Annotated in this window: 398 protein-coding genes, 2 rRNA genes, 2 other RNA genes and 1 pseudogene (2 of these 403 only partly in view); 145 read left to right on the top strand and 258 right to left on the bottom strand. The window is 44.5% G+C overall.

Annotated elements, in window-relative coordinates; all coding sequences use genetic code 11:
* Positions 1 to 482: the 5' portion of a fasciclin domain-containing protein gene (locus tag K5L93_RS14925; protein WP_220720545.1), read on the bottom strand. The gene continues 16 nt to the left of window position 1, outside the view; 482 of the gene's 498 nt are visible here — the first part of the coding sequence; its start codon is at positions 480 to 482; its stop codon lies beyond the left edge, outside the window.
* A gap of 302 nt (positions 483 to 784) precedes the next feature.
* Here K5L93_RS14925 and K5L93_RS14920 point away from each other — a divergent pair, with 302 nt between their 5' ends.
* Complete coding sequence (locus K5L93_RS14920) at positions 785 to 2,527, top strand: choice-of-anchor I family protein (RefSeq protein WP_220720544.1); 1,743 nt, start codon at positions 785 to 787, stop codon at positions 2,525 to 2,527.
* Positions 2,528 to 2,612: 85 nt separating this feature from the next.
* Here K5L93_RS14920 and K5L93_RS14915 read toward each other — a convergent pair whose 3' ends face one another.
* The gene (locus K5L93_RS14915; RefSeq protein ID WP_220720543.1) at positions 2,613 to 4,328 is read right to left on the bottom strand and encodes an NAD-dependent malic enzyme; all 1,716 of its coding nucleotides are present in this window, start codon (positions 4,326 to 4,328) and stop codon (positions 2,613 to 2,615) included.
* Positions 4,329 to 4,533: 205 nt separating this feature from the next.
* Between K5L93_RS14915 and K5L93_RS14910 the strand changes: the two genes are divergently transcribed.
* A complete protein-coding gene (locus K5L93_RS14910; protein WP_220720542.1) occupies positions 4,534 to 5,757 on the top strand; it encodes a threonine/serine exporter family protein in 1,224 nt (407 codons plus the stop codon).
* Positions 5,758 to 5,906: 149 nt separating this feature from the next.
* On the opposite strand, the gene K5L93_RS14905 is transcribed toward K5L93_RS14910, so the two are convergent.
* Entirely contained in the window at positions 5,907 to 6,167 is a 261-nt protein-coding gene (locus K5L93_RS14905; RefSeq protein ID WP_016400309.1) for an EF-hand domain-containing protein, read from the bottom strand.
* A gap of 359 nt (positions 6,168 to 6,526) precedes the next feature.
* Here K5L93_RS14905 and ggt point away from each other — a divergent pair, with 359 nt between their 5' ends.
* The gene (gene ggt, locus K5L93_RS14900) at positions 6,527 to 8,266 is read left to right on the top strand and encodes a gamma-glutamyltransferase (RefSeq protein WP_220720541.1); all 1,740 of its coding nucleotides are present in this window, start codon (positions 6,527 to 6,529) and stop codon (positions 8,264 to 8,266) included.
* Between the two features lie 225 nt (positions 8,267 to 8,491).
* Here the strand turns inward: ggt and nqrM are convergent, their stop codons facing one another.
* From nqrM to K5L93_RS14845, 11 genes are all read right to left on the bottom strand, one after another.
* Positions 8,492 to 8,728, bottom strand: a complete 237-nt coding sequence (gene nqrM / locus K5L93_RS14895) for a (Na+)-NQR maturation NqrM (protein ID WP_016400311.1) — start codon at positions 8,726 to 8,728, stop codon at positions 8,492 to 8,494.
* 17 nt (positions 8,729 to 8,745) lie between these two features.
* Positions 8,746 to 9,771: an FAD:protein FMN transferase gene (locus K5L93_RS14890; RefSeq protein ID WP_220720540.1), complete on the bottom strand. Its 1,026-nt coding sequence runs from the start codon at positions 9,769 to 9,771 to the stop codon at positions 8,746 to 8,748.
* Positions 9,772 to 9,774: 3 nt separating this feature from the next.
* Positions 9,775 to 10,998, bottom strand: a complete 1,224-nt coding sequence (gene nqrF, locus K5L93_RS14885; RefSeq protein WP_220720539.1) for an NADH:ubiquinone reductase (Na(+)-transporting) subunit F — start codon at positions 10,996 to 10,998, stop codon at positions 9,775 to 9,777.
* A gap of 31 nt (positions 10,999 to 11,029) precedes the next feature.
* The gene (gene nqrE / locus K5L93_RS14880) at positions 11,030 to 11,638 is read right to left on the bottom strand and encodes an NADH:ubiquinone reductase (Na(+)-transporting) subunit E (protein ID WP_016400314.1); all 609 of its coding nucleotides are present in this window, start codon (positions 11,636 to 11,638) and stop codon (positions 11,030 to 11,032) included.
* 4 nt (positions 11,639 to 11,642) lie between these two features.
* Positions 11,643 to 12,275 carry an NADH:ubiquinone reductase (Na(+)-transporting) subunit D gene (locus K5L93_RS14875; protein ID WP_016400315.1) on the bottom strand — a complete coding sequence of 211 codons (633 nt, stop codon included), beginning with the start codon at positions 12,273 to 12,275 and terminating at the stop codon, positions 11,643 to 11,645.
* Entirely contained in the window at positions 12,268 to 13,053 is a 786-nt protein-coding gene (locus K5L93_RS14870) for a Na(+)-translocating NADH-quinone reductase subunit C (protein WP_016400316.1), read from the bottom strand. Before K5L93_RS14870 ends, K5L93_RS14875 begins: the two co-directional genes overlap by 8 nt.
* A complete protein-coding gene (locus K5L93_RS14865; protein ID WP_220720538.1) occupies positions 13,043 to 14,260 on the bottom strand; it encodes an NADH:ubiquinone reductase (Na(+)-transporting) subunit B in 1,218 nt (405 codons plus the stop codon). The genes K5L93_RS14870 and K5L93_RS14865 overlap by 11 nt, the downstream gene beginning before the upstream one ends.
* Before the next feature lie 2 nt (positions 14,261 to 14,262).
* On the bottom strand, positions 14,263 to 15,603 hold the full coding sequence (locus K5L93_RS14860; RefSeq protein ID WP_220720537.1) for a Na(+)-translocating NADH-quinone reductase subunit A: 1,341 nt from the start codon (positions 15,601 to 15,603) through the stop codon (positions 14,263 to 14,265).
* Positions 15,604 to 15,899: 296 nt separating this feature from the next.
* The gene (locus tag K5L93_RS14855) at positions 15,900 to 16,970 is read right to left on the bottom strand and encodes a TRAP transporter substrate-binding protein (protein ID WP_220720536.1); all 1,071 of its coding nucleotides are present in this window, start codon (positions 16,968 to 16,970) and stop codon (positions 15,900 to 15,902) included.
* A 31-nt stretch (positions 16,971 to 17,001) separates the two neighbouring features.
* Complete coding sequence (locus K5L93_RS14850; protein WP_220720535.1) at positions 17,002 to 17,307, bottom strand: BolA family protein; 306 nt, start codon at positions 17,305 to 17,307, stop codon at positions 17,002 to 17,004.
* 18 nt (positions 17,308 to 17,325) lie between these two features.
* The gene (locus K5L93_RS14845) at positions 17,326 to 17,913 is read right to left on the bottom strand and encodes an alpha-ketoglutarate-dependent dioxygenase AlkB family protein (protein ID WP_220720534.1); all 588 of its coding nucleotides are present in this window, start codon (positions 17,911 to 17,913) and stop codon (positions 17,326 to 17,328) included.
* A gap of 98 nt (positions 17,914 to 18,011) precedes the next feature.
* Here K5L93_RS14845 and K5L93_RS14840 point away from each other — a divergent pair, with 98 nt between their 5' ends.
* The 4 genes from K5L93_RS14840 to K5L93_RS14825 are packed head-to-tail and all read left to right on the top strand — an operon-like array spanning position 18,012 to position 21,719.
* Complete coding sequence (locus K5L93_RS14840; protein ID WP_220720533.1) at positions 18,012 to 19,154, top strand: methyltransferase; 1,143 nt, start codon at positions 18,012 to 18,014, stop codon at positions 19,152 to 19,154.
* A gap of 22 nt (positions 19,155 to 19,176) precedes the next feature.
* A complete protein-coding gene (locus K5L93_RS14835; protein WP_220720532.1) occupies positions 19,177 to 19,758 on the top strand; it encodes a YajG family lipoprotein in 582 nt (193 codons plus the stop codon).
* On the top strand, positions 19,755 to 20,333 hold the full coding sequence (locus K5L93_RS14830) for a peptidylprolyl isomerase (protein WP_016400324.1): 579 nt from the start codon (positions 19,755 to 19,757) through the stop codon (positions 20,331 to 20,333). Before K5L93_RS14835 ends, K5L93_RS14830 begins: the two co-directional genes overlap by 4 nt.
* Positions 20,334 to 20,360: 27 nt before the next feature.
* Positions 20,361 to 21,719 carry an AmpG family muropeptide MFS transporter gene (locus K5L93_RS14825; RefSeq protein WP_220720531.1) on the top strand — a complete coding sequence of 453 codons (1,359 nt, stop codon included), beginning with the start codon at positions 20,361 to 20,363 and terminating at the stop codon, positions 21,717 to 21,719.
* Between the two features lie 269 nt (positions 21,720 to 21,988).
* On the opposite strand, the gene K5L93_RS14820 is transcribed toward K5L93_RS14825, so the two are convergent.
* Complete coding sequence (locus tag K5L93_RS14820; RefSeq protein ID WP_016400328.1) at positions 21,989 to 22,471, bottom strand: YajQ family cyclic di-GMP-binding protein; 483 nt, start codon at positions 22,469 to 22,471, stop codon at positions 21,989 to 21,991.
* A gap of 121 nt (positions 22,472 to 22,592) precedes the next feature.
* Here K5L93_RS14820 and K5L93_RS14815 point away from each other — a divergent pair, with 121 nt between their 5' ends.
* Both K5L93_RS14815 and K5L93_RS14810 read left to right on the top strand, forming a co-directional pair.
* Positions 22,593 to 23,516, top strand: a complete 924-nt coding sequence (locus tag K5L93_RS14815; protein WP_220720530.1) for a ketopantoate reductase family protein — start codon at positions 22,593 to 22,595, stop codon at positions 23,514 to 23,516.
* Entirely contained in the window at positions 23,509 to 24,069 is a 561-nt protein-coding gene (locus K5L93_RS14810) for a DJ-1 family glyoxalase III (protein WP_220720529.1), read from the top strand. Before K5L93_RS14815 ends, K5L93_RS14810 begins: the two co-directional genes overlap by 8 nt.
* A 62-nt stretch (positions 24,070 to 24,131) precedes the next feature.
* Here K5L93_RS14810 and K5L93_RS14805 read toward each other — a convergent pair whose 3' ends face one another.
* The 4 genes from K5L93_RS14805 to prfB form a co-directional block, all read right to left on the bottom strand.
* A complete protein-coding gene (locus tag K5L93_RS14805) occupies positions 24,132 to 25,121 on the bottom strand; it encodes a substrate-binding domain-containing protein (protein WP_220720528.1) in 990 nt (329 codons plus the stop codon).
* Between the two features lie 105 nt (positions 25,122 to 25,226).
* Positions 25,227 to 25,673 carry a DUF1499 domain-containing protein gene (locus K5L93_RS14800; protein WP_246615121.1) on the bottom strand — a complete coding sequence of 149 codons (447 nt, stop codon included), beginning with the start codon at positions 25,671 to 25,673 and terminating at the stop codon, positions 25,227 to 25,229.
* 160 nt (positions 25,674 to 25,833) lie between these two features.
* Positions 25,834 to 27,357, bottom strand: coding sequence for a lysine--tRNA ligase (gene lysS / locus K5L93_RS14795; protein WP_016400339.1), 1,524 nt, complete (start codon positions 27,355 to 27,357; stop codon positions 25,834 to 25,836).
* A 16-nt stretch (positions 27,358 to 27,373) separates the two neighbouring features.
* Positions 27,374 to 28,472, bottom strand: a protein-coding gene (gene prfB, locus K5L93_RS14790; protein ID WP_220720526.1) for a peptide chain release factor 2 whose coding sequence is annotated in 2 segments (ribosomal slippage) — positions 27,374 to 28,396 and positions 28,398 to 28,472 — 1,098 coding nt in all. Because the reading frame shifts where the segments join, the coding sequence is not laid out codon by codon here.
* 349 nt (positions 28,473 to 28,821) lie between these two features.
* On the opposite strand from prfB, the gene K5L93_RS14785 reads away from it, so the two are divergent.
* On the top strand, positions 28,822 to 29,250 hold the full coding sequence (locus tag K5L93_RS14785; RefSeq protein WP_220720525.1) for a hypothetical protein: 429 nt from the start codon (positions 28,822 to 28,824) through the stop codon (positions 29,248 to 29,250).
* Positions 29,251 to 29,313: 63 nt separating this feature from the next.
* Here K5L93_RS14785 and tyrA read toward each other — a convergent pair whose 3' ends face one another.
* Both tyrA and K5L93_RS14775 read right to left on the bottom strand, forming a co-directional pair.
* Positions 29,314 to 30,438, bottom strand: a complete 1,125-nt coding sequence (gene tyrA, locus K5L93_RS14780; protein WP_220720524.1) for a bifunctional chorismate mutase/prephenate dehydrogenase — start codon at positions 30,436 to 30,438, stop codon at positions 29,314 to 29,316.
* A 13-nt stretch (positions 30,439 to 30,451) separates the two neighbouring features.
* Entirely contained in the window at positions 30,452 to 31,525 is a 1,074-nt protein-coding gene (locus K5L93_RS14775) for a 3-deoxy-7-phosphoheptulonate synthase (RefSeq protein ID WP_220721530.1), read from the bottom strand.
* 250 nt (positions 31,526 to 31,775) lie between these two features.
* Here K5L93_RS14775 and K5L93_RS14770 point away from each other — a divergent pair, with 250 nt between their 5' ends.
* Together K5L93_RS14770 and btsR are read left to right on the top strand one after the other, a co-directional pair.
* Positions 31,776 to 33,476, top strand: coding sequence for a LytS/YhcK type 5TM receptor domain-containing protein (locus K5L93_RS14770; protein WP_281422557.1), 1,701 nt, complete (start codon positions 31,776 to 31,778; stop codon positions 33,474 to 33,476).
* Positions 33,473 to 34,216, top strand: a complete 744-nt coding sequence (gene btsR / locus K5L93_RS14765) for a two-component system response regulator BtsR (RefSeq protein ID WP_220720522.1) — start codon at positions 33,473 to 33,475, stop codon at positions 34,214 to 34,216. The genes K5L93_RS14770 and btsR overlap by 4 nt, the downstream gene beginning before the upstream one ends.
* Positions 34,217 to 34,258: 42 nt before the next feature.
* Here btsR and K5L93_RS14760 read toward each other — a convergent pair whose 3' ends face one another.
* From K5L93_RS14760 to K5L93_RS14750, 3 genes are all read right to left on the bottom strand, one after another.
* Positions 34,259 to 34,552 carry a transposase gene (locus K5L93_RS14760; protein ID WP_220720521.1) on the bottom strand — a complete coding sequence of 98 codons (294 nt, stop codon included), beginning with the start codon at positions 34,550 to 34,552 and terminating at the stop codon, positions 34,259 to 34,261.
* A gap of 610 nt (positions 34,553 to 35,162) precedes the next feature.
* Positions 35,163 to 35,531 (bottom strand): hypothetical protein, encoded by a 369-nt coding sequence (locus K5L93_RS14755; RefSeq protein WP_220720520.1) that lies wholly within the window; start codon positions 35,529 to 35,531, stop codon positions 35,163 to 35,165.
* Positions 35,524 to 37,347 (bottom strand): LysM peptidoglycan-binding domain-containing protein, encoded by a 1,824-nt coding sequence (locus tag K5L93_RS14750; protein WP_220720519.1) that lies wholly within the window; start codon positions 37,345 to 37,347, stop codon positions 35,524 to 35,526. Before K5L93_RS14750 ends, K5L93_RS14755 begins: the two co-directional genes overlap by 8 nt.
* Positions 37,348 to 37,815: 468 nt before the next feature.
* Between K5L93_RS14750 and K5L93_RS14745 the strand changes: the two genes are divergently transcribed.
* A complete protein-coding gene (locus K5L93_RS14745) occupies positions 37,816 to 39,309 on the top strand; it encodes a carbon starvation CstA family protein (RefSeq protein WP_220720518.1) in 1,494 nt (497 codons plus the stop codon).
* A 336-nt stretch (positions 39,310 to 39,645) separates the two neighbouring features.
* Here the strand turns inward: K5L93_RS14745 and K5L93_RS14740 are convergent, their stop codons facing one another.
* The 3 genes from K5L93_RS14740 to K5L93_RS14730 form a co-directional block, all read right to left on the bottom strand.
* Positions 39,646 to 40,332: a TIGR01621 family pseudouridine synthase gene (locus K5L93_RS14740; RefSeq protein WP_220720517.1), complete on the bottom strand. Its 687-nt coding sequence runs from the start codon at positions 40,330 to 40,332 to the stop codon at positions 39,646 to 39,648.
* 65 nt (positions 40,333 to 40,397) lie between these two features.
* Positions 40,398 to 44,246, bottom strand: a complete 3,849-nt coding sequence (locus K5L93_RS14735) for a DUF748 domain-containing protein (RefSeq protein ID WP_220720516.1) — start codon at positions 44,244 to 44,246, stop codon at positions 40,398 to 40,400.
* Between the two features lie 28 nt (positions 44,247 to 44,274).
* The gene (locus K5L93_RS14730) at positions 44,275 to 44,901 is read right to left on the bottom strand and encodes a LysE family transporter (protein WP_220720515.1); all 627 of its coding nucleotides are present in this window, start codon (positions 44,899 to 44,901) and stop codon (positions 44,275 to 44,277) included.
* Positions 44,902 to 45,151: 250 nt separating this feature from the next.
* Between K5L93_RS14730 and K5L93_RS14725 the strand changes: the two genes are divergently transcribed.
* The gene (locus tag K5L93_RS14725) at positions 45,152 to 46,396 is read left to right on the top strand and encodes a diguanylate cyclase (RefSeq protein ID WP_220720514.1); all 1,245 of its coding nucleotides are present in this window, start codon (positions 45,152 to 45,154) and stop codon (positions 46,394 to 46,396) included.
* 81 nt (positions 46,397 to 46,477) lie between these two features.
* Here the strand turns inward: K5L93_RS14725 and K5L93_RS14720 are convergent, their stop codons facing one another.
* Positions 46,478 to 49,399 (bottom strand): HD domain-containing phosphohydrolase, encoded by a 2,922-nt coding sequence (locus K5L93_RS14720; RefSeq protein WP_220720513.1) that lies wholly within the window; start codon positions 49,397 to 49,399, stop codon positions 46,478 to 46,480.
* A gap of 280 nt (positions 49,400 to 49,679) precedes the next feature.
* Here K5L93_RS14720 and K5L93_RS14715 point away from each other — a divergent pair, with 280 nt between their 5' ends.
* The gene (locus K5L93_RS14715) at positions 49,680 to 51,023 is read left to right on the top strand and encodes a DEAD/DEAH box helicase (protein ID WP_220721529.1); all 1,344 of its coding nucleotides are present in this window, start codon (positions 49,680 to 49,682) and stop codon (positions 51,021 to 51,023) included.
* A 125-nt stretch (positions 51,024 to 51,148) separates the two neighbouring features.
* A complete protein-coding gene (locus K5L93_RS14710; protein WP_220720512.1) occupies positions 51,149 to 52,942 on the top strand; it encodes an ABC transporter ATP-binding protein in 1,794 nt (597 codons plus the stop codon).
* A gap of 444 nt (positions 52,943 to 53,386) precedes the next feature.
* Here the strand turns inward: K5L93_RS14710 and K5L93_RS14705 are convergent, their stop codons facing one another.
* The 3 genes from K5L93_RS14705 to K5L93_RS14695 form a co-directional block, all read right to left on the bottom strand.
* The gene (locus K5L93_RS14705; RefSeq protein WP_220720511.1) at positions 53,387 to 53,869 is read right to left on the bottom strand and encodes a TIGR02444 family protein; all 483 of its coding nucleotides are present in this window, start codon (positions 53,867 to 53,869) and stop codon (positions 53,387 to 53,389) included.
* Positions 53,870 to 54,085: 216 nt separating this feature from the next.
* Positions 54,086 to 54,298 (bottom strand): cold-shock protein, encoded by a 213-nt coding sequence (locus K5L93_RS14700; RefSeq protein ID WP_016400359.1) that lies wholly within the window; start codon positions 54,296 to 54,298, stop codon positions 54,086 to 54,088.
* A gap of 275 nt (positions 54,299 to 54,573) precedes the next feature.
* Entirely contained in the window at positions 54,574 to 54,831 is a 258-nt protein-coding gene (locus tag K5L93_RS14695; protein WP_220720510.1) for a DUF3820 family protein, read from the bottom strand.
* An 87-nt stretch (positions 54,832 to 54,918) separates the two neighbouring features.
* Between K5L93_RS14695 and ppnP the strand changes: the two genes are divergently transcribed.
* Together ppnP and K5L93_RS14685 are read left to right on the top strand one after the other, a co-directional pair.
* Positions 54,919 to 55,200: a pyrimidine/purine nucleoside phosphorylase gene (gene ppnP / locus K5L93_RS14690; RefSeq protein ID WP_220720509.1), complete on the top strand. Its 282-nt coding sequence runs from the start codon at positions 54,919 to 54,921 to the stop codon at positions 55,198 to 55,200.
* Positions 55,201 to 55,206: 6 nt separating this feature from the next.
* Positions 55,207 to 55,485 (top strand): hypothetical protein, encoded by a 279-nt coding sequence (locus K5L93_RS14685; protein WP_016400363.1) that lies wholly within the window; start codon positions 55,207 to 55,209, stop codon positions 55,483 to 55,485.
* A 7-nt stretch (positions 55,486 to 55,492) separates the two neighbouring features.
* On the opposite strand, the gene K5L93_RS14680 is transcribed toward K5L93_RS14685, so the two are convergent.
* The 8 genes and pseudogenes from K5L93_RS14680 to K5L93_RS14645 all read right to left on the bottom strand — a co-directional run bounded on the left by K5L93_RS14680 (position 55,493) and on the right by K5L93_RS14645 (position 61,906).
* Positions 55,493 to 55,882: a MerR family DNA-binding protein gene (locus K5L93_RS14680; RefSeq protein ID WP_220720508.1), complete on the bottom strand. Its 390-nt coding sequence runs from the start codon at positions 55,880 to 55,882 to the stop codon at positions 55,493 to 55,495.
* A complete protein-coding gene (locus tag K5L93_RS14675; RefSeq protein ID WP_220720507.1) occupies positions 55,882 to 58,275 on the bottom strand; it encodes a heavy metal translocating P-type ATPase in 2,394 nt (797 codons plus the stop codon). Before K5L93_RS14675 ends, K5L93_RS14680 begins: the two co-directional genes overlap by 1 nt.
* Positions 58,276 to 58,335: 60 nt before the next feature.
* Positions 58,336 to 59,781 carry a deoxyribodipyrimidine photo-lyase gene (gene phrB, locus K5L93_RS14670; protein WP_220720506.1) on the bottom strand — a complete coding sequence of 482 codons (1,446 nt, stop codon included), beginning with the start codon at positions 59,779 to 59,781 and terminating at the stop codon, positions 58,336 to 58,338.
* Positions 59,782 to 59,951: 170 nt separating this feature from the next.
* Positions 59,952 to 60,335: pseudogene (gloA2, locus tag K5L93_RS14665) on the bottom strand (SMU1112c/YaeR family gloxylase I-like metalloprotein).
* A gap of 2 nt (positions 60,336 to 60,337) precedes the next feature.
* Positions 60,338 to 60,685 carry a hypothetical protein gene (locus K5L93_RS14660; protein ID WP_220720505.1) on the bottom strand — a complete coding sequence of 116 codons (348 nt, stop codon included), beginning with the start codon at positions 60,683 to 60,685 and terminating at the stop codon, positions 60,338 to 60,340.
* 15 nt (positions 60,686 to 60,700) lie between these two features.
* Entirely contained in the window at positions 60,701 to 61,063 is a 363-nt protein-coding gene (locus tag K5L93_RS14655) for a hypothetical protein (RefSeq protein WP_220720504.1), read from the bottom strand.
* A gap of 122 nt (positions 61,064 to 61,185) precedes the next feature.
* Positions 61,186 to 61,413: a putative hemolysin gene (locus K5L93_RS14650; protein ID WP_220720503.1), complete on the bottom strand. Its 228-nt coding sequence runs from the start codon at positions 61,411 to 61,413 to the stop codon at positions 61,186 to 61,188.
* 196 nt (positions 61,414 to 61,609) lie between these two features.
* Positions 61,610 to 61,906 (bottom strand): Dabb family protein, encoded by a 297-nt coding sequence (locus K5L93_RS14645; protein ID WP_220720502.1) that lies wholly within the window; start codon positions 61,904 to 61,906, stop codon positions 61,610 to 61,612.
* A gap of 303 nt (positions 61,907 to 62,209) precedes the next feature.
* Here K5L93_RS14645 and K5L93_RS14640 point away from each other — a divergent pair, with 303 nt between their 5' ends.
* Positions 62,210 to 63,466 carry an OmpP1/FadL family transporter gene (locus tag K5L93_RS14640; RefSeq protein ID WP_220720501.1) on the top strand — a complete coding sequence of 419 codons (1,257 nt, stop codon included), beginning with the start codon at positions 62,210 to 62,212 and terminating at the stop codon, positions 63,464 to 63,466.
* Between the two features lie 143 nt (positions 63,467 to 63,609).
* The gene (locus K5L93_RS14635; protein ID WP_220720500.1) at positions 63,610 to 64,317 is read left to right on the top strand and encodes an SDR family NAD(P)-dependent oxidoreductase; all 708 of its coding nucleotides are present in this window, start codon (positions 63,610 to 63,612) and stop codon (positions 64,315 to 64,317) included.
* Positions 64,318 to 64,341: 24 nt separating this feature from the next.
* Here K5L93_RS14635 and K5L93_RS14630 read toward each other — a convergent pair whose 3' ends face one another.
* Complete coding sequence (locus tag K5L93_RS14630; protein WP_220720499.1) at positions 64,342 to 64,914, bottom strand: TetR/AcrR family transcriptional regulator; 573 nt, start codon at positions 64,912 to 64,914, stop codon at positions 64,342 to 64,344.
* A 158-nt stretch (positions 64,915 to 65,072) separates the two neighbouring features.
* On the opposite strand from K5L93_RS14630, the gene K5L93_RS14625 reads away from it, so the two are divergent.
* Positions 65,073 to 65,723 carry a peroxiredoxin-like family protein gene (locus K5L93_RS14625; protein WP_220720498.1) on the top strand — a complete coding sequence of 217 codons (651 nt, stop codon included), beginning with the start codon at positions 65,073 to 65,075 and terminating at the stop codon, positions 65,721 to 65,723.
* A 30-nt stretch (positions 65,724 to 65,753) separates the two neighbouring features.
* Here K5L93_RS14625 and K5L93_RS14620 read toward each other — a convergent pair whose 3' ends face one another.
* Complete coding sequence (locus tag K5L93_RS14620) at positions 65,754 to 66,572, bottom strand: AraC family transcriptional regulator (protein WP_220720497.1); 819 nt, start codon at positions 66,570 to 66,572, stop codon at positions 65,754 to 65,756.
* Between the two features lie 18 nt (positions 66,573 to 66,590).
* A complete protein-coding gene (locus K5L93_RS14615) occupies positions 66,591 to 67,187 on the bottom strand; it encodes a LysE family translocator (RefSeq protein ID WP_220720496.1) in 597 nt (198 codons plus the stop codon).
* A gap of 206 nt (positions 67,188 to 67,393) precedes the next feature.
* Here K5L93_RS14615 and K5L93_RS14610 point away from each other — a divergent pair, with 206 nt between their 5' ends.
* From K5L93_RS14610 to K5L93_RS14600, 3 genes are all read left to right on the top strand, one after another.
* Positions 67,394 to 67,648 carry a TIGR02647 family protein gene (locus tag K5L93_RS14610; protein WP_220720495.1) on the top strand — a complete coding sequence of 85 codons (255 nt, stop codon included), beginning with the start codon at positions 67,394 to 67,396 and terminating at the stop codon, positions 67,646 to 67,648.
* Positions 67,649 to 67,886: 238 nt separating this feature from the next.
* Entirely contained in the window at positions 67,887 to 68,693 is an 807-nt protein-coding gene (locus tag K5L93_RS14605; RefSeq protein ID WP_220720494.1) for a hypothetical protein, read from the top strand.
* Positions 68,694 to 68,704: 11 nt separating this feature from the next.
* Positions 68,705 to 69,250, top strand: coding sequence for a hypothetical protein (locus tag K5L93_RS14600; RefSeq protein WP_220720493.1), 546 nt, complete (start codon positions 68,705 to 68,707; stop codon positions 69,248 to 69,250).
* Between the two features lie 128 nt (positions 69,251 to 69,378).
* Here the strand turns inward: K5L93_RS14600 and K5L93_RS14595 are convergent, their stop codons facing one another.
* A complete protein-coding gene (locus K5L93_RS14595; protein WP_246615059.1) occupies positions 69,379 to 69,969 on the bottom strand; it encodes a MarC family protein in 591 nt (196 codons plus the stop codon).
* A 376-nt stretch (positions 69,970 to 70,345) separates the two neighbouring features.
* Between K5L93_RS14595 and K5L93_RS14590 the strand changes: the two genes are divergently transcribed.
* Together K5L93_RS14590 and K5L93_RS14585 are read left to right on the top strand one after the other, a co-directional pair.
* Positions 70,346 to 70,939 carry a LemA family protein gene (locus K5L93_RS14590; RefSeq protein ID WP_220720492.1) on the top strand — a complete coding sequence of 198 codons (594 nt, stop codon included), beginning with the start codon at positions 70,346 to 70,348 and terminating at the stop codon, positions 70,937 to 70,939.
* 15 nt (positions 70,940 to 70,954) lie between these two features.
* A complete protein-coding gene (locus tag K5L93_RS14585; protein ID WP_220720491.1) occupies positions 70,955 to 72,922 on the top strand; it encodes a M48 family metallopeptidase in 1,968 nt (655 codons plus the stop codon).
* A 40-nt stretch (positions 72,923 to 72,962) separates the two neighbouring features.
* Here the strand turns inward: K5L93_RS14585 and add are convergent, their stop codons facing one another.
* From add to K5L93_RS14540, 9 genes are all read right to left on the bottom strand, one after another.
* A complete protein-coding gene (add, locus tag K5L93_RS14580; protein WP_220720490.1) occupies positions 72,963 to 73,961 on the bottom strand; it encodes an adenosine deaminase in 999 nt (332 codons plus the stop codon).
* A gap of 428 nt (positions 73,962 to 74,389) precedes the next feature.
* On the bottom strand, positions 74,390 to 74,953 hold the full coding sequence (locus K5L93_RS14575) for a DUF4136 domain-containing protein (RefSeq protein ID WP_220720489.1): 564 nt from the start codon (positions 74,951 to 74,953) through the stop codon (positions 74,390 to 74,392).
* A gap of 99 nt (positions 74,954 to 75,052) precedes the next feature.
* Positions 75,053 to 75,670, bottom strand: coding sequence for a hypothetical protein (locus K5L93_RS14570; protein ID WP_220720488.1), 618 nt, complete (start codon positions 75,668 to 75,670; stop codon positions 75,053 to 75,055).
* Positions 75,671 to 75,912: 242 nt separating this feature from the next.
* Complete coding sequence (locus K5L93_RS14565) at positions 75,913 to 77,802, bottom strand: transglutaminase TgpA family protein (protein ID WP_246615120.1); 1,890 nt, start codon at positions 77,800 to 77,802, stop codon at positions 75,913 to 75,915.
* A complete protein-coding gene (locus K5L93_RS14560) occupies positions 77,795 to 78,772 on the bottom strand; it encodes a DUF58 domain-containing protein (protein ID WP_220720486.1) in 978 nt (325 codons plus the stop codon). Before K5L93_RS14560 ends, K5L93_RS14565 begins: the two co-directional genes overlap by 8 nt.
* 2 nt (positions 78,773 to 78,774) lie before the next feature.
* Positions 78,775 to 79,686 carry an AAA family ATPase gene (locus K5L93_RS14555; protein ID WP_220720485.1) on the bottom strand — a complete coding sequence of 304 codons (912 nt, stop codon included), beginning with the start codon at positions 79,684 to 79,686 and terminating at the stop codon, positions 78,775 to 78,777.
* Between the two features lie 249 nt (positions 79,687 to 79,935).
* Positions 79,936 to 80,193 carry a CBU_0592 family membrane protein gene (locus K5L93_RS14550; protein WP_220720484.1) on the bottom strand — a complete coding sequence of 86 codons (258 nt, stop codon included), beginning with the start codon at positions 80,191 to 80,193 and terminating at the stop codon, positions 79,936 to 79,938.
* A gap of 196 nt (positions 80,194 to 80,389) precedes the next feature.
* Positions 80,390 to 81,283: a nucleotidyltransferase domain-containing protein gene (locus K5L93_RS14545; RefSeq protein ID WP_246615058.1), complete on the bottom strand. Its 894-nt coding sequence runs from the start codon at positions 81,281 to 81,283 to the stop codon at positions 80,390 to 80,392.
* 96 nt (positions 81,284 to 81,379) lie between these two features.
* Positions 81,380 to 81,640, bottom strand: a complete 261-nt coding sequence (locus K5L93_RS14540) for a DUF2960 domain-containing protein (protein WP_373869978.1) — start codon at positions 81,638 to 81,640, stop codon at positions 81,380 to 81,382.
* Positions 81,641 to 82,029: 389 nt separating this feature from the next.
* On the opposite strand from K5L93_RS14540, the gene K5L93_RS14535 reads away from it, so the two are divergent.
* Positions 82,030 to 83,157, top strand: a complete 1,128-nt coding sequence (locus K5L93_RS14535; protein ID WP_220720483.1) for an efflux RND transporter periplasmic adaptor subunit — start codon at positions 82,030 to 82,032, stop codon at positions 83,155 to 83,157.
* A gap of 14 nt (positions 83,158 to 83,171) precedes the next feature.
* Positions 83,172 to 86,324 carry an efflux RND transporter permease subunit gene (locus tag K5L93_RS14530; protein WP_220720482.1) on the top strand — a complete coding sequence of 1,051 codons (3,153 nt, stop codon included), beginning with the start codon at positions 83,172 to 83,174 and terminating at the stop codon, positions 86,322 to 86,324.
* A 67-nt stretch (positions 86,325 to 86,391) separates the two neighbouring features.
* Here K5L93_RS14530 and K5L93_RS14525 read toward each other — a convergent pair whose 3' ends face one another.
* On the bottom strand, positions 86,392 to 87,105 hold the full coding sequence (locus K5L93_RS14525) for a substrate-binding periplasmic protein (protein ID WP_220720481.1): 714 nt from the start codon (positions 87,103 to 87,105) through the stop codon (positions 86,392 to 86,394).
* Positions 87,106 to 87,930: 825 nt separating this feature from the next.
* Between K5L93_RS14525 and K5L93_RS14520 the strand changes: the two genes are divergently transcribed.
* On the top strand, positions 87,931 to 88,071 hold the full coding sequence (locus K5L93_RS14520; protein WP_220720480.1) for a hypothetical protein: 141 nt from the start codon (positions 87,931 to 87,933) through the stop codon (positions 88,069 to 88,071).
* A gap of 335 nt (positions 88,072 to 88,406) precedes the next feature.
* A complete protein-coding gene (locus K5L93_RS14515) occupies positions 88,407 to 90,068 on the top strand; it encodes an AMP-binding protein (RefSeq protein WP_220720479.1) in 1,662 nt (553 codons plus the stop codon).
* Between the two features lie 76 nt (positions 90,069 to 90,144).
* Here the strand turns inward: K5L93_RS14515 and K5L93_RS14510 are convergent, their stop codons facing one another.
* Complete coding sequence (locus K5L93_RS14510) at positions 90,145 to 91,407, bottom strand: carbohydrate porin (RefSeq protein ID WP_220720478.1); 1,263 nt, start codon at positions 91,405 to 91,407, stop codon at positions 90,145 to 90,147.
* A 554-nt stretch (positions 91,408 to 91,961) separates the two neighbouring features.
* Between K5L93_RS14510 and K5L93_RS14505 the strand changes: the two genes are divergently transcribed.
* The 3 genes from K5L93_RS14505 to K5L93_RS14495 all read left to right on the top strand — a co-directional run bounded on the left by K5L93_RS14505 (position 91,962) and on the right by K5L93_RS14495 (position 97,071).
* Entirely contained in the window at positions 91,962 to 93,059 is a 1,098-nt protein-coding gene (locus K5L93_RS14505) for an endo-1,4-beta-xylanase (protein ID WP_220720477.1), read from the top strand.
* Positions 93,060 to 93,259: 200 nt separating this feature from the next.
* Positions 93,260 to 94,519: an NADP-dependent isocitrate dehydrogenase gene (icd, locus tag K5L93_RS14500; protein WP_220720476.1), complete on the top strand. Its 1,260-nt coding sequence runs from the start codon at positions 93,260 to 93,262 to the stop codon at positions 94,517 to 94,519.
* 182 nt (positions 94,520 to 94,701) lie between these two features.
* Positions 94,702 to 97,071: a methyl-accepting chemotaxis protein gene (locus tag K5L93_RS14495; RefSeq protein WP_220720475.1), complete on the top strand. Its 2,370-nt coding sequence runs from the start codon at positions 94,702 to 94,704 to the stop codon at positions 97,069 to 97,071.
* Between the two features lie 770 nt (positions 97,072 to 97,841).
* On the opposite strand, the gene K5L93_RS14490 is transcribed toward K5L93_RS14495, so the two are convergent.
* The 3 genes from K5L93_RS14490 to K5L93_RS14480 all read right to left on the bottom strand — a co-directional run bounded on the left by K5L93_RS14490 (position 97,842) and on the right by K5L93_RS14480 (position 100,330).
* Positions 97,842 to 98,351 carry a P-loop NTPase family protein gene (locus K5L93_RS14490; RefSeq protein WP_220720474.1) on the bottom strand — a complete coding sequence of 170 codons (510 nt, stop codon included), beginning with the start codon at positions 98,349 to 98,351 and terminating at the stop codon, positions 97,842 to 97,844.
* Positions 98,352 to 98,618: 267 nt separating this feature from the next.
* On the bottom strand, positions 98,619 to 99,182 hold the full coding sequence (locus K5L93_RS14485) for a hypothetical protein (RefSeq protein ID WP_220720473.1): 564 nt from the start codon (positions 99,180 to 99,182) through the stop codon (positions 98,619 to 98,621).
* 200 nt (positions 99,183 to 99,382) lie between these two features.
* Positions 99,383 to 100,330 carry a LysR family transcriptional regulator gene (locus K5L93_RS14480; protein WP_220720472.1) on the bottom strand — a complete coding sequence of 316 codons (948 nt, stop codon included), beginning with the start codon at positions 100,328 to 100,330 and terminating at the stop codon, positions 99,383 to 99,385.
* Positions 100,331 to 100,921: 591 nt separating this feature from the next.
* Here K5L93_RS14480 and K5L93_RS14475 point away from each other — a divergent pair.
* On the top strand, positions 100,922 to 102,709 hold the full coding sequence (locus tag K5L93_RS14475; RefSeq protein ID WP_220720471.1) for a putative bifunctional diguanylate cyclase/phosphodiesterase: 1,788 nt from the start codon (positions 100,922 to 100,924) through the stop codon (positions 102,707 to 102,709).
* Here the strand turns inward: K5L93_RS14475 and K5L93_RS14470 are convergent.
* The 3 genes from K5L93_RS14470 to K5L93_RS14460 form a co-directional block, all read right to left on the bottom strand.
* Positions 102,706 to 105,012 carry an FdhF/YdeP family oxidoreductase gene (locus K5L93_RS14470; RefSeq protein ID WP_220720470.1) on the bottom strand — a complete coding sequence of 769 codons (2,307 nt, stop codon included), beginning with the start codon at positions 105,010 to 105,012 and terminating at the stop codon, positions 102,706 to 102,708. The two genes, K5L93_RS14475 and K5L93_RS14470, sit on opposite strands and share 4 nt — an antisense overlap.
* Positions 105,002 to 105,946 carry a formate dehydrogenase accessory sulfurtransferase FdhD gene (locus K5L93_RS14465; RefSeq protein ID WP_220720469.1) on the bottom strand — a complete coding sequence of 315 codons (945 nt, stop codon included), beginning with the start codon at positions 105,944 to 105,946 and terminating at the stop codon, positions 105,002 to 105,004. The genes K5L93_RS14470 and K5L93_RS14465 overlap by 11 nt, the downstream gene beginning before the upstream one ends.
* A gap of 278 nt (positions 105,947 to 106,224) precedes the next feature.
* The gene (locus K5L93_RS14460; protein ID WP_220720468.1) at positions 106,225 to 106,590 is read right to left on the bottom strand and encodes a 5-carboxymethyl-2-hydroxymuconate Delta-isomerase; all 366 of its coding nucleotides are present in this window, start codon (positions 106,588 to 106,590) and stop codon (positions 106,225 to 106,227) included.
* A gap of 191 nt (positions 106,591 to 106,781) precedes the next feature.
* Between K5L93_RS14460 and K5L93_RS14455 the strand changes: the two genes are divergently transcribed.
* Entirely contained in the window at positions 106,782 to 107,735 is a 954-nt protein-coding gene (locus tag K5L93_RS14455; protein WP_220720467.1) for a response regulator, read from the top strand.
* 113 nt (positions 107,736 to 107,848) lie between these two features.
* On the opposite strand, the gene K5L93_RS14450 is transcribed toward K5L93_RS14455, so the two are convergent.
* Positions 107,849 to 108,505, bottom strand: coding sequence for a carbohydrate binding domain-containing protein (locus tag K5L93_RS14450; protein WP_220720466.1), 657 nt, complete (start codon positions 108,503 to 108,505; stop codon positions 107,849 to 107,851).
* Positions 108,506 to 108,775: 270 nt separating this feature from the next.
* Between K5L93_RS14450 and K5L93_RS14445 the strand changes: the two genes are divergently transcribed.
* Positions 108,776 to 110,071, top strand: coding sequence for an ABC1 kinase family protein (locus K5L93_RS14445; protein WP_308805599.1), 1,296 nt, complete (start codon positions 108,776 to 108,778; stop codon positions 110,069 to 110,071).
* A gap of 400 nt (positions 110,072 to 110,471) precedes the next feature.
* On the opposite strand, the gene K5L93_RS14440 is transcribed toward K5L93_RS14445, so the two are convergent.
* Positions 110,472 to 111,377, bottom strand: coding sequence for an endonuclease/exonuclease/phosphatase family protein (locus tag K5L93_RS14440; protein WP_220720465.1), 906 nt, complete (start codon positions 111,375 to 111,377; stop codon positions 110,472 to 110,474).
* A 239-nt stretch (positions 111,378 to 111,616) separates the two neighbouring features.
* Complete coding sequence (locus K5L93_RS14435) at positions 111,617 to 112,054, bottom strand: DUF4399 domain-containing protein (protein ID WP_220720464.1); 438 nt, start codon at positions 112,052 to 112,054, stop codon at positions 111,617 to 111,619.
* A 240-nt stretch (positions 112,055 to 112,294) separates the two neighbouring features.
* Between K5L93_RS14435 and K5L93_RS14430 the strand changes: the two genes are divergently transcribed.
* Positions 112,295 to 112,570 carry a DUF3634 family protein gene (locus K5L93_RS14430; RefSeq protein ID WP_152780180.1) on the top strand — a complete coding sequence of 92 codons (276 nt, stop codon included), beginning with the start codon at positions 112,295 to 112,297 and terminating at the stop codon, positions 112,568 to 112,570.
* A gap of 42 nt (positions 112,571 to 112,612) precedes the next feature.
* Here K5L93_RS14430 and K5L93_RS14425 read toward each other — a convergent pair whose 3' ends face one another.
* The gene (locus K5L93_RS14425; RefSeq protein WP_220720463.1) at positions 112,613 to 113,113 is read right to left on the bottom strand and encodes a carbohydrate binding domain-containing protein; all 501 of its coding nucleotides are present in this window, start codon (positions 113,111 to 113,113) and stop codon (positions 112,613 to 112,615) included.
* Between the two features lie 393 nt (positions 113,114 to 113,506).
* Between K5L93_RS14425 and K5L93_RS14420 the strand changes: the two genes are divergently transcribed.
* Positions 113,507 to 114,730, top strand: a complete 1,224-nt coding sequence (locus K5L93_RS14420) for a DEAD/DEAH box helicase (protein ID WP_220720462.1) — start codon at positions 113,507 to 113,509, stop codon at positions 114,728 to 114,730.
* A 70-nt stretch (positions 114,731 to 114,800) separates the two neighbouring features.
* Positions 114,801 to 115,151, top strand: coding sequence for a DUF2750 domain-containing protein (locus tag K5L93_RS14415; RefSeq protein WP_220720461.1), 351 nt, complete (start codon positions 114,801 to 114,803; stop codon positions 115,149 to 115,151).
* A gap of 93 nt (positions 115,152 to 115,244) precedes the next feature.
* On the opposite strand, the gene K5L93_RS14410 is transcribed toward K5L93_RS14415, so the two are convergent.
* On the bottom strand, positions 115,245 to 115,418 hold the full coding sequence (locus K5L93_RS14410) for a PA3496 family putative envelope integrity protein (protein ID WP_220720460.1): 174 nt from the start codon (positions 115,416 to 115,418) through the stop codon (positions 115,245 to 115,247).
* A 326-nt stretch (positions 115,419 to 115,744) separates the two neighbouring features.
* Between K5L93_RS14410 and K5L93_RS14405 the strand changes: the two genes are divergently transcribed.
* A complete protein-coding gene (locus tag K5L93_RS14405) occupies positions 115,745 to 116,923 on the top strand; it encodes an MFS transporter (RefSeq protein WP_220720459.1) in 1,179 nt (392 codons plus the stop codon).
* Between the two features lie 2 nt (positions 116,924 to 116,925).
* On the opposite strand, the gene K5L93_RS14400 is transcribed toward K5L93_RS14405, so the two are convergent.
* The 5 genes from K5L93_RS14400 to K5L93_RS14380 all read right to left on the bottom strand — a co-directional run bounded on the left by K5L93_RS14400 (position 116,926) and on the right by K5L93_RS14380 (position 123,703).
* Positions 116,926 to 117,615: an SDR family NAD(P)-dependent oxidoreductase gene (locus tag K5L93_RS14400; RefSeq protein ID WP_220720458.1), complete on the bottom strand. Its 690-nt coding sequence runs from the start codon at positions 117,613 to 117,615 to the stop codon at positions 116,926 to 116,928.
* Between the two features lie 218 nt (positions 117,616 to 117,833).
* Positions 117,834 to 118,883, bottom strand: a complete 1,050-nt coding sequence (locus K5L93_RS14395) for a 3-oxoacyl-ACP synthase III family protein (protein WP_220720457.1) — start codon at positions 118,881 to 118,883, stop codon at positions 117,834 to 117,836.
* Positions 118,874 to 119,584: a hypothetical protein gene (locus tag K5L93_RS14390; protein ID WP_220720456.1), complete on the bottom strand. Its 711-nt coding sequence runs from the start codon at positions 119,582 to 119,584 to the stop codon at positions 118,874 to 118,876. The genes K5L93_RS14395 and K5L93_RS14390 overlap by 10 nt, the downstream gene beginning before the upstream one ends.
* The gene (locus tag K5L93_RS14385) at positions 119,581 to 121,650 is read right to left on the bottom strand and encodes an efflux RND transporter permease subunit (RefSeq protein ID WP_220720455.1); all 2,070 of its coding nucleotides are present in this window, start codon (positions 121,648 to 121,650) and stop codon (positions 119,581 to 119,583) included. The genes K5L93_RS14390 and K5L93_RS14385 overlap by 4 nt, the downstream gene beginning before the upstream one ends.
* Positions 121,651 to 121,783: 133 nt before the next feature.
* Positions 121,784 to 123,703, bottom strand: coding sequence for an alkaline phosphatase D family protein (locus tag K5L93_RS14380; protein WP_220720454.1), 1,920 nt, complete (start codon positions 123,701 to 123,703; stop codon positions 121,784 to 121,786).
* A 124-nt stretch (positions 123,704 to 123,827) separates the two neighbouring features.
* Between K5L93_RS14380 and K5L93_RS14375 the strand changes: the two genes are divergently transcribed.
* Positions 123,828 to 124,118, top strand: coding sequence for a DUF1330 domain-containing protein (locus K5L93_RS14375; protein ID WP_220720453.1), 291 nt, complete (start codon positions 123,828 to 123,830; stop codon positions 124,116 to 124,118).
* Here K5L93_RS14375 and K5L93_RS14370 read toward each other — a convergent pair.
* Positions 124,115 to 125,647, bottom strand: coding sequence for a methyl-accepting chemotaxis protein (locus K5L93_RS14370; protein WP_220720452.1), 1,533 nt, complete (start codon positions 125,645 to 125,647; stop codon positions 124,115 to 124,117). The two genes, K5L93_RS14375 and K5L93_RS14370, sit on opposite strands and share 4 nt — an antisense overlap.
* 510 nt (positions 125,648 to 126,157) lie before the next feature.
* Between K5L93_RS14370 and K5L93_RS14365 the strand changes: the two genes are divergently transcribed.
* The 3 genes from K5L93_RS14365 to K5L93_RS14355 all read left to right on the top strand — a co-directional run bounded on the left by K5L93_RS14365 (position 126,158) and on the right by K5L93_RS14355 (position 130,827).
* The gene (locus tag K5L93_RS14365; RefSeq protein WP_220720451.1) at positions 126,158 to 129,484 is read left to right on the top strand and encodes an alpha-amylase family glycosyl hydrolase; all 3,327 of its coding nucleotides are present in this window, start codon (positions 126,158 to 126,160) and stop codon (positions 129,482 to 129,484) included.
* A gap of 262 nt (positions 129,485 to 129,746) precedes the next feature.
* Positions 129,747 to 130,406: an NAD(P)H-dependent oxidoreductase gene (locus tag K5L93_RS14360; RefSeq protein ID WP_220720450.1), complete on the top strand. Its 660-nt coding sequence runs from the start codon at positions 129,747 to 129,749 to the stop codon at positions 130,404 to 130,406.
* Positions 130,407 to 130,548: 142 nt separating this feature from the next.
* The gene (locus K5L93_RS14355) at positions 130,549 to 130,827 is read left to right on the top strand and encodes a peptidylprolyl isomerase (protein ID WP_016400450.1); all 279 of its coding nucleotides are present in this window, start codon (positions 130,549 to 130,551) and stop codon (positions 130,825 to 130,827) included.
* Positions 130,828 to 130,867: 40 nt separating this feature from the next.
* Here K5L93_RS14355 and K5L93_RS14350 read toward each other — a convergent pair whose 3' ends face one another.
* Complete coding sequence (locus tag K5L93_RS14350; protein WP_016400451.1) at positions 130,868 to 131,086, bottom strand: TIGR02450 family Trp-rich protein; 219 nt, start codon at positions 131,084 to 131,086, stop codon at positions 130,868 to 130,870.
* Positions 131,087 to 131,255: 169 nt separating this feature from the next.
* Between K5L93_RS14350 and K5L93_RS14345 the strand changes: the two genes are divergently transcribed.
* Both K5L93_RS14345 and K5L93_RS14340 read left to right on the top strand, forming a co-directional pair.
* Positions 131,256 to 131,429 carry a restriction endonuclease subunit S domain-containing protein gene (locus K5L93_RS14345; protein WP_016400452.1) on the top strand — a complete coding sequence of 58 codons (174 nt, stop codon included), beginning with the start codon at positions 131,256 to 131,258 and terminating at the stop codon, positions 131,427 to 131,429.
* Positions 131,430 to 131,528: 99 nt separating this feature from the next.
* Complete coding sequence (locus tag K5L93_RS14340; RefSeq protein ID WP_220720449.1) at positions 131,529 to 132,488, top strand: ankyrin repeat domain-containing protein; 960 nt, start codon at positions 131,529 to 131,531, stop codon at positions 132,486 to 132,488.
* Positions 132,489 to 132,600: 112 nt separating this feature from the next.
* On the opposite strand, the gene K5L93_RS14335 is transcribed toward K5L93_RS14340, so the two are convergent.
* Together K5L93_RS14335 and K5L93_RS14330 are read right to left on the bottom strand one after the other, a co-directional pair.
* Entirely contained in the window at positions 132,601 to 133,653 is a 1,053-nt protein-coding gene (locus tag K5L93_RS14335) for a ParB/Srx family N-terminal domain-containing protein (RefSeq protein WP_220720448.1), read from the bottom strand.
* A 68-nt stretch (positions 133,654 to 133,721) separates the two neighbouring features.
* On the bottom strand, positions 133,722 to 135,725 hold the full coding sequence (locus tag K5L93_RS14330; protein ID WP_220720447.1) for a metallophosphoesterase family protein: 2,004 nt from the start codon (positions 135,723 to 135,725) through the stop codon (positions 133,722 to 133,724).
* 196 nt (positions 135,726 to 135,921) lie between these two features.
* Between K5L93_RS14330 and K5L93_RS14325 the strand changes: the two genes are divergently transcribed.
* From K5L93_RS14325 to K5L93_RS14310, 4 genes are all read left to right on the top strand, one after another.
* Positions 135,922 to 136,329: a hypothetical protein gene (locus K5L93_RS14325; RefSeq protein WP_220720446.1), complete on the top strand. Its 408-nt coding sequence runs from the start codon at positions 135,922 to 135,924 to the stop codon at positions 136,327 to 136,329.
* Positions 136,330 to 136,555: 226 nt separating this feature from the next.
* A complete protein-coding gene (locus K5L93_RS14320) occupies positions 136,556 to 137,215 on the top strand; it encodes a hypothetical protein (RefSeq protein WP_220720445.1) in 660 nt (219 codons plus the stop codon).
* A 15-nt stretch (positions 137,216 to 137,230) separates the two neighbouring features.
* Positions 137,231 to 139,549 carry a bifunctional diguanylate cyclase/phosphodiesterase gene (locus K5L93_RS14315; protein ID WP_220720444.1) on the top strand — a complete coding sequence of 773 codons (2,319 nt, stop codon included), beginning with the start codon at positions 137,231 to 137,233 and terminating at the stop codon, positions 139,547 to 139,549.
* A 25-nt stretch (positions 139,550 to 139,574) separates the two neighbouring features.
* On the top strand, positions 139,575 to 140,786 hold the full coding sequence (locus K5L93_RS14310; RefSeq protein WP_220720443.1) for a hypothetical protein: 1,212 nt from the start codon (positions 139,575 to 139,577) through the stop codon (positions 140,784 to 140,786).
* 30 nt (positions 140,787 to 140,816) lie between these two features.
* Here K5L93_RS14310 and K5L93_RS14305 read toward each other — a convergent pair whose 3' ends face one another.
* The gene (locus K5L93_RS14305) at positions 140,817 to 141,800 is read right to left on the bottom strand and encodes a TDT family transporter (RefSeq protein WP_220720442.1); all 984 of its coding nucleotides are present in this window, start codon (positions 141,798 to 141,800) and stop codon (positions 140,817 to 140,819) included.
* Positions 141,801 to 142,042: 242 nt separating this feature from the next.
* Here K5L93_RS14305 and K5L93_RS14300 point away from each other — a divergent pair, with 242 nt between their 5' ends.
* The 4 genes from K5L93_RS14300 (at position 142,043) to K5L93_RS14285 (ending at position 146,796) form a co-directional block, all read left to right on the top strand.
* Complete coding sequence (locus tag K5L93_RS14300) at positions 142,043 to 143,041, top strand: zinc-binding alcohol dehydrogenase family protein (RefSeq protein ID WP_220720441.1); 999 nt, start codon at positions 142,043 to 142,045, stop codon at positions 143,039 to 143,041.
* Between the two features lie 166 nt (positions 143,042 to 143,207).
* A complete protein-coding gene (locus K5L93_RS14295) occupies positions 143,208 to 144,527 on the top strand; it encodes a ferredoxin reductase family protein (protein ID WP_220720440.1) in 1,320 nt (439 codons plus the stop codon).
* 211 nt (positions 144,528 to 144,738) lie between these two features.
* Positions 144,739 to 145,521: a substrate-binding periplasmic protein gene (locus tag K5L93_RS14290; RefSeq protein WP_220720439.1), complete on the top strand. Its 783-nt coding sequence runs from the start codon at positions 144,739 to 144,741 to the stop codon at positions 145,519 to 145,521.
* A 1,020-nt stretch (positions 145,522 to 146,541) separates the two neighbouring features.
* Positions 146,542 to 146,796: a PKD domain-containing protein gene (locus tag K5L93_RS14285; RefSeq protein WP_246615057.1), complete on the top strand. Its 255-nt coding sequence runs from the start codon at positions 146,542 to 146,544 to the stop codon at positions 146,794 to 146,796.
* Between the two features lie 140 nt (positions 146,797 to 146,936).
* Here the strand turns inward: K5L93_RS14285 and K5L93_RS14280 are convergent, their stop codons facing one another.
* Complete coding sequence (locus K5L93_RS14280; RefSeq protein ID WP_220720438.1) at positions 146,937 to 147,539, bottom strand: sugar O-acetyltransferase; 603 nt, start codon at positions 147,537 to 147,539, stop codon at positions 146,937 to 146,939.
* Between the two features lie 494 nt (positions 147,540 to 148,033).
* Between K5L93_RS14280 and K5L93_RS14275 the strand changes: the two genes are divergently transcribed.
* Positions 148,034 to 149,167, top strand: coding sequence for an acyltransferase family protein (locus K5L93_RS14275; RefSeq protein WP_220720437.1), 1,134 nt, complete (start codon positions 148,034 to 148,036; stop codon positions 149,165 to 149,167).
* Between the two features lie 30 nt (positions 149,168 to 149,197).
* On the opposite strand, the gene K5L93_RS14270 is transcribed toward K5L93_RS14275, so the two are convergent.
* The 3 genes from K5L93_RS14270 to K5L93_RS14260 form a co-directional block, all read right to left on the bottom strand.
* Positions 149,198 to 149,716, bottom strand: a complete 519-nt coding sequence (locus K5L93_RS14270) for a carbohydrate-binding protein (RefSeq protein ID WP_220720436.1) — start codon at positions 149,714 to 149,716, stop codon at positions 149,198 to 149,200.
* A 441-nt stretch (positions 149,717 to 150,157) separates the two neighbouring features.
* The gene (locus K5L93_RS14265) at positions 150,158 to 150,772 is read right to left on the bottom strand and encodes a CAP domain-containing protein (protein ID WP_246615056.1); all 615 of its coding nucleotides are present in this window, start codon (positions 150,770 to 150,772) and stop codon (positions 150,158 to 150,160) included.
* Between the two features lie 265 nt (positions 150,773 to 151,037).
* Entirely contained in the window at positions 151,038 to 151,499 is a 462-nt protein-coding gene (locus K5L93_RS14260; protein WP_220720435.1) for an NUDIX hydrolase, read from the bottom strand.
* Between the two features lie 113 nt (positions 151,500 to 151,612).
* Here K5L93_RS14260 and K5L93_RS14255 point away from each other — a divergent pair, with 113 nt between their 5' ends.
* The 3 genes from K5L93_RS14255 (at position 151,613) to yghU (ending at position 156,070) form a co-directional block, all read left to right on the top strand.
* Positions 151,613 to 152,914, top strand: coding sequence for a DASH family cryptochrome (locus K5L93_RS14255; protein ID WP_220720434.1), 1,302 nt, complete (start codon positions 151,613 to 151,615; stop codon positions 152,912 to 152,914).
* A 92-nt stretch (positions 152,915 to 153,006) separates the two neighbouring features.
* Positions 153,007 to 154,851 carry an NAD nucleotidase gene (gene nadN, locus K5L93_RS14250; protein WP_220720433.1) on the top strand — a complete coding sequence of 615 codons (1,845 nt, stop codon included), beginning with the start codon at positions 153,007 to 153,009 and terminating at the stop codon, positions 154,849 to 154,851.
* Positions 154,852 to 155,212: 361 nt separating this feature from the next.
* Entirely contained in the window at positions 155,213 to 156,070 is an 858-nt protein-coding gene (gene yghU / locus K5L93_RS14245) for a glutathione-dependent disulfide-bond oxidoreductase (RefSeq protein WP_220720432.1), read from the top strand.
* Positions 156,071 to 156,148: 78 nt separating this feature from the next.
* Here the strand turns inward: yghU and K5L93_RS14240 are convergent, their stop codons facing one another.
* The 3 genes from K5L93_RS14240 to ygiD all read right to left on the bottom strand — a co-directional run bounded on the left by K5L93_RS14240 (position 156,149) and on the right by ygiD (position 159,567).
* Positions 156,149 to 157,513, bottom strand: coding sequence for a glycoside hydrolase family 30 protein (locus K5L93_RS14240; RefSeq protein ID WP_220720431.1), 1,365 nt, complete (start codon positions 157,511 to 157,513; stop codon positions 156,149 to 156,151).
* Between the two features lie 243 nt (positions 157,514 to 157,756).
* Positions 157,757 to 158,725 (bottom strand): glutathione S-transferase family protein, encoded by a 969-nt coding sequence (locus K5L93_RS14235; RefSeq protein ID WP_220720430.1) that lies wholly within the window; start codon positions 158,723 to 158,725, stop codon positions 157,757 to 157,759.
* A 20-nt stretch (positions 158,726 to 158,745) separates the two neighbouring features.
* A complete protein-coding gene (gene ygiD / locus K5L93_RS14230) occupies positions 158,746 to 159,567 on the bottom strand; it encodes a 4,5-DOPA-extradiol-dioxygenase (RefSeq protein ID WP_220720429.1) in 822 nt (273 codons plus the stop codon).
* 148 nt (positions 159,568 to 159,715) lie between these two features.
* Here ygiD and K5L93_RS14225 point away from each other — a divergent pair, with 148 nt between their 5' ends.
* Complete coding sequence (locus K5L93_RS14225) at positions 159,716 to 160,627, top strand: LysR family transcriptional regulator (RefSeq protein ID WP_220720428.1); 912 nt, start codon at positions 159,716 to 159,718, stop codon at positions 160,625 to 160,627.
* Between the two features lie 24 nt (positions 160,628 to 160,651).
* Here the strand turns inward: K5L93_RS14225 and arsB are convergent, their stop codons facing one another.
* The 3 genes from arsB to K5L93_RS14210 all read right to left on the bottom strand — a co-directional run bounded on the left by arsB (position 160,652) and on the right by K5L93_RS14210 (position 163,415).
* The gene (arsB, locus tag K5L93_RS14220; protein WP_220720427.1) at positions 160,652 to 161,668 is read right to left on the bottom strand and encodes an ACR3 family arsenite efflux transporter; all 1,017 of its coding nucleotides are present in this window, start codon (positions 161,666 to 161,668) and stop codon (positions 160,652 to 160,654) included.
* A 53-nt stretch (positions 161,669 to 161,721) separates the two neighbouring features.
* Complete coding sequence (locus K5L93_RS14215; RefSeq protein WP_220720426.1) at positions 161,722 to 162,048, bottom strand: metalloregulator ArsR/SmtB family transcription factor; 327 nt, start codon at positions 162,046 to 162,048, stop codon at positions 161,722 to 161,724.
* 80 nt (positions 162,049 to 162,128) lie between these two features.
* A complete protein-coding gene (locus K5L93_RS14210; RefSeq protein ID WP_220720425.1) occupies positions 162,129 to 163,415 on the bottom strand; it encodes a DEAD/DEAH box helicase in 1,287 nt (428 codons plus the stop codon).
* Positions 163,416 to 163,697: 282 nt separating this feature from the next.
* On the opposite strand from K5L93_RS14210, the gene dgt reads away from it, so the two are divergent.
* On the top strand, positions 163,698 to 165,209 hold the full coding sequence (gene dgt, locus K5L93_RS14205; RefSeq protein ID WP_220720424.1) for a dGTPase: 1,512 nt from the start codon (positions 163,698 to 163,700) through the stop codon (positions 165,207 to 165,209).
* 249 nt (positions 165,210 to 165,458) lie between these two features.
* Here the strand turns inward: dgt and K5L93_RS14200 are convergent, their stop codons facing one another.
* Positions 165,459 to 167,606, bottom strand: a complete 2,148-nt coding sequence (locus K5L93_RS14200; RefSeq protein ID WP_220720423.1) for an NACHT domain-containing protein — start codon at positions 167,604 to 167,606, stop codon at positions 165,459 to 165,461.
* Positions 167,607 to 167,626: 20 nt separating this feature from the next.
* On the opposite strand from K5L93_RS14200, the gene K5L93_RS14195 reads away from it, so the two are divergent.
* Positions 167,627 to 168,658: an IS630 family transposase gene (locus K5L93_RS14195; protein WP_220718255.1), complete on the top strand. Its 1,032-nt coding sequence runs from the start codon at positions 167,627 to 167,629 to the stop codon at positions 168,656 to 168,658.
* Here K5L93_RS14195 and K5L93_RS14190 read toward each other — a convergent pair.
* The 9 genes from K5L93_RS14190 to K5L93_RS14150 all read right to left on the bottom strand — a co-directional run bounded on the left by K5L93_RS14190 (position 168,628) and on the right by K5L93_RS14150 (position 179,573).
* On the bottom strand, positions 168,628 to 169,038 hold the full coding sequence (locus K5L93_RS14190; protein ID WP_220720422.1) for a PDDEXK family nuclease: 411 nt from the start codon (positions 169,036 to 169,038) through the stop codon (positions 168,628 to 168,630). The genes K5L93_RS14195 and K5L93_RS14190 overlap by 31 nt on opposite strands.
* Before the next feature lie 241 nt (positions 169,039 to 169,279).
* Positions 169,280 to 172,165: an aminomethyl-transferring glycine dehydrogenase gene (gcvP, locus tag K5L93_RS14185; protein WP_220720421.1), complete on the bottom strand. Its 2,886-nt coding sequence runs from the start codon at positions 172,163 to 172,165 to the stop codon at positions 169,280 to 169,282.
* A gap of 111 nt (positions 172,166 to 172,276) precedes the next feature.
* Positions 172,277 to 172,669, bottom strand: coding sequence for a glycine cleavage system protein GcvH (gene gcvH / locus K5L93_RS14180; protein WP_220720420.1), 393 nt, complete (start codon positions 172,667 to 172,669; stop codon positions 172,277 to 172,279).
* A 78-nt stretch (positions 172,670 to 172,747) separates the two neighbouring features.
* Entirely contained in the window at positions 172,748 to 173,839 is a 1,092-nt protein-coding gene (gcvT, locus tag K5L93_RS14175) for a glycine cleavage system aminomethyltransferase GcvT (protein WP_016403168.1), read from the bottom strand.
* A 706-nt stretch (positions 173,840 to 174,545) separates the two neighbouring features.
* Positions 174,546 to 175,754: an FAD-dependent monooxygenase gene (locus tag K5L93_RS14170; protein WP_220720419.1), complete on the bottom strand. Its 1,209-nt coding sequence runs from the start codon at positions 175,752 to 175,754 to the stop codon at positions 174,546 to 174,548.
* Between the two features lie 19 nt (positions 175,755 to 175,773).
* Positions 175,774 to 176,988 carry a 2-octaprenyl-6-methoxyphenyl hydroxylase gene (gene ubiH, locus K5L93_RS14165; protein WP_220720418.1) on the bottom strand — a complete coding sequence of 405 codons (1,215 nt, stop codon included), beginning with the start codon at positions 176,986 to 176,988 and terminating at the stop codon, positions 175,774 to 175,776.
* A 1-nt stretch (position 176,989) separates the two neighbouring features.
* A complete protein-coding gene (gene pepP / locus K5L93_RS14160) occupies positions 176,990 to 178,285 on the bottom strand; it encodes a Xaa-Pro aminopeptidase (protein ID WP_220720417.1) in 1,296 nt (431 codons plus the stop codon).
* Positions 178,286 to 178,309: 24 nt separating this feature from the next.
* Positions 178,310 to 178,876 carry a UPF0149 family protein gene (locus tag K5L93_RS14155; RefSeq protein WP_220720416.1) on the bottom strand — a complete coding sequence of 189 codons (567 nt, stop codon included), beginning with the start codon at positions 178,874 to 178,876 and terminating at the stop codon, positions 178,310 to 178,312.
* Positions 178,877 to 178,967: 91 nt separating this feature from the next.
* Positions 178,968 to 179,573, bottom strand: a complete 606-nt coding sequence (locus K5L93_RS14150) for a hypothetical protein (protein WP_220720415.1) — start codon at positions 179,571 to 179,573, stop codon at positions 178,968 to 178,970.
* A 268-nt stretch (positions 179,574 to 179,841) separates the two neighbouring features.
* Here K5L93_RS14150 and zapA point away from each other — a divergent pair, with 268 nt between their 5' ends.
* Entirely contained in the window at positions 179,842 to 180,156 is a 315-nt protein-coding gene (zapA, locus tag K5L93_RS14145) for a cell division protein ZapA (RefSeq protein WP_152780319.1), read from the top strand.
* Positions 180,157 to 180,202: 46 nt separating this feature from the next.
* A non-coding RNA gene (gene ssrS, locus K5L93_RS14140) (6S RNA) lies at positions 180,203 to 180,383 on the top strand.
* A gap of 479 nt (positions 180,384 to 180,862) precedes the next feature.
* On the opposite strand, the gene dmeF is transcribed toward ssrS, so the two are convergent.
* The 6 genes from dmeF to K5L93_RS14110 all read right to left on the bottom strand — a co-directional run bounded on the left by dmeF (position 180,863) and on the right by K5L93_RS14110 (position 189,532).
* Positions 180,863 to 181,780 (bottom strand): CDF family Co(II)/Ni(II) efflux transporter DmeF, encoded by a 918-nt coding sequence (gene dmeF / locus K5L93_RS14135; protein WP_220720414.1) that lies wholly within the window; start codon positions 181,778 to 181,780, stop codon positions 180,863 to 180,865.
* Positions 181,781 to 181,942: 162 nt separating this feature from the next.
* On the bottom strand, positions 181,943 to 182,587 hold the full coding sequence (locus tag K5L93_RS14130) for a cytochrome b/b6 domain-containing protein (protein WP_220720413.1): 645 nt from the start codon (positions 182,585 to 182,587) through the stop codon (positions 181,943 to 181,945).
* Positions 182,588 to 182,660: 73 nt separating this feature from the next.
* Positions 182,661 to 183,200, bottom strand: a complete 540-nt coding sequence (locus K5L93_RS14125) for a copper resistance protein CopA (protein ID WP_220720412.1) — start codon at positions 183,198 to 183,200, stop codon at positions 182,661 to 182,663.
* An 18-nt stretch (positions 183,201 to 183,218) separates the two neighbouring features.
* Positions 183,219 to 186,341: an efflux RND transporter permease subunit gene (locus K5L93_RS14120; protein WP_220720411.1), complete on the bottom strand. Its 3,123-nt coding sequence runs from the start codon at positions 186,339 to 186,341 to the stop codon at positions 183,219 to 183,221.
* Positions 186,341 to 188,254, bottom strand: a complete 1,914-nt coding sequence (locus K5L93_RS20200) for an efflux RND transporter periplasmic adaptor subunit (protein WP_220720410.1) — start codon at positions 188,252 to 188,254, stop codon at positions 186,341 to 186,343. Before K5L93_RS20200 ends, K5L93_RS14120 begins: the two co-directional genes overlap by 1 nt.
* Before the next feature lie 12 nt (positions 188,255 to 188,266).
* The gene (locus K5L93_RS14110) at positions 188,267 to 189,532 is read right to left on the bottom strand and encodes a TolC family protein (protein WP_220720409.1); all 1,266 of its coding nucleotides are present in this window, start codon (positions 189,530 to 189,532) and stop codon (positions 188,267 to 188,269) included.
* Positions 189,533 to 190,289: 757 nt separating this feature from the next.
* On the opposite strand from K5L93_RS14110, the gene K5L93_RS14105 reads away from it, so the two are divergent.
* The 3 genes from K5L93_RS14105 to K5L93_RS14095 are packed head-to-tail and all read left to right on the top strand — an operon-like array spanning position 190,290 to position 193,227.
* The gene (locus K5L93_RS14105) at positions 190,290 to 191,471 is read left to right on the top strand and encodes a hypothetical protein (protein ID WP_220720408.1); all 1,182 of its coding nucleotides are present in this window, start codon (positions 190,290 to 190,292) and stop codon (positions 191,469 to 191,471) included.
* A gap of 32 nt (positions 191,472 to 191,503) precedes the next feature.
* On the top strand, positions 191,504 to 192,490 hold the full coding sequence (locus K5L93_RS14100) for a sensor histidine kinase (RefSeq protein ID WP_220720407.1): 987 nt from the start codon (positions 191,504 to 191,506) through the stop codon (positions 192,488 to 192,490).
* Positions 192,478 to 193,227 carry a LytR/AlgR family response regulator transcription factor gene (locus tag K5L93_RS14095; protein ID WP_220720406.1) on the top strand — a complete coding sequence of 250 codons (750 nt, stop codon included), beginning with the start codon at positions 192,478 to 192,480 and terminating at the stop codon, positions 193,225 to 193,227. Before K5L93_RS14100 ends, K5L93_RS14095 begins: the two co-directional genes overlap by 13 nt.
* Positions 193,228 to 193,249: 22 nt before the next feature.
* Here the strand turns inward: K5L93_RS14095 and K5L93_RS14090 are convergent, their stop codons facing one another.
* Positions 193,250 to 193,465, bottom strand: coding sequence for an NIPSNAP family protein (locus tag K5L93_RS14090; RefSeq protein ID WP_246615055.1), 216 nt, complete (start codon positions 193,463 to 193,465; stop codon positions 193,250 to 193,252).
* A gap of 217 nt (positions 193,466 to 193,682) precedes the next feature.
* On the opposite strand from K5L93_RS14090, the gene K5L93_RS14085 reads away from it, so the two are divergent.
* Together K5L93_RS14085 and K5L93_RS14080 are read left to right on the top strand one after the other, a co-directional pair.
* Positions 193,683 to 194,486 (top strand): PEP-CTERM sorting domain-containing protein, encoded by an 804-nt coding sequence (locus K5L93_RS14085; RefSeq protein ID WP_220720405.1) that lies wholly within the window; start codon positions 193,683 to 193,685, stop codon positions 194,484 to 194,486.
* 258 nt (positions 194,487 to 194,744) lie between these two features.
* Entirely contained in the window at positions 194,745 to 195,806 is a 1,062-nt protein-coding gene (locus tag K5L93_RS14080) for a polysaccharide lyase family 7 protein (RefSeq protein WP_220720404.1), read from the top strand.
* 123 nt (positions 195,807 to 195,929) lie between these two features.
* On the opposite strand, the gene K5L93_RS14075 is transcribed toward K5L93_RS14080, so the two are convergent.
* Complete coding sequence (locus tag K5L93_RS14075; protein WP_220720403.1) at positions 195,930 to 196,586, bottom strand: cupin domain-containing protein; 657 nt, start codon at positions 196,584 to 196,586, stop codon at positions 195,930 to 195,932.
* 161 nt (positions 196,587 to 196,747) lie between these two features.
* Here K5L93_RS14075 and K5L93_RS14070 point away from each other — a divergent pair, with 161 nt between their 5' ends.
* Positions 196,748 to 197,212 carry an OsmC family protein gene (locus K5L93_RS14070; RefSeq protein WP_220720402.1) on the top strand — a complete coding sequence of 155 codons (465 nt, stop codon included), beginning with the start codon at positions 196,748 to 196,750 and terminating at the stop codon, positions 197,210 to 197,212.
* 312 nt (positions 197,213 to 197,524) lie between these two features.
* On the opposite strand, the gene K5L93_RS14065 is transcribed toward K5L93_RS14070, so the two are convergent.
* The 3 genes from K5L93_RS14065 to K5L93_RS14055 form a co-directional block, all read right to left on the bottom strand.
* A complete protein-coding gene (locus tag K5L93_RS14065) occupies positions 197,525 to 197,857 on the bottom strand; it encodes a hypothetical protein (RefSeq protein WP_220720401.1) in 333 nt (110 codons plus the stop codon).
* Entirely contained in the window at positions 197,857 to 198,528 is a 672-nt protein-coding gene (locus K5L93_RS14060) for a hypothetical protein (RefSeq protein WP_220720400.1), read from the bottom strand. The genes K5L93_RS14065 and K5L93_RS14060 overlap by 1 nt, the downstream gene beginning before the upstream one ends.
* A gap of 163 nt (positions 198,529 to 198,691) precedes the next feature.
* The gene (locus K5L93_RS14055; RefSeq protein WP_220720399.1) at positions 198,692 to 199,084 is read right to left on the bottom strand and encodes a hypothetical protein; all 393 of its coding nucleotides are present in this window, start codon (positions 199,082 to 199,084) and stop codon (positions 198,692 to 198,694) included.
* Between the two features lie 435 nt (positions 199,085 to 199,519).
* Between K5L93_RS14055 and K5L93_RS14050 the strand changes: the two genes are divergently transcribed.
* The 8 genes from K5L93_RS14050 (at position 199,520) to serA (ending at position 206,720) form a co-directional block, all read left to right on the top strand.
* A complete protein-coding gene (locus tag K5L93_RS14050) occupies positions 199,520 to 200,149 on the top strand; it encodes a hypothetical protein (RefSeq protein WP_220720398.1) in 630 nt (209 codons plus the stop codon).
* A gap of 9 nt (positions 200,150 to 200,158) precedes the next feature.
* A complete protein-coding gene (locus tag K5L93_RS14045) occupies positions 200,159 to 200,845 on the top strand; it encodes an ABC transporter ATP-binding protein (protein WP_220720397.1) in 687 nt (228 codons plus the stop codon).
* Complete coding sequence (locus tag K5L93_RS14040) at positions 200,833 to 202,047, top strand: ABC transporter permease (RefSeq protein ID WP_220720396.1); 1,215 nt, start codon at positions 200,833 to 200,835, stop codon at positions 202,045 to 202,047. The genes K5L93_RS14045 and K5L93_RS14040 overlap by 13 nt, the downstream gene beginning before the upstream one ends.
* On the top strand, positions 202,040 to 202,783 hold the full coding sequence (locus K5L93_RS14035) for an outer membrane lipoprotein-sorting protein (protein WP_220720395.1): 744 nt from the start codon (positions 202,040 to 202,042) through the stop codon (positions 202,781 to 202,783). Before K5L93_RS14040 ends, K5L93_RS14035 begins: the two co-directional genes overlap by 8 nt.
* Before the next feature lie 200 nt (positions 202,784 to 202,983).
* A complete protein-coding gene (locus tag K5L93_RS14030) occupies positions 202,984 to 203,703 on the top strand; it encodes a YebC/PmpR family DNA-binding transcriptional regulator (RefSeq protein ID WP_220720394.1) in 720 nt (239 codons plus the stop codon).
* Positions 203,704 to 203,860: 157 nt separating this feature from the next.
* A complete protein-coding gene (locus tag K5L93_RS14025) occupies positions 203,861 to 204,445 on the top strand; it encodes a 5-formyltetrahydrofolate cyclo-ligase (RefSeq protein ID WP_220720393.1) in 585 nt (194 codons plus the stop codon).
* 136 nt (positions 204,446 to 204,581) lie between these two features.
* Positions 204,582 to 205,235 carry a ribose-5-phosphate isomerase RpiA gene (rpiA, locus tag K5L93_RS14020; RefSeq protein ID WP_220720392.1) on the top strand — a complete coding sequence of 218 codons (654 nt, stop codon included), beginning with the start codon at positions 204,582 to 204,584 and terminating at the stop codon, positions 205,233 to 205,235.
* Between the two features lie 255 nt (positions 205,236 to 205,490).
* Positions 205,491 to 206,720, top strand: a complete 1,230-nt coding sequence (gene serA, locus K5L93_RS14015) for a phosphoglycerate dehydrogenase (protein ID WP_220720391.1) — start codon at positions 205,491 to 205,493, stop codon at positions 206,718 to 206,720.
* 106 nt (positions 206,721 to 206,826) lie between these two features.
* On the opposite strand, the gene K5L93_RS14010 is transcribed toward serA, so the two are convergent.
* Together K5L93_RS14010 and K5L93_RS14005 are read right to left on the bottom strand one after the other, a co-directional pair.
* A complete protein-coding gene (locus tag K5L93_RS14010) occupies positions 206,827 to 208,368 on the bottom strand; it encodes a hypothetical protein (RefSeq protein WP_220720390.1) in 1,542 nt (513 codons plus the stop codon).
* Positions 208,369 to 208,828: 460 nt separating this feature from the next.
* A complete protein-coding gene (locus K5L93_RS14005) occupies positions 208,829 to 209,119 on the bottom strand; it encodes a putative quinol monooxygenase (protein WP_220720389.1) in 291 nt (96 codons plus the stop codon).
* A 134-nt stretch (positions 209,120 to 209,253) separates the two neighbouring features.
* Here K5L93_RS14005 and K5L93_RS14000 point away from each other — a divergent pair, with 134 nt between their 5' ends.
* The 3 genes from K5L93_RS14000 (at position 209,254) to K5L93_RS13990 (ending at position 211,556) form a co-directional block, all read left to right on the top strand.
* Positions 209,254 to 210,189 carry a LysR family transcriptional regulator gene (locus K5L93_RS14000; RefSeq protein ID WP_220720388.1) on the top strand — a complete coding sequence of 312 codons (936 nt, stop codon included), beginning with the start codon at positions 209,254 to 209,256 and terminating at the stop codon, positions 210,187 to 210,189.
* A gap of 96 nt (positions 210,190 to 210,285) precedes the next feature.
* Positions 210,286 to 210,564, top strand: a complete 279-nt coding sequence (locus K5L93_RS13995) for a SemiSWEET transporter (RefSeq protein ID WP_220720387.1) — start codon at positions 210,286 to 210,288, stop codon at positions 210,562 to 210,564.
* A 125-nt stretch (positions 210,565 to 210,689) separates the two neighbouring features.
* Positions 210,690 to 211,556 carry a transporter substrate-binding domain-containing protein gene (locus tag K5L93_RS13990; protein ID WP_220720386.1) on the top strand — a complete coding sequence of 289 codons (867 nt, stop codon included), beginning with the start codon at positions 210,690 to 210,692 and terminating at the stop codon, positions 211,554 to 211,556.
* Positions 211,557 to 211,599: 43 nt separating this feature from the next.
* Here K5L93_RS13990 and K5L93_RS13985 read toward each other — a convergent pair whose 3' ends face one another.
* The 11 genes from K5L93_RS13985 to K5L93_RS13935 all read right to left on the bottom strand — a co-directional run bounded on the left by K5L93_RS13985 (position 211,600) and on the right by K5L93_RS13935 (position 231,779).
* Entirely contained in the window at positions 211,600 to 212,700 is a 1,101-nt protein-coding gene (locus tag K5L93_RS13985) for an ISAs1 family transposase (RefSeq protein WP_220721412.1), read from the bottom strand.
* A 332-nt stretch (positions 212,701 to 213,032) separates the two neighbouring features.
* A complete protein-coding gene (locus K5L93_RS13980; protein WP_220720385.1) occupies positions 213,033 to 216,242 on the bottom strand; it encodes an FG-GAP-like repeat-containing protein in 3,210 nt (1,069 codons plus the stop codon).
* 716 nt (positions 216,243 to 216,958) lie between these two features.
* Entirely contained in the window at positions 216,959 to 219,232 is a 2,274-nt protein-coding gene (locus K5L93_RS13975) for a beta-galactosidase (protein WP_220720384.1), read from the bottom strand.
* Positions 219,233 to 219,724: 492 nt separating this feature from the next.
* Positions 219,725 to 220,186: a NanQ anomerase/TabA/YiaL family protein gene (locus K5L93_RS13970; protein WP_220720383.1), complete on the bottom strand. Its 462-nt coding sequence runs from the start codon at positions 220,184 to 220,186 to the stop codon at positions 219,725 to 219,727.
* Between the two features lie 30 nt (positions 220,187 to 220,216).
* A complete protein-coding gene (locus K5L93_RS13965; protein WP_220720382.1) occupies positions 220,217 to 221,695 on the bottom strand; it encodes a methyl-accepting chemotaxis protein in 1,479 nt (492 codons plus the stop codon).
* Between the two features lie 18 nt (positions 221,696 to 221,713).
* Complete coding sequence (locus K5L93_RS13960) at positions 221,714 to 222,565, bottom strand: transporter substrate-binding domain-containing protein (RefSeq protein WP_220720381.1); 852 nt, start codon at positions 222,563 to 222,565, stop codon at positions 221,714 to 221,716.
* Between the two features lie 34 nt (positions 222,566 to 222,599).
* On the bottom strand, positions 222,600 to 223,001 hold the full coding sequence (locus K5L93_RS13955) for a hypothetical protein (protein WP_220720380.1): 402 nt from the start codon (positions 222,999 to 223,001) through the stop codon (positions 222,600 to 222,602).
* Between the two features lie 64 nt (positions 223,002 to 223,065).
* A complete protein-coding gene (locus K5L93_RS13950) occupies positions 223,066 to 226,047 on the bottom strand; it encodes a beta-agarase (RefSeq protein ID WP_220720379.1) in 2,982 nt (993 codons plus the stop codon).
* Between the two features lie 74 nt (positions 226,048 to 226,121).
* The gene (locus tag K5L93_RS13945) at positions 226,122 to 228,977 is read right to left on the bottom strand and encodes a beta-galactosidase (protein ID WP_220720378.1); all 2,856 of its coding nucleotides are present in this window, start codon (positions 228,975 to 228,977) and stop codon (positions 226,122 to 226,124) included.
* A gap of 80 nt (positions 228,978 to 229,057) precedes the next feature.
* Positions 229,058 to 230,467, bottom strand: coding sequence for a carbohydrate porin (locus K5L93_RS13940; protein WP_220720377.1), 1,410 nt, complete (start codon positions 230,465 to 230,467; stop codon positions 229,058 to 229,060).
* 43 nt (positions 230,468 to 230,510) lie between these two features.
* Positions 230,511 to 231,779, bottom strand: coding sequence for an oligosaccharide MFS transporter (locus K5L93_RS13935; protein ID WP_220720376.1), 1,269 nt, complete (start codon positions 231,777 to 231,779; stop codon positions 230,511 to 230,513).
* A gap of 439 nt (positions 231,780 to 232,218) precedes the next feature.
* On the opposite strand from K5L93_RS13935, the gene K5L93_RS13930 reads away from it, so the two are divergent.
* Together K5L93_RS13930 and K5L93_RS13925 are read left to right on the top strand one after the other, a co-directional pair.
* The gene (locus tag K5L93_RS13930) at positions 232,219 to 233,301 is read left to right on the top strand and encodes a glycoside hydrolase family 117 protein (protein ID WP_220720375.1); all 1,083 of its coding nucleotides are present in this window, start codon (positions 232,219 to 232,221) and stop codon (positions 233,299 to 233,301) included.
* An 88-nt stretch (positions 233,302 to 233,389) separates the two neighbouring features.
* Positions 233,390 to 235,861, top strand: a complete 2,472-nt coding sequence (locus tag K5L93_RS13925) for a glycoside hydrolase family 2 TIM barrel-domain containing protein (RefSeq protein WP_220720374.1) — start codon at positions 233,390 to 233,392, stop codon at positions 235,859 to 235,861.
* Positions 235,862 to 235,913: 52 nt separating this feature from the next.
* Here K5L93_RS13925 and K5L93_RS13920 read toward each other — a convergent pair whose 3' ends face one another.
* From K5L93_RS13920 to K5L93_RS13900, 5 genes are all read right to left on the bottom strand, one after another.
* Complete coding sequence (locus tag K5L93_RS13920; RefSeq protein ID WP_220720373.1) at positions 235,914 to 236,891, bottom strand: LacI family DNA-binding transcriptional regulator; 978 nt, start codon at positions 236,889 to 236,891, stop codon at positions 235,914 to 235,916.
* 95 nt (positions 236,892 to 236,986) lie between these two features.
* The gene (locus tag K5L93_RS13915; RefSeq protein ID WP_220720372.1) at positions 236,987 to 239,920 is read right to left on the bottom strand and encodes a beta-galactosidase; all 2,934 of its coding nucleotides are present in this window, start codon (positions 239,918 to 239,920) and stop codon (positions 236,987 to 236,989) included.
* A gap of 311 nt (positions 239,921 to 240,231) precedes the next feature.
* Positions 240,232 to 241,239 carry an Ldh family oxidoreductase gene (locus K5L93_RS13910; RefSeq protein WP_220720371.1) on the bottom strand — a complete coding sequence of 336 codons (1,008 nt, stop codon included), beginning with the start codon at positions 241,237 to 241,239 and terminating at the stop codon, positions 240,232 to 240,234.
* Between the two features lie 14 nt (positions 241,240 to 241,253).
* Positions 241,254 to 242,270: a zinc-binding alcohol dehydrogenase family protein gene (locus K5L93_RS13905; RefSeq protein WP_220720370.1), complete on the bottom strand. Its 1,017-nt coding sequence runs from the start codon at positions 242,268 to 242,270 to the stop codon at positions 241,254 to 241,256.
* A gap of 9 nt (positions 242,271 to 242,279) precedes the next feature.
* Positions 242,280 to 243,752 (bottom strand): mannitol dehydrogenase family protein, encoded by a 1,473-nt coding sequence (locus K5L93_RS13900; protein WP_220720369.1) that lies wholly within the window; start codon positions 243,750 to 243,752, stop codon positions 242,280 to 242,282.
* Between the two features lie 340 nt (positions 243,753 to 244,092).
* Between K5L93_RS13900 and K5L93_RS13895 the strand changes: the two genes are divergently transcribed.
* From K5L93_RS13895 to K5L93_RS13880, 4 genes are all read left to right on the top strand, one after another.
* The gene (locus tag K5L93_RS13895) at positions 244,093 to 245,022 is read left to right on the top strand and encodes a sugar kinase (RefSeq protein WP_220720368.1); all 930 of its coding nucleotides are present in this window, start codon (positions 244,093 to 244,095) and stop codon (positions 245,020 to 245,022) included.
* 28 nt (positions 245,023 to 245,050) lie between these two features.
* A complete protein-coding gene (locus K5L93_RS13890) occupies positions 245,051 to 245,680 on the top strand; it encodes a bifunctional 4-hydroxy-2-oxoglutarate aldolase/2-dehydro-3-deoxy-phosphogluconate aldolase (protein WP_220720367.1) in 630 nt (209 codons plus the stop codon).
* Between the two features lie 10 nt (positions 245,681 to 245,690).
* Positions 245,691 to 246,782 carry a mandelate racemase/muconate lactonizing enzyme family protein gene (locus tag K5L93_RS13885; RefSeq protein ID WP_220720366.1) on the top strand — a complete coding sequence of 364 codons (1,092 nt, stop codon included), beginning with the start codon at positions 245,691 to 245,693 and terminating at the stop codon, positions 246,780 to 246,782.
* Positions 246,783 to 246,994: 212 nt separating this feature from the next.
* Positions 246,995 to 248,638, top strand: a complete 1,644-nt coding sequence (locus K5L93_RS13880; protein ID WP_308805604.1) for a sugar porter family MFS transporter — start codon at positions 246,995 to 246,997, stop codon at positions 248,636 to 248,638.
* A gap of 71 nt (positions 248,639 to 248,709) precedes the next feature.
* Here the strand turns inward: K5L93_RS13880 and K5L93_RS13875 are convergent, their stop codons facing one another.
* Positions 248,710 to 249,489, bottom strand: coding sequence for an FCD domain-containing protein (locus K5L93_RS13875; RefSeq protein ID WP_220720364.1), 780 nt, complete (start codon positions 249,487 to 249,489; stop codon positions 248,710 to 248,712).
* 343 nt (positions 249,490 to 249,832) lie between these two features.
* Here K5L93_RS13875 and aldA point away from each other — a divergent pair, with 343 nt between their 5' ends.
* The gene (gene aldA / locus K5L93_RS13870) at positions 249,833 to 251,281 is read left to right on the top strand and encodes an aldehyde dehydrogenase (RefSeq protein WP_220720363.1); all 1,449 of its coding nucleotides are present in this window, start codon (positions 249,833 to 249,835) and stop codon (positions 251,279 to 251,281) included.
* Positions 251,282 to 251,519: 238 nt separating this feature from the next.
* On the top strand, positions 251,520 to 252,881 hold the full coding sequence (locus tag K5L93_RS13865) for an RICIN domain-containing protein (RefSeq protein ID WP_220720362.1): 1,362 nt from the start codon (positions 251,520 to 251,522) through the stop codon (positions 252,879 to 252,881).
* Positions 252,882 to 252,972: 91 nt separating this feature from the next.
* Here the strand turns inward: K5L93_RS13865 and K5L93_RS13860 are convergent, their stop codons facing one another.
* On the bottom strand, positions 252,973 to 253,962 hold the full coding sequence (locus K5L93_RS13860) for a LacI family DNA-binding transcriptional regulator (RefSeq protein ID WP_220720361.1): 990 nt from the start codon (positions 253,960 to 253,962) through the stop codon (positions 252,973 to 252,975).
* A 356-nt stretch (positions 253,963 to 254,318) separates the two neighbouring features.
* On the opposite strand from K5L93_RS13860, the gene K5L93_RS13855 reads away from it, so the two are divergent.
* Genes K5L93_RS13855 through K5L93_RS13835 form a run of 5 tightly spaced genes read left to right on the top strand, consistent with a single transcriptional unit; the run spans position 254,319 to position 260,084 of the window.
* Positions 254,319 to 255,371, top strand: a complete 1,053-nt coding sequence (locus K5L93_RS13855) for a sugar phosphate isomerase/epimerase family protein (protein ID WP_220720360.1) — start codon at positions 254,319 to 254,321, stop codon at positions 255,369 to 255,371.
* Between the two features lie 9 nt (positions 255,372 to 255,380).
* Positions 255,381 to 256,550 (top strand): Gfo/Idh/MocA family protein, encoded by a 1,170-nt coding sequence (locus K5L93_RS13850; RefSeq protein ID WP_220720359.1) that lies wholly within the window; start codon positions 255,381 to 255,383, stop codon positions 256,548 to 256,550.
* On the top strand, positions 256,537 to 258,072 hold the full coding sequence (locus K5L93_RS13845) for a sugar ABC transporter ATP-binding protein (protein WP_220720358.1): 1,536 nt from the start codon (positions 256,537 to 256,539) through the stop codon (positions 258,070 to 258,072). Before K5L93_RS13850 ends, K5L93_RS13845 begins: the two co-directional genes overlap by 14 nt.
* On the top strand, positions 258,069 to 259,073 hold the full coding sequence (locus K5L93_RS13840) for an ABC transporter permease (RefSeq protein ID WP_246615054.1): 1,005 nt from the start codon (positions 258,069 to 258,071) through the stop codon (positions 259,071 to 259,073). Before K5L93_RS13845 ends, K5L93_RS13840 begins: the two co-directional genes overlap by 4 nt.
* 36 nt (positions 259,074 to 259,109) lie before the next feature.
* Positions 259,110 to 260,084, top strand: a complete 975-nt coding sequence (locus K5L93_RS13835; protein ID WP_220720357.1) for a substrate-binding domain-containing protein — start codon at positions 259,110 to 259,112, stop codon at positions 260,082 to 260,084.
* Between the two features lie 108 nt (positions 260,085 to 260,192).
* On the opposite strand, the gene K5L93_RS13830 is transcribed toward K5L93_RS13835, so the two are convergent.
* From K5L93_RS13830 to tkt, 12 genes are all read right to left on the bottom strand, one after another.
* Positions 260,193 to 260,882, bottom strand: coding sequence for an SIMPL domain-containing protein (locus tag K5L93_RS13830; protein ID WP_220720356.1), 690 nt, complete (start codon positions 260,880 to 260,882; stop codon positions 260,193 to 260,195).
* 25 nt (positions 260,883 to 260,907) lie between these two features.
* Entirely contained in the window at positions 260,908 to 262,839 is a 1,932-nt protein-coding gene (locus K5L93_RS13825) for a bifunctional diguanylate cyclase/phosphodiesterase (RefSeq protein WP_220720355.1), read from the bottom strand.
* 9 nt (positions 262,840 to 262,848) lie between these two features.
* Positions 262,849 to 263,520, bottom strand: a complete 672-nt coding sequence (locus tag K5L93_RS13820) for a transglutaminase-like cysteine peptidase (RefSeq protein WP_220720354.1) — start codon at positions 263,518 to 263,520, stop codon at positions 262,849 to 262,851.
* 6 nt (positions 263,521 to 263,526) lie between these two features.
* Positions 263,527 to 264,129: an OmpA family protein gene (locus K5L93_RS13815; protein WP_220720353.1), complete on the bottom strand. Its 603-nt coding sequence runs from the start codon at positions 264,127 to 264,129 to the stop codon at positions 263,527 to 263,529.
* On the bottom strand, positions 264,129 to 265,424 hold the full coding sequence (locus K5L93_RS13810) for a TolC family outer membrane protein (RefSeq protein WP_220720352.1): 1,296 nt from the start codon (positions 265,422 to 265,424) through the stop codon (positions 264,129 to 264,131). The genes K5L93_RS13815 and K5L93_RS13810 overlap by 1 nt, the downstream gene beginning before the upstream one ends.
* A gap of 48 nt (positions 265,425 to 265,472) precedes the next feature.
* Positions 265,473 to 266,867, bottom strand: a complete 1,395-nt coding sequence (locus tag K5L93_RS13805) for an HlyD family type I secretion periplasmic adaptor subunit (RefSeq protein ID WP_220720351.1) — start codon at positions 266,865 to 266,867, stop codon at positions 265,473 to 265,475.
* A complete protein-coding gene (locus K5L93_RS13800) occupies positions 266,860 to 269,019 on the bottom strand; it encodes a type I secretion system permease/ATPase (RefSeq protein ID WP_220720350.1) in 2,160 nt (719 codons plus the stop codon). The genes K5L93_RS13805 and K5L93_RS13800 overlap by 8 nt, the downstream gene beginning before the upstream one ends.
* Before the next feature lie 82 nt (positions 269,020 to 269,101).
* A complete protein-coding gene (locus K5L93_RS13795) occupies positions 269,102 to 277,219 on the bottom strand; it encodes a retention module-containing protein (protein WP_220720349.1) in 8,118 nt (2,705 codons plus the stop codon).
* A 432-nt stretch (positions 277,220 to 277,651) separates the two neighbouring features.
* Positions 277,652 to 278,728: a class II fructose-bisphosphate aldolase gene (fbaA, locus tag K5L93_RS13790; RefSeq protein WP_220720348.1), complete on the bottom strand. Its 1,077-nt coding sequence runs from the start codon at positions 278,726 to 278,728 to the stop codon at positions 277,652 to 277,654.
* A gap of 97 nt (positions 278,729 to 278,825) precedes the next feature.
* Positions 278,826 to 279,989 (bottom strand): phosphoglycerate kinase, encoded by a 1,164-nt coding sequence (locus tag K5L93_RS13785; RefSeq protein WP_220720347.1) that lies wholly within the window; start codon positions 279,987 to 279,989, stop codon positions 278,826 to 278,828.
* 59 nt (positions 279,990 to 280,048) lie between these two features.
* Positions 280,049 to 281,074 carry an erythrose-4-phosphate dehydrogenase gene (gene epd, locus K5L93_RS13780; protein WP_220720346.1) on the bottom strand — a complete coding sequence of 342 codons (1,026 nt, stop codon included), beginning with the start codon at positions 281,072 to 281,074 and terminating at the stop codon, positions 280,049 to 280,051.
* A gap of 84 nt (positions 281,075 to 281,158) precedes the next feature.
* Positions 281,159 to 283,153, bottom strand: a complete 1,995-nt coding sequence (gene tkt, locus K5L93_RS13775) for a transketolase (RefSeq protein WP_220720345.1) — start codon at positions 283,151 to 283,153, stop codon at positions 281,159 to 281,161.
* Between the two features lie 206 nt (positions 283,154 to 283,359).
* On the opposite strand from tkt, the gene K5L93_RS13770 reads away from it, so the two are divergent.
* From K5L93_RS13770 to K5L93_RS13755, 4 genes are all read left to right on the top strand, one after another.
* Positions 283,360 to 284,631, top strand: coding sequence for a chloride channel protein (locus K5L93_RS13770; protein WP_220720344.1), 1,272 nt, complete (start codon positions 283,360 to 283,362; stop codon positions 284,629 to 284,631).
* A gap of 352 nt (positions 284,632 to 284,983) precedes the next feature.
* On the top strand, positions 284,984 to 285,529 hold the full coding sequence (locus K5L93_RS13765) for a YbbN family protein (protein WP_220720343.1): 546 nt from the start codon (positions 284,984 to 284,986) through the stop codon (positions 285,527 to 285,529).
* A gap of 360 nt (positions 285,530 to 285,889) precedes the next feature.
* On the top strand, positions 285,890 to 287,041 hold the full coding sequence (metK, locus tag K5L93_RS13760; RefSeq protein ID WP_220720342.1) for a methionine adenosyltransferase: 1,152 nt from the start codon (positions 285,890 to 285,892) through the stop codon (positions 287,039 to 287,041).
* 91 nt (positions 287,042 to 287,132) lie between these two features.
* Positions 287,133 to 287,630, top strand: a complete 498-nt coding sequence (locus K5L93_RS13755) for a SprT family zinc-dependent metalloprotease (RefSeq protein ID WP_220720341.1) — start codon at positions 287,133 to 287,135, stop codon at positions 287,628 to 287,630.
* Here the strand turns inward: K5L93_RS13755 and K5L93_RS13750 are convergent.
* Positions 287,586 to 288,014, bottom strand: coding sequence for a hypothetical protein (locus K5L93_RS13750; RefSeq protein ID WP_220720340.1), 429 nt, complete (start codon positions 288,012 to 288,014; stop codon positions 287,586 to 287,588). The genes K5L93_RS13755 and K5L93_RS13750 overlap by 45 nt on opposite strands.
* A 164-nt stretch (positions 288,015 to 288,178) precedes the next feature.
* Between K5L93_RS13750 and rsmE the strand changes: the two genes are divergently transcribed.
* Genes rsmE through ruvX form a run of 4 tightly spaced genes read left to right on the top strand, consistent with a single transcriptional unit; the run spans position 288,179 to position 290,886 of the window.
* Positions 288,179 to 288,910 carry a 16S rRNA (uracil(1498)-N(3))-methyltransferase gene (gene rsmE / locus K5L93_RS13745; RefSeq protein WP_220720339.1) on the top strand — a complete coding sequence of 244 codons (732 nt, stop codon included), beginning with the start codon at positions 288,179 to 288,181 and terminating at the stop codon, positions 288,908 to 288,910.
* Positions 288,911 to 289,867, top strand: coding sequence for a glutathione synthase (gene gshB, locus K5L93_RS13740; RefSeq protein ID WP_016400860.1), 957 nt, complete (start codon positions 288,911 to 288,913; stop codon positions 289,865 to 289,867). It abuts the gene before it with no gap.
* A 27-nt stretch (positions 289,868 to 289,894) separates the two neighbouring features.
* A complete protein-coding gene (locus K5L93_RS13735; protein WP_220720338.1) occupies positions 289,895 to 290,458 on the top strand; it encodes a YqgE/AlgH family protein in 564 nt (187 codons plus the stop codon).
* Complete coding sequence (ruvX, locus tag K5L93_RS13730; protein ID WP_220720337.1) at positions 290,458 to 290,886, top strand: Holliday junction resolvase RuvX; 429 nt, start codon at positions 290,458 to 290,460, stop codon at positions 290,884 to 290,886. Before K5L93_RS13735 ends, ruvX begins: the two co-directional genes overlap by 1 nt.
* A gap of 335 nt (positions 290,887 to 291,221) precedes the next feature.
* On the opposite strand, the gene K5L93_RS13725 is transcribed toward ruvX, so the two are convergent.
* On the bottom strand, positions 291,222 to 292,631 hold the full coding sequence (locus K5L93_RS13725) for an alanine/glycine:cation symporter family protein (RefSeq protein WP_220720336.1): 1,410 nt from the start codon (positions 292,629 to 292,631) through the stop codon (positions 291,222 to 291,224).
* A gap of 307 nt (positions 292,632 to 292,938) precedes the next feature.
* Here K5L93_RS13725 and K5L93_RS13720 point away from each other — a divergent pair, with 307 nt between their 5' ends.
* Positions 292,939 to 293,106, top strand: coding sequence for a DUF3545 family protein (locus K5L93_RS13720; RefSeq protein ID WP_163134835.1), 168 nt, complete (start codon positions 292,939 to 292,941; stop codon positions 293,104 to 293,106).
* A 50-nt stretch (positions 293,107 to 293,156) separates the two neighbouring features.
* Here K5L93_RS13720 and K5L93_RS13715 read toward each other — a convergent pair whose 3' ends face one another.
* Positions 293,157 to 293,714, bottom strand: coding sequence for a hemerythrin domain-containing protein (locus K5L93_RS13715; protein ID WP_220720335.1), 558 nt, complete (start codon positions 293,712 to 293,714; stop codon positions 293,157 to 293,159).
* Positions 293,715 to 294,129: 415 nt separating this feature from the next.
* Between K5L93_RS13715 and grcA the strand changes: the two genes are divergently transcribed.
* Complete coding sequence (gene grcA, locus K5L93_RS13710) at positions 294,130 to 294,522, top strand: autonomous glycyl radical cofactor GrcA (protein ID WP_425514907.1); 393 nt, start codon at positions 294,130 to 294,132, stop codon at positions 294,520 to 294,522.
* Positions 294,523 to 294,589: 67 nt separating this feature from the next.
* Here grcA and tesB read toward each other — a convergent pair whose 3' ends face one another.
* The 5 genes from tesB to thrA form a co-directional block, all read right to left on the bottom strand.
* Positions 294,590 to 295,450 (bottom strand): acyl-CoA thioesterase II, encoded by an 861-nt coding sequence (gene tesB, locus K5L93_RS13705; RefSeq protein WP_220720334.1) that lies wholly within the window; start codon positions 295,448 to 295,450, stop codon positions 294,590 to 294,592.
* Between the two features lie 190 nt (positions 295,451 to 295,640).
* On the bottom strand, positions 295,641 to 296,282 hold the full coding sequence (locus K5L93_RS13700) for a hypothetical protein (RefSeq protein ID WP_220720333.1): 642 nt from the start codon (positions 296,280 to 296,282) through the stop codon (positions 295,641 to 295,643).
* A gap of 73 nt (positions 296,283 to 296,355) precedes the next feature.
* The gene (gene thrC / locus K5L93_RS13695) at positions 296,356 to 297,633 is read right to left on the bottom strand and encodes a threonine synthase (protein WP_220720332.1); all 1,278 of its coding nucleotides are present in this window, start codon (positions 297,631 to 297,633) and stop codon (positions 296,356 to 296,358) included.
* Positions 297,630 to 298,595, bottom strand: a complete 966-nt coding sequence (gene thrB / locus K5L93_RS13690) for a homoserine kinase (RefSeq protein ID WP_220720331.1) — start codon at positions 298,593 to 298,595, stop codon at positions 297,630 to 297,632. The genes thrC and thrB overlap by 4 nt, the downstream gene beginning before the upstream one ends.
* 1 nt (position 298,596) lies before the next feature.
* Entirely contained in the window at positions 298,597 to 301,068 is a 2,472-nt protein-coding gene (gene thrA / locus K5L93_RS13685; RefSeq protein WP_220720330.1) for a bifunctional aspartate kinase/homoserine dehydrogenase I, read from the bottom strand.
* A 542-nt stretch (positions 301,069 to 301,610) separates the two neighbouring features.
* Between thrA and aceK the strand changes: the two genes are divergently transcribed.
* A complete protein-coding gene (gene aceK / locus K5L93_RS13680) occupies positions 301,611 to 303,317 on the top strand; it encodes a bifunctional isocitrate dehydrogenase kinase/phosphatase (RefSeq protein WP_220720329.1) in 1,707 nt (568 codons plus the stop codon).
* A gap of 134 nt (positions 303,318 to 303,451) precedes the next feature.
* Positions 303,452 to 304,003 carry a DUF481 domain-containing protein gene (locus K5L93_RS13675; protein WP_220720328.1) on the top strand — a complete coding sequence of 184 codons (552 nt, stop codon included), beginning with the start codon at positions 303,452 to 303,454 and terminating at the stop codon, positions 304,001 to 304,003.
* On the opposite strand, the gene K5L93_RS13670 is transcribed toward K5L93_RS13675, so the two are convergent.
* Positions 304,000 to 304,497 carry a putative 4-hydroxy-4-methyl-2-oxoglutarate aldolase gene (locus K5L93_RS13670; RefSeq protein WP_220720327.1) on the bottom strand — a complete coding sequence of 166 codons (498 nt, stop codon included), beginning with the start codon at positions 304,495 to 304,497 and terminating at the stop codon, positions 304,000 to 304,002. The genes K5L93_RS13675 and K5L93_RS13670 overlap by 4 nt on opposite strands.
* 765 nt (positions 304,498 to 305,262) lie before the next feature.
* Between K5L93_RS13670 and arcA the strand changes: the two genes are divergently transcribed.
* Positions 305,263 to 305,973: a two-component system response regulator ArcA gene (gene arcA / locus K5L93_RS13665; protein WP_220720326.1), complete on the top strand. Its 711-nt coding sequence runs from the start codon at positions 305,263 to 305,265 to the stop codon at positions 305,971 to 305,973.
* A gap of 250 nt (positions 305,974 to 306,223) precedes the next feature.
* Positions 306,224 to 307,636, top strand: coding sequence for a pyruvate kinase PykF (gene pykF / locus K5L93_RS13660; RefSeq protein ID WP_220720325.1), 1,413 nt, complete (start codon positions 306,224 to 306,226; stop codon positions 307,634 to 307,636).
* Between the two features lie 58 nt (positions 307,637 to 307,694).
* Here pykF and K5L93_RS13655 read toward each other — a convergent pair whose 3' ends face one another.
* Both K5L93_RS13655 and K5L93_RS13650 read right to left on the bottom strand, forming a co-directional pair.
* On the bottom strand, positions 307,695 to 308,288 hold the full coding sequence (locus K5L93_RS13655) for a gamma-glutamylcyclotransferase family protein (protein WP_220720324.1): 594 nt from the start codon (positions 308,286 to 308,288) through the stop codon (positions 307,695 to 307,697).
* Positions 308,289 to 308,327: 39 nt separating this feature from the next.
* The gene (locus K5L93_RS13650; RefSeq protein WP_220720323.1) at positions 308,328 to 308,894 is read right to left on the bottom strand and encodes an SOS response-associated peptidase family protein; all 567 of its coding nucleotides are present in this window, start codon (positions 308,892 to 308,894) and stop codon (positions 308,328 to 308,330) included.
* Positions 308,895 to 309,007: 113 nt separating this feature from the next.
* On the opposite strand from K5L93_RS13650, the gene K5L93_RS13645 reads away from it, so the two are divergent.
* Positions 309,008 to 309,463 (top strand): methylglyoxal synthase, encoded by a 456-nt coding sequence (locus K5L93_RS13645; protein WP_220720322.1) that lies wholly within the window; start codon positions 309,008 to 309,010, stop codon positions 309,461 to 309,463.
* A gap of 1 nt (position 309,464) precedes the next feature.
* Here the strand turns inward: K5L93_RS13645 and K5L93_RS13640 are convergent, their stop codons facing one another.
* Together K5L93_RS13640 and dusA are read right to left on the bottom strand one after the other, a co-directional pair.
* A complete protein-coding gene (locus K5L93_RS13640) occupies positions 309,465 to 310,103 on the bottom strand; it encodes a super-infection exclusion protein B (RefSeq protein WP_220720321.1) in 639 nt (212 codons plus the stop codon).
* A gap of 110 nt (positions 310,104 to 310,213) precedes the next feature.
* Positions 310,214 to 311,206 (bottom strand): tRNA dihydrouridine(20/20a) synthase DusA, encoded by a 993-nt coding sequence (dusA, locus tag K5L93_RS13635; RefSeq protein ID WP_220720320.1) that lies wholly within the window; start codon positions 311,204 to 311,206, stop codon positions 310,214 to 310,216.
* Positions 311,207 to 312,306: 1,100 nt separating this feature from the next.
* Between dusA and K5L93_RS13630 the strand changes: the two genes are divergently transcribed.
* On the top strand, positions 312,307 to 313,128 hold the full coding sequence (locus K5L93_RS13630; protein ID WP_220720319.1) for a glycosyltransferase family 2 protein: 822 nt from the start codon (positions 312,307 to 312,309) through the stop codon (positions 313,126 to 313,128).
* Positions 313,129 to 313,344: 216 nt separating this feature from the next.
* Entirely contained in the window at positions 313,345 to 313,812 is a 468-nt protein-coding gene (locus K5L93_RS13625; RefSeq protein WP_220720318.1) for a chemotaxis protein CheX, read from the top strand.
* Positions 313,813 to 313,869: 57 nt separating this feature from the next.
* Here K5L93_RS13625 and K5L93_RS13620 read toward each other — a convergent pair whose 3' ends face one another.
* The 16 genes from K5L93_RS13620 to K5L93_RS13545 form a co-directional block, all read right to left on the bottom strand.
* The gene (locus K5L93_RS13620) at positions 313,870 to 314,475 is read right to left on the bottom strand and encodes a peroxiredoxin C (RefSeq protein WP_220720317.1); all 606 of its coding nucleotides are present in this window, start codon (positions 314,473 to 314,475) and stop codon (positions 313,870 to 313,872) included.
* A 431-nt stretch (positions 314,476 to 314,906) separates the two neighbouring features.
* The gene (gene alr / locus K5L93_RS13615; protein ID WP_220720316.1) at positions 314,907 to 315,986 is read right to left on the bottom strand and encodes an alanine racemase; all 1,080 of its coding nucleotides are present in this window, start codon (positions 315,984 to 315,986) and stop codon (positions 314,907 to 314,909) included.
* Between the two features lie 6 nt (positions 315,987 to 315,992).
* Positions 315,993 to 317,411: a replicative DNA helicase gene (gene dnaB, locus K5L93_RS13610; RefSeq protein WP_220720315.1), complete on the bottom strand. Its 1,419-nt coding sequence runs from the start codon at positions 317,409 to 317,411 to the stop codon at positions 315,993 to 315,995.
* A gap of 132 nt (positions 317,412 to 317,543) precedes the next feature.
* Positions 317,544 to 317,837 carry a c-type cytochrome gene (locus tag K5L93_RS13605; RefSeq protein WP_220720314.1) on the bottom strand — a complete coding sequence of 98 codons (294 nt, stop codon included), beginning with the start codon at positions 317,835 to 317,837 and terminating at the stop codon, positions 317,544 to 317,546.
* 137 nt (positions 317,838 to 317,974) lie between these two features.
* Positions 317,975 to 318,592, bottom strand: coding sequence for an ATP-binding cassette domain-containing protein (locus tag K5L93_RS13600; protein ID WP_220720313.1), 618 nt, complete (start codon positions 318,590 to 318,592; stop codon positions 317,975 to 317,977).
* The gene (locus tag K5L93_RS13595) at positions 318,592 to 320,280 is read right to left on the bottom strand and encodes an ABC transporter permease (RefSeq protein WP_220720312.1); all 1,689 of its coding nucleotides are present in this window, start codon (positions 320,278 to 320,280) and stop codon (positions 318,592 to 318,594) included. The genes K5L93_RS13600 and K5L93_RS13595 overlap by 1 nt, the downstream gene beginning before the upstream one ends.
* Complete coding sequence (locus K5L93_RS13590) at positions 320,277 to 321,458, bottom strand: ABC transporter substrate-binding protein (protein ID WP_220720311.1); 1,182 nt, start codon at positions 321,456 to 321,458, stop codon at positions 320,277 to 320,279. Before K5L93_RS13590 ends, K5L93_RS13595 begins: the two co-directional genes overlap by 4 nt.
* A 157-nt stretch (positions 321,459 to 321,615) precedes the next feature.
* Entirely contained in the window at positions 321,616 to 322,068 is a 453-nt protein-coding gene (gene rplI / locus K5L93_RS13585) for a 50S ribosomal protein L9 (protein ID WP_220720310.1), read from the bottom strand.
* 50 nt (positions 322,069 to 322,118) lie between these two features.
* Positions 322,119 to 322,346, bottom strand: coding sequence for a 30S ribosomal protein S18 (gene rpsR, locus K5L93_RS13580; protein ID WP_016400825.1), 228 nt, complete (start codon positions 322,344 to 322,346; stop codon positions 322,119 to 322,121).
* A 4-nt stretch (positions 322,347 to 322,350) separates the two neighbouring features.
* The gene (gene priB / locus K5L93_RS13575) at positions 322,351 to 322,665 is read right to left on the bottom strand and encodes a primosomal replication protein N (RefSeq protein ID WP_040306936.1); all 315 of its coding nucleotides are present in this window, start codon (positions 322,663 to 322,665) and stop codon (positions 322,351 to 322,353) included.
* Positions 322,666 to 322,671: 6 nt separating this feature from the next.
* Positions 322,672 to 323,106, bottom strand: coding sequence for a 30S ribosomal protein S6 (gene rpsF / locus K5L93_RS13570; protein ID WP_016400823.1), 435 nt, complete (start codon positions 323,104 to 323,106; stop codon positions 322,672 to 322,674).
* Between the two features lie 196 nt (positions 323,107 to 323,302).
* Positions 323,303 to 324,037: a 23S rRNA (guanosine(2251)-2'-O)-methyltransferase RlmB gene (gene rlmB, locus K5L93_RS13565; RefSeq protein WP_220720309.1), complete on the bottom strand. Its 735-nt coding sequence runs from the start codon at positions 324,035 to 324,037 to the stop codon at positions 323,303 to 323,305.
* Positions 324,038 to 324,039: 2 nt separating this feature from the next.
* Positions 324,040 to 326,556, bottom strand: a complete 2,517-nt coding sequence (gene rnr / locus K5L93_RS13560; protein ID WP_220720308.1) for a ribonuclease R — start codon at positions 326,554 to 326,556, stop codon at positions 324,040 to 324,042.
* A 77-nt stretch (positions 326,557 to 326,633) separates the two neighbouring features.
* Complete coding sequence (locus tag K5L93_RS13555; RefSeq protein WP_016400820.1) at positions 326,634 to 327,353, bottom strand: tetratricopeptide repeat protein; 720 nt, start codon at positions 327,351 to 327,353, stop codon at positions 326,634 to 326,636.
* A 250-nt stretch (positions 327,354 to 327,603) separates the two neighbouring features.
* Complete coding sequence (mdh, locus tag K5L93_RS13550) at positions 327,604 to 328,533, bottom strand: malate dehydrogenase (RefSeq protein WP_220720307.1); 930 nt, start codon at positions 328,531 to 328,533, stop codon at positions 327,604 to 327,606.
* 180 nt (positions 328,534 to 328,713) lie between these two features.
* On the bottom strand, positions 328,714 to 329,421 hold the full coding sequence (locus K5L93_RS13545) for a transporter substrate-binding domain-containing protein (RefSeq protein ID WP_220720306.1): 708 nt from the start codon (positions 329,419 to 329,421) through the stop codon (positions 328,714 to 328,716).
* 189 nt (positions 329,422 to 329,610) lie between these two features.
* Between K5L93_RS13545 and argR the strand changes: the two genes are divergently transcribed.
* Positions 329,611 to 330,078: a transcriptional regulator ArgR gene (argR, locus tag K5L93_RS13540; RefSeq protein ID WP_016400817.1), complete on the top strand. Its 468-nt coding sequence runs from the start codon at positions 329,611 to 329,613 to the stop codon at positions 330,076 to 330,078.
* A gap of 19 nt (positions 330,079 to 330,097) precedes the next feature.
* On the opposite strand, the gene K5L93_RS13535 is transcribed toward argR, so the two are convergent.
* The 15 genes from K5L93_RS13535 to ampD form a co-directional block, all read right to left on the bottom strand.
* Positions 330,098 to 331,156, bottom strand: a complete 1,059-nt coding sequence (locus K5L93_RS13535) for an ABC transporter ATP-binding protein (RefSeq protein ID WP_220720305.1) — start codon at positions 331,154 to 331,156, stop codon at positions 330,098 to 330,100.
* A gap of 7 nt (positions 331,157 to 331,163) precedes the next feature.
* A complete protein-coding gene (locus K5L93_RS13530; protein ID WP_220720304.1) occupies positions 331,164 to 332,846 on the bottom strand; it encodes an ABC transporter permease in 1,683 nt (560 codons plus the stop codon).
* Between the two features lie 102 nt (positions 332,847 to 332,948).
* Positions 332,949 to 333,983: a Fe(3+) ABC transporter substrate-binding protein gene (locus tag K5L93_RS13525; RefSeq protein WP_220720303.1), complete on the bottom strand. Its 1,035-nt coding sequence runs from the start codon at positions 333,981 to 333,983 to the stop codon at positions 332,949 to 332,951.
* 134 nt (positions 333,984 to 334,117) lie between these two features.
* Positions 334,118 to 335,389, bottom strand: coding sequence for an ammonium transporter AmtB (gene amtB, locus K5L93_RS13520; RefSeq protein ID WP_016400813.1), 1,272 nt, complete (start codon positions 335,387 to 335,389; stop codon positions 334,118 to 334,120).
* 45 nt (positions 335,390 to 335,434) lie between these two features.
* Positions 335,435 to 335,773: a P-II family nitrogen regulator gene (locus K5L93_RS13515; RefSeq protein ID WP_016400812.1), complete on the bottom strand. Its 339-nt coding sequence runs from the start codon at positions 335,771 to 335,773 to the stop codon at positions 335,435 to 335,437.
* 352 nt (positions 335,774 to 336,125) lie between these two features.
* Positions 336,126 to 336,473, bottom strand: coding sequence for a YacL family protein (locus tag K5L93_RS13510; RefSeq protein WP_220720302.1), 348 nt, complete (start codon positions 336,471 to 336,473; stop codon positions 336,126 to 336,128).
* Positions 336,474 to 336,482: 9 nt separating this feature from the next.
* On the bottom strand, positions 336,483 to 337,301 hold the full coding sequence (locus K5L93_RS13505) for a winged helix-turn-helix domain-containing protein (protein WP_220720301.1): 819 nt from the start codon (positions 337,299 to 337,301) through the stop codon (positions 336,483 to 336,485).
* Between the two features lie 239 nt (positions 337,302 to 337,540).
* Positions 337,541 to 340,138 (bottom strand): bifunctional aconitate hydratase 2/2-methylisocitrate dehydratase, encoded by a 2,598-nt coding sequence (gene acnB, locus K5L93_RS13500; protein ID WP_220720300.1) that lies wholly within the window; start codon positions 340,136 to 340,138, stop codon positions 337,541 to 337,543.
* A gap of 233 nt (positions 340,139 to 340,371) precedes the next feature.
* Complete coding sequence (locus tag K5L93_RS13495) at positions 340,372 to 342,588, bottom strand: patatin-like phospholipase family protein (RefSeq protein WP_220720299.1); 2,217 nt, start codon at positions 342,586 to 342,588, stop codon at positions 340,372 to 340,374.
* A gap of 81 nt (positions 342,589 to 342,669) precedes the next feature.
* Positions 342,670 to 344,103 carry a dihydrolipoyl dehydrogenase gene (gene lpdA, locus K5L93_RS13490; RefSeq protein ID WP_220720298.1) on the bottom strand — a complete coding sequence of 478 codons (1,434 nt, stop codon included), beginning with the start codon at positions 344,101 to 344,103 and terminating at the stop codon, positions 342,670 to 342,672.
* 131 nt (positions 344,104 to 344,234) lie between these two features.
* Positions 344,235 to 346,085, bottom strand: a complete 1,851-nt coding sequence (gene aceF, locus K5L93_RS13485) for a pyruvate dehydrogenase complex dihydrolipoyllysine-residue acetyltransferase (protein WP_220720297.1) — start codon at positions 346,083 to 346,085, stop codon at positions 344,235 to 344,237.
* A gap of 12 nt (positions 346,086 to 346,097) precedes the next feature.
* Complete coding sequence (gene aceE, locus K5L93_RS13480) at positions 346,098 to 348,755, bottom strand: pyruvate dehydrogenase (acetyl-transferring), homodimeric type (protein ID WP_220720296.1); 2,658 nt, start codon at positions 348,753 to 348,755, stop codon at positions 346,098 to 346,100.
* Between the two features lie 59 nt (positions 348,756 to 348,814).
* A complete protein-coding gene (gene pdhR, locus K5L93_RS13475) occupies positions 348,815 to 349,579 on the bottom strand; it encodes a pyruvate dehydrogenase complex transcriptional repressor PdhR (protein ID WP_220720295.1) in 765 nt (254 codons plus the stop codon).
* Positions 349,580 to 349,835: 256 nt separating this feature from the next.
* Positions 349,836 to 350,690, bottom strand: coding sequence for a beta-lactamase regulator AmpE (ampE, locus tag K5L93_RS13470; RefSeq protein WP_220720294.1), 855 nt, complete (start codon positions 350,688 to 350,690; stop codon positions 349,836 to 349,838).
* Positions 350,691 to 350,764: 74 nt separating this feature from the next.
* On the bottom strand, positions 350,765 to 351,301 hold the full coding sequence (gene ampD, locus K5L93_RS13465) for a 1,6-anhydro-N-acetylmuramyl-L-alanine amidase AmpD (protein WP_220720293.1): 537 nt from the start codon (positions 351,299 to 351,301) through the stop codon (positions 350,765 to 350,767).
* Between the two features lie 182 nt (positions 351,302 to 351,483).
* On the opposite strand from ampD, the gene nadC reads away from it, so the two are divergent.
* From nadC to yacG, 8 genes are all read left to right on the top strand, one after another.
* Positions 351,484 to 352,323 (top strand): carboxylating nicotinate-nucleotide diphosphorylase, encoded by an 840-nt coding sequence (gene nadC, locus K5L93_RS13460; protein WP_220720292.1) that lies wholly within the window; start codon positions 351,484 to 351,486, stop codon positions 352,321 to 352,323.
* A gap of 254 nt (positions 352,324 to 352,577) precedes the next feature.
* A complete protein-coding gene (locus K5L93_RS13455; RefSeq protein ID WP_281422552.1) occupies positions 352,578 to 353,108 on the top strand; it encodes a pilin in 531 nt (176 codons plus the stop codon).
* 15 nt (positions 353,109 to 353,123) lie between these two features.
* Positions 353,124 to 354,830 carry a type IV-A pilus assembly ATPase PilB gene (gene pilB, locus K5L93_RS13450; RefSeq protein ID WP_220720291.1) on the top strand — a complete coding sequence of 569 codons (1,707 nt, stop codon included), beginning with the start codon at positions 353,124 to 353,126 and terminating at the stop codon, positions 354,828 to 354,830.
* Between the two features lie 87 nt (positions 354,831 to 354,917).
* Entirely contained in the window at positions 354,918 to 356,168 is a 1,251-nt protein-coding gene (locus K5L93_RS13445) for a type II secretion system F family protein (RefSeq protein ID WP_220720290.1), read from the top strand.
* 2 nt (positions 356,169 to 356,170) lie between these two features.
* Positions 356,171 to 357,052, top strand: coding sequence for a prepilin peptidase (locus K5L93_RS13440; protein ID WP_220720289.1), 882 nt, complete (start codon positions 356,171 to 356,173; stop codon positions 357,050 to 357,052).
* On the top strand, positions 357,049 to 357,651 hold the full coding sequence (gene coaE / locus K5L93_RS13435; protein WP_220720288.1) for a dephospho-CoA kinase: 603 nt from the start codon (positions 357,049 to 357,051) through the stop codon (positions 357,649 to 357,651). Before K5L93_RS13440 ends, coaE begins: the two co-directional genes overlap by 4 nt.
* A 59-nt stretch (positions 357,652 to 357,710) precedes the next feature.
* The gene (gene zapD, locus K5L93_RS13430) at positions 357,711 to 358,451 is read left to right on the top strand and encodes a cell division protein ZapD (protein WP_220720287.1); all 741 of its coding nucleotides are present in this window, start codon (positions 357,711 to 357,713) and stop codon (positions 358,449 to 358,451) included.
* A complete protein-coding gene (yacG, locus tag K5L93_RS13425) occupies positions 358,451 to 358,651 on the top strand; it encodes a DNA gyrase inhibitor YacG (protein WP_220720286.1) in 201 nt (66 codons plus the stop codon). Before zapD ends, yacG begins: the two co-directional genes overlap by 1 nt.
* Before the next feature lie 2 nt (positions 358,652 to 358,653).
* Here yacG and mutT read toward each other — a convergent pair whose 3' ends face one another.
* From mutT to K5L93_RS13410, 3 genes are all read right to left on the bottom strand, one after another.
* A complete protein-coding gene (mutT, locus tag K5L93_RS13420) occupies positions 358,654 to 359,058 on the bottom strand; it encodes an 8-oxo-dGTP diphosphatase MutT (RefSeq protein ID WP_220720285.1) in 405 nt (134 codons plus the stop codon).
* 66 nt (positions 359,059 to 359,124) lie between these two features.
* A complete protein-coding gene (gene secA / locus K5L93_RS13415) occupies positions 359,125 to 361,842 on the bottom strand; it encodes a preprotein translocase subunit SecA (RefSeq protein WP_220720284.1) in 2,718 nt (905 codons plus the stop codon).
* Between the two features lie 35 nt (positions 361,843 to 361,877).
* Entirely contained in the window at positions 361,878 to 362,801 is a 924-nt protein-coding gene (locus K5L93_RS13410) for a M23 family metallopeptidase (RefSeq protein WP_220720283.1), read from the bottom strand.
* Between K5L93_RS13410 and K5L93_RS13405 the strand changes: the two genes are divergently transcribed.
* On the top strand, positions 362,789 to 363,274 hold the full coding sequence (locus K5L93_RS13405; protein WP_220720282.1) for a DUF721 domain-containing protein: 486 nt from the start codon (positions 362,789 to 362,791) through the stop codon (positions 363,272 to 363,274). The two genes, K5L93_RS13410 and K5L93_RS13405, sit on opposite strands and share 13 nt — an antisense overlap.
* A 22-nt stretch (positions 363,275 to 363,296) precedes the next feature.
* Here K5L93_RS13405 and lpxC read toward each other — a convergent pair whose 3' ends face one another.
* The 18 genes from lpxC to K5L93_RS13315 all read right to left on the bottom strand — a co-directional run bounded on the left by lpxC (position 363,297) and on the right by K5L93_RS13315 (position 383,207).
* The gene (lpxC, locus tag K5L93_RS13400) at positions 363,297 to 364,214 is read right to left on the bottom strand and encodes a UDP-3-O-acyl-N-acetylglucosamine deacetylase (RefSeq protein WP_220720281.1); all 918 of its coding nucleotides are present in this window, start codon (positions 364,212 to 364,214) and stop codon (positions 363,297 to 363,299) included.
* Positions 364,215 to 364,322: 108 nt separating this feature from the next.
* A complete protein-coding gene (gene ftsZ, locus K5L93_RS13395) occupies positions 364,323 to 365,474 on the bottom strand; it encodes a cell division protein FtsZ (protein ID WP_220720280.1) in 1,152 nt (383 codons plus the stop codon).
* Positions 365,475 to 365,512: 38 nt separating this feature from the next.
* Entirely contained in the window at positions 365,513 to 366,769 is a 1,257-nt protein-coding gene (ftsA, locus tag K5L93_RS13390) for a cell division protein FtsA (RefSeq protein ID WP_220720279.1), read from the bottom strand.
* Positions 366,750 to 367,505 carry a cell division protein FtsQ/DivIB gene (locus K5L93_RS13385; RefSeq protein ID WP_220720278.1) on the bottom strand — a complete coding sequence of 252 codons (756 nt, stop codon included), beginning with the start codon at positions 367,503 to 367,505 and terminating at the stop codon, positions 366,750 to 366,752. The genes ftsA and K5L93_RS13385 overlap by 20 nt, the downstream gene beginning before the upstream one ends.
* 3 nt (positions 367,506 to 367,508) lie before the next feature.
* A complete protein-coding gene (locus K5L93_RS13380; RefSeq protein ID WP_220720277.1) occupies positions 367,509 to 368,432 on the bottom strand; it encodes a D-alanine--D-alanine ligase in 924 nt (307 codons plus the stop codon).
* Positions 368,432 to 369,886 carry a UDP-N-acetylmuramate--L-alanine ligase gene (murC, locus tag K5L93_RS13375; protein ID WP_220720276.1) on the bottom strand — a complete coding sequence of 485 codons (1,455 nt, stop codon included), beginning with the start codon at positions 369,884 to 369,886 and terminating at the stop codon, positions 368,432 to 368,434. Before murC ends, K5L93_RS13380 begins: the two co-directional genes overlap by 1 nt.
* 4 nt (positions 369,887 to 369,890) lie before the next feature.
* Positions 369,891 to 370,973, bottom strand: a complete 1,083-nt coding sequence (gene murG / locus K5L93_RS13370; protein WP_220720275.1) for an undecaprenyldiphospho-muramoylpentapeptide beta-N-acetylglucosaminyltransferase — start codon at positions 370,971 to 370,973, stop codon at positions 369,891 to 369,893.
* Positions 370,966 to 372,171: a cell division protein FtsW gene (ftsW, locus tag K5L93_RS13365; RefSeq protein ID WP_220720274.1), complete on the bottom strand. Its 1,206-nt coding sequence runs from the start codon at positions 372,169 to 372,171 to the stop codon at positions 370,966 to 370,968. Before ftsW ends, murG begins: the two co-directional genes overlap by 8 nt.
* A complete protein-coding gene (gene murD / locus K5L93_RS13360; protein WP_246615053.1) occupies positions 372,168 to 373,472 on the bottom strand; it encodes a UDP-N-acetylmuramoyl-L-alanine--D-glutamate ligase in 1,305 nt (434 codons plus the stop codon). Before murD ends, ftsW begins: the two co-directional genes overlap by 4 nt.
* A 34-nt stretch (positions 373,473 to 373,506) precedes the next feature.
* Positions 373,507 to 374,589, bottom strand: coding sequence for a phospho-N-acetylmuramoyl-pentapeptide-transferase (gene mraY / locus K5L93_RS13355; RefSeq protein WP_016400780.1), 1,083 nt, complete (start codon positions 374,587 to 374,589; stop codon positions 373,507 to 373,509).
* Positions 374,583 to 375,959 (bottom strand): UDP-N-acetylmuramoyl-tripeptide--D-alanyl-D-alanine ligase, encoded by a 1,377-nt coding sequence (locus K5L93_RS13350; RefSeq protein WP_220720273.1) that lies wholly within the window; start codon positions 375,957 to 375,959, stop codon positions 374,583 to 374,585. Before K5L93_RS13350 ends, mraY begins: the two co-directional genes overlap by 7 nt.
* On the bottom strand, positions 375,956 to 377,431 hold the full coding sequence (gene murE, locus K5L93_RS13345; protein ID WP_220720272.1) for a UDP-N-acetylmuramoyl-L-alanyl-D-glutamate--2,6-diaminopimelate ligase: 1,476 nt from the start codon (positions 377,429 to 377,431) through the stop codon (positions 375,956 to 375,958). Before murE ends, K5L93_RS13350 begins: the two co-directional genes overlap by 4 nt.
* Positions 377,418 to 379,148, bottom strand: coding sequence for a penicillin-binding transpeptidase domain-containing protein (locus K5L93_RS13340; protein WP_220720271.1), 1,731 nt, complete (start codon positions 379,146 to 379,148; stop codon positions 377,418 to 377,420). Before K5L93_RS13340 ends, murE begins: the two co-directional genes overlap by 14 nt.
* Positions 379,148 to 379,465 (bottom strand): cell division protein FtsL, encoded by a 318-nt coding sequence (ftsL, locus tag K5L93_RS13335; RefSeq protein WP_220720270.1) that lies wholly within the window; start codon positions 379,463 to 379,465, stop codon positions 379,148 to 379,150. The genes K5L93_RS13340 and ftsL overlap by 1 nt, the downstream gene beginning before the upstream one ends.
* Positions 379,465 to 380,400: a 16S rRNA (cytosine(1402)-N(4))-methyltransferase RsmH gene (rsmH, locus tag K5L93_RS13330; protein ID WP_220720269.1), complete on the bottom strand. Its 936-nt coding sequence runs from the start codon at positions 380,398 to 380,400 to the stop codon at positions 379,465 to 379,467. The genes ftsL and rsmH overlap by 1 nt, the downstream gene beginning before the upstream one ends.
* 1 nt (position 380,401) lies before the next feature.
* Complete coding sequence (gene mraZ / locus K5L93_RS13325) at positions 380,402 to 380,857, bottom strand: division/cell wall cluster transcriptional repressor MraZ (RefSeq protein ID WP_220720268.1); 456 nt, start codon at positions 380,855 to 380,857, stop codon at positions 380,402 to 380,404.
* A gap of 527 nt (positions 380,858 to 381,384) precedes the next feature.
* Positions 381,385 to 382,473, bottom strand: coding sequence for a hypothetical protein (locus K5L93_RS13320; RefSeq protein WP_220720267.1), 1,089 nt, complete (start codon positions 382,471 to 382,473; stop codon positions 381,385 to 381,387).
* A 137-nt stretch (positions 382,474 to 382,610) separates the two neighbouring features.
* Positions 382,611 to 383,207 (bottom strand): recombinase family protein, encoded by a 597-nt coding sequence (locus tag K5L93_RS13315; protein WP_246615052.1) that lies wholly within the window; start codon positions 383,205 to 383,207, stop codon positions 382,611 to 382,613.
* 187 nt (positions 383,208 to 383,394) lie between these two features.
* Between K5L93_RS13315 and K5L93_RS13310 the strand changes: the two genes are divergently transcribed.
* The 3 genes from K5L93_RS13310 to K5L93_RS13300 all read left to right on the top strand — a co-directional run bounded on the left by K5L93_RS13310 (position 383,395) and on the right by K5L93_RS13300 (position 386,652).
* Positions 383,395 to 384,480 (top strand): DUF262 domain-containing protein, encoded by a 1,086-nt coding sequence (locus K5L93_RS13310; protein ID WP_220720266.1) that lies wholly within the window; start codon positions 383,395 to 383,397, stop codon positions 384,478 to 384,480.
* Positions 384,481 to 384,485: 5 nt separating this feature from the next.
* On the top strand, positions 384,486 to 385,274 hold the full coding sequence (locus tag K5L93_RS13305) for a HEPN domain-containing protein (protein ID WP_220720265.1): 789 nt from the start codon (positions 384,486 to 384,488) through the stop codon (positions 385,272 to 385,274).
* A 166-nt stretch (positions 385,275 to 385,440) separates the two neighbouring features.
* A complete protein-coding gene (locus tag K5L93_RS13300) occupies positions 385,441 to 386,652 on the top strand; it encodes an IS256 family transposase (protein WP_220718244.1) in 1,212 nt (403 codons plus the stop codon).
* A gap of 147 nt (positions 386,653 to 386,799) precedes the next feature.
* Here K5L93_RS13300 and K5L93_RS13295 read toward each other — a convergent pair whose 3' ends face one another.
* The 3 genes from K5L93_RS13295 to rsmI all read right to left on the bottom strand — a co-directional run bounded on the left by K5L93_RS13295 (position 386,800) and on the right by rsmI (position 389,643).
* Positions 386,800 to 388,338, bottom strand: coding sequence for a tyrosine-type recombinase/integrase (locus tag K5L93_RS13295; RefSeq protein ID WP_220720264.1), 1,539 nt, complete (start codon positions 388,336 to 388,338; stop codon positions 386,800 to 386,802).
* Between the two features lie 42 nt (positions 388,339 to 388,380).
* Positions 388,381 to 388,762, bottom strand: an RNA gene (gene rnpB / locus K5L93_RS13290) — RNase P RNA component class A.
* 41 nt (positions 388,763 to 388,803) lie between these two features.
* Complete coding sequence (gene rsmI / locus K5L93_RS13285) at positions 388,804 to 389,643, bottom strand: 16S rRNA (cytidine(1402)-2'-O)-methyltransferase (RefSeq protein ID WP_220720263.1); 840 nt, start codon at positions 389,641 to 389,643, stop codon at positions 388,804 to 388,806.
* A 139-nt stretch (positions 389,644 to 389,782) separates the two neighbouring features.
* Between rsmI and K5L93_RS13280 the strand changes: the two genes are divergently transcribed.
* Genes K5L93_RS13280 through dolP form a run of 4 tightly spaced genes read left to right on the top strand, consistent with a single transcriptional unit; the run spans position 389,783 to position 393,150 of the window.
* The gene (locus K5L93_RS13280; RefSeq protein WP_220720262.1) at positions 389,783 to 391,642 is read left to right on the top strand and encodes a penicillin-binding protein activator; all 1,860 of its coding nucleotides are present in this window, start codon (positions 389,783 to 389,785) and stop codon (positions 391,640 to 391,642) included.
* Entirely contained in the window at positions 391,635 to 391,982 is a 348-nt protein-coding gene (locus tag K5L93_RS13275) for a YraN family protein (RefSeq protein WP_246615051.1), read from the top strand. The genes K5L93_RS13280 and K5L93_RS13275 overlap by 8 nt, the downstream gene beginning before the upstream one ends.
* Before the next feature lies 1 nt (position 391,983).
* Positions 391,984 to 392,574 (top strand): D-sedoheptulose-7-phosphate isomerase, encoded by a 591-nt coding sequence (locus K5L93_RS13270; RefSeq protein WP_016400769.1) that lies wholly within the window; start codon positions 391,984 to 391,986, stop codon positions 392,572 to 392,574.
* Positions 392,575 to 392,577: 3 nt separating this feature from the next.
* Positions 392,578 to 393,150, top strand: a complete 573-nt coding sequence (gene dolP / locus K5L93_RS13265) for a division/outer membrane stress-associated lipid-binding lipoprotein (protein ID WP_220720260.1) — start codon at positions 392,578 to 392,580, stop codon at positions 393,148 to 393,150.
* Between the two features lie 44 nt (positions 393,151 to 393,194).
* Here the strand turns inward: dolP and K5L93_RS13260 are convergent, their stop codons facing one another.
* The 8 genes from K5L93_RS13260 to zapE form a co-directional block, all read right to left on the bottom strand.
* On the bottom strand, positions 393,195 to 393,599 hold the full coding sequence (locus K5L93_RS13260; RefSeq protein ID WP_220721521.1) for a ClpXP protease specificity-enhancing factor: 405 nt from the start codon (positions 393,597 to 393,599) through the stop codon (positions 393,195 to 393,197).
* 11 nt (positions 393,600 to 393,610) lie between these two features.
* On the bottom strand, positions 393,611 to 394,246 hold the full coding sequence (gene sspA, locus K5L93_RS13255) for a stringent starvation protein SspA (protein ID WP_220720259.1): 636 nt from the start codon (positions 394,244 to 394,246) through the stop codon (positions 393,611 to 393,613).
* Between the two features lie 86 nt (positions 394,247 to 394,332).
* Complete coding sequence (locus K5L93_RS13250) at positions 394,333 to 395,067, bottom strand: cytochrome c1 (RefSeq protein ID WP_220721520.1); 735 nt, start codon at positions 395,065 to 395,067, stop codon at positions 394,333 to 394,335.
* Positions 395,067 to 396,278, bottom strand: coding sequence for a cytochrome b (locus K5L93_RS13245; RefSeq protein WP_220720258.1), 1,212 nt, complete (start codon positions 396,276 to 396,278; stop codon positions 395,067 to 395,069). The genes K5L93_RS13250 and K5L93_RS13245 overlap by 1 nt, the downstream gene beginning before the upstream one ends.
* Before the next feature lies 1 nt (position 396,279).
* Positions 396,280 to 396,870, bottom strand: coding sequence for a ubiquinol-cytochrome c reductase iron-sulfur subunit (gene petA / locus K5L93_RS13240; protein ID WP_220720257.1), 591 nt, complete (start codon positions 396,868 to 396,870; stop codon positions 396,280 to 396,282).
* Between the two features lie 242 nt (positions 396,871 to 397,112).
* Complete coding sequence (gene rpsI / locus K5L93_RS13235) at positions 397,113 to 397,505, bottom strand: 30S ribosomal protein S9 (protein ID WP_040306930.1); 393 nt, start codon at positions 397,503 to 397,505, stop codon at positions 397,113 to 397,115.
* A 17-nt stretch (positions 397,506 to 397,522) separates the two neighbouring features.
* Positions 397,523 to 397,951, bottom strand: coding sequence for a 50S ribosomal protein L13 (gene rplM / locus K5L93_RS13230; protein WP_016400761.1), 429 nt, complete (start codon positions 397,949 to 397,951; stop codon positions 397,523 to 397,525).
* A 192-nt stretch (positions 397,952 to 398,143) separates the two neighbouring features.
* Positions 398,144 to 399,259 (bottom strand): cell division protein ZapE, encoded by a 1,116-nt coding sequence (gene zapE / locus K5L93_RS13225; RefSeq protein WP_220720256.1) that lies wholly within the window; start codon positions 399,257 to 399,259, stop codon positions 398,144 to 398,146.
* Between the two features lie 108 nt (positions 399,260 to 399,367).
* Here zapE and K5L93_RS13220 point away from each other — a divergent pair, with 108 nt between their 5' ends.
* The 3 genes from K5L93_RS13220 to degS all read left to right on the top strand — a co-directional run bounded on the left by K5L93_RS13220 (position 399,368) and on the right by degS (position 402,411).
* A complete protein-coding gene (locus K5L93_RS13220; protein ID WP_220720255.1) occupies positions 399,368 to 399,772 on the top strand; it encodes a Z-ring associated ZapG family protein in 405 nt (134 codons plus the stop codon).
* 79 nt (positions 399,773 to 399,851) lie between these two features.
* The gene (locus tag K5L93_RS13215) at positions 399,852 to 401,219 is read left to right on the top strand and encodes a Do family serine endopeptidase (RefSeq protein ID WP_220720254.1); all 1,368 of its coding nucleotides are present in this window, start codon (positions 399,852 to 399,854) and stop codon (positions 401,217 to 401,219) included.
* 97 nt (positions 401,220 to 401,316) lie between these two features.
* Positions 401,317 to 402,411 (top strand): outer membrane-stress sensor serine endopeptidase DegS, encoded by a 1,095-nt coding sequence (degS, locus tag K5L93_RS13210; protein ID WP_220720253.1) that lies wholly within the window; start codon positions 401,317 to 401,319, stop codon positions 402,409 to 402,411.
* Here the strand turns inward: degS and murA are convergent.
* The 7 genes from murA to K5L93_RS13175 are packed head-to-tail and all read right to left on the bottom strand — an operon-like array spanning position 402,395 to position 406,926.
* On the bottom strand, positions 402,395 to 403,660 hold the full coding sequence (gene murA, locus K5L93_RS13205; protein ID WP_220720252.1) for a UDP-N-acetylglucosamine 1-carboxyvinyltransferase: 1,266 nt from the start codon (positions 403,658 to 403,660) through the stop codon (positions 402,395 to 402,397). The two genes, degS and murA, sit on opposite strands and share 17 nt — an antisense overlap.
* Before the next feature lie 15 nt (positions 403,661 to 403,675).
* Positions 403,676 to 403,930, bottom strand: coding sequence for a BolA family protein (locus tag K5L93_RS13200; RefSeq protein ID WP_016400755.1), 255 nt, complete (start codon positions 403,928 to 403,930; stop codon positions 403,676 to 403,678).
* 22 nt (positions 403,931 to 403,952) lie between these two features.
* Positions 403,953 to 404,231: an STAS domain-containing protein gene (locus K5L93_RS13195; RefSeq protein ID WP_220720251.1), complete on the bottom strand. Its 279-nt coding sequence runs from the start codon at positions 404,229 to 404,231 to the stop codon at positions 403,953 to 403,955.
* The gene (locus tag K5L93_RS13190) at positions 404,228 to 404,869 is read right to left on the bottom strand and encodes an MlaC/ttg2D family ABC transporter substrate-binding protein (protein WP_220720250.1); all 642 of its coding nucleotides are present in this window, start codon (positions 404,867 to 404,869) and stop codon (positions 404,228 to 404,230) included. The genes K5L93_RS13195 and K5L93_RS13190 overlap by 4 nt, the downstream gene beginning before the upstream one ends.
* 1 nt (position 404,870) lies before the next feature.
* On the bottom strand, positions 404,871 to 405,338 hold the full coding sequence (gene mlaD / locus K5L93_RS13185) for an outer membrane lipid asymmetry maintenance protein MlaD (protein ID WP_220720249.1): 468 nt from the start codon (positions 405,336 to 405,338) through the stop codon (positions 404,871 to 404,873).
* A 14-nt stretch (positions 405,339 to 405,352) separates the two neighbouring features.
* Positions 405,353 to 406,129, bottom strand: coding sequence for a lipid asymmetry maintenance ABC transporter permease subunit MlaE (mlaE, locus tag K5L93_RS13180; protein ID WP_220720248.1), 777 nt, complete (start codon positions 406,127 to 406,129; stop codon positions 405,353 to 405,355).
* Positions 406,126 to 406,926, bottom strand: a complete 801-nt coding sequence (locus K5L93_RS13175) for an ATP-binding cassette domain-containing protein (RefSeq protein WP_246615050.1) — start codon at positions 406,924 to 406,926, stop codon at positions 406,126 to 406,128. The genes mlaE and K5L93_RS13175 overlap by 4 nt, the downstream gene beginning before the upstream one ends.
* A gap of 147 nt (positions 406,927 to 407,073) precedes the next feature.
* On the opposite strand from K5L93_RS13175, the gene K5L93_RS13170 reads away from it, so the two are divergent.
* The 12 genes from K5L93_RS13170 to mgtE all read left to right on the top strand — a co-directional run bounded on the left by K5L93_RS13170 (position 407,074) and on the right by mgtE (position 416,272).
* Complete coding sequence (locus K5L93_RS13170) at positions 407,074 to 408,042, top strand: calcium/sodium antiporter (RefSeq protein ID WP_220720247.1); 969 nt, start codon at positions 407,074 to 407,076, stop codon at positions 408,040 to 408,042.
* 39 nt (positions 408,043 to 408,081) lie between these two features.
* Positions 408,082 to 409,047, top strand: coding sequence for a KpsF/GutQ family sugar-phosphate isomerase (locus K5L93_RS13165; RefSeq protein ID WP_220720246.1), 966 nt, complete (start codon positions 408,082 to 408,084; stop codon positions 409,045 to 409,047).
* Positions 409,047 to 409,598, top strand: coding sequence for a 3-deoxy-manno-octulosonate-8-phosphatase KdsC (gene kdsC, locus K5L93_RS13160; protein ID WP_220720245.1), 552 nt, complete (start codon positions 409,047 to 409,049; stop codon positions 409,596 to 409,598). The genes K5L93_RS13165 and kdsC overlap by 1 nt, the downstream gene beginning before the upstream one ends.
* A complete protein-coding gene (gene lptC / locus K5L93_RS13155; protein ID WP_220720244.1) occupies positions 409,595 to 410,152 on the top strand; it encodes an LPS export ABC transporter periplasmic protein LptC in 558 nt (185 codons plus the stop codon). The genes kdsC and lptC overlap by 4 nt, the downstream gene beginning before the upstream one ends.
* Positions 410,153 to 410,177: 25 nt before the next feature.
* The gene (lptA, locus tag K5L93_RS13150; RefSeq protein WP_220720243.1) at positions 410,178 to 410,657 is read left to right on the top strand and encodes a lipopolysaccharide transport periplasmic protein LptA; all 480 of its coding nucleotides are present in this window, start codon (positions 410,178 to 410,180) and stop codon (positions 410,655 to 410,657) included.
* Complete coding sequence (lptB, locus tag K5L93_RS13145; RefSeq protein WP_016400744.1) at positions 410,657 to 411,382, top strand: LPS export ABC transporter ATP-binding protein; 726 nt, start codon at positions 410,657 to 410,659, stop codon at positions 411,380 to 411,382. The genes lptA and lptB overlap by 1 nt, the downstream gene beginning before the upstream one ends.
* A 51-nt stretch (positions 411,383 to 411,433) precedes the next feature.
* Positions 411,434 to 412,936, top strand: coding sequence for an RNA polymerase factor sigma-54 (locus tag K5L93_RS13140; RefSeq protein WP_220720242.1), 1,503 nt, complete (start codon positions 411,434 to 411,436; stop codon positions 412,934 to 412,936).
* Positions 412,937 to 412,961: 25 nt separating this feature from the next.
* Positions 412,962 to 413,249: a ribosome hibernation promoting factor gene (gene hpf / locus K5L93_RS13135; RefSeq protein WP_220720241.1), complete on the top strand. Its 288-nt coding sequence runs from the start codon at positions 412,962 to 412,964 to the stop codon at positions 413,247 to 413,249.
* 8 nt (positions 413,250 to 413,257) lie between these two features.
* Positions 413,258 to 413,701, top strand: coding sequence for a PTS IIA-like nitrogen regulatory protein PtsN (gene ptsN, locus K5L93_RS13130; RefSeq protein ID WP_220720240.1), 444 nt, complete (start codon positions 413,258 to 413,260; stop codon positions 413,699 to 413,701).
* Positions 413,702 to 413,727: 26 nt separating this feature from the next.
* Positions 413,728 to 414,585, top strand: a complete 858-nt coding sequence (gene rapZ / locus K5L93_RS13125; protein WP_220720239.1) for an RNase adapter RapZ — start codon at positions 413,728 to 413,730, stop codon at positions 414,583 to 414,585.
* On the top strand, positions 414,572 to 414,841 hold the full coding sequence (locus tag K5L93_RS13120; protein ID WP_220720238.1) for an HPr family phosphocarrier protein: 270 nt from the start codon (positions 414,572 to 414,574) through the stop codon (positions 414,839 to 414,841). The genes rapZ and K5L93_RS13120 overlap by 14 nt, the downstream gene beginning before the upstream one ends.
* A 69-nt stretch (positions 414,842 to 414,910) precedes the next feature.
* On the top strand, positions 414,911 to 416,272 hold the full coding sequence (mgtE, locus tag K5L93_RS13115) for a magnesium transporter (RefSeq protein ID WP_220720237.1): 1,362 nt from the start codon (positions 414,911 to 414,913) through the stop codon (positions 416,270 to 416,272).
* Positions 416,273 to 416,341: 69 nt separating this feature from the next.
* Here the strand turns inward: mgtE and pmbA are convergent, their stop codons facing one another.
* Complete coding sequence (gene pmbA, locus K5L93_RS13110) at positions 416,342 to 417,679, bottom strand: metalloprotease PmbA (RefSeq protein ID WP_220720236.1); 1,338 nt, start codon at positions 417,677 to 417,679, stop codon at positions 416,342 to 416,344.
* 104 nt (positions 417,680 to 417,783) lie between these two features.
* Between pmbA and yjgA the strand changes: the two genes are divergently transcribed.
* Positions 417,784 to 418,287: a ribosome biogenesis factor YjgA gene (yjgA, locus tag K5L93_RS13105; protein ID WP_220720235.1), complete on the top strand. Its 504-nt coding sequence runs from the start codon at positions 417,784 to 417,786 to the stop codon at positions 418,285 to 418,287.
* A gap of 551 nt (positions 418,288 to 418,838) precedes the next feature.
* On the opposite strand, the gene tldD is transcribed toward yjgA, so the two are convergent.
* The 32 genes from tldD to K5L93_RS12945 all read right to left on the bottom strand — a co-directional run bounded on the left by tldD (position 418,839) and on the right by K5L93_RS12945 (position 454,130).
* Entirely contained in the window at positions 418,839 to 420,284 is a 1,446-nt protein-coding gene (gene tldD / locus K5L93_RS13100; RefSeq protein WP_220720234.1) for a metalloprotease TldD, read from the bottom strand.
* 5 nt (positions 420,285 to 420,289) lie between these two features.
* Complete coding sequence (locus K5L93_RS13095; RefSeq protein ID WP_246615049.1) at positions 420,290 to 421,114, bottom strand: carbon-nitrogen hydrolase family protein; 825 nt, start codon at positions 421,112 to 421,114, stop codon at positions 420,290 to 420,292.
* A complete protein-coding gene (locus K5L93_RS13090; protein WP_220720233.1) occupies positions 421,114 to 424,962 on the bottom strand; it encodes a YhdP family protein in 3,849 nt (1,282 codons plus the stop codon). The genes K5L93_RS13095 and K5L93_RS13090 overlap by 1 nt, the downstream gene beginning before the upstream one ends.
* A 4-nt stretch (positions 424,963 to 424,966) precedes the next feature.
* On the bottom strand, positions 424,967 to 426,436 hold the full coding sequence (gene rng / locus K5L93_RS13085; RefSeq protein ID WP_220720232.1) for a ribonuclease G: 1,470 nt from the start codon (positions 426,434 to 426,436) through the stop codon (positions 424,967 to 424,969).
* Between the two features lie 6 nt (positions 426,437 to 426,442).
* Positions 426,443 to 427,021, bottom strand: coding sequence for a Maf family protein (locus K5L93_RS13080; protein ID WP_220720231.1), 579 nt, complete (start codon positions 427,019 to 427,021; stop codon positions 426,443 to 426,445).
* Positions 427,018 to 427,503: a rod shape-determining protein MreD gene (gene mreD / locus K5L93_RS13075; protein ID WP_220720230.1), complete on the bottom strand. Its 486-nt coding sequence runs from the start codon at positions 427,501 to 427,503 to the stop codon at positions 427,018 to 427,020. Before mreD ends, K5L93_RS13080 begins: the two co-directional genes overlap by 4 nt.
* 24 nt (positions 427,504 to 427,527) lie before the next feature.
* A complete protein-coding gene (mreC, locus tag K5L93_RS13070; RefSeq protein ID WP_220720229.1) occupies positions 427,528 to 428,343 on the bottom strand; it encodes a rod shape-determining protein MreC in 816 nt (271 codons plus the stop codon).
* A gap of 82 nt (positions 428,344 to 428,425) precedes the next feature.
* Complete coding sequence (locus K5L93_RS13065) at positions 428,426 to 429,469, bottom strand: rod shape-determining protein (protein ID WP_016400728.1); 1,044 nt, start codon at positions 429,467 to 429,469, stop codon at positions 428,426 to 428,428.
* A 178-nt stretch (positions 429,470 to 429,647) separates the two neighbouring features.
* Entirely contained in the window at positions 429,648 to 433,532 is a 3,885-nt protein-coding gene (locus tag K5L93_RS13060; RefSeq protein WP_220720228.1) for a DUF6701 domain-containing protein, read from the bottom strand.
* Complete coding sequence (locus K5L93_RS13055) at positions 433,529 to 433,993, bottom strand: hypothetical protein (RefSeq protein WP_220720227.1); 465 nt, start codon at positions 433,991 to 433,993, stop codon at positions 433,529 to 433,531. The genes K5L93_RS13060 and K5L93_RS13055 overlap by 4 nt, the downstream gene beginning before the upstream one ends.
* Complete coding sequence (locus K5L93_RS13050) at positions 433,965 to 434,777, bottom strand: PilW family protein (protein WP_220720226.1); 813 nt, start codon at positions 434,775 to 434,777, stop codon at positions 433,965 to 433,967. The genes K5L93_RS13055 and K5L93_RS13050 overlap by 29 nt, the downstream gene beginning before the upstream one ends.
* Positions 434,777 to 435,304, bottom strand: coding sequence for a type IV pilus modification PilV family protein (locus K5L93_RS13045; RefSeq protein WP_220720225.1), 528 nt, complete (start codon positions 435,302 to 435,304; stop codon positions 434,777 to 434,779). The genes K5L93_RS13050 and K5L93_RS13045 overlap by 1 nt, the downstream gene beginning before the upstream one ends.
* On the bottom strand, positions 435,291 to 435,767 hold the full coding sequence (locus K5L93_RS13040; protein ID WP_220720224.1) for a type II secretion system protein: 477 nt from the start codon (positions 435,765 to 435,767) through the stop codon (positions 435,291 to 435,293). Before K5L93_RS13040 ends, K5L93_RS13045 begins: the two co-directional genes overlap by 14 nt.
* Before the next feature lie 44 nt (positions 435,768 to 435,811).
* A complete protein-coding gene (locus tag K5L93_RS20195; protein WP_220720223.1) occupies positions 435,812 to 436,279 on the bottom strand; it encodes a prepilin-type N-terminal cleavage/methylation domain-containing protein in 468 nt (155 codons plus the stop codon).
* Positions 436,280 to 436,315: 36 nt separating this feature from the next.
* Complete coding sequence (locus K5L93_RS13030; protein WP_220720222.1) at positions 436,316 to 436,933, bottom strand: pilus assembly FimT family protein; 618 nt, start codon at positions 436,931 to 436,933, stop codon at positions 436,316 to 436,318.
* Positions 436,934 to 436,991: 58 nt separating this feature from the next.
* Positions 436,992 to 437,483, bottom strand: coding sequence for a hypothetical protein (locus tag K5L93_RS13025; RefSeq protein ID WP_220720221.1), 492 nt, complete (start codon positions 437,481 to 437,483; stop codon positions 436,992 to 436,994).
* Positions 437,484 to 438,713, bottom strand: coding sequence for a type II secretion system F family protein (locus K5L93_RS13020; protein WP_220720220.1), 1,230 nt, complete (start codon positions 438,711 to 438,713; stop codon positions 437,484 to 437,486).
* Positions 438,714 to 438,715: 2 nt separating this feature from the next.
* Complete coding sequence (locus K5L93_RS13015; RefSeq protein ID WP_220720219.1) at positions 438,716 to 440,461, bottom strand: GspE/PulE family protein; 1,746 nt, start codon at positions 440,459 to 440,461, stop codon at positions 438,716 to 438,718.
* 3 nt (positions 440,462 to 440,464) lie between these two features.
* Positions 440,465 to 441,682: a tetratricopeptide repeat protein gene (locus tag K5L93_RS13010; protein WP_220720218.1), complete on the bottom strand. Its 1,218-nt coding sequence runs from the start codon at positions 441,680 to 441,682 to the stop codon at positions 440,465 to 440,467.
* The gene (locus K5L93_RS13005; protein ID WP_220720217.1) at positions 441,679 to 442,584 is read right to left on the bottom strand and encodes an ExeA family protein; all 906 of its coding nucleotides are present in this window, start codon (positions 442,582 to 442,584) and stop codon (positions 441,679 to 441,681) included. The genes K5L93_RS13010 and K5L93_RS13005 overlap by 4 nt, the downstream gene beginning before the upstream one ends.
* 10 nt (positions 442,585 to 442,594) lie before the next feature.
* Positions 442,595 to 444,307: a pilus (MSHA type) biogenesis protein MshL gene (gene mshL, locus K5L93_RS13000; RefSeq protein ID WP_246615048.1), complete on the bottom strand. Its 1,713-nt coding sequence runs from the start codon at positions 444,305 to 444,307 to the stop codon at positions 442,595 to 442,597.
* A 3-nt stretch (positions 444,308 to 444,310) separates the two neighbouring features.
* A complete protein-coding gene (locus tag K5L93_RS12995; RefSeq protein ID WP_220720216.1) occupies positions 444,311 to 444,649 on the bottom strand; it encodes a hypothetical protein in 339 nt (112 codons plus the stop codon).
* Positions 444,642 to 445,295, bottom strand: a complete 654-nt coding sequence (locus K5L93_RS12990) for a type II secretion system protein M (protein WP_220720215.1) — start codon at positions 445,293 to 445,295, stop codon at positions 444,642 to 444,644. The genes K5L93_RS12995 and K5L93_RS12990 overlap by 8 nt, the downstream gene beginning before the upstream one ends.
* Positions 445,288 to 445,899 carry a PilN domain-containing protein gene (locus tag K5L93_RS12985; protein ID WP_220720214.1) on the bottom strand — a complete coding sequence of 204 codons (612 nt, stop codon included), beginning with the start codon at positions 445,897 to 445,899 and terminating at the stop codon, positions 445,288 to 445,290. The genes K5L93_RS12990 and K5L93_RS12985 overlap by 8 nt, the downstream gene beginning before the upstream one ends.
* The gene (locus tag K5L93_RS12980; RefSeq protein ID WP_220720213.1) at positions 445,896 to 446,777 is read right to left on the bottom strand and encodes a hypothetical protein; all 882 of its coding nucleotides are present in this window, start codon (positions 446,775 to 446,777) and stop codon (positions 445,896 to 445,898) included. Before K5L93_RS12980 ends, K5L93_RS12985 begins: the two co-directional genes overlap by 4 nt.
* A 191-nt stretch (positions 446,778 to 446,968) precedes the next feature.
* Complete coding sequence (locus tag K5L93_RS12975) at positions 446,969 to 448,861, bottom strand: EAL domain-containing protein (protein WP_220720212.1); 1,893 nt, start codon at positions 448,859 to 448,861, stop codon at positions 446,969 to 446,971.
* 147 nt (positions 448,862 to 449,008) lie between these two features.
* Positions 449,009 to 449,503, bottom strand: a complete 495-nt coding sequence (ilvN, locus tag K5L93_RS12970; RefSeq protein WP_220720211.1) for an acetolactate synthase small subunit — start codon at positions 449,501 to 449,503, stop codon at positions 449,009 to 449,011.
* The gene (locus tag K5L93_RS12965) at positions 449,503 to 451,221 is read right to left on the bottom strand and encodes an acetolactate synthase 3 large subunit (RefSeq protein WP_220720210.1); all 1,719 of its coding nucleotides are present in this window, start codon (positions 451,219 to 451,221) and stop codon (positions 449,503 to 449,505) included. Before K5L93_RS12965 ends, ilvN begins: the two co-directional genes overlap by 1 nt.
* Before the next feature lie 284 nt (positions 451,222 to 451,505).
* Entirely contained in the window at positions 451,506 to 451,661 is a 156-nt protein-coding gene (locus tag K5L93_RS12960) for a hypothetical protein (RefSeq protein ID WP_220720209.1), read from the bottom strand.
* Between the two features lie 16 nt (positions 451,662 to 451,677).
* Positions 451,678 to 452,784, bottom strand: coding sequence for an MJ1255/VC2487 family glycosyltransferase (locus K5L93_RS12955; protein ID WP_220720208.1), 1,107 nt, complete (start codon positions 452,782 to 452,784; stop codon positions 451,678 to 451,680).
* A gap of 12 nt (positions 452,785 to 452,796) precedes the next feature.
* Positions 452,797 to 453,285 carry a phosphatase PAP2 family protein gene (locus tag K5L93_RS20190; protein WP_220720207.1) on the bottom strand — a complete coding sequence of 163 codons (489 nt, stop codon included), beginning with the start codon at positions 453,283 to 453,285 and terminating at the stop codon, positions 452,797 to 452,799.
* A gap of 188 nt (positions 453,286 to 453,473) precedes the next feature.
* On the bottom strand, positions 453,474 to 454,130 hold the full coding sequence (locus K5L93_RS12945; protein WP_220720206.1) for an NAD(P)H-binding protein: 657 nt from the start codon (positions 454,128 to 454,130) through the stop codon (positions 453,474 to 453,476).
* A gap of 177 nt (positions 454,131 to 454,307) precedes the next feature.
* Between K5L93_RS12945 and leuA the strand changes: the two genes are divergently transcribed.
* Both leuA and K5L93_RS12935 read left to right on the top strand, forming a co-directional pair.
* Positions 454,308 to 455,882, top strand: coding sequence for a 2-isopropylmalate synthase (gene leuA, locus K5L93_RS12940; RefSeq protein ID WP_220720205.1), 1,575 nt, complete (start codon positions 454,308 to 454,310; stop codon positions 455,880 to 455,882).
* 22 nt (positions 455,883 to 455,904) lie between these two features.
* On the top strand, positions 455,905 to 456,867 hold the full coding sequence (locus K5L93_RS12935) for a hypothetical protein (protein ID WP_220720204.1): 963 nt from the start codon (positions 455,905 to 455,907) through the stop codon (positions 456,865 to 456,867).
* On the opposite strand, the gene K5L93_RS12930 is transcribed toward K5L93_RS12935, so the two are convergent.
* From K5L93_RS12930 to K5L93_RS12915, 4 genes are all read right to left on the bottom strand, one after another.
* Entirely contained in the window at positions 456,851 to 457,129 is a 279-nt protein-coding gene (locus K5L93_RS12930) for a PilZ domain-containing protein (RefSeq protein ID WP_220720203.1), read from the bottom strand. The two genes, K5L93_RS12935 and K5L93_RS12930, sit on opposite strands and share 17 nt — an antisense overlap.
* Before the next feature lie 10 nt (positions 457,130 to 457,139).
* Positions 457,140 to 458,525 (bottom strand): PhoH family protein, encoded by a 1,386-nt coding sequence (locus K5L93_RS12925; RefSeq protein WP_220720202.1) that lies wholly within the window; start codon positions 458,523 to 458,525, stop codon positions 457,140 to 457,142.
* A gap of 393 nt (positions 458,526 to 458,918) precedes the next feature.
* Positions 458,919 to 459,034, bottom strand: a 5S ribosomal RNA gene (gene rrf, locus K5L93_RS12920).
* Positions 459,035 to 459,145: 111 nt separating this feature from the next.
* Positions 459,146 to 461,373 (bottom strand): 23S ribosomal RNA (locus K5L93_RS12915) (it continues 660 nt past the right edge of the window).

Below are 461,373 nucleotides of genomic sequence, written 5' to 3'. Positions count from 1 at the left end.
ACGGTGTCTACAACATGAATCACACCGTTGCTAGCTTTAATGTCTGCAGCCACTACCTTTGCGTTATTGATCATTACCGTTTCACCGCTAGTGCTAATGGCTAACATTCCTCCTTGAACGGTTGTAGCGCTCTCAATGTTAACTACATCGGCTGCCATGACTTTTCCAGCTACAACATGGTAAGTAAGCACGGCGATTAACTTATCTTTGTTCTCAGGCATGAGTAACATTTCCACGGTTCCTTCAGGCAATTTTGCGAAGGCTTCATCGGTGGGAGCAAACACCGTAAAAGGCCCATCTCCCTTTAAGGTATCAACCAATCCAGCGGCTTTCACAGCGGTAACTAAAGTAGTAAAAGAGCCATTCTCGACGGCCACATCAACAACGTCCTTTTTCATGCCGTGATGGTCAGCGTGAGCCAGCATTGAGAATGTCATTGTTGTGATAATCAAAGTAAATACACTTGCAATTCGTTTAATCATTGTCTCTTTCCTTCAAGCTTAAGTTGCGTAGGTTTCGAGAATGGTTACGGCTGGCAAATTTGCTTAGATCAAACGAAAAGCACAATCGTTCCACTTTTATCAAACTAAAGCGTTAAATAGATCAGATGGAATAGTTATTATATTCAATTACTTACACAGCAGGAAATCGCTAAAATCTTCAGGCTTAAGTTCACGCTTTACCTTATTGGAATATTTCATTGATTGTCATATTTTCGTCATCGTAAAGTCACATTGAGTACACAAAATGCCCTTCGAATTGTAACTATTTATAGGGATATAACATGATGCTCAAGAAGAGCTTGGTTTCATTGGCAGTAATTTCTAGCCTAACATTAACAGCGTGTAGTAGTGACGATGGTCAAAATGGTTTAAACGGTGAGCCTGGCGCAGATGCTGTTAGCAGCATCATGCTTAATCCGGTTGGTCGTGCAGTATTAAACCCAGACGGTGCTGCTGAGATCCTGCAATACCACGCTGCTACTCAAACTATTTATGCCATTAATAGCTCTGACGCAACGGTTGAGATGATTGATGCCTCTGGCCTTAGCTCTGAGCAACTAAGTGCTCCAACCAGCGATACTAACCTAAGCGCAACCCCACTTACTTTGCCAACCGAAGCCAATGGCGTAGCTCTGGGCGGAGCCAACAGTATTGCCGTGCATAATGATTTAATGGCAGTCGCCATAGAAGCCGACGCGCAAGCCAACAACGGTTTCATTGTTTTCTACAATGGTTTAAACGCCGGCACTCCTGTGTTCCTCAGTGCTGTTGAAGTAGGAAACTTGCCAGATATGGTAACTTTCACGCCTGATGGCAGCAAAGTAATTGTGGCTAACGAAGGTGAGCCAAGCGGCGATTACAGTAACGATCCTGAAGGCTCAATTGCAGTCATTAGCGTAACTGATGGAACACCAGCAACTAGCGCCACTATCATCGACTTTACTGGCTTTAACGGCATGCAAAGTGAGCTTGAAGCTAAAGGGCTACACTTCCCTAACCCAAGTGGTCGTACTTTAAACGGCCAAGTAATTGCCACCACTGTTGCACAAGACTTAGAGCCTGAATACATTACCGCCAGCAACGACATGGCCTATGTAACGCTTCAAGAAAACAACGGCTTAGCACTTGTAGATTTAAGCGATAACAGCGTGCAAATTATCGGCTTGGGATATAAAGACTGGTCAGGGTTAAACTTTGACGGGAACGAAGATGGCACAGTGAGCTTTGGCCAATACGACGGCTTATACGGCGCGTACATGCCAGACACCATTGCCTCTTTCTCGTGGAATGGTGCGCCGTTCCTCATCACTGCCAACGAAGGTGATGCACGAGAGTATTTCTTTGATGTAGCCGACGAAGCTGCCTGTGTTGCTGCGGGTGGTCAAGACTACGATGAAGACGATGGTTGCTTAGCCTTTACTGAAGAAGTAAAACTTAAAAACCTTACCGCCCAAGCAGGCTCTAAGCTAGAAGCACTGCAAGCCGGCGGCGAGATTGATGACCTACGCGTAACTAATGTACTGGGCGATGCCGACGGCAATGGCGAGTATGAAACTGCTGTAGCCTACGGCGCTCGCTCATTCACCGTATGGGATCAAAATGGTTTAGTAGTATTCGATTCTGGTGATGAAATTGGTCGCATCACTGCAGCACTTCACGGCAATGCCTTTAACAACGGTGATGATGAGAACGAAGGCGACTCTCGCTCAGAAAACAAAGGCGCTGAACCCGAAGCGCTAACAGTTGGCACTGTTGGCGACAAAACCTACGCCTTTATTGGCCTAGAGCGCATGGGCGGCATTATGGTTTACGATGTAACTAACCCTTACAACAGCAAGTTCGAAACCTACGTAATTAACCGTGACCTAACAGAAGGTTTAAGCGTTGATGACAGTATTGGTGACTTAGCCCCAGAAAGCTTGGTATTTGTTGCCGCCGATAACAGCCCAACCAGCCAACCATTATTGTTGGTAGGTAACGAAGTAAGTGGGTCGTTAACAGTATGGGAAATTACTGCTAACTAAGGCTAAACCCTACATCCACTCTTCACACAAAAAAGGAGCCGATTGGCTCCTTTTTATGCTTAACAGCTAATTAATTGTTAAGGCCTTATACTCTGCGGTATGGCAGGTAAATAGGCTCCCACATATGTTCGGCAATTTCTTGGTCGATGTCTTTACCACTCAAACAGCCTTGCGGATCTGTTTCTTGAATTTGCTTTAAAATCGCTTTAGCGACAAAGCCAGAAACTTCTTTTAGCTCACGCATTCTTGGGAATACACAGCCGCTGTCTAAGTCTTCTTGAGAAACATACTCAGCCAAAGCAAACGACGCTGTGGTAAACATTTCCATGGTGATTTTGCTTACGCCTGAAACGATGGTTGCAAGGCCAACTGCGGGGAAGATAAACACATTGTTACCCTGACCAATACGGTAGTTTTTACCGTTGTAATCTACGTCGTCAAAGGGGCTGCCGGTGGCCACAATGGCTTGGCCATTGGTCCACTTGTATACATCTTCTGGCAGAGCTTCACAGTTATCTGTTGGGTTAGATAGCGGGAATACCATCGGGCGGTCGGTATATTCCAGCATCTTTTTCACATGGCTTTCTTTAAATGCGCCGCCTACGCCACTACAGCCTAATAATACGGTAACCGGCGTATTATCGATAAGCTCGCCCAAACTCGCCTTGCCTGCTTCGGCTAGCGTCCAGTTTTGGGCTAGTTCAAATGGCTTAGCGTAACGTTTTTTGTATTCATCGAGATCTTCACGGTTGTCAAAAACCACTCCGCGAGAGTCTAGAATGAAAATACGATCACGCGCCTCTTGGTGGTTAATGCCCTCTTTAAGCAAACCAGCAAAAATTTGGTCGGCAACACCTACGCCGCCAGCGCCAGCACCGTACACAGCATAAACTTGCTCACCAAGGGTTTCGTTTTTAATTTTAGTAGCGCCAATCACGCCAGCCAAAACTACAGAACCGGTACCTTGAATATCATCGTTAAATGATGGCAATTCGTCTTCATACTTAGATAAGTTATCGAAGGCATTAGACTTACTAAAGTCTTCCCATTGCAACACCGCTTCGGGGAAGTGCAGCTTAGTTTGCGCCACAAATTTCTCGATGAAGTCTTGATACTCTTGACCACGCATCCGTTTTTGCGGAAGACCTAAATACATGGGATCGTTGAGTAAGTCTTGATTATCGGTACCTACATCAAGCGCAATCGGCAAACAACGTGCAGGGTGAATACCGGCGCCTAAGGTATACAGTGACAACTTACCAATAGGAATACCCATGCCACCAATGCCTAAATCGCCTAGGCCGAGAATACCTTGGCTGTCGGTAACCACTATAATCTTAATATCTTTACCGGCGAAGTGGCGCGCCATCTCGCCCATTTGGTCGACATTCTCTGCGGTAATGTATAACCCGCGGTCTTTTTGATAGCGGTGGCTAAATTCCTGACAGGCCTTACCCACTGTTGGGGTATAAATGATCGGCGCCATTTCTTCAATGTGGCGTGATACCAATGCATAAAACAAGGTTTCGTTTCTGTCTTGCAGTGCGCGTAGATATTGGTATTGCTCTATGTCACTACAGGCACTTAAAAAGCCTTGGTAAACACGCTTTAATTGATCTTCAAAGGTTTGCGGCTTGGGAGGCAACAAGCCCGCCAAATTAAAGGCTTCGCGCTCTTCAAAACTAAAAGCTGAGCTTTTATTTAAAGTACGATCGTTAAGTAATGCGTTACCAGATATTGAAACAGGGCGAAACTCGTTACCGTTTTCGTCTTTCCAACGTAAATATTTACCAGCGGCCATGGTGTCCTCCGAGACAGCACGTGAGAATAATTAGCTAACTGTAAATGATAAATGATCAGGCCGATTCTGTACGCTATTTCATTAAAAAATAGGAAAATTTCTCTGGTTAAAACGCCAGCAGGCGTTTTTTATCTCAAGACAACTACACCAAATGCCAATCAGTGGGATACAATTAAGCATCCGCTTTTTAGAATTAGCCCCCGCATTGAAACAATCAAGCTTTGAAGTAAAACGTAATTTCATTATCAGACTAGGCAAGGCCCTACATAAATATGGTACGCCTGCGTTTCGCTTAGAGTCACACCTAAGTAATGTCGCTGAAACCTTAGGCCTAAATGGCTATTTTTTAGTGACTCCTACTTCTCTCACCTTTGTATTGTGGGCACCAGACGATACTCAAGAATATAACTATGTGATGCGAGTAAAGCCCGGTGAAATTGATTTAGGTTTATTGGCGCGCACCAATCAACTGGTAAAAAAAGTTACCGAAGAAGAAATCAGTTTAACTGAAGCAATAGAGCGGCTTAACCAAATGGCCAATCAACCAGCTTTACACTCTCCTTGGGTAATTTGCTTGGCCTTTGCCATTACTGGCGGCGCATTTGCCATGTTAATGTCGGCCAATTGGAGCACCATTATTTGGTCGAGCTTGCTTAGTTGTATTTCATTTTATTTGGCGTATCGCGCCGAGCACTCTAAAGGGGTGCTTGAAGCGTTAGAGCCGGTAGCTGCACTACTCTGCTCCTTTGTGGCGGTGGCTATTTCTCAGTTTGTGCCTGATTTAAACATACCCATTGTGGTGCTGTCGGCGATCATTATTTTCATTCCAGGTTTATCGCTCACCCTTGGTTTAAGTGAGTTAGCAGCACGCGAGCTTATATCGGGCACGGCAAGGGTAATGGACGGCATTATGGTGTTGTTTAAACTCTATTTTGGCGCGGTGTTAGGCATGGCCTTTGGTGCTCTAATTTGGGGGCAGGTTGATCTTCAATCTAGCTTTGTTAGCACCTGGTGGATTAAGTGGCTAGGTGTGGTGTTGTTATCCTTAGGCCTTAGCGTGGTATTTAAAGTACGCGCTAAAGATTTACCGTGGGGCATTCTTTCGGGAGTGATTGCCTACGCAGCCGCTTTTGCTGGCAGTGCCTATCTAGGCGAAGCATTAGGCCCTTTTGTAGGGGCATTTATTGTGGGTGTATATGCAAACCTATTTGCCAAATTAACCAAGTCACCTGCATCGGTGGTATTGCTACAAGGCATAGTATTGTTGGTACCGGGTAGTAAGGCTTATATCAGCTTAAATTCATTAGTATTAGGTGAGTCAATGGTGAGCATTCCCAATATTGGTTCGCAAACATTTTTGATTTTCATGTCGATTGTGGCGGGGATTTTATTTGCTAACGTAGCGGTACCGCAACGTAGCTCGCTATAAAGGAAAAAAGGCGCTTAAGCTAGCACAGACTTAAGCGCTGGAAAATTATCGAGGATTAAAACTGCTACAAACTAGACCAAATCGCAGAAAAATTGGCCCCCGACAGCGTCCTAAAATTGGATCGGTTCACGAAAACATAAAGGAACTAACTATTCAGCTACTTCGCTGTTTTCAGGGTCTTCAGGTTGAACGGAAATTTCAAGGTTTATGAATTCTGCTTGGCTTAATACACCATCCTGGTCTGTATCAAGCTCACTCCATACTTCAGTAAGGATCGGTAGTTCGGCAGCTTCTTCCATGCTTACCACCAAATCTTGGTTGGTATCTAGGTCTTTGAACACTTCACTATTTGCCGAGGCTAGGCTAGCTACAAATAGCGCTAACACTGGAAAGCTATACTTCAAGTTCATAAGAAACTCCTTGTTTAACATCTACTTCACTAAATGGCCGCTAACTAGGTTTAGCGGTTGACGAACTACATATAGCAAAGGTCGAACCAACTTTTAAAAAACCTTTAAAATCAAGCTCATAACCACAAATCACGGTCGCAATTTAAATGCCAGCGTCGCCGAAAAGCGACACCTAAATAGCGATAAAAGCCAAAACCGACGAGTTATGCGGCTTCAAGCTGTCTCTTATCTACGTCACTGCCGTGCTCAATTCTCATACAAATAGAAAAATCTGCATAAATTCAGTCACATAAACAAGCGATGGCGATTAATATATGGACTGCTACACTGGCTAAATACGCATTAAAAAAGGATTTAGCATGTTTACTCGCAGCCTCATTGCATCAACACTAATAATTAGCGGCTTTTGCTATTCAAATAGCCAAAGCACCGATGCTTATGCCCCAGAGTTAGCCAGCGGAGTGCAGGCTAAGACCGAGGTCACTGCCAAAAAATTCATGGTGTCGGCTGCTAACCCCTTAGCGGTTGAAGCCGGTTATGAGGTACTAAAAGCAGGCGGCAACGCCGTAGATGCAATGATTGCCGTGCAAAGCGTACTAGGCTTGGTTGAGCCGCAATCCTCAGGGATTGGTGGCGGCGCTTTTGTGGTGTATTTCGATGCGGCCAAGCAACAACTCACCACCTTTGACGCCCGAGAAACCGCTCCTTCACAAGTTGATGCTGGCTTGTTTCTGGACCAACAAGGTAAACCGCTAAAGTTTTATGACGCAGTGGTGGGTGGACGTTCAGTAGGCACACCTGGAGTTATCGCGCTGTTTGAAGAAATGCATCAGCGCTACGGTAGCAGCAATTGGCAAGATTTGTTTAAACCGGCAATCGGCCTAGCCAAAGAAGGCTTTAGAGTGAGCCCGCGATTGGCGAAGCTAATTGCTGGCGACGCTGAACGCCTCGGCCGCTACCCAGAGGCTCGTAACTACTTTTTTGATGACTCAACCGAGCCTTTACGCGAAGGGCACTTACTACAAAACCCTGATTACGCTAACACCTTACGGTTGGTTGCAGAGCAAGGTGCTTCAGGTTTTTATCAAGGTGATACCGCCAAAGCAATTGTTGCGGCTGTTGGTCAATTCAATGACAACCCCGGCTTGCTTAGTGAAGAAGATTTAGCCAATTACCAAGTAAAACAGCGCCCTGCCCTTTGCACAGCTTACTTTCAATACTCAATATGTGGCATGGGACCACCTAGCTCAGGCGCTAGTACCGTTGGACAGATCCTCGGCATTGCTGCGCATTACCCCTTGGCAGATTGGGGACCTAATAATCCACAAAGCTGGCGTATTCTCGGCGATGCGTCTCGCCTAGCCTTTGCAGACCGAGGCGCCTACCTTGCCGACAGTGATTTTGTCGACGTGCCACTTAGCAACTTACTAAGCCCTGAGTACCTTGCCAAGCGCGCTAAGCTGTTAAGTGGTGATAAAGCCTTAGCCTCGGTAAACCCTGGCGAGTTGCCTTTAAACGCCAATCGCAGCATGGACCAAAGCCTAGAGCTTCCTTCTACCACTCACATCAGTATTGTGGATGCCCAAGGCAACGTACTGTCGATGACCAGTAGCATTGAGAATGCCTTTGGTTCGAGAGTATTTGTAAAAGGATTCTTACTAAACAATCAGCTGACTGACTTCTCATTTGTCGCTGAGAAAAACGGCAAGAAAGTGGCGAATGGAGTCGCAGCCAATAAACGCCCTCGCTCTTCTATGGCGCCAACCATTGTTATGGAAAACAAACAGCCAATTATTGCCATTGGCTCACCGGGTGGCAGTAGCATTATCGGCTATGTAGCACAGAGTTTAGTTAACCACTTGAGCTGGGGAATGAGCCTACAACAGGCTGTTGAACAGCCTCATTTAAACAATCGTTTTGGCACCTTTGAGTTAGAAGCCAATACAGCCGCCGTAGATCAGCAATCGGCCTTAGAAGCCTTAGGCTACAAAACCAAAATCAAAGACATGACTTCGGGTTTGCAAGGCATTAGGATCTACCCCGATAGGTTAGTAGGTGTGGCCGATCCTAGGCGTGAAGGTATTGCCAAAGGAGACTAGCACTAATACCAATCGTACTAAGTAACTGTTCATTCTATCTGGTTAAAATACTCGATAATAGCGTTAGGATTTTTGATTGTAGAATAACTACTTATCGCAAAATCCTGTCTTATTCTCGAGTATTTTTCCTGCGTTATTTCTGATCACTTACTTAGTGTGATTGGTATAAAACAAAAAAACAGCGCAAAGGCGCTGTTCTTTTTTTTAATGATAAAGCCCTTAGCCTTAGATAATGCGATGCTCATCTAACATGGCTTGGCGAGCCTTTTTCTTCTGCTCAACCAAGGCCATTTTGGCTTTGCGTTTATCGCAAGGCTCGGGACAGTCACACACTTTTTCGATGCCTAAAGAAGCAATTCCGCCACAGCTTCCGCTAATGGTTTTCTTTTGGAAAATATAGCCCACAGCCATGGCGGCAATAACCACCATGAAGAAAATGAATGTCACCAAAAAATAAGCCATTACGACTCCTTATTCTGTTATTGGACTACAAAAGGCACAAATTTGGCGCTGATATGCTCAACAAATTCGTTCTCTTGTTTCTCGATAATATACACCGCTAGCTGTTTAGCTTCAGCAAATTCCATCGCTTGCTCCACCCCCATTACCGTAAATGCGGTGGCGTAAGCGTCAGCCATCATGCTGGTTTCATCGATAACGGTTACCGACACAATATGGTTGGCAATCGGCTTACCGGTATTTGGGTTGATGGTGTGTGAATATCTGACCCCATCTTGCTCAAAATAATTTCGGTAATCACCCGATGTTGCTAAACCATTATCACCCGGTGCAATCACTTTTTGTACAGCCCGCTGTTCAGCCAAGGGTTTCTCTACAGCAATGCGCCAACCAAGGGCTTTGTCGTTGTGTCCTTTTAGGCGTAACTCACCACCAATATCGACCATATAGTTCAGGTAACCTTCAGCTTCCAGCAAATCGGCAACACGATCTACTCCGTGGCCTTTTGCAATAGCAGATAAATCCACATAAAGCTCAGGTAGATCTTTTGACAACTTACCAGCATTCAAACTTAAGTGCTGGTAGCCAATTTTAGCACGAGTCTCGTCGAGTAACTGGTCACTAGGTCGCTTCTCGGGACGCCCCTCTGGACCAAAACCCCATAAATTAACCAATGGGCCTACAGTTACGTCAAAGGCACCATTAGAGTCTTCAGAGAGCTGTAAAGAGGCTTCAATCACCAAAGCTAGATTATCTGAAATGCTAATCGCCTGATTACTAGAATGCTGGTTAAAACGTGACAATTCAGAATCGGCTATGTAGGTAGACATCTCTTGATTGACTTGTTGTAACACTTGGTCAATTTTAGCTTGCAGCTTGTCGCCATCTGGCAGTTTGGCCTTGGGCTCAACTAACTTTATTTGGTAATAGGTTCCCATAGTGCGCCCTTCAATTTGTAAGGTATACAAATTGCTTTGCTCACTACAGCCACTAATAAAAAAGGCTAGCCCAAGCAGGGCTAGCCAATAATGCTTCACTAAACTCACGGTTTAGCCACCAAAGTCATCAAGTAGAATATTTTCGTCTTCCACACCTAAATCTTTAAGCATGTTAATAACAGCAGCATTCATTACCGGTGGACCACACATGTAGTACTCACAATCTTCTGGGGCATCATGGTCACGTAAGTAGTTTTCAAACAGTACGTTGTGAATGAAGCCTGTTTTACCTTCCCAATCGTCTCCAGGTTGTGGGTCAGATAGAGCAACATGCCATTCAAAGTTTTCGTTTTCACGAGCCAACATGTCGAAGTCCTCTTCATAGAAGATCTCGCGACGTGAACGTGCTCCATACCAGAAGCTAATTTTACGCTTTGAGTTTAAGCGCTTAAGCTGGTCGAAAATGTGTGAACGCATTGGCGCCATACCCGCACCACCACCAATAAATACCATTTCAGCATCAGTATCCTTGGCGAAAAACTCACCAAACGGACCAGAAATGGTTACTTTATCACCCGGCTTAAGGTTAAAAATATACGAAGACATCTTACCGCAAGGTAGGCTCATGTTGTTTGGCGGCGGCGTAGCAATACGCACGTTCAGCATGATGATGCCTTCTTCTTCAGGGTAGTTCGCCATTGAGTAAGCACGAATGGTTTCTTCGTCTACTTTTGACTCTAAGTTGAAGAAGCCAAAATGCTCCCAGTCGCCACGATATTGCTCTTCTACATCAAAGTCAGAGTACTTAACGTGGTGAGCTGGTGCTTCAATTTGAATGTAACCGCCCGCGCGGAATGGCACTGATTCACCGTCTGGAATTTGCAGTTTAAGCTCTTTAATGAAGGTTGCTTTGTTATCGTTTGAGATAACTTCACAATCCCATTTTTTCACCCCAAAAATTTCTTCTGGTAACGAAATTTTCATGTCTTGCTTAACATTAACCTGACAGGCTAAACGTAAACCGGTAGCAGCATCACGCTTGCTGATATGATCTAATTCAGTAGGAAGAATATCACCGCCACCCTCATGAATGTGAACATGACACTGACCACATGAGCCACCGCCACCACAAGCAGAAGATACAAAGATACCTGAATTGCCTAATACACCCAGCAACTTACTACCCGCTTGAGTAGTAATCGCCTTGGCAGGATCGTCATTAATTAAAATTTGAATGTCACCAGAACTTACCAGCTTAGACTTAGCAAACAAAATGATTGTTACTAAAGCCAAGACGAGCAAGGTAAACATGGTTACGCCGAGAATGATTTCCATCGACTAATTTTCCTTGTAGTTATTGGCCGTCTTAAAGCTGAACGCCTGAGAACGACATAAACGCCATTGCCATTAAACCTACAGTGATAAAGGTAATACCTAAACCACGTAAACCATCTGGCACGTCTGAATACTTCATCTTTTCACGAATACCGGCTAGCGCCACAATGGCTAACATCCAACCGATACCACTACCTATTCCGTATACCAAAGATTCGCCTAGGTTGTACTCACGTTGCACCATGAACGATACACCACCAAAGATGGCACAGTTAACGGTAATCAAGGGTAAAAAGATACCTAGAGCTTGGTACAAGGCCGGGAAGTACTTATCTAATACCATTTCTAGTATTTGTACTAAGGCAGCAATAACACCAATAAAGGTAATGAAGCCCAAAAAGCTTAAATCAGCATTTGGCAAGCCAGCCCAGCTTAGCGCGCCAGGAGCCAATAAGTTGAAGTAGATAAGCTGGTTTACTGGTACTGAGATACCCAATACCACAATAACCGCTACACCCAAGCCAAATGCAGTTTTAACTTTCTTAGAAACCGCTAGGAAGGTACACATACCTAGCAAGAAAGCTAAAGCCATATTTTCAATGAAAATAGAGCGAACTAACAAACTAATATAATGTTCCACTCGATTACTCCTTCGGCTCTACTTGCTCTGGGTATGCAGTACGCAAGGCCCAAATCAACAAACCAATAATGAAGAATGCCGAAGCAGGCAATAATAATAAGCCGTTTGGTTGGTACCAACCGCCATTGTTAATCAATGGCATAATTTCGATACCAAATAGCGAGCCCGAACCAAATAGTTCACGAACAGCGCCTACTGACATCAAAATAGCACCATAGCCTAAGCCATTACCGATACCATCAAGGAATGATTTAAACGGTGGCTCCTTCATTGCGAAGGCTTCTGCACGGCCCATTACGATACAGTTGGTAATAATCAAACCAACAAATACCGAAAGCTGTTTAGAAATGTCATACACCACCGCCTTAAGCACTTGGTCTACCACAATTACTAATGAAGCAATAATCGCCATTTGAACAATGATTCGCACACTGCTAGGAATGTGATTACGAATCATAGAGATGAACAAGTTAGAGAATGCAGTAACAACAATTACGGCTAGGGTCATTACAAACGCAGTTTCTAACTTACTGGTTACCGCTAATGCAGAACAAACACCAAGCACCTGCAGTGCGATGGGGTTATTTGCAAAAACAGGCCCAAATAGAACCTTTTTGGTTTCCTTAGCATCAGCCATTGTTTAGGCCTCCCTGTTGCAACTTGGCAAGGAACTTACCAAAGCCTTTATCACTTAACCAAAATTTGAAGGTGGCATCGACACCGTTACTGGTAAGCGTTGCACCAGATAATCCGTCCACTTCGTAAAGCGAGTCGGCTGGAGCACTACCTTTAATCACAGAAATCGCAGTATCGCCGTTTTCATCAAACAGTTTTTTGCCGATGAACTTGTCTTGCCACAATGGATTGGCTACTTCACCACCTAAACCAGGAGTTTCCCCTTGGTCATAATAAACAATCGCATCAACGGTATTGCCGTCTGGCTGAATAGCCAAGAAAGCGTACATAGTTGACCAAAGACCGCGACCATGTACTGGCAAAATAACCCGTTCAATTTCGCCTTGCTCGTCTTTAACAAGATACACACTAGCAAGGTTAGAACGACGTACGATACCGGCAATATCTTCTTCGCTAGATAAACGAATACTGGTTGCTGGATCTTTAGCTGATTTGCGCTGTTCAAAGGTAGCAGGGTCAATTTGATCTTGAGAAACAAACTCACCGGTTTCGATATCAATCACGCGCGGCTCAATCACCTGCGAGTAAACATCAGCTACCTTGCGGCCATCTAGGGCTACACCAGATACTGCCAAGATATTTTTTTGCTTATCTTCAACCGCATTCTGCTGCTGCATCCCTCGTAGACCAACTGCTGCAAGAGATACAACAATTGAACACACTAAACTTACGCCAACAACAACCTTAATGGTTTTGGCTAAGGAATCATTACTGGCCATCGCGAGCAAGCCTCCGTTTGATATTGGCTTGAACTACAAAGTAGTCAAAAATTGGAGCAAACAAATTAGCGAATAGAATTGCCAACATCATGCCTTCTGGGAATGCCGGGTTAACTACGCGAATTAACACCACCATCACACCAATTAAACCGCCATACCACCATTTACCTTTGTTGGTAAATGAAGCTGATACAGGGTCGGTTGCCATAAAGAACATACCAAGAGCAAAACCACCCAATACTAAATGCCAATGTGGAGGTAGCTGGAACATCATGTTGCTGTCAGAGCCAACCATGTTCAATAGCAAGCTGCTAATCACCATACCAACCAATACACCAGCAACAATGCGCCAAGATGCAATACGCGTGAAGATCAGGAATAGACCACCTAGCGCTAACAAGAAGGTTGAGGTTTCGCCACTTGAACCTTGAATAAAGCCAAAGAATGCGTCGCTCCAAGAGATACCTTGGTCAACCAAACCTTGCATGCCTTCTGCTGCAACAACGCTTAGTGCTGTTGCGCCAGAGTAACCGTCTACTGCGGTCCATACCGCATCACCAGAAATGGCAGTTGGGTAAGCAAAGAATAGGAAAGCACGACCAGCTAAAGCAGGATTTAAGAAGTTTTTACCGGTACCGCCAAATACTTCTTTCGCCACTACAACACCAAAGGTGATACCTAAAGCAACTTGCCACAGCGGCATGGTTGCAGGCAGCGTAAGTGCAAATAAGATAGAGGTAACAAAGAAACCTTCGTTAACTTCATGACCACGCACAGAAGCAAACAATACTTCCCAAAAGCCACCAACAACAAAAGCGGTTAGATAGATAGGCAAAAAGAAAATTGCCCCATATATCATCGACGCAATCCAGCCAGCTTCGGCCCCCGTTGGAACCCCTAGCATGCTAATTAGCGCGCCATGCCAATCGTCTGGTACGGTACCAGCACCAGCAATAATGGCTTCGTTAGCTTGGATACCCGCGTTGTACATGCCAAAGAACATAGCTGGCATTAAGGCGACCCAAACAAAAATCATGATACGTTTTAAGTCAATCGCATCACGTACGTGAGTGTTTTTCTTAGTTACCAAGCCTGGCGAGTATAAAAACGTCGCTACAGCTTCGTATAAAGCGAACCACTTTTCATGCTTACCGCCAGGTAAGAATTGCGGTTCAATCTTTTCAATATAATCTTTCATACTGCTCATGCTTAACCTTCCTTCTCAATCTTGGTCAAACAATCACGTAGCACGCTACCGTACTCGTATTTGCCAGGACACACAAAGGTACACAGTGCTAAATCTTCTTCATCTAGCTCTAAACAACCTAATTGTTGAGCACTGTCGGTATCATTAGCCAACAAATCTCGAAGCAATAACGTAGGTAAAATATCTAGCGGCATAATGCGCTCGTACTGGCCAATTGGCACCATTGCACGCGAACTACCACCGGTAGTTGTGGTGAATGAGAACAATTTGCTCTTATTAAGGCCAGAGATAAATATTCTCGCTAAAGAGAACTTACTGGTACCAGGTACAGCCCAGCCCATAAACTCTTTCTCATAACCTTCTTCCAGCGCAACAACCTGTTGATGATAACGACCGATATAAGCGTGAGGACCAGTAGCATGATTACCCATAAGTACTGAGCCAGAGATAACGCGGTGCTCGCCGTCAACCAACTCTCCATCGGTCAACTCATCAACGTTAGCGCCTAACTCGGTACGCACTAAACGAGGTTCTTTAACCACTGGACCTGCCAAAGACACAACCCGTTGGTTGTAAACTTTGCCGCTAGCGAATAAGTGACCAAATGCAATCACTTCTTGATAAGAAAGCGTCCAAACTGTGCGCTGAGCACTAGCCGGCTTTAAGGTATGAATATGCGTTCCAGCTAAACCAGCAGGATGCGGGCCAGCAAATACGTGTTCTTCAACACGGGCTGCATCCGATTTAGGTAAGCTATCATTTGCTTTACAAACAAAAACTTCCCCAGCAGTTAAACGAGACAAAACACGTAAGCCTGTTAAATAGGCACTTTCGTTTTGGTCTATTACTACTTTGGGATCGGCAGCGAGGGGGTTAGTGTCGATGGCAGTAACAAAAATGGCAGAAGGTTCTGAGTCTACTGCTGGCACTTTGCTGTATGGACGAGTTCTTAAGCCAACCCATTGGCCTGACTTAACTAACTTGTCTACAATCGTAGCGCGATCTGCGCTGTCGATTTCTGCATCGCTTAGGGCACCAAAATCGATACTATCGCCGTCTTGTTTTTGAATAACAACAGACTGCAATACACGTTGGGCACCACGGTTAATTTCTTGAACAACGCCAGCACAAGGTGCGGTAAATACAACGCCGGGGTTCTTCTTATCTTCGAACAGCGTCTGACCTTGGCTTACCACGTCACCCACTCGAACCTTCATTGTAGGGCGCATGCCTACATAATCTTCTCCGAGTACAGCAACTTTGGTAACAATAGACGCGTCTACTATTTGCTGTTTGGGACCGCCTTTTATAGGCAGATCCAGTCCTTTATTTATTGTAATCATACTCTCTTACACATGTGTTGGGTCGGAAGACGAGCGATGATTTCTGTGTAACTTTTGTACTCAAAATTGGGTAGTTCAGCTAACAAGTCTTAGACAATTAACTAACAAGACACAGAAATCGCGTGTATTCTAGCACCAATTAACCCTATTTCTCCAAAGAAAAAGGCCAAAAACCTAAGCTATTCGACTTAAGTGTTAGAGGATTGTTAACAGTTTTGTAAAACAAGTCATACATCCACCAAACAAAGCTCAAATTGCTGGCATATCACCCTAAATATAATACGGTAACTTTTAGCTTATTCTAAGGTTGTTGGATCCAGCTTAACCTGGTTGTACTTTAGTACGCCAAATTGAAACCGCTGATAACTATTGAGAACCTTTTCAAAGAACCGATCCTGCTGGGCTAACTCTTGAATCACTTCAACACTATACCTCTTAAGCGAAGCAAGCACGTCATCAGGGTATGCCAATACCTCTACACCATGCTCGTTGGCCAGCACATTGAGCGCTTCTATATTGTAGACCACATACTCGTTAAGGGTTTCTTGATTAACGACTTTGGTGGCATTTTCAACAATTCTTTGTAAATCAGCAGGCAAGGTGGCAAAAGCATCTTGGTTTATCACAAATTCTAAGGTAGTACTCGGCTCATGCCAGCCGGGATAATAATAATAAGGAGCCACCTTATGAAAGCCAAACGCGAGGTCGTTGTATGGTCCCACCCACTCAACAGCGTCTAACTCACCAGATTGCAAAGCAGTATAAAGCTGTCCAGCGGGTATATTTGTCGGCTGGCCACCTGCTAGTTCAAGCACTCGCCCACCTAGGCCGGGCAAACGCATTTTTAGATCTTTAAAGTCTGCAATAGTGGATATTTTTTTGTTATACCATCCACCCATTTGTGCGTCGGTATTACCACCAGGAAACGGAATTAAGTTATGAGGCGCATATAATTCACGCCATAGCTCTAGCCCTCCTCCAAGGTAAAGCCAAGCATTCAGCTCTTTTGCTTGCATGCCAAAAGGCACCGAACTAAAAAATGCCGCCGCAGGAAGCTGCTCTTGCCAATAGTAGGCTGCGCTATGGCCCATTTCAGCCTTCCCTTCCGACACCACGCTAAATACCTCTAAGGCGGGATAAAGTTCACCAGCACCATATACATTTATTTGCATACGGCCATTGCTCATAGCCGCCACTTCTTCAGCAAAGCGGTCCGGCGTTGAACCTAAACCAGGTAGGTGCTTTGGCCAAGAGGTCACCAAAGTCCATGTGTGCTCTACTGGCTGAGATTCGCCTTGGTTCGACGTGCGATCAAAACAAGCACTTAATAGCAGCGTTAATAACGCCACCTTTATATATACCCACATTAAACAATCCTTATTTGATGCAGAGTGTTAACTATTGTCCACCACGACACTGAGGTGAACTAGGTATTTGTTGTTGCTCAGCCCATTGCGCGGGCGTAAATGTATGCATTGCTAAAGCGTGAATTTCATTTTTAAGCTCTTCGGCAAGCAACTGATTTACCGCTCTGTGGCGTTGCAATAAACGTTTACCTTCAAAGGCCTCACTCACAATTGTCACTTTAAAATGGCTCTCTGAGCCGGCAGGCACATTATGCATATTACTTTCATTTACCACTTCTAAATGCGTTGGAGCAAAATGTTGCTGCAATTTATTGGTGATTAGTGTTTCGACCCGCATAACTGTTCCCTGTATTGATTATTCATCTGGCATTGTATAACGAAAAGTAAAATTGATCCTCGGCTGTTTTATCCGCAAAGCCTTAGGCAAACTGTGTTGCCATTGGTCTTGGCATAGTTTATTCATTACCAATAAATCGCCATGTTCCAATAAATACTCATGTTTTTGCTCTTTGGATTTATTACGAAATAAAAAACGACGAGCTTGACCTAAACTCAAGGAAGCAATCACCGGATGCTTACCCAATTGCTTCTCGTTATCGCTATGCCAGCCCATGTAATCATGGCCATCTCGGTAATAGTTAAGTAATACGCTGTTAAACTGCTGCCCGCACTTTTGCTGCACGGCAAGCTTTAATGGTAATAAAAAGCTAGGCCAAGACAAAGGCGTACGCCACTCGCCCGAATAACGATAAGCAGTATTCGCATCGCCTATCCACAAGGAAAGACGAGGCTCCAAGCAAGTTTTGCCAAATATTTTGATGGTATGTTGCTGCCAGGGTAAGCAGGTAAGTGATTGTCGATAAAATGCCTCAGCAGACTCGGCTTTTAGCCATTGCCGATGATGAACAATGTTTTCTACTTGAGTATCTTCTGCTAGCACCACGTACGACAGCCTATTTCCATATGGGTGTTACTTTAGTTTAGCCCTCAACTTAGATACACTGCTGCCACTAATCAAGGCCTGCAGCATACAAATCCAATATGAGTCATGAATTGCAAATTAACTCGCTCAATTTGAGCTTATCGCGCTACCCCAAACAGGCGACTAACGATTTACAAGCATGGAATGCTGCTGATGAACTAATGCTCAACTTTGCCTTTGAGCAAACCACCACAGCCAAACGCATACTCATTATGAACGATGAATTTGGCGCGCTAGCCTGTGCTGTGTTGGCCGCCCCTGAGTTTGCCGATAGCCAAATACATTGGTTAAGCGACTCCTTTATTGCACAACAAGCCTTAGCTGAGAACGTAAAAGCAAATAACTTAACCATGGACGGGCGGCTCACTCTGCTTAGCAGCACCGATAGCCTTCCAGCCAGTGATATGGTGTTAATGCGTCAGCCCAAAAGCTTAAATTATTTGGAATACCAACTAATTGCACTGCAAGCAATATTGTCGGCTGATAGCCTTTTTGCCTGTGGAGTAATGCTAAAGAACTTACCTAAGTCAGTTTTCTCTTTATTTGAAAAACACCTAGGCGAGGTAAGCACTTCGCTGGCAAAGAAAAAAGCCCGCTTATTGTTTGGCCACTATCAGGGTATTAGTTCAATTAGCCCTTATCCCAAACAATGGAAAGTTGCAGAGCACCAATTCAAGCTAAACGACCACGCTAATGTATTTTGCTTCGGCAAGTTAGATATTGGCAGTCGCTTTATGTTAGACAATTTTCCGCAGGGCGATTTTGAAGCAGTGGTTGATTTGGGTTGTGGCAATGGCCTACTGGGTTTACAAGCACTCAAACATTATGCAAAAGCTAAAGTCTCTTTTTGTGACGAATCGGCTATGGCCTTAGCCTCGGCAAAAAATAATGTAAGCTTAAACTTTCCAGAGCGATTAGCCGATTGTGAGTTTAACCACGATAACGCTTTGCAGCATCAAGCCGACAACAGTGCCGATCTCGTATTATGTAATCCGCCTTTTCATCAACAAAACACCATTTCTACGCATATTGCCCAACAAATGTTTCGCGATGCTAAACGCTGCTTACGCAGTGGCGGCCAACTGATAGTGGTAGCTAACCGACACTTGGGCTATCACCCACTATTAAAATCTTACTTTGGCGGTTATAAGTTACTGGCGAGCAATAACAAATTTGTTATTCTGAGCAGCACTAAGCGTTAATCCACTCATTAAGGTGAACAACTTGAAAACTCAGTTTTTATTACCCGCTTTGCTAATTAGCGGCGTATTAGGGCTTAGCGCCTGCAGCAGCCAACCGCAGCAAGTCGCATTAACCCCAAGCATTGAGGTTAATGATTCGGTTCAACACTCAATCATTGCTGCAATAAAATCTCAAGATTTACGCAGCAACCGGTTTTTAATTAGCATTCACCAAGAAGGTGAAGAACAAGCCCAGCTGATTTCAAGCGGCAACAATTTGCGTCAAAACATCGAGCAACAGCTCTCGAGTGCTTGGCAACAGCAAGGCATTGGTTTTGTGCCAGACTCACCAAACCTAATTACCATCGATATTCTAGAACTGGCCAACAAAGTAGAAGAAAGCAGCGTTAAACATGCCGCCAGTTCTGTTATGCGTTTAAAGGTGACTATCGACACCCCTCACAAAACCTTAAGCAAACAATTTCGTTCCACCCACACTAATGAAGGTGCGTTTTCTGTCAACGTAAACAAGCAAAGCGAAGCCATGAGCCAACAGCTTTCTGAACTACTGACACAAATCGCTAACGACCCGCAACTTATTGAAGTATTGGAGTATCAATTATGAACTTGGGCATTTTCCGTAACACCTTGGTGGCTTGTGTTTTCGCTACATTAAGTCTTGGCGCTAGTGCACAAACCTTAAAATTCATCACTAACCAAGGTGAATTTGAAATGGAACTGAATGCCGAAGCTGCGCCAAAAACTGTCGCTAACTTCCTTCGCTATGTAGAAGACGGCAGCTTTAAAGGTACGTTATTTCATCGCACCATTTCTAACTTTATGGTGCAAGGTGGCGGCTACTCAATTAACTACGAAAAAGTAGATACCTATCGCCCAGTAGAAAACGAGTCGAAAAACGGCTTGAGCAACAAGCGTGGCACCGTTGCTATGGCACGCACTAACGACCCACACAGTGCTACTCGTCAGTTTTTCATCAACGTTATCGATAATGCCTATTTAGACGGCAGCGCAAATAAATACGGCTACACGGTATTTGCAGAGATCACTTCAGGCATGGACGTAGTGGATAGAATTGTAAGCAAGCCAACTAAAACAGGTCCTATCCCTGGCATGCGCAATGTGCCTATGGAAAAAGTGATTATTGAAGATGTAGTCATTGTTGACGAAAGCCAACCGTAAACTCGCCACAACTTAACCGAGCTATAAATGAACTCATCGCTAAATTGGTCTCAGACCCTACGTTCTTATTTAGATAAACGATTGCTTTGGGTATTTATGCTCGGTTGTGCCAGCGGTTTTCCGTGGGTACTAATTGGCTCAAATATGTCGGGCTGGCTTACCGACGCCGGTTTGTCACGCTCAGCCATTGGCTTTTTTGGCTCGGTATTTACCGTGTATGCCATCAATTTTTTATGGGCTCCCTTAGTTGATAGAGTAAAACTTCCTGTTTTACATGCTTGGCTCGGCCAACGTAGAAGTTGGATATTTTTGTGCCAAGGTATCGTGTTGCTGTGTACCTTTGGCATTGCCCAGTTTGACCCCGCCAACAGCTTGGTCTTTACCTCGCTGCTGGCCTTGTGCATCGCCACTGCCTCTTCCACCCAAGATATTGCCATTGATGCTTACCGTATCGATACCTTTGCAAATAGCGATTCACACCGTTTACCACAAGCCTCGGCCATGGCGGTAATCGGTTGGTGGACGGGTTATTCTCTACCGGGGTATTTGGCATTTATTAACGCCGACAGCATTGGTTGGAATGGTGTCTATTTAGGCATGTGTTTCATTGTTGCGCTACTGATGCTCTTTACCGTGTTAGTGAAAGAACCTATTAGCAACCGTGAAGCATTGCAACAACAAGCCGAAGCGCGCCATGCTCAATATCTTGGCACTAAATCACCTTTGGTAGCTTGGTTAACAGTAACGGTTGCCGAACCCTTTTTAGATTTTTTCCGCCGCAACGGGGTGCGCGTAGCCATAACCTTGTTGCTGTTTGTGTTTCTATTCAAAATTGGCGAAGCCTTCTTAGGCCGCATGTCAATTACTTTCTACCGCGAAGTAGGCTTTAGTAACGAGCAAATTGGCCATTACTCTAAACTTATTGGTTGGGGTGCAACGGTAATATTTACCATTGTTGGCAGTGCCTTTAATGTGCGCTTTGGCATTATTAAGGGGCTTATATTAGGTGGTATTGCTATGGCTAGCAGTAACTTAATGTTTGCTTGGATTGCTGCTACTGGCCCAGATGAACAACTATTTTTAGCTACTATTATCGTCGATAACTTTACCAGCGCCTTTGCCACCGTAGCCTTTGTTTCGTTTTTAACAGTGCTTACTGGCCAAGCGTTCTCGGCAACCCAATACGCCTTGCTCGCCAGTTTGGGCAACTTAGGCCGAACCACGCTCGCCTCTTTCAGCGGCAGCTTGGCAGACTATTTAGAATCTTGGCCGCTGTTTTTCATTTTAACCGCGGTGATGGTTGTGCCAAGTTTAATCATGTTACTCAGCTTGAAAGGCTATTTTACCAAGATATTGGCGCACAACGAATCGAACAAACAAGCCTAGCCACTTTCGGATGCAACTAGGCGCTAAGTTGCGCGCAGATCACTTCTATGTCGCTAGCAAACGGTTAATTGCGGCTCAACATCACTACTAGGTAAACACATACATTGTTTATTACTTATTATTTCACCGACATAGTAATGAGGCTTAACAACTATAAACTTGGCCCTTTATAGGAGCTTTTTTACTAAAAAGTTTTTGAGATTAGCGCCAAACACAAAAAACCGCCAGATGGCGGTTTATCTAGTCCAACAAACCTTGGCTATTCAGCCTTAGTCGCGAAAGTTATTAAACTGGAACGGTTGGTCGTATTCACCACTGCGTACCAATGCCATTGCCGCTTGCAGGTCATCACGCTTTTTGCCGGTAACACGTACTTGTTCACCTTGAATAGAGGCCTGAACTTTTAGCTTGGCATCTTTGATCTGCTTAACCACTTTTTTAGCGGTGGCTTGATCAATCCCATTTTTAAAGTTAACCACTTGAGAGTGTGTTTTGCCGCTACGGGTTACCGAAGCTAAATCAATCGACTTAGCATCAACCGAGCGCTTTACTAAAGTGCCACGCAAAATATGTAGCATTTGCTGTAACTGAAACTCAGCCTCAGCAGTCATCTTAATTGACTCATCTTTGTATTCGAAGCTGGCTTCTACACCACGAAAATCAAAACGTGTTTCCAGTTCTCGTATCGCGTTATCACAAGCATGGCGAACTTCGTTAGCATCTATCTCAGAAACAATGTCAAATGAAGGCATGTTTTCTCTCCCCTAAAATCTGGCCTTATGCGAAAATTGCTGCATTATATCCCGTTACCACTAAAAGAGTATCGCTTGCGGTAACGCTAGCGCCAATTTTGTTAGATTAGTGAGTCTATTTATGACTGTTTCTGCAAAACCCTATTACGACTTTGCCATCATTGGCGCGGGTGCCGTAGGTGGCTTACTGGCCAGCTTGTTGAGCCATCAACAACAAAAAGTGTGTTTTGTTGACTCCCGCTTAAAGCATAATCAAGACCTAACACTGCAACTCGATAGCCTTGAATATGGCGTCATTACAAACAACTTAAAGGTATTTTGCAGCTTGCCTAGTTGCCGTTGGTTACTGCTATGTGTAAAAGCCCATCAAGTAAAACTAGCGTTATCTGCGTTGGAACTACCCGACAATTGCAAACTAATGCTAGTGGTTAACGGGATGGGCGCAGACCATGAGATCATAGATAAACTCGCTCCCCAGCAGTTGTATTTAGCCAGTAATACTCATGGCGCGCTTATTCAAGAAAAGACGAATACCCAACTACAACTAAAACACACGGGCTTGGGTCAGCTGGTTGTTGGGCCTTACCTAAAAAACGCCACAAAGCCGCAAGATTTGATGGCTCTTGAGCAAGCATTGCCAAGCGCAAGTTGGCAAGACAATATTTACCCCGCTCTGTGGCGAAAACTAGCAATCAATTGCTGTATTAACCCTCTCACTGCATTGCAGCAATGCCGAAACGGCGAATTGCTAGATACACGGTTTAACAAAGATATTGCCGCACTTTGTCAAGAAGTTAGCCAAGTAGCCGCTGTAGAACAGCTTGATTTAAGTGCCGATGACCTACACAAAACGGTGTTGCAGGTAGCGAAAGCAACGGCCAATAACTTTTCCTCTATGCAGCAAGACATACACCACAAACGCCTTAGTGAAATAGACTACATTAATGGTTATATAGTTAAGCAGGCTGCGAAACATCAATTGGCTTGTCCACACAATCAATACATGCTGCAACAGATCCAGCGATTGGAGAAACACAATGACTAAAGTGATGGTAGCTATAGCCTCTGGCAGTGAAGAAATTGAAGCCGTAAGCATTATCGATGTATTACGCCGAGCCGAGATTATCGTAGACGTAGTGAGTATAGAAGCCAACAAGCGCTTAGATATTGTTGCCTCTCGCGGCGTAAAGCTGACGGCCGATATACACATTAGTGAAATAGACGCTGCAGACTACGACATGTTGGTATTACCCGGTGGTGTTCTCGGTAGTGAGGCTTTCCGAGATTGTGAATCACTCATTGCCATGCTTAAGCAACGTAAAGCAAAGCAATGGTTAGCCGCAATTTGTGCAGCTCCTGCAGTAGTACTAGCAGAGCATAATTTACTGGGTGATGCCGCGGTAACTTGCCACCCTGGCTTTCAACAGCAGCTACCGCAAAACCAATTAAGTGCAGACCGAGTCGTGGTTGACCAAGAACATAAGCTCATTACTAGCCAAGGCCCCGGCACTGCCATTGAATTCAGCCTAGCCTTAGTTGCTCAGCTAAAAGATCAACAAAGCGCCGACCAAATTGCTGCTCCTATGGTGCTTGCTTAAGCAAGTTAAGCACCTACGAGAAGTTTACCACCTGACACAGGGACCGTTTCAACACTTGTACGCTACTGGCACATAGGTATTTGACCAAATACACAGCGTTCCAGCTTGGTGTGTATTAATGGTTCTACCGTCTTACCTTGGTGAATGCTATACAGCGTATAAATCGATTGGTAGCCCATATCGTAAGGCGACTGACCAACATTACCATGAGCTAAGCCTTGTGCTAACAAACGTTTTTGTACTTCGAGGGTGTCGCCAAAAATAAGCAATAAACGCTTTGACGCTAAACTATCTCTATGCGGTGACACAAGGTCTGAGTATTTAAACTCCAAGGTTTGCGGCCACGCACCAACAGTAATAATTACATCAAGCAACTTAGGCTCGTATTGATGTAACCGTAGCATTCTATCAAGATTATTTAGCGAGCGATTAGCGTCGTCATCGGAATAGATTGGGCAGCGACTAAGCTCCTCCCATAAATCACTTTTACCGCTGTTATTGTTAAACCCTAAGCCGGCATACACCCCGCTAATACGCTCTATCAAATTGGCCGCGCCCTTATGCCCGGTAATAATGCAGAACGAGCCTCCTTGCGGCTTTAAGGCTTGGGTTAAACGCCCCAACTGAAAGCCAAACTGAAAGTTATCGGTTCCAATGTAGCTATGTCGTAATTTGGGATCGGCAGCCAAGGCTTTTTCAGAAAAATCAGAATCAAATGTCACTACGGGAATTTGACTTTGCTTGGCCAATTGCATGCTGCGGTGAGTAAGCACCCGAGAGTTAATCACCGACACCGAAATGCCGTCTAAGCCTTGCTCAATTTGCTGAGAAATTATTTGATCTTGGTAACGGGCATCGGCTTCTTCAGGGCCAAGGTAGACACACTCTACATCTAACTCAGCGGCAGCTTGTAAACAGCCCTTTTCTACATCATCAAAAAAAGGATTAGTAACGGTTTTGGGAACCACCAAAAAACGGGGTTTTGAGGAAATTTCGTTTGCAAGAGATTGACAGCTTACAAGAATCAACAGACTAAACAGACATGCTTTCACGGCATCACCAACTACCAATGAGAATACCCTTAAGCTAAGCCAATAAACTCCATTAGGTAAAGCCAAGCTGCGCTAACTGCAACTTGGCTCACGCTTTTACGGTAATTATTTGGCTTCTAGGTATAACTTAGCAAACTCTTGATATCGCTGATTATTTATACCCATATCGGAGTAGCCAACCCGCGATTGTGAACGAAAATGGACTAACTGCTCGGCTTGGTCGAAGTGTAACTCTACATCATCGCGATAACCTACCGTTGGACTATAAAAAACCGCGTGTACATATTGCTCGTCTCGGCTAATGACTTGATTATTTGGCATATGAGCAAAAGCACGTAAGGCGGCTAGTTGGGTGCTTTTCAAATCGGCTTTAAATGGCAAGGCAGCTACTTTTTTATCGCCTTCGGCATAACTAGACACCCCATTTGGAGAACTGGCTAATGGCGCCAAGCGACCCGATTGCAAACCTAGGTCACTTGGAGTGCTAAGGTTTTTGTAGACCATAAATCCAACTACAACCAGTACAATCACTACTATTCCTGACAACAGCATTTTCACTACCTTTCTCCCTTAATTACGCTAATTGCTTTTAACTAAACCAAGCTTACTCTCAATGAGCTTAGTCTTCGTTATCGCTACTATAACGAAAAAGCACAAAAAAAAAGCCACACACTATAAAAAGTGTATGGCCTTTAATAGCTTATTTGTGAACTTAAGCTTGAGGACGCATCGCTGGGAATAAAATCACGTCGCGAATGGTGTGCGTGTTGGTGAAGAGCATCGCTAGGCGGTCAATACCAATACCTTGGCCAGCCGTTGGTGGTAAGCCGTGCTCTAGAGCGGTGATATAGTCAGCGTCGTAGAACATCGCTTCATCATCGCCAGCATCTTTAGCCTCAACCTGCGCCTTAAAGCGTGCATCTTGGTCTTCAGCATCATTAAGCTCAGAGAAGCCATTAGCCACTTCTCGACCACCGATGAAGAACTCAAAACGGTCTGTGATGAAGGCGTTGTCGTCGTTACGACGCGCTAGCGGGCTAATTTCTGCAGGGTATTCAGTAATAAAGGTTGGCTGAATTAGCTTAGGCTCAGCAGTCTCACCGAAGATTTCTTCAAGTAGCTGGCCACAAGTCCAGAACTTCTCTACTTCAACACCAACTGATTTAGCAATGCTCACCATGTGCTCGCGGTCTTGCACTTTGTCGTAATCTAAAGCTTGAATATCGGCATGCTCTGGGTTGTACTGCTTAATCGCTTGCAACATGCTCAAGCGCGGGTAGCTGCCAGCAAATTCGACTGTCTCGTCGCCGTAAGGCATAGAAGAAGAACCTAGAACCTCAACCGCAACAGTGCGTAGCATTTCTTCGGTTAGATCCATGAGATCGTTGTAGTCGGCGTAGGCCATGTAGAATTCCATCATGGTAAATTCTGGGTTATGGCGGGGCGACAGACCTTCGTTACGGAAGTTACGGTTAATTTCGAATACGCGCTCAAAGCCACCTACCACTAAACGCTTCAAGTAAAGCTCTGGTGCAATACGCAGGAACATCTGCTGATCTAGCGCGTTGTGATGAGTGATAAATGGACGGGCAGTAGCGCCGCCTGGGATCACTTGCATCATTGGCGTTTCCACTTCCATAAAGTTCTTAGACTCCATAAAGCGGCGAATGCCGGCTACCAGCTTGGAGCGCACCATAAAGGCTTGGCGTGAATCGTCGTTCACGATCAAATCAACATAACGCTGACGGTAACGCTGTTCTTGGTCGGTTAAACCGTGGAATTTCTCTGGCAATGGACGCAAGGCTTTAGTTAGCAAAGCATACTCGTCCATGTTCACGTAAAGGTCACCTTTACCTGATTTGTGCAGCGCACCTTTAACACCAATGATGTCGCCAATGTCTAAGCCACCAATTTCTTTTAGCTCTTTTTGCACCGGCTTAGGCGCGTAAGCTTGAATGCGACCCGATACATCTTGAATCACCAAAAATGGTCCACGCTTAGCCATAATACGACCAGCAATAGCGGCTACGTTACCGGCTGCTTCTAAATCTTCTTTAGATTGTTCGCCAAACTGCTGCTGTAAATCGTCAGCGAGGTGCTCACGTTTAAAGTCATTTGGGTGGCCGTTAGCCGAGCAAGTTTCGCGAATTTTGTCTAACTTAGCGCGACGCTCTGCGATCAGTTTATTTTCTTCTTGTGCTGCTTGTTCCAGACTTTGTTCTGTTTGTTCCGACATGTGAAAACCTTGCTCGTTACAGCCCTGACTTAAGGCTAGCTTCTATAAATTTATCTAAATCACCATCTAACACGGCTTGAGTATTACGGTTCTCAATACCGGTTCGAAGATCTTTAATTCTCGAATCGTCTAATACATAAGATCGAATTTGACTGCCCCAGCCAATATCCGATTTATTGTCTTCCGCCGCTTTTTTCTCGGCATTCTGTTTTTGCAACTCTAACTCAAACAACTTAGCTTTAAGCTGCTTCATTGCTTCGTCTTTGTTCTTGTGCTGTGAACGCCCGCTTTGACACTGCACTACAGTATTGGTAGGCAAGTGGGTAATTCGCACCGCCGATTCGGTTTTGTTTACGTGCTGACCACCCGCGCCTGAAGCTCGGTATACGTCAATGCGCAAATCACCTGGATCAATGTCTACTTCAATGCTGTCATCAATTTCTGGGTAGATAAACGCCGATGCAAACGAGGTATGACGACGCCCACTAGAATCAAAAGGAGACTTACGTACCAAACGGTGCACCCCTGTTTCTGTTCTTAGCCAACCGTAAGCATATTCACCGCTTACTTTAATGGTTGCGCCTTTAATGCCTGCTACATCACCATCAGAGACTTCAACTAACTCAGCTTTAAACTGGTGGGCTTCACACCAACGTAAATACATGCGTAGCATCATATTGGCCCAGTCTTGAGCCTCGGTGCCACCAGATCCCGATTGAATATCGATGTAGCAATCGCTCTCATCCATTTCGCCGGCAAACATCCGGCGAAATTCAAGCTTCTCTAACTGTTTAACTAAGTCTTCGGCTTCGGCTTGAGCTTCTTCGAAGGTTTCTTCATCTTCTGCTTCTACCGCCAGTTCAACCAAACCTGCCACATCTTCGATGCCTTGAGTAAGATTGTCGATGGTTTTTACCACCAACTCTAGCGCTGAGCGTTCTTTGCCTAAGGCTTGCGCGCGCGCTGGGTCATTCCAAATTTCTGGTTGTTCTAATTCGCGACTGACTTCTTCTAACTGCTCTGCTTTTGCATCGTAGTCAAAGGTACCCCCGGAGCACTTCTGTGCGCTCTTTAATATCTGCTAGTGAGTTGTTCAGCGAATTAATTTCAAACATCTTGCAATGACCTACGTCGAAGTACCAAAAACGCGCAATTTTAACCAATATAGCGGGGAATAAACATAGTTAGGCGCAATGAATAGGCGAAATAAACCAGTTTTTTTGTTATCTCGGTGAATCGCAGCTTTAGCTAACCGGCAAATTGCCAGAGTTTCCATAAACTAAGGAGCTTTATAGCTATAGCCAAAGCAGCTTTTCATTACCAGCTTCTGCTTTTTCTCAATTTTGTTGGAATTATAAATTAGTCGAATTCGTTAACTGAAACTTGCTGAACTGGGGATCTAGCATTAACTTAAACTAACAAGCCAATACAATTTCGTCGGTTTAGTGTTTGTGGGAGACGGCATTGCGAGAAGCACATGGTTCTATTGAGTTTGCACTTAATGGACAAATAATGGAGATTGAAGGTACTGGCCCTTGGAATCTTGAACAAATGGAAGATAGTGGCAGCGCTGCGGCTCCTATACTAGACCAATTATTAGATTCGCCATGGGCAGTTTTAGCCACATTTCATGGAGAAACCTTTTATACCGAAGATGCAGCAAACCAATTAATTGAGTGGTTAAAAGTTGAAAAACAACGTGGTCGAGTTGCCACCGCCTTAATCCTTACCCACGCCAGCGTACCAGAGCTCGCTAAATGGCATTTAAGCCAAATATATATTCAAGCAGGGGAAACGGTACAAATATTTACTGATAAGGGTAAGGCGCTAAGCTGGTTAAAACAAAAAATTGCCGAATATGAACAACAAACCGCTTTCGAAGATTATCTATAAAAAAGCTAATAAAGTGCATAAAAAAGCCAGCCCTAAGGGCTGGCTAATCACTAACTACAAAACCTAAGAGCGTCGGCTGTCGTTAGCTTGCTGTAATAGGCTGCGGCTTTCTTTTAAGAACTCTTGCGAGTAATCACCAAACCAGTCACTCACCCGCTCAAAAGACGCAATAAAACCTTCGCGATCTTTATTCTCTACCAGCTCAACCAATTGACCAAAGTGTTGGTGGTAACGCTTAATCATCGCAGTACTCTGCTCTGATGCCATAATAATATCGGCGTACAAATCAGGAGACTGGGCAAATAAACGTCCAACCATGGCCAGCTCCAAGCGATAAATCGGAGAGCTTAAGTCTAGTAACAGTTTTAAGTCTGCATCTTCCTGCGCTAAATGCATGCCATAAGCAAAAGACGTAAAGTGACGTAAAGACTGAATCAAAGTCATCGCTTTATCGTGGCTTTCTGCTTCTACGGCATGTAAACGTGCGCCCCATATTCCCATTTGCTGCAATAGCCACTGGTACTTCTCACCACCACGACCATCGGCGTAAACAATAACCTGCTTAGCAAGGCTCGGTACATCTGGGCCAAACATGGGATGCAAACCCACTACAGGGCCTTTGTGCACAGCCAACATCTTGTTGAGCGGCGCAGACTTAATACTAGTGATGTCGGCCAAGATACAGTTTTCAGGCAAATTACCTAACTGGGCAATCACCGCCTCTGTAAGGTTGATAGGCACAGAAACCAACACTAACCCGGCGGTAGCAAATAGTTCGGGGGCTTTATGCCAATCTTCTTTGCCAATGACATCAACTTGGTAGCCAGACAAGGTAAACATTTGTACAAACAAACGGCCTAGTTGCCCACGACCACCAATTACAACAATATTGCCAAGCTCAGGATTTATCGTTTTAAAACCACTGTCTTTTTCACTAGTATACGACTCACGCATCACTCGACGCAATACGTCTTCGATTAACGCTGGCGGTACACCTTTACTTTCAGCCTCGGCGCGACGCTTAGCCAACATGGCTGCTTCACGATCCGGTGCATAAATAGGCAAACCGTGCTGGGTTTTAACTTCACCTACTTTATGTACTAGCTGAATACGTTGCTGTAGCAAATCTAGAAGCTGTTGATCCACTTCATCGATTTGGTCACGTAAAAGATTTAGAGCTTGAACCATGTTGTTTCCGTTATTATTTTTCTAGGCGTTTAGCTAGGCTGTCACCAAGTTCGTTGAACATTTTGTCGATCAACGTTGCAGTTGCATCCCAATCAATACACGCATCGGTTACCGATACACCGTATTTAAGTGCTGACTTGGGTGCTTCACTTGGCTGGTTACCCGCTTCCAAGTTACTTTCTAACATTAAGCCAATAATTGATTTATTGCCTTCTTCAATTTGATTAATCACGTTAGCCGCAACCAAAGGCTGAAGTTCGTGGTTCTTGCTAGAGTTAGCGTGGCTGCAGTCCACTACAAGGGTAGGTGCTAAACCGGCTTTTTCCATTGCTTGCTCAGCCAGTGCCACGTTTACTGAATCGTAGTTAGGCTGCTTACCACCACGTAAAATAACGTGGCCATCTGGGTTACCTTGAGTTTGCAACAAAGACACTTGACCTTGCTGGTTAATACCCATGAAACGGTGTGAGTGAGCAGCCGATTGCATTGCATTAATTGCTGTACCTAAGTTGCCATCGGTACCATTTTTAAAGCCAACAGGCATAGACAAACCACTGGCCATTTCACGGTGAGTTTGTGACTCAGTAGTACGTGCACCAATAGCAGCCCAAGAGAACAATTCTGATAGGTACTGCGGGCTAATTGGATCTAGCGCTTCGGTGGCCACTGGTAAACCTAACTCAGCAGTCCAAGTTAGCAGTTCACGGGCGTTGTGAAGACCCGTTTCCACATCAAAAGAGTTATCCATGTGAGGATCGTTGATGAAACCTTTCCAACCTACGGTAGTACGAGGTTTTTCAAAATACACCCGCATAACGATAAATAGGCGATCGCTATATTGATCATGAAGTTTCTTCAGGCGCGAAGCATATTCTTTCGCCTGTTCTAAATCGTGAATAGAACAAGGGCCAGTAATAACCAATAAACGTGAGTCACGTTTGTGGCAAATATCAGCGATAGTTTTACGAGACTGCAATACAAATTGTAATGCTGCGTCAGAAGCTGGAAGCTTCTCGCGTAACTGTTCTGGTGTGATAAGGACTTGTTCTGACGAGATATGAATATCGTTAATTGGATCTTTTTGCATTTGCTCTTTTACTCCGGTGGCGGATTTAGCCACACATTTCCTTTCCCATTTTGGGATTAATTATTATAGAAACCCATCACAATACCAGTGCTTACACCATTTGCAAGCAGTCAAGCGTTACCAGCTTGTTAAGAGCTTTACCAGCGATTTTGGTAAGTCCTATTAGTTGCTGCAAACAGTATGCTAATATGCTGCTATCTACTGTGAATGCCAGATATCCTTTCGCCAACTAGCGAGGCTTTAATAGCTGATGATATTGAGTGATTTTTCCCTGCTATTGTCTTTAGCCCAACAAATGAGCGTTTTTCTGGTCATTGCCTACCTGCTGAGTAAAACGCCAGCCTTTCTTCCGCTTACTAATCTGTCGCCACGTTTACCTAATACGCTCACCATTTATTGCTTGTTTTCGGGCTTCTGTATTCTTGGCTCCTATTTTGGTTTAGCGATTGACGATGCCATTGCCAATACTCGCGCGGTTGGCGCCGTGCTTGGTGGATTATTTGGCGGCCCAGTACTGGGTTTGCTGGTAGGTTTTACCGGAGGCATGCATCGCTACTTTATGGGTGGCTTTACCGACGTAGCCTGCGCGGTTTCGACCACCCTTGAAGGTTTAGTTGGCGGCTTATTTCATTTGTGGATCCGCAGGCGCAGCTTGCACAACGAACATTTGTTTTCACCTACGATTGCCTTTGTTGCAACCTTAATCGCCGAAACCCTACAAATGTTACTAATTTTGCTGATTGCTAAACCCTTTGAGCAGGCACTAGCCTTAGTCGAAGTTATCGCCCTTCCTATGGTTTTAGCCAACTCTGTTGGCGCCGCCTTATTCATGATGATGATTCGCGACCGCCGCCGCCTTTACGATAAATTTAGTAGTCATTCTTCAGCCAAAGCACTTAACCTTGCGCAACGCATGGTGGGTATCTTTCACCAAGGCTTCAAACAACAAGACGCGGTGCGTATCGCCAATATCATTCACGAAGAAACTGGCGTTTCTGCGGTCGCCATTACCGATACCCAACAGGTTTTAGCTTTTAAAGGCTTAGGAAGTGATCACCACCACGCGGGTCGCCCTATTGCATCCAAACAAACTCACCAAGCAATTAACGAAAACCGAGTAGTATTTGCCGACGGTGTTGAAGAACCTTATCAATGCAGCTCCAGCGATAAGTGCCCACTAGGCTCATCATTGGTGGTGCCGATTCGCGGCAGCGAGAACGATGTAATTGGCACTGTGAAACTCTACGAGTCGAAACGCCGCTTGTTTTTACACATTAACCGCGCCTTAGGCGAAGGTATTGCTAAAGTAATTGCCGAACAATTACGTGATAGCCATGTTCAGCAACAGCAACAACTACTCACCGAAGCTGAGCTAAAACTGGCTCGCGCCCAAATTAACCCACACTTTTTGTTTAATGCCTTAAATACCATTAGCGCGGTGGTAAAACGCGACGCCAGCTCTGCACGTCAGCTTATTGCTGATTTAGCCTTGTTCTTACGGATTAACTTAAAACGCAATCAACAAACCAGTTTGGTGAGTGCCGAGCTCGAACATGTAAATGCTTATCTGCATATTGAGCAAGTGCGCTTTGCCGATCGATTAGTGATAAAACAAGACATCGACCAAGCATTTATGCAACTTGAATTACCTACTTTTACCCTGCAACCTTTAGTGGAAAACGCCATTAAACACGGCACAGCCCATTTACTTGAAACCGGCAAAATCACCATTTATAGCCGGCTAAACAATGGAGTTAAACAATTGGTAGTTGAAGACAACGCCGGCCTTTATCAAAAGCCTGAGCAAGCCACCAGCGAAGGATTAGGCATGCATATTGTGGATACCCGCTTACGTAATGCCTTTGGTGCATCTTTCGCGTTACAAGTTGAATGCCAGCTAAACCAATATACTAGGGTGATTATTTCACTGCCCAAGGAGCCTAACCAATGAGAGCAATCATTGTCGACGATGAACCCTTAGCCAGAGAAGAACTGCAGGAGATGCTGCAAAGCTACCCTGAAATTGAAGTCGTCGCGCAATTTGGCAACGCCATAGAGTGTTTAAAGCACCTCAAGCAACTGCAAGCCGAGGTATTGTTTTTAGATATAGAAATGCCACAAATTAGCGGTTTAGAACTGGCTAACATGATTGACAGCGACAATGCGCCAGCAATTGTATTTGTGACCGCTTACGATCAATTCGCGCTAGATGCCTTCGAACAAAATGCCGTAGATTACTTACTCAAGCCGATTGACTCGGAACGTTTGTGTAAGTCGATTAAACGCTTAAAAGAGCGCTTGCCTTCCACCAAACAAACCGAAGCCGATGCGCCCGCTAATCACTCCTACCAAAACATGCTCAAAGAGCAACAACTTAGATTAATACCCTGTTATTACCAGCAACGAGTAAAACTGATCCGCTTAGAAGATATCGAGCATGCTTCAAGCGATATAAGCGGTGTGCATGTTGCCACCGAAAATGGCACCTACCATACCCAGCTAACGCTAAAAGTACTTGAAGACAAATCCCCTTTGTTACGTTGCCATCGCCAACACTTGGTTAACGTAGAAGCCATTTCCGAAATCTCTTTAGAAGATAATGGCGGAGCGGTATTGTTCACTAAAAGCGGCGCACAGCTGCCGGTAAGTCGGCGCTACTTCAAAGCAATCAAAGAGCATTTTGGCTTATAACATTGTTAAATTAATCAACACCACTTAAGCTGTAACTAAAGCCTAGAAGTGCTGTTTTAGATTTTCAAAAGACTTGGGTGTCCTATTTTTTTGCTGCTGGTTAACTCGCAATACTAAATGATAGTGGTTACTCATCACCGCATAAGCCGCTACATCAATAGAAAACACCTCGGCGAGTTGAGTGAATTTATCAACTATCCATTGTTTGCGGTGGTTAAAGTTAGCACCACTTGCTCGGTCTTCGCCACACAAAAATGCTCTACGCACACAGCGGCAAATGCAGTGGTAGTAGGGCGTACTGTCTAAACAAATTTGCTGTTCGCGAGCTCGGGTCATAACAGCACCTCTAGGGCTTGGAATGTACTTAAAGCCTAGAAGTGCTGTTTGAGATTGGCAAAAAGACTTGGGTGTCCTTTATTTTTGGGATTGTCAAAAAGACTTGGGTGTCCTTTATTTTTTTTCAATACAGAGAAAAAAGAGTAGCAGAACTGTTTAATTCACTGATTAGGCGGAAAAAGAGATATAAACGTCACCCTAGAGTTTGCAAACCTTGATGGAAAAACGGTTATCCGTCCCGGCAAGAGCCTGAGAATAAGACGAGGCATTTTTATACCGTGTGGGTGTATAGGCGGCCGGGTTCGGATCTCATCATGGCGCAGGGCGCATTAATGAATCGCCCTACTTAAAGACGCCGGATATATGTCAGCGAACCGATCTTCAATCAAGAGTTGCAAAACACGGGGCGTCCATATATGTCTTATATAATTGCGGGAAACACAGTGCTAATAAGGCGTATCATCCAAACTCACTTGCGATTTTCTAGGCTGAGGCATAACAAAAGCTCCACGCTAAGGCTTTACTTGAGCGTAGAGCAGTGGTGAATATTTCGCTATAATTATGGGTGTCTTATATAATTAATTAGTTCTTGAATTCAAGCTTTTGTTTTTTAAGGATAAAACAAAAGATTTATAACCCAAATTAAATATGAGAAACCACAAATAGTTACAACTAGTGTAGCTAGATAACCCTTTTTGTCATATTTTTTTTCGGAGTAATACCCCTGAAAGGCTCCAACAAAAATGTCTCTTCCCGACATTTTTAGATATACGTTGACAGATAAAAAAGTAAGTATGAATGCAATTAATGTTAACGCTATATAGTTTGGCAGCTTTCCATACTTATCATCTGCTAGATTACCTAAAAAAAAATGCAGAAAAGATATCCCAAAGTTTATCAATAGTAATGTCCAAGGCCCTTTTTCTCCGCGAGAGAATAGGTCAAGAAAGACGGTATTGTCTTCATTCTGATTACTCATTGCCTAGTTTTTCCTTTCTGGGTTGACCAGGAGAATACCCTATATCTTCATCTTTATACCAAGCGTCAAAATAATACTCAACCACTTTCCCATATGATGAAGATAGCATACTATTGGTTACTTTCCCGAACGGTAGGTTCCTAAATGATGTATTCAAAAACAATGAAGTAAGCTCTGAAACGCTAGAGCCATATTCACCAGAAAACCCATCTAATGCTAGTGAGAGGTACCCTGACGCTCTAACGGCAGCTAATTCTGGATTAATCAGAGCAACGGTCTCGAGTGCTCTAATGGGCATCGAATAAAAGTGAGCGTCGTTACTCTCTCTTGGTGACATTCCTTTACCAGTAAACGCATTTGTATTGAACCCCTCTGGCTTATAATCATCTTTTCTCGTTGCTTGTACTTTACCAGCGAAGTCTACAACGTGACCAATTACAGGGGCGCTCACATACCAAGGTTCATTTAATGTACCAACAATACCGTCGGGGATTATCTGTTGATAGTAGCCATCACCACCACCAGGAATGTGAACTGGTGGTTTTTCGCTCCAGCGAGTATTGTAACGCTGTATATGCTCAGGCGCACCATCGCTCCAACGCACATTATATCGCTGTATATGCTCAGGAGCGGTGTCGCTCCAGCGAGTATTGTAACGCTGTATATGCCCAGGCGCACTTGTATCCCAACGAGCATCATAATGTCTATCCCCGCCTCCTGGTATATGAGAAGGTGGTTTGCTTGACCACGTGGCTTTAGGTCCGGTCGCTCGCGCCACACTATTACCAATCATGTTACCAAAGGCATCAGTAGCTATGGCCGACCATTCGCGCTTACCACCTATGCCCATCCACTGCCTTGCTACATTATCGGCTGCGCCGCCAGCAAAAGAGGATATGAAGTCGGTAGCCATTTCGTTACCTTGGATCTGCCCGCCATATTGCCCAGCAATAGAGCCTGCTACACCTGCAGCCATGCCTTTCCAGCTAAAGCTGCCGTCGTCGAGTATTTTGTTGGTTAAGTAGTTACCGGCGGTTTGCGCTGCCGCTTTAGTGGCGATGTTGCCAATAGTACCAACTTTATCTACCTTATCTGCAAGTGTTCCTGCGATGGCTCCTACCCCCGCAGCCAATGCGCCCCTAGCGCCAGCCTTAAGAACGGCCCCCATGTCGAAGCCGTCCTGAATCCCTAGGGCAATGCCAACCACTTGGCCGGCTGCATTACCGGCGGCAGCGCCTAAGCCTGCAGCGGCTATTTTCAGTGCCGGGCCAGCTCCCGTGCCAGCAGTGTAAACAGCTACAACAACCGCTACTACTATACTGACAACGGCCACAATCATTTGCGCACAGCCGGTATCACTAGGCGGTGGTGCTACTGCTTCGGCATCGGTTTTGCCTATTACATCACTAGGGTTATAGGGCTTAAAGGTGTCGCTGGTATTGTGTACGTTGCTATTCACCGTAGGAATAGTCAGGCTCATGCCTTGTTTTAAGCTAGCGGTTGGCTCAATGGCATTGGCGTCGGCAATCATGTACCACAGTGAGCCATCGCCCCATAGTTTTTGGGCAATGCCTTTTAGCGTGTCGCCATTATTAACTGTGTAAGTACCGGGTGCCGCCTGTTGCATTTTAGAGGCTTCAACATAGTTGCTCTCAAAGTTACTGTCAGACAGTGAGCCTGTGTCGCCGAGTACGTTGCCATTGGCGTAGTAGTAGTCTTGCATTTTGGTGCCGTCACGGCGGAATAGTACTTGCCCGTCACGGTTGTTAATCAGCATGCGGTCGTGACCTTTGGAGCGGGTATTGGAGCCGCGCACATACAACAGCTAACCAAAGCGGTCGTAGTAATTTGTGACATTATTAGGTGTCCACTGGTCACGCGAGGTGGTCATAGTGGAGCTGGCTTGCTGGTAGCCCTCGCCATAGTGGTAGGTTTTCTTGTGGGTTTCTGTGTAGCTCAGCGCATCTGAATCGGTAGTGAGTAGTTTATTGTCTTGACGATAAACCTTGACGCTATAGCCAGTGTTGTTGCCTGCAGTGTCATATCCATTGCTGTAATCAACATAAGAGGCACGCCGTAAACCTGTTTTGCTGTAGGATATTGTTGTGTAAGTACCGACGACCGCACCATAGCTGTTATATTTATTGCGGGTTAAATCAACACCACTTAAGTGCTATTTCGACCACTTACCAAGAAATAGCACCACTCACCAAAGCGACTACTGAATAGCAACTTGCGAATTAATACACTGGCCTTGATTACAACTAAGTACTGAGAGGATGACATGCTTTGGTTTCTATTTTGCGTCGCAGCGTTGCTCGGCGGCTACTTCATTTACGGCGCCTTTGTAGAGAAGGTTTTTGGCATTAAAGAACAGCGACAAACTCCCGCTTACGCGAAGCAAGATGGCGTTGATTTTGTGCCAATGTCGAAGAAAAAAGTTTATTTAATCCAGCTGCTTAATATTGCGGGTGTGGGCCCTATTTTTGGTCCTATCATGGGCGCTTTATACGGCCCAGCAGCGATGTTATGGATTGTGGTTGGCTGTATTTTTGCTGGCGCAACTCACGACTACTTCTCAGGCATGTTGTCAGTTCGCAATGGCGGAGCCTCGGTACCGGCATTATCTGGGCGTTACCTAGGTAAAAGCGCTCGCCACTTCATGAATATTTTTGCCATTGTGCTGTTGTTACTGGTAGGCGTAGTATTTGTATCCGCTCCAGCTGGCATGTTAACTAACCTTATCAACGACCAAGCTGGTATCAGCCTTGGTTTAGGTACTATGGTTAGTATCATTTTTGTTTACTACATCATTGCCACCATCGTGCCCATCGACAAGATTATTGGCCGTTTCTACCCACTATTTGGTGCATTACTTATCTTTATGTCGGTAGGCCTAATTACCGCAGTAGCCTTCTCGAGTGAGCACCAAGTTATGGGCAACTTTGAAGTAAGCCAAATGTTCACCAACATGAACCCTAATGACTTACCGCTATGGCCAGCCTTATTCATTACCATTGCTTGTGGCGCAATTTCGGGCTTTCATGCCACACAATCACCGTTAATGGCTCGTTGTGTAGAAAATGAAAAAAATGGCCGCTTTGTATTTTACGGTGCAATGATTGGCGAAGGTGTCATTGCCTTAATCTGGTGTGCTATTGCACTGTCTTTCTTCAATTCAATGGAAGGTTTACAAGCAGCAGTTGCCAGCGGTGGGCCAGGTAAAGTTGTTTACGACGCATCGTTTGGTTTACTGGGTGTATTTGGCGGTATCTTAGCCTTCTTAGGTGTGGTGATTTTACCTATTACTTCTGGCGATACAGCGTTTCGTTCAAGCCGCCTAATTTTGGCAGAGTACTTTAACCTGTCTCAAAAACCCGTTAAAAACCGCTTAATGATTGCACTACCAATCTTCATTATTGGTGGAATTCTTACTCAAGTAGATTTTGGAGTAATTTGGCGCTACTTCGGCTTTGCTAACCAAACAACCGCTGTAATGATGTTATGGACGGCAACCGCTTACCTATTGCGTAATGACAAATTCCACTGGATAACCACTGTTCCAGCCATGTTTATGACAACGGTAGTGGTGACCTTCATTCTAAACTCAAGCACCTTGGGCTTTGGGCTACCAATGACTATTTCGACGGTGGCAGGGGTAGTGACAACCTTAGTGATTACCGGTTTGCTAATAGCCAAACTAAAAGGCATTGGTGAAGACGACTTGGATGAAGAGTTAGACGAAATAACGAAACTAAATTCGGCCAAAGAAGCCTAATAACATCCTTTGGGTCTGTTGATCTTTGGTGTTGAAATTTTGTTCGAGATAAGCGGGCTTTAATCGCGGCGAGCACTTAGAAGCCTAGTGGGCTAAGCAAGAAGTGCTTAACAAAGAGTAACGTTCGCTTATCCAAACCCTTCGGGCAGCATTTCTTAGCCATTTATTCAGCGTTAGCGAGTGATGATTAAGCCCACTTAACTGCACACTCACTGCCTTGCCTAAATGGCTAATAAATTGCTGCAAAAACCATCACCAAAGATCAACAGCCCCTAACATTTGAGCCGCATTAGCGGCTCTTTTTTTGCTTAAAATCGACAATTCTAAGCAATGCCATCAACTACCTTTAAGTTGCGGAAAAGCCACTTCCCAAGGCTTAGCTAAACTGTCAATTTTTTCAGCTATTTCAAACCGCTCAAAATCCCCATCAAGATTATCTAAAGCTGCATAGTGAAGAGACTGTTCACCCCAATTAAACTGCAGGCCAAAAGCATGCAAATAACCGCGCTCTGCTGCTTCACCACCATAACGCGTATCACCCAGTATTGGCGCGCCTAAACTTTTAAGGGCAACCCGCAATTGATGGGTACGCCCAGTATGAGGCTTTAACAAAAACAAACGACGTTTGGGTAACAGCGCAAAGCTAAAAAACTGGGTAATCGCCGGGTTATCGTTAGTATGCCCAAGCTTCCAACTGCCGTTGCGCGCTTTAAGCATATCGCCTTTAATCAAGCCCTGTTTCTTTTTAGGTTTGTTAGAGGCTAAAGCTAAGTAGAACTTATTGACTAAGCCTTGGCTAAACAGCTCTTGAAAACGCGCAGCCGCCGCTTTATTTTTAGCTAGCAGTAACAAGCCAGAGGTTAGCTTATCTAGGCGATGCACTGGCCATAACTCTATGGCAAATTGTTGGCGCGCCAACTCAACCAGCCCCAACTCGCCAGACTCGGTATGAAAGTTAATACCGCTGGGTTTATTAACCACTATAAAATCGCTGTGTTCGGCCACGAGTAGGAGCTTTTGCATACTGCTTTTCCTTACAAAATCAGTGACATTATCGCCCGAGCAGGGTTTAAAACAAGCTTTGGCGATTAATCAGCAATAATGCTTAAGGTTACCAGCATCTTGCCACTTTGCTTGTCGAGCGCTTGGCGCTGTACAAAAGCGCGGTCAATGGCTAATTCGTTTTGTTCGGTTAGAGCATCTTTCACCGCAATCGCTCGTTGCTCTGCAAAGCTTTCTAAATCGCCATCATTAAGGGTTTGTTGGTCAACTAAACGCTGATACCACAAGCTGTGTAACTCTTGATTTAAACGCTCGGGGCTAAGCTGCTCTTGCTCTTGTAAGCTCTGGGCTAGCTGCTGACGGTCTTCATTACGGCTTGCTTCATCTAGGTTAATTTGTGCCAAGTTAACAAGAGCAGTTCGTAAACTGCGATTCTCGAGTACTGCACTTAAACTGATATCTTGCGGCGCTATATCCAAATTAGCCTGTTGATTAAGCTGCTCAGCGAGAGCTTGTCTTTTGAGGGCTGGAATATCTTGAGCTGGATCGATAGAGCCAACTAAAGCAATTTTTAGCTGCGGGCGTTTTTTTAAGCCTTCGGCCAATTGGCCAAGTTGAGTAAGCTGTTGCTGCTCAATCTCGCTACTGCCTGCAACAAAACTCACTTCATTTAAGGTTTCGTCACTACCAATTAGCGAGCCAATCAAGGCAAAGGGCGAGGTAACGATTTTTTTCAGCGCACCACCTAAAGCCTTGAACACTAATCCACCAACATTAAAGTCTGGATCATTTACATCGCCACTAACTTCTAAACCTAGGTCTATCACGCCTTGGTCATCTTCTAGTAACGCAATCGCAAGCTCTACCGGTAGCGAGGTAGCCTTCTCGCTATTGGTGCGTTTACCCAATTGCAGTTGCTCTATGTAAACTTGATTGCTCCCCTGTAGCTGGCTTTGCTTAAGTTTATAAGCCAAGGCTAAAGACATTTGTCCACGCTCAATCACATAGCCTGCATAGGTGCCCGAATAGGCATTTAAGCGAGTAAGTTCTAGGTGTTTAAAATCAAGTGCCGCATCAAAGGCGGGGTCTGCAGCAAGAGGGGCAATTTCACCAGCAAAACTTACCGGAGCATAACCGTCCACTTCACCGCTTAGGCTCACTTCGGCAGGCTGGCTAGCGTCTTGAGTTAAGCTACCAATTTTTCCCTCTACCTTTTCAATCTTGGCGGCAAAGTTGGGTTCTAACGAGTAATCCGCAAAGTCGACCAAGCCTTGGCTAAACTGCGTTTGCGCAATGCTAATTTGCCAGCTCGCTGAATCATTTGCAGCTATTGGCTCACGGGCTTGTTCGTCAAGTTCTTCGCTTCGCTGCTCAACGGTGATCTCACCCTCTTCGGATGACTTTACAATCCCCGCCAAATTAGTGGAAAAGTCTTCTGATACCTCAATTAAAAAGTAGAGTTGAATAAAGTTAAGCTCACCCAAAGCAAGGCGGCGTTGGCGCGTATCTAGATCCAATAGGCTAAGATTGAACTCAGACCATTTGAGTAAATCGGACTGCGCCCTCGCGTCTTTTAAATGCAGTTCATCAATGCTGAGCGGACCTTTTAAAGCCAATCCAAATTGACCTTGCCAATCTAGTTGCACTTGCATGTCGGTATTAAACTTGGCCGACTCAAGTTTTAACTCAGTATATTGCGCTAAGTAGGCTTGATAAAAAGCCAAACCAAATTGAGTAGCTTTAAGCGTTAAATCAGCTTGTTTATTGGCAAGTGCAATTTCCCCATCAATTATAATTTCCCCACCCTGCTCGGCTTGTAGCTTGGCGGCTATCGTCATCGAAGAGCTCATATCGGAACTTATATTTGAAAGCTCAATTAAAGGGGCGTTTAGTTGGTGTTTAAGCTCTTGTCCTGAATACATCTCGCTCAAACTAAAACGTGAATCAGCCGCGCTTATCTGGGCAATGTTAACCAACCACCCCACTTGCTCTTCACGTGCAGTAGCGTCAGTTTCTTCTGCTGCCACTGCATTTTGTGCAAGTTCTGGCTTAATTTGCGCATTTAAAGAAACGTCACTGGCTTCATCGAGATTAGTTAACTCAGGCTCTAAGGTTTGATCGCCTTGCGGCTCAGACTCGATGTCGGTTGAGCTGTTTTCGCTATTCTTACTTGCTGCAAAACCTAGGTATTCAATAATGTCCAAGTTGCCTTGCTCATCGAGGCTGGCAATAAACTCTAGGGCTTCACTGCCAAGGCTGGCAATATCAACGGTTTGCTTAGTTAGATTGACATCAATACCGTCGGCAACAACGTCATTGGCCGCCAGCCAATGCAAGTTCTCTGTTTGTTGTGGCACCGCGAGGTTAATTTGCGATAAGGCCAAACGCCCGTTAGAGCTAGTAAGAGCAAAGCTGTCTGCCAGCTGCATATCTAACTCGCTACTTAAGGCCAGTTGGCCACTGTTTATATCTAAGCGAACAAAGGGGGAGTACCATTTTTCAAGTTGCCTTAGCGCCAGTTGGCTAAGGCTTACTTGACCAGTTAAACGCTGCTCTGGGCCACTAAAGGCTAACTTTGCATTGAGTGGACTCTGCTGGTACAAACTAGCATCAAGCGTTAATTCGGTGGTTTGCTGCATATCACTAGAGAACCCGCTAAGGCTAAGCGCTTGTAACAATAATTGATGCTGTTTAGCACTGCCTAACCACGCTTCACCTAGCCTTAGTTCAAAGTCATTCACCTTAATGCTGTTGTTACTAAGCACCCAAGATGACTCACTGGTAGTAGGCTCTTCCTGCTCATCCACCTGTGGAGAATCACTTTGCTCGCTAGCGTCAGCAGTTTGGGTTTCAGCCACCAGCTTTTCAAAATGAAACCACGAGAGCCAATCTAGTTGAGAATGCTGATCAAAGTTGGCGGTGAGTAAACCTTGATTGAGACCTATATCCCCTAAGCTCAGGTGTTGCTGGTTCAAATTAAAAGTAATGTTATTAAGCGAAAGCTGTTCGAACTTAGCGCGAATTTCCTCAAAAGCGCTCAGTTCAAATTGTTCAATGCTCAGCTGCCCTTGTTCGGTAATAAACTGAAACTGTTGTTGGTAATCAATTAAATAATCAGTGCTTAGCGATACAGCTCCTTGGTTAATGCGCAAATCGGTATAAGGCCGTAAAAAGGCGAAAATGCGGTTAAGTTGAAACTCTTCTAAGGATAACTGCCCCGATATCTGCGAAGCAGGGAGATCGACTTCGCCACTCCAAGCCAAACGGCCTCGCTCGCCCACTTGCGCTTCAATGCTATACACATTGGCTGCATCACCAGTTTTTTGGGTATAAAAATCGTTAAGCAATAAATCAAAGTCAGAAATAGAGAAATCTACAGCTTGTTCTGGCAGGTAGTCGCTTAGCTTTAACTGAGCGTTGCGCAACATAAACTGTTTAACCCGCAAACGGGGAACGCTAGCTTGTTCGCTGTTTTCAGGCTCAGCTTCTTGTGGTTCACCAGTATTAGGAAACAAACTGTCTACATTTAGCGCACCATTTTTAAGTCGGCTAAGGTGGAAGAATAAACCGTCTAACTCCAAGGCTTCAAAATTCCAACTCCAATAGAATAAAGAACTTAAAGTGAAATCTACATAGAGGCGCTCGAAGCTCGCCAAAGGCTGAGTTTGCTGCTCATCAAGCTCATCAATAGCAAAATGGCGCAGCGTTAATGAAAGCTTAAGCGGATGAAAATCTGCTTGTTGCAGAGTCACTGAGTGACCAGTGAGAACGGTTAATTGTTTTTCTACTTGCTGCTTGATCACCCAAGGTAACAAGCTTAGTGACAGCACAACATAAAGCATAAAGACGATTACAAAATACACCCCAGCTTTTTGCCAAACAGTGGCCAGCTGCCAGCGCGTGTGTATTTGCCCTATCCATTTGGCTGCCTTCATACAACTCCCGAATATTTGCCAATGCTTATTAGTTTCGACTACTAAAAAGCAAACGAATTCCCAAACTAACTAAAACAAAGCCCATACTACGATCAAACCAGTGTCCAACTTGTAAGAACCTACGACGGACACGGGCCGTGCTAAACAGCCAAGAGATCATAGAAAACCACAGGGCTGTAGCAAAAACCATATATAGACCATAGCCCAACTGCACCATCATTGGTGTATTAGGACTAATAATTACGGTAAATAATGACAGAAAAAACAAGGTGGCTTTTGGGTTTAAACCATTGGTCATAAAACCACTTAAAAAGGCACTTTTATCGCTAAGCCTAAGACCCGTATCGGCTTCTATATCAGCGGCATCCCGACGCTTTGCTCGTAAACCTTGAATACCAATAAAAATTAAATACGCAGCGCCTAACCACTTAATCAGATTAAACAACCAGATCGACTGAGAAATGATTAAACCAATTCCTAATACGGAATAAATAACATGAACCATGATCCCACAACCAACACCGATTGAGGTAAAAATAGCCGCTCTACGCCCCAAAGATATGCTATTTTTGAGCACTACCGCTAGATCAGGTCCGGGCGACGCCACGGCTAGCAGGTGCACCACTACCACTGTAAAAAATTCGGCTAAATACACGTTATCTCCTTTTAGTCACTAAGCAGTGACAAGACTCACTTCTTAGTGATTAAACAAAACCAGCAGCCATAAATCCATCTACAATTGTATTTAGCACGGATAAAACAACAAACCGCAGTAAATTCTTGTTATGGGTTATTAGAAATAACTGTGCCTCTTCAAACAGTTATTTTGTTATATTGGTTTTTTATCGTTCAGTTTTATTTGACACAAAGCACAATAAACAAGTGAGTTTTTGGGAAAGTAAGTTATGCAAAAAATTCTAATCGTAGAAGATAGCCCAACAGTACTAAAAATTCTCCGTCATTTGTCTTCACGCTTGAATCAACTTGAGCCAGTTTTTGCCTCAAGCTTGGAACAAGCAAAGCAGGTATATAGTGCAGAACCAAATAGCTTTTTTGCCGCACTGGCAGATTTTAATTTACCCGATGCACCAAATGGAGAACTCATTGATTACCTCTTGGAAAACAACATTCCAACAGTAGTGCTTTCCGGTTCTTTTGATGAGCAAACTCAATCACTGTTAATCATTAAAGGCGTGGTTGACTATGTGCTTAAAGAAGGTCGCTACTCCTACGAGTTAGCCTTCGATACTCTTAATCAGCTTTATGTTAATCAAAATACTAAAATATTGGTCGCAGAAGACTCGGAAGTTGCTAGGAAACACATTTGTGGCTTGTTAAAACGCCACTTGTTTCATGTAATAGAGGCAAATGATGGCGTAGAAGCTTTTCACTGCTTACAAAATGATCCTGATATTAAACTGCTGATCAGTGATTACCAAATGCCCAACATGGATGGCTTTAAACTGGTTCAAAAAGTGCGCCACGAGATGGGCCAACGGCGGATTAGCATTTTGGGGTTGTCGTCAGCCGATAATGCCACGGTATCCAGTAAATTCATTAAGAACGGTGCTAACGATTACTTACACAAACCCTTTTCTATTGAAGAGTTTCAATGTCGAGTCAATCATAGCCTGCACACTTTAGCCTTGGTAGAAAAGCTGGAAAAAGCCGCTTATCAAGACTATTTAACCGCGATTCCTAATCGCCGTTTTTTCATTAAACATGGGCGTAAATTGCATCTAAAAGCAGCCGAGAAAAACTCTCAACTAGCAGTTGCAGTACTCGATATTGATCACTTCAAAAAATTCAACGACCAATACGGTCATGAAGCAGGAGACGCTGTATTAATTCATTTCTCTAGTTTAATGAAGGCGGGCCTATCTAACTTCTTATTTGCCCGCACTGGCGGCGAAGAGTTTAGTGTGGCAATGGCGGGGCTTAGCAATGAACAAGCCTACCAACTGCTAGATGCATTTCGTGAGCAAGTTGCAACAACTGAGTTTATTTATAACGATACTCCTTTATCAATTAGCGTTAGCATTGGCGTGACTAACCACCTACAAGAGCATTTAGACGCGCAGTTAAACCGCGCTGATGAGCTACTCTACAATGCCAAAAATGCTGGGCGCAACATTGTAGTTGGAGATTAGCCTTAGCCAACGCTAATACGAAAGGTTCAGCCTAAGAGCTTAAGTCCCCTTTCATTAAGTTACCTCAAAGATCAGCAAAGCCTATGCTTGATCAGGTAAATAATCGTTTATATCTACCTCGTCTATTTGCTCCGGCTTCAGAAAAACCTTGGCGTACTCCAAATAAACTCCTGAATGTAGAAACAACCTAAATATATCTGCGTCGATATGCTTATCGTCACACATAAAACGCATGATCTTTAGCGACTGACTCAGGCTTTTACCTTTTTTATAAGGCCTATCCACCGCTGTTAACGCTTCAAAAATATCCGCTACCGCCATCATTCTAGCGGTGGTTGGCATTTGCTCTTTGCTAAGTTGTCTTGGGTAACCAGTACCATCCATCTTCTCATGATGCCCACCAGCAATTTCCGGTACTCTTCTCAAATGATGTGGAAACGGCAATTTTTCCAACATAATAATTGTCTGCACAATATGGTCGTTGATCTTGTAACGTTCTTCTTCACTTAAGGTTCCGCGCGCAATACTTAAGTTATAAAGTTCACCTCGATTGTATTTGTACTCGGGTACCTTAAGTTTGAAGCCCCAAGGGTTATCAGCATCAATCTTCTCATCTTCACGACGATAAATAATATGCTCTGGTTTATCATCCAATAGTTTTTCAGTAGCCGGTAAATTAATCCTTTGCGAAGCCCTACGATCAAGCTCCATGTGTGATAAACCAAGGCTATCATCGATGGTACGTTGCCAAGTACGTTGGGCAATTTGATGCAAACGCTCAATATCTTCTGCCCCCATAAACTCACCACCGATATTAGATTTTGCCACAAAGGCAAACTCTTCATCCAAGGTGGCTAACTGCTGTTCTAATTGCGCTTGCAAAGTTTCTTGCTCATGCTCTGGCAGCCCACCAGCTACCTGCTGCCAATAGCTCAACTGGGCATCTCGTTTCAGCACTTCAAAGCGCATACGAACTTCGTGAATTCGATCGTAGATCGTTTCCAGTTTAGTGGCTTTATCAACCACGTATTCTGGTGTGGTGACTTTACCGCAATCATGTAACCAACTAGCGATGTACAATTCTTCCCATTGCGCTTCACTCATAGAGAAATCAGCAAATACACCCTGCTGCTGTTCTACCGCCGCATTGGCTAACATTTTGGTAAGCTCCGGAACGCGTTGGCAATGGCCACCGGTATAGGGCGATTTGGCATCAATCGCTCCAGCGGTAAGCTTGATGAAGGATTCCAATAAGTTCTTTTGAGATTCAATTAAGTGACGATTTTCAATGGCGATAGTCACCACGCTACTTAAGGCATCAATAAACGACAAAACACGTGGCGACACATTAGCTTGACGATGGCTGAATGTTGCAATCATACCCACTAGTTTGTTTTCTCGATTAATCAACGGAGATACGACTAAATTGAGCAGCTTGCCTTGGTAATCTAAGCTCGTAAACTTAGTGGTTGAGCTAGTGGTGGCATCGAGCAAATATTTAACCAAGGGCTGAGTTAAGGTATCAGCATAGGTAAAAGTTTGTGGCAGTGTCACCCCCTCGGGAGCCTTACTATGCAACTCGAACAACTGTTCGTTTTTCAACCATATCGCCCCTTGTTCCATATCCAATATGGTTTGCATTTCTTGCACACTTTTATCGAGTAAACGGCCAAAGTTATCTTCTTCCCCTAACATGGTGGACACATCTGAAAACTGCTTAATGGTTTTTTTCAGTTGCTCAGTAATTCGGCTTAATTGATGTACCTCTAAAACTACCGAATTAACTTGCTTAGTGGCATCAAAGTTAAACGCCATAATAGCTTCATTTTGATTCATCAACTCGCGTAAAGGCTTGGCCACTAAACGCGACACATACCAAGCAATGGGAATAGATGCGATTACAATAAAAATACTAAAAATAACCGATTGGTCACGAGCCGCTCGTGCATCCATCAATATTTCATCTTCTGGTGAAGCCAGCCCCAAAAACAACTTATCGATTTTTACATTTTCACGGTTTGTATTAACCTCCAAGTTAAGCTCAATAATTTGACCAATCCAGTCCTCAACCTCTCCATTAATAATGAAACTGCCACCATCAGCACGATTAGAATGACCTGAAAACTGAGAAAGAACACCTAGTTCTTGTTTATCTAAACGAGGTAAAACAACTTCTTCTTCAGTAATTTGCAAGTTGTCACCAATCCATGAGGCTTGCTGATGTGCCAATACCGAATAGTCGCTATTAAACATCACCAATAACGAAGACTCGCTAAGCTTATTCTTGTTTAAGCTCTTAGAAACACTGGCTAAGGTAAGATCTGCTCCCACCACCATATTGCGTTGTTTATTAGCATGGGCAAAGGTCACTCCCACTTCTTTGGTGGTATAAAACACATAGGGTTCAGTGGCAACAATTCCCAGGCTACTGGTTGCTAATTTGTACCAAGGGCGCTCACGCGGATCTAGCTGATAAACACGATCAACTTGGTCTCGAATTGGCACCAATTCATTATCGTAAAATACCTGACTAGACTGGCCATTAATAATTTTTGTGACTAATACTACCGAGCCAATTGGCGCGCTAACTCGTTGACGTTTTTCCAGACTATCTAAAGGGCGAACTAAGTAAAAGTCACCATTGGCGTAGCCCATATAGACAGCTGATAAACCACGCTGTTGACTTAAGCTTGAATACAACATGGGTAACCAACTACCTTGGCTGTTATTTAGCTGAGCCATAGTAAGATTCATAGCCGCTAGGCTTTGTACAAAGTTTTGCGCGGGAAACATTACCCCTTCAAGTTCAGAGACCGTAGCACGGCCAACTTGCTCTAAAGCTCTAGCCTGATTCTCTGCAACAATATCACTAGTATGAAAATAGTTAAGTGTGCCTATCACCACCCCACTAGTAATAAGCATTAGAATCATTACACTCACTAAATGAATGTGAAACGAAAATCGCCGCTTCGTACTTGCCGCCCTTTCGGTAATACCAGCCATTATCAATCCTTTGCTAAAGCCACTCTTTGCAGCCTTAAACTATGGCAAGGCAACCTCGCTTAAGCAAGCAAAAGTGTCTGTTTTTAAAGCTGTTATGCAAAAAGCCAATAACTAAGAATGAGTTAATCAATAAAGTAGGCACGCTTACCATAACTTCAGCTTTGCCACAGAAAAACCAGAATTGTTCCTTGTATAAACCAATTAAGCTCGAATCCTTAATGTGAGCCAGTGCATTTACGGTTATAATCTCAATCACATACCTATTGAAGAGAGTAACAACTTGCAGTTTTCTGAACTGGGCTTAGATCCCCGCCTAAATAAAACCATTGAGCACCTTGGCTTTAGTGAAACCACCGAGATCCAAGCTCGAGCAATTCCCGCAGCAATGGTGGGCAAAGATCTACTAGCGTCATCTAAAACAGGTTCAGGTAAAACGCTAGCGTACTTGCTGCCAGCCATGCAGCGTATGCTAAAAACGCGAGCCCTCTCCAAACGCGATGCACGCACGCTAATTTTAACCCCCACCCGCGAGCTGGCTAAGCAAGTATTTGCTCAGCTGCGTTTGCTAATTGCCAATACCCAAACACGTGCCTGCCTTATCACCGGTGGAGAAAACTTTAACGATCAAAGTAAGTTGCTACGTAAAGACCCGCAAATCGTAGTAGCAACGCCTGGTCGCTTAGCCGACCACTTAAGTAAGCGCCACTTATTTTTAGATGGGCTGGAGCTACTAATCCTCGACGAAGCCGACCGGATGTTAGATTTAGGTTTTGCTGAACAGCTTAACTTTGTGAATAAAGCAGCTAATCACCGTAAGCGTCAAACCTTGATGTTCTCGGCAACCTTAGATGATGCGGCCATCAACTCGTTTGCACTAGAATTACTTAATGAGCCTGAACGCATTGCGGTGGGCTTTAGTTTTACCCAGCATCAAGATATTAATCAGCAGTTTTTGTTAAGTGATCACCTCGACCATAAACAAGCACAACTTGCCGAGATACTCAAACAAGACTCTGTAAATCAAGCCATTGTGTTTACCGCAACACGAGCCGATACCCAGCGCCTTGCCGACGCTTTCACCGAGCAAGGTATCAGCTGTTCGGCCTTAAATGCCGATTTAAGCCAAGGTGCGCGCAACAAGATCATGGATGAGTTTAGCCGCGGTCACCAAAAGGTATTGTTTACGACCGACCTTGCCTCACGCGGCCTTGATATTGTGCAAGTCTCTCATGTGATTAACTTCGATATGCCTAAACATGTAGAGGAATATGTGCATCGCATTGGCCGAACTGGCCGAGCAGGCAATCTTGGGCAAGCCTATTCCTTGGTTGGACCAAAAGACTGGTATAGCTTCAAAACCCTAGAAGCACTATTGGAGCAAAAAATAGAATTTATAAGCCTAGAGGGTCTAGCCGCTAAATTTAAAGGTTTACGCCCTAAATATACCAAGCCGAGCTTTAGTAAAAATACCCAAAACACCAAGACCCAGAAAAAAGCGAAGACCAGCAAACCTAAGGTGAAAACCAACAAAACCTTTGCTGCCGGCACCGAAATGGGCGATGCCCCTATTATTCGCCAGAAAAAGGCACAAAAAGCCAGCGATATTGATACTAGCGAAGAATAAGGCTTAGCGTCTTACTGCAACTCGCCAAATTAGCTGCAAGCCAGAATGCTTGCAGCCTCTAGCTTTTTTATCTCAGTCTCCGTAGACTTGCCCAATTACAGATGAAAAAGATTCTTATTTAGATTATGCATTCAAACATCTCCTCGGCTACCTTTACTTGGGCCACCATTCGCCAACAAATTTTCCACTATAAAAAGCCCTTGGTTTACGCTCACCTCATTGCCATGTTGGCTACCTTAGTGAGTGTACCCATCCCACTTATGATGCCTTTGTTGGTTGACGAGGTATTGTTAGAAAAACCAGGCAAAGCCATATCTGTACTTCAACAAGTACTTCCTGAAGGCTGGCATACCGCCACTGCTTATATTCTTACGATTTTATTGGTGGTGGTTTGTTTACGTTTATCATCACTAGTGATTGGTGTATTGCAGGCTAGGCAATTCACCTTCATTGGAAAGCAAATTAGCTTTTTGATCCGCCAACGCTTGGTTGAGCACTTACCAAAAGTTGAACTGCGTGAATATGAAACGCAAGGTTCTGGCGGCATAAGCGCCCGTTGTATCACCGATGTAGAAACCCTAGATAAATTTATTAGCGAAAGCCTATCCAAGTTTCTAGTAGCCTTACTCACCATAGTTGGTACGGCAGTTATTTTGCTGTGGATTGACTGGCAACTAGGCTTAATTATTTTGCTGCTCAACCCTGCTGTTATCTATTTCTCGCGCTCTTTTGGTAGCCATGTAAAAGAGCTAAAGAAAAAAGAGAATGCCGCTTTTGAAGCCTTTCAACTTGCCTTAATTGAAACCTTAGACAGCATTCAGCAACTACGCGCAACACAACGAGAAGGCCATTACTTTTCACGAGTAATTAGCGCCGCTGGCGAGCTAAAAGACCATGCAATTGCCTCTCATTGGAAAACTGACGCAGTAAACCGCCTTAGCTTCACTATCTTCCTTGTTGGCTTCGAGGTGTTTCGCGCTATAGCCATGTTAATGGTAGTTTTCTCTGATTTAACCGTAGGGCAAATCTTCGCAGTATTTGGCTACTTGTGGTTTATGATGGGACCAGTGCAAGAAATATTGAGCATTCAATACAGCTACTTTAGCGCTAACGCAGCATTAGCGCGCTTGAATCAACTATTTGAGCTAAAACAAGAACCTAACTACCCTTGCGAAGTAAACCCCTTTGCCAAACAGCAAAACTTTGATATTGAATTCAAGAACGTCAACTTTAGTTACTCAGCAGAATCCCCAGTGCTAAAAGACATTAGCCTAACCTTGCCAGCGGGTAAAAAAGTCGCGGTGGTGTCGGTAAGTGGCGGCGGTAAATCTACCTTGGTGAACCTACTGTTAGGGCTTTACCAAAAAGACAGCGGCCAAATCCTGTTAGATAAAGCCCCGATTGAAAAAATCGGTTATTCCACCATCCGCAGTAATATCTCCACTGTATTACAACAGCCGATACTGTTTAATACAACGGTCAGAGAAAACCTCAACATGGGTCGCCAACACAGTGATGATGAGCTGTGGCAAGCCTTAGCTATTGCCGAGCTACAAACAACCGTTGAAAAGCTGCCCGACACCCTAGACACAATAGTGGGCAGAAGTGGCGTAAGATTATCGGGAGGGCAAAAACAGCGTCTAGCGATTGCCCGAATGATCTTGGCTAAACCGCAAGTAGTGGTATTAGATGAAGCCACCTCGGCTTTAGATACAGATACCGAAGCGAAGCTGCATCGTAACCTGCAAGGCTTTTTAGACCAGCGAACCACCCTAATTATTGCCCATCGATTAAGTGCAATTAAACAAGCCGATCTGATTTATGTATTAGATGATGGTGCCATTAGCCAAGTAGGTGAGCATCAGCAGCTGATTGAACAAACGGGCTTATACAAAACCTTATACCAGCATCAGAGCTAACTATTAGGCTAAAGCTTCAATCTAGTTATGCTAGCTTGCCGTCCATAATAGCTAAGTTCAGTGTAACTAAATTTATAGCGGCTAAGTACTGGGCTAAAGCTTCAATCTAGTTATGCTGCTTGCCGTCCAAAATAGCTAAGTTCAGTGTAATTAAATTTATAGCGGCTAAGTACTGGGCTAAAGCTTCAATCTAGTTATGCTGCTTGCCGTCCAAAATAGCTAAGTTCAGTGTAATTAAATTTATAGCGGCTAAGTACTAGGCTAAAGCTTCAATCTAGTTATGCTAGCTTGCCGTCCATAATAGCTAAGTTAAGTGTAGCTAAATTTATAGCGGCTAAGTACTGGGCTAAAGCTTCAATCTAGTTATGCTAGCTTGCCGTCCATAATAGCTAAGTTCAGTGTAACTAAATTTATAGCGGCTAAGTACTGGGCTAAAGCTTCAATCTAGTTATGCAGCTTGCCGTCCATAATAGCTAAGTTCATTGTTGCTAAGTACTGGGCGGAAGCCTCAGCCTGATCAAGATAATCAGTCAGGGCTACGTCAGCAGATTGCCGCCCTGGATGGCGCTGCTGGCTTAACACCAACAATTGTTGCTGACGACGCTCTAACTTTAGTTCATGTTTCAGTAACAGTTGATATTGAGTGTCACTAAGGTGGGGTTTCATTTTTTTGCGATGTTGGCGAAATTCACTAATTTTTTGTTCGCTAGTGCTTATCTGGATGAGTAATAGCTCTAAATTAACGGTCCAACGTTGCTGTTGGCAATAACTCAACCATAAAAGTAAGTTAACGTTACGTTGATGTTGCTCTTGTAACCATAAACATAACTTTTTCACCTCAGGCCTAGAATACACCTGCTCCGAATAGTGCCAAAAATTATCGGAAATAACTTGTAAATCCGGCACCAAACAAGATTTTGAAATCACGGTCTACCTCACCCTCGTGTAATGAATAAGGCCAGATTGACGTGCCTTACACAGACCTGAACAGCTAAAAAATCTTAAAATTTATCGCGAACTTAGAGTAACAAAGCAGCTAACTAACTGACAATACAATAAGTATTCAACCTTAGTCGTACCTGTAAATAAAAAAAAACGCTATCTCAGCGATAGCGTTTTAACTGAAACAGACAACTACATAAATTATAAAGCAGTTACGTTTTCAGCTTGCGGGCCCTTTTGGCCTTGAACAACGTCAAACGTTACCGCTTGACCTTCAGTTAAGGTACGGCGACCGTTGCCGTTAATAGCGCGAAAGTGAACAAAAACGTCCGGACCTTTCTCTTGTGCAATAAAACCAAAACCTTTTTCATCGTTGAACCATTTAACGGTTCCTGATAATCCCTGACCTGACATTATCGTCCTCTCATATTTCATGTGCAATTTAACGTATTTGCTAGGCAAGCCAGCGACAAAAATTTAACCACACCTAAAAAATTTAGAACCAGGAAAAACTTTGGACTATCAACAAGCATTGCTACAGCGTTTTACATTCTCTACTAAATACTCAATAAGATCAGCCCTAAACCGTCAATAAACTGTTAAATTTTGATGAAAGTTCTGAACAAAAGCATTTAGAAATAATACGCTAGCAAAGAGATGAACGAAAAACAACCAGTTGACAAGGAAAGTTAATAATGTTTTGTATCGATAAGTGGCCAGATGATCTTTTCTAAGCCAGCTATTTGAATTTCAAGGGCTAATGCCATTAATTGGCCTAATTCACCATTAGGAAAACCATCGTTATTGGCAAACCAGAGTAAATATTCTTCTGGTAGGCGAATAATTTCTCGGCCTGCATATTTTCCAAAAGGCATTTTATGGCGTGCTACCTTCAGCAATAAGGTTTTATCAAACGGCTCATTGGCCGAAAAAAACTGCTCATTCATTGCGCAAATAACTCATTAACCGATCCCAAAAGCATAACATTATGCTAGCCTGCGGTTTTGCACAATCGATTCAAACAAGGAAATGTGATGTTAAAGAGCAACGAGTACTTTGACGGCCAAGTAAAATCAATCGGGTTTTCAGGCAAGGATAAACCATCATCGGTAGGTGTTATGGCAGTAGGTGAATACGAATTTGGTACGGCTGAGCCCGAGTTAATGGTTGTTGTTGCTGGCGAATTGGTTGTTAAGCTGCCTGGTGAAACTGAATGGGTGAGCTTTAAAGACGGCCAACAATTCAACGTACCTGGTAATGCTAAGTTTCAGCTAAAAGTGCCAACCGAAACGGCTTACCTTTGTGTTTACGGCTAGTTAACAATGCTTAAAAAAGATCCAGAAACCTTACTCAAAAAGCGCCCAGCGCTGATCCATTCTGAAGATGTGAAAGTTGCCTCCCACGTGCAACGCGAAGAAGGTGACTGGATCTTACATACTTTAATGATTGCGGGTTACGACGTACCCTTTGTTTACAAACGTAAGCAACGCTATCAAGACTTAAAAGGGGCGCGAGTTAATCTTAGTTACTATCCCAGCCATCAACTACGCGCCGGCTTTGAGTTTGAGATAATGAAGGTCGTTAGGCTACGCCGTAGCTAAACAGTAACTATCTTGCCGCTAATCCATCGATTATTGGACAATCTGGACGAGCATCACCACGACAGCAGTTCACCATGCTGGTTAAGCTTTGTTGTAGTTGCTGCAGCTGCTCGATCCGTTGCTCAATCTCGGTGAGGTGCTCGGTGGCAATAGCCTTTACTTCGCTGGCGCAGCGCTGTTTATCTGCATACAAAGACAACAGCTGCTGGCTTTGTAATAAGCTAAAACCGAGCTCTCGGCAATTGCCTAAAAAGCGTAAATGAGTGACTTGCTCTTGGCGATAATACCGGTAACCATTGTCGGCTTTTATGGCTTTAACCAAACCAACATCGTGGTAGTAGCGAACCGTTTTTACCGACAGACCGCTTAGCTTGGCCACTTCTCCAATTTTAAACATTACTGCTGCTCCTGCTTAAGTGCTTTAATTGGACTCTGCCAATAATTAAGTCGCACTGCATTACTTACCACACACACCGAACTTAAGGCCATGGCCGCCCCAGCAAAAGCTGGGTTAAGCAAGCCCATCGCTGCGATAGGAATACCAATGACGTTGTAGATAAAAGCCCAAAACAAATTTTGCTGAAGGGTTCGCCAAGTTTGCTTGGCAAGCGCAACGGCTTGAGCAATCAATAAAGGATCATCTCGCATCAACACAACATCGGCGCTATTAAGGGCAATATCACTGCCTCCGCCCATGGCAATACCTACCTCAGCTTGCGCTAAGGCTGGCGCGTCGTTAACCCCATCACCCACCATCATAACGGTGGAATGTTGCGCTTGCAGTTTGCCTATCTGTGCTAGCTTTTGCGCTGGCAGTAACTCTGCTTGCCAGTGTTTAATATTGACTTGTTTAGCAAAGGCTTTAGTCACCGGCTTAGCGTCACCACTTAATAAATGTGTCTTTAGATTTAGGTTTTGCAGCGCACTCACCGCTTGTTTTGCGTTAGGGCGAATTACGTCTTTAAACGCCAATAGACCAAGCAGTTCTTTGGTTGTTGCGACATATACAACGGTAAACCCCTGTTGCAGCCATTGTTCAGCTTGCGTTTGTAGTTCTGCTGAGAAAGGCTGAGTAAGCTTGCCGGCTAGCTGCTGAGTCACAAAGCGCTGGTTTCCTAAAAATACTCGCTGCTCAGAGCCGCTATCACCGCTTAACTGAGCTTCTATGCCTAATCCTGGATAACTATTAAAGTAGTGTAAAGGCTGTAAAGGCGTGTCTTCGGCCGCTTTAAGCAAAGCACTGGCTAAGGGATGCTGGCTGCCCTGCTGGGCGCTCGCGGCTAGGTTTATTAACTCTTGCTGGTTTAGTTTGCTGCTGCTAAAGCTTTTCACCAAGCTCGGTTTACCCTGAGTTAAGGTACCGGTTTTATCAAATACTACATCGCTTACTTTATGACTAAGCTCTAAGGCTTGAATATTACGATACAAAATCCCAAGCTTTGCGCCTCTGCCGGTGCCGGCAACCAAAGCCGTTGGCGTAGCCAATCCCAAGGCACACGGGCAAGCAATCACCAACACCGATACGGCAGCGATAAGGCCCTGATTAACATCGCCGTAAATTGTCCAAACTAGCAGGCTCGCCAAAGCAATTAGCAACACCACTGGCACAAAATAGTGGCTAATTTTATCAACTAAACCTTGAATTGGCGCTTTACCCGATTGTGCTTCGCTCACCAATTGGATGATTTTGCTTAGTGTGCTGTTGCGATTCTCGGCGCTTACAGTAACTTGCAGCAAACCCGAACCATTTAAACTACCCGCAAGCACCGGGTCACCCACTTCCTTTTGTAAGGGTAGGCTTTCTCCAGTAATCACCGCTTCCGATACTTCACTGCTACCCCAACTTACTTGGCCGTCGGCTGCTAATTGCTCGCCCGGTTTAACCAAAATCACATCGCCCACCAACAGCTCGCTAACATCAACTTCTTCACCAATGCCTTTAGCATCCAGCTTTAAAGCACGTTGCGGGCTTAGTTTCACTAAATCGGCAATGCTTTTAGCCGCTTGTTGTTTGGCGCGTGTTTCTAAATATTTGCCCAGCAAAATTAAGCTGATAATGACTGCTGCAGCCTCAAAATATAAATGCCCGGTCTGGCCATTCATCCACAGGTAAATACTGTAAAAGTACGCGGTACTGGTGCCCATAACTACCAAGGTATCCATGGTGCTACTGCCTTGCTTCAAGGCCTGCCAAGCGCCTTTATAAAAGGCCAAACCTGCGTAAAATTGCACTGGCGTTGCCAGTAGAAACTGCCACAAGGCGGGAAGCGATAAACTGCTAAATATCATTGGCATTACTAATGGAATCGACAAGGCTATGCTGAATAACAAACGCCAAGGTATGACTTGTTTGGCACTAGGCTGTGAGCTTGCGGTGCTTTGTTTAATGGTAAAGCCATTGCTAGCCAGCGTTTTTTTTACTTGAGCTAAAGTTTGTGTATCTGGCAGGAGCTCTAAGCTGAGCTGATTTAAAGCTAAGTTAACACTTACTTTATCGATGCCTTGTTGCTTGGCTAAAGCGGATTCTAACTTACTCACACAGCTTGCGCAGTTTAGCCCTTCAATTTGCCAACAATGACGAACAAAAGGAATGTCAAAACCTTGCTCACTTAGCCGTTTACGAAGTTGCGGTAATGCAACAGTACTGGAGGTATCAAGTCGAACTTGATTTAAGGCCAAATTAACCGATGCATCGCTTACATCGGGATGTTCCGAAATAATTTTTTCAACCTTTCGAACACAGCCAGCACAGCGTAAACCTTGCAAGGGGAAGACTAGCGAGTCAGTCATTTTCTACTCCAACAGCATTAGCACTTGGAGTATAGTGTCAACCCTCCCGTAAGAGGAAGGTCAAGCCTTGTTTTTTGCTTGTTCGAATAAATACAAAGCTTGTTTACGTTGCACTGCATGATCTACCACTGGTAAGGGATAGTTCAAAGACACCCCATGTTTATTGGCCCAAGTATGCGGCGTATGCACATGCTTGCCCGGAATGTTAGCTAACTCTGGCAGCCAAGCGCGAACAAACTCTCCATCCGGATCAAATCGCTGAGCCTGGGTTGTCGGATTAAAGATACGGAAATAAGGCTGAGCATCTGTGCCAGTAGACGCTGCCCATTGCCAGCCACCATTGTTAGACGCAAAATCGCCATCGATTAAATGCTGCATAAACCAACGCTCACCGTAACGCCAGTTAAGTAATAAATCTTTAGCTAAAAAGCTAGCAACCACCATCCGCAAGCGATTGTGCATCCAGCCAGTTTGTTTAAGTTGCAACATGGCGGCATCTACAATTGGGTAACCGGTTTTGCCTTGCTGCCAAGCCTTAAGTAAGTGCTCATCATCTTGCCAAGCGACCGATTCGGTCCATGTTAAGTAGGCGCTGCCTTTACACAAATGAGGGTTAACCGCCATTAAATGGCGATAAAACTCCCGCCAAATAATCTCACTTAACCAAGTAAACGCCCCGCCCTGCTGGCTGGCAATTGCCTCGGCATGGTCGAGATAGATTCTGGCTAAACATTGCCGCGCAGACAGCATGCCCAAGGCTAAATAGGCCGATAGTTTACTGGTTGCGTTTAACGCAGGCATGTCACGCAAATCGTGATAATCAATGGCCTTGCTGGCGCTAAAATCGCGCAGCTGTTGAATAATTTGTTGGTCTTGGCAGCTCCAAGCGCTGCTATCTACCCGTGGGTAATTGCAGTTAATCGATTGTGGGTGATTGAGTAAGTTTAACAACGGTTCATTAAGTAACGATTTATCAATCGCTTTAGGGCTGCCTAAAGGGCTATAAGATTGCTCGCTTAAACTGGCTAACCATGCCTTACGGAAGGGGGTAAATACTTTAAAGTTCTCACCGCTTTTTGTAAGCACCTGCCCAGGCCGAACAATACAGTCACCATGGTAACGATTAAAACCAATAGCTTGCTGGCTTAAGGCTTGCTCAACAGCTTGATCACGGCGCTGTTCGTTTAATTCGTATTGATAATGGCAATAAACTTCTGTGATTTGGTATTGCCGACATAGCGATAATAAACATTCTGGCACCTGCTGGTAGCCGTCTAACTCAAGCACCAACAAAGGAATGTTAAGCGCAGCTAAATCTTCGCGTAATTGAATTAAACGACGCAAGATAAGATCGGCTTGAATCGGAGCTAAATCATGCTGCTGCCATTGTTTGCTGCATAATATATACACCGCTAACACAGCTTTCCCGCTAGCCACAGCATCGCTTAGCGCTTGGTTATCTTTGCTGCGTAAATCGTTTCTAAACCACAGTAATTGCGTGCTCATTGGCTACCTATAGTCATCTCGTCAACTTGCTTATAACGTAGCTAAAAGCTAAAGGGATCAATTAATTATGCTACTGAGCCAATTATTGCAGCAACTCTTCAAGTTGCTCTAGTATGCATAAAAACTTCTCGCTAAAGCCCATAGTTTGCTGAAAAGCGATCAAAGCAAAATTACTCTTGATACAGCTCTAAAGGCAAGCCGTCTGGGTCACTAAAAAAGGTGAATTTTTTGTCGGTATAAGGGTCGACTCTGACCGGCTCCACCTCTATACCTTTTGACTTTAGCAAAGCAGCCGTTTGCTCTACATCTTCCACCGCAAACGCTAAGTGACGCAAACCTTGCGCCTCTGGGTAACTCGGCCTTGCAGGTGCGTTAGCAAAAGAAAACAACTCTATTTGCTCGCCGCTGGGCAAGGCTAAATCCAATTTATAAGAATCTCGCTATTCTCGGTAGTGTTCGGCAACTACTTCAAGGCCCAATAACTCACAATAAAAGTGTTTTGAACGGGTATAGTTGGCGCAGATTATCGCCACATGATGAAAAGCCTTAAACATGCTTATTCCTCGGTAATGGGTGGCTCAGCCTGTTGCCAAAAGAAGGCACTAAACCCCGACAAACTCATCGTAAGCATTAAGCCCGCCATTAACCAATTACTAGGCGATAAATGAAAACTGCCGCCTACGGTAGCCGCTAACATTAACAAGGCTAAACCTAACAGCGCTAATGCGCCGCAAATTCTTGCCAGTAATATAGCTATATAATCTAAGCCTTTAAAATACAAAGATAAGGTGACAAAACAAGCGAGAGCCAAAAACAACAACGGCCACCCACTCAAACCAAAAATAACCAAACTGCTTAAACTGGTTACCGCAGTACAAATAGAAAAAATTAAACGCGCAAGCAAAACCACGATCCTTTATTACGAAGAGGGAGCATTACAACTGTCCGGCACAGCCTGTTGCCAATCGAGTATTTTATCCAAACGTAACACTGCGGGGTACTCTTGCGCATATCCATCTGTCGCGGCTGGAAGCAGCTTAGCTTCTGCTTGAACGTAAATGGCTTGGTAAGGTTCTGTAGTATTGAGTTGGTAGAATTCGATGAGATCGGCTACTAGGTCTTGATCAGCTTGCCACCATAATGCCGAGCGGCCGCAAGGTATAAACTCTCTCACCTCGTGACCAAAAATAAAACGCCCGCTATATACCTTGGGCTTTTCTCCACAAGCGGTAAGGCTTAACACACTGCCAATAAGCAGTGCTGTTGCACTTAGCTTTATCATTTCCAACCTACATAAAACGGGCTTATTCAGCCACTCATCGATTGTTGTAAGATATCTTGTAACTCAGTAAAAATCGAAGTAAAAGCCTGATTAAACAACTAAAGTGCTACACCAAACCATTGTCACTCCAAACTGGCGCGATAAAAGTCCCATTGCTCAACAACCCGCCCGTCGGGAAAGAGGCAATAGCCTACCTCTCCTTCAGCGGTTTTCTTAATCTGTGGGTCTCCACCTTGTTCTACACAATATACAGATGCGGGATTAGCCATACTTACAGAGGCAGAGTCTTCCTGCTCTGAACCACAGCCTACTAAGCAAGCCACTAACAGACCAACAACTACAATTTTCATTTGCAAACTAACCCTCATCCAACAACGCATTTACTTGCACAAATTTAGCAACACCAAAGGTGCTGTTTAATACGCCAAGCATAATTGATTAAAAACACATCAACAAGTTAATCTAAGCTGGTTAGACCTAAAACAATCACCACTAAAGATTAGTCGCCAAGCTTTACTCACAAATAACAGCGGCCGTTAAAATGCTTTATAAAGTGAAGTCAAAAACAATAATGTCTTCGAGCAAGGGAACAAAATGGTGTTTTAGACGCTCATGTTCTGGATGGGGTAGATAGTGTTGCCGCGCTGCTTCATCAGCAAAGGTCATTATCACACTGTATTGATAGTTTTTGTTTAAGGCTTCAGGGCTATCGTTTCGCCCCCATTCAACCTCTAGCACTCCTTCTATTTTATCTGGAATATCTAAAAAATTTTGCCGAGCTTGCTGAATGTTTTCATCACTCACTTCAGCCTTAAACTTAATCAAAAGAATATGTCTTATCATGGCTTGCTCTCGCGAATAAAGCTCTCATTTTTAAACATTAGATATACTCCTACCTACCTCAAGTAATCTAACAGCGATTTAGGTTTCGCCATCAATTCACAAAATTATGCACTATAAACCAAACGCTTAGCTTACCACTCCCAGGTCAGACCACTACTTTTAACAATTTCCACATTAGAATATTCGCTCTGGTCGGAGTTGTAGAGGACTGATCACTTGCCTAAGATGCGCAAAATATTACAAAAATAAAACAATTCAGTTACGCACCGCGAACTGATGCACTTATCTTAGAGACCAGAAGTTATGAATAAACGTAAATTAAGTCTAGTTGCTATTAGCGCCTCCTTACTCACCGGCCAAAGCTTAGCGGCAGGTTTCCAATTAAATAGCCAATCAGCTACCGGCATTGGGCGTGCGTTTTCTGGCGACGCGGTAATTGCCGATAATGCATCAGTACTATCTCGTAACCCTGCAGCCATGGCGATGTTCGACCGCAAAGCACTATCATTAGGCTTAACCTACGCCGACGTAGATGTCACCATTAAAGATGTAAGCGCTTTAGGCGGCACCATTCAATACGGTAGCGAACCAGACGCAGCGGACAACAAAGTTATTCCTAACATCTACTACATTCACCCCATTAACGATTCCTTTGCTGTTGGCGTTGGTGCATTTTCTAATTTTGGTACGGGTACCGATATTAGCTCTATGAATAACTCAGGCGCGTCCGTAACCCCTGTAGATCTAATGGGTAACACCGAGGTTGTCACCTCTAACTTAAACGCTAGTGTGTCTTACCGGATTAACCAACAATTTAGCATTGGCGCCGGTGTAGATCTTATCTACGGTGAAGGCAAATTGAAACGCAGTGGTCAAATAACTCCAAATCCACAAAGCCAGGCTACTCTCGTTGATGTGGACGCAGACGGCTGGGCCTTGGGGGGTATTGTAGGTGCTACCTACGAAATCAACGATAAAAACCGTTTAGGTATGAGCTACCGCATTAGCCCAACCTTTAAAGCTGATGGCAAAGTAGAGTACCAAACACAAAATTATGATGAAATTCATATTCCTCTGCCAAACATTTTCCAAATCGCCGGTTACCACGAGTTAAGCCCTAGCTGGGCGATTCACTACACGGCGCAACATACCAGTTGGGGCGACTTTGAGCATATTACTGTTACCGGTTCAAACCCAGACGCCACGGTAAAAAGTTACCAATGGAAGAACTCTTGGTTATTTAGTGTAGGTGGTACTTACACTATCAATCAAAATTGGACCGCGCGTGCCGGTTACATGCATGACAAAGGTGTAGTGGATGAGATTAGCTCGCTATCTATTCCTGATTCAGATCGTAACTGGTATACCGCTGGTGCAAGTTACCACTTAAACAAAAACTCAAGCATCGACTTTGGTATTGCCTTAGTTCGTGGTAAAGATGTGGAAGTATTAGAGAATAGCGAAGTATTAGAAGGTGCCGATTTACCGATAAGCACAGTAGTTGGTCACACTCGCTCAGACGCCATCTACTACTCTATGCAATACAGCCACTTGTTCTAAACTTGGCTAACAGTGGCAAGTGTGAGCTTGCCACTAAATTTCTCACCGTTTTTACTCCACTAGCCCTCACTTAATTACTGCTTTAATAAACTAGTTAACGCTTCGCCACGTAAACAACTAAAACCAACCACAAAGTTCTACCCATGAAAGTATTGGTAACTGGCGGCAGCGGCGGCATAGGCCTCGCTTTAGTTAAACAACTGCTCGAACAAGAAACAATTACAAGTGTCACTGCCACTTGGTATTCGAACATGCCTGCCTTGCAGCATCCTAAGCTTAATTGGCAGCAACTAGACCTTAGTGATGAAACAGAGATAGCGGCGCTAATGGCCAATATTCACCAACTAGATTGGCTAATAAATTGCGCCGGAGTATTACACTCGCCTCAGTTAAAGCCTGAAAAAAGCTTAAGCCAATGCCAAGCGGCTAGCTTTATGTTGAGCATGCAGCTAAATGCGCTGCCCAGCTTACTACTGGCAAAACATGCCGCTAAGGCGCTAAAACATAGTCAATCCGGCGTATTTTTAAGTATCTCGGCCAAGCTGGCATCCATTAGCGACAATCGCATTGGTGGTTGGCATAGTTATCGCTGTGCTAAAGCCGCGCTCAATATGGCCTTAAAAAACATCGCTATAGAATGGCAACGCACCCATCCTAAAGTATGTGTTGCAGCTTGGCACCCAGGTACTACCGACACAGCCTTATCGAAGCCATTTCAAGCCAATGTTGCCAAACACAAGCTGTTAACCAGCGAACGCAGTGCAACATTGCTGCTGAAGAGAATATATCAACTAAGTCCAGAGCAAAGCGGCAAGTTTTGGTCTTGGGATGACCAAGTGCTAAGTTGGTAATTCCTAACTTTTTAGCAGCTAATTTTAGTGATTCAAACCATGCCACGGCAACCAAGCAAGCCCGGTACGCAAAGCTTGGCGCATGGCTAGCTCACTACCTTGGTGGTAGCTATAAACTCGAATACCAAAGATGTGAAGCATGATACAACACGCTTTGGCTTTAGCGTCTTGTTCACCATACTTTGCTTGTAAATAGCCAGCATAAAGCTGCTCTATTTGCTGAAGTTGCTCACTCACAAAACTTTGTAAGTTTGGCTCATCACTAAGCTCAAGCTGACTTTTCACTAAAAAGCAGCTGCAGTAGTCCTTCGCAGCAGACTGGGACACCATGCCATCCAGTATTTCGCAGATGCCCAATTCAACAGATTTTGCGGCGTCTAAACTTTTGGTAATTCCCGCTTTAGAGACAGCAGCGTAATGGCTTAAAGACTCTTTAAATAGTGCCTCTTTGTTACCAAAAGCTAAGTAAACACTACCCGGCTTTAAACCAGTATGTTTGAACACCTGTTGCATAGAAGTGGCGTTATAACCCACTCGCCAAAACAAGTTAGCCGACTGCTCCAATACCTGGTCACGCTGAAACTGCATCTTAGCCATTTATCTATCCACTCTACTTAGGTAACTCGGTGTAAGTATACCTTGAGGTAAACAATTAAACATCTTTTTGAACGTTTATTCAAAATTAACTTGAATGTTCATTCAAACACTGCTTGAATGAACATTCAAAAACAAGCTAACACTTTTAAGGATTGACCATGAGTTTACAAACAGAGATCGCCGATTACATTGCTTCTTTTGTAGCGAAAGCACCACTAGAGGTGCAGCAGCTAATGAAACAAGCCACCAAAAACTTAGCCGAGAGTGGCATTGCAGCCAAGGCACCTCAACAAGGGCAACAACTACCAGCGTTTACCTTACCTAATCAAAATGGTGACTCGGTTAGTTTGGCTGAATTACTCAAGCAAGGACCAGCCATTGTTACTTTTTACCGTGGCGGCTGGTGTCCCTACTGCAACCTAGAGCTACGCGCCTACCAGCAAATTTTGCCGCAAATTAAAGCCTTAGGAGCAAGCCTAGTAGCGATAACCCCTGAGCTACCAGATGCGTCGTTAAGCACCGCCGAGAAAAATGAGTTGGAGTTTCAGGTGTTAAGTGACCAAAATGCAGAATACGCCAAAAGCTTAGGTATTGTTTTTGCCCTACCCGAAGAGCTACGCCCTATTTACTCATCATTTGGTATTGAAGTAGAACAACATAACGGCGCAGGACAATTTAACTTACCGCTAGCGGTAACTTATGTCATTGCCCAAGATGGTTCAATTGCGAGTGCCTTTGTCGACCCAGACTACACCAAGCGCCAAGAGCCGAGTGATTTATTACCGGTGTTGGAGTCGTTAAAGAACTAACTCTGCAGTGCTCCCACAAGGGTAAGCATGCTACACAAAAAAGCCTTGGTACTGCTTAGGTGTAAGTGCCAAGCGCTTTTTGAAATTTCGTTGAAAGTGACTTTGATCAGCAAAGCCTAAATCTAAGGCGGTGTCGGCAATACTGCTTCCTTCGCGCAATAGCGCTTTAGCGCGATTAATTCGCTGATTAAGTTGAAAGGCATGCGGAGACAATCCGTAAACTTGCTTAAAACTACGCACTAAATGAAAACGACTAAGCCCGGCCACTTCCGCAAGATCACCCAAGCTTAGCTGACTATCTAGCTGATCAGAAATACACTCTTTCACCCTTTTTAATTGTGGCTTAGCTAAACAACCTAAGTCTGCTCGCAATGGGTGTTTTGCCGCAAGCTGTTGTTCCAAAAAAGCAATCAACAGGCTTTCTTGCTCTAGTGAGTTTCGCTCTAGCTTAATGCTATTAAACAAGCTCTCTAATAAACGGTAGTTTTGTTTATGACTTAAGCAATGCTTCTCGAATGCAAAATAGTCACTGGCAGAACGCGCAAACATCTCTTGTTGCAGTTGCGCTACCCAAGCCGTTTCCACAAACAACATTCGATAAGACCAAGCACCTTGTTTTGGATTACAAGAATGCACATCTCCGGGGTTAATGGTTACGCTATGTCCCTGGCTAATATGATGCTGGTGTTGCATGTTTTTATAAATGGCTTCGCCAGTATCAATAATGCCAAAGGAAAACTCATCATGAGAATGGCTATGGTAACAAGCCTCAGAATGCTCAGCTTGGCGCAGCTCAACAAAAGGCAGCTGGGCACTTCGCTTTAATAAATGCTTTGCAATAGTTGTCATAAAGCCTCACTCATAGAGCTACACAAAAAGCGACAATACCGAAAAAGCCAATAGCAGCGCCATTAGCGCATTAAATACGCGCATGCGCATTGGAGATTGCAAATAACGAGCAATAAGCGAACCTATCGCGGCCCATGTTCCTACTCCCGCCAAACAAACAATAAGAGAGATGCTGCAAAAAACCAACAAATATAACCATGCTGGCTGCTGTGCCGATACAAATAAACTTACTCCAGACATTGCAACCAACCAAGCCTTTGGGTTTAAACCTTGTGCCAGCGCACCTTGTAATAAACTAGGGGGTTTAACCAGAGCCTGCTCCGCCTGAGTAGCCACTGGTGAACAAGCAATTTTCACCGCGATATACAATAAAAATGCGCCCCCTAAGTATTTTAAAGCTTCCGTTAAACTGGGAAGCCAATACAACAGCGCATTTAGCGCTAAGCCCGTTGTAAGCACCACTAAGCTATAACTAACACTTGCCCCAACTACATGTGGCAAGGCTTGCCGAAAACCAAAATTAGCGCCAGCACCTGTAGCAATAATATTAACTGGCCCCGGAGATACAGCACCAATAAATGCAAATACCAACATCGATAAAAATATACTCACCATAATCTCCGTATTTCTAACAAAACCAAACTATATGCATTCATCGATAAACTTTATTGAACAAAATTGCGCTAGGTCATTGAGAGATTTCTACGGCATCACGTAAGCAAATAAAACAGTGCGTAAGGTATCAGTTCTTATCCTGACCGCTTGCGCAATAAGAGTGGGCTTTCTAATGTGGAGATAACAAAAACATAAAGGATGGCACGATGAAATTTACTCCCAATACTATCGACGAACTCAACTTACTGCTGCAATTTGATATGAGCAGTTTGCAAACTGGGATTAAGGTTCACCATGATGCAGCACCCGAAGTAATTGCTGCAGCGCAAAGCCTGTTTGATAAAGGTTTAAGCACCCTACCCGACGGCGGTTACCTCACCGACTTAGGCATTGAAGTGGCCGAGCACGCACAACGTTTATTAGCTGTACTTTCTACCAAACCAGAACACGCCATCGTATAAACTCAAGAACAGAATCAGAAAAACCAAGGCATGCCTTGGTTTTTTTGCAAGTTAGTCCTGCTCAAGGGCATTCCTCCCTTAGATAAAACTTATTGTTTACTTTGTCATTATTGCTATTTACTATCTAGCCCTGCAGCTAAAGGAGATAATTGCAGTGGCTCAAAATCAATTTCAATGTTTGTCCCAACGAAACAAAGCCAAACGAGATGCTTGCTTAAGCAAACTTAAAGCTTCAGAAATGAAAGAAGTGGACCTTTATGTACTGCATGGACCGCAGTTTTTATCACTATGGTTAGCCAAACAGCAAAGCCAAGGACTTGAGCAAACAGCGATTAGTCAGAAATTGGAAGATTTAGGCCTATCGGAGCTCGCTCAAAAGTTAGTTTTAAATACCGCTAGCCTCACCAACCAATTTGCTGGCCAAGCCATAGACGTAAAAGCTATGGGAGCGCTAGCAATAGACATGCAGCGTGGCGGGAGTATTTTAGGTAAATACGAAATAACTCAAAATGGCGCTAAAAGTTACATTAGTTTTAAAGGTAATCACAAGCTAAGAACCGTCATTAAAGGGACTAGATACCTATCCACAAATGCTCAAATGCTTAAACTCGGTATTGGTCAACAAGGGCTCAAAGCATCTGCCCGTGGTGGAGTATTAATCACAGTTGTATTTTCAGTATCACACCATACTCTGGAGTTAGTACTTAAAAAAGACTACTTGATGACCAATTGGGTGGTAGATGTTGCAACTGATATAACTATAGCTTCGGTCGCAGCGGTTTTTGGTTACATAGTAGGAACTATTGCTGTATCAACATTTGGTATCGTCGTCCTTCCTGTGGCTGCGGGAGTTATTGCTGCATTCATTATTCAAGGTTTATTAACTGAGACTGCGAACGCTTACGATCTAAAAGCTAAGCTGCTCAAAGCGCTCAATGAATCTGCAGAAAAGTCCTTGGATAAAGATATAGATAAAATGAATCAAAAAATTAACCAAATGAAAGCAATAACCAATATGAACAATTCGCCTTACAATTTTTTCTAGGTCATTCCAACATGAAAACCGAACAAACAACCAAGAAATCGCTCCTAGGCTTCTTAATCTTCAGCAGTCTTTTTTTTATTGCTTGTTGGTTACTTTTCATGACTGATATGGTTAATGCAACTCAAAATCAATTAGCTAATAAACTTCCTGTTATTTATTTAGATACTAAATATGCTGGTTACATTGGTGGAGCAATAACAACTCTAACAGGTGCGCTCTTCATGCTTTGGCAGCTTAGGAATACAATAAAAGGTGCTCCTCCACTCAGTTTAAAAAATAACTCAACCAAGGTTTTTGCATTGGCGATAATAATCGGATTTCTTTTCATCTTTCCAGGCCAATCAATAGAAAAATCCCGTATCGAAAAAATTGCTGAGCAACATGGCTATCAAGCGTGCCCTCCTTTCACATTACTCATGAGTTCAGTTAGCATTGACGCTTGGGTGAATGATTTTAGCCTTTGTAGCGATCCTGAGGTTGATAAGTTAGCTAGATATGGCTATCGAAACGAACCTGCTAAAATAGCCAAACTGCTTGCTGACAGAGAGTCGAGATAAAATTAGTAGTACATTATATTCGCTGAGAAGCGAGTATGTTGTACTACTGTTATGCTTTCCTTATTAGGGTAATAACAGCTAGTCTCAAAGCACCTATACAGCTAAAACTTTGCTCGCAAGCTTCGGTTTTAACTCACTAATTGAAACAACATATAAGCATCATGCACGCCTTGTATCAGCATTTGCATACCAATTACCGAAAGTATTAGCCCCATTAAACGGGTCGTAATATTTATGCCACTTTTGCCCACCTTATCGATCAGTTTTGGGCCATATAAAAAGCAGATGAACGTAATCATACATAGCACTGCGAAAGCTATCATGGTGACCATGATGTTAAGAAAACCTCCCGAAGCAGAGTAATTCATCGCTGTGGCAATGGTTCCGGGCCCGGATAAAATGGGCACAGCCAATGGAGATATGGCGATATCTTTATCTTCATCTTCACTTTCACTGCTGGGATTATTTGAATGCATTTGGGAGCTAGAACCTTGCAACATGTGGTAACCCACCAGAAAAACTAATATACCGCCAGCTAAACGTAATGCAGGCAGAGTTATACCAAATAGTTCAAATATACCTTTCCCTAGCAAGCAAAAAGCAGCCACTATGCAAAAGGCCGTCGCTAGTGAGCGTAACGCTGTTAGCTTGCGTTCTAGTGCATTTTGGCTACCAGTTAAAGCAACAAAAACAGCAGTATTTGCAATAGGATTCATCATTGCGAAAAAACCCATAAATACAGTTACAGATAATGTGGCGAGATCATGCATGAGCATTTAACCTGTTTTTCATCCTTGAGAAAATCTAGCATCGCAGATTTGTTTGCTAAACTAAAATAGTTTTTGTAAAAAAACTAAGCGCTTAGCTAGCTATAGCTCCTGCTTTCGAAACACGGATGCCCTACAACAATCAAACACTTAGACTTTGCTCTCTCAATCAATTCAACAATATTTTACGTAGGCAACATTTACTTACACCTTGGCAAAAATTAACTTAATCATTTAAGCGTAAACTGCTAGTTAAGCCATAGCATTGTTATGCTAAATCCGTATCATGCAGATATTAAGTGTTTAATAAATAAAGGAACTTAGGCAAATGGATGTATCACTAATCGTAATTTTGGTAATTATTGCGGCACTAATTTTTTATGTTGTTGGTATCTACAACCGTTTAGTTAGCTTGCGTAATCGCTACCAAAACGCCTTTGCTCAAATAGAAGTTCAACTAAAACGTCGTTACGACCTTATCCCTAATTTAGTTGAAACAGCCAAAGCTTATATGGCACATGAGAAAGACACCTTAGAGGCCGTGATTAGCGCCCGTAACGATGCTTCGGCATTATTGCGTGCTGCAGCAAGTGATCCTACTGGTGCAACGCTTAGCAAATTGGCCAGCGCCGAAGGGGCGTTGCAAGGTGCAATGAGCAAAATGAACATTGTGATGGAGAACTACCCCGAGCTAAAAGCCAGCGATAACATGATGCAAGTGAGTGAAGAGCTTACTACTACAGAAAACCGTGTCGCTTTTTCACGCCAAGCCTTTAATGATTCAGTAACCGAATACAACGAATACCGTCAATCTTTCCCACCGGTATTTTTTGCTGCCCAATTTGGCCATAAAAAAGACGCCAGCTTACTCGAGTTTGCCGACAGTGCTGAGATACAAAACGCCCCTAAAGTGTCTTTTTAAGCACCGGGGAGCACCATGAACTTTTTTGCCGAACAAGATCATGCTCGTCGTAACAGTAAGTGGTTGATCTTATTATTTGTTATCGCAGTGATCATTCTAATTGGCCTAAGTAATATTTTGATCGCCGCGTGTTTGTGGATGTTTGACTCTACCAGTGAGTTAAACTTGCCAGACAATCGCAGCTTCTTCTCTGCTGATATTCTGGTATTTGTTAGCTTGGTAATGACTAGCGTTATTATCTGTGCGATTGCTTTTAAGTGGTTTCAGTTAAAAGATGGCGGCCGAAGAATAGCTGAATCTTTAGGCGGTCAGCGTATTCCTCCAAATAGCCAACACCCAGAGCAGCAACAAATACTCAATGTTGTTGAAGAAATGGCACTAGCCTCTGGCATGCCGGTGCCTTCGGTATATTTGCTTAAAGATGAAATTGGCATTAATGCTTTTGCAGCAGGGCACACCCCTGCCGACGCAGTAATCGGGATTACTCAAGGTGCACTTGAACAGCTTAATAGAGAGCAGTTGCAAGGTGTAGTCGCCCACGAGTTTAGTCATATCCTAAATGGTGATATGCGCCTAAACGTGCGCTTAATTGCCTTGCTTAGCGGGATAGTTTTTATCGCTAACCTTGGTGAATTTATTCTGCATACTCAGCGTTATAGCCACCGTTCATCGAGCCGTTCTAACAACAATGACGCTCGGGTGGCGGCTGCAGGATTTGGCTTACTGGCTCTAGGCTGGATAGGTTTGTTCTTTGCAAATATGATCAAAGCGGCCATCAGTCGACAGCGCGAGTATTTGGCAGATGCATCGGCTGTGCAGTTTACGCGTAACCCTAATGGCATCGCCGATGCGCTAAAAATTATCGGCGGATATGATGCAGGTTCGGGTTTGCGTACCCCACTTAGCCAAGAAACCAGCCATATGTTTATTGGTGATGCTCGCCGCTTAGGCAGTTTTTTTGCCACTCACCCGGCCATTAAATCGCGGATAAAACGGATTCTTCCTCGCTGGGATGGCACGCTGATAAAACGTGATATTAAAAAAGTAGCCAAACCTATTTACAGTAAAACCAGCCAACAGCAAACCAAACAACAACGCCAGGAGCAACTCAAAAAAACCGTGTTTGTAGCTGCCGCTGCAGAAGCAGCCATAGACGCTCTAGATAACAAATCTGAAAAAGCTGAGTTTACCCTGTCAGAGAATACCGTAACAGTAAGTGGCGAATTAGCCCACTTACCCGATGGATTGCTCAGTTTGGCTCATGACCCTTGTGGCGTTATTAGTGTGGTTTATGCCTTGCTGCTTAGCAACGACGAAACACAACGCGCTAAACAGCTAGACGATATTAAAGACAACCTGAGTAAATCTTCAAGAATCGAAGAAACCCTTCAAGCATGGAATTGGATAAATTCGGTGGACAAAAGCTACCGCTTACCCTTGCTCGAACTATCTTTTCCTGCGCTTAAGTGTATGTCGGCTAAGCAATATCAGCGTTTTATGGATAACCTGCGCAGCCTAATTAAGGCAGACCAACAAGTTGATATGTATGAATGGTGTTTGTACCACTTAGTAAAACACTACTTATCCCATCAATTTGAAAAAGTCACACATAGCAAACCGATCTATAGCAGTATTCCTGCATTAGCTGAGCCGTTTTCAGTCGTATTATCGAGCCTCGCTTACTTTGGCCATGATAATGATACCGAGACTCAGCGCGCCTTTGGGATAGGCGCCAACAGCATTGGTTTATATACCATTACCTTGTTGCCTCTGGAGCAATGTCAGGTTGAGCATTTTGGCCCAGCAGTGAAAAAGCTCGCTAACGCCTATCCGCAAATTAAGCAGCGTATTTTGCGCGCCTTGGTGGCATGTGTTTGTTTAGATAAACAACTTACCGTACTAGAAAACGAAATGATCCGCTGCATAGCAGCAGTAATGGATTGCCCAGGCCCACAGATAAGCTTGGGTGTGCGGCGCCCATAAACAAAGCCCGTGCTAATGCATGGGCTTTTGCTTTGTTCCTTTAGCGTTTTGAGGCTTTTTCCCGCAAGGCCTGACGCGCACTTTCACTAATAAAGGCCATTTTTAAACCGTTGCTTTGCAGTTTGGCGATCTGTTCATCTCCAAAGCCCAACTGCTCGCGTGCAATGCGGTATTCGTCGGGTAAATCAATCGCCGATACGCCTGGATCGTCGGTATTTAAGCTAGCTCGAATACCGTGTTCTAAAAAGCGTTTTAGTGGATGCTGGCTTAAGTCTGGCGTGGTATTGGTTTGGAAATTAGATGATAAGCAAGACTCCACACCAATCTTATGTTTTGCTACATAGTCCATTAGTTTTGGATCGTCGGCAATCTTAACCCCATGACCAATGCGGGTTGCACCTAGTTCGCGAATAGCTTGCCACACACTCTCGGGACCAGCGGCTTCACCAGCATGCACCGTAATAGCAAAACCGGCATCTCGAGCACGTGAAAACTGCTCCACAAATAAATTACCCGGATGACCTAACTCGTCACCCGCCAAATCTACCGCTACAATCTGATCGCGAAACGCCATACAAGCAGCTAACTCATCGCTACAACTTTGCTGACCAAAAGTGCGGCTCATGATGCCAATTAAGTTTACTTGCACATCATGCTTTTGCATGCCACGGCGCACACCTTCGATAACCGCTTCAACCACCCCTTCTGGGTTCAGATTATGGCTCATCGCCATATAGCCTGGGCTAAAACGTAATTCGGCATAGTCGATCTGCGCTTTTACTAAATCTTCAACGTTTTCTTCAGCCACCCGCGCACAAGCATCGTAATCACCTAATACATTGACTCCCCAATCTAACTTAGACAGGAAGGCCACCAAGTTAGGCTCTTGCTTGGTAATTTGCACATGGGGGATTAATTCTTGTAGCGAGTTAGCAGGCAAACTTACGTTAAACTTCCGACCCAATTCCAAAATGGTTTCTGCGCGAATGGTGCCATCTAAGTGGCGGTGTAAATCGGTAATTGGGTATTGTTTTAACATTAAGATCCCTACATCGTTTTAATATTTTATTTGTGACCTCAGTGTAGTCAGCACAAAGTAGCAAGCCAAATTAGATTAGCCTAAATAAGGGCTTATTTTTCAATAAGTTTAAGGCTTAACTTAATCCTAGCCGAATGTGTTGAAATTTCATTTAATAGAGTGTTTTTTCTTAGCTGCTTTTTACGCTTAACCTGGAGTTAACTCCAAGAGTTACACTCAGCCGAAGATGACTTTTTAGTTAAGCCCAATAAGAAGGTTTTAAAGAGTCAGCATTACATTGGCAGGTGTAGGTAACACTAGACATCTCCCGTATAGGTTTAGGCGGCGGTGGCCGCTAGGCGAGCGATTAATAGTAACCAGTAGACCCTTACTCATTATCGCTCTCCTTAGGCTAACAAACTAAAATGCTAAAGCTCAATGATGAAGTTTTAGCGCCTAGGAATGTATTGTAACAATCCCTCAATGGCTGATTCTATACGCTGTTTTCGTTCACTAAGCGGGACTTTAATAGGTGCCATACCTTGGCCTAATACCCGCCAAAATGGACTCGTATCTTCGGTTTGAAATAAGGCAACCATAATTGAGCCTTTTTGGTAGAGCTTAGGATCTAACGAGTTACTGGACATACCCGCCATCATACCCGCTCGCTCCAATATCTGTTGGTCACTCATCTGAGACTCTAGCGCTGCAGCCACACCAATTAAAAAATCAGGTTGTTGCTCTAATGAAACTTGCGTATAGCCTTTCTCAGTCATGACTTTGGTTATACTTTTTCGTAATTCGGTTAACAGTAATGCCTCATCTTCGGCTTTATCAAGGTAAGTTTTACCCACACTAGGGTGCCAAGCATACCGGCCACTCGAGCTTTCTAAAGACTCGGTATCTCCGGTTACAACAGTGACAAAACGGGTTTTAGGGGCTTCAGCTTGCTCTGCAGAAACACAAGCAAACAACAATGGTAAAAATAAAAAAAGCAGCATTTTCAAACGCATATTTCAGTTACCTAAATACGAATCAAAAAACTCACCCTAACATAAAAATAACAGCATGTTGCGCTATTCTTTTATCCACCTTGACCTTGATAAGCATAACTATGCCAATTGATACTGATACAAAAACACATTGCTAGTTGATGCTTTAAAACCCATCTTCACTAAATACTGTTGATGGCTAGGCACCGAGGTATAGCTAATTAGCAGAGTTACGCCTAAGGCCCTAAATAAGCCTGAGCGATGGTAAAGATAATCGCCGGTTTTAAAATCTCGATAAGCAGGAAAAACATAGTCGAGCTTTATCTCAAACTCTTCGTTCTGCTGTTTACCAACCAAAATACCAGCAGGCTCGCTGTTACGCATAAGCATGTAGCAGCCTTGCTCAAGCAAACTATTTGTTGAAAACTGCGGAAAATACTTTTCAATATCTTGCTGATAGTGCTTAATCCAAAAATGAAGTAGCGAGCTGCTCGCGCCTACTTTTACTAAATGGAATTGGTGCTTGCTACGGTAAATTCCCAGTAGGTAGTAGATATTGGCAAACACAATGAACAAATTAAGCAAGGCTACCGGCATAGCCCCAATAATAAAACCGTAGATAGAAAAGAGAGCAGCACCAACCATATTTAACCAGCGCAACTTTACAATTGAATTCATGGTTAACGAAATGGCCACCACTACCGACGCCAAATAACCAAACCACTCGAACCAATCCATATTCATCTCCTTTTGCCTACTTTTTAGTGTCGCTCACTCTACGAGCAGCGATGCTAATAATCTGGTTAGCTCACACAAATTGACAAATAAATTAGGTGTTTTTTTGGAAATTCACTTTATTTGTTGAAGAGCATTCATTGACGAATACTGATAAGTAGACAACAAGCGGAGAATCGTAATAATCGAAAAACTTAAAACGAGTCACCATAACTAGCCGCTCGTTTATAGTTTAAATTAGCGCCTTAAGGCTGATAACGCTTTAGATTATAATTATTTATGGCTTGCTCAAGTGCCGATGCTCGTTGCGGAGCTTGCTGCTCTACACGCTTTAAGAAGTGATTAAAACTTTCCCCTCTAGCACGCACCACACCGCGCCTCGCCAATAACCAACACTGCCATTTAAGCGAGACAACTTGTTTATTGGGCAGACGCCACTGCCAAGGTTTAGCCATAAGCAAAACAGTGGCAAGTAAACCCAGCAACATCATCCCAGCGGTTAACATTAATAAAGAGCTGCCCGGCAGCCAAGCCAGCAATTGAGAGAACAAACTTAACTGACGTTTATGGTCAAAGTTAAGTACCCATTTAGCCCACCAATAATCGGCTTGGGCAAGCCATAAGCGCAGTTGGTTAAAGCCTTGGGTGTACCAAATTTTTTGCCCCCAACCGCTAATGCTTTGCCACTGCTGAGCGGTAGCTTGGCTTTGCTGTAGATTGTTTTCTACCCGGTCAGGGGCGATCCAAGCAGTGGGATCAAGCCGCACCCAGCCTTGGCCATCCCAATACTCCATCCAAGCATGAGCATCGTAGTTACGCACCGCCAGTAAGCTGTCTTGTTGCTCCCACTCTCCACCTAAAAAGCCCGTTACCATACGAGCAGGGATCCCCTGTAAACGCGCCAGTATCACCACGCTTTGCGCATAATGAACACAAAAACCGCTTTGCTGATCTAATAAAAAACGCTCGACGCCTAACAGCCCTGGGTAAGCCGGCGGACTGAGGGTATAACTAAACTGCTGACTTAAGAACCACTGCTGCACCCGTGTCATCACTTGCTTTGGGTAATCAGGTGCTCGAGGGCTTAAGCCAGAACCCAAATACTCACTAAGCTCGCTAACTTTGGGTGTGATGTTTAGCGGTAAACGGGTGAGAAAGTGCAAATAAGCCGGTGGAACCGCGCTGCTGGTAGGCGGCTCTAATTGACTAAAATTGAGAATTTGTCGTGGAAAGCTCTCACCTTCGCGCTGCCAGCTACCATCGGCCACGTAGTTAGCGCCACCACCACGAACTTGGCTAGGATTTAAGGTGGCTAACCACGCTTGGCTGGCGGGTTCTAACAACAGTTGATACTGGTTAATCGCACTTGAGCTATCGGGAGCTTGTTTTTGTTGGGCTATCTGGCTGCGGGTCCATTGCTCACCATCAAATTCGTCTAAAACCATGGCTCGCCAATACAGCTCATCAGGTTCTGGCGCGCGACTAAACTCCGCCCGAAACACTAACTTATCTGAGCGAATCAATTGGCTGATATCGCCAGGGCGAACCACATCAGACAAACCGGTTTGCGCGCTGCTCGGAGTAGGCATTTTCCACAAAGGCGCTAAACGTGGTGCAACAATAAATAGCGCGATAGCTAAGGGAGCAATTGCCAATAACCATAAACCCAACCGCTTAGCCCAGTTAAAGCTTATTTTCACATCTAAGCTAAGCAACAGTAGCAAGTGTAAAAACGCCACTATTGCAGCCAATAATGCAGCTAAAGGCTGGCTTGAAAAAACCAATGAAAATGCCACCAAAAATAAACCTGTAAGGCTAAACATCTCCACATCACGCCGCTTATGCAGCTCAATATACTTTAAGCTGTAACCAAGCATTACCAGGCTCACTAGCTTATCAAACAGCTCAAAGGAGCGCGCTAACCACAGCACCAGCGCAATAAATAGCACTAAGCTTAGTTTTACCCAACGCGGCTTAGGTAATGTAGCTAAGCCTTGCATCACCCGCAAACGCCACCAACCTGCTGCTAAGCCTACGAGCACTAACAGCCAAGGCACTTGTTGCAGCAATAACAAGGCAGTTGCCGAATAACACAACAACGACATGCGAATATGCGAACTGTTGAGACTATTCATCACTGCTCGGCGCCTCCGCAAGTAATCTTAAACCCGCTTTTAGTTGCTGTTGACCACTGCCGCTGGCCAGTTGCTTTGCACCAACTTGTAAGCTAAAACTCTGTTGTTGCTGCGCCAACTGACGCAACCAAAAAGCCAGTACCGAAAGAGTTTGTTCATAATTCAAACCGCTGTGCCTGCGATCACTAAGGTGTAAATCAATACTAGGGTTGCCAGTAAATGCCTTAGTCTGTAAGCCACGACCCGCAGCAAACTGCTTCCAAGCCAATAAGCTTTTTCGCTCGCCGCTACGATAAGCCTTAAGGCCCGAAAACTCACTTTGCAACTGGCTATCACTAGCCGCACGCTCAACATCATGAGCTTCTACCCACTCTTGAGAAGGGCAAGCAAAACCGGCCAGCGGTGCAGGATAAGCGAGTAATTCACAATTAAAATCAGCCACAGTCCAACATCTAAATAAACCCAGAGGAAAGATACTAGAGAGACTTATCCGAGGCAGTAGTTGACGCCCACGTTGCTTTACTTCCAAATCTAACGCCAACTGACCATCGAGTTGTTGATAAGCTTGCTTACAGGGCCAGTTCTTTATTTCTGCGGCTAAAGCATGAGGCTGTTTGTTGTTAACTATGTTAAGTAATAAACGCAGCGGCTTGTCACATTGCCCTTCTGGCCGCTGCAATAAACTCACGATATTTCCCGACATGTTTTGATGGCATAACACCAAGCACACTAACCAAAGCGCCAACAACCATAGGCCCAAGGCAATAATTAAGTTATTTTGATAATTACTGCCCATCATCAACATCACCACTAAGGCGATTAAAAAGCCCCAACCAAAGCGAGTGGGCAGAATAAACAGATTTTTGCGAGTTAAACGTAAACTACTACTGCTAGGCACGCGTTTCGCTAGCCAAGCAGCGCTCCGAACACCTTTCCATTGTTTAAACGCCTCTAGCAGTGTGAACTTCATATCTAGGTTAAATCGCTGTAAGGGTCTACTTCAGCCAAAATTTGTTTGGCATAGGCTTCACCACTATCTCCTCGCCCTAAACGGTGAGCACTCACCGCACTAAACACCGCTTGTACATCCTCTGGAGAAACGTGCTGATTATGATGAACAAATGCCCACGCCTTGGCGCAAGCAAGTAGGGTTAAGCTGCAACGTGGCGACAAAGGACTAGCCCCTTCCAGTACCCGACTACAGTGCACCAAACGCAATAAATAATCTAACAAGGCATCGCTGCAATGCAGCGCATTCACTTGCTGTTGCAACTCCAACAGTTGCTCTACCGAAAGTGCTGCTAAAGATTGCGAGGCCTGACTACCTCGTTTAAGCATTGCCATCTCAGACTGTAAATCAGGAAAACCAATACTTAAACGCATAGCGAAGCGGTCAAGCTGAGACTCGGGTAAGTCGAAGGTACCAAGCTGCTCGCGCGGGTTTTGAGTGGCAATAACAAAGAACGGAGCCTCAAGAGGATAACTTGCTCCGTCGGTACTCACTTGCTGCTCTTCCATCGCTTCCAATAGCGCACTTTGAGTGCGAGGGCTTGCACGGTTCAATTCATCTGCCAATACTAAATGATGAAAAATAGGCCCAGGATGAAACTTAAACTGCTGAGTCGGCGGTTCAAATACCGACACGCCGATAATATCAGCTGGCAATAAATCGCTAGTAAATTGAATACGCTGAAAACTTAAACCAAAACCAGCAGCAAGCCATTTAGCTAAACTGGTTTTCCCAGCACCCGGCAAATCTTCAATCAACAAATGGCCAGAGGCTAGCAAACAACTCAAAGCCAAACGCACCGCTTGGGGCTTGCCCAGCAATTGTCGCTCAAGGTAGTCACAAATAGGTGCAAGTTGAGGATGTATCTGATTCATATAAGTAAACAGCTAGGTTTGAATGCTTTAAGCATACAAAGCTTTTAGCCATTTGGGCAGCCAAAGTGGTCAAACTTGTCGCGATTAACCAAAACTTGTTGCGAGGGTCTTAACCAAAACGCTTGGCTTAAAGGGTAACAGAATAATGTAAGAAAGGAGAAATTAGGCCTTAGCCATTTGTTAAGAACTATCACCATCGAATAAAGGCGATAGCTCTTAAAATTATCGCGAAGTCATTTTAAATTATGCTTAAGCGACAGCAGGTTCTCGTTTGAAGTACTTAACAATACCTACCACTGATGCACCAATCCAGAATAGCTCAATAACAAAGCTAGCTAGATTAAAATTAATGCACAAACTAATTAGCAGTAAAATAGCACCGCTTAAGTTCATTAGGTTATAGGCAAGTTGCTTGGGATTTAAACGCTCTAACTGTAAAAGAAAAAACGAACCTACCACTAAGGCAGTACCAAGTAGTCCAACGATATCGGCAAATATACTTTGCATAAAATTCTCATTAACAAGCAAAAATGTTCGTCCAAATTGCTGGCCCAATCCTTGGGGTGGACGCTCTCAACTGTTTAACAGCACTCCATGAGACAGCTTGTTAGTGGCATATAAAAATGCGGGTGTAATTTATCAAATAAAAACCGCCTGTGCATGAATATTTTTAAGCGAATCATTAAAAACAACATAATGCAGGTTAACCATCTGAATAGCTGGATCTTTTAGTCAAACTCTGCGATTTTTCAGTATTACTCAGGTCCGTTTTACTGCGGCTTTTCGGCCACGCTAGCGATGTTTGAGTAGTTACCACTTGCTGCAAGTTTTCACTTAGCAAACTCACTGTATCTAATAAGCTGTCTGCTGCTTGCCCCACTTCAGCCAGCAAACGTTCAACATTTTCAGCTAGCTGGTCTGGACAAATATTGCAGTGCAGTTCAGCATACTCAAGCATACGCTTCTCTCCAGGGTGCGGCAGCCCATTAATAGCAAACAGAATGTCGAAATAGCTGGCTAAAAACTCTGCACAGCGGTGATTTAAGCTAACCCGGTCTTGGCGTTTTAAAGCCTTAGCTAATTGAAAGTAGTAAGCGGGCATTTGCTGCATAAGTAAAGGCGCATTTTTATTTACGATTGCTTGTTGCAGAGCCCTGGGATAAGCCACATCAAAACGTTGCTGTAAGCGCTTGGCTTCACCGTTAGCATCATAAAGGATTTTTGAGTCGAGCAAGTTTGCCCAAAAGCAGGTACTGTAACCCACCTTGGCTTGATGGCGCTCCACTAAGTTATGCAGCTCATTTTCCAAGAAGGAAAAGTCTCGATAGATGAGTTCAATCTCTATTCCGTCGAGCAATACACCATCGTCTTCGGTTTCCCAAAACTGATTATTTAACTCAAGATACTGGCAATGCTTTGCCACTAGCTTTTGACGTGTTTTAGCCGCCAAGGGGGCGTTTAAATAAACATACACATCGTAGTCAGAATAGCTATCAGCAAGGCCGCTCGCGCGTGAGCCCGCGAGTAAAATGGCATCAACTTGTGCAAGCGCTGAGAGCTCATCAACTAACGCTAAGAAGTGGATAGATTCAGACATATTTAACATTCCCTGTTGTTTATCAAGCTAGCTTAATAAAAAACCTTGTTAAATATAGGGGCACTTTATAGAAAAGCGCTTTCAAGCACTAAATCACTATTTGGCTTCTTTCTCTTCGTCTTTTAAAAAGCGAATATCGCTAAAGCCCAAACGCTGGAACTCTTTTGCTCGGTATTCTTTCAAGGTAGCCTTGTCTCTAGTAGACATAGCCAACTGTTTCTCCATAGCTAAAAATGAAGAAATATCAACACCTTCAGCTGCCGCTACTGCTTCATGTACATCATGATATTTATCAAAAGAAAAATTTATGACCTTGGTTTGACGTTTATATTTGTATGTCACTTGGCGTGCCATCATGCCCTCTACGCGCTCTAAAATTTGGCTAGATAATAGCGTAAAGCCACACCCCATGCAGAGCTTTATCCTATTCACCTACAAGTATTCGATAAAATACTTATAGCTAAGCCGCTGTCATGGGTTGATTTACAAAACAACTGATCAACAAAAAATCAATAACAGTAAGAAATACCGAAGCTAACCCTCGGTATTTCTGAGGCTACCTTTGGTGTATATAGGTGTATATTTAGCCCCTATTTATTTTTAGTAAACACTAAAAATAAAGGCGTCAGAAAGGCGTTTCGCAAGGATCGCGTTCTAGTTAGCATCCGCCAACTATATCAATGCAGGGAGCTCTTAGCTCTTTCGGCAACTTGTTCCGCACCATTGTATAGTTTGAGGATTGTTTCATGTTTTCCACCCATCTTCGTATGCTTGCGACTGCCGCAGCATTAGTTTTGCTCAGTGCGTGCAACTCATCTAACGAGTCTGCTGCTCAGGCCCCTGCCAGTCTAGTGAATACTGAATTGGCACAAAAACTTCAATACGCGCCTTCACAACAATTTGTTGGCCGTATCGAGGCCTATCAAGATGTTGATATTCGTGCGCAGGTAAGCGGCTATTTAGTAAAGCGTCACTTTGAAGATGGCCAGATGGTAAAACGCGGACAGCTACTCTATGAGATTGACCCAACCCGCTATCAAGCTGCTGTTGCACAAGCCAAAGCCTCACTAGCAAAAGCTAAAGCAGCTCTAACCAATGCGGAAATAAACTGGCAGCGTGGCAAACGTTTATTGCCAGAAAAAAATATAAGTCGCTCAGAGTTCGATCGCTTAACCGCAGAAAAGCTATCTAGCGAAGCGCAATTAGAGGCAGCTGAAGCTTTGCTTAGCGCCAGTCTTGTAGATTTAAAACACACCCGTATTGTGGCGCCTTTTAATGGGCGAATTGGCCAAAGTGAAGTAAGTACCGGTGACTTAATCACTATGACTAGTGGCGCGCTAACCAACCTAGTGAGTTTAAACCCAATTCGCGCGAGCTTTCGGGTATCAGAGCGTGAACGTTTGGCTATGGGGCTTGATCATGTGGACGCTCACTCGAGTGCACAAACCGAGGCCACTATTGTTGATTTAGTAATTAGCGACAACCGTAAGTATCCCAATCCAGGTCGTTTAGATTTCATCGACAACCGAATCGATTTACAAACTGGTACTATTAACATCAGCGCCCAATTTGACAATCCGCAACAGCAACTGTTGCCTGGTCAGTATGTTGAAATTGGACTTACCAGCACCGAATTGGTTGAGGCAACGGTAATCCCTCGTAGAGCGGTACAAAGTGACCTAGAAGGTGAATATGTAATGCTTGTAGGTGCCGACAATAAAGCTGAACGCCGCAATGTAACCATCGGCCCAGTACTAGAGCAAGGCGTGGTTATCCATCAAGGTTTACAAGGTGACGAGCAGGTCATCACTGCAGGCTTACAACGTGTACGCCATGGTCACCCAGTACAAGTTGTTGAAAAGCAGCAAGGATAAGGTAATTAGTCACTATGCTTAGTCGCTTTTTTATTCAAAGGCCAAAGTTTGCTTTGGTTATTTCAATTTTATTGTCATTGGCTGGGGCGATTGCCCTAATGGTACTGCCGGTGGCTGAATACCCACAAATAAGCCCGCCCTCGGTAAGTGTTTCGGCTTATTACACGGGTGCAAGCGCCGAGACCGTAGAAGAAGCCGTTGCCGAAGTGATTGAAAGCTCGGTGAACGGCGTGGAAGACATGTTATACATGAATTCCAAAAGCGCTAACGATGGCTCGTATTCATTGACCGTGACTTTTGATATCGGCACCGATCCCGATATGGCACAAATTAATGTGCAAAACCGGGTTACTCAAATTGAATCTAAGTTGCCGCCAGAAGTGCGCCAAGTGGGTGTAACTGTACGTAAACGTTCACCAGACTTATTAATGGTGCTTAACTTTTACTCTCCAGACGGGCACTACGACGATACCTTCTTAAATAACTACGTCACACTAAACATTGAAGACCAATTAGCGCGAGTGAAAGGCATTAGTGATGTACGGGTAATCAGCTCGGCTGAATACTCGATGCGGGTTTGGTTAGATCCACTCAAGCTTGCCAACCTTAACTTAACCACCAGTGATATTCGCGCCAGTCTAGCCGAGCAAAACGTACAAGTTGCGGTAGGTTCTATTGGTGCACCGCCCTACCAAGCCAACAACGATGTACAGTTTAGTTTGCTAACCAAGGGCCGTTTAGACACGGTAGAAGACTTTGAAAATATTCTTCTTGTAGCTAATGCCGATGGCTCAAAAATATATTTGAAAGACGTAGCCCGGGTAGAGTTAGGCAAACGTGGTTATGCCGCCTTTGGCGAGTTTAGGGACCAGCCTTCGGTATCAGTGATTTTATCCTTGCAAACTGGCGCTAACGCTTTAGAAAGTGGCGAAGCAGTAATGGCTTTAATGGACCAGCTTAAAGCCAATATGCCAGAAAAAATGGATTACGAAATTGCCTACGACACCACCTTATTTGTGGAAGAGTCAGTCAAAGGTGTAATTAAAACCCTTATTGAAGCGATTTTGCTGGTAATTTTGGTAACTTACCTGTTCTTGGGTAGCTGGCGCTCTACGTTGATTCCAGTGGTCGCTATTCCGGTATCACTGATTGGCACCTTTGCCATTATGTTGGCAACCGGCTTTACCATTAACACCATTACCTTATTTGGTTTAATTTTGGCCATTGGTATTGTAGTGGATGACGCGATTCTGGTGATTGAAAACGTCGACAGTAAACTATCAGCGCATCCAGAACTCACTCCACGTCAAGCCACCTTAAAAGCCATGCGTGAAGTAACCGGACCGATTATATCTTCAACCTTGGTACTGCTGGCAGTGTTCTTACCGGTTGCCATGCTTCCGGGGATTACCGGGGTAATGTATCGTCAATTTGCTATTACCATTTGTATCTCGGTGGTCATATCGTCAATCAACGCCTTGACTTTGTCACCTGCTATATGTTCGCTGGTTTTAAAACGTGGTAAACAAAAACAAGCACGTTGGTTTGCTCTATTTAACCGGGGTTTAGTGGCAGTGACGACCCGCTACGGACAAGCCGCTGGAATGCTGGTTAGGCGCAGCGCAGCCTTAGTAGTATTTTTCTGCTTGGCTATTGCAGCTGTAGCGTGGATGAACCACAACACCTCTAAAGCCTTCGTTCCGCAAGAAGATAAAGGCGTGTTGCTAGTTAACGTACAGCTGCCAGACTCTGCTTCATTAAGCCGCACAGCAGAAGTATCTCAACGTCTAAATGACATTATTCTTGAAGAGCCCGGCGTAGAGGCTGTAAGTTTAGCGAACGGCTATGGCTTATTAGCTGGAGCGATTCAGTCAAATGCAGCCACCATGTTTGTAAAGTTAAAACACTGGGACGAACGCAACGCTCTAGAGGGCGATCATAGCTCTTTTGCGATTAGTCAGCGTATTAATCAACAGGCTTACGGGCGAATTCAAGATGCAATGATTTTTGCGTTTGGCCCCCCCGCAGTCCCTGGCATGGGCACCGCTTCAGGTTTTGAGTTTGTGCTTCAAGATGGCTTAGGTCGCTCGCGCAGTGATCTTGCCCAAGTGATGCAAGATATCACTATTAAAGCCAATGCAGCACCAGAAATTGGCAGCGCTTTTAGTACATTTCGAGCCGATGTACCGCACTATTACGTAGATATTGATCGTAGCAAAGCCAAACAATTAGGCGTGCCATTGGGAGATTTGTTCACAACCTTGCAAGCCAACCTAGGCTCGTTATATGTGAACGACTTTACCCTATATGGTAAAAACTTCCGAGTCACTATGCAGGCTGAAGATGAATACCGTAGTCGCCTAGATAATCTTGGTCAATTTCATGTTCGTAGCATGAGCGGCGACATGGTGCCATTAAGCACTTTAGTCAGTATTGAACAGCAATTTGCACCCGATGTAGCATGGCGCTATAACTTATACCGCAGCGCGGTACTACAAGGACAACCAGCTCCGGGCTACTCCTCGGGCGATGCCATTGCAGCAATGGAGCGAATAGCCGCTGAAGAGCTGCCAAACGGCTATCAATATGAATGGACCGGTATGGCCTACCAGGAAATTGAGGCCGGTAACCTAGCCGTTTTTGCTTTTGCCCTCGCGTTGCTATTTATCTATTTGTTTATGGTGGCGCAATACGAAAGCTGGACGATACCTTTAGCGATTATCTTAGTAGTACCAGTAGCCACTTTAGGCTCATTTGTAGCGCTAGCAATTGCCGGATTGCCAATGAACCTGTACGCACAAATTGGCCTAGTACTGCTGATTGCACTAGCCGCCAAAAATGCCATTTTGATTGTTGAGTTTGCTCGTATGCAACGTGAAGACAACAATATGCCCATCAACCAAGCTGCGGTAACTGGTGGCACCCTGCGTTTCAGGGCCGTGAACATGACTTCTTGGTCGTTTATCTTTGGCATGATCCCGCTGGTGTTAGCCAATGGCGCCGGTCATATTAGCCAAAACTCATTAGGTATATCCTTGGTTGGAGGTTTGCTTTGTGTGTTATTGGTGGGTACCTTCTTAATTCCTGGATTTTACGCCATGATTCAGCGCCGTAGAGAAATTCACCATGGTGGTTCAACTAAGTTAGAGGAAATAGAAGAGCCATAGTCAAACTCTAATTTTAGCATTAATAAGCAAGCCTCAGGGCTTGCTTATTTATTGGCAATAAAAAGACCTAAAAGTCGTCTCGATTAAGCCTAATGGCACGATTAATGTCATCCAAATACTCTAAGCAGGGAGAAGATTTAGACATCACCATATAAATCGGTTGTTTAATTATACTGGGCTGTAAATCCACCAATGAGTCGGCATATTCTGAAGTGGCAATTTTTTGCCTGCCACCATGGGTGGCATATAGCAAATAGTCAGCTCTTTTTAAGGCAATCAGCCTAATAGCTCTATCTAGGTCATCCATTGTAGATATGGTAAGGTTTTGCTTGGCATAGCTATCAAACTGGTCACCAAAGCTACTGCCTAACAGCTGTATGCCACGCTTGCCCACTAGGCTTTCTACATCGCTAAAAGCTGCTCTTTCCTCTATGTGAATAAACGCAGAGCTATACTCAACGCCTACCGCTTCGCTATAAACAAACTTGTTACCTCGCTGTTGATTATAAAAAGCAGCAATAATTACATCTAGATCGCCGGTTTCTAGCTGCAAAAACTGCCGCTTCCAGGGCACCATAGCTTGATAATTTGGTTTTATACCAACATCGGAAAATACTTTATTTGCTAACTCTACCGCCAAACCTTGCAATGGAGCTTGCGAGCTCTCTCTGTATGACACACCAAACCAATTGTGCTCACCATTAACTCTAATGGTTTCACACGAAGCCTGCGCAGAGACAATAACTAAGTAATTAAGAAAAAGTATTAATATACGTAACACCGCTGCTTCCTTTCTTGTCCCCTAAGCTAACACTAGTAAAAACAAGGCTATTATCAAGCTTATAGGCGGTAAAAGCTGACAAATATAAGCTACCACCAAATAGGATATAGTAATAAACATTGACTTCCTATAATGCCCTATAAGGGCGCCATGTCTGCATCCACTGAGCAACTTGAAGCATTTGTTTATACCAAGGAATGCGGAGGCTTTGCTGATGAGGCGCGTAAACTAGGAAAACACCGCCCCCCTTAGCCACTTGGTTAATGACCTAGAGCAAGAGCTACGCCAGCTTAGACAAATCGGCTTCAACTTTGTCAATCAGTTGGGTTTAGCGAGTTCTCAAACTATTAGCCACCGTTTAACTCGCGCCAGCAATAGTCAACCAATTATCAAATGAGTAAAAACAGATTTAGCTTAGGCTATTTTGCGTCGCTATTTATGCGAGCCGTTGTTTGCACAACAACAGCTTAGCGAGTTTTGGGGGAGAGGGATGAGCAAAAAACATTGGCACTGAGACATTGCTTGGCGAAAAGAGCAACAACCAAACCTAGCAATCCAAGTCCTCACTCACTACCTCTGTAAACTCGACGACAACTAAGTTATAGAATTTTATCTCACAAACCCCACTTAAACCTGATTAAAAAGCCAAAATATTCATAATTAAACACCGTTTAGATGAAATGAGTCACATACAAACTTAGAGATATAATTTACATCCCAAAGAGAGTTTTTAGTGTCGCTTTATCAATTTAAACTGCAAGCACGCGTTAGCAGCATAGCTAAAGCCGACAAGCAGAGGACATTCTCATAGGCAATACTTTAGATATGATTAGAATAGGTATCACTTTGGCAGCGTCATGCAATAACTTAAACAAATTTGCCACAGACGATTTAAAACGAAAAGTAGCAGAAGTGCAGGTTGTTGCTAACAACATCATCACTCAAACACAGCAAGAAAATGACTAAGTACTAATGCAGCGCCTAAATATCACTCCCATTGTTCGTTTAGGCTTTGCTAGTGAGAAAACTCACTCTCCATCATTCAAAGACTTCAAAGACTTCGCTAGCTTCAAATAATTCCATCACTTATTGCCACTTCATCCACAAAACTGGTTACTTGAAGAAATTGGCTAATGATTTAGCTCAACGAATCGCAAAAATGCACTAGGGTTTATGACACCAATCAGCTAACCTTGCGGCAAAAAATAGATATGCCCCGAAACAGTATTTTATCTGCTTGGTAAAACAAACTTGTTAACCAAACAGTATTAAACATGCCAAATAGTGGGTGAGGATAGAATATGAATTCATCAGACCAACCTTGGTTAAAAAGCTACCCCGATGATGTACCAGCTGAAATAAATACAGAGCAATTTGAAAACTTACTGGAATTGTTTGAACACAGCTGTAAAAAATTTCCTAAACAAACAGCTTTTGTCAACATGGGTCAAAGTCTCACTTATCAAGAGCTAGACCAAAAATCGCTCGCCTTTGCCGCTTATCTGCAGCAAGAGTTAGCCATGAAACCCGGCGAGCGTATCGCCTTAATGATGCCAAATGTGTTGCAATACCCTATTGCGCTATATGGTGCACTGCGTGCCGGTTTAGTGGTGGTAAATGTCAACCCGCTTTACACGCCGCGTGAGCTAAAACATCAACTTTGTGACTCAGAAGCTACTGCAATTGTGGCTGTTACAAACTTTGGGAATAGCCTTCAGCAAGTCATCAAAGACACCAAAGTTAAACACATTATTCTTACTCGTATTGGCGACCAACTGGCTGTGCATAAACGCACTCTAGTGAATTTTGTGGTCAAATACGTAAAAAAAATGGTGCCGAAGTACAACTTGCCAGGTGCCATTTCAATGCGTCGCGCTTTAACCCAAGGCAAAACAATGGCCTACCAAAAGCCGCAGCTAAATAGTGATGATATTGCTTACTTGCAATATACCGGCGGCACAACGGGTGTAGCAAAAGGGGCTATGTTAACTCACCGCAATGTGTTAGCTAATGTTATTCAAGTTTACTATCACTTTGGGCCGCGCACCTTGTTTGATAAAGAGCATGCGGTAACACCGCTGCCGCTTTATCACATTTTTGCCAATACCGTGAGCATGATGTTCATCATTTACATTGGCGGCAATAACTTGTTGATAACCAACCCACGAGATCTTAATAGCTTTGTAAACGACCTGCGAAAGTATCCGTTTACCATGATATTTGGTCTAAATACGCTGTTTAATGGTTTACTCAATCACTCAGGATTTAGGCAGTTAGATTTCTCTAAAGCGCGTTTTACCATTGCCGGCGGCATGGCTACCCAAAAGCACATCGCCGAACAATGGCAAGAGCTTACCCAAATGCCAATTATTGAAGGGTATGGACTTACCGAGTGTTCGCCAGTTGTGGCTGCAGGTACCCATCAACAACAAGCCTTTATCCCCTCGATCGGGGTACCGATGCCTAGTACTCAAATTAGAGTTGTTGACGAAGCAGGCAACGAACTAGATGCTGGTGGTGTAGGCGAGCTGCAAATAAAAGGCCCACAAGTAATGCGTGGCTATTGGAAGCAACCAGAAGAAACTAGCAATGTAATGACTGAGGACGGCTGGATCAAATCTGGTGATATTGGCAGGATGGATGAACAGGGCTATTTCTTTATTGAAGACCGAAAAAAAGACATGATATTAGTCTCTGGCTTCAATGTGTTCCCAAGTGAAATTGAAGAAGTTGCCACCTTGCACCCTGCGATTATTGAGGCGGCCGCAGTAGGTGTGCCAGACGACGTAACCGGCGAACGTATTCGCTTGTTCGTAGTGTGTAATGCGCGGATTAGCCGAGATGAAATAAAAAAACACTGCCGAAAACACCTCACTGGCTACAAAATGCCTAAAGACATTGTATATCGTGAAGAGTTGCCTAAAACCAATGTAGGTAAAATTTTACGTCGCGAGTTACGCTAACAAAAAGGGCGCAGCCAAGCTGCGCCAAAACTCAAATACACAGTAAGTAAAATTATTAGATGGCTAATCTAGTGGCCTACCACCAAGACTCAAACATTGCGCCTAAAGCTAAAGTATCTTGCTTAGCTTCTATCGATTCATTACTACGAACCTGATTATCTGCTCGGCCAGTTGTAGCGTAGAAACGCAGCATTGGGCGGGCATTAGCAAATGCATTAATCGTTACGTTTTGCGATAGTGTTACCTTCCACGCAGTGTTCTTACCACCTTGGTCGTAATCAACCACCGAGTAACCCGCTTCTAGCCAAGTAGAGTGAGTTTCGTTCCAATTGTACATAGGACGAACAATAGCACTATAGTTGGTACGGTCATCCTCAGCTGAGTTGGCATCGTAATTATGGTAGGCTCCTAAATACTCTAAAGCGACTTGCTCGTTAAAGTTAACCGCGCCTTCTAAACTCAAATACAATGTAGTTAAATCATCTGTTTTATCAAATACACTGGCATCAGCATTGTCTGCATGCCGAGCAATAAACTGGTTGCGACCTTTGGACCATTTTTGGTCTAAAACAGCGGCTAAGTGGTAAGCATTGATCTTATCTTCGTTTTTAATAACGCCGTTATCATCATACTGGTCACTTTCAAAACCATAGTTGAATAGGAAACTTAAAGATACTGAATCTGCTAACTGCAGAGCATGTAACTTAGAGGTTAAGGCATAGTTACCATTATCTCCTGGCCCGTCAACCTGACCAACTACCGAAAAGTCTAACTTGGCCATATCGCCTAACTCAAGATTGTAAATACCACCACCTTGGCCATCATGGGTCATCCAAAAGTAATCGTTTAAACCCTGTTGTGGTCGCTGGTGGAAGTCTCGTCCCGCCCAAATATACGCATTAGGTTGGGATTCAAAAATGTTGGTTCCACCTGCATAGAATTTTTTAAGTGCTATATCTCCATATTCATCTGGTGCTTTCCACCAATTTTCTAGCATTAACACAACATCCCAAATGGCACCACTATCACTTTGGAAGGCCTTAGCAAATTGGAATTCGCCACCATTGGTTTCGTTACCTAAACGACCTGCAGCCCGACCCGCTAACTCACCTTCTGCTTGAACATACTTTTGAAAATCATCTGAGTAATGCAAACCGTATCGGGCATAACCTGAAAATATAATGCCCTCTTCAACCACAAACTCAGGATCCAAAACGATCGGCTGAAGATCTTTAACCTGTTGAAATTGCTCAGAATTAATCTCATCTTCTGCAGCACTAGCGAAGGGAGAACAAGTAAGTGCGATTGCCACCGCAGATGTAAGCGCTTTCACATTCATTTAAAAACTCCTGAAATAATAATTATTTTATATTTTTATTCTGCCAAAATAGTTACAACGGCAGGCGGATAGAATATAACTCCAAATAATCGACATTATTGAGAGCAATGTCACGCATGAAAACCTTACCAAAGATTGAGATCACAAAAATAACAGCAATAACTGTAAAAAAATAAATCAATAAAAATTACCCAAACTGAAGACTAAAATCACAAATAAAAGTGATTTTATGAAATAAAAACCCATGATGAGCAAAATAGAAGCATAGGCTAAAGTATTCAGCGGAAACAAATTAGGCGAAACAACGTTCCTGCATACTAAATCAGCACATTGTAGCCCACCTTGCAAAAAACAGATAAGACACTGAATTAAAAGGAAATAATAACAACCAGCCTTATCAAGGCTAGATCACAAAAACTATTTTCTATAAGACAATTAATGTTTTTAACAATCGCGTGAAAGCGCTTTAATCTGATTTAATAACCCCCATTTGAAGCAAGTGACTGCTTTAACTCTGCGTTGTTATTAACGTAAATAAACATGAAGGAATATTTATGCGTATTTTGCCATCAGCCCTACTTTCAACCGCTGTATCTATTACGTTAATAGGCTGCGGAGGTGGCGGCTCAGAACCAGAAGTCCCTATTAATATCCCACAGATAGAAAGCCTAAAAGCACTAAGCTCTACTTATATGGGAGCAGCAGTTCCTGCGGGATACGAAGGCCAATTTAACAACGGTATTGAAACACGCCCAGAATTGCAGGATGTTGTTATTCAACATTTTGATCAGATCACTGCTGAAAACATCATGAAATCGGCATACATACAGCCTCGCCAAGGCGATTTCACTTTTCAAGATGCTGATAAGCTTGTGGATTGGGCACTCGACAACAATATTACAGTACATGCTCATGCTTTAGTGTGGCACTCACAAATGCCTAGCTGGATGGAGAACTATCAAGGTGACTGGCTCACTATGATGGATAGCCACGTAAGCACCGTGGCCGATCACTTTAAAGGCCGTGTAGTAAGTTGGGATGTGGTAAACGAAGCGTTTGATGACAGCAGCTCTGGCGGCTTTGCACCTTATCGAAACAGCCCTTGGTACCAAAACTTAGGTAAAAATTTCATCCCCGAAGCATTTAAGATGGCTCACGCTGCAGATTCGGGTGTTGAGCTTTATTATAACGATTACAACATCGAAGACGACGGAGCTAAGCTAGCCTCGGTACTAAGAATGGCCGATGAGTTACTTGCCGATGACATTCCCATTGATGGAGTTGGCTTTCAAATGCACGTTAACTACGATTGGCCAAGTGCTCAAGCCATCGGCACTTCTTTTGCCAAAGTAGTGGCGAAAGGCTTAAAGGTAAAAATTACCGAGCTTGATATAAAAATGAATCCAAACGGTGACCGAAATACTTTTACTGCCGCTATGGCCGAAGAGCAAAAATTACGTTACCAAGAAATCATCAAAGCCTATTACGACAACGTACCTGCTAATTTACGCGGCGGCATTACGGTTTGGGGTGTAAGTGACGCTGACAGCTGGATCCCTCACTTTACCGGCCACAATGATTGGCCACTGTTGTTTAACAGCAGCCTTGAGCAGAAACCTGCCATTGAAGGTGTAGCCAACGAACTAAAATAGAGAGTAAGGCTAAGGGTTGTTTATCTTTCGCGGTTAAATTTTTTTTGTAAAAGATAAACAGCCCCTAGCTAGCAAACGAGCAGCTAGCCGTTTCTTTTAGCTTAAATCCACACTAGGTCACTTCTTACTACACACAGCGTTGCCCCTCTTTAACTAGCCAAGTAAAGTAAAACTAAGCACTCGTTACTTTTAGGCTCTACATGCCATATCAACATATTCGTGTACCCGCTGGCGGAGAGAAAATAAGCCTTAACCAGCAGCAAGAATTACAGGTTCCCGACAAACCCATTATCACCTACATAGAAGGTGATGGCGTGGGAGTAGACATTACTCCAGTGATGTTAAAAGTGGTTGATGCCGCCGTTGCCAAAGCCTATGGCCAACAACGAAAAATTATGTGGATGGAAGTCTTTAATGGAGAAAAGGCCGCCAACATGTACGATGGCGACTGGTTTCCACAAGAAACACTAGGTGCAATCCGTGAGCATAAAGTAGCCATTAAAGGGCCACTTACTACACCGATTGGTGGCGGCTTTCGCTCGCTCAATATATCCCTGCGTCAAGAGATGGATCTGTTTGTAAATATTCGTCCGATTCGTTGGTTTCAAGGGGTGCCCTCACCACTTAAAAATCCTGAGCTAACCGACATGGTGGTATTTAGAGAGAACTCTGAAGACATATACAGCGGCATCGAATGGAAAGCCGGCAGCCCTGGAGCAGAGCGAGTAATCGACTTCCTTCAACAAGAGATGGGCGTAACAAAAATGCGCTTTAGTGAAGAGTGTGGCATAGGGATAAAACATATCTCGGAGCAAGGCTCAAAACGGTTGATCCGCCATGCGATTCAATACGCATTAGACCACCAACGCGACTCCGTTACTCTAGTGCACAAGGGTAACATCATGAAATTTACCGAAGGCGCCTTTAAAAATTGGGGTTACCAATTAGCCCAAGAAGAATTTGGTGCTCAAACCCACAGCAACGGCTATTGGTTGGAGATCCCGCGAGACGACGGCCAAGCCCCGCTAGTGGTCAAAGACATTATTGCCGATAGTATGTTCCAGCAGGTGACCTTGCACCCAGAGCTTTACGATGTCATTGCTACCATGAATCAAAATGGAGATTTACTGGCCGACGCATTAGCTGCCCATGTAGGAGGAATTGGCATTGCACCTGGCGCTAATATGAGTAGCGAAGTAGCCTTTTTTGAACCCACACATGGCACCGTTCCCCGCTTAGCTGGACAAGATAAAGTAAACCCCTGCTCTATTATTTTATGCGCGCAAATGATGCTAAAACACATCGGTTGGATAGAAGCAGCCGACCTGATTAGCCAAGGCGTAGACGGTGCCATTGGCGCACGCACCGTCACTTACGACTTTGCTCGGATGATCGACAATGCTACCGAAGTAAGCTGCTCTGCCTTTGGCGATGAAGTGATCAAACACATGAGCAGCTAAACACTCTGCTGTCATCAACCAAGCAGAGCCTCTCAACACGCGAAGCTTTGCTTAAAGCAAAATTTAAGAGAATAGTCTACTGTTTGACTTGCATCACAATTAGCCGTGTTTCACGCTTGCTGGTTTAAAAAAAACAGCACTAAACTTTATGATAAACCTAATAATTTTATAAGACTGTTGATATGAAGTTACAATCCAAGCTGTTACTTAGTACCTCTGCACTTACAGTAATCTTTGTCATTACTAGCTGCATAATTCTTGGTGGAATTACTATCGCAGAATCGAAAAAGTTATTATTGGCTAACGCTGAAAATCAACTCATTTCCAACCGTAATCAGGTGGCTAAACAGGTAGAAGGTTATTTTGAAACGATACGAGGGCAAATAGAAACCTCAGCAAGTAACTTAATGTATCAAGAGGCAATGACGCAGTTTAAGAAGGCCTTTTTCGAGCGCCCTCTAAATAACACATCAAATCAAACTTTAGAGCAGTACTATAATCAAGAGTTTGCGACCGAATACCGCAAGCACAACCCAGGAGAGTCTTCTCCGGCAAGTCAGGCATTTAAGCAACTTTCGCAACGTAGTAAAGAGTTTCAGCAAATATTTATTGCCAATAACCCGGCTCCACTAGGCAGTAAAGACCAACTCATTATCATTAACGAAACCAATGCCTACGCACAAGCTCATGCCAAGTATCATTCAGCTATTCATCATTTCCAACAAGAGTTTGGTTACTATGATGTATTTTTAGTCGAGCCCGATAATGGCTACATTGTTTATTCAGTGTTTAAAGAACTCGATTTTGCAACATCCTTGTTAGACGGCCCATACCAAAACACCAACATTGCTCAAGTGTTCAAGCGAGTATTACAAACCAAGCAAACCGCTTTAACCGATTTTTCTGCCTATCCCCCTTCTTATGATGCCCAAGCAGCCTTTATCGCAAGCCCTATTATGGCAAACAATAGTTTACTCGGCGTATTGATTTTCCAAATGCCTATCGACCGGCTAAATAACATTATGACCCATGACCATAGATGGAAAACATCAGGTTTAGGTGATAGTGGAGAAACCTACCTAATTGGTGCAGACGGTTTAATGCGCTCTGATGCGCGCTTCTTAATTGAAGATCTCTCCGCCTACTTAACTGCAATGAAAACATTGGGCATGCCCGAACAACTCATCAAGAAGATTAAAGCTGAAAAAACCTCTATGGGCCTACAAAAAATAGATACCCAAGGCAGTCGAGCGGTGCTTGGCGGAAAAACCGGTACCGCAGTGTTTGATGATTATCGCGGAGTAAGTGTTGTGTCAGCTTACCAACCTTTATCTATTGAGGGCGTAAGCTGGAGCGTACTAAGTGAAATGGATGAAAGTGAAGCCTTGCTTTTAGCCGCAAAAATACAAGAAAAAACCATTAGTAGTTTAATTAGCTTAGCCATTGCCGCCTTAGTCATTGCCAGTTTAGTAGGTTGGTTACTGGCGAAAACAATCACTGCGCCAGTCAGGAAAATGCTCACTACAGTCAGCCAACTCTCATCGGGGCAAGGAGATCTTAGAATTCGACTTGCAGAAAAAGGTGACGATGAAATATCAACACTAGCCAAAGGAGTTAATCAGTTTATCGGTTATTTAGATCAAACTTATTCTAAATTAATGGGTTCAATTATTAGGATGGCCCCGATGTCTGAAGACGTTAAAGACATTAACGATTCACTCTCGGGTTATGCCAAAAACACCCAAGAACAATCGGAAAACCTCCGCGAACAACTTACTTTAGCCTTAAAAAGTAGCCACACCGTCACCCAAGAACTTAACAATATAAAATCAGCAGCCGAACACGCCACCGGAGAAATCACCATTGGTCGTGATACAGTAGTTTCTACAGCAAACAAAATGGCGACACTAAAGCAAAACATTGTTAGTACCTCGTCTGCGGTAACCAAACTAGAAACAGATACCGATGAAATTGTCAGAATTGTTGATGTAATCAAAGGTATTGCTGAGCAAACCAACCTATTAGCCTTAAACGCCTCCATTGAAGCCGCTCGAGCAGGAGAGATGGGAAGAGGATTTGCCGTGGTTGCCGACGAGGTGAGAGGGCTAGCATCACGAACTAAAGAGTCAGTAGACGATGTCACGACCATCGTAAATAAAATTACCCTCAGTACCACTCAGGTAACGAACATCATGGAGCAAGGGCTAGCCTCAACGGAAGAATGCTCGCTAAAAGTTAATCAAACACAAAGCAGCTGGGGCGACATTGAAACCGCCATAGCCACAATCGAAAAATATGTACTAAGCATCGACTCCGCGATTCAGCGGCAACTTCAATCCCTAACAGGTGTATCTGACAATTTTCAACAAATGGACGCAAGCTTCGATAGCACCTTAGAGTCTATTCACTTATGTGATCATGTTAGTGCCGATATCAGTAAACTGGGTGAACGGCTATTAGAACTAACCAACAGTTTTCAAGTCACCGATAATGATTTTTCTAGTCAACGGCGTGAAAAAGTACGAGCAGCTAACCCAGAAGAAAACAGCTGAGCTTAATCCAGCAACGATGAGTACCTATCAGGTAGCGTCGCTGATGTATCGTTTATCTATCATTAGGGCAAAGCTAACATACTTAACGACCAAACAAATCACTAATGTCAGTCTTTGGTAGCACGATTTAAAGGCTCTGAATACCGAACAAAATAAACTGCTTATAAGCACTTGTAGTAGCATTTCAAACAGTAACCACGACACTAAACTCAGAAATACGTGGTCCCTTTGGGTATTGTTCACAGATTCAAACCATAATTCTGAGTTAGGCTTAAAGCCCCCTAATTAACTCTTCGACCTAAAGTGGGCTACTCTATCTCCTTTAGCCTCCGAGATAGTTCGACAATAATTGCCGTTAATTTCAACTGGTAACTTTAATAATTACCTCAGTAGATACTTTGGTCTATTAAGTACATATCCAGATAACAGAGGATTAAATTGATCCCTCTTCTAACGGTACAGGCTTTTTTAAGCAGCGATGGTCAGCCCCAGCTAAAAAAGCTGATATCTCATTAGATATGATGACTAAACTCCCTTCGCAATACTGGTGAACAATAAGAACACACTGGATAACGCCAGACAGCTAATTTGGCAGGTAATTATTACACTCAAACGCTGGAATAGCATATTGCTTGGATGACAGCTACCTAGCCAATGCACCAACACCGTTGCTTAGAACTTTGCTCGAATGTTCGACAATGCTACCGAAGTAAGCTGCTCTGCCTTTGGCGATGAAGTGATCAAACACATGAGCAGCTAAACGGGTATTTTTAGACTTGTTCAACAAAGCGGTTTAATTCCTCGATTGAACGAATCACATAAAGCTTTTTGCCCTTAGCTATGGTTTGTAGCTTCTGCATAAAATCATCATTCCAAAACCTAGGGCAGAGCTTCAAGGTTTTATAGCTCTGCAGCGTTCCCTTAATCACCGAGCTACCACTAGGCCAACCAGCTGGTTTAACCAATAAGCCTTTTAGTAGCCGTTTAGTCACCAGCCAGTAACTCACTGAATAAGGCAAATTGATGTAAATAAGCGTATCGGCAACCTCAAGACGCTCATAAAAAGAAGAAATTGGTCCAAAGCCGTCTATTATCCAGCTGTCTGAATGTAATATCGCACGATGCTTTTGATCATAAACTTGGCGCTCTATTTGGCTGCCATCAGGCTTGAATAAGATGGAGTCCAAAGCGTGCAACTCGAGATGCGTTGCTTGGGCCAAGCCCTTGCTTAAGGTTGACTTGCCGCTGCCTGGTTTTCCAAATATCGCTACTTTTTTCATATTACCTCCCCAAAATACCCCAGAGGCAGAAATAGAAAACCCGCCTCAAGGGCGGGTTTCTAAATTTTAAGCACATTAGCAAACCCACCATTCCTAAGGAATGATGATAATTCGTGCTGAAAAATGGCTAAATAATATACTCATAAGCCAATGTTTATCGATATCTGGATTAATGTCAACCAAGGGTGTTGCCACTTAGCTAGCAAGAATAGCCATAACAAGTAAAAGCCAAGCTAAAGCTAGGCTTTTACAAACTCTAAGCAAGGCTTAACCATGGCTCACCATAGCTTCGGTATCGTGGTATTCAGCACGTTTACGTGCTTGAGCAATACAGGCTACATTGTCTACTGGGCGAATCACATCTATATGTTGCGAACCGAAGCCCATTAAACAATGCGCGCGAGCAAACACCGCTTCCATTAACTCTGCTTCAGCTTGATTGGTGGTGCTAAGCGATAGCATCATATCTTGCTTGTTAGCAATTACCGTTGTGGTTAACACATCCAATAAACAGCTTGGGATGGCGCAGCTGTATTCATCTAAAATGGCTTTGCTGCTGCCATGGCTGATATTGATTGTGCTAGGCTTCTCAGCGCTGGCTTGGCACTGCTTTAAGTGGATTTCACAGGCCATCTCTTGGCAGCTCTGGTTTAGTTTACGGTAAGTTCCACCAAATTCTTCTACCAAGACAGACAGCGCTTCAAAAAACTGAGCCGCATCGGCAGTATTGTTGCCTAGCAATTTTTGCTCAATAAATGTCGCAAGGGGAGCGTCAATAAATAGGTTGTCTTTGTGTTGGTAACCTTGACCGCTTTGTTGTGTTGTATTCATGGTCAAATTCCTTCTGGTGGTGTTTTGTTATTGTTTTATTGGCTAAGTAAGCCGTTTAGCTAAGCCTCAACTTCAAGATAGCGCGCCACCAAAATAAAATGAAATTGTAGTTTTCAATACAAACTATAGATTTAATGAATAGTAGTAGGCTAAAACCCTTATTTTGCTATTTCCAGAAGTGTGAATTCATCAGCCGTACACTAGCGATCCAACACCGTAGTTGAAAACTCAGTAAGTGAACGGCGCAACCATTGGTGGGCTTTAGAGTGTTGTAACAAGGGGCTCCAAATCATTTTGGTCTCGATAGGTACAATTTGAAAAGGCACTCTAACAATGCGCAAATCGGGGCTGTCTTTATACAGCATGGCTTGTCGGCGCGGCAATGTAGCCACCAGCTGAGGCTGAGCCACCAATAAACCTGCCAGCGCATAATGGCGTGTATACACCCGAATATTACGAACTTGTTCTAACTGCGCCAAGGCCTCATCTACCCACCCCAACTTTTGGCTGGCGGCTTGATTGCCAATACTGGTTTCTGCGCCCCAGCCTGCTCGATTTAACCAAACATGCTCGGCCGCTAAATAACTGGGTAAATCTAAGTGGTCTACATAAGGATGGTCTTTATGTACCAAGCAGCAAAAGTTATCGCGCCAAATGCTTGATTGGTGAAAGGTTTTTGGCAAGCTGGTAAAGCGATTAATGGCTAAATCTATCTGGCCTTTTTCCATGTCACCTAAACGAATATCACCAGGCGCATAAATATCAAAGTTAATTTTGGGCGCACTACTAAGCACACTTTGAATAAAAGGCGCCAACAAGGTTGCTTCTATGTAGTCGTTACACATTATTCGAAAAGTCACGCTGCTTTGCTCGGGCGAAAAATCCTTATCTGGCTGAGTGATCTTCTCGGCCATGCTTAATAAGCTTACAATTTCTGGCTTTAACTTGGTGGCTTTTTCGGTGGGCGTCATGCCCTCTGCGGTGCGCACCAGTAGAGGATCATCAAACAGCTCTCTAAGGCGTTTAAGGGCATTGCTCATGGTAGGTTGAGTAAGCGCTAACTTGCTGGCTGCTCGCGAAACATTGCGCTCTTCTAGCAACACATTTAAGTAAACGAGTAGGTTTAAATCGACCTTTCTAATATTCACAAAAACTATACTCTACACAAAAGTGATTTATTAACCCAATGTATCCAGCTCACTGCTCGCAGTAAAGCCTCTAGTATAAAAAGCATGTAACACCAAGAAACCACGTTTTTCACAACATTAAATTTGACAATATTTTTGGCTTTTTCAGACCAATAAACAACTCGCTTCAGTTAAGCTAACGCACTTTTTAAGGACCGTGAACAAACACACAACAGATAAAACTTAAGCTAGCTCTATGTTTTGCATACTTTATCTACCTGCTAATTAGTAGATTCTAGGGATCCTTAGCTATGCTTTACTGCAAGCAGCTAACTCATTTGATTCAACGGTGGCCAAAAGAAAATACGTAAACCATTTAGGCACGCTCTAAGCCAATACATTGGTCAATTGAGCTAGCAGACAACTAGGTTTAGCAAGGTAATCCTTATCGACAATAAACAATTAAAACAGTGTAACGAAAGAGATAGAGCCAACCTGTTGTATGGCAATGCGTTTTCTGGCATTTTAATCTCGATAATCGCATCCAGTTTTTTAGTTTTTGCCTTCAACATTGACGGAACTCAACAATTTAAATACGCCTGGTGGATAGTAATGACAAGTTTGTTACTTATTCGATTGCTGGATTGGCGAGTATGGAAACACCGCGAACAACATAAGACTTTTAACGGAAGAAAAGCCATTCGGCGTTTCATATTAGGCGCAAACATTACCGCTGTAATGTGGTCAGTTTATATTCTCAAAGTGATTTCTAATCCACTTAGTGGTGATATCGATTTAAGCACTCACATTATAATTATTTCTGCCATGGCCGGCGGCTCTGCCACGGTGTTAGCAGGGCATAAGTATACAGCGATGGCTTATGCATTTATCTTACTGGCTCCACCCTCTGTAGGTTTACTGTTCTCTGACATTTACGAGCGACAAATGTTGGGGATACTCGGCATATTATTTGGCATTGTAATGCTGGTTATCGCGAAGAAAACTGCCGAGTTTACTGCCCAAGCGGTACAACTAAAAAACCAAAATGCAGTGCTGGTTCATCACATGGAAGAAAAGGTAGAGAGGCGTACCCGTACCATTTATGAACTGTCGAACTTAGACCCTCTCACCGGTTTATTTAATCGCACTGCCTTTTTGCAGCACTTAAAGCTTCGCCTACTCGAGGCCAAACAACATCACCAGTCATTAGCGGTATTGTTTATCGACTTAGATGGCTTTAAAAAGATTAACGATGCTATTGGGCACGATACTGGCGATCAAGTATTAAATAATACCGCGCAGCGCCTAAAACACCTTTGTCATAATCATCAACTGCTATGCCGCTGGGGTGGTGATGAGTTTTTACTGGCTATAGAAGATTGCGATGAATCCCTCGCGATAAGCCGCTCAGAAGAGATTATTCAAACCCTATCTGCAGCATATACCTTTGCCAATAATCGTTTGTCAGTTGGTGCAACGGTGGGCATCGCGCTTTATCCACAACATTCAAAAAATGAACACAGCCTAATTCGTCTTGCCGATACCGCAATGTACGCCCAGAAAAAGCGAGCGCCCTCTACGGTTGGCGTGTTCTCAGACCAGTTAGAAAAACAAATTCACCGTGAATTACTGTTAAAAGATGGTTTAAGCCAAGCAGTAGATAAAGATCAGCTGCATTTGGTCTATCAACCGATCATTGACGCTAATAATTGCCAAATAGTCTCCTTTGAGGCTCTGCTGCGCTGGCGCTTGAATGATGAGATGATCCCGCCCGATGAATTTATTAGTATTGCCGAACAATATGGCTTGATTAGAAACATTGGCCAATGGGTATTGGAGCAGGCGTGTCAAACCGCCAGCAGATGGGCGCAGCGCCACCCCATCGCCATTTGTGTGAATGTCTCGGTGGCTCAATTAGAAGATGATGATTTTGTAGACATTGTAGAAGCCGCTCTACAAAGCAGTCAGTTGGCACCGGAGTTGCTGCATATCGAAATGACCGAATCGGTATTTACCAGCGACATTGGTTTATTGGCCGAGCAAATTAAAGCGCTGCAAGACAAAGGAGTAAAAGTATCGATTGACGATTTTGGTACTGGTTATTCTTCGCTATCCATCATGCAAGATTTAGCGGTAAATATTGTTAAAATTGACCGCTCTTTTGTGGAGCGTATTGATACCAATGGCTATGCCATTATTACTGCGGTAATGCACATGGCCAAGGCCCTAAACTACTCGGTAGTGGCTGAGGGCATAGAAACCCAAAGCCAAATGAATACTCTGCGCAGCCTTGGGGTGGACTACCTGCAAGGCTATTACTTTGCTAAACCCTTGCCTATTGACCAAGTTGAACAACTGATTAGCGCTGAGCAAGCCCCTAAGTTATTGGCCGAATCTTAAGCCTGCGCTATATCTATTGGCGTTTGCTTAGAGGCACTCAACACTATGGCGACCGACTTAGAGGTTGGCGTATCACTAAAATCCCCTTTACTCGCTAATGGCACCAAAGGGTTTGCCTCGGGGAAATAAGCCGCCGCATTGCCCTGAGGAATGTCATAGGCAATCAACTTAAAACCACTCACCTTGCGCTCTACTGCATCGGGCCAGAGCGTTTCTATATCCACCAATGCGCCTTCTGTAAAACCTAAAGCTTGAATGTCTTTCGGATTAATCAGTAGTACTTTACGTTCGTTATGAATGCCACGATAACGGTCTTCAAAACCATAAATGGTGGTGTTGTATTGGTCATGCGACCGCAAGGTTTGCAACACTAATACTCGGTCTTCACTTAATGCGCGCACTTCGGCGGGTAAAACATCATCAGGCAGAGGATGACTAATAAACTGGGCTTTGGCGGTCGCAGTATTCCACTCTCTACGCCGCGCACTATTTCCTAGGTAAAAACCACCAGGCTGCTGTATTCGTTGATTAAAGTGCTCAAAACCTGGAATGGTCTGCTCGATATAGTCACGAATATTGTCATAGTCTTGCACGCAAGCTAACCAGTCGATAGGTGACGCCCCTAATACAGCGTTAGCAATGCCAGCAATAATCGCCGGCTCAGAGCGCATATCATCGGCACTTTCATCCACCAAACCGGCAGAGGCATGCACCATAGAGAATGAGTCTTCAACAGTTACTTTTTGTGGCCCCGCAGCTTGCATATCGACATCGGTGCGACCAAGGCAAGGCAAAATAAGTGAGTATTTCCCCGGTGTTACGTGGGTACGATTAAGCTTGGTGGCAATGCTCACGGTAAGCTCACAGTTTGCTAACGCTTGCTCACTTAGGCCGGTATCTGGCGCTGCAGCCACCAAATTGCCACCTAAGCCAATAAATACTTTGCTCTGGCCGGTTAACATTGCTTCAATGGCCTGCACGACGTTGTGACCGGATTTGCTTGGTGGGGTAAAGCCAAACACATCTTCAATACGTTTCAGAAATGCTGCGTTGGGTTTTTCGTTAATGCCCATGGTCCGGTCACCTTGCACATTTGAATGGCCACGCACCGGACAAACACCTGCCCCCTCTTTACCTATTTGGCCAAACAATAACTGCAAGTTAGTGATTTCGTTTATCGTTGCCACCGAGTGTTTATGCTGAGTAATTCCCATGGCCCAAGCGATAATGACTCGCTCCGACTGCTGATAAATATCGGCAACACTTTCTAGCTGCGCTTGGCTAAGCCCCGATTGCTGTTCAATATGCTGCCAAGAGCTTTGTTCAACCTCAATTAAGTATGCTTCAATTCCCTGCGAGTGCTGTTCAATAAACGCTTGGTTAAACACGCTATCACCATGGCGTAAAGCTTGTTGATGACGTTCCAACAGTATTTTTACTATGCCACGAACCGCCGCCATATCGCCGCCAAGTTTTGGCGTGAAATAGTGACTCGTTGTTGGGCTGGCAGCTCCACCCAGCATTTCTACCGGCTTTTGAGGATTGGCAAAGCGCTCTAAGCCGCGCTCTTTAAGATTATTAAAGGCCACCACTTTTGCACCACGTTGCGTGGCGTGAGCCAAGGTTTCAAGCATTCTAGGATGGTTAGTGCCGGGGTTTTGCCCAAACAAAAAGATCGCATCGGCCAGCTCAAAATCTTCTATGGTAACCGTGCCCTTACCTATGCCAATACTGGCAGTAAGCGCATGACCACTGGCTTCGTGGCACATATTGGAACAATCAGGAAAATTGTTGGTGCCATAACGGCGTACAAACAACTGATATAAAAATGCCGCTTCGTTACTGGCTCGCCCAGAGGTATAAAATTCAGCTTGGTCGGGGCTGACTAACTGATGTAGGTGCTCTGCTATCAACTTAAAGGCATCATCCCATGAGATGGCTTGATAATGGTCACTGCCCGGCGCAAAAACCACTGGCTCGGCTAAGCGCCCTTGGTACTCCAAAAAGTAGTCACTTTGCTTGGCTAACCACTGCACCGAGTGCTGGGCGAAAAAGCTAGCGTCAACCCGCTTGGAAGACGCTTCCCAGTTAACTGCTTTTGCACCATTTTCACAGAAGCGAAAAGTGGCTTTGTGTGCCTTTTCACCCCACGCACAACCGGGGCAGTCAAAGCCATGGTCTTGATTGGTATTGAGCAAATTCTTGAGATTTTTAGCTACATTTTCGCTTTTTACGAGATGCTTCGCGGTGCTAGCTAAGGCAGCCCAACCTCCGGCAGCACCTTGATAAGGTTTATGACTCATGCTGGGACCCACCCTCTTTACTTATTCGCCATGGAGCGTGATAAACATTAAATTGGCTGTCTTTAGTGAAGCCAATTAAGGTGATATTAAATTGTTTTGCTACCGATAATGCCAAGCTAGAAGGAGCTCCAACCGCCACCACTACCGGTATATTGGCAATCAGCGCTTTTTGCATTAACTCAAAACTCACTCGACCACTTAATACCAAAACGCTGCAAGCCGCCTGTTGAGACTCCAACAGCAATTGGCCTAACGCTTTATCTAATGCATTGTGCCTACCGATATCTTCGGCAACACTAAGGAACTTGCCATCAGCCCAAACACCTACACCATGCACCGCACCACTTTGCTTAAACAAGGGCTGATGTTCTTGTAGCAAGCTAGGCAACTGATAAATAAGTGATGCGGCTAGCCACTCTTCTTGCATGTCTAATTCTGGCTGCTGATTTAAAGCCAAGGCCTTAACAGAGCTAGCACCACACAAACCACAACTTGAATAGCTGGCAAAATTACGCTCTAGTGCCGCCCAGTCAAATTGGCGTTGTCGATTGAGTTGTATCTCTAGGTGATTGTAATCTTCAACTTGCGCAGCCGTAGCCCCTTGAGCAAAGCGAATATCGTCTATGTCGTTTAGTGACTCTATAATATTTTGGCTTTGCAAAAAGCCTAGAACCAAGGCCACGTCGTTCCCAGGTGTGCGCATGGTAAGACTAAGTGGCCGCTGCTGATATTGATTGGTGCGTTGGCAAAACCATTGCAAAGAAAGCTGCAAGGGCTCTTCTATCGCTAAACAATCATGCTTAATTTGTGTGGAACACACAGCTTGAGCAGAAAAGCGCTGAATGCCTGTATGCAAGCTAGCCTTAGCTTTAGCGCTAAGTTCTTGCAGGACTGCCAATCCAAGATTCGAATGTTGTTGCTTAGGCTTTAGCATTTCGCTCCTACTTAAAGGGGTAATACCAATCGTACTAAGTAACTGTTCATTCTATCTGGCTAAAATACTTGATAACTGCATTAGAATTTTTGACTGTAGAATAACCACTTATCGAAAAATTCTGCCTTATTCTCAAGTATTTTTTCTGCGTTGTTTCTGCTCACTTACTTAGTGTTATTGGTATAACAACTCTCGGCAGTTATTGCCGAATATTCAGCCTAATCAAAAGCCTGGCGCAAGGCCAGAACTTTGCTTACAGATGTTCCAAACTGTGCGGCTTATACTGCCTCACTCAAGGCGGTTAAACTTGCACGATTAGCATAGGCTTGAACGGCAATATCACGTACTTCCACTGAGATCATGTCAACACTGGGCAATAATTCACACACAGCGCGAGCAATATCATTGGCCAAGGCTTTCTTTTGTAGCTCACTGCGGCCACTTAGAATTTGCACTTCGGTATGTACATAAGGGGCTCGCTTACCACCTACTCGATAATGGTTGGCTAACACTAAGCGCGCTTTTACATCGCCAGGTGAAAACAGGCCACTAGCATCGGCCGCGTCGTGTACCGCTTCCACCAAAACATCAAAATTGACTATGCGGGCTAAATCAGCTGGGCATTCTATTACGCAGTGTGGCATGGGGATTCCTTAATCTGTGTTGTATTCCATTAACTCAATCCTCGCCATTATTGGTCAGGGATCGCACATTTGATCAGACTGCTTGAATCGCTATAGCTTCTTGCCTAGAGTGGTTTCTCGCTATCAAAGATATGACAAATACTCTAGGAAGAGTAAGCCAATTCAGCTTAAGTCTATTAAAAAGGAAAATTATGACAGTAGAAACCATTCATAAAATTATTCTCCATCCTTTCATCCAAGAATCTTTACAGAGCCTTAAGCTAATGACCGGCCTTGATGGCCGCGCCGATGAACCATTTATCGATAATGTTGAAGACTTCCGCTTTAAAGGTTATGCCGTTTGTTCTGACATGCAAGGCCAGCTAGATGGCGTGGTGCTCATGCACCATTATCAAGAAACCGCCGTAGCAATTGGTCAAGCAGTGCAACAATCCTTAGTAGGAGAAGCAAGTAGTAGCGAAAGCTTAGATGACGACCTAGTTGCAGCCCTTGAAGAATGGGGCAATACCATTGTGGGTCGTGCTACCCATATTCTACAAAAACACAACTTGGGCTTTGAGTTTGCCAGCCCCCATGTTGCTCTTGATTTAGCTGACATGAGCCGTTACTTAGAAGGCGTACAACAAATTGTTACTGTGCCAGTGCATGTAGAAGGTGTTGGCCGCTATTACTTCAACTTGTTAGTACGCGAGCTAAATCAACAAAACGACTACCAAGAAGCGGTTTTCAATTCTGACGCTTGTATTGTTGCTCCACCTACCACTGGTGAAACCTTAGCTAAAGACGCGCTAATTATGACAGTGGATGACAGCCCATTGATCCGCAAAGCCATGAAACGCATTCTTGCTGGCATTGGTTATAACAACGTTATTGAAGCAGATGACGGCGACAGTGCAGTAGCCGCATTAACAGAGCATAAACCCGAATTTGTATTTATGGATGTGGTAATGAATCGCTTAAATGGCGACAAAGCACTGGGCCAAATGCGCCAGCTGGATAAACAAACACCCATCGTAATGCTCTCTTCGGTCACCGACAGCAATGTGGTTGACGCCTGCCAAGAGCAAGGCATCCAAGGATTTATTTTCAAACCGTTAAATGCCGCAACCGGTGGTGAGTTACTGCAAGCCTACCTAAAGCGTTAATGCTTTAACCACTTCGCTAATCAATAAAAGGGGAGACATTAGTCTCCCCTTTCATTGTTGTTACCACCAATCGTCGATGCACAAGCTGCTGATTAAATACAGCGAAGCTCGGTTTAAGATTGCTTAGGTTTTCTGGTGACAATAAGCAGCGCCAAGGCAAAAATGAACAGCACAATTGTCACTGGCTCTGATACTGAAAAAGCCGCTGCGCTAAAACCACTAAGCGGAATAACTTCTACATATACATTGTCGATAAGGTTACCCAAGGAACCATTTACCATAGAGTCGAAACGGATCCGTGATAAGGAATCGCTTGCAACAAAGTCACCAGAAAAGTTTCGCCAAGAGCTAGCGTTATGATCATCAATAACTTGCTCAAATACCTCGCTGCCACTGCTATCTTGAATGCTCACAGTAAAGGCCTCTGGCTTGTTAGTGCGTGCACGATAGTCCAAACCAAAACGATATTTCGCTCCAGGTTCGGTAATAAAGTCTTGGTAAATATGGTACTTGCCGGGTTGGCAAGCCTTTTTGCCTTTGCCAGAACAGTGTGCGTTTAGCTCAATAAACTGTTGCCCATGCGCCGCTTGAATATTGAACAAGTTATCCCAAATTTCGATATTGTGTCCCTGCCAACCAACTACATCCTCGCTGGCAAAAAAACTCCAGCCGCCATAACGAACATCATTTTGCTCAAAACTACCGTTGCTAATAATTCCAGCTTGGCTTACCAAGGGTAAGCAGCATATACACATCAATAGGATTCTCATAAAGCCTCTCTTGCAATTTGCAAATAACACCATTTAATTGGGATACAGCAAGCAGCGAGCCAAGTTATAAAAATCAACATAAGACATTGAATAGTAATAATTTAATTAACCATGAGTGCATTGGTAAATTGAAAAGCCAGCTAAATAACAACGTGGAATCAATACGGTAGATATAGATCCATAAACACCTTTTCGACGTAAACTTAAGCAGTAACCTAACATTAGAGATAAAGCATTATCAGCCACTCAGATAACAATAAAGCCTCTAAAGTGCCCAGTTCGCGCATTGCCCGCTTAGGAAAACTAGGGTCTTTAGCCTCGCGTGTAGCAGGAGGCATGCTGGCAGAAGGCGCAGCCCGATTAGCAGCAGGCAAACGCCCAAAACTAAACGAAATACTACTTACCCCCAACAATGTAAAACGGGTGGCCGACCAGCTGGCAAAACTTCGTGGTGCAGCCATGAAGGTTGGCCAACTTATGTCGATGGATGCTGGAGAGATGCTTCCTAAAGAAGTGAGTGAGCTGTTAGCGCGTTTGCGCGCAGATGCGGACCCAATGCCAATTGGTCAGCTTAGCCAAGTGTTGCTCAATGAATGGGGAGAAAACTGGCAGCAACAATTTAAACAGTTTTCTTTGCAGCCAATAGCTGCGGCTTCTATTGGACAAGTACACAGCGCTTACTTATCCGAACAACAAAGAGTCGCGATTAAAATTCAATATCCTGGCGTTAAAGGCAGCATCGACAGTGACGTTGACAACGTTGTAAGCCTGCTCAATATCAGCGGGATTTTGCCCAAGCAGTTTGATTATCAGCAAATTCTTCAAGACGCCAAACTACAGCTTCACCAAGAAGCAGATTACCTTCAAGAAGCCGAGTATCTGCGCCAATATCAAGCTAAACTGGCTAAGCATTCGGAATTTGAATTACCTGAGCTATTTGGCCATTTAAGTACCAGTAACATTCTCACCATGAGTCATCATGAAGGAGAAGCCATCGATCAGCTGCAACATCAGCCTCAAGCATTACGTGACCAAGTCATGCATAACTTGTTCAAACTATTGATGATGGAGCTGTTTCAGTTTGGCCTAATGCAAACCGATCCCAACTTTGCCAACTACCTGTATTCAACACAATCAAATAAAATTGTTTTGTTAGATTTTGGCGCAACTCGGCAAATACCCCCACACATTAGCCAGGGTTATCGCAAGCTTTTAAGTAGCGCATTGGCGCAGCCATTTACTCTAGATTTAAGCGCCTTAGAGCAACTCGGTTTTGTTAACTCAAACAGTACCGAGCGCCAAATAGCCACCCTAAACAGCATGTTGCAAATGGTGATACAACCGCTTAAGTACGCTGGCGACTACAACTTTGCAAACTCACCACTGGCTAAAGAACTACGCGAAGCAGGCATGGCACTTAGTTATGAACATGACTACTGGCACACCCCGCCTATCGACGTGCTGTTAATCCACCGAAAAATTGGTGGCATGTATTTACTGGCAAGCCGACTAAACGCCAAAGTAAACTTACAACAGCTGTTTGAGCCTTATCGGCTGGACAATTAAGCCTTAGCGCTCAGTTCAATCATTACAGCCTAATGGACATAAGCTTGGTGAAACTCATTCCCACTGGCACCGACACCTTCCTGCCCTTATCTACGTGCTGTTAATCCACCGAAAAATTGCTGGCATGTATTTACTGGCAAGCCGACTAAACGCCAAAGTAAACTTACAACAGATATTTGAGCCTTATCGGCTAGCGCACTAAGCCTTAGCGCTCAGTTCAATCATTACAGCCTAATGGACATAAGCTTGGTGAAACTCATTCCCACTGGCAGCTATCCCCTCCAGCCACTATCGACGTGCTGTTAATACACCGAAAAATTGCTGGCATGTATTTACTGGCAAGCAGGCTAAACGCCAAAGTAAACTTACAGCAGCTGTATAAGCCTTATAGATTAGAGCATTAATCCCTTGCGCTCAGTTCAACCATAACCGCTGCATGATCACTTGCTTGGCTATCTAAGGCATAGTCTGCGTGAGTGAGGTGGCGGTCAAAACAGTGATAAGCCACTACTTCTGCCAACTGCTGTTGATAATCAGGAGAAAACTCTCCAGATAGCAAAATGTAATCTAATACACTGCCTTGTCCGCCCCAATAATGCGTGGCGGAACGTGGCTGGTCACTTTGGCTTAAGGTGAAACTGTCATGCATTCGCCAGTGCTGTTCTATTTCATCATGCTGCACTAAAGGCAAGTCGAATACATGGCTAAGCGCACCTTGAGATAGGTCATCATTAAAGTCTCCCAGCATCATTACTGCCTCGAGCTTATGCTTACGACAACTTAAAATATCCTGCATCAATAGACTTACTTCTTGGGCTCGCAAGGTATCAGACTGCCAGCGGCCCATGTATTCATCAATATCACTAGGCTTACCCACTAGATCTTCATCTAAGATAGGCCGCTTAGATTTGAGATGAACCACATAAGCTTTAATCCAGCCTATTTCTGGCAACTTAACTTTTGCAATTAACGGAGCACGACTAAAAGTGTTCAAGTGGTTAGGATTATAAAGGCTGCCACTACGCAGCGGATATTTGCTAGCCAGCGCTAAACCCGGTTTGCGGTAAACATAGCTAGACTCGTCGAGGCTACTGGGTGTAGATAAAAAGTGCGGGTAGCCAAGGCTTTTACATTGCTCAGCCAACGCGTCTGCGCTAAAAACTTCCTGAAAAGCCATCACATCGGCATCAGCTAAGACAATTATTCTACTTAACCAAGCTTGTTTTTGCTGCCATTGTTGCGAGTCCAAAATATTGTCGAACTCATATGCCGCATAGGGAGGAGCTAAGTAATTAAGTAGATTCAAACTGAGAATTTTAATGCCTACTCCTTAGGGTCTGTTGATCTTTGGTGTTGAAATTTTGTTCGAGATAAGCGGGCTTTAATCGCGGCGAGCACTTAGAAGCCTAGTGGGTTAAGCAAGAAGTGCTAACAAAGAGTAAAGTCCGCTTATCTGAACCCTTCGGGCAGCATTTTTGGCTGCAAAAATCAGCTCGAAAGATAAGCCCCCCAGCACTGTGCTTGATTAACTAATCAGTGACAAGCTTATTTCACGGTAATGGTTATTTTCTCAGATAGAATTGGCGGAGAATGAGGGATGTGGGTCATATCACCTAACAACAATTGTAAGGTATGCTCACCAGGTGCTAACTCAATAGTGGTTTCGGTTTGTCCGCCACCAAAATGTATATGTTGAGCATCGGCTGGCACGGGCATATCCAGCGCAGGAAGCTCAGCCACATCAATCAGTAAATGATGATGCCCGGTATTAGCTTTATCAATTCCTGCTGGCGCTACACCCATCCCCTTTAGGCCAAAACTCACAGTCACTGGATTGCTCACCATCGCGCCGTTGGCAGGAGAAATGATATATACGCTAGCGCCCTCAGGGGCTTTAGTTTGCGCCCAAGTCAACTGAGCAAACAGTACTGCTGTAAGTAAAGCTAAATAAACAAATGACTTACCACGTGTTAAATCACCCATATTCATAACCCTAAGTTTTTAACAAGAGCTTTAAAGGTAGTAACGAAGCCTTTACTAAGCAATTTAGCTAAGCTGCAAACTCGAGTTAGCCAGAGCAAAACATTAGATTAAAGTGCTAAGCAAACTTGAGGTTTTGTGAAAGTAGCTAGCGCGTTCAGTTAAGCTAAATAGCAAATGACCACGTATTATTTTATGATTAAAAATCTAACTAGATGGGTAAGTTAGCAGTAGTAGGTGAAGATGTTAAAAGCGATCAGTGCACAATTTGTAATTAAAGTAGATGGTATTCGAGTAGAGGTAAGCAAAGGGCAAGTACCAGAGTATTTTATTCGAGAGATTAAGCTGGTACAGCGCAGTGCCCAAGCAATTAAAGGCAAAATCTACGGGATGCGCCGAGGTCGTCAAATAAACCTAGAGTGCTCGAAAGACATTCCCGAGCACATCTTACAGCGCTTACGTAATGTTTGGCGCCCTAATCCAACACCGAGTAACGATGGCAGTTTAAAGCGCCGCTAAGCGACGTGCGAGATAACAAAAAAGGTAGTCAACACAAAGCTACTAATCACGCTTAGGCTTTACTCTAATGCGATCGAAGCGACCTTGCCCACCTTTTCGATAAGCACCAAATATGGTGACCTTATCGCTAATACCGCTGTTGAAATCGACTTCAATTACTTCCCAATCACCATGGTAATCATCGTCCGCATAGGTTTGGATGGAGAACTCTTGAAACTTGTTAATGCGCTTTTGTTCTTCGGTGGCTTCGGTTGTTACCGTCACCCCTATTTGTCCAGAGCCTTTCAAAAATACTGCCAAGGTATAATCGGTATTGGGTCGCACAGTTACTTCTTGCTCAAAACGGCCACTTTCATCGGTTATTTTGGCAGACGATTCATCATCGCGCCCTTGGCCTGACATCGCGGTTGAACCGGACTTCTTCCAGCCATACCAGCCCTGCTCAAAATCAGGATTAAGCACCAAAACCTTGGCCACAGCGGCTTGGCTAACTACCAGTGAGCATACACACCCACAGAGTATCGATAGTACTCGTTTTAACATGTTCAATTTCCTTATTTTTGTTTACCGTACTGTCTCTTTTCGATAGCAAACTGCAGCCTATTGTTGGCACTCCCAAGCTGCAAATAAGTAATCTTATAACACAAATAAATCAGGCTAGTTTTACTCCAATCTTTGTTGGATTAATCCCTGCATTGGCCTTCCCATACCAACATTTGTAATACCAAACTACTTATTGATGATTTTCTCGGGAATTATTGTCTAAAAACAGAGACAAGCGGTGATTTTGTGAGCCAGCTCATACACTTATTTATCTCAAGGAGGGGAGTGCTTCACTTAGCGAAGCGACCCCGCTCTAATCAAAACAAAAGCCAGTAGCTTTGCGAGCGATTAGGTATACTTAACCCAGCCTCAATTAGCGTGTTTTAAGAACCAATGACATTTAGCCAACTGCCTCTCAACCCTAAGCTACTTAAAAACCTTAGTGCTTTGGGCTACCAACAAGCTAGCGAGATTCAACAGCAAGCCATTCCTCTGGCGTTGGCTGGTCATGATTTAATGGCTTGTGCCCAAACCGGCACCGGCAAAACCGCGGCGTTTTGCTTGCCTATATTGCAAGCTCTTAGCCAGCAAGCGCGTACTCACCATACCCAAGCCTTAATCATCACGCCTACTCGTGAGCTGGCTCAGCAAGTGCACCAAAACCTAGAAAGCTACGCCAAAGGCTGCGAGCTTAATTGCGCCTTGGTGTATGGCGGCGTAAGCATTGAAAAGCAGCAATTAGCTCTTAAGCAAGCCTGCAACATAGTGGTAGCGACTCCAGGCCGAATGTTAGATCACCTAAAGCGCGGCTCCTGTGACTTAAAACACTTACAACATTTGGTATTAGACGAAGCCGATCGCATGCTCGACCTTGGCTTTAAAGATGAATTAAGAGCCCTATTCAAGTATTTACCGCAGCAGCGTCAAACCATGCTGTTCTCCGCTACGTTAGATGCGGGCATTTACCGCTTTGCTAAACCTTGGTTAAACCAAGCCAAACAACTAGATATTGCCAAAGCTCATAGCAAGGCAGCAAAAATAGAAGAACGCGTTTACAACGTCGACCAAGATAAAAAAGCCGCATTGCTTTGTCAGCTAGCTAAAAAAGCCAGTTGGCAACAAGCCTTGGTATTTTGCCGCACCAAACAAGACGTGGATAAACTGGTAAAACAGCTGATTCAAAAACATATAAGCGCTGCAGCATTACATGGAGACTTAAGCCAAGCCGCCCGCGAACAAAATTTAGTTAAATTTAAGGCTTCCGAAATACGCCTCTTAGTCGCAACTGATGTAGCGGCTCGGGGGATAGATATTAAAAATATGCCCTGTGTTATCAACCTAGAGCTACCTTACAAAAACGAAGACTATACCCACCGCATTGGCCGTACTGGTCGCGCAGGGCAAAGCGGCATTGCCATCACATTGTTGAGTGTTGACGACGAACACTTACTGCACGACTTAGAAGCCCAACTCGACCGCCGATTACCTCAGCAATGGTATCCTGGCTTTGAGCCCGATTTAAACCAGCCAACACCCTCTAACAAACGTAATTCGCGCTCGGTTCAAAAACGCAAAGCCCGACAACGCGCCTTAAGCAATAACAAGCGCCACAAATAATTCATCGATAAACATTGCCTAATTGCCAACAATGGGCAAGGATCCAGTATTACTTAAATCGGAGCAAAACATGTCTACTTCAGAAACAAATCTATCAGCCTTTAGCCAAGCAGTAATTGCTGCAGGAGAGCTTTGGGTGCTTAGCGCCGATGATGAATTTGTAGTGGTCGATTCCATCGAATTTGAAGCCACCGACGTAATGCCGCTATTTTCTAAGCAAGCAAATGCGCAAGCCTTATGTATTGAAGATTGGGCGAGCTATCAGCCAGTAGCCGTTAAACTTGAAGCGTTTTTTGAAGAATGGTTACCAAGTCTTGATGAAGACAAAGTATTGGTGGCCATAGACTTAGATGAGAACTTAGTAGGTGAAGAAATCGAAGCCTTTACTTTAGCCAAACAACTGGCCGAAGATGACGCATAAACCATAACAGAAACGCCACTAAATTAGTGGCGTTATCTTCTTATAGCTAGGCTCTAAACCGGGCTAGCTTAGCTGTTTCGCTAATATTCATATTTAAGAGAATGAACTAAAATCCGTTAAATACGAAGCCAACTGTTTTTGCTCATGATACTCGTCTATTCTACGTCGAGTACGCGAACTATTTTTGGCTTTTTTAGAGTGTTTAATCTGAGCGGTTTTATCTTCTTCTTCCCACTCATCAATATCATCAAATCTTGAAAATCTCATCGCTGTTAACCTAATTTAACTAAAAATATTACAGGCTATATTCCGCGACAAAAAGTTAGCTAAGCTGAGCTTTTTTCGCTATTTAAATGTGCAAGAAAACCCCACTTCCGTCAATCTATTTCACAACTAACAAAAACTTCCCGAAAACAACAAATAACCTTTAATAAACAAAAAGTTAAATTGAAAACCTATCTTTAGGAACTTAGCAAAACTTTCTTATCGTTACCACAAAAATTCTTTGTTTCAGTGTAAGCAAAGTTACTGACATTATCGCGCGGCTTTGGATAAAGCACTGTCTATTAGTCGTATTTATTTGTAGGTACTCCATGTTAAACAATTCTGCGCAACAGCCAAACTCAGGGATCCTTAGCCCATTGTTAGGTTTAGGCTTATTTGCGGTTGCTTCAGGCTACTTAATGAGCCTATTGCCACTAGCCTTAAGCGAGCTAGCGCTGCCACTGTCGCTAAGTGCGTGGTTAGCTAGTGCCTATTACGCCGGCTTGTTATTTGGTGCGCTACAGATGCAACGCTTAATTGCAGTTATTGGCCATCGGACGGCCTTCATTAGCTGTTTATTGCTGCTGCTAAGCACTGTATTGTTAATGTGGATGCTCCCGTATGCCGGTGCATGGCTTGCCTTGCGCCTAATAGCTGGCGCGGCAACGGCAGGGATTTTTGTAGTAGTTGAGTCTTGGTTATTATTGGTTAACGATGACAAACAACGCGCCTCTCGCTTGGGTATTTACATGCTAACCCTATATGCTGGCAGTGCTGCAGGCCAATTATTGATTAAGCCGCTTGGCATAAGCGGTTCGTTACCATTTTTAAGTATTGCAGCCCTCTTAGCCTTAGCCGTGTTAGCACCAATATTTAATCGTCAAGGCTGTCCCCAGCAAACCGAGCATAGCCGTGTATCGTTTCAAGACCTTGCCGGATTAAGTAAACCCGCCGTACTGGGTTGTATGGTTTCAGGACTGGTGCTTGGGCCTATTTATGGACTACTACCCAGCTACTTAAATTCGCAAACCCACTGGAGTGAACAGGTAGGCCTGTTAATGGCAAGCTTGATATTAGGCGGTATGTTGGTGCAGCCATTAAGCAGCTATTTGTCGGCGCGCTTTAACAAAACCCTGTTACAAGCCTTAGCGGCCGCTACCGGAGTACTCGCGGCCCTAGCACTTGCAATGGCCGATTCTTGGTTGATTTTATCATCGAGCCTGTTTGTATTGGGTGGCGCCGCATTCTCAATATATCCAATCGCTATTTCACAGGCTTGCGTCAACGAAGCTGTCGACAAAATTGTGGCAATTACTGAGCTAATGTTGATTAGTTACAGCGTTGGTTCAATAGCAGGTCCGCTAGTAGCAGGTGCACTGCAAGGCTCTGTGTTAAGCTTACCTCTCTACTTTGCCTTGGTGCTAAGTAGTACCTGTATTTATATGCTAATAACAGCCAGCAAAGAAAAAACCGGCCGAGGCCGCCTACCACCTACACTTGGGGTTTGAACTTAACGGTAATCCTGAGCGCAGTAGAGCTGGCCACTACCGGCCTCATCATCAAGTAATACCGGGACTAACGCGCCCGGTAATACTGAATCTGGATGATTAGGCGCTTGCTCTCCGCCTAAGTCGGTCTGCAACCAGCCAGGATCCATTAAGTTCATTAATACACCGCTGCCAGCTAAGCTAGGCAACATGTCGCGCACATAACGATCCAAGGCTGCTTTAGAACAGCTATAAGCCATAAGCTGAGGTTGGTCGGCAATGCCAGAGGTAACATTAACGATACGCCCCTCACCTTGTTGCTTCATTTGCGGTAAAAAGGCATCACATAAACGTGCTGGTGCAATGCAATTTACTTGAAAGCTTAAGGCGTAATCTGAGGCAGGAACCACGGCATCATCTCGCCAAGGGGTCATAATTGCGGCATTGTTATATAACACCGTCAAAGATTGATGAGTTAATTGATTAACTTGAGTCACCAAATTGGCTAAAGCTTGGTTATCAGACAGCTCGGCCTCAACTGCAACCGCAAAGCCTTGCAGGCGGGTAATCTCATCTACCACTTTTTGCGATGCGCTCAAGCTTCGACTGTGCACAATTACTTTGGCACCTTTAGCGGCTAATGCTTTGGCAATGCGTAAACCCACGCCTCGACTTGCCCCAGTCACTAAGGCCCATTTACCTGCTACTTGCATACTTTGTCCACCCTCAAACACTTTGAAATCAATTCACTTTCACAATGCTTAATCTTACCCTTAGTGAAGGGCAACCTAGCTTTCAGCCTAAGTTAAATTGGCAAAAATTGAAGTACTTCAAAAGAGAGTGAAACAGAATGAAACAGTGAGATAGTTACTCGCAGAATAAGACAACAAGTACCGCGTTAACTCACAGAAAAAATCAGCCAAATAAAACCCTAATGCTGATAAACAAAACCACCATAAAGGTATTTTGTCGCTTCTGCGCCTAACACCAATACTTGGTCTCCGGGCTCTAAGGGGCAATTCTCAAGTAAGCGAGCAAAGCTTAACCAAATAGCCGCCGAACCAAGATTACCGAATGATTTTGCATCATTAATGATTTGTTCTTTTGGATAGTTAAGCGCTTTGCTCAGTAGTTTATCGATATGGCCATTGGCTTGATGCGGCAAAATGTACCTAAAGTCACTGAGTTGATAACCCCGCGACAGCACTGCTTCTAAGCCTAATTCGAACAACTGTGAGCCAGTTTCCTTCACCTGAGTAATATTATGATGAAAGCGCGCCATATTGCCCTCACCCACGCTATCGGCGCCAGCATCTAAGTAAAAGCCAGGAGCTTTGTTATGACCAATCTGCCCTAAATAAATGTCTTTGATTAGTCGCTCCTGCTGGCTAGCCGGGCCAACAATAACCCCACCACAACCGTCCCCCATTTGCACAAAATTCACTAACTGTTGCTGATCGACAAATTGCTTATCTAAATCGAAATACACCGAGCCCGTTTCACTGCCCACAATAGCCACTGGCGCTTGGTCTGCGGCACATAACGCGCTGGCTAGCTGCAAGCCATTGGCAAAACCGGTACAGGCTTGGCGAAGCTCTGCATAAGCGCCGTGATACGCCAACTCATCGGCCAACCATGCTGCATTGGGCGGAACTTGGGTGTGCGGCGTACAGGTATGGCTTAACAAATACCCTAGTTGCTCAACCTGCAAATCCGACTGCAGCAAGCACTGCTGTAACACCTGCTTTGCCATATCCACGCCAGTTGGTGAAGCTTGACTGCGTGGCTGGGCAAAACTGCGGCTTAAAAAGCGCCGCTCCACCCCTAAACGTTTGGCAATAATTTGGGCTTTACGTGCCATGCGCCAACCACATTGCTCCGCCATGTAGCCTAACAACTGTTCATTAGCAACCGGCTGATGTGGCACAAACCAATTAGCCGCCAATAGGTTTAATGAATGGCTTGCAAATTTTACTGCCATTTTAGCTCCAATCTTTTTTCTAACTTATCCAAATCAACGCCTATAATTTCAAACTGATCGGCTTGCTGTTTGAGCAGCTGCATTAATGCACCAAGCACCCACAAACGCTCCTCTGCCATGTCACTCACACTTGCCCCAAGATGCTGAGCAAAGTGCTTGCTCACATACACATGCTTGGCTTCGTCTTTTTTAATTAAGCCGCACAGCAAAGAAAAAGGATGATGACGACCAATACTGCCGCGCTCAATCAACTGCATCAGCTGGGTTACACAGGCATCTAAACTGGCAATTCGCACAAACTGTTGCTGTAAACTCAAGCTACGGCCTAAGCCAGCATAAAAGCGCTGAGCGGTACGGCGAACCTTATGCTGTTCAGCAAGCTCTGGCAGTTGAGAAAAAACCGTTTGTAGCGCTTCATCATGCCACGCTTCATCTGCCTCTACTTCATTTAAGGCTAATACTGAATCGGCGCATTGTTGCTGACTTAATTGCAACGCTTGCTGCTGAAACACCAATTGGGCCGATTGTTCGCCACACAACAATAACGGCATCAACAACGCCAGCGCCTCGGTATGTGCTGAAGAAAAATCTAAAGGATGGCCTGCATATTGTTTGCTCCAACTAGCAATAGGGTGCTGCAAGTTTAAGCTCGGTGTCGCTAGCTTGGCGGCAAAACAATTGCCCATAGTATGTCGTTTCATGGCTGCCCCCCTAACTCTGCTGACAAGCGGCTTTTAGCAAGAGGTAAACACAAAGGCAGTATAAATAAGTCCACCAACAAGGCTAATAACAGGGTAAGCGCTGAGAGCAAGCCCATTTGCTGAATAGGCAAAAAATCAGATAGATAAGCTAGGGCGAAACCAACCGTTAGCGCTCCAGAAGTGAGCAACAAAGCGGGAGTAATGCTAGCCATACCTTGCTGCAGCTTGGCACCACCACGCACCGGATCAACCTTAAGCAATATGTGCAAACTATCATCAACAATAATGCCGAGCATCATGCCCATCACCACCGCGCTGCCTAAGCTTAAGTGTTGACCAAATAGTTGCCATAGAGCAAATACCCATACTAACGGAATGGCGTTAGCCAGCAGTGCTAGCACCATTAGGTACCCACTGCGTTTTAACACTAGCACCACCAAGGCCACTAACAAAAACGCCAAGCTAAAAGACAGCAACATCGCTTGGCCATTAGCTTGATTAAACTTAGCAAAAATGAGGTTGCTGCTATAAGCCGGTGATAATTGGATTTGCTCAGCCGCCGCCCACTGTGCAACACCTTGCTCAAATTCAATAAGCTGGCGATTGCTTAAAGGCTGTAACCATACCGTGAGCAACTCTGCCTGTTTAGCTAGATCAAGCTCACTTTGCTGCACCGTAGACATACTCATAATTGCTGTTGGGTCTTGCGCAAACCAATCTAACCAATCGTGTTTGCTGTTTACTTGGCGAACTTCAGCTTGCTGATTTAGGTAGCTTAACAATCGGCTTAATGGCTCTGAGCGAACCAAAGGATCATCGCTCTCTTCGCTGAGCTGATAGCGCACACTATGTAAACCTAAAAACTGTTGCTGCAGCTTATCTCTGCTCAAAGAGAAAGCATTATCGGCTTTAAAGTAGTTTAAAGGATCATCGTCAAAGCGCAGCTGACTTACCGCCCACCCCGCCACTAAGCTCACAACAAGTGCGGCCAGCAAAATAACGCGTCGATACTTAAGCAAAAGAGAAAAGTTAATTAATTTAGCGGGTTGTTTTGTGTTTATATTTTTTGAATATGTAATGCCTTTTAGCCACCAAGGCAGCAGGGAGCAACAGGCCAAGCCGTTAATGAGCACTGAAAATGCCACCATTAAGCCAAAGTCAGCAATCGGGGGGGAAGGGCTTAGATTCAATAATAAGAAACCTGCTGCAGTGGTTAATGCTCCCCAAAGCAAAGGTGAGAACTTGTGCTCCAAAGCGCCCAATATAGCCTGATAGCTATCGTTGCCCTCTACTAACTGTTCTCGCCATGCAAAATATAAATGGCTGCAATAGGCCATGATGAGACTAATTATCACCAAGGGAATAAAAGCACTAATCGCCGCCAATTTTAAACCCAACCAACCACTTAGCCCCAACGTAAGCAGCAAGCTAAATAAGGCGCAGCTGGCCATGGCAGCTAACCACCGCAGATTGCGAATAACCAAAGTAAATAACAAGGCAAAGCTGATGATCAGCGCAGGGGCAAACCAGCTCAAATCATGTTTTAACACCTTAAGATATTGCTGACTTAGCGCTAGCTCTCCTGCGTATTGATAAGAGACTCCTTCAGCTGCAAACTCTTGCAGCACATTATCAAGCAGCGAGAAAAACTCTGGCACAAGCTTCGCCTGTTCCGCAATATTTGGCGCTACATTTAGGCTAAGCAATACACTTAAACCATCTTCGCTAACTAGCTGTTTTGCTAGTGTGGGAGGTAAGGCCGATTGCAAGGCTAGTTCGGTTGTTGGACTAACAGCTTCAACTCCCTTAAGTAGCAGTAACTGCTGACTAATACTCTGAAGTAAAGCGAGTTGATTTGGGCTGGTCCAGCTTTGAGAGCCGAAGAGCAAAACCTGAAGATTAGCAACAGCACCAAACTGCTGTTCAAATTTACTTAAAGCAATAAGCTCTGGATCATTCTTGGAAAAATAGGCATGAATACTGGGTTGCAAGCTAAGTTTGGGTAAGCCCATTAAGGCAACTATTAGCAGCAACAGCCAGCCAAATTTTACCCAAGCGTGTTGCATGCTTAGGATAAACCTTGTGGCCTTGGTTTGCTGCATAGTCCGCCTTTTATTAACTAAAAATAACTACCTGTTTAACTAGACCAAGCAACACGCAATTTATTTTCAATAAAAATGAATCAGTTACAAAAAAGGTTTATTCCCAGCGCGCGTCTTGCTCAGACATTTCAAATGCCACCGCCTCTCCCTTGGCGGTTAATTGCAGCACCGCCTTGGGAGAGCCATCACTATTTAGCTTAAGCAAACCAATGCCAGAAGCATTAAGTAAGCGCTCACCACGTGCAGCATTTTCTGGTCGATGAGGCACAATCCGCATTCGTCTACGACGAGTAAACCAGTTAAGTGGTGAACGAGGTGAATATAGCCAGCGATTAATCCGATCAAGGGTATTAAGCAAGCCTTCGGGAAATTGGTTTTTTATGCCGCTGCTAGTAATTTGCCAAATATCGGGCCCCCCTTCTCTGCCACGCAGTTGAATTTGATAAGCAAAAGAGTAATGCACATCACCAGACAAAATCACAAAGTGCTGTGGCGTTTTCGGGTGACGAAATAAGTTTAATAACGCGTTTGCCGAACCAGGGTGCGCCATCCAGTTTTCTGCATCCACCAGCAGCGGTTTTCCTGCCAAGGTGAATAGGCGCTGAATCACTTCAATAAGCTTTACCCCAAACATCGGTGCAGGTGACACTAATATAACGCTATCTAAGCCAATCAATTGCTGCTGTAAATCGGTAAGCGCTTCCCAATCCATCAAACCCGACGGTGAATTAAGGTTACGCTCCGAGCGCCAGCGATGGGTTCTGGTATCCAACACCAATAACTTAGGTTCGGTCTCCCAATGGTAATGCCACTGTGGGTAGCCAAGTAGCGTATCGATTAAATCTAAATGCTGCTGACCACCAGGAGCCAACAAGCTTGCTTGCAGTTCGCCCATCAGCTTCTCTGAAAAGTTGTCTGGTGCATTGCCCCAACCTTGGCATAGAAAATAGGCCACTAAAGCGTTGCCAATAATGCGTTTAGAAAAGGGATGACCGTAGGCACTTTGCTCCCAAGCTGCGGTTAAATTCCAATCGTCGGTGACATCATGGTCATCAAACATCATCGCGCAAGGCAAATGTGCCATTAGGCGCTGTACTTTAGCTAAACCCGCAACAAAACCTTCAAGGGTTTCGCGCTGCTTAACAAACTCGTCCAGTTGCTCCAAACTTAATGAGTCGGGCAGGTTCATTTCTATGCCTGTCCACGCACTGGGTGACCACACTAACAAGTACATGGCGAGCATTTCGGCTAAAGAAATCAAATGATTGTTAGCATGATCAGAGGTGAAAATAGGTTTCTTTACCGCACTAAACAAAGCTTTATTGGCTGCCAGTTCCACTCCCTCTTTAGGCAATAACTCTTGGCGCGATAAATAGTGCCCTTGAGCATGAAGTTGTTCGCTAGCGGCTAGTTTACTGTCTTGAAAAGGCTCATTCGCCAAACCTAAACGGGCAATTAACTGGTGAATAGCGACTAGCATGGGAGTAGCAACGTCGTCGGCGTAGACTTGATCGCCACTTAGCATCAGCAAACTTGGCCAGTTATCTAACTTTTGTTCGGCCAACCAAGCATCAGCTCTTACCAAACCATCACCACTAGCAAAGTGCGGTTTACGGCATGAGCCATGTAGCATTTGCTTTACCTTATTAGGTACCACAAAACCCGGTAAACTGCGCGGTGGATACACCAGTTCTGGCGCCCAATCTCGCCATGTTAAAGGCTCAGATTCACCCGCTTTAATAAGGCCTAAATCGTAGCTAACCCAAGTATCGACAGGCAAAGCCGACTTAAGTTCTAGATCAATTAAGTAATAATAAAGACGCTCACCAGCACAAATGCATTGGCTAGTTTGCATGATGAGCTGATGATCAAACAACTGCGGCGACTTGCCCTCTGCTTGCAAGCTAAGTTGTAGCTCTATAGCTTGCGAGGTGGCAATCCACATGCTCAGCTTAGTAGTGCTGATTTGTCTTAAGATTGGGCCGGCTAATACCAGTGCTAAATTTTCTTCACTCATATCAAAAGTATACAAGCGCTTAGAGAAAAGACCATTAGGCTTTATTTAGATATTTTATTGGTTTCCAAGTGAGCATATTAAGGCTAGTTTTAAAAGCAATAAGGAAAACAAGTTTTGAGGCATTATGGCAGCGTATTTGTTGGGACAAGTTAACATTAAAAATCCGACTCTTTGGCAACAATATGTTAAGGCTGTGGGCGAGTCTTTAACACCCTATCAAGCCAAGGTATTGCTACGCGGTCAATGGAATAAGCAACTGGCGGGTTCTAGCCAATTTGAGCAAAGTGTGGTGATCAAATTTGACAGTGTTGAACAACTAGAGAGCTGGTATTATTCGCGGTCTTATCAATCGCTTGTACCTCTGCGCGATAGGGCTGCAGAGGTACATATTAGCAGTTACAGTAACGACGTTTAGGCAAACATATCTGACAGCGAAGCGATATCATTAGACTTTTGGGCCAGCTCACTGCTGCTGGATTGTAGTTCACTGGCATGCTGTTTGGTTTCTTGGCTTAGCTGGCTAATTTTAGCCACATTTTCCGAAATATTGGCACTCACTACAGACTGCTGTTCGGCTGCCACTGAAATGGTGGTAGAGACATCGTATATCTCATTCATCATATTCGATATATCAGCCACCAACTCGGAGCTACGACTTGCGGTAAGCAAACACTGCTCTGCCTGGCCGCTGCTCTGAGTCATTCTTTCCTCCCAAGATGCCAAGCTTTTTTGCATCTTCTCCACCGATTGCTCGATCAAACCAGTAGCTTGATGAGTGCGATTAGAGAGCGCTCTTACTTCATCGGCAACCACCGAAAAACCTCGGCCCTTTTCCCCCGCTCGCGCAGCTTCAATGGCAGCATTTAAAGCTAGCAGATTAGTTTGATAAGCAATGCCTTGGATTTCTTCCATCACCTTAGCAATACCATCTGCGTCATCGGTAAGCTCTTTAGCCAAGCTAGCTGCTTGTTGCACGTCCTCAGACAAGGTTTCTACCTGCTGCCGCGTTTCACTCATATTGAATTGAGTTTGCTCACAGTGTTTTTGAGTTTCACCCACTTTATCGGTAGCGGTTACCGTGGAATTGCTGATCTCTGACGCGGTCATCGACATTTGATGAATGGCCGCAGATAACTGCTCCAATTCTACCGTTTCAATGTCGACAGCCTTGCTGGTAGTGATAGAAATGGTAGCGAGCTCTTTGGAAAGGATCTGTAAGCGCTTGGTTGAATCTGCTGTGCGACCAAGTATGGTTTTAATTCTCGCTTCCAATAAACCAATATGAAAACGAGCGACATCAAAAAGCTCGGTGCCTTCGTAGATGTAACGGCTAGGGCTATCAAACGATTGCTTAAGCTTATTGAGCTTCCATGGCGTTGTGACTAACTCATTAAAATTAAGAAAAAATAAACTAGCGACAAACAGCAACTCTAGCAAGGCATAACGACTGTCTATATTCATCGACACCCACAGTAAGCCCATCAGCAAAATAATGGCAGACGCCCATACTCTTGCTAACCTGCCACTCCATAAGGGTTCAATATGTTTACCATTATTTAGCTTATGGTAAATCATCTCTGCTCGCTGTTTGTGTTCTGATTTTGGCGATACTCTCACCGACTGGTAACCAATATGCTGGCCTTCCTCATAGAGAGGTGTTACGTAAGCATCTACCCAATAATAGCGACCATCTTTACAGCGGTTCTTTACCATGCCTCGCCACGCTTCACCCGCTTTAAGCTTCTTCCATAAATCGGCAAAAGCGGCCTTGGGCATATCAGGGTGGCGCACAATATTATGGTGTTGCCCCAACAACTCTTCATGCGAGTATCCCGCCACCTCACAAAAGGCCTCGTTTGCGTAAGTGATATCTCCTTGCAAATCGGTGGTTGAGACCAGTTGCAGCGATTTATCAAAAGTAACTTCTTGATTGAGCGTTGCCATAAAGCTATTACCAAAACCAACTATAGATAATATAAATAATAGTCGTATTACTCAGTTATACAGCTAAAAAACAGCATTAACTCACTTTTAATTAACGATTTAGCCTCCTAATCTTTTGCAATTCAAATGCTTAAGCTCCGCCAAGAATTTGTCTTCAATCTTGTCGCTGACTAGGGATAGCTCTGTGTCTTAGCCTCCGACTTTCAGCCAATTGTCAAAAATGTCGCTTACACCCCACCTAGCAGTGACTTATCTGGTTTAAGCAAAGTTTTCCAATAATCAACGGAATATAAATAATTGATTGATATGACAAATAAAATGAAATCCTTTTCAATCACAAAAACAATATATTTATTTGATGAACACCTCAGTTTGCTCACTTTTAAGGCTATTTTTTATTCGAGCGGCGTTATGGTCGCGCAATAAATGACCAGGAAGAGTCATTTAACATTGGCTAACAGCTTGATATGCCTACGGCTATCACAATATAAACTCGAATAAGGAAATGACATGAACAAGGTAGTACTCCTTGGTTTGTTAACGGCCTCCCTTTCTGCTCAAGCAGAATGGGAGTTCCGTGGCACGCCAAATGGCTGGCAAACCACCGCCATGGATCAGGTATCTAGTACAGAATTTCAAACCTGCCAAACCTTTGGCAATAACGACCCACGTTTTAAAATTGACCGTTGGGGAAATTGGCAAGAAGCCTACCCTAACCAAGACTACCGCGTATCGGCCGGTAGCTACCAAATCAGCTTTTACAGTGACAGCAAAAATATCGACGTAGTATCGGTAGCAAACTGTGATAGTAACCAAGTGCCAACTGCTGTTATCTCACCAGCAAATGCGCAAACTGTAGATGCTGGCACTAGCATCACCTTCTCGGCCAGTGGCTCTAGCGACAGCGATGGAAGCATTGCTAGCTACTCCTGGAGCACTGGTGAAACCACAGAATCCATCAGTGTTACCTTCACCCAAAGTGAAACCGTTACCTTACAAGTTACCGACAACCTCGGTGCAGTAAGCAATACCGCCAGCGTAGATATTACCGTTGCGGGCGAAGAGACTGCAGTATGGTGTTTCCGTGGTACGCCAAATGGCTGGGGCCAAACCCCAATGCCGCTTAACTCAGCAACTGGCTTATATGAGCTAACACAAGCCTTTGCCGGAGAAGAAAGCCCAGCACGCTTTAAGGTTGCTGCATGTTCTGATAACGGTAGCTGGGGTGAGAACTACCCTAACCAAGATTTCCAAGTGGATGACAATACTAACTACAACATCAGTTTTGATGCTTCAAGCAAAGCCATTACTGCTGACGTAGTGATTATTGAAACTAAACCTGAGCTCACAGTAAGCCCAGGCAGCAGCAACTTTAGCACCGACACGCTAGCAGTAACCTTAAGCTACAAAGGCGAAAACGTTACAGATAGTAGTTATTCGCTCAGTACTACTGGTGGCACCCAAGGTGTAAGCTTTAACAATGGCGACATCATCAATATTGGTGGCGAGCTGGCTGTGGGTGAATCCGTTGAGTTACAAGTATTTGTAGCCAATGCTCAAGGTTCGGTGATTCAAACTTATACCTACAACAAGATTGCAGCGCCCGAAACTGGCTTTACCGTTTATCTAAACGCGCCAGCAGAATGGACACCATCAATTCACCACTGGGATGCTCTTCCGGCTGGCTCAGAGCCTGATACAGCGTGGCCTGGTGATGCAATGACAGCTCTAGGTGAAAACTGGCATGAGTTTAAGTTTGAGAACAGTGACTCAAGCAAACTTATCTTTAGCAACCAAGGCAATAGCCAAACGGATGATCTATTCCGCGATAAAGATGGCTGTTACACCATTAGCACTCAGAGTTGGACAGATACCTGTGACTTACCAAGCAATGATGCCAAAGTAAGCATTGATCCCGCGGTAAGCACCTTCTGGACTAACGAAGTAAGCATTACCTTAGGTGCTACTGGTGATGATGTTACCGGTGGTTTGTACACTACCGACGGTAGCGACCCAGTAAACGGTATTGCGTATAACAATGGCGAAACCATTTCGGTTGGTAGCAACCTAGCCGTTGGTGAGTCTATGCAGCTATGTTTGTATGCAGAAAACGCAAACAGCAACGCTAACCAATGTTTCACCATTAGCAAAGTTGAGCAGCCAACCGCGTCTGATTTCACATGGGACAACGCCAACGTTTACTTTGTTATTACCGACCGTTTTAACGATGGTAACTCAAGCAATAACAACTCTTATGGTCGCCCAAGTGTTGATGCCACAGGCAAAAACATTGGTACTTTCCATGGTGGTGATATTGCTGGCTTAACCGCTAAATTGGATGAAGGCTACTTCACCGATCTTGGTATTAACGCCATTTGGTTAACTGCACCTTATGAACAAGCTCATGGCTTTGTAGGCGGCGGCAGCGACGGTGACTTTGCTCACTACGCTTACCACGGTTACTACGTGCAAGATTACACCAACCTTGATGCCAACATGGGCACACCTGCAGAGTTTAAAGCCTTTGTAGATAAAGCACATAGTCAAGGCATTCGTGTTGTTATGGATGTGGTAATGAACCACGCAGGTTACAACACCCTAAAAGACATGGATGAGTTTAACTACGGCTCTGATACTGCCGGTCCAAATTGGACACCAAGCAATGGTCAAAACTGGTTTGGCTACCATGATTTCATCAACTACGATGGCGATGAGAACCTATGGTTGAACTGGTGGGGTAAAGATTGGATACGTGTTGGTTTACCTGGCTACGATGGTTGTGGCGGTGACGACTTAACTAAGTGTTTAGCCTTCTTGCCAGACTTTAAAACCGAGTCAACTCAACAAGTGGGTATTCCTCCGTTCTTAGCCAACAAATCTACCTTTGGTCAAGGCTACCTAAGTAACTACCAAGCCCAAGGTACTAAGCGTGTTCGCGATTGGATTACTGAGTGGTTAGTGCAATATGTACGTGACTACGGTATTGATGGTTTCCGAGTTGATACCGCCAAACACGTAACCTACGACAACTGGGCCTACTTGAAAGACCAAGCGACCGTTGCGCTTGAAGAATGGCGTCAAAACAACCCCGATGCGCCGGGTGCTAATTGGAGCGAACCATTCTGGGCCACCGCAGAAGTTTGGGGTCATGGGGTCAACCAATCAGACATTCATACCACGGCGAAGTTTGATTCAGTGATTAACTTCAACTTCAAAACCACCGTGGGTGGCATGATTGATAGCGCTGACACCATGCTCAGTCAGTTCGCCAACTATGCAAATCAAATCAACAGCTCTAGCGATTGGAACGCACTGAGCTACATCTCCAGCCACGATACCGGCGCGGTGTTCTACAACGGCGACGATAACCGTCAAAAACGTGCGGGTACAGCATTGTTGCTACTACCAGGTGGTGTGCAAGTGTTCTACGGTGATGAACTTGGCCGGGTAAATGGCGATGGTGGTTCAGATGCCGACCAAGGCAGCCGTTCAAGCATTGACTGGAGCAAAGCGGGTAACAGCGTTCACCAACACTGGCAAAAAGTGGGGCAATTCCGTCGTGACAACCCAGCAGTAGGCGCCGGCCAACACATTGCTGTTAGCCAGTCTAACGGCAAAGCTTTTGCACGTACTTGGACGAACCCAGTATCGGGTGAAAGCAACAATGTTGTTGTAGTGGTAGATGGCTCAGGTACAGTATCTGTAAATGTTGCTGGCTACTTCGACAACGGCAGCAGCGTGCGCAACGCTTACACTGGCTCTATTGCCACCGTAAGCAATGGCACTGTTAGCTTTGATGCGGGCAGCGAAGGGCTGATCTTAATCGAAGCAATGTAATCCAATAGCCTTTTATATCCTTTGCCGCTCAAGCAATTGAGCGGCCTTTTTGTTTCTACGGCTAAATAAAATATGTTCATCAATCAAAACGGGTCTCTTAAAAACCCCCATTACGCTTCCATAAAAAACCTTAACCGCTTTACCAACTCAACACCATTATGGACAAAAATCACCATAATAATTGGAGAGTTCGCCTCTGTTTCTTAAAAACAGATCCTCGTAAGATGCGCCTATCTAAACAAGCTTAGCGAGGACTTACCCGATGTCTCACCCAATTATTAACGATCTAAATAGCCGCTACACCGCTAAAAAATATGATGCATCAAAGCGTATTTCAGCCGAAGACATGACGGTGATAAAAGAAGCTATTCGTTTATCGGCTTCTTCAATTAACTCGCAGCCTTGGAAATTTATTGTTATTGAAAGCGACGCTGCTAAGCAGCGCTTCCACGATAGTTTTGCCAACATGCATCAGTTTAATCAAGCACATGCAAAAGAAGCGTCTCATATCATTTTGTTTGCTCACAATCCCAACTTCACCAAAGATGATTACCGTAAAGTGGTAGACGTAGAAGTAAGCTCTGGCCACTTACCCGCCGACATGTACGACGCAATGCTTAATGGGGGATTCAGCTTTGCCGAAGCTAATACTGACGAAACCGGCTTTAACGGTAACTGGACCAAGGCGCAAACCTATATTGCATTAGGCAACACCTTGCACGTATTAGCGCGTTTAGGCATAGCCTCTACCCCAATGGAAGGCGTGGATTCGGCGCTAATTGGCGAGATATTCGAGCAAGAGCTTGATGGTCATGTTTGCCACTTTGCCTTAGCACTTGGCTACCACCTCGACGGCGAAGACTACAACTACGGCTTACCAAAGGCACGCCTGCCAGAACAAGATGTAATTACCGTTTTATAAAGTTTGGCTGGGGAAGCACAAAGCGTGCTTCCCCAATTTGACAGACACTAAGCTTTACCACTACATTTGCCCTTTCAAGCTAAGCAGTATTTACCGTACTTGCTGTTTAGCCATCAACAGCGACAATTACAGAGGACATCTCATGCCAAGAGCAAGCGCACGCCACATTCTGGTAGATACCGAGCAACAATGTTTAGATCTAAAAGCCCAAATTGAAGGCGGAGCCGCATTTACCGATATCGCCAAGCAGCATTCTAACTGCCCATCTGGCGCAAATGGCGGCGAGTTAGGTGAGTTTAATAAAGGCGATATGGTGCCAGAGTTTGATACAGTGGTATTTAATGAAGCGCTAAATACTGTGCATGGCCCTGTGAAAACGCAGTTTGGTTATCACTTGCTAGAAGTCACTAGCCGTAGCTAATGCATGTTAGTTAGGCGCTGTAAGTTAGTGCCTAACTTTATTACTTCCAACCTTGCTGCCAATGGCTGCGATCTTTTAACTCTCGCCAATCAATCTCAAAATCTTGCTGGTTGTAAACCGCTTGAATCACGCAGCGCTGCACCGCTTGTAAGTCATCAATCTCTAGCTCTGTCACAATAAAGTGTTTTTGCTTGTTCACTACCGCTTGTTTAGTCCATTTACTATTCAGTAAGCGTTTGGGATTTATTTGATTTTTCATACTCAGGCCCACCCTTCCTTACATATCAGGCACTCATCCAATATTAATGCTTACTAGGCAGGTGATGATTTAGATCATCAAGGGGTGACTTTTCAGTTTTCAAGCACTGCAACTAAAGGCCCATTTGCTGATATACTTAGTCCAACTAAGTTTTATCGTGAGAGCCACCATGTTAGATAATTTAAACATTCCAGAAGGCATCGAAAAAGAGCCTGAACTTCCAGTTCCATCAATGGAAGAGCAAAAGCTTATTGTAGCGGAGCTAAAGCGCCTAGAAGAAGCCGGTGAATTGACTCCGGAAATTCTCGAAGAATTTATGACAGGTAAGCGCAAGCCGGAGTAATCGAAAGAAAGGCTCTACGGCACAGCTAGAGCCTTACATTTAAACCTAGCATTATTACATTACCATTGTGTACAAACTTTCATAATTCATGGATGAGCTATGAGATCTCTTAAACAGTATTACTTGTTCTTATTATTGCCACTAATTATATCTTGCCAACACACAACTCCACATAACACTCAATGCTGCGAAATCGATTCATCGCTGATTTTTCAAAACTCAAACAAAGCAAATAATCACAAGGCAATTAAAGCTGTTAAAGAGCTTGATCACTCCGCATTTGCTTCCCTTATTGCTTCAAATTCTTTGCAAGAAGCAAAATATGTTTCATTAGCAAGCGCTATTTCACCCAATAAACATGCTGCCTATGTAAATCAGAAATTAGATCGAAAACAAGCCGAGTTTATTAAGCTGTTTGGTCAATACTTGGCGGTCAACGGCCAATTGACTACAGGGCAAACCGCTTTACATTTGGCCGCTACCTACCGGCATACCGAAACGTTAAAGGCTATTTTCGAGTTACATCCAAATCAGACGATTGTTGATTTCAGTGCAAACACAGCGATAACTAATGCCATACTCACTGGTGACGAAGTTGTGTTTTACACTTTTTTCGATCACTTAACAGACACTAAACTAACAGAACTTATTTCCGATGATGTTATCACTCAACTGGCAGGTCTAGAAGGTCGCGGAGACTACGGTCCCTCAGAGATTAGTTACGAACTGTTAAAGCAAGGAGTAAAGGTAGATGCAACAAATACCAAAGGACAAACGGCTTTATGTTTAGCAATTTCAACCAACAAACCTATGACTATAAGGGTGCTGCTCGAGGCTGGAGCGAATCTAGAACATCAAGATAACAATGGCTGGACTCCTCTTATGTATGCCGTTCGATTTGGACGTTTAGCCATAGTGAGGAGCTTGTTAAATCATCCGCAAAATATAAACCTAGAAAACAAAGACGGAAAAAAAGCGATAGATATGACTTTTGAATCTACAAGCTTTGGTGGTGCTGAACTTCAAGGTATGATTCGTGAACTTTTATTAAACGCTTAAAACAAACGGGTAAATTCACCCTAGAAATTCTAGAAGAATTTATTAAAGGCAAACGTAAGCCTGAGTAAAATTGAAAAAAGCAAACCCTTGGGTTTGCTTTTTTATTGCACGTTTAATTGCATTCCAAGCTTATACTCGGTTGCTTATAACTTAAGGCAAAACCTAACTTACCTAAGCGGCCTTTTTTCGAGCCGCAAACCAGCTGCTGTAGCGTTTTATCACTGTTATTGTCCCAAGCCGCCTTTTGCCCTAGCTGTTTAGCGCTTCTGCCGCTGCTGGCAATAGCTTGCTCGGGAGCATACGCTAGCATTTGCTTAGCAACTTCTTCTATTTTGCTTAAATAGTATGCCTGCTCAACTAAGCGTTGTTCATCTAAAGAGATGCTTTTAGCTAGCTCATAACCCCAATGAAACTCTAAAAAGTTAATCGCTTCGGCCTGCTTTTTCACCCAGCTAATATCACGCGCGAAATAAACTAATGCTCTAAAAGCTTGGTTGGATAAAGAATCCTGCCCGAGTGTAGTCGGCATGTTTAAATAAGAAATGGCTTCGCCACTGGCGGTAAATTGCCAGCTATTGTTAGTTTGTGCCAAGCGCTGCCAAAACAGCGACATAGCTTGCTCGATGGAATCACTCTCGCTCGTTGACCAATTATCTTGAATTTTAATCAGCACCGGCATTTTCGCCCCACCATTCTCCATATCGATAAAAGTAGAGAAGGTATGGTGGCCGTCGGTTAAATATAAGTGACCATCGGGCCCTATAATGGCGGTTTTCATCTCTGCAGTTTCACTACCAATTGCCAAGGGGCAGTTAAAGCTTCCCGGCTTTAATGGAGAAGACTGCTCGTTCCACTTAACCTTTTTTTCACCAGCACCGTAAGACTCACAAATTTCTTCATACATCTTTTTGGGCTCGGCTTGGTAGCGGCCAAGTTTATAATTTACTTGGTCATAACCAATCAAAGCTTGGGTTGGGCGTAAATCTCCAACCTTTGCCCAACGAAGTTCACCTTTAGCAAAGGTTAAAGGGCTGGCATTAAGGTCACTGTTTATTGCACTTAAGTAATCAATGTTCTCTGCTTGAGCATTAAACCCTATTAAGCCAGCGGAAATACACAGCCCCATAGCCACTGTCTTGACCGTTTTTAAAGCTTTAAAAATCACTATACTTCCTCATTAAAACTGTTGAATTAAGCCACGGGGCCACGCCATTGGCGCCCCGTAGCTAATGCTTATTTATTAATTAAGGCTAGCTCTACATCTTGCTGGGCGATCATCCACCAGCGTCCACCATATTGGCTGTCGTAGCCAACTAGGGGTTGGTCACTACAGCTGGTAATACGTGCCGGAGGGTTAGTTAAGTAGTCTTCATCCCATGGCAAATCGAGCACACACTCAGATGCCGCTACTGCTTGCCATTCACCGTCGGCTTTCCAAGCAAGGTTTAAGTTCTCTGCCTGTGCCAAGTTCTCGGTTGTGAACTCAATGCCATATGGATCAGCAATGATCTGTTCTACATCCCAAGCTTGAGTTGCATAACTTGGTAAATCGACCACTGGTTGCTTAACCGTTCCATCGGGTTGCGAGCCAGGCTGGCCGGCGATGGTGCGAATATCTACTTCACCGCCGTAGGCATTTTGATAAACCCCACCATGCACTTGGGTACCACTCACTAGCAACACGTCAGAAACCGTAGCGGCCTCTTTCGGCATCCAACTCAAAGTGAGGTGTTTTTTCATGTCGATGGTGGTGGCAGGTAGCACTACATGGCCAGTTTCTGCGCCAGACTCATCAGGTTGAATCGAATCGTAGTTAGGCACTACTCGGTTATTACCATTTAAATTTACATCCCAAGAAGAATGCTTGGTAAATAAGAACTGGTAGCTTAAACGCATCATGTCGTTCATGGTTTCGGCGCGGTTAAAGCCTGCCGTATACCCCATGGTTCGCTCGGTGGTATCTACCCGATTAAAGGTATTGTTTGTGCCGCCTAACAGCTTGGCCGTACTTTGGTCATCAGCCACACAGGAGGCGGTTTTGTATTCAACAATATGGTTTAGAATTGGGCGTTGATCATCGGGTATCGAGTTTGGATAGATCAATGACTCACAACGGTTAGAACTGCGGCTAAAGCTGTCCATTAAGGTCCAATTTGGCTCAAGCAATTCTTTAGGGCCATCACTGTTGGCCTTAATGGTATGAGGAGCCGAGTAAGCGCGGTAATCGACTCTTGAACCGTCAAAATGTAACATGGCGGCGTTGGCATCGTAATGCTCCGAGCCATTGCTCATGCTATCCATTTTGTGTTGAATCACATCTTGAATCAGCTCGCGTTCGCCATAACGGTATTCATAACCCTTGTAAGAAGCATTGCCACTGACAATTTGGGTATAAGATGGCATACGGTAATTACCACCACTAGGGGTAGATGCCAACGGTTCGGCATTGCGCCCACCAGGATCATTAGAACCTAATACCCGTGCATGCACTTGCGAGCGCTGATACATGTGCTCGTGTCCTTGCACCCAAATGACATCTTTTTCGGCAAATAACTCTCGGATCTCTTTATGAATATCAAACAGGCGATTATCATCTTTAGTGCCCTGTACAATTTGCTCACGGGTTTGCCCATACTTAGCGCCAATCAAGCCATCGTGGCTGGCAATTACCACATGTTCAAACTTACCTTCATGTTCTGCAACTACATCTTTAATCCAGCCAAAGGCAATCGGTAGGTTGTAATAAGCAAGGCCAATCACCAATACATTTTCACGAATAATGTAATAGTTAAGCCACTCGGCACTAGGCATGTGAACTGCGTCTTCAGGAATGTAGTGACGCATGTTTTCAATCCATTCTACCGTGTAAGCCCAGCTGGTTTCGTGATTGCCCATTACTGGCAAAAACTCCATGCCAGCTTCACGGTACTTCTCAGCAACCTCCCGCCACTCTGCCCATTCTTTTGTTGAACCGTGATTGGTTAAATCACCTACCGGAATAACCAAATCAACGCCATGTGCTTGGTGCTTAGCCAACACTGCTTCCATGGGGTGTTGCGCTACTTCCCAACCATTGCCTTGAGTATCAGGTAACAGACCAATAGACAGCGGTGCCGGTACAATTGGGCTTGAAGTATCTTGGTCATTATTGCTATCACTGTTACAAGCACTAAGTAGTGCGCTCACTGCCGCAGCGCACAAAGTAGCGCGAAAGACTGATTTAGTTGAATTTGGCATTAGGTAATGTCTCCATTTCGCCAGTTATCTAGTTGATTTGGCGGAGGATACTGAATTCAAAATATGACACTAAGATTTCATTTTTATTAATTAAAGCAATTACTAAAATTAAGTGCTAACCGTAATATTTATTTAATAATTGACCTCTATAACGCTGCCTTATTCTTATTAAAACCTCTTGTTCAAGGCTAATTACATGACCTTTCGCCAATTACTTTTAGTCGCTTTTAGCGCGGGCCTAGCACTTACCGTTCAAGCCAAAGAGCTACCACCACAGGCTGCAGAAATGATGTTTGAACTAAACGAAGCCGCCGCTTGTATGGCCGCTGCCAAACACTTAAAAAACCACTCTCGAGTGGCGGTACATCAACAAGACTACCAAGCTTTAGTGGCCGAATATCAAGTACCTAGCGAGTTAGCCAACTCTGTAAGGCAGTTAAACCATCGCCAATACTTAAACTTTAGTGAGCGTTACGACCAACGTTATCCAGACCTAGATAAGCATAAAGCCCTAACCTCTGCTTATACCCACCGCTGCTACTTTATGAATGAACATGAAACTCGCCGAGCCGCAGCCCTGCATGCATTAAGCAACAACGATTAAGCTCACAACCTGCCTAAGGTACTCATTTGCTTCGGGCTTTTGCTAACTATGCTGCATTTAGCGCAATTTCTGCTGCTCAATCAACTGCCAAGTGCTTACACTTAAATAGCTCAGTTATGCCCAAGCAAATAAGCTGTAATATTTGGCTAAGTGCTAAGGTCTAAGTACTAGAACCAAACCACCAACAGATTTCATCAGCCACCAGTAATGTGGCGAAAGGATGCCGATGAGAAACATAGTCACCTGCTTAGCGTTAATACTTCTCAGCTTTTCGAGCCTTGCCAATTCAAGCTTTAGCTATCAGCTAAGCCTCAGCCAGCCCGATGGCAGCCCCGCCGCCAATGTGGTGGTTTATCTTGAGCCACAGGGCCATCAACTCAGTGAGATAAACCAACAAACCGTTGTGATAGGCCAGCGAGATAAAGCCTTTGTGCCTTACATCAGCGTTGCGCAACGTGGTAGCCAAGTCGATTTTAATAACGATGACAACATTACCCACCACATCTACTCTGCTGCTGGTGATAACAAGTTTTCATTTCAAATCAAGTCGGGGGAGACCCACAGCAAACATGACTTCGACCACAGCGGCGTGGTACCTATGGGGTGTAACATTCATGACTGGATGGGCGCATATTTATTGCTAGTTGATACGCCCTTGTTTAACAAAACTAACGCCCAAGGAATGGTTGAATTTACTGCTGTACCAGCGGGAAACTACCAACTGGTGGTTTGGCATCCAGAGCTTAAAACAGCTAACCAACAACTTAGCCAACAGATAAACATTAACGACAATGGTAAGCTAGCACTTAGCTTGCCCAACGCTTTAGAAGATGCAGAACTAGAACAGCAAAATCCGGATGATTTTGATTTTCTCTCAGAGTACTAATTGGCAGGAGCGCCGATGAAAAGCATAAAGACCAAAATACTACTGTTGATAGTATCGCTATTGTTACTGCTTCAAGCGATCTCATTTTGGTCTACCTACGACTCCTTAAGGCTGAAAGAAAAAATTGCCATCGACTCGCAGTTAAGCAAAGCCAACGCTCTGTTTCAAAGTGAGTTTAATCGCCGAGGGTTTTACCTAAGCAGCTTTGCCGAAACTGTCACCAACGATTACGGATTAAAAAGTGTATTTGGTGAAGACAAACGCAGCGTTGCGATTGCTTTGCATAATCACGGTAAACGCATTAATGCAGACTTAGCCATGGTGGTCACGCCGTCGGGCATGATTGAACTGCAATTAGTAAACAGCCAGCAAGCTAATCAAAAAAGCAAAGTGGTAAGGGGTGAACAGCAAGGTCAAGCTTTTGCCTTTATGCCAGCCTTACAGCAAGGCCAACTTCCCCCCTACTACGCTATTGGCAAGCGGCTTTACCAACTGCATCTTTCGGCGATAAAAAGTGGCCCAGCAATTATTGGTTGGGCCGGATTTGGTTATGAAATTGGTAAGCCCTTAGCAGAAAGCTTTTTAAACCAAACCGGCTTACAAACCGACTTTATCTTACAGCAACAACAAACGTGGTCTTTGCTAGGTTCTAGTAATACCGATGCAAACCTTGCTAGCGCCAAAGCCTTACTGAGCCAAAGCAATAGTGATGTGCTAGCCCTACACCAACAATTTAGCGTAGCGGGTGACGGTGCATTTTATGTGGTGCTGCATAGCTCTAGAGACAATCTAGTGGCAGTTATTCAACAAAGTTGGGTGCAAATTTTACTGCTCACCGCACTCACTCTGTTCTGCTCTATGGTAGCGGCTTATCTGATTGCCGATGACATTACTAAGCCAATTAAACTACTAGTGAAACAAGCTAAACGGCTGGCCACTGGTGATTATCAAACGCCGGTATCGATAAACGACAGAACCGAGCTTGGCCAACTAGCCAGCGAGTTTAATAGCATGCAAGAGCAAGTACTCAGTCGTGAACAAGCGATTAATCATCGCTTGCACCACGACCCGCTTACCGAGCTACCTAACCGTAACTGGCTAGCCAATAAACTTACTCAACTTACAGCTGACAGCAAACTGCCCTTTGCGATGTTCCACTTAAACATTTGTCGTCTAAAACAAGTAAACGATACCTTAGGCCACCAAGCTGGCGACCGGCTAATTAAAGAAGCCGGCAAACGCCTAAGCGCACTAAATAGCGAACACCACCTGTGCCACATTGGTGCCGATGAATTTATTGTATTGCTGCCAAATGTAACCCGAGACAACGTACAACAACATTTGCAGCTTATTAGTATGCAAATGCACGAAGGCTGTAATTTTCAAGATATGCATCTACAGCTGCAAACGCATGTAGGTGTAGCCTTATTTCCAGAGCATGGTCAAAATCCGCAAGAGTTACTGCAAAAAGCAGATGCGGCCTTAAATCACTGTCGAGAAGCGCGCAGCCATTGTTACATCTACGACCCAAGTGCCGATACCAATACCGTTGAACGCTTAAGCCTAATTAACGATCTTAAAAAGGCCATTCAAAATAACCAGCTCACCCTGCACTACCAGCCAAAGTTTAGCTTTGCCGCTAACAGAATCACCCATGTAGAAGCTTTAGTACGTTGGCAACACCCAGAGTTAGGCATGGTTCCACCCGATGCCTTTATCGAAATTGCCGAACATACTGGGCAAATTAACCCGCTCACTCGCTGGGTATTTTTAGAAGCCTTATCGCAAAGCCTGGCCTGGAAAGTTAAAGGTGTCGACGTCAACATCGCGATCAATATCTCTGGCGAAAACCTAAAAGACGATAGCTTTTATAGCTTCATTTGCCAGAATATCGAAAACAAGCAACTAGCAGCAGAATCCTTCACCTTAGAAGTCACAGAGAGCGCGTTAGTTGACGACCCTGAAACGGCGATAGCCTTGTTGGCTCGCTTTAAAAAACGTGGCTTTAAATTGTCTATTGATGACTACGGCACCGGTTACTCGTCCCTTGCTCAGTTAAAACGCCTACCGGTGCATGAGCTCAAAATTGATAAATCTTTTGTACAAAAGCTCGCCATTGATGCCGACGATGCCATTATTGTGAAGTCGACCATTGAGCTGGCGCACAACATGGGCTTAAGTGTAGTAGCAGAGGGTATTGAAGATATCGAGAGCTTGCGTTGGCTGGAAAAAGCCAAGTGTAATTTAGCTCAAGGCTACTTTATTAGTCGCCCAAAACCCGCTAAAGAATTGTATGAATTACTCGCTCAGGAGAGCATCGAGTTTGCCGAATAAGGGAATTATTTTCAGCATCTGTTTGATGCTAACAGCTACGCTAAACCCCACCAAGGCTGCGGAATATAGCGCCAGAGGGATCCTCGATTTACGCGCTAGCCATGTAGATAGCAGTGACAGCTATGTAAAAGGTGGCTACGGCAAATTTGGCTACTCTGATGGAAGCCAACTTTCTGTTGCTCAAGCAGGCTTAGATTTAAGCGCCCACTGGGATAACGGCTTCTCTGGCAAATTGGTTTTAAATGGCTGGCTCGATCAAGAAGATAGTGCGCTAGGTTTTACTGAGGCTTTTTTTAGTTATAAAGGTCTCCCCTCAGAGAGTGGCCTTCGCTGGTCGGGCCGAGCGGGCATTATGTATCCGAGTATTTCCTTAGAAAACACCGCCACCGCCTGGGCAACGCCATACACCTTAAACGCCTCCACTCTTAATACTTGGGTTGGAGAAGAAATTCGCACCACCGGCATCGAGGCCAAACTAGAGCGCTTAGGTAAATTTTCTAACTCCCAACACAACTTGTCAGTAAGCGGCATGCTGTTTGTGGCCAACGACCCAGCTGGAGCCTTATTAGCTTGGCACGGCTGGACAAGTAGCTCGAGACAAACTTTATGGGGGGAAACTCGCCCATTCCCCGAACCATTGCAACCCGCATTAGCCGATCAAACCCGCCGTTCGAACCCATTTAAAGAAATAGATCATCGCCCCGGCTTTTATACTAACTTGGACTGGAGCATCAGACGCCATACCCTGTTTAGAGTGGGATACTACGATAACCTGGCTAAACCTTACTTAATTGATGGTGGAGACTACGCGTGGCGAACCCGCTTTGCTCACTTAGGTGGAAAATGGCGGATAAACAAGCAGTGGCAGCTATTGTGGCAATACATGAACGGCTCCACCTTGATGCAATCGCTCGATCGCCAAGATGCTGTAAAGATGGACTTTGCCAACGGTTTTGCCATGCTCACCCGCAACTTTAAAAAGAAGCACCGAGTGAGCCTGCGGGCAGAAGCCTTTGAAAACATCGACCGCGACAACACCCCCTTAGATGACAATAACGAGCGCGGCAAAGGCCTTACCTTCGCCTACCAATATAGGTTAAACAAAAACTGGTTTATAGGTGGCGAATACCAATGGCTAAACAGCCAACGGCCACAGCGCGCCTTGCACGGGCTAGAAGCAGACACCAACGAACAACTGATCCAGCTAGCTGCCCGCTACTTCTTTAGCGCAATTTAACCTAGAGCAAGAGTTTAGATTTGCTTAACGCTAAAGCTGCTGATGGCGCCGCGTAAATACAAAGAAGTAGATAAACCTGAAGCTAACGTAAGCGACAACTAGGCTTGCCATTAATAGCTCAAAACGCGCCAACCATAACACTTCTTCAACCAAGCTAGCGTTTACTCCCCATCTACTCAATAAGTCTGCGGTTTTAAACATGCAGCTAGCGCCAATTACCATAGGAAAGGTAAATGCCGCATAGCCTGGAGAGAAAGGTAAGCGCAATAATTTGAAAAAAGACAGGTAAACGGTAAAGGTCATCAATAGCGAAATGCCAAACAAGCTCAACACTATCAAGGCTGATGGAGAAGGCTCAATAGTCAAATAACCGGCCATCGATAAACTGGCAGGCGCGGCAAGAATGGCAATAGTGGGCTGCGCGCCTTGCTCAATGTTGTCTTTGAAAATAAACCGATAAAACATCATCGGTAACATAATCGCAAAACATGCCATACCAAACCATAAACAAGCGACCGCCAGCCAATATAAAACGCCATGCACCGGACCAAGGTAAGCAAGTGCGGCCACAATAATCCCCACAGGCGGCACAAACCAGCTTGGCCCCATGTCAGTCCAATTAAATTGACGGCTGCGGTGGTAACAAAAGGCCGCTAAAAAAGCCAAATGGATAACAATGGCCAATAGCCAAAGAACACTACCAGCAAAAGGGTGCAAATAACGCGCAACGGCATTGCTTACTAGCATTAATGCCATAGCAAAAGTAGGAGCAACGCTGCCCACAACAGGGTGTGATAAATCTTGAATAAGCGTTTTAGGGTGCAACACAAACCTTAGCAGCAGCAAGCCCAACAGCATACTTGCAAGCAGCGCGGAAAGCCCTTGAACGAAGCCCTCGGTGCTATAACTAGACTCAATGACAAAGCCTAGGCTCGCTATCCCTAATGCAAGCCCTGCCACTGGCGTGGGAAAACGGCTTAAGCGCGCTGCACATAAGCGCCAATTGTGTTCCATAAATAACTCTTTGTAAAATCTACATAAACAAGCTGGGCTTAGCTCAAATAACCGACAGTTTAGTACGCTATTAGAAAGCATAACTTGATGTAAGCTAGCCAAAACCCAAATTAAGTGCTGGTTATCTTCTCTCACTGATTATCAAAAATAAATTGAAAGTGATTTAATCGCAGCTGTGTTTTTCCTACAACCAAACTCTACTACACTGAGTTATCTGGATTTTCGCCCTAATGGAGCCACCAATGAAAGCTGTAGCCTACCAACAAGCACTAGCAATTAGTGAGAACTTATCACTACAAGATATTGAACTGCCAAAGCCTAGTGCCAGTGCTAAAGACTTATTAATAAAAGTTGAAGCCATCTCGGTAAACCCTGTTGATACTAAAATTCGCGCCAATGTCTCCGCCGAGCAAGGCCAATGGAAAGTAATCGGCTGGGATGCGGTAGGCACCGTGGAGCAAATTGGCGACCAAGCCCAGCTTTTCAAAGTAGGTGACAAAGTCTGGTATGCCGGTGATTTAACTCGCGCTGGCAGCAATGCCGAATACCAACTGGTAGATGAACGCATAGTTAGCTTAGCACCCACTAGCATTCCAGCAGCACATGCGGCCGCCTTGCCTCTTACGGCGCTAACCGCTTGGGAAATGCTATTCGACCGCTTGCAAGTGAGTAAAACTGAGCCAAAGTCTATTTTGATTATTGGCGCTGCTGGCGGCGTAGGCTCGATAATGGTTCAGTTGGTTAAACAGCTCACCAAGCTTAAAGTTATTGCCACTGCCTCTCGACCAGAAACCCAGACTTGGTTAAAAGAATTGGGGGCCGACCAAATCATTAATCACCGCAATCCTTTAAGTGAAGAGTTAGCCGAGCAAAACAACATCGACTACGTAGTGAGTTTAAACAATACCGACCAACACATGGCCGAGATTGTCAAAGTGATTAAGCCACAAGGAAAATTTGGTTTAATTGATGACCCAGCTGAGTTAGATGTAAAACTGCTTAAACGTAAGAGTATTTCGCTGCATTGGGAGTTTATGTATACCCGCTCAATGTTCCAAACCGAAGACATGATTAAACAGCATGAGTTACTCAGCGAAGTGGCTACCCTCATTGATCAAGGGAAGATAAAAAGTACCTTAGGTGAACACTTTGGCCAGATAAATGCCGACAACCTCAAACAAGCTCACGCCTTTATTGAGTCGCAAAAGGCTAAAGGAAAAATTGTGTTGGAAGGGTTTTAGCCTATTAAACACCCAAGCTAGATGAACACCCTAGGTTATTCATCTAGCTTGTTTTGCATTTTTCACGTCTATGCAAACAGCGACTTTACACTTCTTTACCCTAGCTTTACCTAACTAAAGACTGGCCTTTTTATACTTGTTAGCAAAGGATGAGTAAGGCCGAATCATGCGTAAAACAACTGCAACTATAATACTGCTCTTAGCCGCCATTACTGGATTATGGCTACAAGCAGAACCCAATCTGTTTTCTTCAGATAACTTTTTTCAATGGCGTTCGGCGCTCATTCAGTACAGCGGCATGTTAGCAGTGGGCTTAATGAGTATTACCATGCTTTTGGCCTTACGCTTGCCCTTTATTGAGTTGCTGACCAAGGGCTTAGACAAATCCTACCGTTTGCACAAACACCTCGGCATCGCCTCGGTATTAGTAGCAGTGGTGCATTGGCTACTGGCGATTATTCCTAAGCAACTTGTAAGAGCGGGGATACTAGACAAACCCGTTAGAGGCGCTGGTCCCAATAATTCCGATTCACTATATGCGCTAGTGCGTCCTTTACGCGGACTGGCTGAACAAGTAGGCGAAGTAGCCTTTTACAGCTTTGTAGTGCTAGCAGTTGTCGCCTTAGTGGGGGTGATTAGGTACAAAGAGTTTCGTTATTCGCACAAACTCATGTCGCTAGCGTTTTTAGCATTAGCATTTCATTCCGCCATATTGATTAAACACAGCTATTGGCCGTACCCCATAACGTATGCCTGTCTAGCGTTAATTTGGGTGGGCAGTGTTGCTGCGGTATATAGTTTGTTTGGCCGTATTGGTAAAACTAAGCAGCACACCGCCACAGTGGCTAACTTTAGATTTCTACCCCAAGATAAAGTTGTCGATTTACGCCTAAGCGTGCCCAACTGGCATGGTCACAATAGTGGGCAATTTGCGTTTATTGGGTTTCCGGGCGAAGAGCCACACCCCTTTACCATTGCATCAACTAATACCAACACTGGTCAAGTTCGCTTCTTGATAAAAGAGCTAGGCGATTTTACCGCCAGCCTAAAAAGCCGCCTTAACATCGGCCAAGATCTAAAAGTAGAAGGCCCCTATGGTCACTTCGACTTTAATGACTCGGCAGCGCAATTGTGGATTGCTGGAGGCATCGGTATAGCGGCTTTCACCGCCATTTTACAACAACGTCAAACCATGAATAATCCGCCTAAGGCGATACTGTATTACTGCAGTGACACCTTGGAACCCAAGTTAATTGAAGAGCTACAGCAACTCTCTCAGAGCAGTGAGGTAGAGTTAAGAATTATCGACAACAGCCGCCAAGCTTTATTAAGCGCTGAGCAATTGGTAAACGAAGTTGCAGACTTAATGCAACGTAAGATTTGGTTTTGTGGACCGGTTGCATTCTCTAGTAACTTACAACAACAACTGGCTCACTACGGCTACCCACTTAAGCATTTTCACAGCGAACTGTTTGAACTACGCTAAGGCAATAGCTTACATCCCACCAAGCATAGTTCGCTGGTGCATCACAGCGTTCTGGGCCTTACATGCAAAACAGCTGGAGCCCCCTCAAAATAGTCACTAGCTACACTCAACCCTACCTTGGCCATAGGAGACTGGCAGCATCAGATCATTTAGGCTGCTCCCGCCAACAGTTTGAACTACACTTAGCCCATTCAAGCACTCAGTTCACTCTATGTTAAAACCCTTGGTATTTGCGCTAATTGTTATTCACTTTACCCTTAGTCAGGCGGTAGCTTCGAGCTCGCCGATTAGATTTCTTACGGTAAATGAACCTCCCGCTAGCTACCTAGATGAAGATGACCAAATTCAAGGCTATGTGGTTGATATCGTTTATTCTCTAGCGAAACGTTTAAACATTGAAGCCAAGCTAGAAATAGTACCTGAAGCACGAGCATTAAAAACCGCTTACCATAACCACAATACCATGCTGTTTTCCTTTAGCCGTAACGCTGAGCGCGATCAAAAGCTCAATTGGATTGGACCGGTTCTCATTAAAACATGGGGCTTGTATGGCTTAAAAAGCAACCCACAAACCTATGAAAAGTTAGCCGACTACCCAACGATTGGCGTGACTAAGGGAGATATTCGCCACGAGTGGCTTACCCAGCAAGGTTTGAGCAACTTATCAGTGAACAGTAGCCATAAGCTCAATATCCAATTGTTAGTAAGAAAACGAATTAGCGCTATTGCTTATGAGAGTACCGGTTTACAGATTGTTGCCAATGAACTAGACATAGACCCAAGTAGCTTTACCTTACTTAGAGAGCTCAAACAGCAAGCTGTGTATATCGCGATGTCTAAGCAGTTTAACAATGCAGAGCAATGGCAACAGGCTTTTAAAGACATGCAAGCAGAAGGGGAGCTGCAGCAAATAGCCACAAAGTGGCGCCAAAAAATCAAACAAGAACACAATATAAACGCCCAACTCAACAACGGTATTCTAATGCTTAAGTAATAATGAATACCCAATACGGTATAAGCTGTAGCCTTTTATACCTGCTTAAATATCATTCAAAATTTATTTGCTAAATGTGATTTATCCCAGCACTCAAACAAGTACCAGCAGCAAACATTGCACTCTTACGCCTCCTCTATTGATTCTTTTAATAACAAAATGTAATTAGTGGCAACATGATCAATTACCAACGAAGCTCACTAAGGTTTTGCTTCAACAGATTTCTGGAATCGCGCAATAAGCTCAACTACGTTCCTTAATTAACTCAACAATCATTACGGAAGTGAGTAATCGTAGTTATTTGAGTTTTTCCAAGGTTAAAACAATACCAAACAGCCTTGGTAACGGTAGGTTGCGCGCTGGCTTCAAGCTGGTGTTCATTTCACTCACAACAAAAGGGAATAACATGACTAACAGGCTAGTACTTTCATTATGTTTACTAGGGTCTGTTGATCTTTGCTGATGGTTTTTGCAGCAATTTATTAGCCATTTAGGCAAGGCAGTGAGTGTGCAGTTAAGTGGGCTTAATCATCACTCGCTAACGCTGAATAAATGGCTAAGAAATACTGCCCGAAGGGTTCGGATAAGCGAACTTTACTCTTTGTTAAGCACTTCTTGCTTAGCCCACTAGGCTTCTAAGTGCTCGCCGCGATTAAAGCCCGCTTATCTCGAACAAAATTTCAACACCAAAGATCAACAGACCCTAGGGTCTGTTGATCTTTGCTGATGGTTTTTACAGCAATTTATTAGCCATTTAGGCAAGGCAGTGAGTGTGCAGTTAAGTGGGCTTAATCATCACTCGCTAACGCTGAATAAATGGCTAAGAAATGCTGCCCGAAGGGTTCGGATAAGCGAACTTTACTCTTTGTTAAGCACTTCTTGCTTAGCCCACTAGGCTTCTAAGTGCTCGCCGCGATTAAAGCCCGCTTATCTCGAACAAAATTTCAACACCAAAGATCAACAGACCCTAGGCACCAGCCAAGCATTGGCGCATGGTTTAATCGTAGATCCAGCAACACCATGGGATGTAGCCACAAGCAGGCCAGGGCAAGCAGCCAAGGTTTAACTGCCAGCTTCGACGCTAGCAGCTCTAGCGATGCGGAAAACAATACTCTTAGTTATCAATGGGACTTTAGTGATGGTTATACAGACACTGGCGTTACTGCTGACCACGACTATGGAGCGGCCGGTAGCTACGCGGTGGTACTCACTGTCTCAGACGGTTTGTTAGCAACCAACAGTAACCATAAGGGCCTGCAGATTAATTTGGCCTAGTAACTTGACTTAGCAACTGCAGAAACCCTGCAAACCATGGCATTTTGGCTAATTTAGACCTTGCTCAACTTGCTGCCTGCATCCAAGTCTTAAATATTCAAGCTTTAAACAACCAAGCTCGGGGCACCAGTAAGAGAAGGTTATTGTTCATCCTCAAAAGCTAAGTTTTTGTAATAAAACTGCTTATCGCGCTCACTAATCTCACGCAATACTTTACAGGGGTTACCTACTGCCACCACGTTAGCAGGTATATCTTTAGTCACCACACTGCCCGCCCCAATAACACTATTTTCACCTATGCTAATGCCTGGCAATACTACCGAGTTTGCACCTATCCATACATTACGCCCAATAGTAATGGGCACATTAAACTGCGCTGCTTGCTGGCGTGGCTTAGGGTGTATTGGGTGGCCTGCGGTTGCTAAGGTAACATTGGGCCCAATCATGGTGTAATCGCCAATGTAGATATGCGTATCGTCTACTAAGGTGAGGTTAAAGTTAGCGTAAACCTTATTACCTAAGTGAGTATGCTTTCCCCAGTTGGCCTGCAATGGCGGCTCTATCATGCAATCTTCGCCCACTTCAGCAAAAATCTGTTTAAGTAACTTAGCACGTCGTTCTATTTCGGAAGGCCGACTATGGTTGTAATCGTAAATCACTTCTTGGCATTGGGTTTGCTCTGCAAAAGTCGCGTCATCAAAATAGTAAATTTGCTGAGTGTGCTTTTTGTCTATCTTTGCCATCACTAACTACCTCTTAACGCCCAATCTGTAACACTAAGTGAACTTACATTTGCTAGAAAGCGCACTCAAGATTTCGTTGAACAGGCTCAACTAAACAAGCCTAAACCTCACTTGATAAACTAGAAAACTGTAACAAAAGGAGTTGTTTTTAACTCAACCTGAGTTCAAATATCAAGTGTTTTAGCGGTGCGCTTAGTTAGCCGGTTAAAACATCAAACACATCCCCAAAAATCGCAAGAACACGTTTTTAGGAGTAAGCCCTATCTTATTAGAACGGCCCATTCGCATTCACTCTAAGCAGTAACAGTAGCACTAACAATATCAACTAATAATACTCAAACAATCAGCAAACACCTTGAACCTGTTAACAAAAGCATTAAATTGGTTCACCAAATACAATAAGAAAGCGTTCAATCACAAAATTAAGTGACTAAAAACCTTACTATTCCAACTATCTAGCGCCAATAAAGCAGCTAATCGATAAGGAAAAGTGTTTGACTCTCTCTTGTAACCTCAACCAACAGCAATCGCTTTTTTTCAGTTACGCCAAAGCATTAGGCATTATAGCCGTGGTTATGGGGCACTATTCTTGGACGCCCATCACTAGCTTTCATGTTTACCTATTTCACATGCCATTGTTCTTTTTTATTGGTGGGCTATTGGCTACGCCGATCAGCTCATCACTAAAAAGCTGGTGTGCTAAGTGGCTTAGGCAGTATTTGGGATACCTGCTGCTTTGGTACATCATTATTGCCGCGCTTACTAGCCTGATAAAACACTATGTAGACACCCAAATTGTGCTTAGTTTAGGGCAAGGTTGGTGGTTGCTTCACCTCCCCTTACGTTACAACTTCCATAATAATTCGCTGTTCATGGTGGCATGGTTCATCTTAAGTTATGGCTTGGCCAGCCTGATATTTCGTGTAAGCATTAGCTTGTTGGGGGCTTACTTACAGTCACACGTGGTTAAGTCTCTGTTGGTGGTGAGCTTGGTTGGTTTAGGTTTTGTAGCTGCAAACTATGGTGGGCCAATCTACAATGCAGACCGCTCTCAGTGGTATCTCAACGTAGCCACACAGACCAGTGTAGGCTTAAGCTTTATGGCGCTAGGTTTTGCCTTTCGCCCCTACCTTAAATTACTCGGTAATTTGGCCTTGTTTTGCGCCGCAGCAAGCATACTTATTACCTTTGTGGCCAACGGCAGTTTTAGCGAATTAGGCATGTCTTGGAGTGAATACCCCAATGGCTACCTAATTCATTTATGCTCGGCGTTAATAGGCATTTATTGTCTACTGGCTGTTGCCTACATGCTAAGTTTACTCCGAAAAAGCACTTGGCTCTGCACTGTTGGGCTGCACTCTAAAGACATTATGACCATGCACTTACTGTGTTTTGTGTTGATAGACTTAATTATGGTAAGGCTAGGTTTGATGGACAGCACCGAGATATCAGCACTTAACCATTATAGTTCGGAAAATACTTGGTTGCTCTACATGTTAGCAGGCTTAGGGCTACCCATGTTGTTTGCGACTTTACTTAAGCAATGTTCAAACAAACTTATAAAACCACTATGGCAAACCATAGCTGCTACACCAGGTAGCATCAGCAAACTAAAACAGGGCCAATAAATGGCCCTAACAACTATGGCTTAAACGGGTTTACTCGGCCAGTTCACCCATTTTGTTAAGTTCAAAATACTGTAAGTTCCACTGCCAATCATCACTACCAGCACCTAATACTCGCACCTCTTGGCTGCCTGCTTTTAGTGGTATTTGAGCATCACTTTTTACAATACTGTAGTTATCCCAACCTTTTGCGTTAACAGTTGTTGCGCCGTAGGATACCCACTTACCATCTTGTTTAACTTGAAACTCAACCGCAGATCCCTGCGCGGTTGCGGTAGCAATATTAAAACTCAAGTCATAAACACCATTTTCCGCAACATTGATGTTGTAACCAACTAGGTCACCTTTATTTACGTAGTTAATCGCCTTTTTGCCCTTGATCGTATAGGTACTAACAGGCTTAGCCTGCCCGTCGGCATAGTCACCTTTAGCATAGGCAAAACTATCGGCAGCTACCCGAATGGTTTCTGCAAGCGCAGTACCCGTCATCAAACTTGCGCCAGCAAATACTAATACAGGTAATACAGCTGCTTTTTTAAGTGGATATTTCATGGTCATTCCTTGTATTTATGGTTATTAGCCAGTCTCATTGGCTATAAATAAAAGCCCGAGTATCTGCCACTGCACACCACGACTACACCAAGGCTATTGATATTTACATCATGATATTAGCAACCAAACTCTCACTTTGGTTGATCTTTGATCACAATTTAACCACCAATACTCAAAATTGGTTTACCTAAAATCGAAAAACTTGGAAAGGTATGATTAAAAATTGTTTACTCTCAGAGTTTAACGCTCAATAAATGCGCAGCCACTGATGTTTACCAAAACAACAAAAGGGCGATATGTTCAGCTTTAAAAGCCTTATTTATTCTTGGCAATTTTAGATAGTGCTTTAGCATGTTCAGAGACAAACTAGATTAGCGGCATGATTTCTAACGGTGGTTAACTTCAAGCTATTTGTTAGGAGCAATCAAGCCGCTAACTTAACTAACGCTGCGCACCAAAAACTTGAGTCCAATAAATGCCATAACTGCTGCTGGCATTTTCGGCCTTTGCGGCGCCTAACTCGGTGTAGTTCGCATTCATAATATTGGCACAATGGCCACTGCTTTGAAGCCAACCATTCATTGCAGCCTCCACCGAGCGCTGCCCAGCGGCGATGTTTTCTCCCACATAAGACCAACTGTAGCCCTGAGCACTAGCTCGAGTAGCAGAGCTTGAGCCATCTAAGCCGGTGTGAGAAAAGAAGTCATAGTTAGCCATGTTATTAGAGTGTTCTTCAGCAGCCAATTGCAAAGACAGGTTCGAGCTTAAAGGCGCAACTGCCGGGAAAAACGTACTGCCACAATTACGGCCTTCACCGCGTGCTTGATTAACTAAGCGCAACATACTGGCTTGTAATGAATTATCTACCGGTTCACTAGGATCTGGATCAACCGGCTCATTGGGCTGCTCTGGTGCTGTTGGTTCTGTTGGCTCAACTGGGTTGACCGGAGTCACCTCTTCATCCGACTGAGGTTCTGGCGAATCGCTTGAGCCTCCACAGCCACTAAGTGCAAGTAACAACAACCAAGACAAAGGTAATACTTTAGAGAAATACATCTACAAACCTATAAGATGAGGAAGCGAACATCGCCCAAAAACAGAACAACTCAATTCGCTAAAGCTTAATTAAAACCATGCTTTAGGCTCACTTGAACGGAAAACCTCTAAATTTGTAGTATCTTCATAACAAGTTACAAGTGCACTAAACGCATGCCAAATAGATAGTACAAATTCATAAATAACATACACTTAGACTAACATTTGCAGAGATGGTTAATCAAAGAATCATCATTAACCATACTTGCCGCACCTGGTTCATTCGCTAACTAAGTGAGCTTATATCTACCTCAAACAAAGGGTGGGGTTTGTTTAAAACAAAGCTCTGCCAAACCTGTTGATACACTTCTCGCTGATTTGGAAATGGCACTAAGTCACAGGCTTCTTGCAAGCTACACCAGCGAAATTCACTATGCTCATGGTTCAACACTACCGCCTGCTCAGCCGGGCAAAACACCACAAATACCGGAATAATTTGCATCACGTTTACATTAGCTTCAAAAAACTGCTCAAGAATTTGGCCGTTATATAGCTGTTTCACCTCAATGTGGGTTTCTTCGTTAAACTCTCGAATTATCGCCTGCCAGGCTTTTTCGTCCCCTTCAATATGCCCCGCTACATGGCACCAATAATTGCCCTTAGTTCGCTTCATTAGCAACATTTTGGTTTCACCGTCGAATTGCGACAAAGCCACGCCAGCCACTATCGAAGTATTCAAAGGGATCATGGTAATTTCCTATGGTAAAAGAAAAACTAAGCAGCCAAACACTCGCCAGATTAAACTGAATAACAAGCAGATACGTAAACCCATTTATTAACCACAAATTTTGGAAAGCAAAAATGCGACTAGGGCTGTTTATTTTCGATAACGATTGTAGAGTGCAAGACAACCCTGCACTTAAACAACTCGCGCGGCAAGTTGACCAGCTCATTTGCGTTTACATAAACCAAGCCACTAGCCCCTTTGTTCAGCACTTCAGCCAAACCAAAATCAGCTTGTCCAAACAGGCCTACTTAAACCAGACCTTAAGTGAACTCAATCTTAGCTTAAATCAACTTGGCCAACAGCTGTTTGTCGAACATGGTTGTTTCGAGCAGCAAGTCGCCCTTTACCTTCAACACTATCGCATCACCGATATTGGCAGAAGTGTGCACCCAGGCAGTGACGAAGCCAAGCAATGGCTTGCCCTGCAACTTGCCTATCCGCAGATCCGCTTTCACTCCGCCAGCAGTAACAGCTTATTTGAGAAACAGCAATTACCTTTTGATTTAAGCAACCTACCAACAAGCTTCACGCCCTTTCGTAAGCAAGTAGAAGAGCTTACGATAGCAGAGCCCTTAGCCATCTTACAGCAGCTACCTAAAGTGCCAAGTAACTTAAGCCCTGCACCGCTAAATAAACTGCAAGAACATCATTCAAGCGATTTTCAAGCAGGTGAGCAAGCGGCTTGTCATCATCTTGAGCATTACTTTTCAACCACTGCTGCAAGCCACTACAAACAAACCCGTAACGCCCTAAGCGGCGAGCTGTTCTCAACTGGCTTTTCGCCGTTTCTCGCCCATGGCGCTGTTAGCCCTAGGCAAGTTTTACAGGCTTTAGGTAATTACGAGGCAAAGCACGGCGCTAATGAATCCAGCTATTGGATTTACTTTGAACTGCTTTGGCGCGAGTACTTTTATTGGTATGCCCGCGCGCATGGCAGCAAGCTGTTTAGTTTTTCTGGGGTTAACGGTAAAACCTTACATACCAGTTTTTACGCCCAGCGCTTTAAGCAATGGTGCGAGGGCAATACGGCCTACCCTTTGGTAAATGCGCTAATGCATCAGCTAAACAGCAGTGGATGGATGTCGAACCGAGGCCGACAAATTGTCGCTAGCTGCCTAGTAAACGAACTGCAAGTAGACTGGCGCTACGGCGCGGCCTACTTTGAACAACGTTTGATTGATTACGATGTAGCTAGTAACTGGGGGAATTGGCAATACATTGCAGGAGTAGGCGCAGACCCACGTGGTGGTCGCCACTTCGACATCGATAAACAAAGCAAAATGTTTGACCCAAATAAGCAATTTATTAAACGTTGGCAGGGTGAGCTAGGGAGCTTATCAAGCGACCATACCAACATGGTTGACTGGCCAGTTTAGCCACCGACATAAAACTAACAAAAATAGTTCATCTATGGTTCATCTAAACTCTCTAGTGTTTAGAGTTTTCTATCTAAACGGAGTTAGTAAAGATGAATTTTCGCAAGGAATGGTTAGCCCTTCTTCCCCTTAGTGTTGCTTTAGTTGCCTGTAATGACAACGACAGTACTCCAAGCCCTCAGCCACTTAGCATTAACGTACTGCATATCAACGATCACCACTCTCATTTACAAGCTGATAGCGGTATAGACTTAAACCTAGCGGGCGAAGCAACGCGAGTTTCGGTAGGCGGTTTTCCAAAAGTTGTGGCGAAAATCAATGAACTAGCCGCAAGTAAAGACAATGTATTAAAGCTGCACGCGGGTGACGCAATTACCGGCGATCTTTACTACACCCTATTTAAAGGCGAAGCCGATGCAGCCTTAATGAACGAAGTGTGTTTTGACGCTTTCGCTTTAGGTAATCACGAATTTGATGGCGGCGATGCTGGCTTAAAAACCTTCTTAGAGTTTTTATATAGCCCAACTTGCCAAACCCAAGTATTGGCAGCCAACGTAGAGCCTGAAGTTGGCGTATCGCCGCTTGCTCCAACTACCCGTTGGGATTACTTCCAGCCATACATGATTAAGTCATTTGGCGATGCCAAGGTGGGTATTATCGGCATCGACATTGCCACTAAAACTAAAAACTCTTCAAGCCCTGACGCCACCACTCAGTTTCATGATGAAACCAGCACGGCGCAAATGTACATCGACGAGCTAAAAGAAAAAGGCGTTAACAACATCATTTTGTTAACTCACTATCAGTACAAAAACGACCTAGAGCTAGCCGCAAAACTGACTGACGTAGATGTGATCATTGGTGGCGACTCACACACCCTATTAGGTGACTTTGAAGAACTAGGCCTAAACAGCGCAGGTGACTACCCAACCATGGTAAGCAACTTAGACGGCGACCCAGTATGTGTTGCCCAAGCTTGGCAATACTCAGCGGTAGTGGGTGATTTAGCTGTAACCTTCGACGGCAACGGCAAACTAGAAAGCTGTGCAGGTACCCCTCACCTATTGCTAGCAGATAGCTTTAAGCGCAAAGACACTAACGGTGACCGCGTTGAGCTTACCGGTGCAACTCGCACTGCAGTTACCGACGCAGTAGCCGCCAATCCTAACTTATCGATTGTTACAGCCGACGCTAATGCTGCAGATTTACTAGCTGTTTATGCCGAAGAAGTGGACTTACTAAAACAATCAGTAGTAGGCGAAGTGGCACAAAACCTATGTTTTGAGCGCATCCCAGGCCAAGGCCGTAGCACCTTGTGTGATGTATCGGCCACCAGCGCTAATGGTTCAGATATATCAAACCTGGTAGCTCAAGCCTTTTTGGAGCAAGCCGTACGTGGCGACGTAGCCATTCAAAATGCCGGCGGCGTGCGTAACGACGTACCACAAGGCGATTACACCATTGGCGATGCTTACACCTTACTGCCTTTCGCGAATACCTTGGTGTATTTGGAAATGACTGGCGCAGAAATCAAAACGGTACTTAACGAAGCAGTAGATTACTCGCTAGATCCAGAAGGCTCTACTGGCGCTTACCCTTACGCTGCTGGTTTACGTTACAAGGTGGATATGTCGCAAGCTGCTGGCTCTCGTTTATACGACGTAGAAGTAAAAGCGAAAGGCACCACCGATTGGATAGCCTTAGCCGATAGTGACAGCTTCACAGTGGTAACCAATAACTACATTGCTGGCGGCCGCGATGGATACTTTAGCTTTGCCGACATCTCTGCTGATGAGAGTAAATTTGAAGATAGCTTTTTAGACTACGCGCAATCATTTGTTGATTACGTAGAACGTAATGGAACCATCGACAAGCTGCCGCTAGAAAGCTACAGCACCCAAATGTTCTACGACACCGATAGCAACCTGCAAAACTAAGCTAAGCGCCTTCTAGTTAAATATAAGCCCGCTACTTAGCGGGCTTTTTGTTGTTTTCTACTCAATGTTTATTGGGCGCCTCATTGAACGTCGAGATATTAATCACCAATACGAACTCTCTAGAAAAACCTGGCTAACAGTTCATTTAGCTGTTCGCTTTAGGACATAAACAATAAAACGCGAGTCCCTCGGAATATATTTCAATCTTCACAGCCCCTTAAGGTAAAGTGTTAAAACAATATCCGCTTCCAATAGAATTTTTTTATCAGTTAACGGTTCTTATAGTTACCCTAGATCTTTTAACGCCAATACTTGCCAGCATATTTATGCTGTTAGCAGAAAAATCAGTTAAGGAGCAGTAATGACTTCAGAATTTATACCACCGAAAGTTTGGACTATGGACAGCGAAAGTGGTGGTCAGTGGGCAAGCATTAATCGGCCCGATTCAGGCGCACGGCATGAGAAAACCCTAGCTGTGGGCGCCAACCCTTTACAGCTGCATTCGTTAGCTACACCCAATGGGCAAAAAGTGACGATAATGCTGGAAGAGTTGCTGGCACTAGGCATTAAAGAGGCAGAGTACGACGCCTACTTAATAAACATTGGAGAAGGCGACCAATTCTCTTCTGGCTTTGTGGATATTAATCCAAATTCCAAAATTCCGGCTTTAAGCGACCATTCCGGGGACACACCTATTCGAGTATTTGAGTCGGGGGCTATTTTACTGTATTTAGCTGAAAAATTTGGCCACCTGCTGCCTAAAGACCTGGCCACACGTACCGAAACCATGAACTGGCTATTTTGGCTACAAGGTTCTGCTCCTTATTTAGGTGGCGGCTTTGGTCATTTTTATGCCTATGCGCCAGAAAAATACGAATACCCCATTAATCGCTTCACTATGGAAGCTAAACGTCAGCTAGATGTATTAGATAAACGCCTCGCCAATAATCAGTACTTGGGCGGCAGCGAATATAGCATCGCTGATATTGCTACTTGGCCTTGGTATGGCAACGTTGTGCTTAACACCGTTTATGAAGCGGCAGAGTTTTTAGACGCCGCAAGCTACACCAATGTAATGCGCTGGGCTAAAGAGATAGAACAACGCCCTGCTGTGCAACGTGGCCGTATTGTTAACCGGGTATGGGGCGAAGAATGGGAGCAACTGGCAGAGCGCCACAGCGCGGCAGATATTGATGCGGTATTAAGTAAAAAGCCTTAAGCTCAATCGCCCACTAAAAAAGCACCCTAGGGTGCTTTTTTACACGATAAGATTTACGTTCAATAAGCCAACAGGTGGCTATGCTTTTAACACAAAAGTACTGATCGAGTTATTCGCTAAAGACAGCTCTGCGCCTAAACCATCAACCACCAAAGTAAGCTTGGCTACATGTCCTTCATTTTGAACCACCACTACTCGCTCACCGTTGCTATTTTCAAAACTTACTGCATGCAAATTGTCGCCGATTACTTGGGTTTTAATGCGCCTAGCGCCAATCTCAACATAGCGAGATAAATGGCCAATGTAGTAATATGAATTATTATAAATCAGTGACTTAGTCTGGCGATTATACATAATGGGCGCTTCGCAGAAATTCTCTACATGATTTGGACCACCTTGCTCATTTAACAACAAATTCCAATCAATCCAGCCCTCTGAATAGTTGTTAAAATCACCAATAATGTTTCTGCCATAACGCTCACCATTACCCCAAGCACCTAAGTAGCCACTTTTATCATTCTTATCTACCGAGGTATCGGTTAGCTCCACACAACCTTCGGTAAAGATAATATGAGTATCTGGATAAAGGTGATGCACCATAGAGAGATTTTCGAAATCTTCACTCACATACCAATGATTGCCCACGCCCCACACATACTTAGCTGCCTCTGGATCACTTAATACAATGGCTGTTCGCTGCACCATCACATCACGATTATGGTCCCAAATAACAATGGCTTTATCTTGATAGCCTGCGGCATGCATTGTTGGGCCAAGGTAATCTTTGATAAAGTCGCGCTCTTCCTCTGCGGTATAAAAACACGAGTCCCAGATTTGGTCGGCTTCTGGCTCATTTTGAATACTAATGCCCCAAATAGGCACGCCACGTAGCTCCATCTGTTCGATAAATTTGGTGTAATAATTCGCCCAAGATTGCTGATATTCGGCCAACAGTTTTCCGCCGTAATTCATTTCACCGTTAGATTTCATAAATGCCGGCGGGCTCCAAGGCGATGCCAACAAAGTAATGGGCTGCCCAGCCTGTTCAGCAGCCCGCTTGATCATGGGAATAACCCATTGCTCCTCGTGAGAAAGATCAAAGCTTTTAAGCTCACTATCCCCTTCTTCAATATAGGTGTAATTGCCTAAAGCAAAATCACAGGAATGAATAGCAACCCGCCCTAATACGTAACCTAAGCCCTGTTCTTTATCAAAATAAGCCTTAATAAATTCTTCTTGTAAGGCCTCTGGCATCTCGTAAAAGGTGCTGGCTGCCGCTTCGGTAAATGCGCCACCAAAGCCGATATGGCTTTGAAATCTCTCTTTCGAGTTAACCGCAATCATCGATTGCTGCACTTTGTAATGAGACTTAAACTCCACTGGTGCCTTTTCTGCCCAACGCTCACCGGTGCGCTCCAGTGTTCTATAGTGTGTTGCTTTCATTAGCCCAACCTTATTTACCTAAACTGCCCACAGACTATAATGAAAGCGCTTTCTTTTTCAATCCTCCTGAATCACAAAATAAATAAACAGATAAAAAACAAAAAACGCCAAAATCCCTTTAAATAAAAGACCTAAAGTAGATATATTCAAGAGGACATATCGATGTATCGTCCTTTTGACAGCCCAAACAAAAGGAAGCGCTTACAAAACTGTTGTAAACACTACTTTGTTTAAGTGATAACACTAGGCTAGCGCCGCCATTAAAGCATCTATATGCGCAGGTCCTATTGGGCGCACTCCAGAAGGGTTTAAAGCCCTAATCGAATAATATCCGCGAGTAATATGGTCAATATTCACCGTCTCAGCCACACCAGGTATGGCTAATATTCGTTGCATGTACGCTGATAACTTGGGGTAATCGGCAACTTGTTTGCGATTAGTTTTAAAGAGGCCGTAATAGGCGACATCGAAACGTATTAACGTTACAAAGGTGCGAATATCGGTTTCGGTAAGCGTATCCCCAACTAAGTATTGCTGCTTTGCTAGCCTTTGTTCCAGCTCCTCTAATACTTCAAATACCCCCTTTACCGCTTCTTCGTAAGCCGTTTGCGACTGAGTAAAACCAGCTTTATAAACGCCGTTATTAAACTGGTGATAAATTCGCGTATTTAGGGCATCAATCTCTTCACTATGTTGCTCTGGATAAAGGCGAATTTTAGAGGGTGCTAATTCCTCAAAGGCGCTATCGAACATGCGCAGAATGTCAGCACTTTCGTTATTCACTATCACATTTTGCTGCATGTCCCAGAGCACTGGCACGGTGGCTCTTCCGGTAAAGTTAGGATCAGCCTGAGTATAAATTTGGTGTAGGTAATTAGCAGAGAACAACGGGTCTTGATCTGCACCTTGGTAGCCGCCAAAACGCCAACCTTGCGGGGTTAAACTAGGGTTAAGCACCGTAACAGGGATTAGCGCATCTAAGCCTTTTAACTTACGTGCAATCAGCGTGCGCGATGCCCAAGGGCAAATTAAGGCCACGTATAATCTGTAACGCCCAGCTTCGGCTTTAAAGCCACCCTCACCAGTTGGACCAGGGCTACCATCAGCGGTGATCCAATGGCGAAACCCAGAAGTTTGCCTAACAAAACGCCCCTGTTCATCCGCTTTTTGCAAAGGCTGCCAGTCTTCCGTCCATACTCCATTTACTAACATAAGTAACTCCTCATTCAATCTTAAACCTGATGAAAAACAAACGAGCGCATGGATAACGCACCAAGGTCAAAACCTTCGCTTACCACGCTTAAATGATCTTGTTTACTTGACGCACCAGCCACAGTAATCGCTGGGATATAGTGCTCTAAACTTGGGTTAGCCATGCGCATTAAGCCGCCCATGGCTGCTGGGTTGACTAAGTCAGAAAACTCTCGTTGTGCTAAGCGTTTAGCAAAAAAGGCATCAAACTCTTCTGCCCATTCATAAGGTTGGGAGCTGGGCTTTAGCGCCGCTAAATTATGTACAATATTGCCCGAGCCGATAATCATCACCCCTTGGCGACGCAGCACTGACAAGCTACGACCTAAAGCGAAGTGCCAGCTCAAGTTTTGTGAAACGTCGATAGAGAGCTGAAATACTGGAACATCTGCTGCTGGATACATCCATTTCAATACCGACCAAGCACCATGATCAAGCCCCCAGCTACTATCGGTTTGCAGCTGATGATCACTTAACAGCTCAGTGAGCTGCTGCGCCAACAAGGGGTTACCAATGGCAGGATAGCGCTCGGCAAATAAAGCATCAGGAAAGCCGTAAAAATCGTGAATGGTTTTAGGCTTGGCGGAGCTATCTACCAGATTTATTCCCTTGGTCATCCAGTGAGCGGAAATCATCAATATTGCCTGCGGCCTAGTTAAGGTTTGCCCAAGCTGCGACCAACTTTGGGTGAAGCGATTCTCCTCTAGGGCATTCATCGGATTGCCATGGCCAATAAACACCACCGGCATGGGTGGCGTCGTCGCTTTAGCACCAAGTATATTTAAGCTTTGCAGAGTAGCCATCTCGCTTCTTTCTCCCTTCGGCCCAGTGCCATTTGGCTTGAGCGAAGCATTAAACAGTAATGCAGCAATTATCAGCCTAAGAGATTCACCTCACAATGGAGAAGATATAGAATGACTATCCTTCATATGTTCTTAATAGGTAATTGGCATGGACTTGATTGACGGCTTAAAGGCATTTGTTGCTACGGCGCAAACCGGTTCATTTACCGAAGCGGCAAAACGCTTAGGCGTATCCAACCGACTCACCTCAAAATACGTAGCGGAATTAGAAACCAAGCTTGGCGCTCGCCTGTTACAACGCACTACCAGAAAAGTGGGGCTTACACCTTCGGGTCAGCAGCTACTTAATCGCGTGCCTGCCTTATTAGATGAATTGGATGATTTACTCACAGGCATTGGTGAAGAAGCGAAAGGCCTAAGCGGTATATTACGAATAGCTGCACCGGTTACTCTTGGTGAAATCTACATAAAAGGTTTATTGAGTCGCTTCGCGGCCACCCACCCTGAGCTAAGCATTGACCTACGCTTAAGTGACGAACATGTAGATCTAGCAAGTGATGGTTTCGACTTAGCGTTTCGAGTAGGCATGCCTGATGTAGTCACATTAAAAGCCCGCAAGCTGTTTGAATTTACCAGCCACTTGGTGGCCTCACCCGGCTACTTAAATCTTAAAGGCGCTCCCCTTACTCCTGATGACCTAGATGCCCATACTTGTATCATTGACACCAATAGGCGCAATGCTAAACGTTGGGTATTCCAGCAAAACGGCCAAGAATACACCTTTCATCCTTCACGAAACCTAATGGTGAATAGTGCCAATATTGCCCGAGACTGGGCAGTGGATGGTTGCGGAGTAGCACTATGCCCAAATTTTGTTTTACATAAAGAGCTAAGTGAAGGAAAGCTGGTGCGGCTGCTCGAAAACTACCAACTGCCAATGCATCCGCTGTTTGCGGTTTACCTAAACGGTAATGTGCTGCCTCGTAAGGTAAGAGCATTGATAGATTTTGCGGTGGAAGATGTTCAGAACAACCAAATTGTCACTCTCCCCACTGCTTAGAGCAGGGAGATAAGTCGACCTAGCTTAACTAAACCAATGGCGGGTGCGGTTAGCAAACCATACCAAAGAGAGCATTACCGGCACTTCAACCAATACACCAACTACGGTGGCTAGCGCAGCACCAGAGTGCAAACCAAACAACGATATGGCTACCGCTACTGCTAACTCAAAAAAGTTAGAGGTGCCAATCATGCAAGCTGGGGCAGCAATGTTATGTGGCAAACGCATGCGCTTGGCTAACCAATAAGCCAGCGCAAAAATGCCATAGGTTTGAATAAGCAAAGGAATAGCGATAAGAACAATGGCTTCAGGCTTGGCTAATATTGTTTCCGATTGAAAGCCAAACAACAACACTACAGTGGCCAGCAAACCAATAATCGACCAAGGCTTCATAGTGGCCAAAAACTGATTTAACCGTGAGTGGTCATTGCTTTTATCTAGCTTTTTACGGGTAATCGCCCCTGCTATTAGTGGTACTACAACGTACAATACCACCGACAATAGCAAGGTATTCCAAGGTACCTTAATATCACTCACCCCAAGCAAAAAGCCGGCTATTGGCGCAAAGGCAAAGATCATAATTACGTCGTTAATCGATACCTGCACTAAGGTATAGTTAGCGTCGCCTTTGGTAAGCTGGCTCCACACAAATACCATCGCAGTACACGGTGCTACGCCAAGCAAGATCATGCCAGCGATATATTCAGTCGCGGTGCTTGGGTCTACCCAATCGGCAAATATACCTTTAAAAAACAACCAGCCTAGCAACGCCATGCTAAAGGGTTTAATCAGCCAATTAATCACAATGGTAAGCAGCAAACCTTTTGGTTTTTTACCCACATCTTTAATCGATGAAAAATCAATTTGCACCATCATCGGATAAATCATTAGCCAAATAAGTAAGGCAATCACCAAGTTAACATGTGCAAACTCAAGGCCAGCCACTAGCGCAAATACCTCAGGCACTAGGCTACCGGCAGCAATGCCAACAACAATGGCTAAACCTACCCATACTGTTAAATATCGATCAAATAATCCCATTTTATTACCTTCTTCCCCAGCTACCTGTGTAGGTGGGTTCTGTGATTAATCCACTAACAAAGCCGTTGTTTATTCGCTTCAAAGCGCGCTAACTCTGCTTGGTAGTAGTCTTTGTTATTGGCTTGAGTCTCTCGCAACACCCGCTCGGCCCAGCTTGGTAACTCAGGGTGTAATTGGTAATACACCCACTTGCCGCGCCGCTGATCGAGCAATACTTGGCATTTGCGTAACTGCGCTAAATGGCGAGAAGTCTTTGGTTGGTCGAGCTGCAAGGCTTGCATCAAATCACAGACACAGGCCTCACCAGCCTCGGCAATAATCATTAAGGCTTTTAGGCGAACATCATCAGCGAGGCATTTATAAAATAATTGAGGATTCATCGCTCATATTCATTTATTTATATATGTGAAATTTTGCATGTGAAGGTAACCTTGTCAACGTCGCATTAACGATAACTTGTCTACCTTGTCCGCTTGTTACTTTTAGCACTCCTGCTAGAGCTTTTCCCACTGCGACTTCCTCGCCCTTTCGATTTACCTTTGTAATCCGCAACGGGATCTGGCTCAAAATTGCCATACACATCGTCGTCATCGCTAGGCGGTTCTGGCTGTTTTTGAGTAGGAGCAAAACGCGGAATAACATCCAATGTAAACTGGCGGCCAATCAGTCGTTCTATTGCCTTTAGCTGTTTAGATTCGTCTTCACTAAACAATGAAATCGCCAAACCAGAGGCTCCAGCACGCCCGGTGCGACCAATACGATGCACGTAGTCCTCTGCAACATAAGGTAAATCAACATTAATCACACATGGCAGTTGGCTAACATCAATGCCTCGCGAAGCGATATCGGTAGCCACCAGCACTTTTATGCTGCCACCTTTAAAGCCCTCTAAGGCATTGGTTCGCGCATGTTGGGTGCGGTTTGCATGAATAGATGCAGCCGTAATCCCCACATTCGCCAACTGAGAGACCAAAGCATCGGCACCGCGTTTAGTGCGACTAAACACCAGCACTTGCGGCCATTTATGCTTTTTAAGCAGGTGAATTAACAAGGCGTTTTTACGTGCTTTATCTACCGGATGAATACGCTGTTTAACCGTATCAACGGTGCTATTTACTGCGGTTACTTCAATAAGCTTGGGGTCATTAAGCATGCCCCTGGCTAGTGCCTTAATCGGTTGAGAAAAGGTGGCAGAGAACAGTAAAGTTTGGCGCAGTTTAGGCAGTAAGCTTTGAATACTCCGAATATCGTCGATAAAGCCTAAATCCAACATCCGGTCTGCTTCATCAAGCACTAAAATCTCAAGCTGCTCAAACTTAACAGCCTGTTGTTTATAAAGATCAAGCAATCTACCCGGCGTCGCCACCAGCACGTCTACTCCGTCTTGCAACTGAGCGATTTGCGGCTCAATCCTCACCCCACCAAATACCGCAGCAGTGCTAATGTTCATCTTGCTGCTGTAGTTTTTAACACTTTCGGCAACTTGTGCAGCCAGCTCTCGAGTTGGGGCAATCACTAATGCCCGCACCGCTAAAGCCTGTGGCTTGTTCCCACCCGCTAACAGCTGCACCATTGGCAAGGTAAAAGCGGCCGTTTTACCGGTGCCAGTTTGTGCTGCCGCCATAACATCACGCTGGCTTAACACAGCCGGAATCGCTTCAAGCTGTATTGATGACGGCGTGGTATAACCCTGCTCTGCAACAGCTTTTAGCAAAGCATCACACAAACCTAACGCACTAAACGACATAAACAAGCCTTATAAAACAAGGTGCTTTAATAAAAGCACTGTAATACTGGGAGTAAATACTCACCAGCTAAGCGGCTTAGTGTAACCGCCAAGGCCGTAAATACCACGCTAAAACCGTCGCCTATATCGCAAGTAAATATAAAAACATCACTCCCACTGTTATCAACGCCAGCCACTTCTCAATAATGATCCAAACTACTATTTTCAAAAACCTCACTAATTGATTTTCTATTGATAATACAGCAGTATAAATACTCTAATTGATAGAGAGCGGCTTAGAGTATGACAGTAAATTTCGCTAGCAAAATTCTCGGTACTCGGCCCTACCCAGCTAAGCCAGATCTTAATGCCGACTTAAAGAAGTTTGAAAGCGACCGAGGCCGCATTATTAACAGCGCAGCGGTTCGGCGTTTGCAGCAAAAGACCCAAGTATTCCCTTTAGAGCGCAACGCCGCAGTGCGCAGTCGCCTTACCCACTCTTTAGAAGTACAGCAAGTGGGTCGCTATATTTCTCAGCTCATTTGCGAAGCCTTAGTAGATGAACAAAACAGCTATCAACTTAAAGGGCTAGAACGGCAATTAGAAAGCATTGTTGAAATGTCCTGTTTAATGCACGACATTGGCAACCCGCCCTTTGGCCACTTTGGTGAAGAAGCCTTAATTGATTGGCTAAATGAAAACCTCAATAGCCTTTACCAAAGCTCTCAAGCAACAGAGTTAGATGAAGACCAGAACAAAAAACCGAAACAAACTCTGCCAGAAGCGATTCACCGAGATCTAGTCAGCTTCGAGGGCAACGCCCAAGGCATTCGGCTTATTCACTCCTTATTAAAGCTCAACCTCACCTACTCGCAAGCCTCTGGCATACTCAAATACACCCGCTGCGGAACTGAAGCTAAGCCAGATAAAAGTGCACCGTTTAATTACTTAAAAAAGAAGGTAGGTTACTACCTTAGCGAGCAAAACTACATTCAAGATATTCGCAATAGCTTAGACATAGACCAATTCTGCCGCTCGCCGTTTTCTTACATTATGGAAGCGGCCGATGATGTGTCTTACGGCATTGCCGACTTAGAAGACGCCATAGAAAAAGGCGTGCTGAGCATTAAAGAACTAAAGCACGCCCTATTAGCCACCTTTGCCAAACTAAGCAGTGAACATGGCTGCAGCAAACCAAAAGAAATGGACACCATTCTCGACTTTGCTCACCAAAGTAAAAAACCACAGCTGAGTGATGAAGAAAGAGACTCGATGTTTTTTGTTTACCTACGCGTAGCAGTAAACCAACGCTTGCCCGAACATGCCAAAAATCAGTTTGTGGCAAACTTAGAGGCGGTTTACCAAGGCAACTTAAACCGCGCGCTAATTGAAGATGGCAGCGTAAACCACCTCATAGTTGAAACCTTTAAAAGCGTCGCGCTAGAGCGTTGCTTTTGCCACCCAGAAGTAGAAGCCCGCGAACTACAAGGCTACCAAATTATCTCAGGCTTAATGGCCTGTTACCAACCGCTACTTGCGCTAAGCCAAGACCAGTTTGAATACTTAGTAGATAACACAAAACCCAAAGAAAAAAGCTCTGCTTATATACAGCGCCTATTCAAAAAGCTGCCGGCTAAACATTTAGCAGCCTATCAAAAAGCCATGACGGAAGAGCCCATAAGCGATGAGTTTGGCAACGAACAATGTCGCGAGTTTTACTACCGCACAAGGCTGATTATCGACTACATCAGCGGCATGACAGACCAATACGCCTACGACGAATTTAGAGCGTTTAATGTGATAAGTGATTTTTAAGTAAGCGCCCCCTGATCTGAGAGATGTTACTGCTTCGGGAGTGAATGCTAAAATGGCAGGAAGTGAGTTTGAAATGAAAGGGGGGATTGAATCATCCTTTAAATAAAATACAAAATGAATGATAACGTAACTTAAAGAACAGGTAACCCAATAAGACCAAGGTACTAAAGGGCTGATATTTAAAGTTACTCTGCCCCCTCTATTTTTAGCTTCATTCCAGAAATGAGCAGCTAAAGTTTATAGGATAATCTAATAGAGTAAACCATCTAACTCCTGCTTAAATGCAATTTCTATACGTTGATTTAGTTTTTTTTCTTCAGCGGGAGGACGATGAGAAGTTATATTCAACAACAATTTATGTGTTTTTCTTGTCATTTCGTTATTTGTCGCATAGTCAACTAACCATTCAATTTCATATGCGTGTTGAGCATACAGAAGGAAAACGTCGTGCCACCAAGACGAAACAAGCATTTTGTCTAGTCTTATTTTTCTAAGATTAACTAGTTGTTCAGATGCTAGATACTCTTGAAACCTTAAATGACCAAAACCGTATTTTCCATTTGGGTTTACCAACAGAATTTCACATGGTGTTATAAGCTCAGCATATACTTCATTGGCTATTCTTTCATCGTGTAAATTTTTGGTGAGAAAAACAATAATATCTTCTTTGCAAAGCTCTCTACACTTTCGATCATGCATATGATAGGCAAGCTCTCTACTGCACTTCAAAATGACTTCCGGTGAAGAAGTCATTCGATTAACACCTTTGAACTTGTCGAAAAGACCGCTGAGCAACTCAAACCTCTTTTTATATAGTGAAGCTTCCGTATTAGGTAAAGGTACGGCCGAGTCTTGAAGAGAAGCCATAATTGTTGCAGACAGAGGGTTTGTAATCACCCTGTCTAGTTTTGGGCGACTATCTAGATGACAAAGAATTTCTTTAACTAACTCAGGTCTCTCGGAGAACCACTTTTCAAAGAACTCTTCTTTCTGCCCCCGGTCAAATGGTAATAAAGAGATGCTCACGAACCCTAACGTGTGTAGATCAGAAACAGTAAACCTTGAGGATGTAATGATTTGGCAGTTGCTATATAAAACTGAAAACTCATTCAAAGATGAAACGATCCAATCATGCTGTACAACTGCTTCATCAATACTGTCAAGAACCAAACATACTTTTTTATTCTTTAAATGCTCTTTTAAAGTAAAAAATGAAAAGTTGTTAACACTCAATTCCGCTAAGTAATACCAAATCCCTTTGGTCAAGCATCGTTCGTCCGATTTTAAAGCATAGAAAGCTAAGTCGTTGAGAGTTAAGTAAATTACGAGGTTTTTTTTGGAACTCTCCAATAGCGACTTTGTATATACTTGGAGGTTAGTCGTTTTTCCTGAACCCGCATCCCCTAATACAATAACATTTAAGCTGGACTGGAAAACTTCGGTAATTGACACTTTACTGCTAGTTCTTGGTATAACTTCTGAAGATTGCTTGAAATCTAAGTTCATAGATTCAATGATTTTATAGAAACATTCTATTTTTTGAGATATTAACAAGTAATCCTTAATATCTGTTATTGTTGTATTTTCATAATGAACTAGCTTGTCAATTGACTCATTAAGTAACTGGCATAGGATGCTACTGTTATAATTAATGGTTACACTAGTTTCAATAAGAGAATCTTGACCTCTGAGTTTCTCAACTTCATCTCGTTTTTTTCCTCTACCTTCCATCATAGATTTAATTTCAAAGACTTCACTTGAAAAGTCAGAAAATTCATCAGGGCCCAAATTTACATGTCTATATTCAGATTTTATAAAATCATCAAAATCTGAGCTGGCTACGTTGGGGTAAACTTTAGCGAACGAACTTTTAGATATTTTTTCTCTTACTTTATTAGCAATATTTATAATTTCATCCGACAAAATGCTAATTTGTTTTTTTAGACGTTCTTTTTTAGTAAGTGAAGCTCTAAATAATGATAAAGAATCTTTTTCATATAGTTCAACACCTGTTAACAATGTAAAGGATTTTTCCATAGCCGTTGCTTTATCAACCGTTTCAGAGCTAATGGTTGTTTTTGTAGTTGTGTAATCATACTTAACTAGTTCTTTATTATTGCGTTCGCGATCATTGCCCAGCTCTAATTTAGTCTCACAATAGATATCACAAAGTTCCTTTGTATCTCCAAGGTGAAGAGCATCCATTAAAGCTTTATTTGATAAAGCTGGCTTTATCTTTTCTCCGATATAAGCACTATCCCCAGATATCTCGCGAATCAATTCCGGCTTGTGTTTGTCGATTAACGACAAAAGGCGTTTCCCATCAATGATGGTTACTCCCTTTCTTAGTACATCTCTATACCCGTGATCATTGAAGGTGATTGATTTTTTCGTCAATGAGGATCATGCTACACACCATGAAAATTATACTGACTCCTCAACAGAAACAGCAACTCGAGCAGATGCATGATTCCACTCGCGATGGTCGAGTGCGAGACCGTATCAAAGCGGTATTACTTGCTTCTGAAGGTTGGAGTCAGGTGATGATTTCTCAAGCCCTTCGCATCCACGAGTCGACAGTCGCTCGACATCTCAGCGACTATGTTCTTTCTGAAAAACTTAAGCCCGAAAATGGCGGAAGCCAAAGTAAACTTTCTGCTACTCAAACCATGCACCTAATCGAGCATTTGACCGAGAAAACCTATTCTCACACTCATCAAGTTGTCGCCTACGTTAAAGAGACATTTGGACTTGATTATACGGTTTCTGGTATGAACAAGTGGCTTCATCACAATGGTTTTAGCTACAAGCAACCGAAAGGCGTTCCACACAAGTTTGATGAGACAAAACAACGGGCGTTCATCGAAGCTTATGAAGCTCTAAAGACAAGCTGTGGCGAGGATGAATCGATATTGTTTATCGATGCCGTTCACCCGACGCTATCGACCAAAATCACCCATGGCTGGATACGTACAGGCCAAGAAAAAGTGATTGAAACAACGGGCAACCGTAGTCGGTTAAACCTTATTGGCGCACTGAATTTATCCGATATTGGAGCGACGGTTGTTAGCGATTACGAAAGCATTAACAGTGAAAATATTGTTCGTTTTTTCTGTAAGCTCAGAGAGAGTTACCCGTTAGGCCATAAGCTTCATATCATTTTAGATGGTGCGGGATATCACCGTAGTAACTTAGTCAAAGATGCCGCGTTTGTCCTTAATATTGAATTGCATTACCTCCCACCTTACAGTCCAAACCTCAACCCAATAGAGCGGTTATGGAAGGTAATGAACGAGAAGTCGAGAAACAACGTTTATTTCAAAAATAAACGAGACTTTAAGGCGGCGATAGACCAATTTTTTTCTGTGACTCTTCAGGAGATCGCAGGCTCCTTGGCATCTCGAGTGAACGATAATTTTCAGGTACTCAAGCCTGCATCTTCAAGTTGATTGGGTATATAGGCTCCTGAGTGGGTGTCGAATGATTTCTCTGGGACTTCGAACGGGGTTACGAAAATCAACTGAGAAAGCATTACTTCTTTACCGCTGTCTGGACAAATAGCTGGCTCGAAAGTCATTTGACTCAACTGGGTTAATAATTGCTGAAAACTTTTTGAATGAGAGTTTGGTGTGGCATGTATTTTTTTTACTTGCACACCGATAAATTTGTCTTGCTCAAGGGGATCTTTTTGATAAATTATTATGTCTCGCCCTTTTTCACATCCCCCGCCGGTAAACACCACCCGACAACCATAAATTTGACGAAATAATGGGACAAGTACGTTTTTAGAGAGGTCATTCTCCATCAAACTGGCTAGGGCTTCTAACATAATTTAGCTCTTGTATAGCAACGTTGATTCTAGTTCGAACAAGATGAAGCAAGTCTTATTATTATGCAATAGCGTAATATGGTGTTAACGTAAATTATTGTCCTATATCTTGTATTCGTTAACCTCAGTTAAAACAAAAAGGGTCAGAGTAACTTTAATGTCTGAGGCTACTCCCTAGCCAAAAAAAGCGAAGCACCACTGCTTCGCTCTATATCATAACACACTGAAAAGGTTTTGATTTTTACTCTTGATAGGCTTCCATAGGAAGGCACGCGCAGAATAAATTTCTATCCCCAAACACATCATCAATGCGGTTTACTGTAGGCCAGAATTTGTTTTGCTTAACTGCGTCACATGGGAACACGGCTAGCTCGCGGCTGTAGTTGTGGGTCCATTGAGCGTCGGTTAAATCATCTAAAGTGTGCGGGGCAAACACTAGCGGGTTGTCTTGTAGGGTCCACTCGCCCGTTTCTACTTTGGCTATCTCAGCGCGTATCGATAACATCGCATCAATAAAGCGGTCGATTTCGGCCAGCGATTCCGACTCGGTAGGCTCTACCATTAAGGTGCCCGCTACCGGGAAGCTCATGGTTGGCGCGTGAAAGCCGTAGTCATTTAAGCGCTTGGCTACGTCCATTTCGGTAATGCCGGTGGCCTCTTTAAGTGGGCGCATATCAATAATACATTCGTGGGCGACTCGGCCATTTTGTCCGCTATATAAAATCGGGAAGGCTTGGCTTAAACGGCTGGCTAGGTAGTTGGCGTTGAGAATGGCTATTTCTGATGATTGGCGCAGCCCTTGGTTACCCAACATGGCTACGTACATCCAACTAATAGGCAAGATAGACGCGCTGCCATAAGGGGCTGCCGATACTGCGGCATTGGCGTGGCTAGCTTTACCATTGCTTACTACGCTGTGGCCAGCCACAAACGGTGCCAAGTGGGCTTTAACGCCAATTGGCCCCATACCTGGGCCACCGCCACCGTGTGGAATAGCAAAGGTTTTGTGTAGGTTTAAGTGACTTACGTCTGAGCCAATAAAGCCCGGTGAAGTAATGCCTACTTGCGCGTTCATGTTGGCGCCGTCCATGTACACTTGGCCGCCGTTGTCATGAACAATGTCGCAAATCTCTTTAATGGTTTCTTCGTATACGCCGTGGGTACTTGGGTAGGTAATCATTACACAGGATAACTGCTCGGCTAGCTCTTCGGCTTTGCTGCGCAGATCAATCATGTCTACGTTGCCCTCTTTATCACAGGCCACTACCACTACTTTTAAGTTAGCCATTTGTGCAGAAGCTGGGTTAGTACCGTGCGCCGAGCTAGGAATTAAACAAATGTTGCGGTGATGGTCGCCGCGGCTTGCGTGGTATTTTTGAATAGCTAACAGGCCTGCGTATTCACCTTGCGCGCCCGAGTTTGGCTGCATACAAATTGAATCGTAACCGGTGATGTTTACCAACCAATCTTCTAGCTGGCTAATCATGGCGTGGTAACCCTGCGCTTGGTCACTTGGGCAGAAGGGGTGCATGCTTGAAAACTCTGGCCAAGTTACTGGGATCATCTCCGCGGTGGCGTTTAGCTTCATGGTGCATGAGCCTAGCGAGATCATCGAGTGGTTTAGCGCTAAGTCTTTACCTTCTAATTTGCGAATGTAACGCAGTACATCGGTTTCGCTGCGGTAGCGGTTAAATACTTCATGCTCCAAAATTGGCGTATCGCGTAGTAGCGTTTCTGGAATGCAGGTTTCGCCTTTCACAATATCATCTAAACGCGCGGCGTCTAAGCCGTGATCTTCGCCTAGTAATACGGTGAATAAGTCATTTACGTCGCTTGCAGTGGTGGTTTCATCTAGGCTTAGCGCTACGCTGCCGTCTAAATCCATACGCAGGTTAATGCCTAATGCTTCGCTGCGTGCTTTGATCGCGTCTTTATCGCTTACTTTAATGCTTAGGGTATCAAAGTATTGCGCATGCTCTGGGCTTAGGCCTTTGGCCTCTAGGCCGTGAGCAAGAATAGCGGTTAAGCGGTGAATACGCTGGGCAATGGTGCGCAGGCCATCAGGGCCGTGGAATACCGCATAAAACGAGGCCATGTTGGCTAGCAATACTTGGGCAGTACAAATGTTTGAGTTAGCTTTTTCGCGGCGAATATGTTGCTCGCGGGTTTGCAGTGCCATGCGCAAAGCAGGCTTGCCGCGCCTGTCTTTAGATACACCAATAATACGACCCGGTAGCGAGCGTTTGTAAGCGTCACGGGTTGCAAAAAATGCCGCGTGTGGGCCGCCGTAACCCATAGGTACACCAAAGCGTTGGGCACAGCCTAGTACAACATCGGCACCCATCGCGCCCGGCGATTTAAGCATCACCAAGGCCATAATATCGGCCGCTACAGCCACAATGCCTTTGTTGCTATGTACTTGTTCGATGAGCTCGCTTAAATCGCGCACTCGGCCGGTAGTGCCGGGATATTGCAACAGCGCACCAAACACATTGTGCTCAACCACACTTTCGGCTGGACCTACTTCTACGTCGAAACCGAAGAAATCGGCGCGCTCTTTTACTACGTCGATGGTTTGTGGGTGCACGTCGTCGGCAATAAAGTACAGGTTACATTTTTTATTTTTAGACACACGCTTAGCAAGTGCCATGGCCTCGGCTGCGGCGGTAGCTTCATCCAATAACGAAGCACTAGCTAGCTCTAAGCCAGTTAAATCTAGGGTTAACTGTTGGAAGTTAAGCAGTGCTTCTAAGCGGCCTTGGGCAATCTCTGGCTGGTAAGGCGTGTAGGCGGTGTACCAACCTGGGTTTTCAAATACATTACGTAAAATAACGTGCGGTACATGGGTATTGTGGTAGCCCATACCAATGTAGCTACGGTAAACCTTGTTCTGTTTAGCTAGCTTACGTAATGCAGCAAGCGCTTGTTGCTCGGTGAGACTATCGCCAATACTTAGGTCTTGGTTTAAACGAATTTGTTCAGGCACCGTTTGCTCAATAAGTTGCTCTACAGAGCTTAAGCCAAGCTGTTTAAGCATGGTGTTAACTTCGGCTTGATCGGGGCCAATATGGCGGCGAATAAAGTCTTGGTTTTGCTCTAGTTCGGTTAACGGCAAAGACGGGTTCATTAAACTATTCCTGTATTACTGAAACAAAATGCGTTGCGTTTAGTCGGGTTTATTATTGTGTTACGGATAAAAAAAGCGCCCCGACTAGCGGAGCGCATTTTTGATCAAAGCTTATTCATCTTCTTCGATAGTGGCGGCGTAATCTTCGGCCGAGAGTAAGTTCTCTAGCTCGCTTTCATCGCTAACTTTAACTTTAAACATCCAACCGTCGCCGTAAGCATCGCTGTTTACTTGCTCGGGTGAATCTTCTAGCTCTTCGTTAATTTCTACTACTTCGCCGCTTAGTGGCGCGTAGATGTCTGAAGCGGCTTTCACCGACTCAGCCACTGCGCAGTCATCGCCTGCGTCAATCTCGTCGCCTACGTCTGGTAAGTCAATAAATACCATGTCGCCTAGTAGCTCTTGCGCGTGCTCACTAATGCCAACGGTGTATACGCCATCGCCTTCTGAACGTACCCACTCGTGAGTACTGGCATAACGCAGTTCGGCAGGGATATTAGCCATAATTCCTTTCCTCTATAAGTTCTTACTTAAGGTTTTAATTTAAAGTTAAATCTACAAACAAAATTCGATTATTGGGGCTTACACTTTGGCGCCATTACGCACAAATACAGGTTTTACTACTTTCACTTTAACCTGTTTTTTGCGCATTTCCACTAAGGCTTCTTCTACGTCGCAATTGGCGATACGAGCCAGCGCAATACTTTGACCCAAAGTAGGAGAAAAAGTGCCGCTGGTGACAACGCCCGGTAAGGCTTCGCCATACTCATTCACTACCGTAACCGCTTGGCCTGCACGCATTACGCCTTTGGTTTCCATGACTAAACCAACCAGCTTGTCGGTGCCTTCGGCTTTTTGAGCTTCTAAGGCTTGGCGGCCAATAAAGTCGCGCTCTTGCGGCTCCCATGCAATGGTCCAGCCCATGTTGGCCGCTAGCGGTGATACGCTCTCGTCCATGTCTTGACCATATAAATTCATACCTGCTTCTAAACGCAGGGTATCGCGCGCGCCTAAACCACAAGGCTGCACACCTTGCGCTTCTAGCGCTTTCCAAAGCGCTACCGCTTTATCTTGCGGTACCACAATCTCGTAGCCTTGCTCACCGGTATAACCAGTGGTAGCAATAAATAAGTCGCCAGCTTGTACACCAAAGAACGGCTTCATACCTTCGATAGCGAGGTTTTGGTCATTGTCTAATACCGCAGAAGTCAGCTTTTTAGCCTGTGGGCCTTGTACCGCAATCATCGCTAGCTCTGGGCGCTCGGTAATGCTTACTGCAAAATCGCTGGCTTGTTGGTTGATCCACGCGAGATCTTTTTCGCGGGTAGCCGAGTTAACCACTAAGCGGTAATCGGTTTCGCTAAAGTAATAGGTAATAAGGTCGTCAATCACGCCGCCTTCATGGTTTAACATGCCGCCGTAAAGCGCCTTACCTTTAACGGTAAGCTTGGCTACGTCGTTAGCTAATAGTTTGCGAAGAAAGGCTTGGGCTTGTTCGCCCTGCACATCAACAATGGTCATGTGGGATACATCAAACATGCCAGCGGCTTGACGAACAGCGTGGTGCTCTTCGATTTGTGAGCCGTAGTTAATCGGCATTTCCCAACCGTGAAAATCCACTAACTTTGCGCCTGCGTCGAGGTGCGCTTGATGAAGTACCGTTTGCTGTGTCATGTGCTGATCCCTTTATTATGAGGACGCGAAGGATAAACTCCCCCTGCCAATGCTGAACAATTATAGCGAGATGTGCGCAACAAGAAAGCACCAATCACAAGCTGAGCTAATCTATAAGCTGCACAGTTTGCTTACATCCCTTCAACAGCGTAGTGACAAGCTTTAGCTAGAAACGCCAAAAAACAGCAAAAAACACCAAATAAGCAAGCCATTCCTTAGTTATTCACTAATTATTGCTAGCCTGTGCAAACATAACCACAATTTAAAAGGCCGACTTAAAATAACCACCCATTAGTTAAACTAATCCACAAGAAAAAACTTAATAAAAATAAATCACCTGTTTGAGCGCTTCAATTAGCTAAATTTAGCTAATGGCAACTGCTTAATATTTAAACAAAGAGCGTATTAACAGCTTAGCTTATGCGCTGATGCTTTCGCAGGGTTTTCCAAACTGAACAGAAGGAGTAGTCATAAAACAACAATGACTGGAACTTCACTGGCAGCGGTGATGGTGATGGTTATGCTTACCTAGTGGTTAAGCGTACACATCAATGAAATGACTCGAAAACCAGTGGGGAGTGCGTATTGGCGGTAGCCTGAGGAAAACGGCGAAGCCAAACAAAGTGGACGTTGCAGGTTAAAGGTTGAAGTAAACGTTAGCCAAACCTTAGAAGCTGACAAAGCCTCTAAGTGTCAGCGCTAAAACTTAAGCTTTTAAACTAGCTCGCTTCGGTAAATCACCTTCTAAACCCAAGGCGCGGCGCATCGCTTGTTGCTTGAGCGGTTCGGCCTTATCCACCAAACTCATGCCTACTCCACGCAGTAACTTAAGTGCTGGGTTGGCGTTGCCAAATAAGCGTTTAAAAAACTCCATTGAAGCGATCATTTGGCTGGCTTCGCTTTTACGCCAGCGCTCAAAGTGGCGTAGGTTGGCGTAGTCGTTAATGCTTTTACCGGCCTCTTGCATCGCCGTTAGCTCTTGCGCTAGCGCGGCAGCATCCATTAATCCTAGATTTACACCCTGCCCAGCTAAGGGATGAATGGTGTGGGCGGCATCGCCAATAAGGGCGAAACCTTTACCGGCAAAATCGCGTGCATAACGCATTCGCAGTGGGAAGCCAGCGCACTCACCTACTCGCTCACACAGACCTAAGCGATTATCAAAGGCCATAGTAAGTTGCTTATTAAACTCGGCCTCACTCATGGCTTGCAGCTCTGCGGCTCTGTCGGGTGAAACCGACCAAACAATCGAACAAGTATTAGCATCACTTAAGGGTAAAAAGGCTAAGGGACCTTCTGGGGTAAATATTTGGCGGGCACAATCTTGGTGTGGCTCCGCAGTTTTAATGGTGGCCACAATGGCAGTGTGCTGGTAATCCCAATAGGTGAGAGGAATATCTAGTTGCTGGCGCAACCAAGAGTTTGCGCCATCTGCCGCCACCAGCAGTTTAGAGCTTAAGCCTTGGCCATTGGCAAAACTTAACCATGATTCACTATCGCCCCGGTGTAATTTGTCTACCGCCTGCTCAATAATAGTAACATTGCTTTGCTGGCTAACTTGTTGCCATAAAGCGTGGCGAATAATGTCGTTTTCTACAATGTGACCAATGTTTGGCACCATCATCTTTTCTGCTTGAAAACGAATTTTAGCAAAGCTGTCGTGCTCCCAAACTTGCATGTCGTTATAAGGCGCAACTCGCTGCTCTACTATGCTTTGCCAAACTCCTAGCGATTGTAACAACTGTTGAGAAGACAAACTAAGTGCACTCACTCGTAAGCTATATTCACTCAGTTCTGGCGGCTGTGAGGGTTTAGGTTCAACAATGGCAATACGCAATGGGCTGTCGGCCAGTGCGCTGGCTAAGGCCAAACCTACCATTCCACCACCAATAATTGTTAAATCAACCGCTTGCATTTGCCTGTCCTAGTCCTGATTAAGAGAGATATAAACCTAAGCTTTGTTTCGCTAGCAGCGATTTAAAGCGCGGTGAAAGTTGCATAGCCATAAGGCCAAGGTTACGTGGAACTACCGAAGTTTTGTCGTTGCTGGCAAACAAACTAGCCAGCGTAGATGTCATAGAGATAGTGCGGGCATTATCTTGCTCACGCGCTTTTTGATATGCATCTAATAGGCTGTGCGCGCCAAGATCGCCGCCGCTGTTCCACTGCTGTTGAATTAGTTCCGCTAGGGCTGCCACATCGCGCAGCCCCAAATTAAAGCCCTGCCCGGCAATAGGATGCAGCGCATGGGCGGCATTGCCTAGCACCAATAAACGGTGGCTAAATAAGCGTGAGTAGTGGCGCAGCACCAGTGGGTAAGCAACACGTTTGCCTACTCCAATAAAGCGCCCAGCACGGTAACCAAAAGCGCGCTGTAGCTCCGCTAAAAACTCATTCTCACTGGCCGCTTGCAGGCGCTGAGCATCCTCGCCAGTAAGTGACCAAACTACCGACCAACGATTGTCGGTCATAGGTAATAGCGCTAATGGTCCATCTTCGGTGAAGCGTTCAAAAGCCCGACCTGCGAGATCTTGCTCTGCCTGTACGTTAGCAATTAAGGCAAACTTGCCAAAATCATGTTGCTGTTGGTTGCCTATTTGCTTACCCACCAAAGACTCGGCGCCATCTGCGCCCACTAATAAACTAGCACTAATGGTTTGCTGCTTATCTAGCTCTACAAGTACTTGCTCAGACTGCTGCTCAATCTTGTTTACCTTGTTGGGACAAAACAACTGCACCTGCTGGCGTTGGCTAAGTAAAGTGTGAAACTCTCGACCAGCGTGTTCTAGCTCTATCACTTGCCCTAGAGCATCAAGCTGATACTCCTGAGCATCTAAGGTGGTATAGCCGCAATGGCCGCGATCTGAAACATGGATATGCTCTATGGCGCAGGTATGTGGCGCTAAGTATTGCCACAAACCTTGCTGTTTAAGCCACTGCTGTGAGCCAGCCGATAAAGCAATAGCGCGACCATCAAAGCCGGGATGCTGGCCAAAATGTAGCTCGGCGGCCTCGATAACCGCAATGCGTAATGGCTGCTCAGTGCGACTATTACTTAAGGCCAAGGCGAGGCTTGCGCCTGCCATGCCCGCACCCACTATGGCAATATCAAAGTGCTGATGCTGGTCTTGGATTTGGGCCTTGCTCATACTAGCTAGTCGCCATTAGAGCTTCAATTTCGGCGATAGATTTAGGCACATTGCTGGTAAGAATTTCACGACCTTCGCTGGTTATCACCACATCGTCTTCAATACGAATACCTATGCCTTGATAAGCCGCTGGCACCTCGGCATCTGCAGGAATATACAGGCCAGGTTCAATGGTGATGGCCATGCCCTCTACCAATGGTCGAGTGCGCTTAACATCGTAATAGTCACCCACATCGTGGACGTCTAGGCCAATCCAATGTCCTAAGCCGTGCATGTAATACTCTTTGTAAGCTTCTTCTTCAATGAGTGTGGCAACGTCACCTTGCATAATGCCTAAATCAACCAAGCCACTTACCATAATGTTAAGCACTACTTGGTTAACCTCATAAATCGACACACCCGGTTTTAACATATCCAAAGCGGCTAACTGGGCGTCTAAAACCACCTTGTAAAGCTTGGCTTGCTCGGGGCTAAACTTACCGTTTACTGGGAAGGTTCGGGTAATGTCTCCGGCATACATTTGGTATTCGGCGCCGGCATCAATCAGCACTAAATCACCATCTTGCATCACGCTTTCGTTCTCGGTGTAATGCAGAATACAAGCGTTGTCGCCAGCACCAACAATAGTGCCGTAAGCAGGAGCGCGTGAGCCAGCCATTAAAAACTCGTGATGAATTTCGGCTTCTAACTGGTATTCCCACATGCCTACCTTACAACTGCGCATAGCACGCACATGACCAGCGGCAGAAATCTCACCGGCTTTACGCATAAGCGCCACTTCGTCGGCAGATTTTATCAAGCGCATCTCATCAACAATGGGTCGCCAGTCTTCGATTTGCTTAGGCGCTTTAAAGCCTTGACGCAAACCATTGCGTAAACATTCGATGGCAGCAAAAATTTGTTGGTCGTAAGCGGGGTAACGCCCTTGTGCTAAATACACCTTTTCTAAACCATCTAGCTCAAGATGTAAGTGCTCACCTAGCTCTTCTATGGCGTGGGCTTTATCGATGCCTAAATGGCTAACGGCTTGCTCTTGGCCTAAACGGCGGCCTTGCCAAATTTCGGCGAGCTTATCTTTACGGCGATTAAACAATACAGTACGGGTTTCGCCAGCGTGCTTTATCAGCAATAACAATGCGCTAGGCTCGTTAAACCCACAGAAGTAGTAAAAGTCGCTGTCTTGGCGAAAGGGAAACTCAGTATCGCGGCTGCGCGTTTGTTCTTCGGCAGCACAGAAAATCGCAACACTGTTGTCTGACATGGCAGAAAATAACTGCTGACGACGTTGTAAAAACACAGCAACTCCTTGGCTTATTAGTGCTTAATGCAATGTAGGTTGTTGTAGGTCGCTATCACTGGCAGTAAGGTGAGCAAAGATAGTAATGGCGCCAATACGCACGTATTCCACCACTTGGAATAAGGCTTGTTCGTTTTCTTCTTCGTCATCATCTAAATCAGAAGACAATTGGCTAATTTCGGTGAAATCTTTAACCAATTCCTGCACGTCTTCGGCCAACTTATTGAGATCGCTTTGTACCACACCAAAACCCACCAAAAAGCTTTGTACCCATTGAGCTAAGGCTTCGGTACGCTCTTCTACTACTAGGTCATCACTGGGCAACATTAATTGAAAGCCCAATAAGCTATCGCTCATGCCGCTGTGGGTGGCTTCCATTACAATTTTTAGCTGCTTTTTAATTTCAACAGGTAAACCTTGGCCATCGTTAATAAGTGCATTTATCTGGCTCAACCAGTCGCCATCACTAGGCAAACCCGCTGCTAAAAGGCCACTTAACAGGCCATGAACTTCAGCAGGGCTTACCAATATTTTTGAACCAATGAGGAGTTCACCCAGATCTTCATAATCTGGATATGCAATTTTAGTCACATTAAATACCTAGCTACTTTTAATTGGCTAATCCTAACACTGCTTAAAGTTAGCGGCCATTTTTATACTTATATTTAGGGGCAATTTCGGGCTATTTTTGTTGGGCTTCTTTCAGCTGCTGGCGGCGCAGGCGCACTCGCTCAATATATTGATCGCGAAACAGTTTAATTAAGGTGCTTTCTTGTTGGCGAATGAATCGCGCCGACATGTGAGTAGCCTTAGTAAACTGCAGGCACAGTTGTGGGTAGGGATCGCGCTTATTTTCAATCTTACGGATAATTCTCGCCTCAAACTGATGTTCGTAACCTTCAGTACTGTAAAGCAGGCTTAAATCTTCAAACTCATCCTTAAGGTCCTTAGGCAAGTAATCAACAATTTTGCTTAGGTCTTTATGAAAAATGATCCGCCCCACCAATATTTTACTAGAAATAGGCAAAGGCTCCGCCGAAGAGCGCCATTGAATACGGCAACCACCTTCAGATACATCTAACACAGGAAAGACATGATCGCCCAAGTACATCATCGGCATGAACTGCGCCGCGTAGGCGTCTTTCACTTCTGATTTTTTGCGGCCTTGGGGGTCAACGTTGGCAATTTTAGTGTTAACCATTTTGATGAGGAGCTGAATCAAACGCACTGGGTAGACGATGCGGTAAAATCTGCGACGTTCATCGGCAAAACTGCCTGCTTGCGCCATGAAGCTTTGTATCCTGTTACCTAAAAAACTTTTGAAACTAGCGTTAAGGTTAACGCTCAAATAATTATAGTTGGCTATGGTGGACAAATCGTTAGGGATATTCAAGCAATCAAATAAGCTTTTATGAGACCGATAACGCAGATTTGTTTAGCTTTACAGCAAACTGCTCGTTATTGCCGCAGCTTGCACAAAGCCGCGGCAACAATGGTTGCAAGTTAGCGCGCTGCGCTATATATTCGGTCGTAATACAGTTTAGCTAAGGCGAATCATGACGCAGGGCGTAGACATAATATTGTTAGGCAAGAACTACCGAGTAGCTTGCCCGGTCGGTGAAGAAGATAAACTTCGCCAAGCCGCCGACGAATTATCTCAACGTTTAGAAGCGCTCAAAGAAAAGAGCAGCGTTAATAGTACCGAGCACTTAGCCATAATGGTTGGTTTGCACCTCTCTTACGAGCTGCATAACGAACAAGCAAAAAATCAGAATTATGCTGATAATATGAATCAGCGAATAGTAGAGCTGCAAAACACCATTGAGCGTGCCTTGCTAGAGCAGAGCCAACCAGTGGGTAATGTTGAATAGAGTACTCGCAAGGTATTCGAAGTTTTACTACAGTGTATAAGAGTTTAGTTTCCTGGGGTGTTCGCCAGTTGGTGATGTCCCTGAGCCGATAATTGTATCTTAAGGGTGATTTTTCCCTGCTATTGAGCATGCTCAGCCCGACTGAGAAGCCTACGGTAGGGTCTTGTTTCCCGCCTTGAACCTCATGGTTCAAGGGCTAAAATCAACAGCGGCACTCTGGGTACTTCTTTCTTCTTCAAATTGTTTCTCCCTCTCCGTAAGAACCTCATAGCTCAAGGGCTAAAATCAACTGCGGCACTCTGTTACTTCTTTCTTCTTCAAATTGTGTCTCCCTCTCCGTAAGAACCTCATAGCTCAAGGGCTAAAATCAACAGCGGCACTCTGTTACTTCTTTCTTCTTCAAATTGTTTCTCCCTCTCCGTAAGAACCTCATAGCTCAAGGGCTAAAATCAACAGCGGCACTCTGTTACTTCTTTCTTCTTCAAATTGTTTCTCCCTCTCCGTAAGAACCTCATAGCTCAAGGGCTAAAATCAACAGCGGCACTCTGTTACTTCTTTCTTCTTCAAATTGTTTCTCCCTCTCCGTAAGAACCTCATAGCTCAAGGGCTAAAATCAACAGCGGCACTCTGTTACTTCTTTCTTCTTCAAATTGTTTCTCCCTCTCCGTAAGAAGCTCATTGTTGAAAAACTGAAAAACTTAGACTCCTACTTATGAACTTCGATACTTACATGTTTCAGCTTAGGAATATGTTGTAACAACTGTTTATAAGTTACCAACGGACGAGGTGCTTCGCTGCGTATTGAGATTACAGCGCTAAGTGACTTCTCTCCGAGGTGCCAAACATGCAAATCTGTGATTTCTATCTCTTCGTCTTTCAAAGCTTCACGCACACGGTTCTCGGTGGTTTGACACTGTTGGTCGAGTAAGTGACTACTTGTTAATGAGATTAAGCCCCAGGCCCATTTACTTATAACTAGAGCTCCCACAATACCCATTACTGGGTCTAACCAATTAAGCCCAGCGTATTTGCCAGCGAGCAGAGCAAATATAGCGAGTAATGATGTTAGTGCGTCGGCCAGCACGTGCATATATGCTGCGCGTAGATTGTGATCTTGGTGAGAGTGGCTGTGCTCTTCGTCATGGTGATGATGGTGATCATCTTTGAGAATCCAAGCACTTACTAAGTTAACTAACAAGCCAATAACAGCAACTAAAATCGCTTGATTAAAGGCAATCGCTTGTGGTTCGAAGAAGCGAGTAATCGACTCAATTATCATGAGAAGAGAAACTACCGCTAAAGCAATTGCACTGGCAAAACCTCCAAGCGAACTGACTTTTCCGGTACCAAAGCTGAACTTGGGGTTGTTTGCGTGCTTGCGAGCATATCGATAAACAAAGATAGTTATCACGAATGCAGCAACGTGAGTCCCCATGTGCCAACCATCGGCAAGCAAAGCCATGGAGCCAAACCAAGTTCCAGCAACAATTTCAACTACCATGGTAATGGCAGTAAGCGCTAATACAATTAATGTACGCTGTTCACCTTGATTGGTGTGGTGAGAAAAATCGTGTTGGTGAGCTTGGCTGCTAATATCAAAAGCGGCTTGATGTTGGTGATCCATAAACTTATTTACCATCCCTGTAAGTAAGAGTTCTAATAAAAAATAGTAACTGTTCTCACTCTTATTCTCGCAAACCCAATTTATCTATATGATAAGTTAGATCAAAAAAGCCGCTGATTTGAGTCACGCTCAAGGCCTTTTCATTCAGTAGTTGTTTACGATTTAGAAAACTAAGGTCAATGCTATCAGCAAACTAGCTGCCAATATCGGCCAAAGCCCAGGCTTGATGTTAGGTTTGCTTGCAATATCTTTATTCTTATAACCACTGAACATAGCTCTCAAGTAACCACGCTTCCTTAAGCAAAAGTAGCCAATCGCCAGTATATGAATTGCGATAAGCGCAAATAAGTAATCAACGTTATTTGAATGGAGGGCTTTAAACCATTCGTAGTATTGTTCGTCCACATAGGCATATAAGGGTCCATCAGAGAGAATGTCATCAGAATTAAACAAGCCTGATAGAAGTTGTATTAACAGCAGTACCCATAAAGCCAGCACCATATAAGAACCAAGGTAAGAGTGCCCAGTATGTATGCTTTCTGTGCCGCCCAATTCTTGTTTAAGTTCATCGAGTGCACCTTTAGGGTGAAGCTGTAGTGACTTAAACAGCGCGGTTTCACTACCAAAGTAGCCCCAGATGAATCGAACCAGAAGCAAAGCCAAGAGTGCCAAACCTAGCTGCATGTGCAAATCCACTTCATCGTACTTCATACTTAACCACAAACCGACTAGCAGAGCTAATTGCAGCCAGTGATAAAAACGAATGAACCTGTCCCACACCAAAATTTTTTGTTTAACATTCATCATCACCCTCTCACTCTTTAGCTTAGGCGCTTTAGCAGTCTCGCTAGGCCGCCAATTTATGACGGCCAATAAATAGCTATTTATCGCAACTCATACGAAATTCTTTATGACTTCGTTTGCTGTGCTTCTTCACTTCGATTAGGGTGTTTTTGACGAGTTTCTTGTCATCAACTTGTTGTAGTTGGCCAAATAACACCAGCAGTTCATCTATACCTTTCATATAGCTCACATGTGCCATATGGGTATTGTGGTCCATACCTTCCATATCTGGCATGTTACTGTGATCCATACTTGAATGGCTCATACTCGAGTGGTCTACGTTAGCCATCTCTGCCATATGATCTTCATGCTCAGCCATGTGATGTTCGCTATCTTGCAGCTTCAGTGGGATCAGTTGCTTGGCTTCTTTAGCACTACTAATCAGTTGTGCTGCATGTTGCTGCATAGCGGTCTGGTCATCATCTTTGAATGCATCAACGTAGGCTTTAAGCTCAGATTTCATATCCTTCATAACCGAGCCAAGCTCAGTGTCTTTACAGTGTTCACTGTGGGCATTGGCGGTAACGCTCACTAGCGTAAGAATGGATGCGGTAACTATTGAAGCTAACTTTTTCATTGTGTTTCTCCTTAATTGTTATTCGTTAATTAGTTTGCGCAGAGATATGCGTTTCCATAAGTAATAAACTGAGGGCAGCACTAGCAGGGTTAATACCACCGCTGAGGCCATACCGCCGATCATCGGTGCAGCAATTCTTTGCATGACTTCGGAGCCGGTGCCTTCACCATACATAATCGGAATTAGGCCTATGATCACCGTGGCAACGGTCATCATCACCGGCCGTACGCGCAAACCAGCACCTTCAACAATGGCTGTGCGTAATTGTTGCTTGCTAACAATGCTGTGTTTGGACAAGGTCTCTTCAAGTGATTGATTAAGGTACATCAGCATGATGACGCCAATTTCTACAGCAACCCCCGCTAGAGCGATGAAACCCACGCCAACGGCAATGGAGAAGTTGTAACCCAATAGATACATGAGCCAAACGCCGCCAATCATCGCTAAGGGCAAGGTGCCTAGGATTAGGAGCACTTCACCCACTCGCCTAAAGGCCATGTACAACAGCAACATAATGATGGCAAGCGTTGCCGGTACCACCACTTTCAAGGTGGCTTCTGCGCGTTCCATGTATTCATATTGCCCTGACCAACTGACTGAATAGCCCGCTGGCAGAGTTAGATGCTCTTGCACGTACTGCTTAGCATCTTGTACGTAGCTGCCTAAGTCACGGCCTTCAATATCAACGAAGATCCAACCATTAGGGCGTGCGTTTTCGGTCTTAATCATCGGCGGCCCGTCTTCAACGTAAACCGCTGCCACATCTCCAAGGGTTAATCGCAGTCCACTTGGCGTGACCACAGGCAATAGTTTTAGTTGTTCTACGCTGTCGCGGTAACGCTGGGGATAGCGTAAGTTAATCGGGTAGCGCTCTAAGCCTTCCACTGTCTCAGACACATTCATCCCGCCAATGGCTGTAGAAACAACGGCTTGCACATCGGCGATGTTAAGGCCATAGCGAGCAGTTGCAATTCGGTCGATATCTACTTTCACATAGCGTCCACCGGTAACACGCTCGGCGTATGCGGAGGCGGTGCCAGGAACTTGGCCAAGGATGTCTTCAATGTCTTTACCAATGGTCTCAATTACACTGAGGTCTTCGCCTGATATTTTGATGCCAATAGGCGTTTTGATCCCAGTTGCAAGCATGTCGATACGAGTTTTTATCGGCATTACCCAAGCATTGGTTAATCCAGGGAAGTTCACCAAGTTATCAAGCTCTTGGCGCAGTTTGTCGGTAGACATTCCTTCTCGCCATTGCTCTCGGGGCTTAAGCGTGATGAAGGTTTCGATCATGGTGAGAGGTGCCGGATCAGTCGCTGTTTCTGCACGACCAACTTTGCCCCAAACCCTTTCTACTTCTGGCACTGTCTTGATCAGCTTATTGGTCTGTTGTAAGACTTCTCGCGCCTTGCCAATACTAATCCCAGGATAAGTGGTTGGCATGTACATCAAATCCCCCTCGTCCAAAGGCGGGATAAACTCACTACCAATCTTGTTGACCGGATAAAAACCTACACCGACTAAGGCGACAGCGATAAGCAGTACTAGCACAGGCGCTTTCAAGCTGAGCTTGAGTAGTGGCTTGTAGCTGGCAATCAGAAGCCGATTCAATGGGTTCTTATGCTCGGCAATCACCTTGCCGCGAATAAAGTAACCCATAAGTACCGGCACTAGCGTGATTGCCAAGCCAGCTGCTGCCGCCATGGCGTAGGTCTTGGTGTAAGCCAAGGGCGAGAACATCTTGCCTTCTTGGCCGTGCAAGGCAAAGACCGGCACGAAGCTGAAGGTAATGATCAACAACGAGAAGAACAAGGCAGGCCCCACCTCTGAAGCCGCTTTGCCAATCACTTCCCACCGGTTGGCGTCGGTAAGCTCGGTTTTCTCCATGTGCTTGTGCACGTTTTCAATCATTACGATGGCTCCATCAACCATCGCGCCAATGGCGATGGCGATGCCTCCCAACGACATGATGTTGGCATTGATGCCCTGCCAACTCATCACGATGAAGGCGATAATGATCCCCACAGGCAAACTTACCAATACCACCAGTGAGCTGCGGATATGGAACAGGAACGCCGCACACACTAAGACCACCACCACAAACTCTTCAATCAATTTGTCTTTGAGGTTTTCTACAGCACGTTCAATCAAGCCAGAGCGGTCATAAGTGGTGACAATTTCTACGCCAGCGGGCAGTGAAGCGCTCAAACTGTCTAGCTTGTCTTTAACAGCTGCAATGACCTGTTGGGCATTTTCCCCGTAGCGCATCACCACTACGCCACCGACCACTTCGCCCTCGCCATCAAGCTCTGAGAGCCCTCGGCGCATTTGTGGCCCTACTTGAATATCGGCAACATCACCCAGTAACAAGGGAGTACCTTGTGGGTTGAGTTTTAATGGTAATTGTTGCAAGTCTTCGATCGAGCTTATGTAGCCGCTACTGCGCACCATGTACTCGGCTTCACCCATTTCAATTACGCTGGCACCGGTCTCTTGATTCCCTTGAGAAATAGCACTCTGTAGCTGCGGCAGGCTCAGCTGGTAGGCTCGCAGGAGATCGGGATCGATGCTTATCTGGTACTGCTTCACCATGCCGCCGACGGTTGCCACTTCACTAACTCCAGCAACCGTTTGCAGCTCGTATTTCAAGAACCAATCTTGAATACTGCGTAACTGACTAAGGTCATGCTGGCCGGTGCGGTCAACTAAGGCATAACTAAACACCCAGCCAACACCCGTAGCATCAGGCCCTAGCGCGGGCTTTGCTGCTGCCGGCAGATTAGGTGCGACTTGCGATAAGTACTCTAATACCCGCGAACGTGCCCAGTAAATATCGGTACCATCTTCAAAAATGATGTAGACATAGGAGTCACCAAAAAAGGAGTAGCCTCGAACAGTCTGTGCTCCAGGTACCGATAACATAGCGGTGGTCAGTGGATAGGTAACCTGATCTTCAACCACCTGTGGAGCTTGGCCCGGATAGGAGGTCTTAATGATGACCTGCACATCTGACAAGTCTGGGATGGCGTCGACGGGCGTGTTTTTGATGGCGAAACCGCCGTAGACCAAAATAGCGAGCGTCGAGACCAAGACTAAAAAACGATTGTGTATCGACCAGCGAATAATACTAGGGATCATTACTGCTCTCCCTCTTCATCATCAAAATCCAGCCAATCCAAATCCTCATCCACTAGGGTGCTAGTATCCATATCCGCATTTTGCTGTGGACGATGCCCCATCTGTGAATGGTCCATGGTGCTGTGATCCATGCTGCCATGGTTCATTTGAGAATGGTTCATTTGAGAGTGGTCCATCTGTGAATGGTCCATCGTGCTGTGATCCATACTGCCATGGTTCATTTGAGACTGGTTCATTTGAGAATGGTCCATCTGTGAATGGTCCATCGTGCTGTGATCCATGCTGCCATGGTTCATTTGAGACTGGTTCATTTGAGAATGGTCCATCTGTGAATGGTCCATCGTGCTGTGATCCATGCTGCCATGGTTCATTTGAGAGTGGTCCATCTGCGAATGATCCATTGTGCTGTGATCCATAGTGCCGTGGTCATACCCCATCGCTGGTTGCTTCAATGCATCAGGATTCAAGTCACCTGGGACAAGCTTGGAAATAGGAAACTGATTATCTTGTTTGTTAATGGTAAATTTGAGCTCTCTTCCCGGCACGATCTGCTCGGTAATTTCAGCCTGCTCCAATGGAAAGTCCATCACCATACCTGGCCACTCCCACTCTGGCACGGGTTCATGGGCAATGGTGAGGGCTCCGTCTTTTACCGCCATTACCACACCACTCGCCACTACCGACTTGGTAAGCCTATCTGGAGGGCCAATGCGATTGAAATCAGCACTTAAGCTAGATTCAGAATCCAGCATAAATTGGGCACTGGTTACGATGGTGTCACCACTCATCAAGCCATCAAGTATTTCCACTTGCCCCTGACTTTCGCGACCCACTTCAACTCGCACGCTTTGGTACTTTCCTGCGCCTCGCTTCATTACTACGCGATCAAAACGGCCGCCTCTAATCACCGCTTCACTAGGAATGGTTAATACTTGGCTCGCTTGTGCCGAGGAGACTCTGACTCGAGCATACATATTGGGTTTGAGCCGCTCGTCATCATTGGCAAACTCCATGCGAACACGCAAGGTGCGAGTTTGCGGGTCAAGATTGGGATAGATGTAGTCAATTTCACCTTGCCAAGTTTGTCCGGGGTAGCTATCCACACGCATCTCTACCTGGTCCCCCTCTGCCACTAGGCCTGCTTGCGACTCGAATAATTCACCGATCAACCAAATGCTATCCAAGGCTCCTGCATCAACTAACGTAGTAGCGGGGGTGATATAAGCTCCCTCTCGCACACCAAGCTTAGCGATGTAAGCAGAGCTAGGGGCATATAGTTCAACTAACTGTTCGCTACGACGTTGCTTAGTCACGCGCTTAACTTGCTGAGCTGACATGCCCAGTACATTGAGTCGAGTTTTAGCGGAGTCAATCAAACGCTTGTTACCCATGTTCAGGGCATTAAGTAAGTCGTCTTGGGCCTTAACCAGCTCCGGTGAGTAAATCGACATAAGGTACTGGCCTGCGTCAACACGCTCGCCCTCTGCTTTTACCGCGAGTTTTTCAACCCAACCTGAAACCCTGCTATTAAGTTGCCACTGGGTATTCTCGTTCAGGTTAAGTGTGCCCACTGTTTCAATGGCCGTGGCGAAATTGTTCAGCTCAACCTTGGCAGTTCTCACACCTAAGTTATTCTCAACACTCGGGTCGATGGTGACTAAGCCGGGTTGGCTAGCAGATTGACTCTCCTCAAAAACGGGGATGAGATCCATGCCCATAGGAGACTTACCGGGTTTATCACGGCGATAGTTAGGATCCATTGGCGCTACCCAGTACAGCGGCTCAGCTTCCCCCGATGCGCTATAACCAGTGTGACTATCGGTGCTATGCTGATGCTGCATCAAGTCATTTGCGAAGTAACCTCCGCCCAAGCCAAGGGCTAGAAATAGACTGCTTAATACAAATTTATTCATTCGGTTCTACTCCTACAGGGCCTGAAAATAACGAACTTGAGCAAGGGATTGGTACTGCTGGGTTTGTAACTGTTCAAACTCCAACTGCAAGGCTGTTTCATCCATGAAAGCCTTGACCACCAGATCAAAGCTCACTGTATTAGATTGATAACCTTGGATCGCGGCTTGGGTATTAGCTTGGGCTTGCGGCAACAAAGTTTGCTGATAGCGAGCTAAGCGCAGATTAAGGTTTTGTACCTGTGCAATCTGACCATGGAGCCTACCATTCATGTTTTTTAGTAGTAGGTCGCGTTCTGCTTGCTTCACCCCCTTGCCACGTGTAGCTGAAATAACCGCCTGGTCTTGACGTTTATCGGTGAACAACGGGACGTCCATAGACAAAAAACCAGAAAGCAAATCGGGACGAGCACTACCATCCATATCACGAGTGTTTCGATGACCATATCCAACTTCGACTCTAAAGGCCGGCTTGTAAGCCTCATTGGCGATTTCGATTTGTTTTTCAGCCTCATCAATGGCGGCTTGTTTCACCAACACCAGAGGGTGCTGCGACAGCAGTGTGTAGTGTTCGGTATTAGCTTGCTCTGCATAATTAGCGGTGGCATCCCATTGCGGAAGTGCGCTATCAAATGGTTGGTAAGCCTGAGCGCCAAGCCACGTTGCTAACTGTCCTCGATAGGCTTGCTCTTGCTGGGAATAAGCCGCGATCTGCTCATCAAACTTGCTTAGTTGTAGCTCTGCTTGGAACAGGTCTTGGCTTTGTTTATAGCCCAATTCGAACTGGCCACGCACGTGCTCAACATTGCGAGCAAACAAGCGCTTGTTCTCGGCTAAAAGATGTTGTGCCGTGTTAGCGAAACGCACACTTAACCACATTTGTCGGATTTGCTGGCTAAGTTCCAAGCGGCGCTCAGCAGCTTGGTGGCCAGTTTGCCGCTCCAATATTTGGTAACGCTGGCCGCTTAGCTCACGGGTATTGCCACGGCTAAACTCTTGGGTAAGCCCAACACTCAGCTGAGTCATAGGGTCTTGGTCAAATTTGAAGCTATCAGTGGGTAGGTTCGCGAGACCGAGCCTGACCATCGGGTCCTTTAACTGACCACTCTGCACACCCATGGCAGCTATTTGTTGTTGTCGCTGAGCATATAAATTCTCAGAGGGATCGCTGCTAAGCGCTAGCTCTACCGCACGCTCAATATTTAAAGGGGCGGCTATCAGCGAGGCACTTGTCGATAGCGCAACGACAAGCACAACCTCTTTGCAAGAGGGAATAAACATGTTTCTTCCTTACTGTTGATTTAAAAAAAGTTAGCTAAATCAAACAGAAAGGGGTGGTCGAAACGGTAGGTCCTGTAAAGACGGATGAAGATTAAAAGTATAGAAACTGGCGGCTAAACTTTGTGGTTGTAGTATGAAATGTAAGCCGGAAGATATGAATGCAGGCGTTGCAGCACACAATGACAACTGACAATCTAACTTACATAAGTCATTCAGCTTAGATTTATTCTCATCGCCTAGATTATTGCCATCATTATGGCAATCCATAGTCATGTGCATTATTTCTTGATCGGCACTATGTTTTTGCGCATGCGAAGAATGCTCCGAAGCGCTAGAAACGCCGGATACCATTTGTAAGCAAAACACAAAGATCAAAAATAAAGCTTTCATATCATTGTGATGGTAAGTCATAGACAAAGATTACTGCAAGTATTTTTAGTAACAGCGAGAAATTAGTTTAAAAACAACTCTTAATAATCTACTTCGGAGGACATGCGTTCTAACGAGTCAAACTTGATAAGGGCAACCAGATTAATTGCTGATGGAGTCTCACACTAGATTCTACTAGAAATAACCAAGCCCCCAGACAGTTCACATTCCAACTACCCCCCAAAAAAACCTCTTTAATTCCGCCAACCACTTATCGCTAGTTAAAACACTTTATCAACTTAACTAACCGTTTATCGCATTCAAACCAGTTCCCTTAACCTCTCTCGTAAGCTAATGCTCAAAGGACACGATTTTACTAGGAAAAGTTTTGGCTCAATTTCGTTTTATTTGGCTGCTATTGTTTACCAGTACTTTTAGTCAAGCCGCTTGGCAACAGCAATGGCATTTGGAACTAGATAGCGGTTTTGCTAGTGCTTCAAATAGCCCGGTGTTCAACAGTGAAGACCAATGGTTTGGCGATGCAGCTCTGCGCTGGTTTCCTCAATATGGCAATGTACAAGGGCAGCTAGTTGCTTTAAGCCAAGCCAAACAAAAACAAGACAACCAGCATGACTTAATTGTGGCCGAGCTATTCTGGAAAACCGAGCTAGCCGAGCGAGACTTGCTGGTAGGTAAACAACGCATCGACTTAGGCGTAAGTTATGGTTTTCGCCCTTTGGATATGTTCCTGCCTTTTCGGCGTAATCCGGTAGCTATTCAAGTAGAAGAAGGCGTGGGCGTATTAAGCCTTAGCCAGTTTAGTGGCAATGGCGAATATGCTTTATTTTATACCGACTCTTACCTAGCAACAGAGTCCGAAGGCCTACAGCAACGCGGCCTAGGTTTACGTTGGTACCAACTTAATAACGATAGCGAATGGCAGGCAATAAGCTATTACGACAATAAACGGGCGCTTAACCTAGGTGGAACATGGGTCACTACCTTTGGTGATGCTTGGGAAGTACATGCCGAGAGCCGTTACCAGCAGCATTATCAGCGCAGTGTTAGCCAACTAAACAGCAGCAACATTGGTCAAGTATCACCGATAATCGATCAACAATTTAATCATGGTTTTCAAGCCTTAATAGGCATGACTTGGGCAAATTTAAATGGTGATAACCTGATCCTAGAATATTGGTTTGATAAGCGCGTGCTAAACCAAACACAATGGCAACAAGTCGCCGATATTAGTTATTACTTGCAGCAACAAAGTGGCGACATTAGCCACTTACGTTTTTCCCAAGGTGAAGTATTTAATGGTCAAAACTTGCTGCAACACAATGTAATGCTGCATTGGCATCGTGACATAGAAGATTGGCAACCGGCGTTTGATTTAATGCTAGCGCCAGAAGACGGTGGCGTGATCGCTACAGCAAGGCTAGATTACCAATTTAGTCAAGGATGGACGCTTGGCGCAAGGCTGCGCTATCTTGGTGGAGCGAGTGATGCGGTATATAGCTTATTACCAGAAAATAAAATTGGCTTAATAAAACTCGAGGGACTCTTTTGAACAATAAATGCCTTTTATCAGTGTGGCGCTCGTTGGCAATTTGCGCGCTGTTTTCCTTCCCCATTGCCTACCTCACCAATGCAATTTGGGGCGGCCCCTATTGGATGCATTTCGTTATTGCCTTAGGTTTTGGCACGGTAGGCACTTGCACCACCATGTTGATTAATACCCTGTTTCCAAAAATGAGTAGCTTTTGGGCATTTGTGCTGAGCGCTCCACTCACCTTAAGCATTGGTAGCGCCCATACTTGGTATTGGATAAGCCCTTATTACGACGATTTTGATTGGCCCTTAATGCTTAAAGTAGTGATTATTGGCCTATTTTTCTGTGCCGTTATTTACTACTACTTTTTTAGCCGCGAGCAAAACCTAAGTATGGCTTCGGCGCTGCAACAAGCCGAGTTAGAAAAGCTAAAAGCGGAGCAAGCACTTACCTACAGCCAACTAAAATTACTGCAAAGCCAAATTGAGCCGCACTTTTTGTTTAATACCCTAGCTAATTTAAAAGCACTCATCGCAGTAGAGCCCAAGCAAGCAGAAATTCTGTTAGATAAATTCACCGAGCTATTAAGAGTCACCCTTAAAAAAAGCCGCCAAGAGAGTATTCGCCTAGAAGATGAGGTAGCAGGTATTAGTGCTTATTTAGCGATTCAACAAATTCGCTTAGGTGAGCGCCTGCAGTATTCAGTTACGCTTACTTCGCAAGAGCTTAACCAGCGCCAATTGCCACCCATGTTATTGCAGCCTTTAGTTGAAAATGCGGTTTTTCATGGCATTGAACCCAAGGCCGAAGGCGGCCAGGTAAATGTGCGCATTAATGTGGACGAGCAGCGCTGGCAAATAACTATCGAAGATAACGGCATTGGCTTTAAACAAGCAGCCAAACAAGGCCATGGTTTGGCCTTAAGCAACATCCAAAAACGGCTAGCGAGCTTATTTCCCAATCAAGCTAGTTTACATATTCAAGCTTTAGAAACCGGCGGAACCTTGGCCAAATTGGAGTTTCCATGCGAGCAATAATTGTTGATGACGAACCCTTACTGCGTTTTCATTTAGACAAAATGCTGGGGGAATGTTGGCCAGAGTTAGAGATTGTAGATAAAGCGGGCGATGGCCCAAGCGCCTTAGCCGCTGCTGAGCAACTGGCCGCCGACGTAGTATTTCTAGATATTCGTATGCCCGGTATGACCGGTATTGAAGTGGCGCAAAAGCTCAACCAACTAGCTAAACCACCACATATTGTATTCACCACGGCCTTTGATGAATATGCGATTCAAGCCTTTGAACAGCAAGCCGTTGATTATTTGCTTAAACCCATTGATGAGCAACGTTTATTGCAAACCTGCCAACGTATTCAGCAGCGCCAAACAAGTGCTGAAGCTAGTCCCAGCTACGACCTTCAAGCACTGGTGAAAGCACTCGACGAAAAGCCCGAATACTTACAATGGATAAGAGCCAGTAAAGGAGAGGCGGTAGAGCTTATTGCCATCGATAACATTTTGGCCTTTGTGGCGGAAGACAAGTACACCACGGTACGCAGCCAGCAAGGTGACTACGTTATTCGAACGCCGCTAAAAGAGTTGCTAGGCCAAATTGAACCGGGATTATTTTGGCAGATCCATCGCTCAACCTTAGTTCGAGTTAACGCCATTAAACGGGTAAACAAAAACATGCTTGGCAAGCTCACCGTAGCACTAGCAGACAATAGCGAATATCCGGTAAGCCGCAGCGCCAACCATTTGTTTAAAGCGATGTAAGCCTTAACGATTAACCTTGTTTCTAGGCATAAAGAACCTCTTGGCGGCTTTGCTCATCTTTAAACTGCCTCAACCAAACAAACCACTTATCGCCATTGTCGTCACAATATAGATAGCTATTAATTACCTCCACGCCTTTACTTCGTTGGTAGGGTAATATTTCCTTTTCCATCAAATTAAGCCACTGAGCGGTTTTTCCAGACTTAATTTGGTACTCGCGTAATTCAATCACATTCATTTTAGATCCTTTACCCCTCGGTCAATTCGCTTAAACAAATCGCTGTCGACTTTTTTTACATTATATAAGTCTTTGATGTATCAATTAAAAATCAATATCCATATTTTTTATAAGGTTATATTGATAGGTCTGTTTTTTGCTTAACAACAAATAAGTCAGCAATTATTGTAAAACGGAAAAGCTGATTACTATCATCAACTTATAATGGAAATATAAAATGAAGATACTCCCTTCTTGCTGCTGGGCCTTGGTGCTCGCGGCTAGCATAAACGTAGCCCATGCGGTGCCCTTCTACTTAAACTTAGGTGGTACTAGCACAGCCAAGGCAGACTACTTAACCACTAACATTCATGCTACTTCGACACTGCAGAATGGCAACTGCACCGGGGGCTTCTGTAGCCCAGATGTTAACTCAAGCTTTACTGAGTCTGGCAACGGCAATGCTTCAGGTTTATACCGAAGTCCTAATACCCCACTGTATAACGCTGGCTTAAATAATAGCTGGGCGATGACCTTTGACTACAACGATTTAAGCGGCGGGTTTACCGATACGGGTGGCGTTAGCTTCGACCAGGGTGGCAACATTAATATTAACTTCACTAGTGTTTTAGGCTACGACCAAAACAGTGGAGAGATTATTTATGGTGACAGCATTAAAGTGGCGCAGCTAGTTGTTAACTCTGGCAACGCAGTAATGGGTGATGTATCGCTAAGCGGGTCTTTCGACTACAGCTGGTACGATGCAGGCATTGACGATGCGCTAGCTGAAGACTTTTTCTCTACCGATTACGGCAGCTTATTTGAGCTATGGGAAAACGGAGACAACCTAGTGTGGCAGCTTAACTTTAACATCACCAACAATATCAATACTCCTTACCTTGGTGATGAAGATGAAGCCTTTCGCGATACCATTCTTAACGGTCAATTTGCCATTGTCTCGGTTTCGGAGCCTGGAACCTTGGCTTTATTTGGCATCGGCCTTATCGCCCTAGGTTTACGACGCCAACACAAAAAAATCTAATCCTTTAGATCTTATTATGGGCAGGTGTAGGTTTTTTACGCACCTGTTTTTTTTAACACAACCTCACAGCCTATCAGCTTTGTTAAGCCAAGCTCCTTAATGGGTGTTAACACTACGTTTGCTTGACCAGATTAACAAATGGCAAATAATCGCTGCTTTTGTAATCTAAATCACATATTGTAATACAATAATAGAATAAACTATTTTGGTAACTCAGTCATAAGGCTGTCTGTTTGATTCATTAAAAATGGAAAATTCATGAAGACATTAGCGATTAGCTGCGCTGTGGCAGCATTGGTGGTAAGTGGGGCAAGTAGCGCTACTTCAAGCCAAGTAAAACCAGCGCCTAGCGAGTACCAAAAACAACTAATGGCCAAGCTTGATCCTACTAAAGCGCCCAGTGAAAACTTCGATATGAAAAAGTGGAAGATTAACCTTCCAATTCCAGACCTTACTGAAGCCCGTAAAGGTAAAGAGATGGAGATTACTGCTGCTCAGCTTAATTACGTCAACTATCCTTACGTGCACCCAGAGTGGTTTTATACCGACTCTGAAACTGGCGCTATGGTATTTGCAGCCCCTAACACTGGCCCAACAACGCCCAACAGCAAAAATACTCGCAGTGAATTACGCGCCATGTTAGACGTAAATGAGGCATACCAGTACAAAGCGCCAGCCACCAACTTTGCCATTGAATCGCATAATAACGCCGCAGCATTTGGCGCAGTAGGCGGGCGCTTAACCGCTGCGCTTACAGTAGATGCAGTAAGTAAAAGTGGTAACGACACCAAAATGGGCGCACACGCAGTTGTGATAGGTCAAATTCATGGTTCTAACAACGAACCTCTAAAAATCTATTACCGAAAAATGCCTAACCATACCCATGGCAGCATTTTTGGGAACTACGAAATTAACCCTAAAGACAAAAAAGACCGCTTTGATATTTCTCACGACGTATTTGGTAAACATGATTTAACCAAAGCCGATGCCAACCCAGATGATGGCATTTTATTGGGCGAACTAGTTAGCTACGACGTAAACTTCATTGGCAATGTTATGCACCTCACCTTTACCAGCAACATCGGTGAAACCGATGAGAAAGAAGTGAAGTTTGCGGTTGATTTAAGCAAGCCTTATCCCGGTGAGGAAGCCTTAGACACCAGCTACGCTCAAGACTGGATGTACTTTAAAGCAGGTGCTTACAATCAGTGTAACCAAGGTACCAAAAACCCTATCTGGGGCACAGCCTGTACCAACAAGGGCATAGAAGCTGGTGATTACACCCAAGTTAGCTTTTACAAATTAGTACTCGAACAGTAGACCGTTTTGTAGGGGCGGTGCCCGCCCGACTCTCCTCATTGGGCACCGCTCTTACTTCTTTATCGCTAACACCAATACTTAAACAAACACTAAGCGGTATTCCGCCCAGATAACCAACGCCAGCTAACTCTTTACCGGTAAATGACCGGTTTTCACTAAAATAACGGTTTCTTGTTCAACAAAAGGATGATGCTGACTCATGTGAGGGCTGCGCAGCCAAGTGAGTTTAGGGTAGCTACCGTGTTCGTCTTTAAACTCTCCCGACAGCACTAAAATCTCTTCACCACCAAAATGACGATGAGGCTGAAATACCTCACCGGCAGGCCACTTAACCAAGGCAACATGTTCATGTTCAAACTCATGCAAAGGCATGACTTCCAAGCCACCAATGCCTGGCAACCAAGGCGTTTGCTTAGTGTTAACTGTTACCTGAGTAAGATCGCGCGCATCAAACTGATTAAGTTTTACAAATATCACGCAGCCTTGTTTGCTAAAAGGGCTATGTTTGCTGCCTGGCGGATTACGAATATACGTGCCCGCTGGATAATCACCACGCTCATCAGAAAACCCCCCCTCTAATACCAAAATTTCTTCACCTTGTGGGTGTGGATGCTCAGGGAAAAAAGACTCTGGCTGATACTGCACAATGCTGGTTACATGGCCAGACTCTTTTGCTTCTCGCTCTAGTGGTTTACGCAATACCCCAGCCGAGGGGCTAGCCAGCCAATCCATTTGTTCGGTGTTAATCGCCAAGGCTTGGTCAAAATTCATGTTGAGCATAATGGTTCCTAAAAAACGCTGTTAACCATTAGAGTTGCTTGCTTGGCAATAAATTTCAAGCTAATGCCCTTAAGCTTGAATTTTTCATTGCCAAGTACTAACGACTGCAACATGCTAAACCTGTATTGTTTTAACTTTGCTTACTCACCGCAGGAACGCTTATGTCTGAATACTTCGCCATTGTAGAATGGCAACGCCAAGCCGATGAAACTTATACCAACAACCAATACAGCCGAGGCCACCACTGGCACTTTGATGGTGGCCAAACTGTTGCAGCCTCGTCGTCACCCCATGTGGTGCCGCTGCCATACTCGGTAGAAGCAAACGTTGACCCAGAAGAAGCCTTTGTCGCCTCACTGTCTAGCTGTCACATGCTGTTTTTCTTATCTATAGCTGCTAAAAACCGTTTGGTAGTGGATAGCTATGAAGACAAAGCGGTAGGAGTAATGGCCCTAAATGAACAAGGAAAAATGGCCATGACAGAGGTAAAGCTCAACCCTAAAGTGGTTTTTTCAGGGCAAGAGGTGAGCCTAGCTAAGCTTGAGAAAATGCATCATCAAGCCCATCAGCAATGTTTTATTGCTAACTCGGTGACCACAAAAGTAACAACCAATATTGTGGTTTAGTGCCGCAGACCAACAACAAAGCCTGAATAGGCATTAGCCGAACGAGCTAGCCGAAAGGCGAACAGTACAAGGAGAATGGCAGGGCTTAACATGAGGATGAAAATACACACAATAACAACTTAGCGCTACGCCATACGGGTAAGGGCTTAACGCCATTCACCCCGTCTTAGCCAAACTCGTCTTGTAAAAAGTAAACAGGACCTTGGCCCCGCCAACATCAACACCGTTATTTACTATAGAAAGGAGCATCGGGCTTGTTCAACACCCGAATAAGGTGTCGGCTGCGCGACACCTATTCTTATTTGTTATACGTTATTTCGATGAACCTGCTTTTTCTCCGGTTAAAAAAGCCAAAGTGCCTGTTAGACCTGCTGTAATAATTGGAGCGATAATAACCCATATGTCTTTTGCGTGCTCTGGAGTTCTTATAAAAACCACTCCCCCAAAAACAGCCAAAATTGCACAAGTAATGCCAACTAACCATAGGACTCCAACTTTTACTTTTATGTCCCCAGCAGCTCGAATCTGAGCTGGTGTCTTTGGTTTAGCGGCATCAGTAACTAATTTTTGCCATGCTTGCGCATCACTAGGTTGACCCGAAGAGCTAGAAGGTGGTTGATACTGACTAGTTGATGATGAACTCATTATTTCACCAACCCTTTCACCTTTTCGGGAGCAAAATTTGGTAACTGTTTACTAACTAACTCAATAAGGTTCTCGATATCAAGTTTTCGATTGTCAGGAATATTATTAATATCTAGTTCAATGAAAACACCTTTGTTGGGTATATTGTTAATTTCAGCTACAGCAGTATTGATTGAGGTTATATTGTTAAGATTCAACCCATGTGAGCTGTTACGCTTGTTAAAGCGTAAGTTAATTTCTTCAGCTGAATTAAGGTCAACTTTTAAGTACTTTCTAGTGATTGACGCACTATTAGCGTTATCTGGTACGAAAAAGTTACCGATTAAACCAAATCTGATACTGCCAGCTTTAGAGTTTACTGAGCGTACAAACAAACGAAGTTTTGCAAGAAAATCATTTGTTAGCTGTACCCAAGACGACTCATTACTGCCGTTACCATTTATTATGAAATCGACTCTCGATGGAGCAATATTACAGTTGTAACGATTATTCTCAGACCGAAGTTGAACCCTTGGAATATCAAGAGGTGCATCTTCAGGCATTGGGATGATTTGTGGCATTGCATCAAACAAGTTCCCCATATCTGAGTTGATACTGTGCATCAAGTTATCTGGTCTCATTTGGTAAGACTCAAAAAACAGCGCCAACTGAAGCTTAATTACTTGTTCCATTTTTTTCCTTATTTTTCTTACATCTGAACTTATAAAACGTATAACGCCGCAATCAGCGGCAGACTAGTTGTTGATTGTTTTGTGCGTTAATGGCGAAGCCATGCACAAAACGAGCGACGGCTAGGCTGTCCAAGCCACGAAGTGGCTGTGCTGCATTGCCTTGTTATACGTTTGCACCGCTGCCGACAAAAAAGAACGATGCTGCTGTTGCCAACATGCCAACCGCTAGAAAAAGAAAACCCGCGATTAACAAAATTATGCCTAGCTTACTTTCAATATCCAGAAGATGATTTGTTACTCCCTCAACCATTGGTTCGGTTTGTTGTTCGTTGTTTAATATTTTTCGAACTTGCATTAGCGACTGCTCATGGGCTACAAGCCCATAAACCACCCACTTTAGAATTTCTTTAACGCGCCAAGCTAGAAGAATTGAGCCGATCGCTGTACTCAGCGCCCCAATTATTTTTAGCCAAGTAGCAATATCATCTGGGAATATCACTCGATCTCCTTTTACGTATAACATTTTATTAATAGGAAAATTTCCTTGTTTAAACACGGAATTTTTCCTCTTATCATACATTTGATAAAACCAAGGTTATCACCTTTCCTAAGCTACATCAGCCACCTAGCTCGAAAAATAACAAAAACATCAGCATGAAAGTATGCAATCACTTGTAGAAAGTAGGAATCGCAGATTTCTGTATATAATTACAGCATTCATCCCCCCAAAAGGCCATTTAAAACAAAATCGGTCTAACGCTATTGTTCACCAACATGAGCTAAGCAACGATAGGTGAAGAGTGATTGCGGGCCACCAGCAAACACTAAGACTAGTTATGGAGTAAACACGTTAAGCCTCGCTCTGCGCTCTGCTCATTCATCAGCTCAACATTCCATTAATCTTCGCCAGCTACCTTTTATCGCATCATGCAGCCGTAAGGGAATATCAATCGTAATCTTGCTCATGTACTCACACTCACAAGGATTGATCATGAAAAAGCTTACTTTAGCCAGCCTACTACTTGTTTGCTCTTATTCCGCAAGCGCTAGCATTAACGAGCAACAACTTGCCACTTACTTTCAAGCAGCTCAAGGCGACTACTCGCAGCTAGATTCACTGTATAAAGAGTTACAACTCGCCCATCAGCAGCAACCTTCAGACCCTTGGACTTTGTTTTATCTAGGTGGCACCGAGACCTTAAAAGGTGACGATGCTTGGATGCCTTGGAGCAAAATGCGTTACACCGAAGATGGCTTAGCACGCATGGATAAAGCCTTAAATATGATTGGAGAAGAGCAATGGCAGCAGCAATATCGCTACCTGCCTCAAGCGATATATATGCAGGCAACGGCCGCAGTAACCTTTACCAGCGTGCCAGACTTTTTTAATTACCAAGACCAAGGCATGCAGCTCTTTAAACAAGTACTTAATGACCAGCGCTTTTTGCAATCTCCAGCCCAAGCCACCTCGTGGGTATACCGCTTTGCTGTAGAGGCGGCCTTAAACAACCAGCAACCGGCACTGGCTCAACAATGGTTTAAGCAACTACAGCAAAGCGGTGTAAATGATGATTACAGCCAGCTCACCGCGCAGCTAATGGCTAAGCAAAATAAGAGCTAAGGATAGAATATGTTGCAATTTAAAGGCTTAAGTAAGTTTTACCAAACCGGCCAAGTAAGCCAGCAGGCGCTTAACAATGTTAATGAACATATTCGTGCTGGCGAAATGATTGCTCTTTGCGGCCCATCAGGCTCAGGCAAAAGCACCTTACTTAATATTTGTGGCTTGTTAGATCTTAACTACCAAGGCGAGCTGTATTTTGATGGGGTAAAACTGGATAAAGACCCGCAGCATTGCATGCAGCTACGGCGACAACAGCTGGGCTTTGTATTCCAACGCTTTAACTTGGTGCCAGTAATGAGCGCCTACGAAAACGTAGAGTACCCGCTAATGCTAAATAAAGTGCCTAGCCAACAACGCAGGCAGCGCATTATGCAAATTTTAGATGCAGTAGGCATGGCCGACTTTGCACAAGCTAAACCCGACCGTTTGTCGGGCGGCCAACAACAACGCATTGCTGTGGCACGAGCTTTGATTCACCAACCTCGCTTGGTCATTGCCGACGAACCAACAGCTAGCCTCGACAGCCACACCGCCCACCAAGTTGTAGAGCTGATGAAGGCCATTGGCAAAAGCCACAACACCACTTTTGTGATCGCCACTCACGATAACCGGATGAGTGAACATTGCGACCGACAAATAGAACTACTAGACGGACAGGTATTACCCAAGGAGGTTAGCGCATGCGTCGCCTAAAACATGCATTACTTAATGTGCAACGAAATCGCCGCCGCAGCATTATGTCGGTGCTTATTATCGCCATTGCGGTAATGGCCTTGGTCACCTCTGGCGGATTTGGTTTGTTTACCTATCAATCGCTAGCCGAGGCCGCCGCACGCGACACTGGCCACTTAACCTTGTCTAGCCCAGAGTATTTTAACCAGCAAGAAGATACTCCCCTGCAATACGGCTTAGCTAACTGGCAACAACAACGCCAAGACTTAATGGCCTTAAACGGGATAAAAGCGGTGCAACCGCGCATCGAATTTAGCGGCCTAATTAGCAACGGCGATAAATCGGCAATTTTTGTAGGCCAAGGCGTATTGCCCAGCGAGTTTACCCAGAAAGGGCCCTTTTTAGACCTAAAGGCTGGTCAACTACTCACCGAGCAAAGTGACCAAGACTTGCCACAAATTTTGCTAGGCGACGAACTAGCACGCAACATGAAAGTACAACCCGGTGATTGGCTAACGCTGCTTAGCACCACCACAGAGGGCGCGCTAAATGCCTTCGACTTTACCGTGCAAGGCATTGTTTCTACGGGTGTTCCAGAGATGGACAAACGCCTAGTGTATATCTCCTTAAGTGATAGCCAAGCCCTGCTCGCCACCGATAAGGTGAGCTTAATGTCGGTATTTGCCTTTGCCAATCAAGATATTAGCCAGCTCAAACAACAAGTTGAACAACAGCAACCAAGTTTGTTGGTCACGCCATGGTGGGAACAGGCCTTCTTCTACGAAGCGGTAAAAGGCTTGTACAACCGCATCTTTGGAGTGATGGGCTTTATTATGGCGCTAGTGGTGTTTGTGTCGTTGTTTAATACCTTGAGCATGTCGGTTACTGAGCGAACCCGAGAAATAGGCACCCTATCCGCCTTGGGCACTGCCAATTCGGAACAGCTAATTGGCTTTGTATTAGAAGCTGTAGTTCTGGCCTTAATTGGCAGCCTAATAGGCGTGCTACTTAGTGGCTCGGTATCATTAACGCTGCTATTTGCCGATATTCAAATGCCTCCTCCACCGGGGCGCAGCGTAGGCTACCCACTACATATTACTTTCTCATTCATGTTGGCTGCCATCGTCTCTTTAGGCGTGGTGTGTATATGCGCATTGGCGTCTGCCATTGCTGCTAACAAAGGCATAAAGAAGCCTATTACCGAGGCACTTATTTATGTTTAGTCTATTTAAACTGTGGTTATTAGGTAGCTTATTTAGCATTGGTTTAGTGCAAGCGAATGAAGAAGTTAGTCTGCGCTTGCTTGAAGCCGACAGCTACCGCTTGCAGAGCGCATCGGCCAAAGTAGTGACCGAGGTGAGTCAATTTGATAAACAGCAGCTAAAAAAGAAACACCGTTACAACGTGTATATTCGCCCAGAACGTGAATCGCTAGTGGTATTTAAAGCGCAATCGGAGCTGGGGCAAAAAATGCTGATGCTCGGCGACAATTACTGGCTGCTTATGCCAAATAGCCGCAGGCCAATTCGCATTACTCCCATGCAAAAACTGTTGGGTGAAGCCTCGGTAGGCGACATCTCGACCCTCACTTGGAGTGAAGATTACCAAGGCGAATTAGGTGAAATTAGTGTGCTAGATGGCGTAACGGCTCTGCATTTACAACTGCAGGCTAAAACCAGTGGTGCCAGCTATCAAAAAATAGACTTGTGGGTAGATCACCGCAGCAATTTTCCACTAAAAGCCGACCTCTACTTAAAGTCTGGCAAACTGGCAAAACAAGCTTACTTTGAGCAAGGCCAGCGAGATGGGCGAACCGTAGTAAAAACCATGACACTGGTTGATAGCATCCAAACCAACAAAAGCACGGTGATTGATTACGAGTCGGTGCAAGCGCATAGCCTTGCCGACAAATACTATAACCCTGCCTATTTAAGTAAGCAGTCTTTAGAGCAACTTTAAATATGCTACAAACAGCTATTTAGTCGCAAAAGGCTATCAAGCACCTAGATAATCGTGAGGATTTAACAGTTAAATACCTCACGATTTAACTAAATTAAGCGCATTATTGATCGAGAACCCGCGCCAGCCCTTGTTCCTTGTATTTCAGCTGGTAAAATCCTTTCCCAGAATTTTTAAGCATCGAAGAAAAGAGCATCCCTATGGGCAGAAGTTTTGAAGTACGTAAGGCCTCAATGGCCAAAACCGCTGGTGCAAAAACCAAGGTTTATTCTAAATACAGTAAAGAAATCTACGTTATCGCTAAAAATGGCGGTGCCGATCTAGAAGCTAACCTACAGTTACGCAGTGTTGTAGACCGCGCCAAAAAAGACCAAGTTCCTAGTCACGTAATCGATAAAGCTATCGACAAAGCCAAAGGCGGCGCAGGCGAAGACTACGTTCCAGCGCGCTACGAAGGTTACGGTCCTGGCGGCTGTATGGTAATTGTTGACTGCTTAACCGATAACAACAGCCGTACCTTTACCGACGTTCGCCAAGCCTTTGTAAAAACCAAATCTAAAATTGGTAACCAAGGCAGCGTGGCGCATATGTTCGACCACCAAGCTATTTTTGCCTTTAAAGGTGACGACGAAGACGCCATTCTAGAAATCCTACTAATGGACGACGTGGAAGTTACCGATGTAGAAAGTGAAGACTGTATGATTACCGTATTTGCTCCACATACTGAATACTTCAAGGTTAAAACCTCATTAACTCAAGCCTTGCCTGAGTTAGAGTTTGAACTAGAAGAAATTAGCTTTATTCCGCAAAACTACACCACCATTAGCGGTGATGACGTGGCAATGTTCGAGAAATTTCTAGCCATGCTTGATGACTGTGACGACGTGCAAAACGTGTATCACAACGTAGAGCAAGAATAACTCTACTGGTTTTTACCAAGCCTGTTCATCAGGCTTGGTGACCTTTACTCCCTCTTCTCGGTATCGACTCCAATTTTGGCTTAATGTGTAACAGCGCCTTGCTTGATTGCCAATATAGATACACACTTAAAGTCTAATTTGTCAGTTAAGTTTGTTTATGACTCAGCTAGATCCTCGCCAGCAATTACGCAAACAGATACGCCTACAACGTAGCGCCTTAAGCCCTTTGCAACAACTAGAGGCTAGCCAAGCCATTCTTGAATACTTGCAAGACGATCCCGAGCTTATTCCGATGCAACGGGTAGCGCTCTATTTAGCTTTTGACGGGGAGCTTGATTTAAGCTTGCTAATTAATTGTTTATGGCAACAAGGTAAACAGGTTTATGTGCCCTTAGTTGACCCCACCCAAAATGGCGAGATGTGCTTTCATCGTTATCAAGCCAGCAGCCCCTTACAAGCCAATAAATTTGGCATTGGCGAACCCATTTTTGACGCCAAACAGGTAATTGACACTCAGCAACTAGATTTAATCCTAGCCCCCTTGGTAGCCTTTGACTCGCAAGGTAACCGCCTAGGCATGGGCGGCGGCTATTACGACCGCTTGCTGGCACAAATTAGTGGAGATAAACCTTTAGTTATTGGCCTCGCTCACGATTGCCAGCAAATAAACGAAGTGCCAGTTCAGGCATGGGATCAACCACTTAAACGGATTATTACTCCTAGCAGATATTGGTGTTGGTAATAACTAAAACAGTAATAATAAAAGCGCCGAAAAAAGCGCCAAAGGAGCATGGCGTTAACGCCATCGCTTGGTTATAATCCGCGCCAAACAAGCGGGCTACTTTTGCCCTTCCCCTCACTTTGCTCGGAGCACTGTAATGACACAAGATGAAATGAAAAAAGCCGCTGGCTGGGCCGCATTGGAATATGTTCAAGAAGACACCATTGTTGGCGTAGGCACAGGCTCTACCGTGAACCATTTCATTGACGCCTTAGCGACCATGAAAGACAGCATTAAAGGGGCGGTTTCAAGCTCTGAAGCGTCTACCGAAAAGCTACTTGCTTATGGCATTGAAGTGTTTGATTTAAACAGTGTGAGTGAGTTGTCGGTTTACGTAGACGGCGCCGACGAAATTAACCAACAAAACCACATGATCAAGGGCGGTGGTGCAGCCCTAACTCGTGAAAAGATTATTGCCGCGGTTGCCGACCAGTTCATCTGTATCGTAGACAATACCAAAGAAGTGCCAGTACTAGGCAACTTTCCTCTTCCGGTTGAAGTGATTCCAATGGCCCGTAGCTATGTAGCGCGCGAGCTGGTTAAGCTTGGCGGCGACCCAGTTTACCGTGAAGGTGTAGTCACCGATAACGGCAACGTGATCTTAGATGTTCACAATATGAAGATTGTAGATCCAGTGACAATGGAACGCGACATTAACGCCATTGTAGGTGTAGTCACTAATGGCCTGTTTGCAGCTCGCGGCGCAAATGAAGTGATCATTGGCACCCCAGAAGGCGCTAAAAAACGCTAATCAAGCAAGACCTTAAAAAAAAAGAGTGCATTGCGCGCTCTTTTTTTTATGAAATATTCCAACACCCCATCAATAATCTCGATCAAGCACTAAACAAAACCCCAATTACAACATTAAAAACTTCAAAAAAAACACTATGGAGAATAATAATCACATCATGAATAAAATTTGATGTAATAAAATTACATTCCCTAAGCCCTGCTTTTTTGCTAAATTTAGCCGCTCGAGCGGTAACATGGGTATTAGGAAGCAAACATGGCAAAGTATTCGTTAGGCAAGGAAAAAATCAAAGTATTGTTGTTAGAGGGTTTACACCCTAGCTCACTGCAATCTTTCCAATCTGCGGGTTATGAAAATGTAGAAATGATCAAAACCTCGCTAGCAGAAGAAGAACTGATTGAAAAAATCAAAGACGTTCACTTCATTGGTATTCGCTCCCGTACAGACCTAAACGAACGTGTGCTAGCAGCAGCGAATAAGCTTGTTGCCATTGGTTGTTTCTGTATTGGTACTAACCAAGTTGACCTTAAAGCTGCCCAGCAAAAAGGTATTCCAGTATTCAACGCACCGTTCTCTAATACTCGTAGCGTAGCTGAACTAGTATTAGGTGAAATTATTTTACTACTGCGTGGCATTCCAGAGAAAAACGCCAAAGCACATCGCGGCGAATGGATAAAATCGGCCGACAACTCTTATGAAGCACGTGGTAAAAAGCTAGGCATTATCGGTTACGGCCATATTGGTACTCAGCTGGGTATTTTGGCTGAAACCCTAGGCATGCAAGTTTACTACTACGATATAGAAAACAAGCTATCTTTGGGTAACGCTACCCAAATCGCCGACCTTGACCAGCTACTAGCAATGAGTGACGTAGTAAGCCTACACGTACCAGAAACCGCACAAACCAAGTACATGTTTGGTGAAGCGCAGTTTGCCGCTATGAAGCAAGGCTCTATTTTAATTAACGCCTCTCGCGGTACGGTAGTTGATATCGATTCTTTGGTGTCGGTACTAGAAAGCAAAAAGCTTGCGGGTGCGGCAATTGATGTTTTCCCAACTGAGCCAAAATCAAACAAAGAAGAGTTTGTGTCTAAGTTACGTGGTTATGACAACGTCATTCTTAGCCCACACGTAGGCGGTTCAACCCAAGAAGCACAAGAAAATATCGGTATTGAAGTAGCCTCGAAACTGGCTAAATACTCTGACAACGGTTCAACCTTGTCGGCAGTTAACTTCCCAGAAGTAGCACTACCAGAGCACACTGGCACTAGCCGTTTGTTGCACATCCACCATAACCAACCGGGTGTGTTAACCAAAATTAACTCTGCCTTTGCCGAAGACTCAATCAACATTGCAGCGCAGTACCTGCAAACCAATGACAGCATAGGTTATGTAGTGATTGATGTAGAAACAGCGCAAGCCGAACAAGCGATTACTAAGCTTAAAGAAATTGACGGCACTATTCGCGCCCGTATTCTTCACTAAGCTTTGTTGCCTGTATAGCAAAAGCCAGTCATTCGACTGGCTTTTTTTATATTAAATAAAGAACTAATTTGAACTGCGCAACCTTAAGTTGAAGCAGGTCCCATAGTTAGTAAACATAAGAGCAGCCTCCCGAACTCTCTAGGTCAATCTTATAGTCGGCTGAATAACTAAAATTAATACACCCGCTCTCTTCAGCATCAGGAACCCAGTGAATAGAGCCCAGAATACTGACTTCATTGCCATTCAAAGATCCAGCAGCCAAAGCTGGGGCTGAGATATTATCACACCTCAACTCATTACCATTTAGTATACAGCCATAGTCGCTATCTACCACCCACAGACCAGACTGTAAATCTACCTCTGCAGAAATAGAAAAGTCGCCAATAATTTCAGCAAAACGTTGCTCAAACGAAGCGATCATTTCAATCTGCATATCTACTTCTTGACCAACATAAACAGTATCAGGAAGATTAAGTAATCCAAGGCGAATCGCTGCTGCAGGACGATCGTTTTCATCATTTGGAGCGGTGAAAAGTTGAAACTCTAAACCATTTGAATATCCATCTTCATCTAAATCATCAGAGCTATCGTCAAGTAAATGATTTAATCCGTATAGGTGTTCGTACCCATCCCACATACCATCCGAGTCGGTGTCATCTAATTCCAATACCTCTGTGATATTGGCCATCCATGAAGGCATAGACACATCAATCGAAAGTAGATTACTCTCTTTATCCAACAAGGTTACCCGTGTGTCATATTTATTAATATCTAATACAGAGCTGGTGCTACTTTCAAAGCTTAATCTAGAAGAGTCGCTATCAAAACTGAGGCTACCTTCTGCATATACATCTGCCCTGCCACCAATTTCATGACCAGAATAAACAAACCTTGCAATTAACAAATTTTGACTAGATACATCAACAAAACCATGCTCTGCAAGATAAACGCGACCAGAAACAGATGCATTGTCAAATGACAAACTGGTGTCAGGAAGATTAGCACATGTTCTATTAAGGGTTAGCTCATCTGTATATACATTTAAATCTTGAATGCTAGACGTAACGACTAAATTTTGAACAACCTTAGTATCACAAGTACCAAGCCCTTCATTCTTTAAATTACCGTTTAGCTCTGTATAGTTGTTATCACTAGTTTTGATGCGGAAACTACTAAAACTAGTATTAGTATCAATTGGTGAAAAATCATTAGGATTAACTCTAGACACATCAACTTTATAAGCTCCATCGTAAATATTCCCCTCTCCCTCAAGGTCACACGAATCAAACTTAAACTCTAATACCCCTGTTAATTTATTTTCATCGATATTTCCTTTCACGCTTGCAGAGCCACTTGAGCAAAATAGTGTTTCGTCAATACTTGCCCTTGCTGAAAGCTGAGTTCTAACAGCTTGGTTCTGACTCGGTAAAGATATCGTATCATCCTGAATTAAAACATTAACAGAACTAGCAAAGAGCCCTAAATTATCTATGGTTATAGCTGCTGATGTATCCACTCCTTGATATAAGCTCGACACATCGGTGGAACCACCGCCTCCATCATTGGCTCCACCACCGCCACCACCTCCGCCACAAGCGGATAATACAAAGCAAAGGCTTAAAGCTAATTGTGAGTAGTACAGTTTCATTTTATCTAATCCCTTAGTGTTAAATTAAATATTACCAGAACACTAAAATAAATGAATCAACAAAACCAGATAAAAAATTAATAAATGAGTTTTACATTAGATTTTCTTGTTAACAAAAATAGATACTCCATATCATATAAGGAGCTTTTAGAATCTGGCTGCGCACCCATCAATAAATACTTCCAAAAAAAACATCCTAATATCCAGTAAAAAACCTGATTAAGTAAAACCAGTTAATAATAAACACCTAGATTGTATAAAAAACACTCAAACATAAGCCAGATTAATTTGTAAGCTACAATCAGAAATGTTATCCGTTATAAATACACCGAGGTCTATATTTGATAGGGAATATTAGAGCTTTATTCTACTGGCTATATATAGCTTTACCATTGGCATCAGAATAAAGCGATATCCACTAAATGATTAATGGATGTCGCTGTACTTTAAACACTCAGGCCTAAGCAATTTGCGTCATTTCATTCAAGGTGAACTCTGCTACGGCGCCTTCGGTTGCCGCCATGTACTCTGCTAAGTGAGTATTGCCCATGTGGGTTTGCCACAGTTCACGTGACTCCCAGTTTTCGTAAAACACAAAGTGCGCTGGGTTTTCGTTGTCTTGATGTAAATCGTAGTTAATACAGCCTTCTTCGGCACGGGTGATATCTATCAGCTTAAGCAGTTCTGCTTTTACTAACTCAATTTTGTCTGCCTTCGCTTTAATGTTTGCAACGATAGTTAACTTGGCCATTTGGCTGTCCTCTAAATAAGTAAATTGCTGGTTCGCTTTAACGGGTTAAATAGTAGCCTTTTGCATACAGTTCAATAAACAGGGTAATATTTGAATCATTATCAAAAATAAATAGACAATAAAAAGGTGCTGTTATGCTACTGGAAGATTTACAGGTAATTTTAAAGGTAGCAGAATGCCGCAGTATTACAGCTGCCGCAGCCAAGCTAGATATGCGTTCTGCCACGGCTAGTGCCGCACTAAAGCGTGTAGAAAGCCAACTAGGTGCGGAGCTATTTATTCGAACAACCAGACACCTGCGTTTATCTGCCGCGGGTGAGCGTTATGTTCCTCAATGCGAACAAGCGCTGCACATGCTTGAGCAAGCCAAGCAAAACATGAAACACGATTTGGCTGTGATTGACGGTGAGCTACGAATCGCTCTTTCCTCGGATCTGGGCAGAAATGTAATCAGCCCCTGGCTAGATGAGTTTATGTCGCACTACCCTGCGCTAAACCTGCGCAGCAGCATTAGTGACAGCAACATCGACTTTTATCGTGATTCAGTAGATATGGCTTTGCGCTATGGTTCACCCAACGATGCCAGTGTTTACGGCTTCAAAATATGTAACGCTCCACGGCTATTGTGCGCCAGCCCAGAGTACTTGCTAAAACATGGGACACCCAAGCACCCTAAAGAGCTAAGCAAACACAACGGTTTACTCTATCAACTGCACGACATTGTTCATGATGTTTGGCGCTTTAATGATGAGCAACAAAGCTACAAGATTAAAATGACGAGCAATCGAGCAGCAAATGATGGCGATTTAGTGAGGCGCTGGTGTGTGGCCGGCCATGGGCTGGCGGTTAAATCTAGCTTAGATATGGCTTCAGATATTTTAGCCGGTAACTTAGTGAGTGTAATGCACGATTATCAACCTACTCCTACCGAGTTATGGCTTATTTGCCCCAGCCGCCAATCAATTACTCCAGCGATGCGTTTGTTACGCGATAACCTACGGAGGAATAGCCAGCAACTACTCAACAAGCTTGTGGATCAAAACATCCTAGAAGCTAGCGTGCTTAACTAAGTGATGAGTGCAGGCTTTAATCGCTTTCATTATTTACAAGGTTGACCAAAACGGTATAATCCACCCAAATTGGTTTACCAATAAAATGGAGTTTAGATGACAGCCCTTACGATTCTTGGATTAATAGCAGCTAGCTGCACCACTTTGTCGTTTGTTCCGCAGGTAATACACATTATTAAGACCAAGAATGTTGCCGGAATTTCATTAACCATGTATTCCATATTAACCACGGGCGTAGGCCTGTGGATGATTTACGGCTTCTTAATTCAAGATTTATCGGTGTTTTTAGCCAATATTATTACCTTTATCCTCGCCTCGTGGGTATTGATCCTCACCATTATTCAGCGGATTAAATCATCTAAAAACAAGGCTTAATCACCTGTTCAACTATTGCCCCTAATAACGATTGTGAAACAGTCTACACTTTAACTTGTCATCTTACGCTACAGTAAGTAACGGCTAACTAAATAAAGACTGCAACAACCAGACGAGGAGCAATAGTGAGACCGTGGATATTCAGCATTTTATGTCTGTCTAGCTTTTCTTCTTTCGCCGATATCGATGTGTCGATTATTGGTGACCAAGGCACCTTCTCAAATTACCAGCAATTGCTTGAGTTTAAAGGTGGTGACCCTCGCCAAATTAGTGACTACCAATCGCCCTACTCAGATCGCGCAACCGTAAGCTTGCTGCTGTTAACTCAAGCCCTTAGTTATAGCGATTTGCAGTATTCGCTCACCTTTGTGACCTCGCCTAATACCGGTCGCAGCCTGCGAGAGTTGAAACAAGGCAATGTGGCAGTTTATCAAGCCGATATTTGGGAAAGTGACTTTGATGATAGTACCTACAAGTCGGTGGCTATTATCCCTAAAAATACCTTTGAAAAAGGCTTTTATGTTAACGACAATTCCCCTTTGCTCAGCCAAGCTTTAACTCATGAGCAGCTTAGAGAATTACCCATTAGCGTAGGGAGTACTTGGTACCAAGACATAGCCCAGTTACAGCGTAGTGGCTTTAACAACATAGATAAACTCAACCGTAATCAGTCATTATTTGGCATGTTAAGTAAAGGCAGAATTAACGTTGCCTTTTTAGAGTTCCCCAATACCCCAGATCTAGCCATTCATGATAGTTATGGCAGCTTTTACCCGATCCCAAATGTGAAAATAGAATTTCAAGAAAGTCGTCATTTTATGGTATCGAAGAAACACCCACACGGCGCTGAAATAGCCCAAGCCATTGATCAAGGCTTAGCTAAAATTATTCGCTTAGGTTTGGTTGATAAAGCCATTCAACAATCAGGGGTTAAACAACAACGGGTTAGCCACTGGCATGCTTTAGGCGAGCCCTTATTAGAGGCCCAATAAGCCACCAATATCATACCCAGGGCGGGAGCATACTTTGATGGATTTATAACCCAAAGAAGACTCTTGCCCTATAATCATCGTTCCAACCCGCTTTCTTCAGCTTCACTTTTTGGCTCGGCGCACCACATTCGCATTGCTTGAGCATATTCATCACAAAACGTCTAGATAACGCAATGTTTTCAACGGCACCATCTAAAGTAATACGAGAGCTATCTTCTTTAAAAACAACATCTAAAACATAATGTTGGCTGTTCTCAATCCGCCAATGCTGGCGAATATAATGGCCCAGTAGTTTGTGGTTTGGCGACAAAGAACTAATGTAGTAAGAGGTATCTACAGTACCTTTACCATTGATCACACGATGGCGTTCCACTGCTATGATGCTTCTTATCGTCGGCCATTTCTTCGCCAATTCGTCGGGCAATTTGGCCTTTATCTGAAATACGTATCGCTCTTCGCTGCGACCATGTTTTTTCTCTTTGACCTCGGTGACTATTTTCTCTTTACCTGCATCAAAAATCGCTTGGAACTGCTCCACAACAGCCGCTCTAAGCTTGGGCTGATTATTCTTAACCTGGACAACAACATGCGCTTGTTTTTCTTTGATTTTTTCTAGTGTTTCACGCTGGCAATGCAGTGCATCAACCGTGACAACACTACCCTTTACATTAATGACATCAAGCATTTGACGAACAATGCTTATTTCACCATTTTTAGTCTCAGTCGGCTTTTGGCTTAGAACGAGGCCACGCTCGGTGTCGTAAGCCGTGACCAACTGCAATGCTGTTTTCCTGTCGTTACGATAGGAGCCCCGTAGAACCTTTCCGTCAAAAGCGATAATGGGTTTGTTCTGAGTAGTTCGTTGTTCGTTAATCCAAAGAGCCAAAGCTTCAAGCAAAGATTCCGCAACAACGGAACGCAAGATGCGAGCTATCGTGTGTCTTCGAGGGATGCCATGCTCGAATGGTCGATATTTTCTTAACCAGTCGAGTTTTTCTTCTCCAAAAAATTCAATGTCTTGCCAACCTTCGCATCCCGATGCGATAGCGCTGATCACAAGGAACATAACATCAATAAGGTTGTGTTTCTGGTTGATGTCCGATCGAGTATCTTCTACAACAGATAAGTGTTCAATAAGGTTCAAAATGACTGTGCTGCTGAGGGTTTGGCACAATTAGATCATATTAGTTAACAAAGTGCGATCCCGCCCTGATATCATACCTACGCAAGCATCGCATAGTTAAAACAACGGCAATGCACCTGTAATAACCTTTAACCAAGCCTTACCTCATTCAGCTATAGAAACCGCCCTGTTGCTCCATCACAGCCTATCATACTAAGGCCTTAGCTAGCGGGGTTTACAGCAAATCTGAAGATGCGGTAAGCGAACAGCAAGTGATAAAAGAAAAAGCACCAGAAGCCTATCTTGCGCTTCTGGTGCTATAGCTACACAGGATTATTTAACAAACGAATTCATTAAGGTGCGGCTACAATCGTTATGTCTCCTGGTGCAAAACCAACCTTAACTTCCACGTGCTTACCACTAGTGGTATTAAACTCGATAAATAAGAAGTGGAAATCACCACTCGGTAAATCTGCACTTGCGGTGGCATCATTAAGAGGAATCGACACCGAACTCGTACCAGAAACTTGGCCAGCCGCAGTGGTATCTATTTCCGTATGATCTTGAGTAATGCCTACCCAACCCGCTTGTATTTCGCGTAAACGAAAGATAATACCGTTACTGTCTACAGTGTCTCCCGAGCCCGCATGATAGTTAACTTGCACGTCCATCGAACCACCGGTCGAATAGTCAGTGCTAGTGTATTTATTAACATCATCAAAACTCATTGCCGAAGCATAAAAAGTTTCAATATTTAAGCTAACTAGGTCAGAAACATCATTGGCCACCTCTGAGCCATTAGCAATCGCCGTAATATCTACTGAGCCTTCTGCAATACCAGTCACCGCGCCAGAACCATCTACAGTAGCGATTGCAGTATTGCTGCTTTGCCAAGTAATACTTTGGTCATCAGGCTGTTCAAGAGGATCTGAAGAGGCTAGCGTAGCGCTTAAGCTAGTTGTTTGTCCCACGTAAAATGCTTGGTCATCGCCGGCAATGGTAATGTCGGTGGCATAAATGGGGTCAAAATCACCAACACTAATGGCCATTGTTGTGGTCACATCGTCTGCGATTAACGAGCTAACAGTAATGGTTGCGTCACCATCGGCAACCGCAGTTACCAGGCCGTCTTCACTCACTGTTGCAACACTTGGATCCGATGAGCGATAGCTCACGCTAGCTTGTGCGTTTAACGGAACAAAGTTTGGCATTAAGCTATAGGTTTCTGCCACGGCAAGCTTTTTCTCTTGTCGTTCCAAGGCAATCGCTGTTGGAGCAGGGTTAGCAGCATCTTTAGTTAAGTATTTTGCATTAGCATTTACATCACTAAAGTATACCGTTTCGCCGTTACGCCAGTGCACTGCAACTTGCTTGATCTCGGTTTCATTGGCTAAACCAAAGTGCAGCATGTTAATCGAGCCTTGCGAGAAGACTTCGCCTGCTGATCCCACACGCTTACGATAAGTTTTACCACTTTCGGTTGTTACCACAACCTGTGCCGATAAGGGGTCAACCTTATCTAGCGGGCTGTAACCAACATCAACCAATACGTAATTACCTAAGTCTTGGGTATCATTTTTGTACATGTACCAACGGCCTTCTTCATTGCTGCCGTTAAGTAAATCTACGCGACCGTTTTGGTCAAAATCAAAGCCTTGGCCCATATCCCCATGACCATGGTCTGTCATGCTATGCGCACCATGTAAAGTAGTAGGTATAAACTGTCCTTTACCAGTGTTTACCAATAATAGGTCTGTCACACGCTCTTTTAAAAAGCCAAAGCGGTGAATAAAGATGTCATTGAATCCATTATTATTGAAGTCACCATGAGTAACCCCCCAGTGGTTACCACCTTTAGGCAAATTCCACTCACTCGAAGCATCAACAAACTTATCGCCTTGGTTAATCAACAAAATATCTTGTTCGTTGCGGTTATTAGGCTGCCAATCTAGAGCGATGTCATTTAATCCATCTAATGTGAAACTCACATTCCAATAAACATTTTGATCACGAACCCACTCGGCCTTCCAGTTACCATCACCTAAGTAACCAATGTAAATGCCGTTAGCTTCACGTGTGCTTGGCCAACCATTAGCCGCCTCTGTGGTTATTTCCAAGGTACTTGGCGCCCCACTCATTTCTGGTGGAAGCTGGTCAGGCTGGAAGCCTGTGGCATGTACATCTTTGCGCTCTTTGGTTTCACCAAGGTAGATTGGGTAGCCACCATCATACTGGCGATAAACCAAATCTAAGCCAGATAAGGTAACGCTCTCGTCAGCAGTGAAGCTAATCTCTGTTGTGCCAGTTTCACCATTATCACGGATATCGAGCTTTTTAGTTGATGGGTTAAAGTCATAAGATTTGTCAGACAGCTGATACTCTGGCTTGCCTCGAGCAATATACAAATCAAATAAACCATTACCGTTTACATCAACGTCAGCTACTGCTTGCACTTGCCAAGCATTAGCTGCGCCTTCTGGTAGCCATTGAGCTGTAACATCGGTAAAGCCTAGGTTGCCATTACCCTGCCAAAGCGTTAATGGCGAGAATAGCAATATGTCGTCAATACCGTCATTATTAAAATCGAGAACCAAGGCGCGCTCGGCTTCGGCACTCTCGATACCAGGAATGCGTACTTCTTCGAAAGTACCGTCACCCTTATTGCGGTAAAAGAGTTGTTGCGGACCATCGTAGTTTGGCGTTTTAGCATTGATTAAAGCTAAATCTAAATGACCATCTAAATCCATATCTAACCAACGAGGTGCGCGACCACGCGCAGGTGTTGTTATGCCAGTATCGGTGGCTTGGGTGAAGGTTCCGCCTTCATTTTTGAGCAGTACATAAGACGATGGGCTAGTACCATTAGCTCCGCCTAGCGCCACCATAATATCTAATTCACCATTGCCAGTGTAATCACCAAGGGCCGAACCGTGAAAGTCTTGAACATTAGGAAACAGATCGCTTAAGGTCACGGTACCATCGCCATTGTTCATCGCTAGCTGGGTAGAAATATAGTTGTGGTTATTAAGCACAAAGTCGTAGTGACCATCGTTGTTAATATCACCCACCGACGGACCACCATACTTGTAGGTATCTTCGGTCACTAAACCTATTTCTTCGGAAGCGTCGCGAAACTTAGGCATGCTTAAGTCGCTAATATCTTGAAAGGTCATGTTGTTAATCAAGATATCGCCATTTCGTCCAACAAGGCGCAACTGCTTGTCACCTAAAGAGCCAAAATCAACAATTGCGTTTAGCTGATTAATACCTTGACTAGGAATATCAATGTTATCCAATAACAATTGATCATCGGCATACAAACTTAAGTTGGCATAGGGAACGCTTATAGAAAATTCAAAGTTTACTTGCTTGAGGCTAGAGCCGCTAACACTGTAAGGCATTTCTACAGGCTGCGTATTGGTTACTGTAATAGGCGTAAACCCACCACCGCTTCCTCCATTTCCATCATCACTACTGCTATTACACCCGGTAATGGCGATAACCAATGCACTGATCAAGCTGCGCGTAAACACTCTTTGTTTAGAACTATTGCGAGATATCATCAAAAATCCTTTTGTTGATTGGCTTAAATGTCTTTGAACTAAAAAGTACAACAATACATCGCCCAATCTAAACAATTGATTAACCAATGAGCAATTGGTTAACCTTTCAAACAGGATCTATATCATATTTAATTGTTAATTATGCGATAGCCGTCAAAGTCTTTTATAGCAAACAGTTAGAGGGATATTAGACAACATCAGCTTAAACCTCCCCCAAAAAGTAAGTAACTTAAATAACAGACATAAAGAAAAATTGCCGAAAAAAGCAGAGAAGCTAGGAGATACCCATCAAAAGTTAATAACCAATATAACAATTGGACTACCAATAAAAGGTGCCTTGGGCCAAAGTGTTTACATTTTGTGGGCCTATCAGCAAAGGCAAGCAGCGCTTGCCTTTTTTGCTTTCTAAGAATGGCAAAAATGGAACGAATACCTAACTGGTCGAGCCCTAATAGGTTGCTGTATTAAACTACTTTATTGCAGCAAATAGGTTTTTGCTTAACTGCACATTGCACAGAGCAATGCCGCAACAGAAGATAACAACTGAATCCTTATACAATCCCTCAGAAAAATTTCCCAAAAGAAAGGGCGCTGCATGCTGGAATTAACCAGTAAAACAGCACCCTTATGCTTTAACTAAAAAGACCTAGACCCACGTTTTGTAAACGCCTTGGACCGAAGCCCGCTTTTTACTTATAGGTACCTATCAAAGCATGCTACTTTTTCGTCTTACTAAAACGGCGCTGATACATGCCACCATTTACCCGCTTCGCAGCATCAACCATTGGCTGATAGGGTACATCGGTGATACCCACAAAACCCACATTGTAGTTTTCACCGTCAAACGAACGCCCAGTAATCGGCGAGTCAATGTATTGGAACCAATGCGCCCCAACAAAGTATGGATTATCAATTACCGAGTTTAAGTAATCTTCGAACATCTCGCCGCGCTCGGTTTGGTCGTTAGCGGTCACCAAACCAGCGTGGAAGAAACCTTCTTTAACACCAATGTGAAACTCACCAATAATGCTTGGCATGTCTACTTCTGCCAAAAACTTCCAAGGTTCGGGGTGTAGCCCTTCTTTGTAGTAGTTGTAACTTACAACATCCACATGTTTTGCTGCGGCTCTTACCACCTCTGGATTACAGCCCCAATCAGCAAATCGAGCCCCCAAGTACAAATGATTAGGTAATTGAGCTTTAAGCGACTCGTTTACTACTTTGAAGTATTCGCTGGCGTATAGCTCTAATAACATGGAGTAGTCACTTAGCTGTGCTTCGTTATGAGCTAAATCACTAACGCCACCAGCGACAGCTTGCCAAGATTCAATCTTAGTCCCCCAAGCTTGGTTAAGCTGTTCTACAGTGCCGTACTTGTCTTTTAAGGCTCGAGTGAATACTGCCTTGGTGGGGCTCTCTTCATCACTGCGACCTAGAGTATGGATCGCAATACCATAATGGCCATTAATGGTGCCCATGCGGCCCCAGCTTTTCTCATTATCAATGAAAATACCCACACACCATGGTGACCCCTGCATTTCGGCTTTCACCTGGCTTACCGTGGCTTCGGCGCGTTCTCTAAATACAGGATCGAATGGATCGGGTAGCGGTGCCCAGAAATCATCGCCACTAGTCACTGTTTTAAAGTCACCAATAATCCAACCATTGGCAAAATATGGAATTTTTTCGTTACTGTAAAACTCAGGCGCAGTCCAATTTCCTAAGCAAGAAAACCCCCAGTTGATCATGCGGTCCATAGTGACTTCGCGCCACTTGCCCATGTAATCGGCACCATCTTGGCCGTACTTTCGTTGTAAGTTTGCTGAATAGAAACTAAAGATTTCGCCGCGGTCAACTGGGCCTTCAAACAACTCGCGCATGTAGCTGTAATGCTCTGCTAAAGGTTCGTCATAGCTGGGTAACCACTGAAAAAAGTCTCGCCGAGTTTGGTTGGCAACAAAGGCGGAATCAAAGGCCTCTTGGCTAATCTCGAGCTTCTCTTTGGAGTCTTCAGGGGTAACATCGTCATCGCTGCGCGCAGCCACTTTAGAGTGATCGTAATCAACACCAGTAATGGTAAAGGAATTTGCTAAGCGGATTATGTCTAGGCCGGTAGCAAAATATGGGTAACCATCGGGGTCAACAAATGACCATTTTCCATCAATCTTTTCGGTGCGGAAAAACCCGGTCGCTTCTAACTGCGGCCCACCGGTATAACCACTAAAGCGCGAGCGCTGGGGCATGGCACCTTGTTCTAAGGCTTTAAGCTCTTTGGCCGTAACAGCCAATAATTCTTCTTCTGAATGCACTTTTTCGGCGGTTTCTACGAAAGCATTTTGGCCAAACTTATCTAAACAGCCTTTAAGAAAATCGGGATTACACTCTGGAGTAAGAATCACTCTAAAGTTATCCAACACCAGCTGATGATCAATCAAAGTACCGTGAATGCTTAGTTCAATTTTGGCAACGGCACTTAAATCGATGTTCATCTCCCCCCACATCCACGTTGCATAGTGAAATGGGGTATCCCAGGCAGCAGGGTTAGAGCGAAAACCCGACTCATAGTTAAGCCCACCCTTTAAAAACTCACCTTTAAGCTCGTTTAAATAGGTTTTACAAGAACCGCCCGCCACATTAATACTACGACTATGCATTTGCCCTTGTTTGTCGAAGATATTAATAAAAATCTGTGTTGATCGACGCCCTAAGTTAGTGACGTCAAATGCAAAACTAAAATTAGGAAGCGCACTCCAATCAAAAGGCTGCTCGGGCTCGATAAAAATTGAGGTATAAAAGTTCTCTTTACTGTGCGTAGTAACTTTTAAAGCTTGCGAACCTACGGTAATTCCGTTGCCTTCACTCACCAATTCTGCATCTACGTTGCTAAAACTAAAAGCCTTAGGAATTTGCTCAGCAAAATCATAAATCAAAATTGATTGCTCATGCTCAGATATAGTTTTAGCTGAGTCAGCCCTTAAGCGCGTGTCCATTATGTATCCTCAAATGATTAGCGTCTTGATAGCAACGGCAGAGTTTAGGCAATATAGCCAAGCTATAGAGAAAACTTAAGTACTAAGCCCTTTAGCTGCCAAGCGACGCTATAAAACAGAAAAATATCTAAGGGTAATAATGACTTTCGCCAAACAAATGTCAACCAATCTAAATTATTGGAAAACCAATTTTTCTAAAGTTGTGAACCATGCCTCGTGTTGGTCACGCTAAAGTGTAAACCAAGTGCTAAGCCTTAAAACTTTAATCCTAAGCCAATAGAGATATCACGCTGAGTAGCGAGTAGCGAGTAGCACAACAGTCAATATTGCTGGGATTGTCAATGGCCAAGCAAACAGCAGCGCCCGCTAACTAAGAGCAGCCTTAGGGCATGCTAGATCATCTTTGTGAAGAAATATTGGTAGTAGTGGGATGGGGATAGATAAGCAATAAAAAAGAATCCACTTAGCCAAGGCTAAGTGGATTTAGTGCATTTACAAGGCACTAACAGGGATCTTAACCACCGCTTTGCGTACTTGACGAGATTCGGCTACCGCACAAAGTGGGCGGTGAACTTCGTTGGGGTAAAACACCGCAAAGTCACCTTTACCAAGCTTAACCATTTGCTCATTGCTAGCTTGCTCAAAAAACGCTACATCATTTTCAAGCTCGGTTAAAGCGAGTGCTTGTTCAGCCAGCTCGTGGGTATAACCAATTTGCTCTTCGCCATCTAACACAATTTGAATGTCTAAATGCTGCTTGTGAATCTCCGCTTTGCGTTTAGCAAACTCTTCAGTTTCTGGCGACATAAGTAATACAAATACACCTTCTCCTGAAAGCTCATATCTACCATCTTCTTTGTCAGCAGCTAGAGCCATTGCTTCATCAATCCATGTGATAAAAGACGGATTAACATAGTTTACTAAAGAGAGCTTATTCACGTTTCCAAATAACATCGATTACTTCCTACTAGTTAAGTTTATTTGTCATACTTTAAAACGTTTGATATTTACTACAAGCTCATTGTTGTGTTCTTCGAGTGAGATCACTTGTCCGTTCACATTTTTTGCATTATTCGCAATCGAACTAGCCAGAGAATTTAAGGTGGTAACATTTTCAGCGATGGTTTGAGTAACGCTGTTTTGTTGTTTAGCTGCCACCGCTACATGAGTGTTCATTTGGTTAATGTTCTCAATGTGCTCGCAAATATCTTGTAAGGCTTGTGAAATAGACCCCGCAGCTTCATCCACTTCTTTGCTAGATTGCAAACTGGCCCCCATAGAGCTAGCCGCATTGGAAGCATTATCTTGTAGGGCTGCAACAATAGATTCTATTTCTTGAGTGGATTCTTGAGTTTTCTTTGCCAAGGCCCTTACTTCATCGGCTACCACTGCAAACCCTCGACCTTGCTCTCCCGCTCGGGCAGCTTCAATCGCCGCATTAAGGGCGAGCAAATTGGTTTGTTCGGCAATGTTACGAATAACTTCGACTACCGAGCCAATCGCAGAGCTTGACTCAATCAAGGTATCAATGCGAGAAGACGTATCGGTTATGCTCTGTGATAAACGGTTAATCAACTCACTGTTTTCGCGCACTAACTCTACGCCACGTAAGGTTTGTTCACGTGCAGTGTTTGACTTCTCGGCAGTTTGCTCTGCGTTTACAAACACCTCTTCTGCGGAGGCACTCATTTCTTGTAGTGAAGTAGCAGCTTGCTCCATCTGATCTTGCTGTGATAGGGAGTCTCGCTGTGATTCACTTGAAGATGTACTTAAAGAATGAGATACCGAGCTCACCTGCTCACTCACTGAACGAATGCTATTAAGCAGGTGCGATAGGTTATCCATAAGCAAATTAAAGTTGCTACTTAGTACACCTATCTCGTTATCATTATTTACTGGAATACGTCGAGTAAGGTCGCCATCGCCAGTGGCTATTTGATGCAAAGAGTTAGCGACGTCGTTGATTGGAATAACCACCAGCTTGCGCACGTAGAAAAACACGGCTGCAACCACAACGGCTAATACCAATATAATGTTGAGCATTACATTGGTTATTTCGCTGTTAAGCGTGGCAATTACACTGCTTTTATCAAATTGCAGCTTTAGGGTGCCAATAAAGTCTTCACCACGTTGCAGTTCAACGAAATTAAAATCTTGTTTTTGATTGGCAATGCTGGCCTGTGAAATAGCTTTTCCACGCTGGTCTACCACCTCAACAGCATTAAGGATCGGGGATTTAACCAGCGCATCTACAATGGCCTGCGCTTGCTCAAAATCATAAACAAACACGGCTTCTATTAAAGATGCTTTAGCCATCTCGGTAATGGCTTGTTGCTCTACTAAATAAGCATCAGCCAATTTGCTCTTGGTATTAACGTAGCTAACGCCACCGCCCAATAACAGGCCTAGCAAACCAAATAGCAGTAATATAATAATTAGGGATTTACTCAAACTTGCTTTCACGTTTAGTCTCGCTTATGTCTATCTTTCTTTAATATCCAACCACAGCTCATCGCGATGCAACGGCGCGTCTGCTGGCAGTAGAGGATTATCTATTTTTATTATTCGACGCTCGTTAAGGCGTGCTATTTCAAAGGTTTTTGAGATAAGGGGAGATTGATAAAACAACTGGTTGTAGCTGCCATCGGCAATAGCAGTTTCTAAGCCATCGTTAATCGCATCATATAGTTCACGATTTTTGGGGTTAACGTAGAGATACATTGCCATTGGGTATACCAACAAAATATTATCTTCTACCGCTAAGTTCACTTCTTTCTGTGTTTCGACTACTTCCCAGGCTTCATGTACGGCTAAAGGTAAATAGTCAAAGCGACCACCATCCACCATGTAGAATAAGCTTTGCGCTTTAACCGGTTTTACTACTTCAAGGCCGGCATTTTCGAGAATTTCGGTATCACCCCAAAAGCGGCCTAAGCCTGCTTTTAAGCGCTTTAAAGTGGCTAAACTAGATACACCTTCAAAGGCTGCTTGATTGCTTTTTTCAATGACAAAAACGCGGTGGCCTAACAATCCTTTAAAAATAGGGATCTTGATGGCTTTAAGCTGTTGCTGCATCGAGTTTGACGCACCAGCCCAAATCACACTCACCTGGTCTTGTTTTACTTCTTCAACTAATCGAGCCTCGCTGTAATAGGTATCGATAGGTTGAATTTTTTGCGAGTAGTTACTTTTTTCAAATGCTAACTTAATCAAATCTATAACTAAGCGGTCACGTTCGCCCAAAACCATGGGCGTTGTTACTTGTGCTAGAACGCTATTAGATAAGCTTAAACCGCAAAACAAAAAGAAGCTGGCAATGGTTATTTTTTTCATACTTTTTCTCTTACCAAAACGCTATCAATTGCGGTTAAAAACCTTGGTGGAATACCACGCTATTCTTTAAGTTGATAATCTGCTTGAGTACCACATCTTCTGGGGCATCACGCTTGTATTCTTCACTATTTTGATTTTCCATCACCAGGGTGAACACTTTGTATTGATGCTTTTGGGCTGCATCTAAATAAAAATCTAGATCGCTAGATTTAGAGAAGGAGTTTGTCACCGCGAGAGTATCAACACCTTGCGCCATTAACTCAGCAACACGACTTCGGCAATACTCATCGGCATGTGGTTTAAGCTCTTGATTCCATTTGTTTTGACCATATTTGGCGTAGTAATCCCAACAAGACACCACATTGTTAGTGATGGTTTTTGCAAACTCGGTTTTTCCGCTGCCAAATGGACCACGGACAATATATAGATACTTCATATTTCTTCCTGAAAATAAAAAGGCCACCTCGTAATACCACTTAATTTACGAGGCGGCACAGTGCTTAAACTTTACGACGTCTTAGTAAAAATACGCCTGCCAAACCTAGTAGCGATAACCAACCAGCACTACCGCCACCGCCAGTTACGCCACCCGTTGGTGGTGTTGGCGGATCAATTGGAGGATCTACTGGCTCACCAGGTTCTGGTGCTTCTGGACCAGAGTGACTTACGCCAATGTTAGTACCGGTATATAACACACCAGCGCGAGATGCTGCGTCAGTAGCATTGCTTAAGCCTGAACAATCAGTGCCGTACATACCACAGTTAAACTCACGGGCAGCATCAGTCATTAAGGTATAGGGAGTATCAGTAGTGCTTACAAAGCCAACATTGTAGTTTTCACCGTCCCATGCGCGACCCGTTAATGGCGAGTCGATGTATTGGAACCAATGAGCACCAACAAAGTTTTTGTGGGCATTTACTGATTCGAAGAAGCGAACCATTTTATCGGCACGATCTTGTTGCGAAGTGGCATTAACGATACCTTCAGCAAACGAACCACTATCTAAGCTACCAAAGTGGAATTCACCCACAATGACCGGCTTATCAATGGCTTCGATCTGACTTAAGGCATCAGCATCCCAATCGGCAGCTGCAATGCTGTCTTTGTAGATGTTGTAGCTCATCACATCAACAACGAAAGATGCAGCGCTTACTACATCTGGGGTGCGCCCCCAATCAGCAAAACGAGAACCTAAGTAAAGATGGTTTGGTAGCTCTGCTTTCAACGCTGTTTTCACAGTATTGAAGTATTGGAAAGCAAACTGCCATGACAAGTACTGCAAATCTGCAGCCATGGCAGAGCTATAAACTAACTCTTGCGCTGGACGCATTGCATCCCAAGAGGCGTAATTAGTTCCCCAAGCCGCGTTTAAGTCAGCAATGCCATTCGGGTAGCGATCGTTTGATAAGAAATAAATAAAGCTATTCTTAGCAGGGCTATTCGCAGCATCGGTTGCATCGGTGTTGAACACAGCAAGAGTTTGTGAATAACGAGAGCTTTCTTCCGCGGTTACGTTGCCCCAGCTCATTTCGTTATCAACAAAAATACCTAACAAGTATTCTTCATTGCCCGCTACTTGCGCTTTGATCTCTGCCGCCATGGTAGCGGCATTAGTTGCGAAGTTAGCATCCCACGGGTCAGGAAGTGGTCCCCAGTAGCCGCTGCCAATTTGTTTAACGGGAAGGCGATTAGCACCAGAGGTTGACCACCCATTTGCCACGTAAGGAACGCTACCGTTTGCATACAAGGCTGGATCGGTCCAGTTGCCTAAGGTGTTAAAGCCCCAGTCTTTCATACGCTTAACAGTAATGTCTCGCCATACGTCTTCGCTAGCGTGGCGGGTAATTAAGTTGTTAGCGTAAAAACTTACAGCTTGGCCTTGAGAAACAGGTCCACTATGCACAGGGCCATAGTTTTCATTTACATATTCACTTGGAATGTCTGTAAACATTGACTGACGAAGCGCAGACTCAGCCTCGCTAGACACCCCAGTCATGGTGTAAGTATCTTGCAAGCGAATATTGTCAACACCGGTTGAGAAGAACGCATTGCCAGCTGGGTCTACCAATTGCCAGTTACCATCAGCGTCTTTACAGGCGTTAAACGAGGCAGGCGTAGCTAGTACACAATCTGTAGCCGGTGATGAATCTGGGTTACCACCATACATATTGCGATTGGTTAACTCACCCAAAGCGGCCATTTCTGGAGCACTTAACTTAGCTAACTCTTCTTTACTGGCAACTTTACCCGCATAAGTAACTAGGTTGTTCTGCCCCATAGCATCAGCCATGGCAGCGTAGGCTGACTCGTGGTTAAGGTCCTTAATCACCCGCATGTTATCAAACACTAGGGTTTGACTAGTCTCACCGTTGGCCAAGTCACCAATAAAGTAACGGATAGCGGTAATTTGCGATTTGTCTAAGGCTACAAAATCACCCCAGCCGTTTTGAGCGCTCATTGGCTCTGCTGGAATATCGCGTAAACCTAATGCTGATACACGCTCGTTTTGGCTAAGCAATGAAGGGTTATCGTTTAAGCTGGTATAAATGGTTTTCGATTCGCCAGCTTTAACCAATACGCCTCGAGTTGCGGTTTCACCTTGGCTGTTCACATCTTCGATACGTGAATACAACCAGATATTGCTATCACTGGTGTTTGATACGTCAATGGCAACAGCAGTGTGTTCACCCAGCTCTGCCCAATTCCAAGTGCCAGCAAATACCAAGGCATTCCACCCCGCAGTGAACTCGGCTGCCATTGCTGCAGCGCCCTTTGTCACAATCTCGGTGGTAGTAGAAACGTTGACGCCACCATCAGGTCGTAAGTAGTCTGGTATCGTTTCAAAGTCTTCAATTTGCGCTAAAGTTGCAACAGGCGCAGTATGAGTGTTTACCGCACCATCGCTAGGAGGCGGTGTTACTGTTTCGCCGTCAACCATAATGTTGTCAAAGTACAACACTTGAGGATCGCTTCCAGATAGCATGAACTGCACGCCTAGCACTTTGTTTTTATCAAAGTTTTCACCGTGCTCTTGGTATTCATTGCCACCATTTAAATTAAAGCTAAATGTTTGCGTTGAATTTGCTGGTGCTGTGAAATAGTCCAAAGAGGTTTGGCTTGCATCATTCCAGTCATTCACGATATCGCTGTCAATCAGCTTAACGGCAAAACCTACGTCAGTATCGTTGGGGTTAACCACGTCTACTGTCATTACGTCTTCGCCCCCCCAGTTCCAAGATCCCCAGTTCCATACGATAACGGGTTTGAAAGCGGCATCAAACAAAGCCTTAACAGATTGATTGCCATCGGTAGCTTGTTCAGTAGTAATTTCAGAAGTGGCATCTCCAGACACTTCTAAAAATTCAGCATTGTTTTCAGAGCTGCTGTAGTCGGCTTCTTCAAACGAAGTCACCAAACTAGCCGCGCTCAAGGGCAATGCTAAACTCGCAGCAATTGCTGCGGATAATAATTTAATCTTCATATTTCCTGCCCATTCCTTGTACCTAGCAGATTGCACTCCCCAACCAGCTGGGGAGTGCTAAATCGTTGTGGCGATTATTTTTGATAACGAAGCTTGTAAACGTCCTGGTTGAATTTCTTAGCAGCTTCAACCAATGGAACGTATGGTGTATCAGTAATTGAAACGAAACCTACGTTGTAGTTTTCACCATCCCAAGCACGACCGGTTGTTGGAGAGTCAATGTACTGGAACCAGTGAGCGCCTACAAAGTAAGGGTTGTCAGCAATACTGTTCATGTAGTTGGTGTATTTCTTAGCACGATCTTGCTGGCTAGCTGCCGACACGATCCCGCCGTGGAATAAGCCTGAGTCAGTAGCACCAAAGTGGAACTCACCAATAATGCTTGGCTTATCTAGCTCAGCTAACTTGCTCCAATCACCTTTTGAGTTAAGGTCTTCGGCGTACAAGTTGTAGCTCATCACGTCTACGTAAGGTGCAGCACCTTTGGCAATCTCTGGCGTAACACCCCAGTCTGCAAAGCGTGCGCCTAGATATAGGTGATTAGGCAGTACTTTTTTAAGCTCCGCACGAACCGTTGAGAAGTATTTAGCAGAAAGCATTTCTAGCATTTCGGCATAATCTTTTTTCATGTTCTTGCTTAAGCGAGAGCGGTGGTCAAATGATTTTTCAAACTCTGCCCACGACGCAACTTTTACGCCCCAGCTAGTGTTTAGATCTTCAATCGCCCAGTACTTCTCTTTTAAGTGAGCGGTAAAGGCTGCTTTAGCCGGGCTCTTCTTCATGTCGTAACTAAGTGCGTTTACCACTAAACCAAAATGGTTAGCATCGTTTTTGGTATTACCCCAGCTAATTTCGTTGTCGACAAACACACCCATCATCCATGGATCATTTTTGTCTACTTCAGTCATAAGCTTTTTGGTCATCGCTTTAACGCTGTTTACAAACTCTGGGTCAAACGGATCGTGAATAGGCCCCCAGTAGTCGTTACCAGTGCTAATGCGTGCGTGGTCACCAAAAACCCAACCGTTAGCTACGTAAGCAACTTTTTTGTTGTCGTAGAACATTGGGTCGGCCCAGTTGCCTAGCGTAGTGAAGCCCCAATCAACCATGCGATCTATGGTAATGTCTTTCCAAACTTTTTCAGCTTCAGAGAAAGTACCACCATATTTGCGTTGCAAGTTAGCACCGTAGAAACTAAACACTTCACCCTTTTTAAGTGCACCTGAATGCACCCAATCGGCGTAGTCGTAGTTTTCTGCTAATGAATCGTCATCTTCAGGTAACCAAGTAAACATTGAGCGACGAACTTCTGACGCTACTTCTTTGCCGCTACGTTTGTCTTTGTCAGAAAAGTCGTGGCCAGTAATCGTTACTGTGTCGTCCATCCGAATGTTGTCGACACCAGTTGCGAAGAACAAGTTGCCTTGAGGGTCAACCAACGACCACTTACCATCTACTTTTTCAGTACGGAAGAAACCTGTAGCTTTCAACTTAGGACCATCGGCCCAACCGCCGTAAATGCTTCGACCTGGCATTTGGCTGGTTGATTTAAGCGACATTTTTGCCAGCTTACCCATCGTCTGCAGCTCTTCATCTTCGGTAATTTTTTTCGGCCAATCAGCGCCTGTATACTGACCGTATTGGTCAATCAACCCTTCATAGCGGGTAGCATCTGCATCAATATTCGGAATAAGTCGAACGCTCTTAATATTGAATTCTGCATCCTTAGTTGGGTTTTGCAGGTACAACTGGAAAGAGACAATATTAGAAGTATCTAAGCTTTTCTCACCCCAGCCATAACTAATCGCTTGCGCATTGTAGGACTTTTTAGGTGGCTCAGCCCGCATACCAGAAACGATTTGGCTACCGGTTTGACCTAAAGGCAAGTAGAAGGTACCGTCGTCACCAGGTGCTAGCGTTACGTAGCTAGACATACTGTCAACTACGCCGTTTGCAGTACCGCCCCAGTTTTCATTTTCAGCGTCATCAACGCGAACAAATAACTGTAAAGGTTCATCAGTTTTGCTTTCTAAATCAAACGCTAAACTAAAATCACCGTACTCGCTCCAGTCCCAAGGTTGTGGCGCTTTAAAAGTGATATTAGGGTAGGCGTTAGTCGCCGCTAATTTAACAGCTAGCAAACCGCCCATGTCGGTTTTTAACTCGGTTACCGTTGCCGCTGCACTGCGGTCAAAAGCAACAAAGGTAGGTTGGCCTTCATCAAAGCTAGTAATTGAAGCAACCGTTGGAATTGGACCGCTTACCTTAACTTCTTGACCAGAGGCTTCAATAAAGTCGCCAGTAGCATCCACTAAGTTAAAGTTATCAATAATGACTGTTTGTGCATCCATTGGGCCTTGCACAAAGATTTGGAATTCTACAATGTTACGTAAGTTGATTTTCTCGCCACCCCAGTAGCCATCTAACTTACGTTTGGTGCCGTTAAATAACATCTCAACTGGCACAGTTTCACCTGCGGGTACATTAACCGCGTAGTTTAATTGGTTGTCACCAGAGCCCATTACGCCCACGTTGTCAGCCAATTTTAAAATGATGTTTGCTGGGCTATCAGTTGGATTGGTAATGTCTAGGCTTAAGCTGCCTTTCGCATTCCAGTTCCAAAAGCCAGAATCTGGATGCACCTTAACATTTGGCCAGTACTTAAATTTATTAGCCTCAGAGACAGAATCAAAGCTAACTTTTAGCGCACTACTACCGTTAGTAACACCTTGGTCACTAACCACTTCGGCTTTAGCATGATCTTTTTTAACTTTTTTGAAAAAAGCAGCCGATTCAAAATCAGGAATCGTTCCGCCTACATCTTCAACAGCGCCTTCGGCGTCGCTCGAGCTAGGAGTTGAACCACATCCGTACACACCCAACAAAGTGAGCGATAACAGCGCAGCAATTTTATTTTTTGTAAATTTCATAACTTCTACCATTACGAGTGGGAGGCCCGTAAGCCAAGGCTTACGGGCACTAGTGCTAAGTGGGTATAACTATTGGTGGCCTACCACCACGTTTCGAATTGGGCGCCAACTGTAGTAGCAGAGTTTTTACCTTTCTCTGTTACGTAAGGGTTATGACGCCATTCCCAACTTGGGTTATCTACACCTTGACCATGACGGTTGTTATACACCGTTGTGTCGGTATCTGATTTACCATAAGTTACGAAGAAACGTAGTACTGGACGATCCCAGAAGGTGCCACCGATATGTACGTTTTGCGACAAAGTCACTTTGTAAGATGAGTTAGTACCGCTCTCGCCGTAACCTTCACGAGCATTAAGCTTGATTTGGTCGTAGCTCAATTCTAGATCAGTTGAGAAACGGTCATCCCAGATGTAAGTAGGACGAATGGTAACGTTGCCCCAATCAGACTTATCGATAGATACTAAATTACGTTTTAGAGCCTCATCATCAAACTTCTGACCTTCATATACTAAGGCGTACTGAATGCGGAATGAGTCGCCAAGCTCTTGCATACCTTGGAAGAAAGCACCAATTTGACTTGACGGCGTATCTAACCAATCTTGAGTCATCGACTTGCCAATATCACTGCTGTAACGTACAACTAATTCGTTAAAATCAGCCCATTCACCTTGCTTGATTTGGAAACCAGCTTGATAGCTATTTGGCTTCATATCTTTAGCAGTCATGCTGCCGTTTTCGCTCAAGGACGTATCTGAACCTGCGTAGAAGCCGTAGTTGAAGAATAAGCCCGCTGCAATATTGTCGGTAATTTTCATACCATGTAAACGGGTGTTAACAGAGTGGTATCCACCGCGGTAGCCAGAACGACCACTGCTATCACAAGCATAAGTTGGATCAGTAATTGAACAGAAGTCACTTCCGTAGCTATCGCCGTTTTCCTGCTTTGTTACACCTAAGTTAAACTTAGCAAAACCAAAGTCCCAGTCATCAATACCGGCACCGATACCATCGTTTTGTAGCATGTGGTAATCGAGAATTTCTGCTTTATAACGTTGGTAATAACGTTTACCTACCCAAATTACTGCACCAGGGTTAGATTTAAATACACCTTGGCCTGCTACCCACCATTCATCTAGATTGAATTTTTTCATATCTGAAGCAATGTTGGTTTTGATCACCCAGTTCATGTCGTTTAACACAATGCCATAGTCAACGTGGAATTCGGCGAAGTTACCTTCGTTACCTAAACGCCCGGTTTGTGCATGTGGGTTACCTGCAGTTTCGATAATGTTAAAGCCATTGTTGGCTAAATCAGAGCGCAAGCCCATTACTTTATCTGTTGAAGTACCCGTACCACCGCGGCCGTAGCCCCAGAAACGAGCGCCTTCAACCACTTGGGCTCCTAAGTAATCTAAAGCCGCTTCTTGTGCATTAGCCATGCTGCAAGATAGCGCTAAAGCGGATAGTGCAAAAATACGTGTTTTCATACGTTTACCTAACATCCTTATTTAAAAATAGTGTTTCGATTATTTAAGCTGCTACAGTTTCTTGTTTATCTGTTGTAGTCAGCGTCTTCTTGGAACTTAGTGTGAACATCGCCAATACCGTGGCAACAGCAGCGAACACACCAAAATAGATATAGCTATGTGGGAATCCATGTTGGTCGTACATCACCCCCATAACTGGCGCAGCAATGGCCGTCATCAGGTTATTAACCACTTGGAATCCAAACATGTAAGTGAAGGAATTAACTTTCTTATCAAACTGCTCGGCGGTGTAAGCAAATACCGACACAATCAACAGCGGATTAACGATGCCGAATAGCAATTTAGCGACAACGGCTAAGTAGAGATTTTTCTCCCCCAAGCCAGCAAAACCAATCATCAATAAGAATGAGGTAATACCAACAGCAGTAAGAATTAAGCTGCCTTTAGCACCAATTTTACGAATAATGAAAGGCACACCAGCACTTACAAAGAACAGGAAGATAGCAGTAAGCCCGTCCATATTAGAGCTAAAGGAAATACCTTCCTCTTGGGTAGGGAAGAAGCTAATAAAGTAACGAGTAAACTGGCTCATCGATGTCCAAAACACTACCGAGATAGTGCCCGCATAAGTCATGAAGGCCCACATTTTAGGATTCTTCAATAAACGAATAACGTCTTCTTTTTGGATCTTTTCTTGCGAGATAACATCGTTATCTACGTCTTCTAAATGGCTAACTTTAAGCAACCAAGCACAGGTCAACATTAACAAGGCTGCAATACTACAAGCGTAGAAAATAAAGTCTGGATTGATGTTGTAAAGGTAACCAGCCAATACTGCCGATACCCCCCAAGCCGCGATACCAAAGCCGTTAACCAGTCCGAAATCGTTATCATGGCAACGCGCAAAACGGTCGCTGTAAGAAGCGATAACACCACTACCCGCTTGGAACAACATACCCAAGTACACAGAACCTGCCACAATACCCAATACAAATGTTGAATCGTTACCCAGTAGTGGGCCGTATACATAAATGTAGAAAGGACCAATTAACAAACTTAAGAAAGAGATAAAGTATATGAGGTGTTTTTTAAGACCAAGCTTATCGAGGATATAGCCAAAAGCAGGCTTAAACAAAACTGCAATACCGGTTTGCAAGCCAAACAATACGCCAATCTGAGAGCCATCAATGCCAACTTTGTCATTCAGCCATACAGCAAATAAAGAACCTGAGCTTAACGACCAGAAGAAGTTGTAAAAAAAGTACATAAGGCAAACTTTGCCCATGGCGACTCGGTTAGAATCGGTTTTCATGATTACTCCATTAATTTTGCGATAGCTACTCAATGCCTAGCGCACTGGTAAACCAATATCTAAATAACTAGGTTCATCGTACATAATGATCAACCAATTTAAAGTGACGCCGCTAACATTTCGACATAAATACAGTCATTGGTTGGCAAAATGCGAAGTGAAACCGCTAATTGGTTGATAAGTTAATAGGCGTTAACATTTACCAAGCCTTTGTTCATGCGGGTTGGCGCGTACAAAGCTTGTCATACAAAACCATTATTGAATTAAACAAGAGGATTATGAAAGCTAATAATTAAGTTACAAAAGTGTGTCATTGGTCACTTTTCTTTCATCTCAATAGCTGCTTGAGAGCAAGTTAATGTACCATTAACCAAAATTGGTTTACCTTTGTAGCCAGAAGTTATTAAACAATTTAGATTTTCAACAAATAGAGGTAGATATGTCAGGGACAGGTAGCAAGCTAAGCTTGGCGAGTAAACGCGCTATTGAGCGTGGTTACGATAATAAAGGGCCTGAGTGGATGGTTGAGTTTGAAGAGCAAAGCTTAAAAGGTGACTTTGCTTTTGAAGAAGGTGTTATTCGTCGCGATCCCACTGCAGTAATTGAAGTGGATGGGACTTACCACTGCTGGTATACCAAAGGCGAAGGGGAAACCCTCGGCTTTACCGGTAATCCAAAAGACAAGGTGTTCCCGTGGGATCTTACTGAAGTTTGGCACGCCAGCTCTGAAGATGGCATTACTTGGAATGAACACGGTTGTGCCATTGCTCCAGGTGAAGCAGGAGCCTACGACGACCGCGCAGTATTCACTCCAGAAGTGTTAGCCCACGAAGGTAAGTACTACTTGGTTTACCAGACTGTTCAAGCACCTTATACCAACCGTCAATTTGAAGAAATTGCCATTGCTTGGGCCGATAGCCCATTTGGCCCATGGACCAAGTCACCCGCGCCAATTTTAAGCCCAGCTAAAGATGGCGAATGGCGCACCGAAGAAGACAACCGCTTCTTAGTCAACTCAAAAGGCAGCTTCGACAGCCATAAAGTGCACGATCCTTGCCTAATGTTCTTCAAGGGTGAGTTCTACCTTTACTACAAAGGTGAAACCATGGGTGAAGAAATGAACATGGGTGGTCGCGAGATTAAACACGGTGTAGCAATAGCAAAAGACATTCTTGGTCCCTACGTAAAATCAGAATACAACCCTATCTCAAACAGTGGCCACGAAGTGGCTGTTTGGCACAAAGATGGTGGCATAGCGTCGCTTATCACCACCGACGGCCCAGAAAAAAATACCGTACAATGGGCAGCTGATGGTATTAACTTTGAGATCATGTCGTACATTAAAGGCGCACCGGAAGCGCTTGGCATATTCCGCCCAAATCAAAATACTGGCATAGAATCACCCGGCCTTGAATGGGGCTTATGCCACAAGTATGACGCCTCTTGGAACTGGAACTACATTTGCCGTTACCGGGTGAAGAAACAAATTCTTGATGCTTCAACCTATCAAAATTCAAATTAAATACACTGTTAGCCCACCACCAGGTGGGCTAACTATTAACTCTTAGCGCGATAGCTATCACTCTCTATTTTCTGTACGCCGAGATTTCATGTCTATTTCCAGCAAAACGCCTAGACCATCACGCCAAACCATCGATTTTAATGCTAATTGGCAGTTCCAATTACAAACCGCCCATCACTCAACCACTGAAAATGACTGGCGCAGCGTTACCCTGCCCCACGACTGGAGCATTGAGCAGCCATTTTCATCTCAACTCGAAGGCGCAACGGCCTACTTGCCGGGTGGAATTGGTTGGTACCAAAAAAGCTTTGATATGAAAGAGCTAAAAAAAGGCCAACGGGTATTTATCTTATTTGATGGGATTTATAACAACGCTAGCCTATGGTTAAACCAACAATTGCTGGGTAAACAACACTATGGTTACTCACCATTTTACTTCGAGATCAGCCAGTATTTAAAAGCGACCGATAATCAGCTGAAAATAAAAGTAGACCGCAGCCGGATAGCCGACAGCCGCTGGTATCCCGGAGCAGGCATTTATCGAGAAGTAAAACTGATAATGGTAAACGCTGTGCACATTCCCATTTGGAGTAGCGTTGTTGATAGCATAGAAATAAACCAAGGCTTCGCTCAAATATTACACAAATTTAAGGTGGTGACTGAGCAGCTAAATCAACATATTCAAATAGATAGCCATATCGTTGAGTTAGCTACCGGGCGCCCAGTCGCCAGTTATCAACATCAAGCAACACTAAGCAATACAGAACAAGCCTTTGCCTTTAGCTGTGACATATTGCAACCCAAACTGTGGTCTCCCGACTCCCCAACACTTTACCAAATGACCACCAAGCTAACTGCTGGCTCTAAAGAGTTAGATTGCATCACTACAACCTTTGGCCTTAGAGATTTTCATTTTAACAGCCAGCAGGGCTTCTTCTTGAATGGGCAAGCCACCAAAATTAAAGGTGTTTGTTTACATCACGATGGTGGCTTAGTGGGCGCAGCTGTGCCAGAGGCCGTATGGGAACGTCGACTCACTAGGCTAAAAGAAGCTGGCGTAAATGCGATTAGAATGGCACATAATCCCTCATCTGAAGTGCTGCTATCACTGTGCGACCGTTTAGGCTTTTTAGTTCAAGACGAGTTTTTTGATGAATGGGACTTCCCCAAAGACAAACGCCTGAACATGAATGAGCAGCATAATGATGCAGCCTCGCGAGGTTATGCGGAGCATTTTCAAACTCACGCTAAACAAGACCTCAAAAATGCCTTAAGAGCTCACATCAACCACCCATGCATTTTCATGTGGAGCATCGGCAACGAAATAGAATGGACCTACCCAAGAAATGTAGAAGCAACCGGCTTTTTCGATGCTAACTGGAATGGCAATTACTTCTGGAACCTGCCGCCAAACTCCCCCCAGCAAATCAGAAAAAAGCTCAAGACCCTACCCCATCATGACTATGACATAGGCAAAACAGCTCATCAATTAGCGCAATGGGTGCGCGAAGAAGATGTATCAAGACCCGTTACCGCCAACTGTATATTGCCCTCGGTAAGCTATTTAAATGGTTATGCAAAATCCTTAGATGTAATTGGCTTTAGTTACCGGCAAGTGCTTTATGACTATGGCCACCAGCATCACCCCGAGCTTCCTATTATAAGTAACGAAGCACTACCCCAGTGGCACGAGTGGAAGGCGGTAAGTGAGCGCTCACATGTCGCGGGTTTATTCCTATGGACCGGTATTGATTACTTGGGTGAGGTACATCAACAGTGGCCAACTAAGGCACTAGCCGCTGGCTTACTCGATACTGCTGGCTTTAAAAAGGCACCCTACTACCTATTTCAATCACTGTGGACCAACACGCCCATGGTGCAAATTCATAATCAGGTATTTGATGAAGAACGCTTTGTATATAAAACCGATAGTTTGAGCCTTGAAGAGCGCGACCCACAAGCTTGGAAAAGAAAACTGTGGATTTGGCCAGAGCAACAACAACATTGGAATTTTAGCAGCAACCAATTAATCGCCATTGAAGTCATCAGCAATTGCCAAGAGGTAGAGCTGCAACTCAACGGGCGAACAATTGGCAGCAAACAACTTGCTGACCAAGCTGATAGAATGTTTCGCTGGGCCTTGCCGTTTCAACCTGGGGAGCTGGTCGCTCTAGCTAAAACCGATGGTAAAGTGTTGGCAACCCACCGCCTTAGCACCACTCAAGCCGCCAGTGACTTAGTGGTAACTGTTGAAGGCGCTCCTTTAAAGAAGGGTCAAGCGGGATACCAGCATCTGGTAGTACAATTGGCAGATAACGAAGGAAAACCGGTTAGTCATCAAAACACCCAACTAAGTTTTGAGCTAACCGGTCCAGCCGAGTTAGTGGGGCTAGATAATGGCCACCCAGCCAGCGTGCAAGCCTTTAACGCAAGCCACATAGACACCCATCAAGGTCGGGCCCTAGCGTTAATAAAATACACTGGAGAAGAAGAAAATATTCTAGTGAGAATTACCACGCCTGAGGGCTTCTTTAAAGTACAACGCTTTATACTTGAGTAAGCCTAGGCGATAAAGAACAGCAAGCTAGCCTAACTAGCTTGCTGTTCTAGCATTAAGCGGTTGCTCCTAAATCACTTAAATAACCCAACTCTTGATCTGAGTAACGCTCTTGAAGCTGCGCCATAAACACTTTGGGAATAGCCTGCTGTTGACTACTTAAGAAGCTTAAGGCTTGCTGCGCCATTGCCTGCACGGGGTAATAGAGAGTGCTATAGCTGGCTTTGCTGTCTGCTGCATTATTGGACGAGCCAATAAATTCAAAAGGCTTAGTACAGCTCAGCTGCTCTTTTAGCTGTTGCCATACCGGCCAGCTCAAACGCGCTGACAAACAAATAAAAGCTGAAGCTGGCGACGACAAAGCATCACTACTCAAGCAGTCGTTGGGATCATGGGATAAGCGACTAAGAGTAATGTTAGCTTGCTTAAATGGGCTATCGATATGGCTTAAGCCTTGTTCAATAGCGAAGTACTGCTGCGCTTCACACATTACCGTAATATGCTTATGACCGTGCTCCACCAACAGTTTTACTGCCAGCCAAAGGCTGGTAACAATGTCTAAATGCAAACACTGTTTGGCATGGCTGGATAAATAACGTTTAGCAACCAATAAACCGGGGTGTAAACGCATAAATTCGCTCAGTCTAGCGTCTGCCATATACACACTTTCAAAATATAAGGACTGCACTCCAAGGCTTAAGTAGTTTTCTAACATCTCAATTTCTTGTGCTTCTGAATGCGCACCAGAAACCAAGTGTAGCGGCATTGAGTTACTAGATGCCTCTGCCGACAAAGCTTTTAGCAAAGTGGCGGTAAGCGGATCTTGTATTGACTGCACAATCATCGCAGGACCAATTTTAGGGTTATTAGTGAGATTTTGCGCGTGATAATTTGGGATAAAGTTCAGTGCTTTTATCGCCTGATTTACTTTTTCCACTTTGGCTTCACTAACAAAGGTGGTTTGATTAATTATTCGCGATACTGTGGCAACAGACACGCCAGCTTTTTTTGCTACGTCTATGATAGTGGGCATATGTTTCCTTACTACGCGTTTAGTGTAATGATTTTTATAGTGATTTAGATAAAACAAAAGACGAGCTAGGCTCGTCTTTTGGCTACAAACAGAGCCTACTTCACCAGCTCTGGGTAACGCTGCGGATACAGCTTACGGTTAACTTCTGCAGCTCCTGCTACCAGTTTTTCATAGGGCGAGTCAGCTACAGTGACAAAACCATTGTTGTAGTTTTCCCCGTCCCAAGCTCGACCAGTAGTTGGCGAATCTAAGTACTGGAACCAATGCGCACCAACAAAGTAAGGATTAGCAATAACGCTATCCATATAGTGGGCATACTTCTCGGCACGCCCTTGTTGGGTATCTGCAGCCACTAGACCTGGATGGAACATACCACTGTCGGTAGCACCAAAGTGGAACTCACCAATAATGCTTGGCATATCCAACTCGGCAAGGTGGCTCCAATCGCCCTTCGACATATCATTGCCGTAGAGGTTGTAGCTCATTACATCTACATATTGTGCAGCACTATTTGCAGCTTCTGGCGTGATCCCCCACTCAGTAAAACGCGCCCCTAGGTAAAGGTGGTTAGGTAATACCTGCTTCATCTGTTGCTGTACAATCGCAAAGTAACGATCAGAGTGGTCAGCCAAGAACATGCTGTAATCAGCCTTAAGTGCGTCGTTCAACTCACCTTGATGCACATAGCCTTTAGCCAGTTCATCCCATGATTTAAGCTCGCTTCCCCAGGCTTGATTAAGTGCGTTTAAGTCTTTTGCATATTTCGCTTCTAACAAGCCAACAAACGCAGCTTTAGCAAAGCTATTTTTAGCATCAGCACGCAAAGCAGCAATCGCTAAGGCATAGTGGTTAGCATCAAACTCGGTGTTACCCCAGCTCATTTCGTTATCCACAAAGGTGCCAATACACCATGGGTCTTGCTTTACCTCTGCGGCAACTTGCTTAGCCATGGTTTTCACAGACTCAACAAACTCTGGGTCGTAAGGATCGTGCATTGGTCCCCAGTAATCGTTACCGGTATTAATCCGTTGGTGATCACCCACGATCCAGCCATTGGCAACATAAGCAACTTTTTGATTACCGTAGAAACTTGGATCAGCCCAGTTGCCTAACGAGGTAAATCCCCAATCCAACATACGAGCTAGGGTTACGTCGCGCCAAACCGCAATCGCCTCATCGCGAGAATCTGGCGCATATTTACGCTGCAAGTTAGCACTGTAAAAGCTATAAACTTCGCCATGCTCAAGCGGGCCGGTGTGAATCATGGTGGAATATTGGTAGTTTTGCGCCAAGGCATCTTGGTAGCTAGGCAGCCAAGTAAACATGCTATTACGTAACTGCGAAGCCACTGAACGTGCATCTTGGTTGTCTACGTAACTGTCTTGAGAAATCTGGCTAGGACGCAAGCTAAGATCTTCCGACAACACCAAATCGGTGAAGCTAACTCCAGTGGTGGTGTAGGTATCGTCCATGCGAATGTTGTCTAAACCCGTGGCAAAATACAGATAACCGCTTGGATCAACTAAAGACCATTTCCCATCTACTTTCTCAGTTCTAAAGTAACCTGTCGCTTCTAGTTTAGGTCCGTTTTTCCAACCGCCATAGAGCGTACGGTCGTCCATGGGTTTGGCCGAATCAATCAACTTAACATCGGCTTTTGCATGAGCTTGCAGCTCTTCAGCTGAGTGAATTTTTTCTGCCCAGTCTTCATTGGTAAATTGACCAAATTCATCCAGCAAGCCTTCATAGCGGCTAGTATCAGCGCTCAAGTTAGGCACTAAACGAATGTTGTCGATGACTAAACTCAGATCAGTCTGCAGATCTTGCATATAGAGTTGGAAGCTAACAATATTGCTTAGGTCTAGCTTCTGCTCACCCCAGCCAAAGTTGATTGCTTGCGCTTGATAAGACTTCTTCGGTGGCTCGCCTCGCATTCCAGAATCAAGCGTTTTAGCTAGCTCTTCTAAAGTGAAGTAGTAAGTACCCGCTTCGCCTGCTGGTAGCTGAACATAACCAGTTCGACTATGAATAACACCATTTGCACTACCGCCTTGCTTCTCGTTTACGTCATCATCTACACGAATAAATAACTGTGCGCCAACATCACTAATGTTTTCAACATCAAAGGCTAAGGTAAAGTCACCGTGTTCAGACCAATTCCAAGGTTTGTCGGCGCTAAAAGTTACACTGGGGTAGGACGCGTTTGCGGAGTAATCAATTTTCAGGCCTTTCCCCTCATCACGCTCTACTGAGGTGATGGTTGTGCCATGGGTTTGGCTAACAATGCCTTTTGAGCCGTCATCAAAATCAGACAGAGCTAAAATAGTTGGAATGGGGGCAGCAATAACTTCCGCTTCACGCGCTTCTGATTTTACAAAATCACCAGTTCTTTCAATAAAGTTAATATCACGAATTATCACTTCTTGTGCAGCGATAGGCCCCACTGAATAGAATTGGATTTCGGCAATGCTTTTTAGGTTTAACTTAGCACCACCACGGTAGCCATCGATATTCATTTGGGTACCGTTAAACAAAAAGTCTACGGTGGTGGTTTTGCCCGCAGGCAAAATAATTGGTAGATCAACTTGGTTGTCGGCCGATCCCATAATGCCAATGTTATCGCTCACTTTCATTTCGATGCGAACGTCTTCACTGCCTGGGTTTTCTAGAGCAACTTTTAAGCCGCCTTTGGTATTCCAATCCCAAGGGCCAGCCTTAGAGTGGATTTTTACGTTTGGCCATTTAGATTGCGCCTCGGCTTCAGAGATCGCATCAAAATTCATCTTTAAGCCATCTTTTCTTTGCTCAGCAGTTTTTTTAACAACCGAAAACTGACTATGACTATTGGTAATTTTTTCTAGTACTGCGGGTTCGGTAAAATTAAGCGGCGTTGCCGCACTTGTCATGTCACCCGAAGTAGCTGCATTTTCACTAGACTGCTTAGTGTCATCTGCAATAACGTTTGATGTAGATATCCCAGCTAATACTACTGATACTAGGATTGCTAAGTTGCTCTTTTTAAACAACACAATATTTCCTCCCTTAAAAGGATAACCAAAACCAATATTTGGACAACCACTAAGCAATATTGGATAACCAGATTACAAAATTAGCATACCAATTAAAGTTCTAATGTGAGCTAAAGCGACATTTGGAAAACTCAAAGCCAACAAAAAACCATAAAAAACAATAAGTAATACCAATAAGAAAGGCGCCGTAACTAAAGACTAGTCACAGATAAAATTGCGGAGAAACCTAGGCGCCCGCGGAACCATTGCAGGAGAGCACCTAGGCTAGTAGCAACACAGAGCGACACCATGTTGCTACCTTTTTAAAAAACTTAGCTCACTAGATAGTCGTAAACACCTTGCGCAACAGGAATACCATTAAGATCGCACTCTGCACGATAAGCCACTTGAAGGTCATTTGGAGCAAGTACCTTATCTACTCCAGGTACCGGTGGAACTTCATGCAGTTCCTTGACCATTGTTGCCATCATTACTGCAAACATAGGGTTACCGAGCTTCTTAGGATCAATCACTATGACTAAGCTCGCCAATTTACGCATTTTTTCGTAGTCACCATACATTTTCACAATATGGTTACCAAAATTAGCGCCCATCAAAATACCCGTTAGCGCATCAATTGCTAGTGCAATGCCAGAACCTTTATGTCCACCAAATGGCAGCAAGTTAGCTACTTTGTGCGGGTCGGTGGTTTCGTTACCGTCTGCATCAATGGCTAAGCCCTTGCCAATCGATTGGCCAGTTTCTTTGGCATGCAGTAACTTGCCGTATGCGGTTGCACTGGTGGCCATGTCAATGATCATTGGCGTTGAGCCTTCAACCGGAAAACCAAAGGCGATAGGGTTAGTTCCTAAAAACTTAGCCGCACCGCCATGAGGTGCTACGCAGGTATCGGTTTGAGTCATACCAATGGCAATCATACCCGCACTTGTGGCTTGCTCCATAAAGTATGAAAGCGCCCCACAATGCGAGGTATTCTTGACACTTACAAAACCTAAGCCGGTATCAGAAGCTAGGTTTATGCCGTGTTTAGTGGCAGCAATAAGCGCCGAATGGCCCATGCCATCATCAGAGTCTAATACCGCTACCGAAGGCGATACTTGTTCTATTGAAAATGTAGCCTTGGGGTTCAAACCACCTTTGGCTAAACGCTCACAATAGTGTTCTACGCGCATTACCCCGTGTGAATGAACACCAGTGGCATCTGCGTGTACTAATACTTCGGTGACTTCCTTGGCCGTCGTTTCGTCTAGGCCTGCTGCAATTAGTTTGTTAAGCGCAAGTCCTTTTAACTCGGCTTCCTTTACGTGTACTGTTGTCATATTTACCTGCGCGACTAAAAGTTGATTACGCCCTTGATAAGCGTTGCGTTGTTCACTACATCTTGTTGGTAAGAAAGACCAACGGTGTCAAAATCATAATCACGATTTTTCATGATATTTTCGTCGATTTCGCCTTTGCTCATTAACTCAATCACGCGCTCAAAATCTTCACGAGTAGCGTTACGACTGCTTAATAATGTGGTTTCTTTCTTGTGGAATGTTGGGTCGTCTAGCACCAAGTCACCGATGTATAAACCGATGAATACAATCTTGCCGCCATGGCGGATTAGCTCAACACTGCGGCTCATAGAGCCTTTGTTTCCTGTGGCGTCTAATAAGGTACATGCTAGGTTGCCGCCAAAGGCTGCTTTTAGGTCATCAACATAACTTTCCGCAAGAGGATTTAAAGTTTTAATACCCAAAGCTTTTTCTACATGTGCGCGACGCTCATCACTTACGTCGGCTACGACTACTTCAGCGCCATTAGCTTTAGCAATGGCAGCTGCCGCTAAGCCAATTGGTCCTGCGCCTACTTGCAATACCCGTTGACCAGCTTTAATTTCGGCGCGACGCACAGCGTGGGCACTAATAGCGAAACATTCGATCAATGCTCCTTGGCTATCGCTAACTGTATCTGGCAATTTAACCAGGTTGCTTTCAAGTACGCTTAGGTACTCTGTAAAGCCGCCATCTTGGTGAACGCCGTATAAAGAAACATTCTCACAGCAGTTGGTTTTACCTTCTGCACAAGCAGAACATTCGCCACAAGGAATACACGGAATAACCGAAAAACGCTCGCCCACTTTAGCGGTGCTACAAGCACTACCGGTGGCTTCAACTACACCACTAATTTCGTGGCCAAGTACCCGCGGGTAACTAAAAAATGGCTGACGGCCAGCAAAGGCATGAATGTCAGTGCCACAAATACCTACCGCTTTAACTTTCAGTAGTACTTCGTTTTCAGCAAAAGATGGCTTCTCTCGCTCTACATACTCAATTGAGAATGGTTCGTTACAAACTAATGTTTTCATTGATATTTCCTAATTCGCTGCAATGGAGTCTACAACTGACTCAATGCCGTATTCTTCGATAGAAGCAAATGCCGATACCACCTGTTGGCTAAACTTGGCGTTATCTTTAGCAAGCGTTCCAAATATTTTGTTAATGGCTAACAAGGCTTTCGCTTGGTCTAGCGCTTCGCCGTTGCTTTCTACAATCTGTTTAAATTCGTCGGCTAATGGGTCAACAATTTGCTCACCCGCTTTTACAGCGCGAATAACCGAATGCATCCAACCAGCAATAAGAATTGGTAAACAAGTTACTTTTAAGCCGGCATTTTGTAGGTGCAATAAAGGGTCAACCGCACGTTGCGGAAGCTTTTGAGAGCCGTCCATCGCGATCTGCGCAGTTTTGTGTTTTACGTTGGCGTTACTAAAACGCGCTATCAATAGATCAGCGTATTCTGCTAAATCAACGTTAAGGCTTGGGCTTAATGACTTAGCTTGCTCTTGAGTCATCAGTTTTAGCGTTGCTGCTTTAAACGCAGGATCTTGCATGCATTGGTATATGTACTCGTAACCCGCTAGCGCGCCGTTATATGCTAAGAAAGAGTGACTACCATTTAACATACGCAGTTTCATTTCTTCGTAAGGCAATACATCAGCAACAAACATTGCACCGGCTAAATCCCAATCTGGGCGACCAGCTACAAAGTTGTCTTCTACTACCCATTGACGAAAATCTTCACATACCACGCCACAAGGGTCGGCGTAACCTACTTCAGCTTCAATCGCAGCAAAGGCTTCGGCTGTCATAGCCGGACAAATTCGGTCAACCATAGTGCTAGGGAAGCTAACATTTTGCTCAATCCAGCTGGCCAGCTCGTTATCTAACTTACGAGCGTAAGACAACAAGGCATTTTTGGTTAGGTGGCCATTTTCAGGAATGTTGTCACAAGACAATACGCTAATTGGCGCTAAACCATTGTCGCGACGAACTCGCAGTGCTTCGGTAATCAAGCCTAAAGCTGATTGCGGTTGCTGCGGATTTGCTAAATCGTGTTTAATTAATGCGTTTGCTTCATCAAGCTCACCCGATTGTGGGTCAACGCAGTAACCTTTTTCGGTAATAGTGAGCGAAACAATCGCTACTTGTGGCTCGGCTATTTTAGCAATAGCCGCTGCAATACCACTTACGGGCGTATGAATAGCCTCGGTAACGGTACGAACTAAGCGAGAAGTCGTAGTGTCTTTAGACTTTTCTACAACACTAAACAAACAGTCTTGAGCAACTAAATTGGCAACTAGGTCTTCGCTACCAAACATGTTGATTTCGCAAATGCCCCATAACTCGCCAGATGCTTGGTTAGTTAAGTCGTTGTATACGGCTTGGTGGCCGCGATGAAAAGCGCCAAAACCGATATGAACAATCTTGGTGCTTAACTGTTCCCTGTCGTATGTTGTTACTTCATTAAACCGATCTTTACACTGGCTTATTTGATTACTTGCTGCCATTCACTCATCCAATTGTTCAACCAATACGGCATTTATACCGACAAAACGGTTAGATAGCCGTGACTACAATCACAAAATGGTAAACCAATATCGAGCAAATGGCTAACAAAAATACAGTAATTTGTAGCCAAATATTGTTTTCGATCAATGGCGCACCTTGACAACAAAAACAAAAGAACATTAAAAACAAACACTTAAAAACAAAAACCTTTAGTACAGCTTGATCCACACAAGCAACTGAGTAAAAAACCATTTTGGTTGACCAAAATAAATTCATCCCATACCATCAACATCATTAAGGGATTAACCCTTCTTATTAACCAATCAAATAGGACAGGTCATGTTTAGCGAGATATTAAGTTTTGGCGAACCCATGTATGAATTCAGCCAAATAAAACAGTCTAAAGCCATGGAGCCAGATTTCTTGAGTGGCTTTGGTGGTGATGTTTCTAACTTCGCCATTGCAGCAGCACGTCAAGGAGCCAACGTGGGCATGATCACCCACTTAGGCGATGACGAGTTTGGGGAACAGTTTAGAGCGCTGTGGAAACGCGAATCTGTAGCTAGTGATTTAGTGATAAGTAATACCAGTGCGCACACGGGTGTTTACTTTATTACCCATAATGAAGAAGGGCATCACTTTTCATTCCTAAGAAAAGGCTCTGCAGCCAGCCTTATTACCAAGCAAGATCTTCCTGTTGAAGCCATAGCAAATGCCAAGCTGCTACATACTACTGCCATTACTCAAGCCATTAGTGACAGCAGCTGCGATGCAGTTTTTGCCGCCATTGAGCTAGCGCGTAAAACCGATACCTTGGTGTCTTACGACACCAACCTTCGTTTAAAGCTTTGGTCGCTTAATCGGGCTAAAGCCATCATCAATGAAACCATCAGTCAGGTAGATATTTGCTTCCCAAGTATTGATGAAGCACAACTACTTACCGGCCTTAAACATGCCGATGAAATTATCGATCATTACTTGCAGTTAGGCGCAAAAATTGTGGTGCTAAAACAAGGTTCAGAAGGCGCTACAGTGGCTAACCAACACGAGCGATTCAGCATTAAACCACACAAAGTAACAGCTGTAGACGCAACCGCTGCGGGTGACTCATTTGCCGGATCGTTCTGTACCCATTATGTACGCGGAGCAGAACTACAAGAATGCCTAAAATATGCAAATGCTACCGCTTCTATCACCATCACTGGCTATGGCGCAGTAGCGCCGCTACCTACTCTTGCTCAAGTAGAGCAACGTATCGGCCTTCGTTAATTTTACTTTTAATATTACGGACAAAAACATGGAAAATTTAAACTCTCTACTTAAGCAATTTAAAGTCATTCCAGTAATTGCTATCGATAAAGCTAGCGACATCTTGCCACTGGGCGAACAGTTGACTAAAAATGGCTTGCCCGTTGCCGAAATCACCTTCCGCTCAGACGCCGCAGCAGAGGCAATTCGCCTACTTCGCGAAGCACAGCCAGATATGCTAATTGGAGCAGGAACAATTTTAAACGAAGAACAAGTAATAGCCGCGAAAGAGGCCGGAGCTAGCTTTATTGTTTCTCCAGGTTTAAACCCAAATACCGTTAAAGCCTGTCAGAAGCACAACATTGCCATTATTCCTGGCGTTAATAACCCCTCAACGGTAGAGCAAGCATTAGAGCTAGGTTTAGATACCGTGAAGTTCTTCCCAGCAGAAGCTTCTGGCGGCATTGCCATGCTTAAGTCTTTACTTGGTCCATATACCAACATTCAAGTTATGCCTACTGGCGGCATCAATCAAAACAACATTGAAAAATACTTGGCATTACCCGGCGTTTTAGCCTGTGGTGGCACTTGGATGGTAGATAAATCACTTATTAATAAGGGCGAATGGGATACCATCGGTCAATTAGTGAAAGACATTGTGGCGCAACTTGCCGAGTAAGAGAACAAACATGAATACAGCAATTAAATCAGTTACAGCGCGTTTGTTTAAAATTCCTTTAGCGGAAATTTTATCTGACGCCAAACACGGTGATCATGACCACTTTGAGTTAGTGACCACCACCATTACTTTAGCAGACGGCAGTGAAGGTACCGGTTATACCTATACAGGCGGTAAAGGCGGCTATGCCATTAAAGCAATGGTTGAGCACGACTTGGCACCGGCTCTTATCGGCAAAGATGCCTGCCAAATCGATGAAATTTACGACTTTATGGAATGGCATATTCACTATGTAGGTCGTGGTGGTATCGCTTCTTTTGCCATATCTTCGGTAGATATTGCCCTTTGGGATCTAAAAGGTAAGCGGTTAAATCAACCTTTATGGAAAATGGCTGGTGCTAATAACTCTAGCTGTAAAGCCTATTGCGGCGGTATCGATTTACAGTTTACCACCGAAAAGCTACTGGCCAATATTCAAGGTTACTTAGATAAGGGCTACAACGCGGTTAAAATCAAAATTGGCCGTGCCGATGCCAATGAAGATATTGCTCGCATCAAAGCAGTGCGTGAGCTAATTGGTAACGACGTTACCTTTATGATCGATGCCAACTACTCATTAACTGTTGAGCAAGCCATTGCCTTGTCTAAAGCCGTAGAGCAATACGATATAACCTGGTTTGAAGAGCCAACCATTCCTGATGACTACCTAGGTTACGGTAAGATTGCTGATGCCACTTCAATTCCTTTGGCAATGGGTGAAAACCTACACACCATTCACGAATTTGAATACGCCTTTGAGCGCGCCAAGCTTTCTTTTGTGCAACCCGATGCTTCAAACTGTGGCGGTATTACAGGCTGGCTTAAAGCTGCCCGTTTAGCCGACCAACATGGCATTCCGGCATGTTCTCACGGCATGCAAGAGTTGCATGTGAGCTTAGTGTCTTCTCAGCCAAACTCTGGCTGGTTAGAAGTACATAGCTTCCCAATTGATGAATACACCAAGCGCCCATTGGTGGTTAAAGATCATCGTGCTGTAGCACCAGATACCCCAGGCGTGGGTGTCGAGTTTGACTGGGATAAGATTAAACCTTTCGAGGTGTAAATCGCCCCTTCTTTAAACACCGCCCTAGCGCGGTGTTTTTTTATGCTCACTTTATAGCTCCTTGCTAATATTGCTTTCCTCAACACACGCCAACTAACAACAAAAAAATCAATAAAACACCACAATTGATAACCAATACACACAAAAGATCAACCAATGTCGATCTCGATCGACAAATTGGCCAACCAAACATGCTTAAATAGCTTCCGAAAATAACCTTCATAAGAGGAACAAAGATGGACATAAAAACATGGAATGCTTACAAGTATGCGTTAATTGTGGCTATTGGCGGCTTTGTATTTGGCTTAGATGCAGCCATTATCTCCGGCACAGTGCGCTTTATCGCGTCAGAGTTTTCGCTCACTGATTTACAAATTGGCACTGTAGTAGGCGCGCCAAGTTTGGGGGCTATTTTAGCCTTGCTAGTCGCGGGTAAAACCGCCGACGCCTTGGGCCGTAAAAAAACCCTCATAATCATTGCTGGTCTTTACGTCGTTTCAGCTTTGCTGTCAGCTTTAGCAACCAGCTTTATGATGTTAACCATCGCGCGCTTTATTGGCGGATTAGCCTTTAGCTCGCTTTCTTTAGCCTCGATGTACATTGGTGAAATAGCCCCGGCTAAACAACGTGGCAAACTCGTCTCGGCGAATCAATTTAACATTGTGATTGGCTTATTAGCCGCTTACTTCATTAACTACTATTTAGTGCTGCATGTAAGCGAGAACTCCTTATTGTTTGCGCCTGATACCGTATGGCGAACCATGTTAGCTTCAGAGCTTATACCAGCGGTGCTTTGGGTTATCTTGCTTTGCCGTGTGCCGGAATCCCCTCGCTGGTTAATGATGAAAAATAAAGAAGAGCAAGCTAAAGAAGTACTGCTAAAACTGTTACCGGAGCAACGCGCCGAAGAGGTACAGGTTGAGATTGAGCAAAACTTAAAAGAACATCAGGACACCAGTAGCATTACCGAACAACTTAAGCTGTTGTTTTCGTCGCCAATGAAAACCATTTTTGCTATTGGTTTTATCATGGCGGTTGTACAAGGCATTACCGGTATGAACGCGATTCTGTTTTATGCTCCAACGGTGTTCGAACAAATTGGTTTTGGCTTAAATGCCTCGTTCCAGCAAGCTATCTACATTGGCATAACGAGTGTGGTATTCACGGTATTAGCGGTTTTCTTTATTGATAAAGTAGGCCGAAAACCACTGCTTATCTTTGGATTATTGGCGGTAGTACTAAGCCACGCAACTTGTTGGTACGGCTTTAGCAACGCCAGCTACAGCATTAATCAACAAACCATTGATAAACTAGAAGACGTTATCGATACCACTCCACTTAAAGCGCAGCTAAATAGCCAATATGCTGATGATGTAAGCTTTAAGGAAATGCTAGCAAGTAACTATGATGCTGATACGCTTCGACTAAGCGAAGGGCACATTATTGAAGCCGCCATTTCGGTCAACCCAATTGTTATCTTAGTGGGCATTTTGGCCTTTATTGCAGCCTTCCATATTTCTATTGGGCCAATTATGTGGGTACTGTTTTCGGAGATTTTCCCTAACTCGATACGAAGTGTTGCGATCCCATTATTTGCATTAGTCACCAGTGTTGCCAGTTACTTAATCCAGCAGTTTTTCCCTTGGCAGCTAGCCAACCTAGGTGCAGCAAATACCTTCTTAATGTACTCGGTATTTGGCTTAATAGGCCTGTTGCTGCTGTGGCCACTGTTGCCAGAGACTAAGAATAAAACCATTGAGGAGATTGAAGATACGTTGGTAAACAAGCGCAACCAGCCAACCACCAGCGCAGAAGTTTCAGATAACCCACTAGGCAGTAACGCGCCCAGTGCCTAACGCTTAGCTGTAAAACCAAATAAAAAAGCCGCTAAATTTTCATTTAGCGGCTTTTTCTTATAACAGCTGTACTAATGGCTTTCGGTAAAGTTACTATCAAATTCCATTGCAAAGAAGTAATCGTCTAAATCAGTATCACTATTATCAGAGCTAGCAATTTTGAGCAACTCTTGCTTACTGTTCTCGATATGTTGCCACACTGCTTGCTTAGCATCTTCCGGAGAGCGTTTTTGCAAAGCTAACAAAATTCGCTTGTGGTCATTAATCCACATCGACTGCAAACGTTCTTCGTGTAAAAACTGGTGGTTAAGCTCATTCCACAACGGGTTGGTGGTACGTACTGTGCTCCACATGTCAACCGCTTGGTTAATCAGCACTCGGTTTTGAGTCGACTCAGCAATTAAACTATGAAATTGCTGGTCCAGCGCTTCAAACTTCTCGCTGTCGCCATTTATCTCATTTTCTTGCAGTTGCAGTACCTTTTTAAGTTCACGTAGCTCGTTAAACTTAATTTGAGTGGCGGCAAATCCAGCAATGCTGCTTTCGATAATTTGACGCGCCTGGAGCAATTCAAAAGGCCCTACATCGCTTTTTGGCAATATAGTACGTTTGTTAACTTTTTCAGGAGAATCAATAAAGTAAATACCAGCACCTTGGCGAACCACTACCAAGCCTTTCAATTCCAGCATAATTACAGCTTCTCGGATAGTTGCGCGGCTGGTTTCAAATCGTTCGCTTAGCTCTCGCTCTGATGGTAGTCGCTCACCCGCTTTAAACACGCCTGAAAACAACAATTCCTCGATTTGCACGCCAATATCATAATAGCGCCGCTTGGTGTCCATCTTAGCCATAATGTCATTTAACCTTTGGGGAAATATAAAAACTGTCTAACTTTTGGTAAATCAATTCAAGTAAGTTCTAGACCGAAGCTCGAATAGTACCGCTTTTTGGCATTTATCGGTAGTAAACCACAACCACCAATGTCTCATTTTGATCTAAATTGTAGGACTAATAAAAAATATTGCTTTAATCAAAGGAAATGTAGAAGTTATTTATTAATCCAATACATTTTCACAAGATTAGCAGATTAACTTGTGAACCTTATCACTTTAAAGGTTAACCTTTATGGCGTAGAATGCACAAATTGGTTTACCAAATTAGTTTTATTTCCACTGGAAATCTAAAGGAAGTTAGATGAGCACAGTTACTCACAAAATGTTTATCGATGGTGAATGGTTAGAATCAGCTACCGGCAACACTATTGAAGTTGTCAATCCAAGTAACGAACAGTTGGTTGGCTATGCTCCGCAAGCGAGTCGTGAAGAAGCAGCTAATGCTTTACGCTCATCAGAAGCGGCTCAAAAAGACTGGGCTAAATTACCCGCACAAAAACGAGCAGAATTTGTAGCAGCACTCGCCGATGAATTAGAGGCAGACGCTGAGCGTTACGCCGAAATGATTACCCAAGAACAAGGCAAACTGCTAAGTGATGCACGTGGCGAAGTAGCCGGTTCTGTTGGCTTTTTGCGTTACGCTGCTGAATCAGCTCGCCGCATCGAGGGCGAGATAGTAACCAGCGAAAATCAAGACGAACAGATTTGGATCCAACGTGTACCTTTTGGCGTGACCGTAGGCCTGCTAGCTTGGAACTACCCGCTAGCACTAGCGGCACGCAAACTAGGTAATGCCTTAGTCACCGGCAATACCATGGTAGTAATGCCACCAGCAGATACTCCGCTCACGGTATTAGAGTTCTCAAAACTTATCGCTAAAGTAGGTTTCCCTAAAGGCGTAGTAAATATTGTTTCAGGCTTAGGTGGTGAGGTAGGCGACGAGCTAGTGCGCAACCCTATTACTAAGCTTGTGACTCTAACCGGCAGCTCGGAAGTAGGCTCTATTTTATACCGCTCTGCTTCAGAGAACATCACAGCACTAAACCTAGAGCTTGGCGGCAAAGCGCCGTTTATTGTACTAGACGACGCCAACATCGACGAAGTTGTTGAAATCGCGGTTAACTCTGGCTTTGGCAACTGTGGCCAAATTTGTACGTCTAACGAGCGCATGTATATCCACAAAGCGATTTACGCAGAGTTTATGGATAAGTTCATCGCTAAAGTGAAGCAACTTAAGATAGGCGACCCAATGTTAGCTAGCACTGACGTTGGCCCTAAAGTAAATGCTCGCGAAGTGGAAAAACTGGTTGAGATGATCAGCAAAGCCAAGGCCGAAGGTGCAACCATCGCTTGTGGTGGCGGAAAACCAAGTGGCGAAGAGTTTGCCAATGGTTACTGGTTTGAACCTACCGTGGTTACCGATGTGAACAACCAAATGGACATCATGAAACAAGAAGTGTTTGGCCCAGTTGTAGCAGCAATGCCAATTGATAGCCTAGAGCAAGCATTACAGTATGCCAACGACATCGACTTAGGTTTGTCTGGCTACGTATATACCAACGACATGCGCAAAATCATGCAAGTTGTTAACGAATTAGAGGTCGGCGAAATCTATGTTAATCGCCCGAATGGTGAGCTATTAAATGGCTTCCATACAGGCTTTAAACGCAGTGGTATCGGCGGCGAAGATGGGAAATACGGCTTGGAGGGATACTTGCAGAAGAAAACCATTTACCTGAACTACCAGTAATCTTTTTTATTCCTTTTGACAATTGTTAGCACTTTGCCTTGGTAGCCATACCAAGGCCTTTTTTTATCTGCCCTTCCGAGAGCTTGCTCACCAACACTACCCTTCTACAAAATAAAAACAATAACTTGTTCACAAACCTCACAACAGGTTAACAATGAATAAAAATTGATCGACCAGATCGCATAAATAGGTTAATAACTATGCGATATTTGTTATCACACTAAACAGGGAGGTAACAATGAAAGGATTCACTAAGCAGCCACTACTATTAGCCTGCGGTTTAGGTTTATCACTCAGTACTTATGCCGCCGATTGGGATAATATCCCAATTCCAGCAGAGCTAGATCCAGGGCAAAGCTGGGAGTTACAAGAAAGCTATTCAGACTCTTTTAACTATTCGGGTAAACCAAGCTCTTTTACCAGCAAATGGAAAGACGCCTACTTTCATAACTGGACAGGCCCTGGCCTCACCTACTGGTCAAGCGATGAATCGTGGGTTGGTGATGGTAACTTAATTATTAGTGCATCTCGCCGCCAAGGTACTAATCAAGTTAATGCTGGGGTTGTCACCTCTAAAACCAAAGTGAAATACCCCATTTTCTTAGAAGCCAACATTAAGGTAAGCAACTTAGAGCTCTCTTCTAACTTTTGGTTACTAAGTGAAAACGACCAACGCGAGATTGATGTTCTGGAAGTGTATGGCGGTGCGCGCCAAGACTGGTTTGCCAAAAACATGTCAACCAACTTCCACGTATTCTTCCGTAACAACGATAACTCAATTAGCAGTGACTTTAACGACCAAACACACAATACCCCAACTTGGGGCAATTACTGGCGTGAAGGTTTCCACCGTTTTGGCGTTTACTGGAAAAGCCCCACCGAAGTGACTTTCTACATTGATGGCCAAAAAACCACTAAAGGCGCGTGGAGCCAAGTGGTAATGAAAGATAAAGATTATACCGGTGCCATACTAGATAAAAGCCGTTACAACATGGATCAAGAAATGTTCATTATTCTTGATACCGAGGACCATTCTTGGCGCTCTGAAGCAGGCCATATTGCCACCGATGCAGACCTAGCAGATGGCGATAAAAACAAAATGTACGTAGATTGGATTAGGGTTTACAAACCTACTGGTGGCAGCACTACTCCGCCAACAGGTGGCATTACTCCCCCCAGTGGTTATACCAACCTCCAAGTGGCTCACTCTAACTTATGCCTAGATGTGAAAAGCGGCGCATTATGGAACGGTAGCACCTATCAACAGTGGTCATGCAACACCGGTAACAATAACCAGCGTTTCCAATTTACCGCTTTAGGCAATAACGAATACAGCATTAGCGCAAAAGTAAGCCAACTATGTATGGAGCTAGCGTCTGGCAGCTCTGCAGACGGCGCTAAAGTTCAACAATGGGTTTGTAACCACGCCAATACAAATCAAGTATGGAGCCTTGTAGATAAAGGCAGTAATACCTTTGAAATCCGCAATAAACAAAGCGGCAAGTGTTTAGAAATAGCCAACAATTCGGGCGCGAATGGCGCAGATCTTAGACAATGGTCATGTGATGGAGGTACCAACCAACGTTTTAAATTCCAGTAGTATTTTTAGCAATTCCTTCCTTTTGGCCAGTGGTGATTATACCACTGGCTTTTTTTTACACCCAAAAGCAACGCTTAGACAAAATACATTGTTACTTAGCTGGCGAGCAGCAACTAGAGCGAACCAATAGCTGAGTTGGCACAATGGTGTCTTGGCTGGCTTTACTGCCCTGCAGTATCTTCATTAGCGTGTTGGCTGCTGTCTTACCAATATCTTCTTGCGGCTGACGAATGGTGGTGAGTTCTGGGTTGGTATATTCGGCAAATAACAGGTCATCAAAGCCCACTATTGATAACTGTTGCGGCACCTTAATACCCAGTTGAGTGGCCGCTTTCATTGCCCCTAACGCCATCATGTCGTTAAAGCAAAATAACGCAGTCATTGAGTAGTGCTGATGTAGACGCATGAACGCGCTATACCCCGACTGAAAACTAAAATCACCGTCTTCAAACGCGGCTTCATCAACCGCAATATTCAGCTGCTGCAGACTGTCTTGATAACCAGCTTTACGATCCACACAAATTGGGTTTTCCATAGGGCCGGTAATACAGCCAATTTGGCTATGCCCAATATCTAATAAATAATCTACAGCTCGCTTAGCCGAGCCACGATTATCGATACGCACCGTGGGAATAGGAAAACCAGGAAAGTACTCACAGGCCATTACCATTGGAATTTCGGTACCTTGGCGGATCTCCATAGGCAGCTCAGCGGTAAGCGAAATAATGCCGTCGGCTTGCTTGCTGCGTACCAAGTCCATGTACACTTTTGCTTGTTCAACCGTGTGAATTGAGTCCCCCAGCAACACTTTGTAGCCGTTTTGCAAGGCTACCTGCTGGATCCCGCGCACAATGCTGGCGAAAAACATATTGGCAATATCAGGCACAATAATCACGATGGTTTTCGATTCGCTGCGCCTTAAATTTCGGGCAATCACATTGGGAGAGAACCCCGACTCGGCTACCGCTAACTCGACCTTCAAACGGGTTTTCTCGGATACTTTTTCTGGGCTCATCATCGCCCGAGATACCGTTGCGGTAGATACGCCTGCCAATTTGGCCACATCTTTTATGGTAGGCATTTACTGTCCTTAGATTGGTATTAAGCAAGGCTAACCTTAGTGAAAGTTTAGCCCAAATGTAACGGATTACATCAATTATCATAAAGTACTTTATTTTAAATCACTTAAGAACTCAATCAGCAATTTGTACAAAAAATAAACTTTTAAACTGATCACATTTTCGCAACATACGCTAGATAAACACTATTTTATTGTATAAGTTTTATTCAACTACTAAATAAATGCCATGCAGTGCGGCTTTATACGCCTCCAGCTTTGAACTGCGCATGGTTTTTTTATGAGATAAAATGTAATCGATTACATTTTATCTCAACAAAATACGACATTTGCTTTGAACTTCGATAAAAGGATTGCCGATGAAAACCCTACAAGGACCCGCGCTGTTCCTCGCCCAGTTTGCTAGTGACGAAGCGCCCTTTAACTCACTAAGTTCAATTGCCGCTTGGGCAGCCAGTGTGGGTTACAAAGGAGTGCAAATGCCCAGCTGGGATAAACGTTTGTTTGATTTGGAGCGCGCTGCAGAAGACCTAAGCTATTGCCAAGAGGTATTAAGCCTGCTTGCCGACAATGGCCTCACTCTCACCGAGCTGTCAACGCACCTACAAGGCCAACTTGTTGCAGTGCACCCAGCCTACGATGAAATGTTTGACGGCTTTGCCCCTGAGTCCGTAAGGGCTAACCCAAGCGCCCGCCAAGAATGGGCGGTAAACCAGATGATGTTGGCGGCAAAGGCTTCTAAAAACCTAGGTTTAAGTGCTCATGCTACTTTCTCTGGCGCGCTGCTGTGGCCATATATGTATCCATGGCCACAACGTCCTCAAGGCTTAGTTGAAACTGGCTTTGAGGAATTGGCTAAGCGTTGGTTACCGATCCTAGATGCCTTTGACGCAGCTGGCGTAGATGTATGTTACGAAATTCACCCAGGAGAAGATTTACATGACGGCGTTAGCTTCGAAATGTTCTTGGATGCAGTTAACCAGCATCCGCGTTGCAATATCTTGTATGACCCTAGCCATTTTGTGCTGCAGCAGCTGGATTATTTAGATTTTATCGACCGCTATCACCCTCGCATCAAAATGTTCCATGTAAAAGACGCGGAATTTAACCCCACTGGTCAACAAGGCGTATATGGCGGCTACCAAAGTTGGACCGAACGTGCGGGTCGATTCCGCTCTTTAGGCGATGGCCAAGTAGATTTTGTGGGGATTTTTTCCAAACTCGCCCAATACAACTTTAGCGGCTGGGCGGTGGTTGAGTGGGAATGTTGCCTTAAACACCCTGAAGCTGGCGCGCTGGAAGGCGCAGCCTTTGTAGAGCAACACATCATTGAAGTCACCGACAAAGCCTTTGATGATTTTGCCGACAGCGCCATCGACCAAGCAGCAAATCTGCGAATTCTGGGTTTATAGGAGTAACTCATGGATAAAATTAAACTAGGAATGGTAGGCGGTGGCAGTGGTGCGTTTATTGGTGCCATTCACCGAATTGCTGCACGCTTAGATAACCAATATGAATTAGTTGCTGGTGCATTAAGTGCCGATCCAGCCAGAGCGCAACAATCAGCCAAGGATTTAGGCATTGCTGCCGACCGTTGCTACCTAAGCTATCAAGATATGGCTGAGGCGGAAGCCGCTCGCCCTGATGGTATTGAAGCCGTAAGTATCGTAACACCTAATCATTTGCACTTCCCTATAGCTAAAGCATTTTTGGCCGCAGGTATTCATGTGATTTGTGACAAACCCATGACCTGCTCTCTTCACGAGGCAATGGAACTCAAAGAGCTGGCGAATAATAGCGGCAAGCTATTTGTGCTCACTCACAACTACAGTGCTTACCCCATGGTGCGCCAAGCCCAACAAATGGTTGGGGAAGGTTTGCTTGGCAAGCTGCGCTTGGTTCAAGTGGAGTATGCGCAAGATTGGCTCACGACCGCTGCGGAGAATACCGGCAACAAACAAGCCGAATGGCGCACCGATCCAAAGCGCTCGGGACCTGCTGGTTGCTTGGGCGATATTGGCACTCATGCCTTTAATCTAGCGGCCTTTATAAGTGGCTTACAGCTAGAACAAGTAAGCGCAGAGCTGTCTACTTTTGTAAATGGCCGAGTACTAGACGACAACGTACATGCCATGTTGCGCTTCGAGCAAGGTGTACGCGGCATGCTATGGAGCTCGCAGGTGGCCCCTGGTAATGAAAATGGTCTGCGGATTAGGGTTTATGGCAGTGATGGAGGGCTTGAATGGTCGCAAGAGCAGCCCAACCAACTATTGTACAGCCCATTCTCCCAGCCTAGCCGAATTATTAGCCGTGCAGGTTATGGATACAACGCCGAGCCTGAACACTTGGTGAGAACCCCTGCCGGCCACCCAGAGGGCTACTTAGAAGGCTTTGCCAATATTTACACCGAAACCGCCAAGGCTATTCGTATAGCACGCAGTGGCTCATCGGCCACCGACATTCTGGCGAATAGTTTATTGCCGGGAGTGAGACAAGGTGTAGAAGGCTTACAGTTCATCAATGCCATGATCCACTCCTCGCAAAATAACGGTAAATGGACCGCTTTGGAGAACGTTCATGAGCTTGCCTAAACCTATTCTGAGCTTGGAGAAAATCACTAAAAGCTTTTCTGGGGTACAAGTTTTACACGGCATTAGCGTTGAGGTGCAACCAGGCGAAGTAATGGGCATTCTTGGTGAAAATGGCGCGGGTAAATCTACCTTGCTAAAAATTATCTCTGGCATTTATCAGCGCAGTAGCGGCCAAGTGCTAGTTAATGGCAAAGCCGTTGAGATAAACAGCCCAGCAGACGCCAAAGCCTTGGGCATTGCGATGATTCCACAGGAATTTAACTTAATCGCCAGCCTCAGTGTATTTGAAAATATCTTCTTAGGCCAAGAGCTTAAAGGCAGTTTACTGCTGAATAAAAAAGCCATGCGCCAACGCACCTATCAGCTATTGAGCATGCTGGAAACCACCTTGTCACCCGATGCGCTGATTGAATCACTCAGCGTAGCCGAAAAACAAATGGTGGAGATAGCAAAAGCATTAGTAAATGATGCACGCATTTTGATTATGGATGAGCCCACCACGGTATTGACCAGCCAAGAAGTTACCGTGCTGTTCAAACTTATCGATAAACTTAAAGCGCAGGGCGTCACTATTTTGTTTATCTCGCACAAGCTTAAGGAGGTTAAACAATTGTGCGACCGCTTAATTATACTGCGCGATGGCGAATTAATCTCAGTAGACCAAGTTAGCCAGATTGATGAACAAGATATGGCGCGAAAAATGGTTGGGCGCGAGCTTAACCAAGTGTTTCCGGCTCGTTCACAAGTGCAAAACAAGGTAGCGCTGAAGGTGGAAAACCTCAGTGTGAAGAACCTAATTAGCAATGTTAGTTTTGAGGTGCGCCAAGGTGAAGTACTGGGCTTTGCCGGCTTAATTGGCAGTGGCCGCACCGAAACAGCAGAAGCGATAATGGGACTACGCCGACGTCAATGCGGTAATATTTTTGTTCATCAACAAGCCGTCACCATTCACAATATTAAAGACGCGGTAAAACATGGCTTGGCCTACCTAAGCGAAGATCGCCAAGGCTGTGGGTTAACCATGAGCTTTAATTTGCCCGAGAACATTAGCCTTATTTCACTGGGCAACTATTGCAAAGGCTTAATTAACCACGGCAAGGCTCGCCAACAAGCTCAGCAATATGTACGTAAATTCGACATTAAAGCAGCCTCTTTAGATACCGAGTTGCTTTACCTCAGCGGAGGCAATCAACAAAAAGTGTATTTATCGAAATGGATGGATACCCAGCCGCAAATACTGATTCTCGACGAACCCACTCGGGGCGTTGATGTAAATACCAAGAAAGAAATCTACCACTTTATCCAGAGCATGACCGAGCAAGGTTTAGCGGTTGTGGTGATCTCATCAGACATGGAAGAACTCATTGGCCTCGCCCACCGAGTATTGGTGATGCGCGAAGGCCAAATTCAAGGAGAGCTGCGTGAACAAGAAATCAACGAACAACAAATCATGTTTTTGGCCGCAGGTCTGCAAAGCCAGGCAACGCCGCTATCTACGCCGATGCAGGAGAGCCCCCAATGAGTGAGGTTGCTAAAATGAATCAAAAATCTGGGCTAAGCCCTAATTCCAGTTGGTTAAATAAGCTGCCTAAATTTACTCTGTCTAACTGGGCTCCTTTAGTCGCATTACTCATTTTGGTGGTGCTGTCGGCCATGGCCAGTGACCACTTCCTTATCCCAAGAAATCTTACCAATGTGCTTAGACAAGTCTCCTATACCGGCATTATTGCCCTAGGAATGACCTTTGTGATTATTGCCGGCGGAATAGATTTATCGGTGGGTTCAATGGTCGCCTTAGTGGGTGTACTGGTGATTATGCTGCTCAACTATTTAGGTGACGGCTGGATGGCAGTGACCGTTTCTATTGTTGCGGCGACGGCCATGGGTGCAGCTTTTGGCGCGGTAAATGGTTTACTCACCACTAAAGGCAAAATAACCGCCTTTGTCGCCACCCTAGCCACTATGTCTATTTTCCGCTCGCTTACCCTTTACATCAGTGATGCCGGAGAAATGGTCTCACAAAACAATCACTACCCTGATATTGGTGGCGGTTACTGGATGGGTATTCCCATTCCGGTTTGGCTATTCATTGGTTTGGCCTTTTTGGGTCATGTGGTTTTGCGCCACACCGCTTTTGGCCGCCATGTATGTGCGGTGGGCTCAAACCCCAAAGTAGCGACCTACTCGGCGATTAACGTGCAGCGGGTTTATTTTCTTACTTTTGTGATTGTTGGTTTCACTGTGGGTTTGTCTGCGGTGATGCTGTCCTCACGATTAAATTCGGTGAGCCCTGGTGATGCGGGCTTGTTTTACGAACTCGACGCCATTGCAGCGGTAGTAATAGGCGGCACTTCGCTGTCTGGCGGCAAAGGCACCTTATGGGGCACCGTTATCGGCGCCATCATATTAGGCATTATTAATAACATGCTGAATTTAATAGGGGTATCCCCCTACTTACAAGGAACGGTAAAAGGCTTAGTAATTTTAATTGCAGTGCTAATGCAATTTAAACGTGACCGCTAAACCAACACCGTAGATTAATACAAAGGAGAGTAACTCATGCGTTTATTGCAACACATAGCAAAACTACTACTTACCGCTACTTTTATTGCCTCACTGGGATTAAACGCCGCAGTAGCTAAAACCTTAAAAGTGGGTGTATCCGTTCCCTCAGCAGACCACGGTTGGACCGCAGGCTTGTTGTGGTGGGCAGAAAAAGCCGCCGACGACTTTAAGAAAAGTGAAGACGATATAGAGTTTTACGTAGTGGCTGCCAGCTCTGGTTCAAAACAAGTTGGCGATGTAGAAGATTTGATGATCAAAGGCATCGATGCCTTAGTGATACTGCCGCATAACCCTGCCACCTTACAAAAAGTGATTGAGGAAGCCTACGGCAGTGGCATCTACACCGTGGTGGTAGATCGCGAGCTAGAAACGCCAGCACAAAATGTGTTTATCGCGGGCGATAACGCAGGTTTAGGTAGTGTAAGCGGCGAATGGCTAGCTAAAGAAATGGAAGGCAAAGGCAAAGTGGTAGTTATTGAGGGGATGTCTATTCCGATTAACAAACAACGAGTAGACGCCTTTAACGAGGTGATTGCTCAACACAAAGGCATAACTATTCTTGATAGCCAACCCGCCGATTGGTCTACCCAAAAAGCCTTAGCGGTTATGGAAAACTACTTACAAAAACACCCAGAAATTGATGCGGTTTGGTGCCAAGATGATGACATGTTAAAAGGCGTGATGCAGGCGATCAAAGAATCAGGTCGCACCGACATTAAAACCGTATTAGGCGGAGCGGGCTCGCAAGACATCATCAAAATGGTGGTAGATGGTAACCCGGTAGTTCGCGCTACCGTCACCTATCCACCTAGCATGGTTGCTTCTGGTATTGCTTTGGCGATTACCGGTGCTCGCCATGAAATGCTGGGTAAAATGTACCATAGTGCGCCGTCTAGAGTTATTTTGGCGGCCGAGCTCATCGACATCAATAATGCTAGCGACTTTGTGGTAGCCGACGCGGCTTATTAAGTTTCCCTAAAAGCAAAAGCCCAAGTCTGCTTGTTACTAATAAGCGCTTGGGCTTTGTTGTTTTATCGCTTGGTTGATTTTACTTAGCGCTATAGCATAAGCCAAAAGCTAGTCTTCGGTTAGCAATTCAAAGCTCACATCAACACTATCGTTATAAATAAGTTGAGCAGCCTGATAAGAGCCAGCGTTCGCATCGGTTGCAGCTAGAGTGGCGCGCTCTATCTTCATCATGGGAAGCACTGACTGATTACGATAGTTAATCTCAACCACTGGGCCTAATAAGCCGTTATAGCCTTCGGCCAACTGCTTGGCCTTAATATAAGAATCGTTCACAGCCATAGCGCGTACTTGTTGCTTGTACTGTTCTTCTTGTGAGCTTTTGTATTGTAGCTGGCGTACTTCATTCACCCCGCTCAACATAGCTGCATCTAGTACTTGAGTCAGCCCATCTAGATTGGCCAGCTCAACGATGATACTGCGCTGCGCGCGGTAACCCACAAATACTCGTTCTCTATCTTGATATTTGTATTCAGCTTGAATTTGCAGTTGGCTGGCTTCAAAGCGGTCTGAGTCGGTTAATAAATTGGCAAGGTTTGATTGAGTAACTTTAACTATTTTATCGACCTGCTGTTTCGCATCACTGGCCGTTTTTGCCAAGCTACTAGCATGTAAATCTAATTGCACTTGGTCGGCAATTACCACTAACTTAGCCTCACCGCTAGTATGCAGCAAAGCGGCAAATACCGGAGAAATGCTAACACTGCAGGCAACCAAACCCACTAACAATAATTTGTTCATTACTTACCTCTGCTCATTAGTGCACTTAATCATTCAAGGTAAAACGCTGAGGAGGCGCAACATAACCTTGATAGGCATCTACAGGCAAGGCCGACAGCAGTTCAACTTGCTGTTGATTTTCGACACGCTGTGCCACTGTGATAATTTGTAAATTACGTGCGGCTCTGCATATCGCACTTAAGAAGTGGCTATCGCCATCTTCGGCCAAGGCCTGTGCTGTATAACCATAGTCAATTTTAACGTAATTAGGTTTAACCCTACTTAAGTAATTTAAGGAGTTTAGATTACGACCGTATTGATCAATACCAATTTGGAAACCCAGCTCTCTTAAACTGTCTAAACTGGCTTCTAACTGTTGGTTTTCTTGCAAAAAGGCTGTTTCTGGAATTTCAAAGGCCATTCGCGATGCCACCGTTTGATACTGCTGCGCCAGTTCGACTAACCACGCTAAAAAGCTCGCTTCGCTAATGGCCGATAAAGTTAAGTTAATCGCCAAGCTTAAATTATTGTCCTGCTGCAAAGCTCGCGCGGCTTGCTCAACCACCATTTGGTCAAACTGAGCGCCCAATCTAAATTGCTCTACCGCCGGCATAAACTGACCCGCAGCGTAATGCTGAGCATCCACTTCAATGGTAGTAAACAACTCGTGGTGTAATACTTTGTCGCTATGAATAAAGTTAACCACTTGCGCCTTGTAAGCCAAGCTTTGGCGACTAATGGTATTTTCTAGTAGCTGCTTCCATTTGCTACGAGGAATATGCGTATGCTCAACATCGGCCAAACTAAAGAAACCTTCGCGCAGCTCGCGAGCGTTATGTAGAGCGGTATCGGCTGCAGTTAATAGCTCGCCTATGTTTTCATCTTTTTGGCGTAATACTAAGCCCATCACCAATGGTCGAGGCATGTACTGCTTCCACGTAGCTAAGCGGGACAATAAATCTTTATTAATTTGCTCTGCGAGATCCAACAATTGCTGCTGATCGAAGCCCTCGGCTAATACTGCAAATTCTAAATTGCTTATGCGTGCAAATACCAGTTGCTGCTGTTGCTGGGTATAAGCGGTAAACAACTCCCCCACCGACTGAATAAACTCATCCCGGGCACTAAAACCATCACGCACGTGAATAGCTTCAATAATATCGATAGACAAGAGCGCAACCCCACCCACCCCAGACTCTGCTAACCAAGATTTGCTTTGATTGATGAAATAAGCGCGATTACCTAAGCCTGATACCGAGTCTTGAAAAGCTTGCTGGCGCAAAACGCTAGCTTCTTGTACTTGGCTTTCAAACTGCTGGGCAATGTTATCTGACATGTGGTTAATCGCACCCACTACACTGCGCAACTCTTGAGTATGTGGCAAAGGAATGGTTTGGCCAAAATTACGCTGTTCAATTAACTTAGCTTGTTGTTGAATTTGCTCCAGTGGTTTTAACAAATAACGCAGCGCCCGCATTAACAGCAACACCGTTGCTAAATACCCCACGACAAACAGCTTTGCTAAATCAACCATGGCGTTCCACAGTTGCAAATAGGCAAAGCCAGGATGGCCAACTACTTTTAGTTCTCCTAGCTGCATCCAACCACTGGTTAATACCTGTTCTTGAGCGCTGGGCTGAAATAATTCAAGTGAAGTAAACCACTCTGGCACGCCATCAATAGAACGAGTATTTCGGCGGTCGATCAAGCTGTCGTCGGCAAACAACTTAAGACTAATTTGCTGATAGTAGCCACTGTCGAACATGGCGTTAATTACCGACTCGGCACCAATTACATCTTCATCTTCTAGATAAGGGCTTAGAGATAAGCCTAAAGAAGTGCTTGTATTGTTTACATCTGATAGTTGCTGCTCAGACAGGTAACTACGGGTATTGCCAATTTCGATACTAAATACCACAGCCAGCAGGCCGCCGTAGATAAGCAGTACCACAATTAACAACTGGCGATATAAGGTCATAGTGTTCCCCTAAGCATCGAAATTCTTTATTGGTTTTTTGAGTTTATTAAGCCGCCAGCGTTGCTGGAGATCAGTCCAAAGTTTAAGACGACTAGATTTGCCAGCTAACTGGCCACGGCCTTTTTCTTTCATCAACCACAAGTGCTGACCATTAAAACTATAAATGGGTACTAGATCGCCGCGCTGCGTCGCCGGCAATATATTTGGATTGATGTTATCGAGAATAATCGGTATTGATGAAGGCGTTTCATAATACGCCACCACCATATGAAATTGGTTGTAAGTAAGAGACTTTACATAAACCAAGCGCATCTTTTCATCACTCACGCCCAGTTCTATTAACGAGAAGTATTTGGCAATGCTAAAGTCGTCACAATCTCCAGCTGCTGCGCCCAAGAATTCGACGGGAGTGGCCCAGTAGTCTTCTTGGCCCCATACATCAATATCATCAACAAATTGCATTTGATTGAAGAAATCATTAATGGAGCGAAGCTGGTCTGCTTCGCTTATGTTGTGACCATCGTTGATGGTTTGGCGCCAAGCTCGAACTCTAAGTTCGGCTTTTTCACCATAGAAATTACGAACGGTGCTGGCGAGCTCTTCTAGCTGGTAAGCGGTGGCAAACAGCAATACTGGCCAAGCCAGCAATGCTATCCACCAACGCGCTAAAAGTCCTCGCATAGCCTATTACTGCTTTAGGTGTGGCGTATAAATCGACCAACGAGGAACGACTTTGCGGTATTGCTCTTGTACAAAAATTCGCGCTCGGCGATTGGCAGCTTCTGCTTGTTCTGAATCACCCTCAGCCAATAGCTCTTCTTCTCCAATAGCTTCTAGTTCAATGCGCTCTGCGCTCACAGAATAATCATCAATTAACTGCTGGCGCACACTTGCTGCGCGATGTTCAGACAATTTAAGGTTGTAAGACTTACTGCCACTCGCGCTGGCGTAACCTTCAACACTGATTTTCACTTCTGGATACTTCTGCATAAAGTCGGCAACTTGCTGAAGCTGTGGTGCATATTCCTCGGTTAATTTGCTTGAGTCATGGCCAAAAAACACCATTAGTTCATAACCATCATCTACGTTTTGAAACTCTGAACAACCATCATTATCGACCGCCGCACCCACTTCGGTATCCGGGCAAAGATCCCGCTCATTAATAACACCATCACTGTCTTGGTCTTGGCGGTCGTAATTAGCAGGCTCAGCCTGGTAAGTATCAGCAGTTTGACTACACGCAATTAAGGCCAAAACAGCCACTGCGATAATTAAACTCTTTTTTATCATTAAAAAGTCCAGCTCTCAGGTCGATTAACACGTAAGGCCTCAAGCAATAAGCCTGTGGCATTGAGTAAACGGTATTTCGCGCGAAGCTCATCAATATCGGCGCTAATGAATTCATTTTGCGCTTCAAATAGTTCATTTTCGGTATTCAGCACATCTAACAGGCTACGCTTACCTAAGTTAAACTGCTTCTTGTAAGCTTCGACTGTCTGATAACTCGCTTCAACATGCTGTTGTAAAAAGGATTTTTGACGAACCAATACATCCCAAGCATTCCAAGCTAAGCGGGTACCCTCACTAACTTGGCGATGTGCGTCTTCGCCCACGGCTTTAGCACGATTAACGTCGTAAGCACTGCGTCGTATTTCCGCTGCATCACTGCCACCATTAAATAAGTTGTAACGTAAGCGGAGCATCGCGGCTAGCTCATAATCTTTAGTATCATCTAAACCATTTTGATTACGATCCCAATTACCATCTAATTCTAAGGCAATCTCAGGATAATTATTGGCTTTGGCGACGGTATTTTGCGCATTGGCGGCTGCAACATCAAATTGAGCAGCCTTTAGCGTTGGGTGCACATCTAAGGCTACCATTAGGGCAGAATCTAAATCTGAGGGTAACATTGACACATCAGCCCCTGGTTGCACTAAATCTTTTGGCAATTCGTTTACTACACGTAAAAACTGAGTTTGTGCATCCATTAAGTTATTTTTAGCCGATAAAGAATTAGTGGTTGCTCGGGCAACACGACCGTTTACTTGAGTCAAATCGGCACTGGAGCCAACGCCAGAATCGGTGCGTTTTTTAATATCTTTTTGAATAGCTAGGTGGGTTTGTAAGTTACTTTCGGCTAGCTCCGATAACTGTTGCTGCTTAATCACTTCTAGATAAACATCCACTACCCGCAAGGCAATATTTTCAGCATCGTTATATAACAGCCATTGATCGGCCAAGGTTTCGTTTTCAGTACGAGTAACCTCTCCAGATGTAGCAAAACCACTGAATAGTAGCTGGCGAATGCTCACGCCAATTTCAGTAGGATTTGCACTATTCACACCCAAAGTTTCCGTTTCACGTTGTCCCCAACCAGCACCTGCCGTAAGGTCAATCGTTGGATAATAACCACCTTTAGCACTTTGGTATTGTTCGCTACTGGCCTTAAATTGATTAAAGGATGATTGCAATTGAGGATGCTCGGTAAGCACTTTAGCTACCGCTTGCTCCAATGACTGAGCTGAAGCCAAGTTACAAGACATCAATAGACCAGACGCTAGGGTTAAGGTCAGCTTATTCATTAACACTCCTTGTCGCAGGCTAACCAAAGGGTTAGCAAACAGACTTTCTTATCGTTCGCGTAGCGCTGATTGTTGCGCTTTGATTATTGGTTTAAGCAAATAATCTAAAATACTTTTCTTGCCAGTGATGATATCTACACTAGATAGCATTCCGGGAATAATCGGCAATGGTGCATCATCATTACCTAAATAGTTTTTATCAGTTCTCACTCTCACCAAATAATAACTATTCCCTTCCTCATCCAAAATGGTGTCAGCACTAATATGCTCTAGTCGGCCGTCCAAGCCACCATAAATGGAAAAATCGTAAGCACTGAATTTAACAACAGTTTTAAGCCCTGGACGAAGAAATGCAATATCTTTTGGTTGGATTTTGGCCTCAACTAATAGATTGTCTTCAATTGGTACTATTTCCATAATACTCATGCCTGGTTGAACGACCCCGCCTACAGTATTAATGTAAATTTTCTTAACGGTACCTTTTACTGGAGAGACAACTGAGGTTCGATCCACTCTATCACGCAAGCTAACTTGCCCCTCGCTTAAAGGTTGTAGCTCTGCCTCAATTTGGTTAAGTTCACGACGTGCTTCACTAAGAAAATTGAGAGCGATATCTCGGCGCTTGTAAATCGTTTCACTAATTGCGCTATTGATTTTTGGTTCAAGTAGCTTGCTGCTTTGCAGCTCACCATTCAAATCGTTGGCTTGGCGACGCAATTTTAAAATCTCAACTTGAGAAACAATCCCTTCTTCTGCTAAAGGCTTGGTGATACGCAGCTCTTCTAAGACCAGATTATAACTAGTGTTCACATGAGTGATTTTTGATTTAAGCTCGAGTAACTCTTGCTGCTTTTGCTCAATTTGACCTGCGGTAATTGATAGCTGATTTTGCAATGCATTGAGGCGTGCCGACTTTTGTAGTTGCTGTCCTGTCACTTCTGAAGGGTACTTCTGTTTAAATTCGTCATCAAACTCGATATCAGCTTCAACAATTTCGACCTGTTCTCTCCACTGTTTAGTCGGTAATTCGGAATTGAGCTTAATACTGGAAATTTCACTTTTCAGTCGAGCGACATCACCTTCTAGGTTTATTACTCGTTGCTGTTGCTCTCTAAAGTCAGAACGAAAGCGGGTATCATCAATCAATAGCAAGGGCTGGGCAGGCTCAACTTGCTCACCCTCTTTCACCAAAATCTGCTTTAAAATACCACCTTCTAGGTTCTGAATGGTTTGAATTTGTTGCGAGGGGATCACCTTGCCGCTGCCTACGGTTACTTCATCCACCTTGGCCCAGTGAGCCCAATACAGTGCGCAAGCTAGCAAAACAAAAATAAGCCACAACAAACGCTTAGAGCGACGTGGCGTTTTCATCAAAATAGCAGCATTAATATCGTCAACAAACTTTAGCTCAGCTTCCGAGAGGTCCTGCTTGCGCTTACTCATTTGGCGCCCTCACTTTACCACTACGCAATAACTCTAGCACTTCTGCTTTGCTGCCATCGGCAACCACTTGGCCTCGTTCTAGTACAATAATCCGATCCACTAAATCCAGCATCGACATTTTGTGGGTAATTAAAATAAAAGTTTTATCTTCGGCCACTTTCTTCAAACGTTCTTTGACGAAATTTTCCGAATAGGCATCCATGCTGCTGGTTGGTTCATCCAATACCAATACTGGCGGATTAAACAACAGTGCTCGTGCTAAGGCGACAGCTTGGCGCTGCCCACCCGACAGATATTGACCCCGTTCACCGACTTGTCTGTCTAAGCCTTCTGGGTCCACATCGGTAAATTGAGTAACACCAGCCAATTCAGCAGCTCGGAAGATTAACTCATCTTCAATATGCGGCACACCTAAGGTGATGTTTTCACGAATAGAGCCAAAAAACAGATTGATGTCTTGCGGTAAACAGCCCATTTTCTGTCGAATATCAGCAGGGCTAATTTGGTTAAGATCCACACCATCGAGGCGAATAGCACCATGCTGAGGTGTATAGAACCCCAGCAAGACTTTCTCTAAACTAGTTTTTCCAGCGCCAATTTTGCCAATAATCGCAACTTTTTCTTTGGCTTTTAGAGAGAAGCTTACATTCTTAAGTACTTGCTGATCGCTACCAGGATAGGTAAAGCTCACATCCGTAAAACTGATTGCTCCGTCGAAATGAGAACGATGCATATAACGCTCTAAATTCTCATCGGGCAATTGCATAATATCTTCGAGATTTTCTAATGCAGATTGTGCTTGGTTATAACGTGTTGCGAGTAGAGAAACTTGAGAGAATGGCACTAAGGCGCGACCAGTAAGCATAACAGCAGCAACCAAGCCGCCCATCGATAACTCACCTTGAGAGATTTGGAATACCCCAACAACCACTATCAATACCGTGGTACTTTGTGAGACAAAGGCGTTAACGTTACCTACCGATGTGGCTAGCTTGCGAATAGCCATGTTCCAAGTGGCGATGTTACCTACTAGCTCTTCCCACTTGTGTTGAAACTGACTCTCGGCCCCAGCTAATTTCAAGGATTCAATGCCATTTAGGCTTTCGATCAGATGGGCATTTTTTTGGCTGGCAAAGCGACTACCCAATTCAACTTCTTGATGCATTTTGCGTTTAATATAAAAAGAATAAAGTAGCATTAACAAAGCCGCACCTGCGGGCACCAGAGCTAATGGCCCAGCCACCATGGCGATGACCAATAAGAACAACAAGGAAAAGGGTACATCAACCAAGGCCGCGATGGTTGAGGAGGTGACAAACTCCCTAATAGAATCAAACTCTTGCACATTCTTAGCAAAAGCCCCCACCGAAGGCGGCCGCACTTCTGCTTTGATGTTGAGTAGTTTTTCGAAGATCCGCGCAGAGAGCAAAATATCAGACTTTTTCGCCGCTAAGTCTAGGGTATATGCGCGCATCTGTTTCAGGGCAAAATCAAACACCAGCACCAAGGCCATTCCTGCGGTAAGTACCCATAAGGTATCAATCGCCGAGTTAGGTACCACACGGTCATAGACGTTCATAACAAACAGTGGAGAGGCTATCGCAAACAAATTAAGAAACAAGGAAGCGACTAAGGCATCGCGATAAATGGGCGCTGAGCGACGCAGCGTATTCCAAAACCAATGACCTTGCTTATTGCTTAATGACTCTGGAGAACGAGCATCAAAGCGATAACGCTTACGAACATAGCAGCAAAAGCCGGTGTAATCTGGCTCTAGTTTATCTAAAGGAATATGTTCATGACTATCGGGAAGTTCCGGCCAAGCCACTTCTATGTCTTCTTCAGTTCGTGAAAGCAGCACACAAGAACGACCATCTTTTAACAGCAAAATGCAAGGTAAGAGCAATTCAGGTATTTTGTTAATTGGCTTTTTAACAATAGAGGCGTCCATACCGGCACGCAAAGCGGCACGAGGCAATAAGGCAGGTGTTAGCAAGCCTTCCTCTAGAGGCAGGCCAGCAGAGAGAGCGCGCGCAGAGAAAGGTTTACCGTAATACTTAGATAAAAATACTAAACTACTCAGTAAAGGGTCTGTTCTTTCTGCGGTTAAATCTAAATCACGATATTGCTGCTGTGGGTTAGCGTCCTGCACCGAGCGTCCTTTCCATAAACAAAAACATCAAGAGTAAGCCTTAGCTTACTCTTGAATCTACAATTTCCCAAACCTTAAGCGGCTAGTTATCTACATTAAGCTGTTGATCTTCAATTAATTGGCTCAAAATTTCACTATCGCTCATGCCTGAGAAGTCTACATCTTTAAGGGTAATAGTTTGATGAACACTTTCACCATTGCTGGCGCCGTCTTTATCGATTGAGATAATCGTCTCAACATTACCGCCATTATTGACGGTTTCAAAAGACAAATAAGATTCTAAGCTTGCCTCTGTTTCACCTTGCAGCAAATCACTTAAATCAAGCACGTCAGGCGAATTATCTGGATCACTATCATCCTTTAGCGTGAAGTCGGTAATTGTGTCATTGCTGCTACCTTGATCATCACCATCTAACCAAGCAAACATGTCACTGTCGTCGCCACCGGTAAGAATATCATTACCTTGGCCACCTATCAGCAAGTCTTCTCCAACACCACCATCAAGCTGGTCGTCACCCGCATAACCAACTAAGGCGTCATCTCCGGCATCACCATCGATAGCATTAGCCGCCTCATTGCCTACAAGTACTTCATCACCCTCGCCACCATCAATTGAGCTACCTTGAACACCAATAAGCTCTGCAGTGGTAGTATCTAAGGCACCACCATCACCTATGATGCTGTATTCAAATTCCTCTTGGGTATCGGTAAGCGCTGATTTTTGATAAACAGCACTGCTGGCATCAATGGTTAGGTGCATCTGGTAAAAACCGCTATCGGTGTCATCATCGGCAACGATTTGTATGTAATATTCACCTTCTTCGGTTGCAGTAAAGCTACCTCTAGGTCCCTGCCAATCTTCTTGGAATTTGGTAGTACCGTTATCAGTGACTAAAAGATTCCCCTCTGCATCATAAATGAAAGCATCTACTTTGACTCTTTCTTGACCAGAAATAGTGGCCATATTTGCCCACAGCACTTCACCTTTGGCTAAAGTAACTTTAATCCAATCTTCATCGGCATTAGTCACTGGAGCGTTATCATTTACCAACTCACTTTGGTAGGTGAATGAATAGCCTCCCGATACAATTTGAGGAATATTCCCGTCATTTAAGCTAAATAGAGAACGGTCACTTAAGTCCACTGCATCGTGGCCATTAAAATCAACAAAGCTTACATCTTCAGCAGTTGCGATAATCGATAACTCTTCGGTTTCAAAGTTGCTATCGTGAATACCTAAGCCGACTCCATCATCAGAATCAAACAAAATTTCATCACTACCACTTACCGAGCCACCAACGGCAGTGCCTACTCCATCAAAACTGATATCGTCCCCAGTATCGTTCCAAAGTAGTGCCAGACTTGGCACGCTTATGGTGCTGCTACCATCTTGGTTAGTAATGATCACATCTCGGTTAGCATCAACCACTGCTTCAAATACAGTGTTTATTTCAATGTTAATAGAGCTGCTATCACCATCATAATCAGTAACACTTACTTCAAATTTCTCTTGTTTGCCCCATCCATCACCGCCCACATCAAGCTCATAAGAATACGCACCAGTAACAAAGTTAAGCAGCAGTACTCCGCCTAATGCAGTAGTAACACTTAAGTTTTTCTCTTGTTCGGGAACGACGTTAGGATCATAGGTATATGTTACGTTGTCTACTTTGATAGAGCTTACGTAACCATCATCAGCACCCACCATAAATCCATCCGTAGAAGCGGTATGAAGTAAACCGAGCGATGCATCAACTTCAGCCTCTAGGTAACTCTCTACTATTGTTACCGATAAATCATTTGGATCATCAACAATAAAAGCAAACTCATCAGTAGCAGATTCTGAAGCAATATCTCTAAGAATTTCTAGATCAGCTTGACCAATACCAATCCCGTAGCTGGTATCAATATTATCGCGTATAAACTCATCCCAAGCCGTTAAACCATTTAAGCCATTGTATTCAACAGTTTCATCAATCCCATAGCCAAAGTTTGGCTCACCATCAGAAATAAAATACAACAGTGTATTATCGGCATCAGGTTGCTGTGCACTGGTACTAGTTGCAATAACTTCGTTAAGCGCTGCATCGTAATGCGTACCGCCACCAGAACTTAAATTTTGTAAGTAAGTTAGAGCATCTTCAACATCATCACCGATCCAGCCACTACTTATGACCGAATCAGAAAAGCCAATAATTTGCACGTTTACATTACCAACCGCATCAGCTTGCTCAATTAAATTAGACAAGGCATCAACGGCTATCTCAAGGTAGTTTAAACCATCGCCGTGCTCACCATTGGTCATACTTGCAGAGGTATCCAACACCAGTACAAGGTTAGTAGTTACTAGTAAGGGGCTTGACTCCAAACTATGCGATACATCATTACCTACCGGTGCGTCATCCACGATGTTTACATCTAGAGTTGCTTGAGTCACAAAGCCTGATGCAGGATTGGCAATGACGTAGTTGAAGCTTTCACTGACAACATCTCCAGCCAAACTGGCGCTTTCGAGCTGATACTCATAATCGCCTTTGCTAAAGCCATTATAATCTTGGGTATAAACACTTAACTGACCTTGATTAGTATCGATTAAAATCACACCATTCGCGTCAGCAGTATGGGGAACTCCTTGATAAACAACAGAGCTCAATTCCAAACCATCAACTAAGCCATCATCATTTGCTAATAAATTACCTGTGGCTAAGCTGCTTGCAGAACTAGGATCAGAACCCGTAGCTAAACCCGATTCAGCAACTTGAGCACCATCATCTACTAAACTGACCACGTTGCCAGTTACATTAGCGCTGCTTTCTGCGCCATGCTCATCTTGTAATACGTATGAAAACTCGACTAAGCCACTACTATTTGCACTCGCCGTATAGCTAATAACTCCAGCAGCACTAACATTAACCACCCCATTTGGTACTGAGATACTTTGAGCGACACCAGGAGTCAGATCTGTACCGTGAATTGATTTAACGCTGATTGCATCGCCTTCCAAGTCGCTATCATTAGCAACAAGGTCAAGCAAAACTGTCTCTGATGATGCAATGTTAGCGAAGTCATCATCTTGTGCGTCTGGGGCATCGTTCACAGGGATGATGTCTAAGTCGGCAGTCCCGGTGCTGATGGTGGCCTCACCATCGCTGATCTCGTAACTAAAGCTGACGCTACCGTCATCGTCTTTAGCAGGGGTGTAGGTCCAAGTGCCATCGTTATTGTTGGTGAGCGTGCCGTTACCAATTAGGCTGAGCTTGCTCACCGATAGATCCGCTAGCTCATTATCGATATCTCCAGCGTTGCCTAGAAGCTCGGCTTCGGTGATCACTCGGCCACCCACTGCATCTTCCGCCACAGGCTCTAAAACCACATTGCTAGTGGTAGGCGCATCGTTCACGGGGGTAATGTCTAGGTCGGCAGTCCCGCTGCTGATGGTGGCCTCACCATCGCTGATCTCGTAACTAAAGCTGACGCTACCGTCATCGTCTTTAGCAGGGGTGTAGGTCCAAGTGCCATCGTTATTGTTGGTGAGCGTGCCGTTACCAATTAGGCTGAGCTTGCTCACCGATAGATCCGCTAGCTCATTATCGATATCTCCAGCGTTGCCTAGAAGCTCGGCTTCGGTGATCACTCGGCCACCCACTGCATCTTCCGCCACAGGCTCTAAAACCACATTGCTAGTGGTAGGCGCATCGTTCACGGGGGTAATGTCTAGGTCGGCAGTCCCGCTGCTGATGGTGGCCTCACCATCGCTGATCTCGTAACTAAAGCTGACGCTACCGTCATCGTCTTTAGCAGGGGTGTAGGTCCAAGTGCCATCGTTATTGTTGGTGAGCGTGCCGTTACCAATTAGGCTTAGGTTGCTCACCGATAAATCCGCTAGCTCATTATCGATATCTCCAGCGTTGGCTAGAAGCTCGGCTTCGGTGATCACTCGGCCACCCACTGCATCTTCCGCCACAGGCTCTAAAACCACATTGCTAGTGGTAGGCGCATCGTTCACGGGGGTGATGTCTAGGTCGGCAGTCCCGCTGCTGATGGTGGCCTCACCATCGCTGATCTCGTAACTAAAGCTGACGCTGCCGTCATCGTTCTCAGCTGGCGTATAGGTCCAAGTGCCATCGTTATTGTTGGTGAGCGTGCCATTACCAATTAGGCTTAGGTTGCTCACCGATAAATCCGCTAGCTCATTATCGATATCTCCAGCGTTGGCTAGAAGCTCGGCTTCGGTGATCACTCGACCACCTACTGCATCTTCTGCCACAGGCTCTAAAACCACATTGCTAGTGGTAGGTGCATCGTTCACGGGGGTAATGTCTAAGTCGGCAGTACCTGTGCTGATGGTCGCTTCACCATCGCTAATGTCGTAGCTAAAGCTCACACTGCCGTCATCGTTCTCAGCTGGCGTATAGGTCCAAGTGCCATCGTTATTGTTGGTGAGCGTGCCGTTACCAATTAGGCTTAGGTTGCTCACCGATAAATCCGCTAGGTCATTATCGATATCTCCAGCGTTGGCTAGAAGCTCGGCTTCGGTGATCACTCGACCACCTACTGCATCTTCTGCCACAGGCTCTAAAACCACATTGCTAGTGGTAGGTGCATCGTTCACGGGGGTAATGTCTAAGTCGGCAGTACCTGTGCTGATGGTCGCTTCACCATCGCTAATGTCGTAGCTAAAGCTCACACTGCCGTCATCGTTCTCAGCTGGCGTATAGGTCCAAGTGCCATCGTTATTGTTGGTGAGCGTGCCGTTACCAATTAGGCTTAGGTTGCTCACCGATAAATCCGCTAGGTCATTATCGATATCTCCAGCGTTGGCTAGAAGCTCGGCTTCGGTGATCACTCGACCACCTACTGCATCTTCTGCCACAGGCTCTAAAACCACATTGCTAGTGGTAGGTGCATCGTTCACGGGGGTAATGTCTAAGTCGGCAGTACCTGTGCTGATGGTCGCTTCACCATCGCTAATGTCGTAGCTAAAGCTCACACTGCCGTCATCGTTCTCAGCTGGCGTATAGGTCCAAGTGCCATCGTTATTGTTGGTGAGCGTGCCGTTACCAATTAGGCTTAGGTTGCTCACCGATAAATCCGCTAGGTCATTATCGATATCTCCAGCGTTGGCTAGAAGCTCGGCTTCGGTGATCACTCGACCACCTACTGCATCTTCTGCCACAGGCTCTAAAACCACATTGCTAGTGGTAGGTGCATCGTTCACGGGGGTAATGTCTAAGTCGGCAGTACCTGTGCTGATGGTCGCTTCACCATCGCTAATGTCGTAGCTAAAGCTCACACTGCCGTCATCGTTCTCAGCTGGCGTATAGGTCCAAGTGCCATCGTTATTGTTGGTGAGCGTGCCGTTACCATTAAGGCTGAGCTTGCTCACCGATAAATCCGCTAGCTCATTATCGATATCTCCAGCGTTGCCTAGAAGCTCGGCTTCGGTGATCACTCGACCACCCACTGCATCTTCTGTCACAGGCTCTAAAACCACATTACTGGTGGTAGGTGCGTCGTTCACGGGGGTAATGTCTAGGTCGGCAGTGCCTGTGCTGATAGTGGCCTCACCATCGCTGATCTCGTAACTAAAACTGACGCTGCCGTCATCGTTCTCAGCTGGCGTATAGGTCCAAGTGCCATCGTTGTTGTTGGTGAGCGTGCCATTACCATTAAGGCTGAGCTTGCTCACCGATAAATCCGCTAGCTCATTATCAATATCACCGGCATTAGCCAAAAGCTCGGCTTCGGTGATCACTCGACCACCCACTGCATCTTCTGCCACTGGGTCTAAAACCACATTACTGGTGGTAGGCTCATCGTTCACGGGGGTAATGTCTAGGTCGGCAGTCCCGCTGCTGATGGTGGCCTCACCATCGCTGATCTCGTAACTAAAGCTGACGCTACCGTCATCGTCTTTAGCAGGGGTGTAGGTCCAAGTGCCATCGTTATTGTTGGTGAGCGTGCCGTTACCAATTAGGCTGAGCTTGCTCACCGATAGATCCGCTAGCTCATTATCGATATCTCCAGCGTTGCCTAGAAGCTCGGCTTCGGTGATCACTCGGCCACCCACTGCATCTTCCGCCACAGGCTCTAAAACCACATTGCTAGTGGTAGGCGCATCGTTCACGGGGGTAATGTCTAGGTCGGCAGTCCCGCTGCTGATGGTGGCCTCACCATCGCTGATCTCGTAACTAAAGCTGACGCTACCGTCATCGTCTTTAGCAGGGGTGTAGGTCCAAGTGCCATCGTTATTGTTGGTGAGCGTGCCGTTACCAATTAGGCTTAGGTTGCTCACCGATAAATCCGCTAGCTCATTATCGATATCTCCAGCGTTGGCTAGAAGCTCGGCTTCGGTGATCACTCGGCCACCCACTGCATCTTCCGCCACAGGCTCTAAAACCACATTGCTAGTGGTAGGCGCATCGTTCACGGGGGTGATGTCTAGGTCGGCAGTCCCGCTGCTGATGGTGGCCTCACCATCGCTGATCTCGTAACTAAAGCTGACGCTGCCGTCATCGTTCTCAGCTGGCGTATAGGTCCAAGTGCCATCGTTATTGTTGGTGAGCGTGCCATTACCAATTAGGCTTAGGTTGCTCACCGATAAATCCGCTAGCTCATTATCGATATCTCCAGCGTTGGCTAGAAGCTCGGCTTCGGTGATCACTCGGCCACCCACTGCATCTTCTGCCACAGGCTCTAAAACCACATTGCTAGTGGTAGGCGCATCGTTCACCCGAATAACATCTGCCGTATCGTTGGCAGAAGCAGTTTTGCCATTGGCGGTCACTTCGACACTCACTTCAAGCTCAGATAGATTGAGTGTATCGTTGTTAACCGCAGCCACTCCGGCGTCGCTCAGTTTGACTTGGTTGCCATCAAGCACCAAATAGCCATCGCCATTGTTGAGCAAGGCGTAGGTCTGGGCGTCACCTTCTGGGTCATTTGAGCTGAAGTTAGCCACCACCGTATCGGTCGATACCGACTCTTCGGTCAGCGCTTCTGCGCTCACGCTTATGCTTGGGCCTTCGTCCACTCGGGTGATACTGGCAGTATCGCTGTCGCTGGCGGTTTTGCCATTGGCGGTCACTTCGACACTCACTTCAAGCTCAGATAGATTGAGTGTATCGTTGTTAACCGCAGCCACTCCGGCATCGCTCAGTTTGACTTGATTGCCATCAAGCACCAAATAGCCATCGTCATTGTTCAGTAAGGCGTAAGTCTGTACATCACCTTCTGGGTCACTTGAGCTGAAGTTAGCCACCACCGTATCGGTCGATACCGACTCTTCGGTCAGCGCTTCTGCGCTCACGCTTATGCTTGGGCCTTGGTCAACCGGAGGAGTGACTCCATCGTCAGTGCGAGCAATGCTTAGGTCGGCACTATCGGTTGCTGTCAAACCATTTGCTTCAGCTTGTATCGTAATATTTAAAGAGGTTAGGTTTAGCTGATCATCATTTACTGCTGTAACTCCCGCCTCTGTAAGCTTAATCTCGTTTCCATCAATGATTAAAAAGCCCTGAGGATCGTTAATTAAACTATGGGTGATTACATCACCATCGGGGTCGCTAGAGCTAAATGTAGCCACAACAGTATTGGTGTCAACGGCACCTTCGGTTATAGCTTGTGCAGTTAAACTGATAGTTGGCGCTTGGTCAGGACTAGGCGCTGGAGACGAAGGTTCATTTGATACGCCACTCGCGACTGAAGGCTCTACAGCATCGTTATCTGTGATCGCAAATTCAGAGCTAGGGGCTGGAGTTTGAGTATCAAAACCAGCTTGAGCAATAGTCTCTTCACCTATACGGTCAATCGTAACAAATCCACCATTACCGCCAGCAATACCTTCACTAGCAGGAGTACCACCAGCAGCGGTTGCTTCAAATAACTCGGTAGGGTCGGCTCCTTCCAAAATAGCTTGTTGTAATGCCTCTACGTCAAGATCATTGACCGCATTCAACTGCGAAAGTGTTTGGCTTGGATCAAATTCTGGTAATTGAGTGGCGCTGTTGTCCCCCATCACGTATTGGTCATCACTATAATAAAAACCAAGTTGCGCACCTTGTGAGGTAATAATCAGTTCGCCGGGAGCGATATTATCTCCTGGCTGTAGGGATCTAATATTGCCTTGGGCATCTACGGCAAAGGCTTGCCCTTGAATAGATACAATCGTTGCACTTGAAGTTGCAATGCTCTGTTCCATTTGATTATTCCTTTCAATCTTTTCTAGTACGCTTGCTGTCCGCAGCCCGCGACTCACGCCAATTCGTTAGGCTTAGAGTATAAATTTTAGCCAATAGCGTTAAATTTAACGAATGAATTTTTCTAATCTAGCGCTAACAAGCACGATAAGCACTTGAATCACATCATCATTTTCCAATTAAGATGAAAATAAACATAGCAAATTCATTACCTTATGAAGCTAAAGTAAAACAATCATGAACTAAAAGCGAGAAAAATGAAATGCTCGGAGTTGTTGAAAAATAGAGAAATGAGATTTAGAAAAAATGTATAGAAAGGTTTACAAAAAAGAAAAACGTTAGATTATTAATTAGTTTAAAAGCATTTACTCAACGAACAAAAACAATTAAGGCCCACCGAAGTGAGCCTTAACTAATACAGTCTTGATGACTAATTACAGTACGTCTACTGCATTTAGGTCAGCAAAAGCTTTTTCTAGGCGAGTAACCATACTTGATTGACCAGCACGTAACCAAACACGTGGATCGTAGTATTTCTTGTTAGGCTGATCAGCACCTTTAGGGTTACCGATCTGACCTTGTAAGTATTCACGGTTAGCCGCTTCATATTCACGGATACCATTCCAAGTAGCCCACTGAGTATCGGTATCGATGTTCATTTTAATAACACCGTAACCAATTGACTCTTGAATTTCAGCTTCTGAAGAACCTGAACCACCATGGAATACAAAGTTAAGTGCGTTTGGTGCAATACCAAATTTCTCAGCACAGTACGCTTGTGAATCGCGAAGAATGGTAGGAGTTAATACAACGTTACCCGCTTGGTATACGCCGTGTACGTTACCAAAAGAAGCAGCGATAGTGAAACGTGGGCTAACTGCCATTAGTTTCTCGTAAGCGTAAGCTACGTCTTCTGGAGAAGTATAAAGCTCAGACGCGTCCATATCAGAGTTGTCTACGCCGTCTTCTTCACCACCAGTACAACCAAGTTCAATCTCGATTGTCATGTTCATTTTAGCCATGCGCTCTAAGTACTTAGCACAAGTTTCGATGTTCTCTTCTAGCGTTTCTTCTGAAAGATCTAGCATGTGAGAAGAGAAAAGAGGCTTACCAGTTTGAGCGAAGAACTCTTCACCTGCGTCTAATAGACCGTCGATCCAAGGAAGCAATTTTTTAGCTGCGTGGTCAGTGTGCAGAATAACTGGAACACCGTAAGTTTCAGCAACAGCGTGTACGTATTTTGCACCAGCAACAGCACCAAGGATTTGAGCACCTTGACCTTCAAGCTTAACGCCTTTACCAGCAAAGAAAGCTGCACCGCCATTAGAGAACTGAACTACAACTGGAGACTTAACTTTAGCAGCAGCTTCTAGAACAGCGTTGATTGAGTCAGTGTTAACAACGTTAACAGCTGGCAAAGCGAATTTGTTTTCTTTAGCAATTTCGAAAACTTTCTGTACGTCATCACCAGAGATTACACCTGGCTTAACTGCGTCAAAGATCTTAGACATAGCAATGGTTCCATTTAGTCTTATTGATTAAAAATTCTTACTTTCTGCAAAGAGTATTCTAATACAGAAAACGGGAGCAAAGCTCCCGAATAAGTGATTAGCCTTTCGCACGCTCTTCTAGCATAGCTACCGCAGGCAATACTTTACCTTCTACAAACTCTAAGAAAGCACCGCCGCCAGTAGAGATGTAAGAAACTTGGTCTTTAATGCCAAACTTATCGATGGCCGCTAGTGTATCACCACCACCGGCTACAGAGAAGCCTGCAGATTCAGCGATTGCCTTAGAAATACCCGCAGTACCTGCTTCGAAGTTTTTAAATTCGAATACGCCAACAGGGCCATTCCAAAGGATTGTTTTAGCATTACCAATAATTTCAGCTAAAGCTGCTGTAGAGTCTGGGCCTAAATCGAAGATCATGTCGTCGTCTTGTACTTCAGATACCGACTTGATTTCCGCTTCAGCGTTTTCATCAAATGCTTTAGCACAAGCAACATCAGTAGCAACTGGAATAGCACACTCTTTCATTAGCTTTTTAGCAGTGTCTACTAGATCAGCTTCATACAAAGACTTACCTACATTGTGACCATCTGCAGCAATAAAGGTGTTGGCAATACCACCACCTACTACTAGTTGGTCAGCAATTTTAGATAGAGACTCAAGTACGGTTAGTTTAGTAGAAACTTTAGAACCGCCCACAATGGCTACTAGTGGACGCTCTGGGTTGTCCATAGCTTTACCTAATGCTTCTAACTCAGCGGCTAACAGCGGGCCAGCACATGCTACAGGAGCATTAGTACCTACACCGTGGGTAGACGCTTGAGCGCGGTGAGCTGTACCAAAAGCGTCCATAACGAAGATGTCACACAGTGCTGCGTATTTTTTAGATAGCTCTTCTTCGTTTTTCTTTTCGCCTTTGTTGAAGCGAACATTTTCAAGAACCACTAGTTCACCCGCGTTCAGCTCTAGACCGTTTAGGTAATCTTTAGCTAATTTAACCTCACAGTCTAAGGCATCGTTTAAGTAGTTAACTACAGGAGCAAGTGAGAACTCTTCGTTGTACTCGCCTTCAGTTGGACGGCCAAGGTGAGAAGTAACCATTACTTTTGCGCCAGCTTCTAGACACAATTTAATTGTTGGTAATGATGCTAGAATACGTGCATCTGAAGTTACTTTACCGTCTTTAACTGGAACGTTTAGATCAGCACGAATAAAAATACGTTTGCCTGCAAGATCTAAGTCGGTCATTTTGATAATTGACATTATCTGTCCTCTATAGTTTTTTAAAAATTAAACTTACAGTTTAGCCAGCTTGGCTAAACCTACAATTCCGTGTTACTCATTAATTCCGCGGTGTCTAACATGCGATTGGCGAAGCCCCATTCGTTGTCACACCAGGCCAACACTTTCACTAAATGTTCGCCACTGACTCGTGTTTGAGAACCATCAATAATGCTTGAATGACTATCGTGATTAAAATCGATAGACACCAACGGTTCTTCGGTATAGCTCAAGATGCCGCTTAATTTACCGCAAGTTGCTGCTTGGATGGCTTGATTTATATCAGAAACTGTAACTTTTTTACACAATGTTACACTTAAGTCCATCGCCGTAACGTTCTGGGTTGGCACCCTTACTGCTATTGCTTCAAATTTGCCTGCAAATTTAGGCAAAATCCGCTCTACACCTTTAGCCAGCTTAGTATCAACCGGTATTATTGATTGCCCTGCAGCGCGTGTTCTGCGCAAGTCTGTGTGATAGGCATCAATCACTTGTTGGTCATTCATTGCTGAATGAATTGTAGTAATAGTACCACATTCAACCCCAAAGGCTTCATCTAAGACCTGTATCACTGGCACAATGCAATTGGTCGTACAAGAGCCATTTGACACCACTTTATCGGCTGAACTTAATAGCTGCTCATTTACACCATAGACTACTGTTTGATCTACGCAAGGATCGGCAGGATGAGAAAACAAAACTTTTTTAGCCCCTGCGTCAATATGCATTTGCGCATCGGCAACCGAGCTAAAACGGCCAGTGCACTCCATTACAATGTCTATCCCCAAATCTTGCCAAGGTAGCGCCCTCGGATCGCTTTGATGCAGCAACTGTATCACTTGACCTTCCACCGATAAGCTTTCACCTTGCAATAGTACATCCTCGGCAAAAGTACCATGGGTAGAGTCATACTTAAGTAAATGGGCTATCGCTTCTGAGCTCGCTAGCTCATTAATCGCAACAATTTTAATTTGATGCTGACGATGAGATTCAAAAAGAGCTCGAACAACACTACGGCCTATTCGACCGAACCCATTAATGGCTACTCTAATAGCTTGCTTAGGCATACGTATCGCCTTTTGATAACGCTGAAACAAAGAACCCTCTTAGCAGAGGGTTCTATTTTTTCTGAACTTACACCAAGCTCGTGCTTATAGTAGTTCGTTAGCCATGCTCACTAAGTTTTCTTTAGTGAAGCCAAATAGCTTGAATAGTTCACCAGCAGGGGCAGATTCACCAAAGGTAGTCATACCTAGTACTTTACCGTCGAAGCCAACATACTTGTACCAGAAGTCAGCGATACCGGCTTCTACTGCAATACGTTTGCGAACAGCATTAGGTAATACCGATTCACGGTATTCAGCAGATTGCGCATCAAATACATCGGTAGCTGGCATAGACACTACTCGTACTGCTTTACCAGCAGCAGTCAACTCTTCGTATGCCGCAACCGCTAGTTCAACTTCAGAACCGGTCGCAATTAAGATTAACTCTGGTGTACCCGCACTGTCTTTAAGTACGTAACCACCACGTGCTACGTCAGCTAACTGCTGAGCATCACGCGCTTGCGGCGCCAGACCTTGGCGAGAGAAAATTAATGACGTTGGGCCGTCGCTGCGTTCTACCGCATGACGCCAAGCCACTGCAGACTCAACAGAGTCACATGGACGCCAGGTGCTCATGTTTGGCGTTAAACGTAAGCTTGCAGTTTGCTCTACCGCTTGGTGAGTTGGGCCATCTTCACCCAAACCAATTGAATCGTGCGTGTATACAAAAATAGCGGGTTGCTTCATTAATGCAGCCATACGCAAAGCGTTACGCGCGTATTCCATAAACATTAAGAAGGTTGCACCGTAAGCTTTTAGGCCGCCATGCAAGGTAATGCCGTTCATAATGGCCGACATACCAAACTCACGCACACCGTAGTGCATGTAGTTGCCTGAAGCATCTTCAGCAGTAACAGCTTCAGAGCCAGACCACATAGTAAGGTTAGATGGTGCTAAGTCAGCACTACCACCTAGTAGCTCTGGCAATTTAGGACCAAAGGCTTCTAGTGTTTTTTGTGAAGATTGGCGGGTAGCAATTTTAGCTTGGCTTTCTTGCAACTCGCTAATGTAGTTATCGGCAAACTCTTTCCAGTCGGCAGGTAGTTGACCATCAACACGACGCTTAAATTCAGCAGCCAATGCTGGGTGAGCAGCTTCATAACCGGCAAATAACTGATTCCACTCAGATTGCGCTTTCTCACCATTAGCTTTGGCATCCCACGCTTGGTAAACATCTTGTGGAATATCAAACGCAGCGTGTGGCCAGTTTAAGAATTCGCGGGCAGCAGCGATTTCTTCAGCGCCTAGTGGAGCACCGTGACAATCGTGGCTACCAGATTTGTTTGGCGAACCAAAACCAATCACGGTTTTACAACAAATCATGGTTGGGCGAGTCGTTTCAGCTTGAGCCGCTTTAATTGCAGCGCTAATCGCTTCACTGTCGTGACCATCTACGCCACCAATTACATGCCAACCGTAGGATTCAAAACGCTTAACTGTGTCATCGGTAAACCAACCTTCAACTTCACCATCAATCGAGATGCCGTTGTCATCCCAAAATGCGATAAGTTTGCCTAGGCCTTGAGTACCCGCCAAAGAACATGCTTCGTGCGAGATACCTTCCATCAAACAACCGTCACCAAGGAAGGTGTAAGTGTAGTGATCAACAACTGGGAAGCCATCGCGGTTAAATTGAGCCGCTAAGATTTTCTCGGCTAACGCCATACCAACTGCGTTGGTAATACCTTGGCCTAATGGGCCAGTGGTGGTTTCTACGCCAGGTGCATAACCGTACTCTGGGTGACCAGGCGTTTTAGAATGCAGCTGACGGAAGTTTTTAAGCTCTTCAATAGGTAGCTGATACCCAGATAGGTGCAGTAGAGAATACAGCAACATTGAGCCATGGCCGTTAGATAGAATAAAGCGGTCACGGTCTGCCCAGTTTGGGTCAGTTGGGTTGTGTTTCAAAAAGTCGCGCCATAGAACTTCAGCAATGTCTGCCATTCCCATTGGTGCACCTGGGTGACCAGAGTTAGCTTGCTGAACTGCGTCCATGCTTAAAGCACGAATAGCGTTGGCGTATTGACGACGAGAAGACATGAATTTCTCCTGCAAATATTAGGGCTATTGGGTATCGAGAGGCGCGTATTGTCACAAAGTCAACGGTGTTACTCAATATTTATCTAAAAAGAATCTCCAGTTTTATGCATTTTTTCTGCTGAATGCTTAAGCAATCGCATATTTACAGTTTGAATCTTCGTGATAAAGTCTTGATATAAGAACCAAACAAGGACGTTAAACAAAAAATGGCGAACAACTTTGCTTTTCGCAGCCGCAGTTTTTTTGTTTACCTGTTCATAGGTTTGTTCTCCAGTGGCTTAGCATTATTGTTTAGTGATCTCGCCCACCTCAACCCTAATCAGTTTCTTGATTCGCCCTTACCAGCTTATTCACTGCCCTTTATTGCAGCTATTTGTATTCTGTTGTTTGAGCGCTTATTTAGTCGTTACAAACAAGTGGGTTTAATTTTTGTGGTGAAGGCATATCACTTTGATGAGGGGCAGCTACACTGGGGTAACCTGATATATCAGTTTGCGGTAGGCCTGCTGTTAACGTGGGGTGGCTATGCTGTGGGAATAGTAGGCCCAGCCTGTTATCTAAGTGCGGTTGTTGCCAGTAATTTGTCTTACTCCGCGCGCTTAACCGAAGGTCAAGTACGCTTAAGTGTTGCATGTGGCACCGCCGCGGCAGTAGCGGCTTTATTTAATGCCCCGTTGGCCGGTACAGTGATAGCTTATGAGTTAGTCATGCGCCGATTTAATTGGCGCTCTATCGCCACCATTGCCGTGGTGGCAGCAACAGCAAGCGTTATATCGCAATTACATGGTGGAAGCATGTTAACAATTAACCTGCCTCCACAGTCTTTTGAATGGCATGGTTTAGCGCAGTTTGCCTTACTCGGCATGTTGTGTGGTGTATTTGCTACTTTGCTGGTTAAGCTTATTCGCGCCATGCCCAAACTTAACCGCAACTATGCGGTAACTATTGCTGCTAGTGTGACAGCCATAGCAGGACTACTAAACCCTCAATGGTTAGGTTTAGAACCTATTACGCCAAACGGTTTACTTTATTGGGAGTTAGACCTTGGCCAACAGCACCTCTGGTTATTAGCTAGGATCGTCTTAACCACTGTAGCTTTAGCCTTTGCCCTACCCGGTGGCAGTTTAGGCCCCATGTTGGTAATTGGCGGTATTTTAGGTAGCATTATTGGAGAGCTTATTCCTGATAGTGCAGACTTAATGCTAGTGATAGTAGGTATGGGTGCCATGTTTGGCGCAGTATTTCGCACCCCCTGGGCAGCGTTTTTGCTAATTACCGAACAAACCATGCAGGTTGAAATTGTTATACCAGCCATAGTGGCGTGTTTGTGCGCCAGTGCCATTGCCAAATATATCTTCCGCTCACCCAGTTTAATTGAACAGCAACTACTCAATGCTCAAATCCGCTTAATCAATAGCCCCGTTCTAGTTAAGGAAGAAAACAAAACGCTAGATAGTGAACAGTTGCAGCAAAGTTAAATGTAAGAGCCAGCAATAGCGGAGACGACAAAGAGACAAGCTTAAATACAAATACCCTCGTATTATCTATTAACAAAACAACTCGCTTGCTAGATAAACGGAGCAGCGCTCTCCCAACAAATGTGTGAAACTAATAGCCCAGTCCAAGCACTACAGATAGCAAAATCCTAACCAGCAAAAATGAGCCGATAATACCTGTCAAATAAGACAAAAAAGGAGCTATTCACCGGAAAAACTAGGCGAAATGAAAATGAGAACGGTATCACAGAAAAATACGATAGGCTTGCAGGCTTAAGTGTTCTAGAATGACACGGATATTAATAGTGGCTTTGTATTTTATAGGGATTTTTTTATGCGCCGCCCAGTTGTACTGTTAATAATGGCTTGGTTTTCAGGTCAAGTTTTTGCTGCCGTAGATACCGACACCACCACCTTCCAAGCTAATAGTAGAGTAATTAAAAGCTTCAGCGATGAACATGGTGAAACCACCAAGCACATACCTAGCATCAAAAAGTTCGATGCTGGCCAATACTTCTATTCGCAAACTCTCAAGTACCACGACTTTGTTTGGTCATGTAAAGAATACGATGATGGCGGCCAGTGCCTAGATTTAACCCGTAGCCCTCGTCCTCCAATTCGCTTAGTCTCTTTTGTGCATGACCGAAATGACCAAAGTAAAATTCAAGCCGATTTGGTGCTGCTTTATAACCAGCAGAATGACAAAAAAATTGAGCTAATTAACTTGAGTGAAGACAGAACCGCTCGTAGCAAGTATCAAGTTTCTACTTTGCCGGTCGTAGTGATTGTGCGTGGTGACGAAGAAATCGCTCGCAAAACCGGACTCGAAACCAGGCAAAACATGAGCAACTGGATCAAGCACGAGCTGAGCAAACCCTAACAACGCAACTTGCACTCAAAATTGTACACTTAGCCGCTTTAGAAGCGGCTAAGTGATTTATAGTTCAAGCTAAGCTCTAACAACCACCATCTATAGTCTTTTCTATGCAGTGCTCTGTATCTGCCGTTCTGATTTACCACCAGCCCCTAAAGAAAGCTAGGCGATTAGCAACAAAATAGTTTTTGCTAAGATCTTACAGCTGAAAGCCTGCGTACTAATGGGCAAATTCAATAAAACTAATCTGCCAATGTGAATTATTTTCATTAATAAGCGCTAGCAAATCTTTTACCCCTCACTTAGAATAGACGTCCAGATGGTAAAACATCCATACGTATATAATTCCATTTACGAGATATAAACATGGCTACTCATTTATTTACTTCAGAATCAGTGTCTGAAGGGCATCCAGACAAAATTGCAGATCAAATCTCCGATGCAGTATTGGACGCAATCTTAGAGCAAGACCCAAAGGCACGTGTAGCCTGTGAAACCTACGTAAAAACCGGCATGGTAATGGTAGGCGGCGAAATCAATACCTCTGCCTGGGTTGATATCGAAGAACTTGCTCGCTCAACAGTACGTGACATTGGCTACACCCACTCAGATATGGGTTTTGATGCTGACTCTTGCGCAGTGCTTAACGTTGTGGGCAAACAAAGCCCAGACATTAACCAAGGTGTAGACCGCTCACGCCCAGAAGATCAAGGCGCTGGTGACCAAGGTTTAATGTTTGGTTATGCCACCAACGAAACCGACGTATTAATGCCTGCACCAATTACTTACTCTCACTTGCTGGTTAAGCGTCAAGCTGAAGTACGTAAAAATGGTACTCTGGACTGGTTACGCCCAGATGCTAAATCACAAGTTACCTTTGCTTACGAAAACGGCATTATCACTGGCATCGACGCGGTAGTTTTGTCTACTCAGCACTGTGACAGCATTTCTACTGCTGACTTACGCGAAGCCGTAATGGAAGAAATCATTAAGCCAGTACTACCTGCGCAGTGGCTTAACGATAAGACCCAGTTCCATATTAACCCTACTGGCCGCTTTGTAATTGGTGGGCCAATGGGTGATTGTGGCTTAACCGGTCGTAAAATTATTGTAGATACCTACGGCGGCATGGCACGTCATGGTGGCGGTGCATTCTCTGGTAAAGATCCTTCCAAAGTTGACCGCAGTGCCGCATACGCTGGCCGCTATGTAGCTAAAAATATTGTTGCCGCAGGTTTAGCCAACCGCTGCGAGATTCAAGTATCGTATGCAATTGGTGTAGCTGAGCCGACTTCAATCAGCATTGATACCTTTGGCACTGGCAAAATTGCCGATGACAAATTAGTCGCTTTAGTGCGTAAGCACTTTGACCTTCGCCCTTACGGTATTTTAAGCATGCTAGATTTGGAGCGTCCAATCTATAAAGCTACCGCTGCTTACGGCCACTTTGGTCGTGAAGAATTCCCTTGGGAAGCAACCGATAAAGCAGAACTACTCAAGAGTGAAGCTGGCTTATAAGCTTTAGCCCACTCGTTAAATTAAGCCGAAAGCGTATAATCGTCGATTATCCTTTCGGCTTTTTTATTGGCTAAATCTAAGAACTCAATTCGTGCAGCAATTAACTCAACAAGTAGAGCAGTGCTTTAGGCTGGCTGAAAGCTATTTTAAACAAAGCTTTCAGCGCCCCGAGCTTGTGCTGTCATCGCGAAAAAGTAAAGTGGCGGGCAGTGCCAATTTAAGCCAATGGCGCTTGCGTTTTAACGCCCATTTTTATCAACAGCAACCAGAACACTTTTTAGCACAAACCGTCCCGCACGAAGTGGCTCATCTGGTCTGCCATGCTGTTTATGGCAGAGTAAAACCGCATGGAGTAGAATGGCAACAGATAATGCAGCAGGTTTTTAACTGCCCTGCTACTACTACTCATAGTTACTCAATAGAATACTTGCAGCTCCCTAGCGTTGAATATTACTGCGCTTGCCAAACCCATCAACTAAGTATTCGACGCCACAATAATGTACAAAGAGGAGCGAGTTATCAGTGCAAGAGGTGTAAGCAACAATTAAGACTTTGCACAATCATCAATAGTGATAACTCTGGTAGGTAAACCATTTCTTCCACCAGTAAAGTTAACCATGTAGCCCATACCATCTTGTAGAGCGCCAAACTCCACATAAGAATTACAAACGTTGTTGGCTAATTGAAGCTGAGAGTCAGAAATAGAATTTGCAGTCCATTCCCTGCGCTTGTCGCGCAGACGGTGCTCAATAACCAATACATCACCCAAAACATAACAATGGGTTTTTAAATAACTCACAGAACTCACTCTTTTATTGCAACGCTCAACGAGTAACTGTTTAGTAGTTTCGGTAACGACCGAAGGAGGATTTGGTTGATAGTTCAACGCTATTTCTTCCACTTTTTGATTGGTCGCAGCACAACCTAAAAGCCCCATCATAGAAAAAGCCAACCCAAGTTTTATTACTTTCATATTCAGTCCCTTGAAAAAGGCACAGACTACAATAAATAACGAATAAATCAATATAGAAATATTCTAAGTACTAATGGATTACTAGGCATAAGTAAGCAATAGGTTTATCCTTTAATAGTCAAATCCTTAACCATTAAAACTACCCAAAGGGCCTATTTTTAACCATGCGCATACCACGAATTTTCCACTCTCAGCCACTCTCGCTAAACATGGTCACAGAGCTTGATGATGAAGCAGCCAATCACGTTGGGCGGGTACTGCGCATGGAAGCAGGCCAGCAACTTGAGCTGTTTAATAACGATGGCAATAACTACGCTGCTCAGATAGAAAACGCCAGTAAAAAGCATGTGTCGGTGAAAATTACCGCAGTTACCGCTAACCCTAGCGAATCTCCTCTGCATATCCATCTAGGCCAAGTGATTTCTCGAGGTGACAGAATGGAATTTACCATTCAAAAATCCGTGGAGCTGGGAGTCAATAAAATCACCCCACTTACCAGTGAGCGTTGTGGGGTCAAGCTCAACCAAGAACGCTTTGAGAAAAAACGCCAACAATGGCAAAAAATTGCTATTGCTGCTTGTGAGCAGTCGGGGCGCAGTGTTGTGCCAGAAATAGCACCACTACAAAGCCTAGAGCAATGGGCCAGCGAAGAGTCTGCTGCCATGAAGTTGAATTTACACCCAAAGGCCCCATATAGCATTAAGACCTTGCCAACTCCTGAACACGGAGTAAGGCTGCTTATTGGGCCAGAAGGTGGCTTAAGCGAGCAAGAAATTGAAAACTGCAATCAGCATCAGTTTCAAGAGACAATTTTAGGGCCGCGGGTACTGCGAACCGAAACCGCAGCCCTTACGGCTATTACCGCTTTGCAATGTCAATTTGGAGACTTAGCATAAATGAGCATTAAACTTGGTATCGTGATGGATCCCATCGCCGACATTAACATCAAAAAAGATTCTAGTTTCGCCATGTTGCTGGAAGCTCAATCACGCGGCTACGAGATTTACTATATGGAGATGCAAGATCTCTATTTAGATGGCGGCAGAGCTGCAGCTAATATGCGCCCATTAGCCGTACAACACGACGAACAATCTTGGTATGAATTAGGCAGTGAAGTGGATCAAAGTTTAAGTGAGCTAGATGTCATTTTAATGCGTAAAGATCCACCCTTTGATACCGAGTTTATCTACGCCACTTATATCTTAGAACGCGCTGAAGCTGAGGGCAGCTTAATCATTAACAAGCCGCAAAGCTTACGCGACGCTAACGAGAAATTGTTTACTGCTTGGTTTGCCGAGTTTACCCCAACCACCCTAGTTAGCAGCGATATGCCGCGCTTAAAAGCTTTCCACCAGCAGCATAAAGACGTCATCATGAAGCCGCTAGATGGCATGGGTGGAGCATCTATCTTTCGCCTAAAAGAAGGCGACCCAAATGTTGGCGTGATACTCGAAACACTCACTAATCATGGTCAAGAGTACTGCATGGCGCAGAAGTTTATCCCAGAGATTGTAGATGGCGATAAACGCATTTTGATTGTAGATGGTGAGCCTATGCCCTATTGCTTAGCGCGCATTCCATCGAAAGGCGAAACCCGTGGCAACCTGGCAGCAGGTGGTCGAGGTGTTGCTCAACCACTATCAGACAGTGACTGGCACATCGCTAATGCCATCGGCCCGGCTCTTAAAGAAAAAGGCTTAGTATTTGTAGGCTTAGATGTAATTGGCGATAAAGTGACTGAAATAAACGTCACCAGCCCTACCTGCATCAAAGAAATTGAAGCAGCCTACGATATTTCCATTACCGGTAAGTTAATGGATGCAATAGAAGCTAGACTTAAATCATCAACCTAAGTAGTTAAAAGGGTTAATTTGGACGCAATGAATACTTTGCAGAATCAATTTTTAATCGCCATGCCGAGCCTAGAAGACCCCTTCTTTAAACGTTCGGTGGTCTATATGTGTGAACACAATGAAGAAGGCGCAATGGGCTTGGTGATTAATGTACCGGTAGACTTGTCGGTAGAATCTCTGCTGCAACAAATAGAGCTGCAAGACCAAGTAGAAATGATCCGTGAAGATTTGGACCGCCCGGTTTATCAAGGCGGTCCAGTGTCTCAAGAGCGAGGTTTTGTGCTGCATTCACCGGTAAAAGGCTTTAGTAGCAGCTTAAAAGTAAGTGATGAACTAATGGTCACCACATCTAAAGATGTGCTCGATACCTTAGGCACTGATTCTCAGCCCAGCGACTACATCGTCACCTTAGGTTATGCCAGCTGGGAAGCGGGACAGTTGGAGCAAGAAATTGCCGAAAACTCTTGGCTAACCTTACCGGCCAGTACCGAGATTATTTTCTCAACCCCGATTCACAAACGTTGGGAAGCCGCCGCTAAAAGCTTAGGCATTGATATCTGGCAATTATCTAACCAAGTGGGCCATGCTTAATGGCTAGATCTGGAGAGCGCTCTGCTCTTGCTTTTGACTTTGGAACCAAAAGCATTGGTGTCGCCATCGGTCAAGAGTTAACGGGCTCAGCTCAGCCATTAGCCGCCATCAAAGCTCAAGATGGCATTCCCAATTGGCAAACTTTAGAAGAACTGCTCAAACTATGGCAGCCCGATCTACTGGTAATAGGTTTGCCGCTTAACATGGACGGCACCGAGCAAGATCTCACCAACCGAGCTAAAAAGTTCGCTAACCGTCTACATGGCCGTTTTGGCTACCCAATAGCGATGCAAGATGAACGCTTGACCACGGTAGACGCCAAAGAAAAGTTATTTGAGTTAGGCGGTTACAAAGCCTTAGAAAAAGGCGCTGTAGATAGCCTAGCCGCTGCATTAATTTTTGAAAGCTGGTGCGCCGAGCAATACTAGGGTCTGTTGATCTTGGCTGATGGTTTTTGCAGCAATTTATTAGCCATTTAGGCAAGGCAGTGAGTGTGCAGTTAAGTGGGCTTAATCATCACTCGCTAACGCTGAATAAATAGCTAAGAAATGCTACCCGAAGGGTTCGGATAAGCGAACTTTACTCTTTGTTAAGCACTTCTTGCTTAGCCCACTAGGCTTCTAAGTGCTCGCCGCGATTAAAGCCCGCTTATCTCGAACAAAATTTCAACACCAAAGATCAACAGCCCCTAGTTGCTCACCTAAATTAGTTAATAAAAAGCCTCGATATTATCGAGGCTTTTTTGTTTGAAGAACTAAGCCTTCTATTTACTTGAGCCAGACCAAATGTCTTTATCGATTTGCTGTTTCAATTCTGGGTACTCGTCGCTGTTGAAACTTGGCACTTTGCCGGCGTCTAATTGACGATTGTAATCAGTGGCTAGTTTCACCACCACACCAGAAAGCATTAAAATCGCCACAAGGTTAACTAACGCCATAAAACCCATAGATACATCGGCTAAATTCCAAATAATGTCTATTTTGACCACTGCGCCTACCATTACCATTGCTAGCACCAATAAGCGGAAGATCCACAAACCGGCTTTATGGTTATGTTCTAAGAAGATTAAGTTAGTTTCTGCATACGAGTAGTTACCCACTATCGATGTGAACGCGAAGAAAATAATCGCAATACCGACAAAGTAGCTTCCCCATTCACCCACTTGACCACTTAAAGCTTGCTGAGTTAGCGCAATACCATCGCCGGTAAGTTGCTCGTTATGGCTAAGCAAAATAATCGCTGCAGTGGCAGTACAAATCACCACAGTGTCGATAAATACCCCAAGCATTTGCACATAGCCTTGGGAAGCAGGATGCGGCGGATAAGGCGTTGCAGTAGCCGCTGCGTTAGGCGCACTACCCATACCGGCTTCATTGGAGAATAAGCCACGCTTAATACCGTTCATCATAGCCGCGCCTAAAGCACCAGCACCAGCCTCCTCAAAACCAAAAGCTGAGCGGAAAATAAGGCCGAACACCTCTGGCATTTGTTGAATATTCGCCAATACAACCAGCAAAGCCACTACCACATAAGCTAGGGCCATCACTGGCACCACCAACTCGGCAAAGCGAGCGATGCTGCGAATACCGCCAAAAATAATCAGCGCCGCTGCTATCACCAGAACTAAGCCCACTAGGTATTTCTCAAAGCCAAATGCCTCATGTAAAGCAGAAGCGATAGAGTTAGCTTGTACGGCGTTAAACACCAAGCCAAATGCAATGATTAGACAGATGGCAAATACCACGCCCATCCAACGCTTGCCTAAGCCTTGTTCCATGTAATAAGACGGGCCACCGCGAAAATTACCATCGCTGTCTTTTACTTTATAAAGCTGAGCTAAGCTGCTTTCAGCAAAGCTAGTTGCCATACCCAACAGGGCAATTAGCCACATCCAAAATACCGCACCAGGCCCACCTAAGGTTACCGCAACAGCCACACCGGCTAAGTTACCGGTACCTACCCGCGCCGCAAGACTAGTACATAAGGCTTGAAATGAGGAGATACCACTAGCATCACATTTACGGCTAGACTTCATTACCGAAAACATGTGGCCAAAATGGCGAAATTGAATAAATTTGGTTCTTACGGTGAACAACACACCCGTACCCAACAACAAGTAGATGAGCAAGTTGCCCCACAGCACATCGTTTAACCAGTTCACAATCTCATTCATGGTTCAGATTCACCTTACGTTTAATGTTGGTTAAAAACCTAAGCTAGGTTTGAATGGACGCGGATTTTAAGTAACTGCACGCGACTATGCTTTGATATATAACAAAAACAAGATAAAAACTCACACAGATATAAATTAACGGTATAAAAATCCATGACGACAAATAGCAACTACAGATAAAGCTTAGAAAATCTCGCAAAAAAAGCCTAAAAAAGTGAGCCGCTGTAACTATTTTGCAACATTAGTATTTTACTTTTTGTGCTCGTATGGTACTTATTAAATTGCAACAACATACAAGGAGATAACCATGGATAGGCTAGACTTGGATACTGTTGAAACCAGCAAATCTTCTCGCGGTTCAAATAAGAAACGTAAATGGCGAGAGATTGAGGCAATTAAAGATAAGATTCGTTTACAAAAAGAACTGCAGTCAATCGACCACAGTTTTGATCTTCAATCAGAGTACGAATACTAAACAAAAAACCCGGCTTTAGCCGGGTTTTTTATTTGCTGAAATTATACTCGTTACTCTTCCTCTTGAGGCTCAGAAAGCTTAATTCGCTCTGACAAGGCTTTATATTGCTCATGAACACGGTGGCCAAATAAGGGATCTTCGTAATTACCGTGCTGCCAGCTTTGCTCAATTGCTCGCCAATCATCCGCAGTAAGGTGGCGTTTTAAGGCAGGGAAAACAACATCCTCTTCATAATTAAGGTGTTCCCACTGAGCATTAATAAACGCTTCTAACTTGTCACTAAATTGATCCAGTGGTACCACTGCGTCAAGCAAGATGATATCTAAGATATCGCTCAACTCATCGGTCATGGCCAAGAGGTTTTGATGTTGCTTCTTCAGTTGGTCAGATAAATCATCCTCTACTACACGATACTTTACGTAGTAATCATAAATAAGATCTTCTTTGGGGTGGTGATAACGGTCTGCGTATTCTTGCATATAGCTAATAATGTGGGCGATTAACTTATATTTAACCGCTTTTTCATTGCGAATATGAGCCAACTTCTGCTCTAACACCTTTAGCAACTTAGCGATATTTTGATGATCTTCTTGAAGACTTTGTAACATTGCTTCTCCTTGGCTAAACAGCACTTTCAAATCAGTATAAAGGACTCTTCGTTATACTATTATTGCGCTAGATCGTTTATTAGACAGATTTGCTTTTCGCTCAGTTCACACTTTTTAAGATAAATACTCCCAAAAGCGTACCAGCACGGTTTATTAACCACTAAGCCATAAAAAACAAATGTTTGCATAACACATCGATGATAAACGCTTAGTTCTTATTCAAACACAGCCCAAGGCACTAACACAAGTAATCACCCCCCCTCTTAACTTCAATCAACAAAGATAACAATAAAATTCAAAAAAAACCCTTTTTTGATTAAGGTCAATTGTAGTATAGTTACAGCAAGTGGCGATAATGATTCGTAAGTGGCTCAAGGATCGCTATATAATGTAATAAAATTACAACTTTTAGCTAATGAGGTATGTTATGACCACCGGTATTCAAATCACTAAAGCAGACAACGATGCACTATTAGGTTCTTTTTGGCTATTAGACAACGAGCAAAACCAGGCTCGCTGTTTATGTGTAAAAGACGAGCTATACGCTGAAGATGAAGTGGTAGCTATCGATAAACTAGGTCAAATCGAATATCGCGAAGTACCAATGAAAGCTCAGCCAATCGAAGAAGGTGGCCAACACCTAAACGTTAACGTTCTTCGTCGCGAAACGTTAGAAGATGCAGTTAAACACCCAGAGAAATACCCGCAGCTTACTATTCGTGTTTCTGGTTACGCTGTTCGCTTCAACTCTCTTACTACTGAGCAACAACAAGACGTAATTACACGTACGTTTACTGAATCACTATAAGGCTCAGTAACTAAAACGAAAAAAGCATGCCTAAGCATGCTTTTTTATTATCTAGGCTTTAGAAAATTTAACTACGCTCTCTAATTAAACCTTCTTGAATAGTAGACGCCACCAGCTTGCCGTCTCGCGTGAAAAACTGGCCTCTTACCAAACCGCGGCCATTAGATGCTGCTGGGCTATCCACCACATATAACAACCATTCATCTAAACGGAAGTCTTGATGAAACCACATGCTATGATCAATGGTTGCGGTTTGTATTTTTGGATCTATAAAAGAGCGGCCATGTGGCTGCAAAGCAGTGGGCAAAAAATTAAAATCAGATGCATAAGCCAACAAATAACGATGAATTCGCCCATCATCAGGCATTTGCCCATTAGCTTTAAACCAAACGCAACGTTTAGCCGGCAACTTTTCAGGCTGTAAAGGATTAACAAACTCTACCGGACGCATCTCTAAAGGCTTATCACAAATAAACTTGTCACGCACCGCATCGGGTAACATTTCACGTAATTGAAAAGCGTATTCTTGCTCAGATTGCAACTCCTCAGGGGGTGCTACCTCAGGCATTTCATCTTGGTGTTCAAAGCCGGATGACGGCTCTTGAAAAGACGCTGTCATATAAAAAATAGGCTTGCCAAACTGAATCGCTTTAACCCGGCGGGTAGATATACTGCGACCATCGCGAATGCTTTCAATATCGTAAACGATGCGGTGATTAGGATCGCCCGGCCTTAAAAAATAAGAGTGGAAGGAGTGCACCTGACGCTTCTCACTAATAGTTTCTTTGGCTGCCGATAGCGCTTGTCCCATCACTTGACCGCCAAATACGGCACCGAAGCCTAAGTCTTGGCTGTGACCACGATACAAGCCTTCTTCAATGCGCTCTAAGCTCAATAGCTCGAGCAAGTCTTTTAACACTTTACTCATAGTTTTCGTATTTTGTTCTAGCAATCTTTGCAATATGCGTGAGAACGCGGCAAAGATCAACTTGATAGCTAGGCGATATTTATTTGACTAACTAGGGTCTGTTAATCTTTGGTGTTGAAATTTTGTTCGAGATAAGCGGGCTTTAATCGCGGCGAGCACTTAGAAGCCTAGTGGGCTAAGCAAGAAGTGCTTAATAGTCACTAATCTGCAAAGGCTCTTGCGTTAATTGAGCCAACTGAGTGGCGAAATGCAGTAGCTGCTCAATGGCATGCTCGGTATCATTAACTTGCTGATGCTTACCGGCATTACGTGCCGCAACGAGCTCTTGGCTTAACTGCTCAGCCAGCTCGTCATAAGAAGCTTGAAAAGCCTCTGGGCATTGCTGAATCATTTGGCTAATCGCGGAAGAGTCGTGATACAAAAACTCGACGTCAGCAAAGTCATTGCTCGACCAACGCATCTGGGAATGCTGCATAATAGTAAAGTACAGTTCAAACCAGCTGTTATAACCGGCCCCCAGCTGATAATAATCTTCATCAAAGTGATGATAGAGAACATTAAAACTAGGTAGCTGATTCTGCGGCTGGGTGAATTGCCAATCCATAAAGTTATACGCTGGCTGCAAAGGCCGATTTGTAAGGCGCATTAAATTATCCAGCTCACCGTGAATACAGCGAAACATTAGACTAACTTCGCCAGATGTATCAACTAATTCCGCGTAACTCAATTGCTGCTCAGCACTTTGTTGGTAGTGCCAAGCATTGCTAGGCTCAGCGTTTGTATTAGCGCTTATTAAACTACTCACGATGCCAATGATCAGGCTGGCTTTCATGCTTTCACTGTTCCGTGTACAAACAAAAACAGCGCCATAAAGGGCGCTGTTTTAAGTCGTTTAGCCAATCAGTTTAGATGCTCATGAGTAAAGTACGTAGTTGAGCAAAATCAGCGGGCATTTCTTTAGATAACAAGTCTAAGTCTGCGCGGTCAGCTAGCGGTTTTGGTAGGTCAATTTCACGTTGCAAAATCTCTTCTACACTTTCTTTAAACTTAGCAGGGTGCGCAGTACACAGGAATAAACCTTGTTCGCCATCGGCTAGTTGCTCGGTAAGTTGCTGGTAAGCAATCGCACCATGCGGCTCGCACACGTAACCTAAGTCATCTAGAGCTTTAACCGCTTCAGCAGTTTGCTCGTCGGTCATGGCACCTTTACCTAAATCACTTAATGGCCAGCCTTTAGTTTTAAACAGCTCTTCAACACGTGGCCAGTTGTTGGGTTGGCTCACGTCCATCGCATTAGATAAGGTAGCTTGTGTTGGTTTAGGCTCCCAATTACCTGACGCTAAGTAACGTGGCACCGTATCGTTTACGTTAGTAGCAGCAATAAAACGCTTAATCGGTAAGCCCATAGCTTTAGCAATTAAACCGGCGGTTAAGTTACCAAAGTTGCCTGAAGGCACTGCAACCACTAGTTGCTCACGTTGCGCTTTAGGTAACTGTGCAGCAGCTTCAAAGTAGTAACAAACCTGTGCCACCAAACGGCTAATATTGATAGAGTTTGCCGAGTTTAGGCCAATCGCTTGTTTAAGCTCTTGGTCGTCAAAGGCCTGTTTAACCATGCTTTGACAAGCATCGAAGTCAGACTCTACCGCTACCGTAGTAATGTTGCCACCAAGGGTACAAAACAGCTTTTCTTGCAGTGGGCTAATTTTGCCCTTCGGGTAAAGAACTACGACGTTAATGTTTTCCATGCCATAAAAAGCATGTGCTACTGCTGCGCCGGTATCGCCCGAGGTAGCGGTTAAGATAGTGGTTTTATTACCATTAGAGAACTTGGCTAAACACTGAGCCATAAAGCGGCCGCCAAAATCTTTAAAGGCTAAGGTTGGACCATGAAATAGCTCTAGCGCGCTAATTTGCTCAGTCACCTTATTTAAAGGAGCAGTAAAAGTGAAAGCCTTGCTTACCATGTCAAATAGCTCAGCTTCAGACAACTCGTTGTCTAATAAAGCCGCGAGCAACTTTGCGCAACGGGCGTGAAAATCTAAGTCCAGCACCGCATCAATATCATCAAATGCAGGAATGCTATCGGGGAAAAATAAACCTTGCTGTTTACCCAAGCCTTGTTTTACTGCCTGAGTAAAGCTCACCTGCTCTTCGTTGTGTTTTAAGTTATATAAATTCATAGCGACGTTCCTGTTACTCGTGTGCCTTGCTCATCAATTTTACAAACATGGCAAAATCCATCTTCGTTTTGAATAAAATGTTGTTCTAACCAAGCTTTGGTTCGCTCAGCTTGTTCTAATACTGGGGTAACAATATAAACCGTTGGCCCAGAGCCTGAAATACCGCTGGCTAATGCACCACTTTGCGCTGCATAGCTGCGTACTTCATCAAATCCTGGAATCAATTTCGCACGGTAAGGTTCAGCCACAATATTATCCTTTAATAAGGCTGCGGCTAACGCTGGCTGCTTACTATAACTGGCATGAACAAAACCTGCCAAATTACGGCCGAATTCTAAGGTGTCTTGGCGGCGATACTGCGCCGGCAAAATAGAGCGTGCTTGAGCGGTTGAAATATTAATGCCTGGGTAGGCAACAATCCAATACCAATCTTCAAAATGGGGAATAGCTTGGCTAGTCACCCCAGCTTCTTGCAACATTAGCTGCATGCCACCTAAATAACATGGCGCTACGTTATCGTAGTGCACGCTGCCGCTAATTTGGCCTTCTAACTCGCCCATCATAATTAGCATTTGCTCTTTATTAAATGGCGAATCAAGGTAGGCATTTAAGCCCTCTAACGCAGCCACTACCGAACAGGCGCTAGAACCCAAACCACTACCAATAGGCAGGTTCTTTTCTAGGGTCATCTTAACGCAGCCAAGTACCTTGCCATGATGCTCTGCATACTGCTTAACAAAGTAGTGGTAGCAATCGTAAAGAATATTCTGTTTCGGATCGGCTGGCAGTTTATGTGCGTAAGGACCAACATTTTCGATGATCACATCATCGCCGCTGGCAGCTTCAACCAATACTCGATCACCTAATAGCTGCCCATCAATTGGCGACAGCGCTGCACCTAAGCTGTCAAAACCTACGCTTACATTTGCCGTAGAGGCTGGAGCATAAACAACGACACTCATGTTACACCTCTTGGTTCCAGTTAAGCGTTCTTAATACGTCGGCAAATACGCCCGCTGCAGTTACCGCTGTACCCGCACCATAACCACGCAATACTAATGGAATTGGCTGGTAGTAACGGCTGTAGAAGGCTAATGCATTCTCACCGTCTTTCACGCGGTGTAATGGGTCATCTGCCGCAACGGCACTTAACGACACTTTGCAAACACCCTTATCGATGCTGCCTAGGTAACGCAATACTTTGCCTTCAGCAGCCGCTTCATCCATAAGCTTAGCGAAATAAGCGTCTGCTTCAGGTAAGCGTTGCATAAAGGCTTCGGTATCACCGCTTGAATCAAAATTTGGTGGCAAGGCCATATCAATTTGAATATCTTCAATGCTTAGTGGCATGCCCGCTTCACGCGCGAGAATGAGCAGCTTGCGCGCTACGTCCATACCCGATAAATCATCACGCGGGTCTGGTTCGGTAAAGCCATTTTCACGAGCAATTGTAGTGGCTTCAGAAAAGCTCATGCCTTCGTCTAGCTTGCCAAAGATAAATGACAGAGAGCCAGACAAAATTCCGTTAAAGCGCTCTAATTTATCACCCGCTTTTAGCAGGTTCTGTAGGTTTTCAATCACTGGCAAACCAGCACCTACGTTAGTGTCGTATAAGAACTTACGGCGCATTGCCATGGCCGTTTTACGTAGCTGTTGGTAATACTCCATGCTCGAAGTATTGGCTTTTTTGTTGGCCGTAACCACATGGAAGCCATTCGCTAAAAATTCTGCATATTTACCGGCGATATCATCGTTGCTAGTACAGTCTACGATCACCGGATTAATTAAGTGGCTTTGGTCTACCAAGTTAGTGACATTGTCTAAAGTAAAGCCACCATTTTCTTCGGTTGCAGCCAATTGCTCTTGCCAGTGCTCAAGATCCAAACCTTTTGAATCTAATAACAACTTACGGCTGTTAGCTACGCCACATACACGAATACCTATTTGCTGTTCTTTTAAATGACTCTGCTGCGCATGAATCTGCTCTAACAAAGCACCACCAACACCACCTACGCCTATTAGGAATAAGTCGATAAAATGCATACTGTTAAAGAAGTTCTGATGACAAGCGCGAATTGCTTCAGCTGCTTTATCTTGCGACACAACCGCAGAAATTGAACGCTCAGACGAACCTTGAGCAATAGCAACAATATTAATGGCCACTTCTGCCAGTGAGGTAAAGAAGCGTGCGGCAACGCCTTTACTGCGGCGCATACTGTCGCCCACCAAAGAAATAATCGCTAGCTTATCAATGGCTTCAATGGGCTCTAAAAGCTGGTTAGCTAACTCAAGTTCAAACTCTTCGTTTAGCGCAGCCAAGGCACGCGATGCATCAATACTGTGAATACAAAAACTTACGCTGTATTCGCAGCTAGATTGCGTAATAAGGGCAACCGATACTTTACTGCGAGAAATGCTCTCAAAGATCCGCCCGGCCATGCCAACCATGCCTTTCATGCCAGGGCCAGACACCGTTAGCATGGTTAACTCCGACAAGCTTGATAAAGCTTTAACTGGCAAATCATCTTGTGCAGGGCTTTGCGCGCCAATTAAAGTACCTTCACCTTGTGGGTTAAAGGTGTTCTTAATAAGGCAAGGAATATGGTATTGAGCAATTGGGGCAATGGTTTTTGGATGAAGTACTTTAGCGCCAAAGTAGCTAAGCTCCATCGCTTCTGGATAACTTAAACTGCGCAGCAAGCGGGCGTCTTCAACAATGCGAGGATCACAGTTGTAAACACCATCTACATCGGTCCAAATCTCGCAACATTCCGCATCTAAACAAGCTGCCAAAACTGCTGCGCTGTAATCAGAACCGTTACGACCAAGTACTACAGTTTCACCTTGCTCGTTACCCGCAGTAAAACCAGGCATTAAATAGATGAGATCTTCTTGAATCATCGCCTTGTTGAAACGCTGTTTAGAGGCTTGAATATCAACAACCGCTTCTAGGTAACCACCGGAAGTAGCCACTAACTTTTGCTGAGGAATGATGATTTCGGCGCTATGACCACGAACCGACAATAAGTGGTTCATAGTATGAATGCTAAGCTTTTCGCCAGTAGACAGTACTTTGGCGCGAATGTTGTCTGGGCACTGTTGTAACAGCGCCACACCTTTCAATAGTTGGCGAAGCTCGCCCAACTCTTGGTGCACCATTAACTGCATTTGCTCAATGGCAAAGCCAGCGTACTTTTCTTTTAGTTTTGACAATAACTCTTGGAAGGTAGCGTTAATGCGGGTCAAATAGCTTTCGCCATCGTTACCGTGACTAACTTTATCTACTACAGCAACCAAATCATTGGTTACCCCAGCAGGGGCAGACAATACCACTGCCATTTGAGATTGATGCTGATTGCTTAACACAATGTCTGCAGCGCGATTAAAGCGCTCAGCGTCAGCTAAAGATGATCCACCAAATTTTAAAACTCGCATTATTCCTCCCAAAAAAAAACCCGTATCGTGGTTGATACGGGCTTTCTTCGATGTAGTAAATTGCTACAACCAGCCCGACCCGCATGTGGTGGTGCGGGTAATAGTTCCGGTGGTTGTGTAAGCAAAACGTACTAGCATCTTAATAAAAAAACTAAATCCAATTTATGGCCATACCTTAACCAGCTGAGGTGGATAGTCAAGCTTTATTTATCTAAGCCAAATGCATAAAAGTGCGCTTTTAACCTTATTTATGCTTTAAAGGAAGTTTTTTTAAAGAATGAGCTTGGCCGTGCATAAAAGACATAGAGCGCAATAAACAGCTTAAACCAGCAGCTTTTAATAGAAAACTCAGGGCTCTAGCGCCTTTTAATCTAAGCGCTTGAAAACAATCGTCTACTCAATGTACAAAAAATAGTCGAAACAACCGAGTAAAGTGCTAAACATAAAGGTGAATTACCACAGCCGCAACTTCACAACAAAAATTTGAACAGGTGTTTAAATCCTGCCATAGTGGATAAAAAAACAACAATAAGAAATAGCCTATGACGCAATTAATGGAACACCAAGCCGCCCATGCCATGCTGCAGCGCTTCAATAGCTTTTATCAATGCTTCTTGGAAGTAACTCGCGGTGCTCAAAAACGCTTTGAAGAAGCCGACTGGATGTCGGTGCAACTTGCTTCACGAGAACGTATTCGCCTTTACGACCACCACGTAACAGAAGCACGAGCAGCGATTAAACAGCTCACCGGCCACCTACAGCGCAGCGATGCCTTCTGCGCAGCGGTAAAATCGCATTACTCAGAGTTACTTAAACAGCATGATAATTTTGAAGTGGCCGAGTCGTTTTTCAACTCTGTCTATCAACGATTATTTCATCATCGCTATATAGAAGAAAGCCAACTGTTTATCCGCCCTAGCCGATGCAGCAAACTGTATGATTATCAACTACTCACCCATACTTATCAGAACACTTCGTTGGATACCTTATTAAAGCAGCTCTTCGAAGACTATCGTTTTAATATCGAATACGAAGATTTAACCCGAGACATAAGGTTTATTAAGCAGCGCTTGACGGAACTTCCGCAACTGGCTCAGCAACAGCTGCATAAAATAACCATGTTGCAACCGGTGTTTTACCGCAACAAAGCCGCTTACCTTATTGGCCAATACACCAGTGAAGATCATAATTTCCCCATTGTGTTTCCCTTACTTAATCAGCAAGGCAAAGTGGCAGTTGATAGCGTACTTATCGATAGTGACGAAGTAAGTATTATTTTTGGTTTTGCGCGCTCTTACTTCATGGTAGATGCCCCAGCCCCGCGCCGAATAGTCAACTTTCTTAAGCAACTGCTGCCCAATAAAACTGACTACGAGCTATTTACCGCCATTGGCTGTCAAAAACATGGTAAAACCGAATTATATCGTCACTACCTCAATCACTTGCACAATTCCAGTGATCTATTTGAGCTAGCACCCGGCATCAAAGGCATGGTGATGAGCGTATTTACCCTGCCTTCTTACGATGTTGTATTCAAAATTATTAAAGATGAATTCACCCCGCCAAAAGACGTAAGCCACGCCATTGTGAAAGAAAAATATCGACTGGTAAAACAGCACGATAGAGTCGGCAGAATGGCCGATACACAAGAGTTTTCTAACGTGGAGTTCCCCCTAGCGCGTTTTAGCCAAAGCTTACTGGATGAACTGCAAGCTGTTGCGCCATCGATGCTGCGTATCGAGGGAGATTCCATCACTATTAAACACTTATATACAGAACGAAAAATGATCCCGCTTAACATGTACCTAGATCAAGCTGATGAAGCGCAAACTCGGCAAGTTATTGACGAATATGGCAACGCCATCAAACAGCTAGCTGCAGCCAACATCTTCCCCGGAGATATGCTGTTTAAGAATTTCGGGGTCACCCGTCATGGTCGTGTAGTATTTTACGACTATGATGAGATTTCCTATATGACGGAATGTAATTTTAGAGAGTTTCCAAAATCTCAATATCCTGAAGATCAATGGGCGGCACAACCCTATTATTCAGTAGGACCTAACGATATCTTCCCTGAGGAGTTTGCCACCTTTTTATTGGGAAAACCCATGGTTAAACAGGTGTTTAAAGAGTTACATGCAGAGCTTTTCCAAGCCAGTTTTTGGCAAGAACTGCAGCAAAACATCAAAAACGGCCAATTTGAAGACGTATATCCATACCGAAGACGCCGTCGATTTATTAACCGTTAGACGATTGTGCTAGAAAATTTGACTTTAAAATCATTTATTAGGCTTTCTACAAATTTTTGAAGATCCACAATGATCTTAAAGCGATGATCATCCATACTACTGATACTAAGAAAAACAATAACAAGGAGACGGCAGTGGCTAAGTTACTATTACAGCGTTCGATTGCTGCCGTGCTTGTTATTGCAAGCAGTTCTCTAGCGGCCGCTGAAGTAGAAAATGAAATCAGCTTAAGCTATGGCGATGGCGAACACGTTCAGCTATCGTCACGCAGCCAAGTTAAAAACTGGTACATTACCGGTTACAATAACAGCCAATTTGTGAGTACCGGTGAAGCCAATGATGTTGATTCGTGGTTTTTCAACGGTGGTTATCAACACAAACTTCGTAATGAGCTTTCTTTATTTGTAGAAGCCGGGGTGAATAACCAGTACGACGACATTGCTACACGTAAAGGCTTTAACCTTTCGACAGGGCTTAACTACCAACCCTTAAAAAGCTTATCGATTCAAAGTAAGTTAGTCCAAGTTCACCAACCCAAGTACGACAATACTGAGCATAGCTTAGAACTATCTAGTACTTACCATTTACTTAAAAACATTGACGTTAAAGCTGTTTATCAACTCGAGGCTCAACAAGATAAAGAAACGCAACAGCAATTGCAGTTTGGCTTGGGCTACCGCTTTTAGGCAAACCCTTCTGGCAAATCCAGCGCTTCCTCGCTAAGTAAAATACCATTTTCATCCGCATATAGGTACATACCCGGCTGAATTGCTTGCCCTGCAAAACTCACTGAAATTGCTAACTCACCCAAGCCCTTACGCTCTGTTTTCATCGGACAAGCAGCTAATGCTCTAACCCCCAATTCCATAGTGTTAATAGCAGCTACATCTCTAATCGCACCATAAATCACTACGCCAGCCCAACCTTGTAAATAAGCAGAATCAGCAATCAGATCACCCATTAACGCTCTGTGAGTACAACCTCCGCCATCAACCACCAGCACTCGTCCTTCTCCGGGGCTTGCTAGTAGTTCTTTTACTCGACTATTATCCTGCCAACACTGCACAGTTTGCACTTGGCCATAAAACAGCTTTTTAGCCCCATAAATTTGGAAAACAGGCTCGAGCAATTTAACTTGTGCTGGATATAAATCGCACAGTTCCGGAAGCAAATCTTGCATAGCGATAATCCTCTATCATCTTTTGTTGTAAGTCTTAAGGGTATTCCACCAAAGAGGCTCAATTTTCCCAAGCGAAAGTAAACACAACCTAAACAATTAATATTGTAGAGATAGCAATCGCTCTCTAGGCCATTAAAAAGCCTTTTGCCTGAAAGCCTTTGCAATATGTTGAACATCAATTAACGAGCAGTCAACAATTGCACTAAAATCGTAATGATTTAGATCAGTTAAACCACCAAATACCCAAAAATGGGGAAACGGGTGACACTTAAGACATGAAATAAAATGACAGTCTAACCAGCGACTAAATCGTCGACTACGAGTAACACCATCAGAGGTTATGGCGGAGAAAACTGCAAGCTATTGATATTTATAGTCGCTCTTTGCCTAGAAATCAGTATTTTGATGCAAATTAAACATGTAGTTTATTTTCAGTATTGTTTTGTAAAATTCACTTTATTCGTAAATTTCGATTGATTTGAATCAAAAGCACCGCAGAAAACGTAAGCTTTTTTCAGACTCAAGTTGTTATATCACTGTTAAGCCCATAGAATATGTTTACTGCTTGTAACGAACAATGCATCTGGAAGGTCTCATACGCTGATTTATCATGCGTTTTAGACAAACTATTTGTCTATTTTTTTGCCATTCAACGAGTTTTAACACAAACTCAACATGGAAGAATAAGTAGCCATTATCTCACCTTCTATAATAGTGCTACCTGTTCGCAAGCCAACTTTATTCTAAACAGCATTGGGGAAGACCATGACACCAAATATTTTAATTGTCGAGGACGAACTGGTCACTCGTAATACGCTTAAAAGCACTTTTGAAGCCGAAGGTTACAATGTGTTCGAAGCGATTGACGGCAATGAAATGAACAGCGTATTAGAAGCGCATTCCGTTCACTTAATTATCATGGACATTAACCTTCCTGGTAAAAACGGTCTATTGCTAGCGCGTGAGTTACGCGACCGTGAACAAATAGCATTAATGTTCCTAACCGGACGCGATAACGAAGTAGACAAAATACTTGGTTTAGAAATTGGTGCCGATGACTACATCACCAAACCCTTTAACCCACGTGAATTAACTATTCGAGCTCGTAACCTACTTAACCGTACCGTAAATGGTCAAATAGCTAACGAGGAAAAAGGAACTGTTGAAGAATACCGTTTTAATGGTTGGACCTTAGATATTAATAGTCGCTCATTAGTTAGTCCAAACCAAGATACTTACAAACTGCCACGTAGTGAGTTTCGTGCCATGTTGCATTTTGTAGAGAATCCCGGACAAATTCAAACTCGCGCCGACTTATTAAAGAAAATGACCGGCCGAGAACTAAAGCCGCATGATCGTACGGTTGATGTCACCATTCGCCGCATCAGAAAGCACTTTGAGTCGATCCCTGAAACCCCAGAAATCATCGCTACCATCCACGGCGAAGGTTATCGTTTCTGTGGTGAAATTGAATAAACGATAAAATCGTATCAAAACCTCGCAGTTTGACGAGGTTTTTTTATACTTGCTAGATGCTCAAATTATGAGCAAAGCAACAAGTATTAACTAAATTGAACAATTAATAAGCCACATTTGTGAATCATAAATCGACATTATTTTGATCGACATTCGGATTTGTAGTTATTTTTCTACATATCCTTTTGTGATCAATCTTGTATAATGTGCGCAGATTTTTTACTAGCATCCTTAACGGAGAGTCACTTCAATGAAGAAAACCAAAATAGTTTGTACCATTGGTCCAAAAACTGAATCGGTAGAAATGCTAACTAAGTTAGTTGAGTCAGGCATGAACGTAATGCGCCTTAACTTCTCTCACGGCGACTTTGCTGAGCACGGCACTCGCATCAACAACCTACGTGAAGTTGTTAAGAACACTGGCAAATCTGCTGCTGTTTTATTGGATACCAAAGGTCCAGAAATCCGCACTATCAAACTAGCTGGCGGCGAAGACGTTAGCCTAGTAGCAGGTCAAGAGTTCACTTTCACTACAGACCAAACAGTAATCGGCGATGCAACTCGCGTAGCGGTAACTTACCCTGGTTTTGCTGCTGACTTGAAAGTAGGCAACATCATCCTAGTGGATGACGGCCTAATTGAAATGGAAGTTATCGCAGTATCTGACGACGAAGTTAAGTGTACTGTTCTAAACAACGGTGACTTAGGCGAAAACAAAGGTGTTAACCTTCCTGGCGTTATCGTTCAACTTCCTGCTCTTTCTGCTAAAGATAAAGGCGACTTAATCTTTGGTTGTGAGCAAGGTGTTGATTTCATCGCTGCTTCTTTCATTCGTAAGAAAGAGGACGTACTAGAAATTCGTCAACTTCTTAAAGAGAATGGCGGCGAGAAGATCCAAATCATCTCTAAAATCGAAAACCAAGAAGGTGTAGATAACTTCGACGAAATTCTAGAAGTTTCTGACGGCATCATGGTTGCTCGTGGTGACTTAGGTGTTGAAATCCCAGTTGAAGAAGTAATCTTCGCGCAGAAGATGATGATTGAGAAGTGTAACCGTGCTCGTAAATTGGTTATCACTGCAACTCAAATGCTTGATTCAATGATCAAAAACCCACGTCCAACTCGTGCAGAAGCGGGCGACGTTGCTAACGCAATCCTAGACGGTACCGATGCAGTAATGCTTTCTGGTGAGTCTGCTAAAGGTAAATACCCTGTAGAAGCTGTATCTATCATGGCAACTATTTGTGGTCGCACTGACGCAGTAATGCCTTCTAACTTAGATCCAGCACGTGATAGCGGTAAACTACGCATCACTGAAGCGGTATGTAAAGGTGCTGTAGAAACGTCTGAGAAGCTAAGTGCTCCTCTTATTGTTGTTGCTACTGAAGGTGGTAAGTCTGCGAAATCTGTTCGTAAATACTTCCCACAAGCTAACATCTTAGCAATTACTACTAACACTAAAACTGCTGCTCAACTTTGTTTGACTAAAGGTGTTATTCCTCACGTTGTTGACAGCATTGATAGCACTGACTCTTTCTACGCGCTAGGTAAAGAACTTGCGATGGAGTCTGGTCTTGCTAACAAAGGCGACATCGTAGTGATGGTATCTGGTGCCTTAGTACCTTCTGGTACTACTAACACTTCTTCTGTACACGTACTGTAATTTACGTTTACCGAAGCTAAAAAAGGCGCCTAAGGCGCCTTTTTTTATACCCAAATTCTTAGCTCTGAGCGACTGGCTTGTAATCAGCCAAATGCACCATATCATTTAATATCGAATCAATTTGCTCTAAGGCTAGAGCATCCATGTTAATGGCCCTTGGGTAAATCGGTTGATGACGGTCATCTAACCAGTGGCTTACCCAATAATTGGTTGAAAGCAAAAACTCACGAGCGTATTGCTCATTTACCGCCAAACACCCTCGCAAGCACACATCTAAATAAGACTGTAAAATAGGGCTATTGCTCTGCGGATGCCAATACTCTTTAGCCACATAGGTATATATTTTAACCGCTGGCTTTGGCAACACATCTAAGAGATCAAGCTGTGCAACATCGAGTAATACTCTATCGTAATCTTCTTCGCGCTTATCCAGTTCAGGCAAGAAGCTTTCATCAAAAGGAATCAGCACCCCATTCACGCTGGCATTATTATCGGGAGTAATTACAACAGCGGAACGGTCATCAGCGCTTTTTAAACCACTCCAATAACGTTGGTAGCCATGTAACCGCGCTGCATACGCATGTTCACCAGGAAAGGTACACTGTCTGCAATCTGCATCAATTAAACTGCCATAACCAAAAATGTAAATCATCAATCACTCCTAGAAACTTGATGCGACAAAATATACTTACTAAAACAAGCCCATCTGTGGGCTATTGCTCGACACATGATAATGAAACTGCTCCGCCTTATATGTACACGGCTCCCCGCCCAACCAGCGCAAGCCTTGCTCGAGTTCAAACAACAAAGGCATGCGATGATGATATTGTTGCAAAGCATTCGCTGCAGCTTGAGTAAGAACAACTAAGTGCTGTTTTCCCTCAGAAGCCTGCAAATACAAACCACCCAGCAATAATACATTTTGATGCTCCAAACTAAACTCAAAACGTTCTTGATTACGCCATTCATGCCACGCTTTTACCGGCAGTAAACAACGCTGGGTTTTCCAGGCGTTGTGAAACATCGCTTTATTAGCCGCGCTTTCTACTCGAGCATTAATAACAAGCTGGGGATGTCGAGGGTGCTTTACTCCCCATATAAAAGGCTTACAACGCAGGGTTTCCTGCTCAAAGATTAAAGCTGGCAACAACTCACTCGGACGATACTGTTTGGTTTCGCCAAAATCTAGAAATAACGAATCCACACCTACGGCTTGTCGTATTTCATATTCACCGCCAATCATTACGCTACCGCACACGTTTTTGTTATCCCACCTTGATTATCTGCTGGCTGTTGCTAGCTAATAGTAAATACAAACAGTAACATAATCTGTAGTAAACGCTTTCAAACTAATCGTATTTAAGAGGTAACATGGATACAACCACCCGCACCATGAACGTTCGCAAACGTATTGCATTGGTAGCCCACGACCATAAAAAAACGGCGTTAATTAACTGGGCGAAGAATCATCGTGAAGATTTAGTTAAACATCAACTATTTGGAACTGGCACCACCGGCACACTGTTGTCACAGCAAGGGTTTGAAGTAGAGGCCTTGTTAAGCGGTCCAATGGGTGGCGACCAACAATTAGGCGCAATGATTGCAGAAGGTAAAATAGACTTAATGATCTTCTTCTGGGATCCGCTAGATGCGGTTCCGCATGACCCTGATGTCAAAGCGCTACTGCGCTTGGCGGCGGTATGGAATATACCTATGGCAACCAACCAAGCGACGGCTGAATTTATCTTAGCCAGCCGTCACTTTAATCAGGAGTTTTCGGTAGATGTGCCCGATTACGCGGGTTATCTAAAACAGCGTACTAGTTAAACTACGCCGCCGTTTGGCTTTCTGTATCACCGGCACGGATCCTAAATAGTTTCCCAGAGTGAGTACGATTTGCTTTGTAATCTGGCTGTAAAAAACGAGGACGAATTGACTTTAAATGCTCAATTTGCTCCTCACTTAACTTACCCACTGGTAAACCTAAAGCTTTGTAACTCAGTAATGGCCGTGCAGCTAAATTGATCATCATGTCCACATTGCTTCGTTGCTCATGAACATGTTGCTCATTCATTGGCTTTAACACACCATTCTCCATTAAGTTGGCTACGGCTGGCTCTTTTAATGGGAGGCTTAGGACGCTGCGGCGAGTAATAATAAATTCGCGTAAAATTGCACGCTCAGAATGATCCAAACATGAAACCATCAACGACAAACGCTGTAGTTCACGACGATGCTGAACAGCCCCTGTAATGCTAGCCATCATTAACAACACACCGCGGCTAAGGAAGTATGCCAAACCAGCAACACAACTAATGGTTAAGGCCATAAGCAGTTGCGCGTTTAAGCCTGCTCCAGGTAACCACTGCTTGGGAATAACCAGCAACATGCCACTGGCGGTAAGCACCCACGCCATAAAAATGTCTAATATGCCCCAGCGGGCGATTAAACGTCCTAAAAATTCCATTGTTTTGCACTCCTGACAAAAAGCTGACTCTTCGCAGGTAGTGATAGCAAGGGCTGTGCCAGATAATAAGAAGGCCGCATAAAGCGGCCTCAATTAAACAAGTAAGTAAGCTAGGCTTCTTGATGCTCTGGAACTAAGTCCATTGCGGCTTGCATCACTTCAATGCCAGCACCTTTCTTATGGGCATTCTCGCTTAAATGCCTACGCCAAGCACGCGCGCCCACACAACCTTGAAATAACCCTAGCATGTGGCGGCTAATATGTTGTAAACGGCCGCCTTGTGCCAAATGGTTTTCAATATATGGCAGCATTAACTCAGCCACTTGATGGCGGCTTAATGCTGGCTGCGGATCGTCAAAGATCTGTTGATCCACATTCGCTAATAGGTAAGGATTTTGATAAACCTCGCGACCTAGCATAACACCATCAAGATGCTTTAGGTGCTCTTGCACTTGTTCCAAGCTAGCAATTCCGCCGTTTACGCTTATGGTTAGCTGCGGGTAATCAGCTTTTACTTGGTAAGCTCTTGGGTAATCTAGCGGAGGAATATCTCGATTCTGCTTTGGGCTTAGACCAGACAACCAAGCTTTACGCGCATGAATAATAAAGGTTTCGCAGCCAGCTTCAGCCACCGGCTCGATAAAGTCTTTTAGAAACTGATAACTATCTTGCTCATCGATACCAATCCGTGTTTTTACCGTAACCGGGATCTTCACCTGCTGCTGCATTTTACTAACGCATTCAGCCACCAGCTCGGGCTCTGCCATTAAACAAGCGCCAAAACGGCCATTTTGTACTCGGTCTGATGGACAACCTACATTTAAGTTTACTTCGTCATAACCTAAATCTTCAGCGCGTTTTGCACATTCGGCTAATTCCTGCGGATTCGAACCACCCAGCTGTAAAGCTAACGGATGCTCTTGCTCAGAGAACCCTAAGTAATCCCCTTTGCCATGTAAGATCGCTCCTGTCGTTACCATTTCAGTGTAAAGCAGGGTATTTTTGCTCATCAAACGGTGGAAGTAACGACAGTGACGGTCAGTCCAATCGAGCATTGGGGCAACAGAAAAACGATGAGCTTGGTAGGGTAAAACTTGAGTCATAGGTTCAACATAATAATAAAATGGCATAAGATCAAAGCACTAACTATAAATGCTAAGCCTATACGGCCTAGAGCTTATCGAGTGTTTACAAATACGAGAGTTCACTTAACTCAGCCAGCAATTATACTACGGCTGAGTGGGTATTGCCCAATCTTACCGAGGAATACTTTGCTCTAATTAAACTTTGCTTATTCAAGAAAAATTGACATTCGCCAACCTTAACCCACTCGGCTAACTCGCTTGCTCAACCAACAAACTTGCTTTCGAAGTGCTTTCACCGATTAACCAAATCTACACCGCGTTTTGACCCAATACTAAAAGCCTGTTGCCAATTATAATAACCAGCAATTAAGTGATCTTTTGGAGAGTCAAGGATCCTTCCAAACTCGCCAAAAACCTCATGCCCCCCAGTACACGCTTAGCAAAGCAAAAACCACATAAATTAGGCTCAACAATCAGCGAAAGAGACTAGGGTCTGTTGATCTTTGCTGATGGCTTTTGCAGCAATTTATTAGCCATTTAGGCAAGGCAGTGAGTGAGCAGTTAAGTGGGCTTAATAATCACTCGCTAACGCTGAATAAATGGCTAAGAAATGCTGCCCGAAGGGTTCGGGTAAGCGAACTTTACTCTTTGTTAAGCACTTCTTGCTTAGCCCACTAGGCTTCTAAGTGCTCGCCGCGATTAAAGCCCGCTTATCTCGAACAAAATTTCAACACCAAAGATCAACAGACCCTAATTATTTGCGCATACAACTCAACATTTGAATACATGTTAACTTAGCCATGGGATTGTTTACTCAGCTCGAGCTCCCCCTTAAAAATAGTTAGCAGGTAATCATCATCTTTTAAATTGAGCAGAAACAGTACAGATTTCCTTCATTTTACTTCCTTGAATACATCGATGCGGCAACTAAAAAATGAATGGTTACCATTCAACTAACCTATTGAACTAAAGTATTAATACAAGAAAAAAGCTAGATTAATAAACTTATCAAGCGTCTCTACTAATCAAATGATAACTGATAAAGTCTGCTATGCACAAAAACTGGCAACGGCCGAATACAACCTAACTCTTGTGATGAAACTTTCAAGGAAAAACAAGTGGCAGCCAAGACCTCAGTGGTGATCCCATATTTTAATAATCAACAATTTATTTCCAAAGCGGTTCATTCTGTAATAGAACAAACTCAGCCAGCCCTTGAATTAATCATTGTTAATGATGGTTCAAGCAAGGAAGCGAGAGAATACTTAGAACAATTTAACTCGGTAGCCACTATTGTTGACCACCCCACTAATTTGGGAATAGCGAACGCGCGTAATAACGGCGTAAAAGCTGCAAAAGGTGAATTTATCGCATTTCTAGATGCCGATGATTATTGGGATAAAAACAAACTAGCACTTCAACAAGACATAATGGAGAACGAGCCCGGACTCTCCGGCTGCCACTGTGCTACCAATATCTTTTCTCAAGAAGGTGAAGCTATTGAAACTTGTGACGCTAAGCCCGTTTATCTTAGCATCAGTGATAGCTTAATTGATTCGCATATCGTTCCTTCAAGCTGGCTGGTTAAACGCGAGCACTTTTTGGATGCAAAAGGCTTTGATTCAGAGGTTATTGCTGAAGATTATGACTTGTTCCTCACCCTCCTGGCCAAAGGGCATCAGTATAAGTTTATTGCCAAACCCTTAGTTTGGTTTCGACGAGCCAACCAAGGTAATGAATCCAGTCGCTGGCAGTACATCTTTTATGGGCGTTTAAGGGTATTTAAAAAACATTGGAGAGATCTTTACAAAGTGGGGGGAGCTTGGGCATTGTGTAACAACCTACAGCGCACTTTTGAGCTAGCCGCCTGGAGAGCAACCGGCATTCGCTACTTTATTTACAGACTAGCAGCTGCGCTCATTCCAAATAACTATAAATGAGCGTGAAACTAAATGAATGCGAGCCTGAATATCAATTTACTCTCTTCAATTCAGTGAAGCACTTCGTAAAAATATGACTAATAGTTGCAGCTCATCGGATCTCGTGCGATTCTTAAGATAAATCTCAATAGTTTTGTGATTTTGGTCGATAACAAAACCAAAGCAGCTGATGTAAATTTGACCAACCTCACCTACAGTAGGAAGTAATCTGTCACTATGGATGTAAAGTTTGTTAACCCTTTTCTAAAGTCTCTTTTAAACGTGCTCGAAACCATGGCTCAACTAGAGCTTAAGCCAGGTAAACCTGGGCTAAAAAAAGACGAAATTGCACGCGGTGATGTTTCTGGACTGATTGGTATGGTTGGTCCTCAAACCAAAGGCTCTCTGTCAATCAGTTTTGATAAAGGTCTAGCCATTGAAATTATGCGCCGCATGCTAGGTGAGGCACCAGAATCAATTAATGAAGAAGTCACCGACATGGTTGGCGAAATTACAAACATGGTGACTGGTGGAGCAAAACGCTTGCTAGCAGAGAGTGGTTACGATTTCGATATGGCGACACCAGTAGTAGTGTCTGGCCCGTCGCATACCATCACTCATAAAACCGAAGGGCCTAAAGTACTAATTCCTTTTACTTCTATTCATGGCCACGCAACTATCGAGATTTGTTTCGAAAACATTTAACTATATACGATAAATACAAAAAAGCCCGCAGTTGCGGGCTTTTTACTTTCTAACTAACTATAGACCTTCAGCGTTAGCAGATAAGTACTTAGCAACACCTTCTGGGCTTGCGTCCATACCTTCTTTACCTTCTTCCCATTGTGCAGGACATACCTCACCGTGCTTCTCGTGGAAGTTTAATGCGTCAACCATGCGTAGCATTTCGTCAATGTTACGACCTAGCGGTAGGTCATTCACAACTTGGTGGCGAACTACGCCATTAGCGTCGATTAGGAAAGAACCACGGAAGGCTACACCAGCTTCTGGATGTTCTACGTCGTAAGCTTTACAGATTTCGTGTTTAACGTCTGCTACTAGTGGATATTGAACTTGACCGATACCGCCATCTTCAATTGCAGTGTTACGCCACGCGTTATGAGAGAACTGAGAATCGATAGATACACCGATTACTTCAACGCCTTTATCTTGGAAATCTTTAAAACGGTGATCGAAAGCAATCAACTCTGAAGGACAAACAAAAGTAAAATCTAGTGGGTAGAAGAATACTACCGCAGCTTTACCTTTGATGTGCTCACTTAGCGTAAAGGCATCAACAATCTCACCGTTACCTAGAACAGCAGCGGCAGTAAAGTCTGGAGCAGGACGACCAACTAATACACTCATTTCGTATTCCTTGTTAAATAGGTTATCAATTTCGCTATAAATGATGCGCCAAAATTGGCGATTTGACGAATTGATCTAATCAATTAATTCAATAGATAAAAACTATCGAAATATAGATTAATAATTCAGCACCCAATTAATAGCCTAATTTGATGAACTTGTAAATACTAGGGTCTGTTGATCTTTGGTGTTGAAATTTTGTTCGAGATAAGCGGGCTTTAATCGCGGCGAGCACTTAGAAGCCTAGTGGGCTAAGCAAGAAGTGCTTAACAAAGAGTAAAGTTCGCTTATCCGAACCCTTCGGGCAGCATTTCTTAGCCATTTATTCAGCGTTAGCGAGTGATTATTAAGCCCACTTAACTGCACACTCACTGCCTTGCCTAAATGGCTAATAAATTGCTGCAAAAACCATCAGCAAAGATCTACAGCCCCTAGTTTGTGTAAGTTATACGAACTCTTGATGTCAACTTAGTGACCAGCTCATAAGCAATTGTGCCAACCGCCTTTGCAATGGTCTCAACGGGTAACTCTGGCCCCCAAAGTATTACCTTGTCGCCGACCTTATCCTTACAATCGGGACCAAGGTCAACACATAGCATATCCATAGAGACCCGCCCAACAATAGGCACTAAGCGACCATTTAACCAAACCGGAGTGCCATTTGGCGCACTGCGAGGGTAACCATCTCCGTAGCCCATGGCAATTACGCCTAAACGAGTATCTTGTTCTGCTCGCCAAGTGGCACCATAGCCTACCGACTCACCTTGTGGGTGTTCACGCACCGCGATAAGGTTTGTTTGCAAGGTCATGGCAGGAATCAAACCAAAATCCGCTCCGCTATTATCCACTTGAGGAGAAATCCCATACATGGAAATCCCTGGACGATTCCACTGCGCATGCGCCTTTGGCCAAAGAAGAATTCCAGCCGAATTAGCCAACGAGCATTCCACACCAAGCTCTTTGGTTAACTCACTAAACAATGCAATTTGCTGGGGTGTTAAGGGATGCTCCAGCTCATCAGCACAAGCAAAATGACTTATTAATTTGAAAGGTGTTTGAATATTTTGGCACGCGCGAATTCGTGGTAATAATTGCTTAAATTGCTCGGGCAGTAATCCCAAACGATGCATCCCTGTATCAAGCTTAATCCAAGTCTCTAATGGCTGCCTTAAAGATAACTGTTCTACCAGCTCTAATTGCTGCTCGCTATGAATGACCGTAGCCACTTGATGCAGTGCTAACTCTTGCGCTTCTGCGCCGTCAAAAAAGCCCTCTAGTACGAGAATATGTGATTCAATCCCCGCCTTGCGCAACGCGATCGCCTCTTTACTACGAGCAACCGCAAATCCATCTGCAAATTCCGCCAAGGCCTCTGCCACTTGCAACATGCCGTGACCATAAGCATTAGCTTTAATAACAACCAAAATTTTGCTACTTGGCGCACGTTGCTTTAATACTGCGTAATTGTGTTTTAAAGCAGATAGCGAAACCTGTGCATTGGCGATTTCCATTAGCACCTATTCATCGTCGTAAAATTCGCCAGCCCAATTATCAAAACGAGAGAACTGACCTTGGAAGGTAAGTGGAACACGGCCAATAGGGCCGTTACGCTGCTTACCAATAATAATTTCGGCAAGGCCTTTGTTATCAGTTCCTTCGTTATAAACTTCATCACGATAGATAAACATAATTAAGTCGGCATCCTGCTCAATAGAGCCCGATTCACGTAAATCGGAGTTTACTGGGCGTTTGTCGGCGCGCTGCTCCAAACTACGGTTAAGCTGAGAAAGCGCCACAACTGGTACGTTTAATTCTTTCGCCAGTGATTTAAGCGAGCGAGAAATTTCGGCAATTTCTAAGGTCCGATTTTCACTTAAACCCGGTACTTGCATCAGCTGCAAGTAATCAATCATGATCATGCTAAGCCCGCCTTCTTCACGCGCTACACGGCGAGCACGAGAGCGAACTTCGGTAGGGGTTAAACCCGATGAATCATCCACGTACATCTTCGATTTTTCGGCCATTAAGCCCATAGTTGAAGACAACCTTGCCCAATCATCATCATCCAAACTACCGGTACGAATTTTAGTTTGGTCAATGCGCCCAAGTGAGGCCAACATACGCATCATGATCTGTTCTGAAGGCATCTCCAAACTAAAGATTAATACTGGCTTATCACGCGTCATTGCTGCGTATTCACACAAGTTCATCGCAAAGGTGGTTTTACCCATAGATGGTCGAGCTGCAACAATAATTAAGTCTGAGCCTTGCAGGCCGCTGGTTTTCTTATCTAGATCGGCAAAGCCTGTTGATACACCTGTCACACCATCGTTAGGTGATTTATACAACTCTTCAATTTTATCAATGGTTTCAGCCAACAGGCCTTTTACTTCTTTAGGGCCTTCGTTGGCATTAGCCCGAGACTCGGCAATTTTAAATACTTTGCTTTCGGCAAAGTCCAGCAAATCGCTACTCTTTCGCCCAGCCGGTTCATAGCAGCTATCGGCAATTTCATTAGCCACTGCAATTAGTTCTCGAGTTACCGCTCGCTCTCGAACAATTTCAGCATAGGCGCGAATATTGGCGGCACTTGGGGTATTTTTAGCAATCTCACCCAGATATGCAAAACCACCAATATCATCTAGCTGCTCTTGACGCTCTAACTCTTCTGATACTGTCACCAAGTCGATAGGCTGACCGCTTTCCGCCAAACGGTGCATAGCCGAAAAGGTATATTGATGAGCACGTTGATAGAAATCTTGCTCAACCACCAGCTCCGACACATTGTCCCAAGCGTTATTGTCGAGCATTAAGCCACCTAATACTGCCTGTTCAGCTTCGAGAGAATGCGGCGGTGTTTTAAGCTGGTCGATTTGCGAATCTTTAGGCTTTTTGTCTTTATCTTTATACTTACGAGAGGGCGCGCTGGCTGCCATAATGTTTCATTGCGGTTGTTTGTTACTGACGCCTATTATGCGCGAATTATGCAGCCACACCAAGTAACATTTACCCCAGATTTAGAAACTAAAAAGCCAGCTTTAGGCTGGCTTATTGCAAAAAAAGATTGCTTACATCTTAGCGTAATAGGCGGCTAATTCGGCAATTTCTGCATCGGTTAAGTTAGCCGCTTGGCCCTGCATTACAACAGCTTGTCCACCATTGCGTTGCTTATCACGGTAAGCTTTCAGTGAAGACACTAGGTATTGTTCATTTTGGCCAGCTAAATGCGGATAACCCGGAATCATAGCCTTGCCTTCTGCTCCATGGCACGCGGCACACAATGGCGCTTTAGCTGGAGCCGCGTTTGCGGTTGATGCGACAAATGGTAGTGACAATGCCAGTGCAATAATCAATTTGTTCATCTTCATCCTCTTTATTGTTATTGGGGATCTCTATGTGAGTCCTGACACTTTCGCTCCACACAATAAAGCACCAGGTAAATTAAGCTTATCAAATAAAACTCAACAGCAACAGTTTAATACTTAGGCAGAAACCACCATCAAAAAATAGCAATTGGGGGAGCTTGTAAACAGTCCTCTGCATCATGGGTCACTAAAAGAGCCGGAATTGACAGTTCTTCAATTTTCTCTCGAACAAACTCGCGAAACTGTTTGCGCAAGGGTTTATCTAGCTTGCTAAAAGGCTCATCAAGCAATAACAACTTCGGCTCTGCTAATAGACTACGTAATACACTTACCCTCGCCCGTTGACCGCCCGACAGACTAGCAATATCACGCTGCTGATAGCCGGGCATACCAGCATCAGCTAAAGCTTGCTCTATAAGTTGAGCTGCTTGGCCTTGTTTAGCATGTGCTAAGCCGTATTGCAGGTTTTGCGCAACGTTGAAATGCGGGAACAGCAAATCATCTTGAAACAGCATTCCAACTTGGCGTTGCATTTGCGGCTTGTTTAACAAAGATGTCCCGGCTAAACATATTTCTCCCGAGCAAGTAAAGCCTTCGTCTAAAGTGCCGGCAATAGCCGCTAGAAAACTAGATTTACCACACCCACTCGGCCCCATAATAGTCACGATTTCACCACCGGCCACCGACATATTAAGCTTGCTTAAAAAGTGCTGCTGAGCAAACGCCAAACCAAAATCTTTAATCTCTAACATTAACTATGCATCCCTCGAAAATGCCGGTAGCGCCATTTAGGCCAAGCAATAGCAGCACTGTACACCAGTAGTGGCAGTAACGTTTGCCATATCACCATCACTGCAGTTATTCGCCTATCACCACCAGAAGCCAGCGCGACGGCTTCGGTGGTTAGAGTACTCACTCGCCCTGCTCCCACAAACAAAGTAGGTAAGTATTGAGCAATACTCACAGCAAAACCAATAGCAAAAGCCAAACCTAAAGGACGAGTAAGCATGGGCAATTTTACTGCCATGAAACTGCGCCAATAACTATGCGACAAACTAACCGCTGCCTGCATATAACGCTTATCAAAGGCTCGATAACTGCCAACCAAAGATAAATACGCATAGGGTAAAACAAAAATAATGTGCGCCCAGATAACAGTGATGAGATTGCCGTCTAGACGATACTTAAACAGCTGAACTTGCACACCAAATAAAAATACAACTTGAGGCAACAACAAAGGCAAGTACATCATAATTGACCACCAGCGCGACGTATCGGCTTGTTTTAATTGGTACTCCAAGCAGCCAACAACCAATATTAAACTTATGGCGGCCGAAGAAAACGCAATGCCTAAACTATTAAACAATGGTGCTAGCAAATAACTCCCTGCTTGCTGCCAATAGTGCAAGCTCCACTGTGCAGGCAATACATCAGGAAATCTCCATCGCCAAGTTATTGACCAAATAAGGATCACCAATAAGCTCAATACTAAGCTAATCACCAGTGTCACTAACAAACCACGAGCAAGTTTGGCGCTACTCGCTGATTTGCGAACGCCTTGCATGGCTTTATTTAGTTGCCTAGTAAGATAGAGCTTTTCTAAGCCTAAAGACAACAAGACACTCAATACCACTACTGCAAGCAGTAGTAATGAGCCCGCCGCTCCCACTAAACGCAGATCGATATTGCTATCGCTAAACCACTGCCAGACCAATAATGCTAAGGTTACTGGCTTACTCGGGCCGATAATTTGCGCCACATCCACAACAGTAAGTGAGAACGCAAGCACCGTAAAAAACGGTAAGCGAATACGTTTAATTAACTGCGGGAACAAAATATCTTGCCATACTTGCTGGCTCGAATAAGCCAAGCTTTGGCCAAGTGCCAAACTGCGTTTTACTGGTAATTGAGAACAAGCAGACATTAATACCAATAACATGAATGGTAACTCTTTCACCCACAAAGCGAGCATTAAGCTTAAGCCCCAAGCATCTTGAGTGGTTTGCCATAAAGGCGGGTAGTTGAAATCAGTTAACCAAGGTGAGACCAAACGCATTAACCAGCCACTAGGCGCTAATAAAAACAATAAAGCAATGGCCATTGCAGCGTGTGGAATAGCTAAAAAAGGCGCCAGTGTTTTCTCTAAAAACTGCCACCAACGACTCTGGTAGCAATGCATAATTAACCAAAGCGCCGTTATCAATGACAATAAGGCGGCAGCCCAGCCAGTAAACACCGTAAGCAATACCGATTGCCATAATGGCGAATAGCTAAACAGCTGTTGCCAAACGTTTAAACTAAATTGGTGTTTAGAAGCAATAGGAAAATAGCCAAAAGCAGGTAACAGCGTATCAATAAAACCAAACAGCAAAGGCAGCATCAGCAGTGCACCGGTCACAACTGGAAATAACACTGCTGCCTTTTGGGAAAACTCTCTCATCGACTATAGCGACGCAACCATTCTGCTTCTAACAAAGCGACCCAAGTAGCATGAGGTTCGCCTAATATTTTAGCGCGATCTGCTGCACTTAAACTCGCTTGGTTTTGCTGCCCGGCGAAAAACTGTTGTTGTTGTTCACTAAGTTTTTCTAGCGCCAATACCGTTGGGTCACCCCAGTAAGTTAAATCAGCTTTGCGAGCTTGGGCTTCAGGCGATAATAAAAAGTTGGCCACTACCATCGCACCTGCGCTGGCGTCACTATTAAACGGAATGGCTAAGAAGTGAGTATTGCCTACCGTTCCGATTTGATGCACATAACTACGTACCGATTCAGGCAGTAAACCTTGCTCAATGGCAGCAGCCGGATCGTTAGGGTTGAAGCTAAAAGCGATGCTTAACTCGCCGTCATTCAACAGTTGCTGCATTTGACCACTTCCACTTGGAAAGCTTTGGCCACGGCGCCACATTAAAGGGTGTAACTGATCCAAATAAGCCCATAGCTTGCTAGTCACCTTATCGAAGGTTTGCTTATTCACTGGCTGATACAGTTGCTCGGTATCATCAATAGTTTCAAACAAGGCTTGCTTTACAAAAGTGGTTCCATAAAAACTTGGTGGCGCTGGATAACTAAATAAGCCAGGGTTTTTCTGTAGGTAACTAAGCAGAGCTTGCATCGACGTTGGCGCTTGTTTAATGCGAGCACCGTCGTAATAGAATGTCAGTTGCGCGCCACCCCAAGGAGACTCATAGCCCTCAACAGGAATAGTGAAGTCATATAATAAAGCGGGATTATTAGCATCAGTAAGCGCTAAATTCGGTAGGTATTGAGTGAATGGACCATAGAGCAATTTGGCCTCTTTTAAGGCACGGAAGTTCTCGCCGTTAACCCACACCAAATCAACACTGCCACCGTTAGTTCGGCCACTCACTTTCTCCGCTAAAATGCGGCTGACCACATTGGCGGTATCGGTAATCTTTACATGCTCAAGTTCAACACCATAGCGCTGCTTAACTTGCTCGCCCGCCCAGCGAATATAGGCGTTAATATTATCGGCGCCAGCCCAGGCATTAAAATATACGGTTTGCCCTTTAGCTTGCTGCTCTATGTCTGACCAACTGCTATTAGCATGGGAAAAAACACTGATTAAGGCGGTCGCTAAAACCAAAAATAAACGCACTCTAACTCTCCTTGTTCAAGTAACCAATTTGCGACAACGAAATACTTATAGTGAAAACCGGATTTATATCAACTATCTTTCAAAATCCTTTAAAATCATAGCCAATATACAAAAAAACCGCGCCTAGGCGCGGTTTTTTCAAGCTATATAGCTGAAATTATTCAGCAGCAACAACTTGTAGAGTAACAGTAGCACTTACGTCAGTGTGAACTTGAATAACAACTTCAACTTCACCAGTGTTACGTAGTACACCGTTTGGTAGGCGAACTTCAGATTTCACTACTTCAACACCAGCAGCAGTAATAACATCAGCGATGTCACGAGTACCGATAGAACCGAATAGTTTACCTTCTTCACCAGCTTTAGCTTCGATAACAATTGCTTCTAGAGCATTTAGTTTCTCAGCGCGAGCTTCAGATGCTTTCAAAGTTTCAGCTAGTTTAGCTTCTAATTCTGAACGACGAGCTTCAAAAACTTCTACGTTAGCTTTAGTTGCAGGAACAGCTTTACCTTGTGGGATCAAGAAGTTACGTGCGTAACCTGCTTTAACATTAACTTGATCACCCAAACCGCCTAAGTTAGCGATTTTGTCTAATAGAATAATTTCCATTACCTTTCCTCGATTAATTCGATTGAGTTAGGCTAGTTGCAAACGCCGATTTACTTATGTAAATCAGTGTATGGCAATAGAGCCAGGTAACGAGCACGTTTAATAGCGCGTGCAAGTTGACGTTGGTATTTAGCGCTTGTACCAGTAATACGACTAGGTACAATTTTACCACTTTCAGTGATGTAGTTTTTTAATGTTGCTGTATCTTTATAATCGATCTCAACAACACCTTCCGCTGAAAAGCGGCAGAATTTACGACGACGGAAAAAACGTGCCATAACATTATCCTCGTGATAACAAATCAATTTCAGAAGCATGAAGTACCAATCGATATGAACCGTTGGCCGCTTTGTGGCTATTTATAAAACCACTTACTCTTACTTCACACCCCATACTTATATGCGATGAATCTTGCTTCAAAATATCGCCACTGGCAACTACTGCTATTTGGCAATAGGCTTGGCGAGAAAATCCAGCTTCTTGTTGCTGCGAACGATGCTCTAGCCAAAATTGGCAATGTGCAACACCGGCCGGACTGGTAGAGCGTTTTGGTGCGCGTAATACTCGCCCCTGCAAAACCAACCTATTTTCAGACATAAGGTCTTATTCTTCGCTAGCTGACTCTTCTTTAGCTTCTACTGCTGGAGCTTCTTCAGCTGCTGGTGCTGCTTCTTCACGACGAGCTGGACGCTCTTCGTCACGACGAGCTGGACGCTCATCTTTAGCTTTAGCAATTGGAGAGATCTCTGTAACAGCAGACTTAGTGCGCATGATCATGTTACGGATAACAGCATCGTTGAAACGGAAAGCAGTTTCCAATTCATCAACAACTTCTGCGCTAGCTTCGATGTTCAAAAGAACATAGTGGGCTTTGTGCAATTTTTCGATTGGGTAAGCCAATTGACGGCGGCCCCAATCTTCCAAGCGATGGATGCTACCGCCGTTATCTGTGATAACTGCTGAGTAACGCTCGATCATACCTGGAACTTGTTCGCTCTGGTCTGGGTGGACCATGAATACGATTTCGTAATGACGCATGATTGCTCCCTACGGGTTATAGCCTCGTTCATGGTACAGCCGAACCGAAGAGGCAAGGAACTAAAAGTAAAATGGCTGTTTTAGGGGCGCTGATTTTATGTGAAGGCGAGAATTTAATCAAGCTAAATTAAAGCCTCTGAATGAGATTCCACTCAGAGGCTAGTAACTCAGTATTTTTGGCAGGGTAAATTGTGTATTAACGGCGCTGGCGTACCGCTTCAAACAGGCAAATTCCTGCTGCAACCGATACGTTTAAACTTGATACTGCACCTAGCATTGGCAACTTCACTAATTCATCGCAGGTTTCGCGCGTTAAACGGCGCATCCCACGGCCTTCTGCACCCATTACTATCGCCATTGGGCCTTGTAACTTAGTGTCATAAATAAACTGTTCAGCCTCACCCGCCGTGCCAACTACCCAAACACCTAGCTGCTGCAATTCGCGCAGAGTTCTCGCAAGGTTTGTTACCACCACTAGCGGTACGGTCTCGGCTGCGCCGCAGGCTACTTTGCGCACAGTGGCATTTAATTGAACCGATTTGTCTTTTGGCACAATTACCCCCGCCACACCGGCAGCGTCAGCATTACGTAAACATGCCCCCAGGTTATGTGGGTCGGTTACTCCATCTAATACCAAAAACAGTGGAGCCGAGCTTGATTCCACCAGCTGCTTTAAATCATTTTCGTTGTAACCACGACCCGCTTTTACTCGCGCCACAATGCCTTGGTGTTGCGAACTTTCGGCTTTGTCGTCTAAGGCTTTACGTGGCATAAACTGAACCGAGGCGCCCAATCGACGCAGCTCATTCAGCAAGGGTAATAAACGCTCATCTTGACGCCCTTTTAAGGCATATACTTCGATAATTCGCTCTGGGCTGCGCTCTAGCAAAGCTTGCACTGCGTGCAAACCATAAATAACTTGTTGGCTCATGTTTAATTCTTCTGTTGTTTAACAGCGTTACGCTCTTGTTTACCAGGGCGCTGCTTACGTTTCTTTTTAGGCTTTTTGCGCGTTTTGGCATTAGCCTCATTATTTGATTTTGCCTTTTTGGCCGCAGGATCACGTTGCTGCCAAGGGCTAAAGCCACCTTTGTTCTCGCTGCTACTCTCATTGCTCTTCGATTTAGCAGTACCACGGCGTTTGCCTTTATTTTTACTGTCACGATGGCGTTGTTTCTTTTTACCATCCCTAGAGCGTTCGGAATCGCCGGTTGATTTAGCAAAGCGTTTGCCACGACCGCCATCTTTGCCAGTTCGCTCTGGGCGGTCAAATTCGTCGTCCTGACCATCTTTATTAACGATGACAAATTCCATTTTACGATCGGCCATGTTTACCGAGGCTACTTTTACTGTAACCGCATCACCAATTCTAAAGCGCTTGCCGGTTTTCTCTCCCACCAAGATCTGGCGAGCGGCATCATAATGATAATAGTCGCCACGTAAAGAGTTGATATGTACTAAGCCATCAATATGAAACTCATCCAAGCGGGCAAAAAAGCCAAAACCGGTGACTGCCGCAATGGTTGCGGGTAACACGGTGCCCACGTGATCTTGCATGTATTCACATTTAAGACTGTCGGACACTTCTCGGGTGGCATCATCGGCGCGACGTTCGGTCATTGAACACACTTCGCCAAACTTATCCATTTCATCATCTTGATAAGAGTAACCACCGGTAACCGTCCATTTGTTTTTAACGGTTTTGCCGGCGGCCTCAGCTTCTAACTTATTAACTAGAAACTTAATCACTCGGTGCAATAACAAGTCTGGGTAACGACGAATAGGTGAAGTAAAGTGGGCATAAGATTTAAGCGCTAAACCAAAGTGGCCAATGTTGTCAGGTTGATAAACTGCCTGCATCATTGAGCGTAATAACATGGTTTGAATCAGCTCAAGATCAGGTCGCTCTTGAATGGCTTCAACTAGTTTAAAGTAGTCACTCGGCTGTGGTTCTTCACCTCCACCTAATGGCAGGCCTAACTCATTCAAGAAACCTCTAAAATTAGTCAACCGCTCTTTACCGGGGCGATCGTGCACCCGATATAAAATGGCTTGCTGATGCTTTTCTACAAACTTAGCCGCTGCCACGTTTGCCTGAATCATACACTCTTCAATCATTTTGTGTGCATCATTACGGGTTAGCGGAACAATTTGCTCAATTTTGCGTTGGGCATTAAAAATAAAACGGGTTTCTTGCGTTTCTAGCTCAATACCACCGCGCTGGGCACGGCTTACTTTTAAAGCGCTGTATAAGCGATGCAGCTCTTGCAAGTGCGGAACTTGCTCGGCGTAGCGTTGGGCTAAAGCTTCATCACCATCCAGAATCGCTGCCACTTTGTTATAGGTAAATCGCGCATGCGAGTGCATTACCGCTTCATAAAATTTATAACCCGATAAACGGCCAGCAGCAGAAATGGTCATCTCTGCCACCATACATAAGCGGTCTACTTTTGGGTTAAGTGAACACAATCCATTGGAGAGTTGCTCTGGTAACATAGGGATAACTTGGTCTGGGAAATACACCGAGTTACCACGATTTAGTGCTTCTTTATCGAGTGCGGCATCGGGACGCACGTAATAAGACACATCTGCGATGGCTACCCACAAACGCCAGCCGCCAGACTTTTTCGCTTCGCAATATACTGCATCATCAAAATCGCGAGCATCTTCACCATCAATGGTAACCAATGGTAGTTCACGCAAATCAACGCGGTTTTGTTTAGCCGCATCATCCACTTCTTCTTCAAGCTTACTAACGGCTTTAGTGACCGCTTTTGGCCACTCATGGGGAATATCGTGATTACGCAAAGCAACTTGCACTTCCATACCCGGTGCCATTTTTTCACCGAGAATATCAATCACTTTACCTACAGCCAGTTTGGGAGCCGAAGGGCGACTAAGCACTTCAATCACGACCACTTGGCCTTGGCGAGCACCTGCTGTGTCATTTTTGCCAATGAGAATATCTTGGTTAATTCGAGAATCGTCCGGCACTACATAGCGGTGATTACCCTCAACAAAAAAGCGCCCCACTAACTCTAATTTACCTGGTTTTAATACACGAATGACTTGACCTTCACGGCGACCACGCTTATCCATGCTAGATGGCGCTGCCAACACAAAATCGTTATGGAAGACCTTGCGCATTTCTTTTGCGGGTAAGAATAAATCGGTGCCTTCTTGGGTGGTTTTTAAGAAACCAAAACCATCACGATGACCAATAACGGTTCCGGTCACTAAGCCTAAACGCTCAGGTAAGGTATAAGCACCAATCCGGGTAGTCACTAAGGCACCTTCATCAAGCAACTCAGCAAGGCTTGCCGAGAATTGGCTTCGTTGTTCTTCACTGCACAAGGCTTTGAGCCAATCTTTAGAAACGGGGGCCATTTCTTCTGTTAAGGCAGCGAGTAAGGTCGATTTTAGTGTGGCCGACACAGCCTGATTTTGCATTAACTAACCTACTAAGTTGAGCAATAAAAAGTATTACTCTTCAAGAATAGCTCTATGTTAATGCTTTGCGCGTGGCTTTAGTAGGGTTGGTTGCTTGCTTTAGCTTTAACCACTACATATTCAGGCATTTTGCTGGCAAGCGCGGCCAATAATTGGCTGGCTTCTCGGTGAGTTTGTTTGTCGGCAATGATTGAATGATGTAACCAGCGATAAGCATCTTCGTAATCGTAAGGGCTGCCTTTGCCTTCTACATAGAGAGATACTAAGCGCAACTGAGCGGGTAGAAAACCTTGTCCGGCTGCTTCACGTAATAATGGAATAGCTTTGGCGTAATCTTGCTGAACTAAGGTACCGGTTGCGTAATAGCGGCCTAGTTGCTCCATGGCCGCAGCTAAACCTTGATTAGCCGCTCGCCACATGTACATAACGCCAAGCTCAGGATTTGAATCAACACAGACTCCCCATGCCAGCATATCACCCCACAAAAACTGGTAAGCTGGAATAGCGACTTTTTCGGCCCGTGCCTCAATATCTTCAACTAACTGGCAATCGTCTGCTTTCACCCGAGCAAGGTGCTGATTGTTGTTAATCCAAGTAATTAACTCGTCTTGCTTATAAAGCTGAACCGCTTCAATATCTGATGGACTGGTGTATTCGGTAGGATCGATAGTGACCGGCTCAGCTTGCTGTGCTGGCGTATCTAATTCATCATCCACTGACAAGGCATCAATAGATTCTGCAAAGGCCGCTGAACTTATTCCCGCAGCAAGAAGTAGTGAAATGATCTGCTTATTCATAGCCGTTCCTATCGTCTTAACACTTAAGCTATCGGCATCATGCCAAAAAACTAAAGCCACTTTTATCCTTGCTATTCTAAATGGCTTTTTCAAAGCTAAAGCTAGTTTAATGCCTCGTTAAGATTAGTTTAGCTCAAGCGCTACGGCGCAAAAAATCAAGAAACAAAAGCTTTATAGTCAACCATTTACACTAAAAATAGGCACAAAAAAGGAGTGCGATGCACTCCTTATTTGGAACTAAGATTTGCAATTAAACAAATTCTACGCCTTTATCGATGTCACCATGTAAGGTATCTAACATGCCGTCAATTGCAGCTTTCTCAAATGCACTAGTCTCACCGTAAGGTAAGATTTCAGCAACACCCTGAGGGCCCAAACGTACTGGTTGAGCAAAGAACTTAGCATGTTCACTGCCACCATCAACGTAGGCACACTCAATTACGTCTTCGCCTTGAGCGGCTTTAACTAGAGACAAACAGAAACGTGCAGCTGCTTGGCCCATAGAAAGCGTAGCGCTGCCGCCACCCGCTTTAGCTTCAACTACTTCAGTACCGGCGTTTTGAATGCGCGTGGTCATCGCAGCAATCTCTTCATCGGTGAATGAAATACCATCTAGCTGAGATAACAATGGCAAGATAGTTACACCACTGTGGCCACCAATAACGTTTAAGTTAATGTTGGCAGGGTTTAAGCCTTTTGCTTCAGCAATAAATGTTTCAGAGCGGATTACGTCAAGTGTAGTCACACCAAACAATTTAGCAGGGTCGTATACACCGGCTTTTTTCAATACTTCTGCAGCAATTGGCACAGTAGTATTAACAGGGTTAGTGATAATACCGATACACGCTTTAGGGCAAGTAACAGCGACTTTCTCGATAAGGTTTTTAACAATCCCAGCATTGATGTTGAATAGATCTGAGCGATCCATACCTGGCTTACGCGCCACACCAGCTGAAATAAGAACGATATCGGCACCTTCTAGGGCCGGGCTTGGGTCTTCGCCCGCAAATCCTTTAATGGCCACTTGTGTAGGGATGTGGCTCAAATCTACAGCAACACCTGGTGTTACTGGGGCGATGTCGTAAAGCGAAAGTTCAGAACCAGCGGGTAACTGAGTTTTTAATAGTAATGAAAGGGCTTGGCCAATTCCGCCTGCAGCACCTAATACGGCAACTTTCATCAAACTTCTCCATGCTTTTTGTAGTTGTAGAGGGGATGTCTATAGAGACAGCTGACAAGATAACGGAATCCGCCTCAAAATACAATTTAGCAACATTTTTAAAGCAAGTTTAAAACAGGAAAAGGCTGCCTTAATCACACTTTAACAATATGGCTTAAGACCTTGGTCTAACAGTATTTGTTAGTTAAAAAAGGACTGATATATTGTTTGGTAAGTACCATTATTTTTTAACACTTTAAGCGCATGGTTGATTTGATTCAGCAGGTCTTCGTCTTGCTTGGAAATAGCCATTCCTAAACCACTGGCAGGATAGCTTTCGTCTACTTGAGTAACAAAATTTGGATGACTCGCTAACCAGTAGTGCGCGGCAGCGGCATCCAAAAACACCGCATCTATTTTCGTTTGTTCTAAATCATTAAGTGCCAATTGGTAACTGGGATAAGCAATCGACAAAATATCTGGCCGTTGCTCACGTAAAAAACGCATAAAGCTAGATCCACTTTGTACCGCCACCACAGCGCTATCAGCGATCTTTTGCTTCGAACCAGTAATATACACCGCCATGTTGTCAAAATAGGCATCACTAAAGTTAACTAACTGTTTGCGCTGCTCGGTGATATCGAGGGCAGAAATAGCTATGTTGTAATGCCCCGCCGCCACACTGGTGAGCAGGCTATCAAAGGGCTGGTGATAAAACTCGCACTCTCTATTTATTTGTAGGCATATCGCTTTGGCTAGCTCAATGTCAAAACCTACCAGTTGCTTTTGCTCGTCAAAGGCTTCAAAAGGCGGGTAAGAGGCTTCGGTAACAATTCGCAGGGGTTTATCTTCAGCAAAGGCTGAACCAAAGATCAAAACAGGAAGAAGAATGAAAAGTTTAATCCACATAATCAACTACTCATCGAGCCGGATGGGGCTATCATAATTCAGCTTAGCAAAGGCTCACAACTAATTGTTATTAAATGCAATAATAATTCTGTGCCGGAGTATGCATTTATATGCATAAAACTAGAATAAAGTTGAATTAGAGTAAAAAGTTGGCGACAATGACAACGGATTTATAAGCTCGGATCACCGATGAAATATAGCGATAAACAAGAACAGTTAATAAAAGCCTTTAAATCACTGTTAAAAGAGGAACGATTTGGCTCGCAAGCCGAAATAGTGACCGCCCTGCAAGAGCAAGGTTTCGAAAACATTAATCAATCGAAAGTGTCACGCATGCTAAGTAAATTTGGCGCGGTGCGTACGCGTAACGCAAAAATGGAAATGGTTTACTGCTTACCGGCAGAATTAGGAGTTCCAACCGTTTCTAGCCAACTTAAAATCTTAGTATTAGAAATGGATTTCAATGACGCACTCATCGTTATCCACACCAGCCCCGGCGCAGCTCAACTAATCGCCCGTTTGCTAGACTCATTAGGCAAAGCTGAGGGTATTCTTGGCACCATTGCTGGTGATGACACCATTTTTATCACTCCTACTCGCCAAGTAGATATTGCCGATGTCTTCCAGTCTGTGAAAGAACTCTTCGAGGTTGGCTAACTACGCCTAATTAGCTTCCCTAAAGCGATGCTTTAGGGAAGACAAATGCCGCATCCCTATCTACCGATAACCATACTTTTGTGCCAGCACTCGCTTGCCAATGATCGCGCATTCGCGCGTGAATCACCCGCTCAGGCATATTGCTTAGTTGCAATCTAAAGTGAGTTTCGTTACCCATTGCATGCACTGATATCACTGTAGCTTCTATCTGATCTTTGTTTTCTAGCTGATGCACAACAATGTCTTTTGCACGCACTATAATCTCGGCTGTTTGCTGATTTTCTATCTCAGTTGCAGAAAACACTCCAAGTGGCGTGTTAACTTTGTTTTCCTCCACTGTTACTTCAAAGCGATTGCTAGGGCCAAACAAGGCTGCAACAAAAGCATTTTTAGGGTGATTGTAAATCTCCTGAGGACTAGCATTTTGCACAATTTCCCCCTTCTCCATTACCACAATTTTGTCAGCAATAAACATTGCCTCTAATGGGTCGTGAGTCACCATTACTGCAGGGGTATTGGTCTTCTTCAGTACATCAAGGGTTTCTTCTCGCACTTGTTGACGAAGGTGTTCATCAAGTGCTGAAAATGGCTCATCTAACAACAACGTACTTGGCTCTGGCGCTAATGCGCGCAGTAAGGCAACCCGTTGCTGTTGGCCACCCGATAGGGTATGCGGAAAGCGTTCTAATAAGCCCTGCATACCCATATTGTCTAAGCTTTCTTTAATCCAACGAGTCCGTTTAGCAAGATCTTGTTGCTTGCGTAAACCGTACTCGATATTTTTACGCACACTCATGTGAGGGAATAAGGCATAGTCTTGGAACATCATGCCAATGGCACGTTGCTCTGGCGCTAAATGAATCGCTTGCTGGGGCGCAGCCACTAGCTTGTCTTGCAAGTAAAGCTCGCCGCTTTGCAGTCGCTCTAAACCGGCAATAAGACGTAATAGTGTGGTTTTACCGCAGCCAGAAGGCCCAAGTAAGGCAACAATTTGATTTTCGCTCACTTCAATGCTGACATCTTTTAATGCCTGTTGCTCACCATAAAAATGATTAACTTTGCGTAAAACAATACTCATTGCGGGTTTATTGTCCTTGTGGGCGACGTTCAGAAGAACCGATATTTCGACTCATAATAATAACCGGGATAATGCCCGCCAGTAATATAGTTAATGCAGCCAAAGCGCTTTGCTCAAGCTGTTCTAAAGAGGCTAAATCCCATACTTGGGTTGATAAAGTATCAAAATTAAACGGCCTTAGAATCAAGGTGATAGGTAACTCTTTCATGGTATCTACAAATACCAGTAACATGGCGGTAAGTACGCTTGGCCGAATTAATGGCAGATGAATACGCCAAAGGGTTTTGCCTGAGCGACTGCCAAGAATACGTGAAGCATCATCCATCTCAGGAGTAATTTTGGTAAGGCTTGCGTCGAGAGTACGGTAACTTAAAGCGATAAAACGCAGCGAATAGGCTAGTACCAAGGCGCCACCGGTGCCCGTGAGCAGTAACCCGGTGGGATAATCAAACCAAGCTTTCATCAAGCTATCAACAGCATTATCAAACACACCAAGCGGGTATAAAATCCCTACCGCTAGCACCGCACCGGGGATGGCGTAACCTAAGGTAGCGGCCTCTGCGATACTCCGTATTTTATTACTTTTAGATAAACGAACTCCATAGGCTAACAACAAACCTAAAATCGTCGTTAGCAACGCAGCCATAATCGCCAGAGAAAAGCTGTTCCAAGCGCTGCTTAAATATAGCTCTAAGCCTTGGTCTAAATTGCGCAATGCATAATTAGTTAACACCGTGATTGGCAAAATAAAACCAAGGCTAATCGGCAATAAACATAAAGCGGTCGCGAGCCACGCCTTGAAGCCCGAAAGCGGTTCGGCAAACATAGCGGGAGATTGACCGGTTAGCTTATAAAACTTACCAGCGTTGCGGCTATAGCGCTCCAAACCCAGCAGCAATATAGAAAAACTCACCAGCAGTAAGGCTATTTGAGCAGCGGCCGACAAACTGCTCATATTTAGCCATACATCAAATATTCCCGCAGTTAACGTAGGCACTGCAAAAAACTCTACCGTGCCATATTCGTTAATGGTTTCCATAAGCGCTAATGTAACCCCAACCACAATGGCAGGTCGCGCTAGTGGCAATGCTACCTTAAAAAAGCTCTGAGTTTGACTTTTGCCTAGGCAGCGGCTCATTTCAAAAAGCTGTGCAGCTTGCTCCACAAAAGCAGCACGAGCTAACAAATACACATAGGGATATAGCACTAAACTCAATACCGCAATGGCGCCTTGAATAGAGCGTATTTCCGGGAACCAATAGTCTCGTGCGGTTTGCCAGCCAAATAGAGCGCGCAAGCTTTTTTGCACAAAGCCTGCGTATTCAAGCTGATCGGTGATAACGAAGGCGAGTATATAACTAGGCACCGCTAAAGGTAGCAACAGCGCCCAAACCAAAACCGACTTCAGAGGGAAGTTAAAGCGCGTGACTAACCAAGCCGCACCAGTGCCCATTAAACTAGTAAACAAGGCCACGCCTAAGCACAGCACTAGGGTATTTTTAACATAAATCCAAAATACCGTATCCAGCAAATGCCGCCATATATCTTGGTTATTTGACCATGATAGGGCAAAAATAGTAACGATAGGAACCATTGCTAAAGCTGCAATGGCCATAGCAAGCCATACCCATGGGTCAAAGCGTAAACGAGCTAACGAGAAAGGCGAAGTTGAATTAGCGGTAGTGCTCATAGCTTCCAAATAAAATAAACGGCACGAAACCGAAAACTAATAAAGCTGACCTAAGGCCAGCTCTATCTATGCTTGCTAGTAGAATTGCAAGTTTAACAATCTTTACATGTCATAGCCAACACGGTCAACTAAACGTGCTGCTGCTGCACGTTGATCTGCCACTTCTTGCAGAGAAATGCGGTCAGCTTTAAAATCACCTAAGCTTTCAATAAACTCGTCAGTTTTAATGCCTGCACGAACCGGCTCTTCAAAGTTGGCGGTTGCGTATAAACCTTGCGCTTTCTCGCCTACTAAGAACTCTAACAACTTAATTGCGTTGTCTTTATTTTTAGCCGTTTTCAATAAACCTGCACCTGAAATGTTAATGTGCTGACCGCGGCCGCCAATGTCTTGGTCTAAGTATACAACACGGATCTGCTCAGCCCACTCTTGCTGCTCTGGGCTCTTACTGTTGTAGAACATCTTGCCCATGTAGTAACGGTTAGCAATCGCTAAGTCACACTGGCCTTCGAAGATGGCTTTAGCTTGAGCACGATCGTTACCCTGTGGCTTGCGTGCCAAGTTAGCTTTTAGACCTTTTAGCCACGTTTCTGCGGCAGCTTCACCGTCTTCTGCAATCACTGAAGCAATTAAACCAATGTTGTAAACATGCTTACCAGAACGGGTACAGATACGGCCTTGCCATTTGGGATCAGCTAAATCTTTAAGTGAATTAAGCTCGCCTTCTTTAACGCGGTCTTTATGAGCATAAATAACCCGAGCGCGTGTAGTAAGGGCAAACCATAAGTTATCTGGGTGGCGTAAGTGAGCAGGCACTACTTCATCAATAACTGGAGACTGAACCGCTTCAAATAAACCGGCAGCGCGCACTTCTTCCAAACGGCCTATATCAACAGTTAGTACCAAATCTGCAGGGTTGTTTTCGCCTGCCGCTTTAATCTTTTCAGCTAAACCTTTTTCAGCATGCACAACATTCACCTTAATGCCGGTTTCTTCGGTAAACGCATCAGTTAATGGTTGTAACAAGCTTTGTTGGCGGTAAGAGTATAAGTTTACTTCTTCTGCAGCTAAGGCTGGCGTGGCTGCCACTAGTGAAGCCAATACAGCCACTAATGAAGAAAATACTGATTTATTCACAAATGAGTCCTTCAATATATGTTAAACGCAAATCGTTATCATTTGACTTTAGATTAACATGGGATCACATCGTTGACTATGTTTTAAAACAAAAAAAGGCCCGCTAAGCGGGCCTTTTTTATTACTTTTTAATTTTAGCTAGAAGACTTAACTGTTACGAACTCTGGGTATGCATCGATACCACAATCAGCAATGTCCATACCGTTCATTTCTTCTTCTTCAGAAACTCGGATACCCATTACAGCTTTTAGGATGCTCCATACGATGAAGCTTGCTACGAATACCCATGCAAAGATAGTTAATGCACCGATGATTTGGCCAGAGAAGCTTGAACCATCGTTAGTCAGTGGAACAATCAATAGACCGAACAAGCCAACTACACCGTGAACTGAGATAGCACCAACTGGATCATCAATCTTAATCTTATCGAAGAATACGATAGACGCTACAACCAATACGCCTGCTACAGCACCAAACAGTGTAGCTTGAAGCGCAGTAGGAGTAGAAGGTTCAGCAGTAATCGCCACTAGGCCGGCTAACGCGCCGTTTAGTAACATTGTTAGGTCTGCTTTACCCCAAGTTAGCTTACACACTAGTAGTGCAGCGATTGCACCAGCCGCAGCAGCAGCGTTAGTGTTTAGGAATACCATTGCTACAGAGTGAGCGTTTGAAGCATCAGCAAGTTTCAATACAGAACCGCCGTTAAAGCCAAACCAACCCATCCATAAGATGAAAGTACCCACAGTAGCTAGCGGCATGTTAGAACCTGGAATTGGGTTAACCGAACCGTTTTTACCGTATTTACCTTTACGAGCACCTAGTAGTAATACACCGGCTAATGCTGCTGCAGCACCTGCTAAGTGAACAATACCTGAACCAGCGAAGTCAGAGAAACCAAGGTCGCCTAGGTTGTATAGACCGAATACGTCTGCACCGCCCCATGTCCAGCTACCTTCTAGAGGGTAGATGAAACCCGTTAGCACTACAGCGAAGATTAGGAATGCCCAAAGCTTCATACGCTCAGCAACTGCACCCGAAACAATAGACATTGCAGTTGCAACGAATACTACTTGGAAGAAGAAGTCAGAAGCACCTGAGTATACGCTGCCGCCTTCAAAGCCTTCTTCAGCTTTAGAAGCTAATACGCCACCTAGGTCAAAGGCTTCGATGCCTGATAAGAAGATACCGCCGTCATACATGATTGAGTAACCACAAATCAAGTACATGATACATGCGATAGAGTAAAGAGCGATGTTCTTAGTAAGAATTTCTGTGGTGTTTTTAGCGCGAACTAAACCAGCTTCTAGCATAGAGAAACCAGCGGCCATCCACATTACTAATGCGCCACACACCAAAAAGTAGAAGGTGTCGATGGCATATTGCAGTTGATAAATTTCGTTTTCCATAATTACTTCCCCGTAATCCCTGTTATTAGCTTGCTAAGGTTGCCCTTAGATAGCCTCTGCATCCATTTCGCCAGTACGAATACGTACTACGTTGCTTAAGTCGTATACAAAAATCTTACCGTCACCAATTTTTCCGGTGTAAGCAGCACTAGAAATAGCTTCGATAATGCGATCCACATTTTCTGAGCTAGTAGCAATTTCCAGTTTCACTTTAGGTAAAAAGTCAACTTGGTACTCGGCACCACGATATAATTCGGTGTGACCTTTTTGACGACCAAAACCTTTAACTTCAGATACGGTTAAACCATCTACGCCAACTTCGGCAATGGCTTCACGCACGTCATCCAATTTGAATGGCTTGATTATCGCGCTAATTAGTTTCATTTGAGCTCCTCCAAAGAGTCATCGATTAACTTTTCTCGAATAACAAAATACAAGGCTTGTGCCAAAACAAAATCAACCTTAAAAAACAATAACTTAAAGGCATTCACATAAAATACAACAAATACAAACGCACCATTATGGTGCTATATTTTTTAACAACGCTCCAACATGGTTCACATTTTAGTAGTGGTATTTTTATCAGCACTAATAAAGTGCAGCCAAGAGGTAATCAATCGTAGCTAGGCGAATAAACCGTAGATATAACAGGGTTAAGGTAATGAATTGAATGAATAAAAAAGTAACAAAGATAGGTTTATAAGATTTTCAAGCTAAATGATAATTTTGCACCATGTTAATAACTAGCTATAGATTTTAACAAATCAACAAAATCGTCATAGCCACAAGCACTATGCGCGGCATCTAAACTCATGGCATCTTGCAAGAGTGCTGGATTATCTGAAGCGTCGTCTTGAGAAACCTCGATACTCACTTCATCTAAATTGGCCACAAAACGGAACTCATCACTGTCTATGCGCAGCTCGGCTAAGCCAGACAACTTTTTCAGCCTGACCATTAGGGAAGAAACAAACTGACGATCTTTATTCAATTCACGCTCTAGCCACATCGAAAAACACCGATGTTCGTCACCGCAATCAATTAATAATGCGCCGTCCAATGAACGGCGAATCGTCAGTTCCATAGTTTCAGTCTAGTTACTTAAACAAGCAGACTGTAAGTTTACGCTAACTGCGCTATTTAACATAGTAGGAACAAGATCATAAGCAGCATTTGGCTTTAGTTTAAAGCGCATTGCTACGGCTGTTTTGATTTGTTTATCCAACACTTCAATGTTGAGCGGCTTAAGTACTAAACCTTGCACATCCATCAGAACATTAAAACCAAGCAATTGTTTACTGGCTTCAGAGGCTAAAGATAGAATAGCAATGTCAGAACTTGCTAACGTTTGACCAGTGCGGATAGCCTTAATTAGCTTTAAGCCTTCGGCATTAGCTAACTCGGTGTCGATGATCACAGCTTGGAACTCGTTGCTCATTAGTCGCTCATGCAACAAACCAGCATTAGAGAACATTTCTAGCTGTTTTAACTCGCCTTCTGTTTTCAAACTTTGAATTTTTTGGCAAGTTTCAGCATCACTTAATAGCAAGGCTTTTGCTTGAGTTTGAACTGGCTCCGGTTTTACACGGTTGGGTTGACCTACTGCTTCACACCTTGCTATGTAACCCTTTTTGGGAATGGTAGCGATGGTGAGTTCAGTATTGTTCAAAGTAGTGATTACTTTTCGTAACTGAGATATATGTTGGTTAATTGTATGGTCTGAGACACTCCGTCCCCATACAGCGTCAGACAAGTCATCTCTCCCCACAACTTGATTGACATGTTTACACAAATATCCCAACAAATGGGTTCTTAATGGTCCCAAATAGGCACTTTTATCCTTAAACGTAATACTATTTTGGCTCATATCTACGGCCAACGGGCCAACTACTACAACATCATTAAAGGACATATTGTCTTCCAACTGCAAGCGAATGAGCTAGTAAATCTAGCGGGCTCCTTTATACCAGTAAATGCTAAAATCATCCATATTTCACAGCACATAATAACGCAAATTATATTTATTTTATAATAAAATGCTCATAATTTTACTTATTTAGGCGTATATATAGTATCACTTTAGTGTGTTAATTGGCTATTGTGCAAAAAAAAACGCAGCCAAAGCTGCGTTTATTATGCGGTGAGAAAACTCTACACGGCGGCTTGAATAATCACTTGATCAGCCACTTTAGTGTAATCATTGATTTCATTAAAGTTAAGATAACGATAAGTATCGGCAGCGGTAGCGTCAATTTGCTTCGCATACTCAAGATATTCTTCTGGTGTTGGTAACTTACCCAAAATTGCAGATACAGCGGCTAACTCAGCAGAAGCCAAGTAAACATTAGCGCCAGTACCTAAACGGTTAGGGAAGTTACGTGTTGAAGTAGAGACTACCGTTGAGTTATCAGCCACACGAGCTTGGTTACCCATACACAAAGAACAACCAGGGATCTCGGTACGAGCGCCCACACGGCCATAAATACCGTAGTAACCTTCTTCAGTAAGTTGCTTTTGGTCCATTCGTGTTGGAGGAGCAACCCACATACGGGTTGGCAATGAGCCTGTATGCTTGTCGAGTAATTTACCTGCTGCACGGAAGTGACCAATGTTAGTCATACATGAGCCCAAGAATACCTCGTCAATCTTCTCACCTGCGACTTCAGACAACAAGCGCGCATCATCAGGGTCGTTTGGCGCACACAATACTGGTTCGTTGATATCAGCCAAATCAATCTCAATGATTTCTTTGTATTCCGCGTCTTTATCCGCTTCCATTAGCTCGGGGTTAGCGATCCACTCTTCCATCGCCGTAATACGACGTTCGATAGTACGACGGTCACCATAACCTTCAGCAATCATCCACTTAAGCATTACCACATTTGAGTTTAAGTACTCAATAATAGGCTCTTTACCTAGCTTAATAGTACAACCCGCTGCACTACGTTCAGCAGAAGCATCAGACAATTCAAAAGCTTGTTCAACCTTAAGATCTTCTATACCTTCAATCTCTAAGATGCGACCAGAGAAGATGTTTTTCTTGCCTTTCTTCTCAACCGTTAATAAACCGCGTTGAATCGCCGCATACGGGATAGCATGCACCAAATCACGCAAGGTAATACCGGGCTTCATTTCGCCTTTAAAGCGAACCAAGACTGATTCCGGCATATCTAAAGGCATCACCCCAGTAGCAGCAGCAAATGCCACCAAGCCAGAGCCAGCAGGAAATGAAATTCCAATTGGGAAACGGGTATGCGAGTCACCACCAGTACCAACAGTATCTGGTAACAACATACGGTTTAGCCAAGAGTGAATAACCCCGTCACCAGGACGCAGAGATACCCCGCCACGGTTCATGATGAAATCAGGAAGCGTATGGTGCGTAGTAACGTCTACTGGTTTAGGGTAAGCAGCAGTATGGCAGAATGACTGCATGGTTAAGTCTGCAGAGAAGCCCAAACAGGCTAAATCTTTCAGCTCATCACGGGTCATTGGGCCAGTCGTATCTTGCGAACCTACGGTTGTCATCTTCGGCTCACAGTATTGACCAGGTCGAATACCGTCTACGCCACAGGCTTTACCCACCATTTTTTGGGCAAGCGTAAAGCCTTTAGTTGAAGCAGCTACGTCTTGAGGGCGCTTGAATACTTCCGAAGGCGCAAGGCCTAGAGATGTACGAGCGCGGTCAGTTAAGCCACGACCAATAATAAGAGGGATACGGCCACCAGCGCGAACTTCGTCAAGCAATACGTCAGTTTTTAGCTCAAAGGTTGAGATAACTTCGTCAGTACCTGATTTTTTCACTTCGCCAGCAAACGGGTAAATGTCGATAACATCGCCCATACCAAGCTTTTCTACGTCTAGCTCAATAGGCAATGCGCCAGCATCTTCCATGGTATTAAAGAAGATTGGTGCTATTTTTCCACCTAAACAGAAGCCACCGCCACGCTTGTTTGGTACGTGAGGAATATCGTCGCCCATTAACCACAACACAGAGTTAGTAGCAGATTTACGCGAAGAACCGGTACCGACAACGTCACCTACGTAAACTAGCGGATGACCTTTTTCTTTCAAGGCTTCAATTTGCTTCATTGGGCCAATTGAACCCGCTTGATCAGGTTCTATACCTTCTCTGGCGTTTTTAAGCATAGCTAATGCGTGCAGCGGGATATCTGGTCGAGACCAAGCATCAGGAGCAGGCGATAAATCATCGGTGTTAGTTTCACCGGTCACTTTAAATACCGTAAGTGTTGATTTCTCAGCAAGCTCAGGGCGGCTTAAGAACCACTCTGCATCGGCCCAGCTTTGCATCACTTGTTGTGCAAAGTTGTTGCCCGCTTTGGCTTTTTCTTCCACGTCGTGGAAAGCATCAAACATCAATAAAGTATGTGATAAGGCTTTAGCTGCGATAGGTGCAAGCTCAGCATTATCAAGTAATGAGATGAGTGGTTCGATATTGTAACCACCTTGCATTGTCCCTAACAGTTCAGTGGCATACGCGGCAGAAACAATAGGAGAGCTTACTTCTCCAGCTGCTACAGCAGCAAGAAAACCGGCTTTAACATAAGCGGCTTCATCTACACCTGGGGGAATTCGGTTTGCTAACAAATCGAGTAGAAACTCTTCTTCACCGGCTGGGGGAGCTTTTAATAACTCTACTAATCCTGCGGTTTGTTCAGCATCGAGGGGTTTAGGTACAATACCTTCAACAGCACGCTCTTCGACGTGTTTGCGGTAGCTTTCTAGCACGGCTCGCTCCTTATTGTAATAATGCCCGTAGGGGATATCCATATATATGGGCCAGAGCGTTGCTGGCCACATGGGGCTGAGATTATAGCCGTTTTAACTATAAATTAAAATATCGACGTTTCAGCCAAGCTAACAAAAAAACAGTTAAATCATTTTATAACAACAACTTACAAACTTTATTATACTTTAGCCACAAGCGGAAAAGTTACAATTTATTCACATTTATCACTTATTTAGAAGTCATTGCCGATAAATAAGTATAAAGTTTGCTCCGATTCGTTATGCCCATAGGCAAGTACCACTGGCCCTAATACACTGGTGTCTAAAGCAGCAAAAATACTGCCGGCCCACAGCGCACTGCTATAAGAAATTTCATCAGAGCTATTCCATACTCCGCCGTTTTCTAAGGAGCCTCCGACAAAAACCGGCGCTTGTATTATAGGAGATTGAAAGTAATGCAGCTGATAAAAGTACATGAGGCCAGTTAGCGCCTTATAACGACCCGATAATTGCTCATACTTAAAACCAGAAAGACGTAAAAAGCCACCTAGATCTTGAGCATCCGTTGGCACTATAAAATCACTTCCAGCACTGCCATATTCACCAAACCAATTAAAATAATGCTTGTTCCAGCCAAATGGTACTTTCCAGCGGACCTCAAAGGTAGGCGCGAAGACACTTGATAAGCCTTGCACATCTTCGTGATAGAGGGTTAGACCAAGATCCAGCATTTTACCTTGCGTCGGAAAAGCCCAACTATTCAAGGTATCGTAATCAAATCTAAAATAAGGACCATATAGCCAATAGCTGGCATCACCACTAATCCCGTTTAACTCGATATCTCCATGCCTAGCGGCTACGCCAAGCCCCCACTCTTGCCACGGTTTATAATCCCAAGATAGCTGAGTGCGCAAAGTAATATCGCTAAAGTCAGCTTCAAGGTATTCAATGCCTTCATTTAAGCCGTATAAACGACGACTACGTTTATCGTATTCTACCGAAGCTAACCAAGTATATTTAAGACTGTTAGTAAATGGAGAGTAATATTCGCTAAATAGACGTTTTATCGAACCGATTTCAAACTCATTACGCCACTCTGCGCCATACTCGTTTAGGTTCGTTAAGGTAAATCCGAGGCCTAAGTTAGCTTCAGTACGATCAGAAAAGTTTTCTTGTAAACCAAGCTTCATATCAAAGTAACCAGGCCCCCAGCGCTTTTCCTGCGTATCTACATGAATAATATTTTCGCCTTGCTCTGTGCTAATGCGGTAATCGACTCTCTCGAAAGTTCCCAAGGCATATAGCTGACTAATTTTCTCTTCAAGTTGAGCCTTAGACAATAATTCACCTCGATTAAGTTTTAATCGAGTTAGAATCACTTGGTCGCTCAACGCTGAGTTGTTATTTAGTTCAATTTTACTCACCACAAATTGTTCATGTAATTTAAGTGTGGCCCTGCGCTCTTTAACCTTTTGTTGATAAGCCAAATAAACCTTGTCTTGATCAGCACTATGAATACGCTTTGCTAGCTGCCCGATAGGCCCGGCTGCCGCTTGCTTACCTCTTTCCACAGCTAAGGGCATTAGCTTGAAGTCTGCGGTATCGATGCCTGTCACATCAGGGGAAATAAGTAGGTCATCTGCGTCTAGCAGCGCAATTTGCCGTTCGGTACCAGATCGGGTAAGAAAAATTGACAGCTGGTCAACCATATCAACTGCCGTATTAAGCTCTTCTTGAGTTTTTAGCCGCGCACCAATATCCACTGCAATAATGATATCTGCACCCATTTCTTTTAATACATCCACGGGCATATTGTTGACCACCCCTCCGTCAGAAAGCTGCTTACCGTCAAGCTCTACCGGACGTAAAGCACCAGGCACCGACATACTTGCTTGCATCGCAACAGCCAAATCACCTTGCTTGAGGATGTAAGGAGTCATCGTGGCCATATCTGTGGCCACAGCACGATAAGGAATAGCCAACTCATCAAAGCTTTCTAATGCTTCTAAATTACTGGTGGCAGAGCGTAAAATATCGGCCATGGTTTGGCCTTGCACGGCACCTTTGGGTATTTGAACGCCGTCTTTATTAACCCCGATTGGTAAGGCTATTTGGTAGTCATCTTTTTGCTTTTTACTTCTTAGCGACAACTCACTGCGAGTGACATCGTCAACAAAGCCACTTTCCCAGTGAATTGAAAACGTCAGTTCTTCAATCTCTTGCGCGCTATAACCCATGGCGAGCATGGCGCCAAAATAGGCTCCCATACTGGTTCCGGCAACATAATCGACAGGAATTTGGTTTTCTTCGAGTAATTGAATAACCCCCAAATGCGCCGCGCCTTTTGCCCCTCCGCCACTGAGCGCCAAGCCTATTTTGGGGCGGGCAATAACAGATGATGAAAAAAGTACTAGCAATATCAGCCCTAAGGCCTTGTATGATAGCCGCATGCAGAGTCATTCCTTTGAAACATAAACAATAAAGGCAGCCTAAGCTGCCTTTATAACTGTAGATTTCTAGACTAATTCAGTCTATTTTTTCTTTTTCTTGGCTTTCGCATTTGGAAGGTCGGTAATGCTACCTTCAAAAATCTCTGCAGCCAAGCCAACCGATTCATGTAAGGTTGGGTGAGCGTGAATGGTTAACGCGATGTCTTCAGCATCACAGCCCATCTCAATCGCTAAGCCAATTTCACCTAACAATTCACCACCGTTGGTGCCCACTACCGCACCACCAATTACACGACCAGACTCTTTATCAAAGATCATCTTAGTCATGCCATCTGGACAGTCAGAAGCAATTGCACGGCCCGAAGCAGCCCATGGGAATACTGAAGCTTCGTAGTTAATGCCTTGTGCTTTAGCTTCTTTCTCGGTTAAACCTACCCATGCCATCTCTGGCTCGGTGTAAGCAATCGAAGGGATAACTTTAGGATCGAAGAAGTGTTTCTTACCAGAGATTACCTCTGCCGCTACGTGGCCTTCATGCACCCCTTTGTGTGCCAACATAGGTTGCCCTACGATGTCGCCAATAGCGTGAATGTGAGGCACGTTAGTACGAAGCTGTTTATCAACTTCAATAAAGCCGCGCTCAGTCACTTCAATACCAGCTTTCTCAGCATCTAAACCTAAGCCATTTGGTACACGACCTACCGCAACCAATACTGCGTCGTAACGTACTGGCTCATGTGGAGCTTGCTTACCTTCGTAAGTTACGTATAAGCCGTCTGTTTTCGACTCAACGGCTACCACTTTGGTTTCAAGCATGATGTTGAATTTGTCTTTCACTTTTTTGGTATAAGCACGCACAACATCTTTATCGGCTGCTGGGACAAGTTGATCAGCAAATTCTACTACGTCAATCTCACTGCCTAGTGCGCCGTATACGGTACCCATTTCTAGGCCAATAATACCGCCACCTAATACCAACAACTTACCAGGCACTTCTTTAAGCTCTAGTGCGTCAGTTGAATCCCATACACGTGGGTCATTGTGCGGAATAAATGGCAACTTAACCGGGCGTGAGCCAGCAGCAATAATTGCGTTGTCAAAGTTAATGGTGGTGGCTTCACCGTCATCACCAGTTACTTCTAGTGAGTTAGCGCCGGTAAACTTACCTAAGCCTTGTACCACTTTAACTTTACGCATTTTAGCCATACCATCGAGGCCGCCAGTCAATTGACTGATTACTTTCTCTTTCCAGGTACGGATTTTATTAATATCGGTTTGTGGCTCACCAAACACAATGCCGTGCTCGGCCAGTGATTTTGCTTCTTCAATCACTTTAGCTACGTGTAATAAAGCTTTTGATGGGATACAACCCACATTCAAACATACTCCGCCGAGGGTGGCGTAGCGTTCTACAATTACTGTTTCCAAACCTAAATCGGCAGCACGGAAGGCAGCAGAATAACCTGCAGGGCCTGCACCCAGTACTACCACCTGGGTCTTGATTTCCTTACTCATTGATGACCTCTTGGTATTGTTATGTTGTAAAGCTGCTGTAGGGTAAAAGTGTCAACCATGCAGCTAAACTGAGTTTACGGTTAATCGGTATAAAAAAGAAGAGCCGGGTGATAAACACCCAGCTCTTATTACTAAAGTACTAATCGGCGAATGTCGCCCAACAAGCCACTTAATGTTGAGATAAATCTCGCACCGTCGGCCCCATCAATCACTCGGTGATCGTAAGACAGTGCCAATGGCAACATTAGCTTCGGTACAAAGTCTTTGCCGTTCCACTTTGGTTTCATCTCACTGCGCGAAACCCCCAAAATGGCCACCTCAGGCGCATTTACGATAGGTGTAAACTGAGTACCACCAATACCGCCAAGGCTAGAAATAGTGAAACATCCGCCCTGCATGTCTGAAGCAGTAAGCTTACCCGCGCGTGCCTTCTTAGAAATTTCTACCAACTCTTCAGATAGCTGATAAATGCCTTTCTTATTCACGTCACGCACTACCGGTACAACCAAGCCGTTTGGCGTATCTACCGCGATACCGATATGGATGTACTTCTTCATGATGAGGCTATTGCCATCGTCAGACAGTGCCGAGTTAAACTTAGGCATGCTCTCTAAGGTTTTAGCAGCAGCTTTTAGCATGAACACTAGCGGCGTGATCTTAAAGCCTAACTGTTGCTTCTCAGCAATCACGTTTTGCTCTTTACGGAAAGCTTCCATTTCTGAAATGTCGGCTTCGTCAAACTGGGTAACGTGAGGGATTTTCACCCAGTTACGGTGCAGTGCAGGACCAGAGATTTTCTGAATACGTGATAGTGGCACTTCTTCCACTTCACCAAATTTAGAGTAATCAATGCTTGGCCATGCTGCTACGTCCATGCCTGAGCCACCAGCGCTAGCGCCAGACTCTAGAACTTTAACCGCTTGCTTAACGTAAGCTTGAACGTCTTCTTTTACGATACGCCCTTTACGGCCCGAACCTTTAACTTTGGCTAAATCAACACCAAACTCACGCGCTAAACGGCGAATTACTGGAGAGGCATGTACATAAGCACTATTCTCTACAAATTCACCCGATTTAGCTGGTGCACTCACAGGCTTACTTGCTGGTGCAGGCGCTGCAGCTGGTTTTGGAGCTTCAGCCGGCGCGGCTGGTGCGCTGGCAGCAGGTGCTGCAGAAGTGACTTCAAACACCATGATCAGCGAGCCAGTGTTAACTTTATCGCCAACAGCTACTTTAAGCTCTTTCACTACACCAGCGAAAGGTGCAGGAACTTCCATTGCCGCTTTATCACCTTCAACAGAGATAAGCGTTTGCTCTAGCTCTACGCTATCGCCAACGGAAACGGCAACTTCAGTCACTTCAACTTCATCATCGCCAATATCAGGGATGTTAACTTCTTGAAGCTGCGAAGCTGCAGGAGCAGCCGCTGGAGCCTCTGCCACAGGCGCAGCAGGTGCAGAACCAGCAACTTCAAATTCCATAATTAGCGTACCAGTAGACACTTTATCGCCTACTGCAATGCTAATGGCTTTAACCGTGCCAGCAAATGGCGCAGGTACTTCCATTGCCGCTTTGTCGCCTTCAACCGAAATAAGCGTTTGCTCAGCTTCAATTACATCGCCAACACTTACTGCTACTTCGGTCACTTCAACTTCATCATCACCAATATCTGGCACATGAACCAGTTCAACTGAACTTGCTGCAGGAGCCGCGGCTTCTGCCGGAGCTGCCGCTGGTTGCTCGGCTGCGCCTTCAGCTTCGAAGATCATAATTAATGCGTTAGTGGCTACGCTGTCGCCTACCGCTACTTTAATTTCTTTTACAACGCCAGCTTGAGAAGCTGGAACTTCCATTGCCGCTTTGTCGCCTTCTACCGAAATTAACGATTGCTCTAATTCTACGCTATCGCCAACTTCAACAAAGATCTCGGTCACTTCTACTTCATCAGCGCCAATATCTGGTACAAAAATTTCAATACTCATAGCTATTCGCCCTTACGCGTAGAGAGGGTTAGTTTTGTTAGTGTCGATGTCGTATTTTGCAATCGCTTCGCTCACAACTTTCTTATCTAAAGTGCCAGCTTTAGCTAGCTCAGTAAGTGCAGCTACTACGATGTAGTCAGCATTTACTTCAAAGTGACGACGCAAGTTCTCACGGCTATCACTACGGCCAAAGCCATCGGTACCCAATACTTTGTAACTGCCAGGAATGTATGCACGAACTTGCTCTGCGTATTGCTTCATGTAATCGGTCGCAGCAATTGTTGGCGCGTCAGTTAACGCCTCAGTGATGTAAGCCACTTGCGCTTCCCCTTCAGGGTTTAACATGTTGGCACGCTCAACAGCTTGACCTTCACGGGTTAACTCGTTGAAAGACGTTACGCTAAATACATCAGATGCAATGTCGTACTCTTCGCTCAATACTTTGGCAGCTTTCAATACTTGCTGCATGATGGTGCCCGAACCTAATAACTGAACTTGGCCTTTAGCACCTTTGTTTTCTTCAAACTTGTAAATACCCTTACGAATACCTTCTTCAGCGCCTGCTGGCATAGCTGGTTGATGGTAGTTTTCATTCATTAGAGTTAAGTAGTAGTAAACATTCTCTTGGTCACCGTACATACGGCGTAAACCATCTTGTAGAATTACCGCAACTTCAAAGGCAAAGCTTGGGTCGTAAGAAATACAGTTAGGGATGGTGTTCGCCAAAATTAAGCTGTGGCCATCTTCATGTTGCAAGCCTTCGCCATTTAGCGTTGTACGACCGGCAGTAGCACCTAGTAGGAAACCACGCGCTTGTTGGTCACCCGCCATCCAACACATATCGCCCACACGTTGGAAACCAAACATTGAGTAATAGATATAGAATGGGATCATTGGCACGTCGTTGGTGCTGTAAGAAGTAGCAGCAGCTACCCATGAACTCATAGCACCTAGCTCGTTAATACCTTCTTGCAATACTTGACCGCTAGTATCTTCTTTATAGTAAGACACTTGCTCTCTATCTTGCGGAGTGTAAGTTTGGCCACTTGGGTTGTAGATACCAATTTGGCGGAACAAACCTTCCATACCAAAAGTACGTGCTTCATCGGCAATAATTGGCACTACGTTTTTACCAATGCCTTTGTTTTTAAGCATTACATTTAAGGCACGAACATAAGCCATAGTGGTTGAAATATCACGTTTTTGCTCGCCTAGTAGCGCATCAAATTCGCTCAACTCAGGAATGGCTAACTCTTGCGTGAAGTTAGGTAAACGCGATGGCGTGTAACCAGCTAGCTCTTTACGACGAGCGTGCAAGTAATCGTGCTCTGGTGTACCCGGCTTAAGTTCGATGTATGGCAAGCTAGGTAGCGCTTCATCACTAACATCTACACCCAAGCGGTCACGGAATTGTTGAACATGAGTCATGTCCATCTTCTTAACCTGGTGCGCAATGTTTTTACCTTGAGCGGCTTCACCCATGCCATAACCTTTAACGGTTTTAGCAAGAATTACAGTTGGAGCGCCCGAGGTTTTGCGTGCTTTATCAAAGGCTGCGTAAAGCTTAACTGGATCGTGACCACCGCGGCGTAGAGCAAAAATTTCGTCATCAGACATATCTTTAACTAAGGCAGCCGTTTCACTGTACTTACCAAAGAAGTGTTCACGCACGTAAGCACCGTATTTAGATTTAAAGGTTTGGTAGTCGCCATCAACGGTTTCGTTCATCAGTTGCAACAACTTACCTGAACTGTCTTTGCTTAGTAGGCTATCCCACTCGCTGCCCCAAACCACTTTAATCACATTCCAGCCAGCACCTTTAAATAGGCCTTCTAGCTCTTGAATGATTTTGCCGTTACCCATAACCGGGCCGTCTAGGCGCTGCAAGTTACAGTTAATCAGGAAACATAAGTTATCTAATTTCTCACGCGCTGCGAAAGAAATTGCGCCACGTGATTCCGGCTCGTCCATTTCGCCGTCACCAAGGAAGGCATAAACACGTTGGCCAGAACAATCTTTTAAGCCGCGACCAGTTAGGTACTTAAGGAAGCGAGCTTGGTAAATGGCAGAAATTGGACCAAGACCCATAGAAACTGTTGGGAATTGCCAGAACTCAGGCATCAACTTAGGATGCGGGTAAGAGCTTAAGCCTTTACCGTCTACCTCTTGGCGGAAACTGTCTAGTTGCTCTGCAGTTAAACGGCCTTCAACAAAGGCACGAGCATAAATACCAGGAGAGATATGCCCTTGGTAATAAACTAAATCGCCACCATCTTTTTCATTGCGCGCTTTAAAAAAGTGGTTAAAACACACTTCGTAAAATGCTGCAGAAGACTGGTAAGAAGCCATGTGGCCGCCTAAGTCGAGGTCCTTTTTAGAGGCACGCAATACAATCATGATCGCATTCCAGCGAATAATTGAACGAATACGACGCTCTATTGCGCTGTCACCCGGGTATTCAGGTTGTTCTGCCACCGAAATGGTGTTGATGTAATCACTAGTGATTGACCCACCAGGGCCAGCGAGTCCATCTATGCCCGCGTTAGCGATGACCTGCTCCAACAAGAACTGGGCACGTTCAACGCCTTCTTCACGGATCACAGATTCAATGGCGTCTATCCACTCACGAGTTTCTAGTGAGTCAACATCATGCTTCAGTACCTCTGACATGGCTGTTTCCTTATCAGTTATTAATAGTTTCCCAGAAAACTTGTTACCAAGCTTTTGGCTTACACTTTCAATTGTTTTAAACGGCGATTAGAACGCTCAACTCGGCTTTCTTCTCGTTCGATTTGTAGTAGCGTTTCTTCAATAAACGCTAAATGCTTGTGTGAGGCTTCCCTGGCGTCGTCTGGCTTACCATCGAGAATGGCTTGCAGCATAAGTGACCGATGATGGCGGATCTTGTCAGCCACATTAGGACGCGTATACAACACCTGAAAATTGTCCATGATGTTTTTTTCTAACAATGGACTCAAACCTCTAATTAAATGAAGCAATACTAAGTTATGTGACGCCTCAGCAATGGCTTCATAAAAACGCAAAACGGCTTTAGCTTCACTAATGGTATCGCCGTCTTGTTGCGCAAGTTCAATCCGTTCATGACTGGCTTGCACTTTATCTAAATCGGCTTCAGTACCGCGCAGTGCCGCGTAATAAGCCGAGATACCTTCTACCGCATGACGAAACTCCAACAAGTCTAGTTGGCTTTCATCATGGTTGGACAATAAATTAAACAGCGGATCGGTTAGTGCCTCACGCAGCTTTTGTTGCACATAAGTACCGCCGCCTTGGCGTCTTACTACCAGGCCTTTCGCCTCCAGTTGCTGAATCGCTTCGCGCAATGACGGGCGTGATACATCGAATTGCTTAGCCAACTCGCGCTCAGCAGGTAAACGTTCACCCGGCGGTAAACTTCCTTCTAAGATCATTCGCTCTAGTTGCTTTGCAATAACATCAGCGAGTTTAGGTGGCTTAATTCGTTGGTAGCTCATTAATTTCCGTTGCACTTAATATTGGTAATACCAATTTACACGCAGCAAATTAACAAATCAGAAACACGCTGTCCAGAAAAATTGACCCACATCAATTTAGCCAGCACTTATCGCAAAATAAGTAAAGCCTTTTGTACGACAAATATAATTGGTCAGACCTTTTTTTGTGCACAAGATCGGGCAAATGTAACAAGGAGAAAGGAATTTACAAGATTATGTAAAAATAGATGGAAACAGGCAGCCGCTGAGTAGCGGCTTAAATCAGCCAGCCTGCAATGGTTAAAATAGCAATAATCACAATAGCCAGCATAATGCCGCGCTTAGCAAGACTAACAAACCTGCAAGTCGTCGCTACACATAGCATTTCGTGCTCACTCTCTTGCTCATCGAGCTCTGCAGCCACTGCTACTTTCGCCAACCAATAACCATTGCTGTGCTTGGTATCACGCAAGGCGTGTAACCAAATAGGTAGGGCTTCGCTGGTATTGCCAACCGCTAAGTAACACAAGCTGGCCAAGCGAGATGGCAGCCAATCCAAGTAGTGCATAAAGTTGTTAACCGTAGGCTCCAAAGCCTGCACCTCAGTACTTTTATGTAAGTGCAAACCCCGGCTACAACCGTAGAAAATTGCGCCAGCAGGGCCAGCTAATACATAAAAGAAAATCACCGCAAAATAGTAGCGATAATTCAGCCACATTAATTGAGTACCAGTGGTAAGAGCAATCGACTCCTGCTCACTCACTTGATGCAAAGGATGAATTTGTTTGAGCAGCTGCTGATTAAAGTCACTACAGGCCTGTTCGTCGCCACTAGCTGCAGCACGCAGATAGTCTCGATAACCTTGCTGAATCGGTGGGCACCCTAGTGTAAGTAAAGGGATAAAGATCCATAGCGCAAGATTGGCTAAGCCAAATAGCAAACCACTAATGCTTACTTGCAGCCACGCAATTAACAAAGTGGGTAACACTACTGCCATAGCAATTTGCCAAATCGCTGAAGCGCGATCAAAGCGCTGTAGCCACCAATGAAAAACATGCTGCCACCACCAACTAGCACCAATGCGACGAGCGCGCTCTAAACTCAATGCAAGCAGTAAGGAAATAAGAGACATGTTACTGATTTTGCTCCATAAACATCAGGCGACCTTCAAATAATAAGCTAAATACCCAAGCAAACCAAGTGACTTCAAAGTGCTTCTAAATAAGCAGACCAATCAAAATGCTCACCAGGGTCAGTTTTTCTGCCGGGCGCAATATCGCTATGCGCAACGATGCGTTGTTTTGTTAGTTTAGGATAGTGTTTCAGCAATAGTTGACTAACTTCGATTAAACCTTGATATTGCGCTTTGGTATATTCACTGCTATCTGTCCCCTCAAGCTCAATACCAATAGAAAAATCATTACACCCTTCTCGCCCTTGGTAGCAAGAAACGCCAGCATGCCACGCCCGTTTATCAAAAGCTACGTATTGAGTCACCTCACCAGCCCGATTAATCAGCAAATGCGCCGAGACCTCTAAGCCCTGTAAATCTTTAAAGCTTGGATCTGCGCTGCAATCCAAACTTCCCGTAAACAATTGGTCAATATGAGGCAAGCCAAAACATCCCTCTGGCAAGCTAATACAATGAATGACCAACAAGCTAATTTCATTATTCGGTCGCTGATTATAAAAGGCACTTTCAAGCCACTTAGCCCCAGTTAAGCGATGCTGCTTTATCTGCAAGAGCTACTCCTCGGCAACAAATTATTGGTGTTATTAGGCTTTCTAGCGAAGCCAAGCCAAATTGTCTAGCATAAACCGCTTATTTGACCATGCAAGTGCTGAACTTCTGCGCTAAAATGCGCCACACAAAGTGACAGACAAGCAATACTGTCTCCTCCAGCTAACCATCAGAGAAACGATGCATGAACGCCGAACAATTACGTGCCAACGTAAGCGCCGCTTTAATTGAAGATTTAGGACAACTAGACCCGCAACTAGACATTACCGCTGCACTTATTCCTGCACAACAAATTAGCAAAGCCAAAATTATCAGCCGCGAAAGTGCGACTTTTGCTGGAAAAGCCTTTGCCGAAGAAGTGTTTAAGCAACTGGGCGAGCAAGTAGAGATTGAGTGGTTAGTTGCCGACGGCGATAAAGTTGTTGAAGATCAAACCCTATGTTATCTCACAGGCCCTGCGCGTATTTTACTAACCGGTGAGCGCTCGGCGCTAAACTTTATTCAAACCCTATCGGGCATTGCCACCCAAGTCGCCGAATACATGGCGTTACTTGAAGGCACTCATTGCAAGTTATTGGATACCCGTAAAACCATTCCTGGCTTACGTTACGCCTCTAAATATGCGGTAACTTGCGGCGGCGGCACTAACCATCGCTTTGGTCTGAACGATGCTTTTTTAATCAAAGAAAACCACATCATGGCCTGTGGTGGCATTAAAGCCGCCATTGAAAAAGCCCGAATGCTTTCACCGGGCAAAAAGGTAGAAGTAGAAGTAGAAAACTTAAACGAGCTAGAACAAGCACTAGCCGCTAATTGCGACGTAGTAATGTTAGATAACTTCTCGGTGGATTTAATGAAACAAGCGGTAGCACTTAACCAAGGGCGTGCAAAATTAGAAGCCTCGGGCAACATGAGCTTAAGCACCATTCGCCAGTATGCCGAAACCGGTGTAGACTTTATTTCGGTGGGCGCCTTAACCAAGCATGTCAAGGCGCTAGACCTAAGTATGCGATTTGTCGCATAGAAATTGTTAATCTTAACATTAAGCTGTACAAATTTTTGTACAGCGCGACTTTTATAAGTGTTGCTAAGATCACGATTTTATTGCCTTTTTACAATAATCACTATACTTATATACCACGTGTGCTTTAATGAGAATCACATTTATAGCACCGTGATATCAGGGATGTTACTGAATTAAAAGTTGTTTCACTGCAGCTCTGATAAAAACAACGGTAAATAAATAACTTCAAAAAACTTGTGTAAAGGAAAGACGCAATGAAAACCATGCAAAACCTACAAACCAAAGTTGCTAACAAGCAAGCGGGTTTCACCCTAATCGAATTGATGATCGTAGTAGCCATTGTAGCTATCTTGGCTGCGGTAGCGCTGCCTGCTTATCAAAATTATACCCGCAGCGCAAAATACAGTGAGATTGTATCTGCAGCAACAGGCTTGAAAACCACTGTAGAAGTATGTTTGCAAACCAAAGTTGTTGATTGTGAAGCTGCCGACGATCAGAAGGTATCAAATTCCGAAAGTGCGGCAGAAGCAATTGAAAGCATAAATAGTGCTACATTTGCTGTTGAAGCTAGTGACGCTGACGGCAACCCTAGTGAAGTGTCAATAACAATGGTTCCAGAAGAAGCAAATGGTTTCGTTGCGGGTGACGACTACATTATTTACGGTTACATAAGCAACGGCGGTGTTGTTTGGTACTTAGATGATACAAATAGTGGGTGTTACGCTAAAGAGCTATGTGATGGTAACCTACTTTCGGATAGAGCAGCTGAAGCAGAAGCAGAATAAACTCTTAACATAGTAATGAAGACCTTAAGTACATTAAACGGCCTAGCATCAAGCTTGGCCGTTTCTTTTCCAGATAAAGAACAACAACTCGTTGAGCTTTATAAGCGCAGTGTGCAAGAACAAGCTGCCTTTACCACCGTATTGGTAGAAAACAAACTGATCTCTAGTCGCGAATTGGCTGACTTTTGCGAAGCCCAATTTGGTATTCCTCTATTGGATTTAGATGCGATAGAGCTTAGCGAAATCCCGCAAAACTTCCTTAATGAAAAATTAATCTTTAAACACCACGTATTACCCGTTTATAGCCAAAACCAAACCCTTTATGTGGCCATGGCCGACCCTAGCAATGTAACCGCACTGGAAGATTTTGGTTTTAGTTTTGGACTGCATGTAGAAGCGCTACTAGTTGAAGAAAATAAGTTAACAAAAGCGATTCAATCTCTAGTTAGCGATGGTTCAGACTTAGAGCTGGGCGATATCACTGATGACGACATCAGCGATTTAGAAGTTAGCGAAGAAAATTCGCGTTTAGATGAAAAACAAAACAGCAAAGAAGATGATGCGCCCATTGTTGTTTATATCAACAAGATATTGATGGACTCAATACGCCGTGGTGCTTCCGATTTACACTTCGAGCCTTATGAACACAAATATCGGATCCGTTTTCGCATCGACGGTATTTTGCATGAAATAGCCAGCCCCCCCATTAACCTAGCTAACCGCTTTTCGGCTCGCCTTAAAGTAATGGCGCGGATGGATATTGCCGAACGGCGTTTACCACAAGACGGCCGCATTAAGCTAAAAACTGGCCGCAATAAAGCCATTGATATGCGGGTGAACTCCCTGCCTACCATGTGGGGAGAGAAAATTGTTATCCGTATCCTCGACTCCTCGGCAGCCAACTTAAACATTGATATTCTGGGTTACGACGACAAGCAGAAAAAGCTCTATTTAGATGCCTTGGCTCGCCCACAGGGGATGATTTTGGTGACCGGCCCTACTGGCTCGGGTAAAACGGTTTCTCTGTACACAGGCTTAAACATTCTTAATACCGTTGAAACTAACATTTCAACGGCGGAAGACCCGGTAGAAATTAACCTCCCCGGGGTTAACCAAGTACAAATTAATAACAAAGCAGGCATGACCTTTGCCAGCGCCTTGCGCGCCTTTCTTCGTCAAGATCCCGATATTGTTATGGTGGGTGAGATTCGAGACTTAGAAACCGCTGAAATATCCATTAAAGCGGCGCAAACCGGTCACTTAGTGTTATCGACCTTACACACTAACTCGGCAGCAGAAACCTTAACCCGTTTACTTAACATGGGCGTACCGGCCTTTAACATTGCCTCTTCAGTAAGCCTAATTATTGCCCAGCGATTAGCCCGTCGCTTGTGCGAAAAATGTAAAAAGCCAAAAATGCTTGAGGCCGAGTTATTGCCGAAGATAGGTTTTACTCCACAACAAATTGAGGCAGGGGTTAAACTGTTTGATCCTGCGGGCTGTGATGAATGTACCGGCGGCTTTAAAGGTCGAGTAGGTATCTATGAGGTGATGCCTATGAGTACCGCCATCTCAAAAATAATTATGGCCGAAGGTAACTCCATAGAAATTGCCGAACAAGCCGTTAAAGAGGGCATGTACTCACTGCGCATGTCGGCCCTAGAAAAAGCCCGTTTAGGGGTAACCAGCCTTTCTGAAGTAGAGCGGGTCACAAATGTATAAGTGTGTGGTTTTTTAAATCTAATTATCTGATAAGTTTAGGCAATTACTTTATTACCGCGTTAAGCGTGTTTTGTTAGCAAGGATGTTATGGCTACCGCAAGTACCACCAGCAAACGTAAAGTTGCAGTAAAAAAAATCAATGCCTACTCGTGGAGTGGCGTTAACCGTAAAGGCGCTAAAGTTAGTGGCGAGTATCAAGCTGAAACCATCAGCCAGGTTAAAGGTGACTTGCGCCGCCAAGGCATTACCGTTACTAAAATTAAAAAGAAGACCGAGAGTTTTCTTAGTAAGATGGGTAACAAGATCCAGCCCATGGATATTGCGGTGGTATCACGGCAAATTGCTACCATGCTGCAAGCTGGCGTTCCCTTAGTTCAAAGCTTCAACATTATTTCTAAAAGCGTTGAAAAACCAGCAATGCGTGAGTTAATTGCCGAGATTGCCGCGGAAGTTGAGTCTGGAACCGCCCTATCTGAAACCCTGCGCAAACACCCCTTATACTTTGACCAGCTATATTGTGACTTAATTGAAGCCGGTGAACAAAGTGGTGCTTTAGAAACGATTTATGATCGTGTAGCCATTTATAAAGAGAAAGCCGAGGCACTTAAATCAAAAATTAAAAAAGCCATGTTCTACCCGGTTTCGGTGATTATTGTGGCCATTATTGTTACCACTATTCTACTGCTATTTGTGATTCCTCAGTTTGAAGAAATTTTTGCTGGCTTTGGTGCCGAACTGCCTGCATTTACCCAGTTTGTGATTGGTGTTTCTCGCTTCTTACAAGATTATTGGCCTTATATTTTTGGTGGAATATTTGCGCTTGGCTATGGCTATGTGCAAGCCTTTAGGCGCTCCCAAGCGGTTAAAGATGCTACCGACCGCTTTATTCTTCGAATCCCAGTGATCAACCCTATTTTGCATAAAGCGGCCATGGCGCGTTTTGCCCGCACCTTATCTACGACCTTTGCTGCCGGTATCCCACTTATCGACGCCTTAAAGTCTGCCTCGGGCGCATCGGGCAACGTGGTCTACCGTAACGCCGTAGACGCGATTAGAATTGAGGTTACTGGCGGTATGCAAATGAACGTAGCCATGCGCACCGTGGATTTATTCCCCGACATGGTGACCCAGATGGTGATGATTGGTGAAGAATCTGGCTCACTGGATAGCATGTTAGCTAAAGTCGCCAACATTTATGAACAGCAAGTAGATGATGCAGTAGACGGCTTAACCAGTTTAATTGAACCACTGATTATGGCTGTGCTTGGTGTGCTAGTTGGTGGTATGGTGATTGCCATGTACTTACCCATCTTCAAACTCGGATCGGTTGTTAGTTAAACATGCTAAGTTTTATTGAACTCTACCCAGCCACTGCGCTGGGTTTCTGCCTTTTAATCGCCCTTTGTATCGGTTCTTTTCTCAACGTTGTGATCCATCGCTTGCCCGTCATGTTAGAGCGGCAATGGAAAAATGAGTGCCGCAGTTTCTTATCTGATGAATTAAAAACAGCGCAAACCTCAGAGCAAGGCGTTTACAACTTAATGTTACCTCGCTCTGCCTGCCCCAAATGCCAAAGCTTAATTACCGCCTGGCAAAATATTCCGGTTATTAGCTGGCTAGCCCTGCGTGGAAAGTGTGCCAATTGTAAAAATCCAATCAGTATTCGCTACCCTTTAGTTGAGCTTACAACAGCAGGCTTAACCTTGGCTTGCTGGTGGCAGTTTGGCCTTACTCTACCCTTTGTGTTTGCTAGTCTGTTTTGCATTATTTTACTGTGTCTAACCCTTATTGATCTGGACACCATGTATTTGCCCGATCAGCTTACTTTACCCACCTTGTGGCTAGGTTTATTAATCAACCTAGATTCAGGTTTTGTTAGCTTATATGATGCTGTTTTGGGCGCTGCTATTGGTTATGGTTTTTTGTGGAGCCTGTTTTGGCTATTCAAGCTATTAACCGGAAAAGAAGGCATGGGCTATGGCGATTTTAAACTGCTAGCCATGATAGGTGCTTGGTTTGGCTGGCAAGCCCTGCCATTAACAATTTTGCTTTCATCTTTTGCCGGTGCAATTGTTGGCATTAGCTTGATTGTGTTTGGAAAAAACCAACAAGGGCAAGCGATTCCTTTTGGCCCTTATCTGGCTTTAGGTGGCGCTTGTTACTTATTTTTTGGTGAAGCGATCCACGCTTGGTATTTCTCATACCTAGGTCTTGCATCGTGATAATTGGTTTAACAGGCGGTATTGCTAGCGGTAAAAGCCAAGCCTCGGCGTTATTTGAAGAGCTAGGTATTCAAGTGGTTGATGCCGATATTGTGGCGCGCCAAGTTGTTGCGCCTCAACAACCTGCGTTAAACGCAATATCTGAACATTTTGGGCAAACTATATTGCAAAGCGATGGCTCGCTAAATCGCAGTAAACTGCGCGAAATTGTATTTGCCAACAAACAAGAGAAAGATTGGTTAGACAGCTTATTACACCCACTAATTCGACAAGAGATGCTACACCAACTTGGGCAAGCTAAAGGCGCATACAAGATACTGGTTGCGCCGCTATTGTTAGAAAACCAACTGGATAAGCTCGTCGATCGCGTTTTAGTTATAGACGCCCCTGTAGATATTCAACTCAAGCGAACCATGGAACGCGATGGAGTAGAGCGGCATCAAGCCCTACAGATTATTGATGCCCAAATGAACCGAGAGCTAAAACTACAAGCCGCAGACGATGTAATTGAAAATAACAGCGACCTTGTATGCCTTAAACGTAAAGTTACTGATTTACACCAATTCTATCTAGATATCGCCAAAAGCCATGACAGTTGATTGCTCAGTGGTTACACTAGCTTAGGAACTCCCTTGAACAGCTGTGAATCTAAACCGCTATGACCGCATTAATTTTCGAACACCCTTTAAACGAGAAAGTACGAAACTACTTACGCTTAGAGCAATTATTCGAGCAGCTAATGTTGTCAAAAGCACTTCAGCACCCTCTTCAGCAACAACAGTTCTTTCGAACGTTATTTGAAGTATCAGAAGTATTAGAACGTTGTGAGTGGCGAACAGACTTACTTAAAGATTTAGCTAAACAAGCAGAAAAGCTCGACCATTGGGCTTCGATGCCCAATGTAGATACCAGTAAGATTGAAGAGCTGCTATTGCAAGTGAAAACCCTTATTGCAGCTATTTCAAAGCTCCATCGGGTATCCGATCACCTTAAAGATGATCGCCTATTATCCAGTATTCGCCAGCGTTTGTGTTTACCTGGTGGTAACTGCAGCTTTGATTTACCTTACTTGCACCTATGGCTGCATCAACCACAAGAACGGATAAATCTGCAAGTTCAGCAATGGTTGGGCCCTTTCCAAATCGTCGCAGAAGCCATTAGTCACTTACTTAAGCTCCTTAGAGAGCAGCATAGTGATATTCAAGCTCTTGCTCATAAAGGCTTCTATCAAGGAGTCGCTGCCGATTGTGGATTACTACGCATCGAGGTAGACACTAATTATCAATGCTACCCAACTGTAAGCGGCCACAAACACCGCTTCGCCATAAAGTTCATCAGTACTTCAAATCAAGATATTGAAGACATTCCTTGCACATTATATTGTTGTAAAATTGCTTAATGAAAACTAAAAATTTACCCACCGTAAAATGCCCCACTTGTAACGACAAGGTCGTTTGGCAATCAACAAGTGAATTCAGACCCTTTTGTAGTGAGCGTTGTAAGTTAATCGACCTTGGCGAATGGGCTAATCAAGAAAAATACATTGCTGGGCAACACCTCCAAGAAGATGAAGATAAGCCGGACAGCTGGGAATTTTGAACTTACGCGGAAAAATTAGCGTTTAGGATTTTTTCCAAGATGGCTTTATTGGCATCTGGAAATGACAGATTGAGAAGCTCTGCTCTGCTCACCCATCGAATTTCTTGTTGTTCTGCGCCCTCTGGCTCTCCGTAAAAGCGAGTAACCGTGTAAACGTCTAAGCATACTTGCTTATCACCATAATCGTGCTCAACACGAATCAGTGGCTTACAACTGGTTTTATCAATGTCTATAAGCAGCTCTTCTTTTAACTCTCTCGCCAAGGCGTCAACGGTTTGCTCGCCTGTCTCAACTTTACCGCCGGGAAACTCCCATTTCCCACCTTGATGCTGTTGCAGATTACGAAGGCTAAGTAAGATCTCTTCGCCTTTAACAATTACACCAACTGCTACATTTACAACCTTCACTGAGTACTCCTTGAGTTGATAAAAAAGGAGAGCCTAAGCTCTCCTTTTTTGTTGCCAAACTAAGCTTTAAGAAAGCTTGCCATGACATTGTTTGTACTTTTTACCCGAGCCACAAGGACATGGATCGTTTCGCCCTACTTTTTGCCCTTCACGAATAACGGTTTTACCCGCATCACTCGACTGCTCTTCGGCTTGTTGCGCTGCCTGTTGCTGACGGAATTGCATCGCGCGTTGTTCAGCTTCGCGGCGTTTTGCTTCCATTGCTTCGACTTCTTCAGGCGCTTGCACTTGAACTCGGCTCAAAATACTCACCACATCAAGTTTGAGTGCTTCAAGCATTTGGGTAAACAGTTCGTAAGACTCACGCTTGTATTCTTGCTTAGGGTTCTTCTGAGCATAGCCACGTAAGTGAATACCTTGGCGAAGATGATCCATGGCTGCCAAGTGCTCTTTCCAAAGTTGATCGAGTGTTTGCAGCATCACAGATTTTTCAAACTGCTTGATAGCGTCAGCACCTACTTTTTCGATTTTGGCTTGGTAGTCAGCTACCGCAGCTTCAATGATTTTTTCGCGAAGCTTGTCTTCATGTAACTTGTCGTCCTCATCTAACCACTGTTGAATAGGCAGATTTAAGCCAAAGTCACTTTTCAAACGTTGCTCTAGTTCACTAACCTGCCACATTTCTTCAAGAGATTGTGGTGGGATGTATTCATCAATAACCGATGAGTACACATCTTCGCGAATGACTTCGATGGTTTCAGAAATGCTGTCGCTATCCATTAAATCATTACGCTGCTCGTAAACCACTTTACGTTGGTCATTGGCCACATCGTCGAACTCAAGTAATGATTTACGTACATCGAAGTTACGCCCTTCAACTTTACGCTGTGCATTTTCGATGGCGCGAGTAACCCAAGGATGCTCAATTGCTTCGCCTTCTTCCATGCCAAGCTTTTTCATCATGCCTGTGACGCGATCTGAAGCAAAAATCCGCATCAAACTATCTTCCATCGACAAGTAGAAGCGGGTAGAACCTGGGTCACCTTGACGACCAGCACGACCACGTAGCTGATTATCGATACGACGAGACTCGTGACGCTCGGTACCAATAATATGCAAACCACCTGCTGCTAATACTGCATCGTGGCGCTGTTGCCATTTTTGCTTAACTTCAGCTAATTGCTGCTCACTAGGATTTTCGCCTAGGGCATTTATTTCAACTTGTAAGTTACCACCCAATACGATGTCGGTACCACGACCAGCCATATTGGTAGCAATAGTCACAGCCCCGGCAACGCCTGCTTCTGCAACAATATCAGCTTCTTTTTCATGGAACTTAGCATTTAGTACGTTATGCTTAATTTTTTCTTTCTTTAGAATGTTGGAAAGCAGCTCTGAGTTTTCAATTGACACTGTACCAACCAACACTGGGCGCTCTGCTTTCACACACTCGCGAATGTCGTTGATAATCGCTTGGTATTTTTCTTCTGCAGTCAGGTAAACCAAATCACCTTGGTCATCACGAACCATTGGCTTGTTAGTCGGCACAACCACTGTGTCTAAGCCATAAATTGATTGAAATTCAAAAGCTTCGGTATCGGCAGTACCAGTCATGCCTGAAAGCTTGTCGTATAAACGGAAGTAATTCTGGAAGGTAATAGATGCCAACGTTTGGTTTTCGTTTTGAATTGGCACACCTTCTTTAGCTTCAACAGCTTGGTGTAAGCCTTCAGACCAACGACGCCCTGGCATGGTTCGACCGGTGTGCTCATCAACGATAACAATCTCATTGGTTTCGCTAACAATGTAATCAACATTGCGCTCGAACAAAGTGTGCGCTCGCAATCCAGCATTAACGTGATGCAGCAAGCTAATGTTAGCAGCGTTATAAAGTGAATCACCTTCTTCCAACATACCGCGCTGTTGCAAGGTTTCTTCAACAAAAATCTGACCGTTTTCGGTTAAATGAACTTGCTTGTTTTTTTCATCAAGAGTGAAGTGGCCATCGCCAATCAATTCTTCAGTATCTTCTTCTTCTTGGCGAACCAACAACGGAATAATATCGTTAATCTTTTTATACAGCTCTGAACTATCTTCTGCAGGGCCAGAAATGATAAGTGGTGTCCGTGCTTCATCAATCAAAATTGAATCCACTTCATCCACTACCGCGTAATTTAATGGACGTTGTACTCGCTGCTCTGGGGCAAACGCCATGTTATCGCGCAAGTAATCGAAACCAAACTCGTTGTTTGTACCGTAGGTAATGTCGGCAGCGTAGGCAGCTTTTTTCGCTTCGTGATCCATTCCCGAAACGTTCACAGCAACACTTAATCCTAAGTATTCGAATAAAGGGCGGTTCCAGTCGGCATCACGTTGCGCTAAGTAATCATTTACGGTAATTACGTGAACACCCTTGCCGGTTACGCCATTTAAGTATGCAGGCAAGGTTGCTGTTAAAGTTTTACCTTCACCGGTGCGCATTTCGGCAATTTTATTGTCGTTCAGCACCATGCCGCCCAACATTTGCACATCAAAATGACGCATTTCAAAGACCCGTTTTGATGCTTCGCGCACTACAGCAAAAGCTTCTGGGAGAATCGCTTCAAGCGTTTCGCCTTTCTCGAGGCGCTCCCTAAATTCGCCCGCCTTAGCTTTAATTTCTTCAGCAGACAACTTTTCGTATTCAGGCTCTAAGGCGTTAATAGTATTAACGACTTTACGCATTTTTTTGATGGTACGGTCATTTCGAGTACCAACGATTTTTGTTACTAATTTACTAATCATGAAAAACTACTTTTGCTAAGACGAAATCCAATTTTCTAGGCACTAGCTTTGCGGTAAATAAACTTACTGGGGTTTAGCGGACGACCGTTTTTGAGCACTTCAAAATGCACGTGAGACCCGGTGGAACGCCCGGTACTGCCCATCAAGGCTATCTCATCCCCTTTACTTACTACATCACCCTCTTTTACTAATACAGCTTTAGCATGCGCGTAACGTGTTACCATTCCGTTACCATGCTCTATTTCAACTAAGTTACCGTAACCAAAACGACTTCCAGCCCAAACCACTACGCCAGCTCCTACAGAGCGGATTTTAGTCCCCTCTTTACCCGCGATATCTACACCTTTATGGCGTGCTTTACGTTTGGTAAAAGGATCTATGCGGGTACCAAATGGCGAAGAAATCCAAATGCCCGGCCCTTTCGCTGGCCAACCTGATATATAACTACTATTTACTAGATGGTGACTTTGTTGCCAAGATTCAAGCAAATTAAGTGATTTTTTCTTATCCTCTACTTGCTGTTCTAGCAAAGACAAGTCTAAAAACAAGCTGTCTGGTTTATGGCTGGTATCTTGGATGTCTAACATCGGGCCGCCCATGGGAGGCATTGATTCGAAATCAAACTCAGCAGCGAACTCGGTATCTTCAATCAAACGCGCGCCTAATGCATTAAGGCGAGTCATCTCAACTTGCATTTGGCCCACTTTAACCGCCAATTGACTATAACGGTGACGCAGTTGCTGCTCGAACTGCTCAAGCTTAGGCTCAGCCTTCAAACTATCCAGCTGCGATAACAACTGAGTTTGCTGCTTAGCTAAATGTTGATATTGCTGTACCCCCCACAAGGCAATACTGCAAATAAGTGATACCAACAAAAACGCAAACCACGCTAAACGTAGCGGATTTAAACGAACAGTTCTTGTCTCGCCCTTATGGGCGTATACTAATGTTAATTTCATACCTAACTATTAAACTTATGTCCAAACGACAGCACCAACCTATTTCGATAGAGCGTCTATTTCATCAGAAACAGTTTGCAAAAATCGAACAACCACTGCAGCAACGCGTTCAGTTACAGCAACTGGGTGGTGAAATTTTGGCACGCTACAAACTACAGCAATGCCGTATCGTTAATATGCGTCAAGGAGTCGCTATTATCGAGGCTCCTAGTTCGGCTTGGTTAACTCGCTTAAAACAGTTTCGTTTCGATCTGTTAAGTGAGCTGCGAAAAGCCATACCAGGGGTTGTCAGTTTGGAACTTAAAATAAATCCCGAATTGAAAAACATTAAACCAGAAGCTGAGGAAAAAAGCACTGGAAAACGCCAGCTAAGCACTCAAGCAGCCAAACATATCACAGAATTAGCGAAACACGTACCAGATGAACTGAGGGAAAAGCTAGAAAAATTAGCGGCGCTGAGCGGAGAGAGTTAGTCAGCGCCGACAATATTTTTATTTAGAAACTGAATACCGGTTGTTGGTATGCAGCTGGAGCTTCGGCTTTGTCTTCGAAAGTAACAATTTCCCAAGCGTGTTGTTGCTCAAGCATTGCACGCACTAAGTTATTGTTTAGTGCATGGCCAGATTTGTGAGCGCGTAAATGGCCTAGGATGGGTAGTCCTGCCATGTACAAATCGCCCACTGCGTCTAACAACTTGTGCTTAACAAATTCATCATCATAACGAAGGCCATCTTCATTAAGAATTCGATATTCATCTAACACTACTGCATTTTCTAAACTACCGCCTAAGGCTAGGTTCTTCGATTGCAAATACTCGATGTCTCGCATGAAACCAAAAGTACGCGCGCGGCTAATGTCTTTAATAAAGCTATCAGCTGAGAAGTTCATCGAGATAGATTGATTACGACCTTCCATTGCTGGGTGGTCAAAATCAATTGAGAAATCGATGGTAAAACCGTCGTTCCCCGGCAATAACTCAGCCCATTTATCTTCGTGCTCAACACGGATAGGTTGTTTAATGCGAATAAATTTCTTAGCCGCTGCCTGCTCTTCGATACCCGCAGATTGTAATAAGAATACAAACGGGCTTGAGCTACCATCCATAACCGGAAGCTCAGGAGCATCAACGTCAATAATCAAGTTATCCAAGCCTAATGCAGCAACCGCAGCCATTAAATGCTCTACCGTTGAAATACGGTTACCCGCATCATCGATAAGACACGTACATAACATAGTGTCACGCACTAACTCTGCTTTTGCAGGGATCGTTACAACCGGATCAAGATCGGTACGGTTAAACAGGATACCTGTATTTGCAGGAGCAGGACGTAAGACCATGGTGACCTTGTGCCCAGAATGCAAACCGATCCCTGTCGCTTGTACTGACTTTTCAAGAGTCCGTTGTTTAAGCATAAAAATTCCTCTGCTTTACGACCAATAAACTAGAATGGTCGGACATCTTAACATAAGTTTGAGACACATCACAAACATTTGCCTAAAACTTCACCATTTGCTAACAGATTAATCTGCTTGGCGACGTAAAAATGCGGGGATGTCTAAATAATCACCATCACCTGCTGTATTGCGCGGCTCTGCGTTCACAACTGCTGCAGACTCTTCTACCATGGGAGCTGAATCCATAGGTGCTGTGCGGGCTACAGGCTCAGCATTAACTGCTTGTTGCTGAGGTTTTACAATAGAAATATCTGGGCGACGCTCTGCACCAATACCAGTAGCAACTACCGTTACACGCAATTCATCACTCATTTCTGGGTCGATGACCGCACCAACCACTACCGTTGCATTCTCTGAAGCAAAACCTTTAACCGCATTACCTACGGTTTCAAACTCTTCGATGCTCATATCAAAGCCAGCAGTGATGTTCACTAAGATTCCGCGTGCACCAGCTAAGTCTACGTCTTCAAGTAGTGGGCTAGAAATAGCAAGTTCTGCGGCTTCTTCAGCACGGTCTTCGCCAGACGCGATCCCGGTACCCATCATTGCGGTGCCCATTTCACGCATGACTGTGCGAACGTCGGCGAAATCTACGTTAATTAAACCAGGGCGAGTAATTAGCTCTGCGATGCCTTGAACAGCACCTAACAATACGTTGTTAGCCGCTTTAAATGCATCTAACAACGAGACGCCGCGACCTAGCACTTTTAGCAGTTTATCGTTAGGAATAGTAATTAATGAATCAACATTTTTACTTAGTTGCTCAATTCCTTGTTGTGCATAACTAGTACGCTTTTTACCCTCAAAACCAAAAGGTTTAGTTACAACAGCAACAGTAAGAATACCCAGTTCTTTTGCTACTTCTGCAACTACTGGCGCTGCTCCAGTTCCTGTACCACCGCCCATACCGGCAGCAATGAACACCATATCGGCACCCTGCAGCTGGCTCATAATGGCGTCGCGATCTTCCATCGCTGCTTCACGGCCTACTTCAGGGTTGGCCCCAGCACCTAATCCCTTGGTGATAGCACCACCAATTTGTAAGGTATTGTCGGCACCAGAATTACGCAACGCCTGAGCGTCGGTATTGATGGTGATAAACTCCACACCTTCGATTGATTGCGCAACCATGTGCTCAACAGCGTTACCGCCGCCACCGCCCACACCTACAACTTTAATTACCGCTTCATCGGTATGACTATCCATAATCTCAAACATAGTTCTCTCTCCGCTTGATTTTCGCTATTTAGCAAAAACTAAAATTCACCCTTAAACCAACTGTGCAATCGCTTGGCGATATTGCTAACACTGCTAATGTTCTTTACTTCAATTGGTTTTTCACTTTGGTTTTCCATTCCGTAATGCAACAAACCTACTGCTGTTGAGTAAGTTGGTGCTTGTACGTATTCTGTCAGACCAGCCACATTGTTGGCAGAGCCAACCCTAACCTGACACTGTAAAATCTTTTCGGCGCATTCAACCACGCCTTCTATTTGAGCCGCGCCGCCGGTTAGCACCACACCAGCTCCTAATTGCAGTTTGGTTCCCTGCGCTTGCAAATCTTCGGTAAGCTCATCGAGCTTGGCTTTAATCATGCCAAACAGTTCGCTATATCGAGGTTCGATAACTTCAGCTAAGGTTTGCCGTTGCAAACTGCGTGACGGCCTTCCTCCCACACTTGGCACTTCAATGGTATCGTCTCGGCTTACCATGCTGCCTAAGGCGCAGCCATAGCGTACTTTTACGGCTTCGGCGTCGTTAAGCGGTGTGCCAAACACGGTAGCAATGTCACGAGTAACCGAGGTTCCTGCAAACGGTACTACCGAGGTGTGGCGTAGCGCACCACCGGTGTAAACTGCAATATCCATGGTTCCTGAGCCAATATCAACCACACACACGCCCAATTCTTTCTCATCTTCAGTTAACACCGCGTAACTAGAAGCCAAGGCTGAAAATATCAACTGATCAACTTTCAAATCACAGCGCTCTACACACTTAACAATGTTTTTAACCATGTCGTTATGGCAAGCAATTAAATGCACTTTTGCTTCCATACGGACACCAGACAAACCAATCGGATTTTTAATGCCTTCTTGGAAGTCGATAGCAAACTCCTGCGGCAATACATGCAGAATGCGGTGCTCATCTGGCAATTTTACTGACTTAGCCGTATGAATCGCGTTGTCTACATCATCTTGAGTAACTTCTTCGTCACTAATTGGCACCATGCCCTTTTCGTTTAAGCAACGAATATGACGGCCAGAAACACCTAAATAGACTGAACTAATTTTGCAATCAGCCATCAACTCCGCTTCTTGCAGCGCGCGCTGAACGGTCTTCACTACAGAATCAAGGTCATTAACACCACCTTTATCCATACCTTTAGCCGGATGACTTCCTACACCGATAATGCTCATTTCGTTGCTAGGCAAAATCTCGCCGATTAAAGCGGTGATTTTGGCACTACCAATATCAAGGCCAACGATCAGTTTTCTATCCGTTACTTTGGTCATCTATTGCCAAACCTTCCTGTTTCTTCCATCCCACTGCAAATCCAGTGTCATAGCGTAAATCTATGTAATCCACCGCATTCGGTTTTAATCTCGGATACACCGCCACAAAACGCGCTATGCGATTTAACTTATCTTCTTTGCCCAGCTTTAAAACCATTCCGCTGGCTAACTCTACTTGCCATGCATGGCGCTCGTTTAGCGCCAAACTAACAATGCTTAACTGGCGAGCTTGCAACACTTGCTGCAGCTGCCGAAAAGTAGCTAGCACAGCTTCTGCCTGTTCATCGGGTCCACTTAGTGAAGCCAATGCTTTGGTCACTCGCTGTTGCGGCGCTTCAAAAATCTGCCCTTGCTGATTAAGCAAAGCCGCATTATTCCATCGCGCCACCACCTCTTGTTCTTGTAAAGCAATCGACAATTTATCTGGCCATTGCTTACGAACGGTTACCTGCTTAACCCAAGGCAACTGCTCTAAAGCAAGCTTTACCTCAGAAACATCGAGGCTAAAAAAATTACCCGCTTCTGGCAAAGCCGCTAGGCTTTGCTGCAATTCTTGGTCGAGCACATAATCACGTTTACCCGATACCAACAAGCGAGTCATTGGACTCAACTGCTTATCACTTACACTGCTGTACACCGAGTGCACTGAATAAGCCAAACCCAACAACACAGCACAAAAGAAACCGACTCCAGCCCAATAACTTGCACGCTGTTTTTGAAGCTCGGTTAACGCCATAAACTAGTGCGCCAAATCCAAAATACTGACGACAAGCTGGTCAAAACTCAAACCATATTGCTTGGCTGCCATAGGCACCAAACTTTTCTCCGTCATGCCCGGTGAGGTATTCACTTCCAACAAATACCAGTTACCTTGTTGGTCGGCCATAAAATCAACGCGCCCCCACCCTTCGCAGTCCACAGATTTAAATGCCTTTAGGGCAATAGCAGCTAACTGTGACTCTTGCGCCTCAGTTAAGCCACTTGGGCAAAAATATTCAGTAGAACTACTTTGATACTTAGCACTGTAATCATAAAAACTGTGTGGCGTTTGCATTCTAATTGATGGCATCACCGTGCCACCAACAATAGATACCGTGTATTCGGCACCAGTAATCCACTGTTCAATCAATACTCTTGAGTCATACTCAAAGGCATTTTCAATCGCTTCTTGTAACTCTTCAACACGGTTGGCTTTAGCCATGCCAATGCTAGAACCTTCTAACGCCGGCTTTACAATCACTTCACCAGAAAGCTTCGCCAAAATACCTGCGGCGTCTTCAGGCTTATAACTGTCTTTTTCCACAATCGCATAATCCGCCGTAGGCAAACCAATATTTTGCCAAATTTGCTTGCAGCGAATTTTGTCCATTGCTAAAGCCGAACCAAGCACTCGACTTCCGGTATATGGCAAACCTAAATATTCAAGTGCACCTTGTAAGGTTCCGTCTTCGCCACCTCTACCATGCAAAGCTATAAATACATGACTGTATTTTTTTTGCTTAAGCAGATTTAAATCAAAACCCTTGGTATCTATACCTTCTGCATTAATACCAGCGCGAAGTAAACCCGCTAGCACTGCGCTACCCGATTTTAAAGACACTTCACGTTCAGCTGAATCGCCGCCATACAACACTGCTACTCGACTCATTCGTAAACTCGCCATTAACTTTCACTACCTTTAAGCTTGTTAATGTTTAACTGCAACTCGCCCAACTGACGCGCCAAAACGCCAATATTGCCCGCACCTTGGGTTAACACCACATCGCCATCTTCGATTACATCAGCCAATAAACCGTTTAGCTCACTGGGCTGTTTTACGTAGATGGGCTCCAAACCACGCTGACGTAGACTTCGACACAATGCGCGACTATCGGCACCGGCAATAACTTCTTCTCCAGCCGAATACACCTCAAGCAACAGTAAGCTATCTACTTGCGCTAATACATCCACAAAGTCTTCATATAAGTCGCGAGTACGCGAATAGCGGTGCGGTTGAAATGCCATCACTAAACGCCGCTCAGGCCAAGCTGCACGTGCAGCCTTAACCGTTGCCAGCACTTCTGTTGGGTGGTGCCCGTAGTCATCCACTAACAAGGCTGAGCCATTGCCTGTCGCAAACTCGCCGTATTGTTGGAAACGGCGACCAATACCGGCAAAACGATTTAAGGCTTCTACAATTGCCGCATCTTCAATACCGTCTTCGCTGGCCACAGCAATGGCCGCCGCCGCATTTAGGGCATTGTGCTCGCCGGGCATATTCAACGATATATCAAGTTGCTCACCATCTTTGCGGTTTACTGTGAATGAACAGCGGTCACCTTGCTGAGAAAAGTGAGTAATCCGTACGTCAGCTTCTTCGGAGAAGCCGTAGGTAATAATCTGACGACCAATCTGTGGTAGCAACGCTTGAACACCAGGATCGTCGATACACATCACCGCTACACCGTAAAAGGGAAGGTTGTGTAAAAAGTCGATAAAGGTTGCATGTAGCTGAGCTTCGTCACCACCATAGGTTTCCATGTGGTCGGGCTCTACATTAGTGACCACAGCAACCATTGGCTGCAAATGTAGAAAAGAAGCATCGCTTTCGTCGGCTTCTGCAATTAAGTAACGGCTATTACCTAAACGAGCATTGGTGCCTGCGCTATTTAACAGGCCACCAATAACAAAAGTAGGATCCAACTCGGCTTGCCCATAGATGCTGGCAATTAAGCTGGTTGTTGTGGTTTTACCGTGCGTGCCGGCTACGGCAACGCCGTGACGATAACGCATCAACTCAGCTAGCATTTCTGCACGGCGAACCACCGGAATTCGCGCTGCTCTGGCGGCTTGTACCTCAGGGTTATCTTCTTTAATAGCGGTAGATACCACCACTACATTAGCCCCTTTGATATTGCTTTCACTGTGCTCAAAGAACACCTCGGCGCCAACACCTTGCAAACGTTCTGTCATGGCACTTGCGGCTTGGTCTGAACCTGAAATTTGATAGCCCTCATTAGCCAATACCTCGGCGATACCGCCCATGCCGGCACCACCAATTCCCACGAAGTGAATTCGCTTCACCTTGCGCATTTCTGGAATCATGGTTCGTAATTTGGCTAACTCAACTTTACTCATCTAACTACTCTTTAATTAACGCTTGGCACACCGCTGCTACTTTGTCAGTAGCATCGGTGATTGCCTGCTTTCGTGCATTGCGAGCACAAGACAAACGCAATCCAGGATCAGCAAATTCATTCAGTACTGCCGCAATATTCTGCGGCGTAAATTCTGTTTGTTTTAACAAACGTGCGGCATCTGCTTTAACCAAAAACTGCGCGTTTTTGGTTTGATGGTCATCAACGGCATAAGGCAGTGGTACAAAAATAGCCGGGATCCCCGCTGCAGCCACCTCTGACACCGTTAGCGCGCCAGCGCGACAGAGTATCACATCTGACCATTGATAGGCTGCTGCCATGTCATCAATAAATTCGACAATTTTAGGTGATTCGCTCAAATTTTTATCAAGTTCTTGTTGGCGATAAGCATCCACTGCGCTGCTATGTTTGTTTTTACCCGCTTGGTGCCAGATTTTTAAATCAAGTTGGCTGTGCTTTATGCCCTCGGCCAACTGCTCATTGAACACTTGAGCGCCCAAACTTCCGCCGATGACCAATAAGTTAAAACTGGCTGAATCGCTTTCAGTCTTTTCTTCTAAAGCTAATACCGACTCACGCACAGGGTTGCCAACTACTTCGGCTTTATCTAAGGCTCCCGGAAACGCCATTAGTACTTTGCTGGCAATTTTGCTCAGCATTTTATTGGTAAAACCAGCAGCCGCGTTCTGCTCGTGCAAAACCAATGGTTTTCCTAGTAACCAAGCGGCTATACCTCCAGGCCCACTGGCAAAGCCGCCCATGCCTAATACAACATCGGGTTGATAGCGCTTAATCACAGCAACAGCCTGACGAACCGCGTTTAGCAATTTAAACGGCGCCGTCAGTTTGCGCAGCAAACCATTACCGCGAACCCCTTTTATGCTAATAAAGTCGATGGGATAACCATGTTTAGGCACTAATTGAGCTTCCATGCGCTCGGCAGTTCCTAACCACGAAACATCCCAGCCCTGCGCAGCTAGCTTATCGGCGACAGCTAACCCAGGGAATACATGACCACCAGTGCCACCCGCCATCACCAATAGTTTGTGTTGCTTAGCATTAACCATGAGCATCTCTCTTATAGGCCTGACAATTGGCCAATCGAAGTTCATGATCAATTCGCAATAAGATAGCTACCGCTATCGACATCGCCAATAAGCTGGAACCACCATAAGAAATTAACGGTAAGGTTAAGCCTTTGGTGGGCACCAAGCCTGAAGCCGCGCCAACATTTACCATGGTTTGGAAACTAAACCAGATACCAATGCCACAAGCTAAGTAACCAGCAAAAGCCTGCTCTGCCAGTAAGGCCTGCTTACCAATTTTCATGGCGCGGCTTACCAACAAAATAAGTAGCAACAAAACCGCGCATACACCGATAAATCCAAGTTCTTCAGCTAATACAGCAACCACAAAATCGGTATGCGCTTCTGGCAAGTATTCAAGCTTCTGAATAGAGTTCCCCAAACCTTCGCCTAACCAGTCGCCTCGCCCAAAGGCCATTAGGGATTGAGTTAACTGATAACCACTACCAAAAGGATCTTGCCAAGGGTCAAGAAAAGAGGAAACACGACGCATTCGGTAAGGTTCTGCGATAACCAAAGTCACCACCGCTACCACACCAGTAAAAATCAAACCAAAGAACTGAATAAGCTTGGCGCCAGCTAAAAATAGCATGCCTACGGTGGTAACAAACATAACGACCACACTGCCCAAGTCGGGCTGTGCCAGCAACAATACTGCCAAAAAGAAGAACACGATGAGCGGCTTTAAAAAGCCTTTTAGGTTTTCCCGTACCTGTTCATGGCGACGCACAAGGTAACCGGCTAAATACGTGAACAACGCAAGTTTGGCAAACTCGGCAGGCTGCACATTAATCGGACCTAAACCAATCCAGCGACTACTACCGTTAATATTGCGGCCAATCAGCAATACCAATACCAATGCAACACCCGACAATAGCAGTAATTTGGCATTGTGAGATTGCCACCATGCCAGCGGGATTTGCACCACAAAAGCCATAGCGGCTAAACACAACAACAAATAAATACCATGCCGTTTAGCAAAACGGAATGGATCATCGCTAATCGCGATGCCTTCTGGAATAGATGAAGATGCCACCATCACAAGCCCCATCACCATTAGGCATAAGGCTAACCATAATAAATGACGGTCGAATAAAAGCGGTTCTTGGCTTTCTTTAGGGGTGGGGTTTATCCACTGTAAGGTATTCTCGAACCAAAGTGGTTTAGACATTACTTTCATAGCGCCTCCACCAGTTCGCAGAAGTGTTGCCCGCGCACTTCAAAATTCTTATACATATCCAAGCTGGCGCAGGCTGGAGACAACAAAACTATGTCACCCTCTTTTGCTTGTTGCTGACACCAACTAAAACTCTCTGCTAAATCTTCTTTTAGTTCGACACGCTGATCTAAATCTTTAAAGCGTTGCTTGTCTTTACCAAAGGCAACAACACCAGCAATTTGGTTGAAGGCAGCTTGTAACTCACTTAAATCGCCGCCTTTGGCATCTCCACCAGCAATTAACCAAAGCTGACCTTGGCCACCAGCCAGGCCATTTAAGGCGGCTAAGGTAGCGCCTACATTGGTAGCCTTAGAGTCGTTAATCCAAGCAATACCCTGTTTACGCGCTACCAACTGGCAACGATGGGCTAAACCTTGATAATTTTTTGCGGCTTGTAAACAAGCGTCAATGTTAAGCCCTGCAGCCTCTGCTAAGGCTAATGCAGCAAGTATATTGGCAAAATTATGGGTACCAACCAGCCCCAACTCAGAGGTGGCTAATAGCGCTTGTTGCCCACGCATTAGATATTGCTGATCGTCACTTAAGCGATAATCTGCATCTAAATGAAGAGAAAAACTCAAGCTATGTTCGAGCTGGACTGGCGGCTGGGACAATTCGTCATCCAAGTTGATAACCGCATATTCAGCATTTTGGTAAACCGTTTGTTTAGCGGCGATGTAATCGCTCATGCCTTGGTAGCGGTCCATGTGGTCTTCGCTAACATTTAGCAATGTAGCGGCTTTGGCGCGAAGACTGTTGGTTGTTTCCAACTGAAAGCTCGACAACTCAAGAACATATAACTCGACCTGTGGCGAAAGCAAATCTAAGGCAGGCACCCCAATATTACCGCCTACAGCAACATTAACTCCGGCTTGCTTGGCCATCTCGCCCAACAAGCTAGTGACCGTACTTTTACCGTTTGAGCCAGTAATCGCAACGATGGGGGCTTCGGCATAGTGACAAAATAGCTCAACATCACCAATAAGCTGTACACCGGCTTTCGCCAAGCTTTGTAACTCTGGCGTGGCTAAGGCGACCCCAGGGCTAACAATCACCACGTCACATTCATGCAATTGCTTAAGGGGCAGCTCGCCACACACCACCTGCAAGCTAGCAGGTAACGAGGCTAAACCAGGAGGCTGCTGGCGAGTATCACAAACTAAGGGCAACACTTCGTGCTTAAGTAAAAAGCGCACAGAGCTAAGCCCGCTGGCACCAAGGCCAACGACCGCATAGCGTAGTTGTGGCTGTAACTTACTCACTGTAATTACTCTTCCTATACTTTGAATAGCTCGCCTAGCGCACCTTGAGGGTGGCTAAGCCAATCAAAACTAAAATTAATGAAATAATCCAAAAGCGCACGATGACTCGAGGCTCTGGCCACCCTTTAAGCTCATAATGGTGATGAATCGGCGCCATGCGGAAAATGCGCTGTCCACGTAACTTATAAGATCCTACTTGCAGGATTACCGACACAGTTTCCATTACAAATACGCCGCCCATAATCACCAACAACAACTCTTGACGAACCAACACAGCTACAGCGCCCAATGCTGCGCCTAGGGCTAGCGAACCTACATCGCCCATAAATACTTGAGCTGGGTAGGTATTGAACCAAAGAAAGGCTAATCCTGCTCCCACCATGGCGGTACACACCACCACCAGTTCACTGGCTTGTGGGATATAAGGGATAAACAAGTAGCTTGAAAAGTTTACGTGGCCGGTTAAGTAGGCGACGAGAGCAAACGCTGATGCCACCATCACGCTTGGCATTATCGCCAGGCCATCTAAGCCGTCCGTTAGGTTAACGGCGTTGCTGCTGCCTACAATGACCAAATATGTAAGAGGGATAAATAGCCAGCCTAATTGCGGCATAATGTCTTTGATAAACGGCAACACCAGTTGGGTTTGAGCCGCAGAGTCAGAACTCCAGAATAGATAAACCGCAACAATTAGCGCGACAACTGATTGCCAAAAATACTTCCAACGGGCAATTAAGCCCGCAGGGTCTTTGCGGATAACTTTACGGTAATCATCAACAAAACCAATTGCGCCATAGCTACCAAATACAAATAACATCACCCATACATAAGGGTTGTCTAAACGCGCCCATAATAAGGTAGACAAAAACACCGAGGCAATAATCAGCACACCGCCCATTGTGGGAGTACCCGACTTGCTCAAGTGAGATTCTGGCCCATCGTTACGCACGGTTTGACCAATTTGTAACAACTGTAAGCGACGAATAAGCTTTGGCCCCATCCATAGTCCAAAGACTAAGGCGGTCAAAATGCTGACAATTGCTCTAAAGGTTAAATACCCAAATAGCGAAAATCCACTAAAGTATTGCTGCAGATATTCCGCCAACCAAACTAACATTCCAAACCCTTTTTATAATATTGCTGTAACTGTTTAACGACTTTTTCCATGTGGGTCGAACGAGACCCTTTAACCAACACAAGACACGGAGAATGTTGTGCTTCTAAGGCGGTAATAAGTTGCTCACAAAGCGCTTCATGGCTGTCGAAACCGAGTGAAGACTGACCAATTTCGGCCAGCACTTCGTCAAAAGACGCGCCATAAGAATACAAGCTGATGTCACTGTCAAGTGCCCGTTTAACTAAGTCGTTATGCACCTGTTTTGTTTGCTGTCCCATTTCCCCCATGGCACCAGCGATAAGGAAGCGCTTACCTTCAAAATTGGCCAAAATGTTGATAGCTGCATTAAATGACGCCGGGTTAGCGTTATAGCTATCATCAATTAATTGGATACTGTCATTTAACGATTGCACGTTCACCCGACCCGGCACTTTATCTAATTGCGCCAAGCCTCGGCTTACTTGCTCTAGCTTGGCTCCCATGTTCAACGAAAGCGCAGCTGCAGCGACAGCATTTTTAACATTGTGCTCGCCCGCCAAATTAATTTGGATAAGCGCCTCACCGTTTGGCGTGTGCAATACAAAACGGCTGCCACTTAAACCTAGAGACTCAATAGCGCTGGCATAATAATCGGCATTAACGTTATCTAAAGAAAAATGCTCAACCTTAGCCGGACGAGCGACCTCATCTAAGTACTCTTGATAGCTAGATTGGTACTCACACAGCGCTAACTGCTCGGCACCTAGTTCGCCAAATAGCTCAGATTTAGCTTTCAGCACGCCGTCTTGAGAGCCAAAGCCTTCAATATGCGCAGCAGATACATTATTGATTAAAGCAACCTTGGGTTTTACCAAACTCACTGTGTAGGCAATTTCACCGATATGATTTGCGCCTAACTCTAATACACCCAACTGATGCTTTTCGGTCGCGCGAAGCAGCGATAAAGGCACCCCAATATCGTTGTTAAAATTACCTTTGGTGGCGAGTACCTCGAAACCCTGTGACAAAATGGCCGTGGTCATTTCTTTCACCGTGGTTTTACCATTGCTACCAGTAATGGCACAGCAACTTAGCGCCAACTTCTCTCTTACATAACCGGCCAATTGTCCGAGCGCTATACGGGTGTCCTTGACTAACAACTGAGGTACATCAATTGCTAACTCACGCTCTACCAGCAGCGCAGTTGCACCTTGCTCAACAGCTTGTTGGGCGTAGTTATGAGCATCAAATCGCTCACCCACCAAAGCAATAAACAAGGCCTGAGACATCTGCTCGCGAGTATCTGTACTGATTGACTGAATAATTAAACTATCGCCCACTAGCTGAGCATCTAAGGCTTGTGTTAGCTCGTTAAGGCTTAAGGCAATCATGCTTTCACTCCCACTAGCTGCTTAACAACTGCGCGTTCATCATAGTCACGCACTTCAGCTCCAATAATTTGATAGCTTTCATGGCCTTTACCGGCCACTAAAACAATATCTTTATCGCGAGAATGGGTAAGCGCATGAGCAATCGCCTCACAGCGATCGTGAATAATGGTTACGGCTTCAGCGTGATTAAAACCAAGCAGTATATCGTCGGTAATCGCTTGGGGATCTTCAAAGCGAGGGTTGTCGTCAGTAACAATAACCTGGTCTGCCAAGCGCTCGGCTATTTGTGCCATTAAAGGTCGTTTACCCTTATCTCTGTCGCCGCCGCAACCAAAAATACAAATAAGCTCGCCACTACAATGCTGGCGCAGGGCTGTTAAGGCTTTTTCTAAGGCGTCAGGCGTATGCGCGTAATCAACCACCACCGAACGTTTACCGGCAAATAACTCCATTCGACCAGGTACCGCGCTAAGGGCAGGTAACTGAGTAAGTAAGCTTTCTAATGGAAGACCTAAGAACTGCAAACAAGCTATAGCGCTTAGTAAATTATCAGCATTAAAACGCCCTAAAAGTGGACTTTTAAAAGTTAGCTTTTCATGCCTTGTTTGTGGGCTAAACAAATAACCGCTTGCCCCTAACTCGCTGAACTGCAGATTAGCGATTTGCCAATCGGCGGTGCTATCTTCTAGCGACAAAGATTGAGCACTTGGATAGTGCTGCAGCAACTGCTTGCCAAAACCATCATCGGCATTGATTAAACGACATTCTAAACTTGGCCAGTTAAATAAGGCTTGTTTCGCGCGGCCATACTCAGCCATGCTGCCATGGTAATCAAGGTGGTCTCGGCTAAGGTTAGTGAATATCGCAACCTTAAACGGCACACTCGCCACTCGCTGCTGCACCAAACCATGCGACGATACTTCCATAGCGACTAGTTCATAGCCTTGCTGATTCATTTCACAAAGCTGGCGCTGAATAGTAATCGCGTCGGCAGTGGTGTTTTCACTCGCGACCAGCTTACCTGGCTCACCATTACCTAACGTTCCCATCACAGCAGCCCGAATGCCGCTTAGTTTTGCCAAGTTAGCAATTAAATGGGTTACTGTGCTTTTACCGTTGGTACCAGTAACACCCACTAAGGTAAGCGGATTACCATCTGGGAAATAAGCCGCTGACGCTAATTGCGATAGCTGTTGGTTCAAGCGCCAAAAGTAAATACAGGCGACTTGCTTATGCCACACTATTTGACCATGAGATTTTTCATCATCCGCATCTGCAAGTACTGCAACTGCTCCAGCACTAATCGCTGAATCAATATAGTTACGACCATCAACTTGATGGCCTTTAACCGCAACAAATATATCGCCTTGCTCAATCTCTCTACTATTTAGAGAGAGGTGATTAAAGCTGATGTCTGGGGCAACCGTTACCGAAAATTTCGCCAACAATGCAGACAAACTAGGTTTCACCATTGTTGCCTCCATTTAGTTGTACCACTTGGCTGGTATTATCATCAGGGGCAACGTTTAAATACTGTAATCCGCCTTGCATCACTTTCGAGAAAACCGGAGCAGCAACATCGCCGCCATAATAGCGGTCGGTTTGTGGTTCGTTAACAAATACTGCAATGGCAAGCTTAGGCTTACTCACCGGAGCAACACCTGCAAAAATGGCGACGTAGTCATCACCATAGCCACCACGAACAGCTTTACGGCTGGTGCCAGTTTTGCCTGCTACACGATAACCTGGTACTGCAGCTTTCTGCCCGGTACCACCATCTTGAATAACCGACTCCATCATCTCTAACACAGCTTGTGCTTTGTTTTGCTCAAACACTCTCTCGCCGGTGGCTGGCTGCTGTAACTTAATGATGGATGCTGGTCGAAATACGCCACCAGCTCCCATTGTTGCGTAAGCTTGGGCGAGTTGCAGTGGGGTAACCATTAAGCCATAGCCAAATGACAAAGTGGCAAGTTCAAAGTCTGACCAACGGCGGCGCTGCGGCATTTGACCACCCGATTCGCCGACTAAACCTAAACCAGCATCGTTACCAAAACCCACGTCGTAGAATGTATCAAGCATCCCCTCTACACCCACCTTTAGGGCTAATTGGCTAGTGGCAACGTTGCTCGATTTTTGAATGACTTTAGTCAAACTAATTTCACCGTAGTTGCGCGAATCTCGGACTCTACGCCCACCAATCTGCATCCAACCAGGGCTGGTGTTAATCATACTGTTTGAACGAATGTGGTCGCGCTCAAGCGCCGCGATAACCGATAGTGGCTTAACCGTAGAGCCCGGTTCATAACTATCGGTTATTGCACGATTACGATAGCGATAACTTTGGAACTCGTTTCGATTGTTAGGATTAAATGATGGGCTATTAGCCATCGCTAATACTTCACCGGTTTCAATATCTAACACAACTACACTGCCTGAGGTGGCTTTGGTCTCGGCAACGGCTTTTTTAAGCTCTCGATAAGCGATTGCTTGGATCCGTTGGTCGATACTTAAAGCAATATTCTGCGCTTTTTTGGCTTGATGAATGACAGCCAGATCTTCAACAACACGACCTAAGCGATCTTTGCGTACTTTACGCTTACCGGGTTCACCAGTGAGCCAGTCATCATAACTACGCTCAATACCTTCTAAACCGTGATCATCAATATTAGTGAAACCAACAAGGTGAGCACTCACTTCGCCGGTAGGATAGAAACGTCGAGATTCAGGCTTTAAATAGACCCCTTTAATTTTAAGCTTAGTAACATAATCAGCAACCGCCGCACTCACTTGGCGCTGTAAATAAACAAAACGACGTTTCGGGTTACTGACTCGCTGTTGCAAGCTGTCTACGTCGGTATCCAATACCTTGGCTAGGGCAGCCCAAGCCTCACGATTAGCCAAACTATTTTGGTCTGCCACATGTTTAGGATCGGCCCAAATAGCGCGCACTGGCACACTCACGGCTAACTCGTTGCCTAAGCGGTCGGTAATTACGCCACGCTCCGCATAGCCGGTTTTGGTGCGAATCGAGCGTAAGTCACCTTCATAGATAAGCTTATCCGGCGCAATAACTTGAATATACGCCGCACGACTTACCAAAGCAGTAAACACTAAGCACACCACTGCCATCACCAACACAAAGCGCCAGTGAATGAACAGTCCTTGTTTATTTGCCTTAGCATTCATTAATTTGTAATTACCACTTGTTCTTCTATTTTGGGTCGATGCATATCTAAACGCTTTTTAGCTATGCTCTCTACGCGGCTGTGTTCAGCTAGCGTATTTTGTTCTATTAATAAATGTCGCCATTCAACGTTGAGTGCATCACGGCTCATCATTAGTGATTCTCGCTGCTCAACAAACATTCGAGCATGATGAGTTGTCCACACCACGCAAAATGCCGAAACAACCGCGGCAACTAACAACAAAAAGTGCTGTTTATTGCGCCATACATCTTTCAAAATCGCCCGCAATAAATTGGGCTGGCGGCTAACCTCGTCCATTACAAACGTTTGGCTACCCGCAACACCGAGCTACGAGAGCGCGGGTTTACTTCAATTTCTGCTGCGCTAGGTTTTATCGCCCTGCCGATACTCTTTAGATAACGTCCACTGGCTAACTGCTCTTCGGTAAGCGGCAAACCTCTAGGAAATTGCTCGCCTTTTTCTTGCTTTCTAATAAAGCGCTTCACCATACGGTCTTCTAAAGAATGAAAACTAATCACCGCTAAACGGCCATCGGTCGCTAAACTATTCATTGCACCTAGTAAGGCTGTGTCGATTTCATCCAATTCACTATTAATGTAAATACGAATAGCCTGAAAACTGCGCGTAGCCGGGTGTTTGTATTTATCTTTAACAGGGCAAGCTTCATCAATAATTTTGGCTAGCTGCAAAGTACTAGTAAGAGGCGTCTCTTCACGGGCATTCACAATGCCATGAGCAATACGTTTACCAAACTTTTCTTCACCAAAGGTTTTAATCACCCAGGCAATGTCTTCCTCTGCGGCATGGGTTAACCACTGGGCGGCGGTTTGTCCTTGCGAAGTATCCATTCGCATATCTAATGGGCCATCGCGCAAAAAGCTAAATCCACGCTCGGCATCATCAAGTTGCGGGGACGACACGCCTAGGTCGAGCAATACGCCATCAATTTTTTTCGCTAGACCCAACTCTGTAATGTATTGTTCAATGCCAGAAAAAGGGCCATGAACAATTTGAAAACGAGGGTCGTCGGCAAACTGTTTAGCAGCTTCAATTGCGCGAGGGTCTCGGTCGATAGCAATCAAACGTCCTTTGGGACCTAGTTGCTGTAAAATAGCGCGACTGTGCCCACCTCTGCCAAAAGTGCCATCCACGTAAATGCCATCCTCTTTAATGGCTAAGCCGTCGATACATTCTTGTAACAGTACCGAGGTATGAACAAATTCAGTAGTCATACTAAAGCGAAAAATCTTTTAGGTTATCAGTTAACATATCAACGTCCTCTTCTAGGGCTATATCTGCAGCAATTTGTTGCTGCCATTGCTCTTCTGACCACAGCTCAAATTTGTTGAGCTGGCCAACCAGCATTATTTTTTTCTCCAAATCTGCGTGTTGACGCAGCGGAGGTGGAATTAACAAACGACCATTTTTGTCCATCTCGCAATCGTCGGCATAACCCAATAACAAGCGTCGCAAACGACGCTCTGCTGGGTTCATGCTAGATAAGCGCTTGAGTTTACGCTCAATTTCTTCCCATTCAGCTAAAGGGTAAAGCAGTAAACAGCGATGGTTTATATCAATGGTGCACACCAATTGACCGTGACACTCTTCCATCAACCACTCGCGATACCGGGTCGGCATAGTCATGCGTCCCTTCGCGTCTAAGTTGATTGAGCTAGCGCCGCGTAACATCAGTGTTAATTCCCCATCTATCCCTAATTAATTCAGTTGTTGGGTAAATAGATCCACTATGATCCACTTTATCCCACAATTCACTAAGTTTAAGGACGAGTCTCGCCCTTTGCAAGCGACCTTGAGCAAGAAAATGAACAAAATTCCACCAAGCCAAACAAAGAAAAGCCTAAGGACTTGATAAACAACGCAGCCGCGTCATTTCTGGCCCCAAAATAATTAATATTTAATGGCATATTTATTTTTAGGAATACTGAGTTAACAGCCATAAAACTGACATTGAGGCAAATTACGTAATAGAAATGAAAAAGCCCTGTTGTTAAACAACAGGGCTTTAATAAAGAAGGGAGTTGGCCGATAAGCCCACTCCCTTCTATATAAGTCATTAATTCATTGGTACACCGCTTTAAGTGTGTGACCTAAGTGTACCAACTTGTGTACCAGCCAGCAATTGAGTGTTAAAACTTAACCACTCTCTCCCCACCCCTCGGAATAAAACAGATAAAAACAATAAGAACAGCAAATAACTATACTCTCCCAGTGAACAAGTCATCTTCATCAGCAACCTCTAGATAAACGTTTGACTCATGGGGATTTTCTTCACCAGAAAAGCCTCGAAGAACTTCTCTAGTCGCTTTACTTGCGGAAGCCTCTTTTTCAAAAGTAAGACTCATGACCTCACGAACCTGTCCTTCAAGGTAAATCTCCAAAAGCCTATCAACAGGGAAGTCTCTGCCTTCAATTGTCACGACACCTTCTTCATCAAGCGTTCTCAGCATGGTGTAAGTAATTAACTCAGCATCGGGTAAATCTCTCTCCCACTGAGAACATGACCATTGCCTTATCTCTTTAAGCTCTTCCGCATCATAAGCAACAGGCTTCACCGACTTAGCTGGCTTGTCCACAACGCCCTTTATAATAGTTGTGAACTTCGTTTCTACAGAAGCCTCAGTAGGAATACGAACCCCTAGCCTTAGGGACTCATTTCTCACAATATCTTCGAGTGTGAAATCTTGGCTTGGCTTTATCACACCCTCTATATCTTCTTTCTTTGGGGGCTTAAGTTTATGAATTTTCTGAAACTCTAGAACAGCTCCACGAAACCTTTTATTCCTCTTGATTGAATTCTTAACCTCATTAACACCGGATATTCTCTTTGATGGTGGAGGGAGTTTGACTTTATAGCCTGCATCAAACACTTTATTCTTAAAAGCCTTATTGATTCGACTCGGGGCAATAAGCAGGTTTCTCGGTGAAAACTCACCTACAAACCCCTCATCGCCTTTAATAGGGTAAAGGTGGCATAAATCTAATTCATACTTCTGTGACCAGCGGCCATCGTAAGTATATTGGCAGTACTTCTTTCTGAGCCTGTAAATATCATAAAGCCCCTGCAATCCTTTTAAACTAAACTCCATCACCTTAAAAGTTTTGTGGTCTGCAATTCTGCCCACTAACCAACGTCCATAATTTGAGCCTATAAAGTTGCTCACTAGCCTAGAGTTATTTTTAGCTTTCCGACAAATTACACAGGAAGTGAAGGCTAGAGAGGTTGTTTTAAACTCCTTCTTACATCCAACACATTTTTTAACTTTAGTTACTCGCTTTCTTGTCATCTGTTCCCCAAAAAACCCAAGTCTGAATCAATGGGTTAGTGCTCTGTTGTAGTTATGGTAACTGTCAGGTTTAAACTAATGTTTTTATTGAAAAAAACACTAAGTAATATAAGTGTAAAAATGATTATCTAAGGTAGTTACTTATCTTTTGTGGTGCTGCTGATATACCGATATAGAGTAGCGATACCGATACCTACAGCTCGAGCTGCATCCTCTTTACTAAGTCCATCCTCAACATAACCAATAGCTTTCTGACATTTTTTTACAGTTTCCGGTGACTGCCTCCGTCCCTTGTACTTGCCCTCTGCTTTAGCTTTTGCGATTCCCATTGCTTGTTTTTCAAGTATTTGCTCCCTCTGCATTGTAGCTACCGCAGCCAAAGTCGTTGTGACCATCTTTCCCGTTGCACTAGTCACATCGATTCTACCAAGGTCATCAATTATTAATGACACTTCTTGTGCTGACATCTCATCAATACAGTTTAAAACTTCTGTTGTATTCCTCCCTAACCGAGAGAGGTCTTGTACAACAATTACATCCCCCTTCTTAGCAATTTTCCGCAACTTATTGAACATAGGTCTATCTAAAGACTTACCCGTAAACTTCTCAGCAAATACGTTACCATCAAGAATGTCGTATTTATTCTTTAAAAGCTCCACTTGAGCCTCTAAATTTTGCTGTTCTGTACTTACCCTCGCATACATATAAGTCGACATAAGCGCATCACCTATCATTTAAATACCTATACGATAAACCTATCATATAAGTCATAAAGATAGCAAATGATAGGCAAAAATAGACAAACCAGATAGGTATGGCCTAGCGATAGGTTTTAATTGGTAAAGTTGGAGCGATAAAGACAGATTAATTTGAGTTATGATATTGTTCTTGCATAAAAACCTATAATCAATTGGTGTGATGATGACTTCGTTAAAAACCAAACTAGAAGAGCTTCAGCAGATAGCAAAAGAACGCACCGTCAGAGCGGTGACCGTTGAGTACGATTTGGAAACGTTAGTTAAGAAAATTAACAAGAATATCATTAGATTGAACCCAGATTACCAACGCCGCCACCGATGGGACGTAAAGACTGCATCTAAATTAATTGAGAGCCTTATCCTTAATATACCAATTCCATTTGTATACATATCTCAAGATATTGATGTGGATGAGGAGATAGATGATGGTGTGGCTAGGTACTCTGTGATAGACGGTCAACAGCGCCTGACAGCAGTTACAGACTTTTTCAACAAAGAGTTTCAACTAGAAGAGTTAGAAGCCTTGGAGCCCCTGAATGGCTGCTCCTATTCTGACTTACCACCGTTCTTAGTTAGACGGCTAGAAGAGAGAACTATTAGATGTTTACGAATCGACTCTACATTAGACCAACAGGTCAAATTTGATATATTCGAGAGGCTGAATTCTGGCTCGGTAAAACTAGAGCCACAAGAACTAAGAAACGCGACCTGTAGAGGGCGCTTTAGGGAGGCAATAAACAAAGCCGCGAATAACGAGACTTTCTTGCGTTTAGCCCACATATCAGAGGGCAGCGCCAAGCGTAAGAAAATGGAAGATGTAGAGTTGGTTCTTCGCTACTTTGCTTTGACAACAGCTGAAGGCTATGAAGCATACAGAGGTAAATTTAAGCAATTCTTAACTGACAAAATGAAAGAGTTTAATGAACTGCCACAAGAAAAAACTCAAGCGCTCATGGAGGAGTTTCGCCTCGTAATAGCCCTCATTGATAAAAATACTGACAAACCGTTTGCTAAATATAAAGTTAATACTGAAACAGGAAAGCTTGAAGAAATGTCAAAGTTTAATGCTGCCGTCTTCGACTCAGTAATGGCCATGTCGCGAAAAGCATTTCTGACTGGCTCCCCTATTAACTTTGACGAATTTGTTAACTTATTCAATGACAAAGAATTTTTTGAGGCATGCCAAGGTAGCGTGAACGATGTATCGAAGGTGAGAGTTAGAATAATGAAAGCGTTAGCTTTGGTTTAAATTATATGCCTACATTTCTGCAAGAATTAATTGCAACTACCGACACCCGCTGGAAAGAAGTGGAGCTGTTGATTGAAGAAGCCGATAAGCATGATGCGGGCAGCGACATGTATGACTCCCTTTGCCGCTCCACAAGTATTCTTATGATTTCTCACATGGAGGGGTTTATTAAGGGCTTGGTAAAGAGCTTGGTTGATGACCTGAATCGTCATTTGAGCTTTTCTGAATTCCCAGTCCCTGCAAAAGAAGCAGTGGCTGCTAGCTATTACTCTGCAGCTATGTCTGATGAAAAAGACTTTCGAAAATTCCAAGCTTCACTGATACAAACCCTTGAAGGCGTCAGTGATTTCGAAGCCAATGTGGATGCTTTTTTGTTCGGGGGCAATAGTAACAAGAACCCCAAGCCAGATATGGTATCACAAGCTCTTCGCAAGTTTGGCGTGCGAGATGTCTTCAAGAATTTGCATGGCTCATCGTATGAAGATGTGTTTGAATCCCCTCGAGCCGCAAAAAGAAGATTGAGCTTACTCCATCGGATTGTTTCTAGGGCTTGTGATGCTTTTCCTTATTCTGCATCACTGACTAAAAGTAGTGGCCTGATAACTTCTAACTATCAAGGGCAAACAGTATGGCATGAGTTTTTAAACAACATAAATAGCCATAGACACCAGATTGTTCACGGGAATACGTTTGAAAACACGACTACCGTCAGAGACCTTCGCTCAACAATAATTAATGTAAGACTGTTTCAACTACTGGTGGTATACGTAGTCTGTGCCCAGCTGTCACCTTGATTTTTACAGAACAATAAGAAATGAATAATCGTACAGTAATGTTAGCTTTAACATGACAAATATAGGCAAGCACCTGATTTTCTAAATTATCTAAGTTGGCGATGAGCCTGTCCTAAATTCTGTGTAACTGTCTAAACTTAAAGCCGTAATGGCTAAGGATAGGCACATGGATAAGAAAGCACTTGAAGCTTTTGCTATAGAAGCTGCAAAGGGAATCAAAACTCCCGATGATTTAACTGAATTCAGCCAGATGCTCAAAAAAATCACTGTTGAAGCGGCACTCAACGCTGAAATGGATGAGCATCTTGGTTATGAAAAACACAAACCTTCCAAGTCGAATAATACCCGCAATGGAAAGAGCACTAAGCGCGTAAAAACCGAAGACGGAGAGTTTGAGCTTGATACTCCTAGGGATCGCCTTGGCTCTTTTGACCCCAAGCTGGTCAAAAAACATCAAACACGATTTACCTCCATGGATGACAAGATCTTGTGGCTCTATGCGCAAGGTATGAGTACGCGTGACATCGTGAATGCTTTCGATGAGTGGTACGGGGCCGAGATATCACCCAGCCTAGTTTCGCGTGTCACAAATGCGGTGATGGAGGAAATTGTGGAGTGGCAATCTAGACCACTCGATGCCATTTATCCTATCGTCTATCTCGACTGCATCGTGGTCAAAATCCGCCAAGACAAACGCATTATCAATAAATCTATCTTCCTTGCTTTGGGCATTAACACCGACGGCCAGAAAGAGTTAATGGGCATGTGGATAGCCGAAAACGAGGGTGCTAAGTTTTGGCTGAGTGTTCTAACTGAACTCAATCAACGTGGTGTTGAAGATATACTTATCGCCTGTGTAGATGGCCTGAAGGGCTTCCCTGATGCGATCAATACCGTCTTCCCCCAAACACATATCCAGCTTTGCATAGTCCATATGGTGCGAAACTCATTGAAGTATGTATCCTGGAAAGACTACAAGGCGGTTACAGCCGACCTGAAGCGTGTGTATCGCTCAGCTACAGAAGATGAAGCTTTACTTGAGCTGGAGCGCTTTAGCGAAGTCTGGGATAGCCAGTATCCGCAAATCTCCAAATCTTGGCGCAATCACTGGCAGAACCTCAATACGCTCTTTAACTACCCTGAAGATATCCGTCGGGCCATTTACACCACCAATGCGATTGAGTCTCTCAACAGCGTAATACGCAAGGCACTAAAGAAGCGGAAACTCTTCCCAAACGATGAGGCCGCAACCAAGATGGTGTACTTAGCAATCAAAGACGCCAGCAAGAAATGGACAATGCCCATTCAAAACTGGCGCCAAGCTATGAGTCGGTTTATTATCGAGTTCGAGGAACGTCTAGAAAAACACATTAACTAGATGGCAGATACACAGAATCTGTTACAGCCTCTTGGCGATTGGATAGAGGCTTATTAGGTGAAACTAATTCTTTACCCTAGATATTTTAATTTTCTGAGAGGCTGCTCCCCCTCTCTCCTCTCAAGCCTCAGTACCTCAACACTGTTTCTACCAATCAGTTATAGAGTCCACAACAGCGAAAAGCTCCTTTACTGGAATTTCATGAGTATACCTTTGTGAAATACCAAGCTCACTCTTTTGATGGCCTACCACGGTTTGAAATAAAGAGGTGGTGATACCCTTCGCTTGCACTTTGGTGATAAATGTATGCCTGAAGCTATGTAATGAATACCTAAGCCCCTTATCGTTGCACTCAGAAAGACCTAGCTCACGATTGATTCTATGAACAAGTGAAGTCATACGATTAGGCGCTTTATCTACTTCAGGGAATAGTATCCCCTCCCTATTTTCAATAAATTCCATAAATCCCAATTTTATTAATTCTTTATGTATGGGAATCGGCCTTTGAGCAGCATCGGTCTTTCCTTCTTCAATCCAAATATAGTAACGCCCACTATCCTCATCCATTCGCACACTGCTAGCAGATATGCTTTTAATGTCACCTCTCCTTGCGCCAGTATAAATAGCCAATAGAATTACCCATTTCTTCCAACCTTCAAGTGATTGCGCTTTTTCCTTAACCTTTAGAATATGTGAGTCAGAGTAAGCAGCATAAGAGGGTGACTTAACCGCGTACTTAACACCCAAGGTGGGTGAAGCCTTTAAATAGCTCTTCTCATCCGCCAGAAAAGCACTAAAAAAGCCTTGGCATAATTTAAGCAGTTCTTTTACTGACTTTGGGGCTATTTTTTTCTCATCGGCAATATCAGCAACATCAAACTGCATGATTTCAGACAAGCTCATTTTGTTGAAAGGTTTATTGTTTCTTTTCGGGAAGTCTTGGTAGCGAGAAAGAAGCTCTTTAATACTATTTTTATCGATTGTATTAATATCTACGTCACCCCAATAAGCCAACATAACTTCATATAGTCTTTGATAGTTTTTAGCTGCTTTATCACCCCACTCCTTTGTAACCTTAAACTCCTCCCAAGCCTTACTAAGCAACAAGCCGTTATTTGACCCTACATTCGCTTGAGAGAGCGCCAGAGCTTTGGAGTGAAGGTCGTAGAATAGCTCTGAGCGCCCATTGCATATACGCTCTGACATAGCCTTACAGAGCATTAAGGCTAACTCTTCAAAATTAAGGCATTCGTCAAGTTCAGCTGGTGGGGTGATATCAATACCGTAATCATTGGGGGTAAACTTTCCCCCTCCATTCTTTAGGCTATTACGAATTACAGACTCCATAACCTCAAAGACACTAGCTGCCCCACCGTCACGCTCATGCCTTTTGTACTCAGATAAACTATCTGCCCGCGTATAATCCGTTAATTCTTCAAACAACTGCTTCAAACTGGGGTGAGGGGTAGCCATAGACTGGATACGCTTAATTATTCTCAATTTAGGAGCTATTCTAGCAACAGCTTGAGCAAAAGAATCGGTGCGTAAGGATAGTTTTACCTCTTTGAGAGGTAGGCATCCTCTAAACCTCAAAGGAACCCGATAACGAAAATAATAAGTGCTGTTTCGCAACTGAAGGTATTTCATTTGTGTACCAACCTGTGTACCAGATTGTGTACCAATCAATTCAAATAACCTTTTAAAGTTACAAAACAACACCTTAAAATTAGGTGGAGTTGGCCGATAAGCCGGGTTTTGTCGTGAACAATCATTCGTCTAGGCCATTAATCGCTTAATGGCTCAAGCAGCCTACCCGCCCCCAACGCGGGTCGCGCCTTAAGGGGGCCTATTTGGCCTTGCTCTGGGTGGAGTTTACCTCGCCGCATACTGTTACCAGACGCGCGGTGCGCTCTTACCGCACCCTTTCAGCCTTACCTGTACTCCGAAGAGCCATCGGCGGTCTTCTCTCTGCTGCACTTGTCGTGGGCTCGCGCCCCCCAGGCGTTACCTGGCACCCTACCCTATAGAGCCCGGACTTTCCTCCCCTTCGCCCGTCTGCCACTCCCGAAAGAGCGCACAACGACGAAGCAGCGATTGCCTAGCCAACTCCGGTGGCGGACTATAGCAAACAATTATCAGCAAGAATAGCGCTTATTCGCCGCGCTTTAATCCGTAGTCATAAAGGGCGTTTTTCTTTAAACCATAAATTTTAGCGGTAAGTGCTGCGGCCTTCTTTAATGGCAACTCTGTTTGCAATAACTTAAGCGTATCTAAAGCATCTACTGGTAACTGCTCACTGTCTTTTTGGTAACCGGCCACAATTAATACCATCTCCCCTTTTTGTTGGTTGGGGTCGGCTTTAACCCAGCTAAGTAGCTCTCCAACGGGCATGGATTTAATAGTTTCAAAGGTTTTGGTCAGTTCGCGAGCAAGCACAACTTGTCTCTCTTCCCCTAAACAACTAGCTATATCGGCGAGGCTATCTAAAATGCGGTGGGGCGATTCGTAATACACTACTGTTCGAGTTTCTTGACGAAGTTCGTCTAATCGTTCTTGGCGTGCTTTGGTTTTAGCCGGTAAAAATCCCTCGTACAAGAACCTATCTGTAGGCAAACCCGCTACCGACAGCGCAGCTATAGCCGCGCAAGCACCCGGCAAAGGCACAACTGGGTAGCCTTTAGCGCGAAACGCGTTTACTAGGTGGTAGCCGGGGTCATTAATCAGTGGCGTTCCTGCATCTGAGACTAACGCAATGTCATTTCCACCTAGCACTTGTTGCTCTAACCAGGCTATTTTTTGTTGCTCGTTATGATCGTGTACCGCCACACAGCGAGTACCTATTTCATAATGATTAAGTAACCGACCAGTGTTGCGCGTATCTTCGGCTGCAATCATCGACACATCCTTAAGCACTTGAATAGCACGCTGTGTGATATCTGCTAAATTGCCAATAGGAGTGGCTACAATATAAAGAGTACCGATGGCTGACATAAACTCACCTCTGATAAAAACGGCCTCTACTTTAATCAAAAGCCTCACTTGCCTCAATCTTTCACCACTTCGATTGTAGATTATTTAGCGTTTGGCTCTTAATATATGCACTAACTAATCAATACTAGTGGTATAAACCTTGAAACATAACCTGATCTCAGCGCTACGTTATCTCAGTTTAAGCCTTATGCTTTTGCTCGCTGCCTGTAGTAGTGGCCCAACCAAGCCGCCTATTGTAGCTATAGACCTTCCTTCAATTGCTGTTGCGCCTGAACATAATGCAGAGTTTTATTTGGATCAGGCTAGCATTGCGCCAGTAGAGCAGAGCTTTGAGTGGGAACTGCTGGCAGCTAAAGCGTACTATCAACAAGGCATGTTCCAAGCCGGTGATGCCGTTACCACATCGCTAAATCAGCAAGCAAACACGGTACAACGTGGGGCAGGCTTGCGCATAGTAAGCGCCTACTCTTTGGAGCTTCAAGGCCAATACACTCCGGCTTTAGCATTGTTAGATTTTGACCCAGCCTGGCAACTACCCGATGATTATTGGTATGCCTACTTCCAAACCCGCGGCAAAATTTATCAAAAGCAAAATAATCCTTTAGCTGCTTCTGGCGCTTTTATCGAGCTAGACCGTTATCTATCAGAAGAAGCCCGAGAAACCAATCATCAAACTATTTGGCAACTGCTGAAACCACTTACCGCGTTTACCCTACGCAGCTTTCAGCAGCCAGGTAACGAATTACGCAACGGCTGGTTAGAAATTGTTGCAATAAGTAACGACCCCAAGCAATCACCGGAGAAATTGGTTGCTAAGCTACAAACTTGGAAAACCGAATACCCAGCCCACCCAGCACTAGATTATGTAGCTGGTGATCTAGCTAAAGCACTAAGCATTACGCCTTATACGCCACAAAAAATTGCAGTTTTGCTGCCGTTAAGTGGTAAATACCAAAATAACGGTTTGGCGGTAAAAGACGGTTTAGTATCCGCTTTCTTAGATAGCCAAACTGAGTTTACCGGTGATACAGAATTGGTGTTTTACGATACCCAGTCCCAAGCAATGGAAACACTCTATCCCCAGCTTGAACAAGACCAAATCGATTTCATCGTTGGGCCGCTGTTAAAATCGCAGCTACGCAGTTTGTTAAGCCTTGCACCAACCCAACCAGTGTTCGCTCTTAACGATGTGCAAGCTGGTGAACAGGACCAACAGTTCTTCTTTCCACTTTCGCCAGAGGATGAAGCCAAACAAGCCGCTCAGTTCATGGCGCAACGCGAAGAGCAAAATCCACTACTGTTAGCCCCACAAAGCAGCTTGGGCAAGCGCATGGCTGAGTCATTTACAGAGGAATGGCAAACCCTTTCTAGCTCTCCTGTAGATGTTATCTACTACGCTAACCGCAACGATCTACAGCGCGCGGTGCGTAAATTATTACATACCGATATGAGCCAGCAGCGTATTAGCCAGTTTAAGCAGATTTTGGGGCAAGACTTAGAAGCTGAAGTACGCTCTAGAAGCGATGCAAACTCTCTATATTTGGTGGGCAACAATACCGAAACTAAGCTAATTAAGGCGTTTATTGATGTAACCGTAAGCCCATTTGCAGTAAGCCCACGCTTATATGCCAGCTCACGCAGCTATGACAAAAATGATGAAACCAGCGAAAACGAATTAGACGGCATTTACATCAGCGAAATGCCTTGGATATTAGAGCAACAATCGGTAAACGCGATTCGCCATCAGCAGCTTTGGCCTAGCTCTTCTGACTCGCAGAAACGTTTGTACGCTTTGGGTTATGATGCCTACTCGCTGATTAGTCAACTGGCTCAAATGCGCGGCTATTCAGACTACCAACTAAGTGGTTTAACCGGAAAACTCAGTGTTAACCAACAAGGCTTAGTCATTCGACAACTTACGTGGACTCAATATAAAGATGGCCAACTGGTTCCCTTGGAAATCCAAGCTAACACGCTTCAAGACCAAGATATTGAATAAAGGGCAAGCTGCAGAGCAGCAGGCGGCCAACTATTTAAGTAAACAAGGTTTACAGCTGATTGAGCAAAACTACCACTGCCGCCGTGGCGAAATAGACTTAATTTGTAAACAGGGCGATACCTGGGTTTTTGTGGAAGTAAAATACCGCAAAAGCCTTAGCCATGGCGGAGCAGCTGCTGCGGTCGACCAACACAAAATGCAGCGTATACTGCTGAGCGCACAACACTATTTACAACAAAAAAAATTGAATCAATTTGATACTGCAATGCGTTTTGATGTTGTTGCTATTCAAGAGCAGGCACCTTACCTAGAATGGTTTCAGAACGCGTTTGGGGAATAACATGCAAGAACGAATCAAAGAAATATTTAGAGAAAGCATACAAACCAAGATTGCCGCTGCAGAAGCACTACCCGATGCGATTGAAAAAGCCACGGTGATTATTGCCCAAGCCTTGCTTAACGGAAATAAATTGCTTATTGCGGGCAATAGCGCAGGAGCAGCGCTTGCTCAGCAGTTTTCAGCTAACTTGGTTAACCGTTTTGATACCGAGCGCCCTAGCCTTCCAGCTTTGGCACTTAGCACCGACAGCTCAGTGCTAAGTGCCATTGCGAATGATTACTCCTTTGACGAAGTATTTGCCAAGCAAATTCGCGCATTAGGCCAGCAAGGCGATGTACTAGTTGCCATCTCTGACTCAGGTAACTGTCGTAACGTAATTAAAGCCATGGAAGCGGCGGTAAATCGCGACATGACAATTATTGCGCTAACCGGAAAAGATGGCGGTGAAATGGCTGGTCTGCTTAGCGAGCAAGATGTTGAAATTAGAGTGCCAGGTGAACAGAGCGTACGCATTAACGAAGTACACCTACTGGCCTTAAACAGTTTATGTGATTTAGTAGACCGTACGTTGTTTCCCCAACAGGAGGATTAAAGGATGTTACGTATCATCACCGTTGTTGTTTTGGCAGGGCTACTACAAGCCTGTGCTGGAGCAGTTGTAGTGGGTGCCGGAGTAGCAGCAGGTGCAGCAACAGATAGGCGCACCATAGGTACTCAATTTGATGACCAGACTATAGAACTACAAGTATTAAACCAACTAGGTAAAGAAGAAAATATTTGGCGCGAAAGTAAATTATCAGTGGTTGCACTTAACGGCAGGGTACTGGTTATTGGCCAAACTCCGAACCAAGAATATTTCAACAAAATAACTCAAGTTGTCCGCGAAGTAAGTGGTGTGCAACAAGTGCTTAACGAAGTACGCATCAAAACACCAGTATCTTTAGGTGTACGTAGCAATGACTCTTGGATTACCACCAAAATCAAATTTAAGATATACGAAGACAGCAAGCTTCCACCTGGTAAGATAAAAGTCATTACCGAAGACAGTGAAGTGTTTCTTATTGGGTTTGTTACCGCAGAAGAAGAACGCTTAGCGATTGATATTGCCCGCCACGAGACTGGCGTAGCCAAAGTGATTAAAGTATTTGAGCTGATAGAAGCCAGCTAGCAAATTTAAAGTAGATATAAAAAAAGCGCCTTTCGGCGCTTTTTTTATTTCACGATGGTGAGTGTCGGCTTCTTCGGAGTATCCTCTTTAACCGCAGACTCTTCAGGCTGACTCTCAAGCTCTTCCACTTGCTCGTAAGCAGCTTCTGGCTCAAATACGGTACCTGCACCATTTTCTCGTGCATAAATGGCGACAACGGCTGCCATAGGCACATACACCTGAAATGGCTTACCACCAAAGCGTGCGCTAAAGCTTACATGCTGTAAGTCCATATTAAAGGCCGCAATCGCCGACGGAGCAATGTTTAACACAATCTGTCCATCATTAACAAATTGGCTGGGCACGGTCACGTTTGCTTGGGTAGCATCTACCACCAAGTGGGGAGTCAACTCGTTGTCTAACAACCAATCAAAAAAAGCCTTAAGCAAATAAGGCCTATTTGGGGTCATCTCTTCACTCATTAACCTAAAAATCCATCGCGAATTTCACGCTCTGCATCGGTCAGTGAAGCTTGGAAAGATTCACGATCGAATACACGGATCATGTAAGATTTAATTTCTTTAGAACCCGCACCTTCAAGCTCGATGCCCAAAGTAGGTAAACGCCACAGTAGTGGTGCTAAGTAGCAATCTACTAAGCTGAATTCTTCACTCATAAAGTAAGGCATTTCAGCAAAAACCGGTGCAATACTTAATAGGCTTTCTGTTAATTGCTTACGTGCAGCCTCGGCGCTCTCACCTTTTTCAATTTGCGCAACCAAGGTGTACCAGTCGTTTTTGATGCGGTGCATCATAAGGCGGCTTGAACCACGCGACACAGGGTAAACCGGCATTAGCGGTGGGTGAGGAAAACGCTCATCTAAATATTCCATGATGATCTGCGATTGGTACAACACCAATTCGCGATCAACTAAGGTTGGAACAGAGCTGTACGGATTCAAATCAATTAAGTCTTCCGGTAAGTCGTCCGGATCGACCTGATTAATTTCTACGCTGACGCCTTTCTCAGCCAAAACGATACGTACCTGATGACTATATAAGTCGTTAGCACCAGAGTATAGCGTCATTACCGAACGCTTGTTGGCAGCTACAGCCATTGAATCCTCCAAAAACCATCTAAAATAAATACACAAACGGCAACAGCATAAATGCTATTGCCGATAATTAAATACTAGCTCAAGACTTAGTGTACGTCGCGCCAGTATTCTTTCTTCAATAGATAACTAATAATGAAGAAAATGAATAAGAAACCAAGCACCCAGTAACCAAGACGTTTACGCTCTAGCTGAATAGGTTCAGCAGAGTAAACTAAAAAGTTAACTAGGTCTAAAACAGCGTGGTCATACTCATCATCGCTCATCTCACCGCTGCCATCTGATTGGATGCCAACGTAGATTTGCTGATCTTCACCATCAATCATTCTTGTTTCATAAACCGCGTTTGGCACACCTTGCAACTCTTGCAATACATGTGGCATACCAACACTTGGGAATACTTTGTTATTCACCCCAAATGGACGCGTCTCATCAACATAAAATGAACGTAAGTAGGTATATACCCAATCAGCTCCACGAACTCGAGCTACTAAGGTTAAATCTGGAGCTGGCGCACCAAACCACTTAGCAGCGTCTTTTTCTTGGATGGCATTTTGCATTAATTCACCTGGCTTTACCCCGGTAAAAATCAAATTTTCTTCCATTAACTTAATTGGAATACCTAAATCTTCTGCTACACGATTATAACGCTGGTATTGCGTACTATGACAGCCAAAACAGTAATTCATAAACAACTTAGCGCCGTTTTGTAACGAAGCTTTATCACTTAAGTCATAGTTCGCTTTGTCTAAAGGAACGGTCGAACCAGCGGCAAACGCCAAGCTAGGAAGCAGCAACGCGAATGCTAAAAAAATATTTTTCATCATTTGGTCACCCTTTCTGGAACTGGCTTTGTTTTCTCATTTTTACTGTAAATCCACAGTAGTAGGAAATAACCAAAGTAACCAACTGTTGCAATACGTGCGATCCAAGTTAATAGGTCGGTTGAAGGTAAGGCACCCAACACCCCTAGGATCACGAAGCATATAACAAACTGAGCAATGTTCAGCTTATGTATGGTACTACGGTAGCGAATTGACTTCACTTTACAGCGGTCTAACCACGGTAATACAAACAACACCGCTATAGATGCGCCCATCATAACTACACCTAGTAATTTATCGGGTACCGCACGTAAAATTGCATAGAAAGGTGTGAAATACCAAACCGGCGCAATATGTTCTGGCGTCTTAAGCGGATTAGCTGCTTCAAAGTTTGGCGGTTCTAAGAAGAAACCTCCCCCTTCTGGGAAGAAGAACATCACCCAACAGAAGAAGAACAAGAAACCAACGATGGCGGCTAAATCTTTAACCGTGAAATAAGGGTGGAATGGAATACCATCTTTTGGCCAACCATTTTCATCTTTGTTAGCTTTAATCTCAATACCATCTGGGTTGTTAGAGCCTACTTCATGCAACGCTACAATGTGCAAGAACACCAACATAACCAACACCAAGGGCAATGCAATAACATGCAAAGCGAAGAAGCGGTTTAAGGTTGCACCAGAGATAACATAGTCACCACGGATCCACAGGGTTAGGTCATCACCGATTACCGGGATAGCCCCAAACAGTGAAATAATTACTTGCGCGCCCCAGTAAGACATTTGTCCCCAAGGAAGCAAGTAGCCCATGAATGCTTCGGCCATCAACACCAAGAAAATTAACATCCCGAACAACCAAATCAGTTCACGAGGTTTTTGATAAGAGCCGTAAATTAAGCCACGATACATGTGCAAATAAATCACCACAAAAAAGGCTGACGCCCCGGTGGAATGCATGTAACGCAGTAGCCAACCATATTCCACATCACGCATGATGTATTCAATAGAAGCAAACGCTCCATCACCAGACGGGTTGTAATTCATCGTTAGCCAAATACCTGTAAGGATTTGGTTAACTAAAACCACCATGGCAATAAAGCCAAAAATATACCAAAAGTTAAAGTTTTTTGGTGTTGGGTATTGGCCCACGTGTTTATTGTAGGTCTTGGTCAACGGGATCCGTTCATCGATCCAACCGATAAGTGCCTTCATCTTATGCCTCTCCCTGATCCAAGCCGACCAAAATGGTGGTTTCATCAACATAGTGATGCGGAGGAACAACCAAGTTTAGTGGTGCTGGTACACTTTGGAACACTCGTCCGGCCATATCAAACTTTGAACCATGACAAGGACAAAAGAATCCATATTCAACACCCTGTACTTGCTCAGCAAAACTGCCGGGTAAATAGGTGGGTGAACAACCTAGATGAGTACACAGCCCTACACCCACAAACAGCTCAGGTTTGATCGAGCGATGTACGTTAGTCGTATAATCAGGTTGTTGAGGCTCCTCGGAATTAGGGTCTCGTAGCTTGTCACCAATGGTGTTTAAGTTATCAAGAACCGACTGAGGACGGTTAACCACCCAAACAGGTTTACCACGCCATTCAACACGTAGTAATTGTCCAGGTTCTATTTTGCTAATATCCACTTCTACCGGTGCTCCAGCTGCTTTAGCTTTGGCACTCGGATTCCATGAACTGATAAAAGGTACTGCGGCAAACGTTGCTCCTACACCACCGACAACAGCTGTTGTCCAGGTTAGGAAGCGACGGCGGCCAGCATCGACAGGAGCGTTGCTCATCCAATGTCTCTCCGGTAAGGATCCGCGCAATTATTGTAATTTTCCTTGCGGCATGCTGCACAAGGTAGCGTTTTTCTGCTACTGGTAGCGTTTACTTGCTACTACATTATTGCAGGTAAATGCGAACAAAATAGTAATAAAAAACACACAAATTGACAAGGGAAATCAAGGTTTTTAACCTTTTAGAATAAAGAAAAGCCCGGCATAGCCGAGCTTTTTTGTAACACGAATGTGTATAGCAATTAACGTTTAGAGAATTGCGGACGACGACGTGCTTTACGTAGACCAACTTTCTTACGCTCAACTTTACGCGCATCACGGGTAACGAAACCAGCTTTACGTAACTCAGGACGTAGACTTTCGTCGTATTCCATAAGAGCACGAGTGATACCGTGACGGATAGCACCAGCTTGACCAGTTGTACCACCACCTTTAACGGTAACTAGTAGGTCAACTTTTTCTAACAATTCAGTTAGTTCAAGTGGTTGACGAACTACCATACGAGCAGTTTCACGGCCAAAGTAAACGTCCAAAGTACGGTTGTTTACAGTGATGTTACCACTACCTGCTTTTAAAAATACGCGAGCAGTAGAGCTTTTGCGACGGCCAGTGCCGTAGTATTGATTCTCAGCCATTATTCAAATTCCGTAACTTAAATGTCTAATACTTGTGGTTGCTGAGCCGCATGAGTGTGCTCAGGTCCAGCGAATACTTTCAGTTTACGGAACATTGCACGGCCTAGAGGACCTTTTGGCAACATACCTTTCACTGCAGACTGGATAACACGCTCAGGAGCTTTTTCGATTAACTTTTCAAAGCTAATTGATTTTAAGCCACCTGGGTAACCAGTGTGCGAGTGGTAAATTTTACCTTTCGCTTTGTTGCCTGTTACGGCTACTTTCTCAGCGTTAATTACGATGATGTAATCACCAGTATCAACGTGAGGAGTATATTCAGCTTTATGCTTACCGCGTAGGCGAGAAGCGATTTCAGTTGCGATACGACCCAGAGTTTTACCATCTGCATCTACAACGTACCAGTCGCGTTTAACGCTGTCTGGCTTGGCTACAAAAGTTTTCATTTGTATATATAACCCAAAATAACTGTTACACATGTGTTTGTGATAATCACAAACGTGAAAGTAGCCACTCATAGTATCCCTTCGAATACGGAGTAAGCTGGATTGTTAGTATCACCAAATCGGTGACATGTAACGTGGGGTGGCAAGATTATAGGGGAAGTACAAAAAAAAACCACCCCTAAATACGATTATTTAAGGCAAGTGTTCTTTTTCTAAGTACTCGTGAGATTGCATTTCTTGCAGGCGAGACAAACAGCGTTCAAATTCAAAACTCAATCGCCCACCTTGATAGAGTTTTTCTAACGGAACATCCGCAGCAATGATTAAAGTAACATTTCGCTCATAAAACTCATCAATTAAGGCAATAAACCGCCGCGCTGCATCATCATTATCAGCCCCCATAGCCACCACACCCGATAACAACACAGTGTGATAAAGCCTTGCCAATTCAATATAGTCCAGCTGACTCCTTGCCCCTTCGCATAACTCACTAAACTCAACATGCAATACGCTATCAGCCTCATTAACAAAATTAATCATCCGCTGATTAATTTCAATTTGACCAAGTGTTTGGCGCGGTTCGTTAGATAGTTGTAGAAAGTACTGGGCTAAGTTTTGCTCTGCTTGGTGGTCCAGAGGATAGTGATAAATCTCTGCCTCATGAAGCGTGCGCATTCGATAATCACTGCCGCCATCTACATTAATAACCTGACAGTGTTGTTGAATCAATTTTATGGTTGGCACAAAGCGCTGACGCTGCAAACCATTACGGTATAAATCTTCAGGTGGTATGTTTGAGGTAGCAACAAGAGTGACTCCCCGTTCAAACAACGCTTCAAATAAGGTTCCTAAAATCATTGCATCGGTAATGTCTGAGACAAAAAACTCATCAAAGCAGATAACCTCTGCCTCTTTATATAAACGATCGGCCACGACCTCTAAGGGATTGGTTTGGGCAGTTAAGCTTTTTAACTCTTGATGTACCCGCTGCATAAAACGGTGGAAATGCACTCGCATTTTACGTTGCTGTGGTAAGCAGTTAAAAAATGTGTCCATGAGGTAGGTTTTTCCTCGGCCAACTCCTCCCCACATATAAAGGCCTTTAACAGGAGTCTTAGTGGATGCATCTGCGTTGAAAAATCGACTTTTTAACTTGGAAAAAAAAGATGAGGGAACAGCAGCAGGAACGGGCTTTTCATTCAACTGTTCAAATAGCCGTTGCAGTTGAGCAACAGCAAATGCCTGAGCATTGTCTTTTATAAAATCATGAGCTTGCAGATCTTGCTCGTATTGTTGCTGTGGAGTCATCCTTTCCCTATTCCCAGAACCCGCTAAAATTTAGTCGAAAATTGATAGTACCATGTGAAAGCATTCTCAAGTATATTGAAAGTTCATCAAGACCAACAAAGGAATAATATGAGCGCAATTAGCAGTATGATTTTTCTTCTTATTGGTGTCGCTATTGGCTTCTTCCTTAGTCGTATAGCATCAAAGCCGGTTGGTAGCGATGCCAATATGAAGCAAGAACTCGAACAAAATAAAGCTGAACTAAACAGTTATAAAGAGCAAGTTCAAGAGCATTTTGCTACCAGTGCCCAGTTGCTTGAAGATATGGCCAAGCAATATCAGGGCATCTATGAACATATGGCTAGCCAGTCAAAATCATTAATCAGTGAAGATGTGGCACAGCCGCAACTGTTTGCAGATTATCAAGAGAAATTAGAATTAGACGAAACGGTTGAATCAAGCGACGCGCAACCTAAAGATTATTCTAACCAACCATCTGGTTTATTTACCGAAGCTCAGCGTAAAGCTAGCTAAATCATTGAACTTTTTAAACTAAGCGGGGTCGTTAAGATCCTGCTTTTTTATAATGACGTGTGTTTATGAGGGTATTTAGATGAGTGTTTCCACTAAGAAATTTGTCATTGTATTTTTGTCACTATTTTTTGGCATTAATACGTTTCAAGCTCACGCAGCGTTGCCGCTCTCAGTTGGCGGTAAAGAACTCCCCAGCTTAGCACCGGTGCTAGAGCAAGCCACTCCTGCCGTTGTTAACATCTCCGTTGCTGGTACCAAAGTCTCTCAGCAACAACTTCCAGAGTTATTTAAATACTTTTTCGGTCCAGGCGGTAATCCAGGTAACACCGAGCAAGAACGTCCCTTCCAAGGCTTAGGTTCAGGGGTAGTTGTTGATGCCCAAAAAGGCTATGTAATCACTAACTACCATGTGATTCACGAAGCTGACGAGATTGTCGTCACCCTAAAGGACGGCCGCACCTTTGAAGCAGAAGTATTAGGCAGTGACCGTCATACCGATATCGCCTTGCTGCAAATAGAGGCCGATGAACTGGTCGATATTAAACTGGCAGATTCTGACGAGCTTCGTGTAGGTGATTTTACTGTTGCGATTGGTAATCCTTTTGGCCTAGGCCAAACCGTAACCTCGGGCATTGTTAGCGCGTTAGGTCGTAGTGGTCTAAACATTGAAAATCTTGAAAACTTTATTCAAACCGATGCTGCGATTAATAGCGGTAACTCTGGTGGGGCCTTAATTAATTTGCGGGGTGAGTTGATCGGCATTAACACTGCGATTATTGCTCCCAATGGCGGCAACATCGGCATTGGTTTTGCTATTCCCAGTAACATGGTGCGCAACTTAGCTGACCAAATCATCGAATTTGGTGAAGTTCGCCGCGGCGTGTTGGGTGTCACAGGTGGTGAATTAAATAGTGATCTAGCCAAAGCCTTTGGTACCGACTCGCAACATGGAGCATTTGTAAATCAGGTAATGCAGGGCTCTGCGGCAGATAAAGCGGGTATTGAGCCGGGTGATATTATCATTGCTGTAGACGATAAAAAGGTGAAAAGCTTTGCTGAACTACGCGCTAAAATTGGCACCATGGGTGCAGGAAAAACCATTAAAATTGGCGCCATTCGCGATGGTAAACCGATTAGTTTTAAAGTGACTTTACAGCAGGCGGAAGAACAAAACATTAATGCTAAAGTCATGCACCCTGCTCTTGAAGGTGCGAGCTTAAGCTCGACAGGTAAAGACGCTGAGGTATCAGGTGTACGAGTAAATAAAGTTGCACGAAACTCTAAAGCCTTTGCCAATGGCTTAGAAGAAGGCGATATCATTATAGGCATCAACAAGATTCGCATCACCAGTATCGCAGATTTACGAGCTCTATTGGAAACCAAGCCAAAAGTACTAGCTGTAAATATTCAACGCGGCGATGAGAACCTCTATCGAATTATTCAATAGATTGAGGCGAGCAACATTTAAGGCGACGTATTAGTCGCCTTTTCTTTTGTCTCCAGTATCTGCGTGCTATGCTGAGAATCTAGCTGGAGAAGAACAATTGTTATCTATAATCAAGTATTTACTCAAGCCCGCTTTTTTTGGATTAGCAATAGCTCTGGGCATTTTGTTTGCGTTTCCGGAATTTCGAGAAAACAGTAAGCAATTGCTCGATGACTATACCGATACACCACTAGTTAGTTATGCACAAGCGTCTAGGCGCGCAGCGCCTGCGGTGGTAAATATCTATACTCGCAGCTTTTTGCAATCTTATGTGAATGTCGACAGCCAACTTGAGTCTCAGGGTTTGGGCTCTGGTGTTATCATGTCTAAACAAGGCTTTGTATTAACCAACCTTCACGTTATCGCCAACTCCGATCAAATTGTTATTGCGCTTCAAGATGGCCGGGTATTCAACGCCGATTTAGTGGGTGGTGATATGATCACTGATCTCGCGGTACTAAAAATTGAAGCCTCTCCGGATTTGCCGGTAATTCCACAAAACGATCAATTAGTTACCCAAGTAGGTGATGTAGTACTAGCTATTGGCAACCCATACAATGTAGGTCAAACCATCACCCAAGGTATTATTAGTGCTGCAGGACGCAGCGGTATGAGCTCTACAGGGCGACAAGACTTCTTACAAACCGATGCCGCTATTAACCGCGGCAACTCTGGTGGCGCACTAGTAAATACCCGTGGTGAGCTAGTTGGCATTAACACTTCTGCTTACCACTTAAACGATGCTGCCGATACCTACGGAATAAGCTTTGCTATACCTTATGAACTGGCTAAAAAAATCATGCTTGGGCTGATTAAAGACGGCACCATAGTACGTGGTTATCTAGGCTTAGACGGGCAAAAAATCACGCCTTTACTTGCTTCTCGCTTAAAACTTAATGAAACCCGTGGGGTAATCGTGAGTGGACTTGATCCAAACGGCCCGGCTGGTGAAGCAGGTATTCAAGCAAATGACATATTAGTGAGCATTGCTGGAACAGATATTGAGTCGATCAAACAGGCGATGGACATTGTGGCAGAAACGCGCCCAGGCTCGGAGATTATGGTTCGCCTATATAGAAACGGGGAACTACTTGAGCTCCCCGTTAAAATTACTGAGTTAAAACTGCCTACTCAACCTACGAGCGGTCGTTAAAACGAGTAATTTTTGCGCCTAGGTTAGCAAACTTGGTTTCGATGTTTTGATAACCTCGGTCAATATGGTAAATCCGGTCTACTACGGTTTCGCCTTCAGCTACCAATGCAGCAATCACTAAGCTCGCAGACGCACGTAAATCAGTCGCCATTACCTGCGCGCCAGTTAAGTGCTCAGAGTGCTTACAAATAGCGGTATTACCTTCTAACTCAATTTCCGCCCCCATACGCATTAACTCCGGCACGTGCATAAAGCGGTTTTCGAAGATAGTCTCCGTTACATGCCCGGTACCTTCGGCAACAATGTTTAACACGGTAAACTGTGCTTGCATATCAGTTGGGAATGCTGGATGAGGTGCAGTTTTCACGTTTACTGCTTTAAGCTGGCAGCCTTGCATATCAACTTCAATCCAGTCTTTGCCACTAGTAACCTTAGCGCCCGCTTCTTCCAACTTAGAAAGTACCGATTCCATTAAACTGGGATCGGTATGGGTACAACGCACTTTACCACCGGTTACCGCTGCTCCCACCAAGTACGTTCCGGTTTCTATCCGGTCAGGTAAAACACTGTATTCGCCACTATGTAAGCTTTCTACGCCGTTAATTACAATGGTGTCGCTACCCGCACCTTTAATGTCGGCACCTAAGGTATTTAAGAAATCTGCGAGGTCGACCACTTCAGGTTCGCGAGCGGCGTTTTCAATGATGGTTTCGCCCTCAGCCAGCGCAGCAGCCATCATTAAGTTTTCAGTACCGGTTACACTCACCATGTCCATAAAGATGCGAGCACCTTTTAAACGGCCATCTACGCGAGCTTTTACATAACCATCTTCCACACTCATGTTAGCTTGCATAAGCTCTAAGCCATGAATATGTAAATTAACTGGGCGCGCACCAATGGCACAACCGCCAGGTAGCGATACATCAGCTTCACCATAACGCGCCACTAACGGCCCTAAGGCCATAATAGAAGCACGCATGGTTTTAACTAAATCATAAGGGGCCACAAAGTCATTGGCTTTACCCGCTTTAACAATAACGGTTTCGCCCTTAACTTCTACTTCGCGCCCAAGATGCTCAAGCATCTTACAGGTAGTGCCAATATCTCTTAGCTGAGGGACATTGTGTAGGGTAACTTGCTCTTCACATAATAAGGTTGCAAAAAGGATTGGCAGAGCCGCGTTTTTTGCCCCCGAGATAGCCACTTCACCCTCTAGGCGGCAGCCACCTTCAATTCTAAACTTATCCACTAAAACTCCTAAAGACTACAATTGGCCAAACTTCTGTTGCTTTTGCCATTCATCAGGAGTGAACGCTTTTATTCCTAAAGCGTGAATTTCATTACTCGCAATGTACTCTTTCAATGGTGCATAAACCGCTTGTTGTTTTTTAACTCGCGATAAATCCGTAAACATTGCACCAACAGCAACAACTTGAAAGTGATTACCTTCACCACTCACTTGCACATGCTCTAACTCAAGCGCTTGCGATAAGATTTCTTCGATTTGTTCTGGTTGCATAATTCGCTCCGCGTTAAGTGCGTTAATCTTCAAAGTGCAGCAAGCTGTCTAACTCGTAAAGTTTAAATAACAGCCTGGCTTGTTCAGGACAGTGCTTAATTAATAAGCGCTTACTGGGCTCCGGTTTTAAGGCGGTGATAATAGCGGCTATTCCTGCAGAGTCAATCCGCTTGAGCTTGGCGAGATCTAATTCTTGAGCTTGGCAAGTTCGCAATTCGTTCCACTTAAGTGCAACTTGTTGGCTATCCCAATCTCCGCTAAGCGATAAACACTGCCGCTCAACGCTCAATTCAGCCTTCATGACTTAGACTCATTAGCCGCAAAGTTTTTGTCTTGTAGAAGTTTTATAACGCCATCAATGCCGTTGTTGCGAATCAAACTATCCATCTCAGATTGTTTTGTCGAGAGCAAACTAACCCCTTCAGCGACAAGATCGTAAGCCAGCCAGCGATCCGGGCTGTCGGGCGTTTGGTTCTTTAACTTACGGAATTTAAATTCCAATTTTATCGGTGGACGCTCTCCGTCAACAAATTGTGCTTTGACGCCAACTTTAGACTTACCCTCTACCGAGCGTTCTGGCTCAATAGTTACTTGCTGTTGTTTGTATTGCCCTAAAGCTTGAGTGTAGGTACTTACCAAATATTCTTTAAAAGCGGCGGTAAACTCTTCTCGTTGTGGCTTAGTCGTTTTTTGAATTTGCGTGCCTAACACGATAAATGATGCATAACGATAATCAATATGCGGCATTAACTGTTCACGCACAATATCTTGTATTTGCTGAGCTGAATCAGCCGCATCCCTATCCACTGCCGCTAAGCGACTAAAAGTTTGCTCTGCTACATAGCTCATCAAACGATAAGGATTTTCGTTTACCTGTTCAGCTAAGGCACTCACACTAAATAATAGTGTTAATACCAACATCAAGCGCTTTATAAACATGCTATTTCTCCGTTATAGAAAACAGGAATTGCCCAATTAATTCTTCTAGTACTAACGCTGATTTAGTGTCTTCGATCACATCACCGTCATTTAGCTCTTCAATACCATCCAATACAAAACCTGGGGTAAGGCCTATATATTGCTCACCTAACAAGCCAGCGGTAAGAATGGATAATGAACTGGTCTCGGGGTAGAGGCCATATTGGCGATACATGCTTAAAGTGACTTTTGCCATGTAATCATCAGTATCAAGATTAATGTCTTCGACGCGACCAACTACCACACCGCCAACTTTGACCGGGGAGCGGGCTTTTAGCCCACCAATGTTGTCGAACTTAGCATACAAAGTATAAGTATCGGAGTTGTTCCCTAATTGGCTATTGGCTATCTTGAGCGACAAAATCAGTAAGGCAGCAATGCCCAACAACACAAACAAACCAACCGATAATTCTAATTTATTTACTTTCATGTTATTCCCTAAACCTAACTGCCAAACATCAAGGCGGTTAGAACAAAATCAAAGGCTAAAACCAATAAAGAGGCGTGCACCACGCTGCGTGTAGTCGCTTGGCTAATTCCCTGAGCGCTCGGCATCGCATCGTAACCATTAAACAAAGCAACCCAAACTACTGTTATAGCAAACACAGCGCTTTTAATAATGCCATTGCCAATGTCTTGACCAAATTCTATTGAAGCTGCGGTAATTGACCAAAAGCTGCCGTTATCTACACCTAGCCACTCAACGCCAACTAAAAAACCACCCCATATACCTACCAAGTTGAACATTAAAGTAAGCAAGGGCATGGCAATAAAGCCAGCCCATAAACGTGGAGCGATCACTCGCTTAAGCGGATCAACGGCCATCATTTCCATGCTAGAGAGTTGTTCGGTGGTTTTCATCAAACCTATTTCGGCAGTTAAGGCTGAGCCAGCCCTACCAGCAAACAACAATGCTGTAACCACTGGGCCAAGCTCACGTAACAGCGATAAAGCCACCATAGGACCGAGGCTAGTCTCGGCGCCAAAATCCACCAAAATGTGGTAGCCCTGTAAGGCGAGTACCATGCCAATGAATAGACCAGAGACCACAATAATAGGTAGTGATTGCACACCGACTACGTAAATTTGGCGGATAGTATCTTTAAGTAATTGCTTGCTTGGTAAACACAGTAGAGCATGCCAAAGCATTAAGCTGGCGCGGCCTAGCGCACCAAGACGTAATAAGGTGTTGCGGCCTAAGGCTGCAATAGCGTCAATCATAAACTCGCCTTTAATGCTTGCGCGTAGTCTTCTGCAGGATAGTGAAATGCCGCGGGTCCATCAGCCTGACCTTGAAGGAATTGGGCTAACCGAGGGTCTGGGTTTTTAGCAATCTCTTCAACCGTTCCTTGTGCTAACACACTGTGGCCATCAATAACAAAGACATAATCGGCAATGCTTAGCACCTCATTCACGTCGTGAGAAACGATGACTGAAGTGAGTTGCAAACTTTGATTCAAACCTTGAATAAGCTTAATCAGTACGCCCATCGAGATCGGATCTTGGCCAACAAAGGGTTCATCATAAAGAATTATTTCTGGCTCTAAAGCAATCGCACGAGCTAGCGCCACGCGCCGAGCCATACCTCCAGATAAATCGCTAGGCATTAACTGAGCCGTGCCACGTAGGCCTACTGCCTGCAATTTCATTAACACTAAGTTACGCAGCACCGGCTCGGGCAACGTGGTATGTTCACGCAATGGAAAAGCAACATTTTCAAAAACGTTAAGGTCGCTAAATAGAGCGCCACTTTGAAACAACATGCCAATACGTTTACGCAGTTTGAACAAATCACTGCGCTTTAGTTGGTGAACATCTTGGCCATCAATCAGCACTTGGCCTGCAGTCGGCTTTAGCTGACCACCAATTAATTTGAGCAGTGTTGTTTTACCAATTCCACTAGGCCCCATAATGGCTGTCACTTTGCCGGTTGGGATATGTAGATCTAAGCCATCAAAAATGACTTTATCACCGCGCTGAAACGCCAGTTGTGTTACTTCAATCAAACTATCTGCCACTCCGTGAGCAATCTTGATTGGCCAAGGCAGACATATTATTGAGATAATTGCTTACACTCAAGGCTAAACTCTTCCCTTTTACCGGGAAAATGCCGACAATGCCTCGATTTTTTTGCATCGCGGATATTTTTTAATTTAAGGACTTGCATGCTAGTTGAATGTTTATTGTTGATTGTTGGCTTAGCATTATTGGTATGGAGTGCCGACCGTTTTGTTTTTGGTGCGGCTGCTATCGCCAATAATTTTGGTTTATCACCCATGATTATTGGCTTAACCATTGTGGCTTTAGGCTCGTCGGCGCCCGAAATTATGGTTTCTGCCACCGCATCTCTAGAAGGCAAAATGAATACCGCGGTGGGTAATGTCATTGGCTCCAATATTACCAACATTACTTTAGTTCTTGGTTTAACAGCGCTGCTCAAACCCTTGTTGGTGTCTTCGTCAACTCTGTTTAGAGAATTACCGATGGTGTTAGGTGCTACCGCAGTAGCGGGCTGGGTATTACACGACCAACAACTGGGTTACCTTGAAGGGGTTGTTCTACTTACCTTGTTTATAGCGCTTATGGCCTACTTAATCGTTAACTCCTTACGCCAACGTAATAGCAATACCGTAGACCCAATGGTTGAGGAAGCAGAATCGGAAGTCCCTAATGATGTGCCAACCGGTAAAGCACTGTTTTGGTTAGCGATAGGTATGGTTGTGTTACCTCTTAGCGCCGATTTATTAGTGGGCTCGGCTTCCGAAATTGCCCGCTACTTTGGCATGAGTGACCTAGTTATCGGCTTAACCATTATTGCCATTGGCACCAGTTTGCCCGAGCTAGCCGCGTGTATCGCAGGCGTGATAAAAAAAGAAGACGATTTGGTTTTAGGTAACATTATTGGTTCTAACCTTTTCAATATTTTGGCTGTTTTGGCGGTACCAGCCATGTTGGCGCCTGGTCCTATCGACGCCCACGCAGCGGGCCGCGACTTTTATGTGATGATGGGTGTAACCGTGGTGCTGTTTGTAATGGCCATGGGTTTTGGTAAAAGCCGTAAGATTTCTCGATGGGAAGGCGGCTTATTGTTAAGCGGCTTCATAGGCTACCAAATGCTATTATTCTTAGTATAAGCCGCTGTTGTCATTAATTTTAAAACTAAGGGGAAGTGGGTGTCATTTGATTACATCGCTGTTGCTAAGCGAGTTCTAGAAATTGAAAGCTTAGGTATTGATAACCTTCACCAATATATCGACCAAGAATTTGCTGCTGCCTGCGAAATGATACTGGCCTGTAAGGGTAAAGTTATCCTCACAGGGATGGGGAAATCAGGTCATATTGCTAACAAAATTGCGGCCACCTTAGCATCTACTGGCACACCGGCTTTTTTTGTTCATCCTGGCGAAGCCTGCCATGGTGACTTAGGCATGATCGCCGCCGACGATATCGTATTAGCCTTGTCTAATTCAGGCGAGTCTGAAGAAATATTGTCTCTGTACCCGGTGTTTAACCGCATTGGTGTGCGTTCTATTGCCATGACTAGCAACCCCAACTCATCCATGGCAAAGCTGGCTAACTATCACTTATGCATCTCGGTGCCACGAGAAGCTTGCCCCTTAGGGCTAGCACCAACAGCAAGCTCTACTGCCACCTTGGTAATGGGCGATGCTCTAGCAGTTGCTTTATTAGAAGCTCGCGGCTTCACGGCCGACGACTTTGCCCTGTCCCACCCAGGCGGAACCTTGGGCAAAAAGCTGCTACTAAGTGTCAGCGACTTAATGCTAACTGGGGAACAAATTCCGCTAGTAACAGTCGAACAAACTATTCGCGAAGCGCTATTCGAAATCACTGCCAAAGGTTTAGGCATGGTGGGAGTACTTGATTCCAAGCAACAGCTGGCAGGCATTTTTACTGATGGCGACTTGCGGCGCATCCTTGATCAGCGCATCGATATTCACGATACCCAAATTGGTCAAGTGATGACGCAAAACCCCAAAGTAATTGACGACAACTGGCTAGCCTTTGATGCCTTAAAACTCATGAAAACCAAGTCAATTAACGGTTTGTTTGTGCTAAACAATAATGCCGTTGTGGGTGCATTTAATATGCATACCTTATTACAAGCCGGAGTTTACTAGTGACGATAAACACGCCCTATGGCGCGGTAAGCCAAAGCAATTTTGATGCGGCGGCTAAAATTAAACTTTTAGTTTGCGATGTAGACGGGGTTTTCTCCGACGGTCGCATTTATATGGGCAATAACGGAGAAGAACTAAAGGCCTTTCATACCCACGACGGATTTGGCATTAAAGCGCTACTGAATATCGGCATCGAAGTCGCTATTATTACTGGCCGTCAATCTAACATTGTGCAACAGCGCATGCAGGCTTTAGGCATTACGCGTATCTACCAGGGCCAACAAGACAAGCTAGTAGCTTACCAACAAATGCTCGAGCAACTGGCTTTAGCCCCTGAAGAAGTCGCTTACATTGGCGATGATGTAGTAGACACACCTGTTATGCGCGCCTGTGGTTTAGGTGTGGCAGTCCAAGATGCTCACCCCTTGTGTAAACAAAGTGCCAACTTTATCACCCAAACCCGTGGCGGTTTTGGTGCAGTTCGTGAGCTTTGCGATCTACTACTGCAAGCAAAAGGCGAGCTTGAAAATGCTCAAGGTATGAGTGTATGAATCGCCCAACCTGGTTCTTTGCTGGCCTATTTCTACTAGCCATAGTGCTATGGCAGCTTAGCCCTTCAGAGACCAAGCAGCTAAGCGCTAAACGCGAGGCCAGCAAACCAAACTTTGTTGCTGAAAAACTCTACAGTGTGAGCTTTGGCGAAAACGGCAGCCCACGCTACCGAATCTATGCAGAAGAAATGGCGTTTTTTGAACAACTTAAGCACACTACTTTTGCTCAACCCAAAATACTAGTGTACCCAGCTCCTAACCAACCTGTATGGCAAATTGTGGCCGATCACGCTACAGTACAGCAGCAGCAAAACGTCATTTTAAATGACAATGTAGTAATTAAAAATTTGAGTCGTGGTGAGTATGTTCGCGATTTGATTACCGAAAGATTGGAGATCGACCTGCAAACAGAAACCATGAGCAGCGATCAACCTGTTACCGTATATGGCCCTTCATACGAACTGTATGGCGTTGGCATGGACGGTGATTTAGCCAACGAAATAGTGACTTTATTAGATGATATCGAAGCGGTTTACCACAACCCACAAGAGTAAGTTAGCACTTGCAGCTAGCTTGTTTATGTTTTCTTGGGGTTCACAAGCACTAGAAGACGACTTTAACAAACAAATTATTGTTGATGCTGACCGCCAGCAGGTCAATATCAAAGAAAACCGAGTCACCTTTTACAATAATGTTGTGGTGACTCAAGGCTCGATAAAAATGCACGCCGAAGAACTAAGCGTTATTGGTAGCGAAGAAAAAGGCAGCGAAGTTATGATCGCTAAAGGCGAACCCGCAACGTTTTATCAATTACTTGATAGCGGCAAGCCAATTGAAGCTGAAGCTAACGAAGTGCGTTACGACTTAAAAACCCAAACGCTAACACTCACTACCAATGCTCAACTCAAACAAGAAGAGAGCTTGGTAAAGGGTAAAATGATCAAATACAGCATTAATAAACAAGAAATGGTGGCTCAAGGCGACGAGAATAGCCGTGTCACCACTATTTTCTTGCCTCAACAGCTTGATGAGCTAACCCCCAAGGAAGACCAGCAATAATGAGCACCCTAATTGCTGAAAACTTGGCTAAGGCTTACAAAGGCCGCAAAGTTGTCAAAAACGTTAGCTTAAACGTAGAGACCGGCAAAATTGTCGGTTTACTTGGCCCAAACGGCGCTGGCAAAACAACCACTTTTTACATGGTGGTGGGTTTGGTGCCTCGTGACCAAGGCCGAATTCTCATCGACGATGACGATATATCCAGTACTGCAATGCACACCCGTGCACGCAAAGGCATTGGCTATCTTCCGCAAGAAGCCTCTATCTTTCGCCGCTTATCCGTAGAGAAGAACATTCTTGCCGTATTAGAGACTCGAAAAGACCTCGATAAAGAGCAACAAATTGGCGCATTAGACGACCTTCTTGAAGAGTTTCACATTGGCCATATTCGCAAAAACCTAGGCATGAGCTTATCGGGTGGTGAACGCCGAAGAGTTGAAATTGCTCGAGCACTAGCCGCCGCACCTAAGTTTATTTTGCTTGACGAACCCTTCGCGGGGGTAGATCCTATTTCTGTTATCGATATTAAAAAGATCATTGAACACCTACGTGATCGCGGTCTAGGTGTACTAATAACCGACCACAATGTTCGAGAAACTCTCGATGTTTGTGAGCATGCCTATATCGTTAGCCAAGGTGAATTGATAGCCTCAGGAAAGCCAGAAGAAATTCTCGAAAACGAACATGTGAAACGAGTTTATCTCGGGGAACAATTCAAGCTATAGTTAAAGTGCAAGTTTAAAAAAGACAATAAAAAGAAGGAACAGCGGTAGTTAATGAAAGCATCTTTGCAGTTGCGTCTTGGTCAGCAGTTAACCATGACCCCCCAGTTACAACAGGCCATTCGCTTACTCCAGCTTTCAACACTGGATTTACAGCAAGAGATCCAAGAGGCTCTGGAAAGTAACCCTCTGCTTGAGGCGGATGAGTCTCATGCCAATGATAGTGACGCAAACGACGCTAAATCTACTAATGAGAAGTCTACCGAGGCCGAATCCACTGCGGACATAGACAACAGTCAAATTGAAGCAGGCGATGCCATTAATCAAGAAACTGTTTCTGACGACCTCCCTGTTGACTCTACTTGGGACGATATCTACAGCGCTAGTTCTGCTCCGGCCAGCTCATCTGGCAATGCCATCAGCGACGACAACGACATGGTGTTTCAGGGCGAAACTGTCGACTCATTGCAAGACCACTTATTGTGGCAAATGCAACTCACTCCATTTAGTGAAGTAGACCAAGCTATTGCTTTAGCCATTATTGATGCGGTAGATGAATCGGGCTACCTCACTCAAGACTGTGAGCAGCTACTGGAAGGCTTACGTTCAAGCGATAACAATGACTTAGATGTAGAGCTGGATGAAGTAGAAGCGGTGCTTAAGCGCATTCAGCATTTTGACCCGGTTGGTATAGCAGCGCGCTCGCTGCAAGAGTGTTTACTAATCCAATTAAGTCGCTTTGCCGAAGACACACCTTGGCTAAATGAAGCCAAAGACGTAGTTTCAAATCACATTGATGTATTAGCTAATCGCGATTTTCGTCTATTAGCCCGTAAAACCAAACTTAAAGAAGACCAGTTACGCGAAGTTATGCGTTTGATTCATACGCTTGAACCTCGGCCTGGTAACGCAGTTGAGCCTAACCAAGCCCAGTATATTATCCCAGATGTATCGGTTGTTAAGCGCCAAGGACGCTGGGTGGTAGAACTCAACCCAGATGCAATGCCTAAGTTACGGGTTAACTCCCATTATGCATCTTTAAGTAAAACCTCCACCAACGCTAACGATACCCAGTTTATTCGTAGCCACTTACAAGAAGCCAAGTGGTTTATTAAAAGTATCGAGAGCCGCAACGAAACCCTATTAAAAGTATCCAACTGCATTGTTCATCATCAACAGGCGTTTTTTGAATATGGCGAAGAAGCCATGAAGCCAATGGTACTGAACGATGTTGCAGAAGCTGTAGAAATGCATGAATCCACTATTTCCCGAGTAACCACCCAAAAGTTCATGCACACACCGCGCGGTATCTTCGAGCTTAAGTATTTCTTTTCTAGCCATGTGGCTACCGATGGTGGAGGTGAGTGTTCATCAACCGCTATTCGTGCATTAATCAAGAAACTGGTAGCTGCCGAAAATACCAGTAAACCACTCAGCGACAGCAAAATTGCTGATATTTTGGCAGATCAGGGGATCAAGGTGGCAAGACGTACAATTGCTAAATATCGTGAATCTTTAGCAATTCCACCTTCTAACCAACGAAAGAGCCTTATTTAAGGCCACTAAAAAGGGGAAGATATCTATGCAAATTAACCTTACTGGACACCACGTAGAAATAACTGAATCTTTGAAAGAATATGTCCACAGCAAGTTTGCCAAACTCACCCGACGATTCGATCAAATCAATAATGTTCACGTCATCCTCAACGTCGAAAAGCTGAACCAAATTGCTGAAGCTACATTACATTTAAACGGCGGCGAAGTATTTGCCACCTCTGAGCACTCTGACATGTATGCTGCCATAGACAGCCTGATTGATAAACTTGATCGCCAAGTCATCAAACATAAAGAAAAACTTAACAAACGTTAACCAACCTTATGCAACTAAACAAAGTACTTAGCTTGAACTGCACTCAAAGTGCAGTTCAATGCTCTTCAAAAAAGCGCGCCCTAGAAATAGTCAGCGAGCTGGCTGCCAAACAGCTTGATACTACTACCCAATGCATTTTCGAAAGCTTGTTAAATCGAGAAAAGATGGGCAGTACTGGTATTGGCCAAGGCATTGCAATTCCTCATGGCCGTATTGACAACCAACATCAAGCCACTGCGGTTTTCTTGCGTTGCGATCCCCCCATTTCTTTCGATGCTATTGATAACAAGCCGGTTGACTTAGTATTTGCATTACTAGTACCCGAAGATCAATGTAAGCAACATCTTAATACTCTTGCTCAAGTCGCTGAAAAACTTAACGATAAGCAAATATGTAAACAACTTCGTTGTGCACAAAGTGATGACGAATTGTACGACATCATGGTAGCCTAATAGGCTAATCAGCCTTAGGGGTTATCATGGAACTGATCATCGTTAGTGGGCGCTCGGGTTCAGGAAAAACCGTCGCCTTAAGAGTATTAGAAGATCTCGGCTACTACTGTGTCGATAACTTGCCGGTTGTACTTTGGCAATCACTTATCGACAACTTAAAAAAAACCTATTCTAAAGTAGCAATTAGCATTGATATTCGAAACCTTCCCGATGAGTTATCACCGGTAGGACAGCTAATACGCGATGCAGGACCTGACATCAATCTGTTAAGCATTTTTTTAGATGCGAAAGATGAAGCGCTAATCCGCCGTTACAGCGAGACACGCAGGGTACACCCGCTTAGTCAAAGCAACTTATCCTTAGCTGAAGCGATTGAATCAGAAACCGAGCTATTAGCCCCCATTTCTAGAAATGCAGATTTGCGTATCGATACTTCCCGTTTATCGGTACATGAGCTAAGCGGCTTGATTCGCTCGCGTGTTACAGGCGATCAACAGCAACAGCTAATCTTGGTTTTCGAATCCTTTGGATTTAAAAATGGTGTACCTAACGATGCCGACTATATGTTTGATGCGCGTTTTTTACCTAACCCGCATTGGCAAGAGGAGCTGCGTCCACTTACCGGCTTAGATAAAGCCGTACAAGAATACTTGGCTGCACAACCTCTAGTTACCCAATATATCGAGCAGATTAGTCAGCTATTGCAATCTTGGTTACCGCATTTGGAAGCTAACAATCGTGCCTACTTAACCATTGCGATTGGTTGTACTGGCGGGCAACACCGTTCGGTGTATGTGGCTGAACAACTGGCTAGCCACTTTAGCGCACAGCGCAAGGTGCAACGACGCCACCGAACTTTGGAACACCGCCTTGAAGCTCACTAGACAAGTAGTCGTTAAAAACAAATTGGGGCTGCACGCTCGCCCAGCCACCAAGTTGGTTGAGCTGGCTCAGCAATTTGACGCTGAGCTCAGCATTATCGACGGCGAGAAAACAGCTTCAGCTGCCAGTGTTATGGGTTTATTGGTACTCGCCAGTGCGCAAGGAAGCACCCTAACCATAGTATCAGAAGGTGCTGATGCAGAAGCTGCCCTAGACGCTGTTCAAGCTCTGATAGAAGCAAACTTCAATGAAGAATAAACCAATTCACAACAAAGCCAAGCTACAATTAGCAAGCAGCACATAGCAAAATAACAGTAGGGATCGCTTATGCCAGAAGAGATGGAGTTAAACCCTAATCAGCACAAACGCTTACAGGAGCTAAATCAAGCCCTCGACAGTGGTATGTTTGTGCATGTTAGGCGCATGCTTCATCAAATGCCCCCCTGTGATGTAGCGCTGCTTTTGGAGTCTAGCCCACCAGCTGGCCGCGAAGTGTTATGGCAACTCACCGATCCTGAGCAACACGGTGAAATCCTCGAAGAGCTAAACGAAGATGTAATGGAAGGGGTACTTCAGTTAATGGAGCCAGAAACACTGGCAGCTGCAACTGAAGGCATGGACACCGACGACATTGCTTATGTACTTAGAAGCCTGTCCGACAGCGTATACCAAGAAGTTCTTGAGCAAATGGATAGCCAAGACCGCCATCGCGTAGAGGCGGCTCTAGCTTATCCTGAAGATACTGCAGGCAGTATCATGAATACCGATACCATTACCTTGCGGGCCGACGTAAGTATCGATGTGGTATTGCGCTACTTACGTTTGCGTGGCGAACTACCAGAGGCTACAGACGCCCTATACGTAGTTGACGAAGATGACTTGCTACTGGGCGACATTCCACTATCAACTCTGCTTACGGTAAATCCCAATGTTAATGTTCGAGAAGTAATGGATGGGAACGCAGAGACCATCCATGTATCCATGGCCGAAAATGACGTAGCCGCATTATTTGAACGCCACGACTGGATTTCGGCTCCGGTCGTTGATGACCAAGGTAAACTGTTAGGCCGGGTAACCATCGATGATGTAGTCGATATTATTCGCGAAAACGCCGAACACAGCATGATGGGAATGGCGGGTATGGACGATGATGAAGATACCTTTGCCCCAGTGATAAAAAGCACCCAACGCCGCACCTTTTGGTTGGCAGTAAACCTGTGCGCGGCCTTAGTCGCGGCCTCCATCAGCAATATGTTTGAATCTACTCTCGAGCAGTTAGCCACCTTGGCCATTTTAATGACTATTGTACCCAGCATGGGAGGGATTGCTGGCAATCAGACCCTTGCTTTGGTTATTCGTGGTTTAGCGGTGGGTCATATTGGTGAAGGTAACTCACGTTGGTTAATAGGCAAAGAAGCTGCGATTGGCATGTTAAACGGGATAATCTGGGCTACGGTGATTGCCTTGGTAGTTACCCTCTGGAAAGGCGATTGGACCTTAGGGGTAATTATTGCTGGGGCAATGTTTATTAACATGTCACTGGCCGGTTTAGCCGGAGTAACTATTCCGCTGTTAATGAAGAAATTTAAAATTGACCCTGCACTAGCAGGCGGTATGGCCTTAACCACCGTGACCGACGTAATGGGGCTATTTTCTTTTTTAGGTATGGCTACCCTAGTGTTAGCCTAAGCTATAGTAGAATCAACATAACGGCTCTTAACCTGCTCGAACGATCAAGTTAAGAGCTGAGAATAACCTCTAGCTACCCGCTACTTTCATCGACGAAATAAGTACCGAGCCGGACTGAATAGTGCTTTCTTTATCAAAATCATCAGCGATAGCCACAATATTGGCAAACATGTCTTGTAAAGTACTAGCCACGGTAATCTCATGCACCGGAAACGCTATTTCACCGTTTTCGACCCAGTAGCCTGCTGCGCCACGTGAATAATCTCCAGTTACCGTATTTACGCCTTGCCCCATCATCTCTGTAATAAGCAGGCCAGTACCCATTTGTTTCAGCAACTCTGCGCGAGTTATGCCACTGTGCTTAACCTTCCAGTTATGGATACCACCAGCGTGACCGGTACTTTGCATTCCCAACTTACGTGCCGAATAACTGGTTAGTAAGTAAGTTTCTAACTTGCCATCAGCAATAATGTGCTTAGCCGACGGCGCAACCCCTTCACTATCAAATGGCGTACTAGACAAGCCTTTTTTAATAAATGGATCTTCATAAATCGACAACCAACTCGGGAATAATTGCTTGCCTAAACTATCCAACAAAAACGATGAACGGCGGTACAAGTTGCCACCACTAATTGCCCCCACTAAATGACCAAACAGCCCACTCGCTACGTCTTGGTCGAATACCACGGGTACCTCACAAGTAGATATCTTTTGGCTATTTAAACGCCCTAAGGTTTTTTGCTGAGCTTTAGTGGCAATGGTTTCAATGCTATCAAGATCTGCAAAGTCACGCGCCACACTATAGGCATAGTCGCGTTGCATCTCCTTTTCGCCAGCAATTAACATGCAACTAATGCTATGACGACTAGTAGGATAACCGGCTAAAAAGCCATGGCTATTGCCATATACCTTCACACCATAATGACTATTGATATTAGCGCCATCACTCGCCTTAATTTGTGGGTTACGCAAAGCAATATCTTCGCACTGCTTAGCTACATCAATAAAATAGTCTGGCTCTAAGGGATGAGGATGAAATAACTCAAGATCTGGAATATCAGTAGCTAAAAGCGCTTTATCAGCAATTCCTGCAGCTGAGTCTTTAGAGGTGTATTGCGAAATATCGTAAGCAGCTTTCACTGCATTTGTGATCGCTTCCGGACTTAAATCTGAAGTCGAAGCACTGCCCTTACAATTAGCTGAGTATACTGCAATGCCTAATGCGCCATCGTGATTAAACTCCAAAGTCTCAACTTGTTGATCGCGAGTCGCTACACATATCCCGGTTTGCTTTGAAATTGACACTTCAGACTCATCGGCACCCAACTGTTTGGCTTGTTCCAAGGCGAATTCCACCGCCTGCTTCAATTGACTTAACTCTTGACTAACTTGTTTTTCAGGGCTCATTTTTATTCTTCATCTCCATGCATGGCACTAGCATAACAAAACTCATCGAGCGACCATATCCAAGAACTGGTAAGATATGAAAAAAAGTACCATGAGAGTTAAAAATGAAGAATCAACAGCCCTATGATGAAGACGATTGGATCAGTAAATCTGAAATCAAACGTGAAGCAGATCGGCTGAAAAAAATTGGTGCCGAGTTAGTTGCGCTCACCAACCCGCAGCTAGCCACCATTGAAATGAGCCCTACGCTACGCGAAGCGATTGCCCTAGCGAAACGCTTAAAAGACAAGCGAGAAGCTGCGCGTCGCCATATGAATTACATTGGCAAAGTAATGCGTACCGAAAATGAAGAGGCGATAAATGCTGGCTTAGATAAAATCCGCAACAAGCACATTTACCAAGCTCAAGCGCAGTTGGCATTGGAAAAACAGCGAGATTTATTAGTTGCCGAAGGCGATGCTGCAATAAATCAATTGCTTGAGCAAAACCCCAATTTAGAGCGCCAAAAATTACGCCAATTAGTGCGCCAAGCCAAAAAAGAAGCCGAACTAGAAAAACCAGCAAAGGCTCACCAAGATCTAGCTAAATATTTAAAAGAAAACACTTAATAAGCTAAGAACAAAAGGGCCTACGCCAAGACGTTTACAAAAGGTGGGTCTAGGTCTTTTTAGTCAAAGCAATAAGGGGGCTGTTTTACTGGTTAATTCCAGCATGCAGCGCCCTTTTTCTTGGAAAAAATTTTCTAAAGGATTACCTAATACCCATCACACTAAGTAAGTGATCAGAAATAACGCAGGAAAAATACTCGAGAATAAGGCAAGATTTTTCGATAAGTCGTTATTCTACAATCAAAAATTCTAACGCAGTTATCGAGTATTTAACCAGATAGAATGAACTGGTACTTAGTACGATTGGTATAAATATTCAGCGACTCCCTACTCTTGCGGTATCGCTCTACGCAATACGGGTTAGGCTGAAATCTCTTTGCTGCAAGGAAGTATTTTTAATACAGCAAGTTATTAGGACTGGCCTAGATGGGCACTCCTTGCATTTTTGTTATCCTGAGAAAGCAAAAAAGCAAGCGATGCTTGCCTTTCCGGATAGGGCCACAACATGTAAACGCCTTGGGTTTACGGCCCTTTTCTGTTATGCAGTTTATTTACGCCGTACCGCCAACCGTTAACTCATCAAGTTTAACACTGGGTTGACCAACCCCAACTGGCACACTTTGGCCTTCCTTGCCACATACCCCAACCCCTTGGTCAAGAGCGAGGTCATTACCAACCATGGATACCTGCTGCATCGCTTCGGGTCCACAACCAATCAGTGTTGCACCTTTAATTGGCGCGGTAATCTTCCCATCTTCAATTAAGTAAGCTTCTGAAGCGGAAAATACAAATTTACCTGAAGTAATGTCCACCTGTCCGCCACCAAAATTAGGCGCAAAGATCCCTTTTTTCACCGAGGCAATCAGTTCTTCTGGTTCGCTTTCGCCAGGCAACATATAGGTATTGGTCATACGCGGTAGGGGTAAATGCGCATAAGATTCGCGTCGACCATTACCGGTTGAGCGAGTATTCATAAGCTGAGCATTGTGCTTATCTTGCATGTAGCCTTTTAGTACACCATTTTCGATCAATACATTGTATTGTCCTGGGGTACCTTCATCATCAATATTTACCGAACCTCTACGTTGCCCCAAGGTTCCATCATCAACAATGGTACATAGACTTGAGGCCACTTGCTCCCCCATACAACCACTAAAGGCAGAAGAGCCCTTGCGATTAAAGTCACCTTCCAAACCGTGCCCAACTGCTTCGTGCAGTAATACACCAGGCCAACCGGCGCCTAGCACTACTGGCATTAAACCAGCTGGGGCATCTACCGCCTCTAGGTTTACTAAGGCTTGACGCACTGCTTCGTCCACAAAGCCCATGGCTCGCTCACGGCCATTCACTTCTTCTAAGAAGTAGCTGTAGTTGCGACGCCCACCACCACCGGCAGAACCTCGCTCTCGGCGTTGATTGCGCTCAACGAGTACACTACAGTTAAAACGAATCAAGGGGCGAATATCCGCCGCTAAGGTACCATCACTGGCAGCAACCAATACCTCTTCATAAACACCGCTCAAGCTAACAATTACCTGAGTAACCGCAGGATCCAAGCTACGTGCATATTTGTCTGCTCGCTCTAATAAAGCAATTTTTTGCTGATTAGACAGGCTAACTAAGGGGTTATCAGCTTGATAAAACTGCTCAGCAGTGACTTTACTAAAAGGTTTAATCTTGGCGTTTACACCTTTTGAGCTGATGCCTCGTGCTGCTTGGCAAGTTTGTAGCAACGCGCTGTTATTAATCACATCGGAATAGGCAAAACCGGTTTGCTCGCCACTTATTGCGCGAACTCCTACGCCTTGCTCAATGTTATAGCTTCCTTCCTTTACAATACCGTCTTCCAGCACCCACGATTCGTGGCGGCTATGTTGGAAGAACAGATCAGCATAATCAATTTGGTGTTTTGCCACTTCGGTCAGCGCCATACTTAGCTCTTGTTGGCCAATGCCTCCTGGCACCAGTAATGACTGACTGACTTTTTCAAACGACATAGTGTTTATTCTCTCCACCCTAGTTGTAATTGACCATGCAACGGCACGGGCATCCGGTCCCTAACTTGCTGTAATAGCTGCGGATTAAAATCGGCTCTTGCTGGCCCCGTTCCGCTTGGCTGTAGATCTAAACAACGCCCCCAGGGATCAATAATCATTGAGTGTCCCCAAGTTTGGCGTTGATTTTCGTGTGTTCCTGTTTGATTGGCGGCCACCAAATAGAGTTGATTTTCTATGGCTCTGGCTTGCAGTAGCGCTTGCCAGTGGGCTTCCCCAGTTAATGCAGTAAATGCAGCAGGAAGTAATACAATATCACAGCCCTGTTGACGCAGCAGCTGAAATAAGTAGGGAAAACGTAAATCAAAACAAATCGCCATTCCTACTCGAATTGCGCCCATATCAAACCAAGCGAGCTGCTCACCAGCAACAAAACTGTCTGATTCTCGGTAACTCCCCACGTTGTCAGCCACATCCACATCAAACAAGTGTAGCTTGTGATAATGCTGCAATAGTTCTCCAATGGGTGAGAAGGCCAAACTGGTGGTGTAACAACGATGCTGTTCTTCAGCTTTAGTAGGCACGCTACCAGCCACCAAATAAATGCCATATAACTGGGCTTGTTGGCTAAGCCAAGTTTGAATAGGCCCTTTGCCTAAATGCTCGGCGATAGACATATAGGCCTTATCGCCGCCACCGTAACAAGCGAAGTTCTCAGGTAAAAGTACTAAGTCACCGGCCCTAGGATTAGCCTGTTGCAATAAAGCTTCTGCCTGTTTTAGGTTGTCGGCAACCAGACCATTTGAGGTCATTTGCAACGCAATTAACTTCATTAGCGCGACTCTTTTGCCCTAAACTCATCAGGGACTTTGATTTCTTGCTTCACTCGTTCAAGCTCAATGAGCTCAGGTTCGGCTAGGTTACCAGTAAGGGCAAAATTAATTTGCGTAACCACCTCTACCACAGGTTCAAATAACTTAGACAATGCTAACACCGCAACGCCTGTCGCAGGTGTAACCAAAAATGCAGCCAGTACCGGTAAACTAGAAGTTACTTTGGGTGAGTAACTTACTCGATAATTAATTTTCCCATCGCGAAAGTCCACTTCCCCTTTACCACGCATTACTCCAGCAACGCCATCTAAGAAAAAATCTTGGTTATTAGCCACACCGTTATCAAAAGCAACACTTCCGCTCATCGAATCAAAGTGCAGACCTTTCTCAAATACATCACTAAAATCAAGCTGCAAACGTCGGCGAATAGTATCTAGGCTAGCCAACGTAAGTAAGCGGCTACCCTTATCACTCATTTCAGTCACCACGCCTTTGTCGGTTTTCATCTCAACAGAGCCATTTAGGCTATTCATATTTGGCTTAAGTAAACTATCTTGCCAATTTACGTCAAAGGTGAACTCAGCCGAGGTACCTTTTAAAGGACTATCTCGGCCTAAATCTTCGATTAACAGTTCCAAGCTAGAACTATCAAGATTGCCCGCAAAGCCCGCTTGCTCTATCTCGTTCAGCTTATTCCAAAACAATGCAGCGGTAAGCTGGCTATGCCCCCAATCGACCGATAAGTGGCCGTTTTTCATTGTTTGGTTTTCAATTGGCAACTCCAATTTAACGTTGCCAATACGATAATCGCCAAACTGGCAGTCATTACAACTAAGCGAAATAGGAGGCAACATATCTAGCAAAGAGCGATTTGCTTTCTCAGTCTGTCTACTGTGTTGCTCAGGTGCCTTATCTAGCTTAGAAAAGTCCAGCTCACTAAGCTGAGCTTTCTCAATATTAACCTTTACTGCTTGCTCTACACTTGGTTTTTCGGGAGCGGCAATGCTAGCAATTAACTGATCAGATTCAATTTGCAGTTGGGTTTTGCTTCGAGGTAGATAAGCAATATTGAAGTTATTAAAAGTTTGCCCTAACAGCTGAGCCTCATCAACCGCACCGCGAATAAACATTAACGGCGGTATAGCCAAACTCACATTGGTATAGTTTGTTTCAGGTTTTTCCGGAGTAAACTTAATCTGTTCCTTTGACCAGCTCAGCCAAGGCTGCATATCTAACTGACTAAATTCAAATGACATCGCTAAGCCTTCACCTTGCCAGAGCAAATCATTATCCGCACCTAAGTTAAGTAAGGCATATTTGAGTTTTTTCTTTTCCTCAACAAAATCAATCTGAGCAAAGCCTGAAATCAATTGATTAGACTCTAACTGCAACTTAGTACTCGATGCATTACCAGTAATACTTAGCGCGGTAGGCCAGGTTTCTGCTGGACGCTTTTGTATAGGTTCCGGCAACGTTAGTGCTAATCCTAGTAACTCGCTACGAAAATCACCTTTGTACTCAAACTGGCTTTCTGGTTTTAAATGTATATCTAAATCGCCCTGCCAATTAAGATTACCCGATAGGTACTCGGCAAGAGGGAGTCCAAAAGCTCGCTGTACTTCATCTAGCGGCCAGCGTCCTCCCAAATCAAAACTCAATAAATAATCATCATCAATGGCTTGCGTATTAAATTTAATATCCAGTGGCATGCCCCGCCAAAGTGCGCTTAAATTATTAGTACGTAATGTTTCATTTTGAAAATATAAGCGGCCTTTAATCTGGCTCAAGCTCATCCCTGCTGGTTTAACATCAATATTGTTACCATTGAAGTCGACATGACCATTAACCTCAACATCAGCATCATAGAGTGGAATATTTAGATAAATCTCACCCGACACATCGCCATTACTAAGCGGTAACTGAGTTAAACTATCACTAAGCGCATCGATGGGGGATTGCAACAAATAGTCCTGTACGCTAGCTGCCGAGCCAGCAACCTTGCCAGTAATAAACAGCTCAGAATAGCTTTGAAACTTTGGAATACTGGCACTGATCCGCTGTGCAGGCACTTTTCCTAAACGTGCTCGATTACTCTCCATAAACAAGCCATCATTTTGAAACAGCAAGTCCAACTGCAGTTCTTGCAACGCGGGCCAATCAGGATCGAACTTAAAAGTGGCATTATCGAGTGGTACAAACGCTTGGAAAATGCCGTTGTTAGCATCGTAAGGATAATTATCAAGTTGGCCATACCAAAGCACTTGACTATGCTTTGCTTGTCCTCCCACTAAAGCATCTTTTAAGTAAGAGAATACCTTGTCTGGCATAACTTCTGGGTAATACCAATAAGCCTTCCCTGCGTCTTTTATCTCGGCGTTTGCCATCAAACTTAACACTGGCCATGCGCCATCTTTTGGCCAAGTTAGCGACCATTTACCAACAAAATCTAGCTCTGGTGTCACCAAATGGGTATATTGGCTGCGTAAGCTAAATTCAGGATCTGCAAAGTGAATGGCAATATCTGACTCAAGTTGCTCAATTGTCCAAGTTTCATCAAATTGCACGCCTAGGTGAAAATCACCTTGCTGTTGCAAACGTAATTGTGCGTGCTGCGTATCACCCAAAACTTGAGCATTTAAATGAGTAAGGCTAGGTATAAAAGACTGACCTTTAGTACTTAAGTCAACCAACTCGGCTTGATAACGCAGTTGTTTTGTTGCTTGAATATAGTCGATATCTAGATGATTAAGTTGGCCACCAGTAAGCAACTTAGACCAAGCAATATCGGATTCGCTATCCTCTAATATAGCCAATAAGGGTGACCAAATGGCTAACTCAAAGCCGGCCAAGCGCCACGCATGATGCTGTTTACTGGCCAAACCTTGTAAGGAAAAATCAGTACTCTTGTCGTTAATACTAAGTTGCCAAGGCAACTTGTCTATTCGCCACTTATCTGCCACCTTCAAACCTTGAATAAGGCCGCTGTCGATGTTCATTACCTGGCTGTTTTGTTTGCCCCAACGAAGTTGGCTTTGTTGCCACTGGCTTACCCAGCGTTGTTGCTGGTCAGCGCCAAACTCTGCCCATAAAGAGAGATTAATGTCACTTTCAAGGTGCTGAGCCGCCCCACCTAACAATTTACGCAAAGCTTGCAAATTAAGGTGTTCAACCTTAGCAAACAACTTACCTGTTAATTCATCTACGTTTGAGGCATCACCCAACAAGTCGACCCGAAAGCTCACTTGACCATTTTGCCAATCTTGGCCAACTAAAATTTCACCGTTACCTTGGTGTAAATGCCCTTTATTTACCCAATCCAAGCTCGCAATATCAAAATTCATGCTATGTTCAGGTAAACCAAGTTCAATTAAACTATTGGTTAAACTAAACTTCTCGAGCTGTCCCAAAAAAACATCACTAATAGCTTGATAACTTTGGCTAAAATCCCGAGACGATGAGCCATTTCCAGGGTCGACGCTAAGCTTTAAATGGAACTCATCAAGCACTAAATCTTTGAATACCACTCGGCGCTGTTCAAGGGTTTCCCAAAGATCTAGTTCTAGCATCAATGCGCCAACACTGAAGCGAGTTTTGCGGTTTTTTCCAATTGCTACTTCAGTATCTTCAAATACCAACATGGGCCGGAAGTTACGCATCCGAGCACTAAGTTGACCTATGCGTAACTCTGCATCTTGATCAGCAACCAACCACTGCGCAAGGTCATCTTTATAATTACTGGCAAATGACAAAATGCCGCGTGCAATACTTAAGCACACGGCAATAATCACTAACAGGATCGCTAGGCCGTACCAGCACTTTCTGGCACCACGGCGTAAGGGAGTTGCCATAAACCTACATCAACACCACGTCAAACTGCTCTTGACTGTACATAGGCTCGGTTTGAACTCTAACTTGTTTTCCAATAAACACCTCTAACTCAGCCAAGCTGTGTGATTCTTCTCCCATTAGCATATCTGCAACTTTGGTCGACGCATATACAATAAAGTTATCTGCATCATAAGCGCGATTAACCCGGATGATTTCACGCAGCACTTCGTAACATACTGTCTCGACAGTTTTTACCGTACCACGGCCACGACAGGTTGGACACTCTCCACACAAAATATGTTCAATGCTTTCTCGGGTGCGTTTGCGGGTCATCTCCACTAAACCTAATTGAGAAAAGCCGCTAATGTTAGTTTTAGCCCTATCTTTGGCTAAAGCCAGTTCTAAACTATGCAATACACGACGCTGATGTTCAGAGTCGGCCATGTCGATGAAATCGATAATCACAATACCACCCAAATTGCGCAAACGCAGCTGGCGGGCAATTGATTGAGTGGCTTCTATATTAGTATTGAAAATAGTTTCTTCGAGGTTTCGGTGACCAACAAATGCGCCAGTATTTATATCGATGGTGGTCATCGCTTCGGTCTGGTCGATAATCAGGTAGCCGCCAGACTTAAGGTCCACGCGTCGTTTTAGGGCGCGTTGAATCTCATTCTCTACATCAAACAAATCAAAGATCGGTCTGTCGCCAGCATAGTACTCGAGGATTTCGGTAAACTCGGGCACAAACTCAGCACTAAAAGAAACTAATTGCTCATAGGTCTCGCGTGAATCAACTCGAATACGGTCAAGATGAGTGCCTACAAAATCACGAATGATCCGCAGCGCCAAATTCAGCTCTGCATACAACTTACTTTTACTCGGCGAGCTCTCTTTACGCTGTAGAACCTTACGCCATACTCGTTTTAAGAAAGCAGCATCTTGCTCAAGCTCATCAGCACCGATGCCTTCAGCGGCTGTGCGAATAATAAAGCCGCCCAACTCATCAACAAAGTCGCCACATATCTCTTTTAAACGCTCGCGCTCTTGTTCACTTTCTATTCGTTGTGAGACCCCAACATGGCTGCTGCCCGGCATAAACACTAAGTAACGTGAGGGCAAAGTGATATCTGTAGTTAAACGTGCCCCCTTGGTTCCTAGTGGATCTTTTACCACCTGCACCATAATGTCTTGGCCTTGCCTGACTAACTCTGCAATATTTCCTGCTTGGAAGTGTTCTTGTTCTGTAACATCAACACATTCCGTATGCGGAACAATGTCAGAGGCATGTAAAAACGCGGCTTTTTCTAAACCAATATCTACAAAAGCCGCCTGCATCCCAGGCAGTACTCGGCTGACTCGCCCTTTGTACATATTACCAACAATACCACGCCGCGCATCGCGCTCAACGTGGGTTTCTTGCAAGATCCCGCTATCCACTAAAGCAACACGAGTCTCGGTAGGGGTAACATTGATCAATAATTCTGCTGACATAGTAACCTAGCGAGTTAAATGTAAATGGAGTAAACGGTCAGTCTCTACCAATGGCAGACCAACCACCGAACTATAACTACCTTCAATACGTTCGACAAACTTACCGCCAAGCCCTTGAATGGCATAACTTCCCGCCTTATCTGCCGGTTCACCAGTGGCCCAATACGCCGCAATTTGACTTTCTGAAACCGGACAAAAAAACACCTTAGTTATGACTAACTGAGTATCCACACCACCCTGATGATACAGGCTGATTGCTGTCATTACTTGATGCTGCTTAGCACTTAATAAACTCAGCATACGCTGACTGTCTGCTGCGTTTGTTGGCTTACCTAATACTTCGCCTTGGCATACCACAATAGTATCTGAGCCTAGCACCGCCACCGGAAAGTCAGCCTGCTGCTGGTAAACAGCAGCGGCCTTCTCTTCAGCCAAGCGACACACCAAAGCTTGTGCTGACTCCCCCACTTTGGGCGTCTCATCAATATCAGCAGCTTGTGCAGTAAAGGTCCAATCTAACTGAGCAAGCAGTTCAATTCTTCTCGGTGAGGCCGACGCTAAAATCAACGGGCATTGCTGCGTCATGATATTTTCCACTGGCGGCGCAGCTTACGCAGCAGCAAAAATATCCAAGGCCAAGCAACAGTAGTCGTAATAACTGGATAAAAATAGCCAGAAGGTAACTGAATATCTTGAACCAGGTATTCTGCCCAAAAAACCACAATTTTCGCTAAACCAGTTAAGCCGCCAACAACTAGTGCTTGCTGCCAAACCGAAAAATTACGCAACCGGGTAAAATTAGTAGCCGCAATATAGGCCACTATCGACATGGCTAAGGCCCGAACGCCTAGGGTTGAACCAAGCAGAAGATCAAGCACAAAGCCCACGACAAAAGCAATCCCCACATTGCTTCGATGGGGTAAAGCAATTGTCCAATAGAATACACATACCAACACCCAGTCTGGACGAAAAGCATCTGCAATTAATGGCAAAGGAATAATTGCCAATATTAATGCTATGAACAAACTTGCAATAATAGCGCTGCGGCCATTAATTTTTTCAATCATACGATGCCTTTATCAAGCCAATGTTTAAGGCCAAATTAACAGTAAATAACGTAGGCGATCTAACTCCACCACTGGCGTAGCCATTACGTCGGCATAAGGCTTACCTTCCTGATAATCAAAGCGATTAATGACCGCCACTGGGTAGCCTTCTGGAAATACACCGCCTAAGCCAGAGGTCACAAGTACATCGCCTTCTCCGATATCGGTACTGCGCGGTATATGCGGCAATTGCAAACGATTTAATTCGCCAGTACCGGTAGCCACTGCTCGGATATCATTTCGCGCAATACGCACTGGAATGCCGTGGCTCGCATCGGTGATCAGCAATACTCGGCTGGTCGTTGTACCTACATGCAATACTTGACCTATCACACCAATATCGTTAATTACTGGCTGCCCTTCAAACACCCCATCTAATTTACCTTTATCGATAACCACCTGATGCGAAAATGGATCTGAGTCCACGGCCATGATTTCGGCCACCAGCTTACGGCTGTCGTTGCGAACAGGAGAGCCCAATAAAGCACGTAAGCGGGAATTTTCTTTGGCTAGGCTTTCCATTAATAACTGGTCGGCGCGATTAAGCAATAATTGCTCTCGCAAGCTACTATTTTGTTTCTTCAGCTGTTCACGGGTAATCACTTGATTGGACATCGAGTCCATAACTTGACCCGGCATATTGGCAATGTATTGCAAAGGGCTCACAGCGGAATGCAAATATACTCGCACTTGCTTAAAGGCAATCAGTTTACTGTCGATGAAAATCAAAGAAATGGACAACAAAATAGCGAGCACAAGGCGAAGCTCTAAAGATGGACCTGGGCCGAAGATAGGTTTCATCGGTCGTTACCTAAGTAGTTGTCTGTTTGGAACAAAGTTAAATAAAACGAAGAACACAAGGCGTGTTCTTCGTTGTGGCTGCTTATTCGTAGTGGAACAAGTCACCGCCATGCATGTCGATCATTTCAATAGCTTTACCACCACCTCGTGCCACACACGTTAGAGGGTCATCAGCAACCACTACAGGTATACCAGTCTCTTCCATCAATAAACGATCTAAATCGCGAACTAATGCGCCACCGCCGGTTAACACCATGCCACGCTCTGAAATATCAGATGCTAGCTCTGGAGGGCTTTGCTCAAGCGCTACCATTACTGCACTTACAATACCTGAAAGGGGCTCTTGCAAGGCTTCTAGGATCTCGTTGCTGTTCAGAGTAAAGCTTCTTGGCACGCCTTCAGCAAGGTTACGACCACGCACTTCAATTTCACGAACCTCATCGCCTGGGTAGGCAGAACCAATAACATGTTTAATCCGCTCAGCTGTTGCTTCACCAATTAAGCTACCGTAGTTACGACGCACGTAGTTAATAATGGCGTCGTCAAACTTGTCGCCACCAATACGTACTGAAGAGGAGTAAACCACCCCGTTTAGCGAGATAATCGCAACTTCAGTAGTACCACCACCAATATCTACCACCATAGAACCGGTAGCTTCTGAGACTGGCAAGCCGGCACCAATTGCCGCAGCCATTGGTTCATCAATTAGGTAAACCTCACGTGCTCCAGCTCCCATCGCCGATTCACGAATTGCACGGCGCTCAACTTGGGTTGAACCACAAGGAACACACACCAAAACACGAGGGCTTGGACGCAAGAAGTTATTATCGTGAACTTGTTTAATAAAGTGCTGCAGCATTTTTTCAGTAACATAAAAGTCGGCAATTACACCGTCTTTCATTGGGCGAATCGCCAAAATGTTACCGGGCGTACGACCTAGCATTTGTTTAGCGGCATGACCTACCGCAGCGACACTTTTGGGGCTACCAGCGCGCTCTTGGCGAATAGCCACTACTGAAGGTTCGTTAAGTACGATCCCCTGATCTTTTACATAAATAAGTGTATTAGCTGTTCCTAAGTCGATAGACAAATCGTTAGAAAACAAGCCTCGAAGCTTTTTAAACATAGCTGGGCGAATCCTGAGAAATAGTGCCGATGATAAGCGATTAAAACTTGGCTCACTTTACCAATGCAAACCGTTACTAGCAAGCATACTATAGAGAGAAGCCAAGGATAGTGAAGGCTATCACCTGCCTTTCACTAAATACTTGGTTTAGATTGCATATTTTTCGGCCAATCTACTATCAATAGCGCATTCTACGATCTATAACCCGATCGCTTTGACGAAATATACCAAAGGTCACTTGGCCACTTCCTGCAGCATCATCTGCACTCTCGTAGCTGCCATTACCATTCCAATCTTCACGTAGCCAATTAAGATGACTGTCTAAATTAAACCAATAATCCACTTGCCCAGTATTGCTGTCACCCGGAGCAGTAAAATCGACCCAAATTATGCCTTGTTCTGCGGTGCCTGGAGAACGAAGTGAAACATCAGAACTGCCTCCGCCTACTTGAGCGGAGTTAGCATCAACTTTAGGTAAGAATTCTAAGCTAGGAAGATTGAGATTACTGCACACATCATCAGTATTTCGGATGTACCGGCTACCATCGTAATACTGCAACTCGCCATTAACTGCTATAGCTTGAAGCTCTGAGCCAAAGCCGTTATTAAGCTTAATTCGACCATGGCGCAACTCTGGAGCAGTACCCAACACACAGCTATAAGCAGTATCATCATCTCCCACACACACATAAGTGCCATCGGTAGATTGAATACCAGCATCGCTATGTTGATAAAACAAGCTAATAGCGCCATCCACTACCGGAGCTTGCGCCGTTACCGGCTTTTCAACGCCAGAAAGTAAATCTGTTTGAGTAAACACGCCATCAGCCCATGTGCTGCTAGGTTCTTCTATCGTAAAGCCATCATCAAAACCCGCCACCGCAGAGCTACTAACAAAACGCCAATCATTTTCTAGATCTCTGCCAACTTCGGTAACAGGGACATTTTTATCTGTAGAGTAATTTTTGGTAGTAACACCAAATGCATTCTCAGCCACCAAAGTCCAACTCACCAGCTGCTCTTGCTGACCAATATAAGTAAAATCACCCGCTAAACAGGCAGCTTGAATGCTCGCCACGGTCAATTCAAAGTGATGTGGATAAAAACTGCCAACCACATCACTGGCTTTTGCTACAGCATAATCTTCCAAAACATAAGCTAGGTACTCAGACACCCAGCCAGTGTAATTTATGCTTCCCACCTCAGAATAATTAGTATCAATTATTCGCATCACACCTGCCGATTGGCTATCGATGGCGCCTTCACTAAGAACGCCTTCAACGCCATTTTCTGGGTCGGGCTCAGGTCTTGGGCTTTCTAAGCTAGCCTCCTGCTTTAAATCATCAGGGTCGGCCACAAAGTTAGGTGCATGGCACTCTTGTCCCTGAGTACTGATATCGCAGTTTTCGATAACTGCAACTAGGGAAGAAATAAAAGGGTCTCCAGCTTTCGTGAAGTAAGTTGTTGGATTAACTCTAGTCTCATCTGTTTGATTTTTTATATTTTGCCAAACGAAACCCGCAGGGATTAAGTCCGCGGTAGAGCTTCCCAGCAAAGTAGTGGTCGAGCCATCGATTATCGAGCCTTCTTCATCCCAAAAGTTAATGCCCAAACGACCTACATCGGGATAACGCAAATTAAGCTGCGCTTCACCGCCAGAAAATACTGTTTTGATTTTGGTATTGGCACTTTGACTAGTGCTTACATCTACAAATTCATTGCTAACTTGGTCTTGCACAGCCAGTTGCCGCGTTCCTGATGCAGGCTGGATATAATCAGTCCAAAAGCTCAAATCTTTGGTGCCTTGATAATTAGCGATTTGGCTACAGCCAACACCACCATCTGGGTCTTTCCCCACTGCGGTAAGCTTAAGGACAAACTGGGTATTAGCTTTGTGGGGATTCTCTCCCCAAGTTCCAATTAGCTCATCTTTAAAACCATAGGCATTAAAGGTCACAACGGTACTGGCACTAATTCCACCATCGGCTACGCTAAGCGTGACAACGCCCTCTAAAGGGTGCAATAAACCCAAGGTCACTTCACCTAAATCGTTAGGTACAAAGCTATAGCTGGCTTGACCATTATCTGCTCCAGCTTGCAAGTTGCCTTGGCCATTACCTTGCGACCAAGTGCCTCTATTAGTTGAAGTAGTCAGCCCAACAGTTCCTTGAAAGTTCTGGTCAATTTGCCCATCTAAAGTCGCTTGGATAGTCACCTCATGGATATCACAGGTGAGTCCGGCACTATCAGCAAAGATATTAAGACCAGGCACCTGCACCGAAGAATTAGAGGCGAACGCCATATAACTGTATTTCTCCGCCAAGTGATTACGTTCATTATCCCGATATTGGTCTTCTTCGGTGATCATCGAAAAATTAGCGGCATTGTGCTGACATCGCCTTAACCAACCACCATTATTACCACGTCGCTCATTTTTGCTGCCCACCAAAATGGGGGGCGTAGCAAACAGATTAGTTTGATAACTGGTGGTGTAGTCACAAGTAGCCTCTGGTGAGATGGTACTGCCGCCACTACCATGAGTAACGGAGTTGCCAAATTGATAATTTACCACCTGATTATCTACCGTGATAGCGCCTACCGTTGGCTCTGTTGCAAGGTAGGCGACGGTGTCATTTTGTATATCGGTGTAAAAGATTGAATCATTATCCGAGACACAGTAACGCGCAGAGCCAAAGAAATTAGTATCATAGACTTCGCTGCTATCTATCGCTAAGCGAATCCCATTATTGTTGAATTCTGAGTTTGAGCTTAGCCAACAGTTATTATTACGTGATTGCTTTTGATGCAGCACCACTGAAAGATTACCAGGCATATCAACATTGAAATAGCTTCTATCCGGAAACGGAAAGGCTTTATTCGTTTCTATAGTTCCCGCTCTTAACTCAGTACCATCTTCTAGAAAATGTTCTCCCTCATTCACCGCAATCCAATCAATCGCTTGAATATTCTTCGAAGGCGTGGTGTTTCCTGGCGGCTCTTGCCGTGCCCAGGTAAAACCCGTCCACTCACCGTTACTTTGAATAACATTGGTTAACACTGCAGCTACAGGCCCATCATTATTTGGGTCACTGGCATCCATTGGCGTCATCAAAAAAACTAAAGGTTTAGACTGATACGCTTGATCAAAGGTGACTGTTCCACCGTTTTGACCAGCGCCATCGCTACCAAACTGCAATAACAGGGGCTCGGCTGAAGATCCACAATCAGGCACAACATCTATTTGATTAGATCTATCTTGGAATACCACCTCACTCTGTCCATTTAGAAGAACTCCATCGCCCGTAATTGCGCCATTTAAAGTAGCGCTGCCGTCAAGTGATGCGAACTGCTCGCTAAAGACATAGGCATGTAGGGTTGTCCCACCATTTTGTACAAAGTCGCCATAAGAATAAAAAACTAGTCTTTCAGGGTGACCTGCATCACCAGTAATATCCCCATTATGCCGATAATTTGACTCTATAAAAAAAACGACCGAACCAGAAGACGGCAAGATGATATTTGTACCATAATTGAGGGTCAGTCTTTCAACCCAATATTGACCTGCTGCGAACTCAACAGTTCCATTATTGACATTTAGATGCTTAATCCTATAAACACCACCTTCATCAACAAATTTGAAGTTACCACTCACGTTAATATAAACATCGCCGTATTCGCCTGCAGGCAGCTCTATATTCTCATTCCAACCGGGTGAGATATTTTGATTACTCGTCGTTCGGCACTCCTCAAACAAAGGGATGCCATTTGGTTTAACCGCCAAAGGAGGGTTGTTACCTCTCTCTTGACAAATGCCTCTGCCATTCACGCCTAGGCAAGCTCCGGCATAGCCGGAAGTATTGCCATTGTCAGGATCATTAACAACGTTTGCTGGGAGTTTGCGATTAGGCGGGGCGTTAGATAGCGTTGAAGAACTAACAAAGTCAATTTCACCCGAGGAGGTATAAGAATTAACCCCTTCGACAAAACTCGCGCTCCAATCAGCAGAGGAAGTAACCGTATAACAACAGAGCAATCCGAGCAAAAAATACGCAAGACGTCTCATAACCCACTCCTTGCTTGAACCGTTTGGCTACGTTGCACCAATACTTCTCCAGTGCCACATTGGCCTGTGGCTTGTAAGTCAAAAAAACGTGCACTTAATTGAGCGACATCATTCTGCTGACAAGTCACGGTAACACTGCAAGACGTTAATCCTTGCCCGGTAAGTACCGGCTGAGCGGTAACATTGCTACACTGACCTAGGGTTGTGTTTGGCACGTTAAGTGGAAATAATGCCGACAAGGCTTGCTCTAAACCAGAATAAGCCGCTAACTCAGCACGCGTTCCTAGAACATCCCATGCGGCATTACGGGAGGTATCTTGAATCATCGCCGTTAAACCCACGCTAATTAGTGCCATTACCACAATAACAAAAATAGCTACTACCAATGCACTTCCCCGCTGGCTAGCGGGGTAAGTTACATTGCCTCGCTGGCTAAGGCTGGTTAAGAACAACGATGTCATGATTAAATTCCACTACTTCTTGGTTTTCCACAAAGCGCAAGCGAAGATTCACCAAACCATTTCGAGTTAAACTGGCAGGCGACACTTGGAAAGGCTGAACAGCACTGTTTACTTCAAGCTTACTGGCCATTAATACCCCATTGCCACTATCCGCCGGCTGAAAGCGCAACAGCTTACTACCTTCCACACAATAACGGATCGGCTCTCCCAAGATAAACGCTCGCTGAGCGGGTGAATCGGTACTTACGCTAACCGAACCTGCAAAATTGACAGTACTCACTCCCGAACTTGCATCGGCACTAATATTACTTAAACAAAACACCTTGCCAGTCGCTGCAGTACAATTAGCATCGACTAAAGCACCATTGGCATTAAGCACTTCATCACTATTTAGCACGTATACACTTAACCACGCGCTGCCTACAGCAGAAAAACTAGGTTGATTTAATGAGGTCACTATTGACGCAGAAGCAGAGTAGCTTGGCGCTATCGGCAAATCGATATAAGTATGACTAGAAAAAGTAGGCACAAAGCTTAGGCAATGGTCTGCGGCATTGGCGCTATTAGGACTTAACATAGCGCTATTAGGCAAACTATTATGTAACTCGCGGTTTAAACGCTCGATGGCAAAACGCGCTTCACCCAACAATACTTGGCGGTCTGCGCCTTGTCGGTAAATCAAACTACCAGTGCGTAAAAAGTCACTGGTAGCAATGGCTAAAATAGCCAACAACACCAAGGTAATAACCAGTTCAATTAAGGTAAAACCTTGTAAGCGGCGCATTAGTAATTCCACCGATAAGCGCTAAAGGCGTAATCAATGCCATTAGGTGCTCTAATTATTACGTCGATACGTTTGGCTGCATTGATGCCATGCTCACTGCTATCAACGCTAACTCGATACCAAAAATTTCGATAAATATCAGATAAATCAATACCTAAACTATCATCAATATTAATAAATGCACCATTGGTGTGGTAGTCATCCACATCGTTATATTGAGCCCGACTTTCCCCATCAGGGCCATAATCACTGGCTGCCGTGCAGCTCAACTGCCCGGTTTCACCACAGCGCCACAGCCCTCCGCCGGTGTGATCAGAATTTTCATCAAATGATTTGCCAAGGATTTCATTCATTAAACTTGAACCAAGCTCGGCCGAGCGCACCTCGTAAACCGGGTCGACACTTTTGAGCGCTTGCGGAGCTAGAAAAGAGGTAATCACCACCAGCGATATGGCCAATACAACAATACCTACAATTAACTCGATAAGGGTGAAACCAGCAGCAGACGGCTGCTTACAAGGGCGCATGAATATAGCCCTCAGATTCTATGATAATAGTATGGGTATCATCGCCTTCTACACTTATCACACAAGGGAACTGATTACACAAGGATGATTCGGCAAGCCTTACTCGACCCATGCCATCAAAACGAATCGTTCCTTGGCTGACCAACAAATCATTAGAATAAGCAACAGCTTCCAAAGGTGGAGATGTATTGGCACAGCTGCCATCGGTAGACAATTCGCCAGAAAAATAGTTATCAGTATTTATTTGCAGAAAGAAGCAATCTTGATAATGGTTCATTGCTTGGGTTTGCACTAAGTGCAAACGACTTAATAGTTGCTCTCGCAGACTAATTTCGGCAAAGCCACCGCGAAAGAATTTAGGTAGTACGGTGATGGCCAGAATGCCAATTAAGATGAGCGTAATCACCAGCTCAATAATAGTAAAGCCGGAGGTTTTAGGGTGAGGTATTCGTGGAAGTTCCAATTTGGGCGGCAAGTAAAAGGCTAGCCGAAGCTAGCCTCGAAGCATTAACAGCCAGTTACAACTGATACCGTTTGAGCTGAATTAGAACTATCTGCAATAGTGTATTGAACTTCACAAGCTCCAGATGATGTAGTGAAACCTGCCGGAGTAATCGTTGCGCCAGCACCAGAAGTAGTAACCGTCCACTCTGCTGTACTAAGATCTAACCAGCCGTCAATTTGATCTGAGCCAAATGCCGCTACGTTAGGATAGCCAAACGTTGTTGATACGTCAGTACCGTTCGCACCAGACACATCACCAGAAGTACTTTCGATACCAGCAATTGCTGCTTTACTATAAATTAGGTTTGCTCCCCCCTTTACAGCTGCTTCTAGACCTTTAATGGTTGAAGCTCGCGCATCAGTTTGTAAGTTCAAAAACTTAGGTGCTGCAGTTACTGCCAAAATACCTAAGATGATAATCACAATCACCAATTCGATTAGCGTAAAGCCTTGCTGTTTAATTGCCTTCATTTCTATATCCTTAGAAAATTATTGATTTATAAATCGTTAGTTAGGAATGTTAGTAAAAACCCGCCCTGCGGCTGGTTGATACGTGAAATTGTTATATGAACCTTCATCGTTACCAGGATCCACGTAGGAACCGTCACTATTTTTAGCCAAAGAGTTTACTTGATAGAAAATACATCGCGTCTGCTCTGCGGCTCCCGTTACCGTGGTGTAATACTTGAAATAATCACCTTGGTTAGCTACCTCAGAGAAGGTAGCCGTAGCGCGGGCAGGATTTTGTAAAATTGCGTCCCACACTTTCAAGCACTTATCCCCGGATAAAGTACCAGGGTCCACGTCTTCATCGTCGCTGGTCATCGGGTAACCAGGAGCAACACTGCCATTGCTTATTTGCGCTGCAGTAGGCGTGGTTAAATACACTTTTTGCGTATCATAAATAACGGCATTTTTGCCATTTTCACTGGGGCGACCTTCTGCCTCCCATTGAGCACGAGCTAACGAGACACCAGTGGCAAAACCACCAGCTACGCCTTCTAGGCTTGCCACCTTAGCCTCTTCTGTTACATCTAAAAAACGCGGCAAAGCAGTCGCGGCTAAAATGCCCAAAATAACAATCACAATTACCAACTCAATCAGCGAGAAGCCAGCTTGTCTCATTGTAGATCTTGATACCGTAGAAATTGTTGTCACTGTTAGACTACCTCTTAAATCGGCTTTACAGCCATTCCTTTGTCATCAAACCTTGTTGCGGGTCATATATCAGTATGGCCACACCTAAAAACTCATAATGGCATTGCTGGTTTTTATAGGCCGCTGTCGCGGCATTACCTTGCCCACTTAGCTCAGCACCAACCATGTCACGCCACAAATCTTGGCACTGCTGGTTTGATGCAACCTTAGGCCACCCCGCTTTACTCATCGCTAAGCGTATTACTTCTAACGGCTTTTGCTCACCGGTTAATGCATCACGCTGGTACAAATTGAACTCTAATTGTTCGGGGCGAAATCTAGCTATCCACAATCCATGAACTTGAGCAAGCTGCCTTACCCAAGTTTGAGCATATTCGTCTACAGCTTGCTGCTCTGCCTGACTAATTGTCCTAACTAGGCTAATTAAAAGCAATAATACAACTAATAAAACTATGCATAAAGTCACAAGCCAACTAAAGCGTGAGCGATTATTCTCCAACAAATCATGTTGGTTCACTTAACCACCTCTCACCGCGCGCATCATGTCCCACATTGGGGTAAAGATGCCTAGAGCAAGAACAAGTACCATACCTGCCACCACCGCAATCAAAATTGGTTCAATACGCGCAGTTAAGCTCTTTAAATCATAGTCTACTTCGCGCTCGTAAAACTCGGCCGCTTCGGTAAGTAATTCATCAACTTGGCCAGTTTCTTCACCTACCGAGATCATCTGTAATACCAAAGGTGTAAATAACTCACTGGCAATCGCGTTACGCAATAGGCTTTCGCCACGCTCAATGCCGCGGCGCATTTCAACAATTCGCTCTGCCATAAACGCGTTATCAACGGCGCTGGCCACTAAGGATAAGGCTTGGTTAAGCGGTACTCCGGCTCCCACCATCATCGCAAAACTGCGCGAGAAACGAGCCAGTAACGAGCGCTCTATCACCGAGCCAACAACAGGTAAGCGCAATCGCGTTTTGTCCCATAACATACGGCCTTTGGGAGTACTGACATACCAGCGCACCAAAAATACCGAGCCTATAGTTAGCACCAGTAACAAGGGCCAATAGTTAACAAAAAAATTGGAGGTACCAATCAATATCCTTGTGGCTAAAGGCAGTTCCACATTAAAACGGCCAAAAATTTCAGCAAACTGGGGGATCACAAAAATATTGAGTATCACCATGGCGATAACAATCGCTATAATCACAAAAGTGGGATAACGCATTGCTGTTTTGATGCGCTTACGGGTGTCCATTTCTAACTCAAGATACTGAGATAACTGCAAAAAAGCTTGCTCGAGCTGACCGGTGTTCTCGCCAACGTGAACAATACTTACAAATAACTGGGAAAAGACCTTGGGATACTCAGCCATTGCTGTAGATAAAGTTCGCCCGCTACTCAACGCATCAGATACACCAGCCAGCGAGCGGCGCAATAGCTTACTATGAGCGGTTTCGGCTAAGCCATTTATGGCGCGCATTATTGGTATGCCAGCCTTGGTTAACGAATACATTTGCCGAGTAAAAACGACTAACTCATCAAGCTTTATTCGCCCTTCCCACAAAGTACTAACATCTAAGGAACCTAAGCCTTCGCCCTTGCCTTTACCCTCTGCGATTTTAATTGGGGTAAGCCCACGACGCAGCAAGCTCTCTGCCGCAGCGTTTTGATTAGCCGCTTCTATATCACCGTTAATCAGGCGACCAGTGCTATCGCGAACCTGATAGCGAAACAAAGCCATTACTAAGACTCACCCTGAGGGTTAGTAACGCTGCCATAAACGTCTACTTCTTCCACCAATCGCAACACTTCTTCAACCGCAGTAACCCCTTGTTTTGCATAATCTAAAGCTGCTAATGACAGTGGGCGATAGTTTTTCGAGGCTTTTGCAGCCTTAGAGAATTCATCGGGGTCATCTCGACGCAAACCTTCCATCATTGCATTGTTTAACTCTAACATTTCGAATACACCGATCCGCCCTTTATAGCCCGTGTAGTTGCAACTTTGACAACCACGCCCTTTATAAAAAACCTGCTTGCTCAAATCTTCGTTACTTATGTGCTCAAGCCAAACTTTTTCTTCGAGCGAGCAACTATGTTCTTGTTTACAGTTTTCACAGAGGCGACGAACCAAGCGCTGGGCGATAACCGCTCTTAATGAACTTGCCACCAAGTAACCTGCTGCGCCCATATCTATCAAGCGTAAGGCGCTGGTTATCGCATCATTAGTGTGCAGCGTGGTTAATACCAAGTGACCGGTTAATGCGCCTCGCAAGCCAATTTCTACAGTTTCTTGGTCACGCATCTCTCCCACCAGCAAAATGTCTGGATCTTGGCGCAAGGTTGTACGCAAAATATTGGAGAAATCGAGGCCAATTTTGCTGTTTACTTGTACTTGGTTAATCCGTGGTAGTCGGTACTCAACCGGATCTTCCACAGTAATAATTTTCGACTCAGGCTGGTTCAGCTCACTCAAAGAGCCATACAGCGTGGTTGTTTTACCACTACCTGTTGGGCCAGTTACTACAATCATGCCATGAGGGCGATGAAGCTGACGGCGATAACGCTCCATAATGTCCGCTGGCATACCGGTTTGCTCAAGCGACAAAATACCTGCCGATTGATCTAATAAACGCATCACTACTGATTCGCCGGCCTGAATAGGCATCGTAGATAAACGTACATCAATGGAATGACCGCGTACTTTAATATTAAAACGCCCATCTTGCGGTAAGCGTTTCTCAGAAATATCCAAGCCCGACATCAGCTTCAAGCGCAACACCATGGCCGAGGCAATTTGCACCTCATTAAGTACACTTTCTTGCAATACGCCGTCTACCCGTTGCCGGATCCGCAGTACTTTTTCGTCTGGCTCAATATGAATATCTGAAGCGCCCACTTGTACGGCATCTTCAAACAAGGACTGAAGCAGCTTAACAACGGTGGTTTCGTTACTCTCATCATCAGCGGTAGCGAGGCCAATATCAAATTCATCACTACTGGCATATTCTTCTTTTAGCTCTTGAGCAAAACCTTCAATTTCGCGGGTTCTTCGGTAAAAGCGGTCAAAGGCTTCAACAACCTGAGACTCCCTTGCCACCACATATTTAAGCTGATGAGGAGCCAACAACGATGCTAAGGTGTCAATTGCCGAGAGGTCGGCGGGATCGGAAATAGCTACAGTTAACACGTCGCCATCTTTGTGAATCACCAATGCGCGCAAGCGGCGAGCATGCACTTCGCCCAACAACACCACAGCATTGGCATCTACCGAAATTTGCGCTAAATCGACAAATGGAATACCCAACTGACGAGCTAAAAACTCCAGCAATTGCACCTCGGCAATGACTCCAAGCTCAATTAAGGTTGCACCTAGTTTTCGACCCGACTGTTTTTGCTGGGCTAAGGCGCTCATTAAGTCAGCTTCACTGATCACCTGCTCGCTAACCAGCAAGTCACCTAAGCGCATTCGTAATTTTGGTTGTGCCACTGTTTATTGCTCCAACTGCCGAATGCGATTAACCACAAAATCGCGAGAATTACTGGAAAGCTGCCCCATCAGTTCGGCTTGCTGATACGCGGCTAAAGCTTCTTGATAACTACCAAGCTTATCGTTGGCAATGGCGTAACCCAACCACCAGCGAGCGCGTGAAGGTTCGTGCTTAACGAGTTTTTGATAGCTAGTTAAAGCCAACTCCTGTTTATCTAAGCGTTGCGCTAAACCGGCTAACATCGCGTAATAATCTACATTGCCGATTATGCTGGGTTCGGCATTTTCTAAATAATAAATAGCCTGAGCTAGGTTGTCTTGCTGCACAAAAATTCGCGCCAGCATCACCCTAAACGAGCCACGGAGCGGGCTTAGTTGTAAACCTTCTTCAAGCAAGCTAACCGCAGAGCGCACATCACCACGACCAAACATAAGCGCTGCAAGCTGCTCTCGCACTTCATGCGCTTGGTGGTCAAGCTGCAAGGCTTTTTGGAACTCCTTGCGGGCTTCACCCGGTAGGTTTTTATCTAAAGCCTGATAACCGCGGCGTGTATATAAAGCCACTTGTTGTTCACGAGTGAGCTTTAAGGGCGTAATCTCAAGTGTCGACGCTTCATTGGCAACCTGCTTTTTCTCTGTTGTTAGCGATGGCTGTTTAGTCTTACTCTGTTCTTTTTTCTTGGGTTTCGGTGCTGTAGGCTGAGAAGACACACTCGCTTTTTCTGCAACAGTGGGCTTTTGCTCAAGCTCAGCAAGCTCTTGATTGTTTTTTACCGAGCTTGGCTCTGGCTCCTCTACAACCGCTGTTGCTGTTGGCTCAATCAATGGCTTATCGGGCTCACTGGCAGTATCGCTTTGATTTGCAGTAGTAAGTGTTTGATTAGGTGAAATTGGCAAGGTGGTAAGCTGGCTAACAGGCTCAACTAACTCTACATCAATAGCGTCTGCTACTGCTTGCAGCTGTTCGGTTTCGAGAGAGACAGCTACGGAATTAGCATGTTGAGCGGTGTCTGCAACCACTTCAACATCACTGACCACATCAATGTTCTTAAAATAGCGCAGTGCTAACCAAGCTGAAATAACCAAAGCAATTAATACTAAAGCCATTAACACATAAGCTCTGATGCTTTTACCTGAGTCTTCGACTAGGGGCGACATGCTTTGCGGATTACTATTCTGCCGCTTATCCAAGTCTTTAAGCATTTGGTTAATTACGCTCATAGTGACAAACTCCACCATGCAGCCGCCGCAACTGCGACACAGGCGCTTGCAGCAAGAACTAACCAGGTTGTTTGGCTTTGTGGCCTTACTGCATCTTCTGTATCAGCCACTGCTTGCTTAACCATCTTCACGCTCACTTGTTGAGCGCCCTGACCGTAACAAAGCATTAATACTTTATGAGCCAATATATTGATTAAACGTGGAATTCCGCGGCTGGCTCGAGTAAGCATTTTTAATGAAGCAGCAGTAAATAGAGGACCACCTCTATAGCCACTTAGGTGCAAACGATGTTGTATATAGCTAGCCACTTCATCCTTTTCTAAAGCCCGAAGGCGATAAGAGAACGTTATGCGTTGACGTAATTGCCGCAATTGCTGAGTGGCCAAACGCTCATCCAGTTCTGGTTGGCCAAATAACACTACGTGTAATAGTTTTCGCTGCTCGGTTTCTAGGTTACCCAGTAAGCGAATCACCTCTAAAGCTTCATCACTTAGGGCTTGCGCCTCATCAATAAGCAGTACAACTGGGCGCTGCTTGCTGGCTAAATCAATTAGGTGATGATGAATGCTTTCCAATACACTATGAGATGACGCTGCCGCATCCACTTGCAGGCCTAACTCACTGGCTAGTGCAGCATGAATTTGCTCTGCAGATAAGCAAGGATTTGGCAAATAAGCAAACTGGTAATCGTCACTCATTTCATTAAGTAGTTTTCGGCATAACAGAGTTTTTCCTGTGCCTACTTCACCACTTACTTTAATAAAACCTTCACCCGATTTAAGCGCCGTTTGCAATACTTGAATCGCTTCATCATGAGGCAACAAAGCTTGGTACAAACCGGTATTTGGTGTTAAACCAAAAGGAGCTTGTGAAAGGCCAAAATGTTCGAGATATACCGCCACCAATGCCCGCCTAGTTATCTTCTGGATACCAAGTGTTTAATAACTCTTGTGATTTTTGTAGTTCGTTTTGCCAGGTATCTTGGGTAACCACAGTGGGTTGAATCAAAATCACCAATTCAGTTTTCTGATTAGATACAGCACGGTTGGTAAACAGTTCGCCTAAACCTGGGATAGAACCGATAAAAGGTACTTTTGATACAATCTCTTCTTGTTTAGAGCTCATCAGGCCGCCAATCACCACCACATCACCTGAACTAGCTTTAATGACCGTATCCGTTTCTCGAATATCACTTTGTGCTAGCGGTAAGTCGAGGCTATCAGCATCACTACCAAAACTAATGACTTTACGCTGCTCTTTTACATCAGTGACAGAGGGGTGAACGTGCAGTAATACTTCACCTTGATCATTTATTTGCGGGGTAACATCTAAGGCAACACCAGAGAAAAATGGCGTAAGTTCGACGCTTGGGTTAGTAACGGGGTTAGTACCAGTGATAGTTGTATTGGATACGTCAGTAACAAAATACTCATCGGTCCCCACTTTTATCACTGCTTTTTGGTTATTTGAGGCTGTAATTCGAGGGCTAGACAGAACATTCACATCGCCCTGAGTTTGCAACAATTTAACCACTGCTTGAAAATTACCATCGGTGACGGTTAGGGCTCCCCCGCCTCCCAGCACACTGCTAATAGCATCACCCGGGATTTTAGATACGCTGTTAAATAACACTTCTGTGCTGCCCACTAAGTCACCAGCATTAGTCCAATCAATACCCTGCTGGTAGCCATCACTCAAGGTGACTTCGATAATCTTGGCTTCTAACACCACTTGGCGTTGCAAGTTTTTTTCTGATTGACTCAAAAAGGTTTTAATTGTGCGTATTTCATCTGGAAAGGCACGCACAGTGACTAAACCCGCTTGCGGGCTAACTACAACCATTCGGCCATCGTTCGCATAAGAGGTGTCGTTGCCACGATCGCGGCGCATATTTATGCCTATCATGCCGCGTAAGGTTTCTTCTAACTCATACCAAAAACGCGTTTCAGTAGCCGATTCAATTTTAGTCCCGTTGAAACTATCGCTACGATTAGAGTTACGATTATTATTGCTATTATTTGAATAGTTATTAGACGAATTATTATTGGAGGAGTTGCTCGAATTATTATTATTTGAGTTATTATTGTCACTATCGCTACCGGTAATCCCCCCCGAATTAATCCGCGTGCGAGTGTAACCATAGCGCTCGAGCATCAAATAGTTAAGAGGAATGGTTTCGATACGCATGCCTGCCGGGTATACATGCAAAATTTTGCCGCGACGCTTAATGTCGTAACCATACATATCTGCCACTACATCAATTGCCTCTTTAAGTGTTACCTCTTTAAGCTTTAAGGTGATTTGACCTTCTACACCAGGATGTAAAGCCACACTAAGTGGCGAACCTTTTACCAGTGCGGGGAAAAACGCTTTGGCGTCTACATTCCGGGCATTCACATCAAAGCGATGCTCGACTTGCAATAAGCTATCTTGCTGTAAAGCCAATTCAGGCATCAGTTCTGCCGCTACCTCAGCAGGAAGCTCTGGTGCTTTGATTACATTGGAGCTTGGTAGCTGAGCTTCGGCGATTGCTTGCTTAGCTTCTACAGGGTCGGGGCGATTAGTGCTTTGGCATGCACTAAGCAAAACCACCATACAACCCATAAAAATCCGTTTGATATACATGTATTACTGCCCCTGCACAGTGACGCGTTTTACCGACACTTTGTCCAATTTAATTCTATATTGCTTACCCGCTCGGGCTAACACCACGTAGTCTTGGTGAAGCCGGCTTAAGGTAAAACCGGAAATATTCTGATTTAGCGCCACAAAACGTTGATTGAGAATAGCCCCCGGTTGTTCACCACCAACAATTATTGCCTGTAAGCTCGGTAAAGCTGCTCGCTTGGTAACACTAGTTTGCGTCCTGCTGTTTGGTGGTGCGGTAGGATCGCTCAAGGAGCTACCGTAACCATTGTTAGCTATTAACGAATACCCCAGCAATATCAAGCAAAGAGATTTAACCACTGATAAAGTCCTTATTGGTGCTTAAGGTATAGATGTCGATAGTAATATCTGCCTTGGGATACTCTTCTACTTGATAATCAATTAGTTGCCACAAAAATCGCTGCGGAAGATCCTCAACAATCTGCAAATATTTTAGCAGTGGGAAGTAACCACCACTAAGTTTTAAACGGATCCCATGACGATAGAAGTTTAAACTATCAGGATTACTCTCTTCATTGCTTAATACCGGTTTTGGCGCTAAGGAATCCATTGCCACTAATACTAAGCCGGAACTTTGTTGCAGTAATTGTTCTAGAACTTCTGCCATTTGTTCCACCGGGATGAGCCCAGCTTGTTGCTGTTCTAACGACTGATCAATCTGAGTTAATTGTGCATTTAATTGTTTTAGCTGTCGACGTACGTCCTGGTTGGGATCTTCACGTAGCTTATCCTTACTAAACTCAATCAAATTATTGTTGTCATGGTATTTTGCAAGAGCTTGAGCCAGCTCTTTTTCCGCTCGATCTTGTTTTAAGCTAGCAGGCTCTATCCACAAGTAATAACTAGGTAACACAACAACAATTAACCCAGTGATTAAAATAAGAATTCGCTCTCGTAAACTTAAGCTGGCAAACCGTATTTGCCATTGCTGCCATTGCTCACTCATCAGCACCTCCTAGCATAAGCTCGTGATGACTAGAGCCACTTAAGCTAAAGTGCAGTTGTTGCTGCTCATCCCGGTATATTTTCAATCCCGCAAATTGCTGCTGCGACAGTTCGGGGTAATGTTTAAATTGCTTAAGCCACTTGGGCACGGCATCACTGCTGGTAGATTGCCCAGCCAGAGCCATATTGCCTCGCTGAATGCTAATTTGAGTCAGCCAAATTTGCTGATCTTGGATAGATGCTAAAGCAGACAACGATGAAGAAAATCCCCTATTTGCGTAACCTTGCCCTTGCAAGCGTTGCTCTAATAAACGCTTTAGTTTTAATTCTTGTTCCGCCAAGCCCAGCTGCTGCTGCAGTTTTGGGTCGACTGCACGCTGCTCAAGGGCGGCTCGTAGCTGAGCAAGTTGCTGATCTTGCGAACCAACTAACTTACGTTGCTCTGCAGCCTTAAGCACAGCGGTTTTAGTTTGCTGTTGTTGCCAAAAGCCCCACCCAAGGGCTATAGCGCCTACCAATAACCACAGGCCAACCACTTGCCTTAGAGAGCCACGCTCTGGCTTAGGTCTAAATTCTTCGGTATAGAGGTTAATCCGTGTTTTCACGACAGCACCCCATCTTGTAAGCCAGCAAGTGCAGGAATTTTATAGTATTGGTCACTAGACTCAATTGCCGAAATATCCAACAAACCAACATTAGGAGTAAGGTTTTGCTGTAACTGCTGAGCGATTTCATCGCAAAATCGGCTAGGGATAGCCAATTGAATATGACTAACATCGGGCAGCTTTAATGTTGCACTTATGTAGTCGATAGAACGTTGTAGCTCTAAACTTAAACTGTCGAAGAAAGTTTGAGTAAATTCAATTTCCTGCATTTTTCCTAAACCAGAAAATGCCCGCAGTTGCCGAGAAAAGCATACTTGCCCTTGGCGCACCACAATCAACTCTAAGTCTCCACCTCTAGGTTGCCACAGCAGCATTTGGCAACGATCGTTGTTCTCCAACAAGTTAACTGCCGCCAACGTTTCAATGGTAATGCCTTCCAGCTGAATATCTTGCTGCTGCGCTATTTGGACTAACTTGTGAATAATTTGTTTACGCACGCAAACTACATTGAGTTTTTCACTGGCCATTGGCGTGGTAGGGGCTTGATAGTAATCAATGGCTAAATCGGGGATTTGTTCGGCGACCATGTCCTTGATGGTCCAAGGTACTGCACCGGCTAATTCTTCATCGGGAACCTTGGGCTTTTCTACCTGAAACTGCTGGTAATGCTGAGAACCCAATATAAACACAATCTGGTGCTCACTGGATAACTGTGCATCTTTGCATAGACTAGCAAAGGCATCAGGCCATTGTTCAATAGAATCAATTGCTTGCTCAAAGGTTTGTTCATTTTGGTTAGCTAAAACCAAAAAGTCAGGGCGCAAATAAGCACTACAACGAGTTTTTACGGTATTCCTTCGCCAAAACGCTAAACCCATTCAGTCATTGTCCTTTGATGATATCCATGTCAAACACTAGTCATCTAGTCTAAACTTTTCTTTTATTTTTTAAAGCATTGGCCAACAATTATGTGCTAATTCTCATGATTAAAAGCAGCATATCTAGTAACTGTAGATTAGCTATACAAATACCACACTTATTCATCAAATAAATCTAAGCCAAACGTGAGTTAAATAGGCTCTGGTTTACTAAATAAAAATCCTTGCGCGCGATGCACCCCTAAACGCTGCAAAACTCGCCACTCTTCGTTTCGCTCAACCCCTACAGCCATCACTTGAACGCGACCAGCACAGCTAGCTACTAATGAGCTGACGGCCAATTGATTAACTTGTCTAACCTGGATATCGCGAACCAAACTGGTGTGCAACTTTAAGTACTCCAACTTAAGTTCACTAATATATTGGGTACTAACAACCCGCTGACCAGCGCGCTCTACAGCTAACTTAATGCCTTTCTTGTTTAAGGCTTTCAAACGGAGCATTTCGGTATCGTTAAGTTGCGATAGCTGCATCTCTGGAAACTCAAGCACCAGCTTTTGGCATTCTTTGAACGGAACAGAGAATACCCATTGCAGCAAGTCTCGCATTACCGACTGCTTAATCACTGTCGCTATGTTTAAGTTGATGCTAATGGGTTGGCGAGAATACTTAACCTGTTGCATCGCAAACTTTAAAGCATGTAAATCAAAGTCTGCCTGCAAGCCACTTTTCTCAGCCCAAGGTAAAAATACACCAGCGTTAATCACTTCACCTTGGTAGTCGGTAATACGCGCTAGCAGCTCTTTGTAACAAACGCGCCCATCAGCATCGAAAACTTCTTGTTGATAATAGTGCAGGGCCTCATTGCTTAGTACATGCTGCAATAAGGTACGCCAGCGCACAGAGCCCTTGCCGGTTTGCGTAGAACTCAACTCACGAGGGATCGCATACCAACCATTATGTCGCTGCATCTGCGCAACTCGTAAGGCATCCTCTGCTTGTTCAATAACCAACTGCGCGTTATCACCGTACTCATATCCTGCAATACCAATATAAAAGAAGTCATCGGCTTCAGCCACTTCAGGCAGGGGAATACGCTCGAGTAATTTTAAGATACCTGCTGCGGTATCTTCAGCTTCATCTAAGGTGGAAAGTGGCATTAACAAGGCAAAGGCATCGCCGCTATAACGCGCTAGATTCACATCGATATTACGGCGAGTATATTGTTTTAAGGCCTCTGCACTTTGCTGCAAAATTGCATCGCCTTCATTACGCGCATATTGGTAGTTAACATCGTCCATGCCACGCAGATACACTAACAACACCGCGCCGGTGTGCGCATCGGCATCACCAATCTCCGCTTCCAGCTGATTTAGAAAGTGAGTGCGGTTTGATAGCTGCGTAAGTTCATCAACAAAGGCATTATTGCGAATAATACAATCAAAGCGACTACGCTCTTGGCGAGCCTCAATAAGTTGAGTAATTAGCTGCTCAATCGCTTTACTGGCAGCATTGGGCCATTCTTTGCCACTGCCTTGCTGCACATCTCGCAGGCGACCAGCAAGAATTTGATTGCCGCGAGTCTGTAGCAACTCAGCACCGTACATAATACTTTTTAGCCAGCGAAATACAGCAATTAATCCGAAGGCGACAATCAGCACCCCACCACCAATACCTAACATCGCTTCAGGTTCATAGGTGAGCTGTTTAAAGGGTTGTTCTACCCAAATTTGAATAAAAAAGTCAGGATGAGCTGCTAAGGGGTAACGATAAGGAATTAAGTTATTGCTGTTACCAGTGTAATTAAGTTCACGAAAGGTATAAATAACCCCACCGCGATTAGCTACCTCTAGCACTTGAATATTATGTGCACGCAGCCAATTTGGTAACCATTGAGCAAATTCTGGCGTTTCCGGTTGAACACTCAGCTGACCGTCGATCACTTCAACGACTGAGCGCAACTGATGTTGTTGCTGATTAAATGCCAACTGACGGAAGGTAAGCGCACCCCCAAGCAATACCAATAGCACTGCCACCACTACGCAGCTAATGGTAAATACTATGATCCGACTGGAAAATTTCATTAAGGGTGTTCCTCACCTTCAAGCTTTTAGCCGCACCATCCTTTGGTATGACCATTGCTTGAGTATATCAGTAAATTGCAAATAGCTTGGTAATCACAAACAAAAAGACCAGCCGAGGCTGGTCTTTAGCTCAAAAGTGACCAGAGTTTATGGTCGTAGCATTCTCTCGCCACGGCTCATGCCACACACCCCACTTCGCACAACTTCTAAAATTTCGGTTGATTGAGATAGTGTTTTCACGCAAGCATCTAACTTAGCGCTGTCACCACTTAACTGCATCACATACATGCTTGGTGTAACGTCGACGATTTGACCGCGGAAAATGTCACAAGTTCGCATCACTTCTTCACGGGTAGAACCCGCTGCACGCACTTTAACCAACATGATTTCACGTTCTACGTGCTCAGCTTCGGTGAGCTCAGACACTTTTAACACGTCAACTAGCTTGTTCAGCTGCTTGGTAATTTGCTCAATGGTGTTTTCATCACCAAAGGTACAAATAGTCATACGTGATAGAGTAGGATCTTCTGTGGTTGATACGGTTAGTGAATCAATGTTGAAACCACGCTGCGAAAACAATCCGGTAACGCGAGACAAAGCGCCGGCTTCGTTTTCTAGTAATACTGAAATAATTCGGCGCATTATGTTCTCTCCGTTTTGCTTAACCACATGTCTTTCATCGATTCAGTTTTGATTTGCATCGGGTAAACATGCTCTTCGGGGTCAACCATGATGTCCATAAACACCACGCGATCTTTCATCGAGAAAGCTTTTTCCATGGCTTCATCTAATTCATCAGGATGATTAACTTGCATACCAACGTGGCCATAGGCTTCTGCTAGTTTTACAAAATCAGGCACAGAATCCATATAAGAATGCGATTGACGACCATCGTAGAACATTTTTTGCCACTGCTTAACCATACCCAGCGAGCGGTTATTAAGTGAAACAATAACTACCGGTACGTTGTATTGCAAACAAGTTGAAAGCTCTTGAATATTCATTTGAATCGAGCCATCACCGGTCACACAAGCAACTGTTGCATCAGGAAAGGCAAACTTAACCCCCATAGCAGCCGGGAACCCAAAGCCCATGGTGCCTAAACCACCAGAATTAATCCAACGACGCGGCTTATCAAATGGGTAATACAAAGCAGCAAACATTTGGTGCTGACCCACATCAGAGGTGACGTAAGCATCGCCCTTGGTAGCACGATACATTGATTCGATCACTTGTTGCGGCTTAATTAAGGTATCGCTTTTGGCGTAGTTTAAGCATTTACGGCTACGCCATTCTTCCACCTGTGCCCACCAGTCTTTCAGACTATCTGCATCATTCTTTGCACCAGTTTCTTCTATGCACTCAAGCATTTGATCGATAACCGAATCTACCGAGCCAACAATGGGAATGTCTGCACGGATTGTTTTCGAAATAGACGTTGGGTCTATATCAATATGCAAAATAGTGGCATTAGGACAGAATTTGGCGACGTTGTTGGTTACACGATCATCAAAGCGAGCACCTACGGCAAAAATAACGTCAGCATTGTGCATTGACATGTTGGCTTCATAAGTACCGTGCATACCCAACATGCCCACAAAGCGAGGGTCGGTAGAAGGGAAGGCGCCTAAGCCCATTAGGGTTGAGGTAACCGGCATATTAAACAAATCAACTAATTTGTTAATCTGCTCACCCGCTTCAGCCATAATTGCGCCACCGCCAATGTATAACACTGGTTTTTCGGCTTCGGCTAAGGCTTTAACCGCTTTCTTAATCTGCCCCTTGTGACCAGTTAGCGTTGGGTTGTAAGAACGCATGCTCACTGACTTAGGATATTCATAGGGGAACTTAAGCAGAGGGTTTTGTACATCTTTAGGTAAATCGATAACCACAGGGCCAGGGCGGCCTGTAGATGCTATGTAATATGCCTTTTTAATTGCGGCAGGTATTTCTTCGGCTTTTTTAACTAAAAAGCTATGTTTTACTACGGGGCGCGAAACGCCGATCATGTCAGTTTCTTGGAAGGCATCTTGGCCAATCAAGCCTGTTGGCACTTGACCAGATAAAACGACCAATGGAATCGAGTCCATATAAGCAGTAGCAATACCGGTGATGGTATTGGTAGCGCCAGGGCCAGAGGTAACTAATACCGTACCTACTTCGCCAGTTGCACGTGCATAACCATCGGCCATGTGCACAGCAGCTTGCTCGTGCCTTACCAATACATGTTCAATATCGCTACTATCAAACAGCGCATCATATACATCTAATACAGAGCCACCAGGGTAGCCAAAAATGTGTTTAACACCTTGATCTTGCAAACAGCGGACGACCATTTCGGCGCCGGATAACTTCTCCATGTTCAAGCCTCCAGGCTTTATTTATTGTAATTGTGGGGATAACTCTATTGTGTTGCGGGAAATGGGACTTAATATCCTGTCTTCCAAGCCTAGCACTTTACCGTTTCTTGCCCCCCAGCGTCTACGCTTTTGTCTGCTCTTTCTATTCTTTTAAGCAGCTAATCATATAAAACAGCTCAAGCTTCTTGTAGCCACCTAAGAGTTATCTTCTAAGCAAGACACAAAAAACCGGATGATAAACAAGTTAACACCCGGTGATTCAGCACTACTTATAAAGCACTTAACTACTTAATAGTGTCATGCTCTTCTGTTAGCCAAATTTTCTGCTCAGGATCGGAATCTTCACTTAAGGAGATGCTTACCCCCATGTCGTACAGCTCTTGGATGGTCATATTGTTAGCTAACTCCATGACCTCACCGTCTTCATTAGTAAAACGCATGTTCCCTCCAAATCGTTTACCCAGACACTTTTATTTTAGTCAAGGATTCTACACTTACCGTGCTGTCGCTCATGATATTGGCCATCAATAGTTGGCTCGCCGCCGGATAACTCACTTGCTTCCACATCTCTTGTGCCATTGCATCTAAATCTCGCCAAGTATTATTTCTAATGTGTGTAGCTAGAATTTCTGCCACATTGGGATAATAAACTGGCTCACTTTGATCTAGCTGAAGCCATGAATCTAGTATGTAAGGTTCTAGGCTTTCGGCTATATGTGCCAAGCCCAAGCTTTGTAAAGTATAGGCATTAGTAACCTGTTCAAACTGGCCAAATAATGGCTTAACCAGCAACTTTTTACCCGCAGCCATAGCTTCTGAAGGTAATTCGAAGCCGGCATTACAAAACACCCCGCCACAACTGCGCAAATGCTCAAGAAAGTTTACCCTATCAATTGGTTGTAGTTCTAAATTATCAACTTTTTCGACTTGCTTAATATCGGGATGAAAACAAACAAATTGATGGCCGGTAAAACGGCTTAGCAAAGGACGAACCAGCCCGAGAGACTCAAAAGGCAAATACACCAGAATCTTGCCATTGTTTGTTAGTTCATCCAGCTTTTCCACTAAGGGTGGCGCAATGGTTTGCTTAAAGTCGCACCAATGAACACCGAGGTTATATTCACATGGCGCAAAATGTTTGACTAAAAGCCGATTCCATATACCCATCTCTTTGGTAGGAATATCATGCAAAAACGCTGCTTGGTGAGAGATAGAGATACTGGTTAAACCTTGCCGTTTGGCCGCCCAAGCACTCACCGGTTCAAAGTCATTAATCAGTAAGTCGTAACTAGACAAATCGAGTTCGGCAAGGTCTTTGCGAAATTGCTTTAATGAAAGATCCTTGAAAGTAGCCCATTTATCTACTTTACCGCGCTGATGATGAAAACTAATTCCCTTAAGGCTTTTGTATTCACCAAATTCTTCTACTTTAGGCGCTTTACCAACCCGTCCGGACATCAATACATCTACCTCGATGCCTTGCTTTTTTAAAGCACTACATAGCAAACGAGCTCGCGTAATGTGGCCGTTCCCTGTTCCTTGTACACCATAAAGAATTCGCATTATTTGGCTTACCTAATTAATACCGTAAACAATTAACAACCCTAAACTGGCACCTGCGATAATATCGCTAACAAAGTGCACACCAAGCAATACCCTTGAACAAGCCACCAAACTCGCCCAGGTAAAGGCGACACCCGCCCAAGACGGAAATATCTGAGCCACGCTGCCAGCCATAACAAAAGCGCCAGCACTATGACCTGAGGGAAAGCTAAATCGATCGGAAGGGCGAATAAATACTGGCAATGCTTGTGGTCGGTCTCGTCGGAAAATTTGCTTAAGCAGCAGATAGCACATTAGTTCGATAACAAATGCAGGTAAGGCGAGACTCCAAAAAGCACCGGCAAATGGAGTGAAGGCGATAATGCCACCAAACAAGGCGTAGTAGTAACCATCACCGGAATGCGATATTACTCTGGCTAGACGGGCCACCTGCACATTAAAGCGGTGCCCCAAACAGGTTGCTGAAATTGCATAATCCCACTGGCTCAATCGTTGTAACATACCAAGCTCCTTCTCGTGCTTTTCCACAGACTGGATAAAATGCTTTACCGAGAAATGAAACTAATTTTACAAATCCATGACAAAGCCTCACTTGGTGACAAACTACACAAGTAGAGCTAGGTGCTTTTACTGCAGAATTAAAATAGAACGGAGCCCAATACTAGAGCTAGAGTGTGTGGTTTATTGACTCAGCGTGGGGTAAAAAGCGGCTCTCCTTGAATAACCACCCTCGCTTCAGCAGGCGGCTTGTTCGCGTAGCTAAGCATGGTTGCTGCCAACTGGACGGCTTTAATACCACGCCAGCGCCGCAAAGGTGACAAGTTAGCGGAAAATAGCGGTTGCAGCGCTGCCACTACTTGCTCGGAAAAACGCGCTTGCTTGCGCTCGCCGAGTAATGGCCCGGGGCGAAACAGCATTAAGTGTTTAAAATCAAGGCAAGCTAACTGATTCTCTAACTCCCCTTTTATGCGTAAGTAATGAGAAGGAGACTTGGCATTTGCGAACAAAGACGAGATAAGCAAACAGTCTTCAACATGATTGCGCTTTGCCGCTGTGGCAAAAGCTAAAGGAAGTTTAAAATCAATGGCTCGCATTGCAGCTTTGCTGCCAGCTTGGCTAAGGGTAGTGCCAATGCAAATAAATAGGCTGTGACCTTGAATTAGTTGCTGCCAGCTTTCTATATTGGCAAAATCTACAATATGCTCTTCCAGTTTATCCGCATTCACTCCTGTGCTTTTGCGGCCAAACACCCGCACTTTTTCCCAACTTTTATCCGCTAAAAGTTGCTCAAGTAGGGCACTTCCAACTAGGCCTGTAGCACCAATTACAATTGCAGTTTTAGTCAATTTACCTCTCCTGATTCACGCTATATTCAAGCCACTACATTTGCTGTTAGCCAGTTTGCCGAGAGCTTGTTAAACTAGCCAAAAACTTGTGCACAATAAGGCCTAAAACAATAATAAGCCTAATCGTAAACTTGTGCAGTGAAGCAAACACAAATAACAATAGACAAGGATTAATGAATGTCTGACCTAGTCAAGATTTTTGATACCACCCTACGAGACGGTGAGCAAGCGCTAGCTGCCAGTTTAACAGTAAAAGAAAAACTGCAAATTGCCTTTGCCTTAGAGCGCTTAGGTGTAGACATCATGGAAGTAGGCTTTCCAATTTCGTCACCAGGTGATTTCGACTCAGTGCAAACCATCGCGCGTGAAATCAAAAACTCAACAGTTTGTGCGCTATCGCGCGCCTTACCCAAAGATATTGATGTAGCAGCCGAAGCCTTAAAAGTCGCTGATGCTTTTCGTATTCATACCTTTATTTCAACCTCAACTGTACACGTTGAAAGCAAGCTTAAACGTAGCTTTGATGATGTGCTTGAGATGGCAGTAAACGCAGTAAAACACGCGCGTAACTATACCAATGACGTAGAGTTTTCTTGTGAAGACGCAGGACGAACTCCTATCGATAACCTATGCCGCATGGTAGAAGCCGCAATTAAAGCTGGCGCAACTACGGTAAACATTCCTGATACCGTGGGTTACACCGTACCTAGCGAATTTGGCGGTATTATTTCAACCTTATTTAACCGGGTGCCTAATATCGACCAAGCAGTCATATCAGTTCACTGTCACGATGACCTAGGTTTATCGGTAGCAAACTCTATTTCAGCGGTACAACAGGGCGCACGCCAAATTGAATGTACCTTAAACGGTATTGGCGAGCGTGCGGGTAACTGTTCGCTAGAAGAAGTAGCCATGATCATCAATACCCGTAAAGATCAGTTAGGCGGTCTAGGTACTAATATTAAATCTCAAGAAATTTACCGCGCCAGCCAATTGGTAAGCCACTTGTGTAATATGCCGGTGCAAGCCAACAAAGCCATTGTGGGCAGTAACGCTTTTTCTCATTCTTCAGGTATTCACCAAGATGGCATGCTGAAGAACGAAAATACCTACGAGATTATGACGCCAGAGAGCATAGGCTTAAATAAAAATAGCTTAAACCTTACCTCTCGCTCTGGTCGCCACGTAATTAAACATCGCATGCAAGAACTTGGTTACAGCGAAGAAGACTACAAGCTAGATGAGTTGTATGACAGCTTTCTTGAACTGGCTGACCGTAAAGGACAGGTATTCGATTACGATCTTGAAGCATTAGTCTTCTTCAATAATCTACAAGATGAATCAGAACACTACCGTTTAGAGTATTTAAGTGCGCAAAGTGGCTCGGACGTTGTTTCCACCGCCACAGTTAAACTAATAGCAGGCGAAGAAACCATACTAGAAGCGTCAACCGGTAATGGTCCTATCGATGCGGCTTACCGCTGTTTACGTAAAATCACCGGTTACGACATTAAGATAGATGATTACACCATCGAAGCAGCCGGCGGCGGAACAGCAACCGCAGAGAAAACCGATATTAAAGACGCCTTAGGTAAAGCGGATATCGTAGCCAATTACCAAGGGCGAAAATACCATGGTATGGGTTTAGCTACAGACATTGTTGAAGCATCGGCCAAAGCTTTTGTTCACGTGCTTAATCATATTCATCGCGCCGAGCAAGTGGCAAAACAAAAGCAGTCTAAATTGGGCTAGCATGTAAACAACCGGAGTCGTCATGAAAAGAATATTACTGTGCTTTATCATGATCTCCGGTTGCCTTTCGTTGCCAGTTCAAGCAGAACAGCTTCGCTTTGAAAGGAATGCCGGACATTACAGCTACCTTTGGAAGGACTATAAAAACAATACCCATGCACTTAGCTTTAGCCTATTAAACTATCCGCATAAACTCACTAAATTTACCCAATATCGCCCCGAACAAGCTCAGCAATATGTACTAAGTAAGCTCAAGCCTAGTCTGCGTAAAATAGACCCCAAACAAGCTAAAGTGAGCTTTATTACCCAACACGGTCAGCTGAGTTATCAACTGCAAGGAAATGACCAAAAGTTTATTCAAGAGCTATCAGAAAAGCTCGGTAAAGAAGTGCAGCAGCATTATCAAGATTACTTAACTAAGCACTATTTTGTAGAAAAACAAACAGCCGATGGCGCGATGGGAATAATGCCCGACCATAACAGGCTTGCCCAAGAAAGTGCTGAGTATTTGTTTAGCTGGCTTAATAACAGTTTGAATCAACTCGAAGACCAAGCCAAGCAACGGGAAGTTAGCAATTACCTACTAAGCTTTGTTCAGTCCATTCCTTATAGTGAACTGCGCTCAAAGGATCGTTTACGTGGAGCAGGCTTTCTCACGCCAATCCAAGTAATTAGAAATAATGTGGGAGACTGTGACAGCAAAACAACCTTGCTAGCCAGCGCCCTAAAGACCCTCTATCCACGCTTAGATGTTGCCATTATCTATGTGCCTAATCATGCTCTACTTGCATTAAACATCGCACCACAAGCCAGTGATGAAACGGTGAGAATTAGAGGAAAGCAGTATGTATTGCTAGAACCAACCGGGCCGGCCTTATTCGAGCTAGGAAAGGTGGCAAAAGAAAGTGCCCAGTACATTCATTCAGGTTTGTATACCTATCAACAAATGGACTGGGTTCCACCAGAATTTAAGAGAGAGAAGTAAACTCTACCGCGTAGTCAATCTCACCGTCTCCAGCGCAACGAACCACTTTACCTTTGGCGCTAAAAGGCGCAACACCTTCACCACTCAAGGCGACTTCGACTTCATCACCAATAGCGAGTTTTACGTCTTTAACACTAATGCCCATCCCAGTTGCACTTAGGTCTTTACATAAACCAGCATAGCGCTGTTGACCAACCATAATTCGCAACTCTGCGTTAATTAGCATACGGTGAAATGCACGCTTGTTTGCTTCTCCAATCATGTTCTACCTTCTATAGTTTTTCTTCTGCAAACGAGGCTAAACGGCTCCTTACTACCCCATTTAAATACACGTTTGCACTACCATCAAAATCTTTAAAACGCTCTACAATATAAGTTAAGCCCGAAGTAACGGCCGACAAATAATTGCTGTCGATTTGCGCTAAGTTACCACAGCATACCAATTTGGTTCCTTCGCCGCAGCGGGTAATAATGGTTTTAAGCTGGGAAGCTGTTAAATTTTGACATTCATCCAAAAACACAAAAGCGTTTTGAATACTGCGTCCACGCATAAAGTTTACCGATTTGAATTGAATGTTAGCCTTCTCCATAATGTAACTCATAGAACCAGACATAGATTCATCGTGTTTGTGCAACACTTCTAAAGTATCGGTAATAGCGGCCAACCACGGAGCCATTTTTTCCTCTTCAGTACCCGGTAAAAACCCAATAGATTCAGCAATTTCAGGGGTATTTCGGGTAACTATAATTTTATCGTAAATACCTTTTTCTACCACCATCTCAAGTGCTGCTGCCATAGCAAGCAGAGTTTTACCACAACCCGCTGGGCCGGTGAGAATCACCAAGTCAATATTAGGATCGAGTAAGGCATCAAACGCCATACCTTGATAGATGTTTTTGGGATGAACTCCCCAAGCATGTTTGGCCATCAAACGCTCATAACCCAAGTCGAGCAATTCGACATTTTTCTCGTCTTTTTTTACTACTCGCGCCGCAAAGCTTTCAGTGTCATCGATGATATATTGGTTTACATAACAAGGGCCGATAATTTCAGCGTCAATCACATGATGGGTATCTCGCCCCTCTGAGCTACTTTCACAATCTTTAACTCTTCCCCAAAAGCTACCTTCCAATTCGATGAAGCCTTTCGCTAGCAACCGGATATCATCGATTAGCTGGTCGGTTCGGTAGTCCTCGACGCGCTCTAAGCCAGCACCTTTTGCTTTTAACCGCATGTTAATGTCTTTAGTTACCAATACCACCTGACGAGGAGCATGTTTGTCTTGCAAGTAAATAGCTGCGTTGATGATGCGATTATCGGGTTCATCGGCAGTAAAGTTTTGCTGGTTCTTTTCCAATGTATGATCTGCAAAAATCGATAACTTACCACTCACTTGATTATCTGCGTCATTTTTTAACTCTACACCATTTACAATTTGCTCTGGCGAAGCGGATGCAAATACGTCTTCAAGTGAGCGAATAGCCACTCGAGCATCCCTGCTAACGTCTTTTTGCCTATCTTTAATTCGATCTAATTCTTCTAGGACAGTCATTGGAATAACGACGTCATGTTCTTGGAAAGAGTATATTGCGAGGGGTTCGTGCAGCAGCACGTTAGTGTCAAGAATGAACAGTTTACTTGGAGCGTTATTTTCCATATTTGCCCTCCATAGGCCAACAGGCGATGTGAGAAGTATTGCAAACGTTCAATCTCAGGCTAATTCATCCAGATCGGCTTTACAAACTTTTCCACACCTTTAACCCACCGAGTGCTGTTTTATTAATCAAATATAGAATTAAGGAAGTTAGTTTAATGAGAGGTTTATCTAAAAGGAGAGCTTTATGGATATTGGATTTAAGGTTCTCGTCATTAGACGAGGACTTAGTATGAGCGCCTGGCGGTGGTCAGGTGCGCAGCATAGCGGCTTGCGCTTCGGCGGAACAAAACTGCGTGTTGTCTTTAACCGCCTCCGCCCTACTGTCGAAAGCAAGCCTCGCTAAACACAAACAAAAAGGGCTTCCCAATAGGGAAGCCCTTTTCGATAATGAGAGCCTGGCGGTGACCTACTTTCACATGGGGAAGCCCCACACTATCATCGGCGCAGTTGCGTTTCACTTCTGAGTTCGGCATGGAGTCAGGTGGGTCCACAACGCTATTGCCACCAGGCAAAAACTGTTGTCTTTAACATTCGAAAAAGCTGAAATACCTCATGAGCACTAACAAGCATTCATGGTTTCTAAAATAAAGTATCTATAAGCAACACCCTTTAGGTGTTGTATGGTTAAGCCTCACGGGTAATTAGTACAAGTTAGCTCAATGCCTCACAGCACTTACACACCTTGCCTATCAACGTTGTAGTCTCCAACGGCCCTTCAGAGGACTTAAAGTCCTAGTGAGAATTAATCTCGAGGCCTGCTTCCCGCTTAGATGCTTTCAGCGGTTATCAGTTCCGAACGTAGCTACTGGGCAATGCTATTGGCATAACAACCCAAACACCAGCGGTTCGTCCACTCCGGTCCTCTCGTACTAGGAGCAGCTCCCCTCAATTCTCAAACGCCCACGGCAGATAGGGACCGAACTGTCTCACGACGTTCTAAACCCAGCTCGCGTACCACTTTAAATGGCGAACAGCCATACCCTTGGGACCGACTTCAGCCCCAGGATGTGATGAGCCGACATCGAGGTGCCAAACACCGCCGTCGATATGAACTCTTGGGCGGTATCAGCCTGTTATCCCCGGAGTACCTTTTATCCGTTGAGCGATGGCCCTTCCATACAGAACCACCGGATCACTATGACCTACTTTCGTACCTGCTCGACGTGTCTGTCTCGCAGTTAAGCTGGCTTATGCCATTGCACTAACCGTATGATGTCCGACCATACTTAGCCAACCTTCGTGCTCCTCCGTTACTCTTTGGGAGGAGACCGCCCCAGTCAAACTACCCACCAGACACTGTCCGCATCCCGGATAACGGGACAACGTTAGAACATCAACACTACAAGGGTGGTATTTCAAGGTCGGCTCCACGTCATCTAGCGACAACGCTTCAAAGCCTCCCACCTATCCTACACATGTAGGGTCAATGTTCAGTGTCAAGCTGTAGTAAAGGTTCACGGGGTCTTTCCGTCTAGCCGCGGGTACACCGCATCTTCACGGCAATTTCAATTTCACTGAGTCTCGGGTGGAGACAGCTTGGCCATCATTACGCCATTCGTGCAGGTCGGAACTTACCCGACAAGGAATTTCGCTACCTTAGGACCGTTATAGTTACGGCCGCCGTTTACCGGGGCTTCGATCAATAGCTTCGCTTGCGCTAACCACATCAATTAACCTTCCGGCACCGGGCAGGCGTCACACCGTATACGTCATCTTTCGATTTAGCACAGTGCTGTGTTTTTAATAAACAGTTGCAGCCAACTGGTATCTGCGACTGCCAGCAGCTTAGGAAGCAAGTTCCATCACCGCCGGCAGCGTACCTTCTCCCGAAGTTACGGTACCATTTTGCCTAGTTCCTTCACCCGAGTTCTCTCAAGCGCCTTGGTATTCTCTACCCAACCACCTGTGTCGGTTTGGGGTACGGTTTCGTATAATCTGAAGCTTAGAGACTTTTCCTGGAAGCAGGGCATCAACCACTTCGTGTCCGTAGACACTCGTCATCAACTCTCAGCGTATTGTAAACCCGGATTTGCCTAAGTTTACCGCCTACTGCCTTTCACGTGGACAACCATCGCCACGCTGGCCTAGCCTTCTCCGTCCTCCCATCGCAATTATACGAAGTACAGGAATATTAACCTGTTTCCCATCGACTACACTTTTCAGTCTCGCCTTAGGGGCCGACTCACCCTGCCCTGATTAACATTGGACAGGAAACCTTGGTCTTTCGGCGAGGGGGCTTTTCACCCCCTTTATCGTTACTCATGTCAACATTCGCACTTCTGATACCTCCAGCATGCCTTACGACACACCTTCAACGGCTTACAGAACGCTCCTCTACCGAGCATGCAAGCATGCTCCCGTAGCTTCGGTGGTATGTTTAGCCCCGTTACATCTTCCGCGCAGGCCGACTCGACCAGTGAGCTATTACGCTTTCTTTAAATGATGGCTGCTTCTAAGCCAACATCCTGGCTGTCTAAGCCTTCCCACATCGTTTCCCACTTAACATACACTTTGGGACCTTAGCTGACGGTCTGGGTTGTTTCCCTTTCCACGACGGACGTTAGCACCCGCCGTGTGTCTCCCGAGTAGTACTTGATGGTATTCGGAGTTTGCAAAGGGTTGGTAAGTCGGGATGACCCCCTAGCCTTAACAGTGCTCTACCCCCATCAGTATTCGCTCGAGGCGCTACCTAAATAGCTTTCGAGGAGAACCAGCTATCTCCCGGTTTGATTGGCCTTTCACCCCCAGCCACAAGTCATCCGCTAATTTTTCAACATTAGTCGGTTCGGTCCTCCAATTGGTGTTACCCAATCTTCAACCTGCCCATGGCTAGATCACCGGGTTTCGG

Source organism: Agarivorans litoreus, from assembly GCF_019649015.1.
Lineage (GTDB): Bacteria > Pseudomonadota > Gammaproteobacteria > Enterobacterales > Celerinatantimonadaceae > Agarivorans > Agarivorans litoreus.
The sequence above is the reverse complement of the archived record's forward strand: the minus strand, read 5'-3'. Positions and strand labels throughout refer to the sequence as shown.

Excerpts from the sequence above, each read along its gene's own strand:
- K5L93_RS14420 (WP_220720462.1), top strand. The coding sequence starts at position 113,507 with ATGACATTTAGCCAACTGCCTCTCAACCCTAAGCTACTTAAAAACCTT.
- rplI (WP_220720310.1), bottom strand. The coding sequence starts at position 322,068 with ATGGAAATTATTCTATTAGACAAAATCGCTAACTTAGGCGGTTTGGGT.
- leuA (WP_220720205.1), top strand. The coding sequence starts at position 454,308 with ATGTCTGACCTAGTCAAGATTTTTGATACCACCCTACGAGACGGTGAG.
- K5L93_RS13940 (WP_220720377.1), bottom strand. The coding sequence starts at position 230,467 with ATGAAAACACGTATTTTTGCACTATCCGCTTTAGCGCTATCTTGCAGC.
- tkt (WP_220720345.1), bottom strand. The coding sequence starts at position 283,153 with ATGTCTTCTCGTCGTCAATACGCCAACGCTATTCGTGCTTTAAGCATG.
- K5L93_RS14770 (WP_281422557.1), top strand. The coding sequence starts at position 31,776 with ATGATATTGAGTGATTTTTCCCTGCTATTGTCTTTAGCCCAACAAATG.
- arcA (WP_220720326.1), top strand. The coding sequence starts at position 305,263 with ATGACACCAAATATTTTAATTGTCGAGGACGAACTGGTCACTCGTAAT.
- K5L93_RS13045 (WP_220720225.1), bottom strand. The coding sequence starts at position 435,304 with ATGCGCCCTTGTAAGCAGCCGTCTGCTGCTGGTTTCACCCTTATCGAG.
- K5L93_RS13785 (WP_220720347.1), bottom strand. The coding sequence starts at position 279,989 with ATGTCAATTATCAAAATGACCGACTTAGATCTTGCAGGCAAACGTATT.
- K5L93_RS13320 (WP_220720267.1), bottom strand. The coding sequence starts at position 382,473 with ATGACAAGAAAGCGAGTAACTAAAGTTAAAAAATGTGTTGGATGTAAG.
- K5L93_RS14815 (WP_220720530.1), top strand. The coding sequence starts at position 22,593 with ATGACTGTTTCTGCAAAACCCTATTACGACTTTGCCATCATTGGCGCG.
- K5L93_RS14535 (WP_220720483.1), top strand. The coding sequence starts at position 82,030 with ATGTTTTCCACCCATCTTCGTATGCTTGCGACTGCCGCAGCATTAGTT.
- pdhR (WP_220720295.1), bottom strand. The coding sequence starts at position 349,579 with ATGAGCTACCAACGAATTAAGCCACCTAAACTCGCTGATGTTATTGCA.
- ftsA (WP_220720279.1), bottom strand. The coding sequence starts at position 366,769 with ATGACCAAAGTAACGGATAGAAAACTGATCGTTGGCCTTGATATTGGT.
- K5L93_RS13920 (WP_220720373.1), bottom strand. The coding sequence starts at position 236,891 with ATGCCCACTATCATAGACGTAGCAAAAAAAGCTGGCGTGTCTGTTGCC.
- K5L93_RS13735 (WP_220720338.1), top strand. The coding sequence starts at position 289,895 with ATGAATACTTTGCAGAATCAATTTTTAATCGCCATGCCGAGCCTAGAA.
- K5L93_RS14840 (WP_220720533.1), top strand. The coding sequence starts at position 18,012 with ATGAGTCATGAATTGCAAATTAACTCGCTCAATTTGAGCTTATCGCGC.
- aceF (WP_220720297.1), bottom strand. The coding sequence starts at position 346,085 with ATGAGTATTGAAATTTTTGTACCAGATATTGGCGCTGATGAAGTAGAA.
- K5L93_RS13980 (WP_220720385.1), bottom strand. The coding sequence starts at position 216,242 with ATGATATCTCGCAATAGTTCTAAACAAAGAGTGTTTACGCGCAGCTTG.
- K5L93_RS14550 (WP_220720484.1), bottom strand. The coding sequence starts at position 80,193 with ATGCAAAGTATATTTGCCGATATCGTTGGACTACTTGGTACTGCCTTA.
- lptC (WP_220720244.1), top strand. The coding sequence starts at position 409,595 with ATGAATCGCCCAACCTGGTTCTTTGCTGGCCTATTTCTACTAGCCATA.
- K5L93_RS14045 (WP_220720397.1), top strand. The coding sequence starts at position 200,159 with ATGTTGCAATTTAAAGGCTTAAGTAAGTTTTACCAAACCGGCCAAGTA.
- K5L93_RS14060 (WP_220720400.1), bottom strand. The coding sequence starts at position 198,528 with ATGGAACAAGTAATTAAGCTTCAGTTGGCGCTGTTTTTTGAGTCTTAC.
- K5L93_RS13770 (WP_220720344.1), top strand. The coding sequence starts at position 283,360 with ATGGCGAACAACTTTGCTTTTCGCAGCCGCAGTTTTTTTGTTTACCTG.
- K5L93_RS14485 (WP_220720473.1), bottom strand. The coding sequence starts at position 99,182 with ATGAATACAACACAACAAAGCGGTCAAGGTTACCAACACAAAGACAAC.
- dnaB (WP_220720315.1), bottom strand. The coding sequence starts at position 317,411 with ATGGCAGCCAGCGCGCCCTCTCGTAAGTATAAAGATAAAGACAAAAAG.
- aldA (WP_220720363.1), top strand. The coding sequence starts at position 249,833 with ATGAGCACAGTTACTCACAAAATGTTTATCGATGGTGAATGGTTAGAA.
- K5L93_RS13300 (WP_220718244.1), top strand. The coding sequence starts at position 385,441 with ATGGATAAGAAAGCACTTGAAGCTTTTGCTATAGAAGCTGCAAAGGGA.
- K5L93_RS14460 (WP_220720468.1), bottom strand. The coding sequence starts at position 106,590 with ATGCCACACTGCGTAATAGAATGCCCAGCTGATTTAGCCCGCATAGTC.
- K5L93_RS14540 (WP_373869978.1), bottom strand. The coding sequence starts at position 81,640 with ATGATGGCACGCCAAGTGACATACAAATATAAACGTCAAACCAAGGTC.
- rnr (WP_220720308.1), bottom strand. The coding sequence starts at position 326,556 with ATGCAAAATCAGGCTGTGTCGGCCACACTAAAATCGACCTTACTCGCT.
- rpsR (WP_016400825.1), bottom strand. The coding sequence starts at position 322,346 with ATGGCACGTTTTTTCCGTCGTCGTAAATTCTGCCGCTTTTCAGCGGAA.
- K5L93_RS14030 (WP_220720394.1), top strand. The coding sequence starts at position 202,984 with ATGGGCAGAAGTTTTGAAGTACGTAAGGCCTCAATGGCCAAAACCGCT.
- K5L93_RS14755 (WP_220720520.1), bottom strand. The coding sequence starts at position 35,531 with ATGAGTAATCAGAATGAAGACAATACCGTCTTTCTTGACCTATTCTCT.
- K5L93_RS14070 (WP_220720402.1), top strand. The coding sequence starts at position 196,748 with ATGTCTGAATACTTCGCCATTGTAGAATGGCAACGCCAAGCCGATGAA.
- mreC (WP_220720229.1), bottom strand. The coding sequence starts at position 428,343 with ATGAAACCTATCTTCGGCCCAGGTCCATCTTTAGAGCTTCGCCTTGTG.
- K5L93_RS13935 (WP_220720376.1), bottom strand. The coding sequence starts at position 231,779 with ATGAAAACCGATTCTAACCGAGTCGCCATGGGCAAAGTTTGCCTTATG.
- rapZ (WP_220720239.1), top strand. The coding sequence starts at position 413,728 with ATGGAACTGATCATCGTTAGTGGGCGCTCGGGTTCAGGAAAAACCGTC.
- K5L93_RS12935 (WP_220720204.1), top strand. The coding sequence starts at position 455,905 with ATGAAAAGAATATTACTGTGCTTTATCATGATCTCCGGTTGCCTTTCG.
- K5L93_RS13995 (WP_220720387.1), top strand. The coding sequence starts at position 210,286 with ATGACAGCCCTTACGATTCTTGGATTAATAGCAGCTAGCTGCACCACT.
- K5L93_RS12980 (WP_220720213.1), bottom strand. The coding sequence starts at position 446,777 with ATGGGTTTAGCGTTTTGGCGAAGGAATACCGTAAAAACTCGTTGTAGT.
- fbaA (WP_220720348.1), bottom strand. The coding sequence starts at position 278,728 with ATGTCTAAGATCTTTGACGCAGTTAAGCCAGGTGTAATCTCTGGTGAT.
- K5L93_RS20195 (WP_220720223.1), bottom strand. The coding sequence starts at position 436,279 with ATGAAGGCAATTAAACAGCAAGGCTTTACGCTAATCGAATTGGTGATT.
- thrA (WP_220720330.1), bottom strand. The coding sequence starts at position 301,068 with ATGCGAGTTTTAAAATTTGGTGGATCATCTTTAGCTGACGCTGAGCGC.
- K5L93_RS13865 (WP_220720362.1), top strand. The coding sequence starts at position 251,520 with ATGAAAGGATTCACTAAGCAGCCACTACTATTAGCCTGCGGTTTAGGT.
- K5L93_RS14680 (WP_220720508.1), bottom strand. The coding sequence starts at position 55,882 with ATGTTTAAAATTGGAGAAGTGGCCAAGCTAAGCGGTCTGTCGGTAAAA.
- K5L93_RS14830 (WP_016400324.1), top strand. The coding sequence starts at position 19,755 with ATGAACTTGGGCATTTTCCGTAACACCTTGGTGGCTTGTGTTTTCGCT.
- K5L93_RS14505 (WP_220720477.1), top strand. The coding sequence starts at position 91,962 with ATGCGTATTTTGCCATCAGCCCTACTTTCAACCGCTGTATCTATTACG.
- K5L93_RS14005 (WP_220720389.1), bottom strand. The coding sequence starts at position 209,119 with ATGGCCAAGTTAACTATCGTTGCAAACATTAAAGCGAAGGCAGACAAA.
- K5L93_RS13270 (WP_016400769.1), top strand. The coding sequence starts at position 391,984 with ATGCAAGAACGAATCAAAGAAATATTTAGAGAAAGCATACAAACCAAG.
- K5L93_RS13975 (WP_220720384.1), bottom strand. The coding sequence starts at position 219,232 with ATGGACACGCGCTTAAGGGCTGACTCAGCTAAAACTATATCTGAGCAT.
- ubiH (WP_220720418.1), bottom strand. The coding sequence starts at position 176,988 with ATGAGCAAGGCCCAAATCCAAGACCAGCATCAGCACTTTGATATTGCC.
- K5L93_RS13350 (WP_220720273.1), bottom strand. The coding sequence starts at position 375,959 with ATGATTGCCTTAAGCCTTAACGAGCTAACACAAGCCTTAGATGCTCAG.
- K5L93_RS14415 (WP_220720461.1), top strand. The coding sequence starts at position 114,801 with ATGTCTACTTCAGAAACAAATCTATCAGCCTTTAGCCAAGCAGTAATT.
- K5L93_RS13895 (WP_220720368.1), top strand. The coding sequence starts at position 244,093 with ATGTTTAGCGAGATATTAAGTTTTGGCGAACCCATGTATGAATTCAGC.
- K5L93_RS13725 (WP_220720336.1), bottom strand. The coding sequence starts at position 292,631 with ATGAATGAGATTGTGAACTGGTTAAACGATGTGCTGTGGGGCAACTTG.
- K5L93_RS14450 (WP_220720466.1), bottom strand. The coding sequence starts at position 108,505 with ATGAGAATCCTATTGATGTGTATATGCTGCTTACCCTTGGTAAGCCAA.
- K5L93_RS13010 (WP_220720218.1), bottom strand. The coding sequence starts at position 441,682 with ATGAGCGTAATTAACCAAATGCTTAAAGACTTGGATAAGCGGCAGAAT.
- pykF (WP_220720325.1), top strand. The coding sequence starts at position 306,224 with ATGAAGAAAACCAAAATAGTTTGTACCATTGGTCCAAAAACTGAATCG.
- K5L93_RS14270 (WP_220720436.1), bottom strand. The coding sequence starts at position 149,716 with ATGAAATATCCACTTAAAAAAGCAGCTGTATTACCTGTATTAGTATTT.
- K5L93_RS14370 (WP_220720452.1), bottom strand. The coding sequence starts at position 125,647 with ATGGCAACGCTCAATCAAGAAGTTACTTTTGATAAATCGCTGCAACTG.
- K5L93_RS13900 (WP_220720369.1), bottom strand. The coding sequence starts at position 243,752 with ATGGCAGCAAGTAATCAAATAAGCCAGTGTAAAGATCGGTTTAATGAA.
- K5L93_RS13410 (WP_220720283.1), bottom strand. The coding sequence starts at position 362,801 with ATGAAATTAACATTAGTATACGCCCATAAGGGCGAGACAAGAACTGTT.
- K5L93_RS13825 (WP_220720355.1), bottom strand. The coding sequence starts at position 262,839 with ATGACCTTATATCGCCAGTTGTTAATTGTGGTACTGCTTATCTACGGC.
- ftsZ (WP_220720280.1), bottom strand. The coding sequence starts at position 365,474 with ATGTTTGAGATTATGGATAGTCATACCGATGAAGCGGTAATTAAAGTT.
- K5L93_RS14735 (WP_220720516.1), bottom strand. The coding sequence starts at position 44,246 with ATGAAGGCAGCCAAATGGATAGGGCAAATACACACGCGCTGGCAGCTG.
- K5L93_RS13050 (WP_220720226.1), bottom strand. The coding sequence starts at position 434,777 with ATGCGCCGCTTACAAGGTTTTACCTTAATTGAACTGGTTATTACCTTG.
- K5L93_RS13095 (WP_246615049.1), bottom strand. The coding sequence starts at position 421,114 with ATGAAGTTAATTGCGTTGCAAATGACCTCAAATGGTCTGGTTGCCGAC.
- K5L93_RS14800 (WP_246615121.1), bottom strand. The coding sequence starts at position 25,673 with ATGCTGTTGTCAGGAATAGTAGTGATTGTACTGGTTGTAGTTGGATTT.
- K5L93_RS13620 (WP_220720317.1), bottom strand. The coding sequence starts at position 314,475 with ATGAGTGTATTAGTTGGTCGTCCTGCTCCAGACTTTACTGCCGCTGCT.
- murC (WP_220720276.1), bottom strand. The coding sequence starts at position 369,886 with ATGAGTAAAGTTGAGTTAGCCAAATTACGAACCATGATTCCAGAAATG.
- K5L93_RS14395 (WP_220720457.1), bottom strand. The coding sequence starts at position 118,883 with ATGGCAGTAAAATTTGCAAGCCATTCATTAAACCTATTGGCGGCTAAT.
- rplM (WP_016400761.1), bottom strand. The coding sequence starts at position 397,951 with ATGAAAACTTTTGTAGCCAAGCCAGACAGCGTTAAACGCGACTGGTAC.
- aceE (WP_220720296.1), bottom strand. The coding sequence starts at position 348,755 with ATGTCAGAGGTACTGAAGCATGATGTTGACTCACTAGAAACTCGTGAG.
- K5L93_RS12965 (WP_220720210.1), bottom strand. The coding sequence starts at position 451,221 with ATGGAGAAGTTATCCGGCGCCGAAATGGTCGTCCGCTGTTTGCAAGAT.
- K5L93_RS14625 (WP_220720498.1), top strand. The coding sequence starts at position 65,073 with ATGAGTTTACAAACAGAGATCGCCGATTACATTGCTTCTTTTGTAGCG.
- K5L93_RS14555 (WP_220720485.1), bottom strand. The coding sequence starts at position 79,686 with ATGAATCAGATACATCCTCAACTTGCACCTATTTGTGACTACCTTGAG.
- sspA (WP_220720259.1), bottom strand. The coding sequence starts at position 394,246 with ATGGCTGTAGCTGCCAACAAGCGTTCGGTAATGACGCTATACTCTGGT.
- K5L93_RS14125 (WP_220720412.1), bottom strand. The coding sequence starts at position 183,200 with ATGAAAAAGTTAGCTTCAATAGTTACCGCATCCATTCTTACGCTAGTG.
- phrB (WP_220720506.1), bottom strand. The coding sequence starts at position 59,781 with ATGAGCACGCAATTACTGTGGTTTAGAAACGATTTACGCAGCAAAGAT.
- K5L93_RS12925 (WP_220720202.1), bottom strand. The coding sequence starts at position 458,525 with ATGGAAAATAACGCTCCAAGTAAACTGTTCATTCTTGACACTAACGTG.
- K5L93_RS13890 (WP_220720367.1), top strand. The coding sequence starts at position 245,051 with ATGGAAAATTTAAACTCTCTACTTAAGCAATTTAAAGTCATTCCAGTA.
- alr (WP_220720316.1), bottom strand. The coding sequence starts at position 315,986 with ATGGAAATCGCCAATGCACAGGTTTCGCTATCTGCTTTAAAACACAAT.
- K5L93_RS14400 (WP_220720458.1), bottom strand. The coding sequence starts at position 117,615 with ATGCAAGTAGCAGGTAAATGGGCCTTAGTGACTGGGGCAAGTCGAGGC.
- K5L93_RS14320 (WP_220720445.1), top strand. The coding sequence starts at position 136,556 with ATGAGAAACATAGTCACCTGCTTAGCGTTAATACTTCTCAGCTTTTCG.
- K5L93_RS14040 (WP_220720396.1), top strand. The coding sequence starts at position 200,833 with ATGCGTCGCCTAAAACATGCATTACTTAATGTGCAACGAAATCGCCGC.
- K5L93_RS14435 (WP_220720464.1), bottom strand. The coding sequence starts at position 112,054 with ATGGGTGATTTAACACGTGGTAAGTCATTTGTTTATTTAGCTTTACTT.
- K5L93_RS14615 (WP_220720496.1), bottom strand. The coding sequence starts at position 67,187 with ATGGTGAGTATATTTTTATCGATGTTGGTATTTGCATTTATTGGTGCT.
- K5L93_RS14215 (WP_220720426.1), bottom strand. The coding sequence starts at position 162,048 with ATGAATCCTCAATTATTTTATAAATGCCTCGCTGATGATGTTCGCCTA.
- K5L93_RS13510 (WP_220720302.1), bottom strand. The coding sequence starts at position 336,473 with ATGGAACTGACGATTCGCCGTTCATTGGACGGCGCATTATTAATTGAT.
- K5L93_RS14295 (WP_220720440.1), top strand. The coding sequence starts at position 143,208 with ATGCGTAAAACAACTGCAACTATAATACTGCTCTTAGCCGCCATTACT.
- K5L93_RS14035 (WP_220720395.1), top strand. The coding sequence starts at position 202,040 with ATGTTTAGTCTATTTAAACTGTGGTTATTAGGTAGCTTATTTAGCATT.
- K5L93_RS14775 (WP_220721530.1), bottom strand. The coding sequence starts at position 31,525 with ATGCAAAAAGATCCAATTAACGATATTCATATCTCGTCAGAACAAGTC.
- K5L93_RS14700 (WP_016400359.1), bottom strand. The coding sequence starts at position 54,298 with ATGTCAGGTCAGGGATTATCAGGAACCGTTAAATGGTTCAACGATGAA.
- K5L93_RS14520 (WP_220720480.1), top strand. The coding sequence starts at position 87,931 with ATGATTAGAATAGGTATCACTTTGGCAGCGTCATGCAATAACTTAAAC.
- ruvX (WP_220720337.1), top strand. The coding sequence starts at position 290,458 with ATGGCTAGATCTGGAGAGCGCTCTGCTCTTGCTTTTGACTTTGGAACC.
- K5L93_RS14640 (WP_220720501.1), top strand. The coding sequence starts at position 62,210 with ATGAATAAACGTAAATTAAGTCTAGTTGCTATTAGCGCCTCCTTACTC.
- K5L93_RS14455 (WP_220720467.1), top strand. The coding sequence starts at position 106,782 with ATGACAGTAGAAACCATTCATAAAATTATTCTCCATCCTTTCATCCAA.
- K5L93_RS14095 (WP_220720406.1), top strand. The coding sequence starts at position 192,478 with ATGCGAGCAATAATTGTTGATGACGAACCCTTACTGCGTTTTCATTTA.
- metK (WP_220720342.1), top strand. The coding sequence starts at position 285,890 with ATGGCTACTCATTTATTTACTTCAGAATCAGTGTCTGAAGGGCATCCA.
- gcvT (WP_016403168.1), bottom strand. The coding sequence starts at position 173,839 with ATGACACAGCAAACGGTACTTCATCAAGCGCACCTCGACGCAGGCGCA.
- K5L93_RS14210 (WP_220720425.1), bottom strand. The coding sequence starts at position 163,415 with ATGTCGTTTAGTGCGTTAGGTTTGTGTGATGCTTTGCTAAAAGCTGTT.
- K5L93_RS13910 (WP_220720371.1), bottom strand. The coding sequence starts at position 241,239 with ATGACAACAGTACACGTAAAGGAAGCCGAGTTAAAAGGACTTGCGCTT.
- K5L93_RS14195 (WP_220718255.1), top strand. The coding sequence starts at position 167,627 with ATGAAAATTATACTGACTCCTCAACAGAAACAGCAACTCGAGCAGATG.
- argR (WP_016400817.1), top strand. The coding sequence starts at position 329,611 with ATGAAATATAGCGATAAACAAGAACAGTTAATAAAAGCCTTTAAATCA.
- serA (WP_220720391.1), top strand. The coding sequence starts at position 205,491 with ATGGCAAAGTATTCGTTAGGCAAGGAAAAAATCAAAGTATTGTTGTTA.
- K5L93_RS13020 (WP_220720220.1), bottom strand. The coding sequence starts at position 438,713 with ATGGCTTTGTTTCGCTATCAGGTTCGCGATAGCACTGGTCGCCTGATT.
- K5L93_RS13715 (WP_220720335.1), bottom strand. The coding sequence starts at position 293,714 with ATGTTACAAAGTCTTCAAGAAGATCATCAAAATATCGCTAAGTTGCTA.
- yjgA (WP_220720235.1), top strand. The coding sequence starts at position 417,784 with ATGAAGAATCAACAGCCCTATGATGAAGACGATTGGATCAGTAAATCT.
- K5L93_RS14120 (WP_220720411.1), bottom strand. The coding sequence starts at position 186,341 with ATGATCCCTAGTATTATTCGCTGGTCGATACACAATCGTTTTTTAGTC.
- K5L93_RS14410 (WP_220720460.1), bottom strand. The coding sequence starts at position 115,418 with ATGAGATTTTCAAGATTTGATGATATTGATGAGTGGGAAGAAGAAGAT.
- K5L93_RS14065 (WP_220720401.1), bottom strand. The coding sequence starts at position 197,857 with ATGAGTTCATCATCAACTAGTCAGTATCAACCACCTTCTAGCTCTTCG.
- K5L93_RS14560 (WP_220720486.1), bottom strand. The coding sequence starts at position 78,772 with ATGAAGTTCACACTGCTAGAGGCGTTTAAACAATGGAAAGGTGTTCGG.
- K5L93_RS14650 (WP_220720503.1), bottom strand. The coding sequence starts at position 61,413 with ATGAAAATTGTAGTTGTTGGTCTGTTAGTGGCTTGCTTAGTAGGCTGT.
- K5L93_RS13645 (WP_220720322.1), top strand. The coding sequence starts at position 309,008 with ATGGATACAACCACCCGCACCATGAACGTTCGCAAACGTATTGCATTG.
- K5L93_RS14315 (WP_220720444.1), top strand. The coding sequence starts at position 137,231 with ATGAAAAGCATAAAGACCAAAATACTACTGTTGATAGTATCGCTATTG.
- K5L93_RS13810 (WP_220720352.1), bottom strand. The coding sequence starts at position 265,424 with ATGAATAAGCTGACCTTAACCCTAGCGTCTGGTCTATTGATGTCTTGT.
- K5L93_RS13245 (WP_220720258.1), bottom strand. The coding sequence starts at position 396,278 with ATGAAGGCACTTATCGGTTGGATCGATGAACGGATCCCGTTGACCAAG.
- K5L93_RS14345 (WP_016400452.1), top strand. The coding sequence starts at position 131,256 with ATGTTAGATAATTTAAACATTCCAGAAGGCATCGAAAAAGAGCCTGAA.
- K5L93_RS14235 (WP_220720430.1), bottom strand. The coding sequence starts at position 158,725 with ATGTTAGTAAATGGAGTATGGACGGAAGACTGGCAGCCTTTGCAAAAA.
- K5L93_RS13405 (WP_220720282.1), top strand. The coding sequence starts at position 362,789 with ATGTTAATTTCATACCTAACTATTAAACTTATGTCCAAACGACAGCAC.
- lysS (WP_016400339.1), bottom strand. The coding sequence starts at position 27,357 with ATGTCGGAACAAACAGAACAAAGTCTGGAACAAGCAGCACAAGAAGAA.
- K5L93_RS13195 (WP_220720251.1), bottom strand. The coding sequence starts at position 404,231 with ATGAAGGCTGAATTGAGCGTTGAGCGGCAGTGTTTATCGCTTAGCGGA.
- K5L93_RS14645 (WP_220720502.1), bottom strand. The coding sequence starts at position 61,906 with ATGATAAGACATATTCTTTTGATTAAGTTTAAGGCTGAAGTGAGTGAT.
- K5L93_RS13950 (WP_220720379.1), bottom strand. The coding sequence starts at position 226,047 with ATGAAGATTAAATTATTATCCGCAGCAATTGCTGCGAGTTTAGCATTG.
- mlaD (WP_220720249.1), bottom strand. The coding sequence starts at position 405,338 with ATGAAAGTAAATAAATTAGAATTATCGGTTGGTTTGTTTGTGTTGTTG.
- ftsL (WP_220720270.1), bottom strand. The coding sequence starts at position 379,465 with ATGGACGAGGTTAGCCGCCAGCCCAATTTATTGCGGGCGATTTTGAAA.
- K5L93_RS13515 (WP_016400812.1), bottom strand. The coding sequence starts at position 335,773 with ATGAAACTAATTAGCGCGATAATCAAGCCATTCAAATTGGATGACGTG.
- dolP (WP_220720260.1), top strand. The coding sequence starts at position 392,578 with ATGTTACGTATCATCACCGTTGTTGTTTTGGCAGGGCTACTACAAGCC.
- secA (WP_220720284.1), bottom strand. The coding sequence starts at position 361,842 with ATGATTAGTAAATTAGTAACAAAAATCGTTGGTACTCGAAATGACCGT.
- K5L93_RS14760 (WP_220720521.1), bottom strand. The coding sequence starts at position 34,552 with ATGACCCGAGCTCGCGAACAGCAAATTTGTTTAGACAGTACGCCCTAC.
- K5L93_RS13945 (WP_220720378.1), bottom strand. The coding sequence starts at position 228,977 with ATGAAATTTACAAAAAATAAAATTGCTGCGCTGTTATCGCTCACTTTG.
- ppnP (WP_220720509.1), top strand. The coding sequence starts at position 54,919 with ATGTTAAAGAGCAACGAGTACTTTGACGGCCAAGTAAAATCAATCGGG.
- K5L93_RS13535 (WP_220720305.1), bottom strand. The coding sequence starts at position 331,156 with ATGAGTATTGTTTTACGCAAAGTTAATCATTTTTATGGTGAGCAACAG.
- mraZ (WP_220720268.1), bottom strand. The coding sequence starts at position 380,857 with ATGTTACGCGGCGCTAGCTCAATCAACTTAGACGCGAAGGGACGCATG.
- K5L93_RS14475 (WP_220720471.1), top strand. The coding sequence starts at position 100,922 with ATGACAAGTTTGTTACTTATTCGATTGCTGGATTGGCGAGTATGGAAA.
- K5L93_RS13315 (WP_246615052.1), bottom strand. The coding sequence starts at position 383,207 with ATGATAGGTGATGCGCTTATGTCGACTTATATGTATGCGAGGGTAAGT.
- K5L93_RS14090 (WP_246615055.1), bottom strand. The coding sequence starts at position 193,465 with ATGAATGTGATTGAATTACGCGAGTACCAAATTAAGTCTGGAAAAACC.
- K5L93_RS13220 (WP_220720255.1), top strand. The coding sequence starts at position 399,368 with ATGAGCGCAATTAGCAGTATGATTTTTCTTCTTATTGGTGTCGCTATT.
- K5L93_RS13505 (WP_220720301.1), bottom strand. The coding sequence starts at position 337,301 with ATGTCCTTTAATGATGTTGTAGTAGTTGGCCCGTTGGCCGTAGATATG.
- K5L93_RS14725 (WP_220720514.1), top strand. The coding sequence starts at position 45,152 with ATGCAAAAAATTCTAATCGTAGAAGATAGCCCAACAGTACTAAAAATT.
- K5L93_RS14225 (WP_220720428.1), top strand. The coding sequence starts at position 159,716 with ATGGACTTGATTGACGGCTTAAAGGCATTTGTTGCTACGGCGCAAACC.
- K5L93_RS14085 (WP_220720405.1), top strand. The coding sequence starts at position 193,683 with ATGAAGATACTCCCTTCTTGCTGCTGGGCCTTGGTGCTCGCGGCTAGC.
- epd (WP_220720346.1), bottom strand. The coding sequence starts at position 281,074 with ATGCCTAAGCAAGCTATTAGAGTAGCCATTAATGGGTTCGGTCGAATA.
- K5L93_RS13795 (WP_220720349.1), bottom strand. The coding sequence starts at position 277,219 with ATGGAACAGAGCATTGCAACTTCAAGTGCAACGATTGTATCTATTCAA.
- K5L93_RS12930 (WP_220720203.1), bottom strand. The coding sequence starts at position 457,129 with ATGATTGGAGAAGCAAACAAGCGTGCATTTCACCGTATGCTAATTAAC.
- K5L93_RS13445 (WP_220720290.1), top strand. The coding sequence starts at position 354,918 with ATGGCTACCGCAAGTACCACCAGCAAACGTAAAGTTGCAGTAAAAAAA.
- K5L93_RS13960 (WP_220720381.1), bottom strand. The coding sequence starts at position 222,565 with ATGAAAAAAATAACCATTGCCAGCTTCTTTTTGTTTTGCGGTTTAAGC.
- K5L93_RS14365 (WP_220720451.1), top strand. The coding sequence starts at position 126,158 with ATGAACAAGGTAGTACTCCTTGGTTTGTTAACGGCCTCCCTTTCTGCT.
- ggt (WP_220720541.1), top strand. The coding sequence starts at position 6,527 with ATGTTTACTCGCAGCCTCATTGCATCAACACTAATAATTAGCGGCTTT.
- K5L93_RS14820 (WP_016400328.1), bottom strand. The coding sequence starts at position 22,471 with ATGCCTTCATTTGACATTGTTTCTGAGATAGATGCTAACGAAGTTCGC.
- K5L93_RS20200 (WP_220720410.1), bottom strand. The coding sequence starts at position 188,254 with ATGAATAAATTTGTATTAAGCAGTCTATTTCTAGCCCTTGGCTTGGGC.
- K5L93_RS14280 (WP_220720438.1), bottom strand. The coding sequence starts at position 147,539 with ATGGCAAAGATAGACAAAAAGCACACTCAGCAAATTTACTATTTTGAT.
- rpsI (WP_040306930.1), bottom strand. The coding sequence starts at position 397,505 with ATGGCTGAGAATCAATACTACGGCACTGGCCGTCGCAAAAGCTCTACT.
- K5L93_RS14585 (WP_220720491.1), top strand. The coding sequence starts at position 70,955 with ATGAACTTTTTTGCCGAACAAGATCATGCTCGTCGTAACAGTAAGTGG.
- dgt (WP_220720424.1), top strand. The coding sequence starts at position 163,698 with ATGACAGTAAATTTCGCTAGCAAAATTCTCGGTACTCGGCCCTACCCA.
- K5L93_RS13310 (WP_220720266.1), top strand. The coding sequence starts at position 383,395 with ATGACTTCGTTAAAAACCAAACTAGAAGAGCTTCAGCAGATAGCAAAA.
- K5L93_RS13380 (WP_220720277.1), bottom strand. The coding sequence starts at position 368,432 with ATGGCGAGTTTACGAATGAGTCGAGTAGCAGTGTTGTATGGCGGCGAT.
- K5L93_RS13765 (WP_220720343.1), top strand. The coding sequence starts at position 284,984 with ATGCGCCGCCCAGTTGTACTGTTAATAATGGCTTGGTTTTCAGGTCAA.
- K5L93_RS13530 (WP_220720304.1), bottom strand. The coding sequence starts at position 332,846 with ATGAGCACTACCGCTAATTCAACTTCGCCTTTCTCGTTAGCTCGTTTA.
- K5L93_RS14325 (WP_220720446.1), top strand. The coding sequence starts at position 135,922 with ATGACCTTTCGCCAATTACTTTTAGTCGCTTTTAGCGCGGGCCTAGCA.
- K5L93_RS14605 (WP_220720494.1), top strand. The coding sequence starts at position 67,887 with ATGAAAGAAGTGGACCTTTATGTACTGCATGGACCGCAGTTTTTATCA.
- K5L93_RS14515 (WP_220720479.1), top strand. The coding sequence starts at position 88,407 with ATGAATTCATCAGACCAACCTTGGTTAAAAAGCTACCCCGATGATGTA.
- K5L93_RS14340 (WP_220720449.1), top strand. The coding sequence starts at position 131,529 with ATGAGATCTCTTAAACAGTATTACTTGTTCTTATTATTGCCACTAATT.
- K5L93_RS14875 (WP_016400315.1), bottom strand. The coding sequence starts at position 12,275 with ATGGCTGATGCTAAGGAAACCAAAAAGGTTCTATTTGGGCCTGTTTTT.
- K5L93_RS14425 (WP_220720463.1), bottom strand. The coding sequence starts at position 113,113 with ATGTTAAAACGAGTACTATCGATACTCTGTGGGTGTGTATGCTCACTG.
- K5L93_RS13905 (WP_220720370.1), bottom strand. The coding sequence starts at position 242,270 with ATGAAAACATTAGTTTGTAACGAACCATTCTCAATTGAGTATGTAGAG.
- K5L93_RS14300 (WP_220720441.1), top strand. The coding sequence starts at position 142,043 with ATGAAAGCTGTAGCCTACCAACAAGCACTAGCAATTAGTGAGAACTTA.
- K5L93_RS14565 (WP_246615120.1), bottom strand. The coding sequence starts at position 77,802 with ATGAATAGTCTCAACAGTTCGCATATTCGCATGTCGTTGTTGTGTTAT.
- K5L93_RS13700 (WP_220720333.1), bottom strand. The coding sequence starts at position 296,282 with ATGAAAGCCAGCCTGATCATTGGCATCGTGAGTAGTTTAATAAGCGCT.
- K5L93_RS13190 (WP_220720250.1), bottom strand. The coding sequence starts at position 404,869 with ATGTTTATAAAGCGCTTGATGTTGGTATTAACACTATTATTTAGTGTG.
- K5L93_RS13840 (WP_246615054.1), top strand. The coding sequence starts at position 258,069 with ATGAGTGAGGTTGCTAAAATGAATCAAAAATCTGGGCTAAGCCCTAAT.
- gcvH (WP_220720420.1), bottom strand. The coding sequence starts at position 172,669 with ATGGCTAATATCCCTGCCGAACTGCGTTATGCCAGTACTCACGAGTGG.
- K5L93_RS13595 (WP_220720312.1), bottom strand. The coding sequence starts at position 320,280 with ATGAGAGAGTTTTCCCAAAAGGCAGCAGTGTTATTTCCAGTTGTGACC.
- K5L93_RS14470 (WP_220720470.1), bottom strand. The coding sequence starts at position 105,012 with ATGAGTCATAAACCTTATCAAGGTGCTGCCGGAGGTTGGGCTGCCTTA.
- dusA (WP_220720320.1), bottom strand. The coding sequence starts at position 311,206 with ATGACTCAAGTTTTACCCTACCAAGCTCATCGTTTTTCTGTTGCCCCA.
- K5L93_RS14530 (WP_220720482.1), top strand. The coding sequence starts at position 83,172 with ATGCTTAGTCGCTTTTTTATTCAAAGGCCAAAGTTTGCTTTGGTTATT.
- nadC (WP_220720292.1), top strand. The coding sequence starts at position 351,484 with ATGAACGCCGAACAATTACGTGCCAACGTAAGCGCCGCTTTAATTGAA.
- K5L93_RS13385 (WP_220720278.1), bottom strand. The coding sequence starts at position 367,505 with ATGGCGTTAACCGAGCTTCAAAAACAGCGTGCAAGTTATTGGGCTGGA.
- K5L93_RS14685 (WP_016400363.1), top strand. The coding sequence starts at position 55,207 with ATGCTTAAAAAAGATCCAGAAACCTTACTCAAAAAGCGCCCAGCGCTG.
- K5L93_RS14920 (WP_220720544.1), top strand. The coding sequence starts at position 785 with ATGATGCTCAAGAAGAGCTTGGTTTCATTGGCAGTAATTTCTAGCCTA.
- ptsN (WP_220720240.1), top strand. The coding sequence starts at position 413,258 with ATGCAACTAAACAAAGTACTTAGCTTGAACTGCACTCAAAGTGCAGTT.
- K5L93_RS13055 (WP_220720227.1), bottom strand. The coding sequence starts at position 433,993 with ATGACATCGTTGTTCTTAACCAGCCTTAGCCAGCGAGGCAATGTAACT.
- K5L93_RS14570 (WP_220720488.1), bottom strand. The coding sequence starts at position 75,670 with ATGGATTGGTTCGAGTGGTTTGGTTATTTGGCGTCGGTAGTGGTGGCC.
- K5L93_RS13845 (WP_220720358.1), top strand. The coding sequence starts at position 256,537 with ATGAGCTTGCCTAAACCTATTCTGAGCTTGGAGAAAATCACTAAAAGC.
- K5L93_RS14655 (WP_220720504.1), bottom strand. The coding sequence starts at position 61,063 with ATGATAAAGCTAAGTGCAACAGCACTGCTTATTGGCAGTGTGTTAAGC.
- mreD (WP_220720230.1), bottom strand. The coding sequence starts at position 427,503 with ATGATTGAAAAAATTAATGGCCGCAGCGCTATTATTGCAAGTTTGTTC.
- zapA (WP_152780319.1), top strand. The coding sequence starts at position 179,842 with ATGACGCAGGGCGTAGACATAATATTGTTAGGCAAGAACTACCGAGTA.
- K5L93_RS13925 (WP_220720374.1), top strand. The coding sequence starts at position 233,390 with ATGTCTATTTCCAGCAAAACGCCTAGACCATCACGCCAAACCATCGAT.
- K5L93_RS14375 (WP_220720453.1), top strand. The coding sequence starts at position 123,828 with ATGGCAGCGTATTTGTTGGGACAAGTTAACATTAAAAATCCGACTCTT.
- K5L93_RS14360 (WP_220720450.1), top strand. The coding sequence starts at position 129,747 with ATGTCTCACCCAATTATTAACGATCTAAATAGCCGCTACACCGCTAAA.
- K5L93_RS14810 (WP_220720529.1), top strand. The coding sequence starts at position 23,509 with ATGACTAAAGTGATGGTAGCTATAGCCTCTGGCAGTGAAGAAATTGAA.
- rpiA (WP_220720392.1), top strand. The coding sequence starts at position 204,582 with ATGACACAAGATGAAATGAAAAAAGCCGCTGGCTGGGCCGCATTGGAA.
- K5L93_RS14260 (WP_220720435.1), bottom strand. The coding sequence starts at position 151,499 with ATGATCCCTTTGAATACTTCGATAGTGGCTGGCGTGGCTTTGTCGCAA.
- K5L93_RS14385 (WP_220720455.1), bottom strand. The coding sequence starts at position 121,650 with ATGCAACACGCTTGGGTAAAATTTGGCTGGCTGTTGCTGCTAATAGTT.
- K5L93_RS13200 (WP_016400755.1), bottom strand. The coding sequence starts at position 403,930 with ATGCAACCAGAACAAATCGAAGAAATCTTATCGCAAGCGCTTGAGTTA.
- lpxC (WP_220720281.1), bottom strand. The coding sequence starts at position 364,214 with ATGCTTAAACAACGGACTCTTGAAAAGTCAGTACAAGCGACAGGGATC.
- K5L93_RS13340 (WP_220720271.1), bottom strand. The coding sequence starts at position 379,148 with ATGAATGCTAAGGCAAATAAACAAGGACTGTTCATTCACTGGCGCTTT.
- murE (WP_220720272.1), bottom strand. The coding sequence starts at position 377,431 with ATGGTGAAACCTAGTTTGTCTGCATTGTTGGCGAAATTTTCGGTAACG.
- mshL (WP_246615048.1), bottom strand. The coding sequence starts at position 444,307 with ATGTATATCAAACGGATTTTTATGGGTTGTATGGTGGTTTTGCTTAGT.
- K5L93_RS13955 (WP_220720380.1), bottom strand. The coding sequence starts at position 223,001 with ATGAAGTATCTATATATTGTCCGTGGTCCATTTGGCAGCGGAAAAACC.
- aceK (WP_220720329.1), top strand. The coding sequence starts at position 301,611 with ATGACGCAATTAATGGAACACCAAGCCGCCCATGCCATGCTGCAGCGC.
- K5L93_RS12975 (WP_220720212.1), bottom strand. The coding sequence starts at position 448,861 with ATGAAATTTTCCAGTCGGATCATAGTATTTACCATTAGCTGCGTAGTG.
- K5L93_RS13260 (WP_220721521.1), bottom strand. The coding sequence starts at position 393,599 with ATGACCCCAAATAGGCCTTATTTGCTTAAGGCTTTTTTTGATTGGTTG.
- K5L93_RS14675 (WP_220720507.1), bottom strand. The coding sequence starts at position 58,275 with ATGACTGACTCGCTAGTCTTCCCCTTGCAAGGTTTACGCTGTGCTGGC.
- K5L93_RS12955 (WP_220720208.1), bottom strand. The coding sequence starts at position 452,784 with ATGCGAATTCTTTATGGTGTACAAGGAACAGGGAACGGCCACATTACG.
- K5L93_RS14310 (WP_220720443.1), top strand. The coding sequence starts at position 139,575 with ATGCTAACAGCTACGCTAAACCCCACCAAGGCTGCGGAATATAGCGCC.
- K5L93_RS14610 (WP_220720495.1), top strand. The coding sequence starts at position 67,394 with ATGAAATTTACTCCCAATACTATCGACGAACTCAACTTACTGCTGCAA.
- K5L93_RS13605 (WP_220720314.1), bottom strand. The coding sequence starts at position 317,837 with ATGAACAAATTGATTATTGCACTGGCATTGTCACTACCATTTGTCGCA.
- K5L93_RS14010 (WP_220720390.1), bottom strand. The coding sequence starts at position 208,368 with ATGAAACTGTACTACTCACAATTAGCTTTAAGCCTTTGCTTTGTATTA.
- mraY (WP_016400780.1), bottom strand. The coding sequence starts at position 374,589 with ATGTTAGTTTGGTTGGCGGAATATCTGCAGCAATACTTTAGTGGATTT.
- K5L93_RS13140 (WP_220720242.1), top strand. The coding sequence starts at position 411,434 with ATGAAAGCATCTTTGCAGTTGCGTCTTGGTCAGCAGTTAACCATGACC.
- K5L93_RS14825 (WP_220720531.1), top strand. The coding sequence starts at position 20,361 with ATGAACTCATCGCTAAATTGGTCTCAGACCCTACGTTCTTATTTAGAT.
- K5L93_RS14050 (WP_220720398.1), top strand. The coding sequence starts at position 199,520 with ATGAAAAAGCTTACTTTAGCCAGCCTACTACTTGTTTGCTCTTATTCC.
- K5L93_RS13440 (WP_220720289.1), top strand. The coding sequence starts at position 356,171 with ATGCTAAGTTTTATTGAACTCTACCCAGCCACTGCGCTGGGTTTCTGC.
- K5L93_RS12960 (WP_220720209.1), bottom strand. The coding sequence starts at position 451,661 with ATGCGTTTTACTAATGAAGACGGTGAGGTCATGGAGTTAGCTAACAAT.
- K5L93_RS14630 (WP_220720499.1), bottom strand. The coding sequence starts at position 64,914 with ATGGCTAAGATGCAGTTTCAGCGTGACCAGGTATTGGAGCAGTCGGCT.
- zapD (WP_220720287.1), top strand. The coding sequence starts at position 357,711 with ATGACCGCATTAATTTTCGAACACCCTTTAAACGAGAAAGTACGAAAC.
- lptA (WP_220720243.1), top strand. The coding sequence starts at position 410,178 with ATGTTTTCTTGGGGTTCACAAGCACTAGAAGACGACTTTAACAAACAA.
- K5L93_RS14860 (WP_220720537.1), bottom strand. The coding sequence starts at position 15,603 with ATGATTACAATAAATAAAGGACTGGATCTGCCTATAAAAGGCGGTCCC.
- K5L93_RS14390 (WP_220720456.1), bottom strand. The coding sequence starts at position 119,584 with ATGAAACGACATACTATGGGCAATTGTTTTGCCGCCAAGCTAGCGACA.
- gshB (WP_016400860.1), top strand. The coding sequence starts at position 288,911 with ATGAGCATTAAACTTGGTATCGTGATGGATCCCATCGCCGACATTAAC.
- K5L93_RS13655 (WP_220720324.1), bottom strand. The coding sequence starts at position 308,288 with ATGATTTACATTTTTGGTTATGGCAGTTTAATTGATGCAGATTGCAGA.
- K5L93_RS14855 (WP_220720536.1), bottom strand. The coding sequence starts at position 16,970 with ATGTGGGTATATATAAAGGTGGCGTTATTAACGCTGCTATTAAGTGCT.
- K5L93_RS14290 (WP_220720439.1), top strand. The coding sequence starts at position 144,739 with ATGTTAAAACCCTTGGTATTTGCGCTAATTGTTATTCACTTTACCCTT.
- K5L93_RS13495 (WP_220720299.1), bottom strand. The coding sequence starts at position 342,588 with ATGCGGCTATCATACAAGGCCTTAGGGCTGATATTGCTAGTACTTTTT.
- icd (WP_220720476.1), top strand. The coding sequence starts at position 93,260 with ATGCCATATCAACATATTCGTGTACCCGCTGGCGGAGAGAAAATAAGC.
- K5L93_RS13060 (WP_220720228.1), bottom strand. The coding sequence starts at position 433,532 with ATGAGACGTCTTGCGTATTTTTTGCTCGGATTGCTCTGTTGTTATACG.
- K5L93_RS14545 (WP_246615058.1), bottom strand. The coding sequence starts at position 81,283 with ATGTCTGAATCTATCCACTTCTTAGCGTTAGTTGATGAGCTCTCAGCG.
- dmeF (WP_220720414.1), bottom strand. The coding sequence starts at position 181,780 with ATGGATCACCAACATCAAGCCGCTTTTGATATTAGCAGCCAAGCTCAC.
- mlaE (WP_220720248.1), bottom strand. The coding sequence starts at position 406,129 with ATGATTGACGCTATTGCAGCCTTAGGCCGCAACACCTTATTACGTCTT.
- K5L93_RS14150 (WP_220720415.1), bottom strand. The coding sequence starts at position 179,573 with ATGGCGCAAGCAGGCAGTTTTGCCGATGAACGTCGCAGATTTTACCGC.
- tldD (WP_220720234.1), bottom strand. The coding sequence starts at position 420,284 with ATGTCGTTTGAAAAAGTCAGTCAGTCATTACTGGTGCCAGGAGGCATT.
- K5L93_RS13860 (WP_220720361.1), bottom strand. The coding sequence starts at position 253,962 with ATGCCTACCATAAAAGATGTGGCCAAATTGGCAGGCGTATCTACCGCA.
- K5L93_RS13850 (WP_220720359.1), top strand. The coding sequence starts at position 255,381 with ATGGATAAAATTAAACTAGGAATGGTAGGCGGTGGCAGTGGTGCGTTT.
- nqrM (WP_016400311.1), bottom strand. The coding sequence starts at position 8,728 with ATGGCTTATTTTTTGGTGACATTCATTTTCTTCATGGTGGTTATTGCC.
- K5L93_RS14595 (WP_246615059.1), bottom strand. The coding sequence starts at position 69,969 with ATGATGAATCCTATTGCAAATACTGCTGTTTTTGTTGCTTTAACTGGT.
- K5L93_RS13625 (WP_220720318.1), top strand. The coding sequence starts at position 313,345 with ATGGATGTAAAGTTTGTTAACCCTTTTCTAAAGTCTCTTTTAAACGTG.
- K5L93_RS14850 (WP_220720535.1), bottom strand. The coding sequence starts at position 17,307 with ATGCGGGTCGAAACACTAATCACCAATAAATTGCAGCAACATTTTGCT.
- tyrA (WP_220720524.1), bottom strand. The coding sequence starts at position 30,438 with ATGGTTCAAGCTCTAAATCTTTTACGTGACCAAATCGATGAAGTGGAT.
- K5L93_RS14350 (WP_016400451.1), bottom strand. The coding sequence starts at position 131,086 with ATGAAAAATCAAATAAATCCCAAACGCTTACTGAATAGTAAATGGACT.
- btsR (WP_220720522.1), top strand. The coding sequence starts at position 33,473 with ATGAGAGCAATCATTGTCGACGATGAACCCTTAGCCAGAGAAGAACTG.
- pilB (WP_220720291.1), top strand. The coding sequence starts at position 353,124 with ATGAAGACCTTAAGTACATTAAACGGCCTAGCATCAAGCTTGGCCGTT.
- rlmB (WP_220720309.1), bottom strand. The coding sequence starts at position 324,037 with ATGAGCCAACAAGTTATTTATGGTTTGCACGCAGTGCAAGCTTTGCTA.
- K5L93_RS14720 (WP_220720513.1), bottom strand. The coding sequence starts at position 49,399 with ATGGCTGGTATTACCGAAAGGGCGGCAAGTACGAAGCGGCGATTTTCG.
- K5L93_RS14190 (WP_220720422.1), bottom strand. The coding sequence starts at position 169,038 with ATGTTAGAAGCCCTAGCCAGTTTGATGGAGAATGACCTCTCTAAAAAC.
- K5L93_RS14575 (WP_220720489.1), bottom strand. The coding sequence starts at position 74,953 with ATGCGTTTGAAAATGCTGCTTTTTTTATTTTTACCATTGTTGTTTGCT.
- K5L93_RS13170 (WP_220720247.1), top strand. The coding sequence starts at position 407,074 with ATGCTAGTTGAATGTTTATTGTTGATTGTTGGCTTAGCATTATTGGTA.
- ilvN (WP_220720211.1), bottom strand. The coding sequence starts at position 449,503 with ATGCGCCGAATTATTTCAGTATTACTAGAAAACGAAGCCGGCGCTTTG.
- K5L93_RS14240 (WP_220720431.1), bottom strand. The coding sequence starts at position 157,513 with ATGAAAGCAACACACTATAGAACACTGGAGCGCACCGGTGAGCGTTGG.
- K5L93_RS14080 (WP_220720404.1), top strand. The coding sequence starts at position 194,745 with ATGAAGACATTAGCGATTAGCTGCGCTGTGGCAGCATTGGTGGTAAGT.
- K5L93_RS14355 (WP_016400450.1), top strand. The coding sequence starts at position 130,549 with ATGCCAAGAGCAAGCGCACGCCACATTCTGGTAGATACCGAGCAACAA.
- K5L93_RS14695 (WP_220720510.1), bottom strand. The coding sequence starts at position 54,831 with ATGAATGAGCAGTTTTTTTCGGCCAATGAGCCGTTTGATAAAACCTTA.
- K5L93_RS14265 (WP_246615056.1), bottom strand. The coding sequence starts at position 150,772 with ATGTATTTCTCTAAAGTATTACCTTTGTCTTGGTTGTTGTTACTTGCA.
- K5L93_RS14170 (WP_220720419.1), bottom strand. The coding sequence starts at position 175,754 with ATGCAAGCGGTTGATTTAACAATTATTGGTGGTGGAATGGTAGGTTTG.
- K5L93_RS13030 (WP_220720222.1), bottom strand. The coding sequence starts at position 436,933 with ATGAGACAAGCTGGCTTCTCGCTGATTGAGTTGGTAATTGTGATTGTT.
- ftsW (WP_220720274.1), bottom strand. The coding sequence starts at position 372,171 with ATGAAAGTAATGTCTAAACCACTTTGGTTCGAGAATACCTTACAGTGG.
- K5L93_RS14865 (WP_220720538.1), bottom strand. The coding sequence starts at position 14,260 with ATGAGCAGTATGAAAGATTATATTGAAAAGATTGAACCGCAATTCTTA.
- nadN (WP_220720433.1), top strand. The coding sequence starts at position 153,007 with ATGAATTTTCGCAAGGAATGGTTAGCCCTTCTTCCCCTTAGTGTTGCT.
- lpdA (WP_220720298.1), bottom strand. The coding sequence starts at position 344,103 with ATGAGTAAGGAAATCAAGACCCAGGTGGTAGTACTGGGTGCAGGCCCT.
- zapE (WP_220720256.1), bottom strand. The coding sequence starts at position 399,259 with ATGACTCCACAGCAACAATACGAGCAAGATCTGCAAGCTCATGATTTT.
- K5L93_RS13090 (WP_220720233.1), bottom strand. The coding sequence starts at position 424,962 with ATGGCAACTCCCTTACGCCGTGGTGCCAGAAAGTGCTGGTACGGCCTA.
- K5L93_RS13805 (WP_220720351.1), bottom strand. The coding sequence starts at position 266,867 with ATGAGTAAGCGCAAGCAGGACCTCTCGGAAGCTGAGCTAAAGTTTGTT.
- hpf (WP_220720241.1), top strand. The coding sequence starts at position 412,962 with ATGCAAATTAACCTTACTGGACACCACGTAGAAATAACTGAATCTTTG.
- nqrF (WP_220720539.1), bottom strand. The coding sequence starts at position 10,998 with ATGGAAATCATTCTCGGCGTAACCATGTTTACCTTGCTCGTCTTGGCT.
- arsB (WP_220720427.1), bottom strand. The coding sequence starts at position 161,668 with ATGGGATTATTTGATCGATATTTAACAGTATGGGTAGGTTTAGCCATT.
- K5L93_RS13875 (WP_220720364.1), bottom strand. The coding sequence starts at position 249,489 with ATGGCTAAGATGGACACCAAGCGGCGCTATTATGATATTGGCGTGCAA.
- K5L93_RS13885 (WP_220720366.1), top strand. The coding sequence starts at position 245,691 with ATGAATACAGCAATTAAATCAGTTACAGCGCGTTTGTTTAAAATTCCT.
- rsmI (WP_220720263.1), bottom strand. The coding sequence starts at position 389,643 with ATGTCAGCCATCGGTACTCTTTATATTGTAGCCACTCCTATTGGCAAT.
- K5L93_RS13640 (WP_220720321.1), bottom strand. The coding sequence starts at position 310,103 with ATGGAATTTTTAGGACGTTTAATCGCCCGCTGGGGCATATTAGACATT.
- K5L93_RS13815 (WP_220720353.1), bottom strand. The coding sequence starts at position 264,129 with ATGATAAAAAAGAGTTTAATTATCGCAGTGGCTGTTTTGGCCTTAATT.
- K5L93_RS13855 (WP_220720360.1), top strand. The coding sequence starts at position 254,319 with ATGAAAACCCTACAAGGACCCGCGCTGTTCCTCGCCCAGTTTGCTAGT.
- K5L93_RS13555 (WP_016400820.1), bottom strand. The coding sequence starts at position 327,353 with ATGAATAAGCAGATCATTTCACTACTTCTTGCTGCGGGAATAAGTTCA.
- mdh (WP_220720307.1), bottom strand. The coding sequence starts at position 328,533 with ATGAAAGTTGCCGTATTAGGTGCTGCAGGCGGAATTGGCCAAGCCCTT.
- thrC (WP_220720332.1), bottom strand. The coding sequence starts at position 297,633 with ATGAATTTATATAACTTAAAACACAACGAAGAGCAGGTGAGCTTTACT.
- tesB (WP_220720334.1), bottom strand. The coding sequence starts at position 295,450 with ATGAGTAAAGTGTTAAAAGACTTGCTCGAGCTATTGAGCTTAGAGCGC.
- K5L93_RS14430 (WP_152780180.1), top strand. The coding sequence starts at position 112,295 with ATGTTAAAAGCGATCAGTGCACAATTTGTAATTAAAGTAGATGGTATT.
- K5L93_RS14405 (WP_220720459.1), top strand. The coding sequence starts at position 115,745 with ATGTTAAACAATTCTGCGCAACAGCCAAACTCAGGGATCCTTAGCCCA.
- K5L93_RS12990 (WP_220720215.1), bottom strand. The coding sequence starts at position 445,295 with ATGAGTGAGCAATGGCAGCAATGGCAAATACGGTTTGCCAGCTTAAGT.
- K5L93_RS14130 (WP_220720413.1), bottom strand. The coding sequence starts at position 182,587 with ATGATGAATGTTAAACAAAAAATTTTGGTGTGGGACAGGTTCATTCGT.
- K5L93_RS14590 (WP_220720492.1), top strand. The coding sequence starts at position 70,346 with ATGGATGTATCACTAATCGTAATTTTGGTAATTATTGCGGCACTAATT.
- K5L93_RS14380 (WP_220720454.1), bottom strand. The coding sequence starts at position 123,703 with ATGAGTGAAGAAAATTTAGCACTGGTATTAGCCGGCCCAATCTTAAGA.
- K5L93_RS14510 (WP_220720478.1), bottom strand. The coding sequence starts at position 91,407 with ATGAATGTGAAAGCGCTTACATCTGCGGTGGCAATCGCACTTACTTGT.
- gcvP (WP_220720421.1), bottom strand. The coding sequence starts at position 172,165 with ATGAACCCGTCTTTGCCGTTAACCGAACTAGAGCAAAACCAAGACTTT.
- pmbA (WP_220720236.1), bottom strand. The coding sequence starts at position 417,679 with ATGAGCCCTGAAAAACAAGTTAGTCAAGAGTTAAGTCAATTGAAGCAG.
- K5L93_RS14915 (WP_220720543.1), bottom strand. The coding sequence starts at position 4,328 with ATGGCCGCTGGTAAATATTTACGTTGGAAAGACGAAAACGGTAACGAG.
- K5L93_RS20190 (WP_220720207.1), bottom strand. The coding sequence starts at position 453,285 with ATGTTACAACGATTGAGCCAGTGGGATTATGCAATTTCAGCAACCTGT.
- K5L93_RS14870 (WP_016400316.1), bottom strand. The coding sequence starts at position 13,053 with ATGGCCAGTAATGATTCCTTAGCCAAAACCATTAAGGTTGTTGTTGGC.
- K5L93_RS13600 (WP_220720313.1), bottom strand. The coding sequence starts at position 318,592 with ATGTTAGAGATTAAAGATTTTGGTTTGGCGTTTGCTCAGCAGCACTTT.
- K5L93_RS13835 (WP_220720357.1), top strand. The coding sequence starts at position 259,110 with ATGCGTTTATTGCAACACATAGCAAAACTACTACTTACCGCTACTTTT.
- K5L93_RS13545 (WP_220720306.1), bottom strand. The coding sequence starts at position 329,421 with ATGTGGATTAAACTTTTCATTCTTCTTCCTGTTTTGATCTTTGGTTCA.
- K5L93_RS13250 (WP_220721520.1), bottom strand. The coding sequence starts at position 395,067 with ATGAAAAATATTTTTTTAGCATTCGCGTTGCTGCTTCCTAGCTTGGCG.
- add (WP_220720490.1), bottom strand. The coding sequence starts at position 73,961 with ATGTTAAAACAATACCCAATTACCGATTTACACCGCCACTTAGATGGC.
- K5L93_RS13065 (WP_016400728.1), bottom strand. The coding sequence starts at position 429,469 with ATGTTTAAAAAGCTTCGAGGCTTGTTTTCTAACGATTTGTCTATCGAC.
- K5L93_RS13305 (WP_220720265.1), top strand. The coding sequence starts at position 384,486 with ATGCCTACATTTCTGCAAGAATTAATTGCAACTACCGACACCCGCTGG.
- K5L93_RS13930 (WP_220720375.1), top strand. The coding sequence starts at position 232,219 with ATGTCAGGGACAGGTAGCAAGCTAAGCTTGGCGAGTAAACGCGCTATT.
- K5L93_RS14255 (WP_220720434.1), top strand. The coding sequence starts at position 151,613 with ATGCGACTAGGGCTGTTTATTTTCGATAACGATTGTAGAGTGCAAGAC.
- K5L93_RS14490 (WP_220720474.1), bottom strand. The coding sequence starts at position 98,351 with ATGAAAAAAGTAGCGATATTTGGAAAACCAGGCAGCGGCAAGTCAACC.
- K5L93_RS13720 (WP_163134835.1), top strand. The coding sequence starts at position 292,939 with ATGGATAGGCTAGACTTGGATACTGTTGAAACCAGCAAATCTTCTCGC.
- K5L93_RS14635 (WP_220720500.1), top strand. The coding sequence starts at position 63,610 with ATGAAAGTATTGGTAACTGGCGGCAGCGGCGGCATAGGCCTCGCTTTA.
- K5L93_RS14740 (WP_220720517.1), bottom strand. The coding sequence starts at position 40,332 with ATGCAAAAGCTCCTACTCGTGGCCGAACACAGCGATTTTATAGTGGTT.
- K5L93_RS14465 (WP_220720469.1), bottom strand. The coding sequence starts at position 105,946 with ATGCTAAAGCCTAAGCAACAACATTCGAATCTTGGATTGGCAGTCCTG.
- K5L93_RS13830 (WP_220720356.1), bottom strand. The coding sequence starts at position 260,882 with ATGAACAAATTATTGTTAGTGGGTTTGGTTGCCTGCAGTGTTAGCATT.
- K5L93_RS13970 (WP_220720383.1), bottom strand. The coding sequence starts at position 220,186 with ATGTTATTTGGAAACGTGAATAAGCTCTCTTTAGTAAACTATGTTAAT.
- rng (WP_220720232.1), bottom strand. The coding sequence starts at position 426,436 with ATGTCAGCAGAATTATTGATCAATGTTACCCCTACCGAGACTCGTGTT.
- K5L93_RS14745 (WP_220720518.1), top strand. The coding sequence starts at position 37,816 with ATGCTTTGGTTTCTATTTTGCGTCGCAGCGTTGCTCGGCGGCTACTTC.
- K5L93_RS14600 (WP_220720493.1), top strand. The coding sequence starts at position 68,705 with ATGAAAACCGAACAAACAACCAAGAAATCGCTCCTAGGCTTCTTAATC.
- K5L93_RS13670 (WP_220720327.1), bottom strand. The coding sequence starts at position 304,497 with ATGCAAGATTTGCTTCCGGAACTGTGCGATTTATATCCAGCACAAGTT.
- ygiD (WP_220720429.1), bottom strand. The coding sequence starts at position 159,567 with ATGGCTACTCTGCAAAGCTTAAATATACTTGGTGCTAAAGCGACGACG.
- K5L93_RS14495 (WP_220720475.1), top strand. The coding sequence starts at position 94,702 with ATGAAGTTACAATCCAAGCTGTTACTTAGTACCTCTGCACTTACAGTA.
- K5L93_RS13820 (WP_220720354.1), bottom strand. The coding sequence starts at position 263,520 with ATGCGAGGACTTTTAGCGCGTTGGTGGATAGCATTGCTGGCTTGGCCA.
- murG (WP_220720275.1), bottom strand. The coding sequence starts at position 370,973 with ATGGTTAATGCTAAGCAACACAAACTATTGGTGATGGCGGGTGGCACT.
- K5L93_RS14075 (WP_220720403.1), bottom strand. The coding sequence starts at position 196,586 with ATGCTCAACATGAATTTTGACCAAGCCTTGGCGATTAACACCGAACAA.
- mgtE (WP_220720237.1), top strand. The coding sequence starts at position 414,911 with ATGCCAGAAGAGATGGAGTTAAACCCTAATCAGCACAAACGCTTACAG.
- K5L93_RS13750 (WP_220720340.1), bottom strand. The coding sequence starts at position 288,014 with ATGAAAGTAATAAAACTTGGGTTGGCTTTTTCTATGATGGGGCTTTTA.
- lptB (WP_016400744.1), top strand. The coding sequence starts at position 410,657 with ATGAGCACCCTAATTGCTGAAAACTTGGCTAAGGCTTACAAAGGCCGC.
- K5L93_RS13455 (WP_281422552.1), top strand. The coding sequence starts at position 352,578 with ATGAAAACCATGCAAAACCTACAAACCAAAGTTGCTAACAAGCAAGCG.
- K5L93_RS14710 (WP_220720512.1), top strand. The coding sequence starts at position 51,149 with ATGCATTCAAACATCTCCTCGGCTACCTTTACTTGGGCCACCATTCGC.
- rpsF (WP_016400823.1), bottom strand. The coding sequence starts at position 323,106 with ATGCGTCATTACGAAATCGTATTCATGGTCCACCCAGACCAGAGCGAA.
- K5L93_RS13215 (WP_220720254.1), top strand. The coding sequence starts at position 399,852 with ATGAGTGTTTCCACTAAGAAATTTGTCATTGTATTTTTGTCACTATTT.
- K5L93_RS14905 (WP_016400309.1), bottom strand. The coding sequence starts at position 6,167 with ATGAACTTGAAGTATAGCTTTCCAGTGTTAGCGCTATTTGTAGCTAGC.
- K5L93_RS14620 (WP_220720497.1), bottom strand. The coding sequence starts at position 66,572 with ATGACAACTATTGCAAAGCATTTATTAAAGCGAAGTGCCCAGCTGCCT.
- K5L93_RS14285 (WP_246615057.1), top strand. The coding sequence starts at position 146,542 with ATGGGATGTAGCCACAAGCAGGCCAGGGCAAGCAGCCAAGGTTTAACT.
- amtB (WP_016400813.1), bottom strand. The coding sequence starts at position 335,389 with ATGGAAAACGAAATTTATCAACTGCAATATGCCATCGACACCTTCTAC.
- K5L93_RS14025 (WP_220720393.1), top strand. The coding sequence starts at position 203,861 with ATGACTCAGCTAGATCCTCGCCAGCAATTACGCAAACAGATACGCCTA.
- rsmH (WP_220720269.1), bottom strand. The coding sequence starts at position 380,400 with ATGACTACTGAATTTGTTCATACCTCGGTACTGTTACAAGAATGTATC.
- K5L93_RS14000 (WP_220720388.1), top strand. The coding sequence starts at position 209,254 with ATGCTACTGGAAGATTTACAGGTAATTTTAAAGGTAGCAGAATGCCGC.
- grcA (WP_425514907.1), top strand. The coding sequence starts at position 294,130 with ATGAGGTATGTTATGACCACCGGTATTCAAATCACTAAAGCAGACAAC.
- rsmE (WP_220720339.1), top strand. The coding sequence starts at position 288,179 with ATGCGCATACCACGAATTTTCCACTCTCAGCCACTCTCGCTAAACATG.
- petA (WP_220720257.1), bottom strand. The coding sequence starts at position 396,870 with ATGAGCAACGCTCCTGTCGATGCTGGCCGCCGTCGCTTCCTAACCTGG.
- thrB (WP_220720331.1), bottom strand. The coding sequence starts at position 298,595 with ATGAGTGTCGTTGTTTATGCTCCAGCCTCTACGGCAAATGTAAGCGTA.
- K5L93_RS14305 (WP_220720442.1), bottom strand. The coding sequence starts at position 141,800 with ATGGAACACAATTGGCGCTTATGTGCAGCGCGCTTAAGCCGTTTTCCC.
- K5L93_RS14110 (WP_220720409.1), bottom strand. The coding sequence starts at position 189,532 with ATGTTTATTCCCTCTTGCAAAGAGGTTGTGCTTGTCGTTGCGCTATCG.
- priB (WP_040306936.1), bottom strand. The coding sequence starts at position 322,665 with ATGTCTGAAAATAGGTTGGTTTTGCAGGGGCGAGTATTACGCGCACCA.
- yghU (WP_220720432.1), top strand. The coding sequence starts at position 155,213 with ATGACTTCAGAATTTATACCACCGAAAGTTTGGACTATGGACAGCGAA.
- K5L93_RS14330 (WP_220720447.1), bottom strand. The coding sequence starts at position 135,725 with ATGCCAAATTCAACTAAATCAGTCTTTCGCGCTACTTTGTGCGCTGCG.
- yacG (WP_220720286.1), top strand. The coding sequence starts at position 358,451 with ATGAAAACTAAAAATTTACCCACCGTAAAATGCCCCACTTGTAACGAC.
- K5L93_RS13080 (WP_220720231.1), bottom strand. The coding sequence starts at position 427,021 with ATGACGCAGCAATGCCCGTTGATTTTAGCGTCGGCCTCACCGAGAAGA.
- ampE (WP_220720294.1), bottom strand. The coding sequence starts at position 350,690 with ATGTCTCTTATTTCCTTACTGCTTGCATTGAGTTTAGAGCGCGCTCGT.